The organism is Scandinavium manionii, from assembly GCF_024764775.1.
GTDB lineage: Bacteria > Pseudomonadota > Gammaproteobacteria > Enterobacterales > Enterobacteriaceae > Scandinavium > Scandinavium manionii.
Genome location: NZ_JALIGC010000037.1, coordinates 115344 through 441554, shown reverse-complemented (window position 1 = coordinate 441554; position 326211 = coordinate 115344). Strand labels below are relative to the sequence as shown.

The window sequence follows — 326211 nt, the reverse complement described above, 5'->3', positions numbered from 1 at the left end:
AGATTGTCTGATAAATTGTTAAAGAGCAGTGAGTTACGCGCTTTCGCTTGCTAACTCGAGGTGGCGTATATTACGCTTTCCTCTTTCAGAGTCAACCCTTAATTTCAGGATTTTTAACTCTCATCGCTGCCGGTACACTGTGAAGTTGTTCACATGTTCCGTGTCGATGGAGGCGCATTATAGGGATCCCATTTTTTTGCACAACCCTTTTTTGCGATCTTTTTTCCGACCGCTGTTTTTTCATTCTTTTTGCGGAGATCCCGACCGATCTGAGTATTTTTTGAGGTGTTAAAGCCTTATAGAAAGCCGATAATGTCTAAAAATCACCTGCTCCTTTATGAAAGAGGTAAACATGTCGGTAAATATTCGCCCTTATAAAGCATTACATCCCAAGATCGGTTCCCGCGTAATGATCGACACCACCAGCGTAGTGATCGGAGATGTACGCCTCGCTGACGATGTGGGCATCTGGCCGTTGGTCGTTATTCGCGGTGATGTGAACGATGTCGCTATCGGCGCCCGCAGCAATATTCAGGACGGCAGCGTCCTACACGTCACGCACAAATCCTCTTATAAACCGGAGGGCAATCCCTTGATCGTCGGTGAGGACGTCACCGTTGGGCACAAAGTCATGCTGCACGGCTGCACGATTGGTAATCGGGTATTGGTCGGGATGGGATCGATTCTGCTGGACGGTGCAGTAATAGAAGACGATGTAATGATTGGGGCCGGAAGCCTGGTGCCGCAAAACAAGCGCCTTGAAAGCGGTTTTCTGTATCTCGGAAGCCCGGTCAAACAGATCCGCCCATTAACAGAAGAGGAACGAGAGGGATTGACGTATTCCGCCAACAACTATGTGAAATGGAAAGATGAGTATCTCGCTCAGGAGAGCCAGATCCAGCCCTGATTATCTTCCTGCCAATCACGGATAGCCTGTTCGGCTTCTTCTTCCAGGTCCCAGCGATTCTGTCGAAATCTTTCCAGCCAGAATTCTGGCGCATCGCCACCAAAGCGGTGCGCCAGTGATTCAGCCGATAATGCGCAGTTCAGCTGGAACCCACCGACCAGAACCGGGAAGTAAATGCACAGCAGCACTTCATCCCAGGTCTCACGGTCAGGAAACAGGATCGCCTGATTCACAGAGCGAGTTCCTTTTTCAGTTCTTCGATAACAGGTGTAATTTCCGGCATAACACCATGCCACAGCAATACGGCATGTGCCGCCTGGGCCACCAGCATGCCCAGACCATCGGCATTCTGTTTTGCGCCGTGCTGTTCGCACCAGTTCAGGAAAGGTGTGTTTCCTTTTTGATAGAACATGTCGTAGCAGTGCACATCTTTATTAATAATCGCGGTCGGGATTGCAGGTATTTCACCGCCAATACCACTGGAAGTAGCATTGATTATCAAATCGAATTTTTGATCGGCGAGCACATCCATCGCCAGCGCTTTCACACTGCCGGTATGCGCAAAGAGCGTAGTCAGCTCCTGAGCTCGGGCAAAAGTCCGGTTGGTTACCGTCACCGCACAGTCAAGCGACAGCAACGGTAACAGTACGCCACGTGCCGCGCCACCCGCCCCAATCAATAGAATGCGGTAGCCCGGCTTAATGAAGGCCAGACGTTCAAGGTCACTCAGCAAACCGATCCCGTCAGTGTTATCACCCAGCAGCCGCCCGTCCTCGAGACGCTTCAAGGTATTAACGGCTCCAGCCAGTGCTGCCCGCTCTGTCAGTTCATCCGCACGTGCAAACGCGTCTTCTTTAAAAGGAACCGTCACATTGCAGCCTTTACCGCCTGCTGCCAGAAATGCATCCAGAGTTTCATTAAAGCCTTCACGTGGGGCAAGCACCCGACCATAAGGATGCTCAATATTAAGCTGCTGAGCGAATCGCTGATGAATGAAGGGAGATTTGCTGTGGGAAATGGGGTTGCCGAATACCGCGTACTGTTCCATAGGATTACCCCTGGCGGAAAAGTTCGCCCGTCAGGGCATCACGAATTTCAGAAGGATTCATCCGTCCGCCCGTCTCTCCTTTTACTACCGGGAAGGCATCACCAAACTGAGTGACAACTTCCGCGACGGTACGGCAAGGTTCCTGCCCGGTGAGATTCGCGCTCGTCGATACCAGCGGTTTCCCGTAGACCTGGCACAATTCCACCACCAGCGGATGGTCGCTCACGCGAACAGCAAGCGTATCGAAACGCCCGGTGAGCCAGCGCGGAGTCGAAGCCTGGGCTGGAAAGACGAAGGTGACTGGCCCAGGCCAACGTGAGAACACGGCTTCGCGCTGCGCATCCGACAATACGGAATCGTCGATATACGGTCTGAGTTGTTCAAAATTCGCGGCAATCAGGATGAGGCCTTTTTCCATGGGGCGCTGCTTGAGCTCAAGCAAACGCATGACCGCTGTTTCACTATCAGGGTCACAACCCACGCCAAAAACAGCCTCAGTGGGATATGCGATGACTTGTTTATTATTGAGCGCGTCGATAGCTTTCAAAACGCTTTCTTGATGCAGGTTACTGTTCACTGATTTGTTCCACCGATACCGGCTTTCCACATTGTTTACTGGCACAAAAGAGCTTAACGCCCTGCGCCGTTTTCTTTTCGATAAGCAGTGGGTAATGGCACTCGGGGCATTCGCCCACTACCGGTTTGAAGTTAAGGACAAATTGGCAATCGGGATAGCGATCGCAGGAATGGAAGGTCTTACCATAGCGGGACCGTCGCTGAACCAGATGCCCTTCGTGACACTGCGGGCAAGCGATAGCGGTATCATCAGGCTTGTCGATGAGTTCCGTATGCTCGCAGGCCGGATACTGGCTGCAGCCGATAAACATGCCAAAGCGTCCCTGGCGAAGCACCAGTTCTGCTCCACAAGCTGGACACAGCTGCCCTTCCAGAACTTTGACAATGTGTCCGTCCGCCTGACTTTTCAGGGGACGGACGTAATCGCATTCCGGATAATGAGAACAGCCGAGAAACGGCCCGTGTTTACCGCTTCGGATAACCAGTTCGGCCCCGCACTGTGGGCAAGGCTCGTGTTTAGGCACCGTAAACAGTGCTGATTTGGCCATAACAACTCTTGTCGCTGCGCAATTGAATTAGTGCAGCATACCTTCATTTACTTCGAAGAGTAATTCTTCCATCTGCTGATAGGCATTTTCACAGCCCGGGATGTTAAACAGCACCATCAGAATCACCCACTTCAAATCTTCCAACTCAAACTCTGTGGCATCCAGCGCCATGACGCGTTCGATTACCATTTCACGCGTTTCGAGGTTTAGCACCTGAATCTGCTCCAGGAATAACAAGAATCCCCGGCAACTGGCATCCAGCCGTTGGCACTCATCTGCGGTATAAATACGAACAGAGAGTGGATCTGAAGCAAGCTGCATTGGCTCAGTGAGCCCTTCCTGATAGTCAGCCAGCTTTTCCAACCACAGCAGTGCGTTGTAGATATCTTCACGATCAAAACCGGCGTCAGTCAGATCCTGCGTCAGCTTATCCTGATCCACCCGCATCTCTGCTTCGTTATGGATGTAAGTCTCAAACAAATACATCAATACGTCGAACATGGCATGCCCTCCTTAATCGGACATAGCCGCCGGGTACAGCTGCGATCCATCCTGCTAACTCCAGTTCGAGTAGTTGGGCTACCGTCACTGGCACAGGTTGGCCGGCACGTTCAGCGACAACGTCAACAGGTGTTACCTCATCTCCTACGTTAGCCAGGAGCTCTGGAAATGGCAATGCTGCAAGCTCCGTATCCGGGGAATAATTTGATTTTTCAGCCTCATCTGGCAACGGATGTCGCCCATATTGTAAATTTTCAAGGATGTCATCTACTGACGTCACGGGTATCGCGCCCTGCTTAATCAACCAGTGTGGTCCTTCAGATCCGGGACTGCCTAATGGCCCGGGAACGGCATAAACGTCCCGGCCCTGCTCCAGCGCGGTTCTGGCCGTGACGAGAGACCCACTTTTTATCGCCGCTTCCACCACAAGGACCCCACTACTAAGCCCGCTAATAATCCGATTTCGTCGCGGGAAATTGGCGGGGAAAGGCGGCTGTGCTAATGGGAATTCGCTCACTAGCGCGCCACCGTTTTCAATAATGCGTTGTGCTAACGAAGCATGTCGTCGCGGATAGGAATGAAACAGACCGTTGCCCAACACCGCAATGGTTTTCCCGAATGCATCCAGCGCGGCGCGATGTGCCACACCATCGATACCGAGCGCCATCCCGCTGGTAATCGTCATGCCTTTTCTGGCAAGCGCTTCGCTGAAAATGCGTCCCCATCGTTCGCCGTACCAAGAGTGATCCCGACTGCCGACAATCGCGATTTGTGCAGACGCTAATAGCTTTACATCTCCCGCGACAAACAAAATGCCCGGATAGTCGACGATCGCCCGTAATGAGGAAGGGTAGTCAGGGTGATCAGCAGAAAGAACGGAATGCCCAGGGATTGTTAACCAATTCTGAGTGTCCTCCAGAGTGCGCTGGGTAAGTGAGAAAAATTGTTTGATGTGCCTGGCTGAAAACCCATTTTCCCGCAAGACCTCGGCATTAATTGAATCTGTAGAAATCAACCGTTGCACCAGCGCGAACAGCGTGTCGCCGTATAACCCATTGACCGCCATCAGACGGAGCCATATTTCTGTGGGTGTCATCCCTTTCCCCTTGCCACAAGCAGTCCCGGCAATCTTTGCGATTGGTCAGTGATGCTGTCAATCAGAGGGGGTTTTGTCTAGAATAGAGGTAATAAACTTTCCAACTCCTGAACACAACTCTGGATAATTATGTCAGTTTTGCAAGTGTTACATATTCCGGACGAGCGTCTTCGCAAAGTCGCAGAGCCGGTTAAAGAAGTAAATGCAGAAATTCAGCGCATCGTCGATGATATGTTCGAAACGATGTACGCTGAAGAAGGTATTGGTCTGGCCGCAACTCAGGTCGACATCCATCAGCGCATCATCGTCATTGACGTGTCTGAAGATCGTGCGGAACAGCTGGTGTTGATCAACCCAGAGCTGCTGGAAAAAAGCGGCGATACCGGTATTGAAGAAGGCTGCCTGTCGATCCCTGAACAGCGGGCACTGGTTCCGCGCGCCGAGAAAGTGAAAATCCGCGCACTGGATCGTGAAGGTAAGCCTTACGAATTAGAAGCCGATGGCCTGCTGGCAATCTGCATTCAGCACGAAATGGACCATCTGGTCGGCAAACTGTTTATCGATTATCTGTCCCCGCTGAAACAACAGCGCATCCGTCAGAAAGTTGAGAAACTGGATCGACTGAACGCCCGTGCTTAAGGATAAGAATTAACGTGTCAGAATCACTCCGCATTATTTTTGCTGGTACTCCTGACTTTGCAGCGCGTCATCTTGACGCGCTGTTGTCGTCTGGACACTTGGTGGTTGGCGTCTTCACCCAACCAGACAGGCCAGCCGGGCGCGGTAAAAAACTGATGCCAAGCCCGGTTAAAGTGCTGGCAGAAGAAAAAGGTCTACCGGTTTTCCAGCCTGCATCACTGCGTCCCCAGGAAAACCAGCAGCTCGTTGCCGACTTAAACGCCGACGTTATGGTTGTCGTTGCCTATGGTCTTATCCTGCCGAAAGCGGTTCTGGATATGCCGCGTCTGGGCTGCATTAACGTTCACGGTTCGCTGCTGCCGCGCTGGCGTGGTGCAGCACCTATCCAGCGTTCACTGTGGGCGGGCGATGCCGAAACCGGCGTCACCATCATGCAGATGGATGTGGGTCTTGATACCGGCGATATGCTGCATAAACTCTCCTGCCCTATTACCGCAGAAGATACCAGCGGTTCGCTGTACGATAAGCTCGCAGAGATGGGGCCACAGGGCCTGATCGAAACACTGCAGCAGCTGGCAAGCGGCACGGCGAAACCTGAAGTTCAGGATGAAGCTCTGGTCACTCATGCCGAAAAACTCAGTAAAGAAGAAGCACGCGTTGACTGGTCACTGTCCGCGGAGCAGCTTGAGCGTTGCATTCGTGCCTTTAATCCATGGCCAATGAGCTGGCTGGAGATTGATGGCCAGCCGGTCAAAGTGTGGCAAGCATCCGTAATCCACACGCAAACTGACGCCGCGCCAGGCACCATTGTCGATGCCAATAAACATGGTATCCAGGTCGCGACCGGGAATGGCATTCTGAACCTGCTATCGCTGCAACCCGCAGGTAAAAAAGCCATGAGCGCACAAGATCTTTTAAATTCGCGCCGGGAGTGGTTTATTCCCGGTAACCGTCTTGCCTGACGTCCCCTTACTTCAAGCCCGGTATTGCCGGGCCTTTTCATTTTTACACTTATGAAAAAAAATACAAATTTACGTAGTCTGGCAGCCCTTGCCGTTGAGCAAGTGCTGGAACAAGGCCAGTCTTTAAGCAATGTCCTGCCCGCCATGCAGCAAAAAGTGGCTGATAAAGACAGAGCGCTATTACAGGAACTGAGCTTCGGCGTGCTGCGCACGCTCTCCCAGCTAGACTGGCTGGTCAACAAGCTAATGGCGCGCCCGATGACCGGTAAACAGCGCACCGTGCATTACCTGATCATGGTAGGTTTTTATCAGCTGCTGCATACCCGAATTCCTCCACATGCAGCCCTTGCCGAAACGGTAGAAGGTGCGGTTGCCATTAAGCGCCCGCAGCTGAAAGGGCTGATCAATGGCGTGCTGCGCCAATTCCAGCGTAATCAAGAAGCGCTGCTCGAAGAGTTTGCCTCGACTGAAAGCCGCTTCCTGCACCCTGCCTGGCTGGTTAAACGCATCAAGAAAGCGTACCCGCAGCAATGGCAATCCATTCTTGATGCCAACAACCTGCGTCCACCAATGTGGTTGCGTGTTAACCGTAATCATCATTCACGCGATGAATGGCTGGCATTGCTGGACCAGGCAGGCATGAAGGGTTTTGCGCATGATGCGTATCCTGATGCCGTGCGCCTGGAAACACCGGCACCGGTATTTGCCCTGCCTGGTTTCGAGGAAGGTTGGGTGACGGTACAAGATGCTTCGGCACAAGGCTGCATGAACTATTTGATGCCGAAAAATGGAGAGGCCATTCTGGATTTATGTGCGGCTCCTGGCGGTAAAACAACCCATATTCTGGAAGTCGCGCCGGAAGCAAGCGTAATGGCCGTCGACGTTGACGAACAGCGCCTGTCGCGCGTGTATGAAAATCTGAAACGTCTGGGTATGAAAGCCGACGTCAAACAGGGCGATGGCCGCTATCCAGCACAGTGGTGCGGCGAACAACAGTTCGATCGTATCCTTCTGGATGCACCATGCTCAGCAACGGGGGTCATTCGCCGCCATCCGGATATTAAATGGCTACGCCGCGATCGCGATATTGCTGAGCTGGCACAACTCCAGAGTGAAATTCTGGATGCAACATGGGCGCATCTGAAAACCGGTGGCACGCTGGTATATGCGACCTGCTCAATTTTACCGGAAGAAAACTGCGAGCAAATTTCCGCGTTCCTGAAACGTACGCCTGATGCAGTGCTTCACGAAACCGGCAGCGTAGACCGTCCGGGTGTGCAGAACTTGCCTGCGGCAGACGAAGGCGACGGATTCTTTTACGCTAAGCTAATCAAACAGTGATGAAATAACGGATCGCGACTGATGAAAATTATCATACTGGGTGCCGGACAAGTGGGTGGCACATTAGCGGAGAACCTGGTCGGCGAAAACAACGATATCACCGTGGTAGATACCAATGGTGACCGCTTACGCAGCCTACAGGATAAGTTCGATCTTCGCGTTGTGCAGGGTCACGGCTCGCATCCTCGCGTTTTGCGTGAAGCAGGCGCAGATGATGCCGATATGCTGGTCGCAGTGACCAGCTCTGACGAAACAAATATGGTGGCCTGCCAGGTTGCCTATTCATTGTTTAACACGCCGAACCGCATCGCCCGTATTCGTTCACCTGACTACGTTCGTGACGCCGACAAACTTTTCCATTCAGAGGCAGTGCCAATCGATCACCTGATCGCGCCGGAACAACTGGTCATTGATAACATGTACCGCCTGATTGAATATCCGGGTGCCTTACAGGTCGTCAATTTCGCGGAAGGTAAAGTCAGCCTGGCGGTGGTGAAAGCTTACTATGGCGGGCCTCTGGTCGGTAATGCACTCTCCTCGATGCGCGAACATATGCCACATATCGACACCCGCGTAGCGGCGATTTTCCGTCATGACAGACCGATTCGACCACAGGGTTCGACTATCGTGGAAGCGGGCGATGAAGTTTTCTTCATTGCGGCATCACAGCATATCCGAGCAGTAATGAGTGAGCTTCAGCGCCTGGAAAAGCCGTACAAACGCATCATGCTTGTTGGCGGCGGGAATATCGGGGCCGGACTGGCGCACCGTCTGGAGAAAGAGTACAGCGTGAAGCTGATCGAACGCGATCAACAACGCGCAGCCGAGCTGGCTGAGAAACTGCAGAACACGATCGTGTTTTACGGTGATGCTTCGGATCAGGAATTATTGGCTGAGGAGCATATCGATCAGGTTGATCTGTTCATCGCAGTCACCAACGATGACGAAGCGAACATCATGTCGGCCATGCTAGCCAAACGCATGGGCGCCAAAAAGGTCATGGTACTGATCCAACGGCGGGCATATGTCGACCTGGTCCAGGGCAGCGTGATTGATATTGCCATATCTCCTCAACAAGCGACTATTTCGGCACTGCTAAGCCATGTGCGTAAAGCGGATATTGTCGGCGTCTCTTCTCTTCGTCGCGGTGTGGCAGAAGCCATTGAGGCCGTGGCCCACGGGGATGAAAGTACATCCCGCGTAGTTGGTCGCGTAATTGACGATATTAAGCTGCCGCCAGGCACAATCATCGGCGCTGTGGTTCGCGGGAATGAAGTACTGATCGCCAACGATAATTTACGCATCGAGCAAGGCGACCACGTCATTATGTTCCTGACGGATAAAAAGTTTATTACAGACGTCGAGCGACTCTTCCAGCCAAGTCCCTTCTTCCTGTAACCCTAAAAGGTGCTCAAATGAGCACCTTTTTTATTAACCCTTTATTATTTATGGGTTATTTATTCCATCTGACATCCCGTCTGTAATGGAAATCGACTAAACATTTGTTAAACTTATAAATGTCAGCTGGCACAAGGAGAATAAAATGAGCATTATTAAAGAGTTTCGCGAATTCGCGATGCGCGGAAACGTTGTTGATTTGGCGGTGGGTGTCATTATTGGTGCGGCATTTGGTAAAATAGTATCGTCACTTGTTGCCGATATTATTATGCCCCCCCTGGGATTAGTGATTGGCGGGGTCGACTTTAAGCAGTTTGCCGTGACGCTGCGCGATGCACAGGGTGATGTCCCGGCAGTTGTTATGCACTACGGTATATTCATTCAGAACATCTTTGATTTCGTGATCGTGGCATTTGCCATCTTTATGGCAATCAAACTGATCAACAAACTGAATCGTAAAAAAGAAGAACCGGCGGCAGCCCCTGCGCCAACGAAAGAAGAAGTTCTGCTGACTGAAATTCGTGACCTTCTGAAAGAACAAAACGCACGTTCTTAATCAGGACACTGAAAGCAGAAGGCCAGTGGTAAAAAAGTGCATCACTTTCTTGCCACTGGCCTCCCAATTGCCCCGGTTACCGTGTTTGCCCTTGCGCTCAAAACTCCCTTTCCCTTTCTTACTTTTCTCAACGCGTTGGCGAAACAGCGGGTCATGAAGTAACGCTTCGATAGCGTTGTCTTTAATTTGCCCCTTCGTGTGCTGATAGCGGCTCATATTCTCTCCGATTCTGTGTTTAAGACGGCGGGAGTGTAATCCCGGGCTGTTCTGAAATCAACATTCTGCCTTATCCGTTTCTGCTCCTTGCTCCAGAGCTTCAAGGATTGAACAATAAACGCTGCTGTGCGCAGTTCCACAGCATGCGTCGTTTAGGCGCTGCAAAGAACGTCGCATGGTTTCCAGCTGCGCAATTCTGGCTTCAACTTCATTCAGTCGCGCCTGAACAATACCTTTCGATTCCTGACAGGTGTGATGTTCAGGATCGACACGGATGGATAGCAGCTCACGAATCGCTTCAAGCGTAAATCCTAATTGGCTGCCGTGACGAATAAAACGTAAGCGCTGCAGGTCATTGTCGCTATAAAGTCGGAAGCCCCCTTCGGTGCGCACAGGGTTATCCATCATCCGCTGTTTTTCATAATAGCGGATGGTGTCGGGTGTTACGCCAGCAAGCTTTGCCAGTTCACCAATACGGAACATTATGGCTCCTCGTTGATTTTGTTGATCAGCTTATCGGCATACTCACCGCGTAAAAATTCAGTGTTAACTCCAGACTGTCGCAGTTTAAACTCAAGCAGAGTAAGACGGCGATGGAGTTCAGTAAAACGAGGATCGTCTTCGCGGATCCCTTTCAAAAGATCGGCAAGTTCAACAGCCTCTTTACGCTGCTCCAGTTCAGGTGGCAAACATCCCGCATTTTTCAGCAGCCGAAAGCCCGCACGCAATTCTACAGGAACATGCAAATCGTCATCAAGAAGCAGAGGCTCACCACTGCCTGGCAGGGAATCAAAATCACCTTTGCTTTGTGCATCGAGGATATGACGCTCGGCCCACTGATCCAGTATCCACATCGTGCGCGTCCGGGTGAACAAAAAGAGTACTGCTATTGTAGCGAGGTGGGGATTGTGAGGGTATAAAAAAACCCGCCGAAGCGGGTTTTTTCAAATCACTACAGATTACTCTGCAGCTGCTTCTGCTTTCGATTCAGAACGATCAACGAGCTCGATGTATGCCATCGGCGCATTGTCGCCTGCACGGAAGCCACACTTCAGAATACGAGTGTAACCACCGGCACGGCTCGCGAAACGCGGGCCCAGTTCGTTAAACAGTTTTGCCACGATCTCGTTATCACGAGTACGGGCGAATGCCAGACGACGATTAGCAACGCTATCAGTCTTGGCAAGAGTAATCAGCGGCTCAACTACGCGACGCAGCTCTTTCGCTTTAGGCAGGGTCGTCTTGATGATCTCATGACGAACCAGTGAACCTGCCATATTGCGGAACATAGCCTGGCGATGGCTGCTGTTGCGGTTCAGTTGACGACCACTCTTACGATGGCGCATGACCTTATCCTTCTCAGTAAAACCTTAACCTGTGATCCGGTTACTCGTCAGCAATGCTTGCCGGCGGCCAGTTTTCCAGGCGCATGCCCAGTGACAGACCACGAGAAGCCAGCACGTCTTTAATCTCAGTAAGAGATTTTTTACCCAGGTTCGGCGTTTTCAGCAACTCAACCTCGGTACGCTGTACCAGATCACCGATATAGTGGATAGCTTCTGCCTTAAGGCAGTTAGCAGAGCGGACAGTCAATTCCAGATCGTCAACAGGGCGCAGCAGGATCGGATCGAACTCTGGTTTCTCTTCTTTAACTTCCGGCTGACGTACATCACGTAAGTCAACGAAAGCTTCAAGTTGTTCCGCCAGAATGGTTGCCGCACGACGAATCGCCTCTTCAGGATCGATTGTGCCATTGGTTTCCATTTCGATGACCAGCTTGTCCAGGTCGGTACGCTGCTCAACACGCGCTGCTTCAACATTGTAGGCAATACGCTCTACAGGGCTGTAGCAGGCGTCGACCAGCAGACGGCCGATTGGGCGCTCATCTTCTTCCGAATGAATTCGGGCAGAAGCCGGCACATAACCACGACCGCGCTGAACTTTGATACGCATATTAATAGATGCGTTCTCATCGGTCAGGTGGCAGATAACATGCTGCGGCTTGACGATTTCGACATCACCGTCGTGGGTAATGTCGGCTGCGGTCACAGGGCCAATGCCAGATTTATTCAGAGTAAGAATAACTTCATCTTTACCCTGAACTCTCACCGCCAGCCCTTTCAGGTTGAGCAGGATTTCAAGGATATCTTCCTGAATGCCTTCTTTGGTGCTGTACTCATGAAGTACACCATCAATCTCAACCTCGGTCACCGCGCAACCCGGCATCGATGAGAGCAGAATACGGCGCAGTGCGTTACCCAAAGTATGGCCGAAGCCACGCTCTAAAGGCTCAAGGGTCACCTTGGCGTGCGTCGAACTCACTTGCTCGATATCGACCAGGCGCGGTTTTAGAAACTCTGTCACAGAACCCTGCATTGTGTCCTCTCTTTGGTACTAAGCTTTACTTGGAGTAAAGCTCGACGATCAGGTGTTCGTTAATGTCCGCAGACAGATCAGAACGCTCAGGCTGACGCTTGAACGTACCTTCCATCTTGCCAGCATCAACTTCCAGCCAGGTTGGCTTTTCACGCTGCTCAGCCAGCTCAAGAGCGGCTTTCACGCGAGATTGCTTTTTCGCTTTCTCACGAACGCTGACAACGTCATTCGCTTTAACCTGATAAGAAGCGATGTTAACAACACGACCGTTTACCATGATAGCTTTGTGGCTAACCAGCTGACGTGATTCAGCACGAGTAGCGCCGAAGCCCATACGGTATACAACGTTGTCCAGACGACCTTCCAGCAGAGCCAACAGGTTTTCACCGGTGTTGCCTTTCAGACGTGCTGCTTCTTTGTAGTAGTTACGGAACTGACGCTCCAGCACACCGTAGATACGGCGAACTTTTTGCTTTTCACGCAACTGCACACCATAGTCAGACAGACGCGGTTTACGCGCACCGTGCTGGCCAGGAGCTTGTTCAATTTTACACTTGGTATCGATCGCGCGAACGCCAGACTTAAGGAATAAGTCGGTGCCCTCACGACGGCTCAGCTTGAGCTTAGGACCCAAATATCTTGCCATTTTCTATCTCCAACTAACCTGGAAAACGTGGCGTTATACGCGACGTTTTTTCGGCGGACGACAACCGTTATGAGGGATCGGAGTCACATCAGTAATATTAGTGATGCGGAAACCAGCGGCGTTCAGAGCACGAATGGTAGATTCGCGACCCGGACCCGGACCTTTGACCATAACTTCCAGATTCTTGATACCGTAATCTTTTACGGCTTCAGCGCAACGCTCTGCTGCAACCTGAGCTGCAAACGGAGTGGATTTGCGTGAACCACGGAAACCGGAACCACCGGCTGTTGCCCAACCCAGTGCATTACCTTGGCGATCGCTGATGGTAACGATGGTGTTGTTGAAAGAAGCATGGATATGAGCCACGCCGTCAGAGACTTGTTTTCTTACACGCTTACGTGCACGAACTGGTGCCTTTGCCATTATTCAATCACCCCGATTATTTCTTGATCGGTTTGCGCGGACCCTTACGGGTACGTGCGTTGGTCTTCGTACGCTGACCGCGCACTGGCAGACCACGACGATGACGCAAACCGCGATAGCAACCAAGATCCATCAGGCGCTTGATGCTCATGCTGATTTCACGGCGCAGATCACCTTCAACGACAAATTTGGCAACTTCGTCACGCAGCGTGTCGATTTGTTCTTCAGACAGCTCACTGATCTTAACATCTTCAGCAATGCCCGCCGCCGCCAAGATGGCTTTGGAACGAGTTTTGCCGACACCGAAGATCGAAGTTAATGCGATCACGGCATGTTTCTGATCAGGAATGTTAATGCCTGCTATACGGGCCACTATGCACTCCTACTATTTAATATGTACGCACCATGCCGAAAAGCCCGTTTTCAGGATACTCAAATGGATACGCACAGACATACAAAAAGATTGGCTGGCTAATCTAGCCAGCTCAACCCAACTTTGCAAGAAAAATATGCGAAATAATCAGCCTTGGCGCTGTTTATGCTTCGGCTCGGCACTGCAAATCACACGGATGACACCATCACGCTTAACGATTTTGCAGTTACGGCATAATTTCTTGACGGAAGCACGAACTTTCATTTTTACTCTCCGTAACTTCTCAGGCGACCATTAACGGCCGTAGCCTTTCAGGTTCGCCTTCTTCAATGCAGACTCATACTGACTAGACATCATCAGAGTTTGCACTTGAGCCATAAAGTCCATAATCACGACAACAACGATAAGTAACGATGTTCCACCGAAGTAGAACGGCACTTTCATTGCATCACGCATGAACTCCGGGATCAGGCAGATAAAAGTGATGTACAACGCACCAACCAAAGTCAGGCGGGTCATTACTTTATCGATATACTTCGCCGTTTGTTCTCCCGGACGAATTCCTGGTACGAATGCACCGGACTTCTTCAGGTTATCTGCTGTTTCACGCGGGTTGAAAACCAACGCCGTATAGAAGAAACAGAAGAAGATGATTGCAGACGCATAGAGTAACACATAAAGCGGTTGCCCAGGCTGCAAATACAGCGAAATTGTTGTCAGCCAGTTCCAACCAGTACCGCCCCCGAACCATGACGCGATGGTCGCCGGGAACAGAATAATACTGGAAGCGAAAATTGCCGGGATTACCCCCGCCATATTCACTTTCAGCGGTAAATGTGTGCTCTGTGCAGCATAGACACGACGACCTTGCTGGCGTTTCGCGTAGTTTACCACAATGCGGCGTTGACCACGTTCAACAAACACAACAAAGAAGGTCACTGCAAATACTAATACTGCAACCAACAGCAACAGGAGGAAGTGCAGGTCGCCTTGACGCGCTTGCTCGATAGTATGGGCGATGGCCGGCGGGAGACCCGCAACGATACCGGCGAAGATAATGATCGAGATACCGTTACCGATACCACGTTCAGTAATCTGTTCGCCGAGCCACATCAGGAACATAGTCCCTGTGACCAGACTTACAACAGCGGTGAAGTAGAATGCAAAGCCCGGATTAATCACCAGGCCTTGCATACCAGGCATATTCGGCAGACCGGTAGCAATACCGGTTGCCTGGAATATTGCCAGCACCAGAGTGCCGTAGCGGGTGTACTGACTAATCTTACGACGGCCAGATTCCCCTTCCTTCTTGATCTCTGCCAGCGTCGGGTGAACCACCGTCAGCAGCTGGATAATGATCGATGCCGAAATGTACGGCATGATACCCAAGGCAAAGATAGAAGCACGGCTGAGAGCACCACCAGAGAACATGTTAAACATTTCAATGATGGTGCCTCGCTGTTGCTCAAGCAGTTTGGCAAGTACAGCGGCATCGATACCAGGGATCGGAATAAAAGAGCCAATACGGAACACAATCAGCGCACCAATCACAAACAGAAGTCTGCGTTTCAGTTCGCCGAACCCACCTTTGGCACTTTGAAAATCTAATCCCGGTTGCTTAGCCATTCTGCTACTTATTCCTCAATTTTACCGCCAGCAGCTTCGATAGCAGCACGAGCGCCTTTAGACACGCGCAGGCCGTTAACAGTTACCGGACGAGTTACTTCACCAGCCAGAATCACTTTCGCGAATTCGATCTGGATACCGATAATGTTAGCCGCTTTCAGCGTGTTCAGGTCTACAACGTCGCCTTCTACTTTAGCCAGATCAGACAGACGAACTTCAGCTGTGATCATTGCTTTACGTGAAGTGAAACCGAACTTCGGCAGACGACGGTACAGAGGCATCTGGCCACCCTCGAAACCGCGACGTACGCCACCGCCAGAACGAGAGTTCTGACCTTTGTGACCACGACCACCGGTTTTACCGAGGCCAGAACCGATACCACGACCCAGGCGTTTACCCGCCTTTTTGGAGCCTTCGGCCGGAGACAGAGTATTTAAACGCATCTCTTACTCCTCAACTTTAACCATGTAGGAAACCGCGTTGACCATACCACGAACAGCGGGAGTATCCTCGCGTTCCACGGTGTGGCCAATACGACGCAGACCCAGGCCAAGCAGCGTTGCCTTATGTTTCGGCAGACGACCGATTGCACTGCGGGTTTGAGTAATTTTAATAGTCTTTGCCATGGTCATTACCCCAGAATTTCTTCAACGGATTTACCACGCTTGGCAGCGACCATTTCTGGAGAATTCATATTTTCCAGGCCATCGATAGTTGCACGAACCACGTTAATCGGGTTGGTGGAACCATACGCTTTAGCCAGAACGTTATGAACTCCAGCGACTTCCAGGACGGCGCGCATTGCACCACCGGCGATGATACCGGTACCTTCAGAAGCCGGCTGCATGAATACACGAGAACCCGTGTGAACACCTTTTACAGGGTGTTGCAGGGTGCCGTGGTTCAGCGCGACGTTAATCATATTGCGACGGGCTTTTTCCATCGCTTTCTGGATCGCTGCTGGAACTTCACGCGCTTTACCGTAACCAAAACCTACGCGGCCGTTACCATCACCAACTACAGTCAGAGCTGTGAAGGAGAAAATACGACCACCTTTAACGGTTTTAGATACGCGGTTAACCGCGATCAGCTTTTCCTGCAGTTCGCCAGCTTGTTTTTCGATGTGAGCCATCTTACACCTCTACCTTAGAACTGGAGGCCAGCTTCACGGGCAGCATCTGCCAGTGCCTGGACACGACCATGATATTGGAACCCGGAACGGTCAAAGGAAACATCTTTGATGCCTTTTTCCAGAGCGCGTTCAGCGACAGCTTTACCCACAGCTGCTGCAGCGTCTTTGTTACCGGTGTACTTCAGTTGTTCAGAGATAGCTTTTTCTACAGTAGAAGCAGCTACCAGAACTTCAGAACCGTTCGGTGCAATTACCTGTGCGTAAATATGACGCGGGGTACGATGTACCACCAGGCGAGTTGCGCCCAGCTCTTGGAGCTTGCGGCGTGCGCGGGTCGCACGACGGATACGAGCAGATTTCTTATCCATAGTGTTACCTTACTTCTTCTTAGCCTCTTTGGTACGCACGACTTCGTCGGCGTAACGAACACCCTTGCCTTTATAAGGCTCAGGACGACGGTAGGCGCGCAGATCTGCTGCAACCTGACCGATCACCTGCTTATCAGCGCCTTTCAGCACGATTTCAGTTTGAGTCGGACATTCTGCAGTAATACCTGCTGGCAGCTGATGTTCAACAGGGTGCGAGAAACCTAAAGACAGGTTTACTGCGTTCCCTTTGATCGCTGCACGATAACCTACACCAACCAGCTGCAGCTTCTTAGTGAAGCCTTCGGTAACACCGACAACCATTGAGTTCAGCAGGGCACGCGCGGTACCAGCCTGAGCCCAACCATCCACGAAACCATCACGTGGACCGAAGGTCAGAGCATTATCAGCATGTTTAACTTCAACAGCAGCGTTGAGAGTACGAGTCAGCTCGCCGTTTTTACCTTTGATCGTAATAACCTGACCGTCGATTTTTACATCAACGCCGGCAGGAACAACGACCGGTGCTTTAGCAACACGAGACATTTTTTCCTCCGATTAGGCTACGTAGCAGATAATTTCGCCACCAAGACCAGCTTGGCGCGCTGCACGATCAGTCATAACACCTTTAGAGGTAGAAATAACTGCGATACCCAGACCCGCCATAACTTTCGGCAGCTCATCTTTTTTCTTATAGATGCGCAGACCTGGGCGGCTGACACGCTGAATGCTTTCTACAACAGCTTTACCCTGGAAGTACTTAAGCGTCACTTCCAGTTCCGGCTTGGTGTCGCCTTCAACTTTAAATTCTTCAATAAAACCTTCTTCCTTCAGCACGTTGGCAATTGCCACTTTCAGCTTGGAGGAAGGCATGGTGACCGCAGCTTTGTTCGCGGCCTGACCGTTACGGATACGGGTCAGCATATCCGCGATCGGATCTTGCATGCTCATCTGTCTTTACTCCCGTGATTCAATTGGTGACAATTACCAGCTAGCCTTTTTCAAGCCAGGTACTTCACCGCGCATTGCGGCTTCACGAAGCTTGATACGGCTCAACCCGAACTTGCCCACATAACCATGTGGACGACCAGTCTGGCGGCAGCGGTTACGCTGACGGGACGGGCTGGAATCACGCGGCAGACTTTGCAGCTTGAGAACTGCGTTCCAACGATCTTCGTCAGAAGCGTTTACATCAGAGATGATCGCTTTCAGTTCAGCGCGTTTCGCGAAGTATTTTTCAGCTAAAGCTACGCGTTTAACTTCGCGTGCTTTCATTGATTGCTTAGCCATTAAGTAACCCTACCTTACTTGCGGAACGGGAAGTCAAAGGCAGCCAGCAGAGCACGGCCTTCTTCATCAGAATTCGCAGTAGTGGTAATGGTAATATCCAAACCACGAACGCGGTCGACTTTGTCATAGTCGATTTCTGGGAAGATGATCTGCTCACGGACACCCATGCTGTAGTTACCACGACCATCGAAAGACTTAGCGGACAAGCCGCGGAAGTCACGAATACGTGGAACAGCAATAGTGATCAGGCGCTCAAGGAACTCCCACATGCGTTCGCCACGCAGAGTTACTTTACAGCCGATCGGATAGCCCTGACGGATTTTGAAGCCTGCAACTGATTTGCGTGCTTTGGTGATCAACGGCTTTTGACCGGAGATAGCTGTCAAATCAGCTGCTGCATTATCCAGCAGTTTCTTATCAGCGATCGCTTCACCAACACCCATGTTCAGGGTGATCTTCTCGACCCGAGGGACTTGCATGACAGAATTGTAGCTAAACTCAGTCATGAGTTTCTTAACTACTTCGTCTTTGTAGTAATCATGCAGTTTCGCCATCGTACTACTCCAAATTACTTGATAGTTTCGCTGTTAGACTTGAAGAAACGGACTTTTTTGCCGTCTTCGAATCTAAAGCCTACACGGTCAGCCTTGCCGGTTGCCGCATTGAAGATTGCAATGTTAGAGATCTGAAGCGCAGCTTCTTTCTCAACAATGCCACCTGGTTGGTTCAGGGCCGGAACCGGCTTCTGATGTTTCTTAACCAGGTTGATACCTTCAACAATGACCTTGCCGGAAGACAGGACATTTTTTACTTTACCGCGTTTACCTTTATCTTTACCGGTTAACACGATAACTTCGTCATCACGACGGATCTTCGCTGCCATGATTCGCTCCTTAGAGTACTTCTGGTGCCAGAGAGATAATTTTCATGAACTTTTCATTACGCAGTTCACGAGTTACCGGCCCAAAAATACGCGTGCCGATTGGCTGCTCGCTGTTATTGTTTAAAATAACGCATGCATTACCATCGAAGCGAATGACAGAACCGTCCGGGCGACGAACACCCTTCTTGGTGCGCACCACTACCGCTTTCAGCACATCGCCTTTTTTCACCTTACCACGTGGAATTGCTTCCTTGATGGTAATCTTGATGATATCGCCGACGCCTGCGTAGCGACGGTGCGAGCCACCCAGAACCTTGATACACATTACGCGACGCGCACCGGAGTTGTCGGCGACGTTCAGCATAGTCTGTTCTTGGATCATTTTAGTGCTCCGCTAATGTCAACTACTACTGAGACCCTAAATTCAGAGCCGTTAAAAAACCCCATATCGGGGGCGCGGCATTATAACACCGGTTCCAGAATATGGGTAGAAAAAATAAACGGCTCATTTCTGAGCCGTTTATTCGTTTGAGAATGCGTACTCTATTACAGAACCGCTTTCTCTACAACGCGAACCAGCGTCCAGGACTTAGTCTTGGACAGTGGACGGCATTCGCGGATAATTACCACGTCGCCGATACCACATTCGTTGTTCTCGTCATGTACGTGCAGTTTGGTCGTACGCTTGATGAATTTCCCGTAGATCGGGTGCTTCACAACACGTTCGATGGCAACAACAATGGATTTCTCCATTTTATCGCTGACAACGCGACCTTGCAGAGTACGGATTTTATCGGTCATTACGCACCCGCCTTCTGAGTCAGTAAAGTCTTAACACGTGCAATATTACGACGAACCTGCTTCTGCAGGTGAGTCTGTTGCAGCTGGCCGCTTGCAGCCTGCATACGCAGGTTGAATTGCTCGCGCAGCAGGTTAAGCAGCTCGGTGTTCAGCTCTTCAACGCTCTTTTCACGCAGCTCATTTGCTTTCATTACATCACCGTCTTAGTTACAAAGGTGGTTTTGATAGGCAGTTTCGCTGCTGCCAGGCCGAAGGCTTCACGGGCCAGCTCTTCCGGAACACCGTCCATTTCATACAGGACTTTACCCGGCTGAATCAAGGCAACCCAATACTCCACGTTACCTTTACCTTTACCCATACGAACTTCCAGCGGCTTCTCGGTGATCGGTTTGTCCGGGAATACACGGATCCAGATCTTACCTTGACGCTTAACTGCACGGGTCATAGCACGACGTGCTGCTTCGATCTGACGTGCAGTCAGACGACCACGGCCAACAGCTTTCAGACCGAAAGTGCCGAAGCTAACATCCGTACCCTGCGCCAGACCACGGTTGCGGCCTTTGTGCACTTTACGGAATTTTGTACGCTTTGGTTGTAACATCAGCGACGCTCCTTATTTACGGCCTTTACGCTGCTGCTTTTTAGGTTGAGCAGCCGGTTCCGGTTGTTCAACAGCAGCCATACCACCCAGGATCTCGCCTTTGAAGATCCATACCTTAACGCCGATTACACCGTAAGTGGTGTGCGCTTCAGAGGTGTTGTAGTCAATGTCAGCACGCAGAGTGTGCAGAGGTACGCGACCTTCGCGGTACCATTCGGTACGTGCGATTTCCGCGCCGCCCAGACGGCCGCTAACTTCAACTTTAATCCCTTTAGCGCCAAGACGCATTGCGTTCTGTACAGCACGCTTCATAGCACGACGGAACATAACGCGACGTTCCAGCTGAGAAGTGATGCTGTCAGCAACCAATTTTGCGTCCAGTTCTGGCTTACGAACTTCGGCGATATTGATCTGTGCAGGAACGCCAGCGATATCCGCTACGACCTTGCGCAGTTTTTCTACGTCTTCGCCTTTCTTACCGATAACGATGCCAGGGCGAGCAGTGTGAATAGTCACACGGATGCTCTTAGCTGGACGCTCGATTACGATACGAGATACGGACGCTTTTGCCAGTTCCTTAGTCAGGTACTGACGTACTTTAAAATCGCTGTCCAGGTTGTCAGCGAATTCTTTGGTGTTCGCAAACCAGGTAGAGTTCCAAGGTTTTACAATACCCAGGCGAATACCATTAGGATGTACTTTCTGACCCATTGCTAGTCTCCAGAGTCTCAGCGATCGGACACAACCACAGTAATGTGGCTGGTGCGCTTCAGGATGCGATCTGCACGACCTTTTGCACGAGGCATAATGCGCTTCATGCTAGGGCCTTCGTCTACGAAAATCTTCGTAACTTTCAGATCGTCAATGTCAGCGCCATCGTTGTGTTCAGCGTTAGCAATGGCAGATTCCAGAACCTTCTTGACCAGTACAGCCGCTTTCTTATTGGTGTAGGTCAGAATATCCAGGGCCTGCGACACTTTCTTACCGCGAATCAGGTCAGCAACAAGGCGAACCTTCTGAGCAGAAGAACGAGCATGGCGATGTTGAGCTAAAGTTTCCATCTCTTCCTCCTACCTTATTTCTTCTTCGCTTTTTTATCAGCAGCATGGCCGCGATAAGTACGAGTCGGTGCGAATTCACCCAGTTTGTGACCGACCATTTCGTCGGAAACAAATACCGGAACGTGCTGACGACCATTATGGACAGCGATGGTCAAACCGATCATGTTAGGAAAGATCGTTGAACGACGGGACCAAGTGCGCAGGGGCTTCTTGTCACCGCTTTCCACCGCTTTCTCTACCTTCTTCAGCAAGTGCAGGTCAATAAAAGGACCTTTCTTGAGAGAACGTGGCATGGCTTATCCTCTAATATTATTTGCTACGGCGACGTACGATAAATTTATCAGTACGCTTGTTGCTGCGGGTCTTCTTACCTTTGGTCTGAACGCCCCACGGAGTTACCGGGTGCTTACCAAAGTTACGACCTTCACCACCACCATGTGGGTGGTCGACTGGGTTCATCGCAGTACCGCGAACGGTAGGGCGAATACCACGCCAGCGTGCAGCACCTGCTTTACCCAGAACGCGCAGCATATGCTCAGCATTGCCAACTTCGCCCAGGGTTGCACGGCAGTCTGCTTCGACTTTACGCATTTCACCAGAACGCAGACGCAGGGTGACATAAGCACCATCACGAGCAACGATCTGAACGTAAGTACCAGCGGAACGTGCCAGCTGACCGCCTTTACCTGGTTTCATTTCTACGTTATGAACGGTAGAACCAACCGGGATATTGCGCATCGGCAGGGTGTTGCCTGCTTTGATTGCAGCATCAACGCCAGACTGAATCTGGTCGCCAGCTTTCAGGCCTTTAGGGGCCAGGATGTAACGGCGTTCGCCATCTTTGTACAGAACCAGCGCGATGTTCGCGGAACGGTTCGGATCGTACTCAAGACGTTCAACAATTGCCGGGATACCATCTTTGTTGCGTTTGAAGTCAACAATACGGTATGCCTGCTTGTGACCACCACCAATATGACGAGTGGTGATACGGCCATTGTTGTTACGACCACCGGATTTGCTGTTTTTTTCCAGCAGCGGAGCAAAAGGTTTGCCCTTGTGCAGCTCAGGGTTGACCACTTTAACTACGTGACGACGACCCGGAGATGTCGGTTTACATTTAACAACTGCCATTGTATTACTCCTCCGACTTACTCAGCGCCGCCAACGAAGTCCAGATTCTGGCCTTCTTCCAGGGTGACGTAAGCTTTTTTCCAGTCGCTACGACGACCGACACGCTGTCCGTGACGCTTCACCTTGCCTTTAACGACCAGGGTACGTACGGTATCAACTTTGACTTCAAACAGTTTCTGCACAGCAGCTTTAACTTCTGCTTTAGTCGCGTCTATAGCAACTTTGAGAACGATGGTATTGGTTTTTTCCATCGCAGCAGACGCTTTTTCAGAAACGTGCGGTGCACGAAGCACTTTCAGCAAACGTTCTTCACGAATCATGCCAGCATCTCCTCAACTTGCTTAACAGCATCGGCAGTCATTACGACTTTGTCGAAGGCGATCAAGCTAACCGGGTCGATACCAGTCGCGTCACGTACGTCAACCTTGTGCAGGTTACGTGCGGCCAGGAACAGGTTCTCGTCCAGCTCACCGGTGATGATTAATACATCTTCCAGAGCCATGTCTTTCAGTTTCTGTGCCAGCAGCTTAGTTTTAGGCGCTTCTACAGAGAACGTCTCGACAACGATCAGACGATCCTGACGTACCAGTTCGGACAGAATGCTTTTCAGCGCGCCGCGGTACATCTTTTTGTTAACTTTTTGACTGTGGTCCTGCGGGCGTGCAGCGAAGGTTACACCACCGGAACGCCAGATCGGGCTCTTTACAGAACCTGAACGCGCACGGCCGGTACCTTTCTGGCGCCACGGCTTTTTACCGGATCCAGTTACTTCAGCACGGGTCTTCTGAGCACGAGTACCCTGACGAGCACCAGCTGCATAAGCAACAACAACCTGGTGAACCAGCGCTTCGTTGAAGTCACGACCGAAGGTAGTTTCGGAAACAGTCAGCGCGCTCTGCGCGTCTTTCAATACTAATTCCATTGCTATCTCCTCACGCCTTCACAGCTGGTTTAACGATCAGGTCGCTACCGGTTGCACCGGGAACAGCACCTTTAACCAGCAGCAGGTTGCGCTCAGCGTCAACACGTACTACGTCCAGGCTCTGAACGGTAACGCGTTCATTACCCAGCTGACCTGCCATCTTCTTGCCTTTGAACACTTTGCCCGGAGTCTGGTTCTGACCGATAGAACCCGGAACACGGTGGGACAAGGAGTTACCGTGAGTAGCGTCCTGGGTACGGAAGTTCCAGCGCTTAACGGTACCGGCGAAACCTTTACCTTTAGAGGTACCGGTTACGTCAACTTTTTTAACTTCAGCAAACAGTTCAACGCTAATGTCCTGACCTACGGTGAACTCTTCGCCTTCAGCGAGGCGGAATTCCCACAGACCACGGCCAGCATCTACGCCAGCTTTAGCGAAGTGACCTGCTTCCGGCTTAGTTACGCGGCTAGCTTTTTTAGCACCGGTGGTAACTTGAACAGCACGGTAGCCGTCGTTAGCCAGGTCTTTAACCTGAGTAACACGGTTTGCTTCAACTTCGATTACGGTTACTGGGATAGATACGCCATCTTCAGTGAAGATGCGGGTCATACCCACTTTTTTACCGACTAAACCAATCATTGTATCAACCTCTCAATCGCTCGATGACCTGATTAACCCAGGCTGATCTGCACGTCTACACCGGCAGCCAGGTCCAGACGCATCAGAGCATCAACGGTTTTCTCGGTTGGCTCAACGATGTCAACCAGACGCTTGTGAGTGCGAATCTCGTACTGATCACGCGCGTCTTTGTTAACGTGCGGAGAGATCAGAACGGTAAAGCGCTCTTTGCGGGTCGGCAGCGGGATCGGACCGCGTACCTGCGCACCAGTGCGCTTGGCAGTCTCGACGATTTCCGCGGTTGATTGATCAATCAGACGATGATCAAACGCTTTAAGGCGGATACGGATTCTTTGGTTCTGCATGAGACCAGAGCTCCAATTATTTTATAAACGAAATGGCCACTCCTCACACCCATTACGATTGATGGGGGAGCGTAACCGTTCTTGCGTAGTTCCCCAATTGGGAACATTGTCGACAACAAACAACATTGTCGGAGTTCATATCGAACCCGCCGTCAATTTTGACAAGCCCGCGCATTATACGTAAATCTGGCCACGACGCAAGCAGTGTTTATAAATACGCCATCTGTAATCTGCGGCCTCGTGCGCAAGTACTTCTGTATTGAACGCATCAGTAACGCACACTGTGGAAGCGTTCTCGACGATCTGACTTTCCGTGTTTGTCTATGAATCGGTTTCTGAGAATACTCACGGCTTCTGCTCATTCAGGTAAAGCCTATGCCAGTCACCGCCCTCCCCTTCATCGTTATCTACTGCGTATTAACAGGTCTACTTGCCTGGTATGACTACAAAACTGGCCTGCTTCCAGATCGTCTGGTTTGTCCGTTACTCTGGTGTGGGATGCTGTTTTATGTGGTGATTAAACCCCAACACCTGCCCTCTTCCGTAATTGGGGCAATCGCGGGCTACTGCAGTCTGGCTGGTCTGTACTGGCTCTATAAGGGAATTCGGCATAAAGAAGGGCTAGGCTATGGTGATGTGAAATTCTTTGCGGCTCTCGGGGCATGGCATGGATGGCAGCAGCTGCCGGTGCTGATAACAATCGCGACGGCTACCGCGCTGCTTTTTGTGTGCTTCGAAGCGATCATCGCTCGCTCAGGCCAGGCATTAAAAAACCCGCTACGGTTTGGCCCATTTCTGAGCGCAGCGGGTCTGCTTATTGGCTTTCAGACGTGGTGGACTATTCTTCCACTTTGATCTGGGATTGCAGGTAGTTTTGAATTCCCAACTTACCAATCAGATCGAGTTCTGTTTCAAGCCAGTCGATGTGTCCTTCCTCATCGGCCAGGATTTCAATCATCATATCGCGGCTGACATAATCATGAACGGTGTCAGCATAGGCGATTGCCTCACGGAGATCTTTGGCACCCTCGAGTTCAAGCCTGAGGTCAGACTGCAGCATTTCTTCGACATCTTCACCAATGCCAAGCTTGCCGAGATCCTGCAGATTAGGAAGGCCTTCAAGAAATAAAATACGTTCGATATATTTATCGGCGTGTTTCATCTCATCGATGGATTCATGGTATTCGACATCATTGAGGCGCGTCAGGCCCCAGTTTTTGAACATTCTCGCATGGAGAAAGTATTGATTGATTGCGACAAGCTCATTTCCCAATAATTTATTGAGATAACTTATGATTTTAACATCACCTTTCATTATATAGTCCCTCCGCTTCCACTCATAGAAGCGTAGAACGGGCTACAGGGATGTCAAAAAAAAGACCGAAGGCTCATGCTATCTCTTTAAATTCCGGCATCTGAGTTAATTCGTCCTGCATAATCTCGCGCGCGGCGCGAATGCACTTACCACATTGATTTCCCACGGGAATGAACTTGCGGAGTTGTTGAAAAGATTGCGGATGAAACTGGCGAACAGCCTGACGAATTTTTTTATCGCTTACACCATTACACAAACAAACGTACATGATCGCTCCCGTTCAATTTATGCTCAAAGTGTAAATGAGAATAGTTATGATTACAATAGCACAATTATGGAACCGGTGCGGGAGAAAGCGGACAAAATGAAAACAACTGTGTCAGTGGTAAATTATAAATAGCGAAAAGGGCGCCGAAGCGCCCTTTTTTAGTCAAAACTAATTAACGAGTAATTAGCTGATGACTTTAGCAACAACGCCCGCACCTACAGTACGGCCGCCTTCACGGATTGCGAAACGCAGACCGTCATCCATCGCGATTGGGTGGATCAGGGTAACAACCATTTTGATGTTGTCGCCTGGCATTACCATCTCAACGCCTTCTGGCAGTTCGATGGTACCGGTCACGTCAGTTGTACGGAAGTAGAACTGTGGACGGTAGCCTTTGAAGAACGGAGTATGACGGCCGCCTTCATCTTTGGACAGGATGTACACTTCAGATTCGAACTTGGTGTGCGGGTTGATTGAACCCGGCTTGGCCAGAACCTGACCACGTTCGATTTCTTCACGTTTGATACCACGCAGCAGAACACCAACGTTCTCACCAGCACGGCCTTCGTCCAGCAGTTTGCGGAACATTTCAACGCCAGTACAGGTAGTTTTCGCAGTTTCTTTGATACCAACGATTTCTACTTCTTCACCAACTTTAACGATACCGCGCTCTACACGACCGGTAACAACAGTACCACGGCCGGAGATGGAGAATACGTCTTCGATTGGCAGCAGGAATGGCTTGTCGATCGCACGTTCTGGTTCTGGGATGTAAGAATCCAGGAAACCAGCCAGTTCGATGATTTTAGCTTCCCACTCAGCTTCGCCTTCCAGCGCTTTCAGCGCGGAACCACGAACGATAGGTGTGTCGTCGCCTGGGAAATCGTACTGGGACAGGAGTTCACGAACTTCCATCTCAACCAGTTCCAGCAGCTCTTCGTCATCAACCATGTCACATTTGTTCAGGAACACGATGATGAAAGGAACGCCTACCTGACGACCCAGCAGGATGTGCTCACGAGTCTGTGGCATAGGGCCATCAGTCGCAGCAACAACCAGGATAGCGCCATCCATCTGCGCAGCACCGGTGATCATGTTTTTAACATAGTCGGCGTGGCCTGGGCAGTCTACGTGTGCGTAGTGGCGAGTCGGGGTGTCATATTCAACGTGGGAAGTGTTGATGGTGATACCACGAGCTTTTTCTTCTGGTGCGTTATCGATCTGGTCGAATGCGCGAGCAGCGCCGCCGTAGGTCTTAGCCAGTACGGAGGTGATTGCTGCAGTCAGAGTAGTTTTACCATGGTCGACGTGGCCGATAGTACCAACGTTGACGTGCGGTTTTGTACGTTCAAATTTTTCTTTAGACACGGCTATATTCCTTACTATAGTGCTCTCCCCTCAAGGAGAGAGCACGGGACATTAGTTTTAACCTTGCGGCTTATTTGCCACGAGCTTCGATAACGGCCTGAGCAACGTTGTTCGGCGCGTCGTCGTACTTCAAGAACTCCATGGAGTAAGAAGCACGACCTTTGGTCAGAGAACGCAGCTGAGTTGCATATCCGAACATTTCAGACAGCGGAACTTCAGCGTGAATCTGAACGCCAGTAGCGTTAGATTCCTGACCTTTCAGCTGACCACGACGACGGCTAAGGTCACCGATAACATCACCGGTGTTCTCTTCTGGAGTTTCAACTTCAACCTTCATGATAGGCTCAAGCAGAACTGGTTTTGCTTTCTTAAAGCCATCTTTGAAGGCGATAGAAGCAGCCAGTTTAAACGCCAGCTCAGAGGAGTCAACGTCATGGTATGAACCGAAGTGCAGACGCACGCCGAGATCAACAACCGGGTAACCAGCCAGTGGACCAGCTTTCAGCTGCTCCTGGAGGCCTTTATCAACGGCAGGGATGAATTCACCAGGAATTACACCACCTTTGATGTCGTTGACGAACTCGTAGCCTTTCGGATTTGAGCCCGGCTCCAGTGGGTACATGTCGATAACAACATGACCGTACTGACCACGACCACCAGACTGCTTGGCGTGTTTACCTTCGATATCGGTAACTTTCGCGCGAATCGCTTCGCGGTAAGCAACCTGAGGTTTACCGACGTTCGCTTCAACGTTGAATTCACGCTTCATGCGGTCAACGATGATGTCGAGGTGCAGCTCGCCCATACCAGCGATGATGGTCTGGTTAGACTCTTCGTCAGTCCATACGCGGAATGACGGGTCTTCTTTAGCCAGACGACCCAGAGCCAGACCCATTTTTTCCTGGTCAGCTTTGGTTTTCGGCTCAACGGCGATGGAGATTACCGGTTCTGGGAATTCCATACGCTCCAGAATGATCACGTTGTCCGGATCACAGATGGTGTCACCTGTGGTCACGTCTTTCAGACCGATTGCTGCAGCGATGTCGCCTGCGCGAACTTCTTTGATCTCTTCACGTTTGTTAGCGTGCATCTGAACGATACGACCAAAACGCTCACGAGCCGATTTCACTGGGTTATAAACAGTGTCACCAGAGTTAACCACGCCAGAGTACACGCGGAAGAACGTCAGGTTACCCACGAATGGGTCGGTTGCGATTTTGAACGCCAGTGCAGAGAACGGCTCTTCATCACTTGCGTGACGCTCAGCCGGGGTGTCTTTACCGTCGTCCAGCAGACCGTTGATCGCAGGTACGTCAACTGGGGATGGCAGGTAATCAATTACCGCATCCAGCATCGCCTGAACACCTTTGTTCTTAAATGCAGAACCACAGGTAACAAGGATGATTTCGTTGTTCAGAACGCGCTGACGCAGAGCAATCTTGATTTCTTCCTCGGTCAGCTCTTCGCCGCCCAGGTATTTTTCCATCAGCTCTTCGGAAGCTTCCGCAGCGGATTCGATCAGGTTCTGGTGCCATTCGTCAGCCAGGTCCTGCATTTCTGCTGGGATATCTTCGTAGGTGAAAGTTACACCCGCGTCTTCTTCGTTCCAGTTGATGGCTTTCATTTTCACCAGGTCAACAACACCGGTGAAACCTTCTTCAGCACCAATCGCCAGCTGCAGCGGAACAGGGTTCGCGCCCAGACGGGATTTGATCTGACCAACAACTTTCAGGAAGTTAGCACCCATACGGTCCATTTTGTTAACGAACGCGATGCGTGGAACTTTGTATTTGTTCGCCTGACGCCATACGGTTTCAGACTGCGGCTGAACACCACCAACTGCGCAGTAAACCATTACCGCACCGTCAAGAACACGCATGGAACGTTCAACTTCGATGGTGAAGTCAACGTGGCCCGGGGTGTCGATGATGTTTACGCGATGCGGTTCATACTGCTTCGCCATACCAGACCAGAATGCAGTAGTTGCTGCGGAGGTAATGGTAATACCACGCTCCTGCTCCTGCTCCATCCAGTCCATGGTTGCGGCGCCGTCGTGTACTTCACCGATTTTATGGTTTACACCGGTGTAGAACAGGATACGTTCGGTAGTAGTGGTTTTACCGGCGTCGATGTGCGCACTGATACCAATGTTACGGTAGCGTGCGATGGGTGTTGTACGAGCCATTTGATTCCTCGTTTATTTCTTTAGACGTTCTGATTAAGTAACCCAAAGCGAGCAACTTATCTGAAGCGCTCGCCTGGGGACTAACACTCCGAAGGGATTACCAACGGTAGTGAGCGAACGCCTTGTTGGCTTCTGCCATACGGTGAACGTCTTCACGTTTCTTAACTGCAGTACCTTTGTTGTCTGCAGCATCAGTGAGTTCGTTCGCCAGACGCAGGGCCATTGATTTATCACCGCGTTTACGAGCAGCTTCTACGATCCAACGCATTGCCAGGGCATTACGACGAACCGGACGAACTTCAACTGGAACCTGATAAGTAGAACCACCAACGCGGCGAGACTTAACTTCTACAGTCGGGCGCACGTTGTCGAGAGCGACTTCGAAAGCTTCCAGTTCATTTTTTCCAGAACGCTGAGCCAGGGTCTCCAGCGCGCTGTATACGATTGATTCTGCAGTAGATTTTTTACCATCTACCATCAGGATGTTGACAAATTTAGCCAGCAGTTCTGATCCGAACTTAGGATCCGGCAGGATTTTACGCTGACCAATGACGCGACGACGTGGCATGGGAATACTCCGTTGTTAATTCAGGATTGTCCAAAACTCAAAGAGTTTAGTTTTGACATTAATATAAAACGTTTGGCCTTACTTAACGGAATCCATTAAGCCTTAGGACGCTTCACACCATACTTGGAACGAGCTTGCTTACGGTCTTTAACACCGGAGCAGTCAAGCGCACCACGAACGGTATGGTAACGAACACCCGGAAGGTCTTTTACACGACCGCCACGGATCAGGATCACGGAGTGTTCCTGCAGGTTGTGACCTTCACCGCCGATGTAGGAGGTGACTTCGAAACCGTTAGTCAGACGCACACGGCAAACTTTACGCAGTGCGGAGTTAGGTTTCTTAGGAGTGGTGGTATATACACGAGTACATACGCCACGTTTCTGCGGGCAGGCTTCCAGCGCAGGCACGTTGCTTTTAGCAACTTTGCGAGTGCGTGGTTTGCGAACCAGCTGATTTACTGTTGCCATTAAATAGCTCCTGGTTTTAGCTTTTGCTTCGTAAACACGTAATAAATCGCCTCATATAATATGAGGACGCGAAATTTTAGGGCCACGCCGAAAAGGTGTCAAGAAATATACAACGATCTCTGTTACCAGGTGAGTTGTCCCGGATGCTGGATCGTGAGTCTGACGAAGTCATTATAGCTAACCCTGACGACAGCGCTCGAAATTTGACCAGCGAGGCCGCGGGCCTCAATGTCCTCATCTAACGCATACAGAGATATGGGGGCGGCGCGGAGAATATCAAGGAAGCGGCAACCGTCCAGGGCAGCAATGACGCCGTCTGACAGTAGCAGCAGGTCATCGCCCGGGCTGACTAAACGAAGCTGGGCGCTGATATCATGTTGCCAGGGAGAGTGGCTAAGGGTATGCAGCATCGTTACCTCAGAATCGCAAAATCACATCGTAATCATCGAGCCGCTGACGGAGCAAAACAGGCTCCAGAATTTCTGACTCAATAATAAAAGAAGATTCACTCAAACCACGCTCGCGCAGCGAAGCGGCGCATAGCCAGCAGTTTTCGATGTCATAGAGCGCCATCAGCTTAAAAGTAGGAATGTAGTCGCGAGCCAGAATGTTTGCAGGATGTTGGTTACTGAGAAGCTGGAACACACCGTCACCGACAAAAAAGACGCCAATCTCTTCTGTTAGCGCCGAAGTTGCCAGCAACGCATCAAGCCCTTCCCTTCCGGCACTGCTACCGTGCGGGGCGGTCATAAAGACATAGGCTACGCGTTTCATCAGAATTGCACCATTCGATCGCAGGTCAGGGAGGCCTCAGCCAGCGCACCCAGCCCACTTAACGTGAAGCCAGGCTGCAGATTGAAACCAGTCAAACCGAGCTGTTTCGCTTCGGTTTCTTCGGTCACCCCACGACGTAACGCCGCGGCGACACAGATATGCAGCGCCACACCATGTTTTTCATGCAGAGACTGCCAGGCCCGTACCACATCAAACTCATCATTTGCCGGCGCGGTAAGCTGGTTGGCGTTATAAACCCCTTCACGATAGAAGAACACGCTCACGAGTTCATGCCCTTCAGCCAGCACGGCGTTCGCAAACTGCCATGCACTGCTGGACTGCTGGGTGCCGTAGGCTGGGCCCGTCACCATCAGGGCAAAACGCATTACTTATCTTGCCCCTGGAAATCGCCACTTTTGAACTGGCGGATGTAGAGATAGACGGTGTGTTTGGAAATATTCAAACGATCGGCGACTTGGTTGATAGCGTCTTTGATATCGAAAATTCCTTTCTCGTAGAGGTTAAGCACGATCTGGCGATTTTTGGCATTGTTAGAAACGTTGCGATCGGCGTTGACCTCTTCGATGGTGAATTCCAGCGTCTGAGTCACAAGGTCTTCCACGGAGGAAGCAAAGTTCACCTGGGAGTTCACTTCCGGGATTTCCGGCGGAATAAAGGTGCCCATGATTTGCGAGAACGGGACATCAAGATTCATGTTGATACACAGCAGCCCAATCACACGCTGTTCACGATTGCGGATAGCGATCGTGACAGACTTCATCAGCACGCCGCTTTTCGCGCGAGTGAAATAGCATTTGGATACGCTACTGTCTGCGCCGGTCATGTCATGAAGCATGCGTAGCGCTAAATCAGTAATAGGAGAGCCGATTTTACGGCCGGTGTGTTCACCGTTGGCAATACGGATGGCGGAACATTTGAGATCCTGCAAAGAGTGCAGCACGATTTCGCAATGGGAGCCAATGAGCATCGCTAACCCGTCCACAACCGCTTCGTAAGATTTCAAAATATCAAAATCGGTCTGGTCGAAAGGACGTTGATCCAGTAAATCGAGCTCACTGGTTTCGTTGGTTAAAAGCGACCTGGACATGAAAAAAAGCACTCCTTTTCAGGAGCCTGTCGTTTGTTGTCAGGGCAGGCTCATTATCATCATCAAAATTGAGGCATCTAAAGTAATACGCACACCAGGCACTTTCCAGTCTTAATTATACTCGTCATACTTCAAGTTGCATGTACGTTGGCTTCACCTGCTCGCCTCAGTCACTTACTTGAGTAAGCTCTTGAGGACGCTCAGGCTTGCCGCCTTCCTGCAACTCGAATTATTTAGAGTCATTATTGCGCCCAATAAAAAACCGCCGCCCTTTCGGACGGCGGCTTTCAAACGCTTATTTCTTACTGGTGTCAGCTGCAGCTTTGTCGTCTGCGGCAGCAGCCGGAGCGGCTTCTGCTTTCGGTGCTGGTTTGATATCAAGCAGCTCAACATCGAAGACCAGAGTGGAGTTAGCCGGAATACCCGGAACGCCAGTTTTGCCATAAGCCAGTGCCGGTGGAATGACCAGCTTGATCTTGCCGCCTTTCTTGATGTTTTTCAGGCCTTCAGTCCAGCCAGGGATAACACCGTCCAGACGGAATGACAGCGGTTCACCACGGGTGTAAGAGTTATCAAACTCTTTACCGTCGATAAGCGTACCTTTGTAGTTCACCACTACGGTGTCGCTGTCTTTCGGCGCGTCGCCGGTCCCTTCTTTCTCTACTTTATACATCAGACCCGTAGAAGAGGTTTTCACGCCTTTTTCTTTAGCGAAGGTGTCGCGGAAGGTTTTACCTTTCGCTTCGTTATCAGTCGCGTCTTTTTCCATTTTCTGCTGTGCAGCAGTTTTTACGCGAGTCTCGAAAGTCTGCAGAGTCTGCTCGATTTCCTGATCGGACAGTTTGCTCTTATCTGCAAACGCATCCTGAACACCCGCGATCAGCTGAGCTTTATCCAGTTTGATGCCCAGTTTTTCCTGTTCTTTCAGAGAATTTTCCATGTAACGACCGAGCGATGCACCCAGTGCATATGCGGATTGCTGGTCGTCGTTTTTGAATGCAGCGTTGAGGGCAGCCGGTGCGGCTTTAGCGGCGTCAGCAGCTGGAGCTGTTTTTGCAGCGGCAGCATCTGCGGCAAAAGTCAGCGGTGCATTCAGGGCAACGGCCATCGTTGTCGCCAGAAGCGTTACTTTAAACAGTGATTTCATCCATTTCTCCAGGGCCGGGGCATCTCACCCCAGGGTTTATTAAATGAGTAGCGTACTATAAATCGTTGTCGAACAAATCTACATACGAACGCTCTGTAATCTCGAATCTTTTAAGACTATTTTTGTGTAAATAAGTTTCGTTAGACTCGTTATGTGGCTGCACGTGCGGGAAAAGTCCAGTAGAATCCGCCGCAGAATGACATATGAGGTGAATCATGAGCGAGATAACATTAGAAGCGCGTCTGGCAGAGCTTGAGAGCCGAGTGGCGTTTCAGGAAATCACCATTGAAGACCTCAACCAGACGGTGACCTCCCACGAGATGGAAATGGCCAAAATGCGTGACAACATGCGCCTTATGGTTGAAAAACTGAAGTCCAGCCAACCGTCACACATGGCGTCACAGACCGAAGAAACTCCACCGCCACATTACTGATATAAAACATCAGGATGAAAAAAAAGCGTGCCATGCACGCTTTTTTATTATCACCCTAAGTGGATGATCAGTGGCAACCGCAGCCGCCGTTACCGCCACAACCGCCTTTACCCTGTTCCTGGTCGCCGTGATCGTGACCGTGGCCGCCGCAGCAACCGCCTTCATGGTCGTGATCGTGGTGATGGTCGTGCGCACCGTGAACGTGGCCATGAGCCAGTTCTTCTTCAGTTGCTTCACGCAGCGCAATGACTTCAACATGGAATTTCAGATTCTGGCCAGCCAGCATGTGGTTACCGTCGACAACGACATGGTCGTCTTCAACTTCGGTGATTTCAACCGGAACCGGGCCCTGGTCTGTTTCAGCCAGGAAACGCATGCCAACCTGCAGCTCTTCAACGCCCATGAAGACGTCTTTCGGTACACGCTGTACCAGGTTTTCATCATACTGACCGTAAGCGTCGTTCGCGCCAACTTCAACGTCAAACTTATCGCCTACTTCGTGATCTTCCAGCGCTTTTTCCAGGCCAGAGATCAGGGAGCCGTGACCATGCAGGTAGTCGAGCGGCGCACTTACCGGAGACTCATCAACCAATACACCGTCTTCTGTACGTACCTGATAGGCCAGGCTAACCACCAGGTCTTTTGCTACTTTCATGATATCTCCTGAGCATGGGAAGAATAGTGGCGCAGATTGTAGCGGAATTCTGCACCCGTGTACCCCTTAGCTTAAAAAAAGACAGCGGAGATCGCTACTCTGGATGAAAAATACCAATCACCTGTTCGTCTTTGCGAACGTGCTCGCGCGCTTGCTTGTCCGCCTCTCGCATTTGGTGACCGCACTTAACACATTCAACAATATCGACATTGTTCTCGCGCCAGATGGCCAGTGAATCCTGCGCCTGACATGCCGGACATTTTGCCCCGGCGATAAAACGTTTACGGACTGCCATTTTTCACCTTCTATTCAAATTCGTCCCAGCCATCCAGCTGGCGTCGTTCCTGCTGCATTTCGCGTTGGAAAATCTCTTCCAGCTCGCGCCGGGCTTCCCGCACACGGGAAATTTGCTGGATATCGCTATGGACCGGCATCAGTTCGCGCAGCATGCGCATGTCCAGACGTCGGAAGTGAAGCTGTGCACGATGCGCCTGATGCGGATGCATCCCGAGTGTAATAAGCGCTTTGCGCCCCAGTTCCAGCGCACTGGAAAACGTCTCACGGGAGAACTGTTTCACGCCCACCTGTAAAAGTTCATGCGCTTCCACACGGCCACGAGCACGGGCCAAAATATGCAGATGCGGGAAGTGCTGCTGGCAAATTTCCACCAGCTTCATGGTGTCTTCAGGTCCGTTACAGGTGATAACGATAGACTCCGCCTCTTCCGCGCCTGCCGAACGCAGAAGCTCAATCTGAGTGGCATCGCCGTAATACACTTTATACCCGTATTTGCGCATCAGATTAACCGCACTGATGTCGCGCTCCAGCACGGTGATACGCATCTTATTGGCCATCAACAAACGGCCAATAACCTGACCAAAACGGCCAAAGCCAACCACAATTACCTGCGGTTTATCATCTTCCACCCACGGCGTCTCGTCTTCTTCCTCCGGACTATTGATGCGGCGAGAAAGCACCTTATCGACGATTTTCATCAGCAGCGGCGTGGTCATCATCGACATCGTCACCGTCACCAACAGCAGTGCCATCTGGTCATGGTGGAACAACCGCTGCGACGACGCAGCAGAGAACAGCACAAAGGCAAATTCCCCGCCCTGACTCAGCACCACGGCAAACTGCATGCGCTCGGAACTGCGCAGGCCGTAGATCCGAGCCAGCACGTAAAGCACCAGTGACTTCACCGCCACCAGCACAATCACACCCACCAGCACCAGCAAGATATGGGTATACAAAATCCCAATATTCAACGCCATGCCGACGGAGATAAAGAACAGTCCCAGCAGCAGGCCCTTGAACGGCTCAATGGCGATTTCCAGCTCGTGACGGTACTCACTTTCCGCCAACAGAACACCCGCGAGAAACGTACCGAGCGCCATCGACAGACCCAGGGCATCCATAAACAGGGCCGAGCCAAGCACCAGCAGCAGCGTAGCCGCGGTAAACACTTCACGCACGCCGGAGCCTGCGATATAGCGGAACACCGGGCGAAGCAAGTAGCGTCCGCCAATTAACACGCCGACAAACGCCAGCACCTTCATGCCGATTTTGATCCAGTCCGGATGTTCGTCACCAGCCCCCGCCAACAGCGGCACCAGCGCCAACGCTGGGATCACCGCTAAGTCCTGGAAAAGCAGCACCGAGAAGCCTAGTTGACCCGCCTCGTTGCGGTTCATGCCTTTCTCGCGCATTAGCTGCAACGCCATCGCCGTCGAAGACATCGCCAGCCCGATCCCGCCGATCACCGCAGCCTGCCAGGAGAAGTTGGTCAGCATCAGCAAGCCGGTGAGGATCGCCGCACTTAAAAGAACCTGCGCCGCGCCCACGCCAAAAATGGATTGTCGCAACTGCCAAAGCTTAGACGGATTCAGCTCCAGCCCAATGATAAACATCAGGAATACCACGCCGAGTTCGGAGAAGTGCAGAATTTCATCCACATCGCTGATGAAGCCCAAGCCCCACGGGCCGATGGCGATCCCCGCCAACAGATAGCCCAGGACCGGACCAATACCTAAACGTGAGGCCAGTGGCACCGCGGCAACTGCGGCGAACAGGAACAGCACGCCTGCCAGCAGCAAATCCGTTCCTTCCATTAGCGACCTCCCGGCGTGACAGGATTCGCCAGCCAGTCACCGTAAGCTCTGGCATGGCTCGCCAATGCTTCCGGCGGCTGCCGACGCGCCCAGTAAACAATAATCGGATTCATCCAGTGCATACGACACATCGCGGCCGTCAGCTCAAAAGGACGCAAAACGTCGCTCATCGAATAGCGATTGAGGGAGTCGTGGCGATACGCACTTTCCGGTTCGCCGGTGGTTATCACGCTACGCCAGTACTTTCCCGCCAGTTGATTCCCTCCAGGGCCACTGGCGAAACCGCGGCTAAGAACGCGATCGAGCCACTCTTTCAACAGAGCCGGACAGCTATAGGTATAAAGCGGGTGCTGGAACACGATAACGTCATGCTCCTGGAGCAGCTTTTGCTCGCGCGGTATGTCGATAAAAAAATCAGGGTAGTGCGCGTACAAATCATGTACGGTCACGTTTTCAAGCTGTTGAGCCGGCTTAAGCAAAACCCGGTTGGCCACCGAGTCCTGAGATTCCGGATGGGCATACAGCAGCAAAACTTTTGCTGTCTCTGACATCATTCCCCTCCCGGTCAATGAGCAGACAGGTCTTTTCGCACCCCATGTTACGAGATGCGCCTGAATGCTTTTGTCTATCGTTGTTGTTTTGGGCTACCATTGCCGCCCGATGTAGCGTTGGGTTCACCACACTACATTATCATAATGACAATTTAACATAGTCTGAACATACGGCGCCTTATGATTGTTTTCTCCTCGTTACAAATTCGTCGCGGCGTGCGTGTCCTGTTGGATAACGCCACAGCCACTATTAACCCTGGGCAAAAAGTTGGTCTGGTGGGGAAAAACGGCTGCGGCAAATCCACGCTGCTGTCGCTGCTAAAAAACGAGATCAGCGCCGATGGCGGCAGTTTCACCTATCCGGGAAACTGGCAGCTGGCGTGGGTGAATCAGGAAACACCTGCCCTCCCTCAGCCCGCTCTCGACTATGTGATTGATGGCGACCGCGAATATCGGCAACTTGAAGCCGAACTGAATGCCGCCAACGAGCGCAACGACGGTCACGCCATCGCCACCGTACACGGCAAACTGGATGCCATTGATGCGTGGACTATACGCGCCCGCGCCTCCAGCCTGTTGCACGGTCTGGGCTTCAGCAATGAACAGCTCGAGCGTCCAACCAGCTCCTTCTCCGGCGGCTGGCGTATGCGCCTCAACCTGGCGCAGGCGCTGATTTGTCGTTCTGATCTGCTCCTGCTCGATGAACCGACTAACCACCTCGATCTCGACGCTGTAATCTGGCTGGAAAAATGGCTGAAAAGCTATCAGGGCACGCTAATCCTGATTTCCCATGACCGCGATTTCCTCGACCCGGTGGTCGGCAAAATCATTCATATCGAACAACAGGCGATGTTTGAGTACACCGGCAACTACTCCTCGTTTGAGATCCAGCGCGCAACTCGCCTGTCTCAGCAGCAGTCTATGTACGAAAGCCAACAGCAAAAAGTGGCGCACCTGCAGAGCTTTATTGACCGCTTTAAAGCGAAAGCGTCTAAAGCTAAACAGGCGCAAAGCCGCGTGAAGATGCTGGAACGCATGGAGCTGATTGCTCCGGCGCACGTCGATAACCCGTTCCAGTTCAGCTTCCGCGAACCGGAAAGCCTGCCCAATCCATTACTGAAAATGGAAAAAGTCAGCGCGGGCTATGGCGATCGCACCATTCTGGATTCGATTAAACTCAATCTCGTACCCGGCTCACGCATAGGCCTTTTAGGTCGCAACGGCGCGGGTAAATCGACGCTGATTAAACTTCTGGCCGGTGAGCTGGAAGCCCAGAGCGGAGAGATGGGTCTGGCGAAGGGTATTAAACTCGGCTACTTCGCCCAGCATCAGCTGGAATTTTTACGCGCCGACGAATCGCCGCTGCAGCATCTGGTGCGTCTGGCGCCGCAAGTGCTGGAACAACAGCTGCGCGATTATCTCGGCGGCTTTGGTTTCCAGGGCGATAAAGTCAGCGAAGAAACGCGTCGCTTCTCCGGCGGTGAAAAAGCCCGTCTGGTGCTGGCGCTGGTCGTCTGGCAGCGCCCGAACCTGCTGCTGCTCGATGAACCGACGAACCACCTGGATCTCGACATGCGTCAGGCGCTGACTGAAGCGCTGATTGAATTCGAAGGCGCGCTGGTTGTGGTCTCGCACGACCGTCACCTGTTGCGCTCCACCACCGACGATCTGTATCTGGTTCACGATGCGAAAGTGGAACCTTTCGATGGCGATCTTGAAGATTATCAGCAGTGGCTGAGCGATGTTCAAAAGCAGGAAAGTCAGTCTGATGACGCGCCAAAAGACAACGCCAACAGCGCTCAGGCACGTAAAGATCAGAAACGTCGTGATGCGGAACTGCGCACCCTGACGCAGCCGCTGCGTAAAGAGATTACCCGTCTGGAAAAAGAGATGGAAAAGCTCAATACCAGACTTGCGGCGGCAGAAGAAAAACTCGGCGACAGCGGGCTGTATGATCAGGCACGCAAAGCGGAGCTCACCGAGTGTCTGCAACAGCAGGCCACGGCGAAATCAGGGCTGGAAGAGTGCGAAATGGCGTGGCTGGATGCACACGAGCAGCTGGAACAGATGCTTCAGGAAGAGTGATTTAACTCAACGAAAGCGCACTGCGGCTCATTTTCACAAACACATATCCGTCATGACGGTATAGTAGAGCGTTTTTTCACGATAGCAGCGTAAAGGTATGGCTCAGGTAACCCCCGTAGACTTTGAAGTACCTCCAGAAGAGAACGACACCTTTGTGCCGATGAAAGGCGTGCGCAACTGCCATTTGCAGACCATGCTGCCGCGTCTCATCCGTCGTAAAGTGTTGTTCACCCCGCACTGGCAGCGTCTTGAGCTTCCTGACGGGGATTTTGTCGATCTGGCATGGAGTGAAGATCCGAATCAGGCACGGCATAAACCTCGCCTGGTGGTGTTTCACGGCCTGGAAGGCAGCCTGTACAGCCCTTACGCTCACGGTCTGATTCACGCAGCGCAGCAGCGCGGCTGGCTTGGGGTGGTGATGCATTTCCGCGGCTGTAGCGGTGAACCGAACCGCGCTCAGCGCATCTACCATTCGGGTGAAACCGAAGACGGCACCTGGTTCCTCTCCTGGCTGCGCCGTGAATTTGGTGACGTCCCAACGGCCGCAGTGGGCTATTCGCTGGGTGGCAACATGCTGGGCTGTCTGCTGGCAAAAGAAGGCGACAATACGCCACTTGATGCCGCGGTTATCGTCTCCGCGCCATTCATGCTGGAAGCCTGTAGCTATCATATGGATAAAGGTTTCTCCCGCGTGTATCAGCGCTATCTGCTGAACCTGCTGAAAGCCAATGCGTCTCGCAAACTGAAGGCTTATCCTGGAACGTTGCCGGTGGATTTGAAACGTCTGAAAAGCGTGCGCCGTATTCGCGAATTTGATGATCTGATTACCTCAAAAATTCACGGTTATGCTGACGCGATTGATTACTACCGCCAATGCAGTGCGATGCCGGTGCTGAGTCAGATAACCAAACCGACGTTAATCATTCACGCCAAAGATGACCCGTTTATGGATCATCACTCGATTCCGTCTCAGGAAGAGCTTCCGGCCAATATTCAGTACCAGCTGACGGAGTATGGCGGTCACGTTGGATTTGTCGGCGGTACGCTGCGCCATCCTGAAATGTGGCTGGAGAAACGCATTCCCGCCTGGCTCACTCGTTGGTTAGGAACCCCGTTATGATTATTCCCTGGCAAGATCTGGCTCCCGAAACGCTCGATAGCCTGATTGAAAGCTTTGTATTGCGCGAGGGCACCGATTATGGTGAACATGAACGTTCGCTTGAAGACAAGGTCGCCGACGTAAAACAACAATTGAAAAGCGGGGATGTCGTTCTGGTGTGGTCCGAACTGCACGAGACGGTCAACATCATGCCTCGTACCCAATTCCACGGCTGACTATCATAAAAACCATTGCTTATGCAGGGAGTTGTTAGCTATGTCTGCCAAACATCCGGTGATCGCCGTAACCGGCTCCAGCGGGGCGGGAACCACCACCACCAGTCTCGCCTTCCGTAAAATCTTTGCTCAGCTCAATCTCACTGCCGCCGAAGTAGAAGGCGACAGCTTCCACCGTTACACGCGTCCTGAAATGGACATGGCTATCCGCAAAGCGCGCGATATGGGCCGTCACATCAGCTATTTTGGGCCTGATGCCAACGACTTTGGCCTGCTGGAAAATACGTTTATGACCTACGGTCAGAACGGAACCGGACAATCGCGCAAGTATTTGCACACCTACGATGAAGCCGTTCCGTGGAATCAGGTGCCGGGAACCTTCACGCCGTGGCAGCCGTTGCCTGAACCAACCGACGTGCTGTTTTATGAAGGCCTGCACGGCGGCGTCGTGACCCCGCAAAATGACGTCGCGAAACACGTCGATTTACTGGTGGGCGTGGTGCCAATTGTTAACCTTGAGTGGATCCAGAAGCTGACCCGCGATACCAGCGAGCGCGGTCACTCACGCGAAGCGGTGATGGATTCAGTGGTGCGTTCGATGGAAGATTACATTAACTACATTACGCCGCAATTCTCCCGGACGCATATCAACTTCCAGCGTGTGCCGACCGTCGACACCTCCAACCCGTTTGCGGCAAAGGGCATTCCGTCACTGGATGAGAGCTTTGTGGTTATCCATTTCCAGAATCTGGGCGATATTGATTTCCCCTGGCTGTTGGCGATGTTGCAGGGTTCTTTCATTTCTCACATGAACACGTTGGTGGTACCAGGCGGGAAAATGGGGCTGGCGATGGAATTGATTATGTCACCGCTGGTCGAGCGGTTGATGGAAGGCAAAAAGATCGGTTAACGTTTTTGCCGGATGGCGCGTTGCTTATCCGGCCTTACGCCCGGTCAGCACAGCGCCACCGGGCAGTACTCTTACCCTTCGATCACTTCAAACGAATGGGTAATCTTCGCCGCTTTTTCCAGCATCAACGCTACAGAGCAGTATTTCTCCGCAGACAAATCTACCGCACGCGACACTGCAGCGTCTTTCAGGTCTTTACCGGTCACAATGAAGTGCAAATTGATGTGGGTGAACAAGCGTGGCGCTTCTTCGCGACGCTCGGAAGTCAGCTTCACTTCGCAGTCGGTCACGTCATGACGGCCTTTTTGCAGAATAGACACCACGTCAATCGCGCTGCAACCACCCGCGGCCATCAGTACCATTTCCATCGGGCTTGGGGCTTTATCGCCAGAGTTACCATCCATCATAATCTGGTGGCCAGAAGCTGACTCACCCAGGAAGGTTAACCCCTCAACCCATTTCACACGCGCTTGCATATTTGTTAACTCCAGAGTAGCAATTTTCCTGACAGATTACGCGCACATAACAATTCTCGCAACGGAAGGCGACGCGCATCATGCTGAAGCGAGACACCAGGAGACAGGCGACAAAAGCTATGCTAAAACAGTCGGGCTGCTACAGTAATACATTGAAGTAATGCGTGTATGCAGAGAACATCACATTACAGGCTGCAGTAAAATCCGACAGCCGACTTCCCAGGCACAGGGAAGGATACGATTGCAAAGCCAGTGGCAGTGTCGTGTCTGCCATTGGAGACAGCTTATAACAGAGGATAACCGCGCATGGTGCTTGGCAAACCGCAAACAGACCCTACCCTTGAATGGTTCTTGTCTCATTGCCATATTCATAAGTACCCATCGAAGAGCACGCTGATTCACCAGGGTGAAAAAGCAGAAACGCTGTACTACATCGTGAAAGGTTCTGTTGCAGTACTCATCAAGGATGAAGAAGGTAAAGAGATGATCCTCTCTTACCTCAACCAGGGCGATTTCATCGGTGAGCTTGGCCTGTTCGAAGAAGGTCAGGAGCGTAGTGCCTGGGTTCGGGCGAAAACCGCTTGTGAAGTGGCAGAAATTTCTTATAAAAAATTCCGTCAGCTTATCCAGGTGAACCCGGATATCCTGATGCGCCTCTCTTCTCAGATGGCAAATCGTCTGCAGGTCACCTCTGAAAAAGTAGGCAACCTGGCATTCCTCGACGTCACCGGCCGTATCGCGCAGACGCTGCTGAATCTGGCGAAACAGCCTGATGCAATGACCCACCCGGACGGTATGCAAATTAAAATTACCCGTCAGGAAATCGGTCAGATCGTCGGCTGCTCCCGCGAAACCGTTGGCCGCATTCTAAAAATGCTCGAAGATCAGAACCTGATCTCCGCCCACGGTAAAACTATCGTGGTTTACGGTACCCGCTAAGCTAGCTGAACGGCGTATTGCCCCTGCAGTACGCCGTTTTTGTCTCTTCCCCGATGTGGCGCAGGCTGATTTATCACCCGGAAATTAACTATGCACTGCGGCAAACGCTGGTGTTATGTACCCCCGTGGCTATCGGTCTGGTGCTCGGTTACCTCAAGTACGGTCTGCTGTTCTCGTTAGTCCCCGCCTGCTGCAACATTGCCGGGCTGGACACACCGCATAAACGTTTCTTCAAACGCCTGATTATTGGCGGCTCGCTGTTTGCGGGCTGTAGCCTCGCAGTTCAACTGCTGCTGGCGCACACCGTGCCTTTACCGCTGATCCTGACCGGGCTGGCGCTGCTGCTCGGCGTCACCGCAGAAATCAGTTCGCTTCACGCCCGATTACTGCCCGCCTCGCTCATTGCGGCCATCTTTACGCTCAGCCTTGCGGGGAATATGCCGGTCTGGGAACCGCTGCTCATCTACGCCCTCGGCACACTATGGTATGGCTTGTTCAACTGGTTCTGGTTCTGGATGTGGCGCGAACAGCCGCTACGTGAATCCCTGAGCCTGCTGTATCGGCAGCTGGCCGATTACTGTGAAGCCAAATACAGCCTGCTGACTCAACACACCGATCCGGAAAAAGCACTGCCGCCGTTGCTCAGCCGCCAGCAGAAAGCAGTCGACCTGATTACCCAGTGCTATCAACAAATGCACATGCTGGCCGCCAATCAGAATCACGAATATAAGCGCCTGCTGCGCGCCTTCCAGATTGGCCTCGATTTGCAGGAGCACATTTCCGTCAGCCTGCACCAACCCGCCGAAGTCCAAAAACTGGTTGAACGCAGCCACGCCGAAGCGGTGATCCGCTGGAATGCACAGACCATTGCGGCGCGCCTGCGTGTGATGGCGGATGACATTCTCTACCACCGATTTCCACAGCGTTTCAACATGGACAAGCAGATTGGCGCGCTGGAAAAAATTGCACGTCAGCATCCGGATAATCCGGTCGGGCAGTTCTGTGCCTGGCACTTCAGCCGAATCGCTCGCGTGCTGCGCCTTCAGCGACCGCTCTATCCACGCAACCTGATGGCCGATAACGAACGTCGCCTGCCGCTGTTTGCCGCGCTGAAAAGCTATCTGTCGCTAAAATCCCCGGCGTTGCGCAGTGCGGCGCGAATCAGCGTCATGCTGAGTATCGCCAGCCTGATGGGCGCGGCGCTGCATCTGCCGAAACCGTACTGGATCCTGATGACCGTTCTGCTGGTCACGCAAAACGGCTACGGCGCAACGCGGGTCAGGATTTTCCACCGCGCAGCGGGCACGCTTGCCGGGTTGGTGATAGCCGCAGGCACGCTGCACTTTCACGTGCCGGAAGGCTACACGCTGGCATCAATGTTAGTCATCACCCTGGCGAGCTACCTGATCATTCGCAAGAGCTACGGCTGGGCAACGGTCGGCTTTACGGTCACTGCGGTGTACACCATTCAGCTGCTGACCCTGAACGGTGAACATTTCATTCTGGCCCGTTTTGTCGACACGGTGATTGGCTGTCTGATTGCCTTCGGCGGGATGGTCTGGCTTTGGCCACAGTGGCAAAGCGGGCTGTTACGCAAAAACGCACAGCAGGCGCTGGAAGCGGATCAGGAGGCTATCCGACTGATTCTCAGCAACGATCCTCAGGCTCCAACGCTGGCCTATCAGCGGATGCGGGTGAATCAGGCGCACAACGCGCTGTTCAACTCGCTGAACCAGGCGATGCAGGAGCCCGGCTTTAACTCGCATTATCTGGCAGACATGAAGCTGTGGGTCACGCACAGCCAGTTTATCGTCGAACACATCAACGCGATGACGACGCTGGCGCGCGAGCACAACATGCTGACTGAAGATTTGGCCGAACGCTATTTGCAGTCCTGCGAGATTGCTCTGCAGCGCTGCCAGCAGCGACTGGAGTATGACGAGCCGGGGGGAAGTGGCGATGCGAATATCATGGAATCGCCGGAGGCGCTCTCCCACGGACCGTTAAGCACCGTGGAACAGCATTTACAACGCATTCTGGGCCATCTGAATTCGATGCACACCATCTCGTCAGTGGCCTGGCGCCAGCGCCCACATCACGGTAGCTGGCTTAAACGTCAGGCATAAACCGTCAGCCGACTATCTTCTTCACGGCTGCCGCAAAGCGCACCATCCCTTCATCGATATCCGCGTCTTCCACCACCAGCGACGGCGCAAAGCGCATTACGTCAGGCCCGGCATTCAACACCATCACGCCCTCATGAGCAGCAGCGTGCAGGAAATCACGAGCGCGACCTTTGTACTGTGGTTTCAGCTCGGCACCAATCAGCAGCCCCATGCCGCGAACATCGCTGAACACATCAAATTCCGCATCAATTTTCTGCAAATGCTTCACAAAACGTTCGCGTTTGGCGTTCACGCCGCCCAGTACTTCCGGCGTATTGATGATATCAAACGCCGCTCCGGCTACCGCACATGCCAGCGGATTCCCGCCGTAGGTAGAGCCGTGAGAACCAACATGGAACGCGCTGGCAATCTCTTCCGTGGTCAGCACCACGCTTACCGGGAAACCGCCACCCAGCGCTTTAGCACTGGTCAGGATATCCGGCGTCACGCCATAATACTGGTAGGCGAACAGCGAACCGGTACGCCCCATGCCACTCTGCACTTCGTCAAAGACCAGCAGCGCCTGGTGTTCATCACACAGTTCACGTAGCCCTTTGAGGAATTCCGGGGTCGCCGCCAGCACGCCGCCTTCACCCTGGATGGGCTCAACCACTACCGCACAGGTGTGATCGTCCATCACGGCTTTCACCGCATGCAGATCGTTAAACGGAACGTGGATGATATCCGCTGGCTTTGGCCCAAAGCCGTCGGAGTATTTTGCCTGTCCGCCCACGGAAACCGTGAAGAATGAGCGGCCGTGGAACGCATTATTGAAAGCAATGATTTTGCTTTTATACGGGCTGTGGCGCGTGGAAGCGTAATGACGCGCCAGTTTGAACGCGGTTTCGTTGGCTTCGGTACCGGAGTTCATGAACACCACACGCTCGGCAAACGTCGAGGCCACCAGCTTACGCCCCAGCTTCAACGCCGGTTCGTTGGTAAACACATTGCTGGTGTGCCACAGGGTTTCGCCCTGGCTTTTCAGCGCCTCAACCAGTGCCGGGTGGCAATGCCCCAGCGCCGTCACCGCAATACCGCCCGCAAAATCAACGTACTCTTTACCTTGCTGATCCCACACGCGACTGCCGTTGCCTTTCACCGGAATAAAATCCGCCGGGGCATAAATGGGCAGGATCACTTCATCAAATGTGGCACGGGTAATTGCAGCCTGTTCAGTCGCCATGATAATCCTCTTACGCAGCAATGATTATGAAATAATAATCACAAAATATGCATAATAAATCACTTCATGGCAAGATGAATTATCGCTTGAGGAAGTTTTTTAGAAGTTGATGCCCCTGCTCGCTAAGGATACTTTCCGGGTGAAACTGCACCCCTTCCAGGTCCCATTCGCGATGGAGAATCCCCATAATTTCGCCCGTTTCGCTCAGCGCAGTGATGTCAAATTCCGCAGGCAACGTGGGCGGGTCAATGACCAGAGAGTGATAGCGCGTAACGGTGAGAGGATTATTCAGTCCGCCGAATACGCCTGCGCCGGTATGCGTCACCGGGGAAGTTTTGCCATGCATGACTTTTGCCGCCCGCACGATAGTGGCGCCAAAAACCTGGGCGATGGCCTGATGACCGAGGCAAACGCCGAGGATTGGGATTTTGCCCGCGTAAAGACGAATCACATCGAGTGAAATCCCGGACTCATCTGGCGTGCAGGGGCCGGGGGAAATCACGATTTTATCAGGAGACAACCGGGCGACTTCATCCAGCGTGATGTCATCGTTTCGCCTGACCTGCACCTCGGCACCCAGCTCGCAAAAGTACTGGTAAAGATTCCAGGTGAACGAATCGTAGTTATCAATAAGCAGGATCATAGCGGCTCCGGTGACAGCAAACCGCGCTATTCTACTCAGTTTCCTGCGCTTCGCTCACCACTTTAGTGAACAGCGTCATCAACGGCTGTAAATCACCCATCGTCCCGCTCTGGTTCGCCTGACTCCACGTTTGCGGGTCGACTACGCTCCAGTCCAGCACGTAGCCCGCGTGGATCGCCAGCTGCTCGAAGAACACGCGCTGCGCCCGGCCACTGCCGACAAAGAACGGATGCAACACATTAATTTCACAGTAATAGTGCGCCAGGCGCTTAATGAACTCTTCTTTGGGAAGTGCGACGAGGTAATGCTCATCTTCCAGCGCCTGCATCAGGTCGTTGCCTTCGTTTTCGATGTATTCGAAATGGCAGAAACGGGTATCACCCTTGGAAATATCAACCTCACGCAGTTCTCCTGCCCAATCCCAGGCATCCTGGAAAAGCTGCTGGTGAATAGCGCATAACCACGGCAAACCGCGATGCAGTGGACCAAGCTCAAGCGTGGCGACTCGCTGTGCAAAGAGCGCGTCCTGTGCGTGGGGTTCGGGCACGTCCAGCCGACAACTGGCCTCAAACGAGCGACCACGCCGCTGTTCCCATAGACGAATTTTTTGCTTATCGGTGAGCTTTTTCATCTGGACCTCCCTGACAGTTCCGCTTTTGCCACAAGTATAAGCAGCAATTTCGGGTTATGCAGGAAGGCCCGAGTCAGGAAGGATTACGGCAGGACTTTCGCAGAGAGGATAACGACCGGTTTTGTCGGCACATTCTGGTAAGGGCCGACGTCATGGGAAGCCACCTGGGAAATTTTGTCGGCAACGTCCATGCCTTTCACAACTTTACCAAACACCGCATATCCAAAATCACGCTGGCCGTGGTCGAGGAACGCATTGTCTGCGACGTTGATGAAGAACTGGCTGGTTGCGCTGTCTTTGTCGGCAGTACGCGCCATGGAAACGGTGCCGCGGGTGTTACGCAGGCCATTGTCGCCTTCATTTTTGATAGGTGGATTAGGCTGTTTCTGCTGCATCTGCTCGGTGAAACCGCCGCCCTGGATCATAAAGCCCGGGATCACACGGTGAAACGTTGTGTTGTTATAGAAACCACTGTTCACGTAGCTCACGAAGTTCTCAACGGAAATCGGGGCTTTCTGGCTGTTCAGCTCCAGCTCAATATTACCGGCGGAGGTGGTCAGCAATACGTGCGGATCTGCTTTTGCCGCCATGGCTGCAGGTGAGATTGCCGAAATTGCAAGTACAGCCGCGACGGCAGCCAGAGTAGATTTGAGCATGTGAATTCCTTAAACGGGAACGAGAGAGCCTGCGAATCGCTTGATTCTAAAAGGCTCTCGACTCGCAGACCAGCCTTTTACTAAAGTTTACTCAACAGAAACAGTTGTAACCTGGTGGGGAGTGTAAGAGGCATTGCAAAAGTGTGACAAATATCACCATTAATTATTAATTATTTCATCGTTTTCAGAATAAATATTTGCCTCGGTCACTGTAATGCATAAAATCTGTCCACCCCTCGCATTGTCAATGCGTTTTACAGTTCTATTCACAGGCCAGTCATGACTAACAGCAATCGCATCAAGCTCACATGGATCAGCTTTTTCTCCTACGCGCTCACCGGCGCGTTGGTGATCGTCACCGGAATGGTGATGGGAAATATCGCCGATTATTTCCACCTGCCGGTTTCCAGCATGAGCAACACCTTCACCTTCCTGAACGCCGGGATCCTGATTTCTATCTTCCTGAACGCCTGGCTGATGGAAATCGTACCGCTGAAAACGCAGCTGCGTTTCGGCTTTATCCTGATGGTGCTTGCCGTCGCCGGTCTGATGACCAGCCATAGCCTCGCATTGTTCTCTGCCTCAATGTTCGTTCTGGGGCTGGTCAGCGGGATTACTATGTCGATCGGGACATTCCTCATCACTCACATGTACGAAGGCCGTCAGCGCGGCGCACGCCTGCTGTTTACCGACTCCTTCTTCAGCATGGCGGGGATGATTTTCCCGATGGTTGCTGCATGGCTGCTGGCGCGTAGCATTGAATGGTATTGGGTGTACGCCTGCATCGGTCTGGTGTACGTCGCGATTTTCGTCCTGACTTTCGGCTGTGACTTCCCGGTTCTGGGCAAAAAAGCCGAGCAGAGCGCGCTGCCGGTCGCTAAAGAAAAATGGGGCATTGGCGTTCTGTTCCTGTCCGTGGCGGCGCTGTGCTACATCCTCGGCCAGTTGGGCTTTATCTCCTGGGTGCCGGAATACGCGAAAAGCCTGGGCATGAGCCTGAGTGATGCGGGCCAGCTGGTGAGTGATTTCTGGATGTCTTACATGTTCGGCATGTGGGCGTTTAGCTTCATTCTGCGTTTCTTCGACCTGCAACGCATTCTGATGGTGCTGGCTGGCATGGCAACCGTGCTGATGTATCTGTTCATCAACGGTTCGCCGGAGCACATGCCGTGGTTCATTCTGACCCTGGGCTTCTTCTCCAGCGCCATTTACACCTCAATTATTACCCTCGGATCGCAGCAAACCAAAGTGGCGTCACCGAAGCTGGTGAACTTCGTCCTGACTTGCGGCACCATCGGCACCATGCTGACCTTCGTGGTCACCGGCCCGATTGTGGCACACAGCGGCCCTCTGGCTGCACTGCACACCGCAAATGGCCTGTATGCAGTGGTGTTCGTGATGTGTGTGATTCTGGGCTTTGTCAGCCGCCACCGTCAGCACAACACGACGGAAGCCAGCCACTAAGCTCTGTCATTACGCCCCTTTGCGCTCAGCGAAGGGGCTGTTTTTCGTAAAAGACAACTCCTCACCACCGATATCGGTCTGTACCCAGGTTTGCGCCAGTTGCGTCGTCGCAATGACTCTGCCCTGACGAATGGACCAGCGCACCGGCACCTGACAACGCACCGCCTCAAAGCCGTTCTCGGCAGGCAGAATAATCAGATTCGCCACCTTGCCTACGTCGATACCATAATCCGCCACACCGAAAGTACGGGCGCTATTATGAGTAATCAAATTCAGCCCGTCGTTAATCTGCTGATAGCCCATCATCTGACAGACATGCAGCCCCATATGCAGAACCTGCAGCATGTTGCCGGTGCCGAGCGGATACCACGGGTCAAACACATCATCATGGCCAAAGCAGACGTTGATGCCCGCCCCGAGCAGCTCTTTCACTCGCGTGATGCCGCGACGTTTCGGATAGTCATCGAAACGGCCTTGCAGATGAATGTTCACCAGCGGGTTCGCCACAAAGTTAATACCTGACATCTTCAGCAAACGGAACAGCCGCGAGGTATACGCCCCGTTATACGAATGCATCGCCGTGGTATGACTGGCGGTAACGCGTGGGCCGATACCGTCTTTCAGCGCCAGCGCCGCCACGGTTTCGACAAAGCGGGACTGTTCGTCGTCGATTTCATCACAGTGAATATCCAGCGGCCGATCGTATTTCTTCGCCAGCGCGAAAGCGATGTGCAGTGACTCTACGCCGTATTCGCGGGTAAATTCAAAATGCGGGATGGCGCCGACCACATCAGCCCCCAGCTGCAAGGCTTTCTCCAGCAACGCCGCGCCGTCGGGATAGGACAAAATCCCTTCCTGCGGAAACGCGACAATCTGCAACTCAACCCACGGCGCGACTTCTTTCTTCACTTCCAGCATCGCTTTCAACGCGGTCAACGTCGGATCGGAGACATCAACATGAGTGCGCACGAACTGGATCCCGTTGGCGATTTGCCATTTCAGCGTCTTCCACGCACGGGTTTTTACGTCGTCGTGCGTGAGCATCGCCTTGCGTTCGGCCCAGCGCTCAATCCCTTCAAACAGCGTGCCGGACTGGTTCCAGCCTGGCTCCCCGGCAGTTTGGGTGGTATCCAGATGAATATGCGGTTCGATAAACGGCGGGAGAGCCAGACCACCGCGCGCATTGAGGACTTCGATACTGTCGTGACGGGATTCACCCATAGGGGTAATCGCATGGAAACGTCCATCCTCGATACTCAGTTGCCACAATCCTTCGCGCTCTGGCAACCGCACGTTATCAATCAGCCATAACGGTGTCGTGCCCATCTTCATTCTCCCGAATCGGTGCGGTGAACACCCTGATTCATTTTTAGGTTAAAACCCGCATTTTTTGTACATTATTTCAGCAGCCGAGAAAACTCTGTCATTTCCGTTACTTATAAAAATCCTGACAAATCAATCGACTACCCATTAAGGGGTAGGTAAAGGCGTATTTGATTCACATCAATAAGTAACCATGCTGAATCGTTAAGGTAGGCGGTAATAGAAAAGAAATCGAGGCAAAAATGAGCAAAGTCAGACTCGCTATTATCGGTAACGGCATGGTCGGCCACCGCTTTATTGAGGATCTTCTCGATAAAGCCCCGGCGGACCAGTTTGAGATTACCGTCTTCTGTGAAGAACCCCGTATCGCCTACGACCGCGTCCATCTTTCATCTTACTTCTCTCACCATACTGCGGAAGAACTTTCGCTGGTACGTGAAGGATATTATGAGAAACATGGCGTTAAAGTTCTGCTTGGCGAACGCGCTATCACCATAAACCGTCAGGAAAAGGTGATTCACTCAAGTGCGGGTCGTTCAGTGTTTTACGACAAACTGATCATGGCGACGGGTTCTTACCCGTGGATCCCACCGATCAAAGGCTCTGAAACGCAGGATTGCTTTGTTTACCGCACCATCGAAGACCTCAACGCCATCGAAGCCTGCGCCCGTCGCAGCAAACGTGGCGCAGTAGTCGGCGGCGGCCTGCTTGGTCTGGAAGCCGCTGGCGCGCTGAAAAACCTCGGCGTCGAAACCCACGTTATCGAATTTGCCCCGATGCTGATGGCGGAACAGCTTGACCCAATGGGCGGCGACCAGCTGAAGCGCAAAATCGAAAGCCTCGGTGTAAAAGTCCACACCAGCAAAAATACCAAAGAGATCGTGCAAGAAGGCACCGAAGGGCGTAAGACCATGCGCTTCGCCGACGGTAGCGAGCTCGAAATTGATTTCATCGTCTTCTCCACCGGTATTCGTCCACGCGACAAACTGGCGACCCAATGCGGCCTGGCAACCGGACAGCGCGGCGGGATCATGGTGAATGACACCTGTCAGACTTCCGACCCGGATATCTACGCGATCGGCGAATGTGCCAGCTGGAACAACCGAGTCTATGGTCTGGTTGCCCCGGGCTACAAAATGGCTCAGGTCGCCGTCGATCACATCCTCGGCAAAGAAAATGTCTTTGAAGGCGCGGATCTCAGCGCCAAGCTGAAATTGCTCGGCGTAGACGTCGGCGGGATCGGTGACGCACACGGCCGTACGCCGGGCGCACGTAGCTATGTTTATCTCGACGAAAGCAAAGAAGTCTACAAACGCCTGATCGTCAGCCCTGACAACAAAACCTTGCTCGGCGCGGTACTGGTCGGTGATACCAGCGACTTTGGCAACCTGCTGCAGCTGGTACTGAACGCCATCGAACTGCCGGAAAACCCGGACGCGCTGATCCTGCCTGCCCATGCGGCGAACGGCAAACCTGCGATTGGCGTCGACAAACTCCCGGACAGCGCACAGATTTGCTCCTGCTTCGACGTCACCAAAGGTGACCTGGTCAACGCCATCAATAAGGGTTGTCACACCGTTGCCGCCCTGAAGGCAGAAACCAAGGCCGGAACCGGCTGCGGCGGCTGTATTCCGCTGGTGACACAGGTCCTGAACGCTGAACTGGCGAAACAGGGCATCGAGGTGAACAACAACCTCTGCGAACACTTTGCATTCTCCCGTCAGGAGCTGTACCACCTGATCCGCGTGGAAGGCATTAAAACCTTCGACGAACTGCTAAAAAAATACGGCAAAGGCTACGGCTGCGAAGTGTGTAAGCCAACCGTCGGCTCCCTGCTGGCTTCCTGCTGGAATGAGTACATCCTCAAGCCGCAGCACACGCCGTTGCAGGACACCAACGACAACTTCCTCGCCAACATTCAGAAAGACGGCACCTACTCGGTGATCCCACGTTCTGCTGGCGGCGAAATCACCCCGGACGGGCTGATGGCGGTCGGTCGTATCGCGCAGGAATTTAATCTCTACACCAAAATCACCGGCTCCCAGCGTATCGGCCTGTTCGGTGCGCAAAAAGATGACCTGCCGGAAATCTGGCGTCAGCTGATTGATGCGGGCTTTGAAACCGGTCACGCCTATGCGAAGGCGCTGCGTATGGCGAAAACCTGCGTCGGCAGCACCTGGTGCCGTTATGGCGTGGGCGACAGCGTCGGCTTCGGCGTGCAGCTGGAAAACCGTTACAAAGGCATCCGTACCCCGCACAAAATGAAGTTTGGCGTTTCCGGCTGTACCCGTGAATGTGCGGAAGCCCAGGGTAAAGACGTCGGTATCATCGCTACTGAAAAAGGCTGGAACCTGTACGTCTGCGGTAACGGCGGGATGAAACCACGCCACGCCGATCTGCTGGCAGCCGATCTCGACGCTGAAACGCTGGTGAAATACCTCGACCGTTTCATGATGTTCTACATCCGCACCGCAGACAAACTGACCCGTACCGCACCGTGGCTGGATAACCTGGAAGGTGGCATCGACTACCTGAAAGCCGTTATCATCGACGATAAACTCGGTCTGAACGCTCATCTGGAAGAAGAGATGAGCCGCCTGCGCGCAATGTTCGCCTGCGAATGGACTGAAACCGTCAACGACCCGGCAGCACAGGGCCGCTTCAAACACTTCGTGAACAGCGCGCAGCGCGATCCGAATGTGCAGATTGTCCCTGAACGTGAACAGCATCGTCCGGCCACACCGTACGAGCGCATCCCAGTAACTCTGGTGGAGGAAAACGTATGAGCCAGTGGGTAAATATCTGCAACATCGACGCCATCCTGCCTGCTACCGGCGTCTGCGCCTTATTAGGCCAGGAGCAGGTCGCGATTTTCCGTCCGCATCATGACCAGCAGGTGTTCGCCATCAGCAACATCGACCCGTTTTTCGGTTCAAGCGTCCTGTCTCGCGGTCTTATCGCGGAACACAACGGTGAGCTGTGGGTCGCCAGCCCGCTGAAAAAACAGCGCTTCCGTCTCAGTGACGGCCTGTGCATGGAAGATGAAAGCCACTCCATTGCACATTTTGAGGTGCGCGTGAAAGACGGTCAGGTACAATTGAAAGCCTGATGACCCTTCCGGCGGCGTTCTGCCGCCGGATTTGTTTCCCCTGTACTTAGCGAGACGCCCATGGATCACTTACCCATTTTCTGCCAGCTGCGTGGCCGTGACTGTCTGTTAGTCGGAGGCGGCGACGTAGCCGAGCGTAAAGCCCGCCTGCTGCTGGATGCGGGCGCACGCCTGACCGTTAACGCGCTCAACTTCGAACCCCAGTTCCACGTGTGGGCCGAAGCCGGCATGTTGACGCTGGTAGAAGGGGAATTTGATTCAACGCTGCTCGACACCTGTTGGCTGGCGATCGCCGCCACCGATAACGATGCGGTCAATGCGCGCGTCAGTACAGAAGCAGAGCAACGCCGTATTTTCTGTAACGTGGTCGATGCACCGAAACAAGCCAGCTTCATCATGCCATCGATTATTGATCGCTCGCCGCTGATGGTCGCCGTCTCTTCCGGTGGAACGTCTCCGGTGCTGGCGCGCCTGCTGCGTGAAAAGCTGGAATCTCTGTTGCCGCAGCATCTCGGCCAGGTTGCCCGCTTTGCGGGCCAGCTTCGTGGACGGGTGAAAAAGCAGTTTGCCAGCGTCGGCGAGCGTCGCCGTTTCTGGGAAAAACTGTTTGTGAACGACCGTCTGGCGCAGTCACTGGCAAATCAGGATGAAAAAGCGGTCGCGGAAATCACCGAACGCCTGCTCAGTGAACCGCTGGATAATCGCGGTGAAGTGGTACTGGTCGGTGCCGGGCCGGGTGATGCCGGGCTGCTGACGTTGAAAGGTTTACAGCAGATCCAGCAAGCTGACATCGTGGTCTATGACCGTCTGGTATCGGACGACATCATGAATCTGGTACGCCGCGATGCCGATCGCGTTTTCGTCGGTAAACGCGCGGGATATCACTGCGTGCCGCAGGAAGAAATTAATCAAATTCTGCTGCGTGAAGCGCAAAAGGGCAAACGCGTGGTGCGCCTGAAAGGTGGTGATCCGTTTATCTTTGGTCGCGGTGGCGAAGAGCTGGAAACCCTGTGCAACGCCGGGATCCCGTTCTCTGTGGTACCAGGTATTACGGCAGCCTCAGGTTGTTCTGCCTATGCGGGCATTCCACTGACCCATCGTGATTACGCTCAAAGTGTGCGCCTGGTGACGGGCCATCTCAAAACCGGAAGCGAACTCGACTGGCATAATCTGGCGGCGGAGAAACAAACGCTAGTGTTCTACATGGGGCTGAATCAGGCGGCGACCATTCAAGCGAAACTCACCGAACACGGAATGCCGCTCAATATGCCTGTCGCGTTGGTAGAAAACGGTACCGCCGTGAACCAGCGCGTGGTCAGCGGTGACCTGGCACAGTTGAGCGAATTGGCACAGCAGGTTGCCAGTCCGGCGCTGATCATCGTCGGGCGGGTTGTGGAACTGCGTGAAAAATTAAACTGGTATTCGAATCACTAAATAGCCTGCCGGATGCCGAATATTGTAAACACAAAATAATATTCGGCACCCTGAGCACCTTTATTAAAATGATAATTCCCACCCATGATATTCACAGTAATATCATGTCCAGATACAGACCCATCAAAATAACAATAATCGTTGTCGCCGCCCGCATAATTCCTTAAATTCACTCGCTGCCGATGATAATAGACGCGCCTCGTTTAAGCATCATCACGCTGCAACTCACTTTGTATAGTTAAGGGATTACCTCATGAAAAGAATGATAAAAATTGTAGCCTTACTGGCCGCAGTCGGCACGCTTAGCGCCTGCTCCGGGCACGTTGAAAACAAAAGTAAAAGCTGTGGCTATGATTATCTTCTGCATCCTGCCATTTCTATTTCACGAATTATTGGCGGCTGTGGCCCGGCAGAATATTAATCATCAATACGGTCCGTAAAAAAACCGGGAAATTTATCCCGGTTTTGTTATTTTCTAATACGCTTACGGCCTGGCAACAAAACCAATGGCTTCGTACACCGCTTTTAATGTTTCAGCCGCCTGAGCGCTAGCCTTCTGCGCACCTTCACGCATAATCTTCTGCAACAGCGCTTCGTCGTTACGGAAGCGGTTATAGCGCTCCTGCAGATCGGTCAACATGCCAGACACCGCCTCGGCAACTTCGCCCTTCAGGTGACCATACATTTTGCCTTCGAAGTGCTGTTCCAGCTCCTGAACGCTCTGACCGGTCACACCGGAGAGGATATCCAGCAGGTTGGAGACGCCCGCTTTGTTCTGCACGTCATAGCGGATGACCGGCGGCTCTTCGGAGTCGGTCATCGCACGTTTGATTTTCTTCACAACGGATTTCGGATCTTCCAGCAGGCCGATAACGTTGTTGCGGTTATCGTCAGACTTGGACATCTTCTTGGTCGGCTCCAGCAGCGACATAACACGCGCCCCGGATTTCGGAATGAACGGCTCAGGCACTTTGAACACATCACCGTAAATCGCGTTAAAGCGCTGGGCGATATCGCGGCTCAGTTCCAGATGCTGTTTCTGGTCTTCACCCACCGGCACCTGATTAGTCTGATACAGCAGAATGTCTGCCGCCATCAGCACCGGGTAATCGAACAAACCGGCATTGATGTTCTCAGCGTAGCGCGCTGACTTGTCTTTAAACTGGGTCATGCGGCTCAGCTCGCCGAAATAGGTGTAGCAGTTCAACGCCCAACCGAGCTGGGCATGTTCTGGCACGTGAGACTGCACGAAGATGGTGCTTTTCTCCGGATCGATACCGCAGGCGAGGTAAAGCGCCAGGGTGTCGAGGGTGGCTTTACGCAGTTTCTCAGGGTCCTGGCGGGCAGTAATGGCGTGCAGGTCAACAATGCAGTAGATGCAATGGTAATCGTCCTGCATGTTCACCCACTGACGCAGCGCACCCATATAGTTGCCAATGGTCAGTTCACCTGAGGGCTGTGCGCCACTAAATACGATGGGCTTAGTCATTTTTCACTTCCTGAATTTCACTGTGCGGGAGCCCGAGCGCGGGCAACAAATCGTTAAAGCTGTCAAAAACAAAATCGGGATTGCTGTCGGCAATGGCTTCGCCATAGTTGTAGCCATAGGTCAGGCCAATGGAACAGCAACCAGCGGCCTGAGCCGCGAGAATATCATTGCGGGAATCGCCAACAAACAGCAGCGCTTCCGGGGCCACGCCCAATTTCTTCGCCACCAGCAGTAGCGGATCGGGGTGCGGTTTTTTGTTTTCTACGTCATCCCCACCGATCACGACGGAGAAATATTTGGCGATATCTAACGCGTCAAGGATTGGCGCGACGAACGGCGAAGGCTTGTTGGTTACCAGCCCCAGAGGGAGGCCTTTGGCATGCAGCGCGCTTAACGTTTCCGCCACCGCCGGGAACAGATAGCTGCCCTCTTCGGCGAAATCTGCGTAGTAACGGTCGAAGAGTTTGCGTAGCACGCGTAGCTGCTCTTCTTGCGGAATATCGCTATGGTCAACCGACGGTTTGCCCTGCGTTTTACGCAGGCTGGCACGCTCCTGGCGCGCCCAGGTCAGCGCGCGTTCCATCAGCACATCGGCGCCGTTACCAATCCAGGTTATCACTCGCTCTTCGCCAGCGGTCGGCAATTCCAGGGCATACAGCGCGTTGTCTACCGCTGCCGTTAAGCCTGGCGCGCTATCCACTAACGTGCCGTCGAGATCAAACGCAACGCCCTGAATGGTTTCTAATTTACTCATGACTTACCTTTGCCAGTTCACTGCGCATTTCATCAATCACTTTTTTGTAGTCCGGCTGGTCGAAAATGGCCGAGCCGGCGACAAACATATCGGCACCTGCCGCAGCAATCTCACCAATGTTATTGGCTTTCACGCCACCGTCGACTTCCAGGCGAATGTCGAAACCCGAGACGTCAATCCGACGGCGTACTTCACGCAGCTTCTCAAGCGTGTGCGGAATAAAGGACTGGCCGCCGAAGCCCGGGTTAACGGACATCAGCAGGATAACATCGAGCTTATCCATCACGTGGTCGAGGTAGCTCAGCGGCGTCGCCGGGTTGAGAACCAGGCCCGCTTTACAGCCATGCTCTTTAATCAGCTGCAAAGAACGATCGACGTGTTCAGAGGCTTCCGGATGGAAAGTGATAATACTGGCGCCTGCAGCAGCAAAATCAGGAATGATGCGGTCGACGGGTTTGACCATCAGATGCACGTCAATCGGAGCGGTGATGCCGTATTTGCGCAGGGCTTTGAGCACCATCGGGCCCATCGTCAGATTGGGTACGTAATGGTTGTCCATCACGTCGAAGTGAACAACATCGCCACCTGCCGCCAGAGCCTTCGCGGTATCTTCACCCAGACGGGCAAAGTCGGCCGACAGAATCGAAGGGGCAATCAAATACTGTTTCATCCGCATCTCCTTGAAAACGATTATGGTTTTGCTGGGCGATACAAAGCCAGCAGTTCATCCACCTTTTTGCGCGTGCCACCGTTGCTACTGATGCTGCGCCGGACTTTAACCTGAAATTGTTTTGCTGCTTTGTACCACTCACGCGTATCGGGAGTGTCATGGTTCGAAATTAACACCGGAATTTGGTTACTGACCAGTTTTTCCGCCATTTCGGCCAGGTGCGCTTGCTGCGCCGGGCTAAAGCTGTTGGTGTGGTAGGCGGTAAAATTGGCGGTCGCGGACAGCGGCGCGTACGGCGGATCGCAGTACACCACGGAGTCTTTGTCCGCCATCGCCATGCAGTCCTCGTAGGACATGCAGTGGAATTCTGCATTCTGCGCCTTGTACGCAAAATGGTTTAACTCGGCTTCCGGGAAGTACGGCTTTTTATAACGCCCAAACGGCACGTTGAACTCGCCCTTCATGTTATAGCGGCATAAGCCGTTGTAGCCATGACGGTTCAGATACAAAAAGAGCACTGCACGACGCAGCGGCTCCCGGCATTGATTGAACTCGGTCCGCAGCTGGTAATAGATTTCAGCATTGTTATTGGCTGGGATAAACATCGCCTGCGCGGCAGAGATGTACTCAGGGGTCCGCGTTTTGACAATGTTATAGAGATCAATCAGATCGCTGTTGATATCAGCAAGAATATAGCGGGAATAGCGGGTATTCAGGAATACGGAACCGGCCCCGACGAAGGGCTCGATCAAACATTCGCCTTGTGGCAGATGTTTTTCAATATCGTTCAGCAGAGGATATTTACCCCCTGCCCATTTCAAAAAAGCGCGATTTTTTTTCATGCTGTCTGGCTACTTACACTTTCTCCGGCTGAGGAGAAAAGCTCCTGCAGCATCCTGCGCTTAAAAACACATTCGCCTTCAGCCCGCAAATGCAGACTGAAGGCGCTGTGTCATGTACTGCTATTGTTTCAGGTCGGACTGTACCTGATGCAACGGTTTCGCCCATGGGTTTTTCGCCTGGACATTGGCAGGCAGCGCAGCAACGGCACGTTTCGCATCGTCTTTTGTCGCATACATACCACTGACCAGCACATACCAGGGCTGACCGTTACGGGTCGTCTGGTAGACCACGTACTTCTGGATGTTCTCTTTCTTCGCCCAGTTGTTCAGGTTGTCATAGTTTGACGAGCTGCTGAGCTGCAGGGTGTACTGCGAGCCCGGAGCAGTTTTGAGCGAGCCAACATCACCGGTTTCTTTACCCGCTGCCGTTGCAGTCGCTGCCGTTGCAGTCGCTGCTGCGGCTGGCGCTGCAGTCGTTGCAGCCGGTTTTGCGGTGCTGGTAGCAGCAGGCTTAGCCGGCTCTGCCGCTGGTGCGGTAGATTTTGCTGGCGTGCTGGTCGCCGCAGTTTCAGTGTGCTTAGGCTGCGCAACCGGCTTAGGTTCTACGGCTTTCGCTGTCGCCTGCGGTTTGCTCTGCGGCTTCGGCTCGATCACAGCGTGTTTACGCTCTGGACGGGTCGTGGCAGCAGGTGCACTTTCTGCGGTGTTGGTTGGCTGACGTGAAGCATTACCATTACGCACTGGCGCAACGGTTGCAGGTTCTGTCGGCAGCGTGGAGTTTGCAACGGCACCATCAATCTGGCCCTGCTGTTGAGTCAGCGCGTTGTTCAGGTCACCCTGCACTTCGACACGCTGTTGGCCTTGCGGCGCAGCAGTATTCTGACCCTGAGTTGGGGTAGAAGAGATTGGCGGCAGGGAAACATCCTGCTGAGAATTCGCGGCATTCGGATCCACTGGCGCAGTGCCAGGGACAGGCTGCGCGCCATTAGCCTGGTCGGCTGGTGCTCCGTTGTTCGCGTTCAGATCGATGCTCTTCGCATCAGTAGATGCCTGCTCGCTGGAAGATGACGGCGCTTTCAGCGCAGAGCCAATCCCAACAATCAGCAGCAGCAGAACCAGAATACCCACACCCATCATGATGTACTGTCGGGAAGCCGGTTTACTGGCTGGCTTTTTTTTGCGTTTGCGCGGGCGTTGCTCTACAGGCTCTTCCGCTTCGAGATCTTCTTCAGACTCGTCGTAATACGCTTCTTCATCTTGTTCCTCGCGCTCTTCACGTACCTTACGGGTACGCGACGGGCGGCGTTCGTCAGCGTCGAGATCGACGTCATCGAAGTTAATCTGCTGATCGTTTTCACGATCGGAAGATTGACGGGAACGACCAGCACGACGATCGCTGGGATCGGGCTTCAGATCGTCTTCTGGTTTGAATTCATCCATTTAACACCCCACTAAAAGGCTTATGCCAACGACACTTGCACATCACCTGAAGTTAAACGCCGCTATTGCGACATGACCTTTCTTATTAGTTACGCCTGCTGACAATCAGCAATAGCGCCAAGAACTACATCGTGCGCAACACCGCCACGCACCTCACTTTTGCCAATCGAAAGCGGCAAAACCAAACGCATCTCACCGGCGAGGACCTTTTTATCCCGCATCATATGCGGCAGGTACGCGTCAGGAGACATTTCACGCGGGCCGGAAACCGGCAACTTCGCCCGTTCGAGCAGGGCAATAATCCGCTGAGTATCTTTTGCCTCAAACTGACCGAGGCGCTCCGAAGCGTGTGCCGCCATGACCATTCCGGCCGCGACCGCCTCACCGTGAAGCCAGTTACCGTAACCCATTTCGGCTTCGATAGCGTGACCAAAGGTGTGCCCCAGATTGAGTAAAGCACGTAAGCCGGTTTCGCGCTCGTCTGCGGCAACAACTTCGGCTTTCAGCTCACAACAGCGACGAATACAGTAGGCCATTGCTTTTTCATCAAGGGCCATCACTGCATCGATGTTGTTTTCGAGCCAGGAGAAGAATTCTGCATCCAGAATGATGCCGTACTTGATAACCTCGGCCAGGCCGGAGGAAAGTTCGCGCGCAGGGAGCGTTTTCAGGCAATCAAGATCGATAACAACATTCACCGGCTGCCAGAAGGCGCCAATCATGTTTTTACCGAGGGGATGGTTAACGGCAGTTTTTCCGCCAACAGAGGAGTCGACCTGTGACAATAACGTGGTCGGCACCTGGATAAAGCGCACGCCGCGCTGATAGCTTGCGGCCGCAAATCCGGTGAGATCGCCTACCACGCCGCCACCGAGGGCAATCAGTGTGGTATCACGACCATGAGGCTTTTGCAGTAACGCGGTGAAGACCGTTTCCATCACTGCCAGCGTCTTGTACTTCTCGCCATCAGGAATGATAACGCTGTCGACTTTCACGCCAGCCTGTTCAAGCACTAAACGTACCTTGTCCAGGTAGACAGGTGCCAGAGTTTCGTTGGTGACCAGCATTGCCTGATCGCCCGACTTCAGTGGCAGGAAAGAAGCTGGATCGTTAAACAAACCAGCCGCGATGGTAATCGGGTAACTACGTTCCCCGAGAGTTACTGTGATCCTCTCCATAACGCGACGTCCACCTTGGTTACTAGCATTTACTGGCTATCTACACGTAATCCTTCAGGCTGCTCGCTGGTCGGTTGCCTTCGCTCCCCGATTGCTGACAGATGTCAGCAAGAGTTCACGCCGTTGCCGCCATGATGCAGCTTGAACGATTTCGTATAGCGTTGACCAGAATCAGTTACTTTCCAGCATATTAATAATCTGGTTTGCCACCACTTTCGCGCTCTGATCGTCAGTGCGGATAGTGACATCGGCAATTTCTTCGTATAAAGGATTACGCTCGCCTGCTAACGCTTCCAGGACTTCACGCGGTGGCGTTTCAACCTGCAGCAGCGGACGCTTTTTATCACGTTGCGTACGCGCCAATTGCTTCTCAATTGTGGTTTCGAGGTACACCACAACGCCGCGAGCGGAGAGACGATTGCGCGTTTCACGGGATTTCACAGAGCCGCCGCCAGTTGCCAGCACAATTCCCTGCTTTTCCGTCAATTCATTGATGATTTTTTCTTCGCGGTCACGGAAACCGTCTTCGCCTTCGACATCAAAGACCCAGCCCACGTCAGCGCCAGTGCGTTTCTCAATCTCTTGATCAGAATCGTAAAATTCCATATTGAGCTGTTGAGCTAACTGGCGCCCAATAGTGCTTTTGCCGGCACCCATAGGCCCAACCAGAAAGATATTGCGTTTCTCTGCCATTTTTTCGGTACTACTAAGACTATTTCGTTAATAATAAACCCGCGACGCGAACCACAACGGCGACGCCAGGCATGAACTGAAACCTCATATGCGATAGTGCGAGAGTCAGACCGAAAATTATCTCAATATACCGGCAGGTTTGGCAACTCTAATAATTACCAGATTTTGCAGGGCACCGACTCTCAAATCGGTACTCCTTGTATGCTAAATCCGGTCTCACGTCAAACACCTGAAACGTGTTCAGTACGAAAAGAATGTCAGTAAATCCTTTATTGCACAGAAATAATACGCGGTGTGATGAACACAACCAGCTCTCGCCGTTCGCTGTCTTTTCCATCATGACGGAACAACTGACCCAACCAGGGGATGTCGCCCAGTACCGGGATACTGTCTCGCGCAGTCTTATTTTTTTGCGAAAAAATCCCACCCAACGCCAGCGTTTCACCACTTTTCACCTCAACCTGCGTCTCGATCTCCTGCTTATCTATCGCCAATACTTCCCCTTCCGCTTGCTGTAAAACTTGCCCGGGCATGTCTTCGGTGATTTTCAGTTTGAGCCGCACGCGGTTATTTTGCAGCACTGTTGGCGTCACTTCCATGCCCAGAACCGCTTCTTTAAACTCCACCGACGTCGCACCGCTTTCCCCGCTGGAAACCTGATACGGGATTTCCGTGCCCTGCTTGATACTCGCTGGTTGTAAGTGCGATGCCAGCAGATGCGGGCTGGCGATAATCTCCAGCTGCTGTTTTTGTTCCAGCGCTGAGAGCTCCAGCTCCAGCAACCTTCCGCTGATTTTACCGATGTTAAACCCGGCATGAGTGGTCGCGTTTGCCACCGAAAGGTCGCTTCCCAGGGTGGTTATCTTGCCTGAGCCTACGCTGCCTTCGGCATCGGCCAGACTCCATTTCACGCCCAGTTCGCGCAGGCTCTTTTCATTCATTGTGACGATATGGGCAGTTAATTCGACCTGGCCAATCGGCAAATCCATCTCATTAATCCAGGCGAGCAAATCCGTAATGTGCAGTTGGTCATCGCGGATTAGCAGCCGGTTAGAGCGCTTATCGACCGTCAGCGTCCCGCGACTGCTCACCAGTTTTTCCCCGGCTTTCGCAAGCTCTGTGGCATCGGCGTATTGCAAGGAGACGCTTTGCCCTTTCAACGGCACCGTCGATAAGCGCCGTTGGGTTTCCGCTTCGCGCTGAGCCTGTTTCTCGGCGAGCCACGCTTTGGTATGCACAAACAGCACGCTGCCCTGGGTATCCAGCGTCAGCCCCGCACTGCCCACCACCGTCTGCAAAGCCTGCATCCACGGAAGGTTATTGAACTGGAGTGATATTTGCCCGCTGACATCGGGGGCGATAACGATATTCCGCTCTCCCAACCCGGCAATGGCCTGCAATACCTGCGCAACGGGCACCTCATCCACCGTCAGCGAGACCGCCTTTTCCTTGCCCGATACCGCGAAGACCATCAGCAGTAACCCCAGAAGCATCCTTCGAATCATGTTTCGTTCCCTCTTTCATCCAGCGCCACTGCGACGGTTCGCAATCCTGGCCGCTAGTGATGTCCATGTAGTCGGGCTGAACGTCTGCGACCGTCCAGCCATTTTCCAGCCGCTGCCCTTGATTCAGGCGTCGCCATTTGCCGCCGGGTTCCAGCACGATGCCCGTTCTCAGCACGCCGTGGCTTACCGAGCCGCGGTAATGCCAGAGCGCCTGCTGCGATGTGGCGCAGGGATCTTCTATTGGCTGGAACGGGTCGCGCATACCGAGCAGATACGGCAGCGCAAGCATGGTTAGCACCCGCCATTTAGTCATCGCCGTTCGCCTCAATCTGCAGAATCAGCCGTAAATGCTGCTGTTCCGGCTGGATGCTGAACCCCCTGACGGCGCGACCCCGATCGGCCAGCTGATCAAATAAAAGCGGAATGCCCTGCCAGTTTGCCTCCAGCGTGAGTTCTCCCCCGCTGCCCGCCGGTTGCCAGCTCACGACACGGCTGTCAGGACTGTCCATATCAAGCGCTGAAAAAGGTTTCGTCGGCGCGGGAGATACGTGGGAAGCGACAGGTCGCAGCGGCATAATTTTCTGCCACTGCGCGTTGAGTGGAGGCAGGTCTGGCTCAATGAACGGTTCACGGCTGCAAAAACGCCCAATAACCGTTAGCAAACCCAGTAGCGTGAGCCAGATGCCGAACCGCACCCGCGGTGAAAAGTCACACCAGCGGTCAGCGAAACTCTGCATCAACGGCCTCCGTCTGTAGCTGATAGCTGAACTGCCAGTGCCCTTGTTCATCGCGACGTGTTGCACCCGGTGTGACCGGGCCAAAACCCGGCAGGCTTCGAGCCACAAGCTCAACCTGAGTCAATGTGGGGAAGCGGTTTGCCAGCCCCGTGAAGCGTAATGCCTCACCCTGCCATTCCAGCGCGGTGAGCCACGCTTGCGCGGGCATTTTTTCCGCCAGTGTCAGCAGCGTTGTTTGCCAGCGAAGTGTCATTGCACGCTGCAGCTCACGCCGTTGCACGACCCGTACACGCGCTTGCTCCGCGCGCAGCCGCCGCTCCTGTTGAGTCAGCATCTGGCGCACCGCCTGGTCGCTCTCCTGTCGCAAAGCCAGCCAGGTATGCTGCTGCGACTGCCGGGCGCGACCGGCAATAATCAACGCCAGCGTTATCAACAAAACGCCGATAAACATCGCGCCCCATAACCGTAAACACTCACGTCGGCGCTGTTCGCGCCAGCACAGTAAGTTCACCTGTCGGCGCATCTCAGTTCACTCCCAGGGCAAGCGCCAGGGCAATGGCAAACGCGTCACCGCATTCCGGCAGCGGAGGCTGGAGCTGGTTTAAGGGAAACCACGGATTAAAACATTGCCCCCCAGCGGACTGCGTGCTGCATTCCATCAATCCGTCGGGCAGTTCTGCATTGCAGCCCCAGGCGGTGCGCGTTGCCCACAGCCACTGGTCTTTGTCGCGCCAGCAGATCCCCGGGATGTCGCTGTCCATCCACGGCAGAAAGTGTTGTAAGGCGCTGGCATCCGGCGTGACCGACGAGAGATTCAGACCCGCCGCGCGCAAACTCTGTTGCAGCTGTTCAATATCGTGCCGTCTGGCGGCAGTCACGCTGTAACTATTCGTGTCAGCGTTTTGATAGTCAAAGATGAGACTTTCGGCCGGCATCTCGAGCTGTTTTGCCACCGTGCTGGCCACCCACTGCGCCAGTTCGCTTTCACGCAGCGACATCTGTGGCGGTGGCAGCTGTATTTGTAGCGTATCTGAGGCGGGAACGGCGACCGCAACACGATGAAAGCGCGGCATTTCACGTTGAATTCGCCGCAGCACCGCCGCCGTACATTTATCGTCGTTCTTGTCCTCCAGCGGCAGTTGCCACCAGCGGCGTAATGCTCTCCCTAAACGTGTTTTCTGTAGCGCGACGCAGACGATACTATCCTGCTGAAAGTGCAATCCAGCCTGCCATTGACTGTAAGCCATTCTTACGATCTCCTTATCCTTCAACCCATCCGAGCCAACGCCCATACAGTTTGAAATATGACGGGTATATCAATGCTTCAGGCTTGCCTTTATACTACCGCGCGTTTGTTTATAAACTGCCCAATTACCTCTAAATGGGAAATCTCCGGTGAAGTTCGTAAAGTATTTATTCATCCTTGCAGTCTGTTGCATTCTGCTGGGAGCAGGCTCGATATATGGCCTCTACAAATTTATTGAGCCCCAGCTACCCGACGTAGCCACGCTCAGGGATGTGCGCCTGCAGATCCCAATGCAAATCTTCAGCGCCGATGGCGAGCTGATTGCCCAGTACGGTGAAAAACGTCGTATTCCGGTCACCCTGAGCCAAATGCCGCCAGAGCTGACGAAAGCCTTTATTGCGACAGAAGACAGCCGTTTCTACGAGCATCACGGGATTGACCCTGTGGGGATTTTCCGTGCGGCAAGCGTGGCGCTGTTCTCCGGCCACGCCTCTCAGGGTGCGAGTACCATTACTCAGCAGCTGGCGCGTAACTTCTTCCTCAGCCCGGAAAAAACGCTGACGCGTAAAATCAAAGAAGCGTTCCTGGCGATCCGCATTGAGCAGCTGCTCAGCAAAGATGAAATTCTTGAGCTGTACCTGAACAAGATTTATCTCGGCTATCGCGCTTATGGCGTCGGTGCTGCCGCGCAGGTCTATTTTGGCAAGTCGATTGATCAGTTGACGCTGAGCGAAATGGCGGTAATTGCCGGTCTGCCGAAGGCACCGTCAACCTTTAACCCGCTGTATTCGATGAACAGAGCGACCGCCCGCCGTAACGTGGTGCTGTCGCGTATGCTGAGTGAAAACTACATCACCCAGGCGCAATACGATTCAGCGGTCCGCGAACCGATTGATGCCAGCTACCATGCGCCGGAAATTGCTTTCTCCGCGCCGTACCTGACAGAAATGGTGCGCCAGGAAATGGTCAGCCGTTACGGCGACCAGGCTTACGAAGACGGCTATCGCGTTTACACCACTATTGGTCGTAAAGATCAGCTGGCGGCGCAGAACGCATTGCGTACCAACGTGATGGATTACGATATGCGCCACGGCTATCGCGGTCCGACCAACGTGCTGTGGAAAGTGGGCGAAACCCCATGGGACAGCAAAAAAATCACCGATACGCTGAAGAGTTTGCCGACCTACGGGCCGCTTGAGCCTGCAGTGGTCACATCGGCAGATCCTCAGCAAGCTATGGCGATGACCGCCGACGGCACATCGGTGCAGCTGAACATGGACGGAATACGTTGGGCGCGTCCGTACCGATCCGACACCCAGCAGGGCTCAACGCCGCGTAAAGTCACCGATGTTGTCCAGACCGGCCAGCAAATCTGGGTTCGTCAGGTGAATGAAAGTTGGTGGCTGGCGCAGGTTCCGGACGTAAACTCCGCGCTGGTGTCCATCAATCCACAAAACGGCGCCATTATTGCGCTGGTTGGCGGCTTTGATTTCAACCAGAGCAAATTCAACCGTGCCACCCAGGCGCTGCGCCAGGTCGGTTCTAACATCAAACCGTTCCTTTATACCGCGGCGATGGACAAAGGTCTGACGCTGGCGAGCATTCTGAACGACGTGCCAATTTCCCGTTGGGATGCCGGCGCCGGTTCCGACTGGAGTCCGAAAAACTCACCGCCGCAGTACGCCGGTCCGATTCGTCTGCGCCAGGGTCTCGGTCAGTCGAAAAACGTGGTGATGGTGCGCGCGATGCGTGCGATGGGCGTGGACTACGCCGCAGAATATCTGCAGCGCTTTGGTTTCCCGGCCAATAACATTGTGCGGACAGAATCGTTAGCGCTCGGCTCCGCCTCCTTTACACCGCTTCAGGTGGCGCGCGGTTACTCGGTGATGGCCAACGGCGGCTTCCTGATTGACCCGTACTTCATCAGTAAAATTGAGAACGACGCGGCCGGGACGCTTTTCGAAGCCAAACCGAAAATTGCCTGTGCCGATTGCGATATTCCGGTGATTTACGGGGATACGCCAAAGTCCGACGTGCTGGAAAACAAAGACGTTGAAGACGTGGCCACGTCCCTGGAACCTAAAAACTCCACGGTACCGATGCCTAGCCTTGAACAAGCGAACCAGGCGCTGGTCGCGCGCAGCGGCGGTCAGGAATATGCGCCACACGTCATCAGCACGCCGCTCTCCTTCCTGATCAAGAGCGCCCTGAATACCAACATCTTTGGCGAACCAGGCTGGCAGGGTACAGGCTGGCGTGCAGGCCGTGACCTGAAGCGCCATGATATCGGCGGTAAAACCGGGACCACTAACAGCTCGAAAGATGCATGGTTCTCAGGTTACGGTCCGGGGGTGGTGACATCGGTGTGGATTGGCTTTGACGATCATCGCCGTGACCTCGGGCGCACTACCGCTTCCGGCGCGATTAAAGATCAGATTTCCGGCTACGAAGGCGGCGCGAAGAGCGCACAGCCAGCCTGGGACCTATACATGAAAGCGGCGCTGGAAGGCGTACCTGAACAGCCATTTACGCCGCCAGCGGGCGTGGTGACGGTCAATATCGACCGTAGCACCGGCCAGTTAGCAAGCGGGGGCAGCAGTCGCGAAGAGTACTTTATCGAGGGTACACAACCAACCCAACAGGCGGTGCGCGAAGTGGGCACCACGCTGATGGATAACGGCGAAACTCACGAACTGTTCTGACAAAAAAGGCGCCTCTGGCGCCTTTTTGCTGATCTGAATAAAGCGCGTGAGGCTTTTGCCCGGTGGCGCTACGCTTACCAGGCCTACTCGCTCAAGCGGCCCTGCGCTTTCAGCCATTCACGCACCAGGAACAGCGCGCTCACGTTACGGGCCTCGTTGAAATCGGGGTCTTCCAGCAGCGTCAGCATCTGAGCCAGCGGCCAGCGCACCTGCGGCAGCGGTTCAGGTTCGTCACCCGGCAATGATTCCGGATAAAGATCTTCCGCTACCACGATATTCATTTTACTGGAGAAGTACGACGGCGCCATCCCGAGTTTCTTCAGAAACGTCAGGTTATTGGCACCGAATCCCACTTCCTCTTTCAGCTCGCGATTGGCGGCTTCAAACACGGTTTCCCCCGCATCGATAAGCCCTTTCGAAAACCCGAGCTCATACGATTCCGTACCCACGGCGTATTCGCGGATCAGAATAAGATGGTCGTCCACAATGGGGACTATCATCACCGCTTCACGTGTGGAAGGACGCATCCGTTCATACACGCGGCGCTCGCCGTTGCTGAATTCCAGGTCCACGCTCTCCACACTAAACAGTCGAGAACGCGCTACCGTTTCAACTTTATGGATGGTGGGTTTTGTTAAGGGTTTATCCATGGTGACCTGTGTTTGCTGTGATAACAGGGTAATTGTGCGACATGCCGCACAGTTTAGGCAATTCCCGACTTCACATATTTACATTTGTGTAACTTTCACCGTGATTCACTTTTTTAAACAAAAAGTCAAGACCTTGCAATGGATTTGAGAATTTGCTGATATTCGCTTGCGTTGACCTCTGATATGCTCAAAAGTTGCGTCAGAACGTAATAAATCTTTCAAGTTCTGGGTGATACGTGCCGATAGCTAACTACGGGCTCACGTTCTGTGTTAATGGGCAACCGACGAAACCTGTAAGAATAAGTATGATGGGAAAAGCATGGGCACCTTTTTGATTCTTTTCGCTGCTATGCTGGCCTGCGCATTGCTTGCAGGGTGGTTCTATCGACAGCGCTCACAGCACCGGCGTATTCCCCGGCTGCATGCGTTTACTGGCGCGACTACGCGCAAGCTGTCCAGCGAAGAACGTAGTGCCGTCGAAAGTTATGTCGAAGGCCTGAGCCGAACGCTGGAAGTTCCTGCATCCGGTGCCACCGTGGCGCCGTCCGTGCTGACGCTTAATGCCCAGAGCAACACCGTCTATATCGTCACTCAGTCGATCACCCGCTACGGCATCACCACGGAAGATCCGAACAAATGGCGCTACTTCCTCGACTCTCTTGAAATCCATCTGCCGCCTTTTTGGGAGCAATACATCAATGACGAGAACGAAGTTGAACTGATTCACACCGATTCCCTGCCACTGGTCATTTCCCTCAACGGCCATACGCTGCGCGACCATAAGCAGGAAGCGCGAGGCTTCGCGCTGGAGCAGATACCCTCGACCCAGGCATCCATTCGCGGGGAAGAAAGCGAGCAGATTGAACTGCTGAATATTCGCCAGGAAAGCCACGAAGAATATGCCCTGAGTCGCCCGGACGGCCTGCGTGAAGCGCTGCTGATTGTCGGCTCATTCCTGCTGTTTTTCTGCGCCCTGATGGTGCCGGAAGTGTTTGTCCCGTGGGTCACCGGTGGTGCGATATTGCTGCTGGCGTTTGGCCTGTGGGGCCTGTTTGCTCCGCCGTCGAAAACCGCGCTGCGCGAAATTCACTGCCTGCGAGGCACGCCGAAACGCTGGGGTCTGTTCGGTGAAAACGACCAGGAACACATCAACAACATTTCGCTCGGCATTATCGACCTGATTTACCCGCGCCATTGGCAGCCGTTTATCACGCAGGATCTCGGCCAGCAAACCGATATCGACATTTATCTCGACCGCCACGTCGTGCGTCAGGGACGTTTTTTGTCGCTGCATAATGAAGTGAAACACTTCCCGCTCCAGCACTGGCTTCGCAGCGCCATTATTGCCGGTGGCGCGCTGCTGATTGTGGTGATGCTGTGGATGAGCGTTCCCCTCGGGATGCCGTTTAAGTTTACGATATCGTGGTTGAAAGGCGCGCAAACTATTGAGGCCACCACCGTTAACCAGCTCGATCAGGCTGGCGTGCGTGTTGGCGATACGCTGCATATTTCCGGCACCGGCATGTGCAATATCCATTCGCAGGGCACGTGGACCGCGCAGGATAACTCGCCGTTTATGCCTTTTGACTGCTCGCAAATTATCTGGAATGACGCCCCGCCGCTACCGCTGCCGGAATCCGATATCGTCACCAAAGCCACGGCGCTGATACAGGCGGTGAATCGCCAGCTGCATCCCAGCCCGGATGACAGCTCTCGCGTCAGCCCGGCTCTGCGATCGGCCATTCAGAAATCCGGGATGGTATTGTTAGATGATTTCGCCGATATCGTGCTGAAAACGCAAGATTTGTGCTCTGCCGAAGACGACTGTGCGCGCCTGAAGAATGCGCTGATCAACCTCGGTAATACCCGCGACTGGGAAACACTGACTAAGCGGGCCAGCGCCGGAAAACTGGATGGCGTCAACGTGCTGTTGCGCCCGGTCAGCGCGGAATCACTGGATAACCTGGTGACAACCTCAACCGCACCGTTTGTGATGCGTGAAACCTCACGCGCGGCGCAGGCCTTAAACAGCCCGGCGCCTGGCGGCTTCCTGATTGCCAGTGACGAAGGCAGCGATCTGGTATCGCAGCCGTGGCCGTCGGTCAGCCTGTACGACTACCCGGCACACGAACAGTGGACCGAGTTCCAGCGCCTCGCCGGTATGCTGATGCATACGCCGTTCAACGCCGAAGGGATTGTCACCAATCTCTACACCGACGCCAATGGCACCAAACACATTAATCTGCACCGTATGCCTGACAGTTCTGGCCTATGGCGCTACGTCAGCATTACGCTGCTGATGCTGGCAATGCTCGCGTGCTTTGCCTGGAACGGGATTCAGGCCATTCGCCGCTATCATCGTCACGGCATGCGCATGGCGGAAATTCATAAATACTACGAAAGCAGCCTTAACCCCGTGCTGCTGACCTCGCCTGACCTGCTGCATCAGGATCCCACAGACAGCTAAACCGCCCTGCTCCCGCTTGCGCGACCGGTGTGATAACCTGTCGCGCATTCTTCCGGCTGGAGACGCAACATGCATTTTGACATCGACTGGAACGAGGTCGACACCGTTCTGCTGGATATGGACGGTACGCTTCTCGATCTCGCATTCGACAATTATTTCTGGCAGCAGCTGGTCCCGGAAACCTACGGCGCGCAAAACGGCATCAGCCCGCAGGAAGCGCGGGAACGGATCAGCCAGGAATATCACGCCGTGCAGCATACGCTAAACTGGTACTGTCTGGATTACTGGAGCGAGCGTCTGGGGCTGGATATCTGCGCCATGACGACCGCGCAAGGTCCACACGCCGTGCTGCGTGAAGACACCGTGCCGTTCCTGGATGCTCTGAAAGCCAGCGGCAAGCGCCGCATATTGCTGACCAACGCGCATCCGCATAACCTGGCGGTGAAGCTGGAACATACCGGTCTGGCGTCACACCTTGATTTATTACTTTCCACCCACACATTTGGTTATCCGAAAGAAGATCAGCGTTTGTGGCAGGCAGTTGCCGAAGAAACCACCCTGGATGCGCATAAGACGCTGTTCATTGACGACAGCGAGCCGATCCTCGATGCCGCCGCGTTATTCGGTATTCGTTACTGCCTGGGCGTCACCAATCCCGACTCCGGCATTGCGGAAAAGCAGTATCAGCGTCATCCGGCATTGAATGATTATCGTCGCCTGATCCCCGGGATCCGGTGAAGGAGAAGCCATGAAAGAGAAACCCACCGAAACCGCCGTCCGGCTGGATAAGTGGCTCTGGGCGGCCCGCTTCTACAAAACCCGCGCGGTTGCGCGCGAAATGGTAGAAGGCGGTAAAGTGCATTACAACGGACAGCGCAGCAAACCCAGCAAAGTGGTGGAGATGAACGCCATGCTGACGCTGCGTCAGGGCAATGACGAACGGACGGTGATGATTAAAGGCATCACCGAGCAGCGACGCCCGGCCACCGAAGCCACGCTGTTGTACGAAGAAACTGCAGAAAGTATCGAAAAACGGGAAAAAATGGCCGTGGCCCGCAAGCTCAACGCGTTGACCATGCCGCACCCGGACCGTCGCCCTGATAAAAAAGAGCGCCGCGACCTGATGAGATTTAAACATGGGAACAGTGAGTAGCCGTTCCCTTAAGAGAGAATATGATGATTCAACACGATCAATTACACCGCTATCTGTTTGAAAACGTGGCCGTACGCGGCGAACTGGTCACCGTTTCCGAAACGCTTGAGCAGGTCCTCGCCAACCACAGCTATCCGCAGCCAGTAAAAAACGTGCTGGCCGAGCTGCTGGTGGCAACCAGTCTGCTGACCGCGACACTGAAGTTTGCCGGTGACATCACCGTGCAGCTGCAGGGCGATGGTCCCATGTCGCTGGCGGTGATTAACGGCAACAACAATCAGCAGTTGCGCGGTGTGGCACGTGTTCAGGGCGATATCCCGGAAAACGCGGATCTGAAAACGCTGGTCGGTAATGGTTATCTGGTTATCACCATTGCGCCGGAAGAAGGCGAGCGCTATCAGGGCGTAGTGGGTCTGGAAGGCGATACGCTGGCGGCGTGTCTGGAAGACTACTTCCTGCGCTCCGAGCAGCTTCCGACGCGTCTGATCATCCGTACCGGTGAGCATGACGGCAAAATGGCGGCAGGCGGTATTCTGCTGCAGGTGATGCCAGCGCAAAACGCACAGACTACCGATTTCGAGCACCTGGCGACGCTGACTGACACCATCAAAGCGGAAGAGCTGTTTGGCCTGCCAGCGAACGACGTGCTGTGGCGTCTGTATCACGAAGAAGAAGTGACGGTTTACGATCCACAAACGGTCGAATTCAAGTGCACCTGTTCCCGTGAGCGCTGCGCCGATGCGCTGAGAACGCTGCCTGATGAAGAAGTTGACAGCATTCTGGCCGATGACGGCGAAATCGATATGAACTGCGATTACTGCGGCAGCCATTACGTGTTCAATTCGATGGACATTGCTGAGATCCGCAACAACGCCTCCCCGGCTGATCCGCAGGTTCATTGATTTAGTCATCGCTTGTCCCCTCACTCCGGTCCTCGCTCCTATGGGCAAAGGGTTTGGGTGAGGAACTTGCGAGAAGTGAATCGATTTTTTCTGTAACTCTTCCGTAACTTATTTTCAGGAATGCGATTACATTCACATTCCATCAGTTCATAAAACCATTTGTTGACGGTTTAGGAACATTTCCCCCCACTAAAAAACGTTTCCTGCCATAATCTGTGTCGCCTCGTGACAGGAGTCACCGTGTTTTCCGTTAGTTTGACGAGAGTCCGGATACGCAAATCTATGAGCCTGGTCGCGGTCAATAACCCTCAAACAACCCTACAATCATTGGCAGTACATATTGGCTAAGGAGCAGTGACATGCGTGTTAAAGGTATAACCCCGCAGGATCTCAAGGCTTATGGAATCAACGACGCCCAGGACATCGTCTACAACCCCGACTACGACACGTTATTTGAGGAAGAGCTCAACCCCACTCTGGAAGGCTATGAGCGCGGTATTCTGACAAATCTCGGTGCGATTGCTGTCGATACCGGTATTTTTACCGGCCGGTCGCCGAAAGATAAATACATTGTCCGTGATGACACCACCCGCAATACCGTGTGGTGGGCTGATAAAGGCAAAGGCAAGAACGACAACAAACCGCTCTCCCCGGAAACCTGGCAGCAACTCAAAGGACTGGTCACCCAACAACTTTCTGGTAAGCGCCTGTTTATCATTGATGCTTACTGTGGCGCTAACGCCGACACTCGACTGTGCGTACGCTTTATTACCGAAGTAGCCTGGCAGGCGCACTTCGTGAAAAACATGTTTATCCGCCCAACGGACGATGAGCTGGCAACCTTTAAGCCTGACTTCGTGGTGATGAACGGCGCGAAATGCACCAATCCGAACTGGAAACAGCAGGGTCTGAACTCTGAAAACTTCGTGGCTTTCAACCTGACCGAACGCGTGCAGCTGATTGGCGGCACCTGGTACGGCGGCGAAATGAAGAAAGGGATGTTCTCTATCATGAACTACCTGCTGCCGCTGAAGGGCATTGCCTCAATGCACTGTTCAGCGAACGTCGGCGAAAAAGGCGATGTGGCGGTGTTCTTTGGCCTGTCCGGCACAGGAAAAACCACTCTCTCCACCGATCCGAAGCGCCGCCTGATTGGCGATGATGAGCACGGCTGGGACGACGACGGCGTGTTTAACTTTGAGGGCGGCTGCTACGCGAAAACCATTCGCCTGTCAGAAGAAGCCGAGCCGGATATCTATCACGCCATTCGCCGCGACGCCCTGCTGGAAAACGTCAGCGTGCTGGCCGACGGCACCATCGATTTCAACGATGCGTCGAAAACCGAAAACACCCGCGTCTCCTACCCGATTTACCACATCGACAATATCGTGAAACCGGTGTCGAAAGCGGGACATGCAACCAAAGTTATCTTCCTGACCGCCGACGCCTTCGGCGTGCTGCCGCCAGTTTCACGCCTGACGGCTAACCAGACGCAGTATCACTTCCTGTCTGGTTTTACCGCCAAACTGGCGGGTACCGAGCGGGGCGTGACCGAACCAACGCCAACCTTCTCCTCCTGCTTTGGAGCAGCATTCCTGTCGCTGCACCCGACGCAGTACGCAGAAGTACTGGTGAAACGTATGCAAGCTTCCGGTGCGCAGGCGTATCTGGTCAATACCGGATGGAACGGCACTGGCAAACGTATCTCGATTAAAGATACGCGCGCCATTATCGACGCCATTCTCGACGGTACGCTGGATAACACTGAAACCTTCACGCTGCCAATGTTCAACCTGCAGATCCCAACTGAACTGCCAGGTGTGGATACGCACATTCTGGACCCGCGTAATACCTACGCATCACCGGAGCAGTGGCAGGAAAAAGCCAAAGCGCTGGCGAATCTGTTCGTGGAAAACTTCGAGAAGTACACCGACACCCCTGCGGGTGCGGCGCTGGTTGAGGCAGGTCCGAAACTGTAACCGACTGCTGGGTGGCGCTACGCCGCCCTTCATCCAAAGTAAAAGGCCCAACACATCATCGTGTCGGGCCTTTTTTAGCTTTCTTTGGTACTGGACGTTCGCACGACCGGCACTGGCAGCCACGCCCGAATCAACAATCCACCCTTCTCACTGGTATCAATCTCCAGCAAGCCGTTATGATTGTCGATAATGCGCTGCACGATGGCCAGACCCAGCCCGGTGCCGCTGGTGCTGCGCGCGCTGTCACCTCGAACAAACGGCTGGAACAGATGCTTACGTTGCTCAGGTTTGATACCCGGGCCATTATCTTCTACCTGGAACCAGACGCGGTTTGGCTCGCTGCCACTGCTGACTTTGATCCAACCATTACCGTAGCGCGCGGCGTTAACCACCATATTGGTCAGTGCGCGCTTAATCGACAGCGGGTGCATCCGCACCGGGATTTCTCCGGCCTGCATGTCCGTTTCAATTTCACGCTCGTAGCCGCTTTCTGCCGCCACGACTTCGCCGAGCACCGAATTCAGGTCGCCAAGCTCCATCGGCATTTCCTGGCCTGTACGCAGGTAGTCAATGAACTGCTCGATGATGGCGTTACACTCTTCGATATCCTTGTTGATGGATTCTGCAAGGTAACCGTCTTCTTCGCCCATCATCTCCGTCGCCAGACGGATACGCGTCAACGGCGTACGTAAATCGTGACTCACACCCGCCATCAGCAGCGTACGGTCGTCAGCGAGCTGCTTAACGCCTGCCGCCATATGGTTAAAGGCTCGGGTCACGGATCGCACTTCCGACGCGCCATACTCGCGCAGAGGAGGCGGAATGATCCCTTTACCGACCTGCAAAGCCGCGTGCTCAAGATCGACCAAGGGTCGGTTCTGAATACGAATAAACAGCCATGCACCGCCTATCGCCAGCAACATTATTGCCAGGGTATAGCGGAACAGCGGCGAGAAGTCGCCCTGATGGATTTCAGTCAGCGGCACGCGCACCCAAATGTTGGGCGACAGCCAGGTTTTCAGCCACACAACCGGCGAGCTTTTGTTGACTTCAACGCGAACTTCCGTCGGGCCACCCAGCTGCTGCGCCATCTGCTGACTTAAGAATTCATAATGTTGCGCCCAGCGTAGCCCGGCATCTTCCGCCGCTTCATCGGAATAGAGCGAAATGCCAAGCTCGCGGTAAATCTCACGTCGAAATGCCGGAGGCACCACCAGTTGGGTGCCATCCTCAAGCTGCAGTTTATCGGTCATTAGCATACGGACTTCGTAGGCCAGTACCTTATTGAACTGCTGAAGGCTCGGCAAAATCGCGAAGTTAAGGACCACAAGATAGGTCGTCACCAGGCTGACGAACAGCAAGGTGACGATGAGAAGCAGCGTGCGGGCAAATGAACTTCGTGGTGAGAAGCGCATTCGCCTCATGCTTTAGAACCGTCCGGCACAAACACGTAGCCCAGGCCCCACACGGTCTGAATGTAACGCGGATGCGCCGGATCTTCTTCCACCATGCGGCGCAGACGGGAAATCTGCACATCGATGGAACGTTCCATCGCGGAATATTCACGGCCACGCGCCAGGTTCATCAGCTTGTCACGGGACAGCGGCTCACGCGGGTGGCTTACCAGCGCTTTGAGTACCGCAAATTCACCGCTGGTCAGTGGCATAGGCTCGTCTTCGCGGAACATTTCGCGCGTACCGAGATTCAGCTTGAACTTACCGAATGCGATAACCGCTTCTTCCTGCGACGGTGCGCCTGGCAGTTCGTTCGCCTGACGACGCAGCACGGCACGGATACGGGCCAGCAGCTCACGCGGGTTGAACGGTTTCGGAATGTAGTCGTCGGCACCAATTTCCAGGCCCACGATACGGTCAACCTCTTCGCCTTTCGCCGTCACCATGATGATTGGCATCGGGTTACTTTGGCTGCGCAGGCGACGACAAATGGAGAGTCCATCTTCGCCAGGCAGCATTAAATCCAGCACCATCAGGTGGAAGGATTCACGGGTCAACAGGCGATCCATCTGTTCGGCGTTGGCGACGCTTCGAACCTGGAAGCCTTGCTCGGTCAGATAACGCTCAAGAAGCGCACGCAGGCGCATGTCGTCATCCACAACAAGAATCTTATAATTCTCTTGCATTGTTTTTACTCCCAGAAGGTTCGTAACAATTATGAGTACGTATTCTCAAAAAAGCGTACGCCAGGCTCCAGCTAAATCTGGTATAAATTCTAGCCGAAATTGTTACAAAGCATATTTTACAGCAGCTTATCTGTACAATTCATCACAGAAAACTATTTTTTAACCAATTGACGTAATCTATGAGGCAAAATGTGCGCAAGCACAAGTAGTCACAAGGTAGCACCACAATGAAAACGCCGCTAATCACCCGTGAAGGGTATGAGAAGTTGAAGAAAGAGCTGGATTATCTTTGGCGCGAAGACCGACCTGAGGTGACAAAAAAAGTCACCTGGGCCGCAAGCCTTGGAGATCGCAGCGAAAACGCCGATTATCAGTACAACAAAAAACGTCTGCGTGAAATCGATCGCCGGGTTCGCTATCTGACCAAATGCCTGGAAAATTTAAAAATCGTCGATTACTCCCCACAGCAGGAAGGCAAAGTCTTCTTCGGCGCCTGGGTGGAAATCGAAAATGACGATGGCGATACCAAGCGCTTTCGTATTGTCGGCTATGACGAAATTTTCGGGCGCAAAGATTACATCTCCATCGATTCGCCAATGGCCCGCGCGCTACTGAAAAAAGAGATCGGCGACCTCGCCATTGTGCAGACTCCGGCGGGCGATGCCAGTTGGTATGTCAATGAGATCGAGTACGTGAAATAACGCACCTGGAACACTCTGATTACGGATAGGTCCGGCTGGTATTTTGGCTGGCCAATCCGTATAACTATCCCCTGTTTTTCGATCCTACAGATGAAATAAAGCCATGATGAATGATTCGCTCTGCCGCATTATTGCGGGTGAACTTCAGGCCAGAAACGAACAGGTTACTGCTGCCGTTCGTCTGCTTGATGAAGGGAACACCGTGCCGTTTATTGCACGTTATCGTAAGGAAGTCACCGGCGGTCTGGACGACACCCAGCTGCGTAACCTGGAAACCCGTCTTGGCTATTTGCGCGAGCTGGAAGACCGTCGTCAGTCGATTCTCAAATCTATCGACGATCAGGGCAAACTGAGCGACGAACTGGCGAAAGCCATCAACGGCACGCTGAGCAAAACCGAGCTCGAAGATTTATACCTTCCGTATAAGCCGAAGCGCCGTACCCGCGGGCAAATCGCGATTGAAGCAGGCCTCGAGCCGCTGGCCGATTTGCTGTGGAACGAGCCGTCGCACGTACCGGAAGACGAAGCCGCGAAATACATCAACGCCGATAACGGCGTGGCCGACACCAAAGCCGCCCTCGATGGCGCACGCTATATCCTGATGGAACGCTTCGCCGAAGACGCCCAACTGCTGGCGAAAGTGCGTAACTACCTGTGGAAAAACGCCCATCTCGTCGCCGTTGTGGTCAGCGGCAAAGAGCAAGAAGGCGCGAAATTCCGTGATTACTTCGATCACCACGAGCCGATTGCAACCGCGCCATCTCACCGTGCGCTGGCGATGTTCCGTGGCCGTAACGAAGGCATCTTGCAACTCTCCCTGAACGCCAATCCGCAGTTCGATGAGCCGCCAAAAGAGAGCCATTGTGAACAAATCATCATCGACCATCTCAATCTGCGTCTGAATAACGCCCCGGCAGACAGCTGGCGTAAAGGCGTGGTGAGCTGGACGTGGCGCATCAAAGTGCTGATGCACCTTGAAACCGAACTGATGGGCACCGTGCGCGAACGTGCAGAAGACGAAGCGATTAACGTCTTCGCCCGCAACCTGCACGATCTGCTGATGGCCGCTCCGGCGGGCCTGCGTGCGACCATGGGTCTCGATCCAGGTCTGCGTACCGGCGTGAAAGTGGCGGTGGTTGATGGCACTGGCAAGCTGGTCGCCACCGACACCATTTACCCTCACACCGGCCAGGCTGCAAAATCGGCGGTTGTCGTGGCAGCGCTGTGCGAAAAGTACAACGTCGAACTGGTGGCGATTGGCAACGGTACCGCCTCGCGCGAAACCGAGCGTTTCTACCTCGACGTGCAGAAACAGTTCCCAAAAGTGACGGCGGAAAAAGTGATCGTCAGCGAAGCCGGGGCGTCGGTGTATTCCGCCTCCGAACTCGCAGCACTCGAATTCCCGGATCTCGACGTGTCTATTCGTGGCGCGGTGTCTATCGCCCGTCGCTTGCAGGATCCGCTGGCAGAGCTGGTGAAAATCGACCCGAAATCAATCGGTGTCGGCCAGTACCAGCACGACGTTAGCCAGAGCCAGCTGGCACGTAAACTGGATGCGGTAGTGGAAGACTGTGTGAACGCCGTCGGCGTTGACCTCAATACCGCCTCCGTTCCGCTGCTGACCCGCGTCGCGGGCCTGACGCGCATGATGGCGCAGAATATCGTGACCTGGCGTGATGAGAACGGTCAGTTCCAGAACCGCCAACAACTGCTCAAAGTGAGTCGTCTGGGGCCGAAAGCCTTCGAACAGTGTGCGGGCTTCCTGCGTATCAACCACGGCGACAACCCGCTCGATGCCTCAACCGTTCACCCGGAAGCGTACCCGGTTGTGGAACGCATTCTGGCGGTGACCCAGCAGGCGCTGAAAGATTTGATGGGCAACAGCAGCGCGCTGCGTGACGTCAAAGCCGTCGATTTCACCGACGAACGTTTTGGTCTGCCGACGGTGACTGACATCATCAAAGAGCTTGAAAAACCGGGCCGTGATCCACGTCCGGAATTCAAAACGGCGAAGTTTGCCGACGGCGTGGAAACCATGAACGACCTGCTGCCAGGCATGGTGCTGGAAGGCGCGGTGACTAACGTCACCAACTTCGGCGCGTTCGTGGACATCGGCGTGCATCAGGATGGTCTGGTCCACATCTCGTCCCTTGCTGATAAATTCGTCGAAGATCCACACTCCGTGGTGAAAGCGGGCGATATCGTGAAGGTCAAAGTGCTGGAAGTGGATATGCAGCGTAAGCGTATCGCGCTGACCATGCGTCTGGACGAGCAGCCTGGCGACACCAACAGCCGTCGTGGCGGTGGAGGCGGTCGTGAGCAGAATGCGCGCCCGGCAGCCAAAGCGGCAAAACCGCGCAGTCGTGAGGCCACGCCTGCCGGAAATAGCGCCATGATGGATGCGCTGGCCGCGGCGATGAAGAAAAAATAAGACTGTGCCCTTCAGGCCCGTTTATTTATAAGCGGGCCTGATGTATCACGACATTATTCAGACACGCCTTTTTACCTTTCGTTAATTATTCGCATTATTGTTTTCACCCTGATAACAATTCTGCTATTTCGCAAACATCCTTCCCTGCAATAAATATTGAGCCACATCAAATTCGCGTCAATTATTCGGTAAATGAACATCCGTTCACATTTTATGGATTGAAGACAGAAACCATTCTCATTATCATCGTCACTGTTGATATTTTATCCTTTCCTGTTGGCACCATCCTTGGTTTCGTACGCCGTTGCGCGCGTATGAAGGGATTTTCAATTAGCGACTCAAGCAGGTCTTATGCAATTCACTCCTGACAGTACGTGGAAGATAACCGGGTTCTCACGCGAAATTAGCCCGGCTTATCGGCAGAAATTACTTTCGCTTGGCATGTTGCCTGGCTCTTCTTTTCATGTTGTGCGCGTCGCGCCCCTCGGCGATCCGGTTCATATTGAAACCCGCCGCGTCAGCCTGGTATTACGTAAAAAAGACCTGGCGTTAATTGAAATCGAAGCGCTTATCCGTTAATTCCTGCCAGACACAGCGAGTCCAGTAAAATGAAGAAATTAACCATTGGCTTAATTGGCAATCCAAATTCCGGGAAGACGACGCTATTTAATCAGTTAACTGGCGCGCGTCAGCGCGTGGGCAACTGGTCCGGCGTAACGGTTGAGCGTAAAGAAGGCCAGTTCACCACCACCGATAATCAGGTGACGCTGGTGGACCTGCCAGGCACCTATTCGCTGACCACTATCTCTTCGCAAACGTCGCTTGATGAGCAGATTGCCTGCCACTATATTCTGAGCGGCGATGCCGACCTGCTGATCAACGTGGTCGATGCCTCCAACCTTGAGCGCAACCTGTATCTGACGCTGCAATTACTGGAGCTCGGCATTCCGTGCGTCGTAGCGCTGAACATGCTGGATATCGCGGAAAAGCAGCAAATCCGCATCGAAGTCGACGCGCTGGCAAAGCGCCTCGGCTGCCCGGTGATCCCGCTGGTTTCGACGCGTGGACGCGGCATTGAAGCCCTGAAAATGGCGATTGACCGCCATCAGGCTAATGACGATTTAGAGCTGGTGCATTACGCGCAGCCGTTGTTGCGTGAAGCCGATTCTCTGGCGCAGGTGATGCCGCAAGCGATGCCGCTCAAACAGCGTCGCTGGCTGGGGCTGCAAATGCTTGAAGGCGATATTTACAGCCTCGGCTTTGCCGGGGAACACGCCCAACAGCAACTCGATTCCACCTTGCAACGCCTGCAAACTGAAATGGATGACCCGGCCCTGCACATCGCCGATGCGCGTTATCAGTCCATCGCCGCCGTGTGTGATGTGGTGAGTAACACCCTGACCGCCGAACCGAGCCGTTTCACCGCCGCGGTGGACCGAATTATCCTCAACCGTTTCCTCGGCCTGCCGGTATTCCTGTTCGTGATGTACCTGATGTTCCTGCTGGCGATTAACATCGGCGGCGCACTGCAGCCGATTTTCGATGCGGGTTCAGTGGCTATCTTTATTCACGGCATTCAGTGGGTGGGTGCCACCCTGCACTTCCCCGAATGGCTGACTATTTTCCTCGCGCAGGGGATTGGCGGCGGGATCAACACCGTGCTACCGCTGGTACCGCAGATTGGCATGATGTACCTGTTCCTGTCGTTCCTCGAAGACTCCGGTTACATGGCCCGCGCAGCGTTTGTGATGGACCGCCTGATGCAATCCCTCGGGCTGCCAGGGAAATCGTTCGTGCCACTGATTGTCGGCTTCGGCTGCAACGTGCCGTCGGTAATGGGCGCGCGTACGCTGGACGCCCCGCGCGAACGTCTGATGACCATCATGATGGCGCCGTTTATGTCCTGTGGTGCGCGACTGGCGATTTTCGCGGTCTTTGCCGCCGCATTCTTCGGTCAGGAAGGCGCGCTGGCGGTGTTCTCGCTGTACGTACTCGGTATCGTGATGGCTATCCTCACCGGCCTGATGCTCAAACACACCATCATGCGTGGCGAAGCATCGCCGTTCGTGATGGAGCTGCCGGTGTACCACGTGCCGCATCTGAAAAGTTTGATTATCCAGACCTGGCAGCGCCTGAAAGGCTTCGTTCTCCGTGCCGGTAAAGTAATTGTGATCGTCAGTATTTTCCTCAGCGCGCTGAACAGCTTCACCCTGAGCGGCCAGGCGGCGGATAACATTAACGATTCGGCGTTGGCGTCCGTCAGCCGCGTCATCACCCCGCTGTTCAAACCCATTGGCGTGCACGAAGATAACTGGCAGGCCACCGTGGGCCTGTTCACCGGTGCGATGGCAAAAGAAGTCGTGGTTGGTACGCTCAACACCCTCTACACCGCAGAAAATATTCAACAGGAAGCGTTCAACCCGGCTGATTTCAATCTGCTGGATGAGCTGGGCGCGGCCGCCGGGGAAACCTGGCAGAGCCTGCAAGATACCTTCAGCCTGAGCGTGCTGGCTAACCCGATCGAAGCCAGCAAAGGCGACGGCGAAATGGCAACCGGCGCGATGGGCGTAATGAGCAGCAAATTCGGCAGCGCGGCCGCCGCATACAGCTACCTGATTTTCGTCCTGCTCTACATTCCATGCATCTCGGTGATGGGCGCCATCGCCCGCGAATCAAGTCGCGGCTGGATGGGCTTCTCGGTACTGTGGGGGCTGAACATCGCCTGGTCGCTGTCAACACTGTTCTATCAGGTTGCCAGCTACAACCAGCACCCGCGCTACAGCCTGACCTGCATTCTGTCCGTCATCCTGTTTAACGTGGTGGTGCTGGGCCTGTTACGCCGCGCTCGCAGCCGGGTTAACGTGAATCTGCTGGCGACCAGGAAAACCGTCGACAGCTGTTGCGCCAGCCCGGCGGGCGACTGTCACTAAGGACGAAATCATGGCATCGATGATTGAACTGCGGAACATGCTGGCATTGCAGGGCCGAATGGAGGCTCAGCAGCTGAGCCGGGCGCTGCATACGCCACAGCCGATGGTTGATGCGATGCTGATGCGGATGGAAGCGATGGGCAAAGCGAAGCGCATTGCGGAGGAACCGTCGGATTGTCTGAGTGGACACTGTAAGAGCTGCCCGGAAGGAAAAGCCTGTTTACGCGAATGGTGGATTTTACAGTAACGACGTATTGATGCATCAAACGAAGAAGCGGGCCACTGGCCCGCTTTTTGCTTATTTGTAGATATCAGCATTCGCGTGAACGGTCTTCTCGTTCTTCTCGCCTGCAATCACCACGAAGTAAGTTGCACCTTTTTCATCGGCTTTTTTCGACAGATCCTGTTTAGCATCCATTGGCGATGTAGTGCGCGAGGTGGTCACTGTGCCAATCTTGGTAAGATGCATTTTTGCCACGTCCTCTTTCTGAATTTCTTTGGCCGCAAACGCGCCGAAAGAGAGAGAACCCAATACCAGTGCCGTAACCATACCCGTAACATATTTCATAGCCGTACTCTCCTTAGGACCATTTTATGTGGGCACTGCGCGCGTAAAGGCAATGCGCTGACGCAGCGACCTTCTAAGTATTGTCGCTGATATAAATTCTGCCAGTTTGCCTTAAAAATCAGACTATCACCTGCTTAAGGGCTACTAACTGCTGACAAAACTCTGTCGGATGGGAGATGAACGGGGCATGTGCCGCTTTGCTGAAAACATATGACTGGCTGTTCGGCCAGCGCGCATCCAGCAACGGGACCACCTTACGCGGCACGAGCCCGTCGAGGTGGCCATAAAGCCGTAAGAATGGCATCACAAGCGTGGTGAGTGGCTCGCGTAAATCCGCCGTTTTGAGGATTTCCAGCCCGCCGTTAAGCACTTCGGTCGTCGGCATGGGCAACGCCAGCACCGTGCTTTTCAGACGACGCGCATCCTGGCGTGCACTCTCGGTGCCAAGCGTCTGCAGGGCGAGGAAACGCTCCACCGTGCGCTGAAAATCTTCGCTCAGTTGCTGCTGGAAACCGGACAACACTTCCGGCTTGATGCCCGGCCAGTCGGCCTGCGCGGAAAAACACGGTGATGACGCAACGGTCACCAGCGCCTGCACGCGTTTCGGGGCGGTCAACGCCGCCAGACTGGCCACCAGTCCGCCCAGACTCCAGCCGAGCCAAATCGCTTTTTCCGGCGCTTTCATCAGTACCAGACGGGTCATCTCTTGCAGCGAAAGTGCACCAAAACCCGCGCTGCGCCCGAAGCCCGGCAGGTCCACCAGATGAAGCGTGAATTGCGAGCTCAGTTCCGGCGTAATGCAATCCCAGACTTCCGCGTTCAGTCCCCATCCGTGCAGCAGCACAAGATGACAATTTCCTTCGCCTTTGGTTTGCCACCAGATGTCGTTCATCAGTTATTGTTCTCATTCTTCGAATTGGGAGGAGAATGATGCTAACAGCCCACGGCTTGTGCTGGCTATGCCAAATGCCGCTGGCGATGGCCCACTGGGGCATTTGCTCGCGCTGCGCCCGCGCCATGAGCTCTCGTCTGCCCGTCTGTCCACGCTGTGGTTTGCCTGCCGCTGGCGGGCAGACCGACTGCGGCCGCTGCTTGCAAAAAGCGCCGCCGTGGCAACGCCTGGTCGCGGTGAATGACTACGGGCCGCCGCTATCAACGCTGGTGAAAACATGGAAGTTCAACGCCAGGCCTGAACTGGCCCGCGCGCTGGGGCGACTGCTTCTGCTCCGCCTGCGGCAGTGTAACGGGAGGCAAAAACCGGACCGGCTGCTCGCGGTGCCGCTCTGGCAACGCCGCCATTGGCGACGCGGATACAATCAGGCGGATTTACTCTGTCGTCCGCTCGCCCGCTGGCTGGGGATAAGCTATCAGCCCGAGGCGATTCGCCGAGTCATGCCAACGGCCACGCAGCATCAGCTTTCGGCTCGATTGCGCAAACAGAATCTGAAAAACGCGTTTCGTCTTGAATTCCCGGTACAAGGACTCCATATCGCCCTTGTGGACGATGTCGTCACGACCGGCAGCACCGTGGCCGAACTTTCCCGCCTGCTTTTGCAAAACGGCGCCGCGTCAGTTCAGGTATGGTGCCTGTGTCGCACCTTGTAGACCCTTTGTGATGGGCGTATTATAACCGACTAAAGTAGTCAACTATTAGGCCAAAGCTATGATCCGTATTTCCGATGCTGCACAAGCGCACTTTGCCAAACTGCTGGCAAATCAGGAAGAAGGGACACAAATTCGCGTATTTGTGATTAACCCAGGCACCCCGAATGCTGAATGTGGTGTTTCTTATTGCCCGCCGGATGCGGTGGAAGCCAGTGACACTGCCCTCAAATTTGACCTGCTGACCGCGTATGTCGATGAGCTGAGCGCGCCATATCTGGACGATGCGGACATCGACTTCGTGACCGACCAGTTAGGTTCCCAGCTGACGCTGAAAGCGCCGAACGCCAAAATGCGTAAAGTGTCTGACGATGCGCCGCTGATGGAGCGCGTAGAGTACATGATTCAGTCGCAGGTTAACCCGCAGCTCGCCGGTCACGGCGGTCGCGTGTCGCTGATGGAAATCACCGACGAAGGTTTCGCTATTCTGCAGTTTGGCGGCGGCTGTAACGGTTGTTCGATGGTAGATGTGACGCTGAAAGAAGGGATCGAGAAGCAGCTGCTGAATGAATTCCCAGAGCTGAAAGGCGTTCGCGATTTGACCGAACATCAGCGCGGTGAGCACTCTTACTACTGATGTAATGTGCGGGCCTACAAGAACCTTGTGGCCCGCAAATCTATTATTTCCCCAACGCTTTCCTGCGCTTATCCAAATCCTTAATCAGCTTATTCACCGTCTCATCAGCAAACATCGCTTCAAGGGTGGTGGACAGTTTGCGACGCCAGTTTTTGTACTGGTAGCTGGTGCCCGGAATATTCACCGGCCCCGCCATATCCAGCCAGTCTTCCGGCTGAAGCCCCAGCAACGCACTATGACTGTCGGCGATATAACGCTGCATTCCGCGATTCAGAGTGGTGGTCATGTTCATCAGCGACGCCTTATGCCCAGCGCGTTTTGGCAGACAGCCGTACTTATGTAACGCGTCTAACAGCCCCTGCTTCGCCCGTTCACGATCCTGGTACAACCCATGTAAAATCACTTCGTCCGGATATAACCCCAAGGTTTTGCCGAGCGTTAAATCACCGCTTTCCCAGTAGCCGCGCAGCGTCGGTAAATCGTGGGTGGTCGCCACCGCCATGGACTGCTCCGGGTAGGCTTTCGGCGAGCGGTACGTCTTCTCGTGGTCGCTTTCGAAATAGAGCACTTTGTAGGAATACACGCCGCTCTTCCGCAGTTTCCCGACGATTTCCACCGGCACGGTGCCAAGATCTTCGCCAATCACCATGCATTGATGACGTTTACTTTCCAGCGCCAAAATCGACAGCAAATCGTCCACCGGATAATGCACGTACGCGCCGTGATCCGCTGTTTCACCGTACGGGATCCACCACAGGCGCAGGACCGACATCACATGGTCGATGCGCAGCGCACCGCAGTTCTGCATATTGGCGCGCAGCAAATCGATAAACGGCTCGTAGGCGCGCGCGGCGATGATATGCGGATCCATCGGCGGCAGACCCCAGTTTTGCCCCAACGGGCCGAGAATATCCGGCGGTGCGCCCACGGAGGCTTTCAGACAATAAAGCTCGCGATCACACCAGGTTTCTGAACCGCCTTCCGCCACACCTACTGCGAGGTCGCGATACAGCCCAATCGGCATATCATGCGCCTGGCATTCGTTCCAGCATGCGGCGAACTGGCAGTACGCCAGCCATTGCAGCCACAGGAAGAAATCAACTTCATCAGTGTGTTGGGTACAAAAGGCCTTCACTTCCGGGCTGTCGATGTCCTGATACGCGGCAGGCCAGGCAGGCCAGCCCCAGCGCAGTTCATCTTCTTTGACCTGATACGCATGCAGCGCGTCGAAAGCCGCCTGCCAGTAAAGGCTTTCGCCTTCGTTCAGGGCAAACTGGCGGAACGCCGCCATTTGATCGTCGCTGCGCACGGAGAAGCGTTTCCACGCCATCTGCAACGCGGTAATTTTCAGCGCAGTGACGGTAGAATAATCGACCCATTCGGCATCACGTGCGGATTGCAGCGCCTGCTGCGTGGTTGGCAATTTCCACCACGCCTGCGCCTCTTTGCTGTCACGGAAATCGTCTACCGCATTCACGTCGATATAAATGACGTTCAGCCAGCGGCGCGAAGAAGGACTATACGGGCTGGCGCTTTCCGGGTTCGCTGGGTAAAGCGCATGAATCGGATTCAGGCCGATAAACGACCCACCGCGACGGGCAATTTCCGGCAGCATCACTTTTAAATCGCCAAAATCACCGATACCCCAGTTGCGCTCGGAACGCAGGGTGTAGAGCTGCACGCAGCTGCCCCACAGCTTTTTGCCCTGCTTAAGTGCCTGCGGCTCATAGCAACGACCCGGGGCGACAATCACCCGACAGTGCCAACGATTCTCGCTCTGGGTGAGCGTCAGAGTGTGATACCCCTCCGGCAAACGCGTCGGCAAGTTCAGCGCTTTCGTCGCCGTCGCTTTGCCCTGATGCTGCTCCCCCTCTTCGGTGGTCAGCATCCAGTGGAACTCGCCGCTGCCTTCCACCGGCAGCGACATTTTCTTACCGTGGGTAAACACCAGCACGTTGGGAACCGGAGTCACTGCCACTTTCGCGGCCGCGACACCGTGATGCATTGCGTCGAGCAAACGTCGCTTGGTATCTGCACCAATTGACTGCGGTTTGCCGTGGGCATTGATGTAACTTGGGCTGATGCCCGCCGCCTGCGCGGCATTGTCCAGACGTTTGCTCTCCATTGCGTTCCCTTAACGTTTTGCCTGCCAGATACGGCTCTGATAATCACGGATTGAACGGTCGGAACTGAACATCCCACAGCGGGCAGAGTTGAGAATCGTCGCGCGCGTCCAGGCTTCCTGGTCACGGTACAGCACATCTACCTGTTTCTGCGCGTCAACGTACGCCGCGAAATCAGCCATCACCAGATACGGGTCGCCGCCCTGTTTGCCCATGCTGTGCAGCATCTGGTCAAACGCGTGCTTGTCGCCATCGCTGTACTTGCCGCTTTCCAGCTCTTTCAGCACCGCATCCAGCACTTTGTCTTTCTTACGCCATTTCACGGGGTCGTAGCCTTTGGCCTTCAGCGCTTTCACTTGTTCGACGGTGTGGCCGAAGATGAAGATGTTTTCGTCGCCAACCTGCTCGGCAATTTCGACGTTCGCACCATCGAGCGTGCCGACGGTCAGCGCGCCATTCAGCGCCAGCTTCATGTTGCCGGTGCCGGAGGCCTCTTTGCCCGCGGTAGAAATTTGTTCAGACACATCCGCCGCCGGGATCATCACTTCAGCCGCCGATACGCAGTAGTCCGGCAGGAACACCACTTTCAATTTGTCGCCGACTTTCGGGTCATTGTTCACCACATCGGCCACTTTGTTGATAGCAAAAATGATGTTCTTCGCCAGGTAGTAACCCGGCGCGGCTTTCGCCCCGAACAAGAACACGCGCGGCACGCGGTCTGCCTGCGGGTTTTCACGGATTTCTTTGTACAGTGCCAGAATGTGCAGCAGATTGAGATGTTGACGTTTGTATTCGTGCAGGCGCTTGATCTGAATATCAAAAATCGCCGCCGGATTGATTTCAATGCCGGTACGATGCTTTACAAACTCCGCCAGACGCTGCTTATTGGCGAGCTTGATATCACGCCAGGTTTTGCGGAATTTGGCGTCGTCGGCGTATTTTTCCAGGTTGATTAGCTGGTCGAGATCGTTGGCCCACTCTTTCTTCAGATGCTTATCGAACAACGCCGCCAGCGCCGGATTGCACTGCTTGATCCAGCGACGTGGCGTAATGCCGTTGGTGACGTTGTGGAATTTGTTCGGCCACAGCTGGTGATATTCCGGGAACAGGTCCTTCACCACCAAATCAGAATGCAGCGCCGCGACGCCGTTGACCGCAAAGCCGCTCACCACACACATGTTGGCCATGCGCACCTGCTTGTCGTGTACCACCGCGAGTTTCGCCCACACTGCGGCGTCGCCTGGCCAGGTGTTGTCGACCAGCGTTTTGAAACGGGTGTTGATCTCATTGATGATTTGCATGTGACGCGGCAGCAGCGCTTTCACCAGTTTCTCATCCCAGCATTCGAGCGCTTCTGGCATCAAAGTGTGGTTGGTGTAGGCGAAGGTTTTGCTGGTGATGGCCCATGCATCGTCCCAGCTCATCTGATGCTCGTCGAGCAGCACGCGCAGTAGTTCAGGAATGGCAATTGTCGGGTGCGTGTCGTTGAGCTGAATCACCTCAAACTTCGGCAGGTCGGCAATTTTACGGCCCGCCAGATGATGACGACGCAGAATATCCGCTACCGAACAGGCGCACTGGAAATACTGCTGCATCAGGCGCAGCTTTTTACCCGCCAGATGGTTGTCGTTCGGGTACAGCACTTTAGTCAATTTTTCGGCGTCGATGCCCTGCTGTTCTGCACGCAAGAAATCGCCGTCGTTGAATTTGGTCAGGTTGAATGGGTGCGCGTGGGTCGCCTGCCATAAACGCAGCGGTTGTGCCACGCCGTTCCGGTAACCCAGCACCGGCAGATCCCACGCCTGACCGACCAGTGTGAACGCTGGCTGCCAGTCGTCTTTCACCACTTTACCGCCAATCCCAACCTGCACATCCAGCGCAGCATTGTGGCGGAACCACGGATAGCTGTTGCGATGCCAGTCATCCGGGGCTTCCATCTGCTGGCCGTCAGCAAACGACTGACGGAACAGACCGTATTGATAGTTCAGACCGTAACCCGTCGCCGACTGGCCAACGGTCGCCATGGAATCGAGGAAACAGGCCGCCAGACGCCCCAGACCACCGTTACCCAGCGCCGGGTCCGTCTCTTCTTCCAGCAGGTCCGTCAGCGTGATGTCGTGATCTTTCAGCGCAGTGCTCACGTCCTGATACCAGCCGAGGTTCAGCAGGTTGTTGCCGGTCAGGCGACCGATCAGAAACTCCATCGAGATATAGTTGACGTGACGCTGTTTTTTCTCTGGTTTCGCGGCAGGCTGAGCCGCCAGCAGTTCTGCCAGCGCGCCGCTCACCGCTTGCCACCACTGATGCTGAGTCATTTCGCTTGCGGCCTGCAAACCGTATCGCTGCCACTGACGTGTCAGTGCAGCCTGAAACTGTGCTTTATCGAAGGTCGGCTGTGACATAAGGATCCAATCCTGTTAGCTAAAACGTTGGCGCTAGTGTGCCTGGCTACCTGTTTAACGTCCTCATCCCGGCGGGCATTAGCCGGGGAGGAGTAGCAGGGATGAGCGAAAAGTGTGATCTTCGCCACTATAACGGTAGCCGTTTACGGCGGTTCTGCTCAGTTTTACACCGTTGGGAGCAGGAAAGTGAAAAGACGTTTTGCAAATTATATGTAAGGGTGGAAATGATTACTTACGTGTAATAATAACTCCGCAAAGCCCCTTCATTCGAAATGAAAATTTAATGATAAAACGTCACTTTAAATTTATCTGGATGAGGAAAAACGCATTCACACAAATTAGTTTTCGCCTCTTTTTAACAAACTGAGGAACCCAGTCTCCACGCGCACTGGCACCGGTTTCAGTCGATATAATTATTCTTCATTAAGATTTGTGACGCAGTGCAAAATCATAAGCATTAAAATCGGACATAACTTGCAATAATTAAGCATATGTCCGAATTTAATAGACATTAATTACGAAGCGCGAAAAAAAACAAACTCTTACTCTCACAGTGAAGTGATATACCTATGTTGATTCCGTCCAAATTAAGTCGTCCCGTCCGTCTTGAACACACCGTGGTTCGCGACCGGCTACTGGCGAAACTTTCCGGCGCGAACAATTACCGTCTTGCGCTGGTAACAAGCCCAGCTGGTTACGGGAAAACCACTCTCATTTCACAGTGGGCAGCAGGGAAAAGCGATCTGGGTTGGTTTTCTCTGGATGACGGAGATAACCAGCAGGAACGTTTTGCAAGCTATCTGATTGCCGCCGTTCAGCAGGCGACAGGCGGTCATTGCACGGCCAGCGAAACCATGGTGCAGAAGCGGCAATATGCCAGTCTGACCTCGCTGTTCGCCCAGCTGTTTATCGAACTCAACGCCTGGCAGCGCCCGCTGCTGCTGGTCATTGATGATTATCATCTGATAAGCAATCCGGTTATCCACGACGCGATGCGATTTTTCCTGCGCCATCAGCCGGAAAACATGACTCTGGTGGTGCTGTCGCGCAATTTACCGCAGCTCGGAATTGCCAATCTGCGCGTGCGCGATCAGTTGCTGGAGATTGGCAGCCAGCAACTGGCGTTCAATCATCAGGAAGCGAAGCAGTTTTTCGACTGTCGCCTGACCTCACCGATTGAAGCCACAGAAAGCAGCCGCATGTGTGACGACGTTGCCGGATGGGCCACGGCGTTGCAGCTTATCGCCCTCTCTGCTAGACAGAATAACAGCGCCGCGCACCATTCCGCGCGCCGTCTGGCGGGCATTAACGCCAGCCATTTGTCCGATTATCTGGTGGATGAAGTGCTGGATAACGTCGATATCTCCACCCGTCATTTTCTGCTGAAAAGCTCGCTGCTGCGTTCAATGAACGATGCGCTGATCGTGCGCGTGACCGGCGAAGAAAACGGCCAGATGCGGCTGGAAGAAATTGAGCGTCAGGGCTTGTTCCTGCAACGTATGGACAATACCGGCGAATGGTTTAGCTTCCACCCGCTGTTCGGCAGTTTCCTGCGTCAGCGCTGCCAGTGGGAGCTCGCTACCGAATTGCCTGATATTCACCGTAGTGCAGCAGAAAGCTGGATGGCGCAAGGCTTCCCGAGCGAAGCCATTCACCATGCGCTGTCGGCGGATGATGCCAATATGCTGCGCGATATCCTGCTTAATCACGCGTGGGGCCTGTTCCATCACAGTGAACTGGCGCTGCTGGAAGAATCCCTGGCCGCTCTGCCATGGGACAGTCTGTTGGAAAATCCGCGCCTGGTACTGTTGCAGGCGTGGTTGATGCAGAGCCAGCATCGCTACAGCGAAGTAAACACCCTGCTCGCCCGAGCCGAAGAAGAGATGAGCGCCGAAATGGACGCCACGCTGCACGCGGATTTCAACGCACTGCGTGCGCAAGTAGCGATCAACGACGGTGACCCGGACGAAGCCGAACGCCTGGCAATGGTAGCGCTCGACGAATTGCCGCTGGCGAGCTTCTACAGCCGTATCGTGGCGACCTCCGTTCACGGGGAAGTGCTGCACTGTCAGGGCAAACTCAGCAAATCGCTGGCAGTGATGCAGCAAACCGAACAAATGGCGCGTCGCCACGAAGTCTGGCATTACGCACTTTGGAGCCTGATCCAGCAAAGTGAGATTCTGTTTGCGCAGGGCTTTTTACAAGCCGCCTGGGAAACTCAGGAAAAAGCGTTCCAGCTAATCCGCGAACAGCATCTGGAACAGCTGCCAATGCACGAATTCCTGTTGCGCATTCGCGCGCAGCTGCTGTGGGCCTGGGCGCGTCTCGATGAAGCCGAGCAGAGCGCTCGTCACGGAATGGACGTGCTGGCGACCTATCAGCCACAACAACAATTACAGTGCCTCGCGCTGCTGGTGCAAAGTTCGCTGGCGCGCGGTGATTTGGACAATGCACGGAATCACCTGAATCGCCTTGAAAACCTGCTCGGCAACGGACAGTACCACAGCGACTGGGTATCGAACGCCGATAAAGTGCGAGTGATTTACTGGCAGATGATTGGCGATAAAAAATCGGCGGCCAACTGGCTACGCCATACGCCAAAGCCAGCCTTTGCCAATAACCATTTCCTGCAAAGCCAATGGCGCAACATCGCCCGGGCGCAAATCCTGCTCGGCGAATTCGACTCGGCGGAAATGGTGTTGGAAGAACTCAACGAGAACGCGCGGGATCTGCGTCTGATGAGCGATCTCAACCGTAACCTGCTGTTGCTCAACCAGCTGTACTGGCAGTCGAATAAGAAAAATGACGCTCAGCGCGTGTTGATGGAAGCGCTGACGCTGTCCAACCGCACCGGGTTTATCAGTCATTTCGTGATTGAAGGCGAAGCGATGGCGCAACAACTGCGTCAGCTGCTGCAACTCAATATGCTGCCGGAGCTTGAACAGCATCGTGCTCAGCGTATTTTGCGTGAGATTAATCAGCACCATCGCCACAAGTTTGCGCATTTTGATGAGAACTTCGTGGAACGTTTGCTGACTCATCCGGAAGTGCCGGAGCTTATCCGTACCAGCCCACTGACCCAACGCGAATGGCAGGTGTTAGGGCTGATTTATTCAGGTTACAGCAATGACCAGATAGCCGGTGAGCTTGACGTGGCGGCGACGACAATTAAGACGCATATCCGTAATTTGTATCAGAAGCTTGGCGTGGCGCATCGGCAGGATGCGGTACAACATGCGCAGAAGCTGTTGAAAATGATGGGGTATATTTCTGCGGCGTGATGCCGGATGAGTTTGGTGATATTTTTTCGTTAATTGTGGAATTGTTCCGTTCACCAGGGCTCCTCTGCTTTTCTGTTACACCGTTGACGGTGAACGTGCAAAGGGAGCTCGCCGCCGCTCCCTTTGCAATCCCGGCTCCCGGCGATCAAAATCGCCGCTTCGCGGTGCCCGTGACTTATTGCGTCTGGCTTTCGGGTCGGGCGCAGGTAACATCCCTGTAAGTTGCGCCCTCCGCCCGCATCCCTGCGGGCGGCCCCGGCCAGCCGCAAACGTCCCGGCGATTTTCAGCCGGACACAAGGTCAACACCCTCAGTTCCCTCTGACACCGGTTGTGTCCCCGCCAGAAATCGCCGGGCTGTAGGCCAGTTGACAAGGTCAGACCGCCAGGGATGGCGGGCTGAGGCGAAACGAGACAGGAAGTCGAGTAGAGCCGGCCGCAGGCAGATGGCTGAAAGACCGGGGAGTGCGAAGCACCGATTTCTTTTGCGGGGTCGCGGGGATTGATAAGGGGCGTGCGAAAGCGCCCCTTATCCCGTTCACGTTCTGCACGGTTTACGGAACCTGCTGAACATCTGGTGAACGGAACAATTCCACAGTAATTTTTAGGAACAGGGAACTCGCGCGAATATCAGCACAACTCCAGCTGAATATTATTCTCGGCAATCACCTTCAATACTCCCGCCGGCGGCATCACATCAGTGTAGACCGCATCCACCAGACTGATGCTGCCCATATTCACCATCGCATTACGGCCAAACTTCGAGTGATCCACCACCAGCATCACATGACGCGAGTTCTCAATGATCGCGCGCTTGGTGCGCACTTCATGATAATCAAACTCCAGCAGTGAACCGTCGCTGTCGATCCCGCTGATGCCGAGAATGCCGTAATCCAGGCGGAACTGGGAGATGAAATCGAGGGTCGCTTCACCAATGATACCGCCGTCGCGGCTGCGTAATTCACCGCCGGCCAGGATCACGCGGAAATCCTCTTTCACCATCAATGTATTCGCGACGTTAAGGTTGTTGGTCACGATGCGCAGGTCGGAATGTTCCATCAGCGCATGGGCCACCGCTTCTGGCGTCGTGCCGATATCAATAAACAGCGCCGCACCGTTCGGGATTTGGCTCGCCACTTTGCGGGCAATACGCTCTTTTTCCGCCGCCTGCGTGGCGCGTCGGTCCTGCCATGAAGTGTTCACCGCGCTGGACGGCAATGCCGCCCCACCGTGGTGGCGCAGGATCATCTTCTGCTCAGCCAGGTCATTGAGATCGCGACGAATCGTCTGCGGGCTGACGGCAAACTGTTCCACCAACTCTTCTGTACTGACATAACCCTGTTTCTTCACCAGCTCGATAATCGCGTCATGACGTTGTGTTTGTTTCATGCAAGATCCCAGGAATTATTATGTTCGTTTTCGCACATTCTGCGTATCGGCAAACGCCATCGCCAGCCCGACTGCCAGGCCCGTTACGTGCGCGCCATTGGCAATCGACATACCGAAAAGATCCAACCAGCCCACAACCAGCCACAGAACCGAAAAAATAATCAACCCGCGTTGCAGGTAAATCCCGCTTTCCGGGTCGCGCTCACCGCGCAGCCAGACATAACCCATCAGCGCATATACCACGCCGGATAAACCACCGAACCACGGGCCGCTGAATTTATGCTGAATAAAGCCGCTTAACAGGGCGCTGATTACCGTTATCACCAACAGTTTTCCACTGCCGATGCGCTTTTCCACCATCCCGCCGAGATACCACCACCATAACAGGTTGAAGAGGATATGCATCACCGAGAAGTGCATAAACGCATGGGTAAAATAGCGCCACAATTCGAACTGCTGTGAGGGATCATACGGCCACGCCAGCCACAGCATGACCGCCTGGTCGCCCACCACGTTCATCACAATAAACACCAGAATGCAGGCGCACATAATGAGCCAGGTCAACGGCCCGGCATTGCTTTTCAGGGTGGCGATAAAAGGAAAGCGATTGTAGTACAGCCCGCTGTTGGTATGCCCGGATTCCCAGCTTGCCGCCAGATAACGGGGGTCAGCCGGATTTTCCAGAAAACGAGCCAGTTCGTTTTGCACCCGCGCTGCCTGGCTTTCGTCAGCCAGCCAGACGTCGGTTTGGGTGTGCTGTTGAATCGTCAGCACTACGCCCTGGGTGGCCATGTAGTCCACAAACGCCTGGGCGACGCGCGGGTTAGTAAAGGAGGTGATCATCAACATACGGAGCGTCGCTTATTCCACACAAAAGAGGACAGTATACCTGCTCAGTTACCGTGTGCCACTTCCGCCGGAAAATGACGATGCCAGGCGTCAAAGCCGCCGTCCACGCTGTAGACCTGGTCAAAGCCCTGTTGCAGCAGATACTGCGCCGCGCCTTTGCTGCTGTTGCCGTGATAGCACATCACCATCACCGACGTTTCAAAATCGTTATCCTGCATAAACGCGCCCAGCGTGTCGTTGGTCAGATGAAACGCGCCCGGGGTATGGCCCATCGCGTAGCTCTGCGGATCGCGAATATCCACCATCACCGCCCGTCCTTGATGCAGTTTCTGATGGGCTTCTTCTACGTTAATACATTCAAATTGATCCATGGTGCTCTCTTTCATTCATTCCGGGAGGAGAAGTTTACCGTCAAGTGTACTTTGTGACGGCAGGGAAACGCTAATTTGTTACACGCATCACTCTGAAATGTTTTTTTGATGTTACCAAGTGCGCGTTTGTTTGCTATTATGAGCGATAACGAACATTAATGAACTTTAACGAAAGTGCACGAGGGCGCAGCATGGAAACCAAAGATCTGATTGTGATAGGCGGTGGCATCAACGGTGCCGGTATCGCGGCAGACGCCGCAGGGCGTGGTCTATCCGTGCTGATGCTGGAAGCGCAGGATTTAGCCTGTGCCACGTCGAGCGCCAGCTCCAAATTGATTCATGGGGGGCTGCGCTACCTGGAACACTACGAATTCCGCCTGGTGAGCGAAGCGCTGGCCGAACGTGAAGTGCTGCTGAAAATGGCCCCGCACATCGCCTTCCCAATGCGTTTTCGTTTACCACACCGCCCGCATCTGCGCCCGGCGTGGATGATCCGTATCGGCCTGTTTATGTACGATCATCTCGGTAAACGCACTAGCCTGCCGGGTTCAACCGGGTTGCGTTTTGGCGCAGAATCGGTGTTAAAGCCGCAAATCGTGCGCGGTTTCGAATATTCCGACTGCTGGGTCGACGATGCGCGTCTGGTGCTCGCCAACGCCCAGATGGTGGTGAAGAAAGGCGGCGAAGTGCTGACCCGCACCCGCGCCACATCTGCGCGCCGTGAAAATGGTTTGTGGATTGTCGAAGCGGAAGATATCGATACCGGCGAGACGTTCAGCTGGCAGGCGCGCGGCCTGGTGAACGCTACCGGCCCGTGGGTGAAACAGTTCTTTGATGACGGAATGCATCTGCCGTCGCCGTACGGCATTCGCCTGATTAAAGGCAGCCACATCGTGGTGCCACGCGTGCATACCCAGAAGCAGGCCTACATCCTGCAAAACGAAGATAAGCGCATCGTGTTTGTGATCCCGTGGATGGATGAGTTTTCCATCATCGGCACCACCGACGTGGAGTACAAAGGCGATCCGAAAAACGTTGAAATCGAAGAGAGTGAAATCAACTATCTGCTGAAAGTGCACAATGCGCACTTTAAGAAACAGCTCAGCCGGGACGATATTGCCTGGACCTATTCCGGCGTGCGCCCGCTTTGCGACGATGAGTCAGATTCTCCGCAGGCAATCACCCGCGATTACACGCTCGATATTCATGATGTGAATGGCCAGGCTCCGCTGCTGTCGGTGTTCGGCGGCAAACTGACGACCTATCGTAAGCTGGCAGAGCACGCGCTGGAAAAACTGATGCCGTACTACAAAGGCATCGGCCCGGCGTGGACCAAAGGCTCCATTCTGCCCGGCGGTGAGATTGGCGATGACCGGGACGATTACGCCGCGAAGCTGCGCCGTCGTTATCCATTTATCAGTGAAGGGATGGCGCGTCATTTCGCGCGCACCTATGGCAGCAACAGCGAGTGGATCCTCGGCGAGGCAAAAGAGATTGCCGATTTAGGCGAGCACTTCGGGCATGAGTTTTATGAAGCTGAACTGCGCTATCTGGTGGAGCACGAGTGGGTCCGCCGCCTGGACGACGCCATCTGGCGCCGCACCAAACAGGGCATGTGGCTCAATGCTGAAGAACAATCTCGCGTCGCACAGTGGTTGGTACAACACGCGGGAAAGCCTGAACTGTCGTTAGCCTCGTAGGTAACGACTCCCTTCATTCTGACATCCCCCCCTCCCCTTACCCCTCTCCCTTAAGGAGAGGGCCGGGGTGAGAGTGAACGCTACAACCGCACCGGATCGATGTGCCAGATGTGTTCCGCGTACTCCTGAATCGTTCTGTCTGACGAGAAGTAGCCCATGTTGGCGATGTTGCGCATCGCTTTGTTGGTCCACTCTTCCGGTTTGCGATACAGCTCATCCACGCTGTCCTGACAGTCAACGTAGCTGCGGTAATCCGCCAGCACCTGGTAGTGATCACCAAAGTTAATCAGCGAATCCACCAGGTCACGGTAACGTCCCGGCTCTTCAGGGCTGAACAAGCCGGTGGCGATTTGCGTTAGCACCTGATGCAACTCTTCGTCTTTGTCGTAGTAATCACGCGGCTTATAGCCTTTGGCGCGTAGCGCTTCGACTTCTTCAGCGGTATTGCCGAAGATGAAGATATTCTCTGCACCCACGTGCTCCAGCATTTCGACGTTGGCCCCGTCCAGCGTGCCGATGGTCAGTGCGCCGTTGAGAGCAAACTTCATGTTGCTGGTACCCGAAGCCTCGGTTCCGGCCAGTGAAATCTGTTCAGAAAGATCTGCCGCCGGGATGATCACCTGCGCCAGGCTGACACTGTAGTTCGGGATAAACACGATTTTCAGTTTGTCGCCAATCTGCGGATCGTTGTTGATCACCTTCGCCACATCGTTGATGAGATGAATGATGTGTTTCGCCATGTAATACGCCGATGCGGCCTTCCCGGCGAAGATATTCACGCGAGGCACCCACTCTGCGCTCGGATCGGCCTTGATACGGTTGTAACGGGTTATCACATGCATCACGTTCATCAGCTGGCGCTTGTACTCGTGAATGCGCTTAATCTGTACGTCAAACAATGCCTTAGGATTGACCACCACGTTCAGCTGCTGAGCGATAACTTCCGCCAGCCGTTTTTTGTTCTCAAGCTTGGCGTGATGCACCGCCTGATTCACCAGCGGATAATCCAGATGCTGTTCCAGCTCGCTGAGCTGGCTGAGATCGGTGCGCCAGGTGCGTCCAATGTGTTCATCCAGCACTTCGGATAGCGGCGGGTTCGCCAGCGCCAGCCAGCGTCGCGGCGTGACGCCGTTGGTAACGTTGGTAAAGCGCATCGGGAAAATACTGGCGAAATCAGCAAACAGTGACTGCACCATCAGGTTAGAGTGCAACTCCGACACGCCGTTGACCTTGTGGCTGATAACCACCGCCAGCCACGCCATGCGCACGCGGCGACCATCGGATTCGTCGATGATCGAAGTACGGCTTAGCAAGCCGGTGTCGTTCGGATACTGTTCCTGCAATGTTTTCAGGAAGTAGTCGTTAATCTCAAAGATGATCTGCAAATGACGTGGCAGAATTTTGCCCAGCATATCCACAGGCCAGGTTTCCAGCGCTTCGCTCATCAGCGTGTGGTTGGTGTAAGAGAAGACCTGGCAGGTCACTTCGAACGCTTCATCCCACGTGAATTTGTGTTCGTCGATAAGCAGGCGCATCAGCTCGGGGATCGACAGCACCGGGTGCGTGTCGTTAAGGTGAATCGCAATTTTGCCCGCCAGATTGCTGTACGTTTTATGCAGCTGATAGTGACGGCTCAGAATGTCCTGCACCGTTGCCGAGACGAGGAAATACTCCTGTCGCAGACGCAGCTCGCGCCCGGAATAGGTGGAGTCATCCGGGTACAAAACACGGGATACGTTCTCGGAATGGTTTTTATCTTCCACCGCCGCGAAGTAGTCGCCCTGGTTGAATTTACCGAGGTTAATTTCACTGCTGGCCTGCGCATTCCACAAACGCAGCGTATTGGTGGCGTCGGTGTCATAGCCTGGAATGATTTGATCGTAAGCAACCGCGAGGATTTCTTCAGTTTCGACCCAGCGCGATTTTTTACCTTCCTGCTGAATACGGCCGCCGAAACGCACCGCATAACGGGTGTTGTGGCGTTTAAATTCCCACGGGTTGCCGTATTCCAGCCAGTAGTCCGGCGACTCTTTTTGTCGACCGTCGACAATGTTCTGTTTGAACATCCCGTAGTCGTAGCGAATGCCGTAGCCACGGCCCGGCAGGCCAAGTGTCGCCAGCGAATCAAGGAAACATGCCGCCAGTCGGCCAAGACCACCGTTACCGAGGCCGGGGTCATTCTCTTCGCCAATCAGCTCTTCAAGGTCGAGCCCCATCCCTTCCAGCGCGTTTTTGACGTCGTCATAAATCCCGAGCGATAACAGCGCATTGGAAAGGGTGCGGCCAATCAAAAATTCCATCGACAGGTAGTAAACCTGCTTCACTTCCTGGGACAGCTGCGCGCGGTTGGAGCGCAGCCAGCGTTCGACGAGGCGGTCACGCACGGCAAACAGCGTGGCGTTCAGCCATTCGTGTTTATTGGCGATAGCCGGATCTTTCCCGACGGTGAACATCAGCTTGTAGGCAATCGAATGTTTCAGTGCCTCAACGCTGAGTGTGGGGGAAGCATAGGTAATCGGTGCATTCATAGCGATGGTTCCTGTGATTACATCAAGCGTTGATAAAGCTCGCGGTAAGACGTCGCCGCGACTTGCCAGCTAAAATCCATGCTCATCGCCTGACGCTGAACATATCGCCAGAGCGAAGGGCGCGACCACAACACGAAAGCACGCCGGATAGCCCTTAGTAGCGACCAGGCATTACTGTCTTCAAAGACGAAACCACTGGCGATACCGTCCGCCAGGTTTTCCAGCGAGCTGTCGGACACGGTGTCTGCCAGGCCCCCGGTGCGCCTGACCAACGGCAGCGTGCCGTATTTCAGGCCATAAAGCTGCGTTAAGCCGCACGGCTCAAAGCGGCTCGGCACCAGAATCACATCCGCCCCACCCATGATGCGGTGCGAGAACGCTTCGTGATAACCAATCTGCACGCCCACCTGCCCCGGATGCTCGGCGGCGGCGGCGAGAAAACCTTCCTGCAATACCGGATCACCCGCACCCAGCAGCGCCAGCTGGCCGCCCTGCTCGAGCAAGCCTGGCAGCGCTTCCAGCACCAAATCCAGCCCTTTCTGACTGGTCAGGCGGCTGACCACCGCAAACAGCGGCACCTTATCATTCACTTTTAGTCCCATCGCAATTTGCAGCTGCCGCTTGTTCTCGGCTTTTTCCTCGATCTGATCGCGGTTGTAACGCGCCGTCAGCAGCAAGTCGTTTTCCGGGCTCCATATTTTCGGGTCGACACCGTTCAGAATGCCGGACAGCCGGCCTTCCTGATGACGCTGACGCAGCAACCCTTCCACGCCGTAAGCAAACTGCGGCTCGGTAATTTCGCGCGCGTAGGTCGGGCTCACGGCTGTGATGTGATCGGCATAGAACAGCCCGGCTTTCAGGAACGAAATCTGGCCGTTAAACTCCAGCCCGTGCATGTTGTAGAACGACCACGGCAGGTCAATTTCATTCATATGATGCGCGTAGAACATCCCCTGGTAGGCCAGGTTATGCACCGTAAACACGGACTTTGCTGGATGGCCCCGCGCAGCAAGATAGGCCGGAGCCAGCCCTGCATGCCAGTCGTGCGCATGGACAATTTCCGCCCGCCAGAATGGATCCAGCCCGCAGGCCATTTCGCAGCCCACCCACCCGAGTAGCGCAAAGCGCAGTACGTTGTCGGTGTACGCAAACTGATTGGTGTCGTGGTACGGACTCCCTGGACGTGCGTAAAGGTGCGGGGCGTCAATCAGATAGACGCCCACACCGTTATAGTGACCGAACAACAGCGAAATCGGTCCGGCAAAGGTATCGCGACGAGCCACAACCTGGGCATCCGTCACGCCGCGCAGAAGATCCGGAAAGGCTGGCAGCAAAACGCGCGTATCCACGCCATCGGCAATTTGGGCTGCCGGTAACGCGCCAATCACATCCGCCAGACCGCCGGTTTTCAACAGCGGGAACATCTCTGAACATACATGTAAAACCTGCATTATCGCTCCTGTCAGCCCTGCAGTTTGCGCAGCATTTCACGCGTAACCAGCACAATACCTTCCTCGGAACGGTAGAAACGACGAGCGTCTTCTTCCGCATTCTCTCCAATGACCATACCTTCGGGTATCACGCAGGCACGATCGATAACGCAGCGGCGCAGGCGACACGAGCGCCCGACCCAGACATCCGGCAATAACACTGCCGAATCAATATTACAAAACGAGTTGATCCGAACGCGTGGGAACAGCACCGACTGCACCACCACCGAACCGGAGATAATGCAGCCGCCCGACACCAGCGAATTCAGCGTCATTCCGTGACTGCCGGAACGGTCCTGCACGAATTTCGCTGGCGGCAGAGATTCCATATGAGTGCGAATCGGCCAGTTCTGGTCGTACATATCGAGTTCAGGCGTCACCGACGCGAGGTCGAGGTTGGCTTTCCAGTACGCTTCCAGGGTCCCTACATCGCGCCAGTACGGTTCGGCATCCGGGTCTGACTGCACGCATGACAACGGGAAAGGATGTGCATATGCCGTGCCAGCTTTAACGATTTTCGGGATGATATCTTTGCCGAAGTCATGGCTGGAGTTGGCTTCTTTGTCGTCATCTTCCAGCAGCCCATAAAGGTAATCAGCATCAAAGATATAGATGCCCATGCTAGCGAGAGCTTTGGTGTCATCACCCGGCATGGTCGGCGGTTTAGCGGGTTTTTCAACGAAGTCGATAATCTTGTCTTCGTTATCCACCGCCATCACGCCAAACGCCGTTGCCTCAACAACGGGCACCGGTATACAGCCCACGGTGCAACGTGCGCCTTTTTCGACATGGTCGATGAGCATTCGCGAGTAGTCCTGCTTGTAGATATGGTCGCCCGCGAGGATGACGATGTATTCGGCTTTGTAGCGGCGAATGACGTCGAGGTTTTGGGTGACCGCATCTGCCGTACCGCGATACCAGTTTTCACCGCTGACGCGCTGTTGAGCAGGAAGCAGGTCGACAAACTCGTTCATTTCTTCGCTGAAAAACGACCAGCCGCGCTGGATGTGCTGCACCAGCGTGTGCGACTGGTATTGAGTAATCACGCCGATGCGGCGGATCCCTGAGTTAATACAGTTAGAGAGGGCGAAGTCGATAATGCGGAACTTACCGCCGAAATGCACCGCAGGTTTGGCGCGGGTCGTCGTCAGATCTTTGAGTCGGGTTCCGCGCCCACCGGCGAGGATCAGCGCCACCGATTTGATCGGCAATTGACGCGCTAACATCAGAGGATCATTATTTTCTAGTCTAACCATGATTAACTCCTTTTCTCGCTCGCTACACGTCCGAGCGGACCTTTTCGAATACACACACTCCGTGCGCGGGCCCATGCCAGACAGCCAGGATGACCGGATTATCCTCTCCGGCGAATGGAGGAATGGCGCGCCACTCCCCTGTCGGTAATGCAATATCTGCAACGTCCTGCGACGCGTTGAGCGTAATCAGCCAGTTCTGCGAAAGCAGGATTTGCATCCGCGGAATACCGTGCTGCCACTCGTCCGCACTCAGCGGCTGCGCGTCCTTGTTAAGCCAGCGAACGCTGCCATCGCCCTCCTGCCACCAACGATCGTCGGTCAGCGCCGGGATTTTCTGACGCAGGTGAATGAGTGCAGCCGTGAATGTCGTCATGCCAGCGTTAGCCTTTTCCCAGTCGAGCCAGGTTAAGGCGTTGTCCTGACAGTACGCGTTGTTGTTACCGTGCTGGCTATGACCGTGTTCATCCCCGGCCAGTATCATCGGTGTCCCTTGTGATAAGAGCAGTGAGGCCATCAGGGCATGGACGCTGGCGCGTCGCCGCTCAATCACATCGAGACTGCCGTCTAACCCTTCTATACCATGGTTAAAGCTATGGTTATTGTTGGTCCCGTCGCGGTTTTCTTCACCGTTTGCCTCATTGTGTTTCTGATTGAAACAGACGCAGTCGCGCAGGGTGAAACCGTCATGCGCCGTCACCAGGTTGACCGAGGCGGACGGCAAACGCCCATTACGCTGGAACACGTCGCTGGAGGCGGCAAAGCGGTTGGCGAACTCGCCAAGCGACAGGCTTTGTTGTAACCAAAAGCGCCGGGTCGCATCCCGGAAATGATCGTTCCATTCGGCAAACAGCGGTGGGAAGTTGCCCACCTGATAACCGCCGTCACCGATATCCCACGGCTCAGCAATCAGCTTCACCGCGCTCAAATGGGGATCGTTTTTAATCGCCTCAAACAGCGGCGCATCCTGTCGAAACTCGGGCGTTCTGCCCATCACCGAAGCGAGATCGAAACGGAAACCGTCGACGTGACACTCATCGACCCAAAAACGCAGGCACTGGCGCACATATTCCACCGAACCCGGCGTGCTGAGATTCAGGGTATTTCCGCAGCCGGTCCAGTTGTGGTAATCGCCGTCGTCCCTTATCCAATAATAGCTACGGTTGTCGATTCCGCGCAGGGAGAAGGTCGGGCCGTCGAGATCGATCTCCGCGCTGTGGTTCAGCACAATATCGAGAATCACCTCAATGCCTGCAGCGTGCAGCGCTTTAACCGCGTCACGAAATTCGTTCAGTGCGTTCTTTGCCGACATCGCATAGCGCGGGTCAACGGCGAACATCGCCAACGGGTTGTAGCCCCAGTAATTAGACAGCCCCAGCCGTTGCAGACGCGGTTCGCTGGAGAAATGCGCCACCGGCAGCAGCTCCAGCGCGGTGATACCGAGCTTTTTGAAGTAGGCAATCATCAGCGGATGGGCGAGCGCGCCGTAGGTCCCGGCCAGCGCTTTTGGAATACCGGGATGTAAATACGTCAAACCTTTGACATGCGCTTCGTAGATAACGGTTTTGCCCCACGGTGTACGCGGCAAAGCGTCGTGGCCCCAGTCGTAGTGCAAATCCACCACCACCGATCGCGGCGCAACCGCGGCGCTGTCTCTGCTGTCCGGGCTGTCGTGTCCGCCGTGTAACAGCGGATCGTCCGTGGCTTCGCCGTCTACGCGATGCGCGCACGGATCCAGCAGCAGCTTCGCCGGGTTAAAACGGTGCCCCTGCAACGGCTCCCACGGCCCGTGAACGCGGAAACCGTAACGCAGCCCCGGATGCCCATCGGCCAGATAACCGTGCCACACGTCGCCATCACGGCCCGGTAAATCCTCACGCCGTTCGTTGCCGTCTTCGTCAAACACACAGAGTTCGACCCGCTGTGCATGGGCGGAGAAAAGCGTGAAATTCACGCCTTTGCCGTCAAAGAATGCGCCGAGCGGCGCCGGTTTCCCCGCCGTGAGTTTAGTCATTCTCCCTCCCGCACCAGCCAGATGGTCGACAGCGGCGGCAGCGTCAGTGACAGCGAGTGCTGACGGTGATGGCTGGTAATCTCATCGCTATGAACGCCGCCCGCATTCCCCGCATTACTGCCGTGATAGTGCATCGAATCGGTATTCATCACTTCGCGCCAGCGCCCAGGCTGGTTGATGCCAAACCGGTATTCGTGGCGCGGAACCGGGGTGAAGTTGCTGGCGACGATGATTTCGTTGCCCTGTCGGTCGCGGCGCACGAACACAAACACCGAGCGCTCGTGGTCGTCCACCACCAGCCATTCAAAACCGTAGCTGTCGTAATCCAGTTCATGCATCGCCTTGTGATGACGATAGGTCAGGTTCAGGTCACGCACCAGTCGCTGCACGCCGTGATGCCAGTTGTCTCCGCCGTTCAACAGATGCCAGTCGAGACTGGCGTCGTGATTCCATTCACGCCCCTGAGCAAACTCATTGCCCATAAACAGCAGTTTTTTGCCCGGGAAAGCGTACAACCAGCCGTAATAAGCGCGCAGATTAGCGAATTTCTGCCAGGCGTCGCCCGGCATGCGATCGAGAATCGATTTCTTACCGTGCACCACTTCGTCGTGCGACAACGGCAGCACAAAGTTTTCGGTCCCGTTGTACAGCATGCCGAAGGTCAGTTTGTCGTGATGATGCTTGCGATGCACCGGGTCGAGTTTCATGTAGTCGAGGGTGTCGTGCATCCAGCCGAGGTTCCACTTGTACCAGAAACCGAGGCCGCCCATATCCGGTGGACGTGAAACGCCCGCGAAGTCTGTAGACTCTTCCGCCATGCTCACCGCGCCCGGCACCTGCTCGCCAAGAATACGGTTGGTGCTGCGCAAGAATTCAATCGCCTCAAGGTTCTCGCGCCCGCCGTGTTCGTTCGGCACCCATTCACCCGCTTTTCGGCTGTAGTCGCGATAAATCATCGAGGCGACCGCGTCCACGCGCAGAGCATCAATACCGAAACGCTCAATCCAGTACAGCGCATTGCCGACTAAGAAATTCTGCACTTCCCGGCGACCATAGTTGTAAATCAGAGTGTTCCAGTCCTGATGGTAGCCTTCGCGCGGATCGCTGTGCTCGTACAGCTCGGTGCCGTCAAATTTCGCCAGCGCAAAATCATCGGAGGGGAAATGGCCCGGCACCCAGTCGAGAATGACGTTCAGCCCGGCGTTGTGCGCCGCATTGATGAAATAGCGGAAATCTTCCCGCGTGCCGAAGCGACGCGTGGGCGCATATAACCCGGTGGGCTGATAACCCCAGCTGCCGTCGAACGGATGCTCGTTAATCGGTAACAGTTCCAGATGGGTGAAGCCCATCCATTTGGCGTATGGCACCAGCTGGTCCGCCAGCTCGCGGTAGCTCAGCCAGAAATTGTTGTCGGTGTGACGACGCCAGGATCCGAGGTGCACTTCGTAAATGGCAATCGGTGCATCAAAATTATTCGCATTCCGGCGGGATTCCGGCTGCTCGATTTTTTCTGGCAGCCCACAAATCAGCGACGCCGTTTCCGGGCGCATTTGCGCTTCGAAGGCGTACGGGTCCGCTTTGATACGCAAGTGACCTTGCGCGTCGATCATCTCGAATTTGTACAGCTGACCGTTATGCGCCCCGGGAATGAACAGCTCCCAGATGCCCGATTCCGCCCGCAGGCGCATCGGATGACGGCGACCGTCCCAATAGTTGAACTGCCCAACCACCGACACGCGCCGTGCGTTCGGTGCCCAGACGGAGAAGCGCGTCCCGGTGATGCCGTCCATCGTCGCGGCGTGCGCCCCCAGCGTTTCGTAAGGCCGCAGATGCGTGCCTTCCGACAGCAGCCAGGCGTCCACCTCCTGCAATAGCGGGCCGAAACTGTACGGGTCATCAATCAGGTTTTGCTGCCCGTGCCAAAGCACAGCCAGCTGGTAGCGGAAGGTGTTTTTACGGCGCGGCATGACGCCGCAGAAGAAACCGCGTGAATCGAGGCAGTCGAGCTGCCCTATCTTGCGTCCGGTTTTCGGTTCGACGACCCACACCTCGGTGGCGTCAGGTAACAGGGCCCGGACTTCCAGTCCCGCATCGGTGCAATGCATGCCAAGCACGGAAAACGGATCCGCAAAATGGCCAGCAATAAGGGCATTAATCACGTCTTTCTCAATACGATCGGACATGCTATTCATCCTGTTATAGGTGCCGCTGTTTCCAGTACCTGTAGCGACTTTTTTTTGACCTGAACAACGCAGCCCGTAAGCGTCCTCTTCTGCGTCATCCCACCCTCAGGGAAAAACCTCTCCCTTAAAGCATAGCCAAGGCTTTATCTGACTCCTGGTAAATATTCAGGTATACGCATTTAGTTCTGATTTCTGATCTACGTATAAGATGGCAGGCACAAAAAAGGGGTGACTCAGCACCCCTTTTTTCATTTCGTTACGCTAATTGCCGCAACATGCGGCGTAGCGGCTCGGCGGCGCCCCAGAGGAGCTGATCGCCGACGGTGAAAGCGGAGAGATACTCCGGCCCCATATTCAGTTTACGCAACCGCCCGACCGGCGTGCTCAATGTGCCGGTGACCGCTGCAGGCGTCAGTTCGCGCATGGTGATGTCGCGATCGTTTGGCACCACTTTGGCCCACGGATTATGCGCCGCCAGCAGTTCTTCCACGGTCGGGATCGATACGTCTTTCTTCAGTTTGAGGGTGAAAGCCTGACTGTGGCAGCGCAGCGCGCCGATGCGCACGCACAGACCGTCAACCGGAATCACGTTCTGGGTCGCGAGGATTTTGTTGGTCTCAGCCTGCCCTTTCCACTCTTCGCGGCTCTGGCCGTTATCGAGCTGTTTGTCGATCCACGGGATCAGGCTCCCGGCCAGCGGTACGCCGAAGTTGTCGACAGGCAGGTCGCCGCTGCGGGAAAGTGCAGTGACTTTACGTTCGATATCCAGAATGGCCGACGCCGGGTTAGCCAGTTCATCCGCCACGTAGTTATGCAGGCCGCCCATCTGGCTCAGCAGTTCACGCATATGACGCGCGCCGCCGCCGGAGGCTGCCTGATAGGTGGCGACAGATGCCCACTCCACCAGGTCTTCTGCGAACAGGCCGCCGAGGGACATCAGCATCAGGCTGACGGTACAGTTTCCGCCAACAAAGGTTTTTACGCCATTATTGAGGCCGTCGGTAATGACAGCCTGGTTAACCGGATCCAGAATAATAATGGCGTCGTCGTTCATGCGCAGCGAAGAGGCCGCATCAATCCAGTAACCCTGCCAGCCGCTTTCACGCAGCTTTGGATAGATTTCGTTGGTATAATCGCCGCCCTGGCAGGTGACAATGATGTCGAGCGCCTTCAGTGCCTCCAGGTCGAAGGCATCCTGCAGCGTCCCGGCAGGCTGAGTGCCGAATGCAGGCGCAGCCTGACCGAACTGAGAGGTGGAGAAGAAGACCGGGCGGATGGCGTCAAAATCGCGCTCTTCTACCATGCGTTGCATGAGTACAGAGCCGACCATTCCGCGCCAGCCGATAAAACCAACATTTTTCATAGCGTGTGTTCCTGCAGAGGTGTGTGCTGTTGTGCTGACCCCGTTTCTATCAAAAGAAGGCAGGGTATCCCTCACATTACAAAATGCAGCCAAAGTCGCAAGTGAAAAAAATCAATAATGGGTCATGATTAAGTAACATAACTTATTTAACGCGTTAATTTTAAACGTGTATCTACCGTGTAAAACACGATTATCAGGGAACTGTGCAATGAGTGAAATTCTTTCCGCGGCGGTGTTGTTGATCCTGATTATGGATCCACTGGGGAACCTGCCGATTTTTATGTCGGTGCTGAAGCATACGGAGCCTAAGCGCCGTCGAGCGATCATGATACGTGAGCTATTAATCGCCCTGCTTATCATGCTCATTTTCCTCTTTGCGGGAGAGAAAATTCTCGCCTTCCTGAATCTGAGCGCAGAGACGGTTTCTATCTCTGGCGGCATCATTTTGTTCCTGATTGCCATAAAGATGATTTTTCCGAGCGCCGAGGGCGGCAGTAACGGCTTACCGGCGGGGGAAGAACCGTTTATCGTGCCGCTGGCTATTCCGTTGGTTGCCGGGCCGTCTTTGCTGGCGACGCTGATGCTGCTATCGCATCAGTATCCCAATAAGATGAGTCATTTAGTGATCGCGCTGCTGCTCGCCTGGGGCGGCACGGTGGCGATTCTGTTGCAATCGGGATTGTTTTTACGCCTGCTTGGCGAGAAAGGCGTGAATGCACTGGAACGCCTGATGGGGCTGATTCTGGTGATGCTGGCGACCCAGATGTTCCTCGACGGAATTCGGGTGTGGATGAAGGGGTGATATTTAAAGTTTAGAGGTATTGTTCCGTTCACCATCAGATCGATACCTTCTGCAACCCACGCAGAACGTGAACGGGATAAGGGGCGCTTTCGCGCGCCCCTTATCAATCCCCGCGACCCCGCAATAGAAATCGGTGCCAGAGGGAACTGAGGGTGTTGACCTTGTGTCCGGCCGAAAATCGCCGTGACGTTTGTGGCTGGCCGGGGCCGCCCGCAGGGAAGCGGGCGGAGGGCGCAACTTACAGGGATGTTACCTGCGCCCGACCCGAAAGCCAGACGCAATAAGTCACGGGCACCGCGAAGCGGCGATTTTCATTGCCGGGAGCCGGGATTGTAAAGGGGGCGGCGGCGAGCCCCCTTTACACGTTCACCGTCATCGGAGTAACAGAAAAGCAGAGGAGTCATAGTGAACGGAACCATTCCACCGAACAGAACGGAAGCATTCCACAATAAGTGAACGGAACGATTCCACTACGCTTGATAAGATTCATCGGCCTGGCCGAAAAAATCTAACTCAACAACGTAAACGCAATCATCCCGACAATCGCGCCCACGGTCCCCAGAATGGTTTCCATCAGCGTCCAGGTCTTCAGCGTCTGCGCTTCGGTCGCGCCGGTAAACTTACCGAACAGCCAAAACCCCGCGTCGTTTACGTGGCTCACAACGATTGAACCGCCTGCGATACAGATAGACAGAGCGGCCATCTGCGCACCGCTGTAATGCAGTTGCTCGATGACTGGCATCACCAGACCGACCGCCGTCAGACACGCAACGGTAGCGGAACCCTGAATGATGCGCACCGCGGCCGCCAGCACGAAGCAGGTAATGGCAATCGGCAGGCCCATGCCGATCAGTGCTTCACCGAGCGCCGGACCCACACCGGAATCCACCAGTACCTGTTTGAATACGCCACCTGCCCCGATCACCAGCAGAATAATACCCGCTGGTTGCAGCGCCGCACCGCAGATTTCCATCACCCGGTCTTTCGGCATCCCCTGACGCATCGCCAGGCCGTAAATCGCCACCAGACACGCGACGAGGATGGCGGTAAATGGATGGCCGATAAACTCGAACCACTCATACGCCGTAGAACCCTGCGGCACAAAGTGAGCGGCAATAGTTTTCAGGCCGACCAGCACCAGCGGCAGCAGGATCAGCGCGAGACTGAAACCAAAGCTTGGCATTTTTCCTTCGCCCAGATGCGGCTCGGAGATATCGTCCGGAATGTGCAGCTCAACATGACGGCTAATGAAATTACCCCACAGCGGCCCGGCGATAATCATCCCCGGAATGGCTGCGCACAGGCCAATCAAAATCATCCAGCCAAAATCTGCGTGCATTTGCGAAGCCAGCAGCATCGGCGCGGGCCCAGGCAGCAGGAACGCTGCAGCCGCAGCCACGCCCGCAAACAGAGGAATCACCAGTTTCACCAGGTTGGTCCCGGTGTGACGCGCCATAGAAAACGCGACGCTAATCAGCAGCACAATAGCCACTTCGAAGAACAGCGGCAGCGCACAGATAAGCCCTGCGAGGCCTATCGCATAATGCGCCCGACTGTGTCCGAAGGACTTCAGCATTTTGACGGCAATCTGATCGACCGCGCCGGTCTCATGCAGAATTTTTCCGAACATTGCCCCCAGCGCGACCACGATCGCGAGGAAGCCGAGCGTACCGCCCATCCCTTTTTGCATCGTGTCAGCGATTTTATCGAGCGGCATCCCCGAAAAAAGCCCTGCACCAATAGACACCACCATCAAAGCAACGAAGGCGTGCATACGCGCCTTCATCACTAAAAACAGCAGCAGCAATACGGAGCCAACTGCTGTTAAAACAAGCGTTAATGTAGTCACTACTTACTGCCTTTGTTGATTAACTCTATGGTACTGGCGACAACGCCTTCCAGTGGCTGATCGATATCGACCACCAGCACGTCGGCTTCGTCCGCGCCCGGCTCTTGCAGCGTTTCAAACTGCGTGACCAGCATTTGGGTCTTGAAGAAGTGGCCTTTACGCGCTTTCAGGCGGCTTTCGATAACGTCGAAATCGCCCTTCATGTAGATAAAGGAGAGATTCGGATTGCCTTCGCGTAGCAGGTCGCGGTAGGTTTTTTTCAGAGCTGAACAGACGATCAGCGACACTTTATTGGTGCGCTGCATCGCGAAAGCGGCATCGTTCAGGGCCTGCAGCCACGGTTTGCGGTCGTCGTCGTTCAGCGCTTCGCCAGAGGACATTTTGACGATATTGCTGCGCGGATGGAGGAAGTCACCATCAAGAAACGCGGCGTGCAGCTGATAGGCCACTTCGCTGGCGACGGCAGATTTACCGCTACCAGAGACGCCCATCAAAACGTAGACATGGTGATCATGGTTAGTCGTGCTCAAAGCGTTGCTCCCACAGGTCGGTTTGTTACGGGTAACTGTTATCGGTAACATTGTCCTGCCCAGCTTGTGGATAAGCAATAACCATCCGGACGATAAACTGCGTTGTGTGATCTACTTCAAACTTGTCAGTTTAAATTGATCCGCCTGGTGACAATGTGAAACCTAAATCTAACATCTTAGGCGTAACAATTTCACCACGAATGCGCGCCAGCAGGCGCTCAGCGCCGATGCGCCCCATTCGCTCACGCGGGGTCAGTACGCTCGCCAGACGCGGCTCCATCACCTGGCCGATATCGTGGCCGTGGAAACCGGCAATCGCCATATCGTCGGGGATTTTTAAGCCCAGGCGCTGACATTCAAACGCCGCACCAACCGCAAGGTCATCATTAGTACAGAAAATACCGTCGAGCTGCGGATATTCACGACGCGCCTGGCGCATCAGCTCAATCCCGGAGGAATACGATGATGACTGTTCAACCATCACGCTGTAGGGCGTGAGGCCCGCTTCGTTCATCGCTTGCTCGTAGCCCTGCTGTTTGATGATGGTGCGTTCGTCAAGCCGTGCGCCAAGATAGGCGATGTGGCGATGGCCGCGCGAAATAATGGTGGCGGTCATCTGGCGGGCGGCTTCGAAGTTATCGAAACCGACGGCGATATCAATGCACGGCGACTGGCTGTCCATCAGTTCAACCACTGGAATGCCGGACACTTCAATCATTTTGCGGGTGCGTGCAGTGTGGGTGCGCTCAGAAAGGATCAAACCATCGATATTCCAGGAGAGCATCGATTCCAGACGCTCCTCTTCCATTTCCGGTTTGTAGCCATAGTGGGCAAGCATGGCCTGATAGCCCCAGGCATCGGTCACGCTTTCAATGCCTTTCAGCACTTCCGCGAAAACCTGGTTGGTCAGTGAAGGAAGAAGGACACCAATCGCGCGGCTGGTCGAGTTGGATAAAATATCCGGGGCGCGGTTGGGGATATAACCCAGTTCATCAAGAGCGATAGCTATTTTACCGCGCAGCGCCTCGGAAACCTGTTCCGGGTTACGCAGAAAACGACTGACCGTCATTTTGGTCACGCCGACGCGATCGGCAACATCCTGAAGTACGGGTCTTTTCTTTTTCATCGTCCGGAGGCTGATAAAGGGGGAAACATTTCCTCAGTTTATCATGGACGCAGCAGAACCTTCCCCCATTGGGGAAAGGTTCTGAAATTTATTTAATCAGGATCATACCGGCGGCAGATCAAACAGCAGAATTTCAGCATCGCTGTCGGCATGGACGGAAATCGCCTGTTCATCCCAAATCGCCAGACCATCGGCGGTAGTGGCTTGGGTGCCGTTGATAGAGACATTGCCTTTCACCACCTGGATCCACACCCGACGGTCAGCCGAAATCTGATGCACCGACTGCTCATCTTTCAACAGCGCCCAGCGATAGAGTTCCATGTCCTGGTTCACTTTCAGGGAACCGTCACGCGCATCTGGCGACAGCACCAGCTGTTTGCCCTGCTCGGCGTCAAAACGACGCTGCTCATAGCGCGGCGTAATGCCGGTTTCCTGCGGGATAATCCAGATTTGATACAGGTGCAATTTTTCCGTTTTACTCGGGTTGTACTCCGAGTGACGCACGCCGGTCCCGGCGCTCATGATCTGGAATTCACCGGCGGGCACCTGCTCTTTATTGCCCATGCTGTCTTCGTGCTCCACGGCCCCTTCCAGCACGTAGGTCAGGATTTCCATGTCTTTGTGCGGGTGAGTGCCGAAGCCCTGACCGGCATCAATCACGTCGTCGTTAATGACGCGAAGCGCAGAGAAGCCCATGAAATTCGCATCGTAATAATTGGCGAACGAGAAGGTATGCCAGGAGTCCAGCCAGCCGTGATTTGCATGGCCACGTTCGTTTGCTTTGCGTAAGAAAATCATGATGTCTAACTCCGTGTTCATTTCGATGGAGTTAGTGTGGACCGGAACCGTTAAGGATGATAGTGGGTGAAAATTGACTCCTCTGTTCAAAATTTATGAACAACTTCAGAGGAGCCAAATCCGCTTATTTCGCGAGGGTTATCGTGGCGGGAGAAGCCTGCCCGAAGGCCCGCTCGAGGATTTCCAGATTGGTCAGAGCTTCAGATTCCTTGACGTAATTCGGTGCGCCATTTTTCAGCGTCTGATACAGCGCATCGTACACACGGCCGTAGTCACCGATTTCCGGCTTCACTTCTTCCCGCACGATCACGCCTTCAGCATTCATATACTCAAGCTGACCGACGCTGTCGTCCGCGGCAAAACCTGGTTCGCCCGGCATAATATTGGCTTTCAGGCTGGTTTCCTGCTGGTCGATACCGTATTTCAGGTACGAACCTTTGGTGCCGTGAACGATAAATTTCGGGTAATCGATTTTCACCAGATGGCTGGTTTTGACGATCGCTTTCAGGTCGCCGTAGAACAGCTGGGCTTCAAAGGTATCGTCTGGATTCGCTTTGTTACGCAGGCTGCGAATATCGTAGGCCACATGATCCGGGCGGCCAAACAGAGAGATTATCTGGTCCATGGTGTGTACACCCAGACCGTAGAACGCACCATCCTGCGGCAGGCCCGGTTTGGTTTCCGCCACCGGACGGTACATGTCGAAATGGCTCTCAATTTCAACCAGCTCGCCGAGTTTGCCGCTCTCAATCACCTTTTTCGCAGTCAGGAAGCAGGAGTCAAAGCGACGGTTCTGATACGGCGTGACCGTCAGCCCTTTCTCTTTTGCCAATGCAAACAGCACTTTCGCTTCAGCTAATGTAGGGGTGAACGGTTTTTCCACCAACACGTTTTTCCCGGCTTCCAGCGCCTGTTTCGCATAATCAAAATGGCTGTCGGCGTGCGTACAGACCACCACCAGCTTGACCTGCGGATCGTTCAGCACGTCGTTCAGGTCGCTGGTGAAATGAATGTGCTGATATTGCGGATGCTGCTCTTCCGGCTTCGGGCTGCGACGATAAATATGCGCCACATGCCAGCTGTCTTTGCGCTTGAGAACGTAAGGGAGGTGATAACGGGTAGTACTTTTTCCAAAACCAATAAATGCACAATGTAGGGTCATGGCTCAGTCCTTTTTGACTTTGAATTCCACTTACCATACTTGAAGTCAGGGAAAGCAGACATCTCCATTTTCTCCATTTTGCCCAAATTAGTTGGCGTTGTAGCAAGGCGGCAAGAGAGCTTATCCCCAGGAGCTTACTGGAGTAAGTGACTGGGGTAAGTGAGCGCAGCCAACGCCGCTACGGCGTCAAATAAGACGGGCAAAAAAAAGCCAGCGCGAGGCTGGCTATAAACTGGAAGCAATGTGAGCAATGTCGTGCTTTCAGGTTCTCCGTAGGGGTCTCCCTGAACGCATGGCAATAATAATCATTATCATTCGCACTTGTCTACCCCTTTTTGATAAAAATCAGCGGTTGACGAAATTTTGTGACTCGGAGATGTTAAAGGGGACAACTAACCGAAGGAGAAGAGGAATGAACACGAGTGAGATAATCGTCCGCCACGTTGAAGCCACCGACGCGGCAGCTTTACATCAAATGCACACGCATGCGGATGTATATCACTCGACGCTACAAATTCCTCATCCTTCGATGGAGATGTGGCACGAACGCGTGATGCGTAAACCCAACAGACGCCAGCTCGTAGCCTGCATCGACGAACGGGTAGTCGGCCATCTGGTGCTGGACGTGATGGAAAATCCACGACGCAGCCATGTTGCCACCTTTGGCATCAGTGTCGCGTCGGAATTTCAGAACCGGGGCGTCGGCAGTGCGCTGCTGCGTGAGATGGTGAATCTGTGTGATAACTGGCTGCGCGTGGAGCGGATTGAATTGACGGTGTTCGTCGATAATCCGTCAGGTATCGGCCTGTACCGCAAATTCAGGTTCGAAGTGGAAGGCACTGGTAAAAACTTTGCCCTGCGCAACGGCGAATACGTGGATGCGTATTTTATGGCGCGGATGAAGTGATCCATTGGAACGAAGATCGCCGGGCGTCAAACACCCGGCAAGTCGCCGGAATTAATCCCAATCCCCATAGGGATACGTTTTCCCCTTAATAAAATTCTGAATGGACTCGATGTCATCATAACCGTCCGGGTGTCTGGTTTTCCCCTTACAGAGAGTCAGATCTGCGCCAGAACGGGTTTGCAGGTTGATCGGCTTGATCAGGGGGGTGGGGTAATTAGCAGTATCAGGCAAACCAATCCTGACTTTTCCTTCCGGAGCCAGGCCAAAAACCATATAGTCATACCAGTCGGAGTGTCTCCCCCCATCGCTTTGATCGACCGGGGTTTTCATCTGCTGCCAGGTCTCAGGGGAAAACACCACGCTGGTTTCATAGGTTTTTTTATCAATCAACGAATCCCAGCAAAACACCATATACTGCGGTGGCTTTTTGACTTTATTGAAATGAACTAATCCACCTCCCCTCATATTTGCCCACTTACCAATCGAATCAGGATCTTCGCCCGTACCATCAAGGGTGTTGAAAGTGTAAAGATAACCATCGGTATCAATGACCCGGGCAAAGGATACCTGTGCTGGCAGACCCGCAGGTGTTTGAAAGTAGAAAGACCATTCGCCATAGGGTAACGTCCAGTCGCCGCTGGCCGCCTGTTTTGACTGTAAGGGGTACGTTTTGGGGCCGCTACAACCGGCAGCGGCGAACAGTAACGTAACGATTAGAGTTTTTCGTAATTTCATCTTTTTTTACCGTCCATGTTATAGATTGTTCGAAGCCACCCTTCATCCGGTCGATTAACAAACCCAATCAGCTCAGAAGCAGATGTCCCGCCCTGCAGCTCTCCCGATTCGTTGAGGGTGACGGCATTCCAGTGTGCCGAACAGTGGATATAGTCTTTGGCGATCGCATCGATTTCCTCAGGACTAAACCCATTTACTGACTCTCTTAAACGGGCCGCTTTTCCCATTTTCTTAGCACGCTCACCGAACAGCGCAAGATCGGCAGGAAGATCAAGCTCTTTAAACTTTGTGATTGCATCAAACCTCGCCCCCGCGTCTTTCGCCGCGTCGAGCATCACCCGCAGTACCACCTTCGACCAGTCGCTTTTGACCACCCGCTGGCGCAGCGTCAGTGCGGCAAAACTGCGTTTTTGCATTTGCCCATAGCGATCGGTTGGCGCATTGTTGTCAGCCCAAATGTCTGGCGTAATAGGGTTGGTGCGAATGATTGGCATAATCGATGGGGAGTGCTCCATCACCCGCAGTTGCGCCATCATCTGATGGTAAGTCCGTGACTGCTCACCCGGCTGGTTCAAGGGCAAGGTTTCCACCTGCGGGCGGGTGATAAACAGGTCTTCATGCACCTGCGGTAAATAGCCGCCGCCGATATCGGAGTGCGCACCCGGCAGCGCCAGCTCCGGCCAGGCCGGGGCGACACTGTTGAGGGCAAAGTTATAGCGACACTCATTCTGTGCGGTGATTTGAAACACCTTCTGCGCCACGCCTGGACGCAGGCGGAGATTAACCTCCCCGGTGTCGGCGCTATGGGGATTCAACCCATTGGTTGGCGTACCAATCGCCGCGACGGTATCAAACAGGCCGATAAAGCGGGTCTGCCCTACGGCAGGTCCGCTATAGGAAACATCTTTCATCCCAGCGGCGATGGCATTGATGATGGCGCGATCCTCAGACTGGATCCGATTGGCAAAGTGCCGGGCCGCCGCCGCCCCACGGCTAAAGCCAAAAATATCAAACTGCAATGTGTCGACGATAAGTTTGCCGTCGAGGAACGAAAGCGCTTTTGTTATTGATGCCGCCAACTGCGCCACCGCATCATCCGTTTTGGCAACAACTCCCGTATCGGCAGTGCCAAACACCAGCCCAGTAAAATCATCAGGCTCGCCAGCCCGCGTACCAATCCCCTCCACATAAATTTTACCTTGAAGGTCACAGCTCTCAGATGGGAATTCATGCCGATACAACTCATTCAACCAGTGAATATTCGAGTAATCGCCCAGATAGCTCGTCGCCCCGGTTCCGCTGACGCCCATTTGTTCAGATGCATTCCTCGTAAGAATGCTTTGTGCATCCGGGTTGTTGAGATCAAAATGCTGTGCGGTAAAGGCGGCCTGCATATTTCGGGTATTCACCGCATTATTGCCGGTACCATCAAAGAAAACGCCGATCGCCAACGTGATATGGCGAACGGGTGGTTCCGGCGGCGCCACAATTTTCAGCGCCACCGGGAACAGAGCGTTGTAGTTATCCGGCGTCACCAGATAACTGAACTCGGTTCCGCTTATAATATGTTGGCAAAGAATATAGTCATAGCTCAGCGAAATATATTCATAATCCATATCATTTACGACAATTCGGGTATGGATACCCTGGAGCCTGGCCCCCCGTAATTCAATACGATAATATTTTTACCGATGGCCGGTTCTATTGATTCGGTAAATACCAAATACCATTTTCAGGCTTTCATTATTGTTAATGGCGTTCATCAGCAGCGGGGTGCATTTATCCAACGTTTTACAGAAGCGAATGCCCTGGTGATTGACGCCCATCCCGGTGTTGACCATCGCCCCTGACAAACTAAACACAAATATCTGATCTTCATGTCCGTGCTGATAACGGTTTCCTATTGAGGCCGCCGTGCCACAGCCTGCAGATATTTTTCCTTGAAACTCTCCTTCAAGGGTTAAATAAATAATATCACTCATCCTGGCATCCCTGGCTTGTTACGGTTTTAAATGACCACTATCAATACAGGGATAATAGGCGTGTTTTATCCCCCCCGATATAAATAATGAGCGCGATTATTGATTTTATTTTTAATGGTTCAACCTGTAATAGTAATCAAGAAAATGACAGTCACAAAATTAATTAAAATAACAAATGTGGCCCGACCGTTATTTATCGGGCCACAACGTGAATCAGTACCCCGCCGTTAAATCATCCACTGAACGCGGATCTGATGCGCCATACAGCTTACCATCCGGACCAACCATGATGCTCTGGGTGCTGCCCATCGCTTCTTTCACCGCCACCTTCTGACCTTTATCCGCCAGCAGCTTCAGTGTATCCGGGCTAAAGCCCTTCTCCACCCATAGCTCATCCGGCAGCCACTGGTGATGGAAACGCGGCGCGTTAGTCGCTTCGGCGACGTTCATCCCAAAGTCGATAGAATTCACCACCATTTGCAGCACAGTGGTGATAATGCGGCTACCACCCGGGCTGCCGGTTACCAGCCAGGTTTTACCGTCTTTCACGACGATAGTCGGTGACATCGAGGACAGCGGACGCTTATGCGGCCCGACGGCGTTCGCATCCCCGCCGACAAGGCCGTACACGTTCGGCACGCCCGGTTTGGCTGAGAAGTCGTCCATCTGGTTGTTCATCAGGATGCCGCTATTGCCCGCCACGATGCCGGTGCCAAAGGTCGTGTTGAGCGTATAGGTCACCGCCACCGCATTCCCGTCTTTATCCACCACCGAGAAATGGGTGGTCTGGTTACTTTCATATGGCGCCAGTTTTCCGGGGCGGATCTGGCTCGACGGTTTGGCTTTATTGATATCAATTTCATCGGCGATGGATTTTGCATAGGCTTTGCTGGTCAGCGCCTGCCACGGCACTTTGACGAAATCCGGATCGCCGAGGTATTCCGAACGATCGGCGTAAGCATGTTTCTCGGCTTCCGCCATGATTTGCATCGCATCGGCGCTACCGAAGCCGTATTTATGCATATCGAAGTTTTCCAGAATATTCAGGATTTCAACGATATGGATCCCCCCGGAAGACGGCGGCGGCATGGAGAACACCTGATAACCGCGATAGTCGCCGCTGATTGGCTCGCGCTCCACCGCTTTGTAATTCGCCAGGTCCTCTTTGGTTATCAGCCCGCCGTTCTTTTTCATCTCCCCGGTAATCTGATCGGCTATCGCCCCTTTGTAGAACGCCTCCGGGCCGTTTTCGGCAATCATCTCCAGGCTTTTCGCCAGATTGGCCTGCACCAGCTTGTCACCTTTTTTCAACGGCTCGCCGTTTTTCCAGAAGATGGCTTTGCTGTTTTCATGATTGGGAATGACTTCGCTGCCGTAGGTTTTCAGGTCATCGGCCAGCGCATCGTTGACGATAACACCCTCTTTCGCGAGTTTAATCGCCGGGCGTACCACTTTATTGAGTGGCATCGTGCCGTACTCTTTCAGCGCCAGCGAAAAACCGGCCACCGTACCCGGCGTGCCGGATGCCAGATGGGAGGTCAGCGATTTTTTGCTGTCGGGGTTACCCTGATCGTCGAGGAACATATCGCGAGTGGCCTGCGCGGGGGCCATTTCACGGAAGTCGATCGATGTGGTTTTGCCGTCTTTAGTGCGCAGCAACATAAAGCCACCGCCACCGAGGTTCCCTGCCTGCGGATGCGTGACCGCCAGCGCATAACCCACGGCGACGGCGGCATCCACCGCATTCCCGCCTTGTTTCAGTATCTCCACGCCGACTTTCGTCGCCGTTTCATCCACCGACGCGACCATGCCCTTTTGGGCCGTCACCGGGTGGAAAACATCCTCTTCCACACCGTAAGACACCGGCGGTGCAGCGGGCGACGGCTCCGTCGCCGCCACGCTGAACGTCCCTCCTGCCAGCAGAGCAGCAATCGCCGCCCCGCGCCAAAAACGCGTTTCTGTCATTGTTATTCTCCAGGTGATGGGGTGTTGTGTTCCCGCTTAAGCCTGGTTCAGAATTCCTAAAAAATCATCGAAATGGACAATTGGAGGTAAACTTAAGGGAAGCCCCTTTCGGGGAGGAGGACACAATGAACAGGTTATTCTTTCTTGCGGCACTCATGCCGTTTGCCGTTTTAGCACAGCCAATCAATACTACCAACAACCCCAACCAGCCGGGGTATGTGATCCCCAGCCAGCAGCGAATGCAGACTGAAATGAATACGCAGCAGCAACAGCAGAAAGGGATGTTGAATCAGCAGCTACAGAACCAAAACCAGGTTCAGCAGCAGCATTTGCAAACGCAGATGAACAGCAATCAGCAGCGGGTGCTGAACGGCCAGCCGGGGGAGCAGGTGCTGCCGAATACCAACGGCGGAATGCTAAGCGGCAGCAATAGCGACAGAACGCTGAACAGTTCACAGCAACACATGCTGCCGCAGACTCAGAACGGCGACCTGCTGAGTACGCCGTCTAACCCGCAGCCACTTTCTCGTTAAATCGATGGGCCTTAACGGAAGTCCGGCCCGATAGCGTCAATCGCATCGGTACAGATGCAGTCCACTCCCCAGCGTAGCAGCTCTGCCGCCCGCTGGGGTTTGTTCACCGTGTACACCAGAATATGCAGCCCCGCCGCTTTCAACATGTTCACCCGCGCCTCATCCAGCAACTTGTGATAAACGTGAATCGACACGCAGCCCAGCCGCGTGGTCAACGCCTGCCAGTCGTCGCGCCAGTCATCGAGTAACAGCCCGCGAGGCAGTTCAGGTGCCGCGTGTTGTGCGGCTTCCAGCGCGTCGATATCAAACGATGAGAGCAGCGGCGGCGTCATGCCTGCCCACAGCTCACGCGCCGCCAGGGCGACCATTTTACCGGTCAGCGGCCCAGTGCCGGTGGTGGGTTTGATTTCGATATTGGCCATCATGCCGTGCTCACGGCAGCGCTCCGCCACCTGCGAAAGCAGCGGCAGCGGCTCGCCTTTAAACTCACTGCTAAACCAGCTTCCGGCATCAACGTGCAGCAGTTTGTTCCACTCAAGTTCACCCGCCACGCCCCAGCCGTTGCTGGTGCGCTCGAGATTGTCGTCATGCAGCAGGAAAATCTGCCCATCTTTTGACAGCTTAGCGTCAAACTCGATCATCGTGTGGCCGTAGCGCGCGCCCACGTCAATCGCCGCAAGGGTGTTTTCCGGAGCCCGTTTACCGCCGCCACGGTGGGCGACGATGCGGGGATAAGGCCAGTTGTTCATACTCGTTGTCCTGTTTCACCATCAAACAGGTGCAGATGATTTTCCGGCAGATGCAGCCACAGCGTGGTGCCTGCCGTCGGGCGCTGCTGATGCGGTAAACGCACCACCATTTTTTGCTCACCCCAGCGACCATGCGCGAGGTTATCTGCACCCAAAATTTCCAGCGTATCCATCACCAACGGTACGCCACCTTCGGCCTGCGAGCTTAGCGCAATATGTTCCGGACGGATACCCAGCGTCATGCTGCGTCCGGCGTAGCCGCGATAGAGCCAGTTCAAGGGCAGCGCCATGCCGCTGTCGAGTTCGAAATGCGTGCCCGATGGACTCACGCGCCCGTCGAGCAGGTTCATCGCCGGGCTGCCGATAAAGCTCGCCACGAAGCGGCTGGCAGGCTTTTCATACACTTCAACCGGGGTGCCAATTTGCTCGGCAATGCCTTTGTTCATCACCAGCACACGCTGGGCAAGGGTCATCGCTTCAACCTGATCGTGCGTTACGTACAGCGACGTCGTATTCAGGCGGCGGTGCAATTGTTGCAGCTCAAGGCGCATCTGCACGCGGAGTTTGGCATCGAGATTAGACAGCGGTTCATCGAACAGGAACACCGCCGGATCGCGCACGATAGCGCGCCCCATCGCCACCCGCTGGCGCTGCCCACCGGACAGCTCGCGCGGACGGCGTTTGAGTAACGCATCCAGTTCCAGAATGCGCGCCGCCTCTTTCACCCGCTCAGCAATATGGCTTTGGCCCATGCCGCGAATTTTCAGGCCCCAGGCCATGTTTTCTTCCACACTCATGTGCGGATACAGGGCGTAGTTCTGGAACACCATCGCGATACCGCGCTCCTTTGGCTCCAGCTCGGTCACGCGCTGGCGGTCAATCCAGATATCGCCGCTGGACACGCGCTCCAGCCCGGCCACCATGCGCAGCAGCGTCGATTTGCCACAGCCTGACGGGCCAACCATCACAATAAACTCGCCGTCGGACACGTCCAGCGTCAACGGCTGGATCACCTGGGTTTTGCCGTTATCCCAGCTCTTGGTTACAGCCTGTAGTTTCAGTCCTGCCATCTTTTTTATTTCTCACTGTCGACCAGGCCGCGGACAAACGCACGCTGCATGGCTAATACGATAATAACGGGCGGGATCAACGTCAGCAGCATCGCCGCCATCACCTGATTCCACGCCGTGGTGCCTTCCCCGGTGGCGATCATCCCTTTGATAGCCGCCACCGCCGTGCCAAGATTCGCGTCGGTGATAATCAACAACGGCCACAGATACTGGTTCCAGCCGTAGATAAAGGTGATAACAAACAGCGCCGCGAGGTTGGTTTTCGACAGTGGCAGCACGATGTCGCGGAAAAAGCGCATCGGCGACGCGCCGTCGATCCGCGCCGCTTCCATCAATTCATCCGGCAGGGTCATAAAGAACTGGCGGAACAGGAAAGTGGCGGTGGCCGAGGCCATCAGCGGCAGCGTCAGCCCGGTGTAGCTATCGAGCAATTTGAGGTTGGCTATCACTTCCACCGTCGGGAAAATTCGCACTTCAACCGGCAGCATCAGGGTGATAAAAATCATCCAGAAGAACAGGTTACGCAGCGGAAAGCGAAACCAGACGATGGCAAAGGCGGAAAGCATCGACACCGCAATTTTGCCTACCGTGATGGTAAACGCCATGATGAAACTGTTGAGCAACATCAGCCAGAATGGCGCGCTGTTGGCCCCGATGCCACGCGACCAAATGAGCGTCATGTTCTCGAGCAGATGCGAGCCGGGGATAAGCGTCATCGGTGTGGCGAAAACGGCTTTGTCATCCAGCGTGGCCGCGACAAACGCGACATACAGCGGGAACAGGATCACTGCAATCCCCAGAATCAACATGATGTGGCTGAACCAGGTCAGCCCGCGACGATGTTCAATCATTGATAGCGCACCTTACTTTCTACGTAGCGGAACTGAGCCACCGTCAGCACAATCACCAGCCCCATCAGCACTACCGACTGCGCCGCCGACGCGGACAGGTCCAGTCCGGCAAACCCTTCACGGTAAATTTTGTAGATGAGCGTGGTGGTGGCCTGCACCGGGCCGCCCGCTGTCGCCGCGTCAATCACCGGGAAGGTATCGAAGAAGGCGTACACCAGATTGACCACCAGCAGAAAGAAACTCACCGGGGCAATCAGCGGCAGCGCAATCGCAAAGAAGCGGCGCACCGGGCCTGCGCCATCAATGGCGGCGGCTTCCACCAGCGAGCGAGGAATGGATTGCAATGCGGCAAAGAAGAACAGGAAGTTGTAACTGATTTGCTTCCACACCGAGGCGAACACCACCAGGAACATCGCCTGACCGCTGTTTTGCGCGTGGTTCCAGTTATAGCCCACCATATCCAGCCAGTGGGTGATCAGCCCGCGACCGGGGTTGAAAAGGAAAATCCACAGCACCGCGGCGATGGCGGGTGCGACGGCGTACGGCAGCAGCATCAGGGTTTGATAGATACGGCTACCGCGTACCACATAATCAACCAGCGCGGCGAAAAACAGCGACACCAGCAGACCGCTGATAGTGACCATGCCGCTGAATTTCAGGGTGGTCCAGAAGGAATTAAGGTAGTAGCTGTCGTGGAACAGGGCGATAAAATTATCGAAGCCGACAAATTCACTGGAAAGCCCGAACGGATCGACGTTCTGCAGCGAATACCACAACGCTTCGCCCGCAGGCCAGATAAAGAAAATGACGGTAATGGCGAGCTGCGGCGCGACCAGAACATAGGGCAGCCAGCGCGAGCGAAATACCGGACGGGATGAGGACATAGATAGACTCTTTTCCAGAAAATGCCGGGTGGCGGCATTGCCTTACCCGGCCTACACGAGGCAGTGCGTAAGCCCGGTAAGCACTGCGCCACCGGGCATTTCATGCATTACGATTTCGTTGATTTCTCAAAGCGACGCAGCAGCTGATTCCCACGCTCGACGGCGGCATCAAGCGCCTGCTGCGGGGTTTTCTTGCCGGTCCATACCGATTCCAGCTCTTCATCCACAATAGTGCGGATCTGCGGCATATTGCCCAGACGCAGACCTTTGGTGAATGGCAACGGCGGCTTGTTCAGCATCTGACGCGTGGCGATATCCGCCCCTGGGTTCTTGTCGTAGAAGCCCTGCTGACGGGTCAGGTCATACGCCGCTTTGGTGACAGGCAGATAGCCGGTTTTCTGGTGCCATTCGGCAGCGATTTCCGGTTTGGTCAGGAAGTCGAGGAACTCCGCCACGCCTTTGTAGGTCTCTTTATCTTTACCCTGCATCACCCACAGGCTGGCCCCGCCAATGATGGCGTTTTGCGGCGCGCCCTTCGCATCAGCATCGTACGGCATCATGCCTACGCCGTAGTTGAATTTGGCGTACTGGCGAATGTCCGCCAGCGAGCCGGAAGACGCGGTGGTAATGGCGCAATCGCCGTTGTAGAACTTCTCGGTGGACTCATCTTTGCGCCCGAAGTAGCTGAAATCGCCCTTCTTATTCAGCGCTTCCAGCATCGCAATGTGCTTCACCTGCACCGGTTTGTTGAATTCCAGCACCGCATCAGTGCCGTCAAACCCGTTGTTTTGAGTGGCAATTGGCAGACCATTCCAGGCGCTGAAGTTTTCCAGTTGGATCCAACCCTGCCAGCCGCTGGCGTAGCCGCACTTCATCCCAGCCGCTTTCAGTTTCGCGGTATAGTCGGCGAGATCCTGCCAGGTTTTCGGCGGCTGCTCAGGATCTAATCCCGCTTTTTTGAACGCGTCTTTGTTGTAGTACAGCACCGGCGTTGAGCTGTTAAACGGCTGGCTTAGCAGGTGGCCGGTTTTGGAATCGGTGTAGTAGCCCGATACCGTCGGCACGAACTGCGACTCGTCGAACGCAATGCCCGCATCGCTAAACACTTCGTACACGGGTTTGATGGCTTTCGACGCCATCATGGTCGCGGTGCCGACTTCATAAACCTGCAAAATAGCCGGCGCGTTACCGGTGCGGAACGCCGCAATCCCGGCCGCCAGACTCTGTTCGTAGTTGCCTTTATAAACCGGCACAATTTTGTAATCAGGATGGGTGTCGTTAAAACGCTGGGCGAGGGAATCAACTTCTTTGCCCAGTTCCCCTTCCATGGAATGCCAGAACGGAACGGTGGTGACAGCCATGGCCTGGGAAGCAAACGCCAGTCCCAGCGTCAGCGCTAAAGCGGTGTGTCGTAACGATGTCATTCGGTTATCTCTCTTGTTGTGCCGGATGCGCGAAATCACGCGTTTTTGTTCGCAACACAACATGACATGCGCGTATGACAGAAATAGAGACGAAAGATGACGAAGCGGTGACAGCCAGGCTTCAGGGAGATGATGGAATGGTGACGATGGAGGGGTATGTGCGATTCAGGATCCTGTAGGCCCGGCAAGCGACAGCCTCGCCGGGCACAAAGGATTAACCGCCGAGATAAGCGCTCCGCACCGCTTCGTTGGCCAGCAGCGCGTCGCCGGTATCTTCCAGCACCACGTGACCGTTTTCCAGCACGTAGCCGCGGTCAGCAAGTTTCAGCGCCTGGTTGGCGTTCTGCTCCACGAGGAAGATGGTCATTCCCTCTTTGCGCAGTTGCTCAATGGTGTCGAAAATCTGCTGGATGATGATCGGCGCCAGACCCAGCGACGGCTCGTCGAGCAGCAGCAGACGCGGCTGGCTCATCAATGCGCGGCCTATCGCCAGCATCTGTTGCTCCCCGCCGGACATGGTGCCCGCCCGTTGAATACGACGTTCCCACAAACGCGGGAACAGTTCGTACACCCATTTGATACGCGTCTGATACTCGCTACGTTCGGCGAAAAAGCCGCCCATCGCCAGGTTCTCATCCACGGTCATGCGGGAAAATACGCGACGCCCTTCCGGCACAATCGCGACCGCTTCACGCATGATTTTTGCGGTCTGCCAGTCGGTAATATCTTTGCCATCAAAGGTCACGCGCCCGCTGGAGGCGCGTGGATCACCGCACAGCGTGCCGAGCAGCGTGGTTTTACCCGCGCCGTTCGCGCCAATCAGCGTCACAATTTCACCCTGATTGATGTGCAGGCTGACCTCGTGCAGAGCCTGAATTTTGCCGTAATGGGCGCTGACTTTGTCAAAGGACAACATGACTTTTTCCATCTTATGCCTCACCCAGATAGGCGCGAATAACGTCAGGATTATTGCGGATCTCTTCCGGCGTGCCGTTGGCTAACGGCGTTCCCTGATTCACGACGTAAATACGATCGGAAATACCCATCACCAGCTTCATGTCGTGCTCAATCAGCAGAATGGAGGTGTTGTGATGGCTGCGCAGTTCGGCAATCAGCTCATCCAGCTCTTTGGTTTCTTTCGGGTTCAGCCCTGCTGCCGGTTCATCAAGCATCAGGATTTCCGGCTGTGTCACCATGCAGCGCGCGATTTCCAGACGACGCTGATCGCCGTAGGCAAGGTTGCTCGCCTGACGGTTCGCGTGCGGCAGCAGGCCGATACGATCGAGCCACGTCGCGGCGCGGTCCAGCGCTTCGCTCTGCGCTTTGCGAAACGATGGCGTTTTCAGCAGGCCGGAAAACACGCCGGTTTTCAGCTGCTGATGTTGCGCCACCAGCAGGTTTTCAATCACCGTCATTTCGCGGAACAGACGCACGTGCTGGAAAGTACGCACCACGCCCATCTGCGCAATTTTCTGGCCTGGCAGGCCTTCAAGATGCTTGTCGCCCAGCATGATGCTGCCACCCGTTGGCTTATAGAAACCGGTCAGGCAGTTGAAAACTGTAGTTTTCCCGGCACCGTTCGGGCCAATCAGCGAGACGATTTCCTGCGGGTGCAGTTCAAGATTGACGTTATTGACCGCCAGCAGGCCGCCAAAACGCATCATCAGGCCGTTAACGGATAATAATGGCTGACTCATGCCTGCTCTCCTTTGGTCTGTCCGCTTTTCAGTTTCAGCTGTGGACGGGTCATCGGCAGCAAGCCTTGTGGACGCCAGATCATCATCAGAACCATCAAACCACCCAGCATTAACATGCTGTATTCGTTGAAATCACGCATCAGTTCGCGCGATACCACCAGCAGCACCGCGGCGAGGATCACTGCAAACTGCGAGCCCATTCCGCCCAGCACCACAATCGCCAGCACGAACGCCGATTCGGCGAAGGTGAAGGATTCCGGGCTGACGAAGCCCTGCCGGGCGGCGAACAGCGTTCCGGCGAAACCGGCAAACGCGGCGCTGATGGTAAAGGCCGTCAGCTTGATGCGCGTCGGGTTCAGCCCCAGTGAACGGCACGCGATTTCATCTTCACGCAAGGCTTCCCACGCGCGGCCCAACGGCATCCGCAGCAGGCGGTTGATTACAAACAGCGTAAAGACCACCAGCAGCAGCGCCACCAGGTAGAGGAAAATCACACGGTCGTTCGGGTCGTACTTCAGGTGGAAGAAGTTGCTGAAGGTATCCCAACCGCCTTCGCGCGCGGTACGGCTGAACTCGAGGCCAAACAGCGTCGGTTTCGGGATCTGGCTGATACCGTTCGGGCCGCCAGTGATTTCGGTGTTATTGAGCAGCAAAATACGCACGATTTCGCCGAAGCCGAGGGTCACAATCGCCAGATAGTCGCCGCGCAGACGCAGCACCGGGAAGCCGAGCAGGAAACCGGCGGCTGCGGAAACCAGGCCTGCCAGCGGCAGACAGGTCCAGAAGCCGAGACCGTAATAGTGATTCAGCAGCGCAAAGGTGTACGCGCCGATGGCGTAGAAACCGCCGTAGCCCAGCACCAGCAGGCCAGACAGGCCCACGACCACGTTCAGACCGAGACCAAGAATAATGTAGATCATGGTCAGGGTGGCGATATCGATGGTACCGCGAGACACCATGAACGGCCACGCCACGGCGATAACCAGCAGCGCAATCAGGAACAGCTTCTGCTTAACGGTCGAACCGTCAATCGCCGGCAGCACCAGCTTCGGGCCGGACACGCTTTTCAGGCCTTTCTGCACCATCGGGCGCAGGAGCTGGAAGAAAAACACTACCGCGGTGCCGATATAAATCCACTGCCAACGAATGTCGGCGGCGGAATTAACCACCAGTTTGGTGCCACTCAACGAAAGCTGAACGCCCATGAAAACGCCCGCCAGCACGAAGAACATGGCGGCTGAAAGCAGCGCCATCGCAAAATGCATCGGTTTCATACTTTCTCTACCTCCGGACGACCCAGGATCCCGGTTGGCATCACCAGCAGCACCACAATCAGCAGCGCGAACGACACCACGTCTTTGTACTCGGTACTCAGGTAAGCGGAGGACAGCGCTTCGGCCACGCCCAGAATCAGGCCGCCGATCATCGCGCCTGGAATACTGCCGATCCCGCCGAGAACCGCAGCAGTAAAGGCTTTCATCCCGGCCATAAAGCCGATGTACGGGTTAATGACGCCATAGAACTGACCGAGCAGCACGCCCGCCACCGCCGCCATCGCCGCGCCGATAACAAACGTCAGGGCAATAACGCGGTCGGTGTTGATGCCGAGCAGGCTCGCCATTTTCAGGTCTTCTGCGCAGGCGCGACAGGCGCGGCCCATGCGGGAATAGCGGATGAACACCGTCAGAGCCAGCATCGCCACAAAAGTCACAATCCAGATAACGAGCTGCATGGTGGTGATACTGGCGGCGAAGTTTTCGCTGCTGCCGATAATCCACTGGCCGTTAAACAGGCTTGGCAGCGCGATATCGCGCGATCCTTCCGTCAGGCTGACGTAGTTTTGCAGGAAGATGGACATCCCGATGGCGGAGATCAGGGCAATCAGGCGCTTAGAGCTGCGAACCGGACGATAGGCCACGCGTTCGATGCTCCAGCCGTAGGCGCTGGCGATGATAATCGCCCCGACGAATCCGGCACCCACCAGCAGCCAGCCGGTGTCGATACCCATCATCATCAGCGCGGCGATGATCATGAACGACACATAGCTGCCAATCATGTACACCTCGCCGTGGGCGAAGTTGATCATCCCGATGATGCCGTACACCATGGTGTAACCGATGGCGATCAATGCATAGGTGCTTCCCAGCGTGACGCCGTTAAACATCTGCTGCAGGAAATAGAGGAACTGCTCTGACATAAGATAACCTTTTTATCACCGCCCGGCAGGTGATCGGGCGGCAGGGAAATTTGTCTTATTATTTGGCGACGGATGACGAACCATCCGCATGCCACTGGAAGACACCAAACTCAAATCCCTTCAGATCGCCTTTCTCATCCCAGTTCAGCGGCCCAATCACGGTTTTCGCGCCGTGAGCTTTTAAATCTTTAATCAGCGCCTGCGGATCTTCGCTGCCGGTGCGGTCCATGGCGGTCGCCAGAGACTGGACGGCGGCATAGGTGATCCACACGTACGGGCCGCTCGGATCTTTTTTCTCGGCTTTCAGCGCGTCAACGATACCTTTGTTCGCCGGATCCTGATCATAGCGTTTCGGCATCGTCACCAGCATCCCTTCGCCCGCAGCACCCGCGATGTTCGACAGGGAAGCGTTACCCACGCCTTCCGGCCCCATGAACTGCGTTTTCAGGCCAACGGAACGCGCCTGACGCAGGATCTGCCCCATTTCCGGGTAGTAGCCGCCGTAATAAACGAAGTCGATGTTTTCTTTTTGCAGACGCGCCACCAGCGCGGAGAAGTCTTTTTCGCCAGCGGTGATACCGTCGAAGAACACCACGTTCGCGCCACCTTTCTTCAGGCTGTCCTGTACGGAGCGCGCCAGACCTTCGCCGTACTGCTGTTTGTCATGGATGATGGCAATGCGCTGCGCCTTCACCTTATCCAGAATGTATTTCGCGGCGGTTGGCCCCTGCGAGGAGTCGAGACCCGCGGTGCGCATGATGTACTGATAGCCGCGCTGCGTCAGTTCCGGGTTGGTCGCACCAGGGGTAATCATCAGAATGCCTTCGTCTTCGTAAATGTCAGACGCTGGCTGAGTAGAAGAAGAACAGAGGTGACCGATAACATATTTGATGCCGTCGTTGACCACTTTGTTGGCAACCGCCACGGCCTGTTTCGGATCGCAGGCGTCGTCATATTCCACGGCGACCAGTTTGTCGCCTTTGATGCCGCCCTTGGCATTGATGTCTTTAATTGCCTGACGCGCGCCGTTGAACTCCATGTCGCCCCACTGTGCAACCGGGCCAGACATTGCACCAATCACGGCGACCTTAATGTCTTTTGCCATTGCTGACTGCGACATGGCCAGGGCAATCATTCCCGCAATCAATGTTTTTGCATTCCGTTTCATCTTCAATCCCCATTCGTGATGTTGTTTGTATATATTTTGTATTTATTTGGTTAAAAAGCATTCTGTGCTTTTAATGCACAACGCTACTTTTACCAGTCTCTTTAATGGTTTAGCGATGTTATTTGCCAAAAACCAGACTAAAATCTCTATTTTTCAGTCGATTAAGCAAAGATAATATTCTGTATTCAGACAGAGTTAAACAAAAAAAACGCCGTTTTCAGCATAAAATAAGGTTACAAAGAGCGGGATAAATCACTACCTTTCAGGTTAAAATTCTGCTTATTTTTCGATCCATAACGCATTGCGCTACTTCGAACGGTAAGAAGAAAACGAATCCGCTGGTATTCAACATAAAAATAGAAATCGGCGAGTCGAGAAATTAGATAAACTCGGGGCATTATTTTTTACAGGTGGCTTCACATGAAACTGACAGTAATCAGGCTGACCACGCTCAGCGAGCAGGACCACATCGATCTCGGCAAGATCTGGCCAGAATACAGTGCGTCGTCCTTGCAGATGGACGATCAGCATCGGATCTATGCGGCGCGGTTTAATGAACGCCTGCTCGGTGCGGTGCGTGTGACGCTGCAAGGCACACAGGGCGCGCTGGATTCCATGCGGATACGCGAAGTTACCCGTCGCCGCGGCGTAGGGAAATATCTGCTGGAAGAGGTGCTGCGTGATAATCCTGGCGTCGACAGTTGGTGGATGGCGGATGTCGGCGTGGAAGACAGAGGCGTGATGGCGGCGTTTATGCAGGCGCTGGAGTTTACGGCGCAGGAAAATGGCTGGGTGAAGCATTAAAAATGGCTGGGTGAAGCATTAAAAATGCCGGGCGGCGGCTCCGCCTTACCCGGCCTACGTCCTACGTCCTACGTCCTACTCCGAATTTTCCCAAGAATTTCGTGCTGCAGGAAGGCGGCAAGTTATGAAATCCCCGGGAGCTTAGTGAAGTAAGTGACCGGGGTTGAATAACGCAGCCAACGCATCTGCAGCACGAAAGGCGCAGGGAAAATTACTTCGCGTCAGTCGCGGTACCGTTGGCATGCCACGTGAACACACCGAACTCAAAGCCTTTCAGGTCGCCTTTCTTATCCCACATCAGCGGGCCCATGACGGTGTCGACGCTGTTGGCTTTCAGCCATTCAGCAATTTTCGCCGGGTCGTCGCTCTGGTTCAGGCCCGCGCTCAAAGACTGGATCGCGGCATAGGTGGTCCACACGAACGCCCCGCTCGGATCCTGTTTCTTCGCCTTGATAGCGTCTACCACCGGTTTGTTCGCTGGAACCTGATCGTAGTTCTTCGGCTTGGTGACCAGCAGGCCTTCTGCAGAATCACCGGCAATGTTAGACAGTGACACGTTCGCCACCCCTTCCGGGCCCATAAACTGGGTTTTCAGACCGGCAGCACGTGCCTGGCGCAGGATCTGACCCATTTCCGGGTGGTAGCCACCGTAGTAAACGAAGTCGATATTCTCTTTCTTCAGACGTGCAACCAGGGTAGAGAAGTCTTTCTCACCGGCGGTGATCCCGTCAAAGAACACTACGTTGGCGCCGCCTTTTTTCAGCGGATCCTGCACGGCGCGCGCCAGACCTTCACCGTACTGCTGTTTGTCATGCACAATCGCGATGCGTTTCGGCTTCACGGTGTTGAGGATATATTTCGCGGCGGTTGGGCCCTGGTCAGAGTCCAGACCGGTGGTACGCAGGATCAGATTGTAACCGCGCGCAGTCAGCTCAGGCGCCGTCGCAGCCGGAGTGATCATCAGAATGCCTTCGTCTTCGTAGATGTCAGACGCTGGCTGAGTGGAAGAAGAGCACAGGTGACCGATAACGTATTTGATGCCATCGTTCACGACTTTGTTCGCCACGGCTACGGCCTGTTTCGGGTCGCAGGCATCGTCATATTTTACGATTTCGAGTTTGTTGCCTTTGATGCCGCCCTTGGCATTAATGTCAGCGACAGCCTGTTCAGCCCCCGTGAACTCCTGATCGCCATACTGCGCTACCGGACCGGACATGGCCCCCACAACGGCAATTTTAATGTCGTCGGCCATCGCCATGTGACTCATCGCCAGCGCGATACATCCTGCCAGTAACGCTTTACCCTTCATTTTCATCCTGAGATTCCCCATTGTGATGGTGATTGTATTTGTTGTGATGTTGTTATGTAGCGTTTTATATCGATTTTTGGTCTGCCGCCCGCGCTTTTGCAGCATACTCTGCTAAAACATACCCGATTTTTTAACTTTTGGAACGAGAATTTTGAGGGTTATGTAACAGAAACGTGACAAAAAAAAGCCGCTCCGGAGAGCGGCGAGCCATTAGTGACTGAGGGAGTGTCGAATAATCTCCAGCGCCTTGCGGAACTGGGCTTCAGGGATGGTGAGAGGGTAAAGAAAACGAATCACGTTGCCGTAGACGCCACAGCTCAGCAGCAGCAGGCCTTCTTTCATCGCCTTTTCCTGCACCTGTTTAGTGAATTCCGGTGACGGCGCGCCGGTCTGCGGATCGTTAAATTCAACGGCAACCATCGAGCCTTGCGCACGCACATCCACGATGTGAGGACAGCTGGCTCTGGCGTTGTTCAGCACTTCAACCAGGTGATGCCCCAGCTCAGCCGCACGGGCACAGAGCTTCTCTTCGTCGATGATATCGAGCACCGCGTGCGCCGCGGCAACGGCCAACGGGTTACCGGCGTAAGTACCGCCGAGACCGCCGGGAGCGGGTGCATCCATCACCTCGGCACGGCCTGCCACCGCAGAGAGCGGCATGCCGCCGGCCAGACTTTTCGCCATGGTCATCAGGTCTGGCTTCACGTCGTAATGCTCCATCGCAAACAGTTTGCCGGTACGGGCAAAACCGGTCTGCACTTCATCCGCAATCAGCAGCATGCCGTGGGTATCGCACAGTTTGCGCAGGCCCTGCATAAAATCGGCCGGCGCGACGTTGAAACCACCCTCGCCCTGCACCGGTTCGAGAATAATCGCCGCCACCTGATCCGGGGCGATATCCGCTTTGAAAATGCGATCGAGACTTTTCAGCGCGTCTGCGGTGCTGACGCCGTGCGCCGCATTCGGATACTGGCCGTGGTAAACGGAGCCCGGGAACGGACCGAAGCCGATTTTGTACGGAGCCACTTTGCCGGTCAGCGCCATGGTCATGAAGGTACGGCCGTGGAAACCGCCGCCGAAGGTAATCAGGCCGGGGCGCTTGGTGTAAGCACGGGCGATTTTCACCGCGTTTTCAACGGCTTCCGCACCGGTCGAGAAAAATGCGGTTTTCGCCGGGCCGTTCACCGGCACACGCTCGTTAATGCGCTCGGCCAGTGAAACATAGCTTTCATAAGGGACAATCTGGTACGCGGTGTGGGTAAACGCCTGCAATTGTTTTTCAATCGCCGCAACGATTGAAGGATGGCGATGACCGGTGTTTAGCACCGCAATACCCGCCGCGAAATCAATCACTTCATTGCCTTCCACATCCCAAAGCGTGGCGTTTTCAGCTTTCTCGGCGTAGAAGCCGCACATGACGCCAATGCCGCGTGGTGTCGCCTGCAAACGGCGCTGATTCAGTTCATTATTCTTCATCGACCTTACCCCATCTCAAATTCATTAGTGTTAACAACTTTGAAACAATGCAATAGTTTTACTGCTTGAGCGGTCCTATAATCGAGTACCAGTTTTGAATAATTGAGGGATCCAATTGCGTTCTTTAGTGTGCGATCTCCTGCAACTGCGTCTGGACGAGCAATCCGACGATAAATTGCACAAAAAGCTGTATAACGCCGTGCGATTGTCGATCCTTGACGGCAGCCTGCCGCCGCAAAGCCGTCTGCCGCCTTCACGCGATCTCGCGAGCCAGCTGCGCATGTCGCGCAATACGGTGCTGACCGTGTACGAACAGCTGCTGGCGGAGGGCTATATCGTGTCCCGTTCCGGTAGCGGCACCTTCGTGGCAAAAACCGTGCCGGACGCGTTGCTGTTCGCCGCGGGCAGCGATGAACAGCACGCCAGTTCGCCACAAAGCGTGAGCTTTTCAGAACGCGGTCAGGCGCTGTTGGCGCACAGCCGCGCCAGCCCTCGCCAGTGGGGCGCGTTTTTGCCCGGCGTGCCCGACGTGAACGAGTTCCCGCACGCGCTGCTGCGTAAAATCCACACCCGCGTCAGCCGCAAGCCGCAGGCGATGCAGCTTTCCTACAGCCCTTCCGGCGGCAGTCTGGCGCTACAACAGGCGTTGATGGAATATCTGCGCGTGGCGCGCTCGGTGCGCTGCACGCCGGACCAGATCCTGATAACCGAAGGCATTCACCAGGCGATTGATTTAGTGTCACGTATGCTGTGCAACCCCGGCGACAGCGCGTGGATTGAGGAGCCCGCCTATTGGGGTATTCGCAACGTGTTGCAGATGAACAGCGTGAATTTGCAGGCGGTCGATGTCGATCTCAGCGGCATGAACCCACCGGAGCCAGGAGAGTCACCGCCACGTCTGATCTTCGTCACGCCGTCGCACCAGTATCCGCTTGGCTGCGTGATGAGCCTGGAACGCCGTCAACGCCTGCTGGCCCTGGCGCGACAGACCGGCAGCTGGATTGTCGAAGACGATTACGATAGCGAGTTCCGCTTTTCGGGCCAGCCAATTCCGGCGCTACAGGGGCTGGTCGAAGATGCGCCGGTGATTTACATCGGTACCTTCAGCAAAACCATGTGGCCGGGGATGCGCCTCGGCTATGTGGTATTGCCTCGCCCGCTGGCGCAGTCGCTGCGCACCGCCCATGCCGAGCTGTATCGCAGCGGTCGTCTGCTCGATCAGGAAGCGCTGGCGCTGTTTATTCGCGAAGGGCATTACACCGCGCATATCCGTAGGATGCGCCTGCTGTACGCCCGTCGTCGTCAGCGGCTGGCGGGGCTCATCACCGATTATCTCGGTAAAGAGGCATTAAGCGAATTTAACGACAACGCCGGGCTGCACCTGGTGCTGAAACTCGATGCCGATTGTGACGACGTGGCGCTGGCTAACACGGCAAATGAAAAGGGGGTGCTGGTGCGACCGCTTTCACGCTATTACCTGAACAATGCAACGCAGCGCGGATTATTAATGGGTTTTGCAGCGATGCGCGAAGAAGAGATGGAAGGAGCGTTTAAAGTATTGATGGAGTGCATAAAAAACAAAAGCCCGACAGGTTAGACCTTCGGGCTTTCTTGTACCTGGCGGGTTTCACTTGCCGGGCCGTAATGGCGATGTGTAGGCCCGGTAAGCGTGAGCGTCACCGGGCATTGGCTTTCAGCTTACGCCTCGATCGCCATACGCAATTTTTTCATCGCGTTCTTTTCAAGCTGACGCACACGCTCGGCGGACACGCCATAGCGGTCGGCCAACTCCTGCAGCGTGGACTTGTTATCTTCGTCCAGCCAGCGAGCGCGAATGATATCCTGGCTACGTTCGTCCAGACCTTCCATCGCGTGAGTCAGTTTGTTCGCGGCCTGCTCTTCCCAGTTATCATCTTCGATGCCGTCGGCAAAGTTAGACGTTTTATCCTGTAAGTAGAGCACCGGTGCGACGGAATGGCTTTCGGAATCGTCATCAGCAGACATATCAAAGGCCATGTCCTGCGCGGACATTCGCGATTCCATTTCACGCACGTCTTTGCTGGAAACGCCCAGCTCGCGCGCAACCATTTCTACTTCATCCTGATTGAACCAGCCCAGACGCTGCTTGGTTTTACGCAGGTTGAAGAACAGCTTACGCTGTGCTTTGGTGGTCGCAACTTTGACGATACGCCAGTTACGCAGTACGTATTCGTGAATTTCAGCTTTGATCCAGTGCACGGCGAAAGACACCAGGCGCACACCCACTTCTGGGTTGAAACGACGTACGGCTTTCATCAGGCCGATGTTACCTTCCTGAATCAAATCTGCCTGCGGCAGACCGTAGCCCGAATAATTACGAGCAACGTGAACAACAAAGCGCAGGTGAGACAGGATCAGCGTTTTCGCTGCTTCCAGATCGCCCTGGTAATGCAGCTTCTCCGCCAGTGCCCGTTCTTCATCAGCCGTCAACATCGGCCATGCGTTTGCCGCCCGGACATAGGATTCCAGGTTGCCAACAGGGGCTAAAGCTAAAGTTTGCATATCTTTGGTCATTCAAGTCCTCTCAATTTACGTCCTGGCCGTGGTACGTCCCCATCAGGCAACTTTCGGGCCAGTTGTTACGAGCAGCGAGATTAACATTCACATTTTAATCAGACAGTGATGTTATCCACAAGTTCCATGCAACGCTGTGAATAGATTACGCACAAAATGTGACATCACGATGATAATGTTTGCGGGCAGGGAAAGCTGATGGGTTTTGACTCTCTCCCTGCGATTTTGCACAGGAACTTTGCAGCAGGGAGAGAGTATATCAGACTTTTTTTATTCCGGCGTAAAGTGGCGTAAATGTTGTACCGTCGCCAGCCAGGCGGCAATCCAGCCAATCATTGAACAAACAATCAGCATCAGCAAACATTCATCCAGGCCTAAGCCACTGAGTTCAAACTGGGTGCCAAACACTTTCGCCACTTCCGTCACCGCCGATGACAAACGCAGCACCAGAATTTCGGACAGGATAAGCGACAGAAACGCACCAGAAAAGCCCAACAGCGCCCCGCCGTACAGGAATGGACGCAGGATAAAGCCGTCGGTTGCGCCGATAAGCTTCTGGACGTTGATGGTGTCGCGACGCGCAAAGATGCTCAGGCGCACGCTATTACCAATGACGAGGAATACCGCCGCAATCATCAGCACGCCAATCATCGCCGCCACGCGTCCAACCAGGCCGGTGATGGACGAAAGTCGCGCGAACCAGCTGTCATCCATACGCACTTCATCTACGCCCTGAATACGTGACACACGGTCACGTAGGGTATTCAGCGAGTCGGTCCCCTGGAAATCGAGCTTTGGAATGACAATCGCCACCGCGGGAAGCGGGTTCTCTTCCAGCATATCCAGCGCGCCACCGAAGCCTGACCAGTTTCGGAACTCGCCCAACGCTTCATCACGGGACAGGTAATTCACCTTATCCACGCCCTGTTCGGCCTGCAACTGCCCGACGACGCGCGCTGCCGCGTCATCGTCCAGCGTTTTTTCGAGATACACCGTAATTTGCGGCGACGGATAATACTGCGATGCCGCGGTGTTCACGTTCTTGTAAACCATGTAACACACGCTCGGCAGCGTCAGGGAGATGGCGATCACCATCACCGTCAGGAACGTGGCCAGCGGTTTGCTTTTCAGGTCCTGCAATGCGCCGTTAAAGGCGTAACGCACCTGCTCGTTAAACACGTTGGTTTTACGGGAGTTCGGCTTCGGGGAAGACTTCGCGCGTTTTGGCACGTTGCCGCCGTTGTTGTTACCGCCTCTCGCAGAGTTACGCAGCCGGTCAAAACGGTTGCCGAACTGCCGGATGTGATTCATCGCCTCGCGTTTATTCACCGTAGCCTCCGTGCAAATGCCCGTCGCTGAGTGTCAGCTGTCGGTATGAACGGCTGGAAATCAGCCCCAGGTCGTGGGTCGCCATCAACACCGTCACACCAACGCGGTTAAACTCTTCGAACAGGCGCAAAATGCCTTCCGACAGCGCCTCATCGAGGTTACCGGTCGGTTCATCCGCCAGCAGTACCGCTGGTTTGTTCACCACCGCACGGGCAATACCCACGCGCTGCTGCTCACCGCCGGAAAGTTGAATCGGTAAATTTTTCGCTTTGTCGAGCAGCCCGACCTTATCCAGCGCTGCCGAGACGCGACGACGAATGTCATCGAAGCTGGCCCCCGCGATGATCAGCGGAATAGCGACGTTATCAAACACGGTGCGGTCCATCAGCAGATGGTGATCCTGGAAGATCATCCCAATCTGGCGACGCAGGAACGGCACTTCGCGGTTTTTCAGGCGGCTGATGTCGTGGCCGCTAAACCAGATTTTCCCGGTGCTGGGACGCTCGATACCGCAAATGAGCTTCAGCAGGGTACTTTTCCCCGCGCCGGAGTGGCCGGTCAGAAAGGCCATCTCACCCGGCTGCAGCTGGAAGTTAATCCCTTGCAGCGCTTGTCTCCCACCGAGATAGGCTTTGCTGACTTGTTCAAAGCGAATCATTGTTAATCCTCTCGGGCAAAAAGTGCCTCTATAAAATCGTCCGATTTAAACGGACGCAAATCTTCGATACGTTCGCCAACGCCAATGTAGCGAATCGGAATGCCGAACTGATCGGCCACCGAGAAGATAACGCCACCCTTGGCGGTCCCGTCCAGTTTAGTCAATGTGATGCCCGTCAGCCCAACCGCTTCGTGGAACAGCTTCGCCTGGCTGATGGCATTCTGACCGGTACTCGCATCGATGGTCAGCATGATTTCATGCGGTGCATCTTCGTCGAGCTTTTTCATTACGCGGACAATCTTCTTCAATTCTTCCATCAGGTGCGATTTGTTCTGCAAGCGACCTGCGGTGTCGGCAATCAGGACATCCACGTTACGGGCTTTCGCAGCCTGAATGGCATCGAAAATCACCGATGCGGAATCGGCCCCGGTATGCTGAGCAATCACCGGAATATCATTGCGCTGACCCCAGACCTGGAGCTGCTCAACCGCCGCGGCACGGAAGGTATCACCTGCCGCCAGCATCACCGATTTACCCTGCTGCTCAAACTGGCGCGCCAGCTTGCCAATGGTGGTGGTTTTACCCACGCCGTTGACGCCAACCATCAGGATAACAAACGGCATTTTGCCTTCAATATTAAGCGGCTCTTCCACTTTTGCGAGGATTTCGCTCATTTCATCTTTCAGCAGACCGTACAGCGCTTCGGCATCACGCAGCTGTTTGCGGCTTGCGCCTTCGGTCAGATTGGCGATGATTTTGCGGGTCGTTTCCACGCCGACGTCTGCAATCAGCAGCTGTTCTTCCAGCTCTTCAAACAGATCATCATCGATTTTCTTGCCGCGGAACAGACTGATAAATCCGGAACCGAGGTTTTCTTTGGTTTTCAGGAGGCTGCGTTTCAGACGCGCGAAGAAGCCCTCTTTAGTCGGCCGCTCCTGTTCCTGCTGCGTTTGTGCATCGTCGGTTTCTTCTGCCGTTTCTTCCGGCGCATCGATAGCATTTTCTGCCGCATCGGCGGCAGCCAGCGCCTGCGCTTCAAGCTCTTCGTCGCTCAGTTCAACGTCGGCAAAGTCTTCTTCTTCGACAACGTCTTCTGCGACAGTTTCTTCAACCGGGGCTTCTGCAACCACAGGCTCTTCAACGGCTGGTTCTTCTGCAACAGTTTCAACCGGTGTCGCTTCTTCGGCTTGCGCCTGATGCGCGACAACGGCTTCTTCTTCGGCAATCTCTTCCGGCAGCGGCAGCACTTCGTGTTCGATAACGGCCTCAGGCTCAGCGTCAACGCGCGGTTCTTCGACCGACGCAGTGACGGCAGCCACTTCTTCTGGTTCGGCTTCCACCGGCGCGACAGCCACAGCTTCCGGCTCAACCGGCTGTACGATGGCGCTTTGAGAGATCTCTTCGGTCACCTCAACCACGTCGTCGGCGAAGGCTTCGGTTTCTGCTTCGCTGTGCGCGGTCACTTCCGCTTCGGGTTCAGCGAGGCGTTCAACGTCCTGTTCCGCAGCAGGTTCAAGCGTTAGGGCTTCAGCCGTTTCCTGCGTGTCCTGCTCAATGACAGGCTCAGCGGCGGCTTGCTGCGCTTCGCTTTGCTGCTGTTCGGCTTCCTGTTGCTCTTTTTCTTTCTGTCCAAAGCCCAGCCAGGAAAAAAAGCCTCTTTTTTTATCTTTTGCCATTTGCGAGCACGCTCTTCACTGTTGATTCCCGGTACCGCGTTACCGCTATCCCTCCATAATTCAGGTTTCATGAAACCAGAATTATTTAGGTGTATGTACATGGAAGCTAAAAAAATGATGAAATAGTCTATCACTTAACTTAACGCGCATCACCGCCTGGAACAGTAATCCGGCATTGAGCTGAGCATAGATATGAAAAAACCAAACCACTCCGGCAGCGGCCAGATCCGCATTATAGGCGGGCAATGGCGGGGCCGTAAGCTCCCTGTTCCGGACAGCCCAGGCCTGCGCCCGACCACCGACCGCGTCCGTGAGACGCTATTTAACTGGCTTGCGCCGCATATGGTCGATGCTCGCTGCCTCGATTGTTTCGCTGGAAGCGGCGCATTGGGGCTAGAAGCGCTGTCGCGTTATGCCGCCAGTGCGACCCTGCTGGAAATGGATCGCCATGTGGCACAACAGTTACAAAAAAACCTCGCGACGCTTAAGGCCAGCCACGCGAAAGTGGTTAATACCAACAGCCTGACGTTCCTTGCACAGCCTGGCACACCGCACGATGTGGTGTTTATCGATCCGCCGTTCCGTAAAGGGCTGCTCGACGAGACGCTGAATCTGCTGGAAACGAAGGGCTGGCTGGCTGACGACGCGCTGATTTATGTCGAAAGCGAAGTGGAAAACGGCCTGCCGTTGGTCCCCTCGCACTGGGATTTATACCGCGAAAAAGTGGCCGGTCAGGTTGCTTATCGCCTTTATCAACGTGAAGCACAAGGAAATAACAATGCTGCTTAATATCGGCCGCCTGCTCATGCTTTGCGTCTGGGCCTTTTTGGTCCTCAACGTTTTGCACCCGTTCAAATTCCCGGTAAATATCTTCGTCAACGTGGCGCTGATTTTCATGATCCTGATGCACGGCCTGCAAATGACCCTGCTGAAAGCCACCCTGCCGAAGGACGGTCCGCAAATGACCCGCGGCGAGTCGGTTCGCGTATTTCTGTTTGGGGTATTTGAACTGATTGCCTGGCAGAAGAAGATGAAATTGACGACAACGAAGAAGAAGTGATGTTTTTGCCCGGCGACGCTCGCGCTTGCCGGGCCCCCATCATGGCACCGTGAACGCCACAAACTGCGAGCCTTTGTAGCTCAGCGTCCCTTTGTCACCGACGTTCAACGCGTGATACGCCTTCTCATCCAGACGATACGTGACTTCCAGCCCGCCGGTTTCCGGCTTAAAGCTCGCTTCATAACGCATATCGCTGCCCGCCGGGGCGACGATTTGCTGGCGAGAGCGTCGATCGTTCAACACCTTTTCACGTTTGTTGGTCACTACCACCTGCTTTTGCTGCAGCGGCGCGGCCTCGTTTTCCATCTTTTCACGACGCTGTGACACGAAACGGAACGACGCGGCAACGACAATTATCGCCACCACAATCACAAAAAAGAGCGGCATTTTGCTCATGGGAGGATTCTCTCACTGTCTTCTAAGAATTGACGCAAAGGAGGATACCTTGCCTGAACCGGCATTGCCATCTGCCACCCCGCGCCACTACACTGAATCGGAGAGTGCTTTTACATCGATAAAAGATACAAGGACTTATTATGCTGTGGTCTTTCATTGCAGTCTGTTTATCCGGTTGGCTTTACGTCGACGCCTCCTACCGTGGCCCGGTCTGGCAGCGCTGGGTGTTCAAACCCGTCACGCTGATTCTGTTGCTGCTTCTCGCCTGGCAGGCCCCGATGTTTAACGCAATCAGTTACCTGGTGCTGGCGGGCCTGTGTGCGTCGCTGATTGGCGATGCGCTAACGTTGCTGTCGCGCGAACGTATGCTGTACGCGGTGGGCGCGTTCTTCCTTTCTCATCTGCTGTATACGATTTGGTTCGCCAGCCAGATGACGCTGTCGTTCTTCTGGCCGCTGCCGCTGGTGCTGCTGGTGATTGGCGCGCTGCTGATAGCCGTTATCTGGTCACGCCTTGAAGAGCTGCGCCTGCCGGTGTGTACGTTTATTGCGATGACGCTGGTGATGGTGTGGCTGGCGGGCGAACTGTGGTTCTTCCGTCCGGTAGATACCGCGCTTTCCGGCTTCCTTGGCGCGACGCTGCTGCTTATCGGCAATATCGTGTGGCTGGGCAGTCACTACCGTCGCCGTTTCCGCGCCGATACCGCCATTTCCTCGGCGTGCTACTTCGCCGGGCACTTTTTGATCGTCCGCGCGCTGTATTTGTAAAAAGAGGCTTGACTCTGGAGTCGACTCCAAAGTGTATGCTCTGTGTTATTGAGAAAATTATCAGTAACAGGAGAGTGCCATGTCGACTCCAGACGCCAAAGCCAAACCCGCGCCTCAGTTCGCGAAAACGACCTTCACGCCTGCTCCGGTCACGGCACTGCACAACGATCACGGCGCGTGCTGCGGCGGCTCAAAGTCTGAGTCTGCCCCGGTCATCTCTCCCGCTTCCGGTACGCGTTTCAGTTGGCTGGTCAACGGCATGGACTGCGCCGCCTGTGCGCGCAAAGTTGAAAATGCCGTTCGCCAGGTGAGCGGCGTCAACCAGGTTCAGGTGTTGTTCACCACCGAAAAACTGCTGGTTGATGCCGAAAGCGATATTCGCGCCCAGGTCGAAACCGCCGTCGCCAACGCGGGCTATGTCCTGCGTAGCGAATATGCGCCGGAAGCGCCCGCCCCTTCTCGTCTGAAAGAAAATTTACCACTGATAGCGCTGATCGCCCTGATGGCTATCAGCTGGGGGCTGACGCAGATAAACCATCCGCTCGGGAATCTCGCCTTTATCGCCACCACTCTGGTTGGACTGTTCCCGATTGCACGCCAGGCCCTGCGTCTGATTAAAACCGGTAGCTGGTTTGCCATTGAAACGCTGATGAGCGTGGCGGCGATCGGCGCGTTATTTATCGGCGCGACGGCTGAAGCGGCGATGGTGCTGCTGCTGTTTATCATCGGCGAACGCCTTGAAGGCTGGGCCGCCAGTCGCGCCCGCAAAGGCGTCAGCGCGTTAATGGCCCTGAAACCGGACACCGCTGTTCGTCTGCGTGACGGCCAACGAGAAACCGTAGCCCAACGGGATTTACATCCGGGCGATGTGATTGAAGTCGCCGCCGGGGGGCGTCTGCCTGCGGACGGTAAGCTGATATCCGCCTTTGCCAGCTTCGATGAAAGCGCACTCACCGGCGAATCAGTCCCGGTCGAACGTGCGGAAGGGGAAAGCGTACCGGCAGGCGCTACCAGTGTAGACCGCCTGGTGCAGCTGAGCGTGACGTCCGAACCCGGCGACAGCGCCATCGACCGCATTCTGCGCCTGATTGAAGAGGCCGAAGAGCGCCGGGCACCGATTGAGCGCTTTATCGATCGCTTCAGCCGCATTTACACCCCGGCGATTATGCTGGTCGCGCTGCTGGTTGCGGTATTACCGCCACTGCTGGCGGGCGCTGAGTGGCAGCCGTGGATTTACAAAGGCCTGACGCTGTTGCTGATTGGCTGTCCGTGCGCGCTGGTGATTTCCACCCCGGCGGCGATTACCTCGGGCCTGGCTGCCGCGGCGCGCCGGGGCGCATTGATTAAGGGCGGCGCGGCGCTGGAACAGCTCGGTCGCATTCATCACATCGCCTTCGACAAAACCGGGACGCTGACCGTCGGCAAACCGCGCGTGACAAGCATTGTGGCGCTGAACGGCACCAATGAAGGCGAGCTTCTGGCGCTGGCTGCGGCCGTAGAACAAGGCTCCAGCCACCCGCTGGCGACGGCGATTATCAACGAAGCGAACGCACGCCACCTCACGCTGCCAGAGGCTCAGAACCAACGAGCGCTGGCCGGGTCCGGTATCGAAGCCGACGTGAATGGCGAGAAGGTGCTGATTTGCGCCGGGGATAAATTCCCGGCCGAAGGTCAGGCGGCACAAATCAGGGCGCTGGAAGAGGCCGGACAAACAGTGGTGGTGGTGGTTAAAAATCAGCGTCTGCAAGGCATTCTGGCATTGCGCGACACGCTGCGGGACGACGCTCGCGAAGCAGTCAGCGCACTGAATGCGCTGGGCGTTCAGGGCGTTATCCTGACCGGCGATAACCCTCGGGCAGCCGCTGCGATTGCCCATGAGCTGAGGCTGGATTTCCGCGCCGGGCTGCTGCCTGCGGATAAAGTGACCGCCGTGACCACATTGAATCAGCAGGCTCCGCTGGCGATGGTGGGCGACGGCATCAACGATGCGCCGGCGATGAAAGCGTCTACAATTGGCATTGCGATGGGTAGCGGGACGGACGTGGCGCTGGAAACCGCCGACGCGGCGCTGACCGGCAACCGCCTGACGGGTCTGGCGCAGATGATCAGCATTGCCCGCGCGACCCGCGCCAACATCCGCCAAAATATTACGATTGCGCTGGGACTGAAAGCCGTCTTCCTGGTCACTACGCTACTCGGTATCACCGGCCTGTGGCTCGCGGTTCTGGCCGATACCGGTGCCACGGTGCTGGTGACGGCGAATGCGTTACGGTTGTTGAATCGGAAATAGGATCGGAACGTGTCGGCCCGGTCAGCGACAGCGCCACCGGGCATTTAAAAAACAATCCCCAGCGGCGCGTGGCTTGCACGGACCTACAACCTCTGGAGAAACGACTACATCCCCAGGGCGTGCGGCAGCCACAGTGAAATCGCCGGAATGTACGTCACCATCGCCAGCACCACCAACAGCATTGCGTAGAACGGCAGCATCGCGCGGACCACGGTTTCTATCTTCTGCTTACTCACCGCACTGGCCACAAACAGCACCGACCCCACCGGCGGCGTAATCAGGCCAATCCCCAGATTTACCATCATGATCATCCCGAAATGTACCGGATCGATTCCCAGCGCATTGGTCACCGGTAACAGCACCGGCGTCAGGATCAAAATGATCGGCGCCATATCCATCAGCGTACCAATCAACAGCAGCATGACGTTGAGATACATCAGAATCACGTACTTGTTGCTGGAAAGCGTGGTGAAGAACTCGGTGATACGCGTTGGCAGTTGCATGTAGGTCATCACCGCGCCAAACGCCGCGGCAAAGCCAATCAGGATCATCACGATACTGACCGTTTTGACCGTGCGGTACATCAGCTTCGGCAGCTCGCTCCATTTGTAGTCACGGTAGATAAACATGGTGACAAAGAACGCCCACAGGCAGGCCACCGCCGCGGATTCTGTCGCGGTGAAAATGCCGGAAAGGATCCCACCGAGAATGATGACCACCGTCATCAGCCCCCACAGCGCATCAAAGAAAATCTTAACCGCCTGGCGAAAGGGAATGACTTCGCCTTTTGGATAGCCGCGCTTTTTCGCGAAGGCGAGGCACATCACCATCAGGCTGACACCCAGCAGCAAGCCCGGCAACACCCCGGCGATAAACAGCGAGGCAATAGACACCGTGCCGCCTGCCGCCAGGGAGTAAATCACCGAGTTGTGGCTCGGCGGGATCAGGATCGCCTGCACCGAACCGCTGGCGGTGACCGCCGCCGCATATTCGCGCGGATACCCTTTTTTCTCCATTTCCGGGATCATCACGCTGCCGATAGAGGCAGTATCCGCCACCGATGAACCGGAAATAGCACCGAAAAAGGTGGACGCCACAATGTTCACCAGTGACAGTCCACCGCGAATAAAGCCCACGAACAGATAGGCGAAATTGACCAGTCGGCGAGCAATCCCGCCTTCCGCCATGATCGCCCCAGCGAGAATGAAGAACGGAATCGCCAGCAGGGTAAATTTATTCACCCCGCTGGTAATCTGAATCATCAGCGCTTCCAGCGGTAACTCAATCCAGATTGCCCCAGCCACGGCGCTGAGCCCCACGGCAAAGGCCACCGGCATCCCAATAGCCAACAAAATGGCGAGGGTGAAAAGCAGAACAAACGCATCCATCTGACACCCCTTACCCGTGGTTACCGATGAGCACTATCGGGCGGTTCTCCTGAGAACCGAACAGCAGACGCTCAATGACAAACAGAATCAACACCGCCGAGCCAATCGGCAGCGGCAGATAGGTTTCACCCGAGGTCAGCAGTGGAAACTCCGCCACCGGCTGATCCCACAAATCGAGGCACAGCCCGTAGCTGTACCAGAACATCATCCCGGTAATCAGCAGCATCATGAGATCAACCAGCCGCGCCGCAGCGCGTTGCAGCGTGGCGGGTAGACGGTCGGTCAGCATGTTGACGGCGATGTGCGAACCGGCGCGGTAGCCTACCGCCGCGCCGATAAAAGTGAATGTCACCATGCACAGAATCGCTACCGGCTCCGGCCACGATTCCCCCTGATTGAGCACGTAACGGGAAAAAATGCCGATGGGGATCACGATGGTCATCACCAACAGCGACACGCCGGCGACCCACATCGCCAGCATGTACAGCTTATCCATCACTTTTGAAAAGGATTCAGACATAGGTCCTCCGTCCGACGTGAAAATCACTGGACGTCAGCGATGGCTTTCATCAGAGCCTGATGCTTTTCGCCATAGGCTTTACGCACCGGCTCCGTCGCCTGGACGAAGTACGCTTTGTCGATGTCGTGGAACTGCACGCCACCCGCTTTCATTTTTTCCAGCGCCTGTTTGTTGTAGGCGTTCCACAGCTCGCGCTGTTCCATCTGGGCTTCGCGGGCCAGCGTCAGGATTTTTTGCTGCTGATCGGCGTTGAGTTTGTCCCATTTCACTTTGGAATAGAGCAGCATTTCCGGGGTGATGAAGTGGCCGCTGAGGGTGTAATGTTTCGCTACCGGCATGTAGTTGTGGGCGATAAAGGTTGGCGGGTTGTTTTCGGCACCGTCGATAACGCCGGTCTGCATGCCGCTGTAAACTTCACTCACGCCCATGGCGACGGCGTTAGCGCCCATGTCTTTCAGGGTATCAATCGCCACCGGGCTGCCCTGAACGCGGATTTTCATCCCTTTCAAATCTTCCGGTTTGGTGACCGGCTGTTTGGTAATCAGGTTGCGGGTGCCGGAATCCATCCAGCCGAGGAATACCAGTTTGGATTTCGGGTTGTTGGTGAGCTTGTCGCCAATTTGTTTGCCGATCTCACCGTCGATGACCTTGTGCATATGATCTTCATCGCGGAAAACGTACGGCAGAGTGAACACTTCGATGTCCGGCAGAATCGCCGCCACGGGCGCCATTGATACGCGAATGATGTCGATGGCCCCCATTTGCGCCTGCTCAATCATTTGCTTTTCATCGCCCAGCACGCCGCCCGGGAAGACTTTAATTTCCAGGTCGCCGTTAGTTTGCTGTTTGAGTTTTTCGCCCATGTGCTGGACCGCCACCACGTTCGGGTAGCCTTCAGGATGGACATCAGCGGCGCGGATGGTTTGCGCTAAAACCGAGGGCGTAAAACAGAGTGCTGCGGTGGAAAAGCATAAGGCGGCCACAAATGGCCTGACAGTCATTTTCATCGGTCGGCTCCAGGGTATTTAATAAAACGTTGTTTTAGTTTTGCGTTTAAAAATTAGCCTGGTACGGGGAAAACGACGGTGAGACGCCTCACAAAAGCTACAATTGTGAAACGATGGTTTAACGATTTGGTAACGATATTCCAGGGCAGATCACAGTTTCTGCCCTTAGAGAATTAATGGTTTTTACGGATGAGATAGCGATAAGGAAGAGAATCGGTGCTCTGAGCAATCAGCTCATGATCCATAAAGCGGCAGAAGCCAGGGATATCACGGGTCGTCGCCGGGTCATCCGCCACAATCAGCAGCGTTTCGCCGACGGGCATGGTGCGCACAGTTTTGCGTACCATCATTACCGGCTCAGGGCAGCGCAGGCCCTGAGCATCAAGGGTGTGGTCAGCAGCAGAAAAGATATCGCTCATGGTTCACTCAGTCAGTCAAAAAACCGCCCTAGTTTACCGCCAGTTATTTGTGACGCAAGGCAGGTTAACGATTGCGCGAAAATTAGCCGTTGCAAAGCGCACATAACGCAGTATCATGCGGCGGTTTTTAGCGTTTCAAGACACACATTGGGTTCCCTCACCCCAACCACTAAAAAGGCTACAACATGATGCAGTTCTCTCAAGCACAGCGCGTAAAAGCGTTGTTCTGGCTTTCGCTTTTTCATCTGCTGGTGATCACCTCCAGTAACTATCTGGTGCAGCTGCCGGTCTCCATTTTTGGTTTTCATACCACCTGGGGCGCGTTTAGCTTTCCGTTTATTTTCCTCGCAACCGATCTGACCGTGCGTATCTTTGGCGCGCCGCTGGCCCGCAAGATTATTTTTGCGGTAATGGTGCCTGCGCTGCTGATCTCTTACGTTATTTCGTCGCTCTTTTATATGGGCGAATGGCAGGGTTTTTCCGCGCTCACCAGCTTTAACCTGTTTGTTGCCCGCATCGCCGCCGCGAGCTTTATGGCTTACGCGCTGGGTCAGATCCTCGACGTTCACGTCTTCAACCGCCTGCGACAGAATCACCGTTGGTGGATGGCGCCGACCGCCTCCACGCTGTTCGGTAACGTCAGCGATACCCTCGCGTTCTTCTTCATCGCCTTCTGGCGCAGTCCTGACCCGTTCATGGCTTCCCATTGGGTCGAAATCGCGCTGGTTGATTACACCTTCAAGGTGCTTATCAGCCTGGTATTCTTCCTGCCGATGTACGGCGTAGTGTTGAATATGTTGTTGAAAAAACTGGCAGATAAATCTGAAAACCCAGCTTTTCAAGCGGGTTAAAGGTTCATGCAATGGGTTGTGATAAGATAAGCTGATGTGCCATTAATGGCCGTTTATCAAAAGGAAGATGTCAATGCGCAATTTGGTTAAATACGTCGGTATTGGCCTGCTGGTAATGGGCCTTTCCGCCTGTGACAACAGCGACAGTAAAGCCCCAGTTCAGGGAGCAGCCGCCGAAAGCAACGCCGCTGCACAGCCTGTAAAACTGCTGGAAGGCAAACTCAGCTTCTCCCTGCCGGCCGATATGACCGATCAGAGCGGCAAGCTGGGCACTCAGGCCAACAACATGCACGTGTACTCCGATGCAACGGGCCAGAAAGCGGTTATCGTGATTGTCGGCGACAACGCCAACGAAGACCTTAGCGTACTGGCTGCCCGTCTGGAAGCGCAGCAGCGCAGCCGCGACCCGCAACTGCAGGTTGTGACCAACAAATCCATCGAGCTGAAAGGCCAGACCCTTCAGCAGCTCGACAGCATTATCTCTGCCAAAGGCCAGACCGCGTACTCTTCCGTGGTACTGGGCAAAGTGGACGGCAAACTGCTGACCCTGCAAATCACGCTGCCTGCTGACGATCAGCAGAAAGCGCAGAGCACCGCAGAGAACATCATCAATACCATCGTTATCAACTAAGTTAGTCTGCTGACGACACGGCCCCTGGTTTCGCGACCGGGGGCTTTTTTTGTTTTGGGCGGGCTATCGTCCTTCTTTCCGATAGTCAGCCCAGCGGGACGCACTACACTTAATGGCATAGCTCATAAGGAAATTGCCATGACCACACTGGCCGCTGATAAAGCGGGTTTACACATACTTCTCAAACTGGCGTCGTTGGTTGTCATCCTGGCAGGGATCCATGCCGCCGCCGACATTATTGTCCAACTTTTACTGGCCCTGTTTTTCGCCATCGTTCTCAATCCACTGGTGACCTGGTTTATCCGTCGCGGCGTCTCACGACCGCTGTCGATCGCGATTGTGGTCTTTGCGATGCTATGCGTACTCACCGCGCTGGTTGCCGTTCTGGCGGCATCCACCAGCGAATTTGTCGCCATGCTGCCGAAGTACAACAAAGAACTGACCCACAAGCTGCTTGCCTTACAGGACTCGATGCCGTTTTTACACATGCACATGTCGCCGGAGCGTATGCTGCAACGCGTTGATTCCGATAAAATGGTCGCCTTCGCCACCACCATGATGACCCAATTTTCCGGGGCCATGGCAAGCATCGTGCTGCTGATGATGACGGTGGTGTTTATGCTGTTCGAAGTGCGCCACGTCCCGTACAAACTGCGTTTCGCCCTGGTGAATCCGCAAATCCATATCGCCGGGTTGCACCGCGCCCTGAAAGGGGTGTCGCACTATCTGGCGCTGAAAACGCTGATCAGCCTGTGGACCGGGGTGATTGTCTGGCTCGGTTTGCTGTTGCTCGACGTGCAGTTTGCGCTGATGTGGGGCGTACTGGCGTTCCTGTTGAACTACGTGCCCAACATCGGGTCGGTGATTTCCGCCATTCCGCCAATGATTCAGGCGTTCCTGTTTAACGGCTGGTATGAGGGGCTGCTGGTCGGCGGGCTGTTCCTGGCAGTACATATGGTGCTGGGAAATATGGTTGAACCGCGAATGATGGGCCATCGTCTGGGCATGTCGACGTTAGTGGTGTTCTTATCATTATTGGTCTGGGGCTGGCTGCTCGGCCCGGTCGGGATGCTGCTCTCAGTACCGCTCACCAGCGTGTGTAAAATCTGGATGGAAACCACCAAAGGCGGCAGTAAGCTGGCGATTTTGTTGGGGCCGGGGCGTCCAAAGAGCCGATTGCCGGGTTAATGGCATTGCCCGGTGGCGCTGCGCTTGAACACGCCTACCGATCCCGCGGGCCCGGCATGCATTGCGCCGCCGGGCATTTTGTTCTGACGCTTTCTTCGCGCAGAAATTAATAATCCCCCTAACTAAAATTGGCCACTAATTAAAATCCAATTGTCGAAATATTAAAATTACGCAGATACTTATCATCCTATTAACAGATATTCCGGTTGCAGCCACTCACATACTCCCTTATCATTTTTAACGTCAAAATAACCAAAAAAACACCTGTTATCGCGTAATGGAAATAACGTGCGTTCGTTGATAAAGGGTTTGGGTAATGCTTGCTTTAATCTCGCATCGCTTCACAGATTGAATGGAGTTATTGATGAAAAAGTTAGTGAAATGGTTTGCTGCCGTCGCCGTTGTCGGTGCTCTGGCGGGCTGCGTTTCTCGCACCGCTCCGATTGAAACAGTTCAAAGCCCGGTAGCCACCGGTCACACCGAAGCCCAGGTACGGAACGCCATCTTAAAAGCGGGACTCAACCGCCAGTGGATTATGACTGATGCCGGCCCCGGCGTGATTAAAGGTCGCCAGCAGGCACGTGACCATACCGCCAATGTTTTGATTCAGTATTCTGCCAACAGCTACATCATCAAATATGACGGTAGTACTAATCTGATGGCGGAAGGCGGTCAAATTCATAAGAACTACAACCGCTGGGTACATAATCTCGATAAAGATATTCAGATTAGCCTCTCCAGCGCCGTACAGCAGTAATCGTTATTTCGGGATATTAGGCCACAGCGGCCTGATATCCCGCTGCGTTTTATGCCCCGGCGCAACATAGACCAAAATCAAGACTACTCTGCCTTACAGATATTCGCCTGTCTGCCGACAACATTGTAGGATATGAGCGCAAATAGCGGCCCACGGCAAAATGCCGCGTGAACAAAACGATAATAAATGGCATAACGTCTTCTAACGAATAAAGAGTATCGACAGACCAGGCTCGCACTGATGAATTTTGCATTAAACCTTATCGACTGGCAGGCCCGTGCGCCCGGCCTTAGCGACGACGCTCAGTGGATTCAGTGGGCGAATCACGTCCAGCCCATTGATGCCGCTGCGCCGCAGGCCAAACTGACCGCGCTGCCGATGATGACCGCGCGCCGTTTAAGCTCGGGGAGCAAACTCGCAGTGGAGTGCGGGCTGTTGATGTTACGCAAACACGCCATTGATGCGGTGCTCTACACCAGCCGTCACGGCGAACTCGAACGTAACTTCCGCATTCTCGAGGCGCTGGCGACGCAGCAATCCGTGTCGCCCACCGATTTCGCGCTCTCGGTGCATAACTCCGCCGTCGGCAACCTGACTATCGTGGCGCAACAGCCGGTGGTTTCATCGTCGCTGGCCGCCGGAAAAGACACTTTTCAGCAGGGCCTGTGCGAAGTTATCAGCCTGTTGCATGCGGGCTATAAGCGCGTGCTGATGGTTGATTTTGACGGCGCGCTGCCCGCGTTTTATCACCCGGATTTACCCGACGCTATGCCGACCTGGGCCTATGCCTGCGCGATGGTGTTCGAAGCCGGGACAAGTCTCGCCTGCTCCACACAATCCGGTGGAACGGAAGCAGAAAACGCGCTGCCGCAAAGCCTGACATTCCTGCGCCACTATCTGAATCACGACCGCGAATTCGTCATTGACGGTGAAGTCTCCCGCTGGTGCTGGAGCCGGGCATGAAAACCGTCAGTTCCCGCTTCAACCGCCTGTGGCGCATCTTCGCCACCGGGTTTTGCTTTTCGCTGTTTGGCCTCGGCGGGCTGCTGTTGTCGCTTATCTGGTTTAATATTTTATTGTTGTGCGTGCGGAATAAAGACCGTCGCCGCAGCCTGGCGCGCCGCAGCATTGCCACCAGCTTTCGTTTCTTTTTATGGGTCACGAAAGTCATGGGCGTGCTGGACTATCGTATTCACGGCGAAAATATTTTGCGCCAGGAGCGCGGCTGTCTGGTTATCGCCAATCACCCGTCGCTGCTCGATTACGTGATGCTGGCTTCGGTGATGCCCGACACCGACTGCATGGTGAAAAGCGCACTGCTGAAAAACCCGTGCATGAGCGGCGTCATTCGCAGCGCGGACTATTTGATTAACAGCCAGGCCGACACCCTGCTGCCCGCCTGCCAGCAGCGTCTGGCAAAAGGCGACACGATTTTGATTTTTCCGGAAGGCACCCGCACACGCGTGGGCGAGCCAATGACGCTCCAGCGCGGTGCGGCAAATATCGCCGTGCGTTGCGCAAGCGATGTCCGAATTGTGACGATCCAGTGCAGCGAACGCATGCTCGACAAACAGAGCAAGTGGTATGATGTACCGCCGGTGAAACCTATATTCGATGTGAATGTGTGCGAGCGTCTCGCCATCACCGACTTATATGATGCAAACTTACAAGAACCGGCTCTGGCTGCCCGGCAGCTCAACCGGCTATTTTTGTCTCAATTGCAGCAGAACAACCCGGAAAGCTGATCGGGACAGAACTATTTTTGGCAGGAATTAATGATGCAAGCCCTCTATCTTGAAATAAAAAACCTCATCATTCAGACCCTGAATCTTGATGAGCTGTCAGCGGATGATATCGACACCGATGCCCCACTCTTTGGAGACGGCCTGGGCCTGGACTCCATTGATGCACTCGAACTGGGACTGGCGGTAAAGAATCAGTACGGCGTGGTGCTTTCAGCAGAAAGCGAAGAGATGCGTCAGCATTTCTATTCCGTCGCCACACTGGCGTCCTTTATTAACGCTCAACGCGCATGAAGACGAGTCCGTTATGACTGAACAAGAAACGATTTATCAGGAAGTGACCGAGCTTCTGCACAAACTCTTTGAACTCGATCCTCAGGACATTACGCCTGAGTCCCGCCTGTATGAAGACCTGGAGCTGGACAGCATCGACGCCGTCGACATGGTGGTCCACCTGCAGAAAAAAACCGGAAAGAAAATTAAGCCTGAAGAATTCAAATCGGTCCGCACCGTACAGGATGTCGTCGATGCCGTAAGCCGTCTGCTGCACGACGAATAATTCAGATGCGAAGCTTACGTTCGCTGCCGCTGATGCGGCTGGCGACAGGGGCCATTGTTCTGGCCTGGCCGCTGCTGGTTGGCTTTGGTCTGGCGCATAATGGATTGCACTGGCTGCTGCCGGTGATGGCGCTACTGCTGGTGCTCCGTCTGTTCCAGGTGCGCAAACAGGCCGGGCCGATGCGCCGGGTGCTCCAAATTGTGGCGCTCGCCGGAATTGCCCTGTGCGCTGCCAGTGCGCTGCTGAAAGCGCACCAGCTGCTGCTGTTCTATCCGGTGGTGGTGAACGCGGTGATGCTCGCGGTATTCGGCGGCTCGCTGTGGAGTGACATGCCGCTGGTTGAGCGTCTGGCACGCCTGCGAGAGCCGGAATTGCCCCCAGCAGGCGTGCGTTATACCCGTCAGGTGACCCGCATCTGGTGCCTGTTTTTTATCGTGAACGGATCGATTGCCCTCTTCACCGCTCTGCAGGGCGACATGCGGCTGTGGACCGCGTGGAACGGCGTCATCGCCTACCTGCTGATGGGCACCCTGATCACCGGTGAATGGCTGGTTCGCAGACGTTTGATGAAAAGAGATTAACCATGAAACACCCCCTTCCGCTGTCACAGTGGCTGAGTCCAACGCGCCCTGACGACACCTGCATTGCCTGGCTTGGGTCACGACAATGGCAGCTTGGCGAATTGCGCCACGACGTCGCGCAGCTGACGCAGTCGTTACAGGCACAGCCCGGTCAGCGCTGGGCGCTGTGTTTCGAAAACAGCTATCTGTTTATTGTGTCGCTGCTGGCGACGCTGCATGCGGGGAAAATCCCGGTGATCCCTGGCCACTGCCGCGCCTCGCTACTGAACGAACAGCAGGATTTATTCGACGGCATCCTGAGTGAAACGCAGCTGGATTGCGATGGCCCGCAGATAATCGTCAGCGCTGGCGAAAATGCCTCTCACGCGGGTGATATCACGCTCCCGCCCGTCGCCGCCGACAGCGTTGTTGAACTCTTTACTTCCGGCTCCACCGGCCAGCCGAAAAAAATCATCAAGCCCATCGCGCTACTCGATGAAGAAGCGAGAATGCTGCACACCCGTTTCGAACAGCGCTTCGAAGGCTGCCGGTTTGTGGCGTCAGTCGTACCACAGCATCTTTATGGCCTGACGTTCCGTATCTTCTTGCCGATGGCCTGCGGGCTGCCGCTGCACGCCGCCATGCTCTACTACGCTGAACAACTGAGCGCGCTGGACCCTGAGCATCGCTACGTGTTTATCAGCAGCCCGGCGTTTCTCAAGCGTCTGGACGCGAAACTCACGCCGCCGCCCGTCGACATGATCCTCTCCGCAGGCGGTATGCTGCCGTGGCGAGAAGCGAAAGAGACACAAGAATGGTTCAAGGTCTGGCCGGATGAAATCTACGGCAGCACCGAAACTGGGATCATGGCCTGGCGTCAGCGCATCGATAACAGCACATCGTGGCAGCTTTTCCCAAGTGTGACGCTGCGTGCCGAAGGCGAAGAGTGGCGAGTGATTTCGCCGTTGCTTAATGACCCCGAAGGCCTGCTGCTCGACGATATGATCGAACTGGTCGATGACGGTTTCCGCCTGGCGGGACGTCGCGGTCGGGTGGTTAAAATTGAAGAAAAACGCGTTTCCCTGAGCGAAGTGGAAAAACGCCTGCTGGCGCTGGAAGGCATTGTCGATGCCGCCGCGCTCCCCGTTTCACGCGGTGGCCGTCAGGGCATTGGCGTGGTGCTGGTGCTCACCGAACGTGCCCGCCTGCAATGGCAGGCGACTGGCGGAAAAGCACAGGAGCTGGCCTGGCGTCGCGCGCTGCTGCCCTGGCTGGAGCCAGTTTCCGTGCCGCGCTACTGGCGGGTGCTCGACGAAATCCCGGTCAACAGCATGAACAAGCGTGTCTACGCACAATTGCAGGAGCTATTTTCATGAAACCTCGTGAAATTGAACGCCAGCAGACACAACCGCAGGCGCTGTCGATCATTTTGCACCTCGACCCGGAACTGTTCTGGTTTCAGGGCCACTTCGACGTACAGCCGCTGCTGCCCGGCGTGGCGCAGCTTGACTGGGTAATGCACTACGCCACCACCCTGCTGGCCCCCGGTTATCGTTTTCACAGCATCCAGAACGTGAAGTTTCAGGCCCCGCTGTTGCCAGAAACCACGGTCACGCTGGAAATGAGCTGGCAGGCTGACAAACAGCTACTGGCGTTCAGCTACCAACGCCACGACGGCGAGGCGCGCCACACCGCCAGCAGCGGCAAGATCCGGTTATGTCAGTAGCTTTCTCGCCCTGCATTCTGATCCCCTGCTACAACCACGGCGCGATGATGGCGAGCGTGCTCGACCGGCTGTCTGCGTTTGCGATGCCATGCATTGTGGTAGATGACGGCAGCGATGACGCCACCCGCGAGGCGCTCAACGCGCTGGCAGAAACGCACGAACACCTGACGCTGGTACGCCTGGCGGAAAATTCAGGCAAAGGGGCGGCGGTGATTCGTGGTCTGGAAGAAGCGCAGCGCGCAGGCTTTAGCCACGCGGTGCAGGTGGACGCCGACGGTCAGCACGCCATCGAAGACATTCCCGGGCTGCTGTCTCTCGCCGAAAAACACCCCGACGCGCTCATTTCCGGGCGACCGATTTATGACGATTCCGTCCCGCGTTCACGCTTATACGGACGCTACGTCACCCACGTCTGGGTGTGGATTGAGACGTTGTCTCTCCAGCTCAAAGACAGCATGTGCGGCTTTCGCGTGTATCCGATTGAACCGACGCTGCAACTCGCGAAGCAGGTAGCGCTCGGCAAACGCATGGACTTCGACACCGAAGTGATGGTGCGTCTCTACTGGCAGGGCAACACCAGCTATTTTGTGCCGACCCGCGTGACCTATCCGCAGGACGGCCTGTCCCATTTCGACGCCCTGAAAGACAATCTGCGCATCTCGTGGATGCACACCCGCTTGTTCTTCGGCATGTTGCCGCGCATTCCGTCCCTGCTTTTCCGCCGCCGTCGCCAACATTGGGCGAAACAGCCGGAGGCCAAAGGCCTGTGGGGGATGCGGCTGATGATCTGGGTGTGGAAAACGTTCGGGCGCGGCGCATTTTCGCTACTGCTGTGGCCGGTGATTGCCGTTTTCTGGCTGACCGCCCGCGAACCGCGACGCGCCTCACAGCAGTGGATTGTCCGCGCCAAACACGAGCTTTCAGCGCGCAATCTGCCGCAGCCGGAACGCTTTAATAGCTTCCAGCATTTTATGGGCTTCGGCCATGCTCTCCTCGACAAGATCGCCAGCTGGCGCGGAGAACTAAAACCGGGCCGCGATATCGTGTTTGCACCCGGCGCACAGGAGGCGCTGGATATGTCCGCGCCGCAGGGCAAGCTGCTACTGGCCTCGCATCTGGGCGATGTCGAAGCCTGTCGTGCACTTTCCACCCGCACCATAAACGCGCTGGTGTTTAACGATAACGCCCAACGTTTTAAGCAGGTGATGGAAGAGAACGCCCCACAGTCGGGCATCAATCTTATTTCCGTCACCAATATCGGCCCGGACACCGCGATGCTGCTGAAAGAGAAACTCGAAAGGGGTGAATGGGTGGCGATCGTCGGCGATCGCATTGCGGTGAATCCGCAGCGCGGCGGCGACTGGCGGGTTATCTGGAGCGAGTTTATGGGCTCGCCCGCACCGTTCCCGCAGGGGCCATTTATTCTGGCCTCGGTGCTGAAATGCCCAGTGCTGATGATTTTCGCCCTCAAACAGCAGGGCAAATTGCACGTGCACTGCGAACCGTTCGCCGACCCGCTGGTGTTACCGCGCGGCGAACGCCAGCAGGCGTTACAGAATACCGTCGACCGTTACGCGCAGCGGCTGGAGCATTACGCTCTGCTGTCGCCCCTCGACTGGTTTAACTTTTTTGATTTCTGGCGTCTGCCGGATACGACTGAGAAGGAGTAAAGGGTGCTCAACGATCCCCGCTTTACCACCGAAGTTGAAATCACCGTGCCGTTTCACGACGTCGATATGATGGGCGTGGTGTGGCACGGCAACTACTTCCGCTATTTCGAAATCGCCCGCGAAGCGCTGCTCAGCCAGTTTGATTACGGCTATCGCCAGATGAAGGAGTCCGGCTACGTCTGGCCGGTGGTCGATACCCGCGTGAAGTACCGCGACGTGGTGACCTTCGAGCAAACCATTCGCGTGCGCGCGAAGCTGGAAGAATACGAAAACCGTCTGCGTATCGGCTATGAAATTGTCGATGCCACCACCGGTAAGCGCACAACCACTGGCTACACCATTCAGGTCGCCGTGGAAGAGAAAACCAAAGAGTTGTGCTTCGTCAGTCCAGCGGTGTTATTCGAACGCATGGGAGTCAGCGCATGAAACTGTGGCCTCTTGTTGTCTTGCTGCTGGCCCCGCTGGCGCACGCCATCACCCTCGATGATTTGCAGCAGCGCTTCACCGAACAGCCGCTGGTGCGCGCGCACTTCGACCAGACGCGTACCATCAAAGAGATGCCGCAGCCGCTGCGCTCGCAGGGCGAAATGCTGATTGCGCGCGATACCGGCCTGCTGTGGGATCAAACCTCGCCGTTCCCGATGCAGCTGATGCTCAACGATTCGCGAATGGTGCAAATCGTCAACGGCCAGCCGCCGCAGACCATTACCGCTGATAACAATCCACAGATGTTCCAGTTTAACCATCTGCTGCGCGCGCTATTCCAGGCCGATCGCAAAGTGCTGGAGCAAAACTTCCGCATTGATTTCCAGGACAAAGGCAACAACAGCTGGACGCTGAAGCTAACGCCAATCACCACGCCGCTGGATAAGATTTTCACCTCCATCGATTTGGGCGGGGCAACGTACCTGAACACTATCCAACTCAACGATAAGCAGGGCGATCGCACTGATATCACGTTGAGTAACCAGCGCCTGACTCCGGCCACTTTGACCGATGATGAACGTCAACGCTTCGCCGCCCAATAGCGCCCGCCGAGCGGCGTGGGGTTGGCTGGCGCTGTGCCTAATTCTGCTGACCGCGCTGGCGCTGCTGTTGCCGCGCGCGCGCCTGAACAGCAGCGTGCTGGCGATGCTGCCTTCGCAAAGTATGGGCGCTATCCCGCCTGCGCTAAGCGACGGTTTTATGCAGCGTCTCGACCAGCAGCTGGTGTGGCTGGTCAGCCCCGGTAAAACCGCCGACCCGACGGTGGCTAACCGCTGGCAGGCGCTATTGGCGCAGTCCGGCGCGCTACGCGACGTGAAAGGCCAGATGGATGCCAACAGCCAACAGGCGTGGGGCACCTTCTTCTTCCAGCACCGCAACGCGACTATCGACAGCGCCACCCGCAGCCGTTTACAACAGGGGGGTGAAGCGCAGGCGCAGTGGATTTTATCGCAACTCTACTCAGCGTTTTCCGGCGTTAGCGGCAAAGAGCTGAACAACGATCCGCTGATGCTGATGCGCGGCTCCCAGCTGGCGCTGGCGCAGAACGGACAAAAGCTGCGGCTGATGGACGGCTGGCTGGTCGCGCAGGACCACGCGGGCAACTACTGGTATCTGCTGCACGGCGAGCTGAACGGATCTTCGTTCGATATGCAGCAAACCCACCAGCGCGTCACTGAACTGGCGGCGCTGGAAACTCAACTGAAATCCCAATTCCCGCAGGCGCAGCTGCTGTCGCGCGGCACGATGTTCTACAGCGATTACGCCAGCCAGCAGGCCAAACAGGACGTATCGACCCTCGGCGTGGCCACCGTGCTCGGCGTTATTCTGCTGATTGTGCTGGTATTCCGCTCGATTCGTCCGCTGTTTCTGTGCCTGCTTTCCGTCGGCATTGGCGCGCTGGCAGGCACCGTCGCCACGCTGCTGCTGTTCGGTGAACTGCACCTGATGACATTGGTGATGAGCATGAGCATCATCGGCATTTCGGCGGATTACACGCTCTATTACCTGACCGAGCGGATGGTCCACGGAAATGCGTCTACGCCGTGGCAAAGCCTGGTTAAAGTGCGCAGCACGCTGCTGCTGGCATTGCTCACCACCGTCGCGGCCTATCTGCTGATGATGCTGGCCCCGTTCCCCGGCATTCGTCAGATGGCGGTATTTGCCGCCGCCGGACTGAGCGCTTCATGTCTGACAGTGATTTTCTGGCATCCGTGGTTGTGCCGCGGCCTGCCGGTGCGTCCGGTACCGCTGATGACCCTGATGCTGCGCTGGCTGGCGGCCTGGCGTCGCAATAAAAAACTCGCCGTTGGCCTGCCGCTGGCGCTGGCGCTGTTTGCCCTGGCGGGCCTCGCCAACCTGCGCGTGGACGACGATATTTCCCAGCTGCAAGCGCTGCCGCAGCACCTGCTGGCGCAGGAAAAACAGATCACCGCCCTGACCGGGCAGAGCGTCGATCAAAAATGGTTTGTGGTGTACGGCGATTCCGCCCAGCAAACGCTGGAACGGCTGGAAGCGTTCGTTCCGCAACTTGAAAAAGCGCAAAAAGCGGGCCATTTCGCCCAGTTCCGCACCCTGCCGCTCAATTCACTTAAGCGCCAGCAGCAGGATTTACAGCTGCTAAAACAGGCATCGCCCGCGGTGGTGAACGCCCTGCAAACCGCCGGACTCAAAACGGTAACGCCGGATCTGAACCCAATGCCGGTCAGCGTTGATGCATGGCTGAAAAGCCCGGCCAGTGAAGGCTGGCGTCTGCTGTGGCTGACGCTGCCCGACGGGCGCAGCGGTGTGCTGGTCCCGGTCGACGGTGTAAAAAACAGCGCCGCACTTCAGCAACTGGCAGAGCACACCGACGGCGTGGCGTGGAACGATCGCAAAGCCTCGTTTGACCGGCTGTTCGCCCTGTATCGCACAATTTTAACCGCCTTGCTCGGCGTGGCACTGGTGATTATCGCCATCGGCGCGATGCTTCGACTCGGCTGGCGCAAAGGGCTGATAAGCCTGGTGCCGTCGGTGTTATCGCTCGGCTGCGGCCTGGCGGTGCTGTCGCTCAGCGGCCATGCGGTGAACCTGTTCTCATTGCTGGCACTGGTGCTTGTGCTGGGTATCGGCATCAATTACACCCTGTTTTTCAGCAACCCGCGTGGCACGCCGCTCACCTCGCTGCTGGCAATCACGCTGGCGATGATAACCACGTTATTGACCCTCGGAATGCTGGTTTTCAGCGCCACTCAGGCCATCAGCAGCTTTGGCATCGTGCTGGTCAGTGGCATCTTTACCGCGTTTCTGCTGTCGCCGCTGGCGATGCCGGGCAAGAAAGAGAGAAAACGAAAATGATGATACGCACCTTCTGGCATGGCCTCGCCCTCGCGGCGGTGCTGGCCCTCGCCGGCTGTAGCCATTCTGCGCAGGATGAAAGCGGTCGCCCGCAGGCGTGGCTGCAACCGGGCACGCAAATTACGCTCCCGTCGCCGGGCATTACCCCGGCGGTCAGCGCGCAGCAGTTGTTAACCGGCAGCTTTAACGGAAAATCCCAGTCGTTGCTGGTGATGCTCAACGCCGATGATAAAAAACTGACCCTCGCGGGGCTGTCGTCAGTTGGCATTCGCCTGTTCCTCGTGACCTATGACAAGAAAGGCATTCATACCGAGCAGTCGATCGTGGTGCCACAGCTGCCACCGGCAAGCCAGGTGCTGGCCGACGTAATGCTGAGCCACTGGCCGATCAGCGCGTGGACGCCGCAGTTGCCGAAAGGCTGGACGCTCACCGACAACGGTGATAAACGTGAGCTTCGCAATGCTCAGGGCAAACTGGTGACGGAAATCACCTACCTGCAGCGCAAAGGCCAGCGCCAGCCCATCAGCATCGAACAGCACGTGTTCAACTACCACATCACCATTCAATATCTGGGCGACTGAGATGATCTACATTACTGCCTCAGGAATGATTAACGCACTGGGCCGGACGCCGGATGACATTGCCGCCAACCTGCGCGCAGGCGTAGCGCCAGGTATGCGCCCACGTGAAGGCTGGTTGCAGGGCGAGGAGGCCGCCGTACTTGGCGGTGTGGACGGTGAGTTGCCATCGATCCCCGAAGCGTTTGTCGGACACCGTTCCCGTAATAATCAGCTGTTGCTGGCGGCCCTCGAACAGATTCAGCCGCAGGTTGATGAGGCGATATCCCGCTTCGGCCGCGATCGGGTGGCGGTAATCATGGGTACCAGCACGTCCGGGCTTGATGAAGGTGATAACCACTCCAATCTGAAACTGAACGGCAAAGCGAGCCCCGATTGGCGCTACAGCCAACAGGAGCTGGGCGATCCGTCGCGTTTTCTGCGCAACTGGCTGCAGCTCGAAGGCCCGGCCTACACGCTTTCTACCGCCTGCTCTTCCAGCGCTCGCGCGATGATCAGCGGCCGCCGTCTGATTGACGCCGGGCTGGTCGACGTGGCAATTGTCGGCGGAGCCGATACCCTGAGCCGGATGCCGGTAAACGGCTTCAACAGTCTGGAATCCCTTTCCCTCCCCCTTTGCCAGCCGTTTGGCCGTGACCGCTGCGGCATTACCATTGGCGAAGGTGCGGCGCTGATGCTTCTGACCCGCGAACCGCAGCCGATTGCACTGCTCGGCGTCGGCGAATCCAGCGACGCACACCATATTTCTGCCCCACATCCACAAGGGGAAGGCGCTATCCGCGCGATTCAGCAGGCGCTGAATGACGCCGGGCTGTCGCCGCAGGACGTGGGCTATATCAATTTGCATGGCACCGCCACGCCGCTCAACGATCAGGTGGAATCCCAGGTGGTGAACGCACTGTTTGGCGAGAGCGTGCCGTGCAGTTCCACCAAACATCTGACCGGACATACTCTCGGCGCGGCGGGCATTACCGAAGCGGCGCTGAGCTGGCTTATCCTCACCCGCAATCTGCCGCTTCCGCCACAGGATTTCAGCCACGCGCCGGTTGACCCGACGCTGCCCGCCTGCGGTCTACTCACCACGCAGCAGCCGCTAATACGCCCGGTCATTTTATCTAATTCCTTCGCCTTTGGCGGCAACAACGCCAGCATTCTGCTCGGGAGAACGGCATGAGCCACTATTTAACGCCAGGCCACTACCTGCCGCACAACGCGCCGATGCTGCTGCTGGAAACGGTAAAAAATGTCACCGACGAACAGGCCGTTTGTCAGGTAACCGTTAGCCGCACGGGCGTGCTCGCCCCATTCCTCGATGCCCGCGGCAAACTGCCGGGCTGGTACGCGCTGGAACTGATGGCGCAGACCGTTGGCGTCTGGTCCGGCTGGCACCGTCAGCAAAAAGGCGAAGCGCAAATCACGCTCGGCATGGTGCTTGGCGCACGTGAACTGAAATGTGTTTCCGGCGAATTTCACGCCGACAGCGTGCTGGATATCACCGTCTCGTTGCTGATGCAGGACGAACGGTTCGGCAGCTTTGAGTGCACGATTACCGCTAATGGCGAGACGCTCGCCACCGGGCGCGTGAACACCTTTCAACCGACAACAGAAGAATTAACCACGCTTTTTCAACAAGGGTCGTCATCATGAGTCGTTCAGTTCTGGTCACTGGGGCCAGCAAGGGTATTGGCCGCGCGATTGCGCTCAAACTGGCGGCCGACGGGTTTACCGTTGGCGTGCATTATCTCCGCGATGAGCAAGGCGCGCAGGACACCCTGAACGCCATTGAAAACGCCGGTGGCGCAGGCCGCCTGTTGCAGTTTGACGTCGGTAATCGCGAACAGTGTCGCGAAGTGCTGGCAGCGGATATCGAACAGCACGGCGCATGGTACGGCGTGGTCAGCAACGCGGGTATCGCCCGTGACGGCGCGTTCCCGGCGCTGAGCGACGACGACTGGGACAGCGTGATTCACACCAATCTCGACAGCTTCTACAACGTCATTCAGCCGTGCATTATGCCGATGATTGGGCTGCGAGCGGGCGGACGCGTCATTACGCTGTCCTCCGTTTCCGGACTGATGGGCAACCGCGGTCAGGTCAACTACAGCGCGGCGAAAGCCGGGATAATCGGCGCCACCAAAGCGCTGGCGATCGAGCTGGCAAAACGCAAAATCACCGTCAACTGCATCGCACCGGGGCTGATTGATACCGGGATGATCGACATGGAAGAGACGGCGCAGAAAGAGGCCATGAGCATTATCCCAATGAAACGCATGGGCCAGGCCGATGAAGTCGCCGGGCTCGCCAGCTACCTGATGTCCGATATCGCGGGCTACGTTACCCGCCAGGTGATTTCCATCAATGGAGGCATGTTATGACCCGTCGCGTGGTCATTACCGGCATGGGCGGCGTGACCGCGTTTGGCGAGAACTGGCAGAGCGTGTCCGAACGCCTGCGCGGCTATCAGAATGCGGTGCGTAAAATGCCGGAGTGGCAGATTTATGATGGGCTACACACCCTGCTCGGCGCGCCGATTGATGATTTCTCGCTACCTGCGCACTACACCCGCAAGCGCATTCGCGCGATGGGTCGCGTGTCACTGATGTCGACCCGCGCCAGCGAACTGGCCCTGGAACAAGCCGGACTGCTGGAAAACCCGGTGCTGACCAACGGCGAAACCGGGATTGCCTACGGCTCGTCCACCGGCAGCACCGGCCCGGTGAGTGAGTTCGCCACCATGCTGACCGAAAAACACACCAACAACATCACCGGCACCACCTACGTGCAGATGATGCCGCACACCACCGCGGTCAACACCGGCCTGTTCTTCGGCCTGCGCGGACGCGTGATCCCCACGTCCAGCGCCTGTACCTCCGGCAGCCAGGCCATCGGTTATGCATACGAAGCCATTCGCCACGGTTATCAAACGGTGATGGTCGCTGGCGGCGCGGAAGAACTGTGTCCGTCGGAAGCGGCGGTGTTTGATACGCTGTTCGCCACCAGCCAGCGCAACGACGCCCCGGGCACTACGCCGTCGCCGTTCGATGTGAACCGTGACGGACTGGTTATCGGTGAAGGCGCGGGCACGTTGGTGCTGGAAGAACTTGAGCACGCCAAAGCACGCGGCGCGACTATCTTTGGTGAGATTGTTGGTTTCGCCACCAACTGCGATGCGGCCCACATCACCCAGCCGCAGCGTGAAACGATGCAGGTTTGCATGGAACAATCGCTGCGTCAGGCAGGCCTTGCGCCATCAGATATCGGCTATATTTCAGCGCACGGTACGGCGACCGATCGCGGCGATATCGCCGAAAGTCAGGCCACCGCCGCGGTGTTCGGTAACAAAACGCCTATTTCGTCGCTGAAGAGTTATTTCGGCCATACGCTCGGGGCGTGCGGCACACTGGAAGCGTGGATGAGCCTGCAAATGATGCGTGAAGGCTGGTTCGCGCCAACGCTTAACCTGCAACAACCTGACGAACTATGTGGCTCCCTGGACTATATTATGGGAGAGTCACGGGCTATTGATTGTGAGTTTTTGCAGAGCAATAACTTCGCCTTCGGCGGGATCAATACCTCGATTGTCATCAAACGCTGGGAGTAAAGATGTATCGGCTGTTCCTCGGAAAGATTTCGACCCTAAGTACGGCGACACTGCCGCCGGCGCTCGCGGAATGCGCGCCAGACGGAAAGCGCCGCAGCGCCTGGATTGCCGGGCGTGCGCTGCTGTGCCACGCCGTTTCGCCGTTGCCGGAGATTCGCTTTGGCGAGCAGGGTAAACCGGGGTTTGACGATAACCATGCGCTGTGGTTTAACCTCAGCCACAGCGGTGACAACATCGCCCTGCTACTGAGTGACGAAGGCGAAGTGGGCTGTGATATCGAAGCGCTGCGCCCGCGTCCGCAGTGGCAACAGCTGGCGAATGCCACGTTTACCAGCAATGAGCATCTCGAAGTTGAGCGGGAAGCAGAGGAGCATCGCCTGGCGGCGTTCTGGCGGATCTGGACGCGAAAGGAAGCGATGGTAAAACAGCGCGGCGGCAGCGCGTGGCAGATTGTCAGCCACGACAGCACCGCGCCGCTGCACCTGCACGTGAGTGATTTGCAATCTGACGGTCTGAGCCTGGCAGTGTGTACGCCGACACCGTTTAGCGTTTCAACGCAGATGATTGAGTGGGTGGCGTAGGGCCATTCCCCTCACTCAGGCCTCTTCCCTGAGGGTCTGGATGAGGGGAAAATAATTACCGCCGTTGCGGCGCAAAAATCGTCATCACCCCGGCCATCACTAGCACGACCCCCGCCAGTCCTTGCCAGGAAAATGCGTCATTCTGCAATAGCAACGCCGCTGCCCAGACTGAGATATAACTCAAGCTCAACAGCGCATACGCCTTCGCCAACGGTAAACGTTTAAGCGCAAAGAACCAGCACACCATCGATGCCAGATAGCCGCCCAGCCCGAGCAACAGCGCGCCCGTCCCCGGCTGGAAATGCACTACATTCCACAGCAGCGTGCCGATATCGCTCACCGCAGGCAGCGTCAGCATCGCACTGCGCAACAGCAGCTGCGCTGCGCTGACCAGAATCACACTCATCAACGCCCAGATAATCCCCATCAGCGGCTGCCTCCCAGCACCAGAATGCCCAGAATGATCAGCCCCACGCCGAGCCAGTGACGGCGCGAGACCGGCTCCTGCCAGATAAACTTCGCCGCCAGCGTCACCCAGACAAAATTCAGGCTCAGCATCGGATAGGCAATACCGACAGGTAAGCGCTGCAAAACCACCAGCCACAGCGTCATGCCGCTGCCAAGCGCCAGCAGCGCCAGGCCCAGCCATAACACGATGTGCCGCCCACGCCGACCGGACGGTGAGGCGTGGGCGGCCTGCTTCTGGCATAGCTGCCCGGCACAGCTCAGGAGGCTCGCCAGCAGCAGAGATAGCGCGGTTGTCATTGCGGCAGATACTGCACGAAGACCATCCGGCTCATCTCGTAGACGTTATCGGCTTTCGGCAATCCCAGCTCCTCAAGTTTCTGGCCTTTGTTCAACTGTAGCACCAGCGACACCGGCCCTTGAGAACGATGCGTCGCCAGCCAGCTTTCGAAATCATCTTTGTCGAGGTAACGCGCTTTCGCATCCGGATACGCCAGACCGTATTTCAGCTCACCCTGCTGGCCGAACATGATCACGTCGCTGCGATTAAGCTCCCACGCCAGCCCGGCGGCTACGCCGACGCTGTTGGTGAGCACGTAACGGCTCGGCACCAGTTGGTCGCTGACGATATCGGTGATGAACTGCGGCTGTTTGCTGTCGATAACGCGGTCAGGAATGGCAAAGCCAATCAGTAACGCCAGTGCCAGCGGACAACAGGCGGCCAGCGCCCAGCGCTGCACGCCGTCACGAATCGACAGCCAGCCAACCAGCGCCCAGGCGGCAAACGCCACCGCCGCCAGCAGGCACTTATACAGCTCGATAGTGTTCCACACCGGCTGCGACAGCAGACCCCACGGTGACACTACCAGCACCGCCACCAGCCCAACCAGGCCGAAAGTGATGTTGATGAGACCGTTGTAGCGCAGCGCTTTCGCTCCTCTGTCGGCCGCGTCCAGCGCATAGCGCGCCATCAGTATCGCCAGTGGCGCAAAGCACGGCAGAATGTAGGTCGGCAGCTTGCCTTTGGCGATGCTGAAGAACAAAAACGGCATCACAATCCAGCCCAGCAGATAGAAGGTGCTGCGCTGCGAATCGGGTTCTTTCCAGCCCGTTTTCAGCGCACCGGGCAACAGCGCCAACCACGGCAGGCTGCCCGCAATCAGGAACGGAATGTAGTACCAGAACGGGGCTTTGTGCTGCGCATCACTCTGAGCAAAACGCTGGACGTGTTCGACCCAGAAGAAGTAGCGCCAGAAATCCGGTTCGCGCTGGGCGATAGACAGCCCCCACGGCAGCACCGTGAGAATACACACCAGCACCGCCACCCAACCCCACAGCAGCACCTCTTTCCAGCGTTTTTCCACAATCACCCACGGCAGTATGCCGATGACCGGTACCGCCAGCGCAAGGAAACCTTTGGTCATGACCCCCATGCCACAGGCGATGCCCAGCAGCACGTAGCCGCCGAGTTTGCCGCCGTGGGTTTGCGCCTGAGACGCTCCCCAGAAGCTGCACATGGCGAGCATCAACCACAGGGAAATCATCGGATCGAGCACTGCGTAAGTACCGATGCCGTATACCAGAAAGGCAGTCATGAAGATGACGGCAGACAGTACCGCGGTGCGTTTGTCCTGCCAGAGTTTCCACGCCAGCCACGCCACCAGCAGCGCAGTACAGGCGGTGGAGAAGACCACGCCAAAGCGCACAGCAAAATGGGTATGACCAAAGAGCCACTGGCCGATGCTGTTGATCCAGTAACCGGCAATCGGTTTTTCGAAGTAACGCAGGCCGAGGAAGTGCGGCACAATCCAGTCACCGGAAGCCAGCATTTCGCGGCTGATTTCCGCGTAACGGGTCTCATCCGGCTGCCACAACAGGCGGAAATTCAGGGGAACCACATAATACAGCGCGAATAAAAACAGCAGTGATGCGCTTAAACGTAAGGATTTCATAGACCTTAAACCAATAATTGTTCTTGTCCCAGCCAGCCCTCTCGGCCTGCCAGTTTGCCTCGCACCACGTTCCCTTTTGGTAGCGTACTAAAATCCTCCGGCAACAGCTGGCTCAGCGGGCAAAACGTGATGCCCTCTTGTGCCGCTTGCCGTATCAGGCTTTCAAATTGTTCTGCGCCCATGATGCCTTCCACTTCTGCATGAATGGTGTAAACCGGCACACCGCTGTCTTTGTGGATGCGCTCAATCAGCCAGTCATTGAAGCCTTCTGTACTGACGCTGCTGCCCACCGCTTCGTCCCAGGTCGGTAACGTGACCGGGATTTGCACCGTACCCGTCTTGCCATTATCCAGAATCGGCAGGAATGGACGCGTGCCGCGACAGTCGCTGTTGTAGAGAAACTCGAAGCCTTCTTTGGCGTTGACCACCCGCGCATCTGCCCGCCAGCCGGCGACGGCTGAACAGGTGACGGTCGCGTCGATAATCGCTTCCAGCGCCTGCAAACCGCGGCCAATTTCCTGCTCCAGCTGCGCGTCGCTCCAGACGCCGCTCCACAGCTGCCAGCGATGATGATCCCAGGCGTGTAGCCCGACTTCATGCGCTTTCGCCGTGGCACGCATGACGTCCGCGTTCGCCGCACCGATGATTTTCCCCGGCCATGCGGTGCCCGCCAGCAGGATATCCCAGCCATACAGCGATGCCGCGCGCGAGCGCAGCATTTTCCACAGGAATTTCGGCTTCAACAAGCGCCACAAATGACGCCCCATGTTGTCCGGCCCGACGCTGAAAAAGAAGCTGGCCTGAATGTCGTGCCGCTGAAGGATTTCCAGCAGGCGGGGTACGCCATCGCGAGTGCCGCGAAAGGTATCCACATCAACGCGTAAGCCAACCTTTCTCATCATTTTTGGGTTTCCGTTAACTCAACGGTGCGCAGGAAGAAGTCCAGAGTCTGCTCTACCGTTTGCTGCATTTCCACCGTTGGCTGCCAGTCGAGGCAACGTTTGGCGTTGCGAATACTCGGCTTGCGGTGCTCAACGTCCTGATAACCTTTGCCATAGTAATCGCTGCTCTCTACTTCGCGGAAACCCGCAAACGGAGGGAACTGGTGACGCAGTGGGTGACGGTCGAAACAGTCGAGCAGCAGTTCAGCCAGCTCTTTGATGCTCGCTTCGTTTTCCGGGTTACCAATGTTGATAATCTGCCCGTCGCAGCGCCCGTCTTTGTTCTCAATGATGCGGAACAGCGCTTCGATCCCGTCGCTGATATCGGTAAAGCAACGTTTCTGCTTTCCGCCTTCGATGAGCTTAATCGGCGAACCTTCCACCAGGTTGAGGATAAGCTGGGTGATGGCGCGTGAGCTGCCGATACGCGCGGCATTCAGGTTATCCAGCCGTGGTCCCATCCAGTTGAACGGACGGAACAGGGTGAATTTCAACCCTTCTTTGTCGCCGTAAGCCCAAATCACACGGTCGAGAAGCTGTTTGGAAACGGAGTAGATCCAGCGCTGTTTGTTGATGGGGCCGACAACCAGATTAGACGCGTCTTCGTCGAAGTTGTTGTCGGTACACATACCATACACTTCGGAGGTGGACGGGAAGATGATGCGCTTGTTGTACTTCACACAGTCGCGGATTATTTTCAGGTTCTCTTCGAAATCGAGTTCGAACACACGCAGCGGGTTACGGGTGTATTCAATTGGCGTGGCAATGGCGACCAGCGGCAGCACCACGTCACATTTCTTGATGTGATATTCGATCCACTCGGAGTGGATGCTGATATCGCCTTCAACGAAGTGGAAACGCGGGCAATCGAGGAAACGGCTGATGGCGTCAGAGCCGATATCCAGGCCGTAAATTTCGTAGTTATCGTCCGCCAGCAGGCGTTCGGTCAGGTGGTTACCGATGAAGCCATTCACGCCGAGGATCAGCACGCGGGTGCGGCGTTTAACCGCCACAAACGGTTTGCTCGACAGCAGCGCGCGGGTCACCAGGCCCAGAGACTGCGCCAGCTGTGCGCCCTGCATGTAGACGCCGTTGTCGGTCTGGCCGGTGATAATTTCCAGCGCACCGTTACTGCAGGCCACAATCAGCGGGGAGACAGACATCACGGTGCCCGGCTTCGCCGCCGCGACGTCGTGACGCACGCGGGATTTCCAGACGATAAATTTGTTGGTGCCAACAAAGCCAAACGCGCCTGGCCACGGATCAGACACCGCGCGCACCAGGTTGTGCAGCGATTCTGCGGACTGTTCCCAGTTCAGACGCCCGTCATCCGGCGTGCGGCGGCCGACATAAGTGGCCTGGCTTTCGTCCTGAACGGCTTCGGCGATCCTGCCGTTCGCAATCTGCGGCAGGGCGTCCCGCAGCAGCGACTGGGCTGCGGTGCAGAGTTTGCGGTGCAGGGTCAGGGCCACGTCAGTATCGGCAATCTCGACGTTCTGCTGCGCGACGATATTGCCCGCATCCGCGCGTTTCACCATACGGTGCAGGGTCACACCAGTCTCTTTTTCGCCGTTAACCAGCACCCAGTTCAGCGGTGCGCGACCGCGATACTGCGGCAGCAGGGAACCGTGTAGGTTGAAGGCGCCGTGTTTCGCGGTGCTGACGATAGTGTCACTGAGCAGGTTGCGATAGTAGAAGGAGAAAATCATGTCCGGCGCGAGGGCACGGATACGCTCGACCCACAGCGGATGGTTAACATCTTCCGGGGCATAAACGGCAATCCCCTGCTCGGCTGCCAGACGCGCGACGGAGCCGAAGAAGTGATTTTCACCGGGGTTATCCGGGTGCGTAAAGATGGCCGCAATGTCATATCCGGCGTCAAGCAGGGCCTGAATACCCGTGCAACCCATATCGTGATAGGCGAATACAACAGCTTTCATGAGCGATTTTCCTCTTCTACCAGGCTTTCCTGGCGAACAACACGTTGAATAAAGTAGCGGGGACGAGCACGCACATCGTTATAGATGCGCCCGATATACTCCCCGAGAAGTCCCATTCCGACGAACTGCGCGCCGATAAACATAAACAGGACGGCGAACAGCAGGAACAGGCCATCGCCAGCCCATTCCGCGCCGAAGGCGAGACGTAAAATCACCAGCAGAATAGCGAAAGCGAAACCGGAGAGCGCAATCACGCTGCCGACCACGCTCAACAGACGCAGCGGCGTGGTGGTCAGACAGGTCACCAGGTCGTACATCAGGTTAATCAGGCGCATAAAGCTGTATTTGGAGTCGCCAAACTCACGCTCGGCATGCAGTACCGGGATCTCCACCGCACGGCGCGCAAAGGTATTGGCAAGGATCGGGATAAAGGTACTGCGCTCATGGCAGTTCAGCATCGCGTCGACGATATGACGGCGATAAGCGCGCAGCATGCAGCCGTAGTCACCCATCGCTTTGCCAGTGGTGCGCTGGATCAGACGGTTAATCATCTTCGACGCGGTTTTGCGGAAAATGCTGTCCTGACGGTTCTGGCGCACGGTGCCGACGACGTCGTAGCCTTCGTCGGCTTTATCCACCAGGCGCGGAATTTCTTCCGGCGGGTTTTGCAAGTCGGCGTCGAGGGTAATGATCAGGTCGCCGGTGACGTGGCTGAAGCCCGCCATGATTGCCGAATGCTGGCCGTAGTTACGGTTCAACAGCACCGCCACGATATGGCTGCCCGGCGCTTCGGCAGCCAGGCACAACATGCGAGCGGAGTCGTCGCTGCTACCGTCATCGACCAACAGGATTTCGTAATCACGGTTTAGCGTGGCGCAGGCGGCATCAGTGCGGCGCATCAGCTCCGTCAAACTCTCCTGCTCGTTATAAACAGGAATAACCACCGAGACCTTTTGTATCTTCGGCACATCAAACATATCAATATCCTGCGAGCTGATGGAGCGCAGAAATGACGCGGGTTGTGTCGTCATGAGTCATATCCGGGAAAAGAGGCAGAGAACAAATGCGTGCGCTGTTCCACTCCGTGTTCGGCAAGGAGATATGCGGATAGCGTTCGCGGTAATACTTTTGCGTGTGAGCGGCGCGGAAATGCAGCCCGGTGCCGATGCCCTGAGCCTTGAGCTGTTCCATCAGGCCATCACGGCTAATGCCACAGCGGGTTTCATCCACGCGAATGATGAACAGATGCCAGGCATGCAGATGCGGCCAGGCGGGGATTGCCAGCGGCTGGAACGGCGTAGCGGCCAGTTCGGTTAAATAGCGTTGTGCAATTTCGCTCCGACGCTGGTTAGCCTGCGGCAGTTTTCCGAGCTGAACCAGCGCCAGCGCCGCGTTGATATCCGCCAGGTTGTATTTGAATCCAGGGGAAATTACTTCTGCCTGCGGTGCGCGGCCGTGGGTTTGGCGGTCATAAGCATCGACGCCCAGACCGTGGAATTTGAGGCTACGAATACGCTGAGCCAGCGCGTCGTTATCGGTGACGACTAAGCCTCCTTCGGCGCAGGTCATGTTTTTGATCGCGTGGAAGGAGAAAATCGCCGTGCCTTTGCCGCCAACGTGCTGACCTTTGTACAGCGTGCCTGCCGCGTGGGCCGCATCTTCGATAACCGGAATGCCGTGCTGTTCAGCAACTGCATAAATACCGTCGATATCGAACGGTGCGCCCGCGTAGTGAACGGGAATAATCGCTTTGGTGCGCGGTGTGATGGCCGCGGCGACCGCTTCTGGGGTGACCATCAGCGTATCGTGATCAATATCGATCATCACCGGCGTCGCGCCGAGCAGCTCAATCATGTTGAGCGTGGAAACCCAGGTTTGCGACGGGGTGATTACTTCGTCACCAGGACCCATGCCGAGCGCCATCAGAGTGACGTGCATCCCGCCGGTGGCGGAACTCACGGCAATGGCGTGGCGGTTGCCGGTCAGAGTGCAGAACGCGTCTTCAAGCTGTGCATTTTTGGGCCCGGTGGTTATCCAGCCAGACTGCAACACTTCTTTCAGCACGTTAAACTCCTCATCCCCCATCGATGGGCGTGAGAAAGGTAAAAATTCACTCATTGATTATCCTTACCCTGAACGTTGTGCTTAAAACAAAAAACCATCCTGCACTCGCAGAGTTAAACGAAGTAATAATAAATAGGGTCAAAAACTGCGATTTGATAAACGCCAGCTCAACACAATTAAATTTATACCGATTACATTAGGATAATCTTAAGAATAGAAAATGCGCTGAAAATAAAAAACAACCCATTTAATTTCAAATGGTTATGAAAAAAGATGTTTTTACCCTAAATCACTTCGATTCATCTGTGTGTAATGACGTTTCGAGGGGTAACCGACGCTAAAACATCAACAAAAGGTAAACGAAAAATATATTAATCTGCGAAGGAGAATGAACTTACTCACATTTTTTAAATATACCGCATGATGCTTTGGCAGATGTTTGTGAGACAGGAACGCAGATTAACGTTCCTGAATGGGAGATCAGCCTCTAAGGCGTTTAAACACCGCCCCCGCAGTTTCCTTTTTTTGCCTCAATGGAGGGAAACATCATGCTAAGGCCTCAGGAACTGAGGCACGATATTCCCCTCGACATCAGAAAATTCTCTGTTCATTTTTACGGATTTCTACGCAGAACGCCGCACACATGTAACTTAATATTTTTCCCTGGTCCGCTCACAAAACGACAATTCAATATAAAACAAATGGTTATTTATTATCTTTAATGTCTAAAAAAAGACATTTAACATTATTTGCGTTTACATCAGCAGGGTAATAACCATACTGTCTAGGCCGATAAACAGGCGACCGAAAATTTAAAATTAAACACAACAGTCCTTGTTTTTCTTTTCTCTCAAATACCGATCAGGAATACCTTTCTATTATGAACATTAGCTACGTTAGTGATAACTATTACCTGTGCGCAGGTATCGAATCGCAAGTATTCGATTCACATCAGATTACCTGTAAGCGTGATATTGATGTGTATTTGCAGTCTTATAATCCGACCAACTATCTGGTCGTAGGAATTGAAAATCTGTTCCTGCGCGATTACTTCATTAAAAAGGTCAATACGCTGAGTCTTAAGTACATGGTACTGATGCAGGATATCATTAAAGATCACTGCTTTAAGATTGGTGACGTAGTGTTCTCTTCAATGGAGTGTTCACCGCACTATATCCAGAAAATCGTGCGCTACTTCCCGAAACCACGTCAGAATGTCCTCACCCAGCGTGAACTGGACATCCTCGATGTATTCCATTTGCAGAACGTGAAAATCGCCCGTGAACTGGATATTTCACAGAAAACGGCCAGCGGCCACCGGGTTAATATCCAGCATAAATTGCGGATGAAATCGAAAAATACACTGGCGATGTTACGCATCAAAACGGCTATTTCACGCAGCAACGGTTCACATCTGCACGGTCTATTGTCACAGCAATCCTGATAGCTCGAGATATTTACACGCCTTCGCCGGGAGAATTTTTCTCCCCGGCCCCCTCCGTTTTCGCAAATAACCGGTAATGAGGAGCTGTCGCTTTACCGCTAAAAATGATTGAGATCAGTTTTACGCTCAAAATAACGAATTTTTGCTTTCGCATTGCTCAACGCCACTAAAAAACGTAGCATCAATCGCCTGTAGTATTTTTTGTTCAATTTATGATAGACGATTAGATAGCAATTATGTCCCTGCGCCTGGCCTTACTGATGTGTTTTCTGTTTACTTTTCACTGCACTGCGCAGGCCGCCCGCGTTCGTCACTCTCATCATCGTCACGTCCATCATCGTCATCCGCACCCTTCGAAACCCGTAGCCATTAAGTCGACCAAAGCCACCGGTAATGTGAAGCGCCGCAAACGCCTGATGAGCGAGTACCAACACTGGAAAGGTACGCGCTATCGTCTGGGCGCAAACTCGCACAGAGCGATTGACTGCTCGGCCCTTACCCGTCGTCTTTATCAGGAAGCGTTCGCCATTAAACTACCGCGAACCACCGGCGAACAGATGCGCAGAGGCAAGAAAGCCCGACGTGGCACGCCGCATATTGGCGACCTGGTGTTCTTCAAAACCGGACGTGTGCAGCGACATGTGGGGATTTATATTGGCGATAATCGTTTTATTCACGCCTCCCGACGCAAAGGCGTCACCATTTCACAGTTAACCAGCCCATACTGGAACCATCATTTACTGGCGGTGCGCCAGGTTCTTCCCGATCCGGTAATGAGATAATTATAAATACAGTCTCAACCAGACTCATTTTAACGGTCTCGTTATGGCGAGGCTTCTGTACAAATATAAGATGACAGGAAGCGGATACGGGCCAGCTGATTTGCGGCCTGATGGACGGCACGGGGCTGATTATCTACGTCAAAACTGCGCAGGCGTTTCTGGAAATTGGCTGAAGAACGATAAAAAAGAGCCAGCACGACGCTGGCTCTTTTCTAAAACAATTTTGACTCAGATAACTTCGTTAATCAGGTGCAGGAGACCGTAGGTGGCAAGCCATCCACCGCCAATCACTGCGCCTTTTGAAGGTAGACTCATTCGTTTGAAAACGTGTTTGTTTTTCTTATAGATGACAAACGAGAACAAGAGTTTCACCGCAAAGGTACTTATAACAACCGCGTAAATGTTCATGTGCTCTCTGTGTCTGCATCCAGGCGCTGTTAAAAGAGTTTGACATATTACATTCCCACGTTAAAAACAGGGAATTATTTTGTGCGGTTTGGTTATTCCCTGTTAACGTGATTCACCACGATTTACGCTTCAACCAGCGCCTGCGCACACGCCCACGCTGAGGCCCAGGCCCACTGGAAGTTGTAGCCGCCGAGCCAGCCGGTGACGTCCATCACTTCGCCGATGAAATACAGCCCCGGCGCTTTGCGGGCTTCCATGGTGCGCGAAGACAGTTCGTTGGTATCGACCCCGCCCAGCGTCACTTCAGCAGTACGATATCCTTCGGTGCCGTTGGGCTGTACGCGCCAGCGAGTAAGCGTGTCCACCAGCTGTTGCTGATCTTTGCTGTTCAGTTGCTTGAGCTGCACGTCCGGGATTTGCCCCAGCAGTTGCAGACACTCCACCAGTCGTTTTGGTAACTGCATCGCCAGTGTATTTTTCAGGGTTTGGTTCGGGTGTGCATTGCGCTGTTCGTCGAGGAATACCTCGAGGTCACACTCCGGCAGCAGGTTAATGCTGACAAACTCTCCCGACTGCCAGTAGCTGGAAATTTGCAGTACCGCCGGGCCGGACAAGCCGCGATGGGTGAACAGCAAACTTTCGCGGAAAACGGTGCCGTCATCCGCGGTGATTACCGCAGGCACAGAAACGCCGGAAAGCACCTGCAGTTGTTCCAGCAGCGGTTTGTGCAGCGTAAACGGCACCAGACCCGCACGCGTCGGCAGGACGTTAAGCCCAAACTGCTCGGCAATTTTATAGCCGAACGGCGATGCGCCCAGGCCCGGCATCGACAGCCCGCCGCTGGCGATCACCAGCTTTTTCGCGGTCACCGTGTCGCCGTTCAGCAGCAAGGTGTAGCCGTCATCGTCACGTTCGACGCTAATAATCTCGGTGCGCAGCCGCGTGGTAACGTTGCCCTTTTCACATTCCGCCACCAGCATATCGACAATCTGCTGGGCGGAATCGTCACAGAACAGCTGGCCGAGGGTTTTCTCATGCCATGCAATACCGTACTTTCCGACCAGTTCGATGAAGTCCCATTGGGTGTAGCGGGCCAGCGCCGATTTGCAGAAATGAGGGTTCTGACTGAGGTATGCCGTGGGTTCCACGTACATATTGGTGAAGTTACAGCGCCCGCCGCCGGACATTAAAATCTTGCGGCCCGGCTTTTTGCCGTTATCCAGAAGCAGCACTCGCGCCCCCGCTTGTCCCGCCTGCGCTGCACAAAACATTCCCGCCGCGCCTGCGCCGACAACAATGGCATCAAACCTTTCCACACGCCTATCCTCTCGTTTTGAATGTCGGGAAGTGTAAATTTTCCTATTGGGTACGACCAGTAAGAATTTTTTCATATATGGTCATGCCTTTGAAACATATAGGGTAATTACCGACGCTATTTTTACGACAGTGAACAAATATCAATAAAAGTCTATATTTCTCTTTGCCCACGCTGCGTTTGTCCTGGATAATGCGCCGCGTTCATGTCCTCAAAATGGCGTAACGTACCTATGCTACATTTGTTTGCTGGCCTGGATTTGCATACTGGGCTTTTGTTATTGCTTGCTCTGGGATTTGTGTTGTTTTACGAAGCGATTAATGGCTTCCACGACACCGCAAACGCAGTAGCGACCGTTATCTACACCCGCGCAATGCGTTCGCAATTAGCGGTGGCGATGGCGGCAATTTTCAACTTCTTTGGCGTACTGTTAGGCGGTCTGAGCGTAGCCTATGCGATTGTGCATATGCTGCCAACGGATTTGCTGCTGAATATGGGCTCTGCTCATGGTCTCGCCATGGTCTTCTCTATGCTGTTGGCAGCGATTATCTGGAACCTCGGTACCTGGTATTTCGGCCTTCCGGCATCAAGCTCTCACACCCTGATCGGGGCCATTATCGGTATTGGTTTAACCAATGCGCTGATGACCGGCACCTCGGTGGTGGACGCGCTGAACATCCCGAAAGTCATAGGGATCTTCGGTTCACTGATTATTTCGCCTATCGTCGGTCTGGTTGTCGCCGGTGGCCTGATTTTCCTGCTGCGTCGTTACTGGAGCAACACCAAGAAAAAGGCGCGTATCCACCTCACGCCGGCCGAGCGTGAAAAGAAAGACGGTAAGAAAAAGCCGCCATTCTGGACGCGTATTGCCCTGATCCTCTCCGCAATTGGCGTGGCATTCTCCCACGGCGCGAACGATGGTCAGAAAGGCATTGGTCTGGTGATGCTGGTACTGATTGGTGTGGCACCGGCTGGATTCGTGGTCAACATGAATGCGTCCGGCTACGAAATCACCCGTACCCGTGATGCGGTCAACAACGTGGAAATCTATTTCCAGCAGCATCCTGATCTGCTGGCAAAAGTGACCAGTGCTGAACCGCTGATCCCCTCTCCGGAGCCTGGCGCTACCCAGCCTGCTGAGTTCCATTGCCATCCGGCGAATACCCTGAGTGCGTTAAACCGCGTAAAAGGTATGCTGGAGAACATTGAGAGCTACGACAAGTTGAGCGTTGAGCAGCGCAGCCAGATGCGTCGCGTCCTGCTGTGCATCTCCGATACCACCGATAAAGTCGCTAAGCTGCCGAACGTCAACAACGACGATCAGCGTCTGCTGAAGAAACTTAAAACCGATATGCTGAGCACCATCGAGTACGCTCCAGTCTGGATTATCATGGCCGTCGCTCTGGCGCTGGGCATTGGTACAATGATCGGCTGGCGTCGCGTGGCGACCACTATCGGCGAAAAAATCGGTAAGAAAGGCATGACCTATGCTCAGGGCATGTCAGCGCAGATGACCGCGGCGGTGTCGATTGGTCTGGCGAGTTACACCGGGATGCCGGTATCCACCACACACGTTCTGTCGTCCTCCGTTGCGGGTACGATGATCGTTGACGGTGGCGGCTTGCAGCGCAAAACCGTGACTAACATCCTGATGGCGTGGGTTCTGACTCTGCCAGCGGCGATTATTCTTTCTGGCGGACTGTACTGGCTGAGCCTCAAGCTCATCTGATTAGCCTGAAAGCACGACAAAAACGGGTCAGGAAACTGACCCGTTTTTTTATGCCTGTACTTTACAGAACAACACTCAGTGCCAAATCATTAAAGCAATCATGCTGATCACGACCAGGCCACACAGTGCACTGGTTAATACAAACTGACGGCGAACACGCTCACAGCGGCGGATAAACTCATCATCATGATGATCGCGGTAGCGCTGCGCGTAGATATACCACACCAGACGCACCTGTTTTCCAGGCTGACCGTGGGAGGTGAAAAAACCTCCGCCATCCACATACTGATAGAGTAAAGGATCGCAACCACGCAGCACCACCAGCAGCGCGCGCAACGATGAGAAATAGCGCGCCATATTCACCACACACACAATACACAAAGCCCAAAACAGTGCGACAGTGCTTACCATAGCTCCTCCCCGGCGACCGGCCCACGGAGACTTCCTCCGGGACTACCGCAACCCGAAACTCAACAGACAGTCAGTGAAAGAGTGAGAACCCGGTCACATTAACTTATCCGACCGACTCTTTTAATAGTGTAGGAGATTCGCTGATTTTTTTGCCACATCGTTAATCATTATCAATAGTTAAAACGCGATTATTTGTTTAACTGATTGGTGATCAAGGGTCATTGACGTAACTTGAGGCTCGTTTTAAGGTTGGGTTGTCTACACTATTTCATAACCAGACCCAAAATAATTCGAGTTGTAGGAAGGCGGCAAGGCTGAGACAAATTCGTCGGGAACGAATTTGACCAGCCAAAGGCTGGCCTCCGGTGAGAGACAGGATGTCTCTCATTCATCCCCAAGAGCTTACTTAAGTAAGTGACTGGGGTGAGCGGACGCAGCCAACGCACATGCAACTTGAAGTATGACGGGTATACACAGACTTAAGGAAGGAGTAACACTATGGCTTACAAACACATTCTTATCGCGGTTGACCTCTCCCCGGAAAGCAAAGTCCTGGTCGACAAAGCAGTCTCTATGGCGCGCCCGTACAACGCGAAAGTTTCCCTGATTCATGTCGATGTGAACTACTCCGATCTCTACACCGGCCTGATCGATGTCAATCTGGGTGATATGCAGAAACGCATCTCGGAGGAGACTCACCACGCGTTAAGCGAGCTTTCCACCAACGCCGGGTATCCGATCACAGAAACCCTCAGCGGCAGCGGTGACCTCGGCCAGGTTCTGGTCGACGCTATCAAGAAATACGATATGGATTTGGTGGTGTGCGGTCATCATCAGGATTTCTGGAGCAAACTGATGTCGTCTGCTCGTCAGCTGATTAATACCGTGCATGTGGATATGCTGATTGTTCCGCTGCGTGATGAAGAAGACGAGTAAGGTTATATTGCCCGGCGGCGTTACCGCTTGCCGGGCCTACCCGCCCCTCTCTACTCCGGTGTCCCCGCATAAATATCAAACCGGTGTCCTTTGGTGGCCACCGCATTTGGCGTGGCGACATCGGCTAACGGTGGCGCATAATCCGGGCGCTTCACCACGACCCGCTTTATCGCCAGCTGTTGCGCAGGCCCTAACAAACCATCGGCATCTAAATCCGGCCCCACCAGCGACTGAAACACCCGCATTTCCTTTTTCACCAGCGCGCTTTTCTGCTTGTGCGGAAACATCGGGTCGAGGTAAACCACCTGCGGACGCGGCGTGATATCGGTCAGCGCCGTCAGGCTGGACGCATGAATGAGCTGCAAGCGCTCCTGCAGCCAGCCGCCGATTTCCGGGTCGGCATAACCGCGTGCCAGACCATCATCAAGCAGCGCCGCCACCACCGGATTACGTTCCAGCATTCGCACGTGACAGCCAACGGATGCCAGCACGAACGCATCACGGCCTAACCCCGCCGTCGCATCCACGACGTCCGGCAGATAGCTGCCTTTCACCCCAACCGCTTTTGCCACCGCTTCGCCACGACCACCGCCGAATTTGCGTCGATGCGCCATCGCGCCGCCGACAAAATCCACGAAGATGCCGCCAAGCTTTGGCTCATCGCGCTTACGTAATTCAAGATGCTCCGGGGTTAATACCAGCGCCATCAGGTTGTCTGTATCGTGCTCCAGCGCCCAGCGGGTCGCCAGAACAGATAAGGCGCCATCGCTGGCGCCTGATTCATCAACTAAACAGATTTTCACGAAACAATTAGCCCTTGATGCCGTAATGCTCAAGCATCGCGTCCAACTGTGGTTCGCGTCCACGGAAGCGTTTGAACAGCGTCATCGGCTCTTCTGAACCGCCGCGGCTCAGGATGCTATCGAGGAAAGACTGCCCGGTTTCGCGGTTGAAAATCCCTTCTTCTTCGAAGCGGGAGAATGCATCTGCTGCCAGTACGTCGGCCCACAGGTAACTGTAGTAACCCGCCGCGTAACCGCCGGCGAAAATGTGGCTGAAGGCGTGTGGGAAACGGCCCCACGATGGACCCGGCACCACGGAAACCTGCTTCTTGATTTCAGCCAGCGTATCGAGGATTTTCGCGCCCTGCTCCGGCTTAAACTCGGCGTGCAGACGGAAATCGAACAGACCGAACTCCAGCTGGCGCAGAACAAACATCGCCGCCTGGTAGTTTTTCGCCGCCAGCATTTTATCCAGCAGTTCTTTTGGTAGCGGTTCGCCAGTTTCATAATGGCCAGAGATAAATGCCAGCGCCTCCGGCTCCCAGCACCAGTTTTCCATAAACTGGCTCGGCAGTTCGACGGCATCCCACGGCACACCGCTGATACCCGAAACACCTGCGGTTTCGATGCGGGTCAGCATGTGGTGTAGACCGTGACCGAATTCGTGGAACAGGGTGATCACTTCATCGTGGGTGAACAGCGCAGGTTTGCCGCTCACCGGACGGTTGAAGTTACAGGTCAGATAGGCCACTGGCTTTTGCAGCGAGCCATCGGCTTTACGCATCTGGCCCACGCAGTCGTCCATCCACGCCCCGCCGCGTTTGTGCTCGCGCGCGTAGAGGTCGAGATAGAAACTGCCACGCAGTTCGTTCTTGTCGTCGTATAGCTCGAAGAAGCGCACTTCCGGGTTCCATACGTCGATGTCGGTGCGCTCTTTGGCGGTGATGCCGTAAATACGCTCCACCACTTCGAACAGGCCGTTAACCGCTTTGTTTTCAGGGAAGTATGGACGCAGCTGTTCGTCACTGATGCTGTACAGATGCTGCTTTTGTTTTTCGCTGTAGTAAGCGATGTCCCACGGTTGCAGATCGTCCACGCCAAATTCGGCTTTCGCGTAGGCGCGCAGCTGGGCCAGCTCTTTCTCGCCCTGTGGACGGGCGCGTTTCGCCAGATCGGTCAGGAAATCGAGCACCTGCTGTGGGTTTTCCGCCATTTTGGTGGCGAGGGATTTAACCGCGTAGCTTTCGAAGCCCAGCAGTTGAGCCAGTTCGTGACGCAGGGCGAGGATCTCTTCCATCACCGGGCTGTTGTCCCATTTCCCGGCGTTCGGGCCCTGGTCGGACGCACGCGTGGTGTACGCGCGATACATCTCTTCACGCAGCGCCTGGTTGTCGCAATAGGTCATCACCGGCAGATAGCTTGGGATATCCAGCGTTAGCAGATACCCTTCCTGCTCTTTGGCTTCAGCCTGCGCTTTTGCCGCCGCCAAGGCGCTTTCCGGCATCCCGGCCAGCTCTGCTTCATCGGTTATCAGCTTTGTCCAGCCCATGGTGGCATCGAGCACGTTGTTGCTGTACTGGTTGCCTAATTCTGACAGGCGCGCGGCGATTTCGCCGTAGCGTTTCTGTTTCTCTTTCGACAGGCCAATCCCGGACAGCTCAAAATCACGCAGCGCGTTATCCACCGCTTTCTTCTGCGCGGTGTTGAGGCCCGCATAGTGGTCGCCATTGCGCAGATCGCGATAGGCCTGATACAGCCCTTCATGCTGACCGACCCAGGTGCTGTACTCGGACAGCAGCGGCAGCGTTTGCTCATAGGCTTCGCGCAGCTCCGGGCTGTTTTTCACGGAGTTCAGGTGGCTGACCGGAGAGAAAATACGGCCCAGTACGTCGTCCACTTCCGCCAGCGGCTGACAGAGATTTTCCCAGCTGTACGGCGCGCCTTGCGCCACCACACTTTCTACCGAGGTGCGGCAGTCGTCCAGCGCTTTGGTGACCGCAGGAACCACGTGTTCAGGCTGGATTTTCGAAAACGGAGGCAGTTCGAAAGGCGTCAGTAATGGATTGGTCATAAGCGCTGTCCTGTTGAAAAGAGTGAATAAGGCGCACGTCCGGCGCGGCACATATCTTGGTAGAATGGGGATAAGTGTAGAGGATTTCAATGGCAGCGGGCTTTCAGTTTTTGTAGGCCGGGTAAGGCGCAACGCGCCACCACCCGGAAAACTCTCACCGCAAATGCTGTCCGGCAGCATACGCGGCAGGCAGGTCCAGACGCTGCCAGAATTGCTGATCCGGCGTGATGCCGGAAAGTGGATACCCGGCGGGCAGCGCGGTTTGCACCATCAGCGCACGGCGTTGCTGCGCCGACGCGTTTGGCAACGCGCTTTCCAGCAGCACTTCCGCGCCCTGCGGCACCGTCAGCGCAGCTGACTCCCCTTTCTGCTGCGGCAAATCGTAGCTCAGGGTGAAGCGATAAAACGCATGCATCGCCGGGTCGTGATACGGGTCGTCTTTTCCATCGGTTTTGGCGCATTCCACCAGCGTCGTGCCGCACTCTTTTGCCAGCGCAGCGCGCAGCTGGTCTCGGGCTTCATTGAACAACGCCCGGTATTTCGGATCGTTGAGGGCATGCGCCACGTTGCTTTGCGCCACCATTCGCGAGCCCATCACGTCCAGCGGGTAATGCACGCCAAGCACAATGCGGGAGTATCCGTAGCGTGCGCCGCGCGTCACCAGCGCGTCATAGCGTTCGGGGATCATCTGCGCCATCAGCAGCGCGTCGGTCACGCCGGTGTTGGTATGCCCGCTCGGGAAAGAGCCGCCGTCTGCGGTGTAAGGCTGATTGTCTTTCACTACCGTATCGTCGGGCACGAGGTGAATGGTGTTGCCCTGCACCAGGAACGGTCGCGCGTAGTTGAAGTGCTTTTTCGCCGCGCCGGTGCTGACTTCACTGGCTTTAATCAGCGCCGCCGCCTTGTTCAGTTCGCCTTTGTCATAGGCGTTGATAAACGCTTTGCCCAGACGCGGCCCCAGCGCATCGCTGAGGAAATAGAGATAGCTAATGCCCTCGGCATCGGCCAGCGCCTGCTGACGCATGGCTGCTGACGCATCGCGGTTGATGTCAGTCACCGTTTCCAGGCTTGCCGCCAGCGTGTCGGTGGACAGCGAGCTGAACGCGGAAAGCAGACCAATGCCCGCCTGCTGACGGGCTTTGGTCTGGAAATCATAACCGCTGGCCTTGAGCCACGCGGTATCCGCCTGGGTGGACGACTGCTTCGCGTTTTCCAGCCCGTCACGCTTGAGCGTTGGCTCGCCGTTTTGCAACGCATGACGTAGCGCCGTCAGCGACTGGCCTTCCAGCGCATCAAACGCCTGACTGTTGGCCGCTGGCGTGACGGTAGCGGCCAGCTGTGCCGCCGTGCTCACCGTCGTTTCTTTGGCCAGTGCAGGGAGCGCCAACAGCAGCGCGGCTGCGAGGAACGAATAATTTTTAGTCATTTTTTTATCCTGGATTCAATGAATTACCTTGCCTGAATCCGACGCTAGCGCATCCGTTTGACACATTTATGACAGCGGGAATCACCGTCGCGCTCAGCATCAGCGGTAATCCACGGCAATCTGCGGTAAACTGTCGGCATCGTTTATTATTTCGGAACTCCCGTATCCATGCTCAGTTATCGCCACAGCTTTCACGCTGGCAACCATGCCGACGTCCTCAAACACACCGTTCAGAGCCTGATCATTGAATCGCTGAAAGAGAAAGAAAAACCGTTTCTCTATCTCGACACCCACGCAGGCGCCGGTCGTTACCAGCTGAGCGGCGAACATGCGGAGCGCACCGGTGAGTATCTGGAAGGCATCGCCCGCATCTGGCAGCAGGACGATTTACCGGCAGAACTTGAGCCTTACATCAGCGTAGTGCAGCACTTCAATCGTAGCGGCCAGCTGCGCTACTACCCAGGTTCCCCGCTGATTGCGCGCCAGCTGCTGCGCGAGCAAGACAGCCTGAACCTGACCGAACTGCACCCGAGCGATTTCCCGCTGCTGCGTTCCGAATTCCAGAAAGATGACCGCGCCCGCGTGGAGAAATCCGACGGCTACCAGCAGCTTAAATCCAAGCTGCCACCGGCCTCGCGTCGCGGTCTGGTATTGATTGACCCACCATATGAAATCAAAACCGATTATCAGGCGGTGGTGACCGGCATCAGCGAAGGCTACAAGCGTTTCGCCACCGGCACTTACGCGCTGTGGTACCCGGTGGTTCTGCGCACGCAAATCAAACGCATGATTAAAGAACTCGAAGCCACCGGCATTCGTCGCATCCTGCAAATCGAGCTGGCGGTGCGTCCGGACAGCGATCAGCGCGGCATGACTGCATCGGGCATGATTGTTATCAACCCGCCGTGGAAGCTCGAGCAGCAGATGAAAAACGTTCTGCCATGGCTGCACAAAAAGCTGGTTCCGGCAGGCACCGGCCACGCCACCGTCAGTTGGATAGTGCCGGAGTAATCGCAATCATCGGTGGAACCTATGGATTCCAGGTATACAATCGCGGCAATTAACGATTAAGGAAGAAGCTATGACTAAGCATTATGACTACATCGCCATCGGCGGCGGCAGCGGCGGCATCGCCTCCATCAACCGCGCGGCAATGTACGGCCAGAAATGTGCGCTGATTGAAGCCAAAGAGCTCGGCGGCACCTGCGTTAACGTCGGTTGTGTACCGAAAAAAGTGATGTGGCATGCAGCGCAAATCCGCGAAGCCATCCACATGTACGGCCCGGATTACGGTTTCGATACCACTATCAACCACTTCGACTGGAACAAACTGGTTTCCAGCCGCAGCGCTTACATTGACCGTATCCATACCTCGTACGACACTGTGCTGGGCAAAAATAACGTGGATGTTATCAAAGGCTTTGCTCGCTTCATCGATGAAAAAACCATCGAAGTGAACGGCGAAACCCTGACCGCGGACCACATTCTGATTGCCACCGGCGGTCGTCCGAGCCACCCGTCTATTCCAGGCGTGGAGTTCGGCATCGACTCCGACGGTTTCTTCGCGCTGCCCGCGTTGCCAAAACGCGTCGCCGTCGTGGGCGCGGGTTATATTGCGGTAGAACTGGCGGGCGTTATCAATGGACTGGGTGCAGAAACGCATCTGTTCGTGCGTAAACACGCGCCGCTTCGCAGCTTTGATCCGATGATCATCGAGACGCTGGTTGAAGTCATGGCGGCCGAAGGGCCGACGCTGCACACCCATGCAGTGCCGAAAGCAGTGGTTAAAAATGCCGACGGCAGCCTGACGCTTGAGCTGGAAGATGGCCGTAGCCAGACCGTTGATGCCCTGATTTGGGCGATTGGCCGTGAGCCAGAGACGGATAACGTCAACCTCGCAGCGACCGGTGTGAAAACCAACGACAAAGGCTATATCGTTGTCGATAAGTTCCAGAACACCAGCGTGCCGGGCATTTATGCGGTAGGCGATAACACCGGTGCCGTGGAACTGACGCCAGTCGCGGTGGCCGCAGGTCGTCGTCTTTCAGAGCGCCTGTTCAACAACAAGCCGGACGAGCATCTGGATTACAGCAACATTCCAACGGTGGTATTCAGCCATCCGCCGATTGGCACCGTGGGTCTTTCCGAACCGCAGGCGGTTGAGCAGTACGGCGCAGACGCCGTGAAGGTGTATAAATCCTCCTTCACCGCGATGTATACCGCCGTGACCTCTCATCGTCAGCCGTGCCGCATGAAACTGGTGTGCGTCGGCCCGGAAGAGAAAATCGTCGGTATTCACGGCATCGGCTTCGGGATGGATGAAATCCTGCAAGGCTTTGCGGTAGCGCTGAAAATGGGCGCAACCAAAAAAGACTTCGACAATACCGTCGCGATTCACCCGACGGCGGCAGAAGAATTCGTTACCATGCGTTAATCCATACCCCCCGCCGCTGGCGGGGGGTTATTATTATCTCAACACCCTTCCCTTAATTTAATATTGGATAATCTTCTTTTTCAGTCCGCACGATTTGTACCGTGTCCATAATTTGAATTACGTAACAATACGTGTCTGTCCAGAACAGCGTATTTTTATAAGGTTTGAGTGATGAAAAAGTTCATATTCTCTGTGGTGACTGCGGCAATGCTATTGCCCGCTCTCTCTCTTCCCGCTCACGCGACATACCATAGCGAGAAACGTCAGGAAGCCCGCTACACTCGCCAGGAGTCACGTACGGAAGGCCGTCAGGAAAAGCGGGATTGCGTCAGAGCAGACGACAAGAGCAACGCTTCTTGCCGCCAGGATAAGCGTGAAAACCGCCGCGACGGCCGCCAGGATGCTCGCGACCAGAAATGGTAAAGTGAATTATTCGGGTGCAATATGTTTCAACAACGCGTGCCCGATATAATTACTCCAGTTGAAACTATTCTGTAAAACCACCACTGCATTCTGGTTTTCTTTATCGAAACCGATATAGCTGGAATAACCGCCGATATATCCCACCTGATAGGTAATTTTTTGCTGGCCGTAGGTGTCTGTTATCCAGGCAATATTGGCCGCTTCTTTTTCACGCGGGAAATAATCAACGCTGACGTCCGTAAAGGCTTTATTCAGCGCGGCGCTCTGCGTCGGCGAGAAATGCGCCCTGGCGTATTCAATAAGGTCACGCGCGTCACTGTAAAGGCTGGCGGCTCCAACCATATTATTGCTGAACTGCCAGTCCGGCGTTAATGCGCCACGGGCAATGAATTTGGGCTGATCGCCCGCATGGCCTAGCGCACGCTGCGGGAAGGAACGCAAACTTTCCGGGTCAAAGCTCGAGCTTTTCATCCCCAGCGGCTGGAATATCTGCTGCTCAGAAAGCGTTTCAATCGACTCGCCGGTTTTGTATTTCAGGACATAGCCGAGGATGGCGTAACCGATATTCGAATAGCGCGGCTCATGCGTGAGCGGTGCACGGAAAGTGCTGAGATAATTCAGCACGCCATCGCTGTCCAAATCCTGATAGAAATTCTCACCGTCGCGCAGATAACTCACCAGATGCTCCAGCGACAGCAGATTCATCGGCTGACGCGGCAGGCCCGAGGTGTGCGTCACCAGCTGTAAGAGGGTGATGTTTTGCGCATCTTTGCTGAGCGGAGTTCCCGGCGGCAGCAGCGTGGCTAAGGTGTCATCCCAGTGCAGGCGCCCTTCGTTCACCATCAACGTCACCACTTCTGCGGTGATGCCTTTGCTCAGAGAACCGAGGGCAAACAGGGTATCCGGCGTTATCGGGTAGCGGTTTTTGGCATCGGTAATGCCATAACAATAAAACTTTGGCGGGCCATTATGCTGAATGACGGCCACCACCATGCCCGACACCTGTTTGCTTTGCATATATTCGGTGACCAGCTCATTGACGGAAAGCACCCGTCCGTTTTGCGCCACCTGCTTTACTTCACTGGAAGGCATATTCATTTGTGATAGCGTCCCGGCGCAGCCTGTCAGCAACGCAGATGCTATCAGCCCAGGGAGAATTAACCCTTTCAACACGGACCTTCCCGTTTAATAAAGTGCATAATGTGTACAAATCGATGGAGGGCAAGACCATAACGATATTCATAATTGGTTGCAAAGTGAAAGCTCTGAAAGTGATAAATCAGCAATCCGCCTCGTTTTCACGGTTTTTTGCGTTAAAACAGCCAATTAGCATGAAATTACGGCCAGAAAAAAACATGTAAACGTGACCAAGCGCACGCTTTTGCCCCTCGACATCGAAGCGAATGACTACGCTTAATAGAGCGCCGTTTTTTTCCGGCTCCTTGTTTTGACGCTATCCGGAGGTTTTACCCTATGCTCAACCAGAAATTACGCAACCCGGAAACCGACGAAGCTCAGGCCATCGAGTCTGAACCTTCCTATCTCATGGATCCGTGCGAATTAAAACTGGATGAAATGTTCGAGGTTGAGCCCGAACCGGAGATGATTGAGGGGATGCCCGCGTCCGATGCGCTGACCCCTGCAGACCGCTATATGGAACTGTTTGAGCGCGTCCAGTCGGCACGAATTTTTGCCGATAGCAAAACCTTCCCCGATTGCGCACCGCGAATGGACCCGCTGGATATTCTGATCCGCTTTCGTCAGCAGAAACGTCAGCCAGGTTTTAATCTGCGAACTTTCGTTGAGGAGCATTTCTGGCTGCCGGAAGACCACAGCGATGACTACGTTTCCGACCCCAACAAATCGCTAAAAGAACATATCGATTCCCTGTGGCCAGTGCTGACGCGAGAGCCGCAGGATCACATCCCCTGGTCTTCCCTGCTGGCGCTGCCGCAGGCGTATATCGTGCCCGGCGGACGCTTCACTGAGACCTATTACTGGGATTCCTATTTCACTATGCTCGGCCTGGCGGAAAGCGGCCGCGGGGACTTGCTCAAATGCATGGCCGATAACTTCGCGTGGATGATTGAGCGCTACGGTCACATCCCAAACGGCAACCGCACCTATTATCTCAGCCGCTCGCAGCCACCGGTATTTGCCCTGATGGTGGAATTGTTTGAGGAAGATGGCGTGCGCGGCGCGAAACGCTATCTCGACCATCTGAAAATGGAATACAACTTCTGGATGGATGGTTCTGGAAACCTGCTGCCGAATCAGGCATGGCGACACGTGGTGCGCATGCCGGACGGCTCGCTGCTCAACCGCTACTGGGATGACCGTGATACGCCGCGCGATGAATCGTGGCTGGAAGATGTGGAAACCGCGCGTCATTCTGGCCGACCGCCAAATGAGGTCTATCGCGATTTACGCGCAGGGGCGGAGTCCGGCTGGGACTATTCGTCGCGTTGGCTGCGGGATACCACGCGGCTGGCGAGTATCCGTACCACGCAGTTTATTCCCATCGATTTGAACGCGTTTCTGTTCAAACTGGAAAGTACCATTGCCAATATTTCTGCAGCCAAAGGCGATCGGGAAACTGAAGCCGAATTCCGCCACAAGGCCAGCGAACGCCGGGCGGCGGTGACGCGCTATTTGTGGGATGATGAACAGGGCTGTTATCGCGACTATGACTGGCGTCGCGAAGAGTTGGCGCTGTTTTCTGCCGCCAGCATGGTGCCGCTGTACGTCGGTATGGCCACGCATGAACAGGCAGACAAACTCGACACTGCGGTACGCACGCGGCTGCTGACTCCCGGCGGGCTCCTCACCACCGAATACGACAGCGGCGAGCAGTGGGATTTCCCCAACGGCTGGGCACCGCTGCAATGGATGGCGATTCAGGGCTTCAAGCTGTACGGCAACGACGCGCTGGGCAATGAAATCGCCCGTAGCTGGCTGAAGACCGTGAACCACTTTTATCAGCACCATCAGAAGGTGATTGAGAAATATCACATCGCCACCGGAATGCCCCGTGAAGGGGGCGGTGGAGAATATCCGTTACAGGACGGCTTCGGTTGGAGCAACGGCGTGGCGCGCCGCCTGATGGGCCTGTACGGCGAACCGTAACGCCGTTATCGAATGGCACTGTAAATGGCTGACTGAATGGTGAGCCATTTTTTATTTTGTGCATCCGGCGTGGCATCCGCGCGCAGCTTAGCCTGCGAAACAGTGTAACGCTGGCGCTCCACCACCGCAGGCGTGGTGCAGAACGCCTGTAAATAGGCTTTGCGCACCGACGTTAACGACTCGCCGTTGGACATCGCGTGGCTGAGGGTGCTGATATACCGACGACAAGGCTTTGGTTCATCCATTTGCAGCCGATAGCGCAGCAAAAGTTCCAGCACGTCATCATAGCGGAACGACTGAGCCTGTTCGGTCCACGCCAGTTGCCAGGTCATTCCCCCCCGTAAAAACAGCATCGTCACCTGCGTATCGTTACGGTCGATCGCCGCCCGCAGGCTGTTGATATCCCAGCTTATCCCCATGTTCGCGAGCTTCTCACGCGGTGACGGGAGTTCACGCTCCGGCGCATCCACCAGCACTTCACTTGCCTGCGCCGTCGATTCCGCAGGCGCCACGGTGTTAAACATCCACAACGCGCCGAACGCCATCACCAGCATCGCCACGCCGACGGCGCACCACAGCACCGTCGAAATCACCTGGTCCCGGTCTTCTGGGCTGCGTACCGGCTGCTTTTTCGGCGGCTCGATATTCTCACGAACCGCCGAAACATCACCGCCCAGCGCCCGGTCTTTGCTGCGGGCATTTTCCCAGAAATGATGCAACTCGTTGCTGTCCACCGCCATAAAGGATGCCGGATTGACCCGGGTGCGGCCTTGTTCAAACGCGCGCTGAACCGGGCTGGCAATCTGTCGCTGATAGTTCTCAAGCAGCACCATTTCGGTCGTCGTCAGCGGACGATGCGCGAGAACGGCGTTACGCATCACCCGACAATCTTCCAGAAACGCATGCAACGTGACGCGCTGTTCAGCCAGAAACGTCAGCGCCGACGCGGAGTTAAATAGCGTCGAGTAATGACGGGCAAAAGCTTTTTTATCGACGATCAGCAGGGCTAAATCGCTGAACAACATGCCGGACAGAATATCCCCGGCGTCGCTGTTCGCCAGCCACCGACGAACGCTGTCGGCGCCGAACTGCAGCTTGAGTGAATCATTCAGGCGTGTAGCATCGGGAAAGGCCTGGCTAATCAGCGCTTTGAGCGTCAGCGTCAGGGCACGCAGCTGTCGCTGGGCCTGTTCCTGATGCGCATCACCCTCCTCGCCGGGTAAAGAATCAAATTTGAGACGCGGCTGCTGCTGACGCACAAATTCCAGCGCGGCGACAAAACGCAACGCCGCAATCAGCTGGTTGTCCGTCACCGCCTGCCCGCGTTCATACACCGGGACCACCTGTTGCAGGTGACGTAGCTGCAACGTGAAATCGCTAATCTGTGCATCATTGAGATTAAGCCGCCGCGCCACGTTCGCCCAGCCGCCCAGATTCAGCCGGGCCTGCTCGAGCTGCTCAAGAAACCAGCGTGGATCTTTCGCTTCAGCGCCGTGGACATTCAGCAGCGAGAGGATCTCACTCGCCGCCTGGCGGATCACGCTCAGACAGTGCTCAAACTGGTCACCGGAATAGTGCGATGCAGTGTGCATCCGTTTTCCTTCTCAGAGGACATCAGTACCCCCGCACATTACGGGGTTTTATTTTTGTTTTTAGCAAGTTAGAAATAAGATTACATCAGTGTGATGTCGGCTAATCCGTCTATAAAACGATAAAAGTACCCGGAGTAAATACGATGGTAAAAATCGTGACACCCAGATTGAGTGCGGAATCGCTTTGCGAAGCAGACTGGCCCTTCTTTTTGGCCTTGCAGCAGAACCAGGAAGTGATGCGCTACGTGGCAGATTCACGAACGGAACGCGAGATACGAGAAGCATTTGAATCACGACTGTCGCAGTGGACGCCGGGTGCTGCGCACTGGCTGTGCCTGCTGGTTCGGGAGACGGCAACGGGACTGCCCGTGGGCGTAACCGGGTATATTCATCGGGAGCCGGACTGTGCAGAAGTGGGTTTCTTATGTGCGCCCGGGGCACACGGCAAAGGATTCGCCACGGAATCACTGCATGCGGTGTGTGATTTTGCGTTTACCACCGGTGGAATACGGCGGCTCATCGCCACGGTCACCGTGGGGAATAGCGCCTCGCGCCGGGTGCTGGAGAAAGCAGGTTTTGTGCTGGAAGGCGAATTGCGGGAAAGCTATCTGATTGGTGGGAAATGGCACAACGACTGGGTGCTGGGGTTATTGCGTCACGAGTATCAACAGCCCTCACCCTAGCCCTCTCCCGGACTGTACACGGGCCAGGAGAGGGGCGGAGTGAAGCTAAAAATTACAAAAACATTCCACCAGAAACTTCAATTCGCTGCGCGTTCATCCAGCCCAGCTCATCACTGAGCAATGCAGCAATCGCGCCACCGATATCATCCGGCAGACCCGCCCGGCCGAGCGCCGTCTGGGACGCAACGTACTGATTCATTTCCGCGTTATCACGCACGCGTCCACCGCCGAAGTCGGTTTCAATCGCACCCGGCGCAATAATATTGACCGAAATCCCGCGTGCGCCCAACTCTTTCGCCTGGTAGCGCGTCAGCACTTCCATCGCGCCTTTCATCGAGGCGTAGGCCGCGAAGCCCGGCAGCGCGAAACGCGCCAGTCCAGACGACACGTTCAGGATCCGGCCACCATCCTGAATCAACGGCAGAAGCTGCTGAGTCAGAAAGAACGGGCCTTTAAAATGGATGTTCATTAGCTCGTCAAACACCGCCTCGCTGGTCTCGGCAAACGCACCGTACAAACCGATTCCGGCGTTGTTCACTAAATAATCAAAGGTGTCACGCTGCCAGGTCTTTTGCAGCTGCTGCTGTACCTGGTGGGCAAAACTCTCGAAACCGGAGACTTCGGCGACGTTGAGCTGTAATGCTGCGGCTTTCACGCCAATTGCTTCAATTTCCGCGACAACTTTTTGTGCTTCCTGCTGATTGCTGTTGTAAGTCAGCAGAATATCAATTCCTTTCGCCGCCAGCTTCAGCGCCGCGTTTTTTCCCAGCCCACGGCTTGCGCCAGTGATCAAAGCGATACGTTGTGTCATAACCAACCTCATTTCAGACAAGAGAACAGTGAGATAGAGCTTATTGGGTTGCATATAATCAATAAAGATACGAAATTACGTTTCATTGTTTCACTGACAACAACAAAGGCCGCTACCTATGGATAAAATTCACGCAATGCAACTGTTCATTCGCGTCGCAGAACTGGAGAGTTTTTCGCGCGCGGCTGACACGCTCGGCCTTCCAAAGGGTAGTGTATCGCGCCAAATTCAGGCGCTGGAAAACCTGCTGGGCGTTCGCCTTTTGCACCGCACCACCCGCCGGGTGCAGCTTACGCAGGACGGAATGGTCTATTACGAACGCGCAAAAGATTTACTCAGCAACCTCGATGAACTCGACGGCATGTTCCAGCATGACCCCACCAGCATCAGCGGACGTTTACGGGTGGACATGCCGGTGGGCGTTGCTCGAAATTTAGTCATCCCAAAACTGCCCGCATTTCTGCAGCAGTATCCCGGTATCGAACTGGAACTCAGCAGCAGCGATCGCCTGGTGGATGTGATTCGGGAAGGATTCGACTGCGTGGTGCGCGTCGGCACGCTGAAAGATTCCGGATTAGTGGCGCGGCCGATCGGCAAACTGACCGTAATTAACTGTGCCAGCCCAAATTATCTGGAACGTTTTGGCTATCCGGAAACTCTCGACGATCTCGCGGGCCATGCGATGGTGCATTACGCCACCAGCCTCGGGGTACGCCCGCAGGGCTTTGAGCTCAACACCGACAATCAAATTCGCTGGCTGAAAACCGGCGGTGTTTTGACGGTCAACAGCACTGAAACCTATCACGCGGCCTGTCTCGCGGGTCTGGGGATTATTCAAGTGCCGCGCATCGGTGTGAAAGATGCCCTGCGCAGCGGAAAACTGGTCGAGATCCTGCCGCACTACCGCGCCGAACCGATGCCGGTATCGCTGATTTACCCACATCGCCGCAACCTTTCCCGCCGCGTACATCTGTTTATGGAGTGGTTAACGGACGTGTTGAAAAGCTACGTGGACTGATAGTCATGAGGTTTCGTTAATCATCGACACCTCATCGGCTATAATTTCGTTTATGTTGTAAAAAGAAGGAATAAATACCTGATGACGCCGGATAACGACGCAAAACGCCCTACTCAGGATCTGGAATACGATCCCGTCAGGAAAATGGAGACTGATGACCCTTCCGCTTCAGGCGTTAAACAGCGGGCCAGCGATGCGCTGAATAAAGCCACCGGCACCGCTAAGAAAGTACAGCGCCAGCCGTTTATCGCCCACTTGATCCGCGCCGCCGAGCGCTTTAACGATCGCCTGGGCAACCAGTTCGGCGCAGCCATTACCTACTTCTCGTTCCTGTCGATGATCCCGATTCTGATGGTGTCGTTTGCCGCAGGCGGCTTTATTCTCGCCTCGCACCCGACGCTGCTGCAGGATATTTTCGATAAAATTCTGGTCAATGTCAGCGACCCAACCCTCGCCGCCACGCTGAAAAACACCATCAACACTGCGGTTCAGCAGCGAACCACCGTCGGGATTGTCGGCCTTCTGGTGGCACTGTATTCCGGGATTAACTGGATGGGTAATTTGCGCGAGGCCATTCGCGCCCAGTCACGCGACGTGTGGGAACGCTCGCCACAGGACCAGGAGAAAATTTGGATTAAGTACTTCCGCGATTTTGTGTCGCTGATTGGCCTGCTGGTGGCGCTGATTGTCACGCTGTCGATTACCTCCGTCGCCGGGGCCGCGCAGCAGATGATCATCTCCGCACTGTATCTGGACTCGGTTGAGTGGCTGAAACCGGCGTGGCGCATTATCGGCCTCGCGATTTCTATTCTCGCCAACTACCTGTTGTTCTTCTGGATTTTCTGGCGACTCCCGCGCCACCGCCCGCGCCGAAAAGCGCTGGTTCGCGGCACCTTTATTGCGGCCATCGGCTTTGAGGTGATTAAAATCATCATGACCTGGACGCTGCCCGCACTGGTGAAATCCCCGTCTGGCGCGGCATTTGGCTCGGTACTCGGGATCATGGCATTTTTCTATTTCTTCGCCCGCCTGACGCTGTTCTGCGCCGCGTGGATTGCCACCGCCGAATACAAAGATGACCGGCGGATGCCGGGCAAATCCCACCACTGATACGGTTCTCGGGCTGAAATATCAGCCCGATTTCCATTTTTAGTTGATAAATCCAGTTGGTAACTTTTATTTAACCTTAAAGCAGTGATATTCACTTATTATCGAATTATGTGAAGCATTTCATAGAAGTGATTTCGCTGGTCCGAAAATTATCCGCTTTTTGCCTGTTTTTCACCCAGCCCCCCACCTTGTTACACATTGAAATGTCGCTTTTGCTGTGCGTAATATGGCCGTTCGTTCGCCTAAAAATAAGAAAAGATTATGCAATCAGCTGCCACAACACTCGATACTCAGCAGGACATCGCCCCGGTCAACTCGCGGAATAAAGTGGTCGTCGCGTCACTCATTGGCACCGCCATTGAGTTCTTCGACTTTTACATTTACGCCACCGCGGCGGTTATTGTCTTTCCCCATATTTTCTTCCCGCAGGGCGATCCGGCCGCTGCGACGCTGCAATCCCTTGCGACATTCGCCATCGCGTTTGTGGCCCGTCCGATTGGCTCCGCGCTGTTCGGCCACTTTGGCGACCGCGTCGGTCGTAAAGTGACGCTGGTTGCGTCACTGCTGACGATGGGGATTTCTACCGTGGTTATCGGTTTACTGCCGAGCTACGACACCATTGGTATTCTGGCTCCGGTGCTGCTGGCGCTGGCGCGTTTTGGTCAGGGTCTCGGTCTGGGCGGTGAATGGGGCGGCGCGGCGCTGTTGGCGACAGAAAACGCGCCGCCGAAAAAGCGTGCGTTGTATGGCTCATTCCCACAGCTCGGCGCACCGATTGGCTTCTTCTTTGCCAACGGCACATTCCTGCTGCTTTCCTGGCTGTTGACCGATGAACAGTTCATGAGCTGGGGCTGGCGCGTGCCGTTTATCTTCTCCGCCGTACTGGTGATTATCGGGCTGTACGTACGTGTTTCCCTGCATGAAACGCCGGTGTTTGCCAAAGTGGCGGCGGCGAAGAAACAAGTGAAAGTACCGATGGGCACCCTGCTCAGCAAGCATTTGCGTGTGACCGTGCTCGGCACCTTTATTATGCTCGCGACGTATACCCTGTTCTACATCATGACCGTTTATTCGATGACCTACAGCACCGCTGCGGTGCCGCACGGTCTGGGCCTGCCGCGCAATGAAGTGCTGTGGATGCTGATGATGGCGGTGATTGGTTTTGGCGTGATGGTGCCGATTGCTGGCCTGCTGGCTGACCGCTTTGGTCGTCGCAAAAGTATGATCACCATTACGACGCTGATTATCCTGTTTGGCCTGTTCGTGTTCCAGCCGCTGCTGGGCTCGGGCAACCCTATGCTGATTATGGCCTATCTGCTGCTCGGCCTGAGTCTGATGGGTCTGACCTTCGGCCCAATGGGCGCGCTGCTGCCAGAGCTGTTCCCGACCGAAGTGCGTTACACCGGGGCATCGTTCTCGTATAACGTGTCGTCAATTCTGGGAGCGTCCGTAGCGCCTTACATCGCTGCGTGGTTGACCGGGACTTACGGTCTGGCGTATGTGGGTTACTACCTGGCGTCAATGGCGGCCCTGACGCTGATTGCGCTGGTGCTGACTCACGAAACACGCCATCAGTCGCTGTAAATCTCCCCTCATCCCGCCCTCTCCTTTTTAGGGAGAGGGCGGGATGAAAGTAAAATTACTTCCGCATTTGCGACAAAATCACATGGCACTGGTTTGCATCACCCTCCGACGGCGAAATTAACGCCAGCAGCGCAGCCGCAGGTGTCACCAACGTCGCCAGCGCTGCCGCCACCGCGCCACGTACAATCAACGGTCCAGGTTTCACGCCATAATCCGGGTTCTTGAATGTACCGCGCACATATAGCGGTGAGCGCAAGGTAATAATACGAATCCCCTTACTTTCCGGATCGATAGTTAAATCCAGCTGTTCCGAGGCAAAACTCGCCGTACCCGTCACGTTAATCAGTGCGTTTTCAGTATCAAAGGCGAGGATCTGCGGACGTGCGACACCGTTATTGATATTGACGTTGGCCGCCGCACAATTCACCCGTACTTCGTCATCACCGAAAATCTGCCCGACGATAAAATTCCCCACATTGAGGCCGAGAATTTCCATCAGGTTGCGGCTGACCACCCCGTCGTTCATCAGCAGTTTCAGGTTACCATCGCTTGAGCCAAGCAGTGCGGCAACTGAATTCCCCGTGCCGCGGAATTTGGCATCGCCGTTCAGTTCACCCAACGTTTTCTGCATCAGTTCAACGTTCGGCATGAGCTCTTTCAGCCGCAGCCGTCTGGCCTGAATATCCGCTTCGCCCTGCATCGGCTTTTTATTCCCGGCGAGATGAATATTGGCGTTAATGGTGCCGTTGGCCATGCCAAATTTCAGCGGCTCCAGGCGCAGGTCCCCGCGCTTGAGAATCACATGGGTGCTGAGATTATTCAGCGGCAGCGTGCTGCCGTGCTCGATATGGCCGCCTTTGAAGCGCACATCGGCGTCCATCACGTCCCATTTATCGGTTTCGAAACGCTCGTGCGGCAGCACTTTTCCCGAAGGCTGAATATCCTTTTGCACCTCTTTGGTTTTGGTGCCCTTGCCGGAATCGACGCCAATCAGCGGCCCTAAATCCGCCAGCCGCAGCTGTTTCGACTCCATGTCGCCTTCCAGTTTCGGACGTGGTTTGATCATGCTGTATTTCAGCGTGCCGTGAATGTCGCTGTCGCCGATGCGCCCGTTAAAGTTGCGATAATCAAAGACTGAGCCTTTTTCGGTGTCGATTTTCGCCACCAGATGTCCGTCCGTTTCAAACGGCGGCGTGTCCGGTAACAGAACGCCGGTGAGGTCATACAGTTGGCCAAGTGAATCGCCGGAAAACGTCAGCTTTAAATCCACGCCGCCCATTTTCATGGGGTCGTTCACCGTGCCGCTAAACGCCACCCGCGTGTTGCCGGAGTGGAAATCGGCCTGCACCGGGAACGGCGTGCCTTCACTCCGCAGCGCCAGCATGCCGCCAATTTTCCCGGTCCCGGTGAGCGGCTGGCCGTTGTAGCGCCCTTTAGCCTTCAGGCCAAACACATAATCTCCCGGTTTCGGCCCGTCGCTTTTGCCCTTATCCCCCGTCACTTCGCTGAACGGCAGCGGCTTGCCCAGCGGATCAACGAAGATCTCGATATCGGCCTTACTGATCTTATCGTCCACTTTGATTCGCCCGCGATCGAACAGCACGTTATCGAGGCGGAATGACCAGGCGGACGGCTGCGCATTTTTTTGCGTACCGTCGGCAGACGCCAGATTGAAGGTCCAGTTATTGTTTTTTTCCGAGAGGCGAATGAGGCGCGCATCCGGCTGAACCAGTTTAATCCACGGCAGGTACACGGTTTTGGTCAACAGCGCCAGCGGAGCCAGCGTGGCCTCCACGCGCGGCAGGTGCACCATCGTGATTTCAGGAATGTCCGGCGGGTTGCCAAGAATAATGTCATCAGCATGAACGTGCGGCCAGGGCACCCAGCTTCGCCAGCCGGTTTCGTTGGGTTGGCGCTCCCAGACCACGCCAAGATCGCCCCGAATGGCGAACGGCCGGTTCAGTTCCGCGGTGACTTTTTTATTGATGGTTGGCTTGAGTCGATTCCAGTCGAAATTTGCAATTACGATTAGCAGTACGACGAAAAGCACGACAAGCGTCGCAAATGAAAAAGTGATGACTTTGCTGGTTTTAGTCATGCCGTTAACGTTCCTGTTTTGCCTCACCATTCATGAATATAGTTGAGGCTGACAGAAAAAACCGCCGATCAGGCCAGATTGAGCATCACTTCTTCGAGGGTAGACATCGGTACCGGACGTGATAAGAAGTAGCCCTGAGCCGCATGGGCCGGGGATTGCTGGACGTCACGCCACTCTTCCAGCGTCTCAACGCCTTCGACGATCACGCCCTGGCAATAACGATTCATTAGCTGAATAAGCAACTCAAAAAGATTACGCCCTTCCGGGGTCTTGCGCAGCATGATGAACAGGTCGCGGGCCACTTTGATGTAGTCGTAGCGCACTTCACTCAACGCCGAAAAGTTTGCCATCCCGGTACCGAAATCATCGAGCCACAGCGGACCAAATTCGCACAGTGATGCGAAGGAGGAGTCCTGTGGCAAACGAATGTGCTCCACCAGCTCGAAACGCAGCCAGGGAATATCTTCGATTTGCGCCATCAATACCGGATCCTGACGCATCGCCATCAGCGTCGGGCCATCGACGTTTACCGAGGCCAATATCCCGTTGTCAGCGAAGAACGCGCGCTGCGCAGTGAGTGCCGCCAATTGTTCTTTGATGACATCGATCCGCTGGCGCACCGCCACCTCTGCAAAATAGCGGTCAGGGGCAATACGCTGTCCTGGGTGCTCCGGGTGCGTCACCACGGTCAGCACTTCGACTGCCATCAGGCAACCATCGGTTTTATAGATCGGCTGGTAAGTATAAGCACGCTCACACTCCAGCCAATAGCGCCGCTCCTGTAGGCCTTCAATGCCTGCATCGGGAATGCTTAGCCGCTGGATAACCTGCTTTAACTTCATCTCAGCTGTCCTGTTAATGGGGGAATCTGTCGCAACTCGTCATTGGGTTATCGGCGCTGAAAGTGAGAACTTTATGTTCAACGGCTGGCATTTTGTGTTTCTGTGCAACCAGCATTGAAGGAGAATCCGCGCCAGTTCAAAAAAATAATGGAACGTTGTTTTAATATAGTTGACCCGCTACAACCCTCAGCGCAAACTAACGGCAATTTTTTGATTTCGGGAAGGCTTGACGACTATGTCTAAAAAAATTGCCGTCATTGGCGAATGCATGATTGAGCTGTCAGAGAAAGGCTCTGCGGTAAACCGTGGTTTTGGCGGCGATACGCTGAACACCTCCGTGTACATCGCGCGCCAGGTTGCGCCAGCGGATTTGCAGGTGAGCTATATCACCGCGCTCGGTACAGACAGTTTCAGCCAGCAGATGCTCGACGCCTGGCAGAGTGAGCACGTCGATACTCGCCTGATTCAGCGCATGGAAAACCGGATGCCTGGCCTGTATTACATCGAAACCGATGCGTCCGGTGAGCGCACGTTCTACTACTGGCGCAATGAAGCGGCGGCGAAATTCTGGCTGGAGAGCGAGCAGTCGGCGGCGATTTGTGAAGAGCTGGCAACCTTTGACTACCTCTATCTGAGCGGTATCAGCCTCGCCATCCTGAGCCCGGCAAGCCGTGAGAAGTTGTTCTCTCTGCTGCACGAATGCCGTGCGAACGGCGGGAAAGTGATTTTCGATAACAACTATCGCCCGCGCCTGTGGACCAGCCGCGAAGAGACGCAGCAGGTGTATCAGCAGATGCTGGGCTGCACCGACATCGCGTTCCTGACGCTGGATGACGAAGACGCGCTGTGGGGCGAAAAGCCGGTCGAAGACGTGATGGCCCGTACGCACGCCGCAGGTGTGCATGAAGTGGTTATCAAGCGCGGGGCGGATTCTTGCCTGGTGTCACTGGCAGAAGAAGGCGTGGTGGATGTGCCTGCAGTGAAATTGCCGAAAGAGAACGTGGTGGATACCACCGCCGCGGGTGATTCGTTTAGTGCGGGTTATCTGGCAGTACGTTTGACCGGCGGAGATACGCAGGCTGCGGCACAACGCGGGCATTTAACCGCAAGCACCGTGATTCAGTATCGCGGGGCGATCATCCCGCGCGATGCGATGCCAGCGTGATTTGGTCGGTGGGATCGTTCCGGCGATTTTCAGCCGGACCGAAGGTCAACACCCTCAGTTCCCTCTGGCACCGGTTGTGTCCCCGCCAGAAATCACCGGGCTGTAGGCCAGATGACAAGGTCAGACCGCCAGGGATGGCGGGCTGAGGCGAAACGAGACATTGACGTCGAGTCGAGCCGGCCGCAGGCAGACGGCTGGAAGACCGGGCAGTGCGAAGCACCGATTTCTATTGCGGGGTCGCGGGGATTGATAAGGGGCGCGCGAAAGCGCCCCTTATCCCGTTCACGTTCTGCATGAATTGCGGAACCTGCTGAACATCGGGTGAACGGAACATTACCACTGAACTCATTGAGCCAATTCGAACCATTCCACCGGGTCCGCCAATTCCACCTGTACAGAAAAAAACTACTGTCCCGGTGGAATATCCGTCACATCCTGACGATCGTCACTGGCAGCGGGTGCCGATGTGACCGATGGCGCCATCAGTTTGTCCCACGTTTCCTGCAGATCCTTCATGTTGTATTCCGGCTCACCTTTCGGCTGCTGGAGAATCAACGCCATATCCTGTGATAACTGCTGACGCAGATCCTGATTCAGGCCTTCAACGGTCAGAGAGCTCAGGAATTCCTGACGCAGTTTCTGATACTGCTCCGGCGCGATATCCACCACCTGATTTTGCAGCGCACGCATACGCTGGCTGATCAGCAAATTGGTATCGGTACGCGCGTAGGTCGCAAACAGCTTCTGCAGTTCGAGGTTTTTCTGCGCAATCAACGCATTAAACTCTTCCTGGGTCAGACCCTCTTCGCGGACTTTCGCCAACTCTTTGGCCACCAGGCCGAGATTAGCGTTCAGTTTGTCATTCGGGGAGTCCACGTTAATGGCGCACTGCGCGCGCAGATACAGCACCCGGCAATCGAAGCCAATACCGATATCTTTGACATTACTTTTGCTCAGGATCTGCTGCACATGCCAGAACAGCGCTTCACGCGCCAGGTCAGCACGCCAGTAGCGCTGCAACGCGGCAGATTCACGAATCGGTGCCCACGGCGTGTCCCACATGATAGAGAGTCTGTCCTGCGGCACTGCGTCGGTCATGATGCTGACCGGGGTTGGCGGAAGCGGAGACAACGTCGGCACAGCCGCCGGGGTTTCGCGTTTGCCTTTCAGGCCGCCGAAGATTTTATTGATTTGCTCGCCCACGCTGCGGTTATCCACGTTGCCGACCACAATCAGGGTCATCGCATCCGGGGTATACCACTTCTGGTAGAAGCTTTTCAGCTGTTCATTATCAATCGGCTGTTTCAGCGGTTCAGCCGGATCGTGCCCCAGCATGGTCGACCCTTTCAGGCGATAGCGCCACCAGCCCTCTTTAGGATCCTGAGGCCAGGTCATGACCATATCTTCGCCACTGAGCGCGTGATTCACGGCTTCCGGGGTGATATTGAGTTTGCCGCTGGAATCAGACAGCCAGGTCAACGCTTCTTTCAGCAGGTCATTGCGGTTATTCGGCAAGCTCAGGCTGAAAAGGGTGTAATCGTAGGAGACGATAGCCGGCGGCATTGGATGCTGCGGGTCGATGCCCTGCTGCCATAGGGAGCGGGCCTGCATCGTCGGTAGACTGCCGCTCTGCGAGAGCGCCAGACGTGGAATGAAGTGGCTGAAGCCCGCCTGCTGCGTGCTTTCGCTCAGAGAACCAATATTGACCTGAAGGCGGATTTCTACCCTGTCGCTCGGGCGCTGCGGGGTGGCCAGTACCTGCCATTGAAATCCGTTAGCCAGTGTTCCCTGTTGCCATGCCGGGTCCGGCTGGAGCGCTTCTGCTTGCGCATAGCCCGCGGTGGCTACCATCAGCATTCCGCCCGCTATGAGTCGAATTTTTGTGCCCTGCATTTAAGCCCCTGAATCAACAATCCTGGTTATTTACTCATCATACTTCGCGCTGCATGTGCGTTGGCTGCACCACAGCATTATGAGTAACAAAGACAACTCATGGTCGTTTTTATGAGTTAATGACGTCGTTTAGACCGTGCATTTTTTGAAATGTCACACGCTCAACGAAAAATATGGTCAATTATGCGCAGGAGCCCGTAGTCCATCAAGGGACTACGGGCAGATAGCAGGGATAAGTCGCGAGATTATGAGGAAATTTCTTGAGCCTTGTCACGGGGTGCGCGGTTATTGAGCGTATCGTCCAGTTTCTGCGGGTCGAGTTCTTTCACCCACTTCGCCACCACGATAGTTGCCACGCCGTTACCCACCAGGTTCGTTAGCGCACGCGCTTCAGACATAAAGCGGTCGATACCCAGAATCAGCGCCAGGCCAGCGACCGGCAAATGACCGACCGCAGAAATGGTCGCCGCCAGCACGATAAACCCACTGCCCGTTACACCTGCCGCGCCTTTTGAGGAGAGCAACAGCACCACCAGCAGCGTAATTTGATGGAAGATATCCATGTGGCTGTTGGTCGCCTGAGCGATAAACACCGCCGCCATGGTCAGGTATATCGACGTTCCATCGAGGTTGAACGAATACCCGGTTGGGATCACCAGCCCCACCACCGATTTACGGCAGCCGAGCTTTTCCATTTTATCGAGCATTCGCGGCAGTGCGGATTCAGACGATGACGTGCCGAGCACGATCAGCAACTCTTCACGAATATAGCGGATGAACTTGAAGATGCTGAAACCGGTCGCCCTGGCGATAGAACCGAGCACCACCACCACGAACAGAATACAGGTGATATAGAAGCAGATAATCAGCTGCCCCAACTGCACCAGCGTGCCGACGCCGTATTTGCCGATGGTGAACGCCATCGCCCCGAATGCACCAATCGGCGCCAGGCGCATGATCATGTTGATGATGCCGAAGATGACCTGCGAGAAGCTTTCAATCACGTTGAAAATCAGCTGGCCTTTGTGGCCCAGGCGATGCAGGGCAAAACCAAACATCACCGCGAACAGCAGCACTTGCAGGATGTTCCCGCTGGCAAACGCGCCAATGACGCTGGACGGGATGATATCCAGCAGGAACCCGACCACACCCTGATCTTTCGCCTGCTCGGCGTACACCGCCACCGCATGCGCATCGAGCGTCGCCGGGTCTACGTTCATCCCCGCGCCCGGCTGCACCAGGTTCACAATCACCAGGCCAATAATCAGCGCCAGGGTGCTGACCACTTCAAAATAGAGCAGTGCCACCGCGCCGGTACGACCCACGGCTTTCATGCTTTCCATTCCTGCAATACCGGTCACGACGGTACAGAAGATAACGGGAGCAATCACCATTTTGATGAGCTTAACGAAGGCATCACCAAGCGGTTTCATTTGCGCGCCCAGTTCCGGATAGAAGTGGCCGAGTAAAATACCCACGGCGATAGCGGTGAGTACCTGGAAATAGAGGCTTTTAAACAGAGAGGTTTTCATAGGATGTCCTTAAGATAAAACCACAGGCTGAGTAAGGTTTTTATTCGCCTGCGGCTTTAAAATAACATCCGATAAACAACACAGAAACATTTCCCGGGGTAAATGTTAAAAAGTTAGAGCTGACTCGCGCAAGCGCGTGATTATTTATGCGCTTACATCGTCAGTCTGGGTAGAGAGATAGTCCTGTTCGAAGATATCCGGCGGCACGGCGCGGTCGAACAGGAAGCCCTGCGCGATATCCACACCGGCAGATTTCAGCCAGTCAAACTGCGTCTGGGTTTCTACGCCTTCCGCCACAATGCTGAGGTTCAGGCTGCGGGCCAGCTGGATAATCGCCGACACCATGCTGGTGTCATCCGGCAGCGAATCCACGAAAATCTTGTCAATTTTGAGCACATCCACCGGCAGCGATTTCATGTGCTGCAGCTGACGCAGACCGGCATAACCCATGCCGAAATCGTCCAGCGCAATCTGCACCCCGGCGTTACGCAGCGGGCGCAGGATGGCGACGGCCGCTTTCGGGTCGTCAATGCGACGGCTTTCCGTCACTTCAAGCACCAGCGTGCCGGGCGCGATACGGTAGCGGTTGAGTAGCTCCAGCATATCCGCCACCATGTCGTGATGCAGCAACTGCAGGGCCGACAAGTTCACCGACAGCGGCAGCATAATACCCCGACTCTGCCACGCCGCCAGCTGGCGACAGGTTTCTTCAAGCACCCAATAGCCGACGGTGATCATCAGGCCGCAGGATTCGATGCGCTCGATAAGGTCGCCCGGCAAATCCCAGCTGCCGTCAGGCTGACGCATACGCAGCAGCACTTCCGCGCTGCACACTTTACCGCTGGCAATGTGAATTTGAGGCTGGAGCCACACCGCAAACTGCTGATTATCGAGAGCGGAAAGAATGTCGCTCTCTTCGCTCAGCCGCTGCTGCGCTTTTTCCATCTGCTCAGGGTCGAAGAACTCAATCTGATTTTTGCCTTTGCGGCGCGCGGTAAAGGCCGCTGACACCGCCCGACGGTAGAGCTGTTCGCCGCTCAGGTCACCGTGGAACATTGCTATCCCGATGCTGGCGCTTGGACGCAGCTGAATGCCCTGCAAAGGCAGTCGCTCATTAATAATAGTGAGTACTTGCTGACCTAATGTAATCGCATGCCACGGCTCTTTTACGCCGTGCGCCAGAATAGCAAAGTCATAGGCGCTGACCTGAGCCAGCACCATGCGCGGTGAAATCACCGATTTGAGTTTTTCCGCCAGGGTCAGCAGCAACATTTCGCGCTGGCTCTCCTGCAGCACGCCAGCGGTGTCCTGTAGGGTTTCGCAGGCCACCACCATCAGAGCGGTGGTTTTCTTATGCGCCACAGTCTGTTCCAGCAGCGCCAGTAAAAACGCTTTGTTTGGCAGGTCTGAGACCGGGAAACGCGTGGAGTGGCTGCACAGCTCATCATGCTGACGCAAGATGATTTGCTGATTGCGGTTGTAGTTGCGCACCAGCATGCCGATTTCATCGTCATGATGCAGGCGCGGCAGCGCAAACTGATGGCCCACCCGGTCCTGGGGCGCAATATCGTTTAACTCGCGGGCCAGGGCGCGCAGTGGACGCACAATCAGCCGGTTGATGCTCCAGGTTATCGCCACCGTCAGGATCAGCACTAAAAGTAAGTAAGCAGTCACTAACGTCGCGAGGGTGCTCATGATGAACTTGTAGGTGCGATATGAATCCGATTGCAACACCAGATAGGCCAAAGGCTGAGGATTAGCCGGACGCTCCATGGAATAAACAGGCAATGAAATTTGCACCGGCAGCTCAAACATCCGGGTGATCATTACCGGCACCGGGCGCTCTTCGATAAAACGCATGCGCAGTGCCTGGAACTGATTGGGCAGTACCACATCGGCCCGGCTGACGATCCCGGCAGGCTGAATGCGCCCGAGAATAGTTTCGGCTTCCGGAATATCCCCTTTCAGAATGGCCGCCGACAGCGGTTCACGCACGGCGCGGGCCACACTTTCAAGCTGAGTCGCGGTGGCAAAACGGTTTTGCTGCGTAAAATGGAACATCAAAATGGAACAAAAGACGAACACAAACACCATGGTGACGACTGCCACCATGGCCATTTGTTTAATTGTGAGTGAGCGGCTAACGCGCAAAGGAACTCTCCCCAGAGAAAAACCACGCCCTTGGGCGTATCACTTAATGCCGGATAGCATAATTTAACCCGGCATTAAGTGATTTTCGGCACATTATACGCTAAGAGTCTGCTCATCGGGATGGCAGAAAACGCATTTAGGGCGAATCTGTTACCAGTCTGCGTATGGGACTAGCGGCTGAGGTGGCAGATCCATGTCACCCTGCCAGCCAGCGGCGGAGTAGCGAACGTACAACAGCGCGTGGCTTGGGGTGTAATCCTTCGCCTGCTGAATATCGATTGAGGCTCCGACATACCAGTTCGAACTGACTCGGCGTTCGATAAGCGCATGAGCGGTGTAACCGAAGCCACTGCTGCTGCTGCCTTCGTCAATGTAGCCCGCATTCGGATAGTTAGCCGGCAGCAGATCCTGTTTCGGATAACGCGCCTGGTTGTTGTTTTTCGAGTGTGACCACGAGACCGAACCACCCAGTTCCCAGGACCAGTTATCCGTACGCTGACGCCAGTTAATTGGCACTGCGAACGACAGGTACTTTTGCGGACTGTAGTAGCCGCCCTGGCCGAGCGAATAGCCGCTGAGATCTTTGTCGTAGTGCCAGACCATGTTGTTCAGGCCCACGGTCACCCGACGGTTGTTCTCATTGATTAGCTTGTAGTAATACCCGGCCATCCAACGCGCACGCCAGTTGTCATCCACGTTTTTACCGGTCAGTGAGTCCGCGCTCAAAGAGGCCCAAACGCCGTTGGCATCGCCTTTGTCATAGCTCAGGCTGATCCCGCCACCGTCGGCGCGAACGCCGCCCCAGGTGGTACCGGTGTTCGGGTCTTTCTGCCCGCCAAACGCCAGCAGGGAGCTGGAAATCGGGCGACGGTGGCCTTCAACGGTATACCCGACCGAGCCGATACTGTTGCTGTAGCTCAGGCCGCCGACCACATCGACGACGTTGAAGCCCATCGGCGTGGTGCCGATATCCACATTCCAGGTATCATTCCGCCAGCCTACTGCCACGCTGGCGCCGCTGTCTTTTTGGCTCTTATCGCCGCCGTAGCAGGTTTGTTCACCACAGGTGCCCCAATTTGGCGAATAGCCACCGTCGCTGTCGGTCGAGAATTTCCCGGCGTTCATGCTGACGTAATCACTGCGGAAGAACATCCGCCCGTCCGCCAACGGCGCGTCCACCTGAAGCATGGTGGTTTGCGCTTTGAGGTCGGAATAACCGCCGGTACCGCTGGAGCCCCAGTAGTTGTGCTCCAGCGTGACGTTGACGTCCTGCTGACGGTAAAGGTCCGCCGCATCACTCCGCACCCCGCGCTTCAACCAGTCGTCTTTTTCATCGTTACGGGTCAGGCGGGTAAAGCTGTCGTTATCCTGCGGACGGGTCGGCGTAATGCCTGCCGCCACCATCGCATCTTTGTAACTGTCCAGCGCTTGCTGTGGATCGCCGTTTTGCACCTGGAAACGCGAGTTATCACGCAGAACCAGCGCAGTTTCCATCGATGCAGGCTGAGCTTTTGCCTGCGGCACGATGGTGTTGAAAATCTGCTGTGCCTGAGCGGTGTCGCCGAGGGAAGAATCCACCAACGCGATACGACGTTGCGTATTGAGCGACGGCGCTTCGCCTGCCGCTGGCGCTTTCAGCTTCTTAATCTGTTCGCGGGCGGCGGATTCGTTGCCGTCTGCGGCGTACACTTCAGCCAGACCCAAACGCGCATCATTATTTTCGGCTTCTTTTGCCAGCGCGGCGTTGTATTCGGTGATAGCCGTACCGGTATCACCACGCTGCTGCGCCCAGTCGGCCAACGTCAAATTAATACGCGTCGACGGCGGTTGCTGTTTCAGCAAGGCAATCGCCTGATCTTCATGACCGTTATCACGCAGCAGGTTCGCTTTCTGCATCACCTGATCGAACTGCAGACGATCCGACAGTTCCTGAATATTGTCATTCCACTGGCTTTTCGGCAGCGTATTGATGTGCGAGAGCGCCGCCATATCCTGACCGTTACCGGACAGGTACAGGCCATAGGCGTAAACCTGCTCCGGATCGCCCGATTTTTTGCGCGCCAGATTCTGCATCAAATTGTCAGCTTCACCGCGCTGCCCGGCGCTGGAGAGATCCTTCGCCAGACGATAGGTGACCCACACACTGTCCGGATCGAGCGCCAGTCGGCGACGCTGAACTTCTGCGGCCTGCGCCCAACGGCCCTGATTTTCAAGCGTTTCGGCCTGCTGTGACAGACGATCGTTGGTCAGGCTGCGTTCGATATCATCAATGCTGCGGCGCTGACTGGCCGACAGCGTGTTAATGAACGCCGTCGCTTTCTCCGGCGACTGCGCCCGATAAATATTAGCCAGCCCGCGCACGGCGTTGCTGTTGCCTTTGTCCAGACGCAGCGCCTGCTGGTAATAGCGCTCCGCGGCGGCGGTGTCGTTGCGGGCGATAGCCACGTCGCCCAGACCCAGCACCGCATAGCTGTTGGTGTTATCCACACGCTGTGCCTGCTGGTAAAAACGTCCGGCCTGATCGAGATTTTTGGCTTTCAGGGCGGCATCGCCTTTACGGATCAGCGGCCACACAATCTCCCAGGTCCCCGGCTTGCTGTCTTCGCTTTTCGCCAGTTCGACTTTTTTGGCTTTCTGATCGGCCTGACGGCGGAACTCAGGGTCGGCCAGCTTCTGCTGCTGGTCCGCAAGTTCAGCGCGTGCCAGCTTGGCCTGCTCGCCAGTGGTGAATTGAACCAGAAACTCCTGAAGTTGTTTTACCGTGTCGTCGCTCGCGGGTTTATCGCGTATTTGGTCAAACCAGAGGACTGCCGCACGCTCGTAACCGTCATTCGATCGCGCTAGCTGTTTTAAGACGGCAAAGCCCTCTTCCTCGCGACCATCGGATAACAGCAATCTGCCCAACGTGGCTTGCAGCTGGGTATTGCCGGGCGCTCTGGCATTCAGGGCCTTTAGCTGATTGACCCCTTCAGTATGCCTGTCGTCAAGTCGCGCGACGGCGCTCCAGTAATCAATGGCATCAACCCCATCCGGGGGTGCTCCGTTAAACAGTTTTTCGTACTCAGCAACGCCTTCAGCGACGTTGCCATTTTTTATCTGCAACTGCGCTTTCTGTAGCGTCTGATGGTCTGCTCCGCTGGAGAGCCGCATTGCACTCTGCGCAGATTTATAGGCAGCAGAATGGGGTGCAATGGACTTAAGTTGCTCCAGTTGTTTCTGCGCACCTGCGCTATCGCCCTGACGCAGCATGTAGCGCATATGTGCGTAAAGAACCTCAGGATCGTCAGGCGCAATCAGATCCAGGCGTTTCAGTGACTGGCGCACCAGATCTTCACGCTTGGTGGACTCCCCAAGACGCACCTGATTCAATAGTTGTTGTTGGGGCGACTGCACGGCATGCGCCATCGGCATTAGCGTCATGGCAAGCGAGAGGCTAAGTAAACTTAGTGAGAATTTGCGCATTCCTGGCCCCAGTCAGGTAAAAGTTCACCGCGAGCAGTAAACCGGAAACGGTGTTGATCCCATCCTTGCCCGAACAGAGTCAGAACATAGCTGTAATAGGCATCCTTACCAGGGAAGTTATCGGCGACGCGCTGGCGTTGAACGGCCTGCGCATCTCGATTTTGCAGGAACGGTAACAACGTAGCGGAGAAGCCTACCGGCCCATTACCCTCCACCTTCCCGGTGGCAATATCGATTTTCTCTGGCGGTAGACCCGTCTTTTCAGTTTGTGTGGCCATTGGCTTAAACTTCGCCAGCAAACGGGCTTTATACGGGTCAGCATCGTTCAACATGCCGGTCCACATATAAACGCGGATGGCATCGTAGCTGCCGACCAGCGATTTATCCTGCTTGAGCTGCCAGCCCTTTTTCTTGTCGAAACGCACCCAGTCTGGCGAGTAGCCCTTCGGCGCGGTTTCCAGCAGCAGTCGCAGGTTGGTGGCCTGTAGCGCGTTCCACGGCGCGCCAAAACGCACGAAGTAGCTCGCTAACTGCGGCGGAAGATAACTCGGGTTAAAGCGCCAACCCGCGTCGTCGACAAAGCCGACTCTGCCCGGCAGCAGCATGGAGCCAAGCCCCGGCACTTTCACCACTTCATCGCTGGCAATCTTCGACAGCAGCGCTTTTCCGGCGTCGCTGTACTCCGGCATTTTCCACAAACGTCCGGCTTCCAGCAGTGACCAGGCAATCCAGACATCGGCATCGGACGCGGAGTTGGTGTCGAGCACGCTCCAGCTGTTGTCCTCTTTCTTGCCCCACAGCCAGCCCGGCAGCTGCGCTTTGATATCGCCAGCGGCCAGGTTGTTCTGCGTCCAGTTGAACAGCGACGTAAACGCCGCGCGGTCATTGGCCGCCAGCGCGAAGAACATTGCGTAGCTCTGCCCTTCGGAGGTGGTAATTTTACGGGCGTCAGACGGGTCGATAACCCGACCGCCGTCGCTGATATAGTCCTTTTTGAACTGCTCCCACGCAGGCCACGTACAGGCGGCTGAGGCCTGCATCGTGACCAGCGTCAGTAGCGCCAGGCAACCCCGGCGTACACCTTTCATCATTGTTTACTCATCATCTGGATCGAGGCGACGACGGCTAATGATGCGCAGCAGACGCCACAGCACCCATGCCAGCAGAACGACGCTCAACGCCGCCAGAATCGACAGCAGAATTGGATGGTTAGACAGCGCGAACCACACACGCTCATACCACGGCAGATGGCCGACGTAATACACATCGCCCACACGCAGGCTGTTCACGCCCGATTCGCGGATAACCGCCACCGAACCAAACATCACCGCACGCTTACCGCTGTCGTTCAGCGCCTGGTTCAGCAGTTCAGAGCCACGCGCGCTATCCGCCATCAGGGCAATAACACTGCGTTGATCGTGATACGGAGACTGGAAGCCAATGATGGCTGCCATCGGGCCTTTAGAGCCAATACTCGCCTGCGCTACCGGCCGACGTTCATTGTCGTCCAGCTGCACCGATGCCAGTTCATTATGACGGACCGGGGTTTTCACCCAGCTCTTGGTCGCATCCACCAGCAGATCGATATGCTGGTCATCTTTCAGCTTCTCCGGGATCGCGCCGATCAACAGAATGTCAGCATCCTGCTTTTGCATCTCACTCGGATCGTCCGTCAGATTCAGGTTAGCCCCGGTCAGCCCGACCTGCCCACCGATAGTCGCCACGGAATCCAGCAGCGTGCTGATCTGGTCCTGCGTCGGTTCTTTCGGCATCACCACCAGCGTATCAGAGAGATCCGCCATCCGGCTGAACGGGAAGCCTGCATTAGCAAAGGCACGCAGGTCCGGCATCGCCAGGAAGTGATAGTAGTTGGAGAAATCAATCGTCGAATCGTCACCAATGACCACATTGTTCTTGATAGGCTGGAAGGTGACGCAGTTCTCAACGGTACCGCCCGGCATCGGGTTGGTGTACTGGAAGTCAAAACGCAGCTGGTTGGTCGCTCCCAGACGCAGCGCCGGGATAGACACCTGATCTTTGCCATCAATCAGACCCTGAACAATCGGCAAGCGCATCAGCAGGCTGTTGGTATCCTGGGTGCTGTTCAGACTGTACGATTGCAGGAACTGGTTGTTGAGGTTGATATCCATGCGCGAGCTATCTTTAATAGCCGGCTGGGTATAGCGATACTTCATATTCATATCGATGCCGTTGCTACGCAGCAGATACAAATCCGGCGGTAAGTTCATCGACAGGTTAATCGAGGCCGGCTCAAGACCGGTGGACTGCAGCTGCTGATCGTACGTTTTCAGCTCACCAAACGTCACCGGACGGTAGGTATTGACCCAGTTCGGCGCATCGTATGGCTTACGCGCCAGCAGTGATTTCACGTCATCCACGGTCACAGTGTCGCCACGGAACAAGATGCTACCGGCGGCAATGCCTTGTGCCGCAAACAGCAGGTCTTTGTCATCGCGCCCGAAGATCACCAGCATTTTCGTATACGGGTCATTCGGGTTGTCGATCATCTTGATGGTCGGGGTCTGCACCAGCGGGTAGTCGCGCAGAAAATCCGGGCGCTTATCGTTGGTGGCGAACACGATAGCATTCTTGTCCGGCACTTCGTTATACAGGACCGGGAAGGTCTGTCCACGCCAGCCAGTGCGCGAGCCGAACCAGGATGCCACAATGGCCGCCGCTTTCTGTTCGGCGATATCCGGCGTCGAGGCGAACACCATCGGCAGATTCAGGGGCCGGTTGTCACGGGCGTCAAAGAACGGCACCGGGAAGTGCGACAGATCGTTTTTGACGTTCAGCCGTTGCAGGGTCATATCCAGCGACGTATTACGCGCCACATCCAGCCACAGGGTGGTGCTGGCGGTGTTTTCACAGACGTCACGGTAGTGGCCGACAAATTCCAGACGCACATTGTTCAAATCGGTGATGTACAGCGGGTCAACCGGCACCTGCGCCATCACTTTTTTGCCCAGCTGTTCTTTCGTGACCGGCAGAACGCCCATCAGCTCATCGTTAAGATAAACCTTCAGCTGCGACTGAACCGGCAGCAGCGAGGGTGACGGCGTATACACCAGGTTCAGCGTGGCTTTGGATACGATTTCATCACTGCGCGTACCAAACTGCACCGCACCGGTCGGGTTCGAGCCTTTCAGTTCGATGCTGCCCGGCGCGGGGGCGATCTGCGCAAAACTAAGTTTCACGTCGCGGGACGGTGATTGTTCAACCACCTCGGGCGTCGTCCCTTCAGCCGCATTCACTGCCGCAGGATCCGTGATCGTTGGGTCAACCATGCCCGGCGCAGCCGTTGTCGGAACCGAGGCCGCATCCGTCGTTCCCGTATCACCTGGTGCTGCAGGCATGGCTTCGGTGGCGGTAGGTGCCCCCTGCTCCGGTGCAGGCGTAGGTGCCGTGGTTTCTGAGTAAGTTATCTGTGGAATAAAAGCGCTCATGCCCACAGCCGCTGCGCACATCCAGGAAAGTTTTCTTTTCATCGTATAGTCATCATTGTTGAGCCATTACCGGTTCAGGGAGAATCTCACCCACGTTGCGCTCAGGGCGACGCGGTATGAAGGAGACAACCCAGGCAACCAGTGAGAGGAGCGATCGGAAAATAAATTTCACCGAAGGCGGCGCGAACTCCGCAAGGTGGCGATAGCCACGGAACCCCAGTTTTAAAATGTCCATCATACTTTCCAGCGGTTTATCTTCCGGGAAGCTGTCTTGCCAGAGCGCCCAGGTATCGGCGCGGGCAAACGTACACTGAACAAAATCAATGTGCTGGCGAGTCGGCATCGGCAGCAGTTGCAGACCCACTTCGCTGCCCATTACGCGGGCTACCAGCATTGGGAAGGCGAATTCCTGCTGACCCCGTTTGAGCAGCAAATTGACCTTCTGACCTTCCAGAACCTGTCCATCCCCGTTGATTTTCAGCCCTACGCCGCCATCAGAGAAGTCGTGCAGCGTACAGGAGAAGAGGTGCCCGTCTTCGCGGGCAATCGCCGCAGGCATTTTCATCTCAACGCGGTGGGAACGACGCACCTGTTTACTTTCAACAGAGACGGCCACGGCCCCGCCCAGAATAATCAGGTTGTAGAACACCCACACGATACTGACCCACACGGTCAGGATTTCATTCTCCGGGCCGGTGAAGTGACGCCAGATACCGACGGCGATCCCCACCAGGTTTAGAATAACCAGGTACAAGTACGGACGGGAAATCACCCAATCGACGTACTCTTCTTTCACCAGGCCGCCTTTCGCCGTCACGTTGAAGGTACCGATTTTCGGGTTAATCAGCGCCACGATGGTTGGCGGAGCGATATACCAGGCCAGAACGGTTTCGTAAATTTCACTCCAGAAGGAGTGGCGATATTTGCCCTGAATTTTCGAGTTGGTCAGGCTGGCGTGAATCATATGCGGCAGAACGAACAACGCAATCATCAGCGCCGGCGCGTAAATGATGTAAGCGTGCAACAGCAGGAACGCCAGCGGTGCCGTCAGGAAGATAAGCCGCGGTACGCCGGATAAGAAGTGCAGCATGGCGTTGGCGTAACAGATACGCTGCGACCATTTCAGCCCTTTACCAAACAGCGGGTTATCCATACGGAAAATTTGCACCATCCCGCGCGCCCAGCGAATACGCTGGCCGATATGCGCTGACAGGCTTTCCGTCGCCAGACCTGCCGCCTGCGGTATACGCATGTAGGCCGAGGTGTAGCCCCGACGGTGCAGACGCAACGAGGTGTGCGCATCTTCTGTCACCGTTTCGACGGCAATCCCACCCACTTCATCCAGCGGTCCACGGCGGATTACCGCACAGGAACCACAGAAGAACGTCGCATCCCACATATCGTTTCCGTCCTGAACCAGGCCGTAGAACAACGTGCCTTCGTTCGGGGTCTTACGGAAACGACCGAGGTTACGTTCGAACGGATCGGGAGAGAAGAAGTGGTGCGGAGTCTGCATCACGCCCAGATTTTTATCTTTAAGGAACCAGCCCACTGTCATTTGCAGGAAGGATCGTGTCGGCACGTGGTCGCAGTCGAAGATAGAGACCAAATCCCCTTTCGCCAGCTTCAGTGCATTGTTGATGTTGCCCGCTTTCGCGTGTTCATGCGTGGTACGCGCGACATACTCGACGCCGACATCTTTGGCGAACTGGCGGAACTCTTCGCGACCGCCGTCATCAAGAATCCAGATTTTGAGTTTGTCTTTCGGCCAGTCGATACCCAACGACGCATAGACGGTGTTTTTCACCACGCTCAGATCTTCGTTATAGGTTGGGACAAAAATATCGACTGACGGCCACAGGGCCATATCTTTCGGCAGCGGCACCGGCTGGCGGTTAAGCGGCCAGATAACCTGGAAGTAACCCAGTACCAGCACGACCCAGGCGTAGGTTTCCGCAAACAGCAGCGTCATGCCGCAGACCAGGCTCACCGGGTCATTCCAGTTCAGCGTTGAAGTATAGCGCCACCAGATATAACGACAGGACACCGTTAGCGACAGCACTACCAGCATCAGCGCGGAGAAACGCCCAGGCATCCGGCGAACAATAAGCGCAATGCCCCACAGCAGCAGCAGGAAGATAAACTGCGAAATGGGATTAAACGGCTGCGTGACGCAGACCAGCGCCAGCAGTAACGAGCAGAACACTACGGTGCCGAGAATGAGCTTTCGCACTTTCGGGTGAACGTGAGTCAGCTCTTTTTTATGGTCCAGATGCGCCGTTTTGGTGCTCATTCTTTCAGGCAGATCGTCCATCCACTTATGGTAACGACCGCGCGCGCCGGACATGGCTTTCAGCCCTTTCCAGTTGAAGCTCTTTTTCTCTGCAACAGGAAGCGTCAACACCAGCCACAGGCTTTGCAGGACATAGCGAACAGGATCGAGCGGCCGCGGACGGTGCGCATCGATATGCGGATACAGTTCGTTGTAGTTGGCGCGAATACGCTGCCAGCGTGGGTGTTCAAGCGGGATAAACAGCCATGCGAGGGCCACCCAAATACAACCCATGGTGGCACCCAGCCATGACGCTTTGTGGCGACGATAATCCATATACCGCGCACGCAGACGCGCCCCCGCTTCCGGTGCCAGCAAGAGGGCGGTAAGACGTATCATGAGGACTGCTCCATGCCCGGACGGATCCCGGCGTAATGCATCAGACACCAGTTCGCGAGCGTGACCACTTCTTCTGCTGCCAACGAATCGCTTCGGTATTCGCCAAGCGGTTGCTTGGCTGCCAGACACTCAGCCACGGATTCGTCACGGTGGATAACCACCGGCAGCATACGAGGCTGGCTCTGTAACCAAATTCGATAAATATCGTCCTGAATATGGCTGCCAATGCGTAAATCGTTGATCAGGATATGACCGTGTTTGGGCAGAACCTGCTGATGCAATCGGATATGCGCATTCGCATCCGGATTCACCACCGTCAGCATATGGTTGCAGGCTTCAATCAGCGGCTGCATCCACGGCTGAACATCATGGGGTAAATCAATAAGCACCCAATGGTTCGGACGCTTTTGATCGAGGGCCTGAACAATGTCCACAGCCTGGTTCAGGATCGGGGTCAAGACCTGTACATTTACACGTTCTGTTACAGAAAGCTGACCAAACGGGAGAAAATCGACCTGAGAGGTGTACCGAAGCCCGGCATCACGCCAGTCTTTGCCGTCTAAAAGTGCACGCACCCAGCCATCGCGATGCGCAATGCTGTCATTGAAAAAGTAGCGCAGCATGTTATCCGGACACGCATCCATAATGATAACCGTCTCGCCCAGAGACTGTAACGCCCAGCCAAGTGCGGCAGTCAGAGATGTCGTTCCAGTGCCGCCTCGCAGACCCTGTAATCCCAAAATGGCCATTCAGGCTTCCTTATTTTTGTTCCGCCAGCTCGGCCAGCAAAGGCCAGCGCTTTAATGCAGCGGCAAGATGCTCGCGTTGGGAAATATCGGTATAATCTATTTCGGGTAAAGAGAATGCCCGACTTAAAGCCAAAAAATCATTTTGGAAGGTGTAACCAGGCGTTGATTCTGACGCTGTCCGGTTTTCATTTTCAGACATTTCTTTTGAACCTTTATCAGACATTTCGTGGATAAACGTATCGGACATTTCTTTGGTTCAAGAAACTAAAACACGAGTTCATCAGTTAGATACACGATGTCCGAACAGAAAATGGGTTCACATGCTAAATCTGTTACTCTTTAATTTCAATGTTAGGTTTAATCTGAGAGTTTTGCTAGTAAACTAATACACAGTCAAACTTGCACACGAGGGACACCGTGGACCCTGTATTTTCACTTGGAATCCAGTCCTTATGGGACGAAGTTAGCCATATGCCTCTGGGTGGTGTTTGGTGGATCAATGTTGAACGTCGTGAAGACGCCGTGAGCCTGTTGAATCAGACGATTGCTGCGCAGAATTCTGATGCAAAAGTCGCCGCGATTACGATGGGAGAAAAACCGCAGAAGATAGTAAAATTAAATGGATCTCACGGTCCTGAAAAAATACGCCTTTTCAACATGCCAAAAAATGAAAATGGTCTATACTCGCTGCGCCAGGATCTGCTTTGTTCTATTGATCCTGCAAACCATATATTTATGTTGTTGTGTTCAGATAACGCCTGGCAGAATATTCCACCAGAACGCATAAAGAAATGGCTGAATAGCGCCCAGCGTTGGGCTAAATACTACCGCTGCTCGTTGCTTATTCTTAATCCAGGTAACAACACGGACGCACAACTTTCGCTATTACTGGCCGAGTATCGATCACTTTCCGGTTTAGCAAGTCTTCGCTTCCTGGGCGACAGTCATCTTTTTGATATTGCATTCTGGGCCAACGAAAAAGGCGTCAGCGCACGCCAACAGCTTCAGGTTCACTATATTGGTAAAACCTGGCAATTAGCCCAACGCGAAGAAACCGTGATTCAACCGCGCAGCGATGAAAAAGATGTACTGAGCACCAAAAGTGCCCTCGAAGGCGCGCCGCCGCTGTCAGAATACTGGTCAGTCTTTGATACCAACGATGCGGTGTTTAACGCCGCGCGTACGGCTCAAGCTGCCACTGTGATTTTCACCGTCGAACAAACCAGCCAGATTGAACAGCTCGCCCACGACATCCACTCGCTGCGTCGTCAACGCGGCAGCGCGATGAAAATTGTGGTGCGCGAAATCACCGCGAGCCTGCGTGCAACGGACGAACGTCTACTGCTGGGCTGCGGCGCGAATCTGGTTGTGCCATGGAATACTCCGCTGTCACGCTGCCTGACGCTGGTCGAAAGCGTACAGAAGCAGCAGTTCCAACGTCACGTGCCGGACGAGATCAGCACGCTGCTGTCGATGACCCAGCCGCTGAAACTTCGTGGCTATCAGAAGTGGGATATCTTCTGCAAAGCGGTACACACTATTATGAATAACCCGCTGCTGCCTGCCGATAACAAAGGTGTGATGGTGGCGTTGCGGCCGGTGCCGGGCCTGCGCGTGGAACAAGCGTTAACGCTGTGCCGCCCGAACCGCCTCGGCGATATCATGACCATTGGCGATAACCGTCTGGTGATGTTCCTGACCTTTTGTCGCATAAACGATTTGGACACCGCGCTGAACCACATCTTCCCGTTACCCACGGCCGATATTTTCTCGAACCGCATGATTTGGTTTGAAGATAAGCAGATTACGGCAGAAATCGTGGAAATGCGGGCAGTCACCGCCGATCGCTGGAATGCGCCATTACCGATGACCACCGACAAAGCGCCGGTGGTGAATGCCGTCCACGACGGGCACAGCTGGCGTCGTTACCCTAAACCTCATCGTCTTACCGACGCACAAGGAGGACAACCTCAATGATGTCAATTAGCGATATTATTCAGCTGGTTGTGCTGTGCGCACTGATTTTTTTCCCTCTGGGATACATGGCGCGTCACTTCCTGCGCCGCATTGAAACAACCTTCAGGTTGATGTTTTTTAGACCCCGTTATGTAAAACCGGCAGGTACACTGCGCCGGTCAGATTTCGTCAAGGCAAAGCAAAACGATGACTAACCCTACTCAAACCGCCGTCTCATCATCGCCATTCTGGCAATACTGGCGCGGCCTTTCTGGATGGAACTTCTACTTTCTGGCGAAGTTTGGCCTGCTGTGGGCGGGATATCTTAATTTTCATGCCATGCAAAACCTGGTCTTTATGGCCTTTCTGCTGCTGCCCATTCCGAACAGCAAACTGCACAAAATCCGCCACTGGATTGCCATCCCGATAGGTTTTGCACTGTTCTGGCACGACACCTGGCTGCCTGGCCCGGAAAGTATTTTAAGCCAGGGTTCGGAAGTTGCTGGCTTCAGCATGAGCTACGTTATCGACCTGGTGACGCGCTTTATTAACTGGCAGATGGTCGGCCTGTTCTTCGTCCTGCTGGTTGCCTGGCTGTTCCTGAGCCAGTGGCTTCGCATCACGGTCTTCACCGTGGTCATCATGATGTGGCTGAACCTCATTACCCTTGTCGGCCCGAACTTCTCGCTATTCCCTGGTGGTCAGGCGACCGGGACGGTCACCACCACGGGTGGCACGGCGGCGGCCACCGTCGCCACGGCCGATGCGAAACCTGTTGTCGGTGATATTCCGGCACAAACTGCCCCACCAACGTCAGCGAACCTGAACGCCTGGCTTTCCAGCTTCTATGCTGCGGAGCAGAAACGTCAGACCACGTTCCCTGCGACACTGCCAGCAGATGCACAGCCGTTCGAACTGCTGGTTATCAACATCTGTTCCATATCCTGGGATGACGTTGAAGCCGCAGGCCTGATGCAGCATCCACTGTGGTCGCACTTTGATATTGTGTTCAAACACTTTAACTCTGCCACCTCCTACAGCGGCCCGGCGGCGATTCGTCTGCTGCGCGCCAGCTGCGGTCAGCCATCGCACAGCGATCTCTATTCTCCGGCGGCCAAGCAGTGCTACCTGTTTGACAACCTGGCAGCGCTGGGCTTCAAAACGCAGCTGATGCTGGGTCACAACGGCGTATTCGGCGACTTCCTGAAAGAGATGCGTAACTACGGTGATATCCAGGCGCCGCTGATGGACCAGAAAGGACTGAAGCAGAACCTGGTGGCCTTTGACGGTTCGCCGGTCTACAGCGAACTCGACCAGCTTCATCGTTGGAATGAAAACGAGCTGAAAGAGCCGGGTACACGAACGGCGACGTTCTACAACATCCTGCCACTGCACGACGGTAACCGCTTCCCTGGTCAGAGCAAACCGGCTGACTACAAAGCCCGCGCGCAGGTTATGTTTGATGAGCTGGACACCTTCTTTACCGAACTGGAAAAATCGGGTCGTAAAGTGATGGTCGTTATCGTGCCTGAGCACGGTGGTGCGCTGAAAGGCGATAAAATGCAGGTTTCTGGTCTGCGTGATATCCCAAGCCCGAAAATCACCAACGTCCCGACAGCGGTGAAATTCTTCGGCATGAAAGCACCACATCAAGGTGCGCCAATTGAAATCGATCAGCCAAGCAGCCTGCTGGCGGTATCGGAACTGGTTTCCCGCGCGCTCGATGGCAAGATGTTTACGGCAGACTCCGTGAACTGGGATCAATACACCAGTAACCTGCCGCAAACTGCCCCGGTGTCGGAGAACGCCAACGCCGTCGTGATTCAGTACCAGAATAAACCGTACGTGAAACTCAACGGCGGCGAATGGGTCCCTTATCCGGAATAATCGCCAGCCACAAAAAACCCGCTCATCGAGCGGTTTTTTTTATGCCTGCAGGCCAGATAGTCAGGCCAGTGGTTTTTCACCGTTTTCATCCTGGTCAACGGCAAAGCACGCCACCAGTTGTCCACCGTAGTCTTTAAGCTGGGGCTGCAACTGCGTGCAGGGACCAAAGCGACGACGGCAGCGGGCATTAAAGGCACAGCCCGGCGGTGGATTCAGCGGGCTCGGCAGTTCGCCGGTCAGCTTGATACGCTCGCGACGGTCATCCGGGTTCAGACGCGGTGTCGCCGACAGCAGCGCCTGGGTGTACGGGTGGCGCGGATTACTGAAAATCTGTTCCTTGCTGCCCTTCTCCACACAGCGACCGAGGTACATCACCATCACTTCGTCAGCGATGTGTTCCACCACCGACAGGTCGTGAGAGATGAACACATACGACAGCCCCATGTCCTGCTGCAAATCCATCATCAGGTTCAGCACCTGCGCACGCACGGAAACGTCGAGTGCAGAAACCGGCTCATCGGCAATCACCACGTCCGGGTCCAGCATCAGGCCGCGGGCAATGGCAATACGCTGACGCTGACCGCCGGAGAACATGTGCGGATAGCGGTCGTAATGCTCGGTTTTCAGGCCAACTTTGGCCATCATTTCCAGCACTTTCGCCTTGCGCTCCGCTTTGTTCAGCGTGGTGTTAATTTGCAGCGGCTCTTCGAGGATCTGGCTGACTTTCTTACGCGGGTTCAGCGATCCGTACGGGTTCTGGAACACAATCTGGATTTTCTGGCGACGTAGCTTTTCCGCAGTAGCATCCGGTAGCAGCAGATCCTGCCCCTGGTAATAAAGCTCACCCCCGGTCGGGATTTCAATCATCGTCAGCAGGCGGCCGAGCGTGGATTTCCCACAGCCGGATTCACCCACAACCGCCAGCGTTTTGCCGCGTTCGAGGGTGAATGATACGCCGTCGAGGGCTTTCACCAGACGTTCTGGGGCAAAAAAGCCCTTCTTCACCGGGTAGTGTTTTTTCAGGTCGATAGCCTGCAACAATGGCTGTTGCAAGGTGGCCTCAGGCGTACTCATAATGTTGGCCTCCCGGCATCATCGAGGGGGTAATGGCATTTGGACTGACGACCGCCGTCGACGGCATTCAGTTCCGGTTCTTCAGCACGACATCTGTCGGTAGCATATGGGCAGCGCGGGTTGAGCAGGCAGCCGTTCGGGCGGTCGTACTTGCCCGGAACGACGCCCGGCAACGAGGCCAGACGCGCTTTATCCTGCGCAAACTCCGGCAGCGCACGCAGCAGTGCCTGAGTGTACGGGTGACGCGGCGCGCGGAAGATATCCTGCGCGGCCCCAGTTTCCACCACCTGGCCTGCGTACATCACGATGATTTTGTGTGCCGCTTCTGCCACCAGCGCCAGGTCGTGCGTAATCAGCACCAGCGCCATGTTCTCTTTCTGCTGCAGCTCCAGCAGCAGCTCGATGATTTGCGCCTGAATGGTGACATCCAGCGCAGTCGTCGGTTCATCGGCAATCAGCAGCTTTGGTCGACAGGCAATTGCCATCGCAATCATCACGCGCTGGCTCATCCCACCGGAGAGCTGGTGCGGATAAACATCCAGACGCGAAGCCGCATCGGGAATACCGACCAGATTCAGCAGGTCGATAGCCCGCTGACGACGCGTTTTCTTGTTGCCGCCCTGATGCACCTTAATCGCTTCCATAATCTGGAAACCGACGGTGTAGCATGGGTTCAGGCTGGTCATCGGATCCTGGAAAATCATTGCCACTTCCGCGCCCACCAACTGGCGGCGTTCTTTTTCGGAAATGCGCTTCAGGTCGCGACCGTTAAACTCCAGTTTTTCCGCCATCACGCGGCCGGGGTAATCAATCAGTCCCATGATCGCCAGCGAGCTGACGGATTTACCGGAACCGGATTCCCCAACGATGCCGACCACTTCGCCCTGCTTTACGCTATAGCTGATGCGGTCCACGGCGCGAAACGGGGTGCCTTCGTCGCCGAAGTGCACCGATAATTTATCTACATTTAATAACGCCATCTCGTGCCTCTTACTGCTTCAGTTTGGGATCCAGCGCGTCACGCAGACCGTCGCCCATCAGGTTAAATGCCAGCACCGTAAGCAGGATCGCCAGACCCGGGAAGGTCACGACCCACCAGGCGCTCTGCGCGAACTGCAACACGTCGGAGAGCATGGTGCCCCACTCCGGTGTTGGCGGCTGCGCACCCATGCCAAGGAAGCCAAGAGCGGCCATATCGAGAATGGCGTTCGAGAAACCGAGCGACGCCTGAACAATCAGCGGCGCAAGGCAGTTTGGGAAAATATTGACGAACATCTGGCGCATTGCGCCCGCACCCGCCACGCGAGAAGCGGTTACGTAGTCGCGATTGACCTCCACCATCACCGCCGCGCGGGTTAATCGCACGTAGTGAGGTAGGGCTACAAAGGTCAGCGCCAATGCGGCGTTACCGATGGACGGACCGAAGATCGCCACCAGCACCAGCGCCAGCAGCAGGCTTGGCAGGGCCAGCATGATGTCGACGATACGCATGATGATGTTATCGATAATGCCGCCGAAATAGCCCGCCACCAGCCCGAGCACGACGCCCAGTACCAGCGACAGCACCACCACCAGACAACCCACCAGCAGCGACAGACGCGCGCCGTACATCAAGCGTGAAAGCACGTCGCGACCGACATCGTCGGTGCCGAGCAAATGCGACAGCGTGCCGCCTTCCTGCCAGAACGGTGGCGCCAGCAGTGAATCACGGAACTGATCCGCCGGGTTATACGGCGCGAGGACGTTGGCAAAAATAGCGATGAGCATAACCACCACCACATACACCAGACCGACAACGGCGCCTTTATTACGTTTGAAATAGTGCCAGAACTCCTGCAATGGGGTCATTGGCACCGGTGCAGCAACTTTATTTTCAGTGACTTGTGACATGATGGCCCCTTACTTCCTATGACGAATACGCGGGTTCACCACGCCGTACAGCAGGTCGACCAGCAGGTTCACGAGGATAATCATCGTCGCGACCAGCAGGACCCCGCCTTGCACAACCGGATAATCACGGCGTTGCAGGGCATCAATCAGCCAGCGCCCAAGGCCCGGCCAGGAGAAGATGGTTTCGGTCAGAATCGCACCCGCCAGCAGCGTGCCGACCTGCAGACCGATAACCGTCACCACTGGCAGCATGGCATTACGCAGCGCATGCACAATGATGACGCGCATCCGGGTCAGGCCCTTCGCACGCGCGGTACGGATATAGTCTTCGCCGAGCACTTCCAGCATCGCCGAACGGGTCATACGCACGATAACCGCCAGCGGAATGGTGCCCAGCACCACCGCAGGCAGCACCATATGCGCCAGAGCATCGATGAAGTTGCCCGGTTCGCCCCAGATGGCGGTATCAATCAACATGAAGCCGGTTAACGGCAGCGTGTCATCAAGGAACACCGAATCGCCAATACGCCCGGAGACCGGTGCCAGATTCAGCTGTACCGACACCAGCATGATGAGCATCATGCCCCACCAGAAAATCGGCATTGAGTAGCCGGTCAGTGCGAGGCCAACGGCGGTGTGATCGAAGATAGAACCACGCTTAACCGCAGCCAGCACGCCGACAGGAATGCCCACCGCAACGGCGAAAATCATTGCGCAGACGCCGAGTTCCAGCGTGGCTTTAAAGCGCGGAACGAATTCGTCCCATACTGGCAGACGGCTCTTCAGCGAGATCCCTAAATCGCCGTGAAGAACGCCCCAGATATAATGGAGATACTGTTGCCACATTGGCTTATCAAGGCCCATGGCAGCCAGAAGCTGTGCGTGACGCTCAGGGGAAATACCGCGCTCACCGGCCATTATCATCACCGGGTCACCCGGGATCATATGGACAAAGGCAAAGGTCAGCAGGGTGATACCGATAAAGGTCGGGATGACTAATCCCAGACGTCGGAGGATAAACTGCAACATAACCCGGATTCTCTCTCATGACGTTCTGCCTGGCGACAGCACGTCTGTATTGCTCACAACTACCGGGTGGCGCTGCGCTTACCCGACCTACATTCGTAGGCCCGTGCAGGCGCAGCGTCGCCGGGCATAGAGGGGCACTCACGTACCCCTTACATTTTTAATTATTCGATGGAGACGTTTTCGAAGTGGTGCTTACCTAATGGATCAACCACATAGCCTTTGACTTCTTTACGCACTGGCTCGTACACGGTGGAGTGAGCGATGATCAGCGCCGGAGCCTGGTCATGCATCACTACCTGAGCCTGTTTGTACAGTTCAATACGCTTGTTGTGATCTTCAGTCGCACGAGCAGGCTGAATCAGGTCTTCAAACGGCTTGTAGCACCAGCGAGAATAGTTGGAACCATCTTTCGCCGCAGCACAGCTGAACAGGGTGGCGAAGAAGTTGTCCGGATCCCCATTGTCACCGGTCCAGCCCATCATCACTGTCTGATGCTCACCTGCTTTGGCGCGTTTCAGGTATTCGCCCCACTCGTAGGTCACGATGTTGGCTTTCACGCCTACTTTCGCCCAGTCAGCCTGAATCATCTCAGCCATACGGCGAGCGTTCGGGTTGTACGGACGCTGTACCGGCATCGCCCACAGGTCAATGCTGAAACCATCAGCATGACCAGACTCTTTCAGCAGCGCTTTGGCTTTTTCCGGATCGTAGGTGTAATCCTTCACATCGTCGTTATAGCCCCACATGGTTGGTGGGATCAGGTTCTTAGCAGCAACGCCCGCCCCCTGATAAACGGCTTTGATAATCGCCTCTTTGTTCACCGCATAAGTCAACGCCTGACGAACTTTCACGTCATCCAGCGGTTTCTTCTCAGTGTTAAAGGAGAGGTAGCCCACGTTCAGACCCGCCTGTGACAGCAAGTTGATGTTTTTGTCCTGCTTCATGCGAGCGATGTCAGCCGGGTTCGGGTACGGCATCACCTGGCATTCGTTTTTCTGCAGTTTGGCGTAACGGACGGACGCATCTGGGGTGATAGAGAACACCAGACGGTCGATCTGCGGTTTGGTACCCCAGTAGCCCGGGAACGCTTTGTACAGAATACGGGAGTCTTTCTGGTACTGCAGCAGCTGGAATGGACCGGTACCGATTGGGTTCAGGTCGATTTTCTCCGGCGTGCCGGCTTTCAGCATGTTGTCTGCGTACTCTTTCGACAGAATCGATGCAAAGTCCATCGCCAGGTCGGCAAGGAACGGTGCTTCTGGACGCGTCAACACGAACTGAACGGTATTATCGTCCACTTTCTTCACTTCGCTTATCAGGTCTGGCAGGCCCATGCCTTCAAAGTATTCATAGCTGCCGCCAGATACTTTGTGGTACGGGTTTTTGTCGTTTTTCTGACGATCGAAGGAGAACACGACGTCATCGGCGTTGAAGTCACGCGTCGGTTTGAACTCTTTGTTGTCCTGCCACTTCACGCCTGGGCGCAGGTGGAAGGTGTAGGTTTTGCCGTCGGCGCTGACATCCCACTTCTCTGCCAGACCTGGGATTATTTCCGTGGTGCCGGTTTTGAATTCAACCAGACGGTTGTAGATAGGCACGGAGCTTGCATCGTAAGTCGTACCAGAGGTGAACAGCTGTGGGTTAAAGCCTTCCGGCGAGCCTTCAGAACAGTAAACCAGGGTTTTGGCCTGCACGCTTGCTGCCACAGTCAACGCCACCAGGCTAAGACCAAGCTTCAGCATCCCTGACTTTTTCAAGGAAATACTCATTATTCTGCTCCAAATATGATGTTTGTTTGTTGTGTTTTTCCGCCAGGCCTTTATATGTTTTTTACCCGGTCTGGTCGGTTGTGCCCGAAGGCGTTAAAAGGGTTGGAGATTCCTTTCAGAAGAGCGACTGAGTAGCAGCGCAGATCCTCCCTGAAATGCCCCTCATGCCCTACAATCTGTCAACAGAATGTGCAAACGTCAATACAGGTAACCGGGATTTACATCAACGGTGAGAATCCTCAGACAAAGATTAAAAAAACTTCTGAAGGGTATTCTCAGCAGGGAAATTTATGCTACGCGCTTAACAGCAGCACAATCATCTTCACACCTTGCAATAACCAGTGATTAACAATTGTGCAAATTGATAAAAATTTCTGGCGGAATGATGATAATCTGAGCGATTAATAGCGTGAACGTTAAAACGCACAGGCGAAAATGCTGAGGTTATCCATAAGTAACGCAAGAAAAAGGCTAACCAAATATAGAAAAATACAATGGAAAATGTCACAAAATGGTTATCTGACGATGCGAAGAGAGGATGGTGAGGATTTTTGACGGTTATGGTGCGAGTGTAGAGAAAGCAGGTTCATTCAAAAACAGCAGAGGAATCGAGGGCACGGGTAATGCGCTGGTGATTATGGAAACCAGGCTGCGTTTTCCAGGCGACGACGGAATCCCTGTCGAAACCACCCGCCGTGCGACTTACGTATTCCGCCAGGAAGATAACGGACGCTGGCTATGCACGATTGATAATTCGTATGGCACGGAGCTGTTAGGGTAATTCATTGCCGGGCGGTGCTTCGCTTGCACGGGCCTACACCTGCCGCAAATCTCCTTCCCCGGAGCTTCTTCAACCTCTCCAGGCTACAGACGTAAAAAAACCGCTCAAAAGAGCGGTTTTTTCGAATGTGGTCGGCGAGAGAGGATAACTCGCCACTGCGTGGCCTCGCCCTTCGGGCCGTTGCTAAAGCAACGTGGTCTCGCTTCGCTCGGCTCGAACCTCCTTCCCCCGGAGCTTCTTCATCCTCTCCAGGCTACAGACGTAAAAAAACCGCTCAAAAGAGCGGTTTTTTCGAATGTGGTCGGCGAGAGAGGATTCGAACCTCCGACCCACTGGTCCCAAACCAGTTGCGCTACCAAGCTGCGCTACTCGCCGATGCGGGCCGAATGTTACTGCTGCGATTCGACCCCGTCAATCCCTTTTCAGCAAAAGCCTTGTCGATCGGCGAGAAACTCGCCGTCTCATTACTGGCTTTTAGCCGGGACGTGACACCAGTTGTTGTTCTCGTTAATCCCGCCGTCTGGCGAAGTGTATCCGAGGCAACCCATGATGGTGTCATACAACTCCACGTGACGACGCGGTACCTTCATGTCAGCTTCCTTTTTCAGCTGCGTAAACGCCTGCTGATGCGCCGGGTTTTCCAGATACTTATCGGACATCCATACCAGCATCGGCACACGGAACTGCTCAGGCGGAGCTAGCATGCGCGGCGTACCGTGCAGGTGCTCTTTCTCGTTGATCGACTCACCGTGGTCGGCAGCATAGAAGACGATGGCCTTCTTGTCGCGCAGCTGATCCAGTACGTCACTGATGAAGGTATCGACGTACAGCACCGAGTTGTCATAGGCATTGATCATCTCCTTCTTACTGCATTCGTCGTTGATGCCGACGCATTCCGGCTGCCATTTTGCAAAATCGCGGGTGTAGCGCTGGTAGTAACTCCAGTGCGAGCCCTTGGTGTGCAGGATGATCAAATGCTTGCCGTTCGGATGGCTTTCCAGCGACTGCGCTATTTCCGGCAGCAGCAGTTTGTCCGCCACGTCTTTGCCCCGGTTACGCGGCTCGGCGCCAATCTGCTCGCGATAAGCAATGTTGTCAGCCATGGTGTTGCTGTAGAACCAGATTTCACTCTGCATGGCGAACAGGTCTGAGCTAAAGCCCAACTGTTTCAACACCGCAAACACGTTCTGCTCTTTCAGGGTACGCTGAGGGTTATCCTCTGCGCCGCCCTCGCGCACAAACATGCAGCGCAGTGAGAGCTTGGTGGCCGTGTCGCAGGACGTGCCGCGATAGGCGACCAGGTTTTTCTCTTGCGACAGCTTCGGTGTGGTATTGCGGTCATAGCCCAGAATACCCATGTGATCCCAGCGGGTGGTTTCGCCGATGATGAACACCACGTAGGTGTCATCCAGGTCTTTACCCGGTGCCACATAGGTGTATTTCTTCGCCGGGTTAATCAGAGAACGACTGTCAGAGGATTCATCGACCTGCGCCCAGGCATACAGGCCCAGGGCGGATACCCAGTTCGACGGCAGATAGGAGTTGGCGACGATACCACCGTAGCTCGGCGCATCGCCCTGAGACGTTTTCTCAACCTGTTTCTGGTGACGGTCCATTAATCGGATCGGGGCCCAGACCAGCAGGCCAGCCATCACCACCACGGCGATGTTACGCACTCGCTGCCCGCGGGTACGCAGTTGGCGTTGCAGCGTATAGCGGCAACGGTTGCTCCAGATGAAGAACAGCGGCGGGAGGCTCGCCAGCACCGTCCACATCATCAGGCCACGCCCGATCACTTCTTTAGACAGGTCAACGTCGGTGGTCATCACCGATGCCACAATACCGTAGCCAATCACCACGTTCATAAAGGTCATGTAGTAGCTGGCGGCAACGGAAATAATGACCACCAGCGAGGTCAGGATCTGCCACGGACGGCGGCCCAAAATGGAGAGCAGACGTAACAAACAGAACGTCACCAGTACCGAGCCGCAGAGTTCGATGATGGCAAAAATGCCATTCACTACGCTGGGATTTTCAAGATAGCCCATCAGCCGTCGCACTAATACCGCGCCGTTAAGGAACAGACCGATATACAAGGCGATGAACAGGCACAACCGCTGTTGTGTTAAAGATTTAATATAATTCATGCAAACAAACCCTGGGAAAAGGGGCACAAAAAACCGACTTAGCTATCGGCAAGACAGTAAGTAGATTAAGGAATCGCGTAAGGAACAGTTATAAGAAACGTCTATAAGCGCAGTGAGTAGACCATAGCGCAGAGAAAAAGTGTCGTCAGGAAGTGTGATCCGGGCAATATTTACAAAAATAATAGCCCGGATCGAAAGAGTTATGGCAGGAATGTGTTACCGGCAGGGATTATGCCGTTCAATATCAGGCATGAGCCTCTTCAAACACTTCACGATTTGGCTGACGAATGGTAGTCGACAGCGCCAGAGACAGAATCAGCAGCGCGAAGATGACGCAGAAGGTCACGTAGAAGCCGCCGAACAGGGACGCAATGATCGAACCGCAGATACTACCAATCCCGAAACCGAGATAAATCACGCCGTAGTTTTTCGCCAGGTTGTTCAGGCCGAAGAACTCGCTCACCAGCGACGGGAACACGGTGATGGTGCCGCCGAAGTTGAAGGCCACACAGGCAATCGCGGCGAAGAAAGTCGTCGCATTCAGCGGAGCAAACAGCAGCGCCGCCATGCCGACCAGGGAAATCACCTGACCGATGGTGATAACACGGATGCGGGCAATTTTGTCGGACAGAATACCGAGCACCAGACGGCCACTCAGGTTGGCGATGGAAATCACGGTGACCGCGTTCGCCGCCGTCATCACGTCCAGATGCACCATGCCCTGGGCAATATCTTTCGCGACGCCAATCACATACAGACCGCTCATGCAGGCCGTCAGGAACATCACTGCCAGCATCCAGTACTGTGGTTTACGCATTGACTGTGCCAGGCTGAAGTCGTTCTCTACCACGCCGTTGGTGGTTTTAACTTCCTGCAGCGGCGCATCTTTCATCAGCGTTGCGCCAAACACAATCATCACCAGCACAATCGCGCCCCAGATGATAAAGGTTTTTTCCAGGCCGACGCTCGCCAGCAGCTGGCTGTCGATGAATTTGAAGCCCAGGCTACCCAGGCCATACGCACCAATGGAAAACGCGGAAATCAGCCCTTTACGCTCCGGGAACCATTTCACGCAGTTGGACAGCGTCAGCAGATAACCCGCCCCGTCCGCCAGACCGACCAGCACCCCGGCGCTCAGCCACAGCATCATCAGATTGTTCGCATGTGCGGTGAGGAAGAAGCCCAGACCGAGCAGGATCCCGGAGGCCATGGTGACGCGCTTCACGCCAAAACGCTCTTGCAGTTTACCGGCTACGGAGGAGGAAATCGCCAGACCAAGGCTTAACAGACCGAAGGAAAACGCAACCTGGCTGATAGGCTCATCGAGCTTGGCGGACAATGCGCCGTTAAACAGGCTCCAGGTATAAACCGAACCCAGTGCAAATTGGGTGATGATGGTTCCAACCAGCGTCAGCCAGCGGGTAGAAGGACGGATTGCAGTATTCATGGGCGTATATGCCTTATCAAAATTAACTGCAGCTAAAATAACGAAGTGCATTTCAGGCAGGGTTAAAAAAGGCATGAACTGCCGTCAGTGCGGAATGAAATGCACTGAGCGGAGAATGAATGACATTGCCAAAATAAAAATGAGGGAAAAGTTAGTGTTAACTATCACGACAGAGCGCGCCAATACTGTGAACAAATGGAATTGAAGATGTATCAATGACGATAACGGTATGTTAAAAGCGGGCGCTCAATCCCATGATGTAGAGATAATTGGCCCCTTCGCTCATATTATCGGCCTGGGACAGTGACGCATACGCCGCAACGTGCTGATTAAGCAGCATATCGGCCCCGACGGTCACATCAACCCAATTTCCGTCCTGCGTAGATGTCGGGGTGCGGTTCAGGCCCGACTGCGACTTCCATTGATTATCGCCAAACTGCTGGTTGTAGCTGATTTGTGCCCACGGATGCACACCCCACAGCGGCTGCGAGTCGAGGCGCCAGCCCAGTGTGCTGCTGCTGGCATGCCACATCGGGTCGGTCAGCGCCGTGGTGCTGGTCCCGCTGTCGCCAAATTCATTCCAGGTCGATGTGGCAGACCCATCATAATGCCAGCTCGCCACCGGCCCGGTCGTGAACAGGGCGGACAACGGAATATTCCAGACCATGCTCAACGTACGGGTCGCATCCAGCGGGGTATCATCGGGTAGATTCATCGCCATACCCGGCTGAACTTGCGTCGCGCTGATGCGTTCCGCCAGAATGTCGTCATAACGCGGTTGGTGATCGCTATCCCAGGTATAGCGTTCCGGCATATTACTTTGTGGGTCAGTAACGATATATTCCTGTTGCCAGGCGAAAGCTGATGTCGCAAGAGACATCCACAAAAAAACAGATGCCGGGTAGATACCCCCCCGGTAGCCATTGCATCTTTTAATAATCATTTGGCGACTCCGAAAGAGCCGAATCCGGCATTGTTGTTATGATTTTTTACGCGAGTGCGTATTACTAAATATTGTCATTTTATTTCTGCCGTCAAGGCAGGTTGAACATTTCTTCATCGACATCAAAAAGTGGGAGAGTGAGATGGAACGTTGCGGTTGGGTAAGTCAGGACCCGCTTTACATTGCCTATCACGATAGCGAATGGGGCGTGGCCCAGCGGGATAATCAAAAGCTGTTTGAAATGATCTGCCTTGAAGGCCAGCAGGCCGGGCTTTCCTGGATAACGGTGCTGAAAAAACGTGAAAACTATCGCGACGCGTTTCACCACTTCGACCCGATAAAAGTGGCGGCCATGGATGAAACCGACGTAGAGCGACTGGTGCTCAACGCCGGGATCATTCGCCACCGCGGAAAAATTCAGGCCATCATCGGCAACGCGCGTGCCTTTCTGGCGATGGAAGCCAACGGTGAACCGTTCGCTGATTTCGTCTGGTCGTTTGTCGATAACCATCCGCAGGTCATGCACCCCGCGACGCTGGCCGAGATCCCCACGAGCACACCCGCGTCAGATGCACTGGCAAAAGCGCTGAAAAAGCGCGGCTTTAAGTTTGTCGGCACCACCATCTGCTACTCCTTTATGCAGGCCTGCGGGCTGGTCAACGACCATGTCACCGCGTGTTTCTGCCATCCGGGAGGCGACGATGATCCGCAAATGGCAAAGTAGCGACCGCCAGCCCCTGCTGACGCTGTGGCTGGAGAGCACCATATTCGCGCATCCTTTTATCGAGGAAAGCTACTGGCATGAGAGCGAACCGCTGGTGCGGGACGTGTATCTGCCCGCCGCGCATACGTGGGTGTGGGAAGAAGACGGCGTGGTACAGGGGTTTATCAGCGTGATGGACCAGCGCTTTGTCGGCGCGCTGTTTGTCGCCCCCGCCTGTATCGGACGCGGCATTGGCCGGGGATTGCTCGCGTACGTCTGCGACCGCTACCCGGAATTAAGCCTCGAGGTGTACCAGAAAAACAGCCGGGCGGTGAATTTCTACCATGCGCAGGGTTTCCGTATTCAGGACAGCGCATGGCAGGATGAAACCCGGCAGCCGACCTGGATTATGCGTTGGCAGGCGGATCGAATGCTGTAAGCGTGGGCGCTGGCCCATGGTATTTCTCCAGCCACGCCAGCGCAGTATTTCCCGCACAGCCGTTGCCGAGCTTCGAGCTCGGGAGATCTTTGGTCAGCACGTTTACCGCGCCATTCTTACAGATGCCCCCGGCCTGATTATCGAGATCCGGCCACGCCCCTTCGTGCAAACAGATAATGCCTGGCCGAATGCCCTCTGTCACCACCGCGCCCGCCAGAACCTGCCCTCGCCCGTTCCACACGCGCACAAGGTCGCCGTCGGCAATGCCCCGCGCTTTCGCGTCCTCAGGATGCAGCGTCAGCGGCTCACGCCCCGCCACCGCGTATTTCTCACGCAGCCGCGTGTGATTCAGCTGGCTGTGCAAACGGTGCGCCGGATGCGCCGACAACAGCTGTAGCTGCCCTGCCTGCGCATTACCGTGCCACTCGTCCGGCTCAAGCCAGGTCGGGTGTCCAGGGCAATCGGCGTAATTGAAACCGGCGATCCGCTGCGAATAAATTTCAATTTTTCCGCTGTCGGTTTTTAACGGATTGGCCTGCGGATCTTCGCGGAAGGCGGCGAAACGGATGAACTTCGCGTTCTGCTCGCTCTCCGGCATCTCAATCAGCTGATTGGCTTCCCAGAACTGGTGGAACGGAGGAAGCGTCACCTGCTGGCTCGCGCCGCGCTGCCCGGCAATCTCATAGAAGGTTTCCAGCCACTCCAGATCGCTTTTGCCTTCGGTGAAGCGCTCGCGCCCGCCCGCTTCCCAGCGTTCGCTCAGTTCGGCAAACACCTCCCAGTCGTCTCGCGCCTCATCCCGTGGCGCGACCACGCGTTTCATCGGCACCAGATGCTGGTTGCTGTAATCCCCGGTCATGGTCAAATCGTTGCGCTCGAACGATGTGGTCGCCGGCAGCACGATGTCCGCATGGCGTGCGGCGGCGGTCCAGAAACACTCTGAGATAATGATCAGTTCCGGCTTCTGCCAGGCGCGAATCAGGCGGTTGGTATCCTGATGATGGGTAAAGTTCGCACCGCCCGCCCACCAGACAAAACGGATGTCCGGGAAGTGCCTGTCCATGCCGTTGTGCTGATACGGCGCGCCTGGGTTTTCCAGCGCTTCGACAATGCGCGCCACCGGGATTTTATCCACCGCATCGGTGCCATTGGCGACGCTGCCCTGCATCGAGGCCAGCACCGCCGCGCGTCGGGTTGGGTTCCCGCCGTTGGAGAAATGATAAGAGAGGCCAAAACCGCCGCCCGGTGTGCCAATCTGGCCGAGCATGGCGGCCAGTGTGACCAGCATCCAGTGCTTCTGCTCGCCAAACTGCTGGCGCTGCATACCCCAACCGGACATCAGCATAGTGCTGTTTTGATGGAAAGTCTCCGCCAGTTCGCGGATTTTCGGCGCATCAATGCCGCAGATGTCTGCCGCCCATTCGGCGGTTTTCGCCACGCCGTCGCGCTCGCCGGTCAGGTATTCAGCGAACTGGGCGTAGCCGGTAGTACAGCGTTCCAGGAACGTCGTATCGTGCCAGTTATTTTCCACCAGCGTATGGGCAATGCCGAGCATCAGCGCCACGTCGGTGCCCATGTGTGGGGCCAACCACTCCATCGATTCCCCGAAGAAATCGACGGTTTCCGAACGCATTGGATCGATGCAAATCAGTCGCTTGCCGCTATTACGCAGCTTATCGAAGAACGTCATACCCTGCTCGTCGGAGGCGTTCCACGCAATTTTCAGGGTGTTCAGCGGATTCGCGCTCCATAGCACCACCACGTCGGTATGTTCCAGAATCAGCGGCCAACTGGTCTGCTGCTGATACACCTCATTGCCGCCGACCACGTACGGCATAATCGCCTGCGCCGCGCCGGTGGAATAATCCCCCAGATGCCCGGTATAACCGCCCGCCAGGCTCATGTAACGCTGTAACAGCGTCGCCGCTTTGTGCAGCACGCCGTTAGAGCGCCAGCCGTAGGAACCCGCAAAAATCGACGCCGGGCCGTGGGTCTCGCGAATACGTTGATGCTGGGCATGAATCAGATCCAGCGCCTCGTCCCAGCTCACCCGAACAAACTCATCCTGCCCGCGCACGCCCTGTGGGCTGTCCGGCGAGGTCAAAAAACCTTTACGCACCATCGGATAGCGCACCCGCGTTTTGCTGTGCACCTGGTCGCGTACCGCGCTTTGCAGCGAGTTCTCAAAGGTTCCAGAAAGCGCACCGCGAGACGCCAGCACGGTATCGCCATCGGTTTCGACCAGCATGGGCCCCCAGTGGGCGGCGGTCAGAATGGTTTTTGTTGCAGATGAGTTGGCCAAAACAGGCTCCTGGTTGACGGATGCAGGTGTTACGACGGCGATTTTTTCATCACCGTTCCATTTATTTACATATTTTCGGATCGTTCTGGAATTTTCCTCACAATCGGGCGTCATAATCAACCGCCACGTTTGCGCTGGCAAAGAATATAAAGGATTAAGGAAAGAAGATGAAAAAACGCGTAATCATGATTGCTGCAATGGTAAGCGGCGCGCTGGCCCTGTCAGGCTGTACCACCAACCCTTACACCGGTGAACGTGAAGCCGGAAAATCCGGCATTGGTGCGGGTATTGGCGCACTGGCGGGAGCGGGTATCGGCATGCTCTCTTCCTCCAAACACGATCGCGGCAAAGGCGCATTGATCGGCGCCGCAGCAGGCGCAGCCGTTGGTGGTGGCGTCGGTTATTACATGGATGTGCAGGAAGCCAAGCTGCGCGAAAAAATGCAGGGCACAGGCGTCAGCGTCACCCGTAATGGCGACAACATCGTGCTGAACATGCCGAATAACGTCACCTTCGACAGCAGCAGCGCCAACCTGAAACCGGCCGGGGCCAACACCCTGACCGGCGTGGCGATGGTGCTGAAAGAGTACGAAAAAACCGCAGTTAACGTGGTCGGCTACACCGACAGCACCGGCGGCCAGGAGCTGAACATGCGTCTGTCCCAGCAGCGTGCCGATTCAGTAGCCAGCTCCCTTATCACCCAGGGCGTCACCGCGAACCGCATCCGCACCAGCGGAATGGGGCCAGCGAATCCCATCGCCAGCAACAGCACCGCCGAAGGGAAAGCGCAGAACCGTCGCGTAGAAATCACCCTCAGCCCGCTGCAGTAATCGTTGTGCCGGGGAGGGTTTCGCCGCCCCGGCCAACGCTTGCGACGAAAACACCCGCCAGCACCAGCATTAACGGCTTGCCATCGCTTATTTTCGCGCTAAGGTGTTCACACATTCAGGTGAAGGAAGCCCTCATGGCGAACAAGGCGCGAGCCACCATCAGCGACGTAGCGAAAGCGGCAAAAACGGGTAAGACCAGCGTTTCGCGTTATCTTAACGGCGAAAAGCATCTACTTTCAGATGCCCTTCTGGCGCGAATCGAACACGCTATTGCCGAACTCGACTATCGTCCAAGCCTGATGGCGCGGGGCCTGAAGCATGGCCGCACTCGCCTTATTGGACTTATCATCGCCGATATCACTAATCCCTATTCCGTCAACGTATTAAGCGGGATCGAAGCCGCCTGTCGCGAACAGGGGTTTACGCCGCTGGTGTGTAACACCAATAACGAAGTAGATCAGGAACGACACTATCTCGATTTACTGCGCAGTTACCAGGTGGAAGGGATTGTGGTTAATGCCGTGGGAATGCACGAAGAAGGCCTGAGTCGCCTGCAACAGTCGGCCCTGCCGATGGTGCTTATTGACCGAAAAATTCCGGATTTTGCCTGCGACGTAGTCGGACTGGATAACACCCAGGCCGCCACTACCGCCACCGAACACCTCGTCGATCAAGGGTTTGAAGCCCTGCTGTTTCTCAGCGAACCGCTCGGGAGCGTCAACACCCGACGCGAACGCCTGGCCGCCTACCGCACCACGCTGGCCCGCTATCCGGGCATCAGCGCCGAAAACGCCGAAGTGCCACTGAACGACGGCGCACTCATCGATAACGCGCTGCGTCAATTCCACGCTACCCATCGCGGAATGCGCAAAGCCGTGATTTCCGCCAACGGCGCACTGACGCTGCAGGTGGCGCGGTCGCTCAAACGCCTTGGTCTGCACTGGGGCAGCGATATCGGCCTGCTCGGTTTTGACGAACTTGAATGGGCAGAGCTGGCAGGTGTGGGTATTACCACGCTCAAACAGCCTACCTGGAAAATCGGCTATGCCGCCGTAGAGCAGGTGGTGCGCCGGATCGAAGGCAGCAGCGACCCGATCCGCGAACAGGTTTTCTCCGGCGAACTGATCGTCCGGGGATCCACCAGCCGCTAATTCCCCTGTGATGACGATCATAAATTAGACAACGCCGCCTTTTCTTTGGAACCGGTTCCATCTAGCGTAATACAGAGAAACCCACTCTTATTTCGTTCTGGAGTCCCGGATGGCAAGAAAAATCATCGTCGTAACCGCCGCCTATGGCCGCGACCGCGTGATGACCCTCGGAGGGCAGCGCGGCGTGCTGTCCATCATTGCGGCGGCAGGCGCCGACGGCGTCGAAATCCGCCGAGAACTGTTTACTCCGCAGGAGATCGACACCCTGCCACAGCTGGCGGCTGACATCTCTCAGCACAACCTGATGGCCTGCTATTCCGCGCCGGAAGGGCTGTTTGAAACCGACGGCAGCCTGAATCCCAATCTCCGCTCATTGCTTCTGGAAACCCAGGCTCTGAACGCCGCCTGGCTGAAACTCTCTCTGGGTCATTTCACGCAGCCTGCCGCGCTGGAAACTCTGCGCGCCATTCTGACCAACAGCCCGGTGGCGCTGGTGATTGAAAACGACCAGACAGACTGCGGCAAACTGGCCCCGATGCAGCGCTTCCAGGCCGCCGTACGCGTACATGCGTTACCGATTCGTCTGACGTTTGATATGGGCAACTGGCTGTGGCTGGGCGATTCCCCGGAACAGGCCGCACAGCGGCTGGCTCCGAGCGTGGGATACGTTCACGTCAAAGCCGCCGAACCGCACCATGACGGCTGGCGGGCAATAACCCCGGACGACCACCCGCGCTGGGCCGCCCTGCTCAACGCCTTGCCTGACAACGTACCGCGCGGCATCGAATTTCCGCTTGAAGGCGACGATCTGGTGGCCGTCACCCGTCGCTATGTTCGCTGGTTACGCGAGGAATAAGCATGAATCAGACACTGGATGTGATCACTATCGGTGAAGCCATGGCGATGTTTGTCGCCCAGAAAACCGGGCCGCTCAGCCAGGTTGAGTCATTTATCAAACGCGTGGCCGGGGCAGAGCTAAACGTCGCTACCGGTCTGGCGCGCCTCGGACTAAACGTCAGCTGGGTCAGCCGGGTAGGCGATGACAGCTTCGGCGAGTTCGTGCTGGACTCGCTCAAACAGGAAGGCATTGATAGCGCAGGCGTCACCGTCGACGGGCGTTATCCGACCGGTTTTCAGCTGAAATCCAAAGTCGAAAATGGAACCGATCCCATTGTGGAATACTTCCGCAAAGGCTCCGCCGCCAGCCATCTCAGCCAAGACGATTTCGATTCCGCGCACTTTCTGTCAGCCCGTCATTTGCACCTCAGCGGCGTGGCGGCCGCGTTATCTGGCAGCGCCTACGAACTGCTCGATCACGCAGCGAATGCCATGAAACGCGCCGGGAAAACGCTCTCTTTTGACCCAAACCTGCGGCCGGTGCTGTGGAAAAGCGAAGCGGAAATGGTCGAGAAACTGAATCATCTCGCCTGCCAGGCCGACTGGGTATTACCGGGGCTGAAAGAGGGACTTATTTTGACCGGACAGCGCACGCCGGAAGGCATTGCTGATTTTTACCTGAGCCGTGGCGTAAAAGCGGTGGTGATTAAAACCGGGGCCGACGGCGCGTGGTACCAAAGCGCGGATGGCGAGCATGGCAGCGTAACCGCCGAAAAGGTGGAAAACGTCGTCGATACCGTGGGCGCAGGCGATGGCTTCGCGGTTGGCACGATCAGCGCACTGCTGGAAGGCAAAACCCTGTCGCAGGCGGTCGCGCGCGGTAACAAAATTGGCTCGCTGGCGATTCAGGTCCAGGGCGACAGCGAAGGATTACCCACCCGGGAAGCGCTCGGCGAGGCCGGGTAATCCCTTTACCACACACCGGACGGCAGCAACCGAAACACCCAAACAACGCTACCCTGTACCCTACATACCGCGGTAGCCATTTCCTCAGTAACAGAGGCACGCTTATGAACCGTTCAAATCCTGCCACGAAGCGCTGGCTGTACATCATGCCCATCGTGTTTATCACCTACAGCCTGGCGTATCTCGACCGCGCCAACTTCTCATTCGCCTCCGCCGCGGGGATCAACGACGACCTCGGCATCACCAAAGGTGTGTCCTCGCTGCTCGGCGCGCTGTTTTTCCTCGGCTATTTCTTCTTCCAGATCCCCGGTGCGATGTACGCCGAACGCCGCAGCGTGCGCAAACTGATTTTTGTGTGCCTGATCCTGTGGGGCGGCTGCGCCTCGCTGACCGGGATGGTCAGTAATATCCCAATGCTGGCGGCGATCCGCTTTATTCTGGGCGTGGTCGAAGCCGCGGTGATGCCGGCAATGCTGATTTACATCAGCAACTGGTTCACCAAATCAGAACGCTCACGCGCCAACACTTTCCTGATCCTCGGCAACCCGGTGACGGTGCTGTGGATGTCGGTGGTGTCGGGCTATCTGATTCAGTCCTTCGGCTGGCGTGAGATGTTTATCTTTGAAGGTATCCCGGCGGTGATTTGGGCTTTCTGTTGGTGGGTGCTGGTGAAAGACAAACCTGCGCAGGTGGGCTGGCTGTCTGAAGCGGAAAAATCTGCGTTGCAGGAACAGCTCAATCAGGAACAGCAGGGTATCAAAGCCGTGCGTAACTATGGCGAAGCCTTCCGCTCGCGGAACGTCATTCTGCTGTGCCTGCAATATTTTGCCTGGAGCATCGGGGTGTATGGCTTCGTGCTGTGGCTGCCGTCCATTATCCGCAGCGGCGGTGAAAACTTAGGCATGGTAGAAGTGGGCTGGCTGTCAGCGGTGCCGTATCTGGCCGCCACCATCGCCATGATCCTCGCCTCTTGGGCCTCCGATAAGATGCAAAACCGTAAGCTGTTCGTCTGGCCATTGCTGCTGATTGGCGGCCTGGCATTTATCGGTTCCTGGGCCGTCGGGGCCGATCACTTCTGGATTTCCTACAGCCTGCTGGTGATTGCCGGTGCCGCGATGTACGCCCCATACGGGCCGTTCTTCGCCATTGTGCCGGAGATGTTGCCGCGTAACGTGGCCGGTGGCGCGATGGCGCTGATCAACAGCATGGGGGCGCTCGGCTCGTTCTTCGGCTCCTGGTTTGTCGGCTACCTCAACGGCGCAACCGGCACGCCGTCTGCCTCCTACATATTTATGGGGGTGGCACTTTTCGTCTCAGTGTGGCTGACTTTAATTGTTAAGCCTGCTAATAATCAGAAGCTTCCCGTCGGCGCACGCCACGCTTAAACCCTTTATCTGGAGAAAGGAATGAAACCGTCCGTTATTCTCTACAAATCATTACCTGACGATTTGCAACGCCGCCTTGAGGCCCATTTTTCGGTCACAAAAATGCCGAACCTGGACGCGGATACCGTTCAGAATCACGCAGACGCATTCAAAAATGCCGTGGGCCTGCTTGGCTCAAGCGAAAAAGTGGACGCCGCGCTGCTGGATAACATGCCCGCCCTGCGCGCCACCTCCACCATTTCCGTCGGCTACGACAATTTCGATGTCGATGCGCTGAATGCCCGCCGCGTTTTGCTGATGCACACCCCGGCCGCCCTGACCGAAACCGTGGCCGATACGCTGATGGCGTTGATCCTGAGCAGCGCGCGCCGGGTGGTCGAAGTGGCCGAACGCGTGAAAGCCGGCGAATGGACCAAAGGCATTGGCCCGGACTGGTTTGGCACCGACGTGCACCACAAAACCATTGGTATTGTCGGGATGGGCCGCATTGGCCTGGCGCTGGCGCAGCGCGCGCATTTCGGTTTCGGTATGCCGGTTTTGTACAACGCGCGTCGTCAACATAAAGAGGCGGATGAACGCTTTAACGCGCGCCATTGCGACCTCGACACCCTGCTCCAGGAAGCTGATTTTGTCTGTTCTATCCTGCCGCTGACCGACGAAACCCGTCATCTGTTCGGCGCCGCCGAGTTCGCCAAAATGAAGTCGTCGGCCATTTTCATTAACGCCGGACGTGGCCAGGTAGTGGATGAAAACGCGTTAGTCGCCGCGTTAAAGGCAGGCGAAATCCATGCGGCGGGTCTGGATGTATTCGAGCAGGAACCGCTGTCGGTTGCGTCAGAATTGCTCAAGCTGCCCAACGTCGTGGCGCTGCCGCATATCGGTTCTGCCACCCATGAGACGCGTTACAACATGGCGGCCACGGCGGTCGATAATCTGATTGATGCGTTAAACGGAAAGATTGAGAAGAACTGCGTGAACCCGCAGGTGCAATGAGAAAGAGACCGGGTGACAGGACGCCACCCGGTTTTCATGCTTAACGCGTGGCGTTAACCGCCGCGCTCCAGGCCTGATTAAACGCCTGGTGCTGAGCGGCCAGAGGGCCAATCAGCGTATTGTACTGGCTCGCCTGCTGAGACGTCGGGAACTGAATTCCGTTGGCCACGAAGCTTACCTGCGTATTTTGCTGTGCCACGAAATCACCAATCTGCACCAGCTGCTGGGTGAAGATCTGTGCGGCAGGGATCAGCGGCTGCATTGCGTTCGCTGGCAGGGTCACGACTTTGTTGTAAACCTGGTCGTAAACCGGCTTCAGATCGTCAGCCTGTTTCAGTGCCGAATGCGCACCGTCCGCCTGCATTTTGGCGTTTTCCAGCTGCTGGCTCAACACGCCCAAGGCGCCATTAGCCTGACGAAGCGGTTCGCGCTGAGTCATGTAATCCTGTGGCACACGAATCGCATTCACGCTGTCTACAACCGGACGCAAACCAGCATCCATCGCCTGGCTCACCTGCTGAGAATAACCGTAAATCACGGCGTAATCGGAAACGAACGGACCAAATTGTTTTTTCTGATCGGTGGTCAGCGTTGGCAGACGTTCGCCGCTACGCATCACAGAATTTTGCAGGAAGTCGATGAACGCTTTGCGCTGATCGCCTTCTTTATCGAAACACCCACTCAGGCTAACTACCATCAATAACGCCGCAACAGACGCAAACCAGCGAGAGCAGGACTTTCCTGTCGCCATTTTCATACTCCTTCAGCCAAAAAAAAGCGCAAACTGGCACACACGTGCCTGACGCTGACAAGGATAGTCGACGCAAGCCTCGCAGGATACACTTTCCTTCATTCGCATTAGGAAAAGTCGCACACTTTCCTCACGCGTAAAGGATGTTAATTATTTGTTGCCCACATCACAATTAATGATATTGCCAGCGCCGGAATTCATAACTATAACTAAATGAATTAATGCACCTTTCTTCAGATTTGTGGCACTGACGTCAGCCTGGCGTACGATAATCGCACGCTTCCCCCGGCCAGCACGTTGTCGAAAAAGCCTCCTGATGGTTTGATTGATGAACGATTAACGGATTTACGTTCGATAATCGCACAACTTACCTCCCAGGAATCGCGATATGACAAAGACAACAACCGATATCCAGGCCTTTATCAACGAGAATCCTTTCACGAAATACCAGTGGATGATCCTCGTGCTGTGCTTCATTACCGTGGCGATGGACGGTTTTGACACCGCTATTATCGGCTTTATCGCCTCTGACCTCGTGCAGGAATGGGGCGTGCAGAAATCTGCGTTAGGCCCAGTGATGAGCGCGGCGCTGGTCGGGCTCGCTGTCGGGGCGCTGACCGCGGGTCCAATGGCCGACCGCATTGGTCGTAAAAAAGTGCTGATCCTCTCCATTGTGGTTTTCGGCGGCTTCAGCCTGATGACCGCCGCGGCCACCAGCCTCAACCAGTTGACGCTGTTGCGCTTCCTCACCGGGCTTGGCCTCGGTGCCGCAATGCCAAACGCCGCCACGCTGATGAGCGAATATGCCCCGGAACGCCGCCGCTCTTTGCTGGTGAATCTGATGTTCGTCGGTTTCCCGATTGGTTCCTCGCTCGGTGGGTTTATCTCCGCGTGGTTAATTCCGCAGTATGGCTGGCAAAGCGTGCTGATCCTCGGCGGCGTGATGCCGCTGGTGCTGGCCGTTGTGCTGATTTTCCTGCTGCCGGAATCGGTGCGTTATCTGGTAGCGAAAAACAAATCTCAGCAGCAGGTAGCGACCATTCTGCGTCGCATTGCTCCGATCGCTACCGACACGCGCTTTGTGCTGCACGAAGCGGGTGGCGTTCAGGATAAATCGGCGCTGGGTGTGATTTTCTCGCCACGCTACGCGCTCGGCACGGTCATGCTGTGCCTGACCTACTTCATGGGCTTGCTGATTTTCTATTTACTGACCAGCTGGCTGCCGCTGCTTATCCGGGAAACGGGCGCCAGCATGAGCCAGGCTTCGATCGTCACCGCCCTGTTCCCACTCGGCGGCGGAATTGGCGTGCTGGTACTCGGGGCGCTGATGGACAAATTTAACCCGAATAAAGTGGTCGCGGTGGGCTGGTTGCTGACCGGCATATTCGTCTGCCTGGTTGGGTTTTCCACCAGCAGCCTGGTGTTGATGGGCGTGATGGTATTCATCGCAGGCAGCATCATGAACGGGGCACAATCTTCCATGCCCGCGCTGGCGGCCGGGTTCTATCCGACTCAGGGCCGGGCCACGGGCGTGGCGTGGATGTTGGGCATTGGGCGCTTCGGCGGCATTCTCGGAGCGTTCAGCGGTGTATTCCTGATGCAGGCGCAGCTGTCGTTTAAAACCATCTTCATGCTGCTGGCGGTCCCGGCGCTGCTGTCCGCCACCGCGCTGATGGTGAAATACGCCATGACCAAAACCGATCGCTCGGCTGAAAACGCTGCCGCCCCAGTTAGCAAGGCGACACAAAAGGCCTAACGGGCAAAAGGCGGGTGTCAGCGCCCGCCTTTTGCCACATTTTTACTTACGATTTACAAAAATTGTGCTGAATAACTTTCCCGTATCTTTATCAAATAATTAGTCGACTGATACGAAAGGCTGAATCGGGTCACGTAAAAGATACCGCACGAATAATCACTCCTGTGACCACCCCTCACCCTTTTTACTGACTATTCTTAATAAGCTCTTTGTTGTTCACGTGCCCACTGTGAGATGTATACCCTAAATAATTCGAGTTGCAGGACAACATGCCTGTGGCTTGATGTATGACGGGTAAAGAGGAGTTCTCAATGACAAATAAAGATCCTATGTACGAACTGCTTTCCAGTCTTGAACAAATTGTTTTCAAAGATGATTCACAGAGAATGACCCTGACCCAAAAGCCCACAGCCTTTACCGAGTTTGAGCAACTGCGTAAAGGCTCCGGTTTGAAGATCGATGATTTTGCCCGAGCGATGGGCGTCAGCGTAGCGATGGTACATGAGTGGGAATCGAGACGAGAAAAACCATCCCCTGCCGAGCTGAAGTTGATGCGCCTGATCCAGGCCGATCCCCGATTAAGCAGACAGCTTATGGAATAACGTTGTTATTTTACCCCCGCGATTGCGGGGGTTTTTGATCACAGCGCCGTGAATACCCAGCCCGCATCCTGCCATTCCAGACTGTGAGTCAGCTTCAACCCCCGCAGAAACGCCTCATCATGTGAAACGACTAACATCGCCCCCGGGAAACCGGACAATGCCATTTCAATGGCCTGCGTCGACGCCAAATCGAGGTGGTTAGTCGGCTCGTCCAACAGCAAAAGCTGGGTCGCTTCCCGCCGCCATAACACGCTGGCCAGAGCGGCCTTCAGGCGTTCGCCACCGCTCAGCGATGATAGCGGCAAACCTACTTTTTCCGCAGTCAGCTGCAGCTGCGCCAGGCGACTGCGCAGCACGCCTTCTTCCAGAGGGGTATTCGCCAGACTCAGATGCTCCATCACCGACAGTGACAGACTGAACTGACTCAGATGCTGATCGAGCCAGGCCGCATTCACCGACAACTTACAGCTGCCGCTCACCGGCAACTCCAGCCCGAGAAGCGTTTTCAGCAGCGTGGTTTTACCACAGCCGTTCGGCCCACGCAGCGCCACGCGCATTGGGCCATCCATGCGCCAGTTCAGCGGCGCAATCGGGGAATGCGCCAGGACCAGATCGTGAACGTCCAGCACCTGCTTGCCCGCCGCAACGTGGTTGCCCGGCAGCGTCATCATTACCGGCGTTTCATCCTCCACGCGTTCACGCGCCTGATTAACCGCCGCGTTCAACGCCTCGTTCTGTTCATGATGCTGGCGGCGCAGCGTGCCGGGCCGGGCTTTGGCCGCGCCTTTGTAAGCAACTCGCTCAAACGAGGCGATGTTCAGTGAATCCACGGTTCGCAGCGTTTGCGCGGAGCGCCGCAGGCTATTGTCATGCTCTTTACGCAAACGCTGGCGGGTTCGTCGTCGCGCGGTCGCCGCATGGTCGAGCGCCGAACGTGCTGCCTGCTGTTCAGCCTCTCGCTGCTGCTGATACACATCAAAATTACCGCCGTAATGGCGCAAATTCCCGGCAGATAATTCGAGAATATGCGGTACCTGCACCAGTAATTCGCGATCGTGGCTGGCAATCAGCGCCCCGCCGCGCCACTGTGCAAGCTGCTGATAAAGCCATGCCCGCCCGTCGCTATCCAGATGGTTAGTCGGTTCGTCGAGTAGCAGATAATCGGCCCCGGAAAGGAATGCGGCGCACAGCAACGCTTTCACGCGTTCACCACCGCTCAGGGATGAAGCAGGACGATACGCGTCAAACTTGGGAAGCGACAACGCGGAAAACGCCGTACTCAGGCGCTCCGTAATATCCCAGTGACCGTCGAGCACATCGCTGTCTTCCGGCTGCATCTCGCCATTATTCACGCGGCCCAGGGCGGAAAATATCGCCGTCAGGCCGAGTAAATCCGCCAGCGTACTGTCCGCAGAAAGCAGCGGTTGCTGAGCGACATACGACACCGTCGAAAAATGTTCGATATGCCCGTGGGCAGGCATTTCAACGCCTGCAAGCAACTGCAACAGGCGAGTTTTCCCACTGCCATTACGCCCGACTAAGCCGCAAAGCGAACGCTCAAGCGAGAGATCAAAAGAACCAAAAAGAATATCGCCCGTCGCAAACTGACAGGTGACCTGATGCAAAATAAACGCAGGGGATTGCGCACAAAAATGAGCCATAAGCACTCCTGAATGAAATCAAAAACCATCCCCGCCAACGCGTTTGCGTTATGCCAGGGCCGAATTCATCAGTCGTGATTGTTCATTTTCGGGATGCGCTCCAGAGAGAAGAGAAAAGTCGGGATACAGGATACCCGTAATTTGGGCAGGGTTTCAAGGTTAAATGTTGGCCCGTAAATTCTGTTTTGATAAATGCTCAGAAGCCATCAAAGATGAAATCCAGCGCATTTTTGATGGTCTGCCGGTAGGGTCGCGCATTCATCACCTCGTCACCTATCTGGGTCAGACGGATACTGGCCATTTCGTGGGTCATCACCAGATAATCATTACCTTCAATGTTCAGGATCGGTGTCAGGCGTCTGACCGGTTTCGTCGTGAGTCGGCTCAGCGGATACAAGGGGATAACGACTCGGGTAGTGAGTTCCTCGATGATATCGCTCTGAACATCCAGCAAAAAAGGGTATACCTGACTATTTCCATTATTACGGTAGACGACAAATTGCATGATTAAAACGTCCTGTAATCATCCGACAGCAAGCCCTGTTCATCGGTTATACGATTGAGTTCCTGCAGGCCAGCTCTGTTGTCTTGTTTCCAACGTTCAGCCCCAGAAGCGCTGATCTCCTGTTGCAGTGCCGCAGTCAGGACTGCCGACAGGTTGATACCGGCCTCGCGGGCCTGCTGAAGTAATGCTGGCTCCAGGGTCACGCTGACTGTTTTTTTATGTCGAACACTCATACCTGGCATAAAAGACCTCAATTACACGTGTAAAATGCACATGTAATTAGTATGCGTAAAATTCACACAGATGGCAATTCAGTATCTGCCAGAGTGTGTTGGCCTCCCATCAGGTTCTGGTAATAGCAAACCCGAAGTTTGCCGTCACGCAATAACAACAGAGACGATTTCAGCCAGCAGTATTGTCGCTTTGCACCTGCAAAATCAGGTGCCGGGATTAGCCTCCTGACCTCAAACTGGAGGCTGCCCTTATGGCGATAACCCCAACCCTCGACCGCTCGCTTTTTACTGTGCCATTTACGTCTACAACCGATTTCATTGAACTGGTGCGCTATTTCGCCGGAACGCTGACCGCCCCGCGCTGGCTGAAAACGGAAAACGCGTTGATCCCGTTGGCGTGAATACCCTGAACTGCAGCCATTAAAAACCCGCCGAAAGGCGGGTTGGTCTTTTAAGCAGAGCGATAATTACTGCAGCAGAGAAATATCCGCTACCTGCAGGAACAGTTCGCGCAGCTTGCTGAGCAGCGTCAGACGGTTGATACGCACGTCTTTCTCGTCGGCGTTAACCATCACGCTCTCGAAGAACTCGTCCACCGGCTCGCGCAGGGAAGCCAGTTCAATCAGCGCATCCTGGTAACGGCCTTCATCGAAGAAAGGCTGCAGTTTGTCGCGCAGAACGACCAGGTGGGTCGCCAGCTTGATTTCCGCCGCATCTTTCAGCACTGAGGCGTGAACGACGTCGTTCAGCGTTTCGTCAGACTTCGCCAGAATGTTGGAAACACGCTTATTAGCGGCAGCCAGCGCAGCGGCTTCGTCCAGAGAACGGAAGTGCGACACGGCTTTCATGCGGGCATCGAAATCAGCCGGACGGGTCGGACGACGCGCCAGCACCGCCTGAATGGTGTCGACGGTGTAGCCTTCGTCCTGATACCAGGCACGGAAACGACCGAGCATGAAGTCGATAACTTCATCGACAACCTTAGCGTTGGTCAGCTTGTCACCGTACAGACGCACCGCTTCTTCGGTCAGGGTTTGCAGGTCAAGGTTGAGGTTCTTCTCAACGATGATACGCAGCACGCCCAGCGCCGCACGACGCAGTGCGAATGGATCTTTGTCGCCTTTCGGGTGCTGGCCGATACCAAAGATGCCCGCGAGGGTATCCATCTTATCGGCAATAGCCACCGCGCACGCTACCGGGTTGGACGGCAGATCATCGCCCGCAAAACGTGGCTGATACTGTTCGTTCAGCGCAACGGCCACATCTTCGGCTTCACCATCGTGACGCGCATAGTGCATGCCCATGATGCCCTGGGTGTCGGTAAACTCGAACACCATGTTGGTCATCAGGTCGCACTTGGACAGCAGACCCGCGCGGGTCGCGTGGTTAACGTCAGCGCCAATCTGGCCAGCAATCCAGCCCGCCAGGGCCTGAATGCGGTCAGTTTTGTCACGCAGCGTGCCCAGCTGTTGCTGGAACAGCACGGTCTGCAGACGCGGCAAATGATCTTCCAGACGCTTTTTACGGTCGGAGTTGAAGAAGAATTCTGCATCCGCCAGACGCGGACGAACCACTTTTTCATTACCGGAAATAATCTGCACCGGATCTTTCGATTCGATGTTGGTAACGAAAATGAAGTTCGGCAGCAGTTTCCCGTCGTTGCCATAGACCGGGAAGTACTTCTGGTCACCTTTCATGGTGTACACCAGCGCTTCAGCCGGAACGGCGAGGAATTTCTCTTCGAATTTCGCCGTCAGTACGACCGGCCATTCGACCAGCGAGGCGACTTCTTCCAGCAGGCTCTCGCTCAGGTCAGCGTTACCGCCGATTTTGCGTGCCGCGTCTTCCGCATCTGCTTTAATTTTGGCTTTACGTGATTCGTAATCCGCCATCACTTTGCCGCGTTCCAGCAGGATCTGCGGGTACTGATCGGCGTTGTCGATGGTGAATTCCGGCTCGCCCATAAAGCGGTGACCGCGGATAACGCGATCGGAATCGATGCCCAGAATTTTCGCGGGTACGACTTTATCGCCGAGCAGCAGGGTCACGGTGTGAACCGGACGCACGAACTGCACGTCGGACGCACCCCAGCGCATCAGTTTCGGAATAGGCAGTTTGCCCAGTGACGTGACAATCATGTTTGGCAGCAGCGCTTCGGCGCTTTCGCCTTTCACATGCGCACGGTACAGCAGCCATTCACCTTTATCGGTGACCATGCGCTCGGCCTGATCAACGGTGATACCGCAGCCACGCGCCCAGCCTTCAGCCGCTTTGCTCGGTTTGCCTTCTGCATCGAATGCAGCAGACACAGCCGGGCCGCGTTTTTCGACTTCGCGATCGGGCTGAGATTCCGCCAGCGCGGCAACTTTCAACGCCAGGCGACGCGGGGCCGCAAACCACTCAACGTTGCCGTGAGCCAGGCCTGCGTTATCGAGTTCCGCAGTAACGTTCGCAGCAAAAGATTCCGCCAGGCTGCGCAGGGCTTTTGGTGGCAGCTCTTCGGTGCCGATTTCCACCAGGAAAGTTTTTTCAGACATGGCCGCCTCTTATTTATTCTTGTTGCATAGCGGGAAACCAAGGGCTTCACGGGAAGCGTAATAGGCTTCAGCCACCGCTTTGGTCAAGGTGCGAATGCGCAGAATGTAGCGCTGACGCTCGGTGACGGAGATGGCTTTACGCGCATCCAGCAGGTTAAAGCTATGAGCGGCCTTCAGAATACGCTCGTAGGCAGGCAGTGGCAGCGGGTTTTCCAGCGCCAGCAGCTGTTGCGCTTCTTTCTCATACTGCTCGAAGCAGGAGAACAGGAAGTCGACATCCGCGTATTCGAAGTTGTAAGTAGATTGCTCCACTTCGTTCTGATGGAACACGTCGCCGTAGGTGGTTTTACCCAACGGGCCATCGCTCCAGACCAGGTCGTAAACGCTGTCTACGCCCTGAATGTACATGGCCAGACGTTCCAGACCATAGGTGATTTCGCCGGTAACCGGCTTACACTCGAGACCGCCAACCTGCTGGAAGTAGGTGAACTGCGTCACTTCCATGCCATTCAACCACACTTCCCAGCCGAGACCCCAGGCACCCAGCGTTGGGTTTTCCCAGTTGTCTTCCACGAAGCGAATATCGTGAATGGTCGGGTCCATACCCAGCTCTTTCAGAGACCCGAGGTACAGCTCCTGAATGTTGTCCGGCGATGGCTTAATCACCACCTGGAACTGGTAATAGTGCTGTAAGCGGTTCGGGTTTTCGCCATAACGACCGTCGGTCGGGCGGCGGGACGGCTGCACATAAGCAGTGGCCATCGGCTCTGGACCCAGCGCGCGCAGACAGGTCATCGGATGGGAGGTGCCAGCGCCTACTTCCATGTCCAGTGGTTGAACAATGGTGCAGCCCTGACGAGCCCAGTAATCCTGTAAGGTCAGGATCAGGCCCTGGAAAGTCCTGGTATCAAACTTTTGCATATTTTTTCGTGCTGGATACGTGTGGATTTAAGGAAGGGTCAAGTATACCCGCTGGATGCGAGATATACAGTATGAATGGACGTTGTTTGCGGAAAATTGAGGGAATATTGGGGAAACGTGAGACTTTTCCCCCCGCCATCGCCGCCACTCAGCGCATCGAAAGGTGTAAAAACTGGCCGTCTGCATCGAAAGAACAGACGAAACTCTCTTTATGTGGCGTAAAGCCTCGCAGCTCGTAGCTGCCCTGGAACTGCTCGAAACCCGTAACGTCCACGCTCTCTGCCCCAGTATTGTACCGCTCCGCTGCTTTGCCCTTACACAAGTGCTCCATATTGAGCGAGCTTGTCGGGTCCACTTTTGCGCGCTGCGCTTTTTGTTCGGGAGCCTGTGGGGTACTGCACCCTACCAGCAACGTGACCAGCAGCAAGGGCATGAAAGACTTGATCATCATTTTTAATTACGGCCTTATTCTTTGCCTGTTATTGTCATTTTTAAGACTAGATGCTTTTTCTGACCACGCATTCTGCGAATACGTTCCCTTGTCGACAAGCCTGGCGTGCAAAACTCAGATTATTCCCTGCCGAGAGCGGCTACACTCACAGGTCAGACTTTTTTTATCACCCTATTTTTGAGGAACTGATGTCGGGAAAGATTAGCTGGATTACCAACCTGCGAGGGATTGCCTGCCTGATGGTGGTGATGATCCACACGACAACCTGGTATATCACCAACGCCCACAGTATTAGCCCACTCAACTGGGATATCGCCAATCTGTTGAACTCCGCCTCCCGGGTCAGCGTCCCGCTGTTTTTCATGATTTCTGGCTATCTATTTTTTGGTGAGCGCAGCGCCGCACCGCGTCATTTCCTGCGTATCGGCCTCTGTTTGCTGTTCTACAGCGCGGTGGCGCTGGCGTATATCCTGTTGTTTACCCACATCAATGCGGAGCTGTCGCTGAAATATTTGCTGCAGAAGCCGGTGTTCTATCACCTGTGGTTTTTCTTCGCGATTTTCGTGATTTACCTGCTTTCGCCGCTGATTCAGGTCAAAAGCGTCAATGGCTGGATGTTACTGGCGCTGATGATTGTGCTCGGCATCGTTGCAAACCCAAATACCGTTCCGCTGAAAACCGGAAGCTTTCAATGGCTGCCAGTGAATTTATACATCGAAGGCGACACGTTTTATTACGTGCTGTATGGCCTGCTGGGCCGCGCGCTGGGGATGATGGATACGGATAAAAAACCGCTGACGCTACTGTGTGCCGCGCTGTTCGCCGCGTCGGTGTGGGTCATCTCGCGCGGAACGTTGCACGAGCTGAAATGGCGCGGCAACTTCGCCGACACCTGGTATCTGTATGCGGGGCCGATGGTGTTCATCTGCGCCGTCACGCTGCTAACACTGGTGAAAAACACGCTAAATGGCCGCGAACTGCCGGGATTACACACCATCTCGCAGCATTCGCTCGGGATTTACGGTTTTCATGCACTGGTCATTCACGCGCTGCGTTCCAGCGGGCTGGAGCTTAAAAGCTGGCCACTGCTCGATATCGTGTGGATTTTCTGCGCGACGCTGGCGGGCAGCCTGCTGCTTTCAATGCTGGTGCAGCGAATCGATACCCGTCGTCTGGTCAGCTAACGCCCGCTGGCGGGCACGGTGCAGCTGACGGGCAGAGGTAAAGCCCGCCGCCTGTGCCGCCTGCTCGACACCGCTTCCCTGCAACAACCGCTGCTCTGCCAGCGCCAGCCTAAGCTGTTCGAGATAATCCCGCACGCTGACGCCCAGATGCTGTTTGAACAATCGCGTCAGATGGCGTGGCGTAACGTGCGCCCGCGCGGCAATATCCACCAGCGCCCAGGCGTACTGCGGGGCCGCGGTCAGCGCATCCTGCGCGCGATGAATCGCCGGATGCAGATGGTTGCGATAGCGCAGCCAGGGTGAAAGCTGCGGATCGTCGCCGGAACGGCGGAACCACACGACCATTTCACGCGCCACCGTCATCGCCCGCTCCGGGCCATACAGCCGGTTAATCAGATGCAGGGCCAGGTCGATACCGGACGTGATCCCGGCGCTGGTCCAGATGCCTTTGTCTTCAATAAAAATGCGGTTCTCTTTAACCATCGCGCCAGGGGCGGCGGCCTTCAGTCGCGCAATCACGTCATGATGAGTGGTGCACTGCACGCCATGCAACAGCCCGGCTTTCGCCGCCAGCAGTGAGCCAGAACAAACGCACATCAGGGTGATTTTCCCGGCGTGCAGCAAGGGCTGTTGGCGCGTCAGCCAGCGGCGAACCCGCTCGGCCTGCGGAGTGGAAAAGTAGTGGTTTGAATCGCACACGCCGGGCAGCACCAGCAGACTTCCCGCCGGAAGCGTTTCCGGCAGTGGCTGAATGTTGCCCATCGTCATGCCGATGGAGGTTGGCACCTGCGCGTCTGGCCCGATGTAATGCAGGCGAAACGCATCGCCCGCAAGCACAAAGGTCTCTGCCGGGCCAGTCATATCAAGCGACAGCACGCCAGGTAGCATCACGAACCAGACATCGGTAGTCATAGCGATTCAAGCGTCTCCGTTACGGTTTTGACGGTGGCAAAACGCCCTTCCAGCACGGTTTCCGTGCGGTGGCGCAGCGTCTCAACATCCAGCGTAACGCCTTTATGCGTCATCGGAAAGGTCAGCGTGGCCTCGGTGACAAATGTCACCTGATAACCGAGATCGGACGCCACACGCGTGGTGGTTTCGCAGCACTGTTCGGTGCGCAGCCCGCTGATGATCAGATGATTGATATCCCGATTGCGCAGCCAGAAGTCGAGGCCTGTGTCGGTAAACGCGTTATGGACGTGCTTGTGAAAAATGACATCTGGCTGATGGCGTAAAAAGGCCATGGGTTTGACGAAGCCGCTTTCAAGAGAGAACGGCCCCTGGTCGTCGACGTGGAAAATGTCGACCACCGGGATATTATGCTGCTGGCAGCCTGCAATCAGCGCCAGCATCGCGGCCTGAAATGCCGGTAAATCGGTAGCCTGCCAGAACGGACGCTGTTCAAAAGACTGCTGGGTATCGATGTTAATCAAAGCGGTGCGGGACATAGTCAGACTCCTTTTCGTGTCGGTGTAAAACCATTGTGGCCACGAAAAGGCGTCTTGCTAAGGTCAAAAAAGGACAGCTAACCGCGCATTCAGGACATCAGTGGTTTTAACTGCTGATACAATTGACGGAAGACGTCACGACGCGAGGCATACGCGGCGTTTTTGGCGGCGTCCGGCTGGTGCGTTTGCTCAAGAGCCAGTTGTGGCAAGAGTTCAGTCACCGGAATGTCAGGGTGCATCGCCAGCTGCGCCAGACGGGCCGCACCCAACGCCGGGCCGACGTCGCCGCCGGTACGATACTCAAGGGCAATGCCACTGATATCTGCCAGCATTTGTCGCCAGTATGCGCTGCGCGCGCCACCGCCAATCAGGGTCACGCTTTTCGGCGTGATACCGCATTCATGTACCACGTCCATTCCGTCAGCCAGCGCAAAGCCGACGCCTTCCAGCACCGCAAGCGCCAGCTCAGCCGGGCCATGCTGATGCGTCAGGCCGAAAAAGACGCCTTTGGCTTTCGGGTTGTTATGCGGAGTCCGCTCCCCGGACAGGTACGGCAGGAACCACACCGGTTCGGCGTTTTGATCCGCCCTCTGCGCCGCCGCCAGCAGAGCCGGAACGTCACCCAGCCCGGTCAGTTTTGCTGCCCAGTCAAGGCAGGATGCGGCGCTTAACATCACCGACATCAGATGCCAACGACCCGGCAGTGCATGGCAGAAACTGTGCACTGCGCTTTCCGGTTTGCTGAGGAAGCCGTTACTGACGGCAAAATAGACGCCTGAGGTACCGAGCGACAGCATCGCCTGCCCGGCATCGGCCATGCCCACCCCCACCGCGCCCGCCGCGTTATCACCGCCACCGGCCACCACGGGTACAGCGGGCATGTTCCACGCCTGCGCCACCGACGGCAGCAGCGTGCCGGTAATCTCACTGCCTTCAAACAGCACGGGCATGTTGTCGCGGCTTAATCCACAGGCCTGAAGCATTTCATCGCTCCAGTCGCGCTGCGCCACGTCCATCCACAGGGTGCCTGCTGCATCCGACATATCACTGGCGAGCTCGCCGGTCATACGCAAACGCAGAAAATCTTTTGGCAACAGCACTTTATCGACCTGGCTAAACACCTCCGGCTCATGCCGTTTGACCCACAACAGCTTCGGCGCGGTAAAACCCGGCATCATCAGGTTACCGGTAATTTCCCGCGAACGCGGCACTGCCCGCTCCAGCAACGCACACTCTTCACCACAGCGGCCGTCATTCCATAAAATCGCCGGACGCAGAACCCGCTGCTGCTTATCAAGCAGCGTAGCTCCGTGCATTTGCCCAGCAATGCCCAACGCCTTCACTTCTGCCAGTGAATTCTGAGCACCTAACGTCTTCATCGCGCTGTCCGTCGCCCGCCACCAGCTCTCAGGATCCTGCTCGGACCACAGCGGATGTGGGCGCGAAACGGTCAGTTTTTCAGTGTGCGAAGCCAGCACGTCGCCCTGTTCACTGAGCAGAATCACTTTGACCCCGGACGTACCGAGATCGATGCCGATATACATAGTGACGATTCCTCCATTAAAAATACCCGGCAACGCTACGATTGCCGGGCTTCAAATTTTATATACCCTAAATAATTCGAGTTGCATCGAAGCGGCAAGCTTGTGAAGCCCCAGGGGCATAGATAACTATGTGACTGAGGTGAACAAGCGCAGCCAATGAAGATGCAGCTTGAAGTATGACGGGTATAGATGATTACTTGTCGAACAGGTAATGATTGACCAGATTTTCCAGCAGTTCCTGATGCCCGCTTTGATGCTGCGGCGCCAGGTTATGCTGTTCAGCGTACTTCGCAATGTCGGTCAGCGACATCTGGCCTTTCAGGATCTGCTGCCCCAGCTCACCATTCCAGCCCGCATAGCGACGCGCGACACGTTTATCCAGCTCGCCGTCTTCAATCATGCGTGCCGCCACTTTCAGCGCCAACGCCATGGTGTCCATCGCGCCAATGTGACCATAGAACAGGTCATATTTATCGGTACTCTGACGTCGCACTTTGGCATCAAAGTTCAGGCCGCCGGTGGTGAAGCCACCCGCCTTGATAATTTCATACATCACCAGCGCGTTTTCTTCCACGCTGTTCGGGAACTGATCGGTATCCCAGCCCAGCTGCGGGTCACCGCGGTTGGCATCGACGGAACCGAACAGGCCTAGCGCAATAGCGGTCGCAATTTCATGATGGAACGAATGCCCCGCCAACGTGGCGTGGTTGGCTTCGATATTCAGCTTGATCTCTTTTTCCAGCCCGAACTGCTTGAGGAAGCCGTACACGGTGGAGGCATCGTAATCGTACTGATGCTTGGTCGGCTCCTGCGGTTTCGGCTCGATAAGCAGCGTGCCGCGGAAACCGATTTTGTGTTTATGCTCAACGACCATCTGCATGAAGCGGCCAATTTGCTCACGCTCCTGACGCAGGTCGGTATTCAGCAAGGATTCATACCCTTCACGACCGCCCCACAGCACATAGTTTTCACCGCCCAGCTGATGCGTGGCGTTCATTGCGGTCACCACCTGCGTGGCCGCCCAGCTGAACACTTCCGGGTCAGGGTTGGTGGCCGCACCTGCGCCATAACGCGGGTTAGTAAAGCAGTTTGCGGTGCCCCACAGCAGTTTCACACCGGTCTGCTGCTGTTTTTCTGCCAGCACATCGACCATCTGCGCAAAGTTGTTCAGGTACTCTTTCAGCGATGCGCCTTCCGGAGAAACGTCCACATCGTGGAAGCAGTAATACGGCACGTTCAGCTTGTGGAAGAACTCAAACGCCACGTCGGCTTTGCGTTTTGCCAGCGCCAGCGCTTCGCCCGGCTGCTGCCATGGACGATCAAACGAGCCCACGCCGAACATGTCGGCGCCGTTCCAGCAGAAGGTGTGCCAGTAGCACGCCGCAAAGCGCAGGTGGTCTTCCATGCGTTTGCCGAGCACCAGCTCGTCCGGGTTGTAGTGGCGGAAGGCCAGCGGATTTTGCGTTTTTGGGCCTTCGTAACGGACTCTGTCGAGTTGGTCGAAATAAGCTTGCATAATTGAACTCCATTTGACGCGGCGAATACCAGGTTGTGCAGTAATACTGTTACCTGTTTCGCGGTTGCTCAATTACGTTATTTCACACTGCGATTAAGAGAATGCACAAACGTGCGCTGGCTCGCAAAATAATTAGGCTGAAGCAGAATTTTTCGGTCCAGCTCGAGAACAACAATGCAACAAATAGCTGAAACGATTTAAAATCAGATCGCGGTCATAAATTAGAAAATAAACCAAATATCATAATCAGAAGATAAAAATCTGTAATTGCCATTAATCCCACCCGTGCTAAAAATTTGCAGCGTATCCGTCGTATTTGTTTCTTTTATTGCCAATATATACACAAAATTATTCGTGATGCATCAAGGCGGCAAGCGTGCGAATCCCCAGTCACATAGATAACTATGTGACTGGGGTAAGTACGAGAAGCCAACGCAGAGGCAGTGCGAAGAATGAAGTGTATACCTACAAAAGGCCCTACGATGATGAAGATAAACAACCTTTGCCTCACCCTTTGTGCCTCGCTGCTGCTGACCAGTTTCGCGGGCATCGCCAAAGAAGTAAAAATCGGAATGGCTATCGATGATCTGCGTCTGGAACGCTGGCAAAAAGATCGCGACATATTTGTTCATAAAGCCGAATCATTAGGCGCGAAAGTCTTTGTACAATCCGCAAATGGTAATGAAGAAACACAGATGTCGCAGATTGAAAATATGATCAACCGCGGCGTGGATGTGCTTGTTATTATTCCTTATAACGGGCAAGTGTTAAGTAACGTTATTAAGGAAGCGAAACAGGAAGGCATTAAAGTGCTGGCCTATGACCGCATGATTAATAACGCCGATATTGATTTCTATATTTCCTTTGATAATGAAAAAGTCGGTGAAATGCAGGCCCAGAGCCTGGTCGACAAAGTGCCGACCGGGAACTACTTCCTGATGGGCGGTTCACCGGTGGATAACAACGCGAAGCTGTTCCGCGCCGGGCAGATGAAAGTCCTGAAACCGTTCATCGACGACGGCAAAATTAAAGTGGTGGGCGATCAGTGGGCCGACGGCTGGTTGCCTGAAAATGCGCTGAAAATTATGGAAAACGCGCTGACCGCCAACAATAACAAGATTGACGCTGTAGTGGCCTCGAATGATGCCACCGCCGGGGGGGCGATTCAGGCGCTGAGCGCACAGGGGCTGGCGGGGAAAGTCGCCATTTCCGGTCAGGATGCTGACCTCGCCGGGGTGAAACGCATTATCGCGGGCACCCAGACGATGACGGTTTATAAACCTATCACCCAGCTTGCCAACACTGCCGCTGAAATCGCGGTTGAACTCGGCAACGGCCAGCAGCCGAAATCTGATACCACGCTCAATAACGGGCTGAAAGACGTGCCTGCGCGTCTGCTCACGCCGATTGAAGTCAATAAGACTAATATCGACCAGACCGTGATTAAAGACGGCTTCCACAAGAAGAGCGAGCTGTAATTCCGCGCGCCCCTCACACGAGGGGCATTTTCCTTTTACGTGGAATGCTACGTGGAGCCGCTATGCCTTATTTACTTGAAATGAAGAGCATTACCAAAGCCTTCGGGGCGGTAAAAGCCGTTGATAATGTCAGTCTGCGGTTGAACGCCGGGGAAGTGGTTTCTCTGTGCGGCGAGAATGGCTCCGGCAAATCGACGCTGATGAAAGTGCTGTGCGGAATTTATCCGCACGGCACCTACGACGGTGAAATCGTTTTTGCCGGAGAGCCAGTGCATGCCGCGCACATTCGTGATACCGAACGTCGGGGCATTGCCATTATTCATCAGGAACTGGCACTGGTTAAGCATCTGACGGTGCTGGAAAACATCTTTCTGGGTGCGGAAATCACCCGCCATGGCATTCTCGATTACGACCAGATGACGCTGCGCTGCGAAAAACTTCTCGCGCAGGTGAGCCTCGCTATTTCGCCCGACACCCGCGTCGGTGATTTAGGCCTCGGGCAACAGCAACTGGTGGAAATCGCCAAAGCGCTGAACAAGCAGGTGCGCCTGCTGATTCTGGATGAACCGACCGCCTCGCTGACCGAACAGGAAACGGCAATTCTGCTGAACATCATTCGCGATCTGCAAAATCATGACATCGCCTGTATCTATATTTCGCACAAGCTCAATGAAGTAAAGGCTATTTCCGACACTATTTGCGTGATCCGCGATGGGCAACACATCGGCACCCGCGACGCAAACGGCATGAGCGAAGACGACATCATCACCATGATGGTGGGTCGTGAATTAACGGCGCTGTATCCCAACGAGCCGCACACGCCTGGCGAGGAAATCCTGCGGGTAGAACACCTCACCGCCTGGCATCCGGTTAATCGTCATATCAAGCGGGTGAATGACATCTCCTTCTCGTTGCGACGCGGGGAAATTCTCGGTATCGCGGGACTGGTCGGAGCCGGGCGCACTGAAGCCGTCCAGTGCCTGTTTGGCGTCTGGCGCGGGCGCTGGGAAGGTAGCGTATTTATCGACGGTAAAGCGGTGAACATTGAGAACTGCCAGCAGGCGATAGACCACGGCATCGCGATGGTTCCGGAAGACCGCAAGAAAGACGGCATTGTGCCGGTGATGTCGGTTGGGAAAAACATTACGCTGGCAGCGCTGGACCAGTTCTCCGGGTCGCTTAGCACGCTGGACGACGCCGCAGAGCAGAACTGCATTCTGCAATCGCTCTCAAGGCTGAAAGTGAAAACCTCGTCACCCGAGCTGGCCATTGGCAGGCTCAGCGGCGGCAATCAGCAAAAGGCGATTCTTGCCCGCTGCCTGCTGCTCAATCCTCGCATTCTGATCCTCGATGAACCGACGCGCGGCATTGATATCGGCGCGAAATACGAAATCTACAAACTGATTAATCAACTGGTGCAGCAGGGCATCGCGGTCATTGTCATCTCTTCCGAACTGCCGGAAGTGCTTGGCCTGAGCGACCGCGTGCTGGTGATGCACGAAGGCAAACTGAAAGCGGACCTGGTCAACCATCAACTGACGCAGGAAAAAGTAATGGAAGCGGCCCTGAGGAGTGAGCGTCATGTCGAAAAACACGCCGTCTGAACTAAAGCTCGACGCGCAAAGGCCCGCCGCCTTCGCCGGGTTAAAAAAACTCAATTTACAGGTGTTTGTGATGATCGCGGCGATCGTGGCGATCATGCTGTTCTTTACCTGGACCACCGACGGATCGTATCTCAGCGCGCGTAACGTCTCGAACCTGCTGCGCCAGACCGCTATCACCGGCATTCTGGCGGTCGGAATGGTGTTCGTCATTATCTCCGCAGAAATCGATTTGTCGGTCGGATCTATGATGGGCCTGCTGGGCGGTGTGGCGGCCATTTTCGACGTCTGGCTCGGCTGGCCGCTGCCGTTAACGATTGTGGTCACGCTGATGCTGGGGCTGGTATTAGGTGCCTGGAACGGGTGGTGGGTGGCTTACCGGAAAGTCCCGTCGTTTATCGTCACCCTGGCCGGGATGCTGGCGTTTCGCGGCATCCTGATTGGCATCACCAACGGCACCACCGTGTCGCCCACCAGCCCGGCGATGTCGCAAATCGGTCAGAGTTATCTGCCCGACGGCATTGGTTTTGTCATTGGCGTACTGGGCCTGTTCGTATTCGTCGCGTGGCAATGGCGCGGGCGTATGCGTCGCCAGACGCTCGGGCTGAGCAACCCGGCATCCACGCGCGTGGTGGGGCGTCAGGCTATTACTGCGGTAATTGCCCTCGGCGCGGTCTGGATGCTGAACGATTATCGCGGCGTGCCGACGCCAGTGCTGATCCTCGCCCTGCTGTTGCTGGCAGGCATGTTTATGGCCACCCGCACAGCGTTTGGCCGTCGTATTTATGCCATTGGCGGTAATCTGGAAGCCGCCCGGTTGTCAGGCATTAACGTGGAACGCACCAAACTTGCGGTATTCGCGATTAACGGCCTGATGGTGGCGATTGCCGGGCTTATTTTGAGCTCGCGCCTGGGGGCTGGTTCTCCATCCGCCGGGAACATCGCCGAACTTGATGCCATCGCCGCCTGTGTGATTGGCGGCACCAGCCTTGCAGGCGGCGTGGGCAGCGTAGCGGGTGCAGTCATGGGGGCATTTATCATGTCAGCGCTGGATAACGGAATGAGCATGATGGACGTGCCAACTTTCTGGCAATATATCGTTAAGGGCGCCATTTTGCTGCTGGCGGTGTGGATGGATTCTGCCACTAAGCGGCGGGCCTGATCGCGGCAATTTCCGCTACGATGGCGACACTTTCGGGTCTCGCCATCCTTGTTTCTTCAGGAAAGCAAACCATGTTTGAAAAGCGCCACCGGGTCACGCTGTTATTCAACGCCAACAAAGCCTATGACCGTCAGGTTGTGGAAGGCGTGGGCGAGTACTTACAGGCGTCCCAGTCGGAATGGGATATTTTTATCGAAGAGGATTTTCGCGCCCGCATTGAAAACATAAAGGAATGTCTCGGTGACGGCGTTATCGCCGACTTTGACGATCCGATAATCGAAGCCCTGCTCGGCGATGTTGAGGTGCCTATCGTCGGCGTTGGCGGCTCGTATCATCGCCCGGAGCACTATCCTCCGGTTCACTATATCGCGACTGATAACCATGCCCTGGTAGAAAGCGCGTTTTTACATCTGAAGGAAAAAGGCGTTCATCGCTTTGCTTTTTACGGCCTGCCCTCCTCCAGTGGCAAGCGCTGGGCAGTTGAGCGTGAGCATGCCTTTTGCCAGATTGTGGCGAAAGAGAAATACCGCGGCGTGGTGTATCAGGGCCAGGAAACCGCGCCGGATAACTGGCAGCATGCGCAAAATCGGCTGGCCGACTGGCTGCAAACACTGCCGCCGCAAACCGGGATTATCGCCGTGACCGACGCCCGTGCGCGTCACATCTTACAGGCCTGCGAACATCTGCATATTCCAGTGCCGGAAAAGCTGTGTGTGATTGGTATCGATAACGAAGAGCTGACGCGCTATCTGTCTCGCGTGGCGCTCTCATCCGTGGCGCAGGGCACGCGCCAGATGGGCTATCAGGCCGCCAAACTACTGCATCGTCTGCTGGATAACGAAGAGCTGCCGCTGCAACGTCTGCTGGTCCCGCCGGTGCGTGTGATTGAGCGGCGCTCCACGGATTATCGTTCTCTCGACGATCCGGCGGTGATTCAGGCGATGCACTACATCCGCAATAACGCCTGTAAGGGTATTAAGGTGGAACAGGTGCTGGATGCGGTGGGTATTTCGCGTTCCAATCTGGAGAAACGCTTTAAAGAGGAAGTGGGCGAAACCATTCACGCCGTTATTCACAGCGAAAAGCTGGAAAAAGCGCGCAGCCTGCTGGTGTCGACGTCTTTATCCATCAACGAGATCTCGCAGATGTGCGGCTATCCGTCGCTACAATATTTCTATTCGGTATTTAAAAAGGAATACGACACCACGCCCAAAGAATATCGCGAACGCTTCGGCGAAGCGCTGGTGTAGCTGGCGCAGAAAACAAAAACGCCTTCCGATGGAAGGCGTTTTTAGCGGTATCAGGCAGAGCGTGATTACATATGAGCGGCAATCAGACGCTGATTATCCTGGTACATACTGAACAAGAAATTATTGTAGCTTGACCCGCGGGTCGAATAACCTTTCAGCTTGTGGATCATCGCACTGGCCGTGACTTCCTGGTCCGTTTTGCGCAGTTGCGCACGGGACTTACGGAATGACTTATAAGCCGGATGCGTGTTCAGGTTCACCACATATGCTTCAACAGACTCTTTGACGGTGTCAAAGTGCGAGTAGCCTTTCACTTTGCCAGCGCATTTGCCACGACCACACTTCATGCCAAAGAGATTGTTGTTGTTACGTGCGAGCTTCGACGTACCCCAACCACTTTCTGCTGCGGCCATGGTCGCAACCATGCTGCCAGGAATGATATCCACGCGCTCAAGCAGCGAGTTCCATGGAATTTTACGCGTATTCCCGGACCAGCTGATTTTATAGCGTTTAGTGATACCTTTCAGGCGCGAACGCTCTGTCGGCGACCAGCGACCATCGTACTGCTTGGAAACAAGCCAGTTACGATCGGCGGTGATTGCTGCATTTTGACTGGTAATATAAGGCATTACGGTCCGGAGAAACGCTTTTTTACGAGGTGTTCCGGAAGGGTATTTTCGCAAATCAGGAAGTGAACTACTCTTTGCACTATTGCGAGAATACTCTTGTTTACTGCTTACCTTGGTACTACTACTTGTCTTTATTACCGGGGCTTTGTGACTCGTTGTTGCTGTGTGCGTTGTTGCCAGCACCCCACCTGAAAATACACCGGTGAGTAACATGAGTATCGCGGCCCCATATCGTCGAATGGGAGTCGATATCATTAGGTCTCCTGGTCGGAAATAATCATTCCAACGCCTTGAATTATGCATATAACTGCGAAATGAATCGCGAATGATACCAAAAATACCCCGGCAGCGCACCCTACGATATAAGCAAATTCCTAAACGAGGTTCTGCACGAAGGGCATTCTTTCGATTCATAATTCTGAAATTCAAAGCTTAATCGCAGAAATTCCTGTTCTCATTAGAGGCAGATCACTCACCCTGCGAGGTCCTCCCCTGGAATGCCAATGAAGGAGGAGGGATAACACCGTGACGGCTGGCAAAATGCACTAAAATTGACTTCAGGTGAACGCGATGAAACTTGCCGCTGTTGTATTACTTCTGCTGCCCGGTGCCGCCTTCGCAGGCTGGACCGCCCCGGATTTTCCTGCATTCAAACCTGAAGGCAGTGGGACATTTGTCAGTCAGAAAACGCTGACGAAGGGTACACATCCGTTGACGTTACATCTTGACCAAGAGTGCTGGCAGCCCGCTTCGACGATAAAATTAAATGAAATGCTGTCGCTTGAGCCCTGCCACGGCGATGCCCCGCAGTGGCGACTGTTTCGCGACGGCGAGTACACGCTGGCGGTGGACACCCGCTCAGGCACGCCAACGCTGATGCTGAGCGTCAAAAGCGAGGCGGTGACAACTGCGAATGTGGAAGTGCGCCAGTGCCCACGCTGGGACGGTAAACCGCTCACGCTGGATGTCAGCAAGATCTTCTCAGAAGGCAGCACGGTCCGCGATTTTTACAGTGGGAAAATGGCGACGGTGAAAGAGGGCAAAATCACCATGCAGCCTGCTGAAGGCAGCAACGGCCTGCTGTTGCTTGAAAACGCGAAAACTCAGCAGCCCGCCGCGTTCGACTGGCATAACGCCACGGTCTATTTCGTATTGACCGACCGCTATGTGAGCGGCAATCCGAATAACGACCACAGTTACGGTCGCCATAGTGATGGTTTGCAGGAGATCGGCACATTTCACGGCGGTGATTTGCAAGGGCTCACCAGCAAACTCGATTATCTACAGCAGCTCGGGGTCAATGCGCTATGGATTAGCTCGCCGCTGGAGCAAATTCACGGCTGGGTCGGGGGCGGTACCAAAGGGGATTTCCCGCACTACGCCTACCACGGCTATTACCCACAGGACTGGACAAAACTCGATGCCAACATGGGCAACGAGCACGACCTGCGTCGTCTGGTAGACGAAGCGCACAAGCGTGGCATCCGCATTCTATTTGACGTGGTGATGAACCACACTGGTTATGCCACGCTGGCCGATATGCAGGCGTACCAGTTTGGCGCACTCTATTTGCAGGGCGATGCGCTGAAGAAAACCCTCGGCGAGCACTGGACCGACTGGAAACCCGGTCCAGGCCAGACCTGGCACAGTTTTAATGATTACATCAACTTTAGCGATAAAACGGCGTGGGAAAAATGGTGGGGCAAGCAGTGGGTCCGCACCGATATTGGCGACTACGACAACCCCGGCTTCGATGATTTAACGATGTCGCTGGCCTTCCTGCCGGACCTCAAAACCGAATCCACAACCGTTTCTGGCCTGCCGGTGTTTTATCAGCACAAACCAGATACTGCAGCCAGGGCCATTGCGGGTTACACGCCGCGCGACTATCTGACGCACTGGTTAAGCCAATGGGTGCGGGATTACGGCATCGACGGTTTCCGGATTGATACCGCCAAACACGTTGAACTCCCGGCCTGGCAGCAGCTAAAAACGCAGGCCACCGAAGCGCTGGCGGCGTGGAAGAAGGCGAATCCGGGTAAATCGCCTGATGAGGGCGCATTCTGGATGACCGGCGAAGCCTGGGGCCACGGCGTGATGCAGAGTGCGTATTACCAGCACGGTTTCGACGCGATGATTAATTTCGATTATCAGGAGCAGGCGGCGAAAGCGGTGAATTGCCTGGCCAACATCGACACCACCTGGCAGCAAATGGCTGACAAATTGCAGAATTTCAACGTGCTGAGCTATCTCTCCTCCCACGACACGCGATTGTTCCGCGAGGGTGGCAGCAAGGCAGCAGAACTGTTGTTGCTCGCCCCGGGTGCGGTACAGATATTTTACGGTGACGAATCTGCCCGCCCGTTTGGCCCTACTGGCTCCGACCCGTTGCAGGGCACGCGCTCAGACATGAACTGGCAGGACGTCTCCGGGCAAGAAGCCGCCACCGTCGCCCATTGGCAGAAACTTGGCCAGTTCCGCGCCCGCCATCCGGCCATTGGCGCGGGACGCCAAACCACGCTCACCTTGCCTCAGGCCTACGGTTTCGTGCGCGAACATGACGGCGATAAAGTGATGGTGGTGTGGGCAGCAAAACCCTGACAGGCTAACTCTCTGCGCACCATGCAGTGTTTTAATCCATAACTGGAATTAAACGCAGAACAAATCACCAAACAAGAAAGTCTTCACCGGTTTGCACCTCGCTGGCGCAGAGGTTATGGTTAGCCCCTACCCAGAAGACCGACAGAACACCTGTATATGACTTTTTCACTTTTCGGCGACAAATTCACCCGTCATTCCGGTATCACCCGCCTGATGGAAGATCTTAACGATGGCCTGCGCACGCCAGGCGCCATCATGCTCGGCGGCGGCAACCCGGCACAAATTCCGGAGATGAACGACTACTTCCAGAATCTGCTGGCAGACATGCTGGAAAGCGGCAAAGCGACTGAAGCGCTGTGTAATTATGACGGCCCACAGGGCAAAACCGAACTGCTGGCCGCCCTGTCGACCATGCTGCGTGAAGAGCTCGGCTGGGATATCGAACCACAGAATATTGCACTGACAAATGGCAGCCAGAGCGCGTTTTTCTACTTGTTTAACCTCTTCGCTGGTCGTCGTGCCGATGGAACCACCCGCAAAGTCCTGTTCCCGCTGACGCCGGAATACATCGGTTATGCTGATTCAGGTCTTGAAGAAGACCTGTTTGTCTCCGCGCGTCCGAATATTGAGCTGCTGCCAGAAGGCCAGTTCAAGTATCACGTCGACTTCGAGCATCTGCGCGTCACCGACGAAACCGGGATGATCTGCGTTTCCCGCCCGACCAACCCGACGGGCAACGTCATCACTGATGAAGAGTTGTTGAAACTCGATGCGTTGGCCAATCAGCATGGTATTCCGCTGGTCATTGATAACGCTTACGGCGTGCCGTTCCCGGGCATTATCTTTAGCGAAGCGCGTCCGCTGTGGAACCCGAACATCGTGCTGTGCATGAGCCTGTCGAAGCTCGGCCTGCCGGGCAGCCGCTGCGGCATCATTATCGCCAATGAAAAAATCATCAGCGCAATCAGCAATATGAATGGCATCATCAGCCTCTCCCCTGGCGGTATTGGCCCGGCGATGATGTGCGAAATGATCCAGCGAAAAGACCTGCTGCGCCTGTCAGAAACGGTCATCAAACCGTTCTATTACCAGCGCGTTCACGAAACGATTGCCACTATTCGTCGTTATTTGCCGGAAGAACGCTGCCTGATCCACAAACCAGAAGGCGCTATTTTCCTGTGGCTGTGGTTTAAAGATCTGCCCATCACCACTGAAATTTTGTACCAGCGCCTGAAAAAGCGTGGCGTACTGATGGTGCCTGGCGACTTCTTCTTCCCGGGGCTCGATAAACCGTGGCCGCACACGCACCAGTGTATGCGCATGAACTACGTGCCGGACCCGGAGAAAATCGAAGCGGGGGTCAAAATACTTGCCGAGGAAATAGAAAAAGCCTGGCAGGAAAGCGGCTGTTAAATCATGCTGGCCCTGAAAAATCGGGGCCAACGCTTCCCGTTGATAAAGTACGTCTGCCCTGCATTGCACAGTGCCTTGATGAAACTCAACCAGAATTGATATGTTCTTTGCAATAACGCCGCTTCCACGCCGCCGGAGTCAGCCCGGTGTGCTTGCGGAATATCTGCCTGAAATAACCGGTATCGCTAAACCCACAGCGGCTGGCCACTTCCTTCAACGACAGGGAGTCGCTGATCAGCAGTTTTTCCGCCGCCATCACCCGCTGGCGATGGAGCGCTTCGGTCAGCGTTAAACCGAACGTGCGTCGGTAAACGCGCCCGAGATAATCCGCGCTGCAGTGCAGCTCTTTCGCCAGCTGCGAGGTAGAAAGTGGCAAGTGATACTGCGTGCGCAACGTCTGCTGCGCACGGTAGGCCAGCGCTACGCCAGGGCTTTCGCTCGCGCTTTCCTGCGATCCCGCCGCTGAAAGCTGTTGGAGGATCAGCAACAAAATGCACTCCAGCGCAATGCTGCGGTGCACATTTTCCTGCTCGTTCAGGAACTGGCGGAACAGCGAGATGATGTAAGACGGGGAACCTACGCCCGTATGCTGCGGAATAGTCAGCAGCGTCTGGCGTAACGCGGAATTCAGCGTGACGTCGAGCCAGTCAAAATGCAGCCAGTAGAATTTAAGGTCCGCCGGAAACTTCCCTTCACCTACGTGCTGACATCCCGGACGCAGCAACAGGCTTTCGCCCGCCTGAACGCTAAACAGGCACCCATCTTCACGGATCCTGAACTCGCCGCGCTCGACAAATACCAGTTCCCAGGAATTCAGTTTGCGCGCCGGATGGCTGCCCACGCCGCGTGAAATGAACAACCCTCCGTTCTGCACCCGAATCGGAAACGCTATGGATAATTCAATCATGGATATTCACTTTCTCGCTTTTTAGCGTGAATAAATTGCCTCTTATCTTTGATTATTAATTAAAAACAGCCAGCGCACCGGATCACGATCACACTTTGCGCATCAGGTCGGAATCGTCATCTTTTTCTACTTTCCCCTTCCCTTGTTGGGCGCGCGATTCCAGGCAGAATGGATCAGGTACCTTGCGAAACACACAATAAGCCCGCCCAAAAGCGGGTCACGCACCCTGACCTACGTGAGGAGTTTTCAATGACTTCTGCTCCGATTACGCAAACCGAACTCGCGCAACACACCGCCAACGAGGCGCTGTCGACCCGAGAAAAAATCGGTTACGGGCTGGGCGATGCCGGTGGCACCGTCATCACCTGCCTGATCATGAACTTTTTGACCTTTTTCTATACCGACGTTTTCGGCCTGACTCCGGCGCTGGTCGGCACATTATTCATCGCCCTGCGCGTCTTTGACGCCATTTCGGACCCGATAATGGGCGTCATCGCCGACCGTACCCAAAGCCGCTGGGGACGCTTTCGCCCATGGCAGCTGTGGATTGCGGTGCCGATTGGCCTCATCGGCGTGCTGACGTTCACCGTGCCAGACGTCAGCATGAACATGAAAATTCTCTGGGCATTCGGCACCTATCTGCTGCTTTCCGTGAGCTATACCGCCATCAACGTGCCGTACTGCGCGCTGATCAACACCATGACCACGCGCCATTCCGAAGTGCTGGCCTGTCAGTCCTGGCGCTTTGTGCTGTGCGGCGTGGCGGGCTTTTTAGTCTCCGTAGGGCTGCCGTGGCTGGTGTCTGCGCTCGGAAAAGGCAACGTCGCGCACGGCTGGCAGATGGGCGTCGGCATTCTGTGTGCGGTGGCGGTGGTGATGTTCCTGTGCTGCTTCTTCTGGGTGCGCGAGCGCGTACCGCTGGACACCATGGGCCAGTTTACCCTCCGCCAGCACATTGCCGGACTGCGTAAAAATGACCAGTTGCTGCTGATGCTGGTGATGTCCTTCCTGCTGATCAACGTGTTCAACATCCGCGGCGGCGGCTACATGTACTTCATCACCTACGTTTTACAGGGCAGTACGGCGTACACCTCACTGTTCTTCACGATGGTGACATTTGCATCAATACTCGGTTCGATCGTCGTCAATCCGCTGACAAAACGCGTCGATACGGTAAAACTTTACTATTACACCAACCTGGTTTTAGCCGTGTTAGCGGTAGCGATGTGGTTCCTGCCCGTCGGCCCGGCGTGGCAGACGCTGTGGCTGGTCGTTATTCTCGGCAACGGCATCATTCTCGGCTTCACGCTGCCGCTGCACTTCGGGCTAATGGCCTTCGCCGACGACTACGGCGAGTGGAAAACCGGTGTGCGTTCATCCGGCATGAACTTCGCCTTTAACCTTTTCTGCATCAAGCTCGCCTGGGCGTCCAGCGCCGGGATCGTCAGTCTGGTATTCATCTTCGTCGCCTATCAACCCGGCACCGGGAACCAGACCGCGGCCTCGCTGCACGGCATGACCGCGATGGAAACACTGTTACCTGCGGTGTTCCACTTGCTGCTGGCCTTCACCCTGCGCACCTGCAAACTCAACAACCCTATGATGTCGCGCATCGCCACCGACCTGCGTGTGCGCCATGTTCAGTCTTAAGGAGAACGTTATGTCTGTGATGGAAGTCGACCTGCATAAGCTCAAAGTCAGCGATCCGTTTCTCGGTCAGTACCAGCAACTGGTGCGTGACGTGGTTATTCCCTATCAGTGGGACGCGCTGAACGACAGGATTGCAGAAGCCGATCCGAGCCACGCTATTGAGAATTTCCGTATCGCCGCCGGACGCTCACAAGGTGAGTTTTACGGCATGGTGTTTCAGGACAGCGACGTCGCAAAATGGCTGGAAGCGGTGGCCTGGTCGCTGTGCCAGAAGCCGGACAGCGAGCTGGAAAAGACCGCCGATGAAGTGATTGAGCTGGTTGCGGCGGCCCAGTGCGACGACGGCTATCTGAACACGTATTTCACCGTTAAAGCCCCGCAGGAGCGCTGGACTAACCTCGCGGAATGCCACGAGCTGTACTGTGCCGGACATATGATTGAAGCCGGCGTGGCCTTCTTCCAGGCCACCGGCAAGCGTCGTCTGTTGGACGTCGTGTGCAAACTCGCCGACCACATCGACCACGTTTTTGGCCCCGGTGAAAACCAGCTGCATGGTTATCCGGGGCATCCGGAAATTGAACTGGCGCTGATGCGACTGTTCGACGTCACGCAGGAACCGCGCTATCTGCATCTGGTGAATTACTTCGTCGAACAACGGGGAACGCAGCCGCATTACTACGATATTGAGTACGAAAAGCGCGGAAAAACCTCGTACTGGAATACCCATGGTCCGGCGTGGATGGTAAAGGACAAAGCCTACAGCCAGGCGCATCAGCCGCTGGCAGAGCAGCCGACGGCCATCGGTCACGCGGTACGTTTTGTATACCTGATGACTGGCGTGGCGCACCTGGCGCGGCTCAGCAACGACGAAGCGAAGCGCAAGGATTGCCTGCGTCTGTGGAACAACATGGCTCAGCGCCAGCTGTACATCACCGGCGGGATTGGCTCCCAGAGCAGCGGCGAAGCGTTCAGTAGCGATTACGACCTGCCCAACGACACGGTGTACGCCGAAAGCTGCGCCTCGATTGGCCTGATGATGTTCGCCCGGCGGATGCTGGAGATGGAAGCCGACAGTCAGTATGCCGACGTGATGGAACGCGCGTTGTATAATACCGTGCTCGGCGGCATGGCCCTGGATGGTAAGCACTTCTTCTACGTTAACCCGCTGGAAGTGCATCCGAAGTCGCTGAATTTCAATCACATCTACGATCATGTAAAGCCTGTCCGCCAACGTTGGTTCGGCTGCGCCTGCTGCCCTCCGAATATCGCCCGCGTGCTGACCTCGATCGGGCATTACATCTACACGCCGCGTGAGGACGCGCTGTACATCAACCTGTACGTCGGTAACAGCGCCGAAGTCACGGTAGGCGATGAAACGCTGCGTCTGCGCATCAGCGGGGAATTCCCGTGGCAGGAAAAAGTCACCATCGCCATCGACTCAGCCCAGCCGGTGCAGCACACGCTGGCGCTGCGTTTACCGGACTGGTGCGACGCGCCGCAGGTATCACTCAACGGCGTCCCGGTGACGAGTGAAGCCCGCAAAGGCTATCTGCACATCAACCGCCGCTGGCTGGAGGGTGACACGCTGACGCTCACGTTCCCGATGCCGGTTCGCCGCGTTTATGGCAACCCGCTGGTACGCCACGTGGCCGGAAAAGTCGCGATTCAGCGCGGCCCGTTGGTGTACTGCCTCGAACAAGCAGACAACGGTGAGGAACTGCATAACCTGTGGCTGCCGGAAAACGCGACGTTCAATGCGTTTGAAGGCAAAGGCCTGTTCGCCCACAAGGTGCTAATTCAGGCCGAAGGTGTAAAACAGACTTCAGCAAAACCGGAGCAGCAATCCCTGTGGCATTACGACCGCTCGCCTGCCACCCGCCAGACCCAGACGCTGACCTTTATCCCGTGGTTCTGCTGGGCCAACCGCGGCGAAGGTGAAATGCGGATCTGGGTGAATGAGGGGTGATTGCGACATGCCCGGCGGCGCAGGCTTGCCGGGCCTACAAAACCTCATGTTCACCCCTGCAGCACCCGCCGTGCGGCTTCGGCAAGAAATGCGCTACGGTTGCTGAATCGCGGATGTTCGAGAACAAAGCCATCAATTTTTGCGAGTAGACGCCGTGGCAGGGTGATGTTGATCCGCTCTGCCCGTCCGTCAAATTGATTCATATTGATATCCACCAGCAGCCACTGCCCGCCGCTGAAATCCTCCGACCGCTGCTCAAGGTGATGTTCAACCGCGTCAGGATTCGGGATGATGTCCTGCATCTCACACAGAGTTTCAAAATGGGCCGTCAGTGCGCTTCGGGCATCCTGGAACGCCGCGTCGAGAGAATCCCCCGCAAAATAACAACCGGGAACATCAGGGAAAAAGCCACTGGCGCTTCCGTCGGCGTCAGAATGGATATAAGCCGGATAAAACATGGTCGCTCCTGAAATTTAGTGTTTGAGCCCTGCCTGACGCCAAATTTGCATCAGCGTCCCAGGCTTGATGTCTTTTTTCGGATGGGGAACCGTGACCAGCCCAGGCCGCTCGGGATGACGAATTGATGATGACTTCCCCTGGTGCGCTTCTCAATCCAGCCGTTCTTTTTCAGAATGCCTATCACTTCCGCACTGGTCACATTATCTTCCCTCGATAATTATACACACCATACACACACCATCAGTAATAGACATCACGATATCGCACGTCAGGTATCTGAGCAGGGGGAGAATTGTCATTCGGGAATGTGCTACGCAGTAAAGTTTATGGGTGATGCAAACGACAGGAAGTTTTACAGCCGCGCGCGCAAAACGGAGCGGAGCGGTGTTTGTCAATCCGTGTGCTTTACACTGACGTTTATTGACAATAGTTGACCTGGCAGTAATCATTAATTTAATTACTGACCAGGCAGCTATCATGACATCCGCAACGGCGAGCACCGACAAAAACCTGCATCTGGGTTTGCTTTTTCATCTGGCAAGCCAATTCAAAGACCAGCTTATCAGTCACTATTTTTCCGGTGCCGGGGTTACCGCGCCGCAATTTAAGGTGCTGATTAATATCTTCAAAGGGAACACCCGCCCGGCGGAAATCTGCAAAAGCTTGCAGATGGATACCGGCGCGATGAGCCGCATGGTGGAAAGGATGGTCAAGCATGACCTGATTGAACGCCATCCTAATCCGCAAGACAAACGCCAGGTGATCCTGGCCCTGACGGAGAAAGGCCAACACCTCTGCGAAACCTTTCAGAATGAAGCACTTAATACCATCCTGGCTGATTTAACGGCCCGTCTGACCCCCGATGAATCCCAACAGCTGAAAGACATTCTTATCAAAATGCTGCCGGACGAATTCACGGCTCCCCATCGCTAAGCACAAGCCAAAGGCCATTATCACTATGGAAAACACCGCTCCGGACACGACTCAACGTCCCAGCAAACGCAAACGTAATTTCGCCATTTTATTGCTGATCCTCATCCTCGCCGCCGCAGGCAGCCTGGCGTGGTATCTGCTGTATGCCCGTTTTTATGAATCAACCGATGACGCCTATGTCAACGGCAACCAGGTCACGCTGACCCCGCAGATTGCCGGGACGGTAACACAGGTAACGGTCGATGAAGGCGATTTCGTGCAGAAAGGCCAGCCGTTGGTCCTGCTTGACCCGAGCGATACCGAAATTGCGTTGCAGCAGGCCGAAGCCGATCTCGCCAGCACCGTGCGTCAGGTTCGCGGTTTATACAGCACTGCCGATAATTATCGCGCGCAGGTAGCGGCCAAAAAAGTCGCGCTGCAAACGGCGCAAAATGACTACAACCGCCGACAGAAAATTTTCGCCAGCGGCGCGGTCTCAGCGGAAGACCTTTCCCATTATCGTGATGCGGTCACCAGTGCGCAGAGCGATTTAACCGCTGTAGAGCAGGCGTTGAAAACCAATCAGGCGATGGTCGATGACACCGTTATCGACAGCCATCCGGAAATTAAAACTGCCGTAGCGACCCTGCGTCAGCGCTATCTGGATAACGCCCGTAGCACCATCGTTGCGCCAGTCAGCGGCTTTGTCGCGAAGCGTGCTGTACAGCTTGGGATGCGGGTGACATCCGGTACCACGCTGTTGTCGATCGTGCCGCTGAAGGAAGTGTGGGTCGATGCCAACTTTAAAGAGAGCCAGATGCAGGACATGCGCCTGGGGCAGAAAGTGACGCTGAATGCGGACCTGTACGGTGATGACGTACAGTATCACGGCACCATCGAAAGCCTGGGGATCGGCACCGGGAGCGCGTTCTCGCTGCTGCCTGCGCAGAACGCCAGCGGGAACTGGATCAAGATTGTGCAGCGTCTGCCGGTGCGCATTGCGCTCGACGAACATGACATGCAAAAGCATCCATTGCGTATTGGTCTGTCGATGAACGTGCAGGTCGATATTCGTGACCTCGACGGCCATCTTCTGCCGCAAAAAACCGTTAGCGAGCCGCGCTTTACCACCGACGTGTACAACACGCCGATGGCAGCCGCCGACAAACTGGTCGCCAAAATTCTGCATGACAACAGCAGCGCCGTAGCCTCCGCGCAGCGCTAGGAGAGCAGTTATGTCAGAACCTAAGGCCGCTTATACGCCACCGAGCCTGATCCTGGCGACGCTGGCGTTGTCCCTGGCGACGTTTATGCAGGTGCTGGATTCCACCATCGCCAACGTGGCCCTGCCGACCATTTCCGGTAACCTCGGGGTCAGCGCCGACCAGGGCACATGGGTTATCACTTCCTTTGCGGTGTGTAACGCCATTGCCCTGCCGCTTACCGGCTGGTTTACCCGGCGTTTTGGTCAGCTTCGGCTGTTCATCGCTTCAGTGGTGTTTTTCACCCTGACCTCGTTCCTGTGCGGCTTCGCCCACAGCATGACGGAGCTGATTATCTTCCGAGCGCTGCAAGGCTTTTGCGCCGGGCCGATGTTCCCGATGTGCCAGACGCTGTTACTGGTTATCTTCCCGCCGATGAAGCGAAGTATGGCGCTGGCACTGCTGTCGATGGTGACCGTGGTTGCGCCGATTGTCGGGCCGATTACCGGCGGATGGATAACCGATAACTACTCCTGGCCGTGGATTTTTTATATCAACGTACCCATCGGTATTTTTGCCTCGATTGTGGTCTGGACGCAGCTTCGCGGGCGTGAAGAAACCACGCAGTCTTCACCTATCGACTACATCGGGATCATGCTGCTGGTGCTGGGTGTGGGCCTGTTGCAGGTGGTACTCGATAAAGGCAACGACGAAGACTGGTTCTCCTCCACGCCGATTATTGTGATGTCCATTGTCTCCGCCATCAGCCTGATTTCCTTTGTGATGTGGGAGCTGGATGACAAGCATCCGATCGTGAATCTGCGCCTGTTTAAGGACCGTAATTTCGCGATTGGTACGCTGTCGTTAATGCTCGGCTATGCCGCGTTCTTCGCCATTAACATTATTCTGCCGCAGTGGCTGCAAACGCAGATGGGCTATACCGCCATCTGGGCCGGGCTTGCCGCCGCGCCGATGGGTTTTTTACCGTTGCTGATGACGCCGATTATCGGGCGCTACGCCACCCGCGTGGACCTGCGGATTCTATGTTCATTGTCGTTCCTGACGATGGGCGCGTCATGCCTGATGCGCGCGCAGTTTAGTACCGATGTGGATTTCCGCACCATTGCGGGCGTGCAGATGTTTATGGGGATTGGGGTGGCGTTCTTCTTTATGCCGCTGACGACCATCGTGCTGTCTAATCTGCATGGCAACGAAGTGGCGGAAGGTTCTGGCCTGGCGACATTCTTCCGCGTCCTCGGCGGCTCGTTTGCCTCCTCGCTGACCACCTGGATTTGGCAGCGCCGCGAAATTTTCCATCACGCCAACCTGACGGAAAGTGTGTCGCAATACAATCCGGCGGCGGTGGATTACGTGCAGAAGATGGGCGGCCCGACGCAGCAGCATTTCGCGCTGATCGACAGAACCATCGAACAGCAGGCGTACATGATGTCGACGATTGATTACTTCTGGCTCCTTGGCTGGGGCTTTATGGGGTTGATCGTCATTATCTGGTTCACCCGTCCACCGTTTGTGAGATCCGGCGCACCGAGTGCCGCCGCGTCGGCAGGACATTAAGTAAAAAGATGCCCGGTGGCGCTGCGCACCGGGCATTTTCCGTTAGAACAGGCCTAACGGTTTATCGGAGTAACTCACCAGCAGGCATTTGGTTTGCTGGTAATGCTCGAGCATCATTTTGTGGGTTTCACGGCCAATTCCTGACTGCTTGTAGCCGCCAAACGCGGCGTGGGCAGGATAGGCGTGATAGCAGTTGGTCCACACGCGCCCGGCCTGAATGCCGCGCCCCATTTTATACGCCAGATTACCGTTGCGACTCCAGACGCCCGCACCCAGCCCGTATTGGGTATCGTTGGCAATCGCCAGCGCCTCTTCCATGGTTTTGAACGTCGTCACGGATAACACCGGGCCAAAGATCTCCTCCTGGAACACCCGCATATTGTTTTTGCCAAACAGGATGGTCGGCTCGAGGTAATAGCCCTCTTTCAGATCGCCCTCGAACATTTTGCGCCGTCCGCCGGTCAGCACGTCCGCCCCCTCTTTTTTACCGATGTCGATGTAGTTGAGGATAGTGTCCATTTGTCCACTGGAAACCTGCGCGCCCATTTGCGTCACGTTGTCGAGCGGGTTGCCGCTGCGGATGCTTTCCACCCGACGAATGGCGCGTTCCATAAAGCGGTCGTAGATGGATTCATGCACCAGCGCGCGGCTCGGGCAGGTACAGACCTCGCCCTGGTTGAAGGCAAACAGCGCCAACCCTTCCAGCGCTTTCTCAAAGAAGGCGTCCTCTTCGTCCATCACGTCGGCAAAGAAGATGTTCGGCGATTTTCCGCCGAGTTCCAGCGTCACCGGGATGATATTCTGGGTGGCGTACTGCATGATTTGCTGGCCGACTTCCGTCGAGCCGGTAAAGGCCACTTTGTTGATGCGTTTTGAGGTCGCCAGATATTCGCCGATTTCACCACCCGCGCCGTTGACCACGTTCACCACGCCCGGCGGCAGCAGGTCGCCGATAATCTCCATTAGCATTAATACCGACAGCGGCGTCAGGCGAGCAGGTTTGAGGATCACACAGTTTCCGGCAGCCAGCGCTGGCGCCATTTTCCAGCTCGCCATCAGCAGCGGGAAGTTCCACGGAATAATCTGCCCGACCACGCCCAGCGGTTCGTGGAAATGATAGGCCACGGTATCGCTGTCGACTTCGCTGATCCCGCCTTCCTGCGCGCGGATACAGGAGGCAAAATAGCGGAAATGGTCAATCGCCAGCGGCACATCGGCGGCAGTGGTTTCGCGAATCGGTTTACCGTTATCCCAGGTTTCCGCCGTCGCCAGGAGCTCGATGTTTTGCTCCATGCGATCGGCAATTTTGAGCAGAATGGCAGCCCTGTCCTGGACAGAGGTTTGCCCCCATTTGTCTTTGATTTTATGCGCCGCATCCAGCGCCAGATCGATGTCTCGCGGCCCGGATGACGCGACTTCACACAACAACTGCCCGGTGACCGGAGTCAGGTTTTTGTAGTACTCGCCGTCCGTCGGTGCGACCCAGTTGCCGCCGATAAAGTTGTCGTAACGCGCTTTCAGCTTGAGGGGAAAACCATAAACGCCGGGCTGGATGCCCGTGGAGGGAGGATTGTTGGTCATTACCGTCTCCTTGCAGTGAGGTGTCCTGTAAGGGTAGACGCGGCTGGCGATTTCTTCGCCAGCCGTTTAACGCTTTACGAGCGCGGTCACGGATTGCTGTCTTCGGGCTCCGGGAACAGCATCGCATCGCGCAGCAGGTGGTCGTTGCCGCGACGGCGCGTGAAGCCAATGCGGTCGAAATATTCGAGGATCTGTATCGCCAGTTTTCGCCCGACGTTGAGGCTGTCGCGGAAATCAGCGGCACAGGTTGAGCCGCGCATCTGATCGAGGTAGCGTATCAGCCCGGCAAACTGCACGATCCGGTCATTGCGGTAATAACGGTCTTTGACGATCGCGGTGATCATCCCCTGCTGTGCCGCCTGACGCAGCGTCTGCCGCATGACCTGTTCGTCTGCGCCCGCCTGCTGAGCAAGGTCGCGCACCCACCACGGCTCAGCGCCAAACAGCGGTTCCACTTTTTGCCACAGCACGCGCTGTTCGTCAGTGAATCCGGCTTTGTGTTCCGGCAGATGCAGCCAGCCGTGATGACTGCCGATAATGCCGGACGTACGCATCCGCTCCAGCAGCATCAGCACCAGCGCCTCGTCCTCCATCGGCAGCGCGATACGCCGCAGACGTTCGCGGCCCGGCCCCGGCTCGTCGCGGTGCTGATCGTGATACACCGCCAACGCATCAAGCAGCTTTTGCTGCCAGTGCGCCGCGAGACTGGCGCTGAGAAGGTTATCACCCGCCGTCAGCAGGTCGCGTGGACGAGTCAGTTCAGCCATCCCCACATCGTTGAGCTGTCGCGTCCAGCCAAATTCGCTCAGGCGAACCGCGTCGCGCTGCAAATGGATATCGAGCGCCTGTCCGTTATTTTCCGCCGCTGCGAGCTGTGCCAGCCAGACCAGATATTCCGGTTTACGCTTGCCGCGACGCGGGGGATTGAGTGTGATCACCCGCGCACCGGCCAGCGTGACGCGGGCAGAAATATCGCGCAGCACCAGCCGGTCGTTATCCGCCAGATGCAGCGGCGTGTCGAAAACCAGTTCCGCCAGATTGTTTTCCAGCAGCGAGACGCGCCCGGTGATGTGGCTCGCGGCATAGTGAATGTGCAGCGGCTGCCACTGACTCAGCGGCGTATGACAATGTAGCTCAACAATCACCCGCTCTGACGGTTCCGCAGGCCGTTGCGACAGCAGCCAGTCGCCACGGCTAAGGTCTTCTTTTTGCGCATCGCCGCTGATGTTCAGCGCGATACGCTGCCCGGCGTGAGCCTGCCCGGCAGGCTGGTTTTGGGCGTGCAACCCACGCACGCGCATTGGGGTATTCGCCCCCGTCAGCCACAGCGTATCGCCGACGTTCACTTCGCCGGAAAGCGCAGTGCCCGTAACCACCAGCCCGACCCCTTTGACGGTGAACGCCCGGTCAATCGCCAGACGAAAACGTTGATGTTCAACGTGCTGGCGTTCGGCCAGTTGTAAAAGATGCGTGCGCAGGGCATCGATGCCTTGCATTTGCGTGGCGGCGGTTTCAAACAGGGAAACGTCATCAAAGCCGTATTCACGTAAAACATCGACAACCTGACGGTGAACCTCACTGATACGCGCGGCATCCACGCGATCGGTTTTGGTGAGCACCACGGTTAAAGTGGGTTTGCCCGTCAGTTGCAAAATCGCCAGATGCTCACGGGTTTGCGCCATCACACCATCGTCACAGGCCACCACCAGCAGCGCATGATCGATACCGCCCACGCCCGCCAGCATATTCGCCAGAAACTTTTCATGGCCCGGTACGTCGATGAACCCAGGCACGCGCCCGTCGGGCTGTGGCCAGTAGGCGTAGCCCAAATCAATCGTCATTCCGCGTGCTTTTTCTTCCGGCAGACGGGAAGCGTTGACGCCGGTTATCGCCTGCAACAGCGTGGTTTTGCCGTGGTCGACGTGACCGGCGGTGGCAATAATCATTTCAGCACACTCTCCAGAAAGCGTGATTCATCTTCAAGACAACGTAAATCGAGCCATAAACGCCCGTCGCTAATCCGCCCTAACACCGGCGTGTCGAGGCGTCGCCAGCGCTCGGCCAGCGCCTCAAGCGATGCGCCGCGCCCGTCGGTCGGTGTGAACGTCAGCGCCTGGGACGGTAAGCGGTCGACCGGCAGCGAACCGCTGCCAATCTGCGATAAACACGGCTCAAGACGTACATCAAACGCCGGATAATGCGCCTGAAGCGGAGCCAGTAAGCGCTCGCCCTGTGCGCGGATATCATCCTGACGGCGGGCCAGCAGGCGTAGCGTCGGCAGTGTCTGACGCAATTTTTCCGGATGCAGATAGAGGCGCAGGGTGGCGTCCAGCGCCGCCAGCGTCATTTTATCGGCCCGCAGCGCGCGTTTCAGCGGGTGCGTTTGCAGCTTTGCAATCAGTTCGCGTTTGCCCACGATAATCCCGGCCTGCGGGCCGCCGAGCAACTTATCGCCGGAGAAACTCAGCAGGCTGACGCCGCTGGCAATTAACGCCTGCGGCATCGGCTCTTTCGGCAAACCGTACTGGCTTAAATCCACCAGCGAACCGCTGCCCAAATCCGCGACCACCGGAATGCCGTGTTCATGCCCGATGGCGGCCAGCTCTGCTTCATCGACCGCTTTAGTAAACCCTTCCACGCTGTAATTACTGGTGTGGACCTTCATCAGCAGGCCGGTATTGTCGTTGACAGCCTCACGGTAATCACGCGCATGCGTGCGGTTGGTGGTGCCCACTTCATGTAACACGCAGCCCGCCTGGCGCATCACATCCGGAATGCGGAACGCGCCGCCAATCTCCACCAGTTCGCCGCGTGACACCACCACTTCTTTACCGTTCGCCGTCGCCGCCAGCATCAGCAGCACCGCTGCCGCATTGTTGTTGACGATGCAGGCATCTTCCGCGCCGGTAAGACGGGTGAGCAATTCCGCGATCGCGCGGTCACGATGCCCGCGCCCGGCGCCGTCGAGGGAATATTCCAGCGTCACCGGCTCGCGCATTACCTGCGTGACTGCCGCCACGGCAGTTTCGGCCTGAAGCGCGCGCCCCAGATTGGTGTGCAGTACGGTACCGGTGAGGTTAAACACCGGTCGCAGCGGGCTTTGCGCCTCGTCGCTCAGCCTTGCGACCGCCGTCTGATGCCAGTCCTGACACCATTCGGGCAGCGTGCCATGAGTGCGAATGGCCTCACGGGCTTCATCCTGCAACTGGCGTAATACATTCACCACCTGGCTGTGCCCGGTGTTAGCAATAAGCTCGGAAAATGCCGGGTCGCGCAACAGGCGATCGGTGGCGGGAATTTGACTGAACAGCGAAGGGTTTTCGGTGGTCATGAATAAGCCTGTGGTATGCCCCCTCCCAACGGGAGAGGGGAATAAACGTGCGGGAATTGTACTGCTATTGCGAACTGAGCGTCATTGATCGCGCTACGCTTTTGGCGGTTCGGTGCGGGCAAAACTGTCGCGCTGGAACAGGGCTTCTACCAGCTTCACCAGATGCGGGCGCTTGGCGCACCAGCCAGGGGAAACGCGACGAAAATTAAGATAGCCCACCGCGCAGGCCACGGCGATGGTGGCCAGGTTCAGTTCATCGGCTTTTAGCGTGCCGTTGGCAGCGTATTCTTCCAGGGCATCCAGCGAGCGGGTGATTTTTTCACGCTGGCGCAGCAGCTCGTCTGGTGACTGCTGGGCCGCCGGGCGCGCCTGCTCGCGCACGGACACCAGTCCCGCATCCATGATGCCGTCGGCCAGGGATTCAAGCTGGCGCATGCGCAGCGCGGCTTTGGTATCTCGCGGCATCATGGCGGGCGCGATATCGAGCAGCTCGATGTACTGGGCGATAATCGGAGAGTCGAACCAGCATTCGCCGTCGTCGGTCACCAGCGCCGGAACCTTGCCGAGCGGGTTATACTTTGCCACGCCGCTTTCGGCGTTGTACGGCATCTCGTTGATAAACTCGAACGTTATCCCCTTTTCGAGCAGGATAACCGAGATTTTACGCACAAACGGGCTGGTATAACTGCCAATCAGTTTCATCGCCTGCTCCCTGAATATTCCGCAAAAATATCAGTATGGCGCAGGTGGGTTAAAAATTCAGGTTAATGATCAAGATACAGATAGTGCATCCAGCTGGTCATGCGCAGTAGCACTTTACGCATCACCGCGACGTGGCTGAAATGGTCGGAATAGACCGCTACCTGGGCGTAAATACCATCCGGCAGAGATTCCACCTGCGTATTGGGCGCAAGCTCGATAAGCGCTAAGACGCCATCGGTGCCGGGCACTACCGTCAGCGATTGCAGCGTGCCCTGCGCCTGATACGAACCGCCTGGCACCACCGGCAAAATAGAGGTCAGCTTGCCGGTGAATACTTGCCCTGGCAGCGCATTAAACACCACTTCGGCCATGTCCCCTGGCTCGAGACGCAGGAGCGAGTTCTGCCTGAACTGCGCGACAATTTGCCGTTTTTGCTCGGGGATAAAGACCATCACCGGGCGCAACGGCAGCGCGGCGGCGTAGGTTCCGGGGCGAATCAACACCTGAGTGGCATAACCGTCGCTGGGGGCTCGCACCACGGTTTGTTCGAGGTTATACCGCGCCTCGGTCAGCTGCGCACGCAGGCTGACGATTTGCGACTGTTCGCCGTTGACCATGCTGTCGAGTTGGCTCTTGATCTGCGACTGTTCAGCCACCGAGGATTTCACCATCGCGTCCTGCGCCAGATAATTTTGCCGGGCATTGTCGATGTCACTTTCTGAAAACGGATTCACTCTCGCCTTACTACCTTGCAGATAGCGCTGATAATCTTTATACAGCCGGTCGCGTTCCGCACTGACGCGCTGAGTATTGGCCAGCGCTTCGGTCAATTGCCCTTTCATCGATTCAGTGTTGTGAATCGCCGTGACTAAATCGGCCTCCAGGCGGCTGACCCGCGCCTGATAACGCGTGGGGTCGAGTTTAAACAGCACGTCGCCTTTTTTAATCAGCACGTTTTGCTTATCGGTGACTTCGCTGACAATACCCGTGACTTGCGGCGTTATCGGAATCGAGATCACCGCTTTTTGCGCCTGTGCGGTATACGGGTGGTTATAATTCATTAATAAGATAAGCCCGCTAACAATAAAAACGCCACCCAATGCTGCGGTCGGAACCGTCCATTTATTAACCGGGATTTTGAATATTTTAAATATCGCCCAGGCCAGCGCGACGTAGGTCAGAATAATGAGTAAATCCATGATAATTACTCCGCAGACGACCGTTGTGTGTCCGCAAGTTTCTGCTCAAGCTCCGAGACCCGGCGCTGTAATTGAATCAAAGACTCGTGCTCCGCTTGCATTCCCCAGCCGCGTTCTGGGCGGTACAACGTGGCCCAGATCCATAAAAATGGCCAGATAACATGCAGGGTAAACAGACTCACCCAACCTGCGACGTGTATGGCATCGGCGTGAGGGTGATTGCGGGATTTGGCGATAAGATAAGGAATATCATGCAAAATAATGATCCCGTAAAAAATCACCAGAAAGACGAAAATAAGCACACCTAACGCAAAATAATTAAGAAACATAGCCGCCTCGAAATTATGACACGCCCATCGGCACGCGCCCCGTTGCGGAACGCCTGAGTGATAACTAAAAATTAATCGCCAGTCGGTCATATTGCTATAACACAGAATGCGTAAACTCGCCGTCCGTTGACCGTGTTACTCAATTACAACGGCAGCCCCTCAACATTGAGAATATGCGTGTGATCACAGTTGTCCGGACGCAGGCGAAAATTCTTTGTGATGCTAATCACACATCAACAACAAATAGCCAGATCCAAAATGTGATTAACATCACATTAACAGCCCGTAATGGCTCACTTTTCAACCTCTGTTCTTTTTTTACACAGAGATTTTGTGATAGCGATCACTTCAATCACGACGCATCACCCTATATTAGCGTGATGCAGATCACATCAAGAGGTGCTGACTGGACAGTTGAACGATTCAGTGCCAGATTTCGCATCATCAACAGGGTCCGGCTACTACCTCTGCCGCCAATTAACAATAAGCCTCGGGCTTTTAGCCTGCGCGACAGCAAACATAAGAAGGGGTGTTTTTATGTCATCCGATATCAAGATCAGAGTGCAAAGCTTTGGTCGCTTCCTCAGCAACATGGTGATGCCAAACATCGGCGCGTTTATCGCGTGGGGTATCATCACGGCGTTATTTATTCCTACAGGATGGTTGCCAAACGAAACGCTGGCGAAACTTGTCGGGCCAATGATTACTTATCTGCTGCCACTGCTCATCGGTTATACCGGTGGTCGTCTGGTTGGCGGTGAACGCGGCGGCGTGGTCGGCGCAATTACTACTATGGGTGTTATCGTCGGTGCCGATATGCCGATGTTCCTCGGTTCGATGATTGCCGGTCCTCTGGGTGGCTGGGCGATTAAACGCTTCGACGTCTGGGTTGACGGTAAAATCAAATCCGGCTTCGAGATGCTGGTGAACAACTTCTCCGCTGGCATCATCGGGATGATCCTTGCCATTCTGGCGTTCCTCGGCATTGGCCCTGCGGTTGAGATGCTGTCGAAAGTCCTGGCGGCTGGCGTTAACTTCATGGTCGTTCACGACATGCTGCCGCTGGCGTCTATCTTTGTTGAACCGGCGAAAATCCTGTTCCTCAATAACGCCATTAACCACGGTATCTTCTCGCCGCTGGGGATTCAGCAGTCCCATGAATTGGGCAAATCCATCTTCTTCCTGATTGAAGCGAACCCGGGTCCGGGGATGGGCGTCCTGCTGGCGTACATGTTCTTCGGTCGTGGTAATGCTAAGCAGTCTGCGGGCGGCGCGGCCATCATCCACTTCCTGGGTGGTATCCACGAAATTTATTTCCCATACGTGCTGATGAACCCACGTCTGATCCTGGCCGTTATTCTCGGTGGTATGACTGGCGTCTTCACTCTGACTATCCTGAACGGCGGCCTGGTGTCTCCGGCTTCCCCAGGTTCCATCCTGGCGGTGCTGGCGATGACCCCGAAAGGCGCTTACTTCGCTAACATCGCGGCAATTGTTGCGGCAACAGCGGTATCCTTCATCGTCTCTGCCATCCTGCTGAAAACCAGCAAAGTGAAAGAAGAAGAGGATATCGAAGCAGCGAGCCGTCGTATGCAGGAGATGAAATCCGAGTCCAAAGGTGCAGCGAACCCGCTGACTGCAGGCGACGTGACCAACGACCTGAGCCACGTGCGTAAAATCATCGTTGCCTGTGATGCCGGTATGGGTTCCAGCGCAATGGGTGCAGGCGTGCTGCGTAAGAAAGTGGCTGATGCCGGTCTGAGTCATATCTCTGTCACCAACAGCGCTATCAACAACCTGCCACCGGATGTCGACCTGGTGATTACTCACCGCGATCTGACCGAACGTGCGATGCGCCAGGTGCCACAGGCCCAGCATATTTCACTGACTAACTTCCTCGACAGCGGCCTGTACACCAGTCTGACCGAGCGTCTGGTGGCTGCACAGCGTCATGAAGATAACCAGGTGAAAGTGCGCGACAGCCTGAAAGACAGCTTCGACGCGGACGACAGCCACCTGTTCAAACTCGGCGCGGAAAACATCTTCCTCGGCTGCAAAGCGTTCAGTAAAGAAGAAGCCATCCGTTTTGCCGGTGAGCAGCTGGTGAAAGGCGGCTATGTTGAGCCGGAATATGTGGAAGCAATGCTGGAACGTGAAAAACTGACCCCGACCTATCTGGGTGAGTCCATCGCGGTACCGCACGGCACCATCGAAGCGAAAGACCGTGTGCTGAAAACTGGCGTGGTATTCTGTCAGTACCCTGACGGCGTGCGCTTCGGCGAAGAGCCGGACGACATTGCCCGCCTGGTGATTGGTATCGCGGCGCGTAATAACGAACACATCCACGTCATCACCAGCCTGACCAATGCGCTGGACGATGAATCCGTTATCGAGCGTCTGGCCACCACCAACAGCGTGGGCGAAGTGCTGGCCCTGATTTCGGGTAACAGAGCCTAACGGCAACACCCTCTCCTGTCACAAGGAGAGGGTTCGGGTGAGGGACCGCGGATGTTCCCTCACCCGAGCCCTCTCGGGTAAAAACATTGATGAAGGTTAAGACTATGAAAGCATTACATTTTGGCGCAGGTAATATCGGACGTGGCTTTATCGGCAAACTGTTGGCCGATGCGGGTATCACGCTGACGTTCGCCGATGTGAATCAGGTAGTTCTTGATGCCCTGAATGCCCGTCATAGCTATCAGGTGCATGTGGTTGGCGAGAATGAGCAGGTAGAAACCGTCTCTGGTGTGAACGCCGTCAGCAGCATCGGTGATGATGTGGTGGACCTGATTGCTCAGGTTGACCTGGTGACCACCGCCGTTGGCCCTGTGGTTCTGGAGCGCATCGCCCCAGCGATTGCCAAAGGCCTGGCCAAGCGCAAAGCCGCTGGCAACAACACCCCACTGAACATTATCGCCTGTGAAAACATGGTCCGCGGCACAACTCAGCTGAAAGGCCATGTTGACGCGGCGCTGGCCGAAGAAGATAAAGCCTGGGTGGCTGAGCACGTTGGTTTTGTCGATTCCGCCGTGGACCGCATCGTTCCCCCGTCTGAATCCGCCACCAACGACCCGCTGGAAGTGACCGTGGAAACCTTCAGCGAGTGGATTGTCGACCAGACCCAATTCAAGGGAACCCTGCCGACGATCCCAGGAATGGAATTAACCGATAACCTGATGGCATTTGTCGAACGCAAGCTCTTCACCCTGAACACCGGGCATGCTATAACCGCGTACCTCGGTAAGCTGGCGGGTCATCAGACTATCCGTGATGCAATCCTTGATGAGCAGGTCCGTGCAGTAGTGAAAGGCGCGATGGATGAGAGCGGCGCAGTGCTGATTAAACGCTACGGTTTTGATGCCGAAAAACACGCGGCTTACATCCAGAAAATCCTCGGTCGCTTTGAGAATCCGTATCTGAAAGATGACGTTGAGCGCGTGGGCCGTCAGCCGCTGCGTAAACTGAGCGCGGGCGATCGCCTGATTAAACCGCTGCTCGGCACGCTGGAATACAGTCTGCCGCACGCCAATCTGGTGAAAGGCATTGCTGCCGCGATGCACTACCGCAGTGAGCAGGATCCACAGGCGCTGGAACTCGCGGCGCTTATCGACGAGAAAGGACCACAGGCCGCACTCGCGCAGGTCTCCGGCCTGGACGCTGAGAGCGATGTGGTCGCACAAGCGGTTGCGGCGTATAAAGCGAGCGCATGATGCAGGACCCGGTGCTGCTCTTGCAGCAGCACCCAAACAAAAGATTGTCAGATATGCAGGCAATAATGGAACAAACACAAGCCTTTGAAAACCGTGTGCTTGAGCGTCTGAATGCTGGCAAAACCGTACGAAGCTTCCTGATAACCGCCGTCGAATTGTTAACCGAGGCGGTAAATATGCTGGTGCTTCAGGTCTTCCGCAAAGACGATTACGCGGTCAAATACGCAGTGGAACCGTTGCTGGACGGCGAAGGGCCGCTGGGCGATCTGTCTGTGCGTCTGAAGCTCATCTACGGGCTCGGCGTGATTAGCCGTGCGGAATACGAAGATGCCGAACTGCTGATGGCGCTGCGTGAAGAACTCAATCACGACGGCAGCGAATACGCGTTCACTGACGACGAAATCCTCGGCCCGTTTGGCGAGCTGAACTGCGTTGTCGCACTGCCGCCACAACCGATATTCGATACCAGCGATGTGGAACTGTATGCTATGCAGAAGCAACGCTACCAGCAGATGATCCGGTCAACCATGGTCCTGTCACTCACTGAGCTGATTTCACGAATCAGCTTAAAAAAAGCCTTTCAGAAGTAATCCTCCTGCCACTGACATAACATCCCTTTTCATCTGCTTAATGCAAAAAAATGCACTCGGAATTGAGCATCACAAAATAGCGTTTAATTTCATAAAATTAGAGATGCCAATCACGTATTTTCTCTGCGTGTAATGCATCAATTTTCGATAATTAACTATCAGGAACAGCGCTCAACGCGCATACTATTGAGCATCGATACTCTTTTACTAGCAAAAGCCACAGACCATGAAAGAAGTTGAAAAGAACGAAATCAAACGCCTGAGCGACCGCCTGGACGCTATCCGCCACCTGCAGCCGACCCTCTCTCTGGTCGATGAAGCAGAGAAATTCGCTGAGCTTGAAAAAGAAAAAGCGACTCTGGAAGCAGAGATCGCGCGTCTGCGTGTTGTGTATACGCAAAAGCTGAGCAAAGAAGCGCAAAAGCTGCTGGCCCTGCCGCACCGCCGTGCCATCACCAAGAAAGAGCAGGCCGATATTGGCAAGCTTAAGAAAACCGTGCGCGGCCTGGTGATTGTTCACCCAATGACCGCCCTCGGTCGTGAGATGGAATTGCAAGAGATGACCGGTTTTTCTAAGACCGCTTTTTAATCCCTCTTCCGTTCCCGGCCCTCTCCCATCGGGAGAGGGTGATTGTCTGACCCCCTTTAAATTGGCCCTACCAATTCTCATTGGTTCTGCCTGACGCCTCACATAATCCACATCTCATGCAACATATGAATTGCCTGACGGCAACATATGGTTAACCATTCCTTGGCATTACCCTCACACCACCATATTGGCAGGACCACTTTTACAAAACGTGTGACGCAGAGCTGAGCGTAGACTCGCCCGTGTGGCCGTGGAGTGGTTCTCTGGAGACCTGCATGAACCTCTGGCAACAAAACTACGACCCTGCGGGAAATATCTGGCTCTCAAGCCTGATTGCCGCCCTACCGATCATCTTTTTCTTCTTCGCACTGATTAAGCTCAAGCTGAAGGGCTACGTCGCCGCGAGCTATACCGTCGCTATTGCCCTCGCGGTGGCACTCCTGTTCTATAAAATGCCGGTCGATCGCGCGCTGGCTTCCGTGGTATACGGCTTCTTCTACGGCCTGTGGCCAATTGCCTGGATTATTATTGCCGCGGTATTTGTCTACAAAATCTCGGTGAAAACCGGGCAGTTCGACATCATCCGATCATCGATATTATCGATAACGCCGGACCAGCGCCTGCAAATGCTGATCGTCGGCTTCTCGTTTGGCGCATTTCTGGAAGGGGCCGCGGGCTTTGGCGCACCGGTGGCGATTACCGCCGCGCTGTTGGTCGGCCTTGGGTTTAACCCGCTGTATGCCGCGGGCCTGTGCCTGATCGTGAACACCGCACCGGTGGCATTCGGCGCGATGGGCATTCCGATTCTGGTTGCGGGTCAGGTCACCGGTATCGACAGCTTTGCCATCGGCCAAATGGTCGGCCGTCAGCTGCCGTTCCTGACCATCATCGTGCTGTTCTGGATCATGGCGATTATGGACGGCTGGCGCGGCGTGAAAGAGACCTGGCCTGCGGTGATGGTCGCGGGCGGTTCCTTCGCGATTGCCCAGTACCTGAGCTCCAACTTTATCGGCCCTGAGCTGCCGGACATTATCTCGTCACTGGTTTCCCTGGTGTGCCTGACGCTGTTCCTGAAACGCTGGCAGCCAGTGCGCATTTTCCGCTTTGCCGACGTGGGCGCGTCTCAGGTCGATATGACTCTGTCTCGCACCCAATACACGCCGGGACAGGTGCTCCGCGCATGGTCGCCGTTCCTGTTCCTGACCGCCACCGTGACGTTATGGAGCGTGCCGCCGTTTAAGGCACTGTTCGCCCCGGGCGGCGCGCTGTATGACTGGGTGTTTAACGTCTCCGTGCCGTATCTCGACAAACTGGTTGCGCGTATGCCACCGGTGGTTCACGACGCCACGCCGTATGCGGCGGTGTATAAGTTCGACTGGTTCTCCGCGACCGGCACCGCAATCCTGTTTGCCGCCCTACTTTCTGTGGTGTGGCTGCGCATGAAGCCGAAAGATGCGGTAGTCACGTTCGGCCACACGCTGAAGGATTTGGCGCTGCCGATTTACTCCATCGGCATGGTGCTGGCGTTCGCGTTTATCTCTAACTACTCAGGTCTGTCATCGACGCTGGCTTTAGCCCTGGCGCATACCGGTGGCGCGTTCCCGTTCTTCTCGCCGTTCCTCGGCTGGCTCGGCGTGTTCCTGACCGGTTCTGATACCTCTTCCAACGCGCTGTTTGCCGCGCTGCAGGCCACCGCCGCGCAGCAGATTGGCGTCTCGGACGTGCTACTGGTCGCGGCAAATACCACCGGCGGCGTGACCGGAAAAATGATTTCACCGCAGTCCATCGCCATTGCCTGTGCGGCGGTGGGGCTGGTCGGTAAAGAGTCGGATCTGTTCCGCTTCACGGTCAAACACAGCCTGATTTTCACCTGCATGGTGGGCGTGATCACCACGCTACAGGCTTACGTCTTAACCTGGATGATCCCATGAAAGTGATGCCCCGGCGTCTGGCGGACGAGGTTGCGACCCGTGTGCGGACGCTGATTGAAGAACAGCAGCTGGAGGCGGGCACGCGTTTGCCCGCCGAGCGCCAGCTGGCCACGCAGCTTGGCGTGTCGCGAAACTCACTGCGCGAAGCGCTGGCGAAACTGGCGAGCGAAGGACTGCTGATAAGCCGTCGCGGCGGCGGGACGTTTATCCGCTGGCAGCATGAGCCGTGGTCGGAGGAAAACATTGTGCAGCCGCTGAAAAGTCTGCTGGCCGACGATCCGGATTACAGCTTCGATATTCTCGAAGCCCGTCATGCCATTGAGGCCAGCACCGCCTGGCACGCGGCGCTGCGGGCCACCGAAGCCGATAAAGAAAAAATCCGTCTGTGCTTCGACGCCACGCAAAGTGACGACCCGGATTTAGCGTCGCAGGCCGATGTACGCTTTCACCTCGCCATTGCTGAAGCTTCGCATAACGTTGTGCTGTTGCAGACGATGCGTGGCTTCTTCGACCTACTGCAATCCTCCGTCAAGCAGAGTCGCCAGCGGATGTATCTCGTCCCGCCGGTGTTCGCCAAATTGACCGAACAGCATCAGGCGGTGCTGGACGCCATCCTGATCGGTGACGCCGAAGGCGCCCGTCAGGCAATGATGTCGCATCTCGGTTTCGTCCACACCACCGTTAAACAGTTTGATGAAGACAGAGCCCGCCAGGCGCGGATCACTCGCCTTCCCGGCGACCATAATGAGCATTCCAGGGAGAACCATTAATGATAATTTCAGCCGCCAGCGACTATCGGGCCGCGGCCCAACGCATTCTGCCGCCGTTTCTTTTTCACTACATCGACGGCGGCGCTTACAGCGAGCATACCCTGCGTCGTAACGTGGCCGACCTTTCCGACGTGGCGCTGCGCCAGCGGGTGCTGAAGAACATGTCAGATCTCAGCCTGGAGACGAAGCTGTTTAACGAAACGCTGTCGATGCCGGTGGCGCTGGCTCCGGTTGGGCTGTGTGGCATGTACGCGCGTCGCGGTGAAGTGCAGGCGGCGGGAGCGGCGGATGCCAAAGGCATTCCGTTCACCCTTTCCACGGTTTCCGTGTGCCCGATTGAAGAAGTTGCCCCGACGATTAAGCGTCCGATGTGGTTCCAGCTGTACGTCCTGCGCGATCGCGGATTTATGCGCAATGCGCTGGAACGTGCGAAAGCGGCGGGTTGTTCAACGCTGGTGTTTACCGTCGATATGCCAACACCCGGGGCGCGCTATCGCGATGCCCACTCCGGGATGAGCGGCCCAAATGCCGCGCTGCGTCGCTACTGGCAGTCCGTGACGCATCCACAATGGGCGTGGGACGTGGGCGTAAACGGGCGTCCGCACGACCTGGGCAATATCTCCACCTACCTCGGAAAACCTACGGGTCTGGAAGATTACATTGGCTGGCTGGCGAATAACTTCGATCCATCGATTTCGTGGAAAGACCTCGAGTGGATCCGCGAATTTTGGGACGGCCCAATGGTGATCAAAGGGATCCTGGACCCGGAAGACGCGCGCGATGCGGTGCGCTTTGGCGCGGACGGAATTGTGGTGTCTAACCACGGCGGCCGCCAGCTCGACGGCGTGCTGTCGTCAGCCCGCGCGCTGCCTGCTATTGCTGATGCGGTGAAGGGCGATATCGCCATTCTTGCCGACAGCGGTATTCGTAACGGTCTGGACGTGGTGCGGATGATTGCGCTGGGTGCAGATAACGTGCTGCTGGGCCGCGCGTATCTGTATGCGCTGGCGACTCACGGCAGTGCAGGCGTGACCCATCTGCTGAATTTGATAGAGAAAGAGATGAAAGTGGCGATGACCCTGACCGGGGCGAAATCCATTAGCGAAATTTCGCGTGATTCGCTGGTGCAGGAGGCGAAGCATCTGGCGGCGCAGCTGGCTCCGGTAACGCGTGGAGATGCGGCGTAATCATTTTCTTTCTGCTATTCTGCCCCCGCAATTAAGAGCCTATCCCAGTAGGCGTAATTGTTGCAGGCATTTTGCACACGGACAGCGCGGAAGAACCGGAGCGTACACGTAGTACGTGAGGATTCTGAGCACTGCCCAGGGGCAAAATGGCAAATAAAATAGCCTAATGGGATAGGCTCTAAGGGGGCAGCATGCTTAACATCGTACTATTCGAACCAGAAATCCCACCGAATACCGGCAATATCATTCGCCTGTGCGCAAATACCGGTTTTCGCCTGCACATCATCGAACCCATGGGTTTTACCTGGGACGATAAGCGACTGCGACGCGCCGGACTCGATTATCACGAGTTCACCGCCGTACAGCGCCATGCCGATTACGCAGCGTTCTTTGAAGCGGAACAACCAAAGCGTCTGTTTGCGCTGACCACCAAAGGCACGCCTGCGCACAGTGCGGTGAGCTACGAAGCCGGTGATTATCTGATGTTTGGCCCGGAAACGCGGGGTCTGCCCACCAGCATCCTGGATGCGCTGCCGCCTGAGCAAAAAATACGTATTCCGATGATGCCGGACAGCCGCAGCATGAATCTGTCGAACGCGGTATCGGTGGTGGTGTATGAGGCCTGGCGCCAGCTGGGTTATGCGGGCGCTATTCTCAGGAAATCATAATTTAAATTCCGTCACCGTATTCGAAGGTATGGTGTATACCGTTGAAGTGCTGATCCATATCCATTGACGGTTTATCGCTGTCAGGTTTGCCGACAATACGCGCCGGTACGCCTGCGGCCGTGGTGTGGGGAGGCACGGGTTGCAACACCACCGAGCCTGCGCCAATCTTCGCACCGCGTCCGACTTCGATATTGCCGAGGATTTTCGCGCCGGCACCAATCATCACCCCTTCACGAATTTTCGGATGGCGATCGCCGCTGGTTTTGCCGGTCCCGCCGAGGGTTACGGATTGCAGAATCGACACGTCATTTTCGATAACGGCGGTTTCACCCACCACGATGCCGGTAGCGTGATCGAGCATGATCCCATGACCGATTTTCGCCGCCGGGTGAATGTCGACCTGGAACGTCACTGACACCTGATTTTGCAGGAAAATTGCCAGTGCACGACGCCCCTGATGCCACAGCCAGTGACCGATGCGATAGGCCTGTAGCGCGTGGAATCCTTTGAGGTACAGCAGCGGCGTGGAGTATTTATCAACCGCCGGATCGCGGGTACGCACGGCCTGAATATCACAGGCGGCAGACGCGATCATTTCGGGATCAGCGGCGTAGGCTTCTTCTACCACTTCGCGAATAGCAATGGCGGGCATGATAGACGAGGCAAGTTTGTTGGCGAGCATGTAACTCAGGGCGCTGCCAAGGTTTTCGTGCTTAAGGAGCGTAGCGTGGTAGAAACTGGCGAGCATAGGCTCACAGTCAGCCAACGCGCGGGCTTCGGCTTTGATATTATTCCAGACGATGTCCAGTTCTTCACACGGCATTGCAAACTCCAGAAGCGATGATAATGACCGGCCAGTTCTGCGCTGACCGGGTCATTGAGATGACAACGATTCCCTGCGACTAGTGGTGGCTACGCTCTTCCTTGCTGGCACGACCTAATAGGGTCAATGCTGCCTCGCGCGCATTCTTTCCGCAATACAATACCTGATAAATTTCCTCGGTTATTGGCATTTCGACACCAAATCGGTGGGCAAGTGCCCTGACCTCTTTGGTATTGCGGTAACCTTCAACCACCTGACCAATCGCATCCTGCGCGCCCTGCACATCTTTGCCCTGTCCGAGCATCATGCCAAAGCGGCGGTTACGCGACTGGTTGTCGGTACAGGTCAGCACCAGATCACCCAGCCCCGCCATCCCCATAAAGGTGGTCGGGTCAGCACCCAGTGCCGCGCCCAGACGCGACATTTCAGCAAGCCCACGGGTGATTAACGCGGTTCGGGCGTTAGCGCCAAAACCGATGCCGTCAGACATCCCGGCACCAATCGCAATCACGTTTTTCACCGCACCGCCCAGCTGTACCCCGATAAAATCCGGGTTGCTGTAGACGCGGAAGCTTTTGCCGCAGTGCAGCAGCTTTTGCAGATCCTCGGCAAATGCCGGTTCGGTCGCTGCCAAAGCAATTGCCGTCGGCATTCCTGCCGCCAGTTCTTTCGCGAACGTCGGGCCGGAAATCACCGCCAGTGGAATCTCATCCCCGAGTGCTTCACGCGCGACGTCCTGTAACAGACGGCCGGTTTCCGCTTCCAGGCCTTTCGTCGCCCAGACCAAACGGGCATCAGAGCGCAGCAGCGGTTTGAGCTGACGCAGCACGTCACCAAACACGTGGCTTGGCACGACAACCAGAATATTGCGGCTGGCGGCGAGCGCCGTGGCGAGGTCGGATTCAAGGTGCAGCGTGTCAGGGAAAGGCACATCAGGGAGGAAGGCCGCATTGCAGCGGTCTTGTTGCAGTATCGCCAGATGTTTGGGGTCGTGACCCCAAAGGACGACATTGTGCCCGTTTCTTGCCAGGGTGATGGCAAGAGCGGTGCCGTAAGAACCGGCACCGATCACAGTCATTGCAGCTTTACGTGCGTTCATCAGGCATCCTGATGTTGTTCGGCACCTTCGCCAGCTTGCTGCTGCAGATAGTTCATGAACAGCGCATCGAAGTTTACTGGCGCAAGGTTCAGTTGCGGGAATGTACCGCGAGAAACCAGGCTGGTGATGCATTCACGGGCATACGGGAACAGGATGTTCGGGCAGTATGCACCCAGGCAATGCGCCATCTGGTTACCGTCGATGCCTTCGATGGAGAAGATGCCGCCCTGCTGAACTTCGCACAGGAATGCAGTTTCTTCGCCCAGGGATGCGGTAACGGTGACACGCAGAACGACTTCGTATACGCCTTCAGCCAGTTGGGTTGAAGCCGTATCCAGATCAAGTTTAACCTCTGGCTGCCAATCTTTCTGGAAAACATGCGGCGCATTCGGCGCTTCGTAGGAAACGTCTTTGGTATAAATGCGCTGGATCTGGAAAGTCATTTCTGGATTGTTTTGTTCTGACATCTTATTTGTCCTTAAAAGGGATTATCGCAGCAGGGAATCAAGTCCACCACGTGCATCAAGTGCATACAAGTCGTCACAGCCACCAATGTGCTGTGTATCAATAAAAATCTGCGGCACCGTGGTACGGCCACTACGTTCAATCATTTCTTCACGCTTCGCCGCGTCACCGTCGATTGGCAGCTCCTGAAAGGAGACACCTTTGCTGTTCAACAGTGCTTTCGCACGATGGCAAAACGGGCATGTTGCTTTGGTGTAGATCTCAATATTGGCCATGACGTTACCTCAGAAAATTACTTACCACGAACCAGTGGCAGGTTCTCACCGCTCCAGCCCGCAACGCCTTCTTTCAGAACATATACGCGCTCGAAGCCCGCTTTGTTCAGCGTCGTTGCCGGATCCTGAGCCTGCATACCGGAACCATCTACAACGATGATGGGTTTATCTTTATGTTTTTCAAGCTCGGCGAGGTTATTCGCTTTGATTTCGGCAGGCAGAACGTTCACGGAACCGGCGATGTGGCCTTTACGGAAATCATCACGCTGGCGCAGGTCGACAACCACTGCGTCTTCTTTGTTGATAAGGCGCGTGGCTTCACCGCGGGTGATCACTTTGATTTTTGAGGTCAGGCCTTTAAAGGTCGTGAACAGAACGGCAGCCAGTAAGCCAACCCAGGCGATACTCAGTATGGGATGACGGCTAACAAATTGCATAATTTCTTGCATGGAGGGTGATAACTCCCGACTCAGTGATTAAAAAAACAGGGAAGGAGTATACCTGTGCATGGTGGCAAATACAGCAAGCCGAGCCTAAGCTAATCCAATTTCTGCGGCCTGTTTCGCTAAATTTAGGCCAAAAATAACCAAACTCAGCGCCGGTGTCGCCCGTTCTTTGATCTTCTGAGGCAGATTTATCGATTCAGCTGTAGTAAAATTACGCAAATTTTTTATCTTGTGAGCATGAGGTTGTCGCATATGTCGGTTACTAAAAAACCTATGGTACTGGTGATTCTGGATGGCTACGGCTACCGTGAAGACCAGCAGGATAACGCGATTTTCGATGCGAAAACGCCAGTTATGGATGCCCTGTGGGCCAAACGTCCACATACGCTGATTGACGCTTCCGGCCTGGAAGTGGGTCTGCCGGACCGTCAGATGGGTAACTCCGAAGTAGGCCACGTCAACCTGGGCGCGGGCCGTATCGTGTATCAGGACCTGACCCGTCTGGACGTTGAAATCAAAGAGCGTACGTTCTTTGAAAACAGCGTGCTGGCAGGCGCGGTTGATAAAGCCGTTGCGGCGGGCAAAGCCGTACACATCATGGGCCTGCTGTCTGCCGGTGGCGTTCACAGCCACGAAGATCACATCCTGGCGATGGTAGAACTGGCCGCTCAGCGTGGTGCAGAGAAAATCTATCTGCACGCCTTCCTTGATGGCCGTGATACTCCCCCGCGCAGCGCCAAACCCACTCTGCAGCGTTTCGAAGAGAAATTTGCCGAGCTGGGTAAAGGCCGCGTAGCGTCCATCATTGGCCGTTACTTCGCGATGGACCGCGACAACCGTTGGGATCGCGTTGAACACGCTTATGATCTGATGACCCTGGCGAAAGGCGAGTTCCAGACTGACACCGCCGTTGCCGGCCTCGAAGCCGCTTACGCGCGTGACGAAAACGACGAATTCGTGAAAGCCACCGTTATCCGTGCAGAAGGTCAGGCCGACGCAGCAATGGAAGATGGCGATGCGTTGATTTTCATGAACTTCCGTGCTGACCGCGCCCGTGAAATCACCCGTGCTTTCGTTAACGCTGATTTCGACGGCTTCGCCCGTAAGAAAGTGGTCAATCTCGACTACATCATGCTGACCGAATACGCGGCTGACATTAAAGCCCCTTGCGCATACCCACCAACGTCCCTCGCGAACACCTTCGGCGAGTGGATGGCGAAGAAGGATAAAACCCAGCTGCGTATCTCTGAAACCGAGAAATACGCACACGTCACCTTCTTCTTCAACGGCGGCGTAGAAGACCCGTTTGTGGGTGAAGAGCGAATCCTTATCAACTCCCCGAAAGTCGCGACCTACGATCTGCAGCCAGAAATGAGTTCGGCAGAATTGACTGAAAAATTGGTCGGCGCAATCAAGGGTGGCAAGTACGACACCATCATCTGTAACTACCCGAATGGCGACATGGTTGGCCACACCGGTGTGATGGAAGCAGCAGTTCAGGCGATTGAAGCGCTGGATAACTGCATTGCTGAAGTCACTGCAGCGGTAGAATCCGTTGGCGGTCAGTTACTTATCACTGCTGACCACGGTAACGCTGAGCAGATGCGTGACCCGGCTACTGGCCAGGCACACACCGCACATACTAACCTGCCTGTACCGCTGATTTACGTTGGCGGCAAAGCGGTTAAAGCGGTCGATGGCGGTAAACTTTCCGATATCGCACCAACCATGCTGACCCTGATGGGCATGGACGTGCCGGAAGAGATGACTGGCAAGCCGCTGTTCATCGTGGAATAATCCCTCCCCATGAGGGGAAAGGCGATTTTTTCAAATATATGGCTCGCGACGGCAGTCCGATCCATTTGTTACGCCAGCGCAGTCAGCGCTGGCGTATTGCTGTGCGCGACGTATGCTCACGCGGACGATCGCGACCAGCTAAAATCTATTCAGGCTGATATCGCCAGTAAAGAGAAGGCGGTTCGCCAACAGCAGCAACAGCGCTCTGCTCTCCTCGCCCAGCTCAAAAAGCAGGAAGAAGCCATTTCCGCCGCTGCCCGCAAACTGCGGGACACCCAGAATACCCTCGCTGACCTTAATAAGCAGGTCGATGCTATGAACGCGTCGATTGCTAAACTTGAAAAGCAAAAAGCCGCCCAGGAACGTAGCCTTGCCGCACAGCTTGATGCCGCGTTTCGTCAGGGTGAACATACCGGTATTCAGCTGATTTTAAGCGGTGAAGAGAGCCAACGCGGACAACGTCTGCAGGCTTATTTTGGTTACCTCAACCAGGCGCGCCAGGAAACCATCGCCGAGCTGAAACAGACGCGCGAAGAAGTGACCTCACAAAAAGCGGAACTGGAAGAGAAACAGAGCCAACAGCAAACGCTGCTGTATGAGCAGAAAGCGCAGCAGGCCAAGCTTGAGCAGGCGCGTAACGAACGTAAGAAAACCCTCGCCGGACTCGAGTCCTCGATTCAGGCAGGCCAACAACAGCTTTCCGAAATGCGGGCCAACGAATCACGCATGCGCTCCCGCATTGCACAGGCCGCCGCAGCCGCGCGCGCTCGCGCAGACCGCGAGGCCCGTGAAGCGCAGGCCGTACGCGACCGCCAGCAGGACGCCTCGCGTAAAGGCACTACCTATAAACCTTCCGAAAGTGAACGCTCGCTGATGTCCCGTACGGGCGGCCTGGGCTCACCGCGCGGTCAGGCCTACTGGCCAGTTCGCGGCCCAACGTTGCATCGCTATGGCGAACAGCTTCAGGGTGAACTACGTTGGAAAGGGATGGTTATCGGTGCGTCTGAAGGCACCGAGGTAAAAGCCATTGCCGATGGCCGGGTGATCCTCGCCGACTGGCTGCAGGGCTACGGCCTTGTGGTTGTCGTTGAGCACGGTAAAGGCGACATGAGCCTGTATGGCTATAATCAGAGCGCGCTGGTCAACGTCGGGACCCAGGTTCGCGCGGGTCAGCCGATTGCCCTTGTGGGCAGCAGTGGTGGTCAGGGCCGACCGTCACTTTACTTCGAAATTCGCCGCCAGGGTCAGGCGGTCAATCCACAGCCGTGGTTGGGAAGATAAGTTTTGCTTCAATTTCGCTCGTTAGCGTTGTCCGTCGCCGCCGTACTGGCGATGATTTCCCCGGCCCACGCCGGAAAACTCTCGATAGTCATTGATGATTTTGGCTATCGCCCCCAGCAAGAAAATCAGGTACTGGCCCTGCCCAATACTATCTCCGTAGCCGTGTTACCCAATGCTCCCCACGCCCGCGAAATGGCGACTAAAGCCCATAACGGCGGTCATGAAGTCCTGATCCACCTGCCGATGGCGCCACTCAGCAAGCAGCCGCTGGAGAAAGACACCCTTCGTCCGGACATGAGCAGCGCAGAGATTGATCGTATTATTCGTGATGCGGTCGGCAAAGTGCCCTACGCCGTGGGGCTGAATAACCACATGGGCAGCGCCATGACCTCGAGCCTGTTCGGCATGCAGAAAGTGATGCAGACGCTGAGCCACTACAATTTCTATTTCCTCGACAGCATGACGATTGGCAACAGCCAGTCGATGCGCGCCGCCGCCGGGACGGGCGTGAAGGTCATCAAGCGTAGAGTGTTCCTGGATGACAAACAAAACGAGGCGGATATTCGGGTGCAGTTTAATCGTGCGATTCAGCTTGCGCGCCGTAATGGTTCGGCGATTGCGATTGGCCACCCGCATCCAACGACGGTTCGCGTGCTTCAGCAGATGGTGTACAACTTGCCGCCGGATATCACCCTGGTGCGACCGAGCAGCCTGCTCAACGAACAGCAGGTAGACACGTCGACGCCGCAGAATGGCGCCCCGGCTCAGCAATCCACCTCATCGCGTAACCCGTTCCGTGGTGTGAAGCTGTGTAAGCCAAAACAGCCGCAGCAGCCTGTTTATGCCAGCCGCTTCTTCACCGTGCTCGGCGACAGCATTACGCATAGTACGTTAGTGCAGTATATGCAGCTGCAGTGGCAGGGGTGGGATCAGCCCTGATTCAGACCTGACGGGAGTCCGTGTGTTTTTCCATCACGGCTCCCTGCTTTGTATTGTGAGCACACCAGGCTTTGAAATACTTCAGAAAACTATAAAGCGTCGCATATAGCCCCGTGACCGCACCGACTTTCCCTTTTCGCCACGCACCGCTAAACAGATACCATTTAAAAAAAGCGCCAATCGCACTGATGACACCCCGACCAAGCGATGGCCTGATATTCTGATATTTCACCAGTCGAGTGGTGTAACCATTGAGTTTATTGAAAACTTCATGAAGTGAGTAAAAGGTATCGTGCCGCACGTGGCCTGGGATTTTGGCCGTCTGAAGATTACCTTCAACCTTGTCATCGACCGGACGATCGTTGAACCGGGCCTGGGTACGGTTAAACAATCGCACCGGATAATCAGGCGAAGAGACGGGATAAATTGTGCGTACTTCTTCCCCCAACACATGCCAGTAACGAGAAATACGCCAGGCGTGATCTGCTTCCGGTTCGTTGCCCGCTTTTAGCGCCAAAATAAATTCAACCGTTTCAGCATCCAGAATTTCATCGCTGTCCATACAAAGCACCCAGTCATTGCTGGATAACTCAGTTGCATGGCGCATTTGTGCGCCATGCATGGAATAGGGATGGTGATGTATTGTCAGACCATAATCATGACAAATATCTAACGTCTTATCCGTGCTGCCAGAATCCACCACAATAAACTCATCCGCAACGGTAACCAGCGGAGGCAGGACTTCATTCAGCAGGCGCGCAGAATTGAAGGTCAACAAACAAACGGTGAGTTTGAACATAGGCGTTATAAAGTTAAATGAAACCTCAACAGACTTTATAAACGTGGGGAATAAAAAGCGAAGAAAAGTTGGCGAAAATCTTTTTTTGGACAAACTACGTGAATTAGGTTGCAGAAAAAAGCGCCCGAAGGCACTTTTTAGGGTTAATCCCAGCTCAAAATCACTTTCCCGGACTGGCCGGAACGCATCGCGTCAAAGCCTTTCTGGAAGTCATCAACGCCGAAACGGTGGGTAATGATTGGGGAGAGATCCAGCCCTGACTGAATAAGCGCCGCCATCTTATACCAGGTCTCGAACATCTCACGACCATAGATACCTTTGATGAACAAGCCCTTGAAGATGACTTTGGTCCAGTCGATAGACATATCTGATGGCGGTATTCCCAACATCGCAATACGCCCGCCGTGGTTCATGGTATCAAGCATGGTGCGGAACGCTGGCGGTGCGCCTGACATTTCCAGGCCCACGTCAAACCCTTCGGTCATGCCCAGTTCGGCCATGACATCAGTCAGGCTTTCTTTGGACACGTTAACCGCGCGAGTCACGCCCATTTTACGCGCCAGATCCAGACGGTATTCATTCACGTCAGTAATCACGACGTTACGCGCACCAACGTGTTTCGCGACGGCTGCGGCCATAATACCGATGGGGCCTGCGCCGGACACCAGCACGTCTTCACCGACCAGATCAAACGACAGCGCCGTATGTACTGCATTACCGAACGGGTCAAAGATGGACGCCAGATCGTCAGAAATGTTATCCGGGATTTTAAAGGCGTTGAACGCCGACAGAACCAGATATTCTGCGAAACAGCCCGGACGGTTTACCCCGACACCCGTGGTGTTGCGGCAAAGATGCGTGCGGCCCGCGCGACAGTTACGGCAGTGGCCGCAGGTGATGTGACCTTCACCGGAAACACGATCGCCGATTTTAAAACCTTTCACTTCCTGGCCGATACCGACCACTTCACCGACATACTCGTGACCCACGACCATCGGAACCGGGATGGTTTTCTGTGACCATTCATCCCAGTTATAGATGTGCACGTCGGTGCCACAAATAGCGGTTTTGCGAATCTTAATCAGCAGGTCGTTATGACCGACTTCCGGCTCCGGAACGTCGTTCATCCAGATACCTTCTTCGGCCTTCAGTTTCGATAATGCTTTCATCTCACATCCTCAGGCAATCACGCCCAGTTGCTTACCGATGCGGGTAAACGCGTCCACCGCACGTTCAATTTGCTCAGGGGTATGCGCCGCAGACATCTGCGTGCGGATACGCGCCTGACCTTTTGGCACCACCGGGTAGAAGAAACCGGTGACGTAAATCCCTTCTTTTTGCAGCTCGCGGGCAAAGTCTTGCGCCACGGTCGCTTCACCCAGCATCACCGGGATAATGGCGTGATCGGCCCCGGCCAGGGTAAAGCCTGCTGCGGTCATTTTTTCGCGGAACAAGCGCGCGTTGGACCACAGGCGGTCACGCAGCTCAGCACCTGACTCCACCATTTCCAGCACTTTGATCGACGCGGAAACAATGGCCGGAGCCAGTGAGTTGGAGAACAGGTATGGGCGGGACCGCTGACGCAGCCACTCGACCACCTCTTTACGCGCCGCGGTGTAACCGCCGGATGCACCGCCGAGCGCTTTGCCCAGCGTACCGGTGATGATGTCTACGCGATCCAGAACATCGCAGTATTCGTGGGAGCCACGACCGTTTTCGCCAACAAAGCCGACCGCATGGGAGTCATCGACCATCACCAGCGCATCGTATTTGTCTGCCAGGTCGCAAACGCCTTTCAGGTTGGCGATCACGCCATCCATCGAGAACACGCCGTCTGTGGCGATCAGTACATGGCGAGCGCCGGCTTCGCGAGCTTCTTTCAGGCGCGTTTCCAGTTCCTGCATATCGTTATTGGCATAACGGAAACGCTTCGCTTTACACAGACGCACGCCATCAATAATGGAAGCGTGGTTCAGCGCATCAGAAATGATGGCGTCTTCCGGGCCGAGCAGGGTTTCAAACAGACCACCGTTGGCGTCAAAGCAGGAGGAGTAAAGAATCGCATCTTCCATACCGAGGAAATCGGCCAGTTTCTTTTCCAGAACCTTGTGGCTGTCCTGCGTTCCGCAGATGAAACGCACGGAGGCCATGCCAAATCCGTGGCTGTCCATCCCGGATTTTGCCGCAGCAATCAGCTCTGGATGGTTTGCCAGGCCGAGATAGTTGTTAGCGCAGAAGTTGATGACATGGCTGCCATCACCGACGGTAATGTCCGCCTGTTGGGCAGAGGTAATGATGCGTTCTTCTTTAAACAACCCTTCCGCACGGGCGGTTTCCAGGTCGCTGGTTAACTGTTTGTAAAAATCACCACGCATTGCAACTCTCCAGATTCGGCAAAATTTGGAACATATTACCCAATGCTATAGGTCTATACGAGATGACGCTGCGTCGGTTAAGCATTTTTGTAGCATAAATCACGTGTATCCTTGCGGGTTGTCGGTGAATGTGAAGACTCTGCGTAGTGATGGTATGATAAGAACCATTAGCGTCCGGGATAGTCCCGGTCACCCACATTCAAAGGTTATCGTTATGATCATCGTTACCGGCGGCGCAGGCTTTATCGGCAGCAACATTATTAAAGCCCTGAATGATAAAGGCATCACTGACATTCTGGTGGTGGACAACCTGAAAGACGGCACCAAATTCGTTAACCTGGTCGACCTGAACATCGCCGACTATATGGATAAAGAAGATTTTCTGATCCAGATTATGTCTGGTGAAGAGATGGGCGAAATCGAAGCCGTCTTCCACGAAGGTGCCTGCTCTTCCACCACCGAGTGGGACGGCAAGTACATGATGGATAACAACTATCAGTATTCCAAAGAACTGCTGCACTACTGCCTGGAGCGCGAAATCCCGTTCCTGTACGCCTCTTCTGCAGCAACCTACGGCGGCCGCACGTCTGACTTTATCGAGTCCCGCGAGTATGAAAAGCCGCTGAACGTTTACGGCTACTCCAAATTCCTGTTCGACGAATACGTGCGTCAAATCCTGCCAGAAGTAGATTCTCCGGTTGTCGGTTTCCGTTACTTCAACGTCTACGGACCGCGCGAAGGCCATAAAGGCAGCATGGCGAGCGTAGCCTTCCACCTCAACACCCAGTTGAACAATGGCGAAAGCCCGAAACTGTTCGAAGGCAGCGACAGCTTTAAGCGCGACTTCGTTTACGTCGGCGATGTTGCCGCAGTGAACCTGTGGTTCTGGGAAAACGGCGTGTCCGGTATTTTCAACCTCGGCACTGGCCGCGCGGAATCCTTCCAAGCCGTGGCAGATGCAACGCTTGCGTATCACCAGAAAGGCAGCATTGAGTACATTCCGTTCCCGGAAAAACTCAAAGGCCGCTATCAGGCGTTTACTCAGGCTGACCTGACTAACCTGCGTGCTGCGGGCTACGATAAGCCGTTCAAAACCGTTGCCGAAGGCGTGACGGAATACATGCACTGGCTCAACCGCGACAGCGATACAAATTCACAAAATCATTGAAGCGGTATCAAGGCGGCAACTGAATGACCCCCAGGAGCATAGGATAACTATGTGACTGGGGTGAATGAAGGCAGCCAACGCAGAGACAGCTTGAAGGATGAAGTGAATGAAGATATTGGTGATTGGCCCGTCATGGGTGGGCGACATGATGATGTCGCAAAGTCTCTATCGCACGCTCAAGGCGCGCTATCCCCAGGCGATCATTGATGTGATGGCACCCGCGTGGTGCCGTCCGCTTTTATCGCGTATGCCGGAAGTGAATGAAGCCATCCCGATGCCGCTCGGTCATGGTGCGCTGGAAATTAGCGAACGCCGTCGACTCGGACGCAGTCTGCGTGAAAAACGCTACGATCGCGCTTACGTCCTGCCGAACTCTTTCAAGTCGGCTCTGGTCCCGTACTTTGCGGGAATTTCACAACGTACCGGCTGGCGTGGCGAAATGCGCTACGGTTTACTGAATGATGTCCGCGTCCTCGACAAAGCGGCCTGGCCGCTGATGGTCGAGCGCTATGTCGCGCTGGCGTATAACAAAGGTTTCATGCGTTCTGCGAAAGATTTACCGCAGCCGCTGCTCTGGCCGCAGCTCCAGGTCAGCGAAAGTGAAAAGTTACAGATGGCTGCCGCATTTTCGCTTTCCGCTGAACGCCAGATGATTGGCTTCTGCCCCGGAGCGGAATTTGGTCCGGCAAAACGCTGGCCGCACTATCACTATGCAGAACTGGCGAAACAGCTGATCGATGAAGGTTATCAGGTGGTGTTATTCGGCTCAGCCAAAGACCACGATGCCGGGAACGAAATCCTGGCGACGCTCAGCCAGGAACAGCAGGCCTGGTGCCGCAACCTGGCGGGTGAAACGCAGCTTGAACAGGCCGTGGTTCTGCTTGCTGCCTGTAAAGCGGTCGTCACCAATGATTCTGGTCTGATGCACGTCGCCGCAGCGCTGAACCGGCCACTGGTTGCGCTGTATGGCCCAAGTAGCCCGGATTTCACACCGCCGCTGTCGCATAAAGCCAAGGTTATCCGCCTGATTACCGGCTACCACAAAGTGCGTAAAGGCGACGCCGAAGAGGGCTATCATCAGAGCCTGATCGACATTACGCCTGCCCGTGTGCTGGAAGAATTAAACCAGCTGCTGCTGGCCGAGGACGCATAACGGATGCGCGTATTGATCGTTAAAACGTCCTCAATGGGCGATGTGCTCCACACATTGCCTGCGCTGACCGACGCCGTTCAGGCGATTCCGGGTATCCGTTTTGACTGGGTAGTTGAAGAAGGCTTTGCGCAAATTCCCAGCTGGCACGCCGCAGTAGACAAGGTTATCCCGGTGGCTATCCGCCGCTGGCGCAAAGCGTGGTTCTCAGCCCCCGTAAAGGCCGAACGCCTCGCGTTTCGCCAAAAGGTGCAGGCCGAAAAGTATGATGCCGTCATCGATGCCCAAGGGCTGGTGAAAAGCGCGGCGCTGGTCACACGCCTCGCGCACGGTATCAAGCACGGCATGGACTGGCAAAGCGCCCGCGAACCGCTGGCGAGCCTGTTCTACAACCGCCGCCATCGCATCGAAAAACAACAGCATGCGGTCGAACGTACCCGTGAGCTGTTCGCGAAAAGCCTCGGCTATGCACAGCCCGATCAGCAGGGTGATTATGCAATTGCGCAGCATTTTGTGAACACCGACGGCGCCACGGCGACGCCTTACCTCGTATTTCTGCACGCCACCACGCGCGACGATAAACACTGGCCGGAATCGCACTGGCGGGAGCTGATTGCAAAGCTGGCGGGTAGCGGTCTGAACATCAAACTGCTGTGGGGCGCGCCGCATGAAGAAGCCAGAGCAGAACGTTTAGCCGAAGGCCATGATTACGCGGAAGTGCTGCCGCGAATGAGCCTTGAGAAGGTTGCTCACGTTCTCGCAGGCGCGCGTGCGGTCGTGTCGGTCGATACCGGACTCAGCCATTTAACGGCTGCGCTGGATCGCCCGAATATCACGCTTTATGGCCCTACGGATCCGGGTCTTATCGGTGGCTACGGAAAAAACCAACACATTTGCCGTCCTGAGGACTCATCGCAACTGAGCGACCTGAGTGCGGCGACCGTTTATGAGCGATTAAACACCTTACTGGCCGCAGAGAGTCATCATGCCTGATTTTTTCTCACCGAATCGTCCGCCAAAGCGAGTCCTGATCGTTAAGCTGCGCCATCACGGGGATGTGCTGCTGACCTCACCGGTCTTTACCGTGTTGAAGAAAAACTGGCCCGATGTAGAGGTCGATGCGCTGGTTTATGATGATACGCAAGCCATGTTGACCAACCATCCGTCGATTAATCAGGTGCATACCATCGGGCGCAACTGGCGTAAGCAGGGTTTTATCAAACAGCTGACGCTGTATCGGGCATTGCTCAATACCCTGAAAGCCCGCGATTACGACGTACTGATCAATCTGACAGAGCATTGGCACGGCGCGCGTCTGGCCCGTCGCCTGAAACCACGCGTGTCTGTTGGCTTCAAGCCGGATAAACGCACTGGCCTGGCACGTCGTCGCTGGGTTAAATCCTTTACGACGCTCTACCCGGCCATTCAGGACAATTCGCGCCATATGGTTGAAGTGAATCTGGATGCGCTGCGCCATATCGGCATTCATCCGCAAACGGCTGAAGACAAAAACACGCTGTTCGTGCCGGGTGCCGAAGCGGAAGCCTCAATCGCGCAAAAGTTGGCGGATTTCGGCGTTGTTTCAAAATCATATGTGCTGGTACACCCGACCTCTCGCTGGATGTTTAAAGCCTGGTCGCTGGATAAGCTTGCCGTCACTATCGATATGCTTTCCGCGCGCGGTCTGCCGATAATTCTTTCTGCGGCACCGTCCAAAGAAGAGAGCGAATACATGGATGGTCTGCGGGCACGGCTCACCCAGCCGTACCATGATTTAAGCGGAAAACTGAATTTAAAAGAACTGGGTGCATTAATGAAGCATGCCCGGCTCTATTTTGGCGTCGATTCCATGCCGATGCATTTAGCGAGCGCTGTGGGAACGCCCACGGTCGCCATCTTCGGCCCAACCGGTGCGATTAAATGGGCACCGTGGGGCGTACAGTACAGGGTTATCACCGCAGGTTTTACCTGTCAGCCTTGTGGTAAAGCGGGCTGCGGGGATAGCCATGTTTCAGATTGCATCACTGCCATCACCTCTCAGCAGGTACTGAGCGCGATTGATACACTGCTTCTGGAAAACCCGGCATGAAGCTCGCTATCGTCAGACAAACCTATAATCCTAACGGTGGTGCAGAACGATTCGTCTCCCGCGCGCTGAATGTGCTGGCCCGCGATACCGCAATCGATGTCACCCTGATCGCTCGCAAATGGGAAAATGCGGCAGGCTGGAATACATTGACTATCGACCCGCCGTTTCGCAATCGCCAGGCTCGGGAAGAAGGTTTTGCCGCCGCGGCAGCCGCGCATTTTAAGGATTTTGACCTCGTCCAGAGCCACGAACGCATCCCCGGTGCATCCATTTTCCGCGCAGGCGACGGCGTTCACGCAGCCTGGCTCGAGCAATACAACCGTATTCAGTCGCCTCTGACCCGCTGGGCGCAGTCTTTTAGCCGTTATCACCGCTACATTCTCAGCGCTGAACAGCAGATGTTTACCCACCCTAATCTGCGCAAAGTTATCTGTAACTCGCGTATGGTACGGGACGATATCGCTCGCCGTTTTGGCCTGAGCGACGATAAGCTGACGGTGATTTATAACGGGGTCGATACCCAACAATTTCATCCCGACGTGCGTCAGGCTTCAATGCGTGGCCGTCTTGGCATTCCGGATAACGCGCCAGTGCTGGCGTATGTTGGCTCCGGTTTCGCTCGGAAAGGTGTGGCCACGGCGTTAAAAGCGATTCAACCGCACCAGGATGTCTGGCTGTTAATTGCCGGTCACGATAAGCATGCATCAAAGTTTTCGAAGCTTGCCAGTACGTTAGGTGTCTCTTCTCGCGTGAAATTTCTCGGGCCGGTTTCAGATGTGCGTGAAGTCTACGGCAGCGCAGACGCACTTATTTTACCGACGTTGTACGATCCGTTCCCGAACGTCTGTGTAGAAGCACTGGCCTGCGGTTTACCGCTGTTGACCAGCCACGGCTGCGGCGCAGCGGAATGGGTCGAGGAAGGAAGCAACGGCTGGGTTCGTGACGCACTTGACGTCCCGGGATACCAGCAGGCGATTACTGCCTGGCTGGAAGGACGCCATCGTGGCGTTGATTACGCGGCGGCGGCACGCGCCACCGCAGAACCTTATACGCTTGAAAGCATGGCCAACAAACTGCAGGACCTTTATCGCGAACTGCTGGACTGAGCCGCGTCGGTAAAAACCTTCTCCATCGCCGTCAGCATGCATTCACGGGTAAAATGAGCATTAAGATACTCATTCCCCTGGCTTGCCAGTTGGCGGCGCAACACCGGGTCGTGATACAGCGTGAGAATGGCATCACGCAGTCCTTCTACGTCCTGCTGTGCAATCAAAAGCCCCGTCTTCCTGTCGATAACCGCATCGGCCGTCCCGCCTGCATCCGTCGCGATGGTCGCTATCCCTGTCGCTAAAGATTGCAGTACGCCTTGTGGCACTCCTTCCATATCGTGGGAAGGGCTGATGGCAATATCAAATGCCGGGAACCAGCGTTCCGGATCGGGCTGATGACCCGCCAGTACCACACGCGTTAAGAGATTATGTTGGATAACTTCACTTTCCAGCGCTTCACGATGCGGACCATCGCCGACAATAGCGACCTTAATTTCCGGGATGGTGATTTGCGCCAGCGCCTTGAGCAGTACGCTATGGCCCTTATTCGGTCGTAAATGCGACACCACGCCCAGCCAAAAATCCCCCTGACTCAGATCGCAGTGATTGCGGGCAGCGTCTTTGTCACCAGGATGAAAACGTGAGGTATCGACTCCGCTAGGCACGGAAGTGGTGTTTTCCAGCGGCACACCCAGAGCCACCATTTGCAACCGCAGCGCTTCTCCTGTGGAGACAATATGCTTGCAGGCTTTACGGTAAAGCCAACGCGTCGTCCAGTTATTGCGAGGCACACCGGATGCATGGCGCGTGCGAATGAGCGGAAGTGGGCGAGATAAGAACAGATTTGCCAGGGCAACAAGCCACGTATCCGCCGAGTTATGGCTATTAACGACATCGACGGTATCACGATTGTCACGGAACCAGCGGCGTAACGTCAGCAAGTTGCCAAGATTTTTTCTTCTCAGCGGCATGGTCACCACATTGAGTCCTGCTGAGAGCGCCAGTTGATGCAGCGGAGCAGACTCAGGGCAGAGGATAGTCACCTGATGTCCACGCTGTATCATGCCCAGAGATTCGTTGATGATACGCAGCGGTTGACCGCCTTTTCCGCCGTCAGCTTCAGTGTGGACAATGTGCATAGGGTTCCTGTTCATAATCTCGGTTTAATTTGATCGGCGTAGTATATACGTTGCTCTGATGTAATACATAAAAGACCCCGCCGTTACAAATGAGAGAGATTATTCCTGCTTACAAACATTACCCTTCTGTAGTGGGGGTATATGTGGTAATTTTCCTCGGTTTTTTTAATTGTACGGCATAACTCGGTGGATATCTGACAGCACCGTAAACTTGCCGGTAAAGATGCCGAAGTCCGTAACCAGCCAAAAACTATGACAAAAACTCGAAACATTCTGACAGGTGCGATCATCCTGTCTGTATTGGCTTTATGTTTTATCTGGCCAATTCCAAATGATCAGCTGCCTTTTCATCGTAATGGATTGATTTACCCCATTATTGTCGTGTCTTTTGGCCTGTTTTTCAGTTCTGTTACAGCAAAGCAGAGTCTACATTTAAGTAAAATTAAGTTCGTTCTCATCGCGCTGTGGGTGCTGACCTTTTTCATTTTGATTAACGGCTTTTTTGTCGCACCCGATATCAAAGAAATGGTATCGACATGGGATGGACAATGGCTACGCCCGGTATTACTTTTCTGCGCAGGACTGGTGTTATTACCGGTTATCCAGACTCATTTCCCCTCAATTACTGCCGCCCGTCTGTTTACGCTGGTTATCCTCTTCTTCTGGGGCGTGATATTGATACACCTCCTGGATACCGCCTGGCTCTATTGGCGTGATGGCGTTATCCACTGGGGGCAAACGCGGATTGTCTATAACCGCACGCGGATGAGTTTCCAGGTCAACATGATCACCGGCTTTATTCTTGCTGAGCTGCTTGCTCGCGGATTACTGCGCCAACATTTCTTACGCCTCGGCACACCCACACTGTCGTTCATGTTGCTCTGCAATCTGCTGTGTACCGGCCTGGTGGACACGCGCTGGGGTACCATTGGCCTCGTCGGCAGCCTGTTCTCTACCTTTATCCTGCTAAGCCTACACAGCATGCGCCGCAGCCGTGTCGTGCTGACGGGCGGTATCCTGCTGGCGATCATTCTCGCCTCGGTGGCGCTCGGCTATACGTCCTGGAAGACTGACCCGCGCTGGCAAAATATTGAAAGTGATGCGGAGGCGGGATGGAATGCCCCATTCACCAGCTTCTGCTACAACAGAACAAATGGAACCAGGCCATTAAACGATCTCGGTGTCCAAATGGACCATTCCAACGGCTGTCGTGCCAGCTTCTTCCATCAAGGCTGGAAACTGGTGGGTGAACACCCTGCCGGGATGGGCCCGCGTAAAGAAGCATTCCGTTACGTACTGCGTCGTGATACTCAGGATAATCGGATAAATATCCCACACAGCCATTATGGTCTTATTGAATTTGGTATCCAGAATGGGATTGTCGGCATTGCCGGTTGGCTGATTCTGCTGGCGGGATGCTGGTATATTGGCTGGAAAGAGTTCCGTCACGGCAACACGATGTTGGGGATGTTCCTGTTACTCTTCACCGTCGGCTTCTTCTCCAGAACCATGGTCGACCATAACCTGAAAGACCACTATCTGGAGCAGTACATGTTCCTTACAGGGTTGCTGATCGGTATGTGTGCCCTGCGCAACCCGCAAGCCACAGATAAACCCTCCTGAACATACGTTGATCGCGTCTGAGCCTAAAAGCGCTGGTGCGATCAACGCCTTCAGAACTCTTTAGCCTGACGGCTGTCGAATTGCCATCGCACGATACAGTTAAATCTTGATAGCCACATCACCGCGTAATAGTACGGAGAAAGCATGTCTTGTACGCCGCAGTTAAGCCTCGTTGTCGCCGTTTATAATGGCGAGAAATTTCTGAGCGCTTTCTTTGACAGCATCAAAAAGCAGAACCTCAACAGTCTGGAACTCATTATCGTCAATGATGGTTCAAACGACGGCTCAGCAGAAATCATCACGCGCTATGCGACTGAATTCAGTCATTTTAAGGTGATTGAGCAAGCTAACGGTGGAGTCTCCGTGGCACGCAATACAGGGCTTGCCGTTGCGAAGGGGGAGTATGTCGCCTTCCCGGATATCGACGATGTTATCTATCCCGGAATGTACCCACGCCTGCTGGAAATCGCTTCTGCCGGTCAGTTGGATGTCGCGACCTGCAACGGGACTTACATTTACGACGATGGTCGTCCGTCGAAAAAGATTTTTCCCTCTGACAAACTCTCTTCAACAGATGTGCTGGATGGCCCGAGCTGGCTACAAATGGCGCTGTCATCGCGTAAATTCCTGCATGTCACCTGGCTGAATATCTACCGCCATGACTTTATCAAAGAGCAGGGATTTACCTTCGAACCCGGTCTGCGCCATCAGGATATCCCATGGACAACCGAAGTTCTTTTGACGGCGAAACGCGTTCAGTATATTGACGAAGTATTTTACGACTACCTGATTCACTCAGCCTCTGTATCCCATACGCCTGGCACCGACGATACCCGGATGCGTTCTTCCCGCCACTATATGAAGATTCTTGAGATGCTGGACGTCATCAATAAACGCCATCCAGAACAGGTGAAGCGCGTACCAGCCTGTCACTGGCAGCTCGCAAAAGAAGGCCTTGGGATCCTGCACAGCATCAACAATATTGAAGATATGGAGAAAAAGCGCGAGATAACGCGAGAGCTTTTCGACAGAGGCATCTGGTCAATGATCTGGCAGAATGCACGTGGCTTTCGCCAGCGGTGGCGTCTGGGACGTCGATTCTTCCGACTTAAAAAAATTCTCGGCTAACGGATATTATGAGCAAACTAAAACTCCACGCGGTTTCCCGCGCTGATTTCATCGCTAAAAACTATGCAGATTTTCAGACTCTGCTCGATAACCGAGTAAATCCTGACTCAATCCCTGAACGCTTTTATTGCGGAGGGCGTGGCGGATGGACATTCCAGACGACTCTGGCTTTGAAGCATTACTATGGTGACGAGATAGAATGCTCATTCGGTTCAGAATGCCGCCCTGATGCTATCAATTTAATGCACAACGATGATTTTGGCTCGCGTGTAAAACCGTGGCAGGGCGTTACCGTCGTCGCTCGAGCCGATCGCCCACCGGTTATCGGGGCCGATGTTGTTGTTGATCAGAACCCGGAAGTCGATGTTCACAGTAACCGTATATTCGTACCTTACTGGCCACAACCTGGGGTTAAACCTCGTCAACGTACTGATGAATCGATTGAAACCGTCGCCTTCTTTGGGCGTGTGGATAGTTTCCCGGAAACGTATCGAGAAGGAACATTCAAGCAGCGTCTGGCAGAGCAAGGTATCAAATTGCGGATCTCGTTTGATAACTGGACTGACTACCAGGATGTGGATGTTTGCATCAGTTTTCGTAAATCACACGATCATAAGTTAGCGCGTAAACCTGCCAGCAAACTGATTAACAACTGGTTGGGCAAAACGGTCATGGTTTGTGATGATGAGCCGTCTTATCGGGCTATTCGCGAAAGCGAGTTGGACTATTTGATAGCGAAAACGCCTGATGAAGCATTTGATGCGATTATGAAACTGAAAAACACCCCTGAACTCTATCGCCAAATGCGCGAACAGGGCGAGAAACGTCTACAGGTCTACTCTCGCGAAGCTGTTGCTGCCCGTTGGTTCAGTTTGTTTGAGGACATCTGGCGTAAAGGATTGCATAACCGCCCTACGTTTGTTCGCGCAGTTCGCTTTGGCTTTGGTAAAGCCATTCGTCCGCTGACTAAAAAGTTCTAATGAGATTGAGCCTGACAATGTTGAAAACATCTGCAAAATGGTCGCCTGCGCTGCGCACCAACCTGCTGAGAACCGTGTTCCTGACGATTCTCTTCCTGGTCCTGTTCTCGCTTTCTGAAATCATCATTCTACTTAAAGATCATGTCTATCAGCCAAAAGCAGGTGATATTTCACTTTATCTCATCATTTCTTTGCTTGCTGCAGTGAGTTCGCGTTTTTTCGTAACACGCCTACTTCTTGCAGTGACATTTATAGTGCAGATCAGCGAAGCCATTTATTATCAATTTTATGGTCAGTTTTATGGACCCAGCGAAGTCTGGTTAGCGTTTGTTGAAACAAAAGATATTGCCAGTGGTATTACCGACAGCCTGGGTTCATTAGGGGTCTACTTTGCCATAATGATTGTGGCAGTCCTGGTTGCGTTGTTTGTTACTCGTCGCCTGGCACCGAAGTGGCATAAAGGGTTAGCAATGCCATGCCTGCTCGCGATTGTGGTGATGTTTGTGGGCCAGTTCTACAAAGCCATTGACGGGCAAATGTATAAATTCAACCCAGACCTGCGTCACTCACTGCTGCGAAATGGCTTATCTGCTATGAGCTACAGCGCTATCCGGTTGATACCTGAAGCTATCTCTGGTGAAAATCAAAATATTGCCCATTACGAACCCTATGCCGTGACGCCAGTACCGGATACGCATGCTGGTAAGTATTCGATTATTCTTGCCATCGGTGAAAGCCTGAATCCTCACCATGTGAGCGCACTTGGCTATGAGCGTGATACCACGCCTGAACTGAAAGCACTGCTCCAGCAGTACCAAGGGACAGGCCGTTTGATTATCTCCAATGCCGTATCGACTCGCGTGGCCATCCCGATGCTGGTCAACAACCTTCGCGAACCCGACAACTATGCAGCTTATAAATCCAGAGCCACGAATATCTTTGCCAACGCAAAAAAACATGGATATCAAACGGCCTTTATTTCTGCGCAAGGACTCGAGGGACTTAGCAACTGGATTGGTATTCATGACATCGATTTGTGGGAAGACACGCAAATCCGTCCTGCACCAGAAGTGGGTGCCGATGTTGTTCTCACACCATCAGTCGAGAAATCTAATCTGGACTGGAACAAACCGTTCCTGATGGTATTGAACAGCCGTGCGCCACATATCCCTTATGAGCGAAACATTCCGCCTGGATTTGCTAAGTTCTCTACCCCGCGTCTGAGTGATGACGTTGCGCAGAAGAAGAACGAGTACGATGATGCCGTTCGTTTGTATGACAAAGAGCTCGCCGCTGCGATTCGCACAGCTATGGCGAAGTCGAAACTGCCTGTCCTGGTGTTCATCACCTCCGATCATGGTGAAAGAGTGGGTGACGGCGGCCTCTTTGGACACTCAGTGGTTGAGATGCCCATCGCCCAGATTCCATTCCTGTACTTCAGCAACGATCCGGAGTATTCGATGAGCAACATCACCAATCATGTGCCGCTCAACCATTTCCAGCTCGCCACCCTCATCAATAAAATGCTTGGGTTTAACGTGAAAAACCCTAATCAGAAAGATGATTCCTATTTCATCACCGGTGGTGATATTCGGGGTCTCTCTGAGCGCATAACTTACCATCTCAATGCCTTACCTCCGGCAGAGCAATAGTATTGATATGAATGGCGGGGAAGCCTTTCCCTGCCATTTTTTCAACCACTTTGCGCACAAGCTTCAATCATTGGCCTGACTGATGTACCAAAGGGATAGCTTTAAGCACGCTAAATGCTTAGAATTTGCCCGCCGAAGTATAAAAACGGATAACTCGCTTGGAATTTCTGTATACCACCTTGCTCTACCTGATTCAGCCGCTGGTCTGGCTGCGGTTATTGTTGCGCAGCCGAAAGGCGCCCGCGTACCGTAAACGCTGGGCTGAGCGCTATGGCTTTTGCAAAAATAAGGTAGTGCCTGATGGCATACTGCTGCACTCCGTCTCCGTAGGCGAGACGCTGGCCGCCATTCCGCTGGTGCGTGCGCTGCGCCATCGTTACCCGTCATTGCCGATAACCGTCACAACCATGACGCCAACCGGTTCTGAACGGGCAATGTCCGCCTTCGGCAAAGATGTGCAGCATGTCTATCTGCCGTACGATTTACCTGGCGCGATGAACCGCTTCTTCAATACCACCCGTCCGAAGCTGGTTATCGTGATGGAAACCGAGCTGTGGCCGAACATGGTTGCCGCGCTGCATAAGCGCAAAATCCCGTTGGTGATTGCCAACGCGCGCCTGTCTGAACGTTCAGCCAAAGGTTACGGCAAGCTCGGCAAATTCATGCGTCGACTGCTGAGCCGCATCACCCTGATTGCCGCGCAGAACGAAGAGGACGGTAACCGTTTCCTCGCATTGGGCCTCAAACGCAATCAGCTAACGATTACCGGCAGCCTCAAATTTGATATCTCCGTGACGCCAGAGCTGGCGGCACGCGCGGTGACATTACGTCGTCAGTGGGCGCCGCGTCGTCAGGTGTGGATCGCAACCAGTACCCATGACGGCGAAGAAAAAATCATCCTCGACGCACATAAAAAGCTGCTGGAAACCTTCCCGGATCTGCTGCTGATTCTGGTGCCGCGCCATCCTGAACGCTTTGCTGACGCCCGTGAACTGGTGCAGAAAGCAGGCATGCCGTTTACCCTGCGCAGTACGGGTGAAATTCCTTCCGCGACGACTCAGGTGGTCATTGGCGACACCATGGGTGAACTGATGCTGCTGTACGGAATTGCTGACCTGGCCTTTGTCGGCGGCAGTCTCGTCGAACGTGGTGGGCACAACCCGCTGGAACCGGCCGCGCATGCAATTCCGGTATTGATGGGACCGCATACCTTCAATTTCAAAGACATCTGCGCCAAACTTCAGCAGGATGACGGACTCATCACAGTCACCGATATGGACACACTGGTGAAAGAAGTCTCTACGCTGCTGACTGATGAAGATTACCGCCTCTGGTATGGCCGCCATGCCGTCGAAGTGCTTCATCAGAATCAGGGCGCGCTTGCCCGTCTGTTACAGTTACTGCAACCTTATCTGCCTCAGCGGAGCCACTAATGCCAACTCGCCTGTCGGTGGTGATGATCGCCAAAAACGCTGCCGATCTGCTGCCGGATTGCCTGGCATCAGTGCAATGGGCTGACGAGATTGTTTTGCTGGACTCCGGCAGCGACGACAACACCGTTGAACTGGCAAGAAGTCTTGGCGCACAAGTCCACGTAAACACCGACTGGCAGGGCTACGGTATTCAGCGTCAGCGCGCTCAAGCGCTCGCCACCGGCGATTATGTGTTAATGATCGACACCGATGAACGCGTCACGCCTGAGCTCGAAAATTCCCTCCGCGACACCCTTGCGGCCCCGGAACCGGGCGCCGTTTACAGTATTGCTCGCCGTAACTATTTTCTCGGTCGCTTTATGCGTCACAGCGGCTGGTATCCAGACAGAGTTCTGCGTCTTTACGAGCGCGAGCGCTGGCAGTACAACGATAATCAAGTGCATGAATCCCTCGACAGTCGCGGTGCAAAAGTCGTAGAACTGAAGGGCGACCTGAAGCATCTGACCTGTCGTGATTTTGCTGAGTTCCAGCGTAAACAGCTGGCTTATGCCACGGCATGGGCGCAGGAACGTCATCAGAAAGGCAAGAAAACCTCACTGGCAGGTATTTTTGGTCACACGCTGGGCGCGTTAATCAAAACGCTTATCCTGCGTGGCGGCGTTCTGGATGGCGCACAGGGCTGGCTGCTGTCGGTCGTGAACGCGCAGTATACGTTTAACAAGTACACCGAGCTGTGGGCGCTGAACCGCAGCTTTAGCAAGAAGGCGTGAGTCATGAGCACAAAAGCCATCTACCCAGGCACCTTTGATCCCATCACCAACGGACATCTCGACATCGTTACCCGCGCCAGCTGCATGTTCGATAAAGTGCTGCTGGCCATCGCGTCCAGCCCAAGTAAAAAACCGATGTTTGATCTGGATGAACGCGTCGCGTTAGCCAGCCAAGCGACTTCACACCTGACGAATGTGGAAGTGGTGGGTTTTAGTGACCTGATGGCAAATTTTGCCCGCGCACAGCAGGCCAACATCTTGATTCGTGGTTTACGGGCGGTGGCGGATTTCGAATACGAAATGCAGCTGGCGCACATGAATCGCCACCTGATGCCGGAGCTTGAGAGCGTATTCCTGATGCCGTCGAAAGAGTGGTCGTTTATTTCTTCTTCACTGGTGAAAGAAGTGGCGCGCCACGATGGCGACGTCGCCCACTTCCTGCCGCCTGCTGTCCATCAGGCGCTGATGGACAAGCTGAAATAATCACTTCTGGCAGCGGCGGCAGTAAAATGTTGCCCGCTGCGCATGTTTCGTCGCGATAATCGGCGAGCCGCAGACCCGACAAGGTTCATCCTTCCGACCGTAGACCTGCAATTCCTGAGCAAAATAGCCCGGCTTACCGTCGCTTTGCAGGAAATCCTTCAGCGTCGTCCCGCCCTGTTCAATAGAGCGCAGCAGCACCGCCTTGATGACACGCACCAATAACGCGCACTCCTCCGCAGAAAGCGATGACGCAAGCCTGTCCGGGTGAATACCAGCAGCGAACAATGACTCACTGGCATAGATGTTACCCACGCCCACCACCAGCTTGTTATCCATCAGCCACGGTTTGATCGGCGTTTTCTTTTTCGCACACTTCTCGCGGAAGTAATCGGCGTTAAACGCCTCACTCAGCGGTTCCGGGCCGAGATGTGCCAGCACACTGTGGCCTTCCAGCTCTTTAGTCCACAGCCACGCGCCGAATCGGCGAGGGTCAGTGTAACGCAGCACTTTGCCGTTACTCATCACCAGGTCGACATGATCGTGCTTCTCTGGCGCTCGTTCTTCAGCGAGGATACGCAAACTCCCCGACATCCCGAGGTGGATGATTATCCAGCCGTCAGGCAGCTCAAGCAGCAGGTATTTGGCACGACGCTGAACGCTGAGTACGGGTTTATCGCTGAGGCTATGAATTTCCGCAGATACAGGCCAGCGCAGTCGGCCGTTGCGAACAATGACGTGCAGGATGGTCTCACCGACCAGATGCGGCTCGATACCGCGACGGCTGGTCTCAACCTCTGGTAATTCAGGCATTTTTTCCCCTTAACCACAGTATGTTGAGTTACAGGAAGGCGGCGAGGAGTGACTCCTCAGGAGCTTACATCAGTAAGTGACTGGGGTGAATGAACAAAGCCAACGCATCTGTAGCTCAACATACGAAGGTTAAAACAAAAAACCCCGCCGAGGCGGGGTTTATATACAAGAAAACTAAAATTATTTGATTTTAGCTTCTTTGTACAGAACGTGCTGACGGACAACTGGATCGAACTTTTTCAGTTCCAGTTTTTCCGGCTTAGTACGCTTGTTCTTCGTGGTGGTATAGAAGTGACCAGTACCAGCAGAAGAAACCAGCTTGATTTTCTCACGAATACCTTTAGCCATGATTTAATTCCTCTTAGTACTTAGTACTTTTCGCCACGGGCACGCAGTTCGGACAGAACTGTATCGATGCCTTTCTTGTCAATTACACGCATACCTTTAGCAGATACACGCAGGGTGACAAAGCGCTTCTCGCTCTCAACCCAGAAACGGTGAGAGTGCAGGTTCGGCAGGAAACGGCGCTTAGTCGCGTTCAGTGCGTGGGAACGGTTGTTACCGGTCACCGGACGCTTGCCAGTTACTTGGCAGACTCGGGACATGTCTATTCTCCAAAAATCAAATTAGCTCGAGCTTCGTATAGGGTATTGGCGCCTCGTCAGGCTGCTACAGCCCGGTCTGACGGTTCTAAGTGAACTCGTATAGCCAGGCCCAAATGCCAAACCCGAGATTCTCAAAGGTGGCGTAGTATACGCTGACTCCGCGGTGTGCTCAAGTCCCGAACAGACAAAGATCCCGGTGGATCGCTAAATCCATCCGTGTTCAGCAAAAGAAATTATCTCCCCTTTGCCGACAATCAAGTGATCGAGGACGCTTATCTCCATGAAGTGGCAGCACTTTATCACTCTTTCGGTGATGATTCTATCCGCTTTACTAGGCTGAGCACTGCCTGAAGGATGATTATGTGCGAGAATCAGCGCCGCTGCATTGACCTTAATGGCCTCGCGGACTATCTCGCGAGGGTGAACTTCGACATGACTCAACGTCCCGCTGAACATCCGGCTATGCTTTAACACCCTGTTTTGACTATCTAAGAAGATCACCATGAAGATCTCACGCTCTTCTTTCGCTAGCTGACTTTGCAAAAATTCACGCGTGGCATGAGGGCTGCTTAACGGGTTTTCCTGCATCATCAACTGAAGAGTAAAAAAACGCCGAGCCAGTTCGGCAATCCCTTTAAGTTGGGCATATTTGGCGATGCCAATGCCGTCCATCCTGAGAAGCTCAGACTCTGGTGCCAACAACAAACCGTGCAACGAACCAAAATGTTTCAGCAAATAATCAGCGAAAGAAAGCACATCCCTTCGCTGCGTACCTGTTCGTAAAAACAGGGCCAGCAGTTCAACGTCACTGAGTGCTTCAATCCCATCGGTTTGCATTTTTTCACGCGGCAAAATCCGTTCAGCGTCTTCCATTCGTCTTCTCCTTTTGACGACGGATATCTTGCCATGCGCCCCACCATGCGCACGACAGCGGATTGCCACACTTGCGTAACGCCTCGCAAAGTGGATTTTCCTTTGCAGCACGACAACGGAGGGATTGTGATAAAATGGGCGCATTCCGATGTCTTCCACAGGAAAGAATCATGATAAGCCTGGCCGGTAAAAAAATCGTTCTTGGCGTCAGCGGAGGTATCGCTGCTTACAAAACGCCAGAACTGGTGCGCCGCTTGCGCGAACGTGGCGCAGAAGTCCGCGTCGCCATGACAGACGCGGCGAAAGCCTTCATTACGCCATTGAGCCTTCAGGCGGTATCCGGTTTCCCGGTGTCCGACAGCCTGCTGGACCCTGCTGCCGAAGCGGCGATGGGTCATATTGAGCTCGGGAAATGGGCTGACCTGGTGATTTTGGCCCCGGCGACCGCCGACCTTATCGCCCGCGTTGCTGCAGGCATGGCCAATGATCTGGTCACCACCATTTGCCTCGCCACGGCGGCTCCTGTCGCCGTCGTACCGGCGATGAATCAGCAGATGTACCGCGCAGCAGCGACCCAGCATAATCTGGACACACTCGCTTCACGTGGGCTGCTGCTTTGGGGCCCAGACAGCGGCAGCCAGGCCTGTGGCGATATCGGCCCAGGCCGTATGCTGGATCCGCTGGTGATTGTCGAGATGGCGGCAACGCATTTTTCGCCTGTCAAAGACCTGCAACATCTCAATATCATGATTACCGCAGGCCCCACCCGCGAACCGTTAGATCCGGTGCGTTACATCACCAACCACAGTTCCGGTAAAATGGGCTTCGCGATTGCGGCGGCGGCTGCACAGCGTGGCGCTAACGTCACACTTGTCAGTGGCCCTGTTGCAATGGCTACGCCGCCATTCATTCAGCGCATCGATGTAACGACGGCGCTGGAAATGGAAGCCGCGGTCCAGAAAAATGCGCAAAATCAGCACATTTTTATTGGCTGCGCAGCGGTTGCTGACTATCGTGCAGCGGCTATTTCGGACGAGAAGATTAAAAAGCAAGGCGATGAATTAACGATAAAAATGGTTAAAAATCCGGATATCGTTGCTGGTGTTGCCGCGCTCACGACCTCTCGTCCTTATGTCGTAGGGTTTGCCGCAGAAACAAATAATGTGGAAGAATATGCGCAGCAAAAGCGAGCCCGCAAGAACCTTGATCTGATCTGCGCGAATGATGTATCGCAAGAAAATCAAGGGTTTAATAGCGACGACAACGCATTACACCTTTTCTGGCAGGATGGAGATAAAGTCTTACCGCTTGCGCGAAAGGAACTCCTGGGCCAACTACTACTGGACGAGATCGTTACCCGTTATGATGAAAAAAATCGACGTTAAGATTATGGACCCGCGTGTTGGCGAGCAATTCCCGCTGCCGACATACGCCACCTCCGGCTCTGCCGGACTTGACCTGCGAGCCTGTCTTGATGAAGCCGTAGAACTGGCTCCTGGCGCAACCACACTGCTGCCAACCGGCCTGGCTATTCATATCGCGGACTCCTCCCTGGCAGCCGTTATCCTGCCGCGTTCCGGTCTCGGCCATAAGCATGGTGTCGTGCTGGGTAATCTGGTCGGCCTTATCGACTCAGATTATCAGGGCCAGTTGATGGTTTCCGTCTGGAACCGTGGTCAGCAGAGCTTTACCATCGAGCCGGGCGAACGTATTGCCCAGATGGTGTTTGTTCCTGTCGTTCAGGCAGAGTTCAACCTGGTGGAAGAGTTTGACGCCACCGATCGTGGCGAAGGCGGCTTCGGCCATTCAGGACGCAAATAAGCCGTTCTGAAGCAGCATCCAGCAGCGAAATAATGCAATAACATCACCGCAAGCGCTTGTTTGCGGTCGTTGTGTGGATGTCCGCCTGACGAGAGTTTATTTTCAGGGGTATTTGAAAACATGGCAGAAAAACAAACCGCGAAACGGAATCGTCGCGAAGAAATACTTCAATCTCTGGCGCTTATGCTTGAATCCAGCGATGGTAGTCAACGTATTACTACCGCAAAGCTGGCCGCCTCAGTGGGCGTTTCCGAAGCGGCGTTGTATCGCCATTTCCCAAGCAAAACCCGGATGTTCGACAGCCTGATCGAGTTCATCGAAGACAGCCTGATCACCCGTATCAATCTGATTTTGAAAGATGAAAAAGACACCAACGCCCGTTTGCGTCTGATTGTGCTATTGATTCTCGGTTTCGGTGAACGTAACCCGGGTCTGACACGCATTCTGACCGGTCACGCCCTGATGTTTGAACAGGACAGGCTGCAGGGTCGCATCAACCAGCTTTTCGAGCGCATTGAAGCTCAGCTGCGTCAGGTATTACGCGAAAAGAAAATGCGCGAAGGCGAAGGCTACGTTAACGATGAAACGCTGCTGGCGGGCCAGATTCTGGCGTTTTGCGAAGGAATGCTTTCCCGCTTTGTACGCAGTGAATTCAAATACTGCCCAACGGAAGATTTTGATGCCCGCTGGCCGCTGGTTGCGGCGCAACTCCAGTAAAAAAACCGGGCGCGATGCCCGGTTTCGTTTTTATACGCCAAACTCTTCGCGATACGCCCGGACTGCCGCCAGATGGTCGGCCATCTCCGGCTTTTCTTCCAGGTAAGCAATCAGGTCTTTCAGAGTGATGATAGAAATCACCTGACAGCCGTAGTCACGCTCAACTTCCTGAATCGCAGAAATGTCCCCGCGTCCGCGCTCCTGGCGGTTCAGCGAAATCAGCACACCCGCAAGCGTTGCGCCATGAGCCTGGATGATTTCCATCGACTCACGGATAGCCGTTCCAGCGGTGATCACATCGTCGACCAGCATGATTCGGCCTTCGAGCGGACTGCCCACCAGGTTGCCGCCTTCGCCATGAGTTTTGGCTTCTTTACGATTAAAGCAGTACGGCACATCGCGATCGTGATGTTCAGCCAGTGCGACTGCGGCAGTCGTGGCAATCGGGATACCTTTATACGCTGGGCCAAACAGCAGGTCGAAATCGATGCCTGAATCCATTAGCGCTTCAGCGTAAAAACGGCCTAACAGCGCCAAATCGCGCCCGGTATTAAACAGCCCGGCATTAAAGAAATAGGGGCTTTTGCGCCCGGATTTCAGCGTGAATTCGCCGAACTTCAATACCTGCTTGTTAAGCGCAAATTCAATAAACTGGCGCTGATACGGTTTCATGGATTCGCTCCTCATCCTGTTTTCTACAGACAAAAAAAGGGCGACTCATCAGTCGCCCTCTAATTAATTTTCTAACGCCGCTTTCTGCGTCGTGACAATGGATTCGATTCCCCCTCGGGCCAAAGCCAACAAGGTAAGAAGTTCCTCATGGGTGAACGGTTCGCCTTCTGCCGTCCCCTGCACTTCGATGATGCGGCCATCTTCGGTCATCACCACGTTCATGTCAGTTTCTGCGGCGGAATCTTCAACGTATTCCAGATCGCACAGCGCTTCACCAGCAACGATACCGACGGAAACCGCCGCAACCATGCCTTTCATCGGGTTGGTTTTAAGTTTACCGGCAGCAACCAGTTTGTTCAGGGCATCAGCCAGCGCTACACAGGCACCGGTAATGGATGCGGTACGCGTGCCGCCATCAGCCTGGATGACGTCGCAGTCCAGCGTAATGGTGAATTCACCCAGCGTTTTCAGGTCAACAGCAGCGCGCAGGGCGCGAGCGATCAGACGCTGAATTTCCATGGTACGACCACCCTGCTTGCCTTTCGCCGCTTCACGGGCGTTGCGGGTGTGGGTGGAACGCGGCAGCATGCCGTATTCGGCGGTGATCCAACCCTGGCCCTGTCCTTTCAGAAAACGCGGGACGCCTTCGTCAATGGATGCAGTGCAAAGCACTTTGGTATCACCGAATTCGACCAGCACAGAGCCTTCAGCGTGTTTGGTGTAGTTACGGGTCAGGGTTACGGGACGCACCTGATGAGCGCTACGGCCTGCTGGACGCATGATGATATCTCCGGCTTAAAACGAATGTGGCGCGCATTATACACAAAATCATTTAGGTTGCATCGCGGCGGCAACTGAGCGAATCCCCAGGAGCTTACATCAGTAAGTGACTGGGGTGAGCGAAGGTAGCCAACAAAGAGGCAGCCTAAAGGATGACGTGTATATACGGATTAAGGACGCATATTCCTATCATGAGAAAGCCCCGCTAGCTATAATCCCCCCATCTCTCCTTTAAAAACAGGAACGTCTATGATCCGCAGTATGACCGCCTACGCCCGTCGTGAAATCAAAGGTGAATGGGGCAGTGCCGCGTGGGAATTGCGCTCGGTAAACCAGCGTTATCTCGAAACTTACTTCCGCATGCCGGAACAGTTCCGTAGCCTTGAGCCAGTTGTCCGTGAGCGTATCCGTGCCCGTCTGACCCGTGGCAAGGTCGAATGTACCCTGCGTTTTGAACAAGATCCGAGCGCGACCGGCGAGCTCATTCTCAACGAAAAGTTGGCGAAACAGCTGGTCACTGCGGCCAACTGGGTCAAAATGCAGAGCGA

General features: G+C 55.0%; 316 protein-coding genes, 1 tRNA gene, 1 other RNA gene and 2 pseudogenes (1 of these 320 cut by a window edge). 131 read left to right on the top strand and 189 right to left on the bottom strand.

Translation table 11 applies throughout. From position 1 onward, the window contains the following. Nucleotides 1-352: 352 nt before the first annotated feature. Nucleotides 353-907 carry a gamma carbonic anhydrase family protein gene (locus MUU51_RS11930; RefSeq protein WP_159776922.1) on the top strand — a complete coding sequence of 185 codons (555 nt, stop codon included), beginning with the start codon at nt 353-355 and terminating at the stop codon, nt 905-907. Here the strand turns inward: MUU51_RS11930 and MUU51_RS11925 are convergent. Genes MUU51_RS11925 through dprA form a run of 6 tightly spaced genes read right to left on the bottom strand, consistent with a single transcriptional unit; the run spans nt 883 to nt 4676 of the window. Further along, nucleotides 883-1140: a DUF1488 family protein gene (locus MUU51_RS11925; protein ID WP_159776908.1), complete on the bottom strand. Its 258-nt coding sequence runs from the start codon at nt 1138-1140 to the stop codon at nt 883-885. The two genes, MUU51_RS11930 and MUU51_RS11925, sit on opposite strands and share 25 nt — an antisense overlap. Further along, nucleotides 1137-1955, bottom strand: coding sequence for a shikimate dehydrogenase (gene aroE, locus MUU51_RS11920; RefSeq protein WP_258967813.1), 819 nt, complete (start codon nt 1953-1955; stop codon nt 1137-1139). The genes MUU51_RS11925 and aroE overlap by 4 nt, the downstream gene beginning before the upstream one ends. Before the next feature lie 4 nt (nt 1956-1959). Then, nucleotides 1960-2532 (bottom strand): L-threonylcarbamoyladenylate synthase type 1 TsaC, encoded by a 573-nt coding sequence (gene tsaC, locus MUU51_RS11915; RefSeq protein ID WP_258967812.1) that lies wholly within the window; start codon nt 2530-2532, stop codon nt 1960-1962. Then, entirely contained in the window at nt 2522-3079 is a 558-nt protein-coding gene (locus MUU51_RS11910; RefSeq protein WP_159776911.1) for a DNA topoisomerase family protein, read from the bottom strand. The genes tsaC and MUU51_RS11910 overlap by 11 nt, the downstream gene beginning before the upstream one ends. A gap of 27 nt (nt 3080-3106) precedes the next feature. Further along, nucleotides 3107-3580 carry a DUF494 family protein Smg gene (gene smg / locus MUU51_RS11905; RefSeq protein WP_110512480.1) on the bottom strand — a complete coding sequence of 158 codons (474 nt, stop codon included), beginning with the start codon at nt 3578-3580 and terminating at the stop codon, nt 3107-3109. Further along, the gene (gene dprA / locus MUU51_RS11900) at nt 3552-4676 is read right to left on the bottom strand and encodes a DNA-protecting protein DprA (RefSeq protein ID WP_258967811.1); all 1125 of its coding nucleotides are present in this window, start codon (nt 4674-4676) and stop codon (nt 3552-3554) included. The genes smg and dprA overlap by 29 nt, the downstream gene beginning before the upstream one ends. A gap of 129 nt (nt 4677-4805) precedes the next feature. Between dprA and def the strand changes: the two genes are divergently transcribed. From def to mscL, 5 genes are all read left to right on the top strand, one after another. Beyond that, nucleotides 4806-5315: a peptide deformylase gene (gene def / locus MUU51_RS11895; protein ID WP_159762021.1), complete on the top strand. Its 510-nt coding sequence runs from the start codon at nt 4806-4808 to the stop codon at nt 5313-5315. Nucleotides 5316-5329: 14 nt separating this feature from the next. Then, nucleotides 5330-6277, top strand: a complete 948-nt coding sequence (fmt, locus tag MUU51_RS11890) for a methionyl-tRNA formyltransferase (RefSeq protein WP_258967810.1) — start codon at nt 5330-5332, stop codon at nt 6275-6277. 51 nt (nt 6278-6328) lie between these two features. Further along, nucleotides 6329-7618, top strand: coding sequence for a 16S rRNA (cytosine(967)-C(5))-methyltransferase RsmB (rsmB, locus tag MUU51_RS11885; RefSeq protein ID WP_258967809.1), 1290 nt, complete (start codon nt 6329-6331; stop codon nt 7616-7618). 21 nt (nt 7619-7639) lie between these two features. Further along, nucleotides 7640-9016 (top strand): Trk system potassium transporter TrkA, encoded by a 1377-nt coding sequence (gene trkA / locus MUU51_RS11880; protein WP_159776915.1) that lies wholly within the window; start codon nt 7640-7642, stop codon nt 9014-9016. Nucleotides 9017-9161: 145 nt separating this feature from the next. After that, entirely contained in the window at nt 9162-9572 is a 411-nt protein-coding gene (mscL, locus tag MUU51_RS11875; RefSeq protein ID WP_159776916.1) for a large-conductance mechanosensitive channel protein MscL, read from the top strand. Here mscL and arfA read toward each other — a convergent pair whose 3' ends face one another. The 31 genes from arfA to rpsJ form a co-directional block, all read right to left on the bottom strand. Further along, entirely contained in the window at nt 9573-9788 is a 216-nt protein-coding gene (arfA, locus tag MUU51_RS11870; RefSeq protein ID WP_110512473.1) for an alternative ribosome-rescue factor ArfA, read from the bottom strand. Between the two features lie 57 nt (nt 9789-9845). Further along, nucleotides 9846-10271: a Zn(2+)-responsive transcriptional regulator gene (zntR, locus tag MUU51_RS11865; RefSeq protein WP_258967808.1), complete on the bottom strand. Its 426-nt coding sequence runs from the start codon at nt 10269-10271 to the stop codon at nt 9846-9848. Further along, nucleotides 10271-10642 carry a DnaJ family domain-containing protein gene (locus MUU51_RS11860; protein ID WP_258967807.1) on the bottom strand — a complete coding sequence of 124 codons (372 nt, stop codon included), beginning with the start codon at nt 10640-10642 and terminating at the stop codon, nt 10271-10273. Before MUU51_RS11860 ends, zntR begins: the two co-directional genes overlap by 1 nt. A 105-nt stretch (nt 10643-10747) precedes the next feature. Continuing rightward, on the bottom strand, nt 10748-11134 hold the full coding sequence (rplQ, locus tag MUU51_RS11855; protein ID WP_001216372.1) for a 50S ribosomal protein L17: 387 nt from the start codon (nt 11132-11134) through the stop codon (nt 10748-10750). A 40-nt stretch (nt 11135-11174) separates the two neighbouring features. Then, nucleotides 11175-12164, bottom strand: a complete 990-nt coding sequence (locus MUU51_RS11850) for a DNA-directed RNA polymerase subunit alpha (RefSeq protein ID WP_110512470.1) — start codon at nt 12162-12164, stop codon at nt 11175-11177. A 25-nt stretch (nt 12165-12189) separates the two neighbouring features. Continuing rightward, complete coding sequence (gene rpsD / locus MUU51_RS11845; RefSeq protein ID WP_097165007.1) at nt 12190-12810, bottom strand: 30S ribosomal protein S4; 621 nt, start codon at nt 12808-12810, stop codon at nt 12190-12192. A 33-nt stretch (nt 12811-12843) separates the two neighbouring features. Beyond that, the gene (rpsK, locus tag MUU51_RS11840; protein ID WP_043081126.1) at nt 12844-13233 is read right to left on the bottom strand and encodes a 30S ribosomal protein S11; all 390 of its coding nucleotides are present in this window, start codon (nt 13231-13233) and stop codon (nt 12844-12846) included. Nucleotides 13234-13249: 16 nt separating this feature from the next. Continuing rightward, nucleotides 13250-13606 carry a 30S ribosomal protein S13 gene (rpsM, locus tag MUU51_RS11835; protein WP_097165006.1) on the bottom strand — a complete coding sequence of 119 codons (357 nt, stop codon included), beginning with the start codon at nt 13604-13606 and terminating at the stop codon, nt 13250-13252. 147 nt (nt 13607-13753) lie between these two features. After that, entirely contained in the window at nt 13754-13870 is a 117-nt protein-coding gene (gene rpmJ / locus MUU51_RS11830) for a 50S ribosomal protein L36 (protein ID WP_000868187.1), read from the bottom strand. Between the two features lie 30 nt (nt 13871-13900). Next, entirely contained in the window at nt 13901-15232 is a 1332-nt protein-coding gene (gene secY / locus MUU51_RS11825) for a preprotein translocase subunit SecY (RefSeq protein ID WP_110512469.1), read from the bottom strand. An 8-nt stretch (nt 15233-15240) separates the two neighbouring features. Continuing rightward, nucleotides 15241-15675, bottom strand: coding sequence for a 50S ribosomal protein L15 (gene rplO, locus MUU51_RS11820; RefSeq protein WP_110512468.1), 435 nt, complete (start codon nt 15673-15675; stop codon nt 15241-15243). A 3-nt stretch (nt 15676-15678) separates the two neighbouring features. Continuing rightward, entirely contained in the window at nt 15679-15858 is a 180-nt protein-coding gene (rpmD, locus tag MUU51_RS11815) for a 50S ribosomal protein L30 (RefSeq protein WP_004846568.1), read from the bottom strand. A gap of 5 nt (nt 15859-15863) precedes the next feature. Beyond that, the gene (gene rpsE, locus MUU51_RS11810) at nt 15864-16364 is read right to left on the bottom strand and encodes a 30S ribosomal protein S5 (protein ID WP_002438697.1); all 501 of its coding nucleotides are present in this window, start codon (nt 16362-16364) and stop codon (nt 15864-15866) included. A 14-nt stretch (nt 16365-16378) separates the two neighbouring features. Next, nucleotides 16379-16732: a 50S ribosomal protein L18 gene (gene rplR / locus MUU51_RS11805; protein WP_006817270.1), complete on the bottom strand. Its 354-nt coding sequence runs from the start codon at nt 16730-16732 to the stop codon at nt 16379-16381. A 9-nt stretch (nt 16733-16741) separates the two neighbouring features. Further along, nucleotides 16742-17275: a 50S ribosomal protein L6 gene (rplF, locus tag MUU51_RS11800; RefSeq protein ID WP_110512467.1), complete on the bottom strand. Its 534-nt coding sequence runs from the start codon at nt 17273-17275 to the stop codon at nt 16742-16744. A 12-nt stretch (nt 17276-17287) separates the two neighbouring features. Beyond that, complete coding sequence (gene rpsH / locus MUU51_RS11795; protein WP_097165001.1) at nt 17288-17680, bottom strand: 30S ribosomal protein S8; 393 nt, start codon at nt 17678-17680, stop codon at nt 17288-17290. A 33-nt stretch (nt 17681-17713) separates the two neighbouring features. After that, nucleotides 17714-18019 (bottom strand): 30S ribosomal protein S14, encoded by a 306-nt coding sequence (gene rpsN / locus MUU51_RS11790; RefSeq protein ID WP_074780832.1) that lies wholly within the window; start codon nt 18017-18019, stop codon nt 17714-17716. A 14-nt stretch (nt 18020-18033) separates the two neighbouring features. Then, complete coding sequence (gene rplE / locus MUU51_RS11785; RefSeq protein WP_110512466.1) at nt 18034-18573, bottom strand: 50S ribosomal protein L5; 540 nt, start codon at nt 18571-18573, stop codon at nt 18034-18036. 14 nt (nt 18574-18587) lie between these two features. Next, nucleotides 18588-18902 carry a 50S ribosomal protein L24 gene (rplX, locus tag MUU51_RS11780; RefSeq protein ID WP_159776919.1) on the bottom strand — a complete coding sequence of 105 codons (315 nt, stop codon included), beginning with the start codon at nt 18900-18902 and terminating at the stop codon, nt 18588-18590. Between the two features lie 10 nt (nt 18903-18912). Continuing rightward, the gene (gene rplN / locus MUU51_RS11775; protein ID WP_000613954.1) at nt 18913-19284 is read right to left on the bottom strand and encodes a 50S ribosomal protein L14; all 372 of its coding nucleotides are present in this window, start codon (nt 19282-19284) and stop codon (nt 18913-18915) included. Nucleotides 19285-19448: 164 nt separating this feature from the next. After that, nucleotides 19449-19703, bottom strand: a complete 255-nt coding sequence (gene rpsQ, locus MUU51_RS11770) for a 30S ribosomal protein S17 (RefSeq protein WP_110512464.1) — start codon at nt 19701-19703, stop codon at nt 19449-19451. Beyond that, entirely contained in the window at nt 19703-19894 is a 192-nt protein-coding gene (rpmC, locus tag MUU51_RS11765; protein ID WP_125355000.1) for a 50S ribosomal protein L29, read from the bottom strand. Before rpmC ends, rpsQ begins: the two co-directional genes overlap by 1 nt. Continuing rightward, nucleotides 19894-20304: a 50S ribosomal protein L16 gene (gene rplP / locus MUU51_RS11760; RefSeq protein WP_002919759.1), complete on the bottom strand. Its 411-nt coding sequence runs from the start codon at nt 20302-20304 to the stop codon at nt 19894-19896. Before rplP ends, rpmC begins: the two co-directional genes overlap by 1 nt. Before the next feature lie 12 nt (nt 20305-20316). Continuing rightward, entirely contained in the window at nt 20317-21015 is a 699-nt protein-coding gene (rpsC, locus tag MUU51_RS11755; protein WP_006817277.1) for a 30S ribosomal protein S3, read from the bottom strand. 17 nt (nt 21016-21032) lie between these two features. Continuing rightward, a complete protein-coding gene (gene rplV / locus MUU51_RS11750; RefSeq protein ID WP_000448832.1) occupies nt 21033-21365 on the bottom strand; it encodes a 50S ribosomal protein L22 in 333 nt (110 codons plus the stop codon). A 14-nt stretch (nt 21366-21379) separates the two neighbouring features. Then, nucleotides 21380-21658, bottom strand: a complete 279-nt coding sequence (gene rpsS, locus MUU51_RS11745) for a 30S ribosomal protein S19 (protein WP_001138115.1) — start codon at nt 21656-21658, stop codon at nt 21380-21382. A 16-nt stretch (nt 21659-21674) separates the two neighbouring features. Beyond that, complete coding sequence (gene rplB / locus MUU51_RS11740) at nt 21675-22496, bottom strand: 50S ribosomal protein L2 (RefSeq protein WP_159762032.1); 822 nt, start codon at nt 22494-22496, stop codon at nt 21675-21677. Between the two features lie 17 nt (nt 22497-22513). After that, nucleotides 22514-22816, bottom strand: a complete 303-nt coding sequence (gene rplW, locus MUU51_RS11735; RefSeq protein WP_110512461.1) for a 50S ribosomal protein L23 — start codon at nt 22814-22816, stop codon at nt 22514-22516. Next, nucleotides 22813-23418 carry a 50S ribosomal protein L4 gene (gene rplD / locus MUU51_RS11730; RefSeq protein ID WP_049839665.1) on the bottom strand — a complete coding sequence of 202 codons (606 nt, stop codon included), beginning with the start codon at nt 23416-23418 and terminating at the stop codon, nt 22813-22815. Before rplD ends, rplW begins: the two co-directional genes overlap by 4 nt. A 10-nt stretch (nt 23419-23428) precedes the next feature. After that, complete coding sequence (rplC, locus tag MUU51_RS11725; RefSeq protein WP_110512459.1) at nt 23429-24058, bottom strand: 50S ribosomal protein L3; 630 nt, start codon at nt 24056-24058, stop codon at nt 23429-23431. Between the two features lie 32 nt (nt 24059-24090). Then, nucleotides 24091-24402 carry a 30S ribosomal protein S10 gene (gene rpsJ, locus MUU51_RS11720; RefSeq protein ID WP_001181005.1) on the bottom strand — a complete coding sequence of 104 codons (312 nt, stop codon included), beginning with the start codon at nt 24400-24402 and terminating at the stop codon, nt 24091-24093. A gap of 375 nt (nt 24403-24777) precedes the next feature. Between rpsJ and MUU51_RS11715 the strand changes: the two genes are divergently transcribed. Next, complete coding sequence (locus tag MUU51_RS11715; RefSeq protein WP_258967806.1) at nt 24778-25257, top strand: prepilin peptidase; 480 nt, start codon at nt 24778-24780, stop codon at nt 25255-25257. On the opposite strand, the gene bfr is transcribed toward MUU51_RS11715, so the two are convergent. The 11 genes from bfr to fkpA form a co-directional block, all read right to left on the bottom strand. Next, nucleotides 25241-25717, bottom strand: coding sequence for a bacterioferritin (gene bfr / locus MUU51_RS11710; RefSeq protein ID WP_159776921.1), 477 nt, complete (start codon nt 25715-25717; stop codon nt 25241-25243). The two genes, MUU51_RS11715 and bfr, sit on opposite strands and share 17 nt — an antisense overlap. A gap of 73 nt (nt 25718-25790) precedes the next feature. Continuing rightward, nucleotides 25791-25985: a bacterioferritin-associated ferredoxin gene (gene bfd / locus MUU51_RS11705; protein WP_110512443.1), complete on the bottom strand. Its 195-nt coding sequence runs from the start codon at nt 25983-25985 to the stop codon at nt 25791-25793. 183 nt (nt 25986-26168) lie between these two features. Further along, a complete protein-coding gene (gene tuf / locus MUU51_RS11700; protein ID WP_258967805.1) occupies nt 26169-27353 on the bottom strand; it encodes an elongation factor Tu in 1185 nt (394 codons plus the stop codon). Between the two features lie 70 nt (nt 27354-27423). Next, nucleotides 27424-29538 (bottom strand): elongation factor G, encoded by a 2115-nt coding sequence (gene fusA, locus MUU51_RS11695; RefSeq protein WP_258967804.1) that lies wholly within the window; start codon nt 29536-29538, stop codon nt 27424-27426. Nucleotides 29539-29635: 97 nt separating this feature from the next. Continuing rightward, nucleotides 29636-30106 carry a 30S ribosomal protein S7 gene (rpsG, locus tag MUU51_RS11690; RefSeq protein WP_110511749.1) on the bottom strand — a complete coding sequence of 157 codons (471 nt, stop codon included), beginning with the start codon at nt 30104-30106 and terminating at the stop codon, nt 29636-29638. Nucleotides 30107-30201: 95 nt separating this feature from the next. Further along, nucleotides 30202-30576 (bottom strand): 30S ribosomal protein S12, encoded by a 375-nt coding sequence (gene rpsL / locus MUU51_RS11685; protein ID WP_043956330.1) that lies wholly within the window; start codon nt 30574-30576, stop codon nt 30202-30204. 122 nt (nt 30577-30698) lie between these two features. Next, nucleotides 30699-30986 carry a sulfurtransferase complex subunit TusB gene (tusB, locus tag MUU51_RS11680; RefSeq protein WP_159769740.1) on the bottom strand — a complete coding sequence of 96 codons (288 nt, stop codon included), beginning with the start codon at nt 30984-30986 and terminating at the stop codon, nt 30699-30701. Between the two features lie 7 nt (nt 30987-30993). Further along, nucleotides 30994-31350 carry a sulfurtransferase complex subunit TusC gene (gene tusC, locus MUU51_RS11675; RefSeq protein WP_159769737.1) on the bottom strand — a complete coding sequence of 119 codons (357 nt, stop codon included), beginning with the start codon at nt 31348-31350 and terminating at the stop codon, nt 30994-30996. Beyond that, nucleotides 31350-31736, bottom strand: coding sequence for a sulfurtransferase complex subunit TusD (gene tusD / locus MUU51_RS11670; RefSeq protein WP_258967803.1), 387 nt, complete (start codon nt 31734-31736; stop codon nt 31350-31352). The genes tusC and tusD overlap by 1 nt, the downstream gene beginning before the upstream one ends. Beyond that, nucleotides 31736-32458, bottom strand: a complete 723-nt coding sequence (locus MUU51_RS11665; protein ID WP_125355799.1) for a helix-turn-helix transcriptional regulator — start codon at nt 32456-32458, stop codon at nt 31736-31738. The genes tusD and MUU51_RS11665 overlap by 1 nt, the downstream gene beginning before the upstream one ends. A 295-nt stretch (nt 32459-32753) precedes the next feature. Next, nucleotides 32754-33605: an FKBP-type peptidyl-prolyl cis-trans isomerase gene (gene fkpA, locus MUU51_RS11660; RefSeq protein ID WP_258967802.1), complete on the bottom strand. Its 852-nt coding sequence runs from the start codon at nt 33603-33605 to the stop codon at nt 32754-32756. 215 nt (nt 33606-33820) lie between these two features. Here fkpA and MUU51_RS11655 point away from each other — a divergent pair, with 215 nt between their 5' ends. Continuing rightward, nucleotides 33821-34039, top strand: coding sequence for a protein SlyX (locus MUU51_RS11655; RefSeq protein ID WP_110511756.1), 219 nt, complete (start codon nt 33821-33823; stop codon nt 34037-34039). Between the two features lie 67 nt (nt 34040-34106). On the opposite strand, the gene slyD is transcribed toward MUU51_RS11655, so the two are convergent. From slyD to kefG, 4 genes are all read right to left on the bottom strand, one after another. Beyond that, nucleotides 34107-34694 (bottom strand): peptidylprolyl isomerase, encoded by a 588-nt coding sequence (gene slyD, locus MUU51_RS11650; protein ID WP_110511757.1) that lies wholly within the window; start codon nt 34692-34694, stop codon nt 34107-34109. 94 nt (nt 34695-34788) lie between these two features. After that, nucleotides 34789-34989, bottom strand: coding sequence for a YheV family putative zinc ribbon protein (locus tag MUU51_RS11645; RefSeq protein WP_110511758.1), 201 nt, complete (start codon nt 34987-34989; stop codon nt 34789-34791). A gap of 10 nt (nt 34990-34999) precedes the next feature. After that, entirely contained in the window at nt 35000-36805 is a 1806-nt protein-coding gene (gene kefB / locus MUU51_RS11640; RefSeq protein WP_159769728.1) for a glutathione-regulated potassium-efflux system protein KefB, read from the bottom strand. After that, on the bottom strand, nt 36805-37356 hold the full coding sequence (gene kefG / locus MUU51_RS11635) for a glutathione-regulated potassium-efflux system ancillary protein KefG (RefSeq protein ID WP_200849667.1): 552 nt from the start codon (nt 37354-37356) through the stop codon (nt 36805-36807). Before kefG ends, kefB begins: the two co-directional genes overlap by 1 nt. A 180-nt stretch (nt 37357-37536) precedes the next feature. On the opposite strand from kefG, the gene MUU51_RS11630 reads away from it, so the two are divergent. The 4 genes from MUU51_RS11630 (at nt 37537) to MUU51_RS11615 (ending at nt 41686) form a co-directional block, all read left to right on the top strand. Then, nucleotides 37537-39441, top strand: a complete 1905-nt coding sequence (locus MUU51_RS11630) for an ABC transporter ATP-binding protein (protein ID WP_159769722.1) — start codon at nt 37537-37539, stop codon at nt 39439-39441. Nucleotides 39442-39538: 97 nt separating this feature from the next. After that, nucleotides 39539-40561 (top strand): hydrolase, encoded by a 1023-nt coding sequence (locus MUU51_RS11625; RefSeq protein ID WP_159769719.1) that lies wholly within the window; start codon nt 39539-39541, stop codon nt 40559-40561. Next, nucleotides 40558-40776, top strand: coding sequence for a YheU family protein (locus MUU51_RS11620; RefSeq protein WP_110511763.1), 219 nt, complete (start codon nt 40558-40560; stop codon nt 40774-40776). The genes MUU51_RS11625 and MUU51_RS11620 overlap by 4 nt, the downstream gene beginning before the upstream one ends. A gap of 40 nt (nt 40777-40816) precedes the next feature. Next, entirely contained in the window at nt 40817-41686 is an 870-nt protein-coding gene (locus tag MUU51_RS11615) for a phosphoribulokinase (protein WP_159757684.1), read from the top strand. 71 nt (nt 41687-41757) lie between these two features. Here the strand turns inward: MUU51_RS11615 and MUU51_RS11610 are convergent, their stop codons facing one another. Beyond that, on the bottom strand, nt 41758-42162 hold the full coding sequence (locus MUU51_RS11610; RefSeq protein ID WP_159769716.1) for an OsmC family protein: 405 nt from the start codon (nt 42160-42162) through the stop codon (nt 41758-41760). 306 nt (nt 42163-42468) lie between these two features. Between MUU51_RS11610 and crp the strand changes: the two genes are divergently transcribed. Together crp and MUU51_RS11600 are read left to right on the top strand one after the other, a co-directional pair. Continuing rightward, the gene (gene crp / locus MUU51_RS11605) at nt 42469-43101 is read left to right on the top strand and encodes a cAMP-activated global transcriptional regulator CRP (RefSeq protein ID WP_110511766.1); all 633 of its coding nucleotides are present in this window, start codon (nt 42469-42471) and stop codon (nt 43099-43101) included. A 53-nt stretch (nt 43102-43154) separates the two neighbouring features. Next, entirely contained in the window at nt 43155-45227 is a 2073-nt protein-coding gene (locus MUU51_RS11600) for a YccS/YhfK family putative transporter (RefSeq protein ID WP_159769800.1), read from the top strand. Nucleotides 45228-45231: 4 nt separating this feature from the next. Here MUU51_RS11600 and argD read toward each other — a convergent pair whose 3' ends face one another. From argD to ppiA, 4 genes are all read right to left on the bottom strand, one after another. Next, nucleotides 45232-46449 carry a bifunctional acetylornithine/succinyldiaminopimelate transaminase gene (gene argD, locus MUU51_RS11595; protein WP_258967801.1) on the bottom strand — a complete coding sequence of 406 codons (1218 nt, stop codon included), beginning with the start codon at nt 46447-46449 and terminating at the stop codon, nt 45232-45234. Nucleotides 46450-46528: 79 nt separating this feature from the next. Continuing rightward, on the bottom strand, nt 46529-47092 hold the full coding sequence (gene pabA / locus MUU51_RS11590) for an aminodeoxychorismate synthase component 2 (protein ID WP_258967800.1): 564 nt from the start codon (nt 47090-47092) through the stop codon (nt 46529-46531). A 31-nt stretch (nt 47093-47123) separates the two neighbouring features. Beyond that, nucleotides 47124-47723 (bottom strand): putative adenosine monophosphate-protein transferase Fic, encoded by a 600-nt coding sequence (locus MUU51_RS11585; RefSeq protein ID WP_258967799.1) that lies wholly within the window; start codon nt 47721-47723, stop codon nt 47124-47126. A gap of 83 nt (nt 47724-47806) precedes the next feature. Next, complete coding sequence (gene ppiA, locus MUU51_RS11580) at nt 47807-48379, bottom strand: peptidylprolyl isomerase A (protein ID WP_110511771.1); 573 nt, start codon at nt 48377-48379, stop codon at nt 47807-47809. 279 nt (nt 48380-48658) lie between these two features. Here ppiA and tsgA point away from each other — a divergent pair, with 279 nt between their 5' ends. After that, nucleotides 48659-49843 carry an MFS transporter TsgA gene (tsgA, locus tag MUU51_RS11575; protein ID WP_159769701.1) on the top strand — a complete coding sequence of 395 codons (1185 nt, stop codon included), beginning with the start codon at nt 48659-48661 and terminating at the stop codon, nt 49841-49843. A gap of 9 nt (nt 49844-49852) precedes the next feature. On the opposite strand, the gene MUU51_RS11570 is transcribed toward tsgA, so the two are convergent. Further along, nucleotides 49853-51169, bottom strand: coding sequence for a cytosine deaminase (locus tag MUU51_RS11570; RefSeq protein ID WP_258967798.1), 1317 nt, complete (start codon nt 51167-51169; stop codon nt 49853-49855). A 239-nt stretch (nt 51170-51408) separates the two neighbouring features. Here MUU51_RS11570 and nirB point away from each other — a divergent pair, with 239 nt between their 5' ends. The 4 genes from nirB to MUU51_RS11550 all read left to right on the top strand — a co-directional run bounded on the left by nirB (nt 51409) and on the right by MUU51_RS11550 (nt 56130). After that, nucleotides 51409-53952, top strand: a complete 2544-nt coding sequence (nirB, locus tag MUU51_RS11565) for a nitrite reductase large subunit NirB (protein WP_159769695.1) — start codon at nt 51409-51411, stop codon at nt 53950-53952. Continuing rightward, entirely contained in the window at nt 53949-54275 is a 327-nt protein-coding gene (nirD, locus tag MUU51_RS11560; RefSeq protein ID WP_159757657.1) for a nitrite reductase small subunit NirD, read from the top strand. Before nirB ends, nirD begins: the two co-directional genes overlap by 4 nt. A 60-nt stretch (nt 54276-54335) precedes the next feature. After that, nucleotides 54336-55709, top strand: a complete 1374-nt coding sequence (cysG, locus tag MUU51_RS11555; protein ID WP_159769692.1) for a siroheme synthase CysG — start codon at nt 54336-54338, stop codon at nt 55707-55709. Between the two features lie 253 nt (nt 55710-55962). Next, nucleotides 55963-56130 carry a DUF4223 family protein gene (locus MUU51_RS11550; protein ID WP_159769689.1) on the top strand — a complete coding sequence of 56 codons (168 nt, stop codon included), beginning with the start codon at nt 55963-55965 and terminating at the stop codon, nt 56128-56130. A gap of 63 nt (nt 56131-56193) precedes the next feature. On the opposite strand, the gene trpS is transcribed toward MUU51_RS11550, so the two are convergent. The 12 genes from trpS to pilM all read right to left on the bottom strand — a co-directional run bounded on the left by trpS (nt 56194) and on the right by pilM (nt 66264). Then, on the bottom strand, nt 56194-57198 hold the full coding sequence (gene trpS / locus MUU51_RS11545) for a tryptophan--tRNA ligase (protein WP_159769686.1): 1005 nt from the start codon (nt 57196-57198) through the stop codon (nt 56194-56196). Further along, entirely contained in the window at nt 57191-57952 is a 762-nt protein-coding gene (gph, locus tag MUU51_RS11540) for a phosphoglycolate phosphatase (RefSeq protein ID WP_159769683.1), read from the bottom strand. The genes trpS and gph overlap by 8 nt, the downstream gene beginning before the upstream one ends. Next, nucleotides 57945-58622, bottom strand: a complete 678-nt coding sequence (rpe, locus tag MUU51_RS11535; RefSeq protein ID WP_159464878.1) for a ribulose-phosphate 3-epimerase — start codon at nt 58620-58622, stop codon at nt 57945-57947. The genes gph and rpe overlap by 8 nt, the downstream gene beginning before the upstream one ends. Nucleotides 58623-58642: 20 nt before the next feature. Beyond that, nucleotides 58643-59464: an adenine-specific DNA-methyltransferase gene (gene dam / locus MUU51_RS11530; RefSeq protein ID WP_159769677.1), complete on the bottom strand. Its 822-nt coding sequence runs from the start codon at nt 59462-59464 to the stop codon at nt 58643-58645. Nucleotides 59465-59584: 120 nt separating this feature from the next. Further along, nucleotides 59585-60904, bottom strand: a complete 1320-nt coding sequence (damX, locus tag MUU51_RS11525) for a cell division protein DamX (RefSeq protein WP_258967797.1) — start codon at nt 60902-60904, stop codon at nt 59585-59587. Nucleotides 60905-60993: 89 nt separating this feature from the next. Next, complete coding sequence (gene aroB / locus MUU51_RS11520) at nt 60994-62082, bottom strand: 3-dehydroquinate synthase (RefSeq protein WP_159769671.1); 1089 nt, start codon at nt 62080-62082, stop codon at nt 60994-60996. Between the two features lie 171 nt (nt 62083-62253). Continuing rightward, nucleotides 62254-62775, bottom strand: coding sequence for a shikimate kinase AroK (gene aroK / locus MUU51_RS11515; RefSeq protein ID WP_110511784.1), 522 nt, complete (start codon nt 62773-62775; stop codon nt 62254-62256). A gap of 269 nt (nt 62776-63044) precedes the next feature. Next, nucleotides 63045-64277, bottom strand: coding sequence for a DNA uptake porin HofQ (hofQ, locus tag MUU51_RS11510; RefSeq protein ID WP_235033630.1), 1233 nt, complete (start codon nt 64275-64277; stop codon nt 63045-63047). Next, nucleotides 64195-64593 (bottom strand): HofP DNA utilization family protein, encoded by a 399-nt coding sequence (locus tag MUU51_RS11505; protein WP_159769665.1) that lies wholly within the window; start codon nt 64591-64593, stop codon nt 64195-64197. The genes hofQ and MUU51_RS11505 overlap by 83 nt, the downstream gene beginning before the upstream one ends. Then, a complete protein-coding gene (locus MUU51_RS11500; RefSeq protein ID WP_258967796.1) occupies nt 64586-65017 on the bottom strand; it encodes a HofO family protein in 432 nt (143 codons plus the stop codon). Before MUU51_RS11500 ends, MUU51_RS11505 begins: the two co-directional genes overlap by 8 nt. Further along, entirely contained in the window at nt 65001-65540 is a 540-nt protein-coding gene (locus MUU51_RS11495) for a PilN domain-containing protein (RefSeq protein WP_258967795.1), read from the bottom strand. The genes MUU51_RS11500 and MUU51_RS11495 overlap by 17 nt, the downstream gene beginning before the upstream one ends. A 1-nt stretch (nt 65541) precedes the next feature. Further along, entirely contained in the window at nt 65542-66264 is a 723-nt protein-coding gene (pilM, locus tag MUU51_RS11490) for a pilus assembly protein PilM (protein ID WP_159769656.1), read from the bottom strand. Between the two features lie 148 nt (nt 66265-66412). Here pilM and mrcA point away from each other — a divergent pair, with 148 nt between their 5' ends. After that, the gene (mrcA, locus tag MUU51_RS11485; RefSeq protein WP_258967794.1) at nt 66413-68965 is read left to right on the top strand and encodes a peptidoglycan glycosyltransferase/peptidoglycan DD-transpeptidase MrcA; all 2553 of its coding nucleotides are present in this window, start codon (nt 66413-66415) and stop codon (nt 68963-68965) included. An 83-nt stretch (nt 68966-69048) separates the two neighbouring features. Here the strand turns inward: mrcA and nudE are convergent, their stop codons facing one another. Next, complete coding sequence (nudE, locus tag MUU51_RS11480; protein ID WP_159769650.1) at nt 69049-69615, bottom strand: ADP compounds hydrolase NudE; 567 nt, start codon at nt 69613-69615, stop codon at nt 69049-69051. A 319-nt stretch (nt 69616-69934) separates the two neighbouring features. On the opposite strand from nudE, the gene MUU51_RS11475 reads away from it, so the two are divergent. The 5 genes from MUU51_RS11475 (at nt 69935) to pckA (ending at nt 76116) form a co-directional block, all read left to right on the top strand. Further along, complete coding sequence (locus MUU51_RS11475) at nt 69935-72082, top strand: intracellular growth attenuator family protein (protein WP_159769647.1); 2148 nt, start codon at nt 69935-69937, stop codon at nt 72080-72082. A gap of 69 nt (nt 72083-72151) precedes the next feature. Further along, nucleotides 72152-72820: a GMP/IMP nucleotidase gene (yrfG, locus tag MUU51_RS11470; protein ID WP_159769644.1), complete on the top strand. Its 669-nt coding sequence runs from the start codon at nt 72152-72154 to the stop codon at nt 72818-72820. Nucleotides 72821-72830: 10 nt separating this feature from the next. Beyond that, nucleotides 72831-73235, top strand: coding sequence for a ribosome-associated heat shock protein Hsp15 (gene hslR, locus MUU51_RS11465; RefSeq protein WP_159769641.1), 405 nt, complete (start codon nt 72831-72833; stop codon nt 73233-73235). 23 nt (nt 73236-73258) lie between these two features. Then, nucleotides 73259-74137 (top strand): Hsp33 family molecular chaperone HslO, encoded by an 879-nt coding sequence (hslO, locus tag MUU51_RS11460; protein WP_159769797.1) that lies wholly within the window; start codon nt 73259-73261, stop codon nt 74135-74137. Between the two features lie 359 nt (nt 74138-74496). Continuing rightward, on the top strand, nt 74497-76116 hold the full coding sequence (gene pckA / locus MUU51_RS11455) for a phosphoenolpyruvate carboxykinase (ATP) (RefSeq protein WP_258967793.1): 1620 nt from the start codon (nt 74497-74499) through the stop codon (nt 76114-76116). A gap of 74 nt (nt 76117-76190) precedes the next feature. On the opposite strand, the gene envZ is transcribed toward pckA, so the two are convergent. Together envZ and ompR are read right to left on the bottom strand one after the other, a co-directional pair. Further along, entirely contained in the window at nt 76191-77540 is a 1350-nt protein-coding gene (envZ, locus tag MUU51_RS11450; RefSeq protein ID WP_159769635.1) for a two-component system sensor histidine kinase EnvZ, read from the bottom strand. Further along, nucleotides 77537-78256 (bottom strand): osmolarity response regulator transcription factor OmpR, encoded by a 720-nt coding sequence (gene ompR, locus MUU51_RS11445; RefSeq protein WP_001157751.1) that lies wholly within the window; start codon nt 78254-78256, stop codon nt 77537-77539. Before ompR ends, envZ begins: the two co-directional genes overlap by 4 nt. Before the next feature lie 227 nt (nt 78257-78483). Between ompR and greB the strand changes: the two genes are divergently transcribed. From greB to feoC, 5 genes are all read left to right on the top strand, one after another. After that, nucleotides 78484-78957: a transcription elongation factor GreB gene (gene greB, locus MUU51_RS11440; protein ID WP_159769614.1), complete on the top strand. Its 474-nt coding sequence runs from the start codon at nt 78484-78486 to the stop codon at nt 78955-78957. Nucleotides 78958-79060: 103 nt separating this feature from the next. Next, complete coding sequence (locus MUU51_RS11435) at nt 79061-81388, top strand: Tex family protein (RefSeq protein WP_258967792.1); 2328 nt, start codon at nt 79061-79063, stop codon at nt 81386-81388. A gap of 351 nt (nt 81389-81739) precedes the next feature. Continuing rightward, complete coding sequence (feoA, locus tag MUU51_RS11430) at nt 81740-81967, top strand: ferrous iron transporter A (RefSeq protein ID WP_159757594.1); 228 nt, start codon at nt 81740-81742, stop codon at nt 81965-81967. Between the two features lie 29 nt (nt 81968-81996). After that, on the top strand, nt 81997-84318 hold the full coding sequence (gene feoB / locus MUU51_RS11425; protein WP_159769608.1) for a Fe(2+) transporter permease subunit FeoB: 2322 nt from the start codon (nt 81997-81999) through the stop codon (nt 84316-84318). 10 nt (nt 84319-84328) lie between these two features. Beyond that, nucleotides 84329-84565 (top strand): [Fe-S]-dependent transcriptional repressor FeoC, encoded by a 237-nt coding sequence (feoC, locus tag MUU51_RS11420; RefSeq protein ID WP_159769605.1) that lies wholly within the window; start codon nt 84329-84331, stop codon nt 84563-84565. Nucleotides 84566-84616: 51 nt separating this feature from the next. On the opposite strand, the gene MUU51_RS11415 is transcribed toward feoC, so the two are convergent. Together MUU51_RS11415 and bioH are read right to left on the bottom strand one after the other, a co-directional pair. Beyond that, nucleotides 84617-84886, bottom strand: coding sequence for a YdgH/BhsA/McbA-like domain containing protein (locus MUU51_RS11415; protein ID WP_159769602.1), 270 nt, complete (start codon nt 84884-84886; stop codon nt 84617-84619). A 118-nt stretch (nt 84887-85004) separates the two neighbouring features. Beyond that, entirely contained in the window at nt 85005-85778 is a 774-nt protein-coding gene (gene bioH / locus MUU51_RS11410; RefSeq protein WP_258967791.1) for a pimeloyl-ACP methyl ester esterase BioH, read from the bottom strand. 38 nt (nt 85779-85816) lie between these two features. Here bioH and gntX point away from each other — a divergent pair, with 38 nt between their 5' ends. Together gntX and nfuA are read left to right on the top strand one after the other, a co-directional pair. Beyond that, a complete protein-coding gene (gene gntX, locus MUU51_RS11405) occupies nt 85817-86491 on the top strand; it encodes a DNA utilization protein GntX (protein WP_159769794.1) in 675 nt (224 codons plus the stop codon). A gap of 58 nt (nt 86492-86549) precedes the next feature. Next, complete coding sequence (gene nfuA, locus MUU51_RS11400) at nt 86550-87125, top strand: Fe-S biogenesis protein NfuA (protein WP_159769596.1); 576 nt, start codon at nt 86550-86552, stop codon at nt 87123-87125. A 43-nt stretch (nt 87126-87168) separates the two neighbouring features. On the opposite strand, the gene malQ is transcribed toward nfuA, so the two are convergent. Both malQ and malP read right to left on the bottom strand, forming a co-directional pair. Then, nucleotides 87169-89250 (bottom strand): 4-alpha-glucanotransferase, encoded by a 2082-nt coding sequence (gene malQ / locus MUU51_RS11395; RefSeq protein WP_258967790.1) that lies wholly within the window; start codon nt 89248-89250, stop codon nt 87169-87171. 9 nt (nt 89251-89259) lie between these two features. Next, complete coding sequence (malP, locus tag MUU51_RS11390) at nt 89260-91650, bottom strand: maltodextrin phosphorylase (RefSeq protein WP_159769590.1); 2391 nt, start codon at nt 91648-91650, stop codon at nt 89260-89262. A 569-nt stretch (nt 91651-92219) separates the two neighbouring features. On the opposite strand from malP, the gene malT reads away from it, so the two are divergent. After that, the gene (gene malT, locus MUU51_RS11385) at nt 92220-94931 is read left to right on the top strand and encodes an HTH-type transcriptional regulator MalT (RefSeq protein ID WP_159769587.1); all 2712 of its coding nucleotides are present in this window, start codon (nt 92220-92222) and stop codon (nt 94929-94931) included. Between the two features lie 628 nt (nt 94932-95559). Here the strand turns inward: malT and MUU51_RS11380 are convergent. The 3 genes from MUU51_RS11380 to glpE are packed head-to-tail and all read right to left on the bottom strand — an operon-like array spanning nt 95560 to nt 97538. Then, the gene (locus tag MUU51_RS11380; protein WP_110511809.1) at nt 95560-96318 is read right to left on the bottom strand and encodes a DeoR/GlpR family transcriptional regulator; all 759 of its coding nucleotides are present in this window, start codon (nt 96316-96318) and stop codon (nt 95560-95562) included. Between the two features lie 18 nt (nt 96319-96336). Further along, nucleotides 96337-97167, bottom strand: coding sequence for a rhomboid family intramembrane serine protease GlpG (gene glpG / locus MUU51_RS11375; RefSeq protein ID WP_258967789.1), 831 nt, complete (start codon nt 97165-97167; stop codon nt 96337-96339). A 44-nt stretch (nt 97168-97211) separates the two neighbouring features. Next, nucleotides 97212-97538, bottom strand: coding sequence for a thiosulfate sulfurtransferase GlpE (gene glpE / locus MUU51_RS11370; protein WP_110511835.1), 327 nt, complete (start codon nt 97536-97538; stop codon nt 97212-97214). Nucleotides 97539-97729: 191 nt separating this feature from the next. On the opposite strand from glpE, the gene glpD reads away from it, so the two are divergent. Continuing rightward, nucleotides 97730-99238, top strand: a complete 1509-nt coding sequence (gene glpD, locus MUU51_RS11365; RefSeq protein WP_258967788.1) for a glycerol-3-phosphate dehydrogenase — start codon at nt 97730-97732, stop codon at nt 99236-99238. Nucleotides 99239-99318: 80 nt separating this feature from the next. Here the strand turns inward: glpD and glgP are convergent, their stop codons facing one another. The 6 genes from glgP to asd form a co-directional block, all read right to left on the bottom strand. Then, nucleotides 99319-101766 carry a glycogen phosphorylase gene (gene glgP, locus MUU51_RS11360; protein WP_159769579.1) on the bottom strand — a complete coding sequence of 816 codons (2448 nt, stop codon included), beginning with the start codon at nt 101764-101766 and terminating at the stop codon, nt 99319-99321. 17 nt (nt 101767-101783) lie between these two features. After that, nucleotides 101784-103217: a glycogen synthase GlgA gene (glgA, locus tag MUU51_RS11355; protein ID WP_258967787.1), complete on the bottom strand. Its 1434-nt coding sequence runs from the start codon at nt 103215-103217 to the stop codon at nt 101784-101786. Between the two features lie 11 nt (nt 103218-103228). Next, nucleotides 103229-104512 (bottom strand): glucose-1-phosphate adenylyltransferase, encoded by a 1284-nt coding sequence (gene glgC, locus MUU51_RS11350; protein ID WP_159769573.1) that lies wholly within the window; start codon nt 104510-104512, stop codon nt 103229-103231. A 22-nt stretch (nt 104513-104534) separates the two neighbouring features. Beyond that, nucleotides 104535-106523, bottom strand: coding sequence for a glycogen debranching protein GlgX (glgX, locus tag MUU51_RS11345; protein ID WP_258967786.1), 1989 nt, complete (start codon nt 106521-106523; stop codon nt 104535-104537). Next, nucleotides 106520-108706: a 1,4-alpha-glucan branching enzyme gene (gene glgB / locus MUU51_RS11340; protein ID WP_258967785.1), complete on the bottom strand. Its 2187-nt coding sequence runs from the start codon at nt 108704-108706 to the stop codon at nt 106520-106522. The genes glgX and glgB overlap by 4 nt, the downstream gene beginning before the upstream one ends. A 256-nt stretch (nt 108707-108962) precedes the next feature. Further along, nucleotides 108963-110069 (bottom strand): aspartate-semialdehyde dehydrogenase, encoded by a 1107-nt coding sequence (gene asd, locus MUU51_RS11335; protein WP_258967784.1) that lies wholly within the window; start codon nt 110067-110069, stop codon nt 108963-108965. Nucleotides 110070-110277: 208 nt separating this feature from the next. On the opposite strand from asd, the gene MUU51_RS11330 reads away from it, so the two are divergent. Next, the gene (locus MUU51_RS11330; RefSeq protein ID WP_159769561.1) at nt 110278-110871 is read left to right on the top strand and encodes a YhgN family NAAT transporter; all 594 of its coding nucleotides are present in this window, start codon (nt 110278-110280) and stop codon (nt 110869-110871) included. Between the two features lie 508 nt (nt 110872-111379). On the opposite strand, the gene gntU is transcribed toward MUU51_RS11330, so the two are convergent. From gntU to MUU51_RS11305, 5 genes are all read right to left on the bottom strand, one after another. Continuing rightward, nucleotides 111380-112720 (bottom strand): gluconate transporter, encoded by a 1341-nt coding sequence (gene gntU / locus MUU51_RS11325; RefSeq protein WP_258967783.1) that lies wholly within the window; start codon nt 112718-112720, stop codon nt 111380-111382. Then, nucleotides 112720-113250: a gluconokinase gene (gene gntK, locus MUU51_RS11320; RefSeq protein ID WP_110511836.1), complete on the bottom strand. Its 531-nt coding sequence runs from the start codon at nt 113248-113250 to the stop codon at nt 112720-112722. Before gntK ends, gntU begins: the two co-directional genes overlap by 1 nt. 130 nt (nt 113251-113380) lie before the next feature. Then, nucleotides 113381-114376: a gluconate operon transcriptional repressor GntR gene (gene gntR / locus MUU51_RS11315; RefSeq protein WP_159769558.1), complete on the bottom strand. Its 996-nt coding sequence runs from the start codon at nt 114374-114376 to the stop codon at nt 113381-113383. Nucleotides 114377-114478: 102 nt separating this feature from the next. After that, nucleotides 114479-115174, bottom strand: coding sequence for a pirin family protein (locus tag MUU51_RS11310; RefSeq protein WP_159769555.1), 696 nt, complete (start codon nt 115172-115174; stop codon nt 114479-114481). 124 nt (nt 115175-115298) lie between these two features. Next, nucleotides 115299-116336 carry an oxidoreductase gene (locus tag MUU51_RS11305; RefSeq protein ID WP_258967782.1) on the bottom strand — a complete coding sequence of 346 codons (1038 nt, stop codon included), beginning with the start codon at nt 116334-116336 and terminating at the stop codon, nt 115299-115301. Nucleotides 116337-116748: 412 nt separating this feature from the next. Between MUU51_RS11305 and yhhY the strand changes: the two genes are divergently transcribed. After that, nucleotides 116749-117243, top strand: a complete 495-nt coding sequence (gene yhhY, locus MUU51_RS11300; protein WP_258967781.1) for an N-acetyltransferase — start codon at nt 116749-116751, stop codon at nt 117241-117243. Nucleotides 117244-117294: 51 nt separating this feature from the next. On the opposite strand, the gene MUU51_RS11295 is transcribed toward yhhY, so the two are convergent. The 4 genes from MUU51_RS11295 to ggt all read right to left on the bottom strand — a co-directional run bounded on the left by MUU51_RS11295 (nt 117295) and on the right by ggt (nt 121925). Then, the gene (locus MUU51_RS11295) at nt 117295-117978 is read right to left on the bottom strand and encodes a DUF2931 family protein (protein WP_258967780.1); all 684 of its coding nucleotides are present in this window, start codon (nt 117976-117978) and stop codon (nt 117295-117297) included. Then, nucleotides 117975-119594: a T6SS phospholipase effector Tle1-like catalytic domain-containing protein gene (locus MUU51_RS11290; RefSeq protein ID WP_258967779.1), complete on the bottom strand. Its 1620-nt coding sequence runs from the start codon at nt 119592-119594 to the stop codon at nt 117975-117977. Before MUU51_RS11290 ends, MUU51_RS11295 begins: the two co-directional genes overlap by 4 nt. 69 nt (nt 119595-119663) lie before the next feature. Next, nucleotides 119664-119960, bottom strand: coding sequence for a type VI secretion system tube protein TssD (gene tssD, locus MUU51_RS11285; RefSeq protein ID WP_258967778.1), 297 nt, complete (start codon nt 119958-119960; stop codon nt 119664-119666). Between the two features lie 213 nt (nt 119961-120173). Beyond that, the gene (ggt, locus tag MUU51_RS11280; protein WP_159769540.1) at nt 120174-121925 is read right to left on the bottom strand and encodes a gamma-glutamyltransferase; all 1752 of its coding nucleotides are present in this window, start codon (nt 121923-121925) and stop codon (nt 120174-120176) included. Between the two features lie 125 nt (nt 121926-122050). On the opposite strand from ggt, the gene MUU51_RS11275 reads away from it, so the two are divergent. Beyond that, entirely contained in the window at nt 122051-122458 is a 408-nt protein-coding gene (locus MUU51_RS11275) for a DUF2756 family protein (RefSeq protein WP_159769537.1), read from the top strand. An 11-nt stretch (nt 122459-122469) separates the two neighbouring features. Here MUU51_RS11275 and ugpQ read toward each other — a convergent pair whose 3' ends face one another. The 10 genes from ugpQ to livK form a co-directional block, all read right to left on the bottom strand. After that, nucleotides 122470-123207, bottom strand: coding sequence for a glycerophosphodiester phosphodiesterase (gene ugpQ, locus MUU51_RS11270; protein WP_258967777.1), 738 nt, complete (start codon nt 123205-123207; stop codon nt 122470-122472). After that, nucleotides 123204-124277, bottom strand: coding sequence for a sn-glycerol-3-phosphate import ATP-binding protein UgpC (locus tag MUU51_RS11265; protein WP_258967776.1), 1074 nt, complete (start codon nt 124275-124277; stop codon nt 123204-123206). The genes ugpQ and MUU51_RS11265 overlap by 4 nt, the downstream gene beginning before the upstream one ends. A 5-nt stretch (nt 124278-124282) precedes the next feature. Next, the gene (ugpE, locus tag MUU51_RS11260) at nt 124283-125128 is read right to left on the bottom strand and encodes a sn-glycerol-3-phosphate ABC transporter permease UgpE (RefSeq protein WP_258967775.1); all 846 of its coding nucleotides are present in this window, start codon (nt 125126-125128) and stop codon (nt 124283-124285) included. Then, on the bottom strand, nt 125125-126012 hold the full coding sequence (gene ugpA / locus MUU51_RS11255; protein WP_159769525.1) for a sn-glycerol-3-phosphate ABC transporter permease UgpA: 888 nt from the start codon (nt 126010-126012) through the stop codon (nt 125125-125127). The genes ugpE and ugpA overlap by 4 nt, the downstream gene beginning before the upstream one ends. A gap of 107 nt (nt 126013-126119) precedes the next feature. Next, on the bottom strand, nt 126120-127436 hold the full coding sequence (ugpB, locus tag MUU51_RS11250; protein WP_159769522.1) for a sn-glycerol-3-phosphate ABC transporter substrate-binding protein UgpB: 1317 nt from the start codon (nt 127434-127436) through the stop codon (nt 126120-126122). Between the two features lie 214 nt (nt 127437-127650). Further along, nucleotides 127651-128364 (bottom strand): high-affinity branched-chain amino acid ABC transporter ATP-binding protein LivF, encoded by a 714-nt coding sequence (gene livF / locus MUU51_RS11245; RefSeq protein ID WP_159769519.1) that lies wholly within the window; start codon nt 128362-128364, stop codon nt 127651-127653. Nucleotide 128365: 1 nt separating this feature from the next. Further along, on the bottom strand, nt 128366-129133 hold the full coding sequence (gene livG, locus MUU51_RS11240; RefSeq protein ID WP_159769516.1) for a high-affinity branched-chain amino acid ABC transporter ATP-binding protein LivG: 768 nt from the start codon (nt 129131-129133) through the stop codon (nt 128366-128368). Beyond that, nucleotides 129130-130407, bottom strand: coding sequence for a high-affinity branched-chain amino acid ABC transporter permease LivM (locus tag MUU51_RS11235; protein ID WP_258967774.1), 1278 nt, complete (start codon nt 130405-130407; stop codon nt 129130-129132). The genes livG and MUU51_RS11235 overlap by 4 nt, the downstream gene beginning before the upstream one ends. Continuing rightward, the gene (livH, locus tag MUU51_RS11230) at nt 130404-131330 is read right to left on the bottom strand and encodes a high-affinity branched-chain amino acid ABC transporter permease LivH (RefSeq protein WP_125354955.1); all 927 of its coding nucleotides are present in this window, start codon (nt 131328-131330) and stop codon (nt 130404-130406) included. Before livH ends, MUU51_RS11235 begins: the two co-directional genes overlap by 4 nt. 58 nt (nt 131331-131388) lie before the next feature. Next, nucleotides 131389-132498 carry a high-affinity branched-chain amino acid ABC transporter substrate-binding protein LivK gene (gene livK / locus MUU51_RS11225; protein WP_159769510.1) on the bottom strand — a complete coding sequence of 370 codons (1110 nt, stop codon included), beginning with the start codon at nt 132496-132498 and terminating at the stop codon, nt 131389-131391. Nucleotides 132499-132918: 420 nt separating this feature from the next. Between livK and panM the strand changes: the two genes are divergently transcribed. Beyond that, on the top strand, nt 132919-133302 hold the full coding sequence (gene panM / locus MUU51_RS11220) for an aspartate 1-decarboxylase autocleavage activator PanM (RefSeq protein WP_159769507.1): 384 nt from the start codon (nt 132919-132921) through the stop codon (nt 133300-133302). A 211-nt stretch (nt 133303-133513) separates the two neighbouring features. Here panM and MUU51_RS11215 read toward each other — a convergent pair whose 3' ends face one another. Together MUU51_RS11215 and MUU51_RS11210 are read right to left on the bottom strand one after the other, a co-directional pair. Next, the gene (locus MUU51_RS11215; RefSeq protein ID WP_258967773.1) at nt 133514-134617 is read right to left on the bottom strand and encodes a branched-chain amino acid ABC transporter substrate-binding protein; all 1104 of its coding nucleotides are present in this window, start codon (nt 134615-134617) and stop codon (nt 133514-133516) included. 204 nt (nt 134618-134821) lie between these two features. Beyond that, nucleotides 134822-136087: a 4-aminobutyrate--2-oxoglutarate transaminase gene (locus tag MUU51_RS11210; protein WP_258967772.1), complete on the bottom strand. Its 1266-nt coding sequence runs from the start codon at nt 136085-136087 to the stop codon at nt 134822-134824. 115 nt (nt 136088-136202) lie between these two features. Between MUU51_RS11210 and pdxR the strand changes: the two genes are divergently transcribed. Continuing rightward, nucleotides 136203-137684 carry a MocR-like pyridoxine biosynthesis transcription factor PdxR gene (gene pdxR, locus MUU51_RS11205; protein WP_159769476.1) on the top strand — a complete coding sequence of 494 codons (1482 nt, stop codon included), beginning with the start codon at nt 136203-136205 and terminating at the stop codon, nt 137682-137684. A gap of 101 nt (nt 137685-137785) precedes the next feature. Here pdxR and rpoH read toward each other — a convergent pair whose 3' ends face one another. From rpoH to ftsY, 4 genes are all read right to left on the bottom strand, one after another. Further along, nucleotides 137786-138640, bottom strand: a complete 855-nt coding sequence (rpoH, locus tag MUU51_RS11200; RefSeq protein ID WP_110510161.1) for an RNA polymerase sigma factor RpoH — start codon at nt 138638-138640, stop codon at nt 137786-137788. 270 nt (nt 138641-138910) lie between these two features. Beyond that, nucleotides 138911-139969, bottom strand: a complete 1059-nt coding sequence (ftsX, locus tag MUU51_RS11195) for a permease-like cell division protein FtsX (RefSeq protein ID WP_159769470.1) — start codon at nt 139967-139969, stop codon at nt 138911-138913. Further along, complete coding sequence (ftsE, locus tag MUU51_RS11190) at nt 139962-140627, bottom strand: cell division ATP-binding protein FtsE (protein WP_159769467.1); 666 nt, start codon at nt 140625-140627, stop codon at nt 139962-139964. Before ftsE ends, ftsX begins: the two co-directional genes overlap by 8 nt. A 2-nt stretch (nt 140628-140629) precedes the next feature. Further along, complete coding sequence (ftsY, locus tag MUU51_RS11185; protein ID WP_258967771.1) at nt 140630-142303, bottom strand: signal recognition particle-docking protein FtsY; 1674 nt, start codon at nt 142301-142303, stop codon at nt 140630-140632. 192 nt (nt 142304-142495) lie between these two features. On the opposite strand from ftsY, the gene rsmD reads away from it, so the two are divergent. Both rsmD and MUU51_RS11175 read left to right on the top strand, forming a co-directional pair. Then, complete coding sequence (gene rsmD, locus MUU51_RS11180) at nt 142496-143092, top strand: 16S rRNA (guanine(966)-N(2))-methyltransferase (protein ID WP_159769461.1); 597 nt, start codon at nt 142496-142498, stop codon at nt 143090-143092. After that, complete coding sequence (locus MUU51_RS11175) at nt 143082-143363, top strand: DUF1145 family protein (protein ID WP_159769458.1); 282 nt, start codon at nt 143082-143084, stop codon at nt 143361-143363. Before rsmD ends, MUU51_RS11175 begins: the two co-directional genes overlap by 11 nt. Nucleotides 143364-143402: 39 nt before the next feature. Here MUU51_RS11175 and MUU51_RS11170 read toward each other — a convergent pair whose 3' ends face one another. Next, nucleotides 143403-143759, bottom strand: a complete 357-nt coding sequence (locus MUU51_RS11170) for a DUF2500 domain-containing protein (RefSeq protein ID WP_159769455.1) — start codon at nt 143757-143759, stop codon at nt 143403-143405. Between the two features lie 140 nt (nt 143760-143899). Here MUU51_RS11170 and MUU51_RS11165 point away from each other — a divergent pair, with 140 nt between their 5' ends. Further along, nucleotides 143900-144526, top strand: coding sequence for a lysoplasmalogenase (locus MUU51_RS11165; protein ID WP_159757462.1), 627 nt, complete (start codon nt 143900-143902; stop codon nt 144524-144526). Nucleotides 144527-144605: 79 nt separating this feature from the next. Further along, complete coding sequence (zntA, locus tag MUU51_RS11160; RefSeq protein WP_258967770.1) at nt 144606-146816, top strand: Zn(II)/Cd(II)/Pb(II) translocating P-type ATPase ZntA; 2211 nt, start codon at nt 144606-144608, stop codon at nt 146814-146816. A 104-nt stretch (nt 146817-146920) separates the two neighbouring features. Here the strand turns inward: zntA and MUU51_RS11155 are convergent, their stop codons facing one another. The 4 genes from MUU51_RS11155 to tusA form a co-directional block, all read right to left on the bottom strand. Next, nucleotides 146921-148204 carry a TRAP transporter large permease gene (locus MUU51_RS11155; protein ID WP_258967769.1) on the bottom strand — a complete coding sequence of 428 codons (1284 nt, stop codon included), beginning with the start codon at nt 148202-148204 and terminating at the stop codon, nt 146921-146923. A gap of 10 nt (nt 148205-148214) precedes the next feature. Beyond that, on the bottom strand, nt 148215-148724 hold the full coding sequence (locus MUU51_RS11150) for a TRAP transporter small permease (RefSeq protein WP_258967768.1): 510 nt from the start codon (nt 148722-148724) through the stop codon (nt 148215-148217). Nucleotides 148725-148747: 23 nt separating this feature from the next. Then, nucleotides 148748-149731 (bottom strand): TRAP transporter substrate-binding protein, encoded by a 984-nt coding sequence (locus MUU51_RS11145; protein WP_258967767.1) that lies wholly within the window; start codon nt 149729-149731, stop codon nt 148748-148750. A gap of 173 nt (nt 149732-149904) precedes the next feature. Continuing rightward, entirely contained in the window at nt 149905-150150 is a 246-nt protein-coding gene (gene tusA / locus MUU51_RS11140; RefSeq protein WP_159769437.1) for a sulfurtransferase TusA, read from the bottom strand. 185 nt (nt 150151-150335) lie between these two features. Here tusA and MUU51_RS11135 point away from each other — a divergent pair, with 185 nt between their 5' ends. The 21 genes from MUU51_RS11135 to acpT all read left to right on the top strand — a co-directional run bounded on the left by MUU51_RS11135 (nt 150336) and on the right by acpT (nt 167915). After that, a complete protein-coding gene (locus tag MUU51_RS11135; RefSeq protein WP_258967766.1) occupies nt 150336-151001 on the top strand; it encodes a 7-cyano-7-deazaguanine/7-aminomethyl-7-deazaguanine transporter in 666 nt (221 codons plus the stop codon). A 73-nt stretch (nt 151002-151074) separates the two neighbouring features. Continuing rightward, nucleotides 151075-151632: a DcrB family lipoprotein gene (locus MUU51_RS11130; RefSeq protein ID WP_258967765.1), complete on the top strand. Its 558-nt coding sequence runs from the start codon at nt 151075-151077 to the stop codon at nt 151630-151632. A 138-nt stretch (nt 151633-151770) separates the two neighbouring features. Continuing rightward, a complete protein-coding gene (locus MUU51_RS11125; protein ID WP_258967764.1) occupies nt 151771-152820 on the top strand; it encodes an AI-2E family transporter in 1050 nt (349 codons plus the stop codon). A gap of 364 nt (nt 152821-153184) precedes the next feature. Next, the gene (locus MUU51_RS11120) at nt 153185-153577 is read left to right on the top strand and encodes a hypothetical protein (protein WP_159769425.1); all 393 of its coding nucleotides are present in this window, start codon (nt 153185-153187) and stop codon (nt 153575-153577) included. A 240-nt stretch (nt 153578-153817) separates the two neighbouring features. Next, a complete protein-coding gene (locus tag MUU51_RS11115; protein ID WP_159769422.1) occupies nt 153818-154540 on the top strand; it encodes a beta-ketoacyl synthase chain length factor in 723 nt (240 codons plus the stop codon). Further along, complete coding sequence (locus MUU51_RS11110; protein ID WP_374684570.1) at nt 154537-155322, top strand: lysophospholipid acyltransferase family protein; 786 nt, start codon at nt 154537-154539, stop codon at nt 155320-155322. The genes MUU51_RS11115 and MUU51_RS11110 overlap by 4 nt, the downstream gene beginning before the upstream one ends. A gap of 33 nt (nt 155323-155355) precedes the next feature. Beyond that, nucleotides 155356-155613, top strand: a complete 258-nt coding sequence (locus MUU51_RS11105) for a phosphopantetheine-binding protein (protein ID WP_110510180.1) — start codon at nt 155356-155358, stop codon at nt 155611-155613. Nucleotides 155614-155626: 13 nt separating this feature from the next. After that, on the top strand, nt 155627-155878 hold the full coding sequence (locus MUU51_RS11100; protein WP_125354977.1) for an acyl carrier protein: 252 nt from the start codon (nt 155627-155629) through the stop codon (nt 155876-155878). A 5-nt stretch (nt 155879-155883) separates the two neighbouring features. Beyond that, nucleotides 155884-156459, top strand: coding sequence for a COG4648 family protein (locus MUU51_RS11095; protein ID WP_258967763.1), 576 nt, complete (start codon nt 155884-155886; stop codon nt 156457-156459). Nucleotides 156460-156461: 2 nt separating this feature from the next. Next, a complete protein-coding gene (locus MUU51_RS11090; RefSeq protein ID WP_258967762.1) occupies nt 156462-157814 on the top strand; it encodes an AMP-binding protein in 1353 nt (450 codons plus the stop codon). After that, nucleotides 157811-158164, top strand: coding sequence for an ApeI family dehydratase (locus MUU51_RS11085; RefSeq protein ID WP_159769413.1), 354 nt, complete (start codon nt 157811-157813; stop codon nt 158162-158164). Before MUU51_RS11090 ends, MUU51_RS11085 begins: the two co-directional genes overlap by 4 nt. After that, nucleotides 158155-159834 (top strand): glycosyltransferase family 2 protein, encoded by a 1680-nt coding sequence (locus tag MUU51_RS11080; protein WP_258967761.1) that lies wholly within the window; start codon nt 158155-158157, stop codon nt 159832-159834. The genes MUU51_RS11085 and MUU51_RS11080 overlap by 10 nt, the downstream gene beginning before the upstream one ends. A gap of 3 nt (nt 159835-159837) precedes the next feature. Next, entirely contained in the window at nt 159838-160260 is a 423-nt protein-coding gene (locus tag MUU51_RS11075; protein ID WP_159769407.1) for an acyl-CoA thioesterase, read from the top strand. Beyond that, nucleotides 160257-160862, top strand: a complete 606-nt coding sequence (locus MUU51_RS11070) for an outer membrane lipoprotein carrier protein LolA (RefSeq protein ID WP_159769404.1) — start codon at nt 160257-160259, stop codon at nt 160860-160862. Before MUU51_RS11075 ends, MUU51_RS11070 begins: the two co-directional genes overlap by 4 nt. Then, entirely contained in the window at nt 160831-163155 is a 2325-nt protein-coding gene (locus tag MUU51_RS11065) for an MMPL family transporter (protein ID WP_258967760.1), read from the top strand. The genes MUU51_RS11070 and MUU51_RS11065 overlap by 32 nt, the downstream gene beginning before the upstream one ends. Beyond that, nucleotides 163152-163736 carry a DUF3261 domain-containing protein gene (locus MUU51_RS11060; protein WP_258967759.1) on the top strand — a complete coding sequence of 195 codons (585 nt, stop codon included), beginning with the start codon at nt 163152-163154 and terminating at the stop codon, nt 163734-163736. Before MUU51_RS11065 ends, MUU51_RS11060 begins: the two co-directional genes overlap by 4 nt. Before the next feature lies 1 nt (nt 163737). Continuing rightward, nucleotides 163738-164907 (top strand): beta-ketoacyl-[acyl-carrier-protein] synthase family protein, encoded by a 1170-nt coding sequence (locus tag MUU51_RS11055; protein ID WP_258967758.1) that lies wholly within the window; start codon nt 163738-163740, stop codon nt 164905-164907. Continuing rightward, the gene (locus MUU51_RS11050) at nt 164904-165380 is read left to right on the top strand and encodes a hotdog family protein (RefSeq protein WP_258967757.1); all 477 of its coding nucleotides are present in this window, start codon (nt 164904-164906) and stop codon (nt 165378-165380) included. Before MUU51_RS11055 ends, MUU51_RS11050 begins: the two co-directional genes overlap by 4 nt. Next, a complete protein-coding gene (locus MUU51_RS11045; protein WP_159769389.1) occupies nt 165377-166108 on the top strand; it encodes a 3-ketoacyl-ACP reductase FabG2 in 732 nt (243 codons plus the stop codon). The genes MUU51_RS11050 and MUU51_RS11045 overlap by 4 nt, the downstream gene beginning before the upstream one ends. After that, complete coding sequence (locus tag MUU51_RS11040; protein WP_258967756.1) at nt 166105-167334, top strand: beta-ketoacyl-ACP synthase; 1230 nt, start codon at nt 166105-166107, stop codon at nt 167332-167334. Before MUU51_RS11045 ends, MUU51_RS11040 begins: the two co-directional genes overlap by 4 nt. Before the next feature lie 2 nt (nt 167335-167336). Continuing rightward, complete coding sequence (gene acpT, locus MUU51_RS11035; RefSeq protein WP_159769386.1) at nt 167337-167915, top strand: 4'-phosphopantetheinyl transferase AcpT; 579 nt, start codon at nt 167337-167339, stop codon at nt 167913-167915. Nucleotides 167916-167970: 55 nt separating this feature from the next. Here the strand turns inward: acpT and arnF are convergent, their stop codons facing one another. The 7 genes from arnF to arnB are packed head-to-tail and all read right to left on the bottom strand — an operon-like array spanning nt 167971 to nt 175331. After that, nucleotides 167971-168342: a 4-amino-4-deoxy-L-arabinose-phosphoundecaprenol flippase subunit ArnF gene (gene arnF, locus MUU51_RS11030; RefSeq protein WP_159769383.1), complete on the bottom strand. Its 372-nt coding sequence runs from the start codon at nt 168340-168342 to the stop codon at nt 167971-167973. After that, the gene (arnE, locus tag MUU51_RS11025) at nt 168342-168680 is read right to left on the bottom strand and encodes a 4-amino-4-deoxy-L-arabinose-phosphoundecaprenol flippase subunit ArnE (protein ID WP_159769380.1); all 339 of its coding nucleotides are present in this window, start codon (nt 168678-168680) and stop codon (nt 168342-168344) included. The genes arnF and arnE overlap by 1 nt, the downstream gene beginning before the upstream one ends. After that, nucleotides 168677-170332, bottom strand: a complete 1656-nt coding sequence (gene arnT / locus MUU51_RS11020) for a lipid IV(A) 4-amino-4-deoxy-L-arabinosyltransferase (RefSeq protein WP_258967755.1) — start codon at nt 170330-170332, stop codon at nt 168677-168679. The genes arnE and arnT overlap by 4 nt, the downstream gene beginning before the upstream one ends. A 5-nt stretch (nt 170333-170337) precedes the next feature. Continuing rightward, nucleotides 170338-171231 carry a 4-deoxy-4-formamido-L-arabinose-phosphoundecaprenol deformylase gene (gene arnD, locus MUU51_RS11015; RefSeq protein WP_258967816.1) on the bottom strand — a complete coding sequence of 298 codons (894 nt, stop codon included), beginning with the start codon at nt 171229-171231 and terminating at the stop codon, nt 170338-170340. Next, on the bottom strand, nt 171231-173213 hold the full coding sequence (gene arnA, locus MUU51_RS11010; RefSeq protein ID WP_159769374.1) for a bifunctional UDP-4-amino-4-deoxy-L-arabinose formyltransferase/UDP-glucuronic acid oxidase ArnA: 1983 nt from the start codon (nt 173211-173213) through the stop codon (nt 171231-171233). The genes arnD and arnA overlap by 1 nt, the downstream gene beginning before the upstream one ends. Beyond that, complete coding sequence (gene arnC / locus MUU51_RS11005) at nt 173210-174190, bottom strand: undecaprenyl-phosphate 4-deoxy-4-formamido-L-arabinose transferase (protein WP_159769785.1); 981 nt, start codon at nt 174188-174190, stop codon at nt 173210-173212. Before arnC ends, arnA begins: the two co-directional genes overlap by 4 nt. Before the next feature lies 1 nt (nt 174191). Beyond that, the gene (arnB, locus tag MUU51_RS11000; RefSeq protein ID WP_258967754.1) at nt 174192-175331 is read right to left on the bottom strand and encodes a UDP-4-amino-4-deoxy-L-arabinose aminotransferase; all 1140 of its coding nucleotides are present in this window, start codon (nt 175329-175331) and stop codon (nt 174192-174194) included. Nucleotides 175332-176157: 826 nt separating this feature from the next. Between arnB and MUU51_RS10995 the strand changes: the two genes are divergently transcribed. Together MUU51_RS10995 and MUU51_RS10990 are read left to right on the top strand one after the other, a co-directional pair. Continuing rightward, nucleotides 176158-176721 (top strand): LuxR C-terminal-related transcriptional regulator, encoded by a 564-nt coding sequence (locus MUU51_RS10995; RefSeq protein WP_159769367.1) that lies wholly within the window; start codon nt 176158-176160, stop codon nt 176719-176721. A 236-nt stretch (nt 176722-176957) separates the two neighbouring features. Further along, the gene (locus MUU51_RS10990; protein WP_258967753.1) at nt 176958-177503 is read left to right on the top strand and encodes an NlpC/P60 family protein; all 546 of its coding nucleotides are present in this window, start codon (nt 176958-176960) and stop codon (nt 177501-177503) included. A gap of 530 nt (nt 177504-178033) precedes the next feature. Here the strand turns inward: MUU51_RS10990 and MUU51_RS10985 are convergent. Continuing rightward, nucleotides 178034-179227 (bottom strand): BaiN/RdsA family NAD(P)/FAD-dependent oxidoreductase, encoded by a 1194-nt coding sequence (locus tag MUU51_RS10985; RefSeq protein WP_159769364.1) that lies wholly within the window; start codon nt 179225-179227, stop codon nt 178034-178036. Between the two features lie 231 nt (nt 179228-179458). On the opposite strand from MUU51_RS10985, the gene pitA reads away from it, so the two are divergent. Continuing rightward, the gene (pitA, locus tag MUU51_RS10980) at nt 179459-180955 is read left to right on the top strand and encodes an inorganic phosphate transporter PitA (protein WP_159769361.1); all 1497 of its coding nucleotides are present in this window, start codon (nt 179459-179461) and stop codon (nt 180953-180955) included. 75 nt (nt 180956-181030) lie between these two features. Here pitA and uspB read toward each other — a convergent pair whose 3' ends face one another. Continuing rightward, on the bottom strand, nt 181031-181366 hold the full coding sequence (uspB, locus tag MUU51_RS10975; protein WP_097163345.1) for a universal stress protein UspB: 336 nt from the start codon (nt 181364-181366) through the stop codon (nt 181031-181033). A gap of 498 nt (nt 181367-181864) precedes the next feature. Between uspB and uspA the strand changes: the two genes are divergently transcribed. Continuing rightward, a complete protein-coding gene (gene uspA, locus MUU51_RS10970; RefSeq protein WP_003861223.1) occupies nt 181865-182302 on the top strand; it encodes a universal stress protein UspA in 438 nt (145 codons plus the stop codon). Between the two features lie 50 nt (nt 182303-182352). Here uspA and rsmJ read toward each other — a convergent pair whose 3' ends face one another. The 3 genes from rsmJ to MUU51_RS10955 form a co-directional block, all read right to left on the bottom strand. Beyond that, nucleotides 182353-183105, bottom strand: a complete 753-nt coding sequence (gene rsmJ / locus MUU51_RS10965) for a 16S rRNA (guanine(1516)-N(2))-methyltransferase RsmJ (RefSeq protein WP_159769358.1) — start codon at nt 183103-183105, stop codon at nt 182353-182355. A 7-nt stretch (nt 183106-183112) separates the two neighbouring features. Continuing rightward, a complete protein-coding gene (gene prlC, locus MUU51_RS10960) occupies nt 183113-185155 on the bottom strand; it encodes an oligopeptidase A (RefSeq protein WP_159769355.1) in 2043 nt (680 codons plus the stop codon). Between the two features lie 154 nt (nt 185156-185309). Then, a complete protein-coding gene (locus MUU51_RS10955; RefSeq protein WP_258967752.1) occupies nt 185310-186581 on the bottom strand; it encodes an acid phosphatase in 1272 nt (423 codons plus the stop codon). A gap of 168 nt (nt 186582-186749) precedes the next feature. Between MUU51_RS10955 and MUU51_RS10950 the strand changes: the two genes are divergently transcribed. The 3 genes from MUU51_RS10950 to MUU51_RS10940 all read left to right on the top strand — a co-directional run bounded on the left by MUU51_RS10950 (nt 186750) and on the right by MUU51_RS10940 (nt 189438). After that, nucleotides 186750-187592 carry a 23S rRNA (adenine(2030)-N(6))-methyltransferase RlmJ gene (locus MUU51_RS10950; RefSeq protein WP_159769349.1) on the top strand — a complete coding sequence of 281 codons (843 nt, stop codon included), beginning with the start codon at nt 186750-186752 and terminating at the stop codon, nt 187590-187592. Nucleotides 187593-187662: 70 nt separating this feature from the next. Beyond that, a complete protein-coding gene (gene gorA / locus MUU51_RS10945; protein ID WP_258967751.1) occupies nt 187663-189015 on the top strand; it encodes a glutathione-disulfide reductase in 1353 nt (450 codons plus the stop codon). A 171-nt stretch (nt 189016-189186) separates the two neighbouring features. Continuing rightward, on the top strand, nt 189187-189438 hold the full coding sequence (locus MUU51_RS10940; RefSeq protein ID WP_159769343.1) for a hypothetical protein: 252 nt from the start codon (nt 189187-189189) through the stop codon (nt 189436-189438). A gap of 6 nt (nt 189439-189444) precedes the next feature. Here MUU51_RS10940 and MUU51_RS10935 read toward each other — a convergent pair whose 3' ends face one another. Then, entirely contained in the window at nt 189445-190536 is a 1092-nt protein-coding gene (locus MUU51_RS10935) for a serine hydrolase domain-containing protein (RefSeq protein WP_159769340.1), read from the bottom strand. 375 nt (nt 190537-190911) lie between these two features. Here MUU51_RS10935 and MUU51_RS10930 point away from each other — a divergent pair, with 375 nt between their 5' ends. Then, nucleotides 190912-192564, top strand: coding sequence for an alpha,alpha-trehalase (locus tag MUU51_RS10930; RefSeq protein ID WP_258967750.1), 1653 nt, complete (start codon nt 190912-190914; stop codon nt 192562-192564). Between the two features lie 5 nt (nt 192565-192569). Here the strand turns inward: MUU51_RS10930 and MUU51_RS10925 are convergent, their stop codons facing one another. Next, nucleotides 192570-194156, bottom strand: a complete 1587-nt coding sequence (locus MUU51_RS10925; protein WP_258967749.1) for an STY4199 family HEPN domain-containing protein — start codon at nt 194154-194156, stop codon at nt 192570-192572. Between the two features lie 143 nt (nt 194157-194299). Between MUU51_RS10925 and MUU51_RS10920 the strand changes: the two genes are divergently transcribed. Beyond that, on the top strand, nt 194300-194839 hold the full coding sequence (locus MUU51_RS10920) for a GNAT family N-acetyltransferase (RefSeq protein WP_258967748.1): 540 nt from the start codon (nt 194300-194302) through the stop codon (nt 194837-194839). Between the two features lie 52 nt (nt 194840-194891). On the opposite strand, the gene MUU51_RS10915 is transcribed toward MUU51_RS10920, so the two are convergent. After that, nucleotides 194892-195650: an SDR family NAD(P)-dependent oxidoreductase gene (locus MUU51_RS10915; protein ID WP_159769328.1), complete on the bottom strand. Its 759-nt coding sequence runs from the start codon at nt 195648-195650 to the stop codon at nt 194892-194894. A 118-nt stretch (nt 195651-195768) separates the two neighbouring features. Between MUU51_RS10915 and MUU51_RS10910 the strand changes: the two genes are divergently transcribed. The 3 genes from MUU51_RS10910 (at nt 195769) to MUU51_RS10900 (ending at nt 199362) form a co-directional block, all read left to right on the top strand. Continuing rightward, nucleotides 195769-196668, top strand: a complete 900-nt coding sequence (locus tag MUU51_RS10910) for a LysR family transcriptional regulator (protein WP_159769325.1) — start codon at nt 195769-195771, stop codon at nt 196666-196668. 81 nt (nt 196669-196749) lie between these two features. Continuing rightward, nucleotides 196750-197778: an inner membrane protein YhjD gene (gene yhjD, locus MUU51_RS10905; protein ID WP_258967747.1), complete on the top strand. Its 1029-nt coding sequence runs from the start codon at nt 196750-196752 to the stop codon at nt 197776-197778. A gap of 261 nt (nt 197779-198039) precedes the next feature. Continuing rightward, nucleotides 198040-199362 (top strand): MFS transporter, encoded by a 1323-nt coding sequence (locus tag MUU51_RS10900; RefSeq protein ID WP_159769319.1) that lies wholly within the window; start codon nt 198040-198042, stop codon nt 199360-199362. A gap of 55 nt (nt 199363-199417) precedes the next feature. Here MUU51_RS10900 and MUU51_RS10895 read toward each other — a convergent pair whose 3' ends face one another. Next, nucleotides 199418-201460 carry an AsmA family protein gene (locus MUU51_RS10895; RefSeq protein WP_159769316.1) on the bottom strand — a complete coding sequence of 681 codons (2043 nt, stop codon included), beginning with the start codon at nt 201458-201460 and terminating at the stop codon, nt 199418-199420. A gap of 68 nt (nt 201461-201528) precedes the next feature. Next, nucleotides 201529-202302 (bottom strand): cyclic-guanylate-specific phosphodiesterase, encoded by a 774-nt coding sequence (gene pdeH / locus MUU51_RS10890; RefSeq protein ID WP_159769313.1) that lies wholly within the window; start codon nt 202300-202302, stop codon nt 201529-201531. A gap of 235 nt (nt 202303-202537) precedes the next feature. Between pdeH and kdgK the strand changes: the two genes are divergently transcribed. Next, on the top strand, nt 202538-203467 hold the full coding sequence (gene kdgK, locus MUU51_RS10885) for a 2-dehydro-3-deoxygluconokinase (RefSeq protein ID WP_159769310.1): 930 nt from the start codon (nt 202538-202540) through the stop codon (nt 203465-203467). A 405-nt stretch (nt 203468-203872) separates the two neighbouring features. Here kdgK and MUU51_RS10880 read toward each other — a convergent pair whose 3' ends face one another. From MUU51_RS10880 to bcsR, 9 genes are all read right to left on the bottom strand, one after another. Continuing rightward, nucleotides 203873-205360, bottom strand: a complete 1488-nt coding sequence (locus tag MUU51_RS10880) for a M16 family metallopeptidase (RefSeq protein ID WP_159769307.1) — start codon at nt 205358-205360, stop codon at nt 203873-203875. A gap of 245 nt (nt 205361-205605) precedes the next feature. After that, complete coding sequence (locus tag MUU51_RS10875; protein WP_159769304.1) at nt 205606-206892, bottom strand: dicarboxylate/amino acid:cation symporter; 1287 nt, start codon at nt 206890-206892, stop codon at nt 205606-205608. A gap of 144 nt (nt 206893-207036) precedes the next feature. After that, nucleotides 207037-209043, bottom strand: coding sequence for a biofilm formation regulator HmsP (gene hmsP, locus MUU51_RS10870; protein ID WP_258967746.1), 2007 nt, complete (start codon nt 209041-209043; stop codon nt 207037-207039). A 150-nt stretch (nt 209044-209193) separates the two neighbouring features. Next, nucleotides 209194-212505 (bottom strand): cellulose synthase complex outer membrane protein BcsC, encoded by a 3312-nt coding sequence (gene bcsC / locus MUU51_RS10865; RefSeq protein ID WP_258967745.1) that lies wholly within the window; start codon nt 212503-212505, stop codon nt 209194-209196. After that, nucleotides 212487-213593 (bottom strand): cellulose synthase complex periplasmic endoglucanase BcsZ, encoded by a 1107-nt coding sequence (gene bcsZ / locus MUU51_RS10860; RefSeq protein ID WP_159769779.1) that lies wholly within the window; start codon nt 213591-213593, stop codon nt 212487-212489. Before bcsZ ends, bcsC begins: the two co-directional genes overlap by 19 nt. 6 nt (nt 213594-213599) lie before the next feature. After that, complete coding sequence (gene bcsB, locus MUU51_RS10855; RefSeq protein WP_258967744.1) at nt 213600-216014, bottom strand: cellulose biosynthesis cyclic di-GMP-binding regulatory protein BcsB; 2415 nt, start codon at nt 216012-216014, stop codon at nt 213600-213602. Between the two features lie 10 nt (nt 216015-216024). Next, nucleotides 216025-218643, bottom strand: a complete 2619-nt coding sequence (bcsA, locus tag MUU51_RS10850; RefSeq protein ID WP_159769292.1) for a UDP-forming cellulose synthase catalytic subunit — start codon at nt 218641-218643, stop codon at nt 216025-216027. After that, nucleotides 218640-219392 carry a cellulose biosynthesis protein BcsQ gene (gene bcsQ / locus MUU51_RS10845; RefSeq protein WP_258967743.1) on the bottom strand — a complete coding sequence of 251 codons (753 nt, stop codon included), beginning with the start codon at nt 219390-219392 and terminating at the stop codon, nt 218640-218642. The genes bcsA and bcsQ overlap by 4 nt, the downstream gene beginning before the upstream one ends. Nucleotides 219393-219402: 10 nt before the next feature. Next, nucleotides 219403-219591 (bottom strand): cellulose biosynthesis protein BcsR, encoded by a 189-nt coding sequence (gene bcsR / locus MUU51_RS10840; RefSeq protein WP_159769776.1) that lies wholly within the window; start codon nt 219589-219591, stop codon nt 219403-219405. Between the two features lie 218 nt (nt 219592-219809). On the opposite strand from bcsR, the gene bcsE reads away from it, so the two are divergent. From bcsE to bcsG, 3 genes are read left to right on the top strand one after another with little or no spacing between them, the layout of a single operon-like run. Next, nucleotides 219810-221369 (top strand): cellulose biosynthesis protein BcsE, encoded by a 1560-nt coding sequence (bcsE, locus tag MUU51_RS10835; protein ID WP_159769286.1) that lies wholly within the window; start codon nt 219810-219812, stop codon nt 221367-221369. Next, nucleotides 221366-221563, top strand: a complete 198-nt coding sequence (gene bcsF / locus MUU51_RS10830; protein WP_159757300.1) for a cellulose biosynthesis protein BcsF — start codon at nt 221366-221368, stop codon at nt 221561-221563. Before bcsE ends, bcsF begins: the two co-directional genes overlap by 4 nt. Then, nucleotides 221556-223235, top strand: a complete 1680-nt coding sequence (bcsG, locus tag MUU51_RS10825) for a cellulose biosynthesis protein BcsG (RefSeq protein ID WP_258967742.1) — start codon at nt 221556-221558, stop codon at nt 223233-223235. The genes bcsF and bcsG overlap by 8 nt, the downstream gene beginning before the upstream one ends. A gap of 60 nt (nt 223236-223295) precedes the next feature. Here the strand turns inward: bcsG and dppF are convergent, their stop codons facing one another. From dppF to dppA, 5 genes are all read right to left on the bottom strand, one after another. Beyond that, on the bottom strand, nt 223296-224309 hold the full coding sequence (gene dppF / locus MUU51_RS10820) for a dipeptide ABC transporter ATP-binding subunit DppF (RefSeq protein ID WP_159769280.1): 1014 nt from the start codon (nt 224307-224309) through the stop codon (nt 223296-223298). Continuing rightward, entirely contained in the window at nt 224306-225289 is a 984-nt protein-coding gene (gene dppD, locus MUU51_RS10815) for a dipeptide ABC transporter ATP-binding protein (RefSeq protein ID WP_159769277.1), read from the bottom strand. The genes dppF and dppD overlap by 4 nt, the downstream gene beginning before the upstream one ends. 10 nt (nt 225290-225299) lie before the next feature. Then, complete coding sequence (gene dppC, locus MUU51_RS10810; protein ID WP_258967741.1) at nt 225300-226199, bottom strand: dipeptide ABC transporter permease DppC; 900 nt, start codon at nt 226197-226199, stop codon at nt 225300-225302. 9 nt (nt 226200-226208) lie between these two features. Further along, nucleotides 226209-227228 (bottom strand): dipeptide ABC transporter permease DppB, encoded by a 1020-nt coding sequence (dppB, locus tag MUU51_RS10805; RefSeq protein ID WP_159769271.1) that lies wholly within the window; start codon nt 227226-227228, stop codon nt 226209-226211. A gap of 161 nt (nt 227229-227389) precedes the next feature. Next, complete coding sequence (gene dppA / locus MUU51_RS10800) at nt 227390-228997, bottom strand: dipeptide ABC transporter periplasmic-binding protein DppA (RefSeq protein WP_258967740.1); 1608 nt, start codon at nt 228995-228997, stop codon at nt 227390-227392. Nucleotides 228998-229604: 607 nt separating this feature from the next. Here dppA and MUU51_RS10795 point away from each other — a divergent pair. Continuing rightward, nucleotides 229605-229778: pseudogene (locus MUU51_RS10795) on the top strand (YybH family protein); the annotation flags it as partial. A gap of 128 nt (nt 229779-229906) precedes the next feature. Here MUU51_RS10795 and MUU51_RS10790 read toward each other — a convergent pair. From MUU51_RS10790 to MUU51_RS10770, 5 genes are all read right to left on the bottom strand, one after another. Then, a non-coding RNA gene (locus MUU51_RS10790) (RtT sRNA) lies at nt 229907-230042 on the bottom strand. 34 nt (nt 230043-230076) lie between these two features. Next, nucleotides 230077-230153: transfer RNA gene (locus MUU51_RS10785), tRNA-Pro, on the bottom strand. An 89-nt stretch (nt 230154-230242) separates the two neighbouring features. Next, nucleotides 230243-231925, bottom strand: coding sequence for a kdo(2)-lipid A phosphoethanolamine 7''-transferase (gene eptB, locus MUU51_RS10780; RefSeq protein WP_159769265.1), 1683 nt, complete (start codon nt 231923-231925; stop codon nt 230243-230245). A gap of 244 nt (nt 231926-232169) precedes the next feature. Beyond that, complete coding sequence (locus MUU51_RS10775; protein ID WP_159464807.1) at nt 232170-233372, bottom strand: L-lactate MFS transporter; 1203 nt, start codon at nt 233370-233372, stop codon at nt 232170-232172. A gap of 232 nt (nt 233373-233604) precedes the next feature. Then, nucleotides 233605-234315: an autotransporter domain-containing protein gene (locus MUU51_RS10770; protein ID WP_159769262.1), complete on the bottom strand. Its 711-nt coding sequence runs from the start codon at nt 234313-234315 to the stop codon at nt 233605-233607. A gap of 142 nt (nt 234316-234457) precedes the next feature. Between MUU51_RS10770 and tag the strand changes: the two genes are divergently transcribed. Together tag and MUU51_RS10760 are read left to right on the top strand one after the other, a co-directional pair. After that, nucleotides 234458-235039 (top strand): DNA-3-methyladenine glycosylase I, encoded by a 582-nt coding sequence (gene tag / locus MUU51_RS10765; protein ID WP_159769259.1) that lies wholly within the window; start codon nt 234458-234460, stop codon nt 235037-235039. Then, nucleotides 235017-235457, top strand: a complete 441-nt coding sequence (locus tag MUU51_RS10760; protein ID WP_258967739.1) for an N-acetyltransferase — start codon at nt 235017-235019, stop codon at nt 235455-235457. Before tag ends, MUU51_RS10760 begins: the two co-directional genes overlap by 23 nt. On the opposite strand, the gene MUU51_RS10755 is transcribed toward MUU51_RS10760, so the two are convergent. Beyond that, nucleotides 235426-237759, bottom strand: coding sequence for a molybdopterin guanine dinucleotide-containing S/N-oxide reductase (locus tag MUU51_RS10755; protein ID WP_159769254.1), 2334 nt, complete (start codon nt 237757-237759; stop codon nt 235426-235428). The genes MUU51_RS10760 and MUU51_RS10755 overlap by 32 nt on opposite strands. A 167-nt stretch (nt 237760-237926) precedes the next feature. On the opposite strand from MUU51_RS10755, the gene MUU51_RS10750 reads away from it, so the two are divergent. From MUU51_RS10750 to ghrB, 6 genes are all read left to right on the top strand, one after another. After that, the gene (locus MUU51_RS10750) at nt 237927-238589 is read left to right on the top strand and encodes an OmpA family lipoprotein (RefSeq protein WP_159769251.1); all 663 of its coding nucleotides are present in this window, start codon (nt 237927-237929) and stop codon (nt 238587-238589) included. Between the two features lie 134 nt (nt 238590-238723). Beyond that, nucleotides 238724-239740 carry a LacI family DNA-binding transcriptional regulator gene (locus tag MUU51_RS10745; protein ID WP_159769248.1) on the top strand — a complete coding sequence of 339 codons (1017 nt, stop codon included), beginning with the start codon at nt 238724-238726 and terminating at the stop codon, nt 239738-239740. 109 nt (nt 239741-239849) lie between these two features. Then, nucleotides 239850-240596, top strand: coding sequence for a sugar phosphate isomerase/epimerase family protein (locus tag MUU51_RS10740; protein ID WP_258967738.1), 747 nt, complete (start codon nt 239850-239852; stop codon nt 240594-240596). A gap of 2 nt (nt 240597-240598) precedes the next feature. Beyond that, nucleotides 240599-241543 (top strand): sugar kinase, encoded by a 945-nt coding sequence (locus MUU51_RS10735; RefSeq protein WP_159769242.1) that lies wholly within the window; start codon nt 240599-240601, stop codon nt 241541-241543. Nucleotides 241544-241647: 104 nt separating this feature from the next. Beyond that, nucleotides 241648-242928, top strand: coding sequence for an MFS transporter (locus MUU51_RS10730; RefSeq protein WP_159769239.1), 1281 nt, complete (start codon nt 241648-241650; stop codon nt 242926-242928). Between the two features lie 21 nt (nt 242929-242949). After that, the gene (gene ghrB, locus MUU51_RS10725) at nt 242950-243921 is read left to right on the top strand and encodes a glyoxylate/hydroxypyruvate reductase GhrB (RefSeq protein ID WP_258967737.1); all 972 of its coding nucleotides are present in this window, start codon (nt 242950-242952) and stop codon (nt 243919-243921) included. 40 nt (nt 243922-243961) lie between these two features. On the opposite strand, the gene MUU51_RS10720 is transcribed toward ghrB, so the two are convergent. Next, a complete protein-coding gene (locus MUU51_RS10720; RefSeq protein WP_159757259.1) occupies nt 243962-244672 on the bottom strand; it encodes a DUF3053 domain-containing protein in 711 nt (236 codons plus the stop codon). A gap of 388 nt (nt 244673-245060) precedes the next feature. Here MUU51_RS10720 and MUU51_RS10715 point away from each other — a divergent pair, with 388 nt between their 5' ends. Both MUU51_RS10715 and MUU51_RS10710 read left to right on the top strand, forming a co-directional pair. Then, entirely contained in the window at nt 245061-246428 is a 1368-nt protein-coding gene (locus tag MUU51_RS10715) for an MFS transporter (RefSeq protein WP_258967736.1), read from the top strand. A gap of 311 nt (nt 246429-246739) precedes the next feature. Next, entirely contained in the window at nt 246740-247030 is a 291-nt protein-coding gene (locus tag MUU51_RS10710; RefSeq protein ID WP_159757253.1) for an HTH-type transcriptional regulator, read from the top strand. Nucleotides 247031-247068: 38 nt separating this feature from the next. On the opposite strand, the gene MUU51_RS10705 is transcribed toward MUU51_RS10710, so the two are convergent. The 3 genes from MUU51_RS10705 to MUU51_RS10695 form a co-directional block, all read right to left on the bottom strand. Further along, complete coding sequence (locus tag MUU51_RS10705) at nt 247069-248691, bottom strand: ATP-binding cassette domain-containing protein (protein ID WP_258967735.1); 1623 nt, start codon at nt 248689-248691, stop codon at nt 247069-247071. A gap of 196 nt (nt 248692-248887) precedes the next feature. Then, the gene (locus MUU51_RS10700; protein WP_258967734.1) at nt 248888-249196 is read right to left on the bottom strand and encodes a CcdB family protein; all 309 of its coding nucleotides are present in this window, start codon (nt 249194-249196) and stop codon (nt 248888-248890) included. A 2-nt stretch (nt 249197-249198) separates the two neighbouring features. Beyond that, a complete protein-coding gene (locus tag MUU51_RS10695; RefSeq protein WP_258967733.1) occupies nt 249199-249438 on the bottom strand; it encodes a type II toxin-antitoxin system CcdA family antitoxin in 240 nt (79 codons plus the stop codon). A 242-nt stretch (nt 249439-249680) separates the two neighbouring features. On the opposite strand from MUU51_RS10695, the gene MUU51_RS10690 reads away from it, so the two are divergent. Beyond that, nucleotides 249681-249830, top strand: a complete 150-nt coding sequence (locus tag MUU51_RS10690) for a hypothetical protein (RefSeq protein WP_258967732.1) — start codon at nt 249681-249683, stop codon at nt 249828-249830. A 66-nt stretch (nt 249831-249896) separates the two neighbouring features. Here the strand turns inward: MUU51_RS10690 and glyS are convergent, their stop codons facing one another. From glyS to MUU51_RS10675, 3 genes are all read right to left on the bottom strand, one after another. Then, nucleotides 249897-251966, bottom strand: coding sequence for a glycine--tRNA ligase subunit beta (glyS, locus tag MUU51_RS10685; protein WP_159769221.1), 2070 nt, complete (start codon nt 251964-251966; stop codon nt 249897-249899). Nucleotides 251967-251975: 9 nt separating this feature from the next. Continuing rightward, the gene (glyQ, locus tag MUU51_RS10680) at nt 251976-252887 is read right to left on the bottom strand and encodes a glycine--tRNA ligase subunit alpha (protein WP_110510263.1); all 912 of its coding nucleotides are present in this window, start codon (nt 252885-252887) and stop codon (nt 251976-251978) included. 148 nt (nt 252888-253035) lie between these two features. Then, entirely contained in the window at nt 253036-253338 is a 303-nt protein-coding gene (locus MUU51_RS10675) for a YsaB family lipoprotein (protein WP_159769218.1), read from the bottom strand. 188 nt (nt 253339-253526) lie between these two features. Between MUU51_RS10675 and MUU51_RS10670 the strand changes: the two genes are divergently transcribed. Next, complete coding sequence (locus tag MUU51_RS10670) at nt 253527-254522, top strand: acyltransferase (RefSeq protein WP_159769215.1); 996 nt, start codon at nt 253527-253529, stop codon at nt 254520-254522. Here MUU51_RS10670 and MUU51_RS10665 read toward each other — a convergent pair. From MUU51_RS10665 to xylA, 4 genes are all read right to left on the bottom strand, one after another. Then, entirely contained in the window at nt 254478-255434 is a 957-nt protein-coding gene (locus MUU51_RS10665) for a GlxA family transcriptional regulator (RefSeq protein WP_258967731.1), read from the bottom strand. The genes MUU51_RS10670 and MUU51_RS10665 overlap by 45 nt on opposite strands. Further along, complete coding sequence (locus MUU51_RS10660; protein ID WP_159769209.1) at nt 255431-255970, bottom strand: isochorismatase family protein; 540 nt, start codon at nt 255968-255970, stop codon at nt 255431-255433. The genes MUU51_RS10665 and MUU51_RS10660 overlap by 4 nt, the downstream gene beginning before the upstream one ends. An 89-nt stretch (nt 255971-256059) precedes the next feature. Continuing rightward, a complete protein-coding gene (xylB, locus tag MUU51_RS10655; protein WP_258967730.1) occupies nt 256060-257514 on the bottom strand; it encodes a xylulokinase in 1455 nt (484 codons plus the stop codon). A gap of 193 nt (nt 257515-257707) precedes the next feature. Continuing rightward, the gene (xylA, locus tag MUU51_RS10650) at nt 257708-259030 is read right to left on the bottom strand and encodes a xylose isomerase (RefSeq protein ID WP_159769203.1); all 1323 of its coding nucleotides are present in this window, start codon (nt 259028-259030) and stop codon (nt 257708-257710) included. Between the two features lie 485 nt (nt 259031-259515). Here xylA and xylF point away from each other — a divergent pair, with 485 nt between their 5' ends. From xylF to xylR, 4 genes are all read left to right on the top strand, one after another. Further along, nucleotides 259516-260508 carry a D-xylose ABC transporter substrate-binding protein gene (xylF, locus tag MUU51_RS10645; protein WP_159769773.1) on the top strand — a complete coding sequence of 331 codons (993 nt, stop codon included), beginning with the start codon at nt 259516-259518 and terminating at the stop codon, nt 260506-260508. 62 nt (nt 260509-260570) lie between these two features. Next, complete coding sequence (locus tag MUU51_RS10640) at nt 260571-262112, top strand: xylose ABC transporter ATP-binding protein (RefSeq protein WP_159769200.1); 1542 nt, start codon at nt 260571-260573, stop codon at nt 262110-262112. Next, on the top strand, nt 262090-263271 hold the full coding sequence (gene xylH / locus MUU51_RS10635) for a xylose ABC transporter permease XylH (protein ID WP_258967729.1): 1182 nt from the start codon (nt 262090-262092) through the stop codon (nt 263269-263271). The genes MUU51_RS10640 and xylH overlap by 23 nt, the downstream gene beginning before the upstream one ends. 71 nt (nt 263272-263342) lie before the next feature. Beyond that, nucleotides 263343-264521 carry a D-xylose utilization transcriptional activator XylR gene (gene xylR, locus MUU51_RS10630; RefSeq protein ID WP_159757216.1) on the top strand — a complete coding sequence of 393 codons (1179 nt, stop codon included), beginning with the start codon at nt 263343-263345 and terminating at the stop codon, nt 264519-264521. A gap of 65 nt (nt 264522-264586) precedes the next feature. On the opposite strand, the gene MUU51_RS10625 is transcribed toward xylR, so the two are convergent. Further along, nucleotides 264587-265405, bottom strand: coding sequence for a protein bax (locus MUU51_RS10625; RefSeq protein ID WP_159769194.1), 819 nt, complete (start codon nt 265403-265405; stop codon nt 264587-264589). A gap of 315 nt (nt 265406-265720) precedes the next feature. On the opposite strand from MUU51_RS10625, the gene MUU51_RS10620 reads away from it, so the two are divergent. Together MUU51_RS10620 and avtA are read left to right on the top strand one after the other, a co-directional pair. Continuing rightward, nucleotides 265721-267751, top strand: a complete 2031-nt coding sequence (locus MUU51_RS10620) for an alpha-amylase (RefSeq protein WP_258967728.1) — start codon at nt 265721-265723, stop codon at nt 267749-267751. A gap of 156 nt (nt 267752-267907) precedes the next feature. Beyond that, nucleotides 267908-269164: a valine--pyruvate transaminase gene (gene avtA, locus MUU51_RS10615; RefSeq protein ID WP_258967727.1), complete on the top strand. Its 1257-nt coding sequence runs from the start codon at nt 267908-267910 to the stop codon at nt 269162-269164. Between the two features lie 85 nt (nt 269165-269249). Here avtA and MUU51_RS10610 read toward each other — a convergent pair whose 3' ends face one another. Beyond that, entirely contained in the window at nt 269250-270071 is an 822-nt protein-coding gene (locus MUU51_RS10610) for an AraC family transcriptional regulator (RefSeq protein ID WP_159769185.1), read from the bottom strand. A gap of 249 nt (nt 270072-270320) precedes the next feature. Between MUU51_RS10610 and MUU51_RS10605 the strand changes: the two genes are divergently transcribed. Continuing rightward, on the top strand, nt 270321-271721 hold the full coding sequence (locus MUU51_RS10605; protein ID WP_258967726.1) for an MFS transporter: 1401 nt from the start codon (nt 270321-270323) through the stop codon (nt 271719-271721). 10 nt (nt 271722-271731) lie between these two features. Then, a complete protein-coding gene (locus MUU51_RS10600) occupies nt 271732-273687 on the top strand; it encodes a glycoside hydrolase family 127 protein (RefSeq protein ID WP_159769179.1) in 1956 nt (651 codons plus the stop codon). A gap of 50 nt (nt 273688-273737) precedes the next feature. On the opposite strand, the gene MUU51_RS10595 is transcribed toward MUU51_RS10600, so the two are convergent. Continuing rightward, nucleotides 273738-274145, bottom strand: coding sequence for a type II toxin-antitoxin system HicB family antitoxin (locus MUU51_RS10595; RefSeq protein ID WP_258967725.1), 408 nt, complete (start codon nt 274143-274145; stop codon nt 273738-273740). 36 nt (nt 274146-274181) lie between these two features. After that, a pseudogene (locus MUU51_RS10590) lies at nt 274182-274330 on the bottom strand (type II toxin-antitoxin system HicA family toxin); the annotation flags it as partial. Between the two features lie 293 nt (nt 274331-274623). On the opposite strand from MUU51_RS10590, the gene MUU51_RS10585 reads away from it, so the two are divergent. The 3 genes from MUU51_RS10585 to MUU51_RS10575 are packed head-to-tail and all read left to right on the top strand — an operon-like array spanning nt 274624 to nt 277835. Then, nucleotides 274624-275079 (top strand): MarR family transcriptional regulator, encoded by a 456-nt coding sequence (locus tag MUU51_RS10585; protein WP_258967724.1) that lies wholly within the window; start codon nt 274624-274626, stop codon nt 275077-275079. Nucleotides 275080-275104: 25 nt separating this feature from the next. Continuing rightward, complete coding sequence (locus MUU51_RS10580) at nt 275105-276283, top strand: HlyD family secretion protein (protein ID WP_159769170.1); 1179 nt, start codon at nt 275105-275107, stop codon at nt 276281-276283. A gap of 10 nt (nt 276284-276293) precedes the next feature. Further along, a complete protein-coding gene (locus MUU51_RS10575) occupies nt 276294-277835 on the top strand; it encodes a DHA2 family efflux MFS transporter permease subunit (protein WP_159769167.1) in 1542 nt (513 codons plus the stop codon). Between the two features lie 42 nt (nt 277836-277877). Here MUU51_RS10575 and exaC read toward each other — a convergent pair whose 3' ends face one another. The 6 genes from exaC to MUU51_RS10545 all read right to left on the bottom strand — a co-directional run bounded on the left by exaC (nt 277878) and on the right by MUU51_RS10545 (nt 284977). Beyond that, nucleotides 277878-279416 (bottom strand): acetaldehyde dehydrogenase ExaC, encoded by a 1539-nt coding sequence (gene exaC / locus MUU51_RS10570; RefSeq protein ID WP_159769164.1) that lies wholly within the window; start codon nt 279414-279416, stop codon nt 277878-277880. Nucleotides 279417-279502: 86 nt separating this feature from the next. After that, nucleotides 279503-281362 (bottom strand): selenocysteine-specific translation elongation factor, encoded by a 1860-nt coding sequence (selB, locus tag MUU51_RS10565; RefSeq protein ID WP_258967723.1) that lies wholly within the window; start codon nt 281360-281362, stop codon nt 279503-279505. Beyond that, nucleotides 281359-282747 (bottom strand): L-seryl-tRNA(Sec) selenium transferase, encoded by a 1389-nt coding sequence (gene selA, locus MUU51_RS10560; RefSeq protein ID WP_258967722.1) that lies wholly within the window; start codon nt 282745-282747, stop codon nt 281359-281361. The genes selB and selA overlap by 4 nt, the downstream gene beginning before the upstream one ends. A gap of 93 nt (nt 282748-282840) precedes the next feature. Further along, complete coding sequence (locus tag MUU51_RS10555; protein ID WP_159769155.1) at nt 282841-283449, bottom strand: glutathione S-transferase; 609 nt, start codon at nt 283447-283449, stop codon at nt 282841-282843. 62 nt (nt 283450-283511) lie between these two features. Then, the gene (locus tag MUU51_RS10550; RefSeq protein ID WP_159769152.1) at nt 283512-284648 is read right to left on the bottom strand and encodes an HlyD family secretion protein; all 1137 of its coding nucleotides are present in this window, start codon (nt 284646-284648) and stop codon (nt 283512-283514) included. A 5-nt stretch (nt 284649-284653) separates the two neighbouring features. Continuing rightward, nucleotides 284654-284977 carry a DUF3302 domain-containing protein gene (locus tag MUU51_RS10545; RefSeq protein WP_159769770.1) on the bottom strand — a complete coding sequence of 108 codons (324 nt, stop codon included), beginning with the start codon at nt 284975-284977 and terminating at the stop codon, nt 284654-284656. Between the two features lie 537 nt (nt 284978-285514). Here MUU51_RS10545 and MUU51_RS10540 point away from each other — a divergent pair. From MUU51_RS10540 to trmL, 8 genes are all read left to right on the top strand, one after another. Then, complete coding sequence (locus MUU51_RS10540) at nt 285515-287434, top strand: PTS mannitol transporter subunit IICBA (protein WP_159769149.1); 1920 nt, start codon at nt 285515-285517, stop codon at nt 287432-287434. Nucleotides 287435-287538: 104 nt separating this feature from the next. Then, complete coding sequence (mtlD, locus tag MUU51_RS10535; protein ID WP_509908848.1) at nt 287539-288687, top strand: mannitol-1-phosphate 5-dehydrogenase; 1149 nt, start codon at nt 287539-287541, stop codon at nt 288685-288687. Next, on the top strand, nt 288687-289277 hold the full coding sequence (gene mtlR, locus MUU51_RS10530) for a mannitol operon repressor MtlR (RefSeq protein WP_159769767.1): 591 nt from the start codon (nt 288687-288689) through the stop codon (nt 289275-289277). Before mtlD ends, mtlR begins: the two co-directional genes overlap by 1 nt. A gap of 226 nt (nt 289278-289503) precedes the next feature. Next, nucleotides 289504-289866: a YibL family ribosome-associated protein gene (locus MUU51_RS10525; protein WP_159769143.1), complete on the top strand. Its 363-nt coding sequence runs from the start codon at nt 289504-289506 to the stop codon at nt 289864-289866. 275 nt (nt 289867-290141) lie between these two features. Continuing rightward, nucleotides 290142-291797 (top strand): L-lactate permease, encoded by a 1656-nt coding sequence (gene lldP / locus MUU51_RS10520; RefSeq protein ID WP_110510301.1) that lies wholly within the window; start codon nt 290142-290144, stop codon nt 291795-291797. Beyond that, nucleotides 291794-292567 carry a transcriptional regulator LldR gene (gene lldR / locus MUU51_RS10515; protein ID WP_159769140.1) on the top strand — a complete coding sequence of 258 codons (774 nt, stop codon included), beginning with the start codon at nt 291794-291796 and terminating at the stop codon, nt 292565-292567. Before lldP ends, lldR begins: the two co-directional genes overlap by 4 nt. Beyond that, complete coding sequence (gene lldD, locus MUU51_RS10510; protein WP_258967721.1) at nt 292567-293754, top strand: FMN-dependent L-lactate dehydrogenase LldD; 1188 nt, start codon at nt 292567-292569, stop codon at nt 293752-293754. Before lldR ends, lldD begins: the two co-directional genes overlap by 1 nt. 191 nt (nt 293755-293945) lie before the next feature. Further along, entirely contained in the window at nt 293946-294422 is a 477-nt protein-coding gene (gene trmL, locus MUU51_RS10505) for a tRNA (uridine(34)/cytosine(34)/5-carboxymethylaminomethyluridine(34)-2'-O)-methyltransferase TrmL (RefSeq protein WP_159769134.1), read from the top strand. Between the two features lies 1 nt (nt 294423). On the opposite strand, the gene cysE is transcribed toward trmL, so the two are convergent. The 5 genes from cysE to MUU51_RS10480 form a co-directional block, all read right to left on the bottom strand. After that, nucleotides 294424-295245 carry a serine O-acetyltransferase gene (gene cysE / locus MUU51_RS10500; RefSeq protein ID WP_110510305.1) on the bottom strand — a complete coding sequence of 274 codons (822 nt, stop codon included), beginning with the start codon at nt 295243-295245 and terminating at the stop codon, nt 294424-294426. 79 nt (nt 295246-295324) lie between these two features. Further along, a complete protein-coding gene (gene gpsA / locus MUU51_RS10495) occupies nt 295325-296344 on the bottom strand; it encodes an NAD(P)H-dependent glycerol-3-phosphate dehydrogenase (RefSeq protein ID WP_159769128.1) in 1020 nt (339 codons plus the stop codon). After that, entirely contained in the window at nt 296344-296811 is a 468-nt protein-coding gene (secB, locus tag MUU51_RS10490; RefSeq protein WP_159769125.1) for a protein-export chaperone SecB, read from the bottom strand. The genes gpsA and secB overlap by 1 nt, the downstream gene beginning before the upstream one ends. 21 nt (nt 296812-296832) lie before the next feature. Beyond that, complete coding sequence (gene grxC, locus MUU51_RS10485) at nt 296833-297084, bottom strand: glutaredoxin 3 (protein ID WP_133461552.1); 252 nt, start codon at nt 297082-297084, stop codon at nt 296833-296835. 17 nt (nt 297085-297101) lie between these two features. Next, nucleotides 297102-297533, bottom strand: coding sequence for a rhodanese-like domain-containing protein (locus MUU51_RS10480; RefSeq protein ID WP_258967720.1), 432 nt, complete (start codon nt 297531-297533; stop codon nt 297102-297104). Between the two features lie 249 nt (nt 297534-297782). On the opposite strand from MUU51_RS10480, the gene gpmM reads away from it, so the two are divergent. From gpmM to MUU51_RS10465, 3 genes are read left to right on the top strand one after another with little or no spacing between them, the layout of a single operon-like run. After that, nucleotides 297783-299327 (top strand): 2,3-bisphosphoglycerate-independent phosphoglycerate mutase, encoded by a 1545-nt coding sequence (gpmM, locus tag MUU51_RS10475; RefSeq protein WP_159769122.1) that lies wholly within the window; start codon nt 297783-297785, stop codon nt 299325-299327. Nucleotides 299328-299336: 9 nt separating this feature from the next. After that, nucleotides 299337-300608 carry a murein hydrolase activator EnvC gene (gene envC / locus MUU51_RS10470; RefSeq protein WP_258967719.1) on the top strand — a complete coding sequence of 424 codons (1272 nt, stop codon included), beginning with the start codon at nt 299337-299339 and terminating at the stop codon, nt 300606-300608. A gap of 3 nt (nt 300609-300611) precedes the next feature. Next, the gene (locus tag MUU51_RS10465; RefSeq protein WP_258967718.1) at nt 300612-301547 is read left to right on the top strand and encodes a divergent polysaccharide deacetylase family protein; all 936 of its coding nucleotides are present in this window, start codon (nt 300612-300614) and stop codon (nt 301545-301547) included. A 1-nt stretch (nt 301548) separates the two neighbouring features. Here the strand turns inward: MUU51_RS10465 and MUU51_RS10460 are convergent, their stop codons facing one another. From MUU51_RS10460 to kbl, 3 genes are all read right to left on the bottom strand, one after another. Continuing rightward, nucleotides 301549-302346: a glycosyltransferase family 2 protein gene (locus MUU51_RS10460; protein ID WP_258967717.1), complete on the bottom strand. Its 798-nt coding sequence runs from the start codon at nt 302344-302346 to the stop codon at nt 301549-301551. Between the two features lie 143 nt (nt 302347-302489). Next, nucleotides 302490-303515 carry an L-threonine 3-dehydrogenase gene (gene tdh / locus MUU51_RS10455; protein ID WP_258967716.1) on the bottom strand — a complete coding sequence of 342 codons (1026 nt, stop codon included), beginning with the start codon at nt 303513-303515 and terminating at the stop codon, nt 302490-302492. A 9-nt stretch (nt 303516-303524) separates the two neighbouring features. Next, nucleotides 303525-304721: a glycine C-acetyltransferase gene (kbl, locus tag MUU51_RS10450; RefSeq protein WP_159769110.1), complete on the bottom strand. Its 1197-nt coding sequence runs from the start codon at nt 304719-304721 to the stop codon at nt 303525-303527. A gap of 214 nt (nt 304722-304935) precedes the next feature. On the opposite strand from kbl, the gene rfaD reads away from it, so the two are divergent. The 5 genes from rfaD (at nt 304936) to MUU51_RS10425 (ending at nt 310234) form a co-directional block, all read left to right on the top strand. Continuing rightward, nucleotides 304936-305889 carry an ADP-glyceromanno-heptose 6-epimerase gene (gene rfaD / locus MUU51_RS10445; protein ID WP_159769107.1) on the top strand — a complete coding sequence of 318 codons (954 nt, stop codon included), beginning with the start codon at nt 304936-304938 and terminating at the stop codon, nt 305887-305889. A 106-nt stretch (nt 305890-305995) separates the two neighbouring features. Continuing rightward, entirely contained in the window at nt 305996-307042 is a 1047-nt protein-coding gene (gene rfaF, locus MUU51_RS10440) for an ADP-heptose--LPS heptosyltransferase RfaF (RefSeq protein WP_258967715.1), read from the top strand. A 3-nt stretch (nt 307043-307045) separates the two neighbouring features. After that, nucleotides 307046-308032 (top strand): lipopolysaccharide heptosyltransferase RfaC, encoded by a 987-nt coding sequence (rfaC, locus tag MUU51_RS10435; protein WP_258967714.1) that lies wholly within the window; start codon nt 307046-307048, stop codon nt 308030-308032. After that, a complete protein-coding gene (gene rfaQ / locus MUU51_RS10430) occupies nt 308025-309128 on the top strand; it encodes a putative lipopolysaccharide heptosyltransferase III (protein ID WP_258967713.1) in 1104 nt (367 codons plus the stop codon). The genes rfaC and rfaQ overlap by 8 nt, the downstream gene beginning before the upstream one ends. Next, a complete protein-coding gene (locus MUU51_RS10425) occupies nt 309125-310234 on the top strand; it encodes a glycosyltransferase family 4 protein (protein WP_258967712.1) in 1110 nt (369 codons plus the stop codon). The genes rfaQ and MUU51_RS10425 overlap by 4 nt, the downstream gene beginning before the upstream one ends. Here MUU51_RS10425 and MUU51_RS10420 read toward each other — a convergent pair. Continuing rightward, complete coding sequence (locus tag MUU51_RS10420) at nt 310213-311316, bottom strand: glycosyltransferase family 4 protein (RefSeq protein WP_159769092.1); 1104 nt, start codon at nt 311314-311316, stop codon at nt 310213-310215. The genes MUU51_RS10425 and MUU51_RS10420 overlap by 22 nt on opposite strands. 252 nt (nt 311317-311568) lie before the next feature. Here MUU51_RS10420 and MUU51_RS10415 point away from each other — a divergent pair, with 252 nt between their 5' ends. The 7 genes from MUU51_RS10415 (at nt 311569) to coaD (ending at nt 319385) form a co-directional block, all read left to right on the top strand. Then, complete coding sequence (locus MUU51_RS10415; protein ID WP_159769089.1) at nt 311569-312939, top strand: O-antigen ligase family protein; 1371 nt, start codon at nt 311569-311571, stop codon at nt 312937-312939. Between the two features lie 144 nt (nt 312940-313083). Then, nucleotides 313084-314067, top strand: coding sequence for a glycosyltransferase (locus MUU51_RS10410; RefSeq protein ID WP_258967710.1), 984 nt, complete (start codon nt 313084-313086; stop codon nt 314065-314067). An 8-nt stretch (nt 314068-314075) separates the two neighbouring features. Next, nucleotides 314076-315047: a glycosyltransferase gene (locus tag MUU51_RS10405; protein WP_159769083.1), complete on the top strand. Its 972-nt coding sequence runs from the start codon at nt 314076-314078 to the stop codon at nt 315045-315047. 17 nt (nt 315048-315064) lie between these two features. Further along, the gene (locus MUU51_RS10400) at nt 315065-316699 is read left to right on the top strand and encodes a sulfatase-like hydrolase/transferase (protein WP_258967709.1); all 1635 of its coding nucleotides are present in this window, start codon (nt 315065-315067) and stop codon (nt 316697-316699) included. Between the two features lie 158 nt (nt 316700-316857). Further along, nucleotides 316858-318132, top strand: coding sequence for a lipid IV(A) 3-deoxy-D-manno-octulosonic acid transferase (waaA, locus tag MUU51_RS10395; protein ID WP_159757088.1), 1275 nt, complete (start codon nt 316858-316860; stop codon nt 318130-318132). Beyond that, nucleotides 318132-318902, top strand: coding sequence for a glycosyltransferase family 2 protein (locus MUU51_RS10390; RefSeq protein WP_159769074.1), 771 nt, complete (start codon nt 318132-318134; stop codon nt 318900-318902). The genes waaA and MUU51_RS10390 overlap by 1 nt, the downstream gene beginning before the upstream one ends. Before the next feature lie 3 nt (nt 318903-318905). Then, on the top strand, nt 318906-319385 hold the full coding sequence (gene coaD / locus MUU51_RS10385) for a pantetheine-phosphate adenylyltransferase (protein WP_159769071.1): 480 nt from the start codon (nt 318906-318908) through the stop codon (nt 319383-319385). Here the strand turns inward: coaD and mutM are convergent, their stop codons facing one another. The 4 genes from mutM to radC form a co-directional block, all read right to left on the bottom strand. Then, the gene (mutM, locus tag MUU51_RS10380) at nt 319386-320195 is read right to left on the bottom strand and encodes a bifunctional DNA-formamidopyrimidine glycosylase/DNA-(apurinic or apyrimidinic site) lyase (protein ID WP_159769068.1); all 810 of its coding nucleotides are present in this window, start codon (nt 320193-320195) and stop codon (nt 319386-319388) included. 180 nt (nt 320196-320375) lie between these two features. Continuing rightward, nucleotides 320376-320543 carry a 50S ribosomal protein L33 gene (gene rpmG, locus MUU51_RS10375; RefSeq protein WP_003024094.1) on the bottom strand — a complete coding sequence of 56 codons (168 nt, stop codon included), beginning with the start codon at nt 320541-320543 and terminating at the stop codon, nt 320376-320378. Between the two features lie 20 nt (nt 320544-320563). Then, entirely contained in the window at nt 320564-320800 is a 237-nt protein-coding gene (gene rpmB / locus MUU51_RS10370) for a 50S ribosomal protein L28 (protein ID WP_002436699.1), read from the bottom strand. Between the two features lie 204 nt (nt 320801-321004). Continuing rightward, nucleotides 321005-321673, bottom strand: a complete 669-nt coding sequence (radC, locus tag MUU51_RS10365) for a RadC family protein (protein ID WP_258967708.1) — start codon at nt 321671-321673, stop codon at nt 321005-321007. A 170-nt stretch (nt 321674-321843) separates the two neighbouring features. Between radC and coaBC the strand changes: the two genes are divergently transcribed. The 3 genes from coaBC (at nt 321844) to slmA (ending at nt 324211) form a co-directional block, all read left to right on the top strand. Then, nucleotides 321844-323058 carry a bifunctional phosphopantothenoylcysteine decarboxylase/phosphopantothenate--cysteine ligase CoaBC gene (gene coaBC, locus MUU51_RS10360; protein WP_258967707.1) on the top strand — a complete coding sequence of 405 codons (1215 nt, stop codon included), beginning with the start codon at nt 321844-321846 and terminating at the stop codon, nt 323056-323058. Continuing rightward, complete coding sequence (dut, locus tag MUU51_RS10355) at nt 323036-323494, top strand: dUTP diphosphatase (protein WP_166665219.1); 459 nt, start codon at nt 323036-323038, stop codon at nt 323492-323494. Before coaBC ends, dut begins: the two co-directional genes overlap by 23 nt. 120 nt (nt 323495-323614) lie before the next feature. Further along, on the top strand, nt 323615-324211 hold the full coding sequence (gene slmA, locus MUU51_RS10350; RefSeq protein ID WP_125354656.1) for a nucleoid occlusion factor SlmA: 597 nt from the start codon (nt 323615-323617) through the stop codon (nt 324209-324211). Between the two features lie 30 nt (nt 324212-324241). Here the strand turns inward: slmA and pyrE are convergent, their stop codons facing one another. Beyond that, a complete protein-coding gene (pyrE, locus tag MUU51_RS10345; protein WP_159769062.1) occupies nt 324242-324883 on the bottom strand; it encodes an orotate phosphoribosyltransferase in 642 nt (213 codons plus the stop codon). 63 nt (nt 324884-324946) lie between these two features. After that, on the bottom strand, nt 324947-325663 hold the full coding sequence (gene rph / locus MUU51_RS10340) for a ribonuclease PH (RefSeq protein WP_110510335.1): 717 nt from the start codon (nt 325661-325663) through the stop codon (nt 324947-324949). Between the two features lie 249 nt (nt 325664-325912). On the opposite strand from rph, the gene MUU51_RS10335 reads away from it, so the two are divergent. Continuing rightward, nucleotides 325913-326211 carry the 5' end (the start) of a YicC/YloC family endoribonuclease gene (locus MUU51_RS10335; protein ID WP_258967706.1) on the top strand. 565 nt of this gene lie beyond the right edge of the window, so only the first 299 of its 864 coding nucleotides appear in the window; the start codon lies at nt 325913-325915; its stop codon lies beyond the right edge, outside the window.

What these genes read in the sequence shown, in the direction of transcription:
- MUU51_RS10700 (WP_258967734.1), bottom strand. Translation starts at nt 249,196, where the DNA reads ATGCAATTTGTCGTCTACCGTAATAATGGAAATAGTCAGGTATACCCT.
- cysE (WP_110510305.1), bottom strand. Translation starts at nt 295,245, where the DNA reads ATGCCGTGTGAAGAACTGGACATCGTCTGGAATAATATCAAAGCCGAA.
- yhjD (WP_258967747.1), top strand. Translation starts at nt 196,750, where the DNA reads ATGACGCCGGATAACGACGCAAAACGCCCTACTCAGGATCTGGAATAC.
- MUU51_RS11930 (WP_159776922.1), top strand. Translation starts at nt 353, where the DNA reads ATGTCGGTAAATATTCGCCCTTATAAAGCATTACATCCCAAGATCGGT.
- tssD (WP_258967778.1), bottom strand. Translation starts at nt 119,960, where the DNA reads ATGAGTGATATTATTTATTTAACCCTTGAAGGAGAGTTTCAAGGAAAA.
- MUU51_RS10390 (WP_159769074.1), top strand. Translation starts at nt 318,132, where the DNA reads ATGCCAACTCGCCTGTCGGTGGTGATGATCGCCAAAAACGCTGCCGAT.
- pyrE (WP_159769062.1), bottom strand. Translation starts at nt 324,883, where the DNA reads ATGAAACCGTATCAGCGCCAGTTTATTGAATTTGCGCTTAACAAGCAG.
- tusA (WP_159769437.1), bottom strand. Translation starts at nt 150,150, where the DNA reads ATGAGCGATATCTTTTCTGCTGCTGACCACACCCTTGATGCTCAGGGC.
- ompR (WP_001157751.1), bottom strand. Translation starts at nt 78,256, where the DNA reads ATGCAAGAGAATTATAAGATTCTTGTTGTGGATGACGACATGCGCCTG.
- MUU51_RS11045 (WP_159769389.1), top strand. Translation starts at nt 165,377, where the DNA reads ATGAGTCGTTCAGTTCTGGTCACTGGGGCCAGCAAGGGTATTGGCCGC.
- gph (WP_159769683.1), bottom strand. Translation starts at nt 57,952, where the DNA reads ATGAGTAAATTAGAAACCATTCAGGGCGTTGCGTTTGATCTCGACGGC.
- bfr (WP_159776921.1), bottom strand. Translation starts at nt 25,717, where the DNA reads ATGAAAGGTGATGTTAAAATCATAAGTTATCTCAATAAATTATTGGGA.
- rplC (WP_110512459.1), bottom strand. Translation starts at nt 24,058, where the DNA reads ATGATTGGTTTAGTCGGTAAAAAAGTGGGTATGACCCGCATCTTCACT.
- rplF (WP_110512467.1), bottom strand. Translation starts at nt 17,275, where the DNA reads ATGTCTCGTGTTGCTAAAGCACCGGTCGTTGTTCCTGCCGGCGTTGAT.
- MUU51_RS11610 (WP_159769716.1), bottom strand. Translation starts at nt 42,162, where the DNA reads ATGCAAGCGCGTGTGAAATGGGTTGAGGGGTTAACCTTCCTGGGTGAG.
- ugpQ (WP_258967777.1), bottom strand. Translation starts at nt 123,207, where the DNA reads ATGAACAACTGGCCTTATCCCCGCATCGTCGCCCACCGTGGCGGCGGT.
- prlC (WP_159769355.1), bottom strand. Translation starts at nt 185,155, where the DNA reads ATGACCAATCCATTACTGACGCCTTTCGAACTGCCTCCGTTTTCGAAA.
- bioH (WP_258967791.1), bottom strand. Translation starts at nt 85,778, where the DNA reads ATGAACGACATCTGGTGGCAAACCAAAGGCGAAGGAAATTGTCATCTT.
- livK (WP_159769510.1), bottom strand. Translation starts at nt 132,498, where the DNA reads ATGAAACGGAATGCAAAAACATTGATTGCGGGAATGATTGCCCTGGCC.
- radC (WP_258967708.1), bottom strand. Translation starts at nt 321,673, where the DNA reads ATGGAAGACGCTGAACGGATTTTGCCGCGTGAAAAAATGCAAACCGAT.
- rpmB (WP_002436699.1), bottom strand. Translation starts at nt 320,800, where the DNA reads ATGTCCCGAGTCTGCCAAGTAACTGGCAAGCGTCCGGTGACCGGTAAC.
- ugpE (WP_258967775.1), bottom strand. Translation starts at nt 125,128, where the DNA reads ATGATTGAACATCGTCGCGGGCTGACCTGGTTCAGCCACATCATGTTG.
- rpsH (WP_097165001.1), bottom strand. Translation starts at nt 17,680, where the DNA reads ATGAGCATGCAAGATCCGATCGCGGATATGCTGACCCGTATCCGTAAC.
- MUU51_RS10620 (WP_258967728.1), top strand. Translation starts at nt 265,721, where the DNA reads ATGAAACTTGCCGCTGTTGTATTACTTCTGCTGCCCGGTGCCGCCTTC.
- MUU51_RS11120 (WP_159769425.1), top strand. Translation starts at nt 153,185, where the DNA reads ATGAAAAAGTTAGTGAAATGGTTTGCTGCCGTCGCCGTTGTCGGTGCT.
- acpT (WP_159769386.1), top strand. Translation starts at nt 167,337, where the DNA reads ATGTATCGGCTGTTCCTCGGAAAGATTTCGACCCTAAGTACGGCGACA.
- MUU51_RS11125 (WP_258967764.1), top strand. Translation starts at nt 151,771, where the DNA reads ATGACCACACTGGCCGCTGATAAAGCGGGTTTACACATACTTCTCAAA.
- MUU51_RS10915 (WP_159769328.1), bottom strand. Translation starts at nt 195,650, where the DNA reads ATGACACAACGTATCGCTTTGATCACTGGCGCAAGCCGTGGGCTGGGA.
- dam (WP_159769677.1), bottom strand. Translation starts at nt 59,464, where the DNA reads ATGAAAAAAAATCGCGCTTTTTTGAAATGGGCAGGGGGTAAATATCCT.
- rpsJ (WP_001181005.1), bottom strand. Translation starts at nt 24,402, where the DNA reads ATGCAGAACCAAAGAATCCGTATCCGCCTTAAAGCGTTTGATCATCGT.
- mutM (WP_159769068.1), bottom strand. Translation starts at nt 320,195, where the DNA reads ATGCCTGAATTACCAGAGGTTGAGACCAGCCGTCGCGGTATCGAGCCG.
- MUU51_RS10540 (WP_159769149.1), top strand. Translation starts at nt 285,515, where the DNA reads ATGTCATCCGATATCAAGATCAGAGTGCAAAGCTTTGGTCGCTTCCTC.
- MUU51_RS10675 (WP_159769218.1), bottom strand. Translation starts at nt 253,338, where the DNA reads ATGATGATCAAGTCTTTCATGCCCTTGCTGCTGGTCACGTTGCTGGTA.
- coaD (WP_159769071.1), top strand. Translation starts at nt 318,906, where the DNA reads ATGAGCACAAAAGCCATCTACCCAGGCACCTTTGATCCCATCACCAAC.
- rplB (WP_159762032.1), bottom strand. Translation starts at nt 22,496, where the DNA reads ATGGCAGTTGTTAAATGTAAACCGACATCTCCGGGTCGTCGTCACGTA.
- rfaC (WP_258967714.1), top strand. Translation starts at nt 307,046, where the DNA reads ATGCGCGTATTGATCGTTAAAACGTCCTCAATGGGCGATGTGCTCCAC.
- pabA (WP_258967800.1), bottom strand. Translation starts at nt 47,092, where the DNA reads ATGATCCTGCTTATTGATAACTACGATTCGTTCACCTGGAATCTTTAC.
- glgA (WP_258967787.1), bottom strand. Translation starts at nt 103,217, where the DNA reads ATGCAGGTTTTACATGTATGTTCAGAGATGTTCCCGCTGTTGAAAACC.
- lldR (WP_159769140.1), top strand. Translation starts at nt 291,794, where the DNA reads ATGAAAGTGATGCCCCGGCGTCTGGCGGACGAGGTTGCGACCCGTGTG.
- rpsC (WP_006817277.1), bottom strand. Translation starts at nt 21,015, where the DNA reads ATGGGTCAGAAAGTACATCCTAATGGTATTCGCCTGGGTATTGTAAAA.
- MUU51_RS10740 (WP_258967738.1), top strand. Translation starts at nt 239,850, where the DNA reads ATGGCAAGAAAAATCATCGTCGTAACCGCCGCCTATGGCCGCGACCGC.
- MUU51_RS10545 (WP_159769770.1), bottom strand. Translation starts at nt 284,977, where the DNA reads ATGTTTCTTAATTATTTTGCGTTAGGTGTGCTTATTTTCGTCTTTCTG.
- arnB (WP_258967754.1), bottom strand. Translation starts at nt 175,331, where the DNA reads ATGAGTGAATTTTTACCTTTCTCACGCCCATCGATGGGGGATGAGGAG.
- nfuA (WP_159769596.1), top strand. Translation starts at nt 86,550, where the DNA reads ATGATCCGTATTTCCGATGCTGCACAAGCGCACTTTGCCAAACTGCTG.
- MUU51_RS10925 (WP_258967749.1), bottom strand. Translation starts at nt 194,156, where the DNA reads ATGCACACTGCATCGCACTATTCCGGTGACCAGTTTGAGCACTGTCTG.
- bcsF (WP_159757300.1), top strand. Translation starts at nt 221,366, where the DNA reads ATGATGTCAATTAGCGATATTATTCAGCTGGTTGTGCTGTGCGCACTG.
- avtA (WP_258967727.1), top strand. Translation starts at nt 267,908, where the DNA reads ATGACTTTTTCACTTTTCGGCGACAAATTCACCCGTCATTCCGGTATC.
- MUU51_RS11105 (WP_110510180.1), top strand. Translation starts at nt 155,356, where the DNA reads ATGCAAGCCCTCTATCTTGAAATAAAAAACCTCATCATTCAGACCCTG.
- aroK (WP_110511784.1), bottom strand. Translation starts at nt 62,775, where the DNA reads ATGGCAGAGAAACGCAATATCTTTCTGGTTGGGCCTATGGGTGCCGGC.
- gorA (WP_258967751.1), top strand. Translation starts at nt 187,663, where the DNA reads ATGACTAAGCATTATGACTACATCGCCATCGGCGGCGGCAGCGGCGGC.
- gpsA (WP_159769128.1), bottom strand. Translation starts at nt 296,344, where the DNA reads ATGAACGCACGTAAAGCTGCAATGACTGTGATCGGTGCCGGTTCTTAC.
- mtlD (WP_509908848.1), top strand. Translation starts at nt 287,539, where the DNA reads ATGAAAGCATTACATTTTGGCGCAGGTAATATCGGACGTGGCTTTATC.
- MUU51_RS10640 (WP_159769200.1), top strand. Translation starts at nt 260,571, where the DNA reads ATGCCTTATTTACTTGAAATGAAGAGCATTACCAAAGCCTTCGGGGCG.
- rplD (WP_049839665.1), bottom strand. Translation starts at nt 23,418, where the DNA reads ATGGAATTAGTATTGAAAGACGCGCAGAGCGCGCTGACTGTTTCCGAA.
- MUU51_RS10995 (WP_159769367.1), top strand. Translation starts at nt 176,158, where the DNA reads ATGAACATTAGCTACGTTAGTGATAACTATTACCTGTGCGCAGGTATC.
- coaBC (WP_258967707.1), top strand. Translation starts at nt 321,844, where the DNA reads ATGATAAGCCTGGCCGGTAAAAAAATCGTTCTTGGCGTCAGCGGAGGT.
- MUU51_RS11115 (WP_159769422.1), top strand. Translation starts at nt 153,818, where the DNA reads ATGAATTTTGCATTAAACCTTATCGACTGGCAGGCCCGTGCGCCCGGC.
- MUU51_RS10480 (WP_258967720.1), bottom strand. Translation starts at nt 297,533, where the DNA reads ATGCAAGAAATTATGCAATTTGTTAGCCGTCATCCCATACTGAGTATC.
- MUU51_RS10720 (WP_159757259.1), bottom strand. Translation starts at nt 244,672, where the DNA reads ATGGCGACAGGAAAGTCCTGCTCTCGCTGGTTTGCGTCTGTTGCGGCG.
- fkpA (WP_258967802.1), bottom strand. Translation starts at nt 33,605, where the DNA reads ATGAAATCACTGTTTAAAGTAACGCTTCTGGCGACAACGATGGCCGTT.
- arnA (WP_159769374.1), bottom strand. Translation starts at nt 173,213, where the DNA reads ATGAAAGCTGTTGTATTCGCCTATCACGATATGGGTTGCACGGGTATT.
- MUU51_RS10550 (WP_159769152.1), bottom strand. Translation starts at nt 284,648, where the DNA reads ATGGATTTACTCATTATTCTGACCTACGTCGCGCTGGCCTGGGCGATA.
- rpsG (WP_110511749.1), bottom strand. Translation starts at nt 30,106, where the DNA reads ATGCCACGTCGTCGCGTCATTGGTCAGCGTAAAATCCTGCCGGATCCT.
- MUU51_RS10575 (WP_159769167.1), top strand. Translation starts at nt 276,294, where the DNA reads ATGTCAGAACCTAAGGCCGCTTATACGCCACCGAGCCTGATCCTGGCG.
- glyS (WP_159769221.1), bottom strand. Translation starts at nt 251,966, where the DNA reads ATGTCTGAAAAAACTTTCCTGGTGGAAATCGGCACCGAAGAGCTGCCA.
- bcsR (WP_159769776.1), bottom strand. Translation starts at nt 219,591, where the DNA reads ATGTCTGAAAATGAAAACCGGACAGCGTCAGAATCAACGCCTGGTTAC.
- MUU51_RS11135 (WP_258967766.1), top strand. Translation starts at nt 150,336, where the DNA reads ATGATGCAGTTCTCTCAAGCACAGCGCGTAAAAGCGTTGTTCTGGCTT.
- rpmG (WP_003024094.1), bottom strand. Translation starts at nt 320,543, where the DNA reads ATGGCTAAAGGTATTCGTGAGAAAATCAAGCTGGTTTCTTCTGCTGGT.
- MUU51_RS11090 (WP_258967762.1), top strand. Translation starts at nt 156,462, where the DNA reads ATGAAACACCCCCTTCCGCTGTCACAGTGGCTGAGTCCAACGCGCCCT.
- livG (WP_159769516.1), bottom strand. Translation starts at nt 129,133, where the DNA reads ATGAGTCAGCCATTATTATCCGTTAACGGCCTGATGATGCGTTTTGGC.
- MUU51_RS11170 (WP_159769455.1), bottom strand. Translation starts at nt 143,759, where the DNA reads ATGAGCAAAATGCCGCTCTTTTTTGTGATTGTGGTGGCGATAATTGTC.
- dppB (WP_159769271.1), bottom strand. Translation starts at nt 227,228, where the DNA reads ATGTTGCAGTTTATCCTCCGACGTCTGGGATTAGTCATCCCGACCTTT.
- rpsS (WP_001138115.1), bottom strand. Translation starts at nt 21,658, where the DNA reads ATGCCACGTTCTCTCAAGAAAGGTCCTTTTATTGACCTGCACTTGCTG.
- pitA (WP_159769361.1), top strand. Translation starts at nt 179,459, where the DNA reads ATGCTACATTTGTTTGCTGGCCTGGATTTGCATACTGGGCTTTTGTTA.
- glgX (WP_258967786.1), bottom strand. Translation starts at nt 106,523, where the DNA reads ATGACTAAACTCACGGCGGGGAAACCGGCGCCGCTCGGCGCATTCTTT.
- MUU51_RS11615 (WP_159757684.1), top strand. Translation starts at nt 40,817, where the DNA reads ATGTCTGCCAAACATCCGGTGATCGCCGTAACCGGCTCCAGCGGGGCG.
- glgB (WP_258967785.1), bottom strand. Translation starts at nt 108,706, where the DNA reads ATGTCCGATCGTATTGAGAAAGACGTGATTAATGCCCTTATTGCTGGC.
- MUU51_RS10770 (WP_159769262.1), bottom strand. Translation starts at nt 234,315, where the DNA reads ATGATTATTAAAAGATGCAATGGCTACCGGGGGGGTATCTACCCGGCA.
- xylA (WP_159769203.1), bottom strand. Translation starts at nt 259,030, where the DNA reads ATGCAAGCTTATTTCGACCAACTCGACAGAGTCCGTTACGAAGGCCCA.
- dppC (WP_258967741.1), bottom strand. Translation starts at nt 226,199, where the DNA reads ATGTCACAAGTCACTGAAAATAAAGTTGCTGCACCGGTGCCAATGACC.
- MUU51_RS10730 (WP_159769239.1), top strand. Translation starts at nt 241,648, where the DNA reads ATGAACCGTTCAAATCCTGCCACGAAGCGCTGGCTGTACATCATGCCC.
- arnC (WP_159769785.1), bottom strand. Translation starts at nt 174,190, where the DNA reads ATGTTTGATGTGCCGAAGATACAAAAGGTCTCGGTGGTTATTCCTGTT.
- MUU51_RS10950 (WP_159769349.1), top strand. Translation starts at nt 186,750, where the DNA reads ATGCTCAGTTATCGCCACAGCTTTCACGCTGGCAACCATGCCGACGTC.
- feoB (WP_159769608.1), top strand. Translation starts at nt 81,997, where the DNA reads ATGAAGAAATTAACCATTGGCTTAATTGGCAATCCAAATTCCGGGAAG.
- livH (WP_125354955.1), bottom strand. Translation starts at nt 131,330, where the DNA reads ATGTCAGAGCAGTTCCTCTATTTCCTGCAGCAGATGTTTAACGGCGTC.
- bcsZ (WP_159769779.1), bottom strand. Translation starts at nt 213,593, where the DNA reads ATGAAAGGTGTACGCCGGGGTTGCCTGGCGCTACTGACGCTGGTCACG.
- MUU51_RS11715 (WP_258967806.1), top strand. Translation starts at nt 24,778, where the DNA reads ATGCCAGTCACCGCCCTCCCCTTCATCGTTATCTACTGCGTATTAACA.
- MUU51_RS11290 (WP_258967779.1), bottom strand. Translation starts at nt 119,594, where the DNA reads ATGGATTATGAATATATTTCGCTGAGCTATGACTATATTCTTTGCCAA.
- aroB (WP_159769671.1), bottom strand. Translation starts at nt 62,082, where the DNA reads ATGGAGAGGATCACAGTAACTCTCGGGGAACGTAGTTACCCGATTACC.
- bcsB (WP_258967744.1), bottom strand. Translation starts at nt 216,014, where the DNA reads ATGAAAAGAAAACTTTCCTGGATGTGCGCAGCGGCTGTGGGCATGAGC.
- uspA (WP_003861223.1), top strand. Translation starts at nt 181,865, where the DNA reads ATGGCTTACAAACACATTCTTATCGCGGTTGACCTCTCCCCGGAAAGC.
- rpsQ (WP_110512464.1), bottom strand. Translation starts at nt 19,703, where the DNA reads ATGACCGATAAAATCCGTACTCTGCAAGGTCGCGTTGTCAGCGATAAA.
- rplN (WP_000613954.1), bottom strand. Translation starts at nt 19,284, where the DNA reads ATGATCCAAGAACAGACTATGCTGAACGTCGCCGACAACTCCGGTGCG.
- MUU51_RS11570 (WP_258967798.1), bottom strand. Translation starts at nt 51,169, where the DNA reads ATGGGCACGACACCGTTATGGCTGATTGATAACGTGCGGTTGCCAGAG.
- gntX (WP_159769794.1), top strand. Translation starts at nt 85,817, where the DNA reads ATGCTAACAGCCCACGGCTTGTGCTGGCTATGCCAAATGCCGCTGGCG.
- MUU51_RS11070 (WP_159769404.1), top strand. Translation starts at nt 160,257, where the DNA reads ATGAAACTGTGGCCTCTTGTTGTCTTGCTGCTGGCCCCGCTGGCGCAC.
- MUU51_RS11305 (WP_258967782.1), bottom strand. Translation starts at nt 116,336, where the DNA reads ATGACCCTACATTGTGCATTTATTGGTTTTGGAAAAAGTACTACCCGT.
- dppF (WP_159769280.1), bottom strand. Translation starts at nt 224,309, where the DNA reads ATGAGTACGCCTGAGGCCACCTTGCAACAGCCATTGTTGCAGGCTATC.
- MUU51_RS11910 (WP_159776911.1), bottom strand. Translation starts at nt 3,079, where the DNA reads ATGGCCAAATCAGCACTGTTTACGGTGCCTAAACACGAGCCTTGCCCA.
- MUU51_RS11850 (WP_110512470.1), bottom strand. Translation starts at nt 12,164, where the DNA reads ATGCAGGGTTCTGTGACAGAGTTTCTAAAACCGCGCCTGGTCGATATC.
- slmA (WP_125354656.1), top strand. Translation starts at nt 323,615, where the DNA reads ATGGCAGAAAAACAAACCGCGAAACGGAATCGTCGCGAAGAAATACTT.
- tusC (WP_159769737.1), bottom strand. Translation starts at nt 31,350, where the DNA reads ATGAAACGCGTAGCCTATGTCTTTATGACCGCCCCGCACGGTAGCAGT.
- malQ (WP_258967790.1), bottom strand. Translation starts at nt 89,250, where the DNA reads ATGGAGAGCAAACGTCTGGACAATGCCGCGCAGGCGGCGGGCATCAGC.
- bcsC (WP_258967745.1), bottom strand. Translation starts at nt 212,505, where the DNA reads ATGCGCAAATTCTCACTAAGTTTACTTAGCCTCTCGCTTGCCATGACG.
- rpsK (WP_043081126.1), bottom strand. Translation starts at nt 13,233, where the DNA reads ATGGCAAAGGCACCAGTTCGTGCACGTAAGCGTGTAAGAAAACAAGTC.
- rpe (WP_159464878.1), bottom strand. Translation starts at nt 58,622, where the DNA reads ATGAAACAGTATTTGATTGCCCCTTCGATTCTGTCGGCCGACTTTGCC.
- tag (WP_159769259.1), top strand. Translation starts at nt 234,458, where the DNA reads ATGGAACGTTGCGGTTGGGTAAGTCAGGACCCGCTTTACATTGCCTAT.
- MUU51_RS10695 (WP_258967733.1), bottom strand. Translation starts at nt 249,438, where the DNA reads ATGCCAGGTATGAGTGTTCGACATAAAAAAACAGTCAGCGTGACCCTG.
- MUU51_RS10935 (WP_159769340.1), bottom strand. Translation starts at nt 190,536, where the DNA reads ATGAATATGCCTTCCAGTGAAGTAAAGCAGGTGGCGCAAAACGGACGG.
- MUU51_RS10690 (WP_258967732.1), top strand. Translation starts at nt 249,681, where the DNA reads ATGGCGATAACCCCAACCCTCGACCGCTCGCTTTTTACTGTGCCATTT.
- rplE (WP_110512466.1), bottom strand. Translation starts at nt 18,573, where the DNA reads ATGGCGAAACTGCATGATTACTACAAAGACGAAGTAGTTAAGAAACTC.
- exaC (WP_159769164.1), bottom strand. Translation starts at nt 279,416, where the DNA reads ATGACCAACAATCCTCCCTCCACGGGCATCCAGCCCGGCGTTTATGGT.
- MUU51_RS11215 (WP_258967773.1), bottom strand. Translation starts at nt 134,617, where the DNA reads ATGAAAATGAAGGGTAAAGCGTTACTGGCAGGATGTATCGCGCTGGCG.
- MUU51_RS11600 (WP_159769800.1), top strand. Translation starts at nt 43,155, where the DNA reads ATGTGGCGCAGGCTGATTTATCACCCGGAAATTAACTATGCACTGCGG.
- MUU51_RS11495 (WP_258967795.1), bottom strand. Translation starts at nt 65,540, where the DNA reads ATGCGCCGACAGGTGAACTTACTGTGCTGGCGCGAACAGCGCCGACGT.
- envC (WP_258967719.1), top strand. Translation starts at nt 299,337, where the DNA reads ATGAGGGGAAAGGCGATTTTTTCAAATATATGGCTCGCGACGGCAGTC.
- MUU51_RS11275 (WP_159769537.1), top strand. Translation starts at nt 122,051, where the DNA reads ATGAACAGGTTATTCTTTCTTGCGGCACTCATGCCGTTTGCCGTTTTA.
- argD (WP_258967801.1), bottom strand. Translation starts at nt 46,449, where the DNA reads ATGGCGACTGAACAGGCTGCAATTACCCGTGCCACATTTGATGAAGTG.
- MUU51_RS10875 (WP_159769304.1), bottom strand. Translation starts at nt 206,892, where the DNA reads ATGAAAACCTCTCTGTTTAAAAGCCTCTATTTCCAGGTACTCACCGCT.
- yhhY (WP_258967781.1), top strand. Translation starts at nt 116,749, where the DNA reads ATGAACACGAGTGAGATAATCGTCCGCCACGTTGAAGCCACCGACGCG.
- ghrB (WP_258967737.1), top strand. Translation starts at nt 242,950, where the DNA reads ATGAAACCGTCCGTTATTCTCTACAAATCATTACCTGACGATTTGCAA.
- MUU51_RS11155 (WP_258967769.1), bottom strand. Translation starts at nt 148,204, where the DNA reads ATGGATGCGTTTGTTCTGCTTTTCACCCTCGCCATTTTGTTGGCTATT.
- dprA (WP_258967811.1), bottom strand. Translation starts at nt 4,676, where the DNA reads ATGACACCCACAGAAATATGGCTCCGTCTGATGGCGGTCAATGGGTTA.
- MUU51_RS10625 (WP_159769194.1), bottom strand. Translation starts at nt 265,405, where the DNA reads ATGATATCGACTCCCATTCGACGATATGGGGCCGCGATACTCATGTTA.
- MUU51_RS11500 (WP_258967796.1), bottom strand. Translation starts at nt 65,017, where the DNA reads ATGCAGAGTTTCGCTGACCGCTGGTGTGACTTTTCACCGCGGGTGCGG.
- ugpB (WP_159769522.1), bottom strand. Translation starts at nt 127,436, where the DNA reads ATGACATCGTTACGACACACCGCTTTAGCGCTGACGCTGGGACTGGCG.
- lldP (WP_110510301.1), top strand. Translation starts at nt 290,142, where the DNA reads ATGAACCTCTGGCAACAAAACTACGACCCTGCGGGAAATATCTGGCTC.
- xylF (WP_159769773.1), top strand. Translation starts at nt 259,516, where the DNA reads ATGAAGATAAACAACCTTTGCCTCACCCTTTGTGCCTCGCTGCTGCTG.
- MUU51_RS10425 (WP_258967712.1), top strand. Translation starts at nt 309,125, where the DNA reads ATGAAGCTCGCTATCGTCAGACAAACCTATAATCCTAACGGTGGTGCA.
- selA (WP_258967722.1), bottom strand. Translation starts at nt 282,747, where the DNA reads ATGACCACCGAAAACCCTTCGCTGTTCAGTCAAATTCCCGCCACCGAT.
- MUU51_RS11330 (WP_159769561.1), top strand. Translation starts at nt 110,278, where the DNA reads ATGAGTGAAATTCTTTCCGCGGCGGTGTTGTTGATCCTGATTATGGAT.
- MUU51_RS11210 (WP_258967772.1), bottom strand. Translation starts at nt 136,087, where the DNA reads ATGAAGAATAATGAACTGAATCAGCGCCGTTTGCAGGCGACACCACGC.
- ftsY (WP_258967771.1), bottom strand. Translation starts at nt 142,303, where the DNA reads ATGGCAAAAGATAAAAAAAGAGGCTTTTTTTCCTGGCTGGGCTTTGGA.
- feoA (WP_159757594.1), top strand. Translation starts at nt 81,740, where the DNA reads ATGCAATTCACTCCTGACAGTACGTGGAAGATAACCGGGTTCTCACGC.
- ftsE (WP_159769467.1), bottom strand. Translation starts at nt 140,627, where the DNA reads ATGATTCGCTTTGAACAAGTCAGCAAAGCCTATCTCGGTGGGAGACAA.
- MUU51_RS11550 (WP_159769689.1), top strand. Translation starts at nt 55,963, where the DNA reads ATGAAAAGAATGATAAAAATTGTAGCCTTACTGGCCGCAGTCGGCACG.
- yrfG (WP_159769644.1), top strand. Translation starts at nt 72,152, where the DNA reads ATGCATTTTGACATCGACTGGAACGAGGTCGACACCGTTCTGCTGGAT.
- secB (WP_159769125.1), bottom strand. Translation starts at nt 296,811, where the DNA reads ATGTCAGAACAAAACAATCCAGAAATGACTTTCCAGATCCAGCGCATT.
- pdeH (WP_159769313.1), bottom strand. Translation starts at nt 202,302, where the DNA reads ATGAAGTTAAAGCAGGTTATCCAGCGGCTAAGCATTCCCGATGCAGGC.
- MUU51_RS11080 (WP_258967761.1), top strand. Translation starts at nt 158,155, where the DNA reads ATGTCAGTAGCTTTCTCGCCCTGCATTCTGATCCCCTGCTACAACCAC.
- bcsG (WP_258967742.1), top strand. Translation starts at nt 221,556, where the DNA reads ATGACTAACCCTACTCAAACCGCCGTCTCATCATCGCCATTCTGGCAA.
- MUU51_RS10410 (WP_258967710.1), top strand. Translation starts at nt 313,084, where the DNA reads ATGTCTTGTACGCCGCAGTTAAGCCTCGTTGTCGCCGTTTATAATGGC.
- pckA (WP_258967793.1), top strand. Translation starts at nt 74,497, where the DNA reads ATGCGTGTTAAAGGTATAACCCCGCAGGATCTCAAGGCTTATGGAATC.
- secY (WP_110512469.1), bottom strand. Translation starts at nt 15,232, where the DNA reads ATGGCTAAGCAACCGGGATTAGATTTTCAAAGTGCCAAAGGTGGGTTC.
- MUU51_RS11655 (WP_110511756.1), top strand. Translation starts at nt 33,821, where the DNA reads ATGAGCGAGATAACATTAGAAGCGCGTCTGGCAGAGCTTGAGAGCCGA.
- tusB (WP_159769740.1), bottom strand. Translation starts at nt 30,986, where the DNA reads ATGCTGCATACCCTTAGCCACTCTCCCTGGCAACATGATATCAGCGCC.
- arnE (WP_159769380.1), bottom strand. Translation starts at nt 168,680, where the DNA reads ATGACAACCGCGCTATCTCTGCTGCTGGCGAGCCTCCTGAGCTGTGCC.
- xylB (WP_258967730.1), bottom strand. Translation starts at nt 257,514, where the DNA reads ATGTATATCGGCATCGATCTCGGTACGTCCGGGGTCAAAGTGATTCTG.
- MUU51_RS10895 (WP_159769316.1), bottom strand. Translation starts at nt 201,460, where the DNA reads ATGACTAAAACCAGCAAAGTCATCACTTTTTCATTTGCGACGCTTGTC.
- glpD (WP_258967788.1), top strand. Translation starts at nt 97,730, where the DNA reads ATGGAAACCAAAGATCTGATTGTGATAGGCGGTGGCATCAACGGTGCC.
- rplV (WP_000448832.1), bottom strand. Translation starts at nt 21,365, where the DNA reads ATGGAAACTTTAGCTCAACATCGCCATGCTCGTTCTTCTGCTCAGAAG.
- nirB (WP_159769695.1), top strand. Translation starts at nt 51,409, where the DNA reads ATGAGCAAAGTCAGACTCGCTATTATCGGTAACGGCATGGTCGGCCAC.
- zntA (WP_258967770.1), top strand. Translation starts at nt 144,606, where the DNA reads ATGTCGACTCCAGACGCCAAAGCCAAACCCGCGCCTCAGTTCGCGAAA.
- nirD (WP_159757657.1), top strand. Translation starts at nt 53,949, where the DNA reads ATGAGCCAGTGGGTAAATATCTGCAACATCGACGCCATCCTGCCTGCT.
- rplQ (WP_001216372.1), bottom strand. Translation starts at nt 11,134, where the DNA reads ATGCGCCATCGTAAGAGTGGTCGTCAACTGAACCGCAACAGCAGCCAT.
- MUU51_RS11380 (WP_110511809.1), bottom strand. Translation starts at nt 96,318, where the DNA reads ATGAAACAAACACAACGTCATGACGCGATTATCGAGCTGGTGAAGAAA.
- MUU51_RS10990 (WP_258967753.1), top strand. Translation starts at nt 176,958, where the DNA reads ATGTCCCTGCGCCTGGCCTTACTGATGTGTTTTCTGTTTACTTTTCAC.
- MUU51_RS11645 (WP_110511758.1), bottom strand. Translation starts at nt 34,989, where the DNA reads ATGGCAGTCCGTAAACGTTTTATCGCCGGGGCAAAATGTCCGGCATGT.
- MUU51_RS11165 (WP_159757462.1), top strand. Translation starts at nt 143,900, where the DNA reads ATGCTGTGGTCTTTCATTGCAGTCTGTTTATCCGGTTGGCTTTACGTC.
- tusD (WP_258967803.1), bottom strand. Translation starts at nt 31,736, where the DNA reads ATGCGTTTTGCCCTGATGGTGACGGGCCCAGCCTACGGCACCCAGCAG.
- MUU51_RS11475 (WP_159769647.1), top strand. Translation starts at nt 69,935, where the DNA reads ATGGGCACCTTTTTGATTCTTTTCGCTGCTATGCTGGCCTGCGCATTG.
- MUU51_RS10525 (WP_159769143.1), top strand. Translation starts at nt 289,504, where the DNA reads ATGAAAGAAGTTGAAAAGAACGAAATCAAACGCCTGAGCGACCGCCTG.
- MUU51_RS10580 (WP_159769170.1), top strand. Translation starts at nt 275,105, where the DNA reads ATGGAAAACACCGCTCCGGACACGACTCAACGTCCCAGCAAACGCAAA.
- MUU51_RS11110 (WP_374684570.1), top strand. Translation starts at nt 154,537, where the DNA reads ATGAAAACCGTCAGTTCCCGCTTCAACCGCCTGTGGCGCATCTTCGCC.
- trkA (WP_159776915.1), top strand. Translation starts at nt 7,640, where the DNA reads ATGAAAATTATCATACTGGGTGCCGGACAAGTGGGTGGCACATTAGCG.
- uspB (WP_097163345.1), bottom strand. Translation starts at nt 181,366, where the DNA reads ATGGTAAGCACTGTCGCACTGTTTTGGGCTTTGTGTATTGTGTGTGTG.
- dppA (WP_258967740.1), bottom strand. Translation starts at nt 228,997, where the DNA reads ATGAGTATTTCCTTGAAAAAGTCAGGGATGCTGAAGCTTGGTCTTAGC.
- slyD (WP_110511757.1), bottom strand. Translation starts at nt 34,694, where the DNA reads ATGAAAGTAGCAAAAGACCTGGTGGTTAGCCTGGCCTATCAGGTACGT.
- MUU51_RS11095 (WP_258967763.1), top strand. Translation starts at nt 155,884, where the DNA reads ATGCGAAGCTTACGTTCGCTGCCGCTGATGCGGCTGGCGACAGGGGCC.
- glgC (WP_159769573.1), bottom strand. Translation starts at nt 104,512, where the DNA reads ATGGTTAGACTAGAAAATAATGATCCTCTGATGTTAGCGCGTCAATTG.
- trmL (WP_159769134.1), top strand. Translation starts at nt 293,946, where the DNA reads ATGCTTAACATCGTACTATTCGAACCAGAAATCCCACCGAATACCGGC.
- MUU51_RS11630 (WP_159769722.1), top strand. Translation starts at nt 37,537, where the DNA reads ATGATTGTTTTCTCCTCGTTACAAATTCGTCGCGGCGTGCGTGTCCTG.
- aroE (WP_258967813.1), bottom strand. Translation starts at nt 1,955, where the DNA reads ATGGAACAGTACGCGGTATTCGGCAACCCCATTTCCCACAGCAAATCT.
- glgP (WP_159769579.1), bottom strand. Translation starts at nt 101,766, where the DNA reads ATGAATGCACCGATTACCTATGCTTCCCCCACACTCAGCGTTGAGGCA.
- mtlR (WP_159769767.1), top strand. Translation starts at nt 288,687, where the DNA reads ATGCAGGACCCGGTGCTGCTCTTGCAGCAGCACCCAAACAAAAGATTG.
- MUU51_RS10405 (WP_159769083.1), top strand. Translation starts at nt 314,076, where the DNA reads ATGAGCAAACTAAAACTCCACGCGGTTTCCCGCGCTGATTTCATCGCT.
- bcsQ (WP_258967743.1), bottom strand. Translation starts at nt 219,392, where the DNA reads ATGGCCATTTTGGGATTACAGGGTCTGCGAGGCGGCACTGGAACGACA.
- feoC (WP_159769605.1), top strand. Translation starts at nt 84,329, where the DNA reads ATGGCATCGATGATTGAACTGCGGAACATGCTGGCATTGCAGGGCCGA.
- MUU51_RS11620 (WP_110511763.1), top strand. Translation starts at nt 40,558, where the DNA reads ATGATTATTCCCTGGCAAGATCTGGCTCCCGAAACGCTCGATAGCCTG.
- MUU51_RS11505 (WP_159769665.1), bottom strand. Translation starts at nt 64,593, where the DNA reads ATGACTAAATGGCGGGTGCTAACCATGCTTGCGCTGCCGTATCTGCTC.
- tdh (WP_258967716.1), bottom strand. Translation starts at nt 303,515, where the DNA reads ATGAAAGCATTATCGAAACTGAAGGCCGAAGAAGGTATCTGGATGAAC.
- MUU51_RS11100 (WP_125354977.1), top strand. Translation starts at nt 155,627, where the DNA reads ATGACTGAACAAGAAACGATTTATCAGGAAGTGACCGAGCTTCTGCAC.
- glpG (WP_258967789.1), bottom strand. Translation starts at nt 97,167, where the DNA reads ATGTTGATGATCACCTCCTTTACTAACCCGCGCGTCGCCCAGGCGTTT.
- kefB (WP_159769728.1), bottom strand. Translation starts at nt 36,805, where the DNA reads ATGGAAGGAACGGATTTGCTGCTGGCAGGCGTGCTGTTCCTGTTCGCC.
- selB (WP_258967723.1), bottom strand. Translation starts at nt 281,362, where the DNA reads ATGATTATTGCCACCGCCGGTCACGTCGACCACGGCAAAACCACGCTG.
- rpmJ (WP_000868187.1), bottom strand. Translation starts at nt 13,870, where the DNA reads ATGAAAGTTCGTGCTTCCGTCAAGAAATTATGCCGTAACTGCAAAATC.
- MUU51_RS10760 (WP_258967739.1), top strand. Translation starts at nt 235,017, where the DNA reads ATGATCCGCAAATGGCAAAGTAGCGACCGCCAGCCCCTGCTGACGCTG.
- panM (WP_159769507.1), top strand. Translation starts at nt 132,919, where the DNA reads ATGAAACTGACAGTAATCAGGCTGACCACGCTCAGCGAGCAGGACCAC.
- MUU51_RS11060 (WP_258967759.1), top strand. Translation starts at nt 163,152, where the DNA reads ATGATGATACGCACCTTCTGGCATGGCCTCGCCCTCGCGGCGGTGCTG.
- MUU51_RS11055 (WP_258967758.1), top strand. Translation starts at nt 163,738, where the DNA reads ATGATCTACATTACTGCCTCAGGAATGATTAACGCACTGGGCCGGACG.
- MUU51_RS10930 (WP_258967750.1), top strand. Translation starts at nt 190,912, where the DNA reads ATGCTCAACCAGAAATTACGCAACCCGGAAACCGACGAAGCTCAGGCC.
- MUU51_RS10585 (WP_258967724.1), top strand. Translation starts at nt 274,624, where the DNA reads ATGACATCCGCAACGGCGAGCACCGACAAAAACCTGCATCTGGGTTTG.
- MUU51_RS10880 (WP_159769307.1), bottom strand. Translation starts at nt 205,360, where the DNA reads ATGCAGGGCACAAAAATTCGACTCATAGCGGGCGGAATGCTGATGGTA.
- rplX (WP_159776919.1), bottom strand. Translation starts at nt 18,902, where the DNA reads ATGGCAGCGAAGATCCGTCGTGATGACGAAGTTATCGTGTTAACCGGT.
- rpmD (WP_004846568.1), bottom strand. Translation starts at nt 15,858, where the DNA reads ATGGCAAAGACTATTAAAATTACTCAAACCCGCAGTGCAATCGGTCGT.
- dut (WP_166665219.1), top strand. Translation starts at nt 323,036, where the DNA reads ATGATGAAAAAAATCGACGTTAAGATTATGGACCCGCGTGTTGGCGAG.
- MUU51_RS11150 (WP_258967768.1), bottom strand. Translation starts at nt 148,724, where the DNA reads ATGTCTGAATCCTTTTCAAAAGTGATGGATAAGCTGTACATGCTGGCG.
- arnD (WP_258967816.1), bottom strand. Translation starts at nt 171,231, where the DNA reads ATGAGAAAGGTTGGCTTACGCGTTGATGTGGATACCTTTCGCGGCACT.
- rsmB (WP_258967809.1), top strand. Translation starts at nt 6,329, where the DNA reads ATGAAAAAAAATACAAATTTACGTAGTCTGGCAGCCCTTGCCGTTGAG.
- fusA (WP_258967804.1), bottom strand. Translation starts at nt 29,538, where the DNA reads ATGGCTCGTACAACACCCATCGCACGCTACCGTAACATTGGTATCAGT.
- trpS (WP_159769686.1), bottom strand. Translation starts at nt 57,198, where the DNA reads ATGACTAAGCCCATCGTATTTAGTGGCGCACAGCCCTCAGGTGAACTG.
- arfA (WP_110512473.1), bottom strand. Translation starts at nt 9,788, where the DNA reads ATGAGCCGCTATCAGCACACGAAGGGGCAAATTAAAGACAACGCTATC.
- MUU51_RS10715 (WP_258967736.1), top strand. Translation starts at nt 245,061, where the DNA reads ATGACAAAGACAACAACCGATATCCAGGCCTTTATCAACGAGAATCCT.
- MUU51_RS11040 (WP_258967756.1), top strand. Translation starts at nt 166,105, where the DNA reads ATGACCCGTCGCGTGGTCATTACCGGCATGGGCGGCGTGACCGCGTTT.
- bfd (WP_110512443.1), bottom strand. Translation starts at nt 25,985, where the DNA reads ATGTACGTTTGTTTGTGTAATGGTGTAAGCGATAAAAAAATTCGTCAG.
- malT (WP_159769587.1), top strand. Translation starts at nt 92,220, where the DNA reads ATGTTGATTCCGTCCAAATTAAGTCGTCCCGTCCGTCTTGAACACACC.
- hslR (WP_159769641.1), top strand. Translation starts at nt 72,831, where the DNA reads ATGAAAGAGAAACCCACCGAAACCGCCGTCCGGCTGGATAAGTGGCTC.
- MUU51_RS11085 (WP_159769413.1), top strand. Translation starts at nt 157,811, where the DNA reads ATGAAACCTCGTGAAATTGAACGCCAGCAGACACAACCGCAGGCGCTG.
- rpoH (WP_110510161.1), bottom strand. Translation starts at nt 138,640, where the DNA reads ATGACCAAAGATATGCAAACTTTAGCTTTAGCCCCTGTTGGCAACCTG.
- xylR (WP_159757216.1), top strand. Translation starts at nt 263,343, where the DNA reads ATGTTTGAAAAGCGCCACCGGGTCACGCTGTTATTCAACGCCAACAAA.
- MUU51_RS10595 (WP_258967725.1), bottom strand. Translation starts at nt 274,145, where the DNA reads ATGTTTTATCCGGCTTATATCCATTCTGACGCCGACGGAAGCGCCAGT.
- MUU51_RS11310 (WP_159769555.1), bottom strand. Translation starts at nt 115,174, where the DNA reads ATGATTTTCTTACGCAAAGCAAACGAACGTGGCCATGCAAATCACGGC.
- mscL (WP_159776916.1), top strand. Translation starts at nt 9,162, where the DNA reads ATGAGCATTATTAAAGAGTTTCGCGAATTCGCGATGCGCGGAAACGTT.
- MUU51_RS11130 (WP_258967765.1), top strand. Translation starts at nt 151,075, where the DNA reads ATGCGCAATTTGGTTAAATACGTCGGTATTGGCCTGCTGGTAATGGGC.
- asd (WP_258967784.1), bottom strand. Translation starts at nt 110,069, where the DNA reads ATGAAAAATGTTGGTTTTATCGGCTGGCGCGGAATGGTCGGCTCTGTA.
- MUU51_RS10415 (WP_159769089.1), top strand. Translation starts at nt 311,569, where the DNA reads ATGACAAAAACTCGAAACATTCTGACAGGTGCGATCATCCTGTCTGTA.
- rplR (WP_006817270.1), bottom strand. Translation starts at nt 16,732, where the DNA reads ATGGATAAGAAATCTGCTCGTATCCGTCGTGCGACCCGCGCACGCCGC.
- MUU51_RS10420 (WP_159769092.1), bottom strand. Translation starts at nt 311,316, where the DNA reads ATGCACATTGTCCACACTGAAGCTGACGGCGGAAAAGGCGGTCAACCG.
- MUU51_RS10910 (WP_159769325.1), top strand. Translation starts at nt 195,769, where the DNA reads ATGGATAAAATTCACGCAATGCAACTGTTCATTCGCGTCGCAGAACTG.
- MUU51_RS10610 (WP_159769185.1), bottom strand. Translation starts at nt 270,071, where the DNA reads ATGATTGAATTATCCATAGCGTTTCCGATTCGGGTGCAGAACGGAGGG.
- lldD (WP_258967721.1), top strand. Translation starts at nt 292,567, where the DNA reads ATGATAATTTCAGCCGCCAGCGACTATCGGGCCGCGGCCCAACGCATT.
- envZ (WP_159769635.1), bottom strand. Translation starts at nt 77,540, where the DNA reads ATGAGGCGAATGCGCTTCTCACCACGAAGTTCATTTGCCCGCACGCTG.
- MUU51_RS10460 (WP_258967717.1), bottom strand. Translation starts at nt 302,346, where the DNA reads ATGTTCAAACTCACCGTTTGTTTGTTGACCTTCAATTCTGCGCGCCTG.
- MUU51_RS10745 (WP_159769248.1), top strand. Translation starts at nt 238,724, where the DNA reads ATGGCGAACAAGGCGCGAGCCACCATCAGCGACGTAGCGAAAGCGGCA.
- MUU51_RS10710 (WP_159757253.1), top strand. Translation starts at nt 246,740, where the DNA reads ATGACAAATAAAGATCCTATGTACGAACTGCTTTCCAGTCTTGAACAA.
- def (WP_159762021.1), top strand. Translation starts at nt 4,806, where the DNA reads ATGTCAGTTTTGCAAGTGTTACATATTCCGGACGAGCGTCTTCGCAAA.
- MUU51_RS11235 (WP_258967774.1), bottom strand. Translation starts at nt 130,407, where the DNA reads ATGAAACCGATGCATTTTGCGATGGCGCTGCTTTCAGCCGCCATGTTC.
- hslO (WP_159769797.1), top strand. Translation starts at nt 73,259, where the DNA reads ATGATTCAACACGATCAATTACACCGCTATCTGTTTGAAAACGTGGCC.
- MUU51_RS10775 (WP_159464807.1), bottom strand. Translation starts at nt 233,372, where the DNA reads ATGAATACTGCAATCCGTCCTTCTACCCGCTGGCTGACGCTGGTTGGA.
- MUU51_RS10670 (WP_159769215.1), top strand. Translation starts at nt 253,527, where the DNA reads ATGTCGGGAAAGATTAGCTGGATTACCAACCTGCGAGGGATTGCCTGC.
- MUU51_RS11860 (WP_258967807.1), bottom strand. Translation starts at nt 10,642, where the DNA reads ATGTGGATACTGGATCAGTGGGCCGAGCGTCATATCCTCGATGCACAA.
- MUU51_RS11585 (WP_258967799.1), bottom strand. Translation starts at nt 47,723, where the DNA reads ATGAAAAAGCTCACCGATAAGCAAAAAATTCGTCTATGGGAACAGCGG.
- dppD (WP_159769277.1), bottom strand. Translation starts at nt 225,289, where the DNA reads ATGGCGTTATTAAATGTAGATAAATTATCGGTGCACTTCGGCGACGAA.
- bcsA (WP_159769292.1), bottom strand. Translation starts at nt 218,643, where the DNA reads ATGATACGTCTTACCGCCCTCTTGCTGGCACCGGAAGCGGGGGCGCGT.
- MUU51_RS11415 (WP_159769602.1), bottom strand. Translation starts at nt 84,886, where the DNA reads ATGAAATATGTTACGGGTATGGTTACGGCACTGGTATTGGGTTCTCTC.
- MUU51_RS10750 (WP_159769251.1), top strand. Translation starts at nt 237,927, where the DNA reads ATGAAAAAACGCGTAATCATGATTGCTGCAATGGTAAGCGGCGCGCTG.
- rplO (WP_110512468.1), bottom strand. Translation starts at nt 15,675, where the DNA reads ATGCGTTTAAATACTCTGTCTCCGGCCGAAGGCTCCAAAAAGGCGGGT.
- MUU51_RS10400 (WP_258967709.1), top strand. Translation starts at nt 315,065, where the DNA reads ATGTTGAAAACATCTGCAAAATGGTCGCCTGCGCTGCGCACCAACCTG.
- rfaD (WP_159769107.1), top strand. Translation starts at nt 304,936, where the DNA reads ATGATCATCGTTACCGGCGGCGCAGGCTTTATCGGCAGCAACATTATT.
- rsmD (WP_159769461.1), top strand. Translation starts at nt 142,496, where the DNA reads ATGAAAAAACCAAACCACTCCGGCAGCGGCCAGATCCGCATTATAGGC.
- tsgA (WP_159769701.1), top strand. Translation starts at nt 48,659, where the DNA reads ATGACTAACAGCAATCGCATCAAGCTCACATGGATCAGCTTTTTCTCC.
- MUU51_RS10605 (WP_258967726.1), top strand. Translation starts at nt 270,321, where the DNA reads ATGACTTCTGCTCCGATTACGCAAACCGAACTCGCGCAACACACCGCC.
- arnT (WP_258967755.1), bottom strand. Translation starts at nt 170,332, where the DNA reads ATGAAATCCTTACGTTTAAGCGCATCACTGCTGTTTTTATTCGCGCTG.
- MUU51_RS11625 (WP_159769719.1), top strand. Translation starts at nt 39,539, where the DNA reads ATGGCTCAGGTAACCCCCGTAGACTTTGAAGTACCTCCAGAAGAGAAC.
- rpsL (WP_043956330.1), bottom strand. Translation starts at nt 30,576, where the DNA reads ATGGCAACAGTAAATCAGCTGGTTCGCAAACCACGCACTCGCAAAGTT.
- glpE (WP_110511835.1), bottom strand. Translation starts at nt 97,538, where the DNA reads ATGGATCAATTTGAATGTATTAACGTAGAAGAAGCCCATCAGAAACTG.
- xylH (WP_258967729.1), top strand. Translation starts at nt 262,090, where the DNA reads ATGTCGAAAAACACGCCGTCTGAACTAAAGCTCGACGCGCAAAGGCCC.
- pilM (WP_159769656.1), bottom strand. Translation starts at nt 66,264, where the DNA reads ATGGCTTACAGTCAATGGCAGGCTGGATTGCACTTTCAGCAGGATAGT.
- malP (WP_159769590.1), bottom strand. Translation starts at nt 91,650, where the DNA reads ATGTCACAGCCGACCTTCGATAAAGCACAGTTTCAGGCTGCACTGACA.
- MUU51_RS11665 (WP_125355799.1), bottom strand. Translation starts at nt 32,458, where the DNA reads ATGTCCAGGTCGCTTTTAACCAACGAAACCAGTGAGCTCGATTTACTG.
- gntR (WP_159769558.1), bottom strand. Translation starts at nt 114,376, where the DNA reads ATGAAAAAGAAAAGACCCGTACTTCAGGATGTTGCCGATCGCGTCGGC.
- crp (WP_110511766.1), top strand. Translation starts at nt 42,469, where the DNA reads ATGGTGCTTGGCAAACCGCAAACAGACCCTACCCTTGAATGGTTCTTG.
- nudE (WP_159769650.1), bottom strand. Translation starts at nt 69,615, where the DNA reads ATGGATAAACCCTTAACAAAACCCACCATCCATAAAGTTGAAACGGTA.
- MUU51_RS11265 (WP_258967776.1), bottom strand. Translation starts at nt 124,277, where the DNA reads ATGGCAGGACTGAAACTACAGGCTGTAACCAAGAGCTGGGATAACGGC.
- rph (WP_110510335.1), bottom strand. Translation starts at nt 325,663, where the DNA reads ATGCGTCCAGCAGGCCGTAGCGCTCATCAGGTGCGTCCCGTAACCCTG.
- rpsE (WP_002438697.1), bottom strand. Translation starts at nt 16,364, where the DNA reads ATGGCTCACATCGAAAAACAAGCTGGCGAACTGCAGGAAAAGCTGATC.
- MUU51_RS11050 (WP_258967757.1), top strand. Translation starts at nt 164,904, where the DNA reads ATGAGCCACTATTTAACGCCAGGCCACTACCTGCCGCACAACGCGCCG.
- rfaF (WP_258967715.1), top strand. Translation starts at nt 305,996, where the DNA reads ATGAAGATATTGGTGATTGGCCCGTCATGGGTGGGCGACATGATGATG.
- MUU51_RS10665 (WP_258967731.1), bottom strand. Translation starts at nt 255,434, where the DNA reads ATGACTACCGATGTCTGGTTCGTGATGCTACCTGGCGTGCTGTCGCTT.
- MUU51_RS11435 (WP_258967792.1), top strand. Translation starts at nt 79,061, where the DNA reads ATGATGAATGATTCGCTCTGCCGCATTATTGCGGGTGAACTTCAGGCC.
- MUU51_RS10555 (WP_159769155.1), bottom strand. Translation starts at nt 283,449, where the DNA reads ATGAAACTGATTGGCAGTTATACCAGCCCGTTTGTGCGTAAAATCTCG.
- MUU51_RS10705 (WP_258967735.1), bottom strand. Translation starts at nt 248,691, where the DNA reads ATGGCTCATTTTTGTGCGCAATCCCCTGCGTTTATTTTGCATCAGGTC.
- MUU51_RS11065 (WP_258967760.1), top strand. Translation starts at nt 160,831, where the DNA reads ATGATGAACGTCAACGCTTCGCCGCCCAATAGCGCCCGCCGAGCGGCG.
- MUU51_RS11295 (WP_258967780.1), bottom strand. Translation starts at nt 117,978, where the DNA reads ATGAAATTACGAAAAACTCTAATCGTTACGTTACTGTTCGCCGCTGCC.
- MUU51_RS10920 (WP_258967748.1), top strand. Translation starts at nt 194,300, where the DNA reads ATGGTAAAAATCGTGACACCCAGATTGAGTGCGGAATCGCTTTGCGAA.
- zntR (WP_258967808.1), bottom strand. Translation starts at nt 10,271, where the DNA reads ATGTTCCGTATTGGTGAACTGGCAAAGCTTGCTGGCGTAACACCCGAC.
- eptB (WP_159769265.1), bottom strand. Translation starts at nt 231,925, where the DNA reads ATGAATTATATTAAATCTTTAACACAACAGCGGTTGTGCCTGTTCATC.
- grxC (WP_133461552.1), bottom strand. Translation starts at nt 297,084, where the DNA reads ATGGCCAATATTGAGATCTACACCAAAGCAACATGCCCGTTTTGCCAT.
- MUU51_RS10600 (WP_159769179.1), top strand. Translation starts at nt 271,732, where the DNA reads ATGTCTGTGATGGAAGTCGACCTGCATAAGCTCAAAGTCAGCGATCCG.
- gpmM (WP_159769122.1), top strand. Translation starts at nt 297,783, where the DNA reads ATGTCGGTTACTAAAAAACCTATGGTACTGGTGATTCTGGATGGCTAC.
- MUU51_RS10940 (WP_159769343.1), top strand. Translation starts at nt 189,187, where the DNA reads ATGAAAAAGTTCATATTCTCTGTGGTGACTGCGGCAATGCTATTGCCC.
- rpsD (WP_097165007.1), bottom strand. Translation starts at nt 12,810, where the DNA reads ATGGCAAGATATTTGGGTCCTAAGCTCAAGCTGAGCCGTCGTGAGGGC.
- MUU51_RS10900 (WP_159769319.1), top strand. Translation starts at nt 198,040, where the DNA reads ATGCAATCAGCTGCCACAACACTCGATACTCAGCAGGACATCGCCCCG.
- ugpA (WP_159769525.1), bottom strand. Translation starts at nt 126,012, where the DNA reads ATGTCCTCATCCCGTCCGGTATTTCGCTCGCGCTGGCTGCCCTATGTT.
- kefG (WP_200849667.1), bottom strand. Translation starts at nt 37,356, where the DNA reads ATGTCAGAGACAGCAAAAGTTTTGCTGCTGTATGCCCATCCGGAATCT.
- greB (WP_159769614.1), top strand. Translation starts at nt 78,484, where the DNA reads ATGAAAACGCCGCTAATCACCCGTGAAGGGTATGAGAAGTTGAAGAAA.
- livF (WP_159769519.1), bottom strand. Translation starts at nt 128,364, where the DNA reads ATGGAAAAAGTCATGTTGTCCTTTGACAAAGTCAGCGCCCATTACGGC.
- ggt (WP_159769540.1), bottom strand. Translation starts at nt 121,925, where the DNA reads ATGACAGAAACGCGTTTTTGGCGCGGGGCGGCGATTGCTGCTCTGCTG.
- rplP (WP_002919759.1), bottom strand. Translation starts at nt 20,304, where the DNA reads ATGTTACAACCAAAGCGTACAAAATTCCGTAAAGTGCACAAAGGCCGC.
- MUU51_RS10660 (WP_159769209.1), bottom strand. Translation starts at nt 255,970, where the DNA reads ATGTCCCGCACCGCTTTGATTAACATCGATACCCAGCAGTCTTTTGAA.
- kbl (WP_159769110.1), bottom strand. Translation starts at nt 304,721, where the DNA reads ATGCGTGGTGATTTTTACAAACAGTTAACCAGCGACCTGGAAACCGCC.
- rpsN (WP_074780832.1), bottom strand. Translation starts at nt 18,019, where the DNA reads ATGGCTAAGCAATCAATGAAAGCACGCGAAGTTAAACGCGTAGCTTTA.
- MUU51_RS10735 (WP_159769242.1), top strand. Translation starts at nt 240,599, where the DNA reads ATGAATCAGACACTGGATGTGATCACTATCGGTGAAGCCATGGCGATG.
- rpmC (WP_125355000.1), bottom strand. Translation starts at nt 19,894, where the DNA reads ATGAAAGCAAATGAGCTGCGTGAAAAGAGCGTTGAAGAGCTGAACACC.
- smg (WP_110512480.1), bottom strand. Translation starts at nt 3,580, where the DNA reads ATGTTCGACGTATTGATGTATTTGTTTGAGACTTACATCCATAACGAA.
- MUU51_RS10955 (WP_258967752.1), bottom strand. Translation starts at nt 186,581, where the DNA reads ATGACTAAAAATTATTCGTTCCTCGCAGCCGCGCTGCTGTTGGCGCTC.
- kdgK (WP_159769310.1), top strand. Translation starts at nt 202,538, where the DNA reads ATGTCTAAAAAAATTGCCGTCATTGGCGAATGCATGATTGAGCTGTCA.
- cysG (WP_159769692.1), top strand. Translation starts at nt 54,336, where the DNA reads ATGGATCACTTACCCATTTTCTGCCAGCTGCGTGGCCGTGACTGTCTG.
- glyQ (WP_110510263.1), bottom strand. Translation starts at nt 252,887, where the DNA reads ATGCAAAAGTTTGATACCAGGACTTTCCAGGGCCTGATCCTGACCTTA.
- arnF (WP_159769383.1), bottom strand. Translation starts at nt 168,342, where the DNA reads ATGGGGATTATCTGGGCGTTGATGAGTGTGATTCTGGTCAGCGCAGCG.
- MUU51_RS11145 (WP_258967767.1), bottom strand. Translation starts at nt 149,731, where the DNA reads ATGAAAATGACTGTCAGGCCATTTGTGGCCGCCTTATGCTTTTCCACC.
- MUU51_RS11175 (WP_159769458.1), top strand. Translation starts at nt 143,082, where the DNA reads ATGCTGCTTAATATCGGCCGCCTGCTCATGCTTTGCGTCTGGGCCTTT.
- rplW (WP_110512461.1), bottom strand. Translation starts at nt 22,816, where the DNA reads ATGATTCGTGAAGAACGTTTGCTGAAAGTGCTTCGTGCACCGCACGTT.
- rfaQ (WP_258967713.1), top strand. Translation starts at nt 308,025, where the DNA reads ATGCCTGATTTTTTCTCACCGAATCGTCCGCCAAAGCGAGTCCTGATC.
- ppiA (WP_110511771.1), bottom strand. Translation starts at nt 48,379, where the DNA reads ATGCTCAAATCTACTCTGGCTGCCGTCGCGGCTGTACTTGCAATTTCG.
- damX (WP_258967797.1), bottom strand. Translation starts at nt 60,904, where the DNA reads ATGGATGAATTCAAACCAGAAGACGATCTGAAGCCCGATCCCAGCGAT.